Origin of the sequence: Pseudomonas sp. LS.1a (assembly GCF_022533585.1) — a bacterium.
Lineage (GTDB): Bacteria > Pseudomonadota > Gammaproteobacteria > Pseudomonadales > Pseudomonadaceae > Aquipseudomonas.
In genome coordinates this window covers 1,056,853-1,507,923 of sequence record NZ_CP092827.1, presented here as the reverse complement: position 1 = coordinate 1,507,923, position 451,071 = coordinate 1,056,853, and the positions used below count along the sequence as shown (strand labels likewise).

416 protein-coding genes, 5 tRNA genes, 4 pseudogenes and 1 riboswitch (2 of these 426 cut by a window edge) are annotated in these 451,071 nt (G+C 63.2%); of the genes and pseudogenes, 170 read left to right on the top strand and 255 right to left on the bottom strand.

The features are described 5' to 3' along the window. On the bottom strand, window positions 1-356 hold the beginning of the coding sequence (locus MKK04_RS06990; protein WP_241106394.1) for a LysR family transcriptional regulator. 583 nt of this gene lie to the left of the window's left edge; 356 of the gene's 939 nt are visible here — the first part of the coding sequence; it begins with the start codon at window positions 354-356; its stop codon lies off the left edge, out of view. A 118-nt stretch (window positions 357-474) separates the two neighbouring features. On the opposite strand from MKK04_RS06990, the gene MKK04_RS06985 reads away from it, so the two are divergent. From MKK04_RS06985 to MKK04_RS06970, 4 genes are all read left to right on the top strand, one after another. Further along, entirely contained in the window at window positions 475-1,224 is a 750-nt protein-coding gene (locus tag MKK04_RS06985) for a 3-oxoacyl-ACP reductase family protein (RefSeq protein ID WP_063911683.1), read from the top strand. Window positions 1,225-1,407: 183 nt separating this feature from the next. Next, window positions 1,408-2,595, top strand: coding sequence for an MFS transporter (locus tag MKK04_RS06980; protein ID WP_241106393.1), 1,188 nt, complete (start codon window positions 1,408-1,410; stop codon window positions 2,593-2,595). A 158-nt stretch (window positions 2,596-2,753) separates the two neighbouring features. Next, on the top strand, window positions 2,754-3,134 hold the full coding sequence (locus MKK04_RS06975; RefSeq protein WP_207832289.1) for a hypothetical protein: 381 nt from the start codon (window positions 2,754-2,756) through the stop codon (window positions 3,132-3,134). Between the two features lie 197 nt (window positions 3,135-3,331). Continuing rightward, on the top strand, window positions 3,332-5,464 hold the full coding sequence (locus MKK04_RS06970; RefSeq protein ID WP_241106392.1) for a TonB-dependent siderophore receptor: 2,133 nt from the start codon (window positions 3,332-3,334) through the stop codon (window positions 5,462-5,464). Window positions 5,465-5,668: 204 nt separating this feature from the next. On the opposite strand, the gene MKK04_RS06965 is transcribed toward MKK04_RS06970, so the two are convergent. Then, window positions 5,669-5,758 (bottom strand) — tRNA-Ser (locus MKK04_RS06965). 198 nt (window positions 5,759-5,956) lie between these two features. Between MKK04_RS06965 and MKK04_RS06960 the strand changes: the two genes are divergently transcribed. The 3 genes from MKK04_RS06960 to MKK04_RS06950 all read left to right on the top strand — a co-directional run bounded on the left by MKK04_RS06960 (window position 5,957) and on the right by MKK04_RS06950 (window position 8,565). Continuing rightward, the gene (locus MKK04_RS06960) at window positions 5,957-6,646 is read left to right on the top strand and encodes a crotonase/enoyl-CoA hydratase family protein (RefSeq protein WP_241106391.1); all 690 of its coding nucleotides are present in this window, start codon (window positions 5,957-5,959) and stop codon (window positions 6,644-6,646) included. A gap of 163 nt (window positions 6,647-6,809) precedes the next feature. After that, window positions 6,810-7,529 carry a lysophospholipid acyltransferase family protein gene (locus tag MKK04_RS06955; protein WP_241106390.1) on the top strand — a complete coding sequence of 240 codons (720 nt, stop codon included), beginning with the start codon at window positions 6,810-6,812 and terminating at the stop codon, window positions 7,527-7,529. A 64-nt stretch (window positions 7,530-7,593) separates the two neighbouring features. After that, entirely contained in the window at window positions 7,594-8,565 is a 972-nt protein-coding gene (locus MKK04_RS06950) for a magnesium and cobalt transport protein CorA (RefSeq protein WP_207832295.1), read from the top strand. Window positions 8,566-8,597: 32 nt separating this feature from the next. Here the strand turns inward: MKK04_RS06950 and MKK04_RS06945 are convergent, their stop codons facing one another. Then, a complete protein-coding gene (locus MKK04_RS06945; protein WP_063911677.1) occupies window positions 8,598-9,329 on the bottom strand; it encodes an amidotransferase in 732 nt (243 codons plus the stop codon). Between the two features lie 219 nt (window positions 9,330-9,548). Here MKK04_RS06945 and MKK04_RS06940 point away from each other — a divergent pair, with 219 nt between their 5' ends. Next, entirely contained in the window at window positions 9,549-9,791 is a 243-nt protein-coding gene (locus MKK04_RS06940; RefSeq protein ID WP_128637193.1) for a hypothetical protein, read from the top strand. 66 nt (window positions 9,792-9,857) lie between these two features. Then, window positions 9,858-10,658, top strand: coding sequence for a c-type cytochrome (locus tag MKK04_RS06935; protein WP_241106389.1), 801 nt, complete (start codon window positions 9,858-9,860; stop codon window positions 10,656-10,658). A gap of 54 nt (window positions 10,659-10,712) precedes the next feature. Here the strand turns inward: MKK04_RS06935 and MKK04_RS06930 are convergent, their stop codons facing one another. The 4 genes from MKK04_RS06930 to MKK04_RS06915 form a co-directional block, all read right to left on the bottom strand. Beyond that, window positions 10,713-11,045, bottom strand: coding sequence for a ribonuclease E inhibitor RraB (locus tag MKK04_RS06930; RefSeq protein ID WP_063911675.1), 333 nt, complete (start codon window positions 11,043-11,045; stop codon window positions 10,713-10,715). A gap of 176 nt (window positions 11,046-11,221) precedes the next feature. Further along, window positions 11,222-11,458, bottom strand: coding sequence for a hypothetical protein (locus MKK04_RS06925; RefSeq protein WP_207832299.1), 237 nt, complete (start codon window positions 11,456-11,458; stop codon window positions 11,222-11,224). Between the two features lie 206 nt (window positions 11,459-11,664). Further along, window positions 11,665-13,740, bottom strand: coding sequence for an LTA synthase family protein (locus MKK04_RS06920; RefSeq protein WP_207832301.1), 2,076 nt, complete (start codon window positions 13,738-13,740; stop codon window positions 11,665-11,667). Between the two features lie 179 nt (window positions 13,741-13,919). Then, the gene (locus tag MKK04_RS06915) at window positions 13,920-14,111 is read right to left on the bottom strand and encodes a PLDc N-terminal domain-containing protein (protein ID WP_012271091.1); all 192 of its coding nucleotides are present in this window, start codon (window positions 14,109-14,111) and stop codon (window positions 13,920-13,922) included. 189 nt (window positions 14,112-14,300) lie between these two features. Between MKK04_RS06915 and MKK04_RS06910 the strand changes: the two genes are divergently transcribed. After that, window positions 14,301-15,173, top strand: coding sequence for a ZIP family metal transporter (locus MKK04_RS06910; RefSeq protein ID WP_156510850.1), 873 nt, complete (start codon window positions 14,301-14,303; stop codon window positions 15,171-15,173). 124 nt (window positions 15,174-15,297) lie between these two features. Here MKK04_RS06910 and MKK04_RS06905 read toward each other — a convergent pair whose 3' ends face one another. Together MKK04_RS06905 and MKK04_RS06900 are read right to left on the bottom strand one after the other, a co-directional pair. Continuing rightward, window positions 15,298-15,828: a hypothetical protein gene (locus MKK04_RS06905; RefSeq protein ID WP_207832303.1), complete on the bottom strand. Its 531-nt coding sequence runs from the start codon at window positions 15,826-15,828 to the stop codon at window positions 15,298-15,300. Between the two features lie 60 nt (window positions 15,829-15,888). Further along, window positions 15,889-16,413: an ankyrin repeat domain-containing protein gene (locus MKK04_RS06900; RefSeq protein WP_233694390.1), complete on the bottom strand. Its 525-nt coding sequence runs from the start codon at window positions 16,411-16,413 to the stop codon at window positions 15,889-15,891. Window positions 16,414-16,678: 265 nt separating this feature from the next. Between MKK04_RS06900 and MKK04_RS06895 the strand changes: the two genes are divergently transcribed. After that, on the top strand, window positions 16,679-16,951 hold the full coding sequence (locus MKK04_RS06895; RefSeq protein ID WP_013971511.1) for a DUF3509 domain-containing protein: 273 nt from the start codon (window positions 16,679-16,681) through the stop codon (window positions 16,949-16,951). Window positions 16,952-17,012: 61 nt separating this feature from the next. On the opposite strand, the gene MKK04_RS06890 is transcribed toward MKK04_RS06895, so the two are convergent. The 3 genes from MKK04_RS06890 to aroC all read right to left on the bottom strand — a co-directional run bounded on the left by MKK04_RS06890 (window position 17,013) and on the right by aroC (window position 19,927). Continuing rightward, window positions 17,013-17,549: an oxidase gene (locus MKK04_RS06890; protein ID WP_241106388.1), complete on the bottom strand. Its 537-nt coding sequence runs from the start codon at window positions 17,547-17,549 to the stop codon at window positions 17,013-17,015. Next, window positions 17,549-18,703: an MFS transporter gene (locus tag MKK04_RS06885; protein WP_063911668.1), complete on the bottom strand. Its 1,155-nt coding sequence runs from the start codon at window positions 18,701-18,703 to the stop codon at window positions 17,549-17,551. Before MKK04_RS06885 ends, MKK04_RS06890 begins: the two co-directional genes overlap by 1 nt. Window positions 18,704-18,835: 132 nt before the next feature. Then, the gene (gene aroC, locus MKK04_RS06880) at window positions 18,836-19,927 is read right to left on the bottom strand and encodes a chorismate synthase (protein ID WP_063911667.1); all 1,092 of its coding nucleotides are present in this window, start codon (window positions 19,925-19,927) and stop codon (window positions 18,836-18,838) included. Between the two features lie 130 nt (window positions 19,928-20,057). Between aroC and MKK04_RS06875 the strand changes: the two genes are divergently transcribed. Next, window positions 20,058-21,020 carry an alpha/beta hydrolase gene (locus tag MKK04_RS06875; RefSeq protein ID WP_207832311.1) on the top strand — a complete coding sequence of 321 codons (963 nt, stop codon included), beginning with the start codon at window positions 20,058-20,060 and terminating at the stop codon, window positions 21,018-21,020. A gap of 65 nt (window positions 21,021-21,085) precedes the next feature. Beyond that, window positions 21,086-21,868 (top strand): hypothetical protein, encoded by a 783-nt coding sequence (locus MKK04_RS06870; RefSeq protein ID WP_207832313.1) that lies wholly within the window; start codon window positions 21,086-21,088, stop codon window positions 21,866-21,868. Window positions 21,869-21,972: 104 nt separating this feature from the next. On the opposite strand, the gene prmB is transcribed toward MKK04_RS06870, so the two are convergent. Next, window positions 21,973-22,881 (bottom strand): 50S ribosomal protein L3 N(5)-glutamine methyltransferase, encoded by a 909-nt coding sequence (prmB, locus tag MKK04_RS06865; protein ID WP_015269350.1) that lies wholly within the window; start codon window positions 22,879-22,881, stop codon window positions 21,973-21,975. A gap of 180 nt (window positions 22,882-23,061) precedes the next feature. Between prmB and MKK04_RS06860 the strand changes: the two genes are divergently transcribed. The 5 genes from MKK04_RS06860 to MKK04_RS06840 all read left to right on the top strand — a co-directional run bounded on the left by MKK04_RS06860 (window position 23,062) and on the right by MKK04_RS06840 (window position 25,776). Then, complete coding sequence (locus MKK04_RS06860; RefSeq protein WP_063911663.1) at window positions 23,062-23,652, top strand: cysteine hydrolase family protein; 591 nt, start codon at window positions 23,062-23,064, stop codon at window positions 23,650-23,652. Between the two features lie 86 nt (window positions 23,653-23,738). Then, a complete protein-coding gene (locus MKK04_RS06855; RefSeq protein ID WP_207832317.1) occupies window positions 23,739-24,059 on the top strand; it encodes a hypothetical protein in 321 nt (106 codons plus the stop codon). A gap of 109 nt (window positions 24,060-24,168) precedes the next feature. Next, entirely contained in the window at window positions 24,169-24,729 is a 561-nt protein-coding gene (locus MKK04_RS06850; protein ID WP_063911661.1) for a Smr/MutS family protein, read from the top strand. Between the two features lie 70 nt (window positions 24,730-24,799). Further along, complete coding sequence (gene folE, locus MKK04_RS06845; protein ID WP_013971502.1) at window positions 24,800-25,345, top strand: GTP cyclohydrolase I FolE; 546 nt, start codon at window positions 24,800-24,802, stop codon at window positions 25,343-25,345. A 59-nt stretch (window positions 25,346-25,404) separates the two neighbouring features. Then, the gene (locus MKK04_RS06840; RefSeq protein ID WP_063911660.1) at window positions 25,405-25,776 is read left to right on the top strand and encodes a glutaredoxin family protein; all 372 of its coding nucleotides are present in this window, start codon (window positions 25,405-25,407) and stop codon (window positions 25,774-25,776) included. Between the two features lie 130 nt (window positions 25,777-25,906). On the opposite strand, the gene MKK04_RS06835 is transcribed toward MKK04_RS06840, so the two are convergent. Then, on the bottom strand, window positions 25,907-26,509 hold the full coding sequence (locus MKK04_RS06835; protein ID WP_207832319.1) for a glutathione S-transferase family protein: 603 nt from the start codon (window positions 26,507-26,509) through the stop codon (window positions 25,907-25,909). Between the two features lie 145 nt (window positions 26,510-26,654). On the opposite strand from MKK04_RS06835, the gene MKK04_RS06830 reads away from it, so the two are divergent. After that, window positions 26,655-27,845 (top strand): benzoate/H(+) symporter BenE family transporter, encoded by a 1,191-nt coding sequence (locus MKK04_RS06830; protein ID WP_207832321.1) that lies wholly within the window; start codon window positions 26,655-26,657, stop codon window positions 27,843-27,845. 143 nt (window positions 27,846-27,988) lie between these two features. Here the strand turns inward: MKK04_RS06830 and MKK04_RS26615 are convergent, their stop codons facing one another. The 3 genes and pseudogenes from MKK04_RS26615 to MKK04_RS06820 all read right to left on the bottom strand — a co-directional run bounded on the left by MKK04_RS26615 (window position 27,989) and on the right by MKK04_RS06820 (window position 31,443). Next, window positions 27,989-28,852: a methyl-accepting chemotaxis protein gene (locus MKK04_RS26615; protein ID WP_442964569.1), complete on the bottom strand. Its 864-nt coding sequence runs from the start codon at window positions 28,850-28,852 to the stop codon at window positions 27,989-27,991. After that, window positions 28,850-29,377 (bottom strand): annotated as a pseudogene (locus MKK04_RS26610) (HAMP domain-containing protein); the annotation flags it as partial. The pseudogene MKK04_RS26610 and the gene MKK04_RS26615, both read right to left, overlap by 3 nt. 668 nt (window positions 29,378-30,045) lie before the next feature. Next, a complete protein-coding gene (locus MKK04_RS06820; RefSeq protein WP_241106386.1) occupies window positions 30,046-31,443 on the bottom strand; it encodes an aminotransferase-like domain-containing protein in 1,398 nt (465 codons plus the stop codon). 208 nt (window positions 31,444-31,651) lie between these two features. Between MKK04_RS06820 and MKK04_RS06815 the strand changes: the two genes are divergently transcribed. Continuing rightward, window positions 31,652-32,827 carry an MFS transporter gene (locus MKK04_RS06815; RefSeq protein WP_241106385.1) on the top strand — a complete coding sequence of 392 codons (1,176 nt, stop codon included), beginning with the start codon at window positions 31,652-31,654 and terminating at the stop codon, window positions 32,825-32,827. 60 nt (window positions 32,828-32,887) lie between these two features. On the opposite strand, the gene MKK04_RS06810 is transcribed toward MKK04_RS06815, so the two are convergent. Then, window positions 32,888-33,649 carry an SDR family oxidoreductase gene (locus tag MKK04_RS06810; protein ID WP_207832329.1) on the bottom strand — a complete coding sequence of 254 codons (762 nt, stop codon included), beginning with the start codon at window positions 33,647-33,649 and terminating at the stop codon, window positions 32,888-32,890. A gap of 174 nt (window positions 33,650-33,823) precedes the next feature. Between MKK04_RS06810 and MKK04_RS06805 the strand changes: the two genes are divergently transcribed. Beyond that, window positions 33,824-34,825, top strand: coding sequence for an NADP-dependent oxidoreductase (locus MKK04_RS06805; RefSeq protein ID WP_207832331.1), 1,002 nt, complete (start codon window positions 33,824-33,826; stop codon window positions 34,823-34,825). A gap of 142 nt (window positions 34,826-34,967) precedes the next feature. Further along, a complete protein-coding gene (locus MKK04_RS06800; RefSeq protein WP_233687187.1) occupies window positions 34,968-35,993 on the top strand; it encodes an acyltransferase in 1,026 nt (341 codons plus the stop codon). Between the two features lie 312 nt (window positions 35,994-36,305). Here the strand turns inward: MKK04_RS06800 and pyrF are convergent, their stop codons facing one another. Continuing rightward, a complete protein-coding gene (gene pyrF, locus MKK04_RS06795) occupies window positions 36,306-37,007 on the bottom strand; it encodes an orotidine-5'-phosphate decarboxylase (RefSeq protein WP_063911652.1) in 702 nt (233 codons plus the stop codon). Between the two features lie 181 nt (window positions 37,008-37,188). Between pyrF and MKK04_RS06790 the strand changes: the two genes are divergently transcribed. Beyond that, the gene (locus MKK04_RS06790; protein ID WP_010952850.1) at window positions 37,189-37,356 is read left to right on the top strand and encodes a DUF2897 family protein; all 168 of its coding nucleotides are present in this window, start codon (window positions 37,189-37,191) and stop codon (window positions 37,354-37,356) included. 188 nt (window positions 37,357-37,544) lie between these two features. Here MKK04_RS06790 and MKK04_RS06785 read toward each other — a convergent pair whose 3' ends face one another. Beyond that, window positions 37,545-37,880: a ComEA family DNA-binding protein gene (locus tag MKK04_RS06785; RefSeq protein WP_085590160.1), complete on the bottom strand. Its 336-nt coding sequence runs from the start codon at window positions 37,878-37,880 to the stop codon at window positions 37,545-37,547. A 688-nt stretch (window positions 37,881-38,568) separates the two neighbouring features. On the opposite strand from MKK04_RS06785, the gene wecB (MKK04_RS06780) reads away from it, so the two are divergent. The 15 genes and pseudogenes from wecB (MKK04_RS06780) to MKK04_RS06715 all read left to right on the top strand — a co-directional run bounded on the left by wecB (MKK04_RS06780) (window position 38,569) and on the right by MKK04_RS06715 (window position 59,722). Next, the gene (gene wecB, locus MKK04_RS06780; RefSeq protein WP_272493181.1) at window positions 38,569-39,711 is read left to right on the top strand and encodes a non-hydrolyzing UDP-N-acetylglucosamine 2-epimerase; all 1,143 of its coding nucleotides are present in this window, start codon (window positions 38,569-38,571) and stop codon (window positions 39,709-39,711) included. Beyond that, window positions 39,708-40,970 carry a UDP-N-acetyl-D-mannosamine dehydrogenase gene (gene wecC, locus MKK04_RS06775; RefSeq protein WP_233687190.1) on the top strand — a complete coding sequence of 421 codons (1,263 nt, stop codon included), beginning with the start codon at window positions 39,708-39,710 and terminating at the stop codon, window positions 40,968-40,970. Before wecB (MKK04_RS06780) ends, wecC begins: the two co-directional genes overlap by 4 nt. Before the next feature lie 13 nt (window positions 40,971-40,983). Further along, on the top strand, window positions 40,984-46,908 hold the full coding sequence (locus MKK04_RS06770; protein WP_241106383.1) for a glycosyltransferase: 5,925 nt from the start codon (window positions 40,984-40,986) through the stop codon (window positions 46,906-46,908). Between the two features lie 4 nt (window positions 46,909-46,912). Continuing rightward, window positions 46,913-48,715, top strand: coding sequence for a DUF6270 domain-containing protein (locus MKK04_RS06765; protein ID WP_233687192.1), 1,803 nt, complete (start codon window positions 46,913-46,915; stop codon window positions 48,713-48,715). Between the two features lie 12 nt (window positions 48,716-48,727). Then, window positions 48,728-49,141, top strand: coding sequence for a hypothetical protein (locus MKK04_RS06760; RefSeq protein WP_233687193.1), 414 nt, complete (start codon window positions 48,728-48,730; stop codon window positions 49,139-49,141). A 42-nt stretch (window positions 49,142-49,183) separates the two neighbouring features. Then, window positions 49,184-50,923: a hypothetical protein gene (locus tag MKK04_RS06755; protein WP_233687194.1), complete on the top strand. Its 1,740-nt coding sequence runs from the start codon at window positions 49,184-49,186 to the stop codon at window positions 50,921-50,923. Next, complete coding sequence (locus MKK04_RS06750; RefSeq protein WP_233687195.1) at window positions 50,920-52,155, top strand: glycosyltransferase family 4 protein; 1,236 nt, start codon at window positions 50,920-50,922, stop codon at window positions 52,153-52,155. Before MKK04_RS06755 ends, MKK04_RS06750 begins: the two co-directional genes overlap by 4 nt. A 6-nt stretch (window positions 52,156-52,161) precedes the next feature. Then, a complete protein-coding gene (locus tag MKK04_RS06745) occupies window positions 52,162-53,379 on the top strand; it encodes a glycosyltransferase family 4 protein (RefSeq protein ID WP_241106382.1) in 1,218 nt (405 codons plus the stop codon). Between the two features lie 72 nt (window positions 53,380-53,451). Further along, on the top strand, window positions 53,452-53,835 hold the full coding sequence (locus tag MKK04_RS06740; RefSeq protein ID WP_144171677.1) for a hypothetical protein: 384 nt from the start codon (window positions 53,452-53,454) through the stop codon (window positions 53,833-53,835). Window positions 53,836-54,035: 200 nt separating this feature from the next. After that, window positions 54,036-55,013, top strand: coding sequence for a D-glucuronyl C5-epimerase family protein (locus tag MKK04_RS06735; protein ID WP_241106381.1), 978 nt, complete (start codon window positions 54,036-54,038; stop codon window positions 55,011-55,013). A gap of 476 nt (window positions 55,014-55,489) precedes the next feature. Next, the gene (locus tag MKK04_RS06730; protein WP_241106380.1) at window positions 55,490-56,575 is read left to right on the top strand and encodes a DUF6270 domain-containing protein; all 1,086 of its coding nucleotides are present in this window, start codon (window positions 55,490-55,492) and stop codon (window positions 56,573-56,575) included. Window positions 56,576-56,838: 263 nt separating this feature from the next. Further along, window positions 56,839-57,198, top strand: a complete 360-nt coding sequence (gene tnpB / locus MKK04_RS06725) for an IS66 family insertion sequence element accessory protein TnpB (protein WP_241106379.1) — start codon at window positions 56,839-56,841, stop codon at window positions 57,196-57,198. An 18-nt stretch (window positions 57,199-57,216) separates the two neighbouring features. Further along, window positions 57,217-58,749: pseudogene (tnpC, locus tag MKK04_RS06720) on the top strand (IS66 family transposase). A 170-nt stretch (window positions 58,750-58,919) separates the two neighbouring features. Beyond that, the gene (locus MKK04_RS26605; protein ID WP_442964568.1) at window positions 58,920-59,069 is read left to right on the top strand and encodes a DUF6429 family protein; all 150 of its coding nucleotides are present in this window, start codon (window positions 58,920-58,922) and stop codon (window positions 59,067-59,069) included. 92 nt (window positions 59,070-59,161) lie between these two features. Beyond that, on the top strand, window positions 59,162-59,722 hold the full coding sequence (locus MKK04_RS06715; RefSeq protein ID WP_241106378.1) for an acyltransferase family protein: 561 nt from the start codon (window positions 59,162-59,164) through the stop codon (window positions 59,720-59,722). A gap of 69 nt (window positions 59,723-59,791) precedes the next feature. On the opposite strand, the gene rfbA is transcribed toward MKK04_RS06715, so the two are convergent. From rfbA to MKK04_RS06680, 7 genes are all read right to left on the bottom strand, one after another. Beyond that, window positions 59,792-60,673 carry a glucose-1-phosphate thymidylyltransferase RfbA gene (gene rfbA / locus MKK04_RS06710; RefSeq protein ID WP_241106789.1) on the bottom strand — a complete coding sequence of 294 codons (882 nt, stop codon included), beginning with the start codon at window positions 60,671-60,673 and terminating at the stop codon, window positions 59,792-59,794. A 5-nt stretch (window positions 60,674-60,678) separates the two neighbouring features. Then, the gene (rfbD, locus tag MKK04_RS06705) at window positions 60,679-61,575 is read right to left on the bottom strand and encodes a dTDP-4-dehydrorhamnose reductase (RefSeq protein WP_241106377.1); all 897 of its coding nucleotides are present in this window, start codon (window positions 61,573-61,575) and stop codon (window positions 60,679-60,681) included. Further along, window positions 61,572-62,642 (bottom strand): dTDP-glucose 4,6-dehydratase, encoded by a 1,071-nt coding sequence (gene rfbB, locus MKK04_RS06700; protein WP_046615526.1) that lies wholly within the window; start codon window positions 62,640-62,642, stop codon window positions 61,572-61,574. The genes rfbD and rfbB overlap by 4 nt, the downstream gene beginning before the upstream one ends. A 126-nt stretch (window positions 62,643-62,768) precedes the next feature. Next, complete coding sequence (rfbC, locus tag MKK04_RS06695) at window positions 62,769-63,311, bottom strand: dTDP-4-dehydrorhamnose 3,5-epimerase (RefSeq protein WP_241106376.1); 543 nt, start codon at window positions 63,309-63,311, stop codon at window positions 62,769-62,771. A 199-nt stretch (window positions 63,312-63,510) separates the two neighbouring features. Then, complete coding sequence (locus tag MKK04_RS06690; protein ID WP_241106375.1) at window positions 63,511-65,514, bottom strand: polysaccharide biosynthesis protein; 2,004 nt, start codon at window positions 65,512-65,514, stop codon at window positions 63,511-63,513. A gap of 54 nt (window positions 65,515-65,568) precedes the next feature. Beyond that, window positions 65,569-66,588, bottom strand: a complete 1,020-nt coding sequence (locus MKK04_RS06685; RefSeq protein ID WP_241106374.1) for an MraY family glycosyltransferase — start codon at window positions 66,586-66,588, stop codon at window positions 65,569-65,571. Next, window positions 66,585-67,544: a UDP-glucose 4-epimerase family protein gene (locus MKK04_RS06680; protein WP_442964556.1), complete on the bottom strand. Its 960-nt coding sequence runs from the start codon at window positions 67,542-67,544 to the stop codon at window positions 66,585-66,587. The genes MKK04_RS06685 and MKK04_RS06680 overlap by 4 nt, the downstream gene beginning before the upstream one ends. A 325-nt stretch (window positions 67,545-67,869) precedes the next feature. On the opposite strand from MKK04_RS06680, the gene MKK04_RS06675 reads away from it, so the two are divergent. The 3 genes from MKK04_RS06675 to MKK04_RS06665 all read left to right on the top strand — a co-directional run bounded on the left by MKK04_RS06675 (window position 67,870) and on the right by MKK04_RS06665 (window position 71,934). Continuing rightward, window positions 67,870-69,243 carry a lipopolysaccharide biosynthesis protein gene (locus tag MKK04_RS06675; RefSeq protein ID WP_241106372.1) on the top strand — a complete coding sequence of 458 codons (1,374 nt, stop codon included), beginning with the start codon at window positions 67,870-67,872 and terminating at the stop codon, window positions 69,241-69,243. Continuing rightward, window positions 69,233-70,138, top strand: coding sequence for a glycosyltransferase (locus tag MKK04_RS06670; protein ID WP_241106371.1), 906 nt, complete (start codon window positions 69,233-69,235; stop codon window positions 70,136-70,138). Before MKK04_RS06675 ends, MKK04_RS06670 begins: the two co-directional genes overlap by 11 nt. Window positions 70,139-70,572: 434 nt before the next feature. Beyond that, window positions 70,573-71,934: a hypothetical protein gene (locus MKK04_RS06665; protein ID WP_241106370.1), complete on the top strand. Its 1,362-nt coding sequence runs from the start codon at window positions 70,573-70,575 to the stop codon at window positions 71,932-71,934. Window positions 71,935-71,971: 37 nt separating this feature from the next. Here the strand turns inward: MKK04_RS06665 and MKK04_RS06660 are convergent, their stop codons facing one another. From MKK04_RS06660 to mtnA, 17 genes are all read right to left on the bottom strand, one after another. Continuing rightward, window positions 71,972-73,102 (bottom strand): glycosyltransferase, encoded by a 1,131-nt coding sequence (locus MKK04_RS06660; RefSeq protein WP_241106369.1) that lies wholly within the window; start codon window positions 73,100-73,102, stop codon window positions 71,972-71,974. Continuing rightward, window positions 73,099-74,025, bottom strand: coding sequence for an NAD-dependent epimerase/dehydratase family protein (locus tag MKK04_RS06655; protein WP_241106368.1), 927 nt, complete (start codon window positions 74,023-74,025; stop codon window positions 73,099-73,101). Before MKK04_RS06655 ends, MKK04_RS06660 begins: the two co-directional genes overlap by 4 nt. 136 nt (window positions 74,026-74,161) lie before the next feature. Beyond that, a complete protein-coding gene (gene wecB, locus MKK04_RS06650; protein ID WP_241106367.1) occupies window positions 74,162-75,286 on the bottom strand; it encodes a non-hydrolyzing UDP-N-acetylglucosamine 2-epimerase in 1,125 nt (374 codons plus the stop codon). Continuing rightward, on the bottom strand, window positions 75,279-76,289 hold the full coding sequence (locus tag MKK04_RS06645) for a polysaccharide biosynthesis protein (protein WP_241106366.1): 1,011 nt from the start codon (window positions 76,287-76,289) through the stop codon (window positions 75,279-75,281). The genes wecB (MKK04_RS06650) and MKK04_RS06645 overlap by 8 nt, the downstream gene beginning before the upstream one ends. 21 nt (window positions 76,290-76,310) lie before the next feature. Continuing rightward, window positions 76,311-77,171 (bottom strand): dTDP-4-dehydrorhamnose reductase family protein, encoded by an 861-nt coding sequence (locus MKK04_RS06640; RefSeq protein ID WP_241106365.1) that lies wholly within the window; start codon window positions 77,169-77,171, stop codon window positions 76,311-76,313. Next, window positions 77,168-78,427, bottom strand: coding sequence for a glycosyltransferase family 4 protein (locus MKK04_RS06635; protein WP_241106364.1), 1,260 nt, complete (start codon window positions 78,425-78,427; stop codon window positions 77,168-77,170). Before MKK04_RS06635 ends, MKK04_RS06640 begins: the two co-directional genes overlap by 4 nt. Before the next feature lie 505 nt (window positions 78,428-78,932). After that, complete coding sequence (locus tag MKK04_RS06630) at window positions 78,933-80,345, bottom strand: MBL fold metallo-hydrolase (RefSeq protein ID WP_241106363.1); 1,413 nt, start codon at window positions 80,343-80,345, stop codon at window positions 78,933-78,935. Between the two features lie 102 nt (window positions 80,346-80,447). After that, window positions 80,448-80,711 (bottom strand): lipopolysaccharide assembly protein LapA domain-containing protein, encoded by a 264-nt coding sequence (locus tag MKK04_RS06625; RefSeq protein ID WP_207829056.1) that lies wholly within the window; start codon window positions 80,709-80,711, stop codon window positions 80,448-80,450. A gap of 19 nt (window positions 80,712-80,730) precedes the next feature. Continuing rightward, window positions 80,731-81,030, bottom strand: coding sequence for an integration host factor subunit beta (gene ihfB / locus MKK04_RS06620; protein WP_013971456.1), 300 nt, complete (start codon window positions 81,028-81,030; stop codon window positions 80,731-80,733). A gap of 874 nt (window positions 81,031-81,904) precedes the next feature. Further along, window positions 81,905-82,966, bottom strand: a complete 1,062-nt coding sequence (locus tag MKK04_RS06615) for an acyltransferase family protein (protein ID WP_241106362.1) — start codon at window positions 82,964-82,966, stop codon at window positions 81,905-81,907. Between the two features lie 82 nt (window positions 82,967-83,048). After that, the gene (gene rpsA / locus MKK04_RS06610; protein ID WP_003252673.1) at window positions 83,049-84,725 is read right to left on the bottom strand and encodes a 30S ribosomal protein S1; all 1,677 of its coding nucleotides are present in this window, start codon (window positions 84,723-84,725) and stop codon (window positions 83,049-83,051) included. Between the two features lie 124 nt (window positions 84,726-84,849). Then, window positions 84,850-85,536, bottom strand: coding sequence for a (d)CMP kinase (gene cmk, locus MKK04_RS06605; RefSeq protein ID WP_063911621.1), 687 nt, complete (start codon window positions 85,534-85,536; stop codon window positions 84,850-84,852). Continuing rightward, on the bottom strand, window positions 85,533-87,740 hold the full coding sequence (locus MKK04_RS06600) for a bifunctional prephenate dehydrogenase/3-phosphoshikimate 1-carboxyvinyltransferase (protein ID WP_233687214.1): 2,208 nt from the start codon (window positions 87,738-87,740) through the stop codon (window positions 85,533-85,535). Before MKK04_RS06600 ends, cmk begins: the two co-directional genes overlap by 4 nt. A 211-nt stretch (window positions 87,741-87,951) precedes the next feature. After that, window positions 87,952-89,046, bottom strand: a complete 1,095-nt coding sequence (gene pheA, locus MKK04_RS06595; protein ID WP_025338102.1) for a prephenate dehydratase — start codon at window positions 89,044-89,046, stop codon at window positions 87,952-87,954. Then, entirely contained in the window at window positions 89,046-90,131 is a 1,086-nt protein-coding gene (gene serC, locus MKK04_RS06590; RefSeq protein ID WP_233687210.1) for a 3-phosphoserine/phosphohydroxythreonine transaminase, read from the bottom strand. Before serC ends, pheA begins: the two co-directional genes overlap by 1 nt. Before the next feature lie 231 nt (window positions 90,132-90,362). Further along, window positions 90,363-93,128, bottom strand: coding sequence for a DNA gyrase subunit A (gene gyrA, locus MKK04_RS06585; RefSeq protein ID WP_207829065.1), 2,766 nt, complete (start codon window positions 93,126-93,128; stop codon window positions 90,363-90,365). Between the two features lie 366 nt (window positions 93,129-93,494). Beyond that, window positions 93,495-94,571: an S-methyl-5-thioribose-1-phosphate isomerase gene (gene mtnA, locus MKK04_RS06580; protein ID WP_241106361.1), complete on the bottom strand. Its 1,077-nt coding sequence runs from the start codon at window positions 94,569-94,571 to the stop codon at window positions 93,495-93,497. 110 nt (window positions 94,572-94,681) lie between these two features. Between mtnA and ubiG the strand changes: the two genes are divergently transcribed. From ubiG to MKK04_RS06565, 3 genes are all read left to right on the top strand, one after another. After that, complete coding sequence (ubiG, locus tag MKK04_RS06575; protein ID WP_025338098.1) at window positions 94,682-95,380, top strand: bifunctional 2-polyprenyl-6-hydroxyphenol methylase/3-demethylubiquinol 3-O-methyltransferase UbiG; 699 nt, start codon at window positions 94,682-94,684, stop codon at window positions 95,378-95,380. Window positions 95,381-95,382: 2 nt separating this feature from the next. Continuing rightward, window positions 95,383-96,054, top strand: a complete 672-nt coding sequence (gene mupP / locus MKK04_RS06570) for an N-acetylmuramic acid 6-phosphate phosphatase MupP (protein ID WP_207829082.1) — start codon at window positions 95,383-95,385, stop codon at window positions 96,052-96,054. A 152-nt stretch (window positions 96,055-96,206) separates the two neighbouring features. After that, entirely contained in the window at window positions 96,207-96,947 is a 741-nt protein-coding gene (locus tag MKK04_RS06565; protein WP_233687211.1) for a YciK family oxidoreductase, read from the top strand. 118 nt (window positions 96,948-97,065) lie between these two features. Here the strand turns inward: MKK04_RS06565 and MKK04_RS06560 are convergent, their stop codons facing one another. From MKK04_RS06560 to MKK04_RS06530, 7 genes are all read right to left on the bottom strand, one after another. Next, a complete protein-coding gene (locus MKK04_RS06560; RefSeq protein ID WP_207829086.1) occupies window positions 97,066-97,851 on the bottom strand; it encodes a TenA family transcriptional regulator in 786 nt (261 codons plus the stop codon). A gap of 30 nt (window positions 97,852-97,881) precedes the next feature. Continuing rightward, window positions 97,882-100,338, bottom strand: a complete 2,457-nt coding sequence (locus MKK04_RS06555) for an EAL domain-containing protein (protein WP_207829088.1) — start codon at window positions 100,336-100,338, stop codon at window positions 97,882-97,884. Between the two features lie 237 nt (window positions 100,339-100,575). Continuing rightward, window positions 100,576-102,408: an ABC transporter ATP-binding protein gene (locus MKK04_RS06550; protein WP_207829090.1), complete on the bottom strand. Its 1,833-nt coding sequence runs from the start codon at window positions 102,406-102,408 to the stop codon at window positions 100,576-100,578. Next, on the bottom strand, window positions 102,401-103,033 hold the full coding sequence (locus tag MKK04_RS06545) for a DsbA family protein (RefSeq protein ID WP_207829098.1): 633 nt from the start codon (window positions 103,031-103,033) through the stop codon (window positions 102,401-102,403). The genes MKK04_RS06550 and MKK04_RS06545 overlap by 8 nt, the downstream gene beginning before the upstream one ends. 3 nt (window positions 103,034-103,036) lie before the next feature. Next, entirely contained in the window at window positions 103,037-103,969 is a 933-nt protein-coding gene (gene trhO, locus MKK04_RS06540) for an oxygen-dependent tRNA uridine(34) hydroxylase TrhO (protein WP_025338092.1), read from the bottom strand. 220 nt (window positions 103,970-104,189) lie between these two features. Continuing rightward, complete coding sequence (locus MKK04_RS06535; RefSeq protein ID WP_003252644.1) at window positions 104,190-104,486, bottom strand: BolA family protein; 297 nt, start codon at window positions 104,484-104,486, stop codon at window positions 104,190-104,192. A gap of 10 nt (window positions 104,487-104,496) precedes the next feature. Then, complete coding sequence (locus MKK04_RS06530) at window positions 104,497-105,021, bottom strand: DUF2059 domain-containing protein (RefSeq protein WP_207829102.1); 525 nt, start codon at window positions 105,019-105,021, stop codon at window positions 104,497-104,499. A gap of 155 nt (window positions 105,022-105,176) precedes the next feature. Between MKK04_RS06530 and MKK04_RS06525 the strand changes: the two genes are divergently transcribed. Further along, window positions 105,177-106,571 (top strand): class II fumarate hydratase, encoded by a 1,395-nt coding sequence (locus tag MKK04_RS06525; RefSeq protein WP_207829105.1) that lies wholly within the window; start codon window positions 105,177-105,179, stop codon window positions 106,569-106,571. 123 nt (window positions 106,572-106,694) lie between these two features. Here the strand turns inward: MKK04_RS06525 and MKK04_RS06520 are convergent, their stop codons facing one another. Continuing rightward, window positions 106,695-107,657, bottom strand: coding sequence for a DMT family transporter (locus MKK04_RS06520; RefSeq protein ID WP_207829108.1), 963 nt, complete (start codon window positions 107,655-107,657; stop codon window positions 106,695-106,697). Between the two features lie 254 nt (window positions 107,658-107,911). Beyond that, the gene (pap, locus tag MKK04_RS06515) at window positions 107,912-109,405 is read right to left on the bottom strand and encodes a polyphosphate:AMP phosphotransferase (protein WP_207829110.1); all 1,494 of its coding nucleotides are present in this window, start codon (window positions 109,403-109,405) and stop codon (window positions 107,912-107,914) included. 153 nt (window positions 109,406-109,558) lie between these two features. On the opposite strand from pap, the gene mnmC reads away from it, so the two are divergent. The 5 genes from mnmC to MKK04_RS06490 all read left to right on the top strand — a co-directional run bounded on the left by mnmC (window position 109,559) and on the right by MKK04_RS06490 (window position 117,126). Further along, window positions 109,559-111,523: a bifunctional tRNA (5-methylaminomethyl-2-thiouridine)(34)-methyltransferase MnmD/FAD-dependent 5-carboxymethylaminomethyl-2-thiouridine(34) oxidoreductase MnmC gene (gene mnmC / locus MKK04_RS06510; RefSeq protein WP_241106360.1), complete on the top strand. Its 1,965-nt coding sequence runs from the start codon at window positions 109,559-109,561 to the stop codon at window positions 111,521-111,523. A 441-nt stretch (window positions 111,524-111,964) separates the two neighbouring features. Then, window positions 111,965-113,752 carry an N-acetylglutaminylglutamine amidotransferase gene (locus MKK04_RS06505; protein ID WP_241106359.1) on the top strand — a complete coding sequence of 596 codons (1,788 nt, stop codon included), beginning with the start codon at window positions 111,965-111,967 and terminating at the stop codon, window positions 113,750-113,752. Between the two features lie 3 nt (window positions 113,753-113,755). Next, on the top strand, window positions 113,756-115,501 hold the full coding sequence (gene ngg, locus MKK04_RS06500) for an N-acetylglutaminylglutamine synthetase (RefSeq protein WP_241106358.1): 1,746 nt from the start codon (window positions 113,756-113,758) through the stop codon (window positions 115,499-115,501). 128 nt (window positions 115,502-115,629) lie between these two features. Next, window positions 115,630-116,814 carry an osmoprotectant NAGGN system M42 family peptidase gene (locus MKK04_RS06495; protein ID WP_241106357.1) on the top strand — a complete coding sequence of 395 codons (1,185 nt, stop codon included), beginning with the start codon at window positions 115,630-115,632 and terminating at the stop codon, window positions 116,812-116,814. 84 nt (window positions 116,815-116,898) lie between these two features. After that, the gene (locus MKK04_RS06490) at window positions 116,899-117,126 is read left to right on the top strand and encodes a YheU family protein (RefSeq protein WP_051099660.1); all 228 of its coding nucleotides are present in this window, start codon (window positions 116,899-116,901) and stop codon (window positions 117,124-117,126) included. A gap of 32 nt (window positions 117,127-117,158) precedes the next feature. Here the strand turns inward: MKK04_RS06490 and csrA are convergent, their stop codons facing one another. Beyond that, window positions 117,159-117,347, bottom strand: a complete 189-nt coding sequence (csrA, locus tag MKK04_RS06485; protein ID WP_063911603.1) for a carbon storage regulator CsrA — start codon at window positions 117,345-117,347, stop codon at window positions 117,159-117,161. Window positions 117,348-117,468: 121 nt separating this feature from the next. Further along, entirely contained in the window at window positions 117,469-118,278 is an 810-nt protein-coding gene (locus MKK04_RS06480; RefSeq protein ID WP_207829152.1) for an SDR family oxidoreductase, read from the bottom strand. A 312-nt stretch (window positions 118,279-118,590) separates the two neighbouring features. Between MKK04_RS06480 and MKK04_RS06475 the strand changes: the two genes are divergently transcribed. Beyond that, window positions 118,591-118,743 carry a DUF3309 family protein gene (locus tag MKK04_RS06475; RefSeq protein ID WP_013971433.1) on the top strand — a complete coding sequence of 51 codons (153 nt, stop codon included), beginning with the start codon at window positions 118,591-118,593 and terminating at the stop codon, window positions 118,741-118,743. 53 nt (window positions 118,744-118,796) lie between these two features. Here the strand turns inward: MKK04_RS06475 and MKK04_RS06470 are convergent, their stop codons facing one another. The 3 genes from MKK04_RS06470 to MKK04_RS06460 all read right to left on the bottom strand — a co-directional run bounded on the left by MKK04_RS06470 (window position 118,797) and on the right by MKK04_RS06460 (window position 121,874). Continuing rightward, window positions 118,797-120,461 (bottom strand): cation acetate symporter, encoded by a 1,665-nt coding sequence (locus MKK04_RS06470; protein ID WP_063911601.1) that lies wholly within the window; start codon window positions 120,459-120,461, stop codon window positions 118,797-118,799. Further along, on the bottom strand, window positions 120,458-120,769 hold the full coding sequence (locus MKK04_RS06465; protein WP_003260090.1) for a DUF485 domain-containing protein: 312 nt from the start codon (window positions 120,767-120,769) through the stop codon (window positions 120,458-120,460). The genes MKK04_RS06470 and MKK04_RS06465 overlap by 4 nt, the downstream gene beginning before the upstream one ends. A gap of 244 nt (window positions 120,770-121,013) precedes the next feature. Then, entirely contained in the window at window positions 121,014-121,874 is an 861-nt protein-coding gene (locus tag MKK04_RS06460) for a glycine betaine ABC transporter substrate-binding protein (protein ID WP_233687907.1), read from the bottom strand. A 197-nt stretch (window positions 121,875-122,071) separates the two neighbouring features. Here MKK04_RS06460 and MKK04_RS06455 point away from each other — a divergent pair, with 197 nt between their 5' ends. Then, entirely contained in the window at window positions 122,072-123,637 is a 1,566-nt protein-coding gene (locus MKK04_RS06455; protein ID WP_241106356.1) for a glycoside hydrolase family 17 protein, read from the top strand. Between the two features lie 48 nt (window positions 123,638-123,685). On the opposite strand, the gene MKK04_RS06450 is transcribed toward MKK04_RS06455, so the two are convergent. Further along, window positions 123,686-124,054, bottom strand: a complete 369-nt coding sequence (locus tag MKK04_RS06450) for a hypothetical protein (RefSeq protein ID WP_207829156.1) — start codon at window positions 124,052-124,054, stop codon at window positions 123,686-123,688. Between the two features lie 190 nt (window positions 124,055-124,244). On the opposite strand from MKK04_RS06450, the gene MKK04_RS06445 reads away from it, so the two are divergent. After that, window positions 124,245-125,543 (top strand): serine/threonine protein kinase, encoded by a 1,299-nt coding sequence (locus MKK04_RS06445; protein WP_046616718.1) that lies wholly within the window; start codon window positions 124,245-124,247, stop codon window positions 125,541-125,543. Then, the gene (locus tag MKK04_RS06440) at window positions 125,536-126,360 is read left to right on the top strand and encodes an MlaA family lipoprotein (protein ID WP_207829158.1); all 825 of its coding nucleotides are present in this window, start codon (window positions 125,536-125,538) and stop codon (window positions 126,358-126,360) included. Before MKK04_RS06445 ends, MKK04_RS06440 begins: the two co-directional genes overlap by 8 nt. Before the next feature lie 53 nt (window positions 126,361-126,413). Here MKK04_RS06440 and MKK04_RS06435 read toward each other — a convergent pair whose 3' ends face one another. Together MKK04_RS06435 and MKK04_RS06430 are read right to left on the bottom strand one after the other, a co-directional pair. Beyond that, window positions 126,414-127,622, bottom strand: coding sequence for a patatin-like phospholipase family protein (locus MKK04_RS06435; protein WP_241106355.1), 1,209 nt, complete (start codon window positions 127,620-127,622; stop codon window positions 126,414-126,416). Between the two features lie 149 nt (window positions 127,623-127,771). Continuing rightward, entirely contained in the window at window positions 127,772-128,707 is a 936-nt protein-coding gene (locus tag MKK04_RS06430) for a lipid A biosynthesis lauroyl acyltransferase (protein WP_063911595.1), read from the bottom strand. 111 nt (window positions 128,708-128,818) lie between these two features. On the opposite strand from MKK04_RS06430, the gene minC reads away from it, so the two are divergent. The 7 genes from minC (at window position 128,819) to MKK04_RS06395 (ending at window position 135,525) form a co-directional block, all read left to right on the top strand. Beyond that, window positions 128,819-129,577 (top strand): septum site-determining protein MinC, encoded by a 759-nt coding sequence (gene minC / locus MKK04_RS06425; protein WP_063911594.1) that lies wholly within the window; start codon window positions 128,819-128,821, stop codon window positions 129,575-129,577. Window positions 129,578-129,678: 101 nt separating this feature from the next. Next, complete coding sequence (minD, locus tag MKK04_RS06420; protein WP_013971423.1) at window positions 129,679-130,491, top strand: septum site-determining protein MinD; 813 nt, start codon at window positions 129,679-129,681, stop codon at window positions 130,489-130,491. Between the two features lie 3 nt (window positions 130,492-130,494). After that, the gene (minE, locus tag MKK04_RS06415) at window positions 130,495-130,749 is read left to right on the top strand and encodes a cell division topological specificity factor MinE (protein ID WP_003252572.1); all 255 of its coding nucleotides are present in this window, start codon (window positions 130,495-130,497) and stop codon (window positions 130,747-130,749) included. Between the two features lie 156 nt (window positions 130,750-130,905). After that, window positions 130,906-131,541 carry an RluA family pseudouridine synthase gene (locus MKK04_RS06410; protein WP_011532730.1) on the top strand — a complete coding sequence of 212 codons (636 nt, stop codon included), beginning with the start codon at window positions 130,906-130,908 and terminating at the stop codon, window positions 131,539-131,541. Between the two features lie 165 nt (window positions 131,542-131,706). Beyond that, complete coding sequence (locus MKK04_RS06405; RefSeq protein WP_207829169.1) at window positions 131,707-132,996, top strand: M18 family aminopeptidase; 1,290 nt, start codon at window positions 131,707-131,709, stop codon at window positions 132,994-132,996. A gap of 187 nt (window positions 132,997-133,183) precedes the next feature. Beyond that, complete coding sequence (locus tag MKK04_RS06400) at window positions 133,184-133,351, top strand: hypothetical protein (protein ID WP_166674223.1); 168 nt, start codon at window positions 133,184-133,186, stop codon at window positions 133,349-133,351. A gap of 44 nt (window positions 133,352-133,395) precedes the next feature. Beyond that, window positions 133,396-135,525, top strand: a complete 2,130-nt coding sequence (locus MKK04_RS06395) for a mechanosensitive ion channel family protein (RefSeq protein ID WP_207829171.1) — start codon at window positions 133,396-133,398, stop codon at window positions 135,523-135,525. Window positions 135,526-135,625: 100 nt separating this feature from the next. On the opposite strand, the gene phnR is transcribed toward MKK04_RS06395, so the two are convergent. Continuing rightward, window positions 135,626-136,339 carry a phosphonate utilization transcriptional regulator PhnR gene (phnR, locus tag MKK04_RS06390; RefSeq protein ID WP_063911592.1) on the bottom strand — a complete coding sequence of 238 codons (714 nt, stop codon included), beginning with the start codon at window positions 136,337-136,339 and terminating at the stop codon, window positions 135,626-135,628. A 327-nt stretch (window positions 136,340-136,666) separates the two neighbouring features. Here phnR and MKK04_RS06385 point away from each other — a divergent pair, with 327 nt between their 5' ends. The 6 genes from MKK04_RS06385 (at window position 136,667) to MKK04_RS06360 (ending at window position 141,975) form a co-directional block, all read left to right on the top strand. Then, window positions 136,667-137,731 (top strand): ABC transporter substrate-binding protein, encoded by a 1,065-nt coding sequence (locus MKK04_RS06385; protein WP_233687911.1) that lies wholly within the window; start codon window positions 136,667-136,669, stop codon window positions 137,729-137,731. Window positions 137,732-137,878: 147 nt separating this feature from the next. Next, the gene (locus MKK04_RS06380; protein ID WP_063911590.1) at window positions 137,879-138,685 is read left to right on the top strand and encodes an alkaline phosphatase family protein; all 807 of its coding nucleotides are present in this window, start codon (window positions 137,879-137,881) and stop codon (window positions 138,683-138,685) included. Beyond that, window positions 138,682-139,533: an ABC transporter permease gene (locus MKK04_RS06375; protein WP_207829175.1), complete on the top strand. Its 852-nt coding sequence runs from the start codon at window positions 138,682-138,684 to the stop codon at window positions 139,531-139,533. Before MKK04_RS06380 ends, MKK04_RS06375 begins: the two co-directional genes overlap by 4 nt. Continuing rightward, on the top strand, window positions 139,523-140,317 hold the full coding sequence (locus MKK04_RS06370; RefSeq protein ID WP_063911588.1) for an ABC transporter permease: 795 nt from the start codon (window positions 139,523-139,525) through the stop codon (window positions 140,315-140,317). Before MKK04_RS06375 ends, MKK04_RS06370 begins: the two co-directional genes overlap by 11 nt. A 1-nt stretch (window position 140,318) precedes the next feature. Beyond that, a complete protein-coding gene (locus MKK04_RS06365) occupies window positions 140,319-141,308 on the top strand; it encodes an ABC transporter ATP-binding protein (RefSeq protein ID WP_241106354.1) in 990 nt (329 codons plus the stop codon). A 13-nt stretch (window positions 141,309-141,321) separates the two neighbouring features. Further along, window positions 141,322-141,975, top strand: a complete 654-nt coding sequence (locus MKK04_RS06360) for an HAD family hydrolase (RefSeq protein ID WP_233687912.1) — start codon at window positions 141,322-141,324, stop codon at window positions 141,973-141,975. A 123-nt stretch (window positions 141,976-142,098) separates the two neighbouring features. Here the strand turns inward: MKK04_RS06360 and MKK04_RS06355 are convergent, their stop codons facing one another. Continuing rightward, window positions 142,099-143,061 (bottom strand): NAD(P)H-quinone oxidoreductase, encoded by a 963-nt coding sequence (locus MKK04_RS06355; protein ID WP_241106353.1) that lies wholly within the window; start codon window positions 143,059-143,061, stop codon window positions 142,099-142,101. A gap of 144 nt (window positions 143,062-143,205) precedes the next feature. Between MKK04_RS06355 and MKK04_RS06350 the strand changes: the two genes are divergently transcribed. Then, window positions 143,206-145,287: a carboxy terminal-processing peptidase gene (locus MKK04_RS06350; protein WP_241106352.1), complete on the top strand. Its 2,082-nt coding sequence runs from the start codon at window positions 143,206-143,208 to the stop codon at window positions 145,285-145,287. Window positions 145,288-145,405: 118 nt separating this feature from the next. Next, complete coding sequence (locus MKK04_RS06345) at window positions 145,406-146,374, top strand: EAL domain-containing protein (protein WP_207829189.1); 969 nt, start codon at window positions 145,406-145,408, stop codon at window positions 146,372-146,374. Window positions 146,375-146,434: 60 nt separating this feature from the next. On the opposite strand, the gene MKK04_RS06340 is transcribed toward MKK04_RS06345, so the two are convergent. The 8 genes from MKK04_RS06340 to MKK04_RS06305 all read right to left on the bottom strand — a co-directional run bounded on the left by MKK04_RS06340 (window position 146,435) and on the right by MKK04_RS06305 (window position 157,074). Then, window positions 146,435-146,803 carry a hypothetical protein gene (locus tag MKK04_RS06340; RefSeq protein ID WP_063911582.1) on the bottom strand — a complete coding sequence of 123 codons (369 nt, stop codon included), beginning with the start codon at window positions 146,801-146,803 and terminating at the stop codon, window positions 146,435-146,437. Then, entirely contained in the window at window positions 146,800-147,138 is a 339-nt protein-coding gene (locus tag MKK04_RS06335; RefSeq protein WP_063911581.1) for a helix-turn-helix domain-containing protein, read from the bottom strand. Before MKK04_RS06335 ends, MKK04_RS06340 begins: the two co-directional genes overlap by 4 nt. Before the next feature lie 111 nt (window positions 147,139-147,249). Further along, complete coding sequence (locus MKK04_RS06330; protein ID WP_112249352.1) at window positions 147,250-147,690, bottom strand: YkvA family protein; 441 nt, start codon at window positions 147,688-147,690, stop codon at window positions 147,250-147,252. 293 nt (window positions 147,691-147,983) lie between these two features. Continuing rightward, window positions 147,984-148,748, bottom strand: a complete 765-nt coding sequence (locus MKK04_RS06325) for an FKBP-type peptidyl-prolyl cis-trans isomerase (protein ID WP_063911580.1) — start codon at window positions 148,746-148,748, stop codon at window positions 147,984-147,986. A gap of 235 nt (window positions 148,749-148,983) precedes the next feature. Then, window positions 148,984-149,916 carry a pca operon transcription factor PcaQ gene (pcaQ, locus tag MKK04_RS06320; protein WP_207829198.1) on the bottom strand — a complete coding sequence of 311 codons (933 nt, stop codon included), beginning with the start codon at window positions 149,914-149,916 and terminating at the stop codon, window positions 148,984-148,986. Window positions 149,917-150,004: 88 nt separating this feature from the next. After that, window positions 150,005-150,367, bottom strand: coding sequence for a nitrite reductase small subunit NirD (gene nirD / locus MKK04_RS06315; protein WP_207829200.1), 363 nt, complete (start codon window positions 150,365-150,367; stop codon window positions 150,005-150,007). Further along, window positions 150,367-152,919, bottom strand: a complete 2,553-nt coding sequence (gene nirB, locus MKK04_RS06310; RefSeq protein WP_241106351.1) for a nitrite reductase large subunit NirB — start codon at window positions 152,917-152,919, stop codon at window positions 150,367-150,369. Before nirB ends, nirD begins: the two co-directional genes overlap by 1 nt. 306 nt (window positions 152,920-153,225) lie before the next feature. Beyond that, complete coding sequence (locus MKK04_RS06305; protein WP_241106350.1) at window positions 153,226-157,074, bottom strand: bifunctional nitrate reductase/sulfite reductase flavoprotein subunit alpha; 3,849 nt, start codon at window positions 157,072-157,074, stop codon at window positions 153,226-153,228. 335 nt (window positions 157,075-157,409) lie between these two features. Between MKK04_RS06305 and map (MKK04_RS06300) the strand changes: the two genes are divergently transcribed. Further along, window positions 157,410-158,186 (top strand): type I methionyl aminopeptidase, encoded by a 777-nt coding sequence (map, locus tag MKK04_RS06300; protein WP_207829229.1) that lies wholly within the window; start codon window positions 157,410-157,412, stop codon window positions 158,184-158,186. A 157-nt stretch (window positions 158,187-158,343) separates the two neighbouring features. Here the strand turns inward: map (MKK04_RS06300) and MKK04_RS06295 are convergent. The 4 genes from MKK04_RS06295 to MKK04_RS06280 form a co-directional block, all read right to left on the bottom strand. Continuing rightward, window positions 158,344-158,420, bottom strand: a tRNA-Asp gene (locus tag MKK04_RS06295). Window positions 158,421-158,433: 13 nt separating this feature from the next. Then, window positions 158,434-158,509 (bottom strand) — tRNA-Val (locus MKK04_RS06290). Between the two features lie 170 nt (window positions 158,510-158,679). Next, window positions 158,680-158,756 (bottom strand) — tRNA-Asp (locus MKK04_RS06285). Window positions 158,757-158,769: 13 nt separating this feature from the next. Further along, window positions 158,770-158,845: transfer RNA gene (locus MKK04_RS06280), tRNA-Val, on the bottom strand. Between the two features lie 217 nt (window positions 158,846-159,062). Here MKK04_RS06280 and rdgC point away from each other — a divergent pair. The 3 genes from rdgC to sugE all read left to right on the top strand — a co-directional run bounded on the left by rdgC (window position 159,063) and on the right by sugE (window position 161,621). After that, entirely contained in the window at window positions 159,063-159,983 is a 921-nt protein-coding gene (rdgC, locus tag MKK04_RS06275; protein ID WP_207829237.1) for a recombination-associated protein RdgC, read from the top strand. Between the two features lie 124 nt (window positions 159,984-160,107). After that, on the top strand, window positions 160,108-161,073 hold the full coding sequence (locus tag MKK04_RS06270) for a bile acid:sodium symporter family protein (RefSeq protein WP_233687915.1): 966 nt from the start codon (window positions 160,108-160,110) through the stop codon (window positions 161,071-161,073). Between the two features lie 230 nt (window positions 161,074-161,303). Next, window positions 161,304-161,621 (top strand): quaternary ammonium compound efflux SMR transporter SugE, encoded by a 318-nt coding sequence (gene sugE / locus MKK04_RS06265; RefSeq protein WP_023379200.1) that lies wholly within the window; start codon window positions 161,304-161,306, stop codon window positions 161,619-161,621. Between the two features lie 6 nt (window positions 161,622-161,627). Here the strand turns inward: sugE and MKK04_RS06260 are convergent, their stop codons facing one another. Further along, a complete protein-coding gene (locus tag MKK04_RS06260; RefSeq protein WP_207829242.1) occupies window positions 161,628-163,505 on the bottom strand; it encodes a 1-acyl-sn-glycerol-3-phosphate acyltransferase in 1,878 nt (625 codons plus the stop codon). Window positions 163,506-163,777: 272 nt separating this feature from the next. On the opposite strand from MKK04_RS06260, the gene MKK04_RS06255 reads away from it, so the two are divergent. Both MKK04_RS06255 and MKK04_RS06250 read left to right on the top strand, forming a co-directional pair. Then, window positions 163,778-164,956, top strand: coding sequence for an MFS transporter (locus MKK04_RS06255; protein WP_241106349.1), 1,179 nt, complete (start codon window positions 163,778-163,780; stop codon window positions 164,954-164,956). A 231-nt stretch (window positions 164,957-165,187) separates the two neighbouring features. Next, window positions 165,188-168,664: a hybrid sensor histidine kinase/response regulator gene (locus MKK04_RS06250; RefSeq protein WP_241106348.1), complete on the top strand. Its 3,477-nt coding sequence runs from the start codon at window positions 165,188-165,190 to the stop codon at window positions 168,662-168,664. Here the strand turns inward: MKK04_RS06250 and rmuC are convergent. Both rmuC and MKK04_RS06240 read right to left on the bottom strand, forming a co-directional pair. After that, the gene (rmuC, locus tag MKK04_RS06245; RefSeq protein ID WP_207829543.1) at window positions 168,636-170,009 is read right to left on the bottom strand and encodes a DNA recombination protein RmuC; all 1,374 of its coding nucleotides are present in this window, start codon (window positions 170,007-170,009) and stop codon (window positions 168,636-168,638) included. The two genes, MKK04_RS06250 and rmuC, sit on opposite strands and share 29 nt — an antisense overlap. A 292-nt stretch (window positions 170,010-170,301) precedes the next feature. Then, window positions 170,302-170,721 carry a tetratricopeptide repeat protein gene (locus MKK04_RS06240; protein ID WP_241106347.1) on the bottom strand — a complete coding sequence of 140 codons (420 nt, stop codon included), beginning with the start codon at window positions 170,719-170,721 and terminating at the stop codon, window positions 170,302-170,304. A gap of 950 nt (window positions 170,722-171,671) precedes the next feature. Here MKK04_RS06240 and MKK04_RS06235 point away from each other — a divergent pair. The 3 genes from MKK04_RS06235 (at window position 171,672) to MKK04_RS06225 (ending at window position 174,060) form a co-directional block, all read left to right on the top strand. Further along, entirely contained in the window at window positions 171,672-171,896 is a 225-nt protein-coding gene (locus tag MKK04_RS06235; protein ID WP_003257337.1) for a hypothetical protein, read from the top strand. Window positions 171,897-172,145: 249 nt separating this feature from the next. Beyond that, a complete protein-coding gene (locus MKK04_RS06230) occupies window positions 172,146-172,628 on the top strand; it encodes a hypothetical protein (protein WP_025338041.1) in 483 nt (160 codons plus the stop codon). A gap of 145 nt (window positions 172,629-172,773) precedes the next feature. After that, the gene (locus MKK04_RS06225; RefSeq protein WP_241106346.1) at window positions 172,774-174,060 is read left to right on the top strand and encodes an OmpP1/FadL family transporter; all 1,287 of its coding nucleotides are present in this window, start codon (window positions 172,774-172,776) and stop codon (window positions 174,058-174,060) included. A 42-nt stretch (window positions 174,061-174,102) separates the two neighbouring features. Here MKK04_RS06225 and MKK04_RS06220 read toward each other — a convergent pair whose 3' ends face one another. Continuing rightward, window positions 174,103-175,032, bottom strand: coding sequence for a LysR family transcriptional regulator (locus MKK04_RS06220; protein ID WP_241106345.1), 930 nt, complete (start codon window positions 175,030-175,032; stop codon window positions 174,103-174,105). Between the two features lie 114 nt (window positions 175,033-175,146). Here MKK04_RS06220 and MKK04_RS06215 point away from each other — a divergent pair, with 114 nt between their 5' ends. Continuing rightward, window positions 175,147-175,407, top strand: a complete 261-nt coding sequence (locus tag MKK04_RS06215; RefSeq protein ID WP_207829272.1) for a DUF2798 domain-containing protein — start codon at window positions 175,147-175,149, stop codon at window positions 175,405-175,407. 22 nt (window positions 175,408-175,429) lie between these two features. Here the strand turns inward: MKK04_RS06215 and MKK04_RS26495 are convergent, their stop codons facing one another. The 16 genes from MKK04_RS26495 to cobO form a co-directional block, all read right to left on the bottom strand. Beyond that, window positions 175,430-175,558, bottom strand: coding sequence for a hypothetical protein (locus tag MKK04_RS26495; protein WP_272493179.1), 129 nt, complete (start codon window positions 175,556-175,558; stop codon window positions 175,430-175,432). A 649-nt stretch (window positions 175,559-176,207) separates the two neighbouring features. Then, complete coding sequence (locus MKK04_RS06210; protein WP_207829274.1) at window positions 176,208-176,759, bottom strand: glutathione peroxidase; 552 nt, start codon at window positions 176,757-176,759, stop codon at window positions 176,208-176,210. Window positions 176,760-176,805: 46 nt separating this feature from the next. Further along, window positions 176,806-176,928, bottom strand: a complete 123-nt coding sequence (locus MKK04_RS26490) for a hypothetical protein (protein WP_267933606.1) — start codon at window positions 176,926-176,928, stop codon at window positions 176,806-176,808. Next, window positions 176,925-178,127 carry an MFS transporter gene (locus MKK04_RS06205; RefSeq protein ID WP_243434036.1) on the bottom strand — a complete coding sequence of 401 codons (1,203 nt, stop codon included), beginning with the start codon at window positions 178,125-178,127 and terminating at the stop codon, window positions 176,925-176,927. Before MKK04_RS06205 ends, MKK04_RS26490 begins: the two co-directional genes overlap by 4 nt. 61 nt (window positions 178,128-178,188) lie before the next feature. After that, window positions 178,189-178,593, bottom strand: coding sequence for a MarR family winged helix-turn-helix transcriptional regulator (locus MKK04_RS06200; protein ID WP_207829276.1), 405 nt, complete (start codon window positions 178,591-178,593; stop codon window positions 178,189-178,191). 165 nt (window positions 178,594-178,758) lie between these two features. Continuing rightward, window positions 178,759-179,880: a glycoside hydrolase family 5 protein gene (locus MKK04_RS06195; RefSeq protein WP_442793807.1), complete on the bottom strand. Its 1,122-nt coding sequence runs from the start codon at window positions 179,878-179,880 to the stop codon at window positions 178,759-178,761. Between the two features lie 228 nt (window positions 179,881-180,108). After that, window positions 180,109-180,831: an adenosylcobinamide-GDP ribazoletransferase gene (locus MKK04_RS06190; RefSeq protein WP_241106344.1), complete on the bottom strand. Its 723-nt coding sequence runs from the start codon at window positions 180,829-180,831 to the stop codon at window positions 180,109-180,111. Window position 180,832: 1 nt separating this feature from the next. Beyond that, entirely contained in the window at window positions 180,833-181,399 is a 567-nt protein-coding gene (locus tag MKK04_RS06185; RefSeq protein WP_207829281.1) for a histidine phosphatase family protein, read from the bottom strand. Then, window positions 181,396-182,451: a nicotinate-nucleotide--dimethylbenzimidazole phosphoribosyltransferase gene (gene cobT, locus MKK04_RS06180; protein ID WP_241106343.1), complete on the bottom strand. Its 1,056-nt coding sequence runs from the start codon at window positions 182,449-182,451 to the stop codon at window positions 181,396-181,398. The genes MKK04_RS06185 and cobT overlap by 4 nt, the downstream gene beginning before the upstream one ends. After that, window positions 182,448-182,969 carry a bifunctional adenosylcobinamide kinase/adenosylcobinamide-phosphate guanylyltransferase gene (gene cobU / locus MKK04_RS06175; RefSeq protein WP_241106342.1) on the bottom strand — a complete coding sequence of 174 codons (522 nt, stop codon included), beginning with the start codon at window positions 182,967-182,969 and terminating at the stop codon, window positions 182,448-182,450. The genes cobT and cobU overlap by 4 nt, the downstream gene beginning before the upstream one ends. Before the next feature lies 1 nt (window position 182,970). Further along, a complete protein-coding gene (locus MKK04_RS06170) occupies window positions 182,971-184,425 on the bottom strand; it encodes a cobyric acid synthase (RefSeq protein WP_207829303.1) in 1,455 nt (484 codons plus the stop codon). Next, window positions 184,422-185,414, bottom strand: a complete 993-nt coding sequence (gene cobD / locus MKK04_RS06165; protein ID WP_241106341.1) for a threonine-phosphate decarboxylase CobD — start codon at window positions 185,412-185,414, stop codon at window positions 184,422-184,424. The genes MKK04_RS06170 and cobD overlap by 4 nt, the downstream gene beginning before the upstream one ends. Then, the gene (gene cbiB, locus MKK04_RS06160) at window positions 185,407-186,315 is read right to left on the bottom strand and encodes an adenosylcobinamide-phosphate synthase CbiB (RefSeq protein WP_241106340.1); all 909 of its coding nucleotides are present in this window, start codon (window positions 186,313-186,315) and stop codon (window positions 185,407-185,409) included. Before cbiB ends, cobD begins: the two co-directional genes overlap by 8 nt. Beyond that, window positions 186,312-186,962 carry a 5,6-dimethylbenzimidazole synthase gene (bluB, locus tag MKK04_RS06155; RefSeq protein WP_063911553.1) on the bottom strand — a complete coding sequence of 217 codons (651 nt, stop codon included), beginning with the start codon at window positions 186,960-186,962 and terminating at the stop codon, window positions 186,312-186,314. Before bluB ends, cbiB begins: the two co-directional genes overlap by 4 nt. After that, window positions 186,959-188,254 (bottom strand): cobyrinate a,c-diamide synthase, encoded by a 1,296-nt coding sequence (locus tag MKK04_RS06150; protein ID WP_063911552.1) that lies wholly within the window; start codon window positions 188,252-188,254, stop codon window positions 186,959-186,961. The genes bluB and MKK04_RS06150 overlap by 4 nt, the downstream gene beginning before the upstream one ends. Then, complete coding sequence (gene cobO, locus MKK04_RS06145; protein ID WP_013971375.1) at window positions 188,251-188,862, bottom strand: cob(I)yrinic acid a,c-diamide adenosyltransferase; 612 nt, start codon at window positions 188,860-188,862, stop codon at window positions 188,251-188,253. Before cobO ends, MKK04_RS06150 begins: the two co-directional genes overlap by 4 nt. Window positions 188,863-188,982: 120 nt before the next feature. Beyond that, window positions 188,983-189,202, bottom strand: a riboswitch (cobalamin riboswitch). 167 nt (window positions 189,203-189,369) lie between these two features. Between cobO and MKK04_RS06140 the strand changes: the two genes are divergently transcribed. Beyond that, window positions 189,370-189,948 carry a hypothetical protein gene (locus tag MKK04_RS06140; protein WP_063911550.1) on the top strand — a complete coding sequence of 193 codons (579 nt, stop codon included), beginning with the start codon at window positions 189,370-189,372 and terminating at the stop codon, window positions 189,946-189,948. Between the two features lie 999 nt (window positions 189,949-190,947). Continuing rightward, a complete protein-coding gene (locus tag MKK04_RS06135; RefSeq protein WP_241106339.1) occupies window positions 190,948-192,255 on the top strand; it encodes a PQQ-dependent sugar dehydrogenase in 1,308 nt (435 codons plus the stop codon). A 114-nt stretch (window positions 192,256-192,369) separates the two neighbouring features. On the opposite strand, the gene MKK04_RS06130 is transcribed toward MKK04_RS06135, so the two are convergent. The 5 genes from MKK04_RS06130 to MKK04_RS06110 form a co-directional block, all read right to left on the bottom strand. Continuing rightward, a complete protein-coding gene (locus tag MKK04_RS06130; protein ID WP_207829325.1) occupies window positions 192,370-192,903 on the bottom strand; it encodes a C40 family peptidase in 534 nt (177 codons plus the stop codon). 139 nt (window positions 192,904-193,042) lie between these two features. After that, on the bottom strand, window positions 193,043-193,696 hold the full coding sequence (locus tag MKK04_RS06125; RefSeq protein WP_063911548.1) for a C40 family peptidase: 654 nt from the start codon (window positions 193,694-193,696) through the stop codon (window positions 193,043-193,045). A 125-nt stretch (window positions 193,697-193,821) separates the two neighbouring features. After that, a complete protein-coding gene (gene hda / locus MKK04_RS06120) occupies window positions 193,822-194,529 on the bottom strand; it encodes a DnaA regulatory inactivator Hda (RefSeq protein WP_003252443.1) in 708 nt (235 codons plus the stop codon). 162 nt (window positions 194,530-194,691) lie between these two features. Beyond that, window positions 194,692-195,765, bottom strand: a complete 1,074-nt coding sequence (locus MKK04_RS06115) for an AI-2E family transporter (RefSeq protein ID WP_207829327.1) — start codon at window positions 195,763-195,765, stop codon at window positions 194,692-194,694. 12 nt (window positions 195,766-195,777) lie between these two features. Next, the gene (locus MKK04_RS06110; RefSeq protein ID WP_241106338.1) at window positions 195,778-196,845 is read right to left on the bottom strand and encodes a DUF2066 domain-containing protein; all 1,068 of its coding nucleotides are present in this window, start codon (window positions 196,843-196,845) and stop codon (window positions 195,778-195,780) included. A gap of 340 nt (window positions 196,846-197,185) precedes the next feature. On the opposite strand from MKK04_RS06110, the gene purM reads away from it, so the two are divergent. The 4 genes from purM to MKK04_RS06090 all read left to right on the top strand — a co-directional run bounded on the left by purM (window position 197,186) and on the right by MKK04_RS06090 (window position 200,003). After that, window positions 197,186-198,244, top strand: a complete 1,059-nt coding sequence (gene purM / locus MKK04_RS06105; protein ID WP_013971366.1) for a phosphoribosylformylglycinamidine cyclo-ligase — start codon at window positions 197,186-197,188, stop codon at window positions 198,242-198,244. Next, on the top strand, window positions 198,244-198,897 hold the full coding sequence (purN, locus tag MKK04_RS06100) for a phosphoribosylglycinamide formyltransferase (protein ID WP_063911546.1): 654 nt from the start codon (window positions 198,244-198,246) through the stop codon (window positions 198,895-198,897). Before purM ends, purN begins: the two co-directional genes overlap by 1 nt. 8 nt (window positions 198,898-198,905) lie before the next feature. After that, a complete protein-coding gene (locus MKK04_RS06095; protein ID WP_063911545.1) occupies window positions 198,906-199,616 on the top strand; it encodes a DUF3108 domain-containing protein in 711 nt (236 codons plus the stop codon). Between the two features lie 204 nt (window positions 199,617-199,820). Then, complete coding sequence (locus MKK04_RS06090; protein ID WP_063911544.1) at window positions 199,821-200,003, top strand: hypothetical protein; 183 nt, start codon at window positions 199,821-199,823, stop codon at window positions 200,001-200,003. Between the two features lie 46 nt (window positions 200,004-200,049). Here the strand turns inward: MKK04_RS06090 and MKK04_RS06085 are convergent, their stop codons facing one another. The 7 genes from MKK04_RS06085 to MKK04_RS06055 all read right to left on the bottom strand — a co-directional run bounded on the left by MKK04_RS06085 (window position 200,050) and on the right by MKK04_RS06055 (window position 208,443). Beyond that, window positions 200,050-200,589, bottom strand: coding sequence for a DUF2058 domain-containing protein (locus MKK04_RS06085; RefSeq protein ID WP_063911543.1), 540 nt, complete (start codon window positions 200,587-200,589; stop codon window positions 200,050-200,052). 26 nt (window positions 200,590-200,615) lie between these two features. Beyond that, on the bottom strand, window positions 200,616-201,449 hold the full coding sequence (gene mazG / locus MKK04_RS06080; protein ID WP_207829339.1) for a nucleoside triphosphate pyrophosphohydrolase: 834 nt from the start codon (window positions 201,447-201,449) through the stop codon (window positions 200,616-200,618). 124 nt (window positions 201,450-201,573) lie between these two features. Then, the gene (relA, locus tag MKK04_RS06075; protein WP_207829349.1) at window positions 201,574-203,814 is read right to left on the bottom strand and encodes a GTP diphosphokinase; all 2,241 of its coding nucleotides are present in this window, start codon (window positions 203,812-203,814) and stop codon (window positions 201,574-201,576) included. Between the two features lie 96 nt (window positions 203,815-203,910). Continuing rightward, window positions 203,911-205,269 (bottom strand): 23S rRNA (uracil(1939)-C(5))-methyltransferase RlmD, encoded by a 1,359-nt coding sequence (rlmD, locus tag MKK04_RS06070; protein ID WP_241106337.1) that lies wholly within the window; start codon window positions 205,267-205,269, stop codon window positions 203,911-203,913. Further along, window positions 205,270-206,169, bottom strand: a complete 900-nt coding sequence (cysM, locus tag MKK04_RS06065) for a cysteine synthase CysM (RefSeq protein WP_043936067.1) — start codon at window positions 206,167-206,169, stop codon at window positions 205,270-205,272. Between the two features lie 159 nt (window positions 206,170-206,328). Then, on the bottom strand, window positions 206,329-207,720 hold the full coding sequence (locus tag MKK04_RS06060; RefSeq protein WP_207829360.1) for a sensor histidine kinase: 1,392 nt from the start codon (window positions 207,718-207,720) through the stop codon (window positions 206,329-206,331). 3 nt (window positions 207,721-207,723) lie between these two features. Then, complete coding sequence (locus MKK04_RS06055; RefSeq protein ID WP_137163180.1) at window positions 207,724-208,443, bottom strand: response regulator transcription factor; 720 nt, start codon at window positions 208,441-208,443, stop codon at window positions 207,724-207,726. Window positions 208,444-208,636: 193 nt separating this feature from the next. Here MKK04_RS06055 and MKK04_RS06050 point away from each other — a divergent pair, with 193 nt between their 5' ends. The 4 genes from MKK04_RS06050 (at window position 208,637) to MKK04_RS06035 (ending at window position 213,407) form a co-directional block, all read left to right on the top strand. Then, the gene (locus MKK04_RS06050; RefSeq protein ID WP_207829362.1) at window positions 208,637-211,393 is read left to right on the top strand and encodes a response regulator; all 2,757 of its coding nucleotides are present in this window, start codon (window positions 208,637-208,639) and stop codon (window positions 211,391-211,393) included. 154 nt (window positions 211,394-211,547) lie between these two features. Continuing rightward, window positions 211,548-212,537: a 2-hydroxyacid dehydrogenase gene (locus tag MKK04_RS06045; protein ID WP_233693953.1), complete on the top strand. Its 990-nt coding sequence runs from the start codon at window positions 211,548-211,550 to the stop codon at window positions 212,535-212,537. A 31-nt stretch (window positions 212,538-212,568) separates the two neighbouring features. Next, complete coding sequence (locus tag MKK04_RS06040) at window positions 212,569-213,006, top strand: hypothetical protein (RefSeq protein ID WP_004375491.1); 438 nt, start codon at window positions 212,569-212,571, stop codon at window positions 213,004-213,006. Then, complete coding sequence (locus tag MKK04_RS06035; protein ID WP_233687927.1) at window positions 213,003-213,407, top strand: META domain-containing protein; 405 nt, start codon at window positions 213,003-213,005, stop codon at window positions 213,405-213,407. Before MKK04_RS06040 ends, MKK04_RS06035 begins: the two co-directional genes overlap by 4 nt. Window positions 213,408-213,442: 35 nt before the next feature. On the opposite strand, the gene MKK04_RS06030 is transcribed toward MKK04_RS06035, so the two are convergent. Continuing rightward, window positions 213,443-213,907, bottom strand: a complete 465-nt coding sequence (locus tag MKK04_RS06030; protein WP_063911535.1) for a TlpA disulfide reductase family protein — start codon at window positions 213,905-213,907, stop codon at window positions 213,443-213,445. An 85-nt stretch (window positions 213,908-213,992) separates the two neighbouring features. Between MKK04_RS06030 and arsC the strand changes: the two genes are divergently transcribed. From arsC to MKK04_RS06015, 3 genes are read left to right on the top strand one after another with little or no spacing between them, the layout of a single operon-like run. Continuing rightward, on the top strand, window positions 213,993-214,346 hold the full coding sequence (arsC, locus tag MKK04_RS06025; protein ID WP_061551299.1) for an arsenate reductase (glutaredoxin): 354 nt from the start codon (window positions 213,993-213,995) through the stop codon (window positions 214,344-214,346). Beyond that, window positions 214,343-214,948, top strand: a complete 606-nt coding sequence (wrbA, locus tag MKK04_RS06020; protein ID WP_063911533.1) for an NAD(P)H:quinone oxidoreductase — start codon at window positions 214,343-214,345, stop codon at window positions 214,946-214,948. The genes arsC and wrbA overlap by 4 nt, the downstream gene beginning before the upstream one ends. Further along, window positions 214,941-215,354 (top strand): DUF2069 domain-containing protein, encoded by a 414-nt coding sequence (locus MKK04_RS06015; RefSeq protein ID WP_207829369.1) that lies wholly within the window; start codon window positions 214,941-214,943, stop codon window positions 215,352-215,354. The genes wrbA and MKK04_RS06015 overlap by 8 nt, the downstream gene beginning before the upstream one ends. A 40-nt stretch (window positions 215,355-215,394) precedes the next feature. On the opposite strand, the gene MKK04_RS06010 is transcribed toward MKK04_RS06015, so the two are convergent. Both MKK04_RS06010 and ttcA read right to left on the bottom strand, forming a co-directional pair. Next, a complete protein-coding gene (locus MKK04_RS06010) occupies window positions 215,395-216,066 on the bottom strand; it encodes a DNA-3-methyladenine glycosylase I (protein WP_233693952.1) in 672 nt (223 codons plus the stop codon). A 4-nt stretch (window positions 216,067-216,070) separates the two neighbouring features. Continuing rightward, window positions 216,071-216,895 carry a tRNA 2-thiocytidine(32) synthetase TtcA gene (gene ttcA / locus MKK04_RS06005; RefSeq protein ID WP_012270926.1) on the bottom strand — a complete coding sequence of 275 codons (825 nt, stop codon included), beginning with the start codon at window positions 216,893-216,895 and terminating at the stop codon, window positions 216,071-216,073. 262 nt (window positions 216,896-217,157) lie between these two features. Here ttcA and MKK04_RS06000 point away from each other — a divergent pair, with 262 nt between their 5' ends. Then, entirely contained in the window at window positions 217,158-217,757 is a 600-nt protein-coding gene (locus tag MKK04_RS06000) for a Yip1 family protein (protein WP_087501431.1), read from the top strand. A gap of 128 nt (window positions 217,758-217,885) precedes the next feature. Then, a complete protein-coding gene (locus MKK04_RS05995) occupies window positions 217,886-218,380 on the top strand; it encodes a SprT family zinc-dependent metalloprotease (protein ID WP_085602071.1) in 495 nt (164 codons plus the stop codon). 187 nt (window positions 218,381-218,567) lie between these two features. Here the strand turns inward: MKK04_RS05995 and fpr are convergent, their stop codons facing one another. After that, entirely contained in the window at window positions 218,568-219,347 is a 780-nt protein-coding gene (gene fpr / locus MKK04_RS05990) for a ferredoxin-NADP reductase (RefSeq protein WP_003252381.1), read from the bottom strand. Window positions 219,348-219,468: 121 nt separating this feature from the next. On the opposite strand from fpr, the gene finR reads away from it, so the two are divergent. Next, entirely contained in the window at window positions 219,469-220,395 is a 927-nt protein-coding gene (finR, locus tag MKK04_RS05985; RefSeq protein WP_004375481.1) for a LysR family transcriptional regulator FinR, read from the top strand. On the opposite strand, the gene MKK04_RS05980 is transcribed toward finR, so the two are convergent. The 3 genes from MKK04_RS05980 to MKK04_RS05970 all read right to left on the bottom strand — a co-directional run bounded on the left by MKK04_RS05980 (window position 220,392) and on the right by MKK04_RS05970 (window position 222,270). Further along, entirely contained in the window at window positions 220,392-220,757 is a 366-nt protein-coding gene (locus MKK04_RS05980) for a diacylglycerol kinase (protein WP_015269218.1), read from the bottom strand. The genes finR and MKK04_RS05980 overlap by 4 nt on opposite strands. 73 nt (window positions 220,758-220,830) lie before the next feature. Next, window positions 220,831-221,481 carry a response regulator transcription factor ErdR gene (gene erdR, locus MKK04_RS05975; RefSeq protein WP_016715442.1) on the bottom strand — a complete coding sequence of 217 codons (651 nt, stop codon included), beginning with the start codon at window positions 221,479-221,481 and terminating at the stop codon, window positions 220,831-220,833. 78 nt (window positions 221,482-221,559) lie between these two features. Next, a complete protein-coding gene (locus tag MKK04_RS05970; RefSeq protein ID WP_013971344.1) occupies window positions 221,560-222,270 on the bottom strand; it encodes a tRNA-uridine aminocarboxypropyltransferase in 711 nt (236 codons plus the stop codon). A gap of 220 nt (window positions 222,271-222,490) precedes the next feature. Here MKK04_RS05970 and MKK04_RS05965 point away from each other — a divergent pair, with 220 nt between their 5' ends. Then, window positions 222,491-222,910 (top strand): quorum-sensing-regulated virulence factor family protein, encoded by a 420-nt coding sequence (locus tag MKK04_RS05965; RefSeq protein ID WP_207829374.1) that lies wholly within the window; start codon window positions 222,491-222,493, stop codon window positions 222,908-222,910. Window positions 222,911-222,915: 5 nt separating this feature from the next. Here the strand turns inward: MKK04_RS05965 and MKK04_RS05960 are convergent, their stop codons facing one another. Continuing rightward, on the bottom strand, window positions 222,916-223,125 hold the full coding sequence (locus tag MKK04_RS05960; protein WP_207829376.1) for a hypothetical protein: 210 nt from the start codon (window positions 223,123-223,125) through the stop codon (window positions 222,916-222,918). 162 nt (window positions 223,126-223,287) lie between these two features. On the opposite strand from MKK04_RS05960, the gene MKK04_RS05955 reads away from it, so the two are divergent. Further along, window positions 223,288-224,406, top strand: coding sequence for an LOG family protein (locus tag MKK04_RS05955; RefSeq protein WP_025337997.1), 1,119 nt, complete (start codon window positions 223,288-223,290; stop codon window positions 224,404-224,406). 162 nt (window positions 224,407-224,568) lie between these two features. Here MKK04_RS05955 and recX read toward each other — a convergent pair whose 3' ends face one another. The 22 genes and pseudogenes from recX to MKK04_RS05850 form a co-directional block, all read right to left on the bottom strand. Further along, window positions 224,569-225,039 carry a recombination regulator RecX gene (recX, locus tag MKK04_RS05950; RefSeq protein ID WP_046616639.1) on the bottom strand — a complete coding sequence of 157 codons (471 nt, stop codon included), beginning with the start codon at window positions 225,037-225,039 and terminating at the stop codon, window positions 224,569-224,571. A gap of 21 nt (window positions 225,040-225,060) precedes the next feature. Then, window positions 225,061-226,128, bottom strand: coding sequence for a recombinase RecA (gene recA, locus MKK04_RS05945; protein WP_085626456.1), 1,068 nt, complete (start codon window positions 226,126-226,128; stop codon window positions 225,061-225,063). Window positions 226,129-226,231: 103 nt separating this feature from the next. Next, window positions 226,232-226,714, bottom strand: a complete 483-nt coding sequence (locus MKK04_RS05940) for a CinA family protein (RefSeq protein ID WP_207829378.1) — start codon at window positions 226,712-226,714, stop codon at window positions 226,232-226,234. A gap of 91 nt (window positions 226,715-226,805) precedes the next feature. Beyond that, window positions 226,806-227,255, bottom strand: a complete 450-nt coding sequence (locus MKK04_RS05935) for a lysis system i-spanin subunit Rz (RefSeq protein WP_442964553.1) — start codon at window positions 227,253-227,255, stop codon at window positions 226,806-226,808. Between the two features lie 29 nt (window positions 227,256-227,284). Then, window positions 227,285-227,833, bottom strand: coding sequence for a glycoside hydrolase family 19 protein (locus MKK04_RS05930; RefSeq protein WP_207829389.1), 549 nt, complete (start codon window positions 227,831-227,833; stop codon window positions 227,285-227,287). 24 nt (window positions 227,834-227,857) lie between these two features. After that, window positions 227,858-228,892 carry a phage late control D family protein gene (locus tag MKK04_RS05925; RefSeq protein WP_207829392.1) on the bottom strand — a complete coding sequence of 345 codons (1,035 nt, stop codon included), beginning with the start codon at window positions 228,890-228,892 and terminating at the stop codon, window positions 227,858-227,860. A 4-nt stretch (window positions 228,893-228,896) separates the two neighbouring features. After that, the gene (locus MKK04_RS05920; RefSeq protein ID WP_233687932.1) at window positions 228,897-229,103 is read right to left on the bottom strand and encodes a tail protein X; all 207 of its coding nucleotides are present in this window, start codon (window positions 229,101-229,103) and stop codon (window positions 228,897-228,899) included. Continuing rightward, window positions 229,078-229,923, bottom strand: coding sequence for a phage tail protein (locus tag MKK04_RS05915; RefSeq protein WP_241106335.1), 846 nt, complete (start codon window positions 229,921-229,923; stop codon window positions 229,078-229,080). Before MKK04_RS05915 ends, MKK04_RS05920 begins: the two co-directional genes overlap by 26 nt. 9 nt (window positions 229,924-229,932) lie before the next feature. Beyond that, window positions 229,933-231,927: a hypothetical protein gene (locus MKK04_RS05910; protein ID WP_241106334.1), complete on the bottom strand. Its 1,995-nt coding sequence runs from the start codon at window positions 231,925-231,927 to the stop codon at window positions 229,933-229,935. A gap of 125 nt (window positions 231,928-232,052) precedes the next feature. Beyond that, entirely contained in the window at window positions 232,053-232,355 is a 303-nt protein-coding gene (locus tag MKK04_RS05905; RefSeq protein WP_207829405.1) for a phage tail assembly protein, read from the bottom strand. 10 nt (window positions 232,356-232,365) lie between these two features. Beyond that, window positions 232,366-232,875 carry a phage major tail tube protein gene (locus tag MKK04_RS05900; RefSeq protein WP_027920000.1) on the bottom strand — a complete coding sequence of 170 codons (510 nt, stop codon included), beginning with the start codon at window positions 232,873-232,875 and terminating at the stop codon, window positions 232,366-232,368. A 13-nt stretch (window positions 232,876-232,888) separates the two neighbouring features. Continuing rightward, window positions 232,889-234,055, bottom strand: coding sequence for a phage tail sheath subtilisin-like domain-containing protein (locus MKK04_RS05895; RefSeq protein ID WP_241106333.1), 1,167 nt, complete (start codon window positions 234,053-234,055; stop codon window positions 232,889-232,891). 88 nt (window positions 234,056-234,143) lie between these two features. Further along, window positions 234,144-234,584, bottom strand: a complete 441-nt coding sequence (locus MKK04_RS05890; protein ID WP_241106332.1) for a phage tail protein — start codon at window positions 234,582-234,584, stop codon at window positions 234,144-234,146. A gap of 8 nt (window positions 234,585-234,592) precedes the next feature. After that, a complete protein-coding gene (locus MKK04_RS26600; protein ID WP_442964567.1) occupies window positions 234,593-234,952 on the bottom strand; it encodes a gp53-like domain-containing protein in 360 nt (119 codons plus the stop codon). Window positions 234,953-235,939: 987 nt separating this feature from the next. Beyond that, a pseudogene (locus MKK04_RS26595) lies at window positions 235,940-237,010 on the bottom strand (phage tail protein); the annotation flags it as partial. Continuing rightward, window positions 237,003-237,611 (bottom strand): phage tail protein I, encoded by a 609-nt coding sequence (locus MKK04_RS05880; RefSeq protein WP_233687938.1) that lies wholly within the window; start codon window positions 237,609-237,611, stop codon window positions 237,003-237,005. The gene MKK04_RS05880 and the pseudogene MKK04_RS26595, both read right to left, overlap by 8 nt. Window position 237,612: 1 nt before the next feature. Next, window positions 237,613-238,494 carry a baseplate assembly protein gene (locus tag MKK04_RS05875; protein ID WP_207829414.1) on the bottom strand — a complete coding sequence of 294 codons (882 nt, stop codon included), beginning with the start codon at window positions 238,492-238,494 and terminating at the stop codon, window positions 237,613-237,615. Beyond that, on the bottom strand, window positions 238,491-238,817 hold the full coding sequence (locus tag MKK04_RS05870) for a GPW/gp25 family protein (RefSeq protein ID WP_207829416.1): 327 nt from the start codon (window positions 238,815-238,817) through the stop codon (window positions 238,491-238,493). Before MKK04_RS05870 ends, MKK04_RS05875 begins: the two co-directional genes overlap by 4 nt. 72 nt (window positions 238,818-238,889) lie before the next feature. Further along, window positions 238,890-239,450 (bottom strand): phage baseplate assembly protein V, encoded by a 561-nt coding sequence (locus MKK04_RS05865; protein WP_207829417.1) that lies wholly within the window; start codon window positions 239,448-239,450, stop codon window positions 238,890-238,892. Then, window positions 239,447-239,944 (bottom strand): hypothetical protein, encoded by a 498-nt coding sequence (locus MKK04_RS05860; protein ID WP_207829418.1) that lies wholly within the window; start codon window positions 239,942-239,944, stop codon window positions 239,447-239,449. Before MKK04_RS05860 ends, MKK04_RS05865 begins: the two co-directional genes overlap by 4 nt. Before the next feature lie 11 nt (window positions 239,945-239,955). After that, window positions 239,956-240,294, bottom strand: a complete 339-nt coding sequence (locus MKK04_RS05855; RefSeq protein ID WP_207829419.1) for a phage holin family protein — start codon at window positions 240,292-240,294, stop codon at window positions 239,956-239,958. A 475-nt stretch (window positions 240,295-240,769) separates the two neighbouring features. Continuing rightward, window positions 240,770-241,507, bottom strand: a complete 738-nt coding sequence (locus tag MKK04_RS05850) for a LexA family transcriptional regulator (RefSeq protein ID WP_207829422.1) — start codon at window positions 241,505-241,507, stop codon at window positions 240,770-240,772. Window positions 241,508-241,656: 149 nt separating this feature from the next. On the opposite strand from MKK04_RS05850, the gene mutS reads away from it, so the two are divergent. Further along, on the top strand, window positions 241,657-244,230 hold the full coding sequence (mutS, locus tag MKK04_RS05845; RefSeq protein ID WP_241106331.1) for a DNA mismatch repair protein MutS: 2,574 nt from the start codon (window positions 241,657-241,659) through the stop codon (window positions 244,228-244,230). Between the two features lie 140 nt (window positions 244,231-244,370). Further along, window positions 244,371-244,694: a ferredoxin FdxA gene (fdxA, locus tag MKK04_RS05840; protein ID WP_004375459.1), complete on the top strand. Its 324-nt coding sequence runs from the start codon at window positions 244,371-244,373 to the stop codon at window positions 244,692-244,694. A gap of 618 nt (window positions 244,695-245,312) precedes the next feature. Here fdxA and rpoS read toward each other — a convergent pair. From rpoS to MKK04_RS05800, 8 genes are all read right to left on the bottom strand, one after another. Then, the gene (rpoS, locus tag MKK04_RS05835; protein WP_063911526.1) at window positions 245,313-246,320 is read right to left on the bottom strand and encodes an RNA polymerase sigma factor RpoS; all 1,008 of its coding nucleotides are present in this window, start codon (window positions 246,318-246,320) and stop codon (window positions 245,313-245,315) included. A 108-nt stretch (window positions 246,321-246,428) separates the two neighbouring features. Continuing rightward, window positions 246,429-247,286, bottom strand: a complete 858-nt coding sequence (locus MKK04_RS05830; RefSeq protein ID WP_233693981.1) for a peptidoglycan DD-metalloendopeptidase family protein — start codon at window positions 247,284-247,286, stop codon at window positions 246,429-246,431. A 221-nt stretch (window positions 247,287-247,507) separates the two neighbouring features. Beyond that, window positions 247,508-248,146: a protein-L-isoaspartate(D-aspartate) O-methyltransferase gene (locus MKK04_RS05825; RefSeq protein WP_015269209.1), complete on the bottom strand. Its 639-nt coding sequence runs from the start codon at window positions 248,144-248,146 to the stop codon at window positions 247,508-247,510. 35 nt (window positions 248,147-248,181) lie between these two features. Beyond that, window positions 248,182-248,931 (bottom strand): 5'/3'-nucleotidase SurE, encoded by a 750-nt coding sequence (gene surE, locus MKK04_RS05820; RefSeq protein ID WP_025337991.1) that lies wholly within the window; start codon window positions 248,929-248,931, stop codon window positions 248,182-248,184. After that, on the bottom strand, window positions 248,919-249,977 hold the full coding sequence (gene truD, locus MKK04_RS05815) for a tRNA pseudouridine(13) synthase TruD (RefSeq protein WP_207829425.1): 1,059 nt from the start codon (window positions 249,975-249,977) through the stop codon (window positions 248,919-248,921). The genes surE and truD overlap by 13 nt, the downstream gene beginning before the upstream one ends. Beyond that, complete coding sequence (gene ispF / locus MKK04_RS05810; RefSeq protein WP_159265991.1) at window positions 249,974-250,447, bottom strand: 2-C-methyl-D-erythritol 2,4-cyclodiphosphate synthase; 474 nt, start codon at window positions 250,445-250,447, stop codon at window positions 249,974-249,976. The genes truD and ispF overlap by 4 nt, the downstream gene beginning before the upstream one ends. Window positions 250,448-250,595: 148 nt before the next feature. After that, a complete protein-coding gene (gene fghA / locus MKK04_RS05805) occupies window positions 250,596-251,450 on the bottom strand; it encodes an S-formylglutathione hydrolase (RefSeq protein WP_191471930.1) in 855 nt (284 codons plus the stop codon). Window positions 251,451-251,458: 8 nt separating this feature from the next. Then, window positions 251,459-252,571 (bottom strand): S-(hydroxymethyl)glutathione dehydrogenase/class III alcohol dehydrogenase, encoded by a 1,113-nt coding sequence (locus tag MKK04_RS05800; RefSeq protein WP_016712915.1) that lies wholly within the window; start codon window positions 252,569-252,571, stop codon window positions 251,459-251,461. A 107-nt stretch (window positions 252,572-252,678) separates the two neighbouring features. On the opposite strand from MKK04_RS05800, the gene MKK04_RS05795 reads away from it, so the two are divergent. Next, window positions 252,679-253,575 (top strand): LysR substrate-binding domain-containing protein, encoded by an 897-nt coding sequence (locus MKK04_RS05795; protein ID WP_063911522.1) that lies wholly within the window; start codon window positions 252,679-252,681, stop codon window positions 253,573-253,575. 132 nt (window positions 253,576-253,707) lie between these two features. Here the strand turns inward: MKK04_RS05795 and ispD are convergent, their stop codons facing one another. The 23 genes from ispD to rpsB all read right to left on the bottom strand — a co-directional run bounded on the left by ispD (window position 253,708) and on the right by rpsB (window position 279,822). Continuing rightward, window positions 253,708-254,415 (bottom strand): 2-C-methyl-D-erythritol 4-phosphate cytidylyltransferase, encoded by a 708-nt coding sequence (gene ispD / locus MKK04_RS05790; protein ID WP_241106330.1) that lies wholly within the window; start codon window positions 254,413-254,415, stop codon window positions 253,708-253,710. Continuing rightward, a complete protein-coding gene (gene ftsB / locus MKK04_RS05785; protein WP_004375443.1) occupies window positions 254,412-254,693 on the bottom strand; it encodes a cell division protein FtsB in 282 nt (93 codons plus the stop codon). The genes ispD and ftsB overlap by 4 nt, the downstream gene beginning before the upstream one ends. A gap of 168 nt (window positions 254,694-254,861) precedes the next feature. Next, complete coding sequence (eno, locus tag MKK04_RS05780; RefSeq protein WP_013971266.1) at window positions 254,862-256,151, bottom strand: phosphopyruvate hydratase; 1,290 nt, start codon at window positions 256,149-256,151, stop codon at window positions 254,862-254,864. A gap of 153 nt (window positions 256,152-256,304) precedes the next feature. Then, the gene (kdsA, locus tag MKK04_RS05775; RefSeq protein ID WP_025337985.1) at window positions 256,305-257,150 is read right to left on the bottom strand and encodes a 3-deoxy-8-phosphooctulonate synthase; all 846 of its coding nucleotides are present in this window, start codon (window positions 257,148-257,150) and stop codon (window positions 256,305-256,307) included. Window positions 257,151-257,153: 3 nt separating this feature from the next. Further along, window positions 257,154-258,782 carry a CTP synthase gene (locus tag MKK04_RS05770; protein WP_004375437.1) on the bottom strand — a complete coding sequence of 543 codons (1,629 nt, stop codon included), beginning with the start codon at window positions 258,780-258,782 and terminating at the stop codon, window positions 257,154-257,156. 269 nt (window positions 258,783-259,051) lie between these two features. Beyond that, window positions 259,052-260,335: a tRNA lysidine(34) synthetase TilS gene (tilS, locus tag MKK04_RS05765; RefSeq protein ID WP_233687941.1), complete on the bottom strand. Its 1,284-nt coding sequence runs from the start codon at window positions 260,333-260,335 to the stop codon at window positions 259,052-259,054. A gap of 148 nt (window positions 260,336-260,483) precedes the next feature. Further along, window positions 260,484-261,431: an acetyl-CoA carboxylase carboxyl transferase subunit alpha gene (accA, locus tag MKK04_RS05760; protein WP_087501407.1), complete on the bottom strand. Its 948-nt coding sequence runs from the start codon at window positions 261,429-261,431 to the stop codon at window positions 260,484-260,486. Between the two features lie 107 nt (window positions 261,432-261,538). Continuing rightward, window positions 261,539-265,063, bottom strand: a complete 3,525-nt coding sequence (dnaE, locus tag MKK04_RS05755) for a DNA polymerase III subunit alpha (protein WP_207829435.1) — start codon at window positions 265,061-265,063, stop codon at window positions 261,539-261,541. A 186-nt stretch (window positions 265,064-265,249) separates the two neighbouring features. After that, a complete protein-coding gene (rnhB, locus tag MKK04_RS05750) occupies window positions 265,250-265,873 on the bottom strand; it encodes a ribonuclease HII (RefSeq protein ID WP_207829437.1) in 624 nt (207 codons plus the stop codon). A 1-nt stretch (window position 265,874) separates the two neighbouring features. Further along, on the bottom strand, window positions 265,875-267,002 hold the full coding sequence (lpxB, locus tag MKK04_RS05745) for a lipid-A-disaccharide synthase (protein WP_207829439.1): 1,128 nt from the start codon (window positions 267,000-267,002) through the stop codon (window positions 265,875-265,877). A 1-nt stretch (window position 267,003) separates the two neighbouring features. Further along, window positions 267,004-267,780, bottom strand: coding sequence for an acyl-ACP--UDP-N-acetylglucosamine O-acyltransferase (gene lpxA, locus MKK04_RS05740; protein ID WP_207829441.1), 777 nt, complete (start codon window positions 267,778-267,780; stop codon window positions 267,004-267,006). After that, window positions 267,777-268,217: a 3-hydroxyacyl-ACP dehydratase FabZ gene (gene fabZ, locus MKK04_RS05735; protein WP_028634990.1), complete on the bottom strand. Its 441-nt coding sequence runs from the start codon at window positions 268,215-268,217 to the stop codon at window positions 267,777-267,779. The genes lpxA and fabZ overlap by 4 nt, the downstream gene beginning before the upstream one ends. A gap of 114 nt (window positions 268,218-268,331) precedes the next feature. Next, window positions 268,332-269,387, bottom strand: a complete 1,056-nt coding sequence (lpxD, locus tag MKK04_RS05730; RefSeq protein ID WP_207829443.1) for a UDP-3-O-(3-hydroxymyristoyl)glucosamine N-acyltransferase — start codon at window positions 269,385-269,387, stop codon at window positions 268,332-268,334. Window position 269,388: 1 nt separating this feature from the next. After that, window positions 269,389-269,892 (bottom strand): OmpH family outer membrane protein, encoded by a 504-nt coding sequence (locus tag MKK04_RS05725; protein ID WP_015269197.1) that lies wholly within the window; start codon window positions 269,890-269,892, stop codon window positions 269,389-269,391. 44 nt (window positions 269,893-269,936) lie between these two features. Then, window positions 269,937-272,285 (bottom strand): outer membrane protein assembly factor BamA, encoded by a 2,349-nt coding sequence (bamA, locus tag MKK04_RS05720; protein ID WP_233687944.1) that lies wholly within the window; start codon window positions 272,283-272,285, stop codon window positions 269,937-269,939. A 74-nt stretch (window positions 272,286-272,359) separates the two neighbouring features. Continuing rightward, on the bottom strand, window positions 272,360-273,712 hold the full coding sequence (gene rseP / locus MKK04_RS05715) for an RIP metalloprotease RseP (RefSeq protein WP_233693940.1): 1,353 nt from the start codon (window positions 273,710-273,712) through the stop codon (window positions 272,360-272,362). 71 nt (window positions 273,713-273,783) lie between these two features. Next, window positions 273,784-274,974 (bottom strand): 1-deoxy-D-xylulose-5-phosphate reductoisomerase, encoded by a 1,191-nt coding sequence (gene ispC / locus MKK04_RS05710; protein WP_233687946.1) that lies wholly within the window; start codon window positions 274,972-274,974, stop codon window positions 273,784-273,786. Beyond that, a complete protein-coding gene (locus MKK04_RS05705; protein WP_063911508.1) occupies window positions 274,971-275,786 on the bottom strand; it encodes a phosphatidate cytidylyltransferase in 816 nt (271 codons plus the stop codon). Before MKK04_RS05705 ends, ispC begins: the two co-directional genes overlap by 4 nt. Next, window positions 275,786-276,541, bottom strand: coding sequence for a polyprenyl diphosphate synthase (gene uppS / locus MKK04_RS05700; protein ID WP_207829454.1), 756 nt, complete (start codon window positions 276,539-276,541; stop codon window positions 275,786-275,788). Before uppS ends, MKK04_RS05705 begins: the two co-directional genes overlap by 1 nt. Window positions 276,542-276,556: 15 nt before the next feature. Next, window positions 276,557-277,114 (bottom strand): ribosome recycling factor, encoded by a 558-nt coding sequence (frr, locus tag MKK04_RS05695; RefSeq protein WP_025337974.1) that lies wholly within the window; start codon window positions 277,112-277,114, stop codon window positions 276,557-276,559. After that, a complete protein-coding gene (pyrH, locus tag MKK04_RS05690) occupies window positions 277,111-277,854 on the bottom strand; it encodes a UMP kinase (protein ID WP_003252294.1) in 744 nt (247 codons plus the stop codon). Before pyrH ends, frr begins: the two co-directional genes overlap by 4 nt. Window positions 277,855-278,034: 180 nt before the next feature. After that, window positions 278,035-278,898 carry a translation elongation factor Ts gene (gene tsf / locus MKK04_RS05685; protein WP_207829456.1) on the bottom strand — a complete coding sequence of 288 codons (864 nt, stop codon included), beginning with the start codon at window positions 278,896-278,898 and terminating at the stop codon, window positions 278,035-278,037. Window positions 278,899-279,084: 186 nt separating this feature from the next. Next, window positions 279,085-279,822 carry a 30S ribosomal protein S2 gene (gene rpsB, locus MKK04_RS05680; RefSeq protein WP_003252287.1) on the bottom strand — a complete coding sequence of 246 codons (738 nt, stop codon included), beginning with the start codon at window positions 279,820-279,822 and terminating at the stop codon, window positions 279,085-279,087. Window positions 279,823-280,235: 413 nt separating this feature from the next. On the opposite strand from rpsB, the gene map (MKK04_RS05675) reads away from it, so the two are divergent. From map (MKK04_RS05675) to dapC, 3 genes are read left to right on the top strand one after another with little or no spacing between them, the layout of a single operon-like run. Further along, window positions 280,236-281,018, top strand: coding sequence for a type I methionyl aminopeptidase (map, locus tag MKK04_RS05675; RefSeq protein WP_004375406.1), 783 nt, complete (start codon window positions 280,236-280,238; stop codon window positions 281,016-281,018). Between the two features lie 41 nt (window positions 281,019-281,059). Beyond that, window positions 281,060-283,762, top strand: a complete 2,703-nt coding sequence (locus tag MKK04_RS05670; RefSeq protein WP_207829457.1) for a [protein-PII] uridylyltransferase — start codon at window positions 281,060-281,062, stop codon at window positions 283,760-283,762. A gap of 30 nt (window positions 283,763-283,792) precedes the next feature. Continuing rightward, the gene (gene dapC, locus MKK04_RS05665; RefSeq protein WP_207829461.1) at window positions 283,793-284,989 is read left to right on the top strand and encodes a succinyldiaminopimelate transaminase; all 1,197 of its coding nucleotides are present in this window, start codon (window positions 283,793-283,795) and stop codon (window positions 284,987-284,989) included. A 151-nt stretch (window positions 284,990-285,140) separates the two neighbouring features. Here the strand turns inward: dapC and MKK04_RS05660 are convergent, their stop codons facing one another. Next, window positions 285,141-286,787 (bottom strand): Na+/H+ antiporter, encoded by a 1,647-nt coding sequence (locus tag MKK04_RS05660; protein WP_207829462.1) that lies wholly within the window; start codon window positions 286,785-286,787, stop codon window positions 285,141-285,143. A 246-nt stretch (window positions 286,788-287,033) separates the two neighbouring features. Between MKK04_RS05660 and MKK04_RS05655 the strand changes: the two genes are divergently transcribed. From MKK04_RS05655 to MKK04_RS05630, 6 genes are all read left to right on the top strand, one after another. Further along, window positions 287,034-287,312 carry a type II toxin-antitoxin system RelE/ParE family toxin gene (locus tag MKK04_RS05655; protein WP_082810539.1) on the top strand — a complete coding sequence of 93 codons (279 nt, stop codon included), beginning with the start codon at window positions 287,034-287,036 and terminating at the stop codon, window positions 287,310-287,312. An 8-nt stretch (window positions 287,313-287,320) separates the two neighbouring features. Next, a complete protein-coding gene (gene graA, locus MKK04_RS05650; RefSeq protein ID WP_207829464.1) occupies window positions 287,321-287,620 on the top strand; it encodes a type II toxin-antitoxin system antitoxin GraA in 300 nt (99 codons plus the stop codon). A gap of 126 nt (window positions 287,621-287,746) precedes the next feature. Beyond that, window positions 287,747-288,094 carry an ArsC family reductase gene (locus MKK04_RS05645; RefSeq protein WP_075043977.1) on the top strand — a complete coding sequence of 116 codons (348 nt, stop codon included), beginning with the start codon at window positions 287,747-287,749 and terminating at the stop codon, window positions 288,092-288,094. 31 nt (window positions 288,095-288,125) lie between these two features. Further along, window positions 288,126-289,160 (top strand): 2,3,4,5-tetrahydropyridine-2,6-dicarboxylate N-succinyltransferase, encoded by a 1,035-nt coding sequence (gene dapD / locus MKK04_RS05640; RefSeq protein ID WP_063911503.1) that lies wholly within the window; start codon window positions 288,126-288,128, stop codon window positions 289,158-289,160. Window positions 289,161-289,280: 120 nt separating this feature from the next. Next, window positions 289,281-290,486 (top strand): cysteine desulfurase, encoded by a 1,206-nt coding sequence (locus MKK04_RS05635; protein ID WP_207829465.1) that lies wholly within the window; start codon window positions 289,281-289,283, stop codon window positions 290,484-290,486. Continuing rightward, window positions 290,483-290,893, top strand: coding sequence for a SufE family protein (locus MKK04_RS05630; protein WP_233693937.1), 411 nt, complete (start codon window positions 290,483-290,485; stop codon window positions 290,891-290,893). Before MKK04_RS05635 ends, MKK04_RS05630 begins: the two co-directional genes overlap by 4 nt. A 111-nt stretch (window positions 290,894-291,004) precedes the next feature. Here the strand turns inward: MKK04_RS05630 and tcdA are convergent, their stop codons facing one another. Then, window positions 291,005-291,814: a tRNA cyclic N6-threonylcarbamoyladenosine(37) synthase TcdA gene (gene tcdA, locus MKK04_RS05625; RefSeq protein ID WP_207829470.1), complete on the bottom strand. Its 810-nt coding sequence runs from the start codon at window positions 291,812-291,814 to the stop codon at window positions 291,005-291,007. A 119-nt stretch (window positions 291,815-291,933) separates the two neighbouring features. Between tcdA and MKK04_RS05620 the strand changes: the two genes are divergently transcribed. The 4 genes from MKK04_RS05620 to MKK04_RS05605 all read left to right on the top strand — a co-directional run bounded on the left by MKK04_RS05620 (window position 291,934) and on the right by MKK04_RS05605 (window position 297,075). Further along, on the top strand, window positions 291,934-294,525 hold the full coding sequence (locus MKK04_RS05620; RefSeq protein ID WP_207829472.1) for a glycosyltransferase: 2,592 nt from the start codon (window positions 291,934-291,936) through the stop codon (window positions 294,523-294,525). A gap of 194 nt (window positions 294,526-294,719) precedes the next feature. Continuing rightward, a complete protein-coding gene (dapE, locus tag MKK04_RS05615) occupies window positions 294,720-295,871 on the top strand; it encodes a succinyl-diaminopimelate desuccinylase (protein ID WP_013971240.1) in 1,152 nt (383 codons plus the stop codon). Beyond that, window positions 295,871-296,683: a putative RNA methyltransferase gene (locus MKK04_RS05610; protein WP_182329135.1), complete on the top strand. Its 813-nt coding sequence runs from the start codon at window positions 295,871-295,873 to the stop codon at window positions 296,681-296,683. Before dapE ends, MKK04_RS05610 begins: the two co-directional genes overlap by 1 nt. A gap of 17 nt (window positions 296,684-296,700) precedes the next feature. Further along, a complete protein-coding gene (locus MKK04_RS05605) occupies window positions 296,701-297,075 on the top strand; it encodes a hypothetical protein (protein WP_063911497.1) in 375 nt (124 codons plus the stop codon). 122 nt (window positions 297,076-297,197) lie between these two features. Here MKK04_RS05605 and MKK04_RS05600 read toward each other — a convergent pair whose 3' ends face one another. Then, entirely contained in the window at window positions 297,198-297,407 is a 210-nt protein-coding gene (locus tag MKK04_RS05600) for a cold-shock protein (protein ID WP_003252255.1), read from the bottom strand. 233 nt (window positions 297,408-297,640) lie between these two features. Here MKK04_RS05600 and plsB point away from each other — a divergent pair, with 233 nt between their 5' ends. From plsB to MKK04_RS05585, 3 genes are all read left to right on the top strand, one after another. After that, window positions 297,641-300,127, top strand: coding sequence for a glycerol-3-phosphate 1-O-acyltransferase PlsB (plsB, locus tag MKK04_RS05595; RefSeq protein ID WP_207829474.1), 2,487 nt, complete (start codon window positions 297,641-297,643; stop codon window positions 300,125-300,127). A gap of 76 nt (window positions 300,128-300,203) precedes the next feature. Beyond that, complete coding sequence (locus MKK04_RS05590; protein WP_241106329.1) at window positions 300,204-300,602, top strand: YbaY family lipoprotein; 399 nt, start codon at window positions 300,204-300,206, stop codon at window positions 300,600-300,602. 33 nt (window positions 300,603-300,635) lie between these two features. Continuing rightward, window positions 300,636-301,325: a DUF4197 domain-containing protein gene (locus MKK04_RS05585; RefSeq protein ID WP_028699975.1), complete on the top strand. Its 690-nt coding sequence runs from the start codon at window positions 300,636-300,638 to the stop codon at window positions 301,323-301,325. A 109-nt stretch (window positions 301,326-301,434) separates the two neighbouring features. Here the strand turns inward: MKK04_RS05585 and MKK04_RS05580 are convergent, their stop codons facing one another. Together MKK04_RS05580 and MKK04_RS05575 are read right to left on the bottom strand one after the other, a co-directional pair. Next, entirely contained in the window at window positions 301,435-304,500 is a 3,066-nt protein-coding gene (locus MKK04_RS05580; RefSeq protein WP_207829475.1) for an efflux RND transporter permease subunit, read from the bottom strand. Window positions 304,501-304,506: 6 nt separating this feature from the next. Further along, on the bottom strand, window positions 304,507-305,607 hold the full coding sequence (locus MKK04_RS05575) for an efflux RND transporter periplasmic adaptor subunit (RefSeq protein WP_207829476.1): 1,101 nt from the start codon (window positions 305,605-305,607) through the stop codon (window positions 304,507-304,509). 169 nt (window positions 305,608-305,776) lie between these two features. Between MKK04_RS05575 and MKK04_RS05570 the strand changes: the two genes are divergently transcribed. After that, window positions 305,777-306,418 carry a TetR/AcrR family transcriptional regulator gene (locus tag MKK04_RS05570; protein WP_207829477.1) on the top strand — a complete coding sequence of 214 codons (642 nt, stop codon included), beginning with the start codon at window positions 305,777-305,779 and terminating at the stop codon, window positions 306,416-306,418. A 105-nt stretch (window positions 306,419-306,523) separates the two neighbouring features. Here MKK04_RS05570 and MKK04_RS05565 read toward each other — a convergent pair whose 3' ends face one another. Continuing rightward, complete coding sequence (locus MKK04_RS05565) at window positions 306,524-307,300, bottom strand: class I SAM-dependent methyltransferase (protein ID WP_233693932.1); 777 nt, start codon at window positions 307,298-307,300, stop codon at window positions 306,524-306,526. A 103-nt stretch (window positions 307,301-307,403) separates the two neighbouring features. Here MKK04_RS05565 and MKK04_RS05560 point away from each other — a divergent pair, with 103 nt between their 5' ends. Then, window positions 307,404-308,024 (top strand): hypothetical protein, encoded by a 621-nt coding sequence (locus MKK04_RS05560; protein WP_063911489.1) that lies wholly within the window; start codon window positions 307,404-307,406, stop codon window positions 308,022-308,024. Window positions 308,025-308,026: 2 nt separating this feature from the next. On the opposite strand, the gene MKK04_RS05555 is transcribed toward MKK04_RS05560, so the two are convergent. From MKK04_RS05555 to ppc, 7 genes are all read right to left on the bottom strand, one after another. Further along, window positions 308,027-308,857, bottom strand: coding sequence for an isocitrate lyase/PEP mutase family protein (locus MKK04_RS05555; RefSeq protein WP_233687216.1), 831 nt, complete (start codon window positions 308,855-308,857; stop codon window positions 308,027-308,029). 28 nt (window positions 308,858-308,885) lie between these two features. Continuing rightward, window positions 308,886-309,755, bottom strand: coding sequence for a DUF72 domain-containing protein (locus MKK04_RS05550; protein ID WP_241106328.1), 870 nt, complete (start codon window positions 309,753-309,755; stop codon window positions 308,886-308,888). A gap of 3 nt (window positions 309,756-309,758) precedes the next feature. Beyond that, on the bottom strand, window positions 309,759-310,049 hold the full coding sequence (locus MKK04_RS05545; RefSeq protein ID WP_207829480.1) for a hypothetical protein: 291 nt from the start codon (window positions 310,047-310,049) through the stop codon (window positions 309,759-309,761). 131 nt (window positions 310,050-310,180) lie between these two features. After that, window positions 310,181-310,855 (bottom strand): tRNA (adenosine(37)-N6)-threonylcarbamoyltransferase complex dimerization subunit type 1 TsaB, encoded by a 675-nt coding sequence (tsaB, locus tag MKK04_RS05540; protein ID WP_233693930.1) that lies wholly within the window; start codon window positions 310,853-310,855, stop codon window positions 310,181-310,183. A gap of 289 nt (window positions 310,856-311,144) precedes the next feature. Next, window positions 311,145-311,795: an adenylate kinase gene (adk, locus tag MKK04_RS05535; protein ID WP_003259830.1), complete on the bottom strand. Its 651-nt coding sequence runs from the start codon at window positions 311,793-311,795 to the stop codon at window positions 311,145-311,147. A gap of 10 nt (window positions 311,796-311,805) precedes the next feature. Further along, on the bottom strand, window positions 311,806-312,012 hold the full coding sequence (locus tag MKK04_RS05530) for a hypothetical protein (protein ID WP_233693929.1): 207 nt from the start codon (window positions 312,010-312,012) through the stop codon (window positions 311,806-311,808). Between the two features lie 40 nt (window positions 312,013-312,052). After that, complete coding sequence (gene ppc / locus MKK04_RS05525) at window positions 312,053-314,680, bottom strand: phosphoenolpyruvate carboxylase (RefSeq protein ID WP_207829490.1); 2,628 nt, start codon at window positions 314,678-314,680, stop codon at window positions 312,053-312,055. A gap of 281 nt (window positions 314,681-314,961) precedes the next feature. Here ppc and MKK04_RS05520 point away from each other — a divergent pair, with 281 nt between their 5' ends. The 3 genes from MKK04_RS05520 (at window position 314,962) to MKK04_RS05510 (ending at window position 316,839) form a co-directional block, all read left to right on the top strand. After that, window positions 314,962-315,306, top strand: coding sequence for a hypothetical protein (locus tag MKK04_RS05520; protein ID WP_063911483.1), 345 nt, complete (start codon window positions 314,962-314,964; stop codon window positions 315,304-315,306). Between the two features lie 277 nt (window positions 315,307-315,583). Next, entirely contained in the window at window positions 315,584-315,997 is a 414-nt protein-coding gene (locus tag MKK04_RS05515) for a DUF4398 domain-containing protein (RefSeq protein WP_241106327.1), read from the top strand. 50 nt (window positions 315,998-316,047) lie between these two features. Then, a complete protein-coding gene (locus MKK04_RS05510; RefSeq protein WP_207829492.1) occupies window positions 316,048-316,839 on the top strand; it encodes an OmpA family protein in 792 nt (263 codons plus the stop codon). 166 nt (window positions 316,840-317,005) lie between these two features. Here MKK04_RS05510 and MKK04_RS05505 read toward each other — a convergent pair whose 3' ends face one another. The 15 genes from MKK04_RS05505 to MKK04_RS05435 all read right to left on the bottom strand — a co-directional run bounded on the left by MKK04_RS05505 (window position 317,006) and on the right by MKK04_RS05435 (window position 333,249). Further along, window positions 317,006-317,332, bottom strand: coding sequence for a hypothetical protein (locus tag MKK04_RS05505; protein ID WP_133970509.1), 327 nt, complete (start codon window positions 317,330-317,332; stop codon window positions 317,006-317,008). Further along, the gene (locus MKK04_RS05500) at window positions 317,329-318,252 is read right to left on the bottom strand and encodes an alpha/beta hydrolase (protein ID WP_063911480.1); all 924 of its coding nucleotides are present in this window, start codon (window positions 318,250-318,252) and stop codon (window positions 317,329-317,331) included. The genes MKK04_RS05505 and MKK04_RS05500 overlap by 4 nt, the downstream gene beginning before the upstream one ends. Beyond that, window positions 318,224-319,501 (bottom strand): flavohemoglobin expression-modulating QEGLA motif protein, encoded by a 1,278-nt coding sequence (locus tag MKK04_RS05495; RefSeq protein WP_025337939.1) that lies wholly within the window; start codon window positions 319,499-319,501, stop codon window positions 318,224-318,226. Before MKK04_RS05495 ends, MKK04_RS05500 begins: the two co-directional genes overlap by 29 nt. Window positions 319,502-319,632: 131 nt before the next feature. Then, window positions 319,633-320,181, bottom strand: a complete 549-nt coding sequence (locus MKK04_RS05490; protein ID WP_063911479.1) for a hypothetical protein — start codon at window positions 320,179-320,181, stop codon at window positions 319,633-319,635. Between the two features lie 29 nt (window positions 320,182-320,210). Next, window positions 320,211-320,915: a TetR/AcrR family transcriptional regulator gene (locus tag MKK04_RS05485; RefSeq protein ID WP_063911478.1), complete on the bottom strand. Its 705-nt coding sequence runs from the start codon at window positions 320,913-320,915 to the stop codon at window positions 320,211-320,213. A gap of 205 nt (window positions 320,916-321,120) precedes the next feature. Continuing rightward, entirely contained in the window at window positions 321,121-322,623 is a 1,503-nt protein-coding gene (gene lysS / locus MKK04_RS05480; protein ID WP_207829496.1) for a lysine--tRNA ligase, read from the bottom strand. A gap of 93 nt (window positions 322,624-322,716) precedes the next feature. After that, window positions 322,717-323,812 (bottom strand): peptide chain release factor 2 gene (prfB, locus tag MKK04_RS05475; protein ID WP_096009945.1). Its coding sequence is split into 2 segments (ribosomal slippage): window positions 322,717-323,739 and window positions 323,741-323,812, totalling 1,095 coding nucleotides; the frame shifts between segments, so codons are not numbered across the junction. Between the two features lie 124 nt (window positions 323,813-323,936). Continuing rightward, a complete protein-coding gene (gene wspR / locus MKK04_RS05470) occupies window positions 323,937-324,941 on the bottom strand; it encodes a Wsp signal transduction system regulator diguanylate cyclase WspR (RefSeq protein WP_207829500.1) in 1,005 nt (334 codons plus the stop codon). Between the two features lie 51 nt (window positions 324,942-324,992). Beyond that, on the bottom strand, window positions 324,993-326,006 hold the full coding sequence (wspF, locus tag MKK04_RS05465) for a Wsp signal transduction system protein-glutamate methylesterase WspF (RefSeq protein WP_207829503.1): 1,014 nt from the start codon (window positions 326,004-326,006) through the stop codon (window positions 324,993-324,995). After that, window positions 326,003-328,300 (bottom strand): hybrid sensor histidine kinase/response regulator, encoded by a 2,298-nt coding sequence (locus MKK04_RS05460; protein WP_241106326.1) that lies wholly within the window; start codon window positions 328,298-328,300, stop codon window positions 326,003-326,005. Before MKK04_RS05460 ends, wspF begins: the two co-directional genes overlap by 4 nt. Next, entirely contained in the window at window positions 328,297-328,959 is a 663-nt protein-coding gene (locus tag MKK04_RS05455; RefSeq protein WP_207829506.1) for a chemotaxis protein CheW, read from the bottom strand. Before MKK04_RS05455 ends, MKK04_RS05460 begins: the two co-directional genes overlap by 4 nt. Continuing rightward, window positions 328,956-330,230, bottom strand: coding sequence for a CheR family methyltransferase (locus tag MKK04_RS05450; protein WP_207829508.1), 1,275 nt, complete (start codon window positions 330,228-330,230; stop codon window positions 328,956-328,958). Before MKK04_RS05450 ends, MKK04_RS05455 begins: the two co-directional genes overlap by 4 nt. Continuing rightward, on the bottom strand, window positions 330,227-330,733 hold the full coding sequence (locus MKK04_RS05445; protein ID WP_241106325.1) for a chemotaxis protein CheW: 507 nt from the start codon (window positions 330,731-330,733) through the stop codon (window positions 330,227-330,229). The genes MKK04_RS05450 and MKK04_RS05445 overlap by 4 nt, the downstream gene beginning before the upstream one ends. A gap of 5 nt (window positions 330,734-330,738) precedes the next feature. Next, entirely contained in the window at window positions 330,739-332,361 is a 1,623-nt protein-coding gene (locus tag MKK04_RS05440) for a methyl-accepting chemotaxis protein (protein WP_233693925.1), read from the bottom strand. Window positions 332,362-332,556: 195 nt separating this feature from the next. Then, window positions 332,557-333,249 (bottom strand): tellurite resistance TerB family protein, encoded by a 693-nt coding sequence (locus tag MKK04_RS05435; protein ID WP_207829513.1) that lies wholly within the window; start codon window positions 333,247-333,249, stop codon window positions 332,557-332,559. 216 nt (window positions 333,250-333,465) lie between these two features. Between MKK04_RS05435 and ydcS the strand changes: the two genes are divergently transcribed. The 5 genes from ydcS (at window position 333,466) to MKK04_RS05410 (ending at window position 338,950) form a co-directional block, all read left to right on the top strand. Continuing rightward, window positions 333,466-334,617, top strand: coding sequence for a putative ABC transporter substrate-binding protein YdcS (ydcS, locus tag MKK04_RS05430; RefSeq protein WP_233693924.1), 1,152 nt, complete (start codon window positions 333,466-333,468; stop codon window positions 334,615-334,617). 150 nt (window positions 334,618-334,767) lie between these two features. Continuing rightward, window positions 334,768-335,799 carry an ABC transporter ATP-binding protein gene (locus MKK04_RS05425; RefSeq protein WP_063911467.1) on the top strand — a complete coding sequence of 344 codons (1,032 nt, stop codon included), beginning with the start codon at window positions 334,768-334,770 and terminating at the stop codon, window positions 335,797-335,799. A gap of 1 nt (window position 335,800) precedes the next feature. After that, window positions 335,801-336,712, top strand: coding sequence for an ABC transporter permease (locus MKK04_RS05420; RefSeq protein ID WP_241106324.1), 912 nt, complete (start codon window positions 335,801-335,803; stop codon window positions 336,710-336,712). Then, the gene (locus MKK04_RS05415; protein ID WP_063911465.1) at window positions 336,702-337,508 is read left to right on the top strand and encodes an ABC transporter permease; all 807 of its coding nucleotides are present in this window, start codon (window positions 336,702-336,704) and stop codon (window positions 337,506-337,508) included. The genes MKK04_RS05420 and MKK04_RS05415 overlap by 11 nt, the downstream gene beginning before the upstream one ends. A gap of 17 nt (window positions 337,509-337,525) precedes the next feature. After that, window positions 337,526-338,950, top strand: a complete 1,425-nt coding sequence (locus tag MKK04_RS05410) for a gamma-aminobutyraldehyde dehydrogenase (RefSeq protein WP_241106323.1) — start codon at window positions 337,526-337,528, stop codon at window positions 338,948-338,950. 479 nt (window positions 338,951-339,429) lie between these two features. On the opposite strand, the gene MKK04_RS05405 is transcribed toward MKK04_RS05410, so the two are convergent. Further along, entirely contained in the window at window positions 339,430-340,536 is a 1,107-nt protein-coding gene (locus MKK04_RS05405; protein WP_207829520.1) for an NADH:flavin oxidoreductase/NADH oxidase, read from the bottom strand. A 558-nt stretch (window positions 340,537-341,094) separates the two neighbouring features. Here MKK04_RS05405 and MKK04_RS05400 point away from each other — a divergent pair. Next, window positions 341,095-341,358 (top strand): DUF3077 domain-containing protein, encoded by a 264-nt coding sequence (locus MKK04_RS05400; RefSeq protein WP_003258594.1) that lies wholly within the window; start codon window positions 341,095-341,097, stop codon window positions 341,356-341,358. A gap of 318 nt (window positions 341,359-341,676) precedes the next feature. Here MKK04_RS05400 and recJ read toward each other — a convergent pair whose 3' ends face one another. Both recJ and MKK04_RS05390 read right to left on the bottom strand, forming a co-directional pair. After that, a complete protein-coding gene (gene recJ / locus MKK04_RS05395; RefSeq protein ID WP_233693918.1) occupies window positions 341,677-343,386 on the bottom strand; it encodes a single-stranded-DNA-specific exonuclease RecJ in 1,710 nt (569 codons plus the stop codon). 8 nt (window positions 343,387-343,394) lie between these two features. Then, window positions 343,395-343,937, bottom strand: a complete 543-nt coding sequence (locus tag MKK04_RS05390; protein ID WP_013971198.1) for a YaeQ family protein — start codon at window positions 343,935-343,937, stop codon at window positions 343,395-343,397. 132 nt (window positions 343,938-344,069) lie between these two features. On the opposite strand from MKK04_RS05390, the gene MKK04_RS05385 reads away from it, so the two are divergent. Together MKK04_RS05385 and MKK04_RS05380 are read left to right on the top strand one after the other, a co-directional pair. Then, window positions 344,070-345,269, top strand: coding sequence for a CaiB/BaiF CoA transferase family protein (locus MKK04_RS05385; RefSeq protein ID WP_063911461.1), 1,200 nt, complete (start codon window positions 344,070-344,072; stop codon window positions 345,267-345,269). A 20-nt stretch (window positions 345,270-345,289) separates the two neighbouring features. Continuing rightward, entirely contained in the window at window positions 345,290-346,162 is an 873-nt protein-coding gene (locus MKK04_RS05380; RefSeq protein WP_241106322.1) for a TIGR02285 family protein, read from the top strand. A gap of 255 nt (window positions 346,163-346,417) precedes the next feature. Here the strand turns inward: MKK04_RS05380 and MKK04_RS05375 are convergent, their stop codons facing one another. The 12 genes from MKK04_RS05375 to ffh form a co-directional block, all read right to left on the bottom strand. After that, a complete protein-coding gene (locus MKK04_RS05375) occupies window positions 346,418-346,699 on the bottom strand; it encodes a DUF3509 domain-containing protein (RefSeq protein ID WP_063911459.1) in 282 nt (93 codons plus the stop codon). A gap of 79 nt (window positions 346,700-346,778) precedes the next feature. Continuing rightward, window positions 346,779-347,198, bottom strand: a complete 420-nt coding sequence (locus tag MKK04_RS05370; RefSeq protein WP_207829529.1) for a response regulator transcription factor — start codon at window positions 347,196-347,198, stop codon at window positions 346,779-346,781. Between the two features lie 219 nt (window positions 347,199-347,417). Then, window positions 347,418-348,827 carry a threonine synthase gene (thrC, locus tag MKK04_RS05365; RefSeq protein ID WP_063911457.1) on the bottom strand — a complete coding sequence of 470 codons (1,410 nt, stop codon included), beginning with the start codon at window positions 348,825-348,827 and terminating at the stop codon, window positions 347,418-347,420. Between the two features lie 58 nt (window positions 348,828-348,885). Further along, complete coding sequence (locus MKK04_RS05360) at window positions 348,886-350,190, bottom strand: homoserine dehydrogenase (RefSeq protein ID WP_063911456.1); 1,305 nt, start codon at window positions 350,188-350,190, stop codon at window positions 348,886-348,888. Between the two features lie 83 nt (window positions 350,191-350,273). Beyond that, entirely contained in the window at window positions 350,274-351,017 is a 744-nt protein-coding gene (locus tag MKK04_RS05355; RefSeq protein ID WP_085624191.1) for a thioredoxin fold domain-containing protein, read from the bottom strand. Window positions 351,018-351,170: 153 nt separating this feature from the next. After that, on the bottom strand, window positions 351,171-352,067 hold the full coding sequence (gene xerD, locus MKK04_RS05350) for a site-specific tyrosine recombinase XerD (protein ID WP_241106321.1): 897 nt from the start codon (window positions 352,065-352,067) through the stop codon (window positions 351,171-351,173). A 170-nt stretch (window positions 352,068-352,237) separates the two neighbouring features. Beyond that, a complete protein-coding gene (locus tag MKK04_RS05345; RefSeq protein ID WP_025337914.1) occupies window positions 352,238-352,645 on the bottom strand; it encodes an acyl-CoA thioesterase in 408 nt (135 codons plus the stop codon). A 93-nt stretch (window positions 352,646-352,738) separates the two neighbouring features. Continuing rightward, window positions 352,739-353,089, bottom strand: coding sequence for a 50S ribosomal protein L19 (gene rplS / locus MKK04_RS05340; protein WP_003252148.1), 351 nt, complete (start codon window positions 353,087-353,089; stop codon window positions 352,739-352,741). 42 nt (window positions 353,090-353,131) lie between these two features. Beyond that, on the bottom strand, window positions 353,132-353,884 hold the full coding sequence (gene trmD / locus MKK04_RS05335; protein ID WP_003252146.1) for a tRNA (guanosine(37)-N1)-methyltransferase TrmD: 753 nt from the start codon (window positions 353,882-353,884) through the stop codon (window positions 353,132-353,134). 3 nt (window positions 353,885-353,887) lie between these two features. Continuing rightward, a complete protein-coding gene (gene rimM, locus MKK04_RS05330; RefSeq protein ID WP_025337913.1) occupies window positions 353,888-354,424 on the bottom strand; it encodes a ribosome maturation factor RimM in 537 nt (178 codons plus the stop codon). 5 nt (window positions 354,425-354,429) lie between these two features. Continuing rightward, window positions 354,430-354,681 carry a 30S ribosomal protein S16 gene (rpsP, locus tag MKK04_RS05325; protein ID WP_003259424.1) on the bottom strand — a complete coding sequence of 84 codons (252 nt, stop codon included), beginning with the start codon at window positions 354,679-354,681 and terminating at the stop codon, window positions 354,430-354,432. A gap of 259 nt (window positions 354,682-354,940) precedes the next feature. Next, complete coding sequence (gene ffh / locus MKK04_RS05320; RefSeq protein WP_013971189.1) at window positions 354,941-356,317, bottom strand: signal recognition particle protein; 1,377 nt, start codon at window positions 356,315-356,317, stop codon at window positions 354,941-354,943. A 323-nt stretch (window positions 356,318-356,640) separates the two neighbouring features. Between ffh and MKK04_RS05315 the strand changes: the two genes are divergently transcribed. The 3 genes from MKK04_RS05315 (at window position 356,641) to MKK04_RS05305 (ending at window position 360,227) form a co-directional block, all read left to right on the top strand. Further along, window positions 356,641-357,450: a cytochrome C assembly family protein gene (locus tag MKK04_RS05315; RefSeq protein ID WP_233693915.1), complete on the top strand. Its 810-nt coding sequence runs from the start codon at window positions 356,641-356,643 to the stop codon at window positions 357,448-357,450. A gap of 9 nt (window positions 357,451-357,459) precedes the next feature. Beyond that, on the top strand, window positions 357,460-358,665 hold the full coding sequence (locus MKK04_RS05310; RefSeq protein ID WP_241106320.1) for a transporter associated domain-containing protein: 1,206 nt from the start codon (window positions 357,460-357,462) through the stop codon (window positions 358,663-358,665). A 260-nt stretch (window positions 358,666-358,925) separates the two neighbouring features. Beyond that, window positions 358,926-360,227 carry an MFS transporter gene (locus tag MKK04_RS05305; RefSeq protein ID WP_233687220.1) on the top strand — a complete coding sequence of 434 codons (1,302 nt, stop codon included), beginning with the start codon at window positions 358,926-358,928 and terminating at the stop codon, window positions 360,225-360,227. 114 nt (window positions 360,228-360,341) lie between these two features. Here the strand turns inward: MKK04_RS05305 and purT are convergent, their stop codons facing one another. The 5 genes from purT to MKK04_RS05280 all read right to left on the bottom strand — a co-directional run bounded on the left by purT (window position 360,342) and on the right by MKK04_RS05280 (window position 363,624). Continuing rightward, window positions 360,342-361,523, bottom strand: a complete 1,182-nt coding sequence (purT, locus tag MKK04_RS05300; RefSeq protein WP_063911450.1) for a formate-dependent phosphoribosylglycinamide formyltransferase — start codon at window positions 361,521-361,523, stop codon at window positions 360,342-360,344. A 76-nt stretch (window positions 361,524-361,599) separates the two neighbouring features. Further along, window positions 361,600-362,067, bottom strand: coding sequence for a VUT family protein (locus MKK04_RS05295; RefSeq protein WP_010952556.1), 468 nt, complete (start codon window positions 362,065-362,067; stop codon window positions 361,600-361,602). Between the two features lie 201 nt (window positions 362,068-362,268). Further along, window positions 362,269-362,463 carry a DUF1289 domain-containing protein gene (locus tag MKK04_RS05290; RefSeq protein WP_207835678.1) on the bottom strand — a complete coding sequence of 65 codons (195 nt, stop codon included), beginning with the start codon at window positions 362,461-362,463 and terminating at the stop codon, window positions 362,269-362,271. Beyond that, window positions 362,456-362,980 (bottom strand): gamma carbonic anhydrase family protein, encoded by a 525-nt coding sequence (locus MKK04_RS05285; protein WP_112250926.1) that lies wholly within the window; start codon window positions 362,978-362,980, stop codon window positions 362,456-362,458. The genes MKK04_RS05290 and MKK04_RS05285 overlap by 8 nt, the downstream gene beginning before the upstream one ends. A gap of 44 nt (window positions 362,981-363,024) precedes the next feature. Next, a complete protein-coding gene (locus MKK04_RS05280) occupies window positions 363,025-363,624 on the bottom strand; it encodes a CoA pyrophosphatase (RefSeq protein ID WP_020191180.1) in 600 nt (199 codons plus the stop codon). Window positions 363,625-363,748: 124 nt separating this feature from the next. Between MKK04_RS05280 and MKK04_RS05275 the strand changes: the two genes are divergently transcribed. Beyond that, window positions 363,749-364,300 carry an NUDIX hydrolase gene (locus tag MKK04_RS05275; protein ID WP_063911448.1) on the top strand — a complete coding sequence of 184 codons (552 nt, stop codon included), beginning with the start codon at window positions 363,749-363,751 and terminating at the stop codon, window positions 364,298-364,300. Window positions 364,301-364,322: 22 nt separating this feature from the next. After that, the gene (locus MKK04_RS05270; RefSeq protein WP_063911447.1) at window positions 364,323-364,877 is read left to right on the top strand and encodes a L,D-transpeptidase family protein; all 555 of its coding nucleotides are present in this window, start codon (window positions 364,323-364,325) and stop codon (window positions 364,875-364,877) included. A gap of 126 nt (window positions 364,878-365,003) precedes the next feature. Here the strand turns inward: MKK04_RS05270 and MKK04_RS05265 are convergent, their stop codons facing one another. From MKK04_RS05265 to MKK04_RS05210, 12 genes are all read right to left on the bottom strand, one after another. Further along, the gene (locus MKK04_RS05265; RefSeq protein WP_233687221.1) at window positions 365,004-365,663 is read right to left on the bottom strand and encodes a type II secretion system protein N; all 660 of its coding nucleotides are present in this window, start codon (window positions 365,661-365,663) and stop codon (window positions 365,004-365,006) included. After that, complete coding sequence (gspM, locus tag MKK04_RS05260; RefSeq protein ID WP_241106319.1) at window positions 365,660-366,046, bottom strand: type II secretion system protein GspM; 387 nt, start codon at window positions 366,044-366,046, stop codon at window positions 365,660-365,662. The genes MKK04_RS05265 and gspM overlap by 4 nt, the downstream gene beginning before the upstream one ends. After that, complete coding sequence (gene gspL / locus MKK04_RS05255; RefSeq protein WP_233693913.1) at window positions 366,043-367,119, bottom strand: type II secretion system protein GspL; 1,077 nt, start codon at window positions 367,117-367,119, stop codon at window positions 366,043-366,045. Before gspL ends, gspM begins: the two co-directional genes overlap by 4 nt. Then, window positions 367,116-367,712 carry a type II secretion system protein gene (locus MKK04_RS05250; RefSeq protein WP_267933469.1) on the bottom strand — a complete coding sequence of 199 codons (597 nt, stop codon included), beginning with the start codon at window positions 367,710-367,712 and terminating at the stop codon, window positions 367,116-367,118. Before MKK04_RS05250 ends, gspL begins: the two co-directional genes overlap by 4 nt. A 146-nt stretch (window positions 367,713-367,858) precedes the next feature. After that, entirely contained in the window at window positions 367,859-368,227 is a 369-nt protein-coding gene (locus MKK04_RS05245; RefSeq protein WP_207835703.1) for a type II secretion system protein GspI, read from the bottom strand. Next, a complete protein-coding gene (gene gspH / locus MKK04_RS05240; RefSeq protein WP_207835719.1) occupies window positions 368,224-368,661 on the bottom strand; it encodes a type II secretion system minor pseudopilin GspH in 438 nt (145 codons plus the stop codon). Before gspH ends, MKK04_RS05245 begins: the two co-directional genes overlap by 4 nt. Before the next feature lie 3 nt (window positions 368,662-368,664). After that, window positions 368,665-369,099: a type II secretion system major pseudopilin GspG gene (gene gspG, locus MKK04_RS05235; protein WP_063911442.1), complete on the bottom strand. Its 435-nt coding sequence runs from the start codon at window positions 369,097-369,099 to the stop codon at window positions 368,665-368,667. A 17-nt stretch (window positions 369,100-369,116) separates the two neighbouring features. Further along, a complete protein-coding gene (gene gspF / locus MKK04_RS05230; RefSeq protein ID WP_063911441.1) occupies window positions 369,117-370,319 on the bottom strand; it encodes a type II secretion system inner membrane protein GspF in 1,203 nt (400 codons plus the stop codon). A gap of 3 nt (window positions 370,320-370,322) precedes the next feature. After that, window positions 370,323-371,771 carry a GspE/PulE family protein gene (locus MKK04_RS05225; RefSeq protein WP_241106788.1) on the bottom strand — a complete coding sequence of 483 codons (1,449 nt, stop codon included), beginning with the start codon at window positions 371,769-371,771 and terminating at the stop codon, window positions 370,323-370,325. Next, on the bottom strand, window positions 371,771-373,534 hold the full coding sequence (gene gspD / locus MKK04_RS05220) for a type II secretion system secretin GspD (protein WP_241106318.1): 1,764 nt from the start codon (window positions 373,532-373,534) through the stop codon (window positions 371,771-371,773). The genes MKK04_RS05225 and gspD overlap by 1 nt, the downstream gene beginning before the upstream one ends. A gap of 3 nt (window positions 373,535-373,537) precedes the next feature. Beyond that, entirely contained in the window at window positions 373,538-373,963 is a 426-nt protein-coding gene (locus tag MKK04_RS05215) for a pilus assembly protein PilZ (protein WP_207835750.1), read from the bottom strand. Then, a complete protein-coding gene (locus MKK04_RS05210; RefSeq protein ID WP_207835753.1) occupies window positions 373,960-375,600 on the bottom strand; it encodes a lipoprotein UxpA in 1,641 nt (546 codons plus the stop codon). The genes MKK04_RS05215 and MKK04_RS05210 overlap by 4 nt, the downstream gene beginning before the upstream one ends. A gap of 224 nt (window positions 375,601-375,824) precedes the next feature. Here MKK04_RS05210 and MKK04_RS05205 point away from each other — a divergent pair, with 224 nt between their 5' ends. Then, entirely contained in the window at window positions 375,825-377,885 is a 2,061-nt protein-coding gene (locus MKK04_RS05205; protein WP_233693911.1) for a PhoX family protein, read from the top strand. A gap of 166 nt (window positions 377,886-378,051) precedes the next feature. Continuing rightward, entirely contained in the window at window positions 378,052-378,960 is a 909-nt protein-coding gene (locus MKK04_RS05200) for an RHS repeat-associated core domain-containing protein (protein ID WP_233687227.1), read from the top strand. A 141-nt stretch (window positions 378,961-379,101) separates the two neighbouring features. Here MKK04_RS05200 and gspK read toward each other — a convergent pair whose 3' ends face one another. Beyond that, window positions 379,102-380,067, bottom strand: a complete 966-nt coding sequence (gspK, locus tag MKK04_RS05195; protein WP_241106317.1) for a type II secretion system minor pseudopilin GspK — start codon at window positions 380,065-380,067, stop codon at window positions 379,102-379,104. 144 nt (window positions 380,068-380,211) lie between these two features. Between gspK and tatA the strand changes: the two genes are divergently transcribed. From tatA to tatC, 3 genes are read left to right on the top strand one after another with little or no spacing between them, the layout of a single operon-like run. Continuing rightward, the gene (tatA, locus tag MKK04_RS05190) at window positions 380,212-380,445 is read left to right on the top strand and encodes a twin-arginine translocase TatA/TatE family subunit (RefSeq protein ID WP_233693909.1); all 234 of its coding nucleotides are present in this window, start codon (window positions 380,212-380,214) and stop codon (window positions 380,443-380,445) included. Further along, entirely contained in the window at window positions 380,445-380,750 is a 306-nt protein-coding gene (gene tatB / locus MKK04_RS05185; protein ID WP_241106316.1) for a Sec-independent protein translocase protein TatB, read from the top strand. Before tatA ends, tatB begins: the two co-directional genes overlap by 1 nt. After that, a complete protein-coding gene (gene tatC, locus MKK04_RS05180) occupies window positions 380,747-381,508 on the top strand; it encodes a twin-arginine translocase subunit TatC (RefSeq protein WP_207835805.1) in 762 nt (253 codons plus the stop codon). Before tatB ends, tatC begins: the two co-directional genes overlap by 4 nt. A 103-nt stretch (window positions 381,509-381,611) precedes the next feature. On the opposite strand, the gene MKK04_RS05175 is transcribed toward tatC, so the two are convergent. Both MKK04_RS05175 and purL read right to left on the bottom strand, forming a co-directional pair. Beyond that, window positions 381,612-381,923 (bottom strand): NGG1p interacting factor NIF3, encoded by a 312-nt coding sequence (locus tag MKK04_RS05175; protein WP_241106315.1) that lies wholly within the window; start codon window positions 381,921-381,923, stop codon window positions 381,612-381,614. 3 nt (window positions 381,924-381,926) lie between these two features. Then, window positions 381,927-385,823, bottom strand: coding sequence for a phosphoribosylformylglycinamidine synthase (purL, locus tag MKK04_RS05170; protein ID WP_063911430.1), 3,897 nt, complete (start codon window positions 385,821-385,823; stop codon window positions 381,927-381,929). A 302-nt stretch (window positions 385,824-386,125) separates the two neighbouring features. On the opposite strand from purL, the gene mltF reads away from it, so the two are divergent. Then, window positions 386,126-387,583, top strand: a complete 1,458-nt coding sequence (gene mltF, locus MKK04_RS05165; protein ID WP_063911429.1) for a membrane-bound lytic murein transglycosylase MltF — start codon at window positions 386,126-386,128, stop codon at window positions 387,581-387,583. Between the two features lie 111 nt (window positions 387,584-387,694). Here mltF and tadA read toward each other — a convergent pair whose 3' ends face one another. The 6 genes from tadA to MKK04_RS05135 all read right to left on the bottom strand — a co-directional run bounded on the left by tadA (window position 387,695) and on the right by MKK04_RS05135 (window position 394,398). Then, window positions 387,695-388,174, bottom strand: a complete 480-nt coding sequence (tadA, locus tag MKK04_RS05160) for a tRNA adenosine(34) deaminase TadA (RefSeq protein ID WP_241106314.1) — start codon at window positions 388,172-388,174, stop codon at window positions 387,695-387,697. Beyond that, window positions 388,174-389,556, bottom strand: coding sequence for a multicopper oxidase family protein (locus tag MKK04_RS05155; protein WP_241106313.1), 1,383 nt, complete (start codon window positions 389,554-389,556; stop codon window positions 388,174-388,176). Before MKK04_RS05155 ends, tadA begins: the two co-directional genes overlap by 1 nt. A 265-nt stretch (window positions 389,557-389,821) precedes the next feature. After that, window positions 389,822-391,399: a glutamine-hydrolyzing GMP synthase gene (guaA, locus tag MKK04_RS05150; RefSeq protein ID WP_013971139.1), complete on the bottom strand. Its 1,578-nt coding sequence runs from the start codon at window positions 391,397-391,399 to the stop codon at window positions 389,822-389,824. 78 nt (window positions 391,400-391,477) lie between these two features. Continuing rightward, window positions 391,478-392,947 (bottom strand): IMP dehydrogenase, encoded by a 1,470-nt coding sequence (gene guaB, locus MKK04_RS05145; RefSeq protein ID WP_075043910.1) that lies wholly within the window; start codon window positions 392,945-392,947, stop codon window positions 391,478-391,480. Window positions 392,948-393,033: 86 nt separating this feature from the next. Continuing rightward, on the bottom strand, window positions 393,034-393,591 hold the full coding sequence (locus MKK04_RS05140; RefSeq protein ID WP_063911423.1) for a hypothetical protein: 558 nt from the start codon (window positions 393,589-393,591) through the stop codon (window positions 393,034-393,036). Between the two features lie 51 nt (window positions 393,592-393,642). After that, window positions 393,643-394,398: a sulfite exporter TauE/SafE family protein gene (locus MKK04_RS05135; RefSeq protein WP_241106312.1), complete on the bottom strand. Its 756-nt coding sequence runs from the start codon at window positions 394,396-394,398 to the stop codon at window positions 393,643-393,645. Between the two features lie 97 nt (window positions 394,399-394,495). On the opposite strand from MKK04_RS05135, the pseudogene MKK04_RS05130 reads away from it, so the two are divergent. The 4 genes and pseudogenes from MKK04_RS05130 to leuA form a co-directional block, all read left to right on the top strand. Further along, a pseudogene (locus tag MKK04_RS05130) lies at window positions 394,496-395,371 on the top strand (LysR family transcriptional regulator); the annotation flags it as partial. 139 nt (window positions 395,372-395,510) lie between these two features. After that, complete coding sequence (xseA, locus tag MKK04_RS05125; protein WP_207835833.1) at window positions 395,511-396,890, top strand: exodeoxyribonuclease VII large subunit; 1,380 nt, start codon at window positions 395,511-395,513, stop codon at window positions 396,888-396,890. 3 nt (window positions 396,891-396,893) lie between these two features. Next, entirely contained in the window at window positions 396,894-397,721 is an 828-nt protein-coding gene (locus tag MKK04_RS05120; protein ID WP_241106311.1) for a M23 family metallopeptidase, read from the top strand. Window positions 397,722-398,154: 433 nt separating this feature from the next. Further along, window positions 398,155-399,828, top strand: a complete 1,674-nt coding sequence (gene leuA, locus MKK04_RS05115) for a 2-isopropylmalate synthase (protein ID WP_207835846.1) — start codon at window positions 398,155-398,157, stop codon at window positions 399,826-399,828. A 239-nt stretch (window positions 399,829-400,067) separates the two neighbouring features. Here leuA and MKK04_RS05110 read toward each other — a convergent pair whose 3' ends face one another. Genes MKK04_RS05110 through zwf form a run of 3 tightly spaced genes read right to left on the bottom strand, consistent with a single transcriptional unit; the run spans window position 400,068 to window position 402,935 of the window. After that, window positions 400,068-400,748 carry a bifunctional 4-hydroxy-2-oxoglutarate aldolase/2-dehydro-3-deoxy-phosphogluconate aldolase gene (locus tag MKK04_RS05110; protein ID WP_207835848.1) on the bottom strand — a complete coding sequence of 227 codons (681 nt, stop codon included), beginning with the start codon at window positions 400,746-400,748 and terminating at the stop codon, window positions 400,068-400,070. Between the two features lie 17 nt (window positions 400,749-400,765). Beyond that, window positions 400,766-401,479, bottom strand: a complete 714-nt coding sequence (pgl, locus tag MKK04_RS05105) for a 6-phosphogluconolactonase (protein WP_241106310.1) — start codon at window positions 401,477-401,479, stop codon at window positions 400,766-400,768. Then, on the bottom strand, window positions 401,466-402,935 hold the full coding sequence (gene zwf, locus MKK04_RS05100) for a glucose-6-phosphate dehydrogenase (RefSeq protein ID WP_063911416.1): 1,470 nt from the start codon (window positions 402,933-402,935) through the stop codon (window positions 401,466-401,468). Before zwf ends, pgl begins: the two co-directional genes overlap by 14 nt. A 211-nt stretch (window positions 402,936-403,146) precedes the next feature. Here zwf and hexR point away from each other — a divergent pair, with 211 nt between their 5' ends. Then, entirely contained in the window at window positions 403,147-404,010 is an 864-nt protein-coding gene (gene hexR / locus MKK04_RS05095) for a DNA-binding transcriptional regulator HexR (RefSeq protein ID WP_169774905.1), read from the top strand. Here the strand turns inward: hexR and MKK04_RS05090 are convergent. The 11 genes from MKK04_RS05090 to edd form a co-directional block, all read right to left on the bottom strand. After that, entirely contained in the window at window positions 404,003-404,857 is an 855-nt protein-coding gene (locus MKK04_RS05090; RefSeq protein ID WP_207835860.1) for a D-hexose-6-phosphate mutarotase, read from the bottom strand. The two genes, hexR and MKK04_RS05090, sit on opposite strands and share 8 nt — an antisense overlap. A gap of 128 nt (window positions 404,858-404,985) precedes the next feature. Next, window positions 404,986-406,278, bottom strand: coding sequence for a carbohydrate porin (locus tag MKK04_RS05085; protein ID WP_241106787.1), 1,293 nt, complete (start codon window positions 406,276-406,278; stop codon window positions 404,986-404,988). 100 nt (window positions 406,279-406,378) lie between these two features. Beyond that, window positions 406,379-407,533, bottom strand: coding sequence for an ABC transporter ATP-binding protein (locus tag MKK04_RS05080; RefSeq protein ID WP_063911413.1), 1,155 nt, complete (start codon window positions 407,531-407,533; stop codon window positions 406,379-406,381). Window positions 407,534-407,536: 3 nt separating this feature from the next. Continuing rightward, a complete protein-coding gene (locus MKK04_RS05075; protein ID WP_233693903.1) occupies window positions 407,537-408,382 on the bottom strand; it encodes a carbohydrate ABC transporter permease in 846 nt (281 codons plus the stop codon). Beyond that, window positions 408,375-409,283 carry a carbohydrate ABC transporter permease gene (locus MKK04_RS05070; RefSeq protein WP_207835869.1) on the bottom strand — a complete coding sequence of 303 codons (909 nt, stop codon included), beginning with the start codon at window positions 409,281-409,283 and terminating at the stop codon, window positions 408,375-408,377. The genes MKK04_RS05075 and MKK04_RS05070 overlap by 8 nt, the downstream gene beginning before the upstream one ends. A 196-nt stretch (window positions 409,284-409,479) precedes the next feature. Next, on the bottom strand, window positions 409,480-410,766 hold the full coding sequence (locus MKK04_RS05065; protein WP_241106309.1) for an ABC transporter substrate-binding protein: 1,287 nt from the start codon (window positions 410,764-410,766) through the stop codon (window positions 409,480-409,482). 103 nt (window positions 410,767-410,869) lie between these two features. Next, the gene (locus MKK04_RS05060; RefSeq protein WP_241106308.1) at window positions 410,870-412,120 is read right to left on the bottom strand and encodes a D-mannose isomerase; all 1,251 of its coding nucleotides are present in this window, start codon (window positions 412,118-412,120) and stop codon (window positions 410,870-410,872) included. Window positions 412,121-412,360: 240 nt separating this feature from the next. After that, window positions 412,361-413,815, bottom strand: a complete 1,455-nt coding sequence (locus MKK04_RS05055) for an ATP-binding protein (protein ID WP_207835911.1) — start codon at window positions 413,813-413,815, stop codon at window positions 412,361-412,363. Further along, window positions 413,796-414,521 carry a two-component system response regulator GltR gene (gene gltR, locus MKK04_RS05050; protein ID WP_054573359.1) on the bottom strand — a complete coding sequence of 242 codons (726 nt, stop codon included), beginning with the start codon at window positions 414,519-414,521 and terminating at the stop codon, window positions 413,796-413,798. The genes MKK04_RS05055 and gltR overlap by 20 nt, the downstream gene beginning before the upstream one ends. A gap of 152 nt (window positions 414,522-414,673) precedes the next feature. Then, the gene (locus MKK04_RS05045; protein WP_207835913.1) at window positions 414,674-415,633 is read right to left on the bottom strand and encodes a glucokinase; all 960 of its coding nucleotides are present in this window, start codon (window positions 415,631-415,633) and stop codon (window positions 414,674-414,676) included. Further along, window positions 415,630-417,456 (bottom strand): phosphogluconate dehydratase, encoded by a 1,827-nt coding sequence (edd, locus tag MKK04_RS05040; RefSeq protein WP_087502589.1) that lies wholly within the window; start codon window positions 417,454-417,456, stop codon window positions 415,630-415,632. The genes MKK04_RS05045 and edd overlap by 4 nt, the downstream gene beginning before the upstream one ends. Window positions 417,457-417,721: 265 nt before the next feature. Here edd and gap point away from each other — a divergent pair, with 265 nt between their 5' ends. The 6 genes from gap to MKK04_RS05010 all read left to right on the top strand — a co-directional run bounded on the left by gap (window position 417,722) and on the right by MKK04_RS05010 (window position 424,656). Then, window positions 417,722-418,723 (top strand): type I glyceraldehyde-3-phosphate dehydrogenase, encoded by a 1,002-nt coding sequence (gene gap, locus MKK04_RS05035; protein ID WP_063911405.1) that lies wholly within the window; start codon window positions 417,722-417,724, stop codon window positions 418,721-418,723. A 269-nt stretch (window positions 418,724-418,992) separates the two neighbouring features. Continuing rightward, complete coding sequence (locus MKK04_RS05030) at window positions 418,993-419,505, top strand: RNA polymerase sigma factor (protein ID WP_207835917.1); 513 nt, start codon at window positions 418,993-418,995, stop codon at window positions 419,503-419,505. Between the two features lie 71 nt (window positions 419,506-419,576). After that, window positions 419,577-420,539, top strand: a complete 963-nt coding sequence (locus MKK04_RS05025) for a FecR family protein (RefSeq protein ID WP_241106307.1) — start codon at window positions 419,577-419,579, stop codon at window positions 420,537-420,539. A 226-nt stretch (window positions 420,540-420,765) separates the two neighbouring features. Then, a complete protein-coding gene (locus MKK04_RS05020) occupies window positions 420,766-423,369 on the top strand; it encodes a TonB-dependent receptor (protein WP_207835944.1) in 2,604 nt (867 codons plus the stop codon). Window positions 423,370-423,591: 222 nt separating this feature from the next. Next, a complete protein-coding gene (locus MKK04_RS05015) occupies window positions 423,592-424,185 on the top strand; it encodes a biliverdin-producing heme oxygenase (RefSeq protein WP_241106306.1) in 594 nt (197 codons plus the stop codon). A 54-nt stretch (window positions 424,186-424,239) separates the two neighbouring features. After that, a complete protein-coding gene (locus MKK04_RS05010) occupies window positions 424,240-424,656 on the top strand; it encodes a YbaN family protein (protein WP_241106305.1) in 417 nt (138 codons plus the stop codon). Here the strand turns inward: MKK04_RS05010 and arcD (MKK04_RS05005) are convergent. Further along, window positions 424,636-426,063: an arginine-ornithine antiporter gene (gene arcD / locus MKK04_RS05005; protein WP_241106304.1), complete on the bottom strand. Its 1,428-nt coding sequence runs from the start codon at window positions 426,061-426,063 to the stop codon at window positions 424,636-424,638. The genes MKK04_RS05010 and arcD (MKK04_RS05005) overlap by 21 nt on opposite strands. Before the next feature lie 436 nt (window positions 426,064-426,499). Here arcD (MKK04_RS05005) and arcD (MKK04_RS05000) point away from each other — a divergent pair, with 436 nt between their 5' ends. From arcD (MKK04_RS05000) to gltS, 7 genes are all read left to right on the top strand, one after another. After that, complete coding sequence (arcD, locus tag MKK04_RS05000; RefSeq protein ID WP_241106303.1) at window positions 426,500-427,927, top strand: arginine-ornithine antiporter; 1,428 nt, start codon at window positions 426,500-426,502, stop codon at window positions 427,925-427,927. A gap of 33 nt (window positions 427,928-427,960) precedes the next feature. Beyond that, window positions 427,961-429,214, top strand: a complete 1,254-nt coding sequence (arcA, locus tag MKK04_RS04995; RefSeq protein ID WP_063911397.1) for an arginine deiminase — start codon at window positions 427,961-427,963, stop codon at window positions 429,212-429,214. 69 nt (window positions 429,215-429,283) lie between these two features. Next, window positions 429,284-430,294, top strand: coding sequence for an ornithine carbamoyltransferase (locus tag MKK04_RS04990; protein ID WP_063911396.1), 1,011 nt, complete (start codon window positions 429,284-429,286; stop codon window positions 430,292-430,294). Window positions 430,295-430,474: 180 nt separating this feature from the next. Next, a complete protein-coding gene (arcC, locus tag MKK04_RS04985) occupies window positions 430,475-431,404 on the top strand; it encodes a carbamate kinase (RefSeq protein WP_063911395.1) in 930 nt (309 codons plus the stop codon). 56 nt (window positions 431,405-431,460) lie between these two features. Beyond that, a complete protein-coding gene (locus tag MKK04_RS04980) occupies window positions 431,461-431,829 on the top strand; it encodes a DUF5064 family protein (protein WP_063911394.1) in 369 nt (122 codons plus the stop codon). Window positions 431,830-431,910: 81 nt separating this feature from the next. Beyond that, a complete protein-coding gene (locus MKK04_RS04975) occupies window positions 431,911-433,419 on the top strand; it encodes a sigma-54-dependent transcriptional regulator (RefSeq protein WP_063911752.1) in 1,509 nt (502 codons plus the stop codon). Between the two features lie 258 nt (window positions 433,420-433,677). Then, window positions 433,678-434,874 (top strand): sodium/glutamate symporter, encoded by a 1,197-nt coding sequence (gene gltS / locus MKK04_RS04970; RefSeq protein ID WP_207835994.1) that lies wholly within the window; start codon window positions 433,678-433,680, stop codon window positions 434,872-434,874. Window positions 434,875-434,890: 16 nt separating this feature from the next. Here gltS and MKK04_RS04965 read toward each other — a convergent pair whose 3' ends face one another. Continuing rightward, window positions 434,891-435,793 carry a LysR family transcriptional regulator gene (locus tag MKK04_RS04965; protein ID WP_207835997.1) on the bottom strand — a complete coding sequence of 301 codons (903 nt, stop codon included), beginning with the start codon at window positions 435,791-435,793 and terminating at the stop codon, window positions 434,891-434,893. A gap of 118 nt (window positions 435,794-435,911) precedes the next feature. Between MKK04_RS04965 and MKK04_RS04960 the strand changes: the two genes are divergently transcribed. The 12 genes from MKK04_RS04960 (at window position 435,912) to MKK04_RS04910 (ending at window position 449,097) form a co-directional block, all read left to right on the top strand. Next, the gene (locus tag MKK04_RS04960) at window positions 435,912-436,334 is read left to right on the top strand and encodes an ester cyclase (protein WP_063911391.1); all 423 of its coding nucleotides are present in this window, start codon (window positions 435,912-435,914) and stop codon (window positions 436,332-436,334) included. Window positions 436,335-436,337: 3 nt separating this feature from the next. Then, window positions 436,338-437,381, top strand: coding sequence for an SDR family oxidoreductase (locus tag MKK04_RS04955; RefSeq protein ID WP_233693896.1), 1,044 nt, complete (start codon window positions 436,338-436,340; stop codon window positions 437,379-437,381). Between the two features lie 7 nt (window positions 437,382-437,388). Then, on the top strand, window positions 437,389-437,961 hold the full coding sequence (locus MKK04_RS04950) for a histidine phosphatase family protein (RefSeq protein ID WP_207836004.1): 573 nt from the start codon (window positions 437,389-437,391) through the stop codon (window positions 437,959-437,961). Between the two features lie 192 nt (window positions 437,962-438,153). Beyond that, complete coding sequence (locus MKK04_RS04945; RefSeq protein WP_207836008.1) at window positions 438,154-438,558, top strand: DUF2946 family protein; 405 nt, start codon at window positions 438,154-438,156, stop codon at window positions 438,556-438,558. Window positions 438,559-438,637: 79 nt separating this feature from the next. Continuing rightward, window positions 438,638-440,698 (top strand): TonB-dependent receptor, encoded by a 2,061-nt coding sequence (locus MKK04_RS04940; protein WP_241106302.1) that lies wholly within the window; start codon window positions 438,638-438,640, stop codon window positions 440,696-440,698. Between the two features lie 481 nt (window positions 440,699-441,179). After that, a complete protein-coding gene (locus MKK04_RS26590; RefSeq protein WP_082888236.1) occupies window positions 441,180-441,575 on the top strand; it encodes a GFA family protein in 396 nt (131 codons plus the stop codon). A 445-nt stretch (window positions 441,576-442,020) separates the two neighbouring features. Continuing rightward, the gene (gcvH, locus tag MKK04_RS04935) at window positions 442,021-442,404 is read left to right on the top strand and encodes a glycine cleavage system protein GcvH (RefSeq protein ID WP_241106301.1); all 384 of its coding nucleotides are present in this window, start codon (window positions 442,021-442,023) and stop codon (window positions 442,402-442,404) included. 11 nt (window positions 442,405-442,415) lie between these two features. Further along, the gene (gene gcvP / locus MKK04_RS04930; RefSeq protein ID WP_241106300.1) at window positions 442,416-445,271 is read left to right on the top strand and encodes an aminomethyl-transferring glycine dehydrogenase; all 2,856 of its coding nucleotides are present in this window, start codon (window positions 442,416-442,418) and stop codon (window positions 445,269-445,271) included. 153 nt (window positions 445,272-445,424) lie between these two features. Then, complete coding sequence (locus MKK04_RS04925; RefSeq protein ID WP_233693892.1) at window positions 445,425-446,801, top strand: L-serine ammonia-lyase; 1,377 nt, start codon at window positions 445,425-445,427, stop codon at window positions 446,799-446,801. A 27-nt stretch (window positions 446,802-446,828) separates the two neighbouring features. Next, entirely contained in the window at window positions 446,829-447,950 is a 1,122-nt protein-coding gene (gcvT, locus tag MKK04_RS04920) for a glycine cleavage system aminomethyltransferase GcvT (RefSeq protein ID WP_207836047.1), read from the top strand. Between the two features lie 355 nt (window positions 447,951-448,305). After that, the gene (locus MKK04_RS04915; RefSeq protein WP_075043881.1) at window positions 448,306-448,518 is read left to right on the top strand and encodes a cold-shock protein; all 213 of its coding nucleotides are present in this window, start codon (window positions 448,306-448,308) and stop codon (window positions 448,516-448,518) included. 90 nt (window positions 448,519-448,608) lie between these two features. Next, window positions 448,609-449,097, top strand: a complete 489-nt coding sequence (locus MKK04_RS04910) for an RDD family protein (protein ID WP_063911382.1) — start codon at window positions 448,609-448,611, stop codon at window positions 449,095-449,097. 101 nt (window positions 449,098-449,198) lie between these two features. Here MKK04_RS04910 and lptG read toward each other — a convergent pair whose 3' ends face one another. Continuing rightward, a complete protein-coding gene (gene lptG, locus MKK04_RS04905; RefSeq protein ID WP_207836051.1) occupies window positions 449,199-450,260 on the bottom strand; it encodes an LPS export ABC transporter permease LptG in 1,062 nt (353 codons plus the stop codon). After that, window positions 450,253-451,071, bottom strand: the 3' portion of a protein-coding gene (gene lptF / locus MKK04_RS04900) for an LPS export ABC transporter permease LptF (protein WP_063911380.1). It continues 297 nt past the right edge of the window; the window shows 819 of its 1,116 coding nt (coding positions 298-1,116); its start codon lies beyond the right edge, outside the window; it ends in the stop codon at window positions 450,253-450,255. The genes lptG and lptF overlap by 8 nt, the downstream gene beginning before the upstream one ends.

The window sequence follows — 451,071 nt, the reverse complement described above, 5'->3', positions numbered from 1 at the left end:
CGACGCAGGAACTCTCCCAGCAAGGGCAAAACATACAAGCGCCCGAATACCGTGCCCATGCTCACCCGCAACAACCCGGCCGGCTGGCCTTCGCTGCTGGCCAGGTTAGCCACGGCGTACTGGATGGTGCGGAAGCTGTCACTGACCTCCCCCAGAAATCGCTGCCCCGCTTCGGTCAGGGTCAGCTTGCGGGTACTACGCTGGAACAACCGCACCCCCAGGCGTGCTTCCAGCTGGGCAACATGCTTGCCCACGGCAGCCGGGGTAATGCTGAGGCGCCTGGCGGCCTCGGCAAAACTGCCGACCTCGGCACTGCGGATGAAGCATTCCAACGCATTGAACGATTCCATGGCCATGATTAGCAACCAAAGGTTTACTCTGCTAATAGTGATTGCCATCTTATCAGCAGGTAATCAAGCGCCGATACTGCGCCCATCCAAGGCATTCCGGCCTGGCTTCCAGCAGGAGATCAGCATGTCCAAACAACACACCCTCGAAGGCAAAGTCGCCCTGGTACAGGGCGGTTCCCGCGGCATCGGTGCAGCCATCGTGCGACGCCTGGCCCGCGAAGGCGCACAGGTGGCCTTCACCTATGTCAGCTCCGCCGGCCCGGCGCAGGCGCTGGTTCAGGAAATTACCGACAACGGCGGCAAAGCCCTGGCCCTGCGGGCCGACAGTGCCGACGCGGCAGCCGTGCAACTGGCTGTGGATGACACCGTGAAGGCCTTCGGCCGACTGGATATCCTGGTCAACAACGCCGGTGTACTGGCGGTAGCGCCGGTGACCGAATTCGACCTGGCCGACTTCGACCACATGCTGGCGGTGAACGTGCGCAGCGTATTCGTCGCCAGCCAGGCCGCGGCCCGCTACATGGGCCAAGGCGGGCGCATCATCAACATTGGCAGCACCAACGCAGAGCGCATGCCGTTTGCCGGTGGCGCCCCCTATGCCATGAGCAAGTCGGCGCTGGTCGGCCTGACCCGCGGCATGGCCCGTGACCTGGGGCCGAAGGGCATTACCGTGAACAACGTTCAGCCAGGGCCGGTGGACACCGACATGAACCCGGCCAGCGGCGAGTTCGCTGACAGCCTGATCCCGCTGATGGCGATCGGGCGGTATGGCGAGGCGGATGAGATTGCCAGCTTCGTGGCTTACCTGGCGGGGCCTGAGGCGGGGTATGTCACTGGGGCCAGCCTGACGGTCGATGGCGGGTTTGCTGCCTGATTGAAGGGTTCCGTGTTCCGGCCTCTTCGCGGGCGCGCCCGCTCCCACAGGTACTGCGCGATCGCTGTGGGAGCGGGCATGCCCGCGAATAGGCCGGCACAGGCTCTGCCACACAATGCATTGATGTAGTGCCCGACACTTTCCGATAATCCCCCCTTTACTCCTGCCCGCCACGAGAACTGCATGAACACCCCCACGCTCAGCCGTGCCCTGATCCTGCTGATGGCCACCGCCACCGGCCTGGCCGTAGCCAGTAACTATTACGCGCAACCGCTGCTGCACAGCATTGCCCAGCAGTTCGGCCTGAGCACCGCCAGTGCCGGCAGCATCGTCATTGCCGCGCAGCTCAGCTATGGCGCCGGCCTGTTGCTGCTGGCGCCGCTGGGCGACCTGTTCGAGCAGCGCCGGCTGATCACCGTAATGACCGCCATTTCCACCCTGGGCCTGGTCATCAGTGCCTGCGCACCGAGCCTGCCCTGGCTGATCCTTGGCACGGCGCTGACCGGGCTGTTCTCGGTATTGGCGCAAATCCTCGTGCCCATGGCCGCGAGCCTCAGCGAGCCACACCAGCGCGGGCGCGCGGTCGGCACGCTGATGAGCGGCCTGCTGCTGGGCATCCTGCTGGCGCGTACCGCCGCCGGCTTCATGGCCGAGCTCGGTGGCTGGCGCAGCATCTACGTGCTGGCCGCGGTGCTGATGGCCATCACCGCCGTGGCGCTGCACCGCAGCCTGCCGCAACACCACAGCCATGCCGGGCTGAAATACCCGGCGCTGATCGGCTCGGTGTTCCGCCTGTTCTTCGAAGAACCGGTGCTGCGCCTGCGCTCGCTACTCGGCCTGCTGGCGTTCAGCCTGTTCGCCCTGTTCTGGACGCCACTGGCGTTCCTGCTGGCGAAAGGCCCGTACCACTATTCGGACGCAGTGATAGGCCTGTTCGGCCTGGCCGGTGCAGCGGGTGCGCTGTCGGCCAACTGGGCCGGGCGCCTGGCCGACCGTGGCAAGGGCTCGCTGGGTACCACCGTGGGGCTGGTGGTGTTGCTGCTGTCATGGGTCCCGCTGGGCTATGCCGAGCAGTCCTTGCCGGCCTTGCTGCTGGGCGTGCTGATGCTCGACCTGGCGGTGCAGCTGGTGCACGTGAGCAACCAGAATGCAGTGATTGCCCTGCGGCCCGAGGCGCGCACGCGGCTGAATGCCGGGTATATCACCTGCTACTTCATTGGCGGGGCATTGGGGTCATTGCTGGGCACGCAGTTGTTCCAGCGCCAGAGCTGGATGGGAATTGTGGTGGCCGGGTTGGTGATTGGCGGGCTGGCGTTGCTGGCCTGGGGGTTGGCGGAGCGTAAGCGCAAGAACGCTTTGCAAGCGGCCTGAAATTTTTTATTGGATTCTTCGCGGGCGTGCCCGCGAAGAGGCCCTTAGCCATGGCGACAATGCACCGCACGACCCTCCGTCGCATGGCCGTTGACTTGCCCGCCTGGGCAGCGCTCAGTAGGCGCTGGTCAATGCCCTTTCCCTGACAGGACGACGTTATGACAAGACTCACGGTGCAATCCGGCGATTTCTTGCAAGGTGAAGGCGAGTATCGCAACGGATCGCTCACACTCAAGACCCCGCGCAGCCCCTCCCCGGGCGAGCGGATTTCTCTGGCACGCATCAGCGACCTCCGGCTGGCCAGCCTGGAATCCAGCCGTAGCCTGGGCAGTGCCCTGGGCTGGGGCATGGCCGGGGCCCTGGTAGCCGGGCCGGTGGGGTTGCTGGCCGGGCTGTGGCTGGGTGGCAAGGAAGAACAAGCTACCTTCCTGGCTACCTTCAAGGATGGGCGCAAGCTCATGGCCATTACCGATGGCAAGACCTGGTCGAAGATCGATGACAACTGGCGGCAGCACAAGCGGCCGGCCAACCAAGACTGAATATCACCGGGCCTGGATCGTTTTATGTTGAAGGCGGCTGTAAGATGCCGCCTTTTTCATGGCCTGTGCCGGCCTCTTCGCGGGTAAACCCGCTCCCACAGGAAAATCACTATCCTCAGGTGCAGTGATATCCCTGTGGGAGCGGGTTTACCCGCGAAGAGACCGGCACAGGTGTGCGCATCCAGGAGCCCCACCGCATGCCCCCGCGTCACCCTCGCCTGCCCCTGAGCCTGCTCAGCCTGGGCCTGGCCCTGCATTGCCCTCATGTGCTTGCCGAAGACAGCGTGTTACTGGCCCCGCTGCAGGTGTCCGACACCTACGCCAACGACGGCTACCAGGCACGCCAGGCAGCAGTAGGTGGCTTCCAGCCCGCGCCCCTGCTCGACACCCCTGCTTCGGTCAGCGTGTTCAGCCAGCAACTGCTGGAAGACCGCCAGGTGCGCAAGCTCAGCGAAGTGCTGCAAAGCGACGCCTCGGTGGGCGAAAGCTACGCCCCCATCGGTTACTACGAAAACTTCAACGTGCGCGGCTTCGAGCTGAATGCCGCCAGCAGCTACCGCATCAATGGCCAGACCATCGCCGGCGAGCAGAACGTAGCTCTGGAGAACAAGCAGCAGGTGGAGCTGCTCAAGGGCCTGTCCGGGCTGCAGAGCGGCGTGTCGGAGCCGGGCGGCTTGGTCAACTACGTGACCAAGCGCGCCGAAGACGTGCGCAGTATCACGGTTTCGACCAACGAACAGGGCGCACGCTACCTGGCCACCGACCTGGGCGGCTGGTTCGGCAGCGAGCGGCAGTTCGGCCTGCGCGCCAACCTGGCCCATGAAGACATCCGCTCCTATGTCGACCATGCCGATGGCAAGCGCGACTTCGCCTCGCTGGCCTTCGACTGGCAGATCAACCCGGATGCCACCCTGCAACTGGATGCCGAATACCAGCACCGCGAACAGCGCTCGGTACCCGGTTACCAGTTGCTCGGTGGCAGCGAAGTGCCCCACGGCATCGACCCGGACGACCGCCTGGCCTACCAGCACTGGGCCAAGCCGGTGCAGAACGATTCGCTGAACCTGGGCGGGCGCTTCGAGTACCGTTTCAACGAGGCCTGGACCGGGACCTTGAGTGCCTCGCGCAGCAAGGTGGTTATCGATGACTACAGCTCGTTTGCCTGGGGCTCGAGCGAAGGCGCGTTCTTCGGCAGCAATGGCGACTACGACATTTACGACTTCCGCAGCCCCGACGACACCCGCCGCACCGACGAGGCGCTGGCCATGCTCAATGGGCGTTTCGATGCGCTGGGGGTAGGGCATGAGCTGACCGTGGGCACCAGTGCACAGCGGCGCACGCTGGATCAGCGCCCCAGCTATATGGAATGGATAGGCACAGGCAACATCCACACCGGCGCGCCGGCCTTTGATCCATCCGACAAGCCCATCAGGTCTAGCGAACGTCGCCTGGACAGCCGCCAGTACGGCCTGTTCGTCAGCGACCGTATCAGCTTCAACGAGCAATGGCAGACCTTACTGGGCGCTCGTGAAGTGCGCCTGGATGAAAGCACCTGGGACGAAAACGGGGTGGCCGGCCGCCATACCCGGCAATACGAATTGCTGCCCAATGCCGCGCTCATCTACAAGCCGCAACCGGATACCACCTTGTACGTCAGCTACGCCAAAGGCCTTTCAGCCGGCGGCACGGCCCCCTGGTTTGCCAGCAACGCAGCCGAAATCCTCGCGCCGACGACCTCGCACCAGCTTGAACTGGGCCTCAAGCACGACTGGCAAGGGCTGAGCTTCAGCGCCGCACTGTTCCAGATCCGCCAGGCATACCAGTACGCCCGCCCGGACGGCGCCGACAAATTCACCTACGTGCAGCAAGGCCAGCAGAAGAACACCGGCCTGGAGCTGGGCGCCAGCGGCTGGGTAACCTCGAACCTGCGGGTGCAAGCCAGCGCTGCGGCGATTCGGGCGCGGGTGCAGAACAGCGGTACCGATGCCTATGAAGGCCACCAGGCGATCAACGTGCCCAGGTTCCGGGCGGCGCTGCAGGCGGAATACACCCTGCCGGTGCCGGGGTTGGCACTGCTGGGCGGGGCGCGCTACAGCGCCAGCAAGTATGCGAGCCAGGCGGGGAGCGTGGAGGTTGGCGGGTATACGGTGTTCGATGTGGGTAGCCGCTACCGCACGCGCATCGGGGGGTATGACACGGTGCTGCGGCTGACTGTGGATAACGTGTTCGACAAGCGTTACTGGCGCGATGTGGGGGATTACCTGGGGGATAACTACCTGTTCCAGGGAGCGCCGCGGACGGCTCGGCTGTCGGCTTCGGTCAGCTTCTAGATTTTTTGGGGCGCCTGTGGGAGCGGGCGCGTCGAGGCGTCGAACCGCCGCGAACACCGGCGCAGCCGGTGCCATACATCGCGTCGCTTTCTTCGCGGGCGTGCCCGCTCCCACAGGGATCGCGCCAGCTCAGAAAAATGAGACAAAAAGGCCCTGAAAACAAAAAGCCCCCGGCTTTTCAGCTCGGGGGCTCTTCGTAGAATGTGGCGGTGAAGAAGGGATTTGAACCCTTGATACGATTTCTCGTATACACACTTTCCAGGCGTGCTCCTTCGACCACTCGGACACTTCACCGTTTCTCTTCAAGCCTTGCAGCCTGTCGAGGTGCGCTAATTTAGTGAAAGACATTCCCTTTGGCAAGCATTTTTTTCAATTTTTTCATGCATTTGCATTTGAGCCCCGGCGTACGCTGACCGACCGGTCAGCCTTACTGCTTTACCTCGCCCCCAGCGCTGGGTAACGTCGTCGCCACGCCAACAAAAGGACTCTGCCATGAGCGAGCTGATTACCTACCACGCCGAAGACGGCATCGTTACCCTGACCCTGAACAACGGCAAGGTCAACGCCATCTCGCCAGACGTCATCGCTGCCTTCAACGCCGCGCTCGACCGCGCCACCGAAGAGCGCGCAGTGGTGATCATCACCGGGCAGCCAGGCATCTTGTCAGGCGGCTACGACCTCAAGGTGATGACCAGCGGCCCCAAGGAGGCGATCAGCCTGGTCACCGCCGGCTCCACCCTCGCCCGCCGCCTGCTGTCGCACCCGTTCCCGGTGGTGGTCGCCTGCCCGGGCAACGCCGTGGCCAAGGGTGCCTTCCTGCTGCTGTCTGGCGACTACCGCATTGGCGTCGAAGGGCCATACAAGGTGTGCCTGAACGAAGTGCAGATCGGCATGACCATGCACCATGCCGGCATCGAGCTGGCCCGCGACCGCCTGCGCCGCTCGGCCTTCCACCGCTCGATGATCAATGCCGAGGTGTTTGACCCGCAGGGTGCGGTGGATGCCGGCTTCCTCGACAAGGTGGTGCCGGCCGAGCAGTTGCAGGATGCGGCACTGGCGGCGGCGCGAGAGCTGAAGAAGCTGAACATGCTGGCGCACAAGAACACCAAGCTGAAGGTGCGCAAAGGGTTGCTGGAAGCGCTGGACAAGGCGATCGAGCTGGACCAGCAGCATATGGGCTAGCCGGACCGGCCTCTTCGCGGGTAAACCCGCTCCCACAGAAGTCTCGCTTCACCTGTGGGAGCGGGTTTACCCGCGCAGAGGCCGGAACAGGCTTACACCAGGGTTTGCCCCGACCAGTGCACATCCGTACACTGCCCGGCGACTGTCTGGTGTGAGTCGTACCATGCTTTATTCACTGCGCATGTTCCTGCTGGCGCTGCATTTCCTTGTGGTTGGTGCCCTGGGCCTGGTCATTGGCCTGTGCCGCCCCTTCAACCCCGACAACAGCCGCGTGTTCGCCCGCCTCTACAGCTTGCCGGCCACCTGGCTGATGCGAATCAGGGTCAAGGCCGAAGTCGGCCCGCTGTGGGACCAGCCGCCCGGCTGCGTGATCGTCGCCAACCACCAGTCCAACTTCGACCTGTTCGTGCTGGGCCAGGTGGTACCGCAACGCACCGTGGCCATCGGCAAGAAGAGCCTGGGCTGGATCCCGCTGTTCGGCCAGTTGTTCTGGCTGGGCGGCAATGTACTGGTCGACCGCAAGAACGCCTACCAGGCACGCAAGGCCATGCAGAAGACCACCCGGGTACTGCAGGACGACACCTCGATCTGGATTTTCCCCGAAGGCACACGCAATGCAGGCGAGCATCTGATGGCATTCAAGAAAGGCGCCTTTCACATGGCCATCGAGGCTGGCGTGCCAATCGTGCCGGTGTGCGTCAGCCGCTATGCAGGGCGCCTGAGCCTGAACAGCTGGCGCCAGCGCACGGTAATCGTGCGCTCGCTGCCACCGATCGCAACGGCGGGCATGACCCTGCAGGACCTGCCGGCGCTGATCGAACAGTGCCGGGGGCAGATGCAGCAATGCATCGACCGCATGGAAGGGGAACTGGCCAAGCACTAGGTTGCTCTTGAGCCCACTACGGCCCAAGCTGTAACCCGTGTCCAACCGGAATAAGCGAACAACCATGGGTCGAGTCGTGGCATCGGCGGTTTACAGCGCCGGCAGAAAGGTCACCAACATCAGCATCGATGAAGGCAGCGAATGGGCGCGCAAGCCGGGGCACTTCGTGTGGATCGGCCTGGAAGAGCCCAACGCCGAGGAACTGGCCAACCTGCAGTGCCAGTTCAACCTGCATGAACTGGCCATCGAAGATGCCCTGGAGAAGCACAGCCGGCCCAAGCTGGAAACCTTCGGCGACGCCCTGTTCATCGTCACCTACTCGCCGGTGCGCCACGAAGGCAAGCTGGAGTTCATCGAAACCCACATCTTCGCCGGCAACGGCTACATCATCACCTGCCGCAACGGCCACTCCAAGTCCTACGCCCTGGTGCGCCAGCGCTGCGAGGCGCGGCCGTTGCTGCTGGAGCACGGCGAAGACTTCGTGTTGTACGCCCTGCTCGACTTTGTCACCGAGAACTACCAGCCGGTCAGCGAGGCCATTCATGGCGAGATCGAAGAGCTGGAGCAAAGCGTGCTTGGCGGCTCGCTGCAGGAAGACGATATCCGCCGCCTGCACAGCTTGCGCCGCGACATCCTGCGCCTGCGGCGCTACGTGGCGCCGATGGTCGAGGTGAGCGAGGAACTGCAGCGCCTGAGCTTCCCGTTCATCGACAAGAACATGCGCCCGTACTTCCGTGATGTGCAGATCCACGTGACGCGGCAGATGGAAGACCTGGCCGGCATCCGTGACATCGCCAGCCAGACCATCGAGATCGGCATGCTGCTGGAGTCGTCACGGCAGAGCATCGTGCAGCGCAAGTTCGCGGCCTGGGCAGCGATCCTGGCGTTCCCCACGGCAATTGCCGGGATTTACGGGATGAACTTCCAGAACATGCCGGAGCTGGGGTGGCACTATGGGTATTTCGGGGTGCTGGGGTTGATTGCGATGGGGTGTTCGGGGTTGTATGCCAGCTTCAAGAAGTCTGGCTGGCTTTGAGATTGCCGGGGCCGCTCTGCGGCCCCGCGCTCTCACGCCGCGTCGTGCTTGCTCACCGGCTGCTGGATAAACCGCAACATCCACTCCCCCACCAGGTCGCCCTGGTGCTCGGTGGCCAGGCTGGCCACGGCCTTGTGGTACACCTCATCACCCAGATGCTCCTGGCGCGCATCGAGCAACGCGCGGGAGTAGTCATGCACGAACTCCGGGTGCCCCTGGAAGCACAGCACCTGGTCACGAATGTGGTACGCCGCGTTCGGGCAGAAATCGCTGGAGGCAATCACCGTGGCGCCTTCCGGCAGCTCGGTCACCTGGTCCTGGTGACTGATCAGCAAGGTCAGCTCCGAAACCTCCGGGTCCATCCACGGCGCATGGGCCGCCAGCGAATAGCGGTGGATACCCACGCCCCAACCCTGCTCGGCACGTTCGGCCTTGCCACCGAGGGTCAACGCCAGCAACTGATGACCGAAACATACCCCCAGCAGCTTCTCGCCACGCTCGTATAGCTTCAGCAGATAGGCCTTGAGGGTCTGGATCCATGGGTCGGTACCGAACGAATCGGCCTTGCTGCCCGTCACCAGGTAGGCATCGAACACTTCGTCGTCGGCGGGGTAATCGCCGTTCATCACGTTGTACACACGAAATTCGGCGGCGATCGGCTGACGCGAGAAGAGCTGCTCGAACATCCTGCCGTAGCCCTGGTACTGCGCCGTCAACTCCGGTCGCAGGACATCGGTTTCAAGGATGCAGATGCGTAACGACATAGGGATAGTCCTGAACGACATGGGTGGGAATCTGCTGTAGAGACTGACGCGAAAGGCACGTACAAGCAAGTAGGCCGCACTGACGAACGGTCACATTTCGTCGGTGCCCTGCTGGCACTTGCGCCACCGTCTAGCGAGAGCATGCCAGCCAGCTGGCACTTGGCCTCATAGCCAAACGAAATCAACGGACCACAGCATTAGAAGAAAGGGTTCTCAAACATGGATGACGCACACCCTACTGTTGGTTGTATATCCACTTTCAAGAGGCAAGCAGTTCAGGCGTCACGCAACGCCACTGCGATCGACCCGAAGCGCGACAGGGAAGCCAACGGGTATTCAGGAATAACAACAAGAAGGCGGTCCGCCATGTTCAGACAATCGAAAATTCGCCAAGCTGGGCTCATTCTCTTCGCCACGACTTTGCTGCTGATCCTGCCGAACCTGACACGTTTGTTCGGCTGACTGCCGCTGTGGCGCCAACAGGCAACGCACAGGTAACCTGCTGGCCTTGATGGTCGGAGATTACCCATGCGCCACTGCCTTGCACTGTTAGTGTTGCTCCTGAGCCTGCCGCTGTCGGCGGCGCAACTGCACCTTGAACTGGGCGCCACGACGCGCCAGTGGAGCAGTGCCGAACTGCTCGACCACCCGCAGGCCCGGGACATCAGCATCGACCAGGACGTTTCCTACAAGCGGCCCATGCACTATCGGGCGGTGCCGTTGGCCGTGCTGCTGGAAGGCGTGAGCGCCAGCGACCACCTGCAGGCGGTGGCGCTGGACGGTTTTGCCGCCGAAATGCCCGCCGCGCCACTGTTGCAGCACGGGCCGGCACAGGCCTGGCTGGCGGTGGAGGACCCGGGCAGACCATGGCCGGCACTGGGCCAGGGCAAACCGAGTGCAGGGCCGTTCTACCTGGTGTGGACTGCGCCGCAGGCCAGCGGCATCCGCCCGGAGCAGTGGCCGTTCCAGATTTCCACGATTCGCAAGCTGGCTTCAGTCGAAGCGCGTTTTCCGGCACTGCTACCCGACCCGAAACTGCCGGCCGACAGCGCGGTGCGCCGGGGTTTTGCCCTGTTCCAGCAGAACTGCCTGGCGTGCCACCGGTTGAACGGCGCGGGGGATGCGCAGGTGGGACCGGACTTGAATGTGCCGCATAACCCGACCGAGTACTTCCAGCCTGAATATCTACGCCAGCTGATTCGTGACCCGCAGAGCCTGCGGCAGTGGCCGCAGGCGAAGATGCCAGGGTTTGCAGAGAGTGTTTTGAGTGAACCGGAGCTGGATGAATTGCTGGCTTATCTGAGACATATGGCTGGGCGTAGGCCTTGAGGGCTGTGCTTGCTTCTTCGCGGGCTTGCCCGCGAAGAAGGCAACACAAGACTTTCAGGCTATGGGCCGCTCCTGCTTGACCCCCCACCCTTCCACCTCACCACCATAAGGTGTCACCAGCTGCTCGAAGGTCTCTTCGAAGTCACCAATCCCGCCATGGGTGGCATACATGACCTTGCTCAGCTCCAGATGCCAGGCACCGTCGCCCAGTTCCTTCACCTGGGCATTCAGCGATTCACCGCGAAACTGCCCGGCCGCGCGGCGGGCCCCTGCTTCGTCGGGGAATATGGCGTAGAACTCGATGGGGTGGATCTGGGTGAAGTCGAAACCGCCTGCTTTCATCTGGCGCAGGACGTTGCTGCTGATATCGTCGTTCTGGCTGCTCATGAAACGTCCTCCTGAATAATGCGATGGATAGACTTTCCGTGCACTACGCACCTGCCGGCAGCGGCCGGGCAGTTCGAGCTGATGCAAGACGCGAAGGGATGCAGTGCCAACCCGCAGAATAGGCTGGTACCTTCATGCAGCGTAGTGCCTGCCAGGGCGCCACGCAAACGTGTGGTTCAGGGTGTTTCGTGGATGCTGGTGATGGTCACGCCGCTCTGTTCCTTGAGCCAGCGAGCGGTGGGGGAAACGGCGCGGTCCTGAAAGTCGTTGAGGTCCAGCTCGTCCATCACCGGGAACAGGTGCGAACGGATGGCCCGCGCGGCATCCTCCTCGCTGGGGCACTGGTCGCCACGCAGCGTCAAGGTGGTGAGCACGCCTTTCTGGTCGGCAAAGATGACTTCCCACTCTTTCATTGAACGAACCCTCTCAGTCAACGAACACCGGGTGTGTGATGCCTGAAACAAGTGACCTTGGGGTAGGGAGAATGTTCAGTCTGGGGATTTGTGTCGGGCCCATTCGCGGGCACGCCCGCTCCCACAGGGTCACCACAAGGTTCGAAACCTGTGCTGTACCTGTGGGAGCGGGCGTGCCCGCGAATGGGCCGTGAAACGGCCCCGATTTACTTTGGAGTGCCGTGCACAACACCGGCCGTGTTATCCAGCAGGCTCTTGGTCGCCGTCTGGATATACGCTTCCAGCTTCTTCAGCATCTCCGGCTGGTCCGGGCTTTCGATCAGCTCGGCCTTGAACTCGCTGCCCAGCTGGTAGCGGTACATGCGCGGGGTCATGTCCTTGGACTCGATCAGGATGCGGTCGCCCTGTACCAGGCCAACGATCTGCTCGCTGCCCGATGGCTTGATCATGCCCACGCCCTGGTCTCCCTCAGGCAGGTTGAGCAGGTCGCGGCCCCAGCACTGGTGACGGGCCTGGCCACCCAGGCGGCCCATGATGGTCGGCACGATGTCGACCTGGGTACCCACGGTGTGGTTGACCGCACCGAACTTCTCCTGGATGCCAGGGCCAATCAGCAGCAGCGGCACGTTGAAGCGGCCCAGGTCCAGCTCGGTGACCTGCTGGTGGTTGCCAAAGCCATGGTCGCCAACGATGACGAACAGGGTTTCCTTGAAGTACGGCTCCTTGCGCGCCTTCTCGAAGAATTGCCCCAGCGCCCAGTCCGAGTAGCGCATGGCAGTCAGGTGCTCGTCCAGGCGGCCCTGGCCGGTTACCGGTTCTACCGGCAGGTCCTTGGGCAGCGCGTACGGGGTGTGGTTGGACAGGGTCTGCAGCAGCGCGTAGATCGGCTTCTTGCCGTCGTGCTTGGCCAGCTCTTCGGCGCCACGGTCGAACATGTCCTGGTCGGACACACCCCAGGTCGGGTCGGAGAACACCGGGTTGACGAAGTCGTTACGGCCAATGAAGGTGGTCATGCCCTGGTTGCCGAAGAACCCGGACTGGTTGTCCCAGGCAAAGTCGCCGTTATAGACGTACACGTCGTCGTAGTCGCGGGCGCTGAGCAAGGCCGGCAGGCCGGACAGCTTGTGGCCGCCTTCCGGGGTCTGCATCAGGTATTCGAAGCCTGGCAGGTTGGGGAAGCAGGCCATGGTGGCGAACATGCCCTGGTGGGTATGGGTGCCGTTGGAGAAGAAGCGGTCGAACAGCAGGCCCTCTTTGGCCAGCTTGTCGAAGTACGGGGTGATGTTGTTGGGGCTGCCCAGCGCGCCCACCGAGTGGCCGGCGAAGCTTTCCATCAGGATCACCACCACGTTCTTGATCGGCAGGGTGCGCTCGGCCGGCGGCACGAAGTCGCGGCGGATGGCAGCCTCGTCGGCATCGACCAGGGTGTCGTTGGCGGTCAGCAGCTGCTCGCGCACGCTCTGCGTCGCCACGTCCTGCTCCAGCACCGGCTTCCAGATGTTGGCGCGGTCCTCGCCGAAGCGGCTCTTGGCGGCATCGATCAGGGTCAGGGTGCCGTTCAGGCCCAGCTGGTTGACGAAGTTGGAATCGGTGGTGAAGGCATCACCCCAACGCATCGGCGGGCCCTGGCGCAGGGTGCCACGGGCGGCGACCACGGCCACCAGCAGGATCACCATGAACACCGCCAGGCGGTTGTACCACGGCGCCGCGCGGTGCTGCAGGGTGACCTCGCCGGGGCGATTGCCACGGGTCATGCGGTCGATGCCCTTGAACAGCAGGCTCAGCAGCCAGGTACCGAACAGCCAGGCCAGCAGGTAGCGCACCACCGGGAAGCCGTACCAGAGCATGCTCAGTACGGTTTTCGGGTCTTCCTTGATGTACTGGAACACCAGACCGTTGAGGCGCTGGTGGAACTCGCGATAGAAGTCCATTTCCATCAGGCCGAGGAACATCACCACGCTCGAGGTGATGGTCAGCCAGAAACGGAACAGGCCACGCCGGGCCATGGCCCAGGGACTGAGGATGGCCAGCAGCAGCGGAATACTGATGTACACCACCACTCGCAGGTCGAAGCGCAAGCCGTTGAGAAAGCCTTCGGCGACTGTCGCGCTGGGGGTATCGCCGACCATGTCGCTGTTGTAGACCAGCAGCGCCAGGCGCACGAGGCTGAGCATCAGCATGATCACCAGGCCGCTGAGCAGCGTGTAGGCCAGGTGGGATTTCAGGGTGGGCGAGAACGACGCTCGCGCGCCCCGTTGCTTCAAGGCGTCCGGGTTAGCCATGAATGGGAAGGTCCTAGGATTGCGGGTTTGCGGAGATGGCGCAGGTGTATACCAACGCAGCATTGTGCGGGTGCGGATTCTGTTTAAACCAATGTGAAAATTTTGTCACGGGGGTATTGCCGGTTTTGTCTGTTACGGCCTCTTCGCGGGCACGCCCGCGAAGAGGCCGTAACAGACATTCAGATCCGCACATTCCCCCGCGGCCCGGCAATCGCCCAGATCACCAGGCCCACCACCGGCAGCAAGGCGATCAGCAAGATCCACAACACCTTGATGCCCACTTCGCTGCCGCTCTTGATCACATTGAGGATGGCCCAGATATCCAGCGCCAGGATGATCAGCCCGACCAGGCTGTTGAACGTCGAACCCATGCCTAAACTCCTGTCCAGAGGCTTTGCCACAGCATAGCCAGCTATCAAGGCAATAGAAGGGAATCCTTGGCGATTGGCGCAGGTCCCTGAGTAGACTGCCGGTATCCACAGATTCGAGGTTCACATGCCCCCGCCCACACCCAAAGCGCCACCCCACCCTCGCTGCTGAACGCCTGGCGCCAACAGGCCATGAACACCCCCTGGCTCAGCGCCGGTCTGGGGTTGAGCCTGCTGGCGGTGGTGCTGCTGCTGGCCGCCAGCCTGTGGAACGCGGTGAACGGCGACCACGCCGACAACCTGCACCTGGCCATGCTGGGCGGGTTGTCCGGCTTTGGCGCCACGGCGCTGGGCGCGGTGCTGGCGGTGGTGCTGCGCGATGTGCGAGCGCGCACCCAGGACGTGATGCTGGGTTTTGCCGCCGGCATGATGCTGGCGGCCAGTTCGTTCTCGCTGATTCTGCCGGGCCTGGATGCCGCCCGCGAAATTACCGGCAACGGCCCGGCCGCGGCCTTTACCGTGGTGCTGGGCATGGGCCTGGGTGTGTTGCTGATGCTGGGCCTGGACCGCTTCACCCCGCATGAACACGAAAGCACCGGCCCGTGCGGCCCAGAGGCCGAGCGCATCAGCCGGGTGTGGTTGTTCGTGCTGGCGATTACCCTGCACAACCTGCCTGAGGGCATGGCCATTGGCGTGAGCTTTGCCAATGGCGACATGAACATCGGCCTGCCGCTGACCAGCGCCATCGCCATCCAGGACATCCCTGAGGGGCTGGCTGTGGCGCTGGCCTTGCGCGCAACCGGATTGTCGAGCCTGAAGGCCGCGCTGGTGGCGATCGGGTCGGGGCTGATGGAGCCGCTGGGCGCGGTGATCGGCCTGGGGATTTCGACCGGTTTTGCCTTGGCCTACCCGGTGAGCATGGGGCTGGCGGCGGGGGCGATGATCTTTGTGGTGAGCCACGAAGTGATTCCCGAAACCCACCGCAATGGCCACCAGACGGCCGCGACCCTGGGGTTGATGGGTGGGTTTGCGGTGATGATGTTCCTCGATACCGCGCTGGGCTGATGCTTGAAGCTGCCTGTGCAGGCCTCTTCGCGGGTAAACCCGCTCCCACAGGGATATCACTGGGCCTGAAGGGAGTGATATCCCTGTGGGAGCGGGTTTACCCGCGAAGAAGCAAACGCTGAAATCAGATGTGTACGGCGACCTTCAGGGCCTCCAGGGCCGGCTCGACCCTGATCCCCAACTCTGCCCCCAGCTCCAGCACACGCGCCAGGTCGTTCTGCCCCACCATCACCATCTGCAGCTCGTCATCCAGCAACTGGCTGAAGTTAAGCAGCACATAACCACCAGCCTCTTTGTTCAGTGCGCCCATCTGCACCTGGATGCGATTGAGCGCGGTCAGCGGCTCGGTGCGGGCAAGCTGCTTGGGCTTGAGGGTGAACGGCACACTCTGGTCGAACGAATCGCTGATCTGCTGGAACAGGTCCTGGTAGCTGTCGGCCTGGAATACCACGGTGTCCGGCAGGCTGCCCAGCACCACCCATTCGCCCAGCGGGATGGGGAAGCTGTCGTCGTAGTTGATGTCGGGGTTGGCAGCCAGGAAAGCGGCGGGGTCGGCGTAGGCCTGGGCGGCCTCGTCGGCGATGCGCTCGATGTCTTCCTCGCGCATGCAGCCGGCGCCAATGAGGCTGATGAATTCGAGCAACTGAGTTTTCATGAAAGGGGGCCTGCGACGGGTGAAAAGTCGCCAAGGATAGCCGCAAATGCCCCCTTGCGGTTAGCCGGCCAGCGCTTGCAGGCGTGCCGCGGTGTCCACGGCCCCCATGGTTTGCGCCGCCATCAGCGCGGTGGCACCGCGGGCATCCTGGCGAGCCGGGTCGGCGCCCTGAGCCAGCAGGTAGTCGAGGATTTCGCTACGGTTGAACATGGCCGCCAGCATCAGTGCGGTGCGGCCATCCTGCGCGGCGGCGTCCACTGGCACGCCGTGCTCCAGCAACAGGCGGATCATGGCCAGGTCCCCCTTGAACGCGGCACCGGCGATAGGCAACTGACCGTTGTCGTTGGCAATCAGCGGGTCGGCGCCGTGCGCCAGCAGCACGCGCACCGCGTCGTGGTGGCCGTGGTAGCTGGCCAGCATCAGCAGGGTGTCACCCTTGTGGTTGCGCAGGTTGGCCGCCAGGCCGCTGGCAAGCAGGCGCCCAAGCATCTGGGCATCGCCTTGGCGGGCACGTTCGAACACTTGCTCGGCGAAGGCAGCGGTTTCATCGTCGGTCATGGCGACGGGCGTGGGTTGGCTGGACATTTGGAACCTCCTGGCAGAAATCGTTGCCCAAGTCTTTGTCAGGCAAGGCTGCCGGGTCAAAGGTTCAGATTCTATCGGACCGATAGCTGGCCGCGGGTCATGCAATATGCACTGTGCAAAATGCACGACCGTGCAGGTTGCACGACAGCGTTCCGGGAAGATTGACGTAACCGACTGAATTTAAAGATTTTTTCCAGAAAAAACATACTGGCACGGTCACTGCAACCATCAACTCATGTCTGCCACGCAACAGCCAGGAGTTGATATGGACCTCATCCAGGAAAAGTTCGTTTCGGTATTTTCGGCCTACCAGGTAAATACCCAGGCCCGCCCCGACGGCGGTGTGCTACTGACCCTGCGCGCTGCTGATGGCAAGGTTACCCGCCGGGTGCTGACCTATGCGCAACTGCACAGTGCCGAGCAGCTGTCCTGGGCGATCAGTGCGATTCGCCGGGATTTGGCCGAGCAGGCCAGTGAATTGCCGGTGATCTCGATGCTGCAGAGCCAGCAGCGGTTTGCCTTGCCGACTTATCGCTGAGTTTTGTGTTGGCTGATCTGGCCTCTTCGCGGGCTTGCCCGCGAAGAGGCCGGTAAAGCCATTACAGTTCGTCGATGCCCTGGAACGCCCGCGCCGTCACATCCCCGGTAAAACGCGGTTGCATACCCTGCTCGCTGCCATACAGCCGCAACGCCAGGCAAAACGGCGCATCGCCCAGCTCAACCCAGCGCCGGGTCCCCGCCGGCACCACGAGCTGGTCACCCTTCTCGCACAGCACCGAATACACCCACTCCCCCACCCGCAGGCCAACCTGCGCCCGCCCGCTGACCACGGCAAACACCTCGTCGGCGTCATGCACGTGCTCATCGCGCACGTCCACCTGCGCCGGGGCCTCTCCGTCACGGTTGAGCAACACGAAAGCCTTGCTGCCATGCGCCGTCATCAACTGGTCCAGGTGCCCGCGGCAGGCCTCCAGCACCTCGTCCTGGGCTGTGCCCGGGCGCACCCGCAGGCCATGCTCGGCATGGGTAAAGTGCACGCCCTGCTCGGCCAGGGTGACGGCGATGTCGTCGTGATGGGTCAGCACCTTGTTCGGCAGTTCCGGGCTGGAGGGGTGGAAAACGCTGAGAATGCTCATCAGGGGCGGGTCCTGGTCGGTTGCGAACAAAGGGCAATGATAACGGCTGCAGCCAAGGCTGCGGCACTGGCCATACCAAAGGTGAAGGTGGGCCCCAGCAGTTTCCAGCTGTAGCCTGAATACAACGCCCCCAACGCACCGCCGGTGCCCGACAGCGCCGCATACAGCGCCTGGCCCTGGCCCTGCTGGCGGGCGCCGAAGCTGCCCTGGACAAAAGCGATGCTGGCGGCATGGAAGCAGCCGAAGGTGGCCGCGTGCAGCACCTGGGCGAACACCAGCACCGCCGGCTCGCCGGCCAGGTTACCCAGCAACAGCCAGCGCAGCGCCGCCAGCACGAAGCTGGCCAGCAGCACCCGCTGCACGGAAAAGCGCGCGAAGATGCGGCTCATGGCCATGAACACCAGTACTTCGGCCACCACCCCCAGTGCCCACAGCAAGCCGATGGCACCACGGGCATAGCCCAGGTGCTCCAGGTGCAGGGTGAGGAAGGTGTAGTACGGCCCGTGGCTGAGCTGCATCAGTGCCACGCAGGCGTAGAACGCGATCACCCCCGGCGCCCGCAGCTGCTGCAGGAAGCCGCCCGCGCCGCTGCGCTCGCCCTGCTCCACCGGCTGGGCATTGGGTACCCACAGGCTGGCGGCGACGATGCCGGCCATGATCGTGACCAGCGCCACCGGGTAGATATCCAGGCTCAGCCACTCGAACAGTCGGCCCAGGCCGACCACGGTGAGGATGAAACCGATCGAGCCCCACAGGCGCACCTGGCTGTAGCGCGCGGTTTGCCCGTGCAGGTGGGCCAGGGTGATGACCTCGAACTGCGGCAGCACCGCATGCCAGAAGAATGCATGCAGGGCCATGACCAGCGCCAGCCAGGCGTAGCTTTTGCCAAGGAAGATCAGGGCGAAAGTGGCCAGCGTCGACAACGCGCCCAGGCGCACGATCAGCAGGCGCTGGCCGGTGCGGTCACCCAGCCAGCCCCACAGGTTGGGGGCAATGCAACGCATGAGCATGGGGATGGCCACCAGCTCGCCGATGCGCGCCGGGGAGAAGCCCAGGTGGTCGAAGTACAGCGCCAGGAAGGGGGCGGTGGAACCAAGCAGGGCGAAGTAGAACAGGTAGAAGCTGGACAGGCGCCAGTAGGGGATTGGTTGCATGGGATGGCCTTGTGGGAACCTGTGGCGGCCTCTTCGCGGGTAAACCCGCTCCCACAGGTACCTCACTGCCCTCAGGCCCAGTGATATTCCTGTGGGAGCGGGTTTACCCGCGAAGAGGCCGCTACTGGCGAATCAGAGCTGGCCCAGCACCGGGGTATTCACTTTCACATCGGCATTCTGCGCACGATGGCGCAGCAGGTGGTCCATCAGCACGATGGCCATCATCGCCTCGGCGATCGGCGTGGCGCGGATGCCCACGCACGGGTCGTGGCGGCCTTTGGTGACGACGTCCACCGGGTTGCCGTCGATGTCGATGGAGCGGCCCGGGGTGGTGATGCTGGAGGTCGGCTTCAGCGCCAGGTGGGCAACGATCGGCTGGCCCGAAGAAATACCGCCGAGGATGCCGCCAGCGTTGTTGCTGAGGAAGCCTTCCGGGGTCAGCTCGTCACGGTGCTCGGTGCCGCGCTGGGCCACGCTGGCGAAGCCGGCGCCGATTTCCACGCCCTTGACCGCGTTGATGCTCATCAGCGCGTGGGCCAGTTCGGCGTCGAGGCGGTCGAAGATAGGCTCGCCCAGGCCCGGCATCACGCCTTCGGCGACCACGGTGATCTTGGCGCCCACCGAGTCCTGGTCACGGCGCAGCTGGTCCATGTAGGCCTCCAGCTCCGGCACCTTGCTCGGGTCAGGGCTGAAGAAAGCGTTCTGCTCCACCGACTCCCAGGTCTGGAACGGGATTTCGATCGGGCCCAGCTGGCTCATGTAGCCGCGCACGGTGATGCCCTGGGTGGCCAGGTACTTCTTGGCGATGGCACCGGCAGCTACGCGCATGGCGGTTTCGCGGGCCGAGCTACGGCCACCGCCGCGGTAGTCGCGGATGCCGTACTTGTGGTGGTAGGTGTAGTCGGCGTGGGCCGGGCGGAACAGGTCCTTGATCGCCGAGTAGTCCTTGGACTTCTGGTCGGTGTTGCGGATCAGCAGGCCGATCGAGCAGCCGGTGGTGCGGCCTTCGAACACACCGGAGAGGATTTCCACCTCATCGGCTTCCTGGCGCTGGGTGGTGTGACGGCTGGTGCCGGGCTTGCGCCGGTCGAGGTCGTGCTGCAGGTCGGCGAGGGAAATTTCCAGGCCTGGTGGGCATCCATCGACAATGGCGACCAACGCCGGGCCATGGCTCTCGCCAGCGGTGGTGACAGTGAACAGCTTGCCGTAGGTATTGCCGGACATGGACGCTCCGCGAGATCTGCCTGAAGTGAACGAAAGCGGCAGTATACAGATGGATTGATCGCCTGTGCTGGCCTCTTCGAACCTTCCCACGAACACTGGGTCAAACCGTTATCTCCCCATGTAGTACCGCATGATGTCGCGCCTCGTCGCCCTCTTCTTCCTGCTGTGCACCGGCCTGGCCCAGGCCGCCACCCCCACCGTGCTGCAACGCCCGATCGACCTCGACACCGGCCAGGGCGTGCTGCACGGCAGCCTGCTGCTGCCTGAACAGGCTACCCCGCCACCGGTGGTGCTGATCATCGCCGGCTCCGGCCCCACCGACCGTGACGGCAACAACCCGGCGTCAGGCCGGGTCGACAACCTCAAGCGCCTGGCCCTGCTGCTGGCCAACGAGCACATCGCCAGCGTGCGCTACGACAAGCGCGGGGTGGCCGCCAGCCAGCCGGCCACGCCCGACGAGCGTGACCTCAGCGTGGAGCGCTACGTGGCCGACGTGGTCGCCTGGAGCCACAAACTCAAGGCCGACCCGCGCTTTGGCCCACTGATCCTGATCGGCCACAGCGAGGGCGCGCTGATCGCCAGCCTGGCCGCCGAGCAGGCCGGCGCCAGCGCGGTGATCACCCTGGCCGGCAGCGGCCGGCCGCTGGCCGAAGTGCTGCGCGAACAACTGGCCCAACGCCTGCCACCGGCACAACTGGCCGGTGGCAGCGCCCTGCTCGACCGCCTGCAGGCCGGGCAGACCAGCCTGGAGGTGCCGGCGCCGCTGCGCCAGGTGTTCCGCCCCAGCGTGCAGCCCTACCTGATTTCGCTGTTCCAGCAGAACCCGGCGGCGGCCTTCGCCCGCCTGCCAATGCCCGCACTGATCGTGCAGGGGCGCAACGATGTGCAGGTGGGCGTGGTCGACGCCCAACGACTGAAAGCGGCCAAGCCGGATGCGCAGCTGGTGCTGATCGATGGCATGAACCACATGCTGCGCATCAGCCCCAAGGCGATGAGCCAGCAGCGCGACAGCTACCTCAACCCCGAACTGCCGCTGGCGCGGGAGCTGGGTGAACGGATTGTGACGTTCATCCAGCATTTGCCTTCAGCGTGAGGTAAACGGGCTCAGGTCTCGGACACGCCTGCCGATACAGCAGGCATTGCCGAGGACAAGCCCTGATGACAACCACCCCCGTCGCCGCAGAGCCGGCCGAAGAACCTCAGGAAAGCCCTGCCCTTCCCTGGGCCGAGCTGACCGCCGAACATTTCCAGTTGCTGCGCCTGGCCGCCCTGCCCACTGACCGCAGCACCGGCGCGCGGCCGCTGCGCTTTGTGCAGTTCGGCTATGCCGAGCGCCACGACAAGGCTCACAGCCTGCTGCGCATGGAAATCAAACTGCCGGGCCAGAAGGTACACAAGGAACAGAACCGCCTGGACATCCGCGTCGACCATGCCGAACGCCTGGTACGCATCGGCGGTGAACATGGCCTGCAACTGGAGCCGCCGAACCGTGGCATCGGCCGCTTCCTGCTGGCCCAGGCTGCGCAGTGGCTGCAGCGCAAGTGGTCGCACTACCGGGTCGAGGGCATGGCGCTGCCGAGCAAGGATGCGCTGAACGAAGACTCACGTCTGCGCCGTGACCACTGCCTGCGCGGGGTGGGTATCGAGGTGGAGTACGAGGACAGCCAGCACCTGAAAGGCCGTACCGTGGAAATGACGGTGGGCCAGCTCAAGGGCGCGTGGAACAGCGAGCGCTTGCAGCGAGTGGAGATACTGGATGCTGCCAGCCTGCTGCAGCAGGCCGACCAGCAGTTGCAGGAGAAGGAAGGGCAATTGCGTGAGCGCGATGAGCGGGTGGCCAAGTACCAGCGTGAAGACAGCGGATTGCGTTTTACCATTACCTGCCTGGTGGCGTTTGCAGTGTTCCAGGCGGGGTTGCTGATCTGGATTGCCACGCGCTGACACCGCGTTGCCTGCTTCGCGGGTAAACCCGCTCCCACAGGGACCGCGTCGCACCTGAGGGCAACGCCATACCTGTAGGGTTTACCCGCGAAGAGGCCCTGGAATCAGACGCGGGCCTTGAACAGTTCCTGATGCTGGCGGCACTGCTCGGCGGTCAGCATGAACACCCCGTGCCCGCCGCGCTCGAACTCCAGCCAGGCAAAGTCCACCTCGGGGTACAGCGCCTCGACATGCACCTGGCTGTTACCCACCTCGACAATCAGCAAGCCCTTGTCGGTCAGGTGGTCCGCCGCTTCGGCCAGCATGCGCCGCACCAGGTCCAGGCCATCGTTGCCGCAGGCCAGGCCCAACTCGGGCTCGTGGTGGTACTCGGCCGGCATGTCGTCGAAGTCCTCGGCATCGACATACGGCGGGTTGGACAGGATCAGGTCGAAACGCTGCCCCGGCAATCCGCCAAAACCATCGCCTTGCACGGTGTACACGCGCCCGTCCAGGCCGTGGCGTTCAATGTTCTGGTTGGCCACTTCGAGCGCCTCGAACGACAGGTCGGCCAGCACCACCTCGGCCTCGGGGAACACGTCGGCGGCAACGATGCCGATGCAGCCGGAACCGGTGCACAGGTCGAGAATGCGCGCCGGCTCGCTCGCCAGCCACGGTTCGAAGCGTTTCTCGATCAGTTCGCCAATCGGCGAACGTGGCACCAGCACGCGCTCGTCGACGATGAACGACATGCCGCAGAACCAGGCCTCGCCCAGCAGGTAGGCGGCCGGAACGCGCTCTTCGATACGGCGCTTGAGCAAGTGCTGCAGGCGTACCCGCTCGTCGTCCTCGAGCATGCAGTCCAGGTAGCTGTCGGCCACTTCCCACGGCAGGTGCACCGCACCCAGCACCAGCAGGCGGGCCTCGTCCCAGGCGTTGTCGGCACCGTGGCCGAAGAACAGGTCGTGCTCGTGGAAGCGGCTGACCGCCCAGCGGATGTAGTCGCGCAGCGTGCGCAGGCGGGATGTGATCACGGGGTACTCCTAATTCAGACCGGACAAAAGTCTAACAGTCCCACTCGCACATTTGTTCCTTTGCATTACCCAATGGCTAGCCACAAGCCAGTAACCATGCCGCTTACGTTGTCAACCATTCCCATTGGCGCCAAGGCAGGGGACAATAGGTATACAAAAGCCCTATCCAAGGAGCCCTTGATGTCCGTTCCAACCACGATGTTCCGCCTCACTGGCCGCGACTATCCGCCGGCCAAGCTGAGCCACGCCAGCCTGATCATCATCGATGCGCAAAAGGAGTACCTCAGCGGGCCCCTGGCGCTGTCGGGCATGGACGAGGCCGTGGCCAACATCGCCAGGTTGCTCGACGCCGCGCGCAAGAGCGGCCGTCCGATCATCCATGTTCGCCACCTGGGCACTGTCGGTGGCCGCTTCGACCCGCAAGGTCCGGCCGGCCAGTTCATTCCGGGGCTGGAGCCGCTGGAAGGCGAAATCGTCATCGAAAAACGCATGCCCAACGCATTCAAGAACACCAAGCTGCACGAGACCCTCCAGGAACTGGGCCACCTGGATCTGATCGTGTGCGGCTTCATGAGCCATTCCAGCGTCAGCACCACCGTGCGTCGTGCCAAGGACTATGGTTACCGCTGCACCCTGGTGGAAGACGCTTCGGCGACCCGCGACCTGGCATTCAAGGATGGGGTAATCCCGGCCGCGCAGATTCACCAGTGCGAAATGGCCGTGATGGCCGACAACTTCGCTTGCGTGGCCCCCACCGCCAGCCTGATCTGACCGGCTGGGTACAACCGCCCGGCAGCCGGGCGGAACCCGATGGGCGGCCCCAGGTCGAATTCCGGATATCCACAGAGGAGAGCGGAATGAAGCTCAAAGGCAGTTTCGACGCCAAGCGCCTTCGCCCGCGCGAACCGCGTAACTGGGGCGCCCGCCTGGCGGCCGGCCTGTCGGCCCTGCTGGCAACCCTGGGCGTGCTGCTGGCAATGGCCGGCGTCGCCGGCCTGCTGGGCAACTACCCTGCCCTGGCGGAACTCAATGCCAACAAACCGCTGGCCGGTATCCTCACCGGGGCCGGCTTGCTGCTGCTGTGGCTAGGCGTGCGCTTCTGGCGGCGCAGCCGCATTCGCCTGCGCCGTGGGCGCGAGCTGAACCTGTCGCCGCACCTGATGAAGAAACACGATTGAGGCGCTGCTTACGCGGTCATTGTGGGAGCGGGTTTACCCGCGAAAGGGCCCGTACAGGCTGCACACCGCCCCACAGTCGCGTAAACTACGCCGCCCACGTGGAGGCATCATGCAAGACGACGATTTTTCCCTGTTCAAGGCCGAAGTGCGCGGTGTCAAACCGATCAGGCACGACCGCGCCGAAGTCGGCAAGCCCAAGGCCGACCGCCAGCAGCTGGCCGGCCTGCGCCAGGCGGCGACCGTGCGCAGTGACAAGGCGCTGGTGATCGACGGCATGTCCGACCAGTTCGTCATCGACGTTGGCGCCGAAGACGAGCTGCTGTGGCGCCGCGATGGCGTGCAGGAAGGCCAGCTGCGCAAGCTGAAGCTGGGGCAGATCCCGTTCGAGGGCAGCCTCGACCTGCACGGCATGACCGTGGAAAAGGCCCGCGAAACCCTGTGGGACTTCATCGCCGAAGCCACCAGGCTGGAAGTGCGCTGCGTGCGGGTTACCCACGGCAAGGCCGCGCGCCTGGACGGCAAGCGTCCGATGATCAAGAGCCACGTCAACACCTGGCTGCGCCAGCACCCGCAGGTGCTCGGTTTTGCCTCGTGCAACGCCCGCCACGGCGGCACCGGCGCGGTCTATGTGATGCTCAAGCGAACCATGCTCGAAGGCCGCGACGAGTAACGCCGCGCTTGCAGCGCCGCCCTCACCGCCGTACCCTTCGTTTTTGCGATTTTTTCCCACAGGTAGATCCATGTCCCTGGAACAGAACTACACCGAGATCCTCAGCCAGATTGGCGAGGACGTCTCCCGTGAGGGCCTGCTCGACACGCCCAAGCGGGCTGCAAAGGCGATGAAGTACCTTTGCCGCGGTTATGAGCAAACACTGGAAGAAGTCACCAACAACGCGCTGTTCAGCTCTGACAACAGCGAAATGGTGCTGGTCCGGGACATCGAGCTGTATTCGATGTGCGAACACCACATGCTGCCGTTCATCGGCAAGGCGCACGTGGCCTACCTGCCCAAGGGCAAGGTACTGGGCCTGTCGAAGGTGGCGCGCATCGTCGACATGTACGCCCGCCGCCTGCAGATCCAGGAAAACCTCAGCCGCCAGGTTGCCGAGGCCGTGCAGCAGGTAACCGGTGCCGCCGGTGTGGCCGTGGTCATCGAAGCCAAGCACATGTGCATGATGATGCGCGGTGTCGAGAAGCAGAACTCGACCATGATCACCTCGGTGATGCTGGGTGAGTTCCGCGAAAACGCCGCCACCCGCAGCGAGTTCCTCAGCCTGATCAAGTGATTGGCTGCTGACCCCAAGCCGACCCTCCCGGGTCGGCTTTTTCATTTCAGGAGTTGCCCATGATCGTCAAAGCCCTGCGGGTTGGCCTCGGCCAGCTCATCGTGTTCGGCGACTGGATCAGCCGCCCGGCCAAGCGCAAGCGCGACGCCGCCGCCCAGGCCCGCGTCGAGCAAGCGGCCAAGGGCCTGGCGCTGTACCAGTTCCACGCCTGCCCGTTCTGCGTCAAGACACGCCGCACCCTGCACCGTTTGAACGTGCCGGTGGCGCTGCGCGATGCCAAGAACGACCCTGCGCACCGCCAGGCCCTGCAGGAAGGTGGCGGCCGGGTGAAAGTGCCGTGTCTGCGCATTGAAGAAGCGGGCAAGGTGACCTGGATGTATGAGTCCAAGGCCATCATTGCCTACCTGGATGAGCGGTTCGCTTCGGCCTGACGGTTTGCGGGCAGCCTGCTCTGGCCCTTTCGCGGGCACGCCCGCTCCCACAGGCTCACCACAGGGCTGAATATTGTGGAATACCTGTGGGAGCGGGCATGCCCGCGAAGAGGCCGGCAAAGGCTAGAAACTACCCCACCATCGGCACATGCCTCGGGTGGCTGCTGACCCGCTCCAGCCAGGCCCTCACTGCCGGGTAATCGGCCAGGTCGAACCCACCCTGGTGCGCCACGTGGGTATAGGCATACAACGCCACGTCGGCAATCGAGTACTGGTCACCTACCAGGTACGGCGTCATCTGCAGCTGCCGCTCCATCACCTTCAGCGCCTTGTACCCACCCTTGTGCAGCTTGCGATACTCGTCCAGGCGCTCGTCCGGCAACCCCAGGTAGAACTGGATGAAGCGCGCCACGGCAATGTATGGCTCATGGCTGTACTGCTCGAAGAACTGCCACTGCAACACCTGGGTACGCAGGCGCGGCTCGGTAGGCAGGAACTCGCTGCCATCGGCCAGGAAGTTGAGAATGGCATTGGACTCCCACAGGTAGCTGCCGTCCTCCAGCTCCAGCACCGGCACCTTGCCGTTGGGGTTCATCGCCAGGAACTCGGCTGTTTCGGTCTCGCCCTTGAGGATGTCCACCGGATGCCATTCATACGGCCGGTCCAGCAGGTTCAACATCAGCTTGACCTTGTAGCAGTTGCCCGACTGGTAGTCGCCATAGACCTTGTACATCGCCCTTCCACTCCCAAGCAGTTCTGCATTTTCGCCCAATAGTTGGCGACTGTACGGCTAAAAGCAATGGCCGCTGTATGGCAAGGATCAACCTTGCTCGCTGTAGTCTGAAAAAACTGCTTACACCTTTACAAGGATTTTGTTCATGACCAATGCCACTTCCATACGCCTGCGGCCCCTGGCAGACAGCTCCCCATCGGCGGTGGTCGCCGGCTTTATCGCCATGCTCACCGGCTATACCAGCTCGCTGGTGCTGATGTTCCAGGCCGGCCAGGCAGCCGGGCTGACCAGCGCGCAGATTTCGTCATGGATCTGGGCGTTGTCGATCGGCATGGCGGTATGCAGCATCGGTCTGTCGCTACGTTACCGCACGCCGATCACCGTAGCCTGGTCCACCCCCGGTGCCGCCTTGCTGATCACCAGCCTGGGCGGGGTCAGCTATGGCGAGGCGATCGGCGCCTACATTACCTGCGCCGTGCTGGTGCTGATCTGTGGCCTGACCGGCAGCTTCGAGCGCCTGGTCAAGCGCATCCCGGCCTCGCTGGCCTCGGCGCTGCTGGCGGGCATCCTGTTCAAGATCGGCAGTGAAATCTTCGTCGCCGCCCAGCACCGCACCTTGCTGGTACTGGGCATGTTCTTCAGCTACCTGCTGGTCAAGCGCCTGTCGCCGCGTTACTGCGTGCTGGCCGCGCTGCTGGTGGGCACGGCGCTGTCCGGTGCCTTGGGCCTGCTGGACTTCAGCAGCTTCCGCCTGGAAGTGGCCACGCCAGTGTGGACCACGCCAAGCTTCTCGCTGGCAGCGACCATCAGCATTGGCATTCCGCTGTTCGTGGTGGCGATGACCTCGCAGAACATGCCGGGTGTGGCCGTGCTGCGCGCGGACGGCTACCAGGTGCCGGCCTCACCACTGATCTCGGCCACCGGCTTTGCCTCGCTGCTGCTGGCACCGTTTGGCTCGCACGGGGTCAACCTGGCAGCGATCAGCGCGGCGATCTGCACCGGGCCGCATGCCCATGAAGACCCGGCCAAGCGTTATACCGCGGCAGTGTGGTGCGGGATTTTCTACGGCATTGCCGGGGTGTTCGGCGCGACCTTGGCGGCGCTGTTTGCGGCATTGCCGAAAGAGCTGGTGCTGTCGATTGCGGCGCTGGCGCTGTTCGGCTCGATCATGAACGGGCTGACCGTGGCCATGAGCGAAGCGCGTGAGCGGGAGGCGGCGTTGATCACCTTCATGGTCACGGCGTCGGGGCTGACCTTGTTCTCGATCGGCTCGGCGTTCTGGGGGATTGTGGCGGGGGTGTTGACCTTGATGATCCTAAATCCGCGCAGGGCCTGAAGGTATTTGTTGCCTGTACCGGCCTCTTCGCGGGTAAACCCGCTCCCACAGGGATCACACAATATTCAGCCTTGTGGTATTCCTGTGGGAGCGGGTTTACCCGCGAAGAGGCCGGTACAGGCAACACAACGCCCAGGCCCAGATCACAACCTGAAATGCCCCACCATCCCCTTCAGGTCAGTCCCCAACTGCGCCAACTCGATACTCGACCGGGCATTGTCCTGCATCGCCAACGCCGCCTGATCGGCACTGCCGCGGATGTGCGTCACGCTGCGGCTGATCTCTTCCGCCACCGAGCTCTGCTGCTCGGCCGCCGCGGCAATCTGCTGGTTCATCTGCTGGATCAATGACACCGCCGCCGCAATGCTGCCCAGCGCGCTTTCGGTCTGCAGCGCATCGGCTACCGCCAGGCGCACCAGCTCGGTACTGCCGCGAATCTGCGCCACCGACTGCTGGGCATTACCGCGCAGGCTGGCCACCAAGGTCTCGATCTGCTCGGTAGACTGCCGGGTACGCCGCGCCAACGCGCGCACCTCATCAGCTACCACTGCAAAGCCACGCCCTTGCTCACCGGCCCGGGCCGCTTCGATAGCGGCATTCAGCGCCAGCAGGTTGGTCTGTTCGGCCACACTCTTGATCACTTCCAGCACGTCGCCAATGGTGTGGATCTCGGCACTGAGGCTGTCGATACCGACGCTGGCCGTCTCCGCCGCAGCCGCCAGTTGCTCGATGCGCTGCATGCTCTGGCGCACCACCTGCTGCCCGGAATCCACCTTCTCATCCGCAGCCTGGGCCGCCAGCGCCGCCTCTTCGGCATTTCGCGCCACATCGTGCACGGTGGCGGTCATCTGTTGCATGGCAGTCGCCACCTGTTCGGTCTCTTCCTTCTGGCTGCCCACCTCGCGGTTGGTCTGCTCGGTCACCGCCGATAGCGCCTGTGCATTACCGGCCAGTTGCTCGATGCCCTGCTGCAAACCGCTGACAATGCCCGACAAGCCCGCCGCCATCTGCTGCATGGCCTGCATCAGCTGCCCTACTTCGTCACGGCGTGGCGCCTGGGCGTCAAAGCTCAGCTCGCCAGCGGCAATGCGCTGGGCGCGGGCAATCACATGCTTGAGCGGCCCGACCACGGCGCGGGTGATCAGCCAGGCGGCCAGCACGCCCACCAGCAGCGCCAATGTCGTGGCCAGGCCGATGGCCACGGCATTGCGTTTCAGTTCACCCTGCAGGGCCTGCTCCTGCCCCAGGTAAGCCTGGTCGACCCGCCCGGTGACTTGCTCGGCACTGGCCTGCAACTGCGCCTTCAGCCCCTGCTCGCGGGCCAGTTGGTCAGTGTATTCGTTAAGTTTTTCCGAGAAACTGCCAATGTGCCCCGCTACCTCGCCCAGCACACTCTGGTAGCCGGCATCGCTGACGGCGCCCTGCAACTGGCTGACCAGGCTGGCGGCCTCGATGGTCTGGGCAATGCGTTCCTGGCTGACGCCCTCTTCGCCCTTGCGGCTTTTTTCCAGGCGTACCCGCGCTTCATCCATGGCCTGCAACATCAGCCGCGACACCTGCGCCACCTGCGCGGCCTGCTCGAGAAACGCGCCGCCCTGCTGGCCCTGGGACTGCTTGAGGGTGTACACGCCATCATCGGCCAGGCCGGCCTGCAACACATCGAGGTTGTTGGCCACGCTGGACACCGACCAGCTGGCCATGTCCAGCGCCAGCTCCTTGGCCTGCACCGCCTCGACAAAGGCCTCGAACGCCTGGCCATAGGCTGCCAGGTCGGCTTCCGCTGCCGCCAGCGCCGGCAGACCACGGGCGCGCTCGGCCAGACCCTGCAGGCCGCTGCGCAAGGCCTCGGCCTGCTGCATGTCGGAGCGCAGGGCAAAGGCCTGCTCGTGCTGGCGCAAGCGCAGCAGGTCGGTATTGAACTGGGCCAGCTGGCGCAGGCTGTCGAAGCGCTGGCCAACGCTGTGCAGCGCAGCAATGCCAATGGCCGCCACCGCCAGGGTCAGCACCAGCACCAGGGCAAAGCCCAGGCCGAGTTTGCGGGCCATGCCCAGGTTGGCCAGCACACCGTGCTTGCTCGCGCCCATGCCGATTCCCCTTCTGCGTGCGAGGTTATCCCGAAGGCCAAGGGTGGCAACGTTGCCAGCCGATGAACAAGGGCCTGACGTCAGAATAGTGTCAAATAGCTATGAGCGTGTCGTTATCAGCTTGGCAGAGGTCGCCCTGCGTGCTGAAGGAAGGCCTGGGCGCGGGAGTCCTGCCCGTAGGCGACATTGATACGCAGCCAGGCACTGGCCGCGCCCTGGTAATCGAAGGCGCTGCCGGGGGTGAGCAGCACCTCGTGCTGCAGGGCCAAGCACTCCAGGCTGGCGAAATCCCGGCCCGGCACGCGGGCCCAGACGAACATGCCACCGTAAGGCTCGCAGAACACCTGCCAGCCCGCCTGTTCCAGCTGGCCGAGCAGCTTGGCCATATGCTGCCCCAGGCGCACGCGCAGACGCTGCACGCTCTTGCGGTAGCTGCCGTTGGCCAGCATCTGCCCCACCACCTGCTCGGCAAAGCGCGAGGTGCCAATGCCGCTGACCATCTTCAACTCGGCCAGGCGCGCCAGCAACGCCGGGTCGGCAACCAGGTAGCCGACCCGCAGCGAGCTGCTGAGGGTTTTCGAGAAGCTGCCCATGTAGATCACCCGCTGTTCACTGTCGAGAGTTGCCAGGCGGGTGGCCGGGCCCTCCTGGAAGTCGGCGTAGATATCGTCCTCGATGATGCGCAGGTCGTGCTCGCGGGCCAGCTCCAGCAGGCGGTAGGCCACCTTGGGCGTCAGGCTGGTGCCGGTGGGGTTGTGGTACATGCTGTTGATGAACAGGCAGCGCGGCCTGTGCGCCGCCAGCAGGGCTTCGAGGGTGGCCAGGTCCGGGCCTTCGGCGGTACGCGGCACCGGCAGCATGTGCACCTGGTGCTGGCGCAGCAGGTTGTACAGGTTGTAGTAGCCGGGGTTTTCCACCAGCACCGTGTCGCCCGGGCGCAGCAGGGTGCGCACCAGCAGGTCGAGGCCGTGGCTGGCGCCGTGGGTGGTGAGGATTCGTTCGGGGCCGGCGGCGATGCCCAGCTGCGCCAGGCGCTTGTGCAGCTGCTGGCGCAGGCTGGCCAGGCCCAGGGGTGGGCAATAGTCGAACAGGTCCTGCGGGTTGCCGCGACTGACCTGGCGCACTGCCTGGGCCAGTTCGGTGGCGGCGCGCCAACTGCTGGGCAACCAGCCGCAGCCCAGCTTGAGCAATTCGTCGTGGCCCTCGCGAAACTGCCGCCAGCTGCCGTCGCCGGCCTCGCCCCAGGGTTGGGCGTCTTCCACGGCCAGGCCGGGTTTGCGCTCGGCGACGAAAAAGCCGGTGCCGTGGCGGGCCTCCAGCCAGCCGCTGGCGACCAGGCGGTCGTAGGCTTCGATCACACATGACGCACTGACCGCCTGGCTGCGGGCCAAAGCCCGGATCGAGGGCAGGCGCGCGCCGGGGCGCAGGCGTTGCTGGTCGATCCAGGTTTGCAGGTGGTCGGTGAGTTGCTGCACCAGCGGGGTGGTGCTGGTGCGGTCGAGGGGCAAGTGCATGGGGTAAGTGTTTGCTTGTTTTGAGCGAACAGTTAAGCATAAAAGGGTTGGCGGTGTGTCTGGTGAGGGGAATGGGCTGACATCAGAGTTGGCAGGGCCGGCCTCTTCGCGGGCACGCCCGCTCCCACAGGTATTGCGCAATCCCTGTGGGAGCGGGCGTGCCCGCGAAGAGGCCGGAACAGCCACCAGTAAACCAGGATCCCTACCCATGCCCTCCGACCCGGCCCGCCTGGCCTTCGCCCTCTGCCTGATCACCCTGGCCGTCAACCTGCAGGCCCCGCTGTACATCACCTACGCCGACCTCTCCGGCCAGGGCGCCGCTGCCACCGCAGTGGCCTTCTCCGGCTACGTGCTCGGCGTACTACCCGTGCTGCTGGCTCTGGGCGGGCTGGCCGACCGGGTTGGGCGCCGGCCATTGGTGCTGGCCGCACTGGCCTTGTCGATGGTTGCCACCGTACTGATGCTGCTGGCCCCCAGCCTGCAAACCCTCGGCCTGGCGCGCCTGTTCCTCGGCCTGGCTACCGGCCTGGCCTCGGCCACAGCCACCGCCTACATGGGTGAACTGATGGGCGGCGCGGACAACACCCGCGCCGCCAACTGGGTTACCGCCAGTACCTCCCTGGGCTTTGGCCTGGGCGCGGCACTGACCAGCCTGTTCCTGCTGCGCGGCGCCAGCCTGACCCCAGGCAGCTTCCACCTGCAACTGCTGCTGGCAGCGCTGGCCATGCTGGTGGTATGGCGCCTGCCCGACCCACGCCCGGCACAACGCACCCCCATGCTGCGCCTGCCCTGCTACCCGCGTGGCAGTGTGGCTTATGGCATGGCCATTTTGCTGGCGTGGGCCTGCGTGGGGCTGGTGATCGCCCTGCTGCCCGGCATCCTGCGCCAGCATGGGCTTAGCACCTGGTCAGGGTTCTCGACCTTTTGCGTGATCAGCTGCGGCTTGTTGTTCCAGCCGATGGCGCGGCGCCTCAGCAGCCGTACGGCCACGCTGCTGGGGCTGGTAATACTGCCGTGCAGCTATGCCGTGCTGGCCTGGGGGGCGGACAGCGGCCAGCTGGGCGCGGTATTGCTGGGTGCCGTGGCGGCCAGCAGTGCGTGCTACGGGTTTATCTACCTGGGCGGGCTGGCGGCGGTGAGCCAGTTGGCTGGCAACGAGAAGACACGGGCCAGTGCCGGGTTCTTTTTGCTGGCGTACCTGGGGTTCAGCCTGCCGGTGATCTTTACCGGGTTGCTGAGTGACCGGCTGGGGTCGCGGTTGGCCTTGCTGGTGTTTGGTGGGGTGCTGGTGCTGGGGTGTGTGGTGGTTGGGCTGGCATTGTGGCGGTCTGCCAGGGCCCCTTCGCGGGTAGACCCGCTCCCACAGGGGTATCACCAGCCCTGAGGCCAGCGGGCTACCTGTGGGAGCGGGTTTACCCGCGAAGAAGGCCACACCGATATCGGCTCAGATCGCCGTAGCCCCACCATCCACCGTCAGGCAATGTCCGGTGGTAAACGCCGCACCGTCGCTGCACAGGTACAGCACGGCGCTGGCAATCTCCTCGACCTTGCCAATGCGCCCCACCGGGTGCATGGCGGCGGCAAACTCGGCCTTGCGCGGGTCAGCCTGGTAGGCGCGGCGGAACATGTCGGTGTCGATCACCGCCGGGCACACCGCATTCACACGAATGCCCTTCTTGGCGTACTCGATGGCCGCCGACTTGGTCAGGCCGATCACCGCGTGCTTGGAGGCGCTGTAGATGCTCATCTTCGGCGCCGCCCCCAAGCCCGCCACCGAAGCGGTATTGACGATGGCCCCTCCGCCCTGGGCCAGCAGCAACGGCAGCTGGTACTTCATGCACAGCCACACCCCCTTCACGTTAACGCCCATGATGGCATCGAACTCCGCCTCGCTACCCTCGGCCAGGCGGCCTTGCTCTATCTCGATACCCGCGTTGTTGTAGGCATAGTCCAACCGGCCATAGGCGGCAATCAGGCGCTCGTGCAGCTGGCGCACATCAGCGTCGCGGGTGACGTCACAGGCAATGAACAGCGCCTCGCCGCCCGCCGCATGGATCAAGGCCACAGTGGCCTCGCCACCGGTCGGGTCGAGGTCGGCCACCACCACCCTCAGGCCCTCCTGGGCGAAAGCCAGGGCGGTTGCCCGGCCGATGCCGGCGGCACCGCCGGTGACCAGGGCTACCTGGCCGGAAAAGGTCATGCTCATCGCGTGCTCCAAAGCGTGATTGGTGGGGTTCAGAGCATAGTCAGCCACCAAGCGGCCAGGCAGCATCATCACCCCACCGGTTGGGCTACCATGCTTGTCAGTGATGTTAAGGACCTGCCTACATCAACAGGGTAGATTTAACGCATCCCCCTCCACTGCCCACAAGGACCCGCCATGACCCACACCAACCGTCGCTTCCTGCTCGCCAAACGCCCGGTCGGCGCCGTACGCCGTGACGACTTCAGCTTCGAGACCGTGCCCGCCGAACAACCCGGCGAAGGCCAGGTGCTGGTGCGCAACCTGTACCTGTCGCTGGACCCGGCCATGCGCGGCTGGATGAACGAAGGCAAGTCCTACATCCCACCCGTGGCCCTGGGCCAGGTGATGCGCGCGCTGGGCGTCGGCGAAGTGATTGCCTCCAACCACCCCTCCTACAAGCCGGGCGACCATGTTAGCGGCGCCCTTGGCGTGCAGGACTACTTCACGGGCGAAGCCCAGGGCCTGCACAAGATCGACCCCAGCCTGGCGCCCCTGCCCCGCTACCTGTCGGCGCTGGGCATGACCGGCATGACCGCCTACTTCGCCCTGCTGGACGTCGGCCAGCCCAAGGCCGGTGATACCGTGGTCATTTCCGGCGCGGCCGGCGCGGTGGGCAGCATTGTCGGGCAAATTGCCAAGATCAAAGGCTGCCGCGTGGTCGGTATCGCCGGCGGTGCCGAGAAGTGCCAGTACCTGAAGGACGAACTGGGCTTTGACGGGGTGATCGACTACAAGGCCGAAGACGTGCTGGCCGGCCTGAAGCGCGAATGCCCCAAAGGCGTGGACGTGTACTTCGACAACGTCGGCGGCGACATCCTCGATGCCGTGCTGACCCGCATCAACTTCAAGGCACGCATCGTGATTTGCGGCGCAATCAGCCAGTACAACAACAAGGAAGCGGTGAAAGGCCCGGCCAACTACCTGTCGCTGCTGGTGAACCGTGCGCGCATGGAAGGCTTTGTGGTGATGGATTACGCCAAGGACTATGGCAAGGCCGCGCTGGAAATTGCCGGGTGGCTGGCCAGCGGGCAGGTGAAGAGCAAGGAGGATGTGGTGGAAGGGCTGGAGACCTTCCCTGAGTCCTTGCTGAAGCTGTTCAGGGGGGAGAATTTTGGCAAGTTGGTGTTGAAGGTCTAGAACGCAGCCCCTCTACAGGCCATGAAATCGCGTCGCAAACCCTTGTTGTGGCACTTTCGCCGCTTGCAGTTTTGCCCGCCGGACTTAAATTCAGGCATCCACAAGCACCCATTGCGCAAGGCAGCGAAAAGGTGGGCAACCGATGCAGCAACGTTTGAATGCCGGGCTGGACTTTTGCAGGATCGCCGCCTGCTTCATGGTGGTAGTTCTTCACATCGCGTCGGCAGGGGCGATACAACTGGATGACAACTGGATGTCGTCCAATATCTACAACTCGCTGGTCCGGTCTTGCGTGCCGCTATTCCTGATGTTGTCCGGCGCCCTGCTGTTGAATCGCTCGGAGGGTGCCATCAGGTTCTATCAGAAGCGATTCGTGCGCATACTGCCGCCGCTGCTGTTCTGGTCTGTGTTCTACGCGCTGTGGCGGGCCACAATGGGCGTCGGGCATGGCAGTGTGTGGCAAGCCGCACTGGCCATGCTCCAAGGCCCCGTCTACTACCACCTCTGGTACTTGTACGCGATCATCGGCGTCTACTTGATCATGCCGTTCATGGCCAAGGTCTACCAGCATTCCGGGCCACAGGAAAAGCGTGTTTTCCTGGGCATGTGGCTAGCAGTCAGTTGCCTGCTCCCCACCGTCGCGCAGTTCGCTCCAGCGTTGGCCAACCTGACCAATACCTATGAATTGTTTTCGTTCATGGGGTATGCGGGTTACGCATTTCTGGGGGCTTATGTATTCGAACACATTCGGCTGCATGGCCCTGGCAACGCCTGGGTAAACCTTGGCGGGTTCTTTATCAGCGGCGCCCTGACCGCCGCCGCCACCCACGCCATGTCGGTGCAGCAGGACGTGCCCAACCAGGTCTTCTATTCCTACGTGTCGCCGCTGGTGGTGCTGGCCGCCATCTGCGCGTTCCGCTTGCTGCTTGCGCTGGGCGGCCAGCTGGTACGGCACAGCAAGCTGCTAGCCGAGTTATCTGGCTGCACGCTGGGGCTGTACTGTTTGCACGTGTTCATCATGAACAGGGCCAGCATCGTCTATGGCCCGCTGATCGAAGGGCATTCACTGGCGTGGCTGATACCGCTGCTGGCGGTGGGGGTGTTCATGTTGACGCTGATACCGATTTACCTGATCAGGCTGATCAAGCCCGTGCGCGCCGTGATCTGACCAGCGAAGCCACGCTGTAGGTATTTTCCGAAGCTGAGCGATGGCTTCAGTTGCAGCTGAACACTTACAGGCCAACACAGTCCCTGTGGGAGCGGGCGTGCCCGCGAACACGGGCGAAGCCCGTGCCATCCACCGCAGCGTCTGCTTCGCGGGCGCGCCCGCTCCCACAGGTCCTGCGCTGGCCCATGAGGTTGGGCTCTTTTGTGGGAGCCGGCTTGCCGGCGATCACCGCCGAAGGCGGTGCCATTCGCGGAGCAGCCAAACAAAAAAGGCCAGCACTCTCATGCTGGCCTTTTCGATAACGCAGGCTACTTACCCACGAATTTCCGCCACCACCGCAGCCAGCGCCTGCGCCGGGTCGGCGGCCTGGCTGATCGGGCGGCCGATTACCAGGTAATCCGAACCCGCATCCAGTGCCTGGCGCGGGGTGAGGATACGGCGCTGGTCATCCTGCGCACTGCCCGCCGGGCGAATGCCCGGGGTCACCAGCTGCAGCGACGGGTGCGCCGCCTTCAGTGCCGGGGCCTCCAGCGCCGAGCACACCAAACCGTCCATGCCAGCCTTCTGAGCCAGCGCCGCCAGGCGCAACACCTGCTCTTGCGGGTCGACATCCAGGCCGATACCGGCCAGGTCTTCACGCTCCATGCTGGTCAGCACGGTCACACCAATCAGCAACGGCTGCGGGCCGCTGCGCTTGGCCAGCTCCTCGCGGCAAGCCGCCATCATGCGCAGGCCACCGGAGCAGTGCACGTTCACCATCCACACACCCATTTCGGCCGCAGCCCTCACCGCCATGGCAGTGGTGTTGGGGATGTCGTGGAACTTGAGGTCCAGGAACACTTCGAAGCCCTTGTCGCACAGGGTTTCGACAATGCCCGAAGCGCTGCTGGTGAACAGCTCCTTGCCAACCTTCACCCGGCACAGCGCAGGGTCAAGCTGGTCAGCCAGCTTCAGGGCGGCCTCACGGGTAGGGAAATCCAGGGCGACGATCAGGGGCGTCTGGCAGGCGGACATGGGCAGGGTCTCTTGGCAAGTCGAAAACGGCGCGCATTGTAAACGAAGTGGCGCAGGCTTTGGGGCCCGCGGGTCACGGAATTGGCCCAACAGTGGCTGGCTCCTATAATTGAACCTACGGAACGGGCAATTGCTCAACACTTGTACAAGCGCTGCCCATCACCAGCAAAGGAGAACGAAAATGCCCTGGTATGCCTGGCTGATACTCATCATAGCCCTCGGCTCAATCGTCGGCGGGCTGATGCTGCTGCGCGACACGGCCAAAAAACTGCCACTGACCGAAGAACAGCTGCGCAAGGTGCACGAACGCAATGCCGAGGCGGATGCCAAGGATGCGCAAGACCGCTAAAAGGTCAAAGTAAAGGGTTTAAGAGCCACCTTTTAAGGCAATATTTTGACGCACCGCAAAGTAAAAAATAACTTATTGTTTTATCAGGTATTTATTGGGGTGCTTTGCGCCCCTTGTCGAAGGGCTGCAAAGCAGCCCCAGGTTCCAGAAGGCAACCCCAAACCGACAGGCTCACCCTCCTCGCCCATTTACTCCACCATCACCTTGTCCCGGTTACGCTCCAGCAACGCATTGCCAATGCCCTTGATCTCCAGCAGTTCATCCACCGAAGCAAACGGCCCATTGGCCTCCCGGTAAGCCACGATGGCCTCGGCCTTGGCCTTCCCTATGCCGTTCAATTCCTTCTGCAACGTCAGCGCATCGGCGGTGTTCAGGTCCAGCCGCTGCGGCTGCTGGGCCTGCTGCTGGCTTACCACCGGCACCGGCTCGGGCACCGCCGTGGCGCTGGCCGGGGCGGCGCTGAGGGAAAAGGACAGGCTGGCGAACAGCGGCAGCAGCAGGTACGACAGAACGTTGTTACGCATGGTGAACACTCCTTGGGTTGGTCATTTTCCAGCAGCCGTTTTCCTTCGACTGCGCAATCAACCCTAGCGGTTCTGCCATTTTGTAAACAGGCACTTGGTCCAGTTAATCGTTACCGGATCCGACATTAAAAAAAGCAACTTCGCCCACCCAAAAATGATGGCTTTACGCCATATTCCAGGTTAACTTCATGAAACAAAGGAGATGGCAATTCGCCGCTAGGTAAATTCCCGTTTAATCTAGGTTTCATTCAGACCAATCGCAGTTGTTTTTCCTACAAGCCTTGCCGGACAAGGCTCCCACCCGTTCGTCGTATGCCTCAGTCGAATTGACTTTCTTGGCATGATGCCTGAATAACATCAAACAATCGTTTTTTTTGATGCAACTTTCGAAAATCGGATCCAATCAGCCGATAGATATAGCCAAATTCGCACAGCCAGGGAAAAAAACGTGCCAGACGGGATGTCATATTGATGACGAAGTGATAAATTTGCGGCCATTGGACAACCGCTATGCTTGAAGGATCCGAGCCAAAATGAATTTTTCTTCACCTCCCTCCGCCCCCCCGCTCGCTCTTGCGTGCGTAGCGCTACCCAGGCCAGCCCCCCGGCCGATCTGCGTAACCCTCCGCGCTCCGCACACGTAGCACCCGATCCAACCGCCTTCACTCACACACAGAAGACCGTCGCCGTGTCCCTCAAGACCCTCACTGTATTTGGCACCCGCCCAGAGGCCATCAAAATGGCCCCCCTGGCCCTCAACCTTGCCCAGGACGACCGTTTCGAGTCGCGCGTCTGCGTAACTGGCCAGCACCGCCAGATGCTCGACCAGGTACTGGAGCTGTTCGAGATCACGCCCGACTACGACTTGAACATCATGAAGCCCGGCCAGGACCTGACCGACGTGACCACTGCCATCCTGCAGGGTCTGAAGCCTGTGCTGGCCGAGTTCAAGCCCGACGTGGTGCTGGTGCACGGGGACACCGCGACAACCCTGGCTACCAGCCTGGCCGCCTACTACCAGCAGATTCCGATCGCCCACGTGGAAGCCGGCCTGCGCACTGGCAACCTTTATTCGCCATGGCCGGAAGAAGGCAACCGCCGCCTGACCGGCGCACTGGCCGCCCTGCACTTCGCGCCCACCTCCACTTCGCAGGACAACCTGCTGCGTGAAGGCATCGACGCCGCGACCATCCATACCACCGGCAACACCGTGATCGACGCGCTGCTGGAAGTGGTCCGCAAGCTGGAAAGCCCCGCGCTGAAGAGCCAGTTCGAAGAACAGTTCAGCTTCCTGAACCCGGAGCGCCGCATGGTGCTGGTCACCGGCCATCGCCGCGAAAACTTTGGTGGCGGCTTCGAACGCATCTGCCAGGCACTGGTACAAACCGCGCGCCAATTTCCTGACGTGGACATCGTGTACCCGGTACACCTCAACCCGAACGTGCGCGAACCGGTCAACCGCCTGCTGGCCGACGTCAACAACATTCACCTGATCGAGCCGCTGGACTACCTGCCGTTCGTCTACCTGATGACCCGTTCCTACCTGATCCTGACCGACTCCGGCGGCATCCAGGAAGAAGCACCTGCCCTGGGCAAACCGGTACTGGTCATGCGTGACACCACCGAGCGCCCGGAAGCCGTGGCCGCCGGCACCGTCAAACTGGTGGGTACCGATGTGGAATCGATCACCGAACACCTGGCGAAACTGCTCACCGACGATGCGACCTATCGCGAGATGAGCTTCGCCCACAACCCCTACGGCGATGGAAAAGCGTGCGCGCGAATCCTCGACGCACTTTCCGCCCTCTCTAACTCCAAGGACGCAGCATGAGCTTCAATAAAATTTCCGTCGTAGGCTTGGGCTATATCGGCCTGCCAACCGCCGCCGTTTTCGCCGCCCGCAAGAAGCATGTCATCGGCATCGACGTAAACAAGCATGCAGTCGACACCATCAACCGTGGTGAAATCCACATTGTCGAGCCTGAGCTGGACATGGTGGTACACGCTGCCGTAACCGAAGGTTTCCTGCGCGCTTCTACCGTTCCGGAAGCTGCCGATGCCTTCCTGATTGCCGTGCCGACCCCGTTCATGGATGACCACCAGCCGGACCTGAGCTACATCGAGTCCGCCAGCAAGGCCATCGCGCCCGTGCTGAAAAAGGGTGACCTGGTCATCCTGGAATCCACCTCCCCGGTCGGAGCTACCGAGCAGATGGCCTTCTGGCTGGCCCAGGCCCGCCCGGACCTGAGCTTCCCGCAAACCCACGGCGAAGACTCCGACATCCGCGTTGCCCACTGCCCTGAGCGTGTACTGCCAGGCCACGTGCTGCGCGAGCTGGTGGAAAACGACCGCATCATCGGCGGCATGACCAACAAGTGCTCCGAAGCAGCCGTACGCCTGTACCGCACCTTCGTTGAAGGCGAGTGCATCGTCACCAACGCCCGCACCGCAGAAATGTGCAAGCTGACCGAAAACAGCTTCCGTGACGTGAACATTGCCTTCGCCAACGAACTGTCGATCATCTGCGACAAGCTGGACATCGATGTGTGGGAGCTGATTCGCCTGGCCAACCACCACCCGCGCGTCAACATCCTGCAGCCAGGCCCAGGCGTCGGCGGCCACTGCATCGCCGTCGACCCATGGTTCATCGTCAGCCAGACCCCAGAGCAGGCGCGCCTGATCCGCACTGCCCGGGTGGTCAACGACAGCAAGCCCGAGTGGGTGATCGACAAGGTCAAGATGGCCCTGGCCAACTTCCTGATCAAGAACCCGGGCAAGTCGGCCCAGCAAGTGAAAATTGCCTGCTACGGCCTGGCCTTCAAGGCCGATATCGACGACCTGCGCGAAAGCCCGGCCCTGAGCATCGCCGAGCGCCTGGGCAATGAGCTGGAAGCCACCCTGCAACTGGTCGAACCGAACATCGAAACCTTGCCGCAGCGCTTGGCGCGCCACGAGCACGTGGACTTCGACTACGCGCAGGATAGCGCCGACATCCACGTACTGCTGGTGAAACACCGCGAATTCCGCGGTACCTTCAAGGTACGTGAAGCAGCATTCGTGATCGACGCCGCTGGCGTTACCCAGGCTTGATGAACCCAACCGCATGAACAACCCCACGCTTGAGAAACCTACCGTGAACACAGAGCAGCCCTCACCTTTGGCCGATATTCATGACCGCGTGATGGAAGCCTATTACGGCAAGCTGGGGGATCAGTTCATGCGGGAAACGCAGTCCCGCATCCACTGGATCTGCGCCCAGGTCAAAGGGCGCCGGATCCTGGATGTTGGCTGCTCGCAGGGCATCGTGCCCCTGCTGCTGGCACGTGAAGGCTGCCTGGTCACCGGCGTGGACACCAGCCCGCAAGCCATCGAAGAGGCCAAGGGCTACCTGTCTGCCGAACCGGTCCACATCCAGCAGAACGTCACGTATATCAATTCAGACTTCCTCGCGCTGGATACGCTCGAGGTCGAACCGGACACCGTTGTCATCAGCGAAGTGCTCGAGCACCTGGTACGCCCGGAGCTGTTCATCGAAAAGGCCCACGACCTGCTAAAGCGGGGTGGCCGACTGGTGATTACCGTACCGTTCGGGGTCAATGACTTCATTGACCACAAGCACACGTTCTACCTGATGGAACCGTTCCGGCTGCTGGCCGAGCACTTGCAGATCATCGACGTGAAGATGCTCGGCAAGTGGCTGGGCATCGTTGCAGTGAAGAGCGAAACGCACAAGCCGGGTGCTATCGACTCGCTGTCCATTGAACGGGTTCGCGAGCTGGAAAGGGCGTTCGAATCGGTCGAACGCAGCTTGCGTGAAAATATCGCTGCGATGAACAAGCGCCTGGAAGAGGCGAACAAGAAATACCGCACTGCTACTGAGCAAATCACGCTGCTCAGGCCAGAAGCGCAAAAAGTTGAAGCGCTTTCCAGGCAGTTGCAAACGCGCGAAGCGGATATCGCAACGCTGCAAAAAACCAACCGAGAAATCCTCGAGGCCAAGGCACAGCGTGTCCAGGAGATTGAGGAGACCACGCAGCGGCTGGTGGAAGCCAACAAAAAGTACCGTGTAGCGACTGAGCAGTATGGTCAACTGGAGCAGAAGTTAGCGGCGGTTGAAGAGGCTCGCGCAAAAGACCTGGTTGATGCGCAGCGGCAACTCGATGACCTGCAGAATCAGCACGCCAAAACGCAAAAGCAATTGACTGAGGCAATTGACGAAATACGTAGCTCGGCAGAAAAGCAACAGGTTCAGGATGAGCAGCTCAAGGCAGTTACCAAGCAACTGTCTCAGACACGGGAAACCAATGATGGCCATATCGCCACCATCACCGATCTGCGCGCCTATCAGGCAGCATTGACAGCCGAACACGAAAGCCAGCTGCAACAAACGGCCGACCTACTGCTCGATGCCCAACAGAACAACGCAGAGCATATCGACGCGATCACCGCGTTGCGAGCACAACAGGCTGCATTGCAAGCCGAACTGGCAAGCCAGGTGCAGGCAATGAGCGACTATCAAGCTCAGGCTCAACGCGCAGAGGCGGCCCATCTGCAGAACATCGCAGAGTTGCAGGCACAGAAAACGGCACTGGAATCCGACCTCGAACGCCACTTGCAGGCGACAAGCGAGCTTCAGGCCCAGGCTGACCAAGCCAACGCTGCCCACCTCGAAACCATCGCAGGATTGCACGAACAGTTGGCGACGATGGGTATCGAGTTGCAAGACCAGATTGAGGCAACGACCCGCCTGCAATCCCAAAGCAAGCAGGATATTGCTGAGAAAGACAACACGATTACCACGCTGCGCATGCGCCAAGCGGAACTGGAAGCCGAACTTGAAAGCGAGTTGGAGTATATGAACGAATTGCAGGCCCAAACCCAACGGGCCGACGCTGCTCAGGCAGAGACCATTGCCCTGTTGAAGGCACGTCAAGCTGAACTGGAGGCTGAGCTGACCAAGCAGCGGCAAGCCATGAACGAGCTGCAGCTTCAAAGCCAGCTGGCCAATGCAACTCAGGCTGACACGGTCGCACTGCTGCAAAGCCGGCAAGCTGAACTGGAAGTTCAGTTGCAGCTTATGAATGACGTTCAGGCACAAAGCCAGCGTGAGCATGCCGCCCAGGCAAACTCCATCAATGCCTTGGTTGAACAACGTACCCAGTTGGAAGACCAGCTGCAAAAGCTGACCTTTGCCAATACTGAAGCTGCAGAAGCGCGGGCGGCCCTTACAGAGACCATTGCGTCGCTCAACCAGGCCAAAGAGATGCTGGAAGAGCAATTGATGCTTGAAAGCGCCAGCCGTCAGGCAGCCGAAGCCAGCCTCGCTGCTACTAATCAAGAATGGCAAGGTTTACGCCAGCAACTTGAAACCGAGCTCAACTCGTCCAAGGCAGGGTTGGGTGCGGCAAACATGAAGTACCGCGCCCTGACCGGCGAACAAATCCCACAGCTAAAGGCCAGCCTCAATCAGTTGCTTGAACGCAGTGCCGCTCAGCAGCGCAAGATCGACGAGCTCAATGAAAACCTCGGGCGCGCCAATACACAGCGCCACCTGGCAGAGCAGCGCCTGGTCAAAACCCGTGCGAGCATGACCTATCAGCTTGGCTACCAGATCAAGAACAGCGCCACTTCGCTGGGCGGCCTGGTCAAGCTGCCAGTGCGCCTGCTGCGCCTGTACCGCAAAGCCAGCCAGCAACGCCAGCAAAACGAGCAGAAGCTGCTGGCCAACGAACCGCGCAAGGCGCTACTGCCGCCGGCACCGGTACAAGATGAAAACTACCTGAAGCTGCCGGCAGCCCTGCCGACCAGCGAGCAGAGCCGCACCACCCTGCTGCGTCAGGCGGACCAGCCTGTCAGCCGCCTGAAAGTGGCGTGCGTGATGGATGAGTTCACCTTCGGCTCCTATCGCTATGAATGTGACCTGATGCCGCTCACCCCAACCAACTGGAAAGCGGAAATCGAAGGCTTTGGCCCGGAATTGCTGTTCATCGAGTCCGCCTGGCGCGGCAAGGATGACCTATGGGGCAGCAAAGTCGGCCACAACGGCCAGGAGTTGCAGGACATTCTTGCCTGGTGCCGTCAGCACAAAGTTCCGACCGTATTCTGGAACAAGGAAGACCCGGTTCACTTCGAGACCTTCCTGACCACCGCCAAACAGTTCGACCACGTGTTCACCACCGATATCGACTGTATTCACCGCTATAAAGGAGCACTCGGTCACGACCGCGTCTACCTGCTGCCGTTCGCCTGCCAGCCTGCACTGCACAACCCGGTCGAGCTGTACGAACGCAAGGACGCCTTCTGCTTTGCCGGGGCCTACTACGTTCGTTACCCCGAGCGTACCCGCGACTTGGGCAACTTCGTCTGCGAGCTGCCGAAATTCCGCCCGCTGGAAATCTTCGACCGCAACTTCGGCAAGAACGATTCGAACTACCAGTTCCCAGAGGAATACCAGCCCTATATCGTCGGTACCCTGCCCTTCGAGAAGATTGACACGGCCTACAAGGGCTACCGCTATGCGATCAACCTGAACTCAATCAAGCAATCGCAATCGATGTTTGCCCGGCGCGTCTTCGAATTGCTCGGCTGCAACACCCTGACCGTGAGCAACTTCTCGCGCGGTGTACGCCTGCTGTTCGGCGACCTGGTCGTTACCACCGACAACGGCGAGGAAATGCTGCGCCGCCTGCAATTGTTGGCCGAAGACCCGCTGAACAGTGACAAGCTGCGGCTGGCAGCCCTGCGCAAAGTGATGCAGGAGCACACCTACACCCAGCGCCTGGAATATGTAATGAGCAAGGTCACCGGCACCCCGAGGGCCCAGCGCCTCCCGGAAATCGTAGTGATCGGTGAAGCCCAGGACCGCGAACAGTTCGACACGTTGCGCGCCCACCTGAACCGCCAGACCTATAGCCAGGTGCGTATGGTCATCATCAGCGATGCCTACCAGAGCAGTATCGTCAGCGATGATCCACGCATCTTGGTGCTCAAGCCAGCGCAGTTGAAAAAGACCTCGCTGGGCGAGCTGGTTGGCAATACACCATGGGTCGCGGCCTTTGTGCCTGGCGACTACTATGGCCCGAACTATCTGCTCGACCTGGCGCTGGCTACCCGCTACAGCCGCGCCCAGGTAGTCGGTAAAGCGGCCCACTTCACCTGCAAGGGCCACAATGCCGAACTGCAGTGGAACGAACAGGCCTATCGTCCGACCCAGACGCTGAGCGCCCGTCGTTCATTGGTTGCTACCGAAATCGTTTCCGGACAGCCGCTGCGCAATTGGCTTAAGAACCTGCCGTCGCTGCAGTACACCCATGCTCAAGGCCTGGCCATCGACCCGTTCAACTATTGCGAGAACGGCGCTGCACAGCATGAAAACATTAGCGCCAAGGTCGACGACCTCGAGCTGAACCTCGGCATGACCATCGACCAGTTGCAAGCACGCGCGGAGTCCATTGCCCCGCTGCAGATCAGCCACGACGCACCGGAGATCACCGGGCGCGGTTTGGCCGATATGTTTGGCGTCATCCGCAACAAGTTCGTTGACCTGGCCGTCGACGGCGATACCTGGCGCGTGCACTCAAAGCTCGCCGATGGCAAGCATGAATATATCTATGCCCAGCAGGAAGTCCGTGTGGATGAGTTGGGCTGCGAAGATGGCCGTCTTAAGCTGTTCGTTGACTGCACCCCTGGCCTGAACCTGCAGCTGGTCGTGCTGTTCCTGGATGCCGACAAGCAACGTATCAGTCATGTAATGCAGTATGCCAATCGCAACCAGACTGCCGACATTCCACCGGAGGCCGTCTACATTCGCTTCGGTCTGCGCGCCTATGCTGCCGGCAGCACAGAACTGAAGGCACTGGTCTTGGGGCACCGCAACCTGCAGCCATCTGAAATGATGGGCCGCGGCGAGCACTTGCTACTGACCAACCATTACCCGACCTACGCCGACCTGTACCGCAACAAGTTCGTGCACACTCGGGTCACGGCCTATCAGGAACGTGGGGTCAACGTAGACGTATTCCGGCTTCGACCGAACGAAACGGTCAGCTACCATGAGTTCCAGAACGTCGACGTGGTTACCGGCTGCACTTCGACCTTGACAAAGATGCTCGAGAAAAATCGCTACAAGTCGATCCTCGTGCACTTCCTTGATGAGCAGATGTGGAGCGCACTTCGTCCGTTCCTGAATAGCACGCGCATCACTGTCTGGGTACATGGTGCAGATATCCAGCCTTGGTGGCGTCGTGAGTTCAACTTCACCACCGAGGAGCAATTGCGCCTGGGCAAGCTCGCCAGCGAAAAACGCATGACGTTCTGGCGCGAACTGCTACAACCGATGCACTCGAACCTGAAACTGGTGTTCGTATCGCGCTACTTCGCGGAAGAAGTGATGGAAGACCTTGGATTCCGCCTACCGGAAGACCAGTTCGAGATCATTCATAACCCGATCAACACCGACTTGTTCGACCATCGCGAGAAGTCGGTCGAGCAACGCAAGAAAGTGCTGTCCATTCGTCCATATACCTCGAAGACCTATGCCAACGACCTGACCGTGAAAGCGATACAAAGCCTCGCGGGCAAATCCTGGTTCAACGACATGGAGTTCTGCCTGATCGGTGACGGCCCACTGTTTGAGGAAACCCTGGAACCGCTGCGCAAGTTCAGCAACGTCAAGATCCAGCAGGGCTTCCTCAACCACACGGAAATTGCCGATACGCACAAGGACTACGGCATCTTCCTTTGCCCGAGCCGCATGGACACCCAGGGGGTATCCCGCGACGAAGCCATGTCGTCAGGCCTGGTGCCGGTCACTACGGCTGTAGCCGCCGTTCCCGAGTTTGTCGACAACACCTCCGGCTACGTGGTCGAACCAGAAAACTACGAGCAACTGGCTCAAGCGATTGAGGAGATGTACCTCAATGGCAATACCTTCGTGGAAAAATCCAAGGCTGCGGCCAATCGAGTTCGCGGGCAAAGCGCCAGCTACAAGATGGCAGAGCGGGAAATCGCAGTGATTCAGAACCATTGAAGATATGTTGAAATCCGCTTTGAAGCACTTTGTTTTCACCAATTTTGGTATCGGCATCAAGGATGAACTGTGGCTGTCCTACAGGCTGGAGATCTTTGCCAACACCGTTCTCCCATCCTTGGCCAACCAAAGTAATCAAGGCTTCGAGTGGATCATCTTCATTGATGAAGCATTACCGGTCCTGCACCGCACGCGCCTTGAGCAGTTGCTGCGCGACACCGACCTGAATGCTCGCACGCTTCAGGTCAGCGACTACAGCATGGTCAGCCGCGAAGTCATGCTTCTGCTCAAGGGGGTCAATGCGGCGACACTGGTCACGTCACGCATTGACGACGATGACTGTATCCATGAAAGCGTCATCGACCTGATTCAGTCCGAGGCCACCTCCGAGCACAATATCTCGGAGGTGTTATTGATCTCGCTGAAGAATGGCCTGGAATTTCTGCCTTCGGACCAATGCTATCGCCCAGTGGATTACGACACGCTGGCTCTGGCGCTGACGATGGTCGACAAAACCAGTGGCCCCAAGACACATGCGATTACCCAGTATGCGCATCATCTTGTCGTCACCACCCTGGAGCAGCAGCAGATCCCTGCCGAGCACATTCACCTCAAACGTGAAGAGCCACTGTACCTCTATACCAAGCATCCACTTAGCGATTCCTATTTCTTTGGCGCTCGGGCGCGCATACTTGGCACCCCCGAAAGCGTCAAAGGTTTCGACCCAGCCCTGTTTGCACGGTTTGGCCTGCAACAACCACGGCTCGACTACCTGAGCCAACTACTCAGGCAATCGCCGCTGGGCATGCCTCACAAGTACCTAGAGAAACTCAACAACGTACGCCAACAACTCAAGGCTGAGCAGAAGAACATTGACGGCCCCGATACAGAGGTGGTGAACAGCCTCTTGTCACAGAAGGCCAGGCTTGAAATAAAGGCATCGCGGCCGAACCCCGTCAAAACGGGGTCAGGCAAGATACGCGTCGCAATTCTTGGCTCAAGCGCTTCCCATAATCTGTTCAAGTTCCAGAAAAAGACGCTGGAGCGCTTTGAGGTGTGTTTCTACATGTCTCAATCGTCGGTGATTTCCTACATGGCGCCGCCATGTCTCGATGCACGGTTCAGCGTTGAAACAGAAGGCGCAGAGGCCAAGCGCGTTAAGTGGGATGCTTCGAAAGAGCATTGGCAACAGCTCGAACTATCTCGCCCCGACATCGTCATTGTGGACTTCTTTGACGAGAGCATTGGCATTGCCACATTTGGGACCTCGATCGTGACGGCCAGCCCGATGATGCTCAAGACGTTGGCTAAATGCGGTATCGAATACACCGTGCAAGCCCCTTGGAGTGAACAGGCAAAGCAGCTGCGCGCCTGGGCCCTGCCCATGTTCCTGGATCGCGTGGCCAGCCTGTGCCCGAACATTTTTGTGCATCAGGCCAACTGGGCGAGCCAGTACAAGAGCAAAGAGGTCGTTGCCAGCTTCGCTGGCAGCACATTCCAGGGCCTGATCGATCTGAACAATGCAATCATCGACCCGATGCTGGACAGTCTGGAAGACTCGACAGTCCCGGTAGAGCGAATTGGTGGCAAGGATGCCGGGCTGATAGCCGGTGGCGCCCCGCGTTGGGCCTATTGCCCCTATCACTATGACAGTTCGTATTACAGAACCATTGCCAAACAAGCCTTAGCGAAGATGGTGCAATACGTCTCGAAAAACGAGCACAAGTGGGCATTCTGCCCCTATTACTACCATGGCACCTACTACAGCACCGTTGCCAGGCAGTTGCTGGCACGGATCATCAATTGAAGTGACCACACCATGAAGCCATACGTTTTCATTATCGCGCTGCTGGCAATGCTGACCGGTTGCGAACAGCCACCTGCAGCCGATGTAATTACAGATGTAAAGCCTGCCAATGCCCTGCATCTGAGTGACTCCACTTACGTGCTACTCAGAGGGACGCATCAGAAATCGCACAGGAAACCCAACAATGCGGGCTTCCTGAGCATGCATGAATTCGTTTACTCCGGTGTGGATAAAATAGCCGAAAATGACGTATACGCGGTACTGAAAGCCAATGGCTACACCCGCAAGATCATCGTCAATGACGCCAATCAGTTCAAGGTACAGTATTACAAAAAGTCTGTACCTCCGATTGGCGCAATTTTCACCACACAAAACAAGGATGACGGTTACGAAACTCTCGCCAGTATTTATTGGCAGGAAAAGTGATGGAAACAAGCACGAAATTTGCACATACGCTTGCGGTTTGATATGAAACTTCAACAGCAGATCAAAGCGACTACCGGTTGGTGCATTTCCCTGGGCGTAAAATTCGTCCGGGTTGTACCCATTATTACGCTTTTGGTCCAAATCAGCACTTTAGCGAGCCAGATATTTCTTCTCTTGGCGTTCTTCCTGCCACTCAAAGTCATCATTCTGCTGGGCTCGGAAAGAATACCTGCCTATTTCCCGTCCGTTTTGCATACGCTTGAAAAGGATCATCTGATCTATTCACTGACCGCAGCGGCAGCGCTTTGCTACATCGCCTACCTGTTATCAGAACTGGCCAGCGCGCTGCTTTGTCGCAACGGCACGCAAAAGCTTCTGGCACGCACGTCGAAGCTGAACCTGTTCGAGAATCAGGAAAAGATTGCCACCAATGCTTACTCGCGCTTCAATCGTGCCATGGCCGGCGCAGCTTTCTTCAGCCTGAGCGCGCTCGCATTATTGTATGTGTACCCAAGCTTGCTGCTCGCGATTCTTGTTTACCTGGTCATTGCCAGCAGCGTTAGCGTCCTGGCCTACAACCACATCAGAAGAGTCCGCGAAAGCTTTCATCATCATTACGGCCCGATTCTCAACGCCCTGGCCGCAACCGGCTTTCTCCTGAGCTTTTTCTTCCTAGTTACCGACTTCCTATATTACCAGCACAGCAAGATTTTCAATGCAGTGATTGCCGTGCTGATTATGCGCCAAGGGCTGCAGAGGCTGTCCAGCATGATCCTGGACGTGATCGGCCTGCGTATTCAGCATCGACAAGTCAACGCATTGTTCTATCAATCCCAGCCTCTTATCGAGCTTCGACCTCAGAGTAACGGCCTGGAATACATTCTGGATGCCGAGAACAGGGAAAAGTGGGTCAAGGCACTGCTTGATAAACTGGGCCTGGAAGCAGCCGACGGCTACAAGATGCATTGGCACCAGGTCGGCTTTGCCGATATTTACGCGTTCACCCTGCAACTGGAACAGCAGGACGACACCGGTACACTGCTGGTCAAAGTATTTGGCAGCAACATTTCGTCTTCCGCCTTGCAGGAGCGCACGCTGCTGACTACGCAACATGGCCTTCCAGACCTGCCATTCGTTGGTCACTATCGAGTGAACGACATTGACTGCCATGTCTACAAGTTTGACGGCGCTGAAAAGCTGATCGGCGGCCGGAAAATTGGCGAAGGCATTCTTGCGATCGCACGAAAACTGCTGCTGCTCGAGCCCTCTGCAGAGCTGATCACGCAGTTTACGCGTACACGCCTGTACCTTGAGCAGCGCCTGGATGAAACCACAATCAACGCGTTGCGCCTGGCCTGCATCAACGAGGAGGACACAAGTAATGTCGATAATATCATCGACAACTTGCCTGCCATCAACGGCTATCTCGCCACGCTTCCCCGCCAGATCGTACCGCTGGACATCACCAACAACACGCTTCTGGCTTCACCTGCTACCGGCTTTGTGCTCAGCCACTGGAGCAATTGGCGAATCGAAGCAATTGGCTGCAGCTGGCCTGTTGCCCAGAAGGATGCACTGTTTGAAACACTGCGCAGCGCAGATCAACGCCAGGCGCTGGCGTCGATCGACCCTCATAAAGTGTGGTTGGCCGCACTGATGTACATGCTGGAAAGACATATCGTGCGAAAAGACTATTCGGCGGCCCTTGCATTGACACCCGACATCGTTAATTGCATTGAAATTTTTGATACACCTGCAGCTGCAGAGGTGGCGACGCAATGACAAAAGTCTCAATGATCGTCTGGAATGAGTTCCTGAATGACGCGCGCGTAATGAAGGAAGCGCAAACGCTGCAACGTGCAGGCTACAAGGTGAGGGTGTTTGCGCTACATACGCCAGGCGTTACCCAGGAGCACACTGTACTGCAGGACGGCATTGAAGTTGTGCGCGTAGCCCGGTCCCCCCTGTGGAAACTGCGAAAGAAAAATATACCGGTTACCGCCAAGGCCACTGTCGAGGCAGCCAAACCTGCCTCGATCAAACCCAGCCTCAAGATGCTGGTATTCAGAGCCATCGCGCGCGGCTGGACCCACTTTGCCCTGCTACTCAAGATGCTTGAGTACCGTGCTCCGGTGGTTCATTCACATGATGTAAATACCCTGCCGACCGCCTGGCTGGCTGCAAAACTGTCGCGAGCCAAGCTGGTATATGACGCACATGAAATAAGTACCAGCCGCGAAGGTTACAAGAGCTTGAGAAAAGTGGTGGGGTTCGTCGAAAAATGGCTGATGCCGTCTGCCAATGGCACCATCACCACCACCGACGCACGCGCCAAATACTTCGCCAGAGCCTACGGCGTGGAGCGGCCACTGGTACTGCAAAACCGCCCAAGACTTGTCGAGAGCCCGCGCTCCAACAAGATCAGGGATGAACTGGGACTGCTTGAACCATGGCCGATCGTGGTGTACCAGGGTGGCTTGCAACAAGGGCGTGGTCTGGAAAAGCTGATCCGCTGCGCACAGCATGTGCCTGATTGCTTCTTCGTGTTGATAGGCGGTGGCAGGCTGGCTCAGCCGCTCATGGCATTGGCACATGAACTGAATATTCAACATAAAGTTCACTTCATACCGACAGTGGCATTGGCAGAATTGCCGGCCTATACAGCATCCGCCGACATTGGTGTACAGCCAATCGAGAACACCTGCCTAAATCATTACACGACGGATTCAAACAAGCTCTTCGAATATGTGATCGCCGGGTTGCCGGTGGTGGCCACTGACTTTCCAGAAATCCGTAAAATTGTCAGAGCCAATGAAATCGGTTTGCTGGTACCTGGGAATGACGAGCGGGCGTTAAGCGACACCCTAATCAAGTTGCTTGGCGATTGCGAGCTTCGTGAACGCTTTGCACACAATGCAAAAAATACCGCACGGAATTTGAATTGGGAAACACAGGAAAAGAGCCTAATCGATCTTTATGAACGGGTGTTGTTTGCCCCGATTCAAGCAAGGTAACCGGCCGTGAAAACTCGCATTCTCTTTTTAAGCTTTTACTATCCACCGGACTTGTCGGCAGGATCTTTCCGTGCGGAAGCTCTGGTAAACGCGCTTCTGGATAATGTTAGCGACCACGTGGAAATCGATGTCATCACCACTCAGCCCAATCGATATCACACCTTCAAGGCCACCGCACCCAGCTATGAACGGTTTTCCAATCTCACTGTTCAGCGTCTTGCAGTACCTTCACACAAAAGTGGTTTCGTTGACCAGGCTTTTTCTTTCGGCAGTTTTGCCATGCAAGTGTGCAAGGTAGCCAGAAACAAGCAATATGACTTGATCTTCGCCACCTCGTCACGTCTGATGACCGCTTCGCTAGGAGCCTATATCTCCAAAAGAACAGGGACCAAGCTATACCTGGACATCAGAGACATTTTTGTCGACACCTTGCAAGGGGTGCTGCCTCCGGCACTTGGAAGAATAGCGTCTGCAATCTTTTCATCGGTAGAAGCTACCACCATCCGGCAAGCCGCCAAAGTGAATCTTATTTCACCCGGATTCACACCCTATTTCAAAAAACGCTACCCGGAAAAAGCCTTCACCTTCTACACGAACGGAATCGATGAACTGTTCCTGACACCGCTCCCAGGGACATTTGCAACGCAAAGCCTTCCCGCAACACCACGCAAACTAAAAATTGTATATGCAGGGAACATAGGTGCAGGCCAAGGTTTACATCTGATCGTGCCGCAACTGGCCAAACGCCTGGAAAAGGAAGTGGATTTCCACATCATTGGATCTGGCGGTGCTGCTGAGCGGCTTAAAAAAGCGCTTGAAAACGAAAAGGTGAGCAATGTTTACCTGGCTCAGCCAATGAAGCGCGACGCCCTACTTAAACTCTATCGTGAAGCTGATGTTCTGTTTTTGCACCTGAATGACATGAAGGCGTTCCGTCGCGTGCTACCATCCAAACTGTTCGAGTACGCAGCGACTGAAAAACCAATATTGGCCGGTCTGTCGGGCTACCCAGGCCGCTTTGCCAGCACCCGAATTCAGAATGCAGCCGTTTTCAATCCATGCGATATCGAGGACGCAATAAGATCCTTCAGAAGCCTGGAGTTTCGCCAGACTACCCGAAATGAATTCATACAAAAGTATTCACGAAAAGCTATCAAAAGGAGGATGGCCTTCGACTTGCTCAAAACCTCACCCAAGCATGCGGAGTTCAAGCAAACGGAATAGCAACCCGCTGCCAAGCTTGGTAAAATCCGAAATTACGTCTCAACACTAACAACCCTAGGTTTATAGTTCAAAATGAAAAAAATCACCTGCGTTGCCGTTTTGTCCTGCCTGCTCGCTTTGGGCGGCTGCAATGAGGAAAAAGGCGTTGATATTCAACTCCCCTCGGGCGAGAAACTGACCCTTGAGGGCAGCATCACCAAGAACACCAGCAAACCTATTGAAAACGGTACATTCAAGAGCTATGAGGTTCAGTACACGCTCGCACAAGATGCTACAAAAGCAAAATTTGACGAGCACTTCCGCACCTTGGGTTATGCTGTTTCCGAACAGACAAACGTAGCGTCGACAACGCTGAAGGTTCATTACGTCAAGAAAAACTCGCCAACCATTGGCGTTCTGATTAATGACAAGAATCCAGCCGTAGTCAGCATTTACTGGCAAGAAAAACAGCAATAACCAGCATCCTCTGAGCGATTCTGGACCAGCTTGCAATCTTGATACTCCCACTACGAATAGTTTCGTTGTGGGGGTATATTTTTCCAGCCACCTGACGCTTCCACAGACCAGATAATACTACGACCCGAACCTACATCGCGGATATGTAAGAACACCAGAATTTCACTGGCCGTTAGACATTGGGCGCAGGATAGAGACCCATGAAGATTCATTACGAAGCATTGACAAACGACTGGTTCGACAGGGCGATGAGCACCGGCCCAAACAGAACCGACTGGCAGCCCAAGCATCATCTTGATCTATTCAGGTCATGGCCGGAAAAATACGTCACCGACTACCACCAGCCATTCAATCCATTCGCTTTCGCCATCAATGCATGCGCGCTAGATGCTTCATCCAGGAAACACGGCTTATCAAAAGCCATGCGCGATCAAATCGATTATCTTGATCTGGCGGCTAGCATCTATACCGAAACAATAGAGGATCACGCCTACATAAGAAATGATTTTGCATTCCCTATGTACTGGGCAACAATGCAGAAACCTTTCTATGGCGCCTTCATGAACGCCTATACAGCATATGGGTACATGCGACTTTACGAGACAACCAAAGATGAAAAGTACCTGAGCAAGGCCTTCAGACTAATCCGCACCATCACATCCAAAGACATAACAATTAAACTATCGGAAGAGGACTCGCAAGGCGATCTTTGGCTTTATGAATATGTTTTCACGCCTCAAAAAAACGAAATTGAGTACCTGAAAAAACTTGGCACCGAAATGCAGGAAAATGGAAACATGCGTTTTCGTGTCTACAATGGCCACATAGGCGCAATCATTACACTCATGAAATACCGTAAGCTTACAGGCCTGAGCTTTGTCGACAAAACCATCGAGCAATCTTTACTCACGATGTCGAAGAACTTGAGAAAGCAGATATTTGAGAATAAGTATTTCTCCTATTCCATTGAAGCCGTAGCACTTCCAGATTATGGCCAAACGAGAGCTGTGCACTTGGCAAAACAGATTGCCGAGGCGACCGACGACGAAGCACTGAAGGCAACCGCCAAAATTTTTGAGGAGTTCTATATAACATCCATCAAAGACTGCGAGGGGGATACCTACCTGACGGGAAGAAAGGCTGCCCTCGAATTCTATAGCCCGTTAAAGAAAGCCTAGCATTGGCTGTAGCACATTAGCGCCTGCCATGAGTCTCTCGATAGCTGCAATGCTGAAACTTCCGCTTAAGCCCTTTCATTCCGCCTAAGCAAGGTGTGCAGGCGCGGAGCTTGCCCAAGCTCCATTTATGTGACGAAGATCACAAAATTCCTCATTTTGAGCACACCCTGTCTTGCAATGGTCCTGCGCACATGATCGCTCAGCGACACCTTCAAGCCAAAAAAGTTCATATATCTAGCGATTCTTATTGGATCCATTTCGGCGCATATTCATGGTAATCCCTGAACGAAGGGGCCAAGAAATCCGCACGTTGCATTCCTGAATCCGTCTATGGATAATGATTCTTCAGTTACACCTAGCACCCAAGGCTTCCTTTGCAGCCGGGACGCTTGGTGACTGGATCCAAGGAGCGGCCTGGCGGAGCGGGATGCGTACCCACTTATATAAATCAAAAGTATAGAAGGCTGAAGTAAACTGTGCTCAAGAACTTAATGATTTACGGTAGCTGTGTATCTAGAGATATATTCAACCTAGAGGAAAACCGGAACTTTAAGTTAACGGCTTACTTCGCACGCTCCTCAATGGCCTCGCTGTGTAGCGGCCCTTACGAAAATGAAGAAGCGCTCAATCGCATACCTTCAGCGTTTCGGCGACGCATGGTTGCGTACGATTTTTCCAAGCAAATACTCACTGAGACGGAAATCCTAAGCAGTGCCGATGTGATATTGATAGATCTGATCGATGAAAGATTCGATTTGGTCGCCCTACCAACTGGGCATATTATCACTAACTCAAGCGAACTTGCTGAGAGTGGTTTGCTGGCGGACAGTTCCGTCAGTGGATACCGACTGATCAAGCACGCTTCGAAAGAGCGTCGTGAACTGTGGCTTCAAGGAATGCAAAAATTCCTGAACCTGTTGGAATCGCATGGCAAGCTAAACTCCGTAGTCATCAATAAAGTCTACTGGGCTAGCCAGTTTGAACACTCGAGTGATACAGAATTCCCGGTAACCCTTGCAGCCACCGAGAAAGCCAACCAAGAACTAGATTGGATGTACAATGAGCTCGAGAAAAAGCTCGGAAAAGACCAGTTCCTGCAGTTCTCACCCGATATTTTGACTGCGGACGAAACGCACCGCTGGGGTATATCCCCCTTCCATTATAGCGAGCGCTATTATAAAGAAGCTTTGGCTTTACTGAGCACAGAAACAGCCTCCGATAAGCACACAAAACCGATAAGCAAAGAATCATTGGCAAACGCTTCGCCACTCGTTTCCGACGGTGCCAAGGTCACTGTTGCCGCTTACAAAACCAAGAGCGATGTCTTCGCGCACTGCTCACTTGTTGTGGATGGAAAAATACACGAAAGTGGCAAATTTGCATTTTACCTACTCATTGACGGCAATCGTCATGCTGCACGCTGGTATGAAACCTCACAGTCCGCGCGCTTCCCGATCCCCGAGACTGCAGGGGAAATCACCGTTGTGGCTTTCTATCAAGACCCAAAAGAAGAAAAAGTCTCCGCTCAATGCATCGCAAAAGATCTAGAACGCTCTGAATAATAGCCAAGAGTCAGGCCGATCATATCACGGTATTTGGTCGGCTTAAGCCTTGACATAGGCTACCGCCCCCCGATCAATTCGCCAAGAATTCTGCCTAACAGGATTTTCAGGCGAGCAGCACCGCAACCGCGATCTCCCAAGGGACGCGGAGGCACAAGCCCCGGTATGGTGTTCAAAAGTAAGCGCTCCATGAACCCCACATTCAAAGCGCTTACCTGATCCCTGATGCTGTGCTCCCGATTTCTTTCTGGAGCTCGCCGACCATGCTGCGACCCAACGCCAAAGTCGAAAAAGTGTACCTCTACCCCAAGTCCGTCGACTTTCGAAAATCCATCGATGGCCTGGCCGCGCTGGTTGAACTCGATATCAAGGTGGCGGTGTTCGACCCGGTGCTTTTCGTCTTCCTCAACAAACCGCGCAACCGCGTGAAGATCCTGTATTGGGAGCGCAACGGCTTTTGCCTCTGGCTCAAGCGCTTGGAGTCCGAACATTTCAAAACCTCGCCGGATGTCACTGACGAAGTCATTGTCCTGACCGTCCAGGAACTGAACTGGCTACTCGATGGCTTCGACCTCTGGCGTAACCGTCCGCATCAGGTTTTGACGCCTCGATACGTCGCCTGATTCGGTATAATCCGCGGCATGATTTCCATGCCCGAAGACCTCCCTGACGATCCTGTTCTGCTCAAGCAACTGCTTGAGCAGATGATCAACGAGCGCGCGTCCGACAAGGGCAAGATCGTTCATCTCGAAGAGGAAGTTGCGCTGTTGCGCCAGCGCCTGTTCGAGCGCAAGACCGAGCAGACAGGCGATGCGGCGACGCCATAGTTGCCGCTCTTCGACGAAGCGGAAAGCCTGGCCGACCCCTTGGATGAGGCCGGCGACGAAGAAGTCGTTGCACCGACCAAGCGCCGTGGCAATCGCAAACCGCTGCCGGCCGATTTGCCGCGTATCGAAGTTGTCCACGAACTGCCCGAGCATGAACTGATTTGCGCTTGCGGCTGCCGCAAACATGCCATCGGTGAAGAAGTCAGAGAACAGCTTGAAATCGTCCCGATGCAGATTCGTGTCATCAAGCATGTTCGCAAGGTGTACGGTTGCCGCGATTGCGAATCAGCGCCCGTCACGGCGGACAAACCCGCCCAGGTGATCGAGAAAAGCATGGCCAGCCCGAGTGTGCTGGCCATGCTGCTGACCACCAAATACGTAGACGGCCTACCGCTTCATCGCTTTGAAAAAGTGCTGGGGCGCCACGGTATCGATATCTCGCGCCAAACGTTGGCACGCTGGGTGATTCAGTGCAGCGAACACTTTCAGCCGTTGCTGAATCTGATTCGCGAAAGCCTGTTGAGCAGTCGAATCATCCACTGTGATGAAACACGTGTACAGGTGTTGAAAGAGCCGGGTAGTGAGCCCAGCAACCAATCTTGGATGTGGGTACAAACCGGTGGCCCACCTGATCGGCCGGTGATCCTTTTCGACTACGCCACCAGCCGAGCGCAGGAGGTGCCGATGCGCCTGCTGGACGGCTATCGCGGCTATGTCATGACCGACGACCACGCCGGTTACAACACGCTGGCCGCACAGGACGGAGTGGAGCGATTGGGCTGCTGGGCGCACATGCGCCGCAAGTTCGTCGAGGCGCAGAAAGTGCAGCCCAAGGGTAAAACCGGGCGCTTAGATATCGCTCTGAATTTGATCAACAAGCTGTATGGCATCGAGCGCGACCTTAAGGGCAGCAGCGATGAAGATCGCAAGCTGGCCCGCCAAGCGCGAAGCCAACCGGTGCTGGCCCAGTTGAGAACCTGGACAGAGAAAACGCAGCCCCAGGTCACGAGCCAGAATGCATTGGGTAAAGCTATCGGCTATCTGGCCAGCAACTGGAGCAAGTTAGAGCGCTACGTCGAGCATGGTGAGTTGCCGATCGACAATAACGCCTCCGAGCGTGGGATCCGTCCGTTTGTCATTGGCAGAAAGAATTGGTTGTTCAGTGACACGCCCAAAGGCGCGACGGCCAGTGCGCAACTTTACAGCTTGGTTGAGACGGCCAAAGCCAACGGCAAAGAGCCTTATGCGTGGCTGCGCCACGCACTGGAACGCTTGCCGCTGGCGTCCTCAGTGGAAGACTATGAAGCGCTGCTGCCGTGGAATTGCACGCCTAAAATACATAGCTGAGTGCTCTGCCCATCGCAGGTCAGGTGGAGCCTTGAAGAACAAGAGCGGAGTAACGGCCATAGAATACGACGATAGGCTGATTGAAGACGCAGTGCTTGCCCTGTTGGCAGCCTAAAGCTCCGACAAAGGTAACGCGTGGAAAGGATTCGACTTCGAGATCATGATCTCGACTGCATGAACAGGGTTTCATCAGTGATCCTGTTAACAGAAACAAATCCATTTGGTTGACGGCGGAGGGACTGGAGCGAGGCCGTCAGCTAGCTGACCAGTTGTTCGGGTTAAGGACTCAAGCGGGGCAGGCGCCCGACTCGAACACCTGATTTCCCCGCCCCTCATGTAACAGGTGGGGTTTATGGATCGCTTACCTTTGTAATCTCTGGATTCTTGATTACATCGAACGTTTCAAAGGGACTTGAACGCGACAGCTTTTCCTTCAAGCTTCTATCTTCGGCGAGCACAGCGTTTGCTGCCCGCTTCTTTCGTAACAATATTTGCGACCATCATCGCCGCAGAATTCTTACTGCCACCCATGCAGATAGAATCTCTAAAACAGCAGATTATCGGCACACTCACCTTTTCCACTAACTTTGTACTGATGAGCCAAGCCGGCTACTTCGACCTTGAGTCGGCGACCAAACCATTACTGCATATGTGGTCGCTCGCGGTTGAACAGCAGTTCTACTTCTTCGTCCCTGCGCTCTTGGCCTTCACCCCAGCCAAGCACTGGCGCAAGCTTCTGATAGCGCTTGCCATTGTCAGCTTCGTTGGCTGCTTGTACCTGTCAGCGAGCAATCAGTCGGCTGCATTTTATCTTCTCCCCACCCGAGCCTGGGAACTTCTGATTGGTAGCATCGCATCGATGCTCGTGCACAGCACCGTCGTCAAGAGCGTCACATCAAAGCTGGCTATTCCTGCCTTCGCCGTACTGCTGGTTTCACCCTTCGTCAACTCTGGCCTGTCGCATCCATATTAAGCGTTCCATCAATCACTAACTTGCAGAGATTAACGGAGTGCTTCTCTACTCAAGGCGTCTGCATAAGACTCAATAAACCCTATCCTGCACCAACCGCTTCAAATACTGCCCATACCCATTCTTGGCCAACGGCTCAGCCAGCTTCAGCAACTGCTCCGCCCCAATCCACCCCTGCCTGTACGCCACCTCTTCCGGGCAAGCCACCTTCAACCCCTGACGGCGTTCAATGGTCGCAATATACCCGCTAGCCTCTAGCAACGAATCATGCGTCCCGGTATCCAGCCAGGCATATCCGCGCCCCATGATCTCCACCGACAACCGGTGCTGCTCCAAGTACGTACGGTTCACATCGGTAATCTCCAACTCGCCCCGCCCAGACGGCCGGATGCCCTTGGCAATCTCAATCACGTCGTTGTCGTAGAAGTACAACCCGGTCACGGCATAGTTGGACTTGGGTTTGGCCGGTTTCTCTTCCAGGCTGATCGCATTGCCCTGCCCGTCGAACTCGACCACGCCGTAACGCTCGGGGTCTTGCACGTGATAGGCGAACACGCTGGCGCTACCCTGGCGGTCCATAGCACTGCGCAGCAAGTACTGGAAGTCGTGGCCGTAATAGATGTTGTCACCCAGAACCAGCGCGGCGGGGTCGTTGCCGATGAAATCTTCGCCAATCAAAAAGGCCTGGGCCAGGCCATCAGGGGATGGCTGCACGGCGTAGGTGATATTGATGCCCCAGCGGTGGCCGTCGCCCAGCAGTTGCTCGAAGCGTGGGGTGTCCTGCGGGGTGGAGATGATCAGGATGTCCTGGATACCCGCCAGCATCAGGGTGGTCAGCGGGTAATAGATCATCGGTTTGTCGTACACCGGCAGCAGCTGCTTGGAAATTGCCAGAGTCGCCGGATGCAGACGGGTACCCGACCCGCCCGCCAGAATGATGCCTTTACGCTTCATAGTGGTCATTTCTCGTGTATTTCCGTAAGCATGCGAGCCACACCCAGGCGCCAGTCTGGCAGGGTCAGGGCAAAGGCTTTCTGCAGTTTATGGGTGTCCAGACGCGAATTGGCCGGCCGCTTGGCCGGGGTCGGGTAGGCATCGGAGGTCAACGGGTTGACCTTGTCGGCATGAGCTTTCAATGGCACACCCAGGGCCGCTGCCTGCTCCAGCACGTAGCGGGCGTAGCCGCACCAAGTGGTTTCACCGGCCGCCGCCAGGTGGTACAGCCCGGCCAGGGCCGGATCGCGGCGGGTGGCGGTGATGGCGTGGGCGGTGATGTCGGCGATCAGCTCGGCACCGGTCGGGGCGCCATGCTGGTCGTCGATAACGCCCAGGCTGTCGCGTTCCGCAGCCAGGCGCAGCATAGTCTTGGCGAAGTTGTTGCCGCGAGCGGCATACACCCAGCAAGTGCGGAAGATCAGGTGCTGGCAACCGGCAGCCTGGATGGCCTGTTCGCCGGCCAGCTTGCTTTCGCCATAGGCATTCAGTGGGCCGACGCTGTCGTCTTCGCGCCAGGCCTGGGTGCCCTGCCCCGGGAACACGTAATCGGTGGAATAATGCACCAGCAGTGCTCCGCAGTTGGCAGCGGCGCGGGCCAGCACGCCGACGGCTTCGGCGTTTACCTTCAAGGCTTGCTCGCGGTCGCTCTCCGCCTTGTCCACGGCGGTGTAGGCAGCGGCGTTGACGATTACATCGGGCGCGTAGGCGCGCACCGTTTCGGCCAGGCCCGGCAGGTTGGCCAGGTCGCCGCAGTGTGTCTTGCTGCGGGAATTGAGCGCCAGCACTTGGCCCAGCGGGGCCAGGCTGCGTTGCAGCTCCCAACCTACCTGGCCGTCCTTGCCCAGTAGCAGAATCTTCATGCCGAGCGCCCTGCGTAGTTTTTCTCGACCCAGTCACGGTAGCTGCCAGACTGTACGTTCTGCACCCACTCCTGATTGTCGAGGTACCAGGCCACGGTCTTGCGAATGCCAGTTTCGAAGGTTTCGGCAGGCTTCCAACCCAGTTCGCGCTCGAGCTTGCGGGCGTCGATGGCGTAGCGGCGGTCATGGCCGGGGCGGTCGGTCACGTAGGTGATCTGTTCGGCGTAGGGCTTGCCGTCGGCGCGGGGGCGCAGTTCGTCCAGCAGGGCACACACGCGGTTGACGATCTCCAGGTTGGGCTTTTCGTTCCAGCCGCCCACGTTGTACACCTCGCCGGTTTTACCGGCTTCCAGCACGCGGCGGATGGCGCTGCAGTGGTCCTTGACGTAGAGCCAGTCGCGAATCTGCTGGCCATCGCCGTAAACCGGCAGCGGCTTGCCGGCCAGGGCGTTGACGATCATCAGCGGGATGAGTTTTTCCGGGAAGTGGTACGGGCCGTAGTTGTTCGAGCAATTGGTGGTCAGCACCGGCAGGCCGTAGGTGTGGTGGTACGAGCGCACCAGGTGGTCGCTGGCGGCCTTGCTGGCCGAGTACGGGCTGTTGGGCTGGTACTGGTGGGTTTCGGTGAAGGCCGGTTCGTCGGCGGCCAGCGAACCGTACACTTCATCGGTGGACACATGCAGGAAACGGAACGCCTGGCGCGCCTGTTCATCCAGGCCGCCCCAGTAGGCACGTACGGCTTCCAGCAGGCGGAAGGTGCCGACGATGTTGGTTTCGATGAAGTCTTCGGGGCCGTGAATCGAGCGGTCGACGTGCGACTCGGCGGCAAAGTTGACAATGGCGCGTGGCTGGTGAGTTTTCAGCAGCTGCTCGACCAGCGCGGAATCACCAATGTCGCCATGCACGAAAATGTGCCGCGCGTCACCCTGCAGGCTGCTCAGGGTCTGCAGGTTGCCTGCGTAGGTGAGTTTGTCGAGGTTGACCACGGGCTCGTCATTGCCGGCCAGCCAGTCCAACACGAAGTTCGCGCCGATAAAGCCTGCACCACCGGTTACCAGAATGGTCATATTTGTCTGCTTCCGCTGTCATGTTCTGCTCTCCCACTTTCTGGATTCTAGCCTGTCGGCGATTGATCCGAGAGCGAGAGGCGACATCAATATGCCACCCGACCATGACCACGCGGGTTACTGCGTTCAATCGAAGCACTCCAACTCTTGCAGTGTTTTGCCAAATTGGTCCTTGCCTGATAGGAACGGCTGTTCTATAGGCCATTGAATGCCGACCGCTGGGTCATTCCAGGCTAGGCAGCGTTCGAATTGGGGGGCGTAGTGAGCCGTGGTCTTGTACAGGAATTCCGCATGGTCGGACAACACTACGAAGCCGTGCGCGAAGCCTTCCGGTACCCAGAGTTGGTGCTTGTTGTTTGCTGAAAGGTGGGCACCAACCCAACGACCGAAGGTACGCGATGAACGGCGCAGATCTACCGCGACATCGAATACTTCACCGACCACTACCCTTACCAGTTTCCCTTGGGGTTGGTGTACCTGATAGTGCAGGCCGCGCAGAACGTGCTGTCGCGAGCTGGAGTGGTTGTCCTGGACGAAGTTGACCGGGCGCTCTACAGCATGTTCAAAGGTCGTGTGGTTGAAGCTTTCGAAGAAGAATCCACGTTCGTCAGTGAATACGTTTGGCTCGAGCAGGAGTACTTCTGGTATTGCGAGAGGGGTTGCTTTCATTCACGGCCTGGAAAGGTAAAGCATGGGGGCAGGAGATTCTGGGGGTAGGCATTCACTATCCCTGCGGAAGCGAGTTTACCCGCGAACGGCGTAGCCGGTGCCAAATACGGGGTCGTATTATTCGCGGGCAAACCCGCCCCACGGGGAAAGTGCAAACTTTTGAGCCTTGAGCAAGACTAACCCGCGCACTGCAGCTGAATCAGGGTTCCAGCCGTCGCTGCTGGTAAATCCAGTCGACAATCTCGCCTTCTGGCGAATAGCCGCTCACAGTTTCGCGCAACAACTGCCGTACCCGCACAAAATCATCTTCAGCCACCGCCGCCAGCAATTGCCGCAACGCATCCTTGAGCATATCCCAGGCCAGGAAGTCTTCGTTGGCGCTCATGATCATCGGGTGGCGAGTGGCAATCACGTTATCGCCAATCAGCAGCTCCTCGTACAACTTCTCACCTGGCCGCAGCCCGGTGAACTGGATGGCGATGTCGCCCATTGGGTTGCGCTCGGAACGCACGCTGAAGCCTGACAGGTGAATCATCTTCTCGGCCAGCTCCACAATCTTCACCGGCTCGCCCATATCCAGCACGAACACATCACCACCCCTGCCCATCGAGCCGGCCTGAATCACCAGCTGTGCCGCTTCGGGGATGGTCATGAAGTAACGGGTGATCTTCGGGTGGGTGACGGTCAGTGGGCCACCGGCCTTTATCTGCTTGTGGAATAGCGGAATTACAGAGCCCGACGAACCCAGCACGTTGCCGAAACGCACCATGGTGAAGCGGGTCTTGTTCACCTGCGAGACATTGCTGCTATCGCCGAACAGCACAGGCGCCATTTCCCGGCTAAGGGCTTGCAGGGTCATTTCCGCCAAGCGTTTGGTGCTGCCCATCACGTTGGTAGGACGCACAGCTTTGTCGGTAGAAATCAGCACAAAGTTGGCAACGCCGGCCTGCAGCGCAGCCTGGGCGGTGTGCAGGGTGCCGATGACGTTGTTCATCAGGCCTTCGGCGATGTTGTGCTCCACCATCGGCACGTGCTTGTAGGCGGCGGCGTGATAGACGGTGTCGACTCGCCAGGTTTTCATTATATCGAACAGTTGCGGCTGGTTGCGGACCGAACCCAGGATTGGTACCAGGCACACCGACAGCGATTCGCGGGCTATGCGCTGCTCGAGCTCGGAGAGGATGCTGTACAGGTTGAACTCGCTGTGCTCGAACAGCAGCAAGGTTTTCGGCGCCTGGCCCAAAATCTGTCGGCACAGTTCCGAGCCGATCGAACCACCGGCACCGGTCACCATCACGGTCTGTTCGACAATGCAGCGCTCCAGCAGATCAGGCTGTGCAGGCACGGCATCACGGCCCAGCAAGTCAGCAATGTCCACTTCTTGGATGTCGTCCACCTTGACTTTGCCGCTGGCCAGGTCCATGAAGCTGGGGATACTGCGCACGTGCAGCGGGTAGCCTTCAAGGAAGTTAAGGATCTCGCGGCGGCGGGTGCGGGTGGAGGATGGTATGGCCAGCAGAATTTCCTGGGCGCCGGTAGCATCAATCATGTCTTGCAACTGGTCAGGGCGGTACACCTGCAGGCCGGCAATCACCCTGTCGGTGATGCTCGGGTCATCGTCGATAAACGCTACCGGGCGCAGCGCTCGGTCGGACCGCAAGGCTGCAACCAATTGGTTGCCGGCACCACCAGCGCCATATACGGCCACCCTTGGCAGGCCGTCGCCGCGACTGTTACCGGTAAAAGGTACGTGCTGCACTGCGGCGGTAAACCAGTCACCAAGAAAATACTGGCGCATGGCCAAGCGCAGCCCGCCGACCATGATAAGGCTCAGCCACCAGTAGTTGAAGGTGATGGAGCGTGGCACTACGTTCTGATGGTTGCTGGCCCAATAAATGATAAAACCGAGAATCAGCGCGGACAGGGTTACAGCCTTGGTGATGGCAATCAACGCGTCAGTGCCGAAGTAGCGCAGTACCGCGCGGTACAGACCAAAGCGGATGAACAGAGGGATGCCTACCATCGGCGCGACGAGGAAAAGCCAGCCGTGATCGAGGATGGGATTGGCCAACTCGTCGATGCCAAGGCGTACCACGAACGCCAGCCACAAGGCAGCCCAGATCAGGACTACATCGGTCAACACCTGCAGCAAGCGTTTGTATCTACGTGGTAGAGCAAGCAGTTTAGCGCGCACCTTGTCCATCGCTCCTCTGAAACGTTTCCAGAAATTCCCTGACATCGAGTCGCTCATATTACCTTAGTGTCTTTCTTCCATTTGGCCCGCGCGAAAGCGCACCGCCAGCAGTACCAATGGGATATACGCCAGCACCACGCCCACTGCGCCATCCAGGCCTAGCCGCGCAACGCAAAAGGCTATCGGCAGCAGCCAGCATAGGTTCAGCACGGCTACCGCCAGCGTGACCGGCAGGTGCCTGCCGAATTGCCGCGAGGCGAACTGATAGGCATGGCTGCGATGGGCCTCGTACACCTTGTCACCGCGCAGTAGGCGGCGCCCTAAGGTATAGGTTGCGTCGACGATGAACACCCCAAGGAGGATCAACCAGCACCAGAGGAGCTCCGGGGCCAACCAGGCCGCCTGCAGCGACAGGCCACCAAGAACGATGCCGAGGAAGCCGCTGCCAGCGTCACCCATGAAGATTTTTGCCGGCGGGAAGTTCCAGAACAAAAAACCGGCAACCGCAGCTGCCAGCAGCAATGGCAGCACGGCATGCCCCCCCAGGCCCGCCAATGAGTATAACGAAGCCGCCCCCAGGCACACAGTGATGGCTTCGATGCTGGCAATGCCGTCGATTCCGTCCATGAAGTTGTAAAGGTTCAGCAGCCACACCAGGTAAACGGCGGCCAGCACTCCCCCCAGCCAACCCAGATCCACTTGCCAGCCAAAAAGGGTGAGCGGTGGCAGCCCTCCCATCCAGGCCAACATCCAGGCAGCGGCTATGAAATGCCCCAGCAGCCGCCAGCGGGCCGGGATGTGGCCGTGGTCGTCCATGAAACCGATGATGGCAATCAACGCGCCGCCGCCGCCTAAGGCCGCCAGCGTGCGGCTGTCACCTGCGCCGCTGAGCACGACACCGACAATAGACAGCAGGAAAGTCACCACGATCGCGACACCGCCACCGCGTGGGGTCGGCACGGTGTGCGAACTGCGGGCGTTGGGCACATCGATGACACTGCGCGCGAGCGCGTAGCGACGCAGGCCCGCGGTCATCAGCAAGGACACCAGCAGTACGCCGGGTAAAGCCCAAAAGAGCATCATTTGTTGTTTTCCTGATAGTACCTGGCCGCTGCCAACAGGGCCGCATCCACCCGCACCGGGGGTTGCCAGCCGAGCAGCTTACGGGTTTTATCGATGTCCACCTGTAACGAGCCACACAGGCGCTGGGACAGCGCCCCCTTGCCCATGAGCTTGGCACCGCTGCTCAACAACCAGGCCGGCACCGGCAGCAGGTGCGCTGGCTTGCCCAAGGCTTTGGCCATGCGCGCCAGTAGTTCGGTGGTGGACAGGTCTTCGCCATCACTGACCAGAAAAACCTGATTGGCCGCTGCCGGGTGGTCGATGCAGGTCAGCACCAGGTCCACTAGGTTGTCCAATGCCACCAGGCTGCGGCGGTTGTGAATGGCGCCGAAGGGCAACGGCACGCCACGGTCCAGCCAACGCATCATGCTGAGGAAGTTGGCCTTAACCCCCGGGCCATACACCAGTACCGGACGGATGATGACGATTTCCATGCCGGTTTGCGCTCCCAACGCCACCAGACCCTGCTCCGCCTCATGCTTGGAAATACCATAGGGGTCGACCGGGTACGGCGTGTCGTCGGCACGGTAGGCCTGGCCAGGGCGGGTCTGCTCGCCATTGACCTTGATCGAACTTACAAATATGAAGCGACGGGCCCCGGCTGCGCTGGCGGCACGGGCGAAGGTCAGGGTGCCGTCGACGTTGATGCGGCGAAATTCCGCCAGCGGGTCGACAGCGGTGTCGGCCATGACATGCACGCGCGATGCGCAGTGCACCACCACCTCGGGCCGGTGGGCCAACAGCTGTGCACTCTGGTCATCGGTAAGGTCGCCAATGGGATAGCTGACAACCCCGGCCGGCAGCTGATGTAAAGGTAAACGCAAAGGGACGACCGTTTCGACGTTTGCGTTGCGACTGAGCGCTTTCAGTACTGCACTACCGACAAAGCCGGACGCGCCCGTCAAAATTACTTTCATTCTCACCTGATCGCTTTTTTTGGTTTCGTGGTTATTACTATCGGACAGAACGCGTGACAGCGAAAGGTACGCACGCAAGCTACGGAAATTTCTGACAAAAATTGGTCTGATGCGCCAATACAATAGCCTATCGTACGGCGCGCAACAGAATGAATTCACAAGACCCTAATGAATCCGGGGCAAAACTACAAATCGACGGTCAATAACCCTGCCCATATTCTTGACCGATATCAAAAATGCCTCCCAATCGGCGCCTGTCAGCCATGGACAGCCTATGCAAAACAAAACAGAATCCTCCCTCCCATCCAGGTACCTATAAGAGCTCATGTCCAAAGGGAAAGTCACCAACGCGCTATCTTCCCCCATAGCTGCAAGTGTTGCCGCCATATTTGGCCGCTTCCTGCTGTTGGGCACCGGCGCCCTGACAGGCATCATCATTCCCCTGACCATGTCGCAGACTTCGGTAGGACTGTTCTTCCTGGCTCAATCGCTCATAGCGGCACTTGCCACCCTGGGCCAGCTTGGACTGAGCATCACCGCACCAGCCCGCATTTCCACAGCGCAGGGGCATCGTGACGGTGGCCAGGTGAAGCAGGTATTGCGCCGGAGCCTGCTGCTGGCTGTGCTATCGACTGTTGCCCTGGCCATCGGGTTCAATATTTTCATGCAGGTTCTGTCACGCTACGAAGGCGACGACCTGCTGCGGCTGCTGCACGGCATTGCCCCGCTGGTGTCGCTGAGCATGATCCTGGCCGCATTCAGCACCATCCTGTCCGAACAGCACCGGGCCCTGGGTCACTTCGTGCAGGCCAGCTTCCTGACCACCGGGGCGAGCCTGGCCAGTGCGGCAACGGTAATCCTGGCATGGCGCGGCGAGTTGCACATTGAGCTGAGCACGCTGATTGTGGCTGGCGCGATAGGCGCCGGCTGCACCACCCTGCTGGGTGCCTGGAGCCTGCGCCGCTGGTACCGGGCGCAACATCAGGGCAAGCCAGCCACCAGCATCGGCTATGCCGCGCTGCTGCGAGAAACCCGCCCCAACCTCACCACCACCGTGGTGCTATTCGTAATGTCGCAGGCCGACTTGTGGATCATTGCCTGGTTCGGAGACGCCGCCGGGCTGGCCGTCTATGGCCTGGCTTCACGCCTGGCAGCCCTGGTACTGATACCGCTGGCGGTGATCAACACAGTGGTGGCACCCTCCATCGGGCGCATCTGGGTACGGGGCAAAAAGCGCTACCTGCAACGCGTGCTGGGGGTGGGCGCTGGCGCGGCGACACTGTTCGGCCTGGTGGGGTACCTGCTGTTCATTTTGTGTGGCCAATTCGTGCTGGCACACGTCTGGTCCAGCGAATACGGCAATGCGTACTATATTTTTGCCATCCTCGGAGTTTCACAACTGGCACAAACTTACGCCGGTACCGCCGGGTTTGTGCTGATGATGCTGCAGAAACAGCATGTGGCCATGCGTATTTCCGTGATCAGCGGACTCTGCATGATTGCCTCCGGACTAGTGGCCATGTGGACGCATGGAATCATCGGTTTGGCCGTGGTATACAGCCTCGGCGGGGTCTGCCAATCGCTGGCACAGATCTATTGCGTCAAACGAATTTTCAACCTCAGCACTACCGCCGATTACTCTTCATTGCGCAGGTTCGTGCGTCTCTATTACCGTCGAAAGGTATCTCATGGCCGCTAGCAGCATAATGCCCAAGGTTTCGATCGTCATCCCTACCTACAATACCGGGCGCTATGTTCTGGATGCGATCGACAGTGTGCTGCAGCAGACCTACCCGAACGTTGAGCTGATCGTCGTCGATGATGGCTCCACCGACGACACCCCGGCACTGCTGGAGCAACACCCGGGCAATTTCATTCGTTACCGTCAGGTCAACGCCGGGCAGAGCGCAGCGATGAACTTTGGCTGGCAGCAAAGCAGCGGCGAGCTGCTGGGTTACCTGAGTGCCGACGACCGCCTGCACCCACGCGCCGTAGAGGCCATTGTCGCTACCATGGCCAAGGAGCCCCAGGCCGTGCTGGCCTACCCGGACTTCTGCGTCATTGATGAAGACTCCAAGCACGTGCGCACGGTGCAGACGCCCGATTACGAAGAGCGCCTGCTGATCGCCAACTTCCAGTGCCTGCCGGGCCCCGGGGCGCTGTTCCGGCGTTCGGTGTGGGATAAGGTTGGTGGCTGGAATACCGGGCTGCGCAATATCCCGGACATGGACTTTTTCCTGCGCCTTTGCCAGTACGGGCCGTTTACCCGGGTGGCCGAGCCACTGGCTGACTTCCGCATCCACTCCGGCTCAACCACCTACAACCCATGTAACGCAGAGCGCTCAGATGAGCCATTGCGAGTCATCAACAGCCTTTATCAGACCAGCGGTCTGTCACCCTCCATCCTCGGCTGGAAGCGCAAGGCAGTTGCCAATGCCCATATGCTGTCCGGCTTCATGCATGGTTTTTCCGGGCGCTATGCGATGTTCGTGGTGCGCATGGGCAAGGCCGCCCTGCTCGATCCACCGTCCATCATTTCACGCAAGATGGTCAGTTACGTGCTGACCATTTTCAGGCCGAAGTCCAAGGCCTGAGTATTTGGGTCAACCACTGGCTTACATAAAGCTCAAAAGTTTGAGCAGCCGCTGTGGGATCGGGCTTGCCCACGAACACCGGCAAAGCCGGTGCCATTCTCCGCGCAGCCTTCTTAGCGGGAGAGCCCGCTCCGATAGGGTGCCGAAAACAACAAAAAGCAGTCAGTTCTGGCACTCTCAGAGTACGTTGATGGTTCAAATCGCTCAGGGCAATCGCTATGTGCACAACGACGTTGCTTCTGGTAGCCATAGCCCTACTCGGAGTACCGGCTCCGAGAGGAGGAAAATCCGACGAACGCACAGCAAATCATCGCACACCTGCCTTCGTTTCTTGTCACAGTCAGGTCAATTCTCCAACCCTTAAAGCCAAGTACATGCCATTTCTGTCCAGGCAATCGGCATGACTCAGGTGTGATCAGGCAGATCCCCTCACGATGACAGTCACTATCAGGACTTACAACGCTACCGCGCCTCTCGACGCTGCACTCGCGCCGCTGTTTGCGCTTTGTGCCTGGGTAACCTTGAACCCTTACTTTCTGTGGAACTCCCTGCGCCACATGGCTGTTGCCGGTATGCTCTCGGGCTGCTTGGCGATAGCTGCCCTCCTACTTGGTGACCGCCCGCGACGCCGAGAGGTGCCCGGGTTCATTCTCATATGTCTGTTCGTGCTCTACATCAGTATGCTACCCAAAGTCGACGGCAGCACCACGCGCTGGTACTTCGTGCTGCCCACCATTTTTGCCCTGGCGGTATTTTCCGACCATCGTCGCGGCAAGGTGCTGCAATGGTTCGGCTGGATCTTTGCGATCAGCCTGATCCCCGGCATCGTGGTGTCACTCGGGAAGATCACAGGCCTACCCGTGCAAATGGACCGTCTGCCCCTACTCAACCCGTCGATGGCTCAGGGTGGCGGTTTCTACATGCATGCCCCGGGCGCATTATTGTTGTCCGGCAACCATCTATCGCTACCCTGGGGCGGTGAACTCTACCGGCTATGCGCCATGTACGACGAGCCCGGCATGGTTGGAACCCTGTCGGCTTTCCTTCTGGCAGGCAACCGCTTCCGGCTCAAGCCGTTTCCGTTCCTGATCATCTTTGTCGGTGGTGTATTGTCGTTTTCCCTGGCCTTTATCGTCATGGCGTCTATTGGTTTCCTTTTCCGCTTGGTGCAGGCCCGTTCGCCGCTGACCCTGCTTCCGTTAGCCATTCTGGGTCTGTTCGGACTGCTGGTACTGGGCATTATCAAGCCGAGCGCCCCTGCTACCCAGCCACACGCGGCAGTTACAACCCAAGCGGAGCGGATGTCCCAGCAGGACAAACAAGCAACACAACCACTGGCCAGCCATGAAGAGCCCTTGCCTACCTCACCAGCTGTCACGCCGCCACAACCCGAACAGCACCTGCGCCAGACCGAGTACATCAATAACCGTTCGCTGCCGGAAATGGACAAGCTGTTCGCCCGTTACCTGGATGCCGATACCCGCACCCTGCTGTTCGGCCTGGGTGCCGACTCCAGCGTGGTCTATGGCGGGGTGTCACAGGTGGTCACGCGCATACTCACCGACTTCGGCCTGATCGGTGCCCTGCTGTTCGGGTTGGCCATGGTCGGTCTGACACTGGCCATCACCCACAATGCCAAGCGTCGGTTGTGGGTGCTGCTGTTCTTCGCCCTGTTTGCACTCAGCATCTACCAGCGACCGATCGTGTGGATGCCCTATGCGTTCACCATGTTCATCTGCAGTTCGACCCTGGCCGGACGCCGCAAATCCAATTCCCCAACGCAATCGGCAAGCTGAATTAAACCCCGTCGGCAGCCAACGCCGACGGGAAATACTATTCGGTCATCGAACCGGTGCGTAGCAACCGAGTGAAGTGCCGCAACATGACCTGGACAGTAGCTGACCATGTGTAATGTTCGAGAATAAACGCCTTTAGTCGCCCGCCCTTGGCCCTGAGTTCGGTTAAATCGGACAACATGTACTCCAGCCCCTGCGCGATGCCCGCAGCACTAGCCGGAACTATCAGGCCACCTCGCATCTGCTCGACCTGGTCGAAACCACAGGTGTCGGTCAGCAAAACCGGCACCCCGACTACCCCGGCTTCCAGGGCAACCAGTGACATCGCCTCTGAACGCGAAGGAATGACCAGCATCATCGCCTGACGATACACCTGAGTCCGCTGTGCCTCATCCAGAAAGCCAATGAAGTGAATGCGCCCGGCCAGCCCCGAGGCGTCCACCTGGGCCTGCAGCTCTTGCTGCATGCCAAAATCCGGCCCGGCCATCACCAGCGGGTAGCACTGCGCCGCCGGGGTATCGAGGTAGGCCTGGATCAAGAAGTCCGGGCCCTTGACCGGTGCCAACCGCCCCATGAAAAGGATGAAGGGCTCATCTGGCAGTTGCACGTTGCTTGCCTGTTGCGCCGGCCCGGGCTCGACCACGGCATTACCGATGACCGGGATCGAAGCGGCCGGCACGCCTGCCACCTGGGCGATCAGCCTTTGTTCCAGGTCGGTAATGGCGATAAAGCCCGAAGCCGCCTTGATCAGCCAGCGACCCAGCAGAAAGTGGAACACCTTCATGATCAGCCTCGGTGAATCCACCGAGGCAAACTCGCCCGCCGGGCACAGGACGTAGGGGCGCCGACCAATCAACGCCAGCAATCCCATGGCCACGCTCAACAGGTTCCAGTAGCCCATGATGTGCAACACATCGGTATTGCGCACCGCACGCCAGGCGCGCCAGGGGTTAAGCAATGGAATCGGGAAGCGATGGCCGATGCGGCCGGTGATATAGCTCTTTACCCCGAGTTCATCGAACTCCCGCTGCCACGAATTTCCGGTCATGGCCACGGCTTCGCAGGCACTGCCAGCCTTGGCCAGGTGCAGCGCGAGGTGGCGGGTGCGCTCTGCCGTGCCGCCGCCGAGTTTGGCATCCAGCGAGATATTGACCAGCAGTACTCTCATGCCGACGCCCTCAGCAGTGCAATGTAGCGCTGCAGTTGCTGCTTGAAGTCGGCCGTGGCTGGCTGTTGCCACTCGGTAAGCCGCTGTTCGCTGAAGCGGCGCATGGGGTTGGCATTGCTGATGCGGCGCAGACGCAACAGCAGGCCGAGCAGAGCCTGCGGCAGGTGCGGCAGGTAACTGATCGAGGGCCGGCCAAACGCCTGCATCAGGGCATCTTGCAGGTAGCCGAAGTTATTTTCCGGTGCGGCGTCATCGGTTACCAGCACCACCTCCCCTTGGCGAACCTCAGGCACACAAGCCACGAAAGCCAAGGTCTGCGCCACCTTTTCGACACTGACCAGATGCATCCGCCGCGGGCCGTACAGCACCCGCCGCAATGCCAGCTTCCAGGCCGGCGCGCCGGAAACTTCACGCACGAACGACACAATGTTCAGCCCGCCGTCGCCAAACACGGCGCCCAGGCGCAGCACCACTACTTCGAAGCTGGTCGCCGGCACCGCGCGCGCCAGTGCTTCGGCGCCAGCGTGTTCACACTCATAAGGCGTTCTGGGTTCAAGGCGCGTGCCGGCATCGACCACCGCGTCCGGTGCTGCGCCGAACACGTCGATGCTAGATACGTGCACATACCGCTTGATGCTTACTTGCTCGCAGGCCTTGAGCACGTTGACGATGGCCGGCTCGAACCAGCCGCTGCCATCGGGCCGCAATAGGTTGATCACCGTGCAACCTGGCACGAGGATAGCCGCAAGTGCCGCAGGGTCATCCACGTCAAAGCGCGCGACGCGCACTTTGGCACTGCTCAACCAATCGGGTTCGGTACGGTGGATGGCATAGATGACCTCGGTGTCACCCAGCTCGTCGCATACATCCAGGAAATGTCGGCCAACAAAGCCGCTTCCCCCAATCACCACCAGCGCGTTCATAGGCCGTTCGCTTCTCCATCAGCCAGAGCGGGGATCAATCATGGCCTAAAGCCTGTCAGTTGGCGCCAAGGGGCTGCCGCGATGAGCCGCAAGACAGCCCAAGTCGCGTGACTGGCGGCCATTAGCCTTGTGCTGGTTACTTGGACCAGACCGTGCGGTTGATGTAGTCGGTGTAGCTGTACACGATCCGCACCACCTGCTTGGAAACCGGCCCGCCCAGATAATCCTGCACCACCGGGATCACCCGCTGGTTACGGTCGTGCTGACTGATCACCACGCGCACGGCATCCAGCACGCGGTCCGGGGTGAGGCCGCACATGATCAGAGTGCCTTCATCCATGCCTTCCGGGCGCTCGTGGGCGTTGCGGATGGTAACCGCCGGCAGGTTCAGCAGCGAGGCCTCTTCAGTGATGGTACCGCTGTCCGAGAGCACACACAGCGCGCCCATCTGTAGACGGATGTAGTCCAGCAGGCCGTAGGGTTTGACGAAGCGGATCAGTGGGTGCTCCAAGCTTTCGCCCAGGTCCTCGAGACGCTTGCGGGTACGCGGGTGGGTGGAAACAATGATCGGATGGCCATAGGTGTCGGCCAGGGCGCGTAGAGATGCCAACAGATCGCGCAGGTTCTGCGGGGTGTCGACGTTTTCTTCGCGGTGGGTGCTGACGATGAAGTACTTGCCTTCCTCTAGCCCCTCGCGCTCCAGTACCGTGGAGGCGTCGATACGAGGTCGGTAGTAGTCCAGCACCTCCTGCATGTGCGAACCGGTCTTGATGATGGTTTCCGGGCGGATACCTTCATCCAGCAGGTAGCGCCGGGCATGCTCAGTCAACACCATATTGATGTCGCTGAGGTGGTCGAGCACCTTGCGGTTCAGCTCTTCCGGCACCCGCTGATCGAAACAGCGGTTACCCGCCTCCATGTGGAATACAGGGATCTTCCGACGCTTGGCAGCGATCACGGCCAGGCATGTGTTGGTGTCGCCATACAGCAGCAGGGCGTCGGGTTTTTCCAGCTCGAAGATTTCATCGGACTTGGCGATGACTTCGGCGATAGTACCGGCTGCCGTGGCACCCACTGCCCCCAGGAAATGATCCGGCTTGCGAATGCCCAGATCATCGAAGAATACCTGGTTGAGCTCGTAATCGTAGTTCTGACCGGAATGCACCAGTACATGGTTGGCCTGCTCGTCGAGTTCAGCGATGACGCGGCTCATCTTGATCAGTTCGGGCCGGGTGCCGACCAGGGTCATGACCTTAAGCATTGAGTTGTTCCTGGATATAGTCGAGTTTCAGCAGCAGGGCCTTGATGCCGTCAATGTCGAGCCGCTCGGTATTGTGGGAGGTGTAGTCATCCAGCTCGGAGATATGCTGCTCGCCTTCGACAAAGTACTTCTTGTAGTTAAGGTCGCGGTTGTCGGCCGGGATACGGTAGTAACGGCCCATGTCATCGGCCTTGGCCATTTCCTCGCGGGAAATCAGCGACTCGTAGAGTTTTTCGCCATGTCGAGTGCCAATCACCTTGATTGGGTTTTCCCGCTTGAACAGCTGGCGCAGCGCTTCTGCCAGCTCCTGCACGGTGGACGCCGGAGCCTTCTGTACGAAGATGTCACCCTGCTGAGCGTTTTCGAAGGCGTGCAGCACAAGGTCAACGGAGTCTTCCAGCGACATCAGGAAGCGGGTCATGTTCGGGTCAGTCACAGTCAGTTCATTGCCGGCCTTGAGCTGGTCGACGAACAACGGGATCACCGAACCCCGCGAGGCCATGACGTTGCCATAACGGGTGGCGCAGATCACTGGGCCCTGCTGCGGGATCATCCGCGACTTGGCCACCATCAGCTTTTCCGCCATGGCCTTGGAAATACCCATGGCGTTAATCGGGTACACAGCCTTGTCGGTGCTCAACACCACTACACGCTTGACCCCATTGGCGATGGCTGCATTCAGCACGTTCTCGGTACCGATGACGTTGGTCTTCACCGCTTCCATCGGGTAAAACTCGCAGGATGGTACCTGCTTCAACGCTGCAGCATGGAAGATGTAATCGACCCCTACCATCGCCTCTGCCACGCTCTGATAATCACGCACATCACCGATATAGAACTTCACCTTGTCGTTGGACATGGCGATACGCATGTCCTCCTGCTTTTTTTCGTCACGGCTGAAGACGCGGATTTCCTTGACGTTGGTATTGAGAAAACGCTTGAGCACCGTATTGCCGAAAGAACCGGTGCCGCCGGTAATCATGAGAATCTTGTTGTCGAACACGTGTGCGCTCCTTGTAATTCGTTATTGACGGTGTTCGTGCATGAACTTTATGAGCGCCGGCCAGGAAGGTGGCTGATAGCCCGCATCCGTGCGGAAGCGGGAAGAGTCCAGCGAACGATCGATAACCAGTTTGTCATCCGGCACGATCTGGATGTCCTTGCCATAAACCTTCGCTACCTGCTTGAGCAGTTCGTACTTGTCGATAGGCTCGGCAGACACATGGTAAAGCCCTTTCAGCGAAGGGTTGGGAATCACGTAGTCCAGCATCACACGGGCCAGCTCGGCTGTCGGCAGGCCGGAGAAGATCGCCTTGGTGAAGCCTTTCACACTGCCTTGCTGGGACAGGAACCAGTCGACCAGCGATGCATTGCTTTGCAATTCATGGCCGATGATTGATGTGCGCAGGGTTACAGCATCGTCCAGGTCGTGCAACTCGCCGATATACTTGGACTTGCCATACAGGTCGGTGCAATCTGACTCGTCCTGTTCCCGGTACATGCCCTTGGCACCTGAAAATACACAGTCGGTACTGACATGGATCAGGCGCGCACCAGACACGCGACACAGCGTGGCCAAGCGATGCGGCAGCATGGCGTTGATCGGCAGCGCGGTAAGCGGGTCCTTGGCATCGGCCAGTTGCTTGATAAGGCCCACGCAGTTGATCACCACATCCGGCCGGGCCTTGGCGAAGGCCGCCATCAGCGCGTCGGCATCGAGTACATCCACGCCGCACAGCAATCGCTCGGCCTGCTCAGGAGCAAAGAACCTGCGCCCGGACGACGAACGCAGCGTGCCCATGACACGGTGTTGCGAATTGGCCGAGAAATACCGGAAAACGGCGTTGCCCAGCATGCCCGAGACACCCAGTACCAATATGTTCATTGCGTCGCTTTGTCCTGTTCAATCCGTTGTTCGAACATGCGCACCAGTGTCTTGCACTGGGCCTTGAGTTCGAAGTGTTTCAAGAAGTAGGCCCTCGCCTGTGTGCCCATCTGTTCTCGCTGCGCCTGCGGCATGGCCAGCATAGACCTTATGCACGCCGCGAGTCTGGCCGAGTCTTCGGCAGGACAGGTAATACCGGCACCGGCATCGTTGATGACACGGGCACCTTCACCATCCAGGCTGCCTATTATCGGTCTGCCCGCTGCCAGGTAGGCTTGCACCTTGCTCGGAATGGTAAAACTGAAAATCTCGTCCCGCTTGAGTGTAACCAGCAATGCGCCACTGAGCTCGAACAGTTCGGCCATCGCCGTACGCGGATAGGCGCCGGCAATGATCAGGTTGTCCAGGCCCCATTTGCGTTTCTGTTCTGCCAGCCAGTCGGCCTTGCTGCCGGTGCCGACCATCACGATACGGGCCTGCAGATGCTCGGCCTGCAGCACCCGCGCAGCTTCGGCGATGGTGGCCAACCCTTGCGCGCTGCCTAGGTTGCCGGCGAACACTACGCAGAAGTGGCCGCGCAACAAGGTCGTCAATGACTCAGGCAACTTGCAGATTTCACCGGACTCATCCTGCTGCAGGTAAGAGTTGGGGTAGTAATTGATCTTGTCAGCCCGCGCGTAGCGCTTGACCGGGTCGATGAACGCTCGTGACTGCACCAGCAATACATCCACGGCCCAATAAAGGCCACGCACCAGCAAGCCGACAATCGATAATAAAAACTTGTTGCGAACGAAGCCGGTGGCCGCAAGGCTTTCCGGCCACAAGTCCTGTATCCACAGGAACACTGGCGCGCGGTGGGCGAGTTTCATGGCCAGTGCAGGAATTACAGAAGTGATGGGCGATGGCGCGAAGACGAAGTAGGCATCGAACTGGCCGCGCTTTGCATGGCGTGTGAAATACCTGACGCCGTTGGCCACGAATGAAAAATAATTGAGGATCAGATTTTTCGCCCCGCCTTTCTTGCGCGGCCGCAGCGGTGCCCGATGGACAGCAATCGTTTCAGCAAAGCGGTCTTCAACCGCATCATGGGCGGTATAACCTGGGAAAACCTCACCACTCGGATAGTTAGGCTTACCAGTAAAAACTTCAACATGCACGCCCAGCGCACTCAACTCCCGAACGATATCGTTGATGATGAAGTTTTCAGGGAAGAAATACTGGCTGACCACAGCAATTTTCAAAGGTGCTTGCGTCACACTGACTTATCCTTCTGCGCGTGGCGAAATCGATGCTGCATGAAATGCCCTGAACTCTCATGGAGGCATGCACGGTCGTTAACAAGTCGAAACGGTGACCCGCTGGATGCTGACTATGCGCCTTGGTAACTGACCTGCCGCCACTCCTGAAACCTCGGAATACCAGAAGACAAGCACCCACGACTATTGTCCACGTTACTTTCCGATGTTGGCGCATGTTATTGTAGTTATCCAGCCTTAGCCATCCTTTGGCCATCATTTAAAAATATGTAGCTTGCTATTGTTTGTCGCCTCCAATGCGAAGTCACGGCCATCAAGCTACTATCCTGCGCGGCCCGCTTCAACCCCTAGGCCGACATCCTGAATAAGTCAACCGTTTGCTTCGGTAAGTTCCTAAAAACGCTAAAAAAACTCTGCCATCCATCGGGTGGACCTACACAGCCTCAACAGTGCTGCGCTCGCAACAACGTGATTGGCCCCTTCCGAGGTTTAGCTGGCACACTCCTCATGGGATGGAGACTGTGACCGAACGCCCCTGCTGCCTGAATTTCGCCTCGATGGCCTTGCCCAGCGCCATCTTGGCATTGCTATCACCGTGCACCAGCACCACACGCCCGGATGGCCCCCGGCCTGGCGACGCAAAAGCCACGAGGCCCGTCTGATCCGCATGCCCAGAGTAACCCGGCAAGGTTACGACTTTTGCGCGTACCTCATACATCTGCCCATCCAGGTCGATCTGCACAAAGCCTTCCGCCCCTTCGCTAGCCTGTATCACCGCGCCCGGCGTGCCCTTGGCCTGGTAACCGACAAACATCACCTCGTGCCGTGGGTCCCCCAGCATGGCCTTGAGGTAATTGACAATACGCCCGCCCGAGCACATGCCATTGCCGGCAATGACGATCGCTGGCCGCCCGGTGCTCTTGAGATAATTGACCACTTGCTGGTGACGGGCATGGGTGTCCACGCTGATCAACTGACTGAAACCCAGCGGGTCGCGCCCTTCGGCAAAGCGTGCCCTGGCTTCGGCATTCCAGTAGTCGTGCAGCTCCCGGTACACACCGGTAATGCGCTGTGCCAGGGGGGAGTCAAGGATGATGGGCAGCTGCGACCAGTCGAGCGGGTCGCCATCGGGGGCCGGGCCGGCATTGTTCAGCAAGGCCTTGCGGTGAAGAATGCCTTCGAGCTCGTACAGCAGCTCCTGGGTCCGGCCGAGGCTGAAGGCCGGAATGAGGAGTGTCCCCTCATCGGCCAGGGCGCGGTCGATGGCCGCTTCCAGCCGTTGCTGACGGTCGCCTGCAGGCGGGTGCAGGCGGTCGCCGTAGGTGCTTTCCAACACGAGGACATCGGCCCGTTCCGGAGGCTGCACGGGGCGCAGCAAGGGGTTGCCACAAGCACCGAGGTCACCGGAGAACACGTAGCGGGTGTTGGCTTGTTCGTACTGCACGTCGCATTCGACATAGGCCGAACCCAGCAGATGGCCGGCGCGCTGCAGGCGAACGCGACAAGTGAGACCGGGGTGCTCGACCAGGGTGTGCCATTGCTCGAAAGGCAGGGGCACGATCAGGTCGCGGATGAATTCGAGGTACCTCGCCACATGGGCGGGCTGGCTACTGATGCTCAGCTTGTAAGCGTCTTCCAGCACCAGTGGCAGCAGCCGGGCAGACGGCTCGCTGCACAGGATGGGGCCACGATAGCCTGCCGCCAGCAGCGCCGGGATGCGACCAACGTGGTCGAGATGCACATGGGTGATGACCAGGGCCTGAATGCCCTGCACGTCGAAGCCCAGTGGCGCCGCCTCGGCGCCCTGCTCCAGGCCGCAGTCGATCAGCAGGCTGCTGGTCGGGCCGAGGTGCAGTTGATGGCAGGAGCCGGTAACGCCGCGGGTACCACCGTGATGGGAAAGGACGGGAAAATCCATGCTGCGCACACTCGCCTGGGCCGAAAATGAAGTGCGTTATTACTCCATGACAGCCGGCGCAGGCATAGGTGAGACTTTCCCAAATAGGTGTAGGAAATATCCTTAGTTACCGCTAAGAGCTGCCTGGCGGGCAGAAGCCCTGATCTTGCGCTTGCTGCGCAGTACGCCGTAGGCACCCAGCAGCGGCCCGACTGCCAGGCCAATGACCAGGGCGGCCAGCACCAGCACGGCGACCGGCATGGCCGGGGCTGCCCAACCGAACAGGACCAACGAGACGGTTTGCTGGTTCTCCAGCACGAAGAACAGCACCACAGCCGCCAACAGCAGCACGAACACCGCCGCCAGGGCGCGCTTGAGGTTACGCATCAGATTGCTCCTTGTGGAATCAGGTGTGGGCCTCATGCTCTTCTTCATTGACCCGGTCGCGCAACTCTTTGCCGGGTTTGAAGTGCGGCACGAACTTGCCTTCGAGGCTGACCGACTGGCCAGTCTTCGGGTTACGGCCTACGCGAGGGGCGCGATAGTGCAGCGAGAAGCTGCCAAAACCGCGGATTTCGATGCGATCACCAGTGGCAAGGCATTGTGACATCTGCTCAAGCATGGTCTTGATGGCCAACTCCACGTCCTTGGACGAGAGCAGCCCCTGATGGGTGACAATACGTTCGATCAGCTCCGACTTCGTCATATTTTTCCCTTCGTTATCAAGCAGCTAGATCATTGCTTAACCAGTTTGTAGCACGCTGGGAGGGATTTGAACAGGGCGGTTCTTGACTTAATAAAAAAATTCAAGATTGAAGTTTTACAGGAATGGTCTAGCTTGCGGCGCCTGGCAGGCCCGGCCTCTTCGCTGGCAAGCCAGCTCCCACAGGGATCGTGCAGGCTTTTGGGAAATCGGCCCTGGTTCGCTGCCCCTGCAAAGATGTTGCCTGCTTCGAAGCCAAGTACCGACCTGTTATCACCTGCCTTGAGGCCAGCGCAGCCCATGTGGGATCGACCCGCTCTTTGAACGGCAGATGACTCATTGCTGTAGTGGGGTTCTGTAGGAGCAGCCGGTGCTGACAAAGCCTTTCTATCGGTTGTACCGGCCTCTTCGCAGCACAAGGCTGCTCCTACAAGGAACGCGCCAGACGAGCGATATTTGTTCTCTGCGCGACAGCGCAGCCCGAAAGGGCTGGGCAATCTCCCTACAGAGATCGTGCAGGCCTTTGGAAATCGGCTTGGGTCGCTGGCCCGGCAGAGATGCTGCCTGCTTCGAAGTCAATTACCGACCGGTTGAGAGCAGACTTTTCGCGACACAGGGCCTCTTCACAAGGGGATCGTGCAAGTACTGGGAACATGGACAAGACCACTGCCCCCGCATGGACAGCCTGTGGGAGCAGGCGATGCGATGGATGGCACCGGCTAGGCCGGTGTTCGCGGGTGAACCCGCTCCCCACAGAGGGATCGCGCCGGTTTCCGGAGAATTGGCACAACGTTATCCCACTGAGGCAGCACATGTCTTGAACGCCACACCACCTTCTGGGTGAAAGTGGGCACGCCAGCTATTGGAGGCCAGACGCCTATGCCAATTGCTGCGAACCCGCTCGGGAAAAGCGTTTGCGCATCGCCAAGGCAGGCTTCTCTACCAGCCCCCACGACACATACCCCGCCAGCCAGGACGCCGGAACGGCAGCCAACATCAACCAGTAAGGCCCGACCCATGGCATCGCCCACGCCAACAATTGCTGGATCGGAAAAGCATACAGGTAGATGCCATACGAGTAATCCTCCACAAATGAGGGAAGCTTCAACTGCGGGCAATAAGCTACGTACAACGTGCCGTACATCGTCAGAACGGCAAATGCAAAAATCTCAAGGCGCCCACCCTTGGCCAAGATGAACAACGCAACGCAGACAAGCAACAGCCACCCGGTATAAGGGATCACCGCCCGGTACGAATAGAACACCGCCCCTGCCAGGAAGCACACCACCAGCTTGAACGGGTACTCCGCAAAGGCTGGATGCAGGGTATGCAACCCCAGTGCAATCACCAACGCGGCAAGCGTCAAACCTGTCATCGGCCACCGGCAAACCTTGGCCACGAGCACCAATAGCCACAGCACCACGTACATGCGCATTTCCAGTGGGATGGTCCACAGGCTGCCATTGACCGAAGCGCCATAGGGGCGCGGGGTAAAGCTCACCCCAGGCAAGAGGAACTGGGCATCCTTGAAAACCAGCAATGGGCTATAGACGTACCTGTAAACCTGGCGCTGGGAAAGATACTCACCAAGCGGCAGCGAGGTGATGACAGGCCCTAGCACAAAGGCCATGAGCAGCAGGCATACGAGCAAGCCAGGCAGGATCCGCAATGCGCGGGCCAGGTAGAAATCCCGGGCACTATTCTTTTCTCCACTGGCCGCGATCAGAAAACCGCTGACAATGAAAAATACTTCCACGCCCAGGCTATGAACGGGCACCGGCATGCCCAGCAGCAGGCCAGGGTCGGTGCAACTCAGGCACTCCAGATAGGAGAGCGCAAAGGAATGCCCCACCACTACGGCAGTTGCTGCCAGCAGCCTGATGATCAGGAAATTGTTATCGCGTCCGCGACCTTCCATGACGTCGCCAAAACTCAACATCGCACAATCCCCCGACATGGCCTTCTTTCAGCATAAAAAAAGGCGACCCGGAGGTCGCCTTTTTTTACCGATCAAACAGAACTCAGTTCTGCTTGGCCATTGCTTCGCGCAGCAGCGCAGCCATGGTGGTGTCGGCAGCCGCTTCCGGAGCGTTTTTCAGGCTCTGGATGGCTTCGCGCTCTTCAGCATCGTCCTTCGACTTGATGGACAGGCTGATAACGCGGGACTTGCGGTCAACGCTGATGATCTTGGCTTCGATCTCTTCGCCTTCCTTCAGGACGTTACGCGCGTCTTCAACGCGGTCACGGCTGATTTCGGAAGCTTTCAGAGTAGCTTCGATGTCGTCGGCCAGAGTGACGATGGCGCCTTTGGCGTCAACTTCTTTCACGATGCCCTTGACGATAGCGCCCTTGTCATTGACAGCAACGAAGTTGGAGAACGGATCGTCTTCCAGCTGCTTGATGCCCAGGGAGATGCGCTCGCGCTCTGGGTCGACCGACAGGATGACGGTTTCCAGCTCGTCGCCCTTCTTGAAACGACGTACGGCTTCTTCGCCGGTTTCGTTCCAGGAGATGTCGGACAGGTGAACCAGGCCGTCGATGCCGCCGTCCAGACCGATGAAGATACCGAAGTCGGTGATCGACTTGATGGTACCGGTGATCTTGTCACCCTTGTTGAACTGGCCGGAGAAGTCTTCCCATGGGTTGGACTTGCACTGCTTGATGCCCAGGGAGATACGACGACGCTCTTCGTCGATGTCCAGAACCATGACTTCCACTTCGTCGCCAACCTGAACGACTTTCGACGGGTGGATGTTCTTGTTGGTCCAGTCCATTTCGGAAACGTGTACCAGACCTTCAACGCCTTCTTCCAGCTCAGCGAAGCAGCCGTAGTCGGTCAGGTTGGTAACGCGAGCTTGTACGCGAGTACCTTCCGGGTAGCGGGCAGTGATAGCTACCCACGGATCTTCGCCCATCTGCTTCAGACCCAGCGAAACGCGGTTGCGCTCGCGGTCGAACTTCAGAACGCGTACGTCGACTTCGTCGCCAACGTTAACGATTTCCGATGGGTGCTTGATACGCTTCCAGGCCATGTCGGTGATGTGCAGCAGGCCGTCGATACCGCCCAGGTCCACGAAGGCGCCGTAGTCGGTGAGGTTCTTGACGATACCTTTGACTTGTTGGCCTTCCTGCAGGGTTTCCAGCAGGGCTTCGCGCTCGGCGCTGTTCTCGGCTTCCAGCACGCTGCGACGGGAAACGACAACGTTGTTGCGCTTCTGGTCCAGCTTGATGACCTTGAATTCCAGCTCTTTGCCTTCCAGGTGGGTGGTGTCGCGCACAGGGCGGACATCAACCAGGGAGCCCGGCAGGAACGCACGGATGCCGTTAACGTCGACAGTGAAGCCGCCCTTAACCTTACCGTTGATAACGCCCTTGACCACTTCTTCGGCGGCGAAAGCTGCTTCCAGAACAATCCAGCACTCGGCGCGCTTGGCTTTTTCACGGGACAGTTTGGTTTCGCCAAAGCCGTCTTCGACCGCGTCCAGCGCAACGTGAACTTCGTCACCGACCTTGATGGTCAGCTCGCCAGCTTCGTTGTAGAACTGCTCGAGCGGGATGACGCCCTCGGACTTCAGGCCAGCGTGTACGGTAACCCAGTCGCCGTCGATGTCGACAACGATACCGGTGATGATGGCACCCGGCTGAAGATTGAGGGTTTTCAGGCTTTCTTCAAAGAGTTCTGCAAAGCTTTCGCTCATTTTAATTCCTGTAGATTCGGGCGAAACAGACGCCCATCGCCACATTCCAGACAATGTGGGTTTGTTTTAAGTAAAGGAAAGCCGGCAGGACGTTGACTGGTGCCCCTGCCTGCTCTCCTGGCTATCAGAGAAGGTCGCGCAGCGCGATCTCGCTCCTGATACGTTGCAACACCTGCTCGATGGACAACTCGGTAGAGTCCAACTGAATGGCGTCAGCCGCTGGCTTCAGCGGGGCCACTGCACGTTGGGTGTCGCGCTCATCACGCGCACGAATCTCATCCAGCAGACTCGACAGACTAACATCTTCACCCTTGTCCTTCAACTGCAGGTAGCGGCGACGCGCGCGCTCCTCCGCGCTGGCGGTGAGGAAGACTTTCAACGGCGCGTCCGGGAACACCACGGTGCCCATGTCGCGGCCGTCGGCGATCAGGCCCGGAGCCTCGCGGAATTCGCGCTGACGCACCAGCAGTGCATCCCGCACGGCCGGCAGCGAGGCAACCATCGACGCACCGGCGCCGACGGTTTCGGTGCGGATGACGTTGCTGACGTCCTCACCCTCAAGGATGATTTGTTGCAGCTTACCGGGCTCGGCGGCGATGAACTGCACATCCAGATGGGCGGCAAGCTTGGTCAGCAACTCTTCGTTGGTCAGGTCGACACCGTGGTTGCTGGCGTTGAACGCCAGCAACCGGTACAGCGCGCCGGAGTCCAGCAGCTTCCAGCCCAGCTCGCGAGCCAGCAGCCCGGCGACCGTGCCCTTGCCCGAGCCGCTTGGCCCGTCGATGGTGATGACCGGCGCCAGGGCACTCACGACTTGCCCTCTTCCGCCACGCGGATGCCCACTTCGGCGCACAGTGCCAGGAAGTTGGGGAACGAGGTGGCGACGTTGGCGCAGTCATGGATGCGGATCGGCGCGCTGGCGCGCAGCGAGGCAACGCTGAAGGCCATGGCGATACGGTGGTCACCGTGGCCATGCACTTCGCCGCCGCCGAGCTGGCCGCCGTCGATGATGATGCCGTCCGGGGTCGGCTCGCACTTGATGCCCAGGGTGATCAGGCCGTCGGCCATGACCTGGATGCGGTCGGATTCCTTCACCCGCAGTTCTTCGGCACCACGCAGCACGGTACGCCCCTCGGCGCAGGCAGCGGCAACGAACAGCACCGGGAATTCGTCGATGGCCAGTGGCACCAGCTCTTCAGGGATATCGATACCTTTCAGCTTGGCACCGCGCACACGCAGGTCGGCCACTGGCTCGCCGCCGACTTCACGCTGGTTTTCCAGGGTGATGTCGCCGCCCATCAGGCGCAGGATGTCGATCACGCCGGTGCGGGTCGGGTTGATGCCAACGTGTTCCAGCACCAGCTCGGAGCCTTCGGCAATGGACGCTGCCACCAGGAAGAACGCTGCCGAGGAAATGTCGGCCGGCACTTCGATACGGGTGGCAGTGAGCTTGCCGCCGGACTGCAGCGAGGCTACCGGGCCGTTACTCTCGACGCTGTAGCCGAAGCCGCGCAGCATGCGCTCGGTGTGGTCACGGGTGGGTGCAGGCTCGGTGACGGTGGTTTTGCCTTCGGCGTACAGGCCGGCCAGCAGCAGGCAGGATTTGACCTGGGCACTGGCCATCGGCAGCGTGTAGGTCAGCGCCTTGAGCTTGTGGCCACCACGGATGGTCAGCGGCGGGCGGCCGTCCGGGCCGGTCTCGACCACGGCACCCATTTCGCGCAGCGGGTTGGCCACACGGTTCATCGGGCGCTTGGACAGCGAAGCGTCGCCGGTCATGGTCACGTCGAACGGCTGGCCGGCCAGCAGGCCCGACAGCAGACGCATCGAGGTACCCGAGTTGCCCACGTACAGCGGCCCGGGTGGCGGCTTGAGGCCGTGCAGGCCAACGCCGTGAATGGTCACGCGACCATGGTTGGGCCCTTCGATGACCACACCCATGTCACGGAATGCCTGCAGGGTCGCCAGCGCGTCCTCACCTTCGAGGAAGCCCTCGACCTCGGTGGTACCTTCGGCCAGCGAGCCGAGCATGATCGAGCGGTGGGAAATCGACTTGTCGCCCGGTACGCGGATTCGCCCGGACAGGCGGCCACCCGGTTGGGCCAGGAAAATCAGATCGTTGGCGTTCATAGCGTCCACATAGGCCCGTCGGGCCAGGATTTTACTGAAATGCTCGCGGGCAACGCGTGCGCGGGTGAATACACCCAGCAACTGGTGCCCGTCCCCTTCAGCGATCGCGTCGCGCAAAGCGTCGAGATCACTGCGATATGTATCAAGCGTGCGCAGGACAGCGTCGCGGTTGGCGAGGAAGATGTCGTGCCACATGGTCGGGTCGCTGCCGGCGATTCTCGTGAAATCGCGGAAGCCCCCCGCAGCGTACCGGAAGATCTCGAGGTTTTCATTGCGCTTGGCCAGTGAATCCACCAGGCCGAAGGCCAGCAGGTGCGGCAGGTGACTGGTGGCAGCCAGCACTTCGTCGTGGCGCTCGACCGACATGTGCTCCACATCGGCGTCCAGCGCGCGCCACAGGCGATCGACCAGGGCCAGGGCGGTCGGGTCGGTTTCGGCCAGCGGCGTGAGAATGACCTTGTGCCGGCGGAACAGGGCGGCATTGGAGGCCTCTACCCCGCTCTGCTCGGAGCCGGCGATGGGGTGGCCGGGGACGAAGCGCGGCAGGCGCTCTCCAAAGACGGCCCGCGCCTCACGCACGACGTTGCCCTTGGCGCTGCCGACGTCGGTGATGACGGCATCGCCAAGGTCGAGCGCGGCCAGGCGGGCCAGGACCTTCTCCATGGCCAGGATCGGCACGGCCAACTGGATGACATCGGCACCGACGCAGGCGGCGGCAAGGTCTTCTTCGCAGCGATCGACCACGCCCAAAGCCACGGCCTGCTTGCGCGAGGGGGCGTCCAGGTCGACACCGACCACTTCGCGGCACAGGCCGCTTTCACGCAGGCCCTTGGCGAACGAGCCACCGATCAGGCCGAGGCCGACCACGACCAGGCGGTTGATGATTGGCGCGGGTTTGGTTGTTACTGCTTTTACCACTGGTGCGAACCCTGTTCAGAAATCTAGACAGCCTGTGAGGGCCATTGGGGCCGTCTTGCAGCCCATCGCGACACAAGGCCGCTCCTACAGGGGCCAGTACAGTTTCGAGGTCTGCACAATACCTGTAGGAGCGGCCTTGTGTCGCGATGGGGCGCGAAGCGGCCCCAACCATCTCAAATCAAAGCACCGCCTTCGGATACGAACCCAGCACCTTCAGCGCCACAGCCTCCTGGCTGATCTGCTCGAGCACCGCCTTGATCAGCGGGTCGCGGTGGTGGCCGACGAAATCGATGAAGAACACGTAGGTCCACTTGCCGCTGCGCGACGGGCGGGTCTCGATGCGGGTCAGGTCGATGCCGTTCTGGTGGAACGGCACCAGCAGCTCGTGCAAGGCACCCGGCTTGTTGCTCATCGAAACGATGATCGAGGTTTTGTCGTCGCCGGTCGGCGGCACTTCCTGGCTGCCGATCATCAGGAAGCGCGTGGAGTTGTCCGGGCGGTCTTCGATCTTCTCGGCCAGGCGCGTCAAACCATACAGGTTGGCCGCCATATCGCCGGCGATCGCCGCCGAGTTCCACTCGCCCTTGACCCGCTTGGCTGCCTCGGCATTGCTCGACACAGCCACGCGTTCCACGTTCGGGTAGTGCGCATCCAGCCACTTGCGGCACTGGGCCAGCGACTGGGCATGGGAGTAGATGCGGGTGATGCTGTCGGTCTTGGTGTTCTCGCCCACCAGCAGGTGGTGGTGGATGCGCAGTTCGACCTCGCCGCAAATCACCATGTCGTGCTCGAGGAAGCTGTCCAGGGTGTGGCTGACCGCACCTTCGGTGGAGTTTTCCACCGGCACCACGCCGAAGTTGACGGCACCGGCCGCCACTTCGCGGAACACTTCGTCGATGGCCGCCATCGGCCGGCTGATTACCGCGTGGCCGAAGTGCTTCATGGCCGCAGCCTGGGTGAAGGTACCTTCAGGGCCGAGGTAGGCGATTTTCAGCGGCTCTTCCAGGGCCAGGCACGATGACATGATTTCGCGGAACAGCCGCGCCATCTCTTCGTTGTCCAACGGGCCCTTGTTGCGCTCCATAACGCGCTTGAGCACGGCAGCTTCACGCTCGGGGCGGTAGAACACCGGCTTTTCGCCCTCGGCCAGCGAGGCGGTCTTGACCTTGGCCACTTCCTGGGCGCAACGGGCGCGCTCGCTGATCAGCTCGAGGATCTTCTCGTCGAGGCTGTCGATGCGAACGCGCAGCGCCTTCAGTTCGTGCTCGGACATCAGCCGTGCTCCTTCTCGAATTCGGCCATGTAGGCCACCAGGGCTTCGACTGCGTCAAGGCCCAGGGCGTTGTAGATCGAGGCGCGCATGCCGCCTACCGAACGGTGGCCCTTGAGGTTGAGCAGGCCACGGGCATCGGCGCCGGCGAGGAAGGCCTTGTCCAGCCGCTCGTCAGCCAGGCGGAACGGCACGTTCATCCACGAACGGGCGTTGTGGCTGATCGGGTTAGTGTAGAACTCGCTGCTGTCGATGAAGCCGTACAGGCGGTCTTTCTTGGCGCGGTTGCGCTGCTCCATGGCATCGACGCCACCCTGCTCTTTCAGCCACTCGAACACCAGGCCCGAGAGGTACCAGGAGTAGGTGGCCGGGGTGTTGTACATCGAGCCGTTGTCGGCCGAGACCTTGTAGTCGAGCATGGTCGGGCAGCAGCTGCGGGCGTGGCCCAGCAGGTCTTCACGCACGATCACCACTACCAGGCCGCTCGGGCCGATGTTCTTCTGCGCGCCGGCGTAGATCAGGCCGTACTGCGATACGTCGATCGGGCGCGAGAGAATGTCGGAGGACATGTCGACCACCAGCGGCACGTCACCGGTTTCCGGCACCCAGTCGAACTGCAGGCCACCGATGGTCTCGTTGGACGCGTAATGCACGTAAGCGGCGTTCTTGGTCAGCTTCCACTCATTCTGGCCCGGGATGGCCAGGTAGTCGTAGGGCTTGGCGCTGGCGGCGACGTTGACGTTGCCAAAGCGGCGCGCTTCCTCGATGGCCTTTTTCGACCAGATGCCGGTCTCGATGTAGTCGGCGGTGCCGTTTTCCGGCAGCAGGTTCAGCGGGATTTCGGCGAACTGCTGGCTGGCGCCGCCCTGCAGGAACAGCACCTTGTAGTTGGAGGGGACGGAAAGCAGGTCACGCAGGTCCTGTTCGGCCTTTTCGGCGATGGCCACGTAATCGTCGCTGCGATGGCTCATTTCCATCACCGACAAGCCCTTGCCACGCCAATCCAGCATCTCGGCCTGGGCGCGCTGCAGAACAGCGTCAGGAAGCGCGGCAGGGCCCGCGCAGAAGTTAAAGGCTCGTTTGCTCACATCCACTCTCGCTCTGCCAAATAGAACAAATCGTCAATCTTCGATGCTGCCAGGAACCCTGTGGGAGCGGGTTTACCCGCGAACAAGGGCGAAGCCCTTGCCATGCACCGCGGTGTCTTCTTCGCGGGTAAACCCGCTCCCACAGGCTATTGCACCGCCCTTGAGGACGTTGCCAACTCTAATCAGTCAAACGGGGCGACCTTGGTCGCCCCGTTCGGGTTCTACGCTTGCTTACTCCTGCGGGGCCTCTTCGGCGCCAGCAGCTTCTTCGTTGTCTGGCGCTTCAGCCTCGACGCCCTCTTCGTCCGTCTCGATCACATCATCGAGCTCTTCCTCGGACGGCTCCTGGATACGCTCCAGGCCTACCAGTGTCTCGTCAGTGGCCAGCTTGATCAAGGTCACACCCTGGGTGTTACGCCCCAGGCTGGACACTTCGCCAACGCGGGTACGCACCAGCGTGCCCTGGTCGGAGATCAGCATGATCTCTTCGCCTTCCTGCACCTGGATGGCGCCGATCAGCAGGCCGTTGCGCCCCTTGGTGCCCATGGCGATCACGCCCTGGCCACCACGGCCGCGACGCGGGAACTTGGATAGCGGGGTGCGCTTGCCAAAGCCACGCTCGGAGGCGGTGAGGATCTGCGCGCCGGATTCCGGGATCAGCATGGAGATGATCTGCTGGCCCTTGCCCAGCTTCATGCCGCGCACGCCACGGGCGTTACGGCCCATCTCGCGCACCACGCTTTCAGCGAAGCGGATCACCTTGCCGGCGTCGGAGAACATCATGACTTCCTTGGCACCGTCGGTGATGGCCGCAGCGATCAGGGTGTCACCTTCCTTCAGCTTCAGGGCGATCAGGCCGTTGGAGCGCGGACGGGCGAACTGCACCAGCGGGGTCTTCTTCACGGTACCCGAAGCGGTGGCCATGAAGATGTAGGCGCCGGTCGGCTCGGCCACCCACTCAGGGGTGTCGCCGTCTTCCTCGTCCACTTCCTCGGCCTCGACCACTTCACCTTCGAGCACGGTGTCTTCCGCGTCCTCCAGCTCTTCATCGGCGCCAGCATTCTGCTGCAGGGCCTCGAGGTCGATCTGCAGCATGGCAGTGATGCGCTCACCTTCCTCCAGCGGCAACAGGTTGACCAGTGGGCGGCCGCGGGCGGCGCGGGACGCTTCAGGGATGTCGTAGGTCTTCAGCCAGTAAACCTTGCCCTTGCTGGAGAACAGCAGCAGGGTGGCGTGGCTGTTGGCAACCAGCAGGTGCTCGACGTAGTCCTCGTCCTTCACCCCGGTAGCCGACTTGCCTTTGCCGCCACGGCGCTGGGCCTGGTAGGCGGACAGCGGCTGGGTCTTGGCGTAGCCGCCGTGGGAAATGGTCACCACGCGCTCTTCTTCCGGGATCATGTCGCCGTAGTTGAGGTCGTGACGCGCATCGAGAATTTCGGTGCGGCGGGCATCGCCGTATTCGGCGCGGATGGCTTCCAGCTCTTCGCGGATCACTTCCATCAGGCGCTCGGCGCTACTGAGGATGCGGATCAGCTCACCGATCTGCTCGAGGATTTCCTGGTACTCGGCCAGCAGCTTCTCGTGCTCAAGACCGGTCAGGCGGTGCAGGCGCAGGTCGAGAATGGCTTGTGCCTGTTCCGGCGACAGGTAGTACTTGCCTTCACGCAGGCCGTACTGCTCCGGCAGGTCCTCAGGGCGGCAGGAATCGGCGCCGGCGCGCTCGACCATGACCTGCACGGCACTGGATTCCCAGGCGGTGGAGACCAGGGCCTCCTTGGCTTCGGACGGGGTCGGCGAGGCCTTGATCAGGGCGATGACCGGGTCGATGTTGGACAGTGCGACCGCCTGGCCTTCAAGGATGTGGCCGCGTTCGCGGGCCTTGCGCAGCTCGAACACGGTACGGCGGGTCACCACTTCACGGCGGTGACGGACGAACGCCTCGAGCAGGTCCTTGAGGTTGAGCAGGCGCGGACGACCGTCGACCAGGGCGACGACGTTGATGCCGAACACGCTCTGCAGCTGGGTCTGCGAATACAGGTTGTTGAGCACCACCTCCGGCACCTCGCCGCGACGCAGCTCGATGACGATGCGCATGCCGTCCTTGTCGGACTCGTCGCGCAGCTCGGTGATGCCTTCGATCTTCTTCTCTTTGACCAGCTCGGCGATCTTCTCGATCAGGCGTGCCTTGTTCAGCTGGTACGGCAGCTCGGTGACCACGATCTGCTGGCGGCCGCCGACCTTGTCGATGTCTTCGATTTCGGAGCGGGCGCGCATGTAGATGCGGCCGCGGCCTGTGCGATAGGCCTCGATGATGCCCTGGCGGCCGTTGATCAGGCCGGCAGTCGGGAAGTCCGGACCAGGGATGTGCTGCATCAGCTCATCGATGGTGACTTCGGGGTTGTCGATGAGTGCCAGGCAGCCATCGATGACCTCGCCGAGGTTGTGCGGCGGGATGTTGGTTGCCATGCCCACGGCGATACCGCTGGAACCGTTGACCAGCAGGTTGGGGATACGGGTCGGCATGACCGCCGGGATCTGCTCGGTGCCGTCGTAGTTGGGCACCCAGTCGACGGTCTCTTTGTGCAGGTCGGCCAGCAGCTCGTGGGCCAGCTTAGCCATGCGCACTTCGGTGTATCGCATGGCTGCGGCGTTGTCGCCGTCCACCGAACCGAAGTTGCCCTGGCCATCGACCAGCAGGTAGCGCAGCGAGAACGGCTGGGCCATACGCACGATGGTGTCGTAGACCGCGGTGTCGCCATGCGGGTGGTACTTACCGATCACGTCACCGACCACACGGGCGGATTTCTTGTACGGCTTGTTCCAGTCGTTGCCCAGTTCGCTCATCGCATAGAGAACGCGGCGATGCACGGGCTTCAAGCCGTCACGCGCATCGGGCAGCGCTCGCCCGACAATCACGCTCATCGCGTAGTCGAGGTAGGACTGTCTCAGTTCGTCTTCGATATTGACCGGGAGGATTTCTTTGGCCAGTTCGCCCATGAGAAGCCTGATTCCTTTTTCTGGTGAAACTTCGCAGCTCCATCAAGGGCCGAACGAAGCTCGCCGCCGCAGCGCATAAGGGTGCGACGACTTACGACAAATCAATGAGTTGTGCCATGGATCTGCGCAATGAAGGCCGCTGTGGTGGGCGGTCTTGGAAACTGCCGGATGTTATCACAAAGGCAGGGGCGGTGGGGAGATGTGGCAGGTGGCCTCAAGCGGCTTTGGATATTGATCTTCCATAACCTGTGCCGGCCTCTTCGCGGGTGAACCCGCTCCCACAGGGTTATCACAAGGCCTGAGGGAGACGGCACACCTGTGGGAGCGGGTTTACCCGCGAAGAGGCCGGCACAGGCACTACGAATATCAGTGCAACCGCTTGCGGCATATCAGTTGCGCCAGCTTGGCGGTATCCGGCCGCTCGACGATGCCGCGCTCGGTCACGATCACGTCGATCAGGTCGGCCGGGGTCACGTCGAATAACGGGTTGAATACCTCGACATCCGGCGCCACGCGGGTGCCGCCAATGTCTAGCAACTCGTCGGCAGCGCGCTCTTCCAGCGGGATGTCCTCACCCGTGGCCAGGTTCAGGTCGATGCTGGTGCTCGGCGCCACCACCATGAAACGCACGCCATGGTGCATGGCGCTGACTGCCAGCTGGTAGGTGCCGATCTTGCTGGCAACGTCGCCGTTGGCGGCAATGCAGTCCGCGCCTACCACCACCCAGGTGATGCCCTTGCTCTTCATCAGGTGGGCCAGCGCCGAGTCGGCGCACAGGGTCACCGGGATGCCTTCGTTGGCCAGTTCCCAGGCGGTCAGGCGCGAGCCATGCAGCCAGGGGCGTGTCTCGCCGGCATACACCCGCTCGACCATGCCCTCCAGGTAGCCGGCGCGGATCACCCCCAGCGCAGTGCCGAAACCACCACCGGCCAGGGCGCCGGCATTGCCGTAGGTGAGCAGGGTCTGGGCGTTGCCCTGGTGACGGCGAATCAGCTCGACACCCTGCTGGGCCATGGTCAGGTTGGCTTCGCGGTCGCTTTCATGAATGGCCACCGCTTCGGCCTCCAGCGCCGCCAGCACGCCCTCATCCGGACGCAGGCGCTGCAGGCGCTCGCGCATGCGGTTCAGCGCCCAGAACAGGTTGGCGGCGGTAGGGCGCGCTTCGGCCAGGGTGAGGAAGTCATCTTCCAGGTCCATTTCCCAATCACCCCCCTCGGCCAGCCGCTCTTCCAGGGCCAGCACCAGGCCATAGGCCGCGGCAATGCCGATGGCCGAGGCGCCGCGCACGACCATGTCGCGGATCGCCGCCGCCACCTGCGCGACATTGTCGCAGGCCAGCCAGCGTTCTTCTGACGGCAGCAGGCGCTGGTCGAGCAGATGCAAGACGCCGTCCTGCCAGCGGATCCCGGTCACCTTCTCCGCCGCCAAAAGTCGCTCGCGCATCGCCTCTCCCCGTCGTTCGGATATCAAAAGCCGGCGATTATAGCGACCCTCGGGGCCGAGCGCTCGGGTATACTCCGGCGCAATTTTGCGAAGTTTCAGAGGACTGTTCAATGAGCAACGTCGACCGCGCCGAAATCGCCAAGTTCGAAGCGCTGGCCCACCGCTGGTGGGACCGCGAAAGCGAGTTCAAGCCGCTGCACGAAATCAACCCGCTGCGCGTCAACTGGATCGACGAGCGCGCCAGCCTGGCCGGCAAGAAAGTGCTGGACGTGGGTTGCGGTGGCGGCATCCTCAGCGAGGCCATGGCCCTGCGCGGCGCCACGGTCACCGGCATCGACATGGGTGAGGCGCCGCTGGCCGTGGCCCAGCTGCACCAGCTGGAGTCGGGCGTGCAGGTGGAATACCGGCAGATCACCGCCGAAGCCCTGGCCGAGGAAATGCCCGAACAGTTCGACGTGGTCACCTGCCTGGAAATGCTCGAGCACGTGCCCGACCCGTCTTCGGTCATCCGCGCCTGCTACCGCATGGTCAAGCCTGGCGGCCAGGTGTTCTTCTCCACCATCAACCGCAACCCCAAGGCCTACCTGCTGGCCATTGTCGGCGCCGAATACATCCTGAAGATGCTGCCGCGCGGCACCCATGACTTCAAGAAGTTCATCCGCCCGTCCGAGCTGGGCGCCTGGAGCCGCGTTGCCGGCCTGCAGGTGAAGGACATCATCGGCCTGACCTACAACCCGCTGACCAAGCATTACAAGCTCAGCAGCGACGTTGACGTCAACTACATGATCCAGACCCTGCGCGAGGAATGAGCATGCGCTTGCAAGCAGTACTCTTCGACATGGACGGCACCTTGCTCGACACGGCGCCGGACTTCATCGCCATCTGCCAGGCCATGCTCGCCGAGCGCGGCCTGCCGGCCGTCGATGACAAGCTGATCCGCGACGTGATCTCCGGCGGTGCCCGGGCGATGGTCGCCGCCACCTTCGCCATGAGCCCGGAGGCCGAAGGCTTCGAGCCCCTGCGCCTGGAGTTCCTCGAACGTTACCAGCGCGACTGCGCGGTGCACAGCAAGCTGTTCGACGGCATGGCCGAGCTGCTGGCCGACATCGAGAAAGGCAACCTGCTGTGGGGCGTGGTCACCAACAAGCCGGTGCGCTTCGCCGAGCCGATCATGCAACAGCTGGGCCTGGCCGAGCGTTCGGCGCTATTGATCTGCCCGGACCACGTTAAGAACAGCAAACCCGACCCCGAGCCGCTGATCCTGGCCTGCAAGACCCTGGGCCTGGACCCCGCCAGCGTACTGTTCGTCGGCGACGACCTGCGCGACATCGAGTCTGGCCGCGACGCCGGCACCCGCACGGCGGCGGTGCGCTACGGCTATATTCATCCAGAGGACAACCCCAACAACTGGGGCGCCGACGTGGTGGTGGACCACCCGCTGGAGCTGCGCAAAGTGATCGACAGCGCGCTGTGCGGCTGCTGAACCCCGTCTAGACCGCAGCACAGCCCCTGTGGGAGCGGGTTTACCCGCGAATGCGTCAGCCCAGACGACAACGGCGCCTGATCGCACGCATTCGCGGGTAAACCCGCTCCCACAGGGGACGGTGCCGCGCCAACGAACTCGAAGGACCTACCATGTTCGACTACACCGCCCGCCCCGACCTGCTGCAAGGCCGGGTCATCCTGGTTACCGGTGCCGGCCGCGGCATCGGCGCCGCTGCCGCCAAGGCCTACGCTGCACTGGGCGCCACCGTGCTGCTGCTGGGCAAGACCGAGGCCAACCTCAACGAGGTCTACGACCAGATCGAAGCCGCGGGGCACCCGCAACCGGTGGTGATCCCGTTCAACCTGGAAACCGCCCTGCCCCACCAGTACGACGAACTGGCGGTGATGATCGAGGAGCAGTTCGGCCGCCTCGACGGCCTGCTGAACAATGCTTCGATCATCGGCCCGCGCACGCCGCTGGAGCAGCTGTCGGGCGACAACTTCATGCGCGTGATGCACATCAACGTCAATGCCACCTTCATGCTCACCAGCACCCTGCTACCGCTGCTGAAGCTGTCGGAAGATGCTTCGGTGGTATTCACCAGCAGCAGCGTCGGGCGCAAGGGCCGGGCCTACTGGGGCGCCTATGGCGTGTCCAAGTTCGCCACCGAGGGCCTGATGCAAACCCTGGCCGATGAACTGGACGGCGTGGCACCGGTGCGCTCCAACAGCATCAACCCGGGCGCCACGCGCACGGCGATGCGGGCACAGGCCTACCCCAGCGAAAACCCGCAGAACAACCCGCTGCCGGATGAGATCATGCCGGTGTACCTGTACCTGATGGGGCCGGACAGCAAAGGGGTGAATGGGCAGGCGTTCAACGCCCAGTAGGCCTGCACCGGCCTCTTCGCGGGCACGCCCGCTCCCACAGGGTTATTCACCGCCATGAGGGCAGCGCAGTACTTGTAGGAGCGGGTTTACCCGCGAAGAGGCCAGGACAGGAGAGCGATCAGCCCGCGGCCAGTGCCGGGCGCATGCGCCCCTGCTGGCGCCCTTCCAGCTGCATGCACCGCTCCAGGAACAGGTACATGCAGTCATAACTCTTGCAAATCGCCCTGCGCAGTTCGTTGCGCAGCCCCAGGGTCGGGTTCTCGCCGGCCAGGGTGCAGATGATCTCCAGCGCCTCCCACGGGTGCGCGTCGTCATACTGGGCATGCATCTTCAGCCACTTCATCGCCCGCTTGCGCTGATCCTCCGGAAAACCCAACGCATAGGTGTCGGTGGAGCACACCACCGCCGACCATTCGCCGGTCGCACCTTCGATGGCGTAGTTGGTCGCCGCCATGGAAATGGCCAGGTTCTCGGTAGCGCATACGCGCCAGCACCAGTCGTTCAGGCCGTTCAGCTCAGGCGGCACTTCCTGGGCCTGCAACTCGTGCAGGTGCACGCCATGCGCCTGGCACCAGTTCACCCAGTAGTCGGCGTGGTTGAGCTCGACACGGATGTTGCGCATCAGCCAGCGCCGCGCCATGTCTTCGCCCTGGTGCCGGCCATAGCGGGTCTTGGTCAGGTTGTGGGCCATGTACAGCGAGAATTGCTCCACCACCGGCCAGCCACCGATCAGATACTGGCGAATGGTCGATTGTTTCAACTGGCCATCGCGCAGGCGCGTGTAGAACTCATGCTCAACTACCCGGCGCTTGCTCTCGCGGCAGTCTTCAATCAGTTGCTGGGCCCATTGGGGATAGCTGGCGGGATCCATCAAAGGCCCGATACGAACGAATGCATCAATCACTTTCAGCTCCTTGATCCTTGTGATTTCTAGCTAACGAAACGTGCCAGGTGCCCGCTGCAACAGAGGCCGGGCGGCGATCCGTTGGCGCTGCAGACTGTCACAGGTGAACACCTGGGGGCGTTCGATGAGATAGCCCTGAGCGTAATCCACGCCAATTTCCTGCAAGGCCTGCTCGATCAAGGGTGTTTCGACGAATTCGGCAATGGTGCGCTTGCCCATTACGTGACCGATATGGTTGATGACCTCGACCATGGCCCGGTTGACCGGGTCGTCGAGCATGTCCTTGACGAAACTCCCGTCGATCTTCAGGTAATCCACCGGCAAATGCTTGAGATAGGCGAACGACGACATGCCGGCGCAGAAGTCATCGAGCGAGAAGCGACAACCCAGCCCCTTCAGCTCGTTGATGAAGCGAATGGCGCTGCCAAGGTTGGCTATGGCACTGGTTTCGGTGATTTCGAAACAGATCATCCGCGGCGGGATGGCGTATTCGACGAACAGGCGCTGCAGGTATTCGAGGAACTTGTCGTCGCCAATGCTCGAGCCCGACAGGTTGATCGCGCAGATCGACAGCGGCCCCTCGCGCCCTTCGTCCAGGCACTGGCGAATGACCTGGAACACATTGCGCACCACCCAGCGGTCCAGCGCGGTCATCAGGCCGTAGCGCTCGGCCGCCGGGATGAAACTGCTGGGCAGAATGGTACGGCCGCTTTCGTCGTGCAGACGCAGCAGAATCTCGATATGGCCGGGGCCTTCGAAGGTTTTCAGCGGGGCGATTTCCTGGGCGTACAGGCAGAAGCGGTTTTCCTCCAGGGCCACATGCAAGCGCTGGATCCAGGCCATTTCGCCAAAACGCATGGACAGCTCGCTGTCGTCGGCATGGTACACCTGCACGCGGTTGCGGCCCTTTTCCTTGGCCATGTAGCAGGCCATGTCGGCGGCGCGCAGCGAGCTTTCGAGGGTGCCGGGAGCCTGGGCCATGTGCACCAGGCCGACGCTGACGGTGGTGACGAACGGTCGCCCCTTCCACACGAAATGCAGGCTCTGCACCAGCTGGCGCAGTTGCTCGGCAATGCGCTCGGCCTGGTCGGGCGGGCAGTTTTCCAACAGCACACCAAATTCGTCACCCCCCAGCCGGGCCAGGGTGTCGCCTTCGCGCAGGCCGGATTGCAGCACGGCGCAGATGTGCCGCAGCAGTTCGTCGCCGGCGGCATGCCCGCAGGTGTCGTTGACCAGCTTGAACTGGTCAAGGTCGAGGAACATCAGCGAATGCCGCCCGGCCTGGCGCGCCAGGTCATTGAGCGCCTGCTCCAGGCGGTATTCGAACTCGCGGCGGTTGGCCAGGCCGGTCAGGGCGTCGTGGGTGGCCTGCCAGGACAGGTTGGCGATGTACTGGCGCTCCTGGGTCATGTCGTGCAGCACCAGCACGATACCGCTGACCTGGCCGTCACTGACGATCGGCGAACCGACCAGGTTGACCGACACAGTGCTACCGTCCAGGCGCTGGATCAGCCGGGCATGTTCAGCGCCGCCCTTGAGGCTGCCGCTGAGCACCTGCTCCACCAGGCTGCGGCCGTCTTCCTCGGCCTGCTCGTCCACCAGGCTGAACAGCGCCGACAGCGGCAGGCCCTGGGCCTGGCCGGCCTGCCAGTGGGTCAGTTGCTCGGCGGCCGGGTTCATGTAGCCGATACTGCCCTCCACATCAGCGGCAATCACCGCATCGCCGATGGCCTGCAGGGTGATCTGCGCCCGCTCCTTTTCTTCCTGCAGGGCGCTGGCAAAGGCCTGGCGCTGGGCCAGCAGCTTGCTGGAGCGACGCCAGGCAATGGCAATCAGGAACATCGCAGTCAGCAGGTTGGTGATCAGCAGTACCCGCAGCAGCATGCGCGAGCCTTCGCCCAGAGCATCGCTGAACGCCCTGGCGGCCGGGGTTACCCCTTCATTGATGGTGACGATGCGCGCCTTCCAGTCGCTGACCGTGCGGGCGTCGACCGGGCCAGCGGCGAAGCTGCTGCGCATTTCCACGGCCAGCATATCCAGCTTGCCCAGGTAGTCGTCGCCGATGTCCCAGTAGTCGATTGCCGTCTGCATGTAGCTGACGTTGCGAAAGTTGCGGTAGAACCAGATGATCCGCTCGACATCGTCAGGATGGTTGCCGCCTTGCAGCACGGCCTGGCGCGCGGCGTTCAGGTCGGGGCTGGGCTGGTCGAGCACCTCGCGCAGCTGGTAGTCGCCCTGGGGCACGGTGATAGCCTGGCGATAGCGCTGGTAGGTGCTGTCGTCGCGGGTTTCGGCGTACAGGTTGAGGTAGTAGATGGCGTCTTTCTGTGCCTTGGACCACAGGCTTTCGCCCGCGACATAGGCACGCACGGCCGAGAGCGTATAAAGGCTGAGGCTGCCCAAGGCGACCTGGAAGACCACCACGGCGATGAAGGGCCAGGTGATGCCGAGCAACTTTGGCGCTTCTAGAGTGCGATGTCCCTTCATGGAGTCCCTGTCACAGAGCAGATAAGGCGCAAATCAACCCAGACAAGCACAGCGTAGGCCATTTGCCATCCCCATGGCTGGGTTTTTTATGACAGGGAGCCTGGGGATTTTCACACGGACTTCCCGGCCCTGTCGCAGGCACGCCACCTCCCACAGGTACCCCACAATACTCAGGCCTGTGGTAATCCTGCGGGAGCTGGCTTGCCGACGACAGGGCCCGCACTGGCTGGCAAAAATTCAGCTCTGCTGCAGGTGCCCATACAACTTGGCATACAACCCACCCTCGGCAATCAGCTGCTGATGGTCGCCATCCTCGGCCACATGCCCGCCATCGAACACCAGCACCCGGTCGGCCTGTTTCACCGCCGACAGGCGGTGGGCGATGATCAGTGTGGTACGGCCGCTGAGGAAGCGCGCCAGGGCCTGGTGCAGGTTGTATTCGGTGGCGGCATCCAGGGCCGAGGTGGCTTCGTCGAGGATCACCACCTTGGGCTCGGCCAGCACCATGCGGGCAATGGCCAGGCGCTGGCGCTGGCCACCGGACAAGCGCACGCCGGAGCGCCCCACCACACTGTCCAGGCCCTGTGGCAAGGCGGCGATGGTGGCATCCAGCTGGGCGATGCGCAGTGCCTGCCAGCAGGCCTCGTCGCTGCTGTCACGGCCCATGGTCAGGTTGGCGCGCACGGTGTCGTTGAACAATGACGGGTGCTGCAACACCACCGCGACGTTCTCGCGCAGGGTTTCCAGGCCGATTTCCTGCAGGCTGGCACCGCCAAAGCGGATGGTGCCGGCCTGGGCGCTATAAAGGCCCAGCAACAGTTGCACCAGGGTGCTCTTGCCACCACCGCTGGCACCGACGATCGCTACCTTCTCGCCTGGGGCGATGGACAGGTCGAGGTGCTCGAGCACCGGCTCGTCGGCATAGGCAAAGCGCAGGTCGCGCACTTCGATGCCCACCGTCTCGCGGCCGGCGAACGGGTCACTGGCGGCCGGGTACTGCGGCTCGTCGGCACGCGCCAGCAGTTCGTTGAGGCGGCTCAACGCACCACCGGCGGCGTAGTAGGCATATTGCAGGTTGAGCAACTGCTCCACCGGGCCGATCATGAACCACAGGTAGCTGAACACCGCCAGCATCTGGCCGATCGACAGGTCGGAGAACAGCACGGTGAGCATGGCCGCGGCGCGGAAGATATCGATGCCGAACTGGAACAGCAGGCCACTGGCACGGCCGCTGGCATCGCTCTTCCATTGCGAGTCCACGGCGTAGTCACGCACTTCGCGGGCGCGCAGGCCAAGGCGACCGAGGAAGTAGCCCTGGCGGTTGCCAGCGCGGATTTCCTGGATGGCATCGAGGGTTTCCGCCAACGCCTGGGTAAACCGCGCGGTACTGTCGTTCTCGAGTTTTTTCAGGTGCTTGACGCGCTTGCCCAACTGCACGGTGAAGTAGATCACCAGCGGGTTGAACAGCAATATCAGCAAGGCCAGCTGCCAGTGCATCCAGATCAGGATGGCCGCCGTGCCGGTCAGGGTCAGCATGGCCACCAGGAAGCGGCTGAGGGTTTCGCCGACGAATTTGTCGAGGGTGTCCAGGTCGGTGACCAGGTGGGTGGTCACCGTCCCGCTGCCCAGGCTTTCGTATTCCTTCAGCGAGATGCGCTTGAGCCGCTCGATCAGGCGGATGCGCAGACGATAGACGATGTCCTTGGCCAGGCCGGCGAACAGCTTGGCCTGGATCACGTTGAACGCCAGGGCGGACAGGCGCAGGCACAGGGTCAGCAGCAACATCAGGCCGATGTAGCCGGCCGCCACCTGCCAGCTGGACGGCAGCAAGTGGTTCATCCACTTCAGCGCGGCGTCGCCATGGCCCAGCAGCACTTCGTCCACCAGCAGCGGCAGCAGCAGCGGGATGGGCACGCTGCAGCAAGCCGCCAATACGGCGATGAAGTTGGCGGACCAGAGGTTTTTCTTGTGGTGCAGGGCCAGGCGGCGGATTTCCGCCCAGCTAAGTCGATCGGCCACAGCGTGAGGCTTACCCGGCACCGGGTCGGGTGACCCAGGCACATCAAGCACAGGCGGCCTGCTGCAGCCAGCGGCCGAGCAAGGGTTGCAGGCGCTCCAGCGGCTGGTAGCCATTGGTCAGCAGGGCCAGTTGACCCTTGCGTTCGGCCAGCAGGGTCGGGAAACCGGCGATGCCCAAGTCATGGGCCCAGCTGAAATCGGCTGCGGTGGCGGCGCGGGTGTCGGCACGGGCAAAGGCCTCGGCGAACACGGCCCGGTCAAAGCCTGCCTGTTCGGCCAGTTCGACCAGATGCGGTGCAACGGTCACATCCACGCCCTGCTCGTAGAACGAACGCTGGATCAGCGCCAGCAGCAGCCAGACGCGCTCGGCGTCCAGCTCGCGGGCAGTGACCAGGGCACGGCAAGCCGGCTCGGTGTCGTAGACGAAGCCGTCGGGCATGGCCCCCTCGAAGCGGAACGGCTGGCCGGTGGCATCGGCCACTGCCTGCCAGTGTTCGAGGATGTACTTGCGGGTAGCGCTGTCCAGGGCACTGCCGCCGGTGCGCAGCCCGCCCGGCACCAGGCGGGTCGGCACGCCTGCCTCACGCGCCTGGGCGATCAGGGCCGCGGCCACTGGCGCAAAACCCCAGCACCAGGAGCACATCGGGTCCATCACATAGATCAGGCGTGCAGACATGCATCAAGCCTCGGCTTTGTAGTTGTAACCGATCGGGTGCGGCAGGTTGCGGGCCTTGGCCAGCTCGATCTGCTTCTGCCGGTCGATAGCGCTACGCCGGGTCTTCTCGCTCAGGGTGTCCCAGCAATGCGGGCAGCTGACCCCTGGCGAATAGTGCTCCGACGCGCGCTCCTCCGCATTGATCGGGTGGCGGCAGGCGTGGCACTGGTCGTACTCGCCCTCGCTCAGGTCATGGCGCACCGTGACGCGGTTGTCGAAGACGAAGCAGTCGCCGTCCCACAGGCTTTCTTCCTGAGGCACTTCCTCGAAGTATTTCAGGATGCCGCCCTTAAGATGATAGACCGCCTCGAAGCCTTCACCGAGCATGTAGCTGGAGGCTTTTTCGCAACGGATACCACCGGTGCAGAACATGGCAACCTTCTTGTGCTTGCTGGGGTCGAAGTTGGCCTTGATGTAGTCGGGGAACTCGCGGAATGTTTCGGTCTTCGGGTCGATGGCACCCTTGAAGGTGCCGATGGCCACTTCGTAGTCGTTGCGGGTGTCGATCAGCAGCACTTCCGGGTCGCTGATCAGCGCGTTCCAGTCCTTGGGCTCGACGTAGGTGCCGACCGCCTGGTTCGGGTCCACGCCCGGCACGCCGAGGGTGACGATCTCTTTCTTGAGCTTGACCTTGGTGCGGTAGAACGGCTGTTCGTCGCAGTACGATTCCTTGTGGTCGACATCGACCAGGCGCGGGTCGTTGCGCAGCCAGGCCAGCAGGCCGTCGATGCCTTCGCGGGTGGCAGACACGGTGCCGTTGATGCCCTCGTGGGCCAGCAGCAGGGTGCCTTTGACGTTGTTGTCGAGCATGGTCTTGAGCAGCGGCTCACGCAGCTCGACGTAGTCTTCCAGGGTGACGAACTTGTACAGCGCCGCGACGACGATGGGTTGGGACATGAAGCAGGTTCTCCAGGTGGTTGCCCTCGTAAGGGGCGGACCGGGTTACACAAGAAACAGGGGGCCGCTGCGCGCGCCATCGCCGGCAAGCCAGCTCCCACAGGTATTGCGCCACACTCAAGGAGGGCACTTTAACTGTGGGAGCCGGCTTGCCGGCGATGGGCTGCACAGCAGCCCCCTTTTGGGATGTTGCGGATTCTACCAGAACAACAGCAAGGTTTCAGTGCCCGCCGCCCGCACACACCGGCGAGGCCGGTGCAACGCCGACCTTGGCCCACTCTTCGGCGGTGTAGGTGTGGATGGCCAGAGCATGGATCTCGCCCATCAGCTCACCCATGGTGGCGTACACCTTCTGGTGGCGCTTGACGCTGTTCAACCCGGCAAACTGCTCGCTGACGATCACTGCCTTGTAGTGGGTCTCCTGACCACGACTGTGCATGTGGCTTTCGTTGAGCACTTGCAGGTGTTGCGGCGCCAGGGCGGCCAGTTGCTGTTCGATACGCTGTTGCATGGTCATCGCGGCGTACTCACTTCTTCGCCGGGGCGGCGGCCTTGCCAGCGTTCGGGTCCAGTTCCTTGGTCATGTCGTCCAGCAGCTTGTTCACCACCGGTACCGCTGGCTCCAGGCTCTGCTGGGTCAGCTGGGCCGACTGCTGGGTGACCTTGGGCATTTCGCGCAGCACTTTCTTGCCCAGCGGCGATTCGTAGAACTTGACCAGGTCCTTGAGCTCCTGCTCGGTGAAGGTCTGGGTGTACAGGTCGACCATCTTCGGCTTCAGCTTGTTCCAGCCGATGGCGTTGTCCAGCGCGGCGTTGGCCTTGGCCTGGTAGCTTTCCAGCACTGGCTGCTTGGTGGCCGGGGCCTTGGTCTGGGCGAAACGCTGGGCGAACATCTGCTGGACCTGCATGTATACCGGGGTACCCAGCTTGTCAGCGTTGGCCAGGGTCAGGAATTTCTCGGCAGCAGCATTGTGGCTGGCGGTGGCAGCGAATACCTGGCCGCTGGCGCAAGCCAGGGCAACGGCGGCACAAAGGACACGGAGACGGGTCATTGCATTTCCTTCACAAGAGAGGGAGGCGGGTACCTCAAAGTAGAGCATTCTGCGCCGTGGTGGCGATGTGCTCAAGTGGCACGACGAGCGACTGAACCGCTCGGTCGAATCAGGGCCTAAACTGCGATTTCGAACTACACAGGAGTGAGTACAGAATGAGCCGTATCGAGACAGACAGCCTGGGCCCGGTCGAAGTTCCTGAGGACGCCTACTGGGGTGCGCAGACCCAGCGTTCGCTGATCAACTTCGCCATTGGCAAGGAACGCATGCCCATCGCGGTGCTGCACGCCCTGGCGCTGATCAAGAAGGCCGCGGCACGCGTCAACGACCGTAATGGCGACTTGCCGGCCGACATCGCCCGGCTGATCGAGCAGGCCGCCGACGAAGTGCTGGACGGCCAGCATGACGACCAGTTCCCGCTGGTGGTCTGGCAGACCGGCAGCGGCACCCAGAGCAACATGAACGTCAACGAAGTGATCGCCGGGCGGGCCAACGAACTGGCCGGCAAGGGCCGTGGCGGCAAGGCACCCGTGCACCCCAACGACCACGTCAACCGCTCGCAGAGTTCCAACGACTGCTTCCCCACTGCCATGCACATTGCCGCGGCGCAGGCGGTGCACGACAAGCTGCTGCCGGCCATCGCCGAGCTGTCCTCGGGGCTGGCCGAGTTGTCGGCACGCCACCACAAGCTGGTGAAGACCGGCCGCACGCACATGATGGACGCCACGCCGATCACCTTCGGCCAGGAGGTGTCGGCCTTCGTCGCCCAGCTCGACTATGCCCAGCGCGCCATCCGCGCCACCCTGCCGGCGGTGTGCGAACTGGCCCAGGGCGGCACTGCCGTGGGCACCGGGCTCAATGCACCGCATGGTTTTGCCGAAGCCGTCGCCGCCGAGCTGGCAGCGCTGTCTGGCCTGCCATTCGTCACTGCGCCGAACAAGTTCGCCGCCCTCGCCGGCCACGAGCCGCTGACCAGCCTGGCTGGCGCCCTGAAGACCCTGGCCGTGGCCCTGATGAAAATCGCCAACGACCTGCGCCTGCTGGGTTCCGGCCCGCGCGCCGGGCTGGCCGAGGTACGCCTGCCGGCCAACGAGCCAGGCAGCTCGATCATGCCAGGCAAGGTCAACCCTACCCAGTGCGAAGCGCTGTCGATGCTGGCCTGCCAGGTGCTGGGCAACGATGCTGCAATCGGCTTTGCCGCCAGCCAGGGGCATTTGCAGCTGAACGTGTTCAAGCCGGTGATCATCCACAACCTGCTGCAGTCGATCGAATTGCTGGCTGACGGCTGCCGCAACTTCCAGCAGCACTGCGTGGCGGGCATCGAGCCGGATGCCGAGCAGATGGCGGCGCACCTGGAGCGGGGGCTGATGCTGGTAACGGCGCTGAACCCGCATATTGGCTATGACAAGGCGGCGGAAATTGCCAAGAAGGCCTATGGCGAAGGCAAGACCTTGCGCGAGGCGGCATTGGAGTTGAAGTACCTGACCAATGAGCAGTTCGACCAGTGGGTGAGGCCGGAGAACATGCTGGCCCCGGGGGGCAAGGGCTGAGTAGTGCACTGCCTTTACCGGCCCTTTCGCGGGTGAACCCGCTCCCACAGGATCACCACAAGGCTGAATATTGTGGGATCCCTGTGGGAGCGGGTTCACCCGCGAAGAGGCCGGCACAGGCGATCAATGAGCCTGGGCCAACCGCGCCCTGCGCGCCCGCCACCCGGCCACCAGCGACGGCCCCAGTGCCACCAGCGCCGAGCCCAGCACCACGGTCACCGCCCCCACATAACCCAAGGCATTGATGGCCTCGGCATGCACATACTCAGGCCACACCAACGCCGCCAGCGCCACCGCGACAAAGGTCACCAGCGGGGTCAACGCCAGCGTGGCACTCACCCGCGACGCCTCCCAGTGCGCCAGCGCCTCGGCAAACGCGCCATAGGCCACCAGGGTATTCAGGCAACAGGCCAGCAACAGCCAGCCTTGCACCGGGGTCAGCTGCAAGGCCTCCAACGGGTGGACCCAGGGCGTCAGCAGCGCGGCGCAGCCGAGGTAGATCACCATCATTACCTGCTGCGAATGCCACACAGTCAGCAGTTGCTTCTGGCTAAGCGCATAGAACACCCAGATGCTGGTGGCCAGCAGGATGGTCAGCACCCCGGTGGTATAGGCGCCGAGCGAGGTCAGCAGCTCTTCCAGGCGCTGGTTGAAAAACAGGCCAAACCCCGCCAGCAGGATCAGCAGGCCCACCCCCTGCCCCAGGCTGAAACGCTCGCGGAACACGAACACGCTGGCCACCAGCAACAGCACCGGGCCGATCTGCACGACCAGTTGCGCGGTGCCCGGGCTGAGCAGGTTGAGGCCGATCAGGTACAGCACGTAGTTGCCCATCAGGCCGAGCACGGCCACTAGCACCAGGCCTTTGCCCTTGGGCGTCAGTTTGCTGAGGGAAGGCAACCTGCGCTTGGCAGCCAGCCAGGCGAACAGCAGGCCGCCGGAGACCAGCAGGCGGTACCAGGTGACGGTGACCGGGTCGACCACTTGCAGCACCTGCTTGAGCTTGATCGGCAGGATGCCCCACAGCAGCGCAGTCAGAAGTGCCAGGAACAGGCCATAGCCCCAGCGGCCGGTAGTGGTATGCATAAAGTCCTCGTTCAAGCCCGTGGTGGGGGTGATTGAATTCTACGGGCTTGGAGGGCGGGGACGGTGGCGGGTGCCGGGAAAAGAATTCATCAGGTCATTCTTCTACGGCATGGCTTGGCAGGTGTGCTGCCTGTTCTGGCCTCTTCGCGGGTAAACCCGCTCCCACAGGAATATCACAGAGTCGAATTTTGTGTGATCCCTGTGGGAGCGGGTTCACCCGCGAAGAGGCCGGCACATGCAAACAGGAACTTCGATTATTTCTTGTCCCTGGCAAACGCCGCCTCAAGCGCCTGGTTGATGGTACGCAGTACCTTCACCCGCGCCCAGCGCTTGTCGTTGGCCTCCACCAGCGTCCACGGTGCGATCTCGGTGCTGGTGCGGTCGACCATGTCCCCCACCGCCTGGACATAGTCGTCCCACTTGTCGCGGTTGCGCCAGTCATCCTCGGTGATCTTGTAGCGCTTGAACGGGATCTGTTCGCGTTCTTCGAAGCGCTCCAGCTGGGTCTGCTGGTCGATCGCCAGCCAGAACTTGACCACCACCGTGCCGGCATTCACCAACTGTTCTTCGAAATCGTTGATCTCGCTGTAGGCGCGCATCCAGTCAGCCGGGCTGCAGAAGCCTTCCACCCGCTCCACCAGCACCCGGCCATACCAGGAGCGGTCGAAGATGGTGAACTTGCCGCGCGCCGGAATGTGCCGCCAGAACCGCCACAGGTATGGCTGCGCGCGCTCTTCTTCAGTGGGCGCGGCAATCGGCACGATGCGGTACTGGCGCGGGTCCAGCGCGGCGGCCACGCGGCGGATGGCACCGCCCTTGCCGGCAGCATCGTTGCCTTCGAACACCGCCACCAGGGCATGTCGGCGCATGTGCTTGTGGCGCAGCAGGCCAGCCAGGCGGGCCTGCTCGGTGACCAGTTGCTCCTGATAGTCGGCCTTGTCCAGGCGCAGGGTCATGTCCAGCGCACCGAGCAGGCTGCGCTGGTCGATACTGCGGCCCAGCGGGGCGACGTTGCCCTGATGCTTGCCTTTGGGGTTGTTGGCCAGTGCCGCCTGCAGGCTTTCCAGCAGGATGCGCCCTACCGCCAGGCTGCGGTAGTTCGGGTCGACGCCCTCGATGATATGCCAAGGCGCATAGTCGCGGCTGGTGCGGCGCAGCACGCGTTCACCAAAGCGCACGAAACGGTCGTAGGTTTCCGACTGCTGCCAGTCCAGCGGGCTGATCTTCCAGCTGTGCAGCGGGTCGTCCTTGAGCGACTTCAGCCTTGCCTTCATCTGCTTCTTGGACAGGTGGAACCAGAACTTGATGATCAGCGCACCTTCGTCGCACAGCATCTCCTCCAGCCGTTCGGCGCCGGTGATGGCCTGGTCGAGCACGGCATCCTTGAACACCCCGTGTACCCGCCCCTGCAGCATCTGGCTGTACCAGTTGCCGAAGAACACACCCATCCGCCCCTTTGGTGGCAGCGCCCGCCAGTAGCGCCAAGCCGGTGGGCGGGCCAGCTCTTCGTCGGTCTGCTGGTCGAAGGTGAGCACATCGATCATGCGCGGGTCCATCCACTCGTTGAGCAGCTTGACCGTCTCGCCCTTGCCGGCGCCTTCGATACCGTTGATCAGCACGATCACCGGGAAGCGCGCCTGCTGCTTGAGTTCGTACTGGGCTTCGAGCAGGGACTCGCGTAAAGCGGGTACCTCGGCGTCGTAAGCCTCCTTGTCGATGCTGTGGCCGATTTCAGCGGATTCGAACATGCACTGGCTCCTTCAATGGATAAGCAAGACTAGCGGATTTGAAGGCTTGTGCAGTACCTGTGGGAGCGGGCGTGCCCGCGAAGAGGCCGGCACAGCCTGCGCAAACGTCCCGGATGGCATAAAATCCGCCCATCCGCTGCAACCGAGCCAACCATGTCCACCCTCCTCCAGCACGCCCAGATCGACTGGGACGACCAGGGCCGCCCCCATTCGCGGCAATACGACGACGTCTATTTCGCGGTCAACGAAGGCATCGAAGAAACCAGGCACGTGTTTCTTGGGCAAACCCGCCTGGCCGAGCGCTTTGCCAACCTCGCCCCGCACACCTGCCTGGTGATCGGCGAAACCGGTTTCGGCACCGGCATGAACTTCTACTGTGCCTGGCAACTGTTCGAGCAACACGCCCACGCCGAGACCCGCCTGCATTTCGTCAGCGTCGAAAAGTACCCCCTCGGTCGCGACGACATGGCCCGCGCCATACGCCTGTGGCCGGAACTGGCGGCCTACAGCCAGCCCCTGCTGGAGCAGTACGTGGCAGTGCACCCGGGCTTCCAGCAGTTCACCTTCGACAACGGCCGGGTCACCCTCACCCTGCTGATCGGTGATGTGCTGGAACAGCTGCCGCAACTCGATGCGCAGATCGATGTGTGGTTCCTCGACGGCTTCGCCCCGGCCAAGAACCCCGACATGTGGACCCCGGAGCTGTTCGCGCAGCTGGCACGGCTGTCACACCCGGGCACGGTGCTAGGCACCTTCACCACTACCGGCTGGGTACGCCGCAGCCTGGTCGACGCCGGCTTCGCCATGAAGAAGGTGCCGGGCATCGGCAAGAAATGGGAAGTGATGAGCGGCGCCTACGTCGGCCCTGTGCCCAGCCCCGGCGCACCGTGGTACGCACGCCCGGCTGCCGCAGCAGGGCCCCGTGAAGCACTGGTCATAGGCGCCGGGCTCGCCGGCAGCACAACCGCCGCCAGCCTGGCCCGGCGTGGCTGGCAGGTTACCGTGCTGGAACGCCACGATACCCCGGCACAGGAAGCTTCGGGTAACCCGCAAGGGGTGCTGTACCTCAAGCTGTCCGCCCATGGCACGGCGCTGTCGCAGATGATCCTGGCCGGTTTCGGCTACACCCGGCGCCAGCTGCAGCGCCTGCAACGTGGCCGCGACTGGGATGCCTGTGGCGTGCTGCAACTGGCCTTCGACAGCAAGGAAGCCGAACGCCAGGGCAAACTGGCCGCAGCCTTCGAACATGACCTGCTGCAGCCACTGGAACGTGCAGAGGCTGAAGCCATCGCCGGGGTGGCCTTGCCGGCGGGTGGCCTGTTCTATCCCGAAGGTGGCTGGGTGCACCCGCCGGCGCTGTGCGAGCAGCAGTTGCAGCACCCGGGTATTCGCCTGCTGACGCACCAGGAGGTGCTCGACCTGCGCAAGGTCGACGGGCAGTGGCAAGCCTGGGCTGGCGAACGCCTGCTGGCCAGCGCGCCGGTGGTGGTCCTGGCCGGTGCCGCCGACGTACAGCGCTTCGAGCCGTGCGCGCAGTTGCCACTCAAGCGCATCCGCGGGCAGATCACCCGCCTGCCGGCAACCGCCGAAAGCCGCGCGCTGCGAACCGTGGTGTGCGCGGAAGGCTATGTGGCACCGCCGCGCGGGGATGAACATACCCTGGGCGCGAGCTTCGACTTCCACAGCACAGACCTGGCGCCGACGGCGGCCGAGCACCAGGGCAACCTGGCATTGCTGGACGAGATCTCTGTCGACCTGGCCCGGCGCCTGGGCACCACCGAACTGGACCCCGGGCAATTGCAGGGGCGTGCGGCGTTCCGTTGCACCAGCCCGGATTACCTGCCGATCGTCGGGCCGGTGGCGGATGCGCAGGCGTTCGCCGAGGCCTACGCAGTGCTGGGCCGGGATGCGCGCCAGGTGCCGGATGTGGCCTGCCCCTGGCTGGGCGGGTTGTATGTGAACAGTGGGCATGGGTCACGCGGGTTGATCACGGCGCCGTTGAGCGGCGAACTGGTGGCGGCGTGGGTGTGCGGGGAACCGCTGCCGTTGCCACGGGCGGTGGCGGAGGCGTGCCACCCCAACCGGTTTGGGTTGCGTAAATTGATCCGCGGGAATTGATTGCATCGGGTGCATGCCGTTGAATTTGTTGTGGCTTGGAGACCGAGCGCCGCCCGCGCGGCGCTTCGCGGGACAAGCCCGCTCCCACATTTGTTGCAACGTGCCGAACCTGTCAGGTCATGGTTGTCAGCCTTGTTGCCTTGACGCGATTTCCCGGCTGACGCTACCGCCGCCTCGCCAGTCTCAAACTCTCCACCAAAGCGGGCAACGCCTCTCCCACAGGCATGGCCACGTTGCAACAAATGTGGGAGCGGGCTTGTCCCGCGAAGCGCCGCGCGGGCGGCGCTCGGTCTCAAAGCCACAACAAATCCAACGCCATCCCCTTCACTCCAACCTCATATAACAGATCGATCTAAAACTCTCACAAACCACATGGGTCAGTTCCTTAAGGTGCCCTAATCCGGGGCACCCCCTCCCCAACGGAAAAACCGGTAAGGACCTATGTGCGGATTAGCAGGAGAGTTGCGTTTCACCCCCATCGATCAAGCCCCTCGCCCAGCCGACCTGGCTGCGGTAGAGCGCATCACCCACCACCTGGCGCCCCGCGGCCCGGATGCCTGGGGCTTCCATAGCCAAGGCCCGATCGCCCTCGGCCACCGGCGCCTGAAAATCATGGACCTGTCCGACGGCTCTGCCCAGCCGATGGTCGACAACACCCTGGGCCTTTCGCTGGCCTTCAACGGCGCCATCTACAACTTCCCCGAACTGCGCCAGGAGCTGCAGGCCCTGGGCTACAGCTTCTGGTCCGATGGCGACACCGAGGTGCTGCTCAAGGGCTACCACGCCTGGGGCGCGGCCTTGCTGCCCAAGCTCAATGGCATGTTCGCCCTGGCCATCTGGGAGCGCGACAACCAGCGCCTGTTCCTCGCCCGCGACCGCCTGGGCGTCAAACCCCTGTACCTGTCGCGCAACGGCGAGCGCCTGCGTTTCGCCTCGACCCTCCCAGCGCTGCTCAAGGGGGGTGACATCGACCCGATGCTCGACCCGGTGGCACTCAACCACTACCTGAATTTCCACGCCGTGGTGCCGGCGCCACGCACCCTGCTGGCCAACGTGCAAAAGCTGGAACCCGGCACCTGGATACGCATCGACCACCATGGCGAAGTGGAACGCCAGACCTGGTGGCAGCTGCACTACGGCGCCAACCCCGACGAACGTGAGCTGGACCTGGAAGGCTGGACCACCCGCGTACTCGACGCCACCCGCGACGCCGTGGCCATCCGCCAACGGGCAGCAGTGGATGTGGGTGTGCTGCTGTCTGGCGGGGTCGACTCCAGCCTGCTGGTCGGCCTGCTGCGCGAAGTGGGCGTGGACGACCTGTCGACCTTCTCCATCGGTTTCGAGGATGCCGGCGGCGAACGCGGCGACGAATTCCAGTATTCCGACCTGATTGCCAGGCACTACGGCACCCGTCACCATCAGCTGCGCATCGCCGAGCACGAGATCATCGAACAACTGCCCGCCGCCTTCCGCGCCATGAGCGAGCCGATGGTCAGCCATGACTGCATCGCCTTCTACCTGCTGTCGCGGGAAGTGGCCAGACACTGCAAGGGCGTGCAGAGCGGCCAGGGCGCCGACGAATTGTTCGCCGGCTACCACTGGTACCCGCAGGTGGACGGCGCCGCGGATGCCTTTGCCGCCTACCGCGAGGCCTTCTTCGATCGCAGCCACGCCGAGTACCGAGACACGGTGCAGGCACCCTGGCTGCTGGAAACCGACGCGGCCGGCGACTTCGTCCGTGAACACTTCGCCCGCCCTGGTGCCCCCGATGCGGTAGACAAGGCGCTGCGCCTGGACAGCACGGTGATGCTGGTCGACGACCCGGTCAAACGGGTCGACAACATGACCATGGCCTGGGGCCTGGAGGCGCGCACGCCATTCCTCGACTACCGCCTGGTGGAGCTTTCGGCGCGCATTCCGGCACGTTTCAAGCTGCCTGACGGTGGCAAGCAGGTGCTCAAGCAGGCGGCGCGGCGGGTGATCCCGCACGAGGTGATCGACCGCAAGAAGGGCTACTTCCCGGTGCCGGGCCTGAAGCACCTGGAAGGCGCTACCCTCGGCTGGGTGCGTGAGCTGCTGACCGACCCCAGCCAGGACCGCGGGCTGTTCAACCCGACCATGCTCGACCGCCTGCTGAGCAACCCACACGGCCAGTTGACGCCGCTGCGCGGCTCCAAGCTGTGGCAGCTGGCGGCGCTGAACCTGTGGCTGAGCGAACAAGGAATCTGACCGATGAAAGCTCACGAAACTGCTTACGGTCAGCGCCTGCTGCGCGGCCAGGCGCCGTCCTACGAGCGCTTGCAGGCGCGCCTGGCCGGCGATGGCAGCCAGCCCCACGACCAGCCGCGCGCCGTGCATTGCGGCTGGGGCCGGCTGCTGATCGGCCACACCTACCCCAACCCGGCCGACCTGGCCGCCGACCTGCTGGAAGAACGCCCCGGCGAGCGCGACATCGCCCTGTACGTGGCCGCGCCACAACAGCTGCTGGCCCAGGCCCCGCAGCAACTGTTCCTCGACCCCTCCGACACCCTGCGCCTGTGGTTCACCGACTACCGCCCGGCGCAGCGCGTGTTCCGCGGTTTCCGCGTGCGCCGGGCGCAGAACCCGGGCGACTGGCAGGCGATCAACACCCTGTACCAGGCGCGCAGCATGCTACCGGTCGACGCCGAGCTGCTCACTCCACTGCACCTGGGCGGCCCGGTGTACTGGCTGGCCGAGGACGAAGACAGCGGCGCAGTGATCGGCAGCGTCATGGGCCTGAACCACGCCAAGGCGTTCGACGACCCCGAGCACGGCAGCAGCCTGTGGTGCCTGGCAGTAGACCCGCACTGCACCCGCCCCGGCGTGGGTGAAGTGCTGGTGCGCCACCTGATCGAGCACTTCATGAGCCGCGGCCTGGCCTACCTGGACCTGTCGGTGCTGCACGACAACCGCCAGGCCAAGCGCCTGTACCAGAAGCTGGGTTTTCGCAACCTGCCGACCTTCGCGGTCAAGCGCAAGAACGGCATCAACGAGCAGCTGTTTCTGGGGCCTGGGCCACAAGCCGACCTCAACCCGTACGCACGCATCATCGTCGACGAAGCGCTGCGTCGAGGCATCGAGGTACAAGTGGACGATGCCGCCGGCGGGCTGTTCACCCTCAGCCTGGGCGGGCGCCGCATTCGCTGCCGTGAGTCGCTCAGCGACCTGACCAGCGCCGTGACCATGACCCTGTGCCAGGACAAGCGCCTGACCCGGCATGCCCTGCACAACGCCGGGTTGCAGGTGCCGGCGCAGCAAATGGCCGGCAATGCCGACGACAACCTGGCGTTTCTCGACGAGCACGGCGCAGTGGTGGTCAAGCCGGTCGATGGCGAGCAAGGCCAGGGGGTGGCGGTGAACCTGACCTGCATCGAAGACATCACCCACGCCGTGGCGCATGCCCGCCAGTTCGACAGCCGCGTGTTGCTGGAAAGCTTCCACGCCGGGCATGACCTGCGCATCGTGGTGATCGGCTATGAAGTGGTCGCTGCCGCCATCCGTCACCCGGCGCAGGTGCTGGGTGATGGCAAGCACAGCATCCGCCAGCTGATCGATGCCCAGAGCCGCCGACGCCAGGCGGCAACCGCTGGCGAAAGCCGCATTCCACTGGACGACGAAACCGAGCGCACCCTGCGCGCAGCGGGCTTTGGCTACGACGACGTGTTGCCCGCCAGCCAGCGCCTGGCCGTGCGGCGCACCGCCAACCTGCATACCGGCGGCACCCTGGAGGACGTGACCGAACGCCTGCACCCGGTGCTGGCCGACGCCGCCATACGCGCTGCGCGGGCGCTGGAGATTCCAGTGGTGGGGCTGGACCTCATGGTGCGTGATGCCGGGCAACCGGAGTACGTGATCATCGAGGCCAACGAGCGTGCCGGCTTGGCCAACCATGAACCGCAGCCTACCGCCGAGCGTTTTATCGACCTGCTGTTTCCGCATAGCCGGCCTCTGGCGTAACCGCTGCTGGCCTCTTCGCGGGTAAACCCGCTCCCACAGGTACGGCGCTGCGCTCAGGCCCTGTGGGGTCCCTGTGGGAGCGGGTTTACCCGCGAAGAGGCCGCCGCAGGATATAAGGAGCCCCAACCATGTCCGACCGCCATCCCGAACCCGATCTCGACTACCTCAAGCGCGTGCTGCTGGAGATGCTTGCCATCCCCAGCCCCACCGGTTTCACCGACACCATCGTGCGCTACGTGGCCGAACGCCTGGACGAGCTGGGCATCCCTTTCGAGCTGACCCGCCGTGGCACCATCCGCGCCACCCTCAAGGGCCGGCAGACCTCACCCGATCGCGCCGTATCCGCCCACCTGGACACCATCGGCGCCAGCGTGCGCCAGTTGCAGGACAATGGCCGCCTGGCCCTGGCACCGGTCGGTTGCTGGTCCAGCCGCTTTGCCGAAGGCAGCCGGGTCAGTGTGTTCACCGACACTGGCATATACCGTGGCAGCGTGCTGCCGCTGATGGCCAGCGGGCACGCCTTCAATACCGCCATCGACCAGATGCCGATCAGTTGGGAAAACGTGGAGGTACGCCTGGATGCCTACTGCGCCACCCGTGCCGACTGCGAGGCGCTAGGCGTGAGCATCGGTGATTTCGTTGCCTTCGACCCACTGCCCGAATTCACCGAAAGCGGCCACATCAGCGCCCGCCACCTGGACGACAAGGCCGGTGTTGCAGCGCTGCTGGCAGCGCTGAAAGCCGTCGTGGAAAGCGGCCGCCAACCGCTGATCGACTGCCACCCGCTATTCACCATCACCGAGGAGACCGGCTCTGGCGCGGCTGGCGCCCTGCCCTGGGATGTCAGCGAGTTCCTCGGCATTGACATTGCCCCGGTGGCGCCCGGGCAGGCCTCCAGCGAGCATGCGGTGAGCGTGGCCATGCAGGACTCGTCAGGGCCTTACGACTACCACCTGTCCCGCCACCTGCTGAAACTGGCCAACGACCACGACCTGCCGGTGCGGCGCGATGTGTTCCGTTACTACTTCAGCGATGCCCATTCTGCGGTGACGGCGGGGCACGATATACGTACCGCGCTGGTGGCATTTGGCTGCGATGCCACCCATGGGTATGAGCGAACCCATATCGACAGCCTGGCGGCGCTGAGCCGGTTGCTGTCAGCGTACCTGCTGAGCCCGCCGGTGTTTGCCAGTGATTCGCAACCGGCCAATGCATCGTTGGAACGTTTCAGCCATCAGCTGGAGCATGATGCGCAGATGGAGAGCGATACGCGGGTGCCGGCGGTGGATAGCCTGGTCGGGAACAAGCCTTGAGGGCCCAGGGGGCTGCTTTGCAGCCCCAAAATCCCGAATGTTTCGCGTAGCATGTCCCCACCAACACCCTAGGCAACGCCCACCATGCTGATCCCCTACGACCAACTGCAAGCCGAAACCCTGACCCGCCTGATCGAGGACTTCGTCACCCGCGACGGCACCGACAACGGCGACGACACCCCGCTGGAAACCCGTGTGCTGCGAGTGCGCCAGGCCTTGGCCAAGGGGCAGGCGTTCATCCTGTTCGACCCGGAGAGCCAGCAGTGCCAGTTGCTGGCCAGGCATGATGTGCCCCGCGAGCTGCTCGACTAGCAGGTACGGCCTCTTCGCGGGCACAGGCAACATCAAACCCTGCGGGCTTTACCCTGCTGCCCTTCCTTGATGCGCTTGTACACCTCGGCCCGATGCACCGGCACCTGGCGCGGGGCATCCACGCCAAAGCGCACCACCCCCTCCCGCGTCTCTACCACCATGATCCGAATGTCATCACCAATCACGATGACCTCCCCTACTTCGCGCCCTATTACCAGCATGCTCCGATCCTCCAGACGAAAGGGAAAACCGGAGCCTGCCTTGATGGCATTCGGCTACTCAATAGCTCTGCTGCGAATCAGAAGCACCCTACATCTTGAGGTAATTTTCCTTACAGACGTGTCATCGCGAATGAGCCTTGGCCCGCATTTTCACCGCCATTTCAGCCATCTCGTCATACAGCCGCTCGGGGGCCTGACGCTTCAGTTGCCAGGCCTGGCGCCCGGCCTCATGGGGCAGGATCAGGAACTCACCCGCGCCAACCTGCTGGTGGATGTAGTCGGCGATTTCCGCTGCATTGATCGGCGAGCCTTCCAGCAGCTTGCCAACCTGCGCTTTCATCGCCGGGTTCGGCCCGCGGAACGAGTCCAGCAGGTTGGTCTGGAAGAATGACGGGCACACCACGTGCACCGCCACCTCCAGCTGGCGCAGCTCCACCAGCAGGCTTTCCGACAGGGCCAGCACGCCGGCCTTGGCCACGTTGTAGTTGCTCATGCCCGGGCCCTGCATCAGCGCGGCCATCGAGGCGATATTGATGATCCGCCCCTTGCTGCGCTCCAGCAGCGGCAGGAAGGCTTTGCAGCCCTTGACCACGCCCATCAGGTTGACCGCGATCTGCCAGTCCCAGTCCTCCAGCGAAAGTTCGGCGAAGAACCCGCCCGAGGCGACGCCGGCATTGTTGACGATCACATCGATGCCGCCGAATTGCTCGGTGCAGGCCTGGGCCAGGGCAGTGAGCTGGCTGTAGTCGCGCACGTCACAGCGCTGGACGAAGCCCTCGCCGCCGGCCGCGCGGGCCAGCGCCAGGGTTTCGCGCAGGCCGGCTTCGTTGACATCGGCCAGCGCCAGGCGCCAGCCCTCACGCGCCCAGCGCAGGGCGATCTCGCGACCGAGGCCGGACCCGGCGCCGGTGATCATGATGCGGTTTTGCATGGTGGCTGGCCTTGTTCTGATGGGTTGAGCAACAAGTCTAATCAAGGCCTCGGGGGCAGGCAGGGTTCATCAGGGTAGTGAATGGAAGGGCATGATTGTGTGGTCAGTTCCGGCCTCTTCGCGGGTAAACCCGCTCCCACAGGGACAGCGCAACCCACAGGCCTGTGATGATCCTGTGGGAGCAGGTTTACTCGCGAAGAGGCCGGCCCAAGCAACCACTCAAATGGAATTTTTTACACCCCCCACTAGTCCCTACTTGCAAGAGGCCAGCAGTCCGAGGCCCTTGACCTTCAACCACGCAAGGACTCCGTCATGACCACGATCCTCATCATCATCCTGATCCTTCTGCTGATTGGTGGCTTACCGGTCTTCCCGCACTCGCGCAGCTGGGGCTACGGCCCGTCCGGCATCATCGGCGTGGTGCTGGTTGTCCTGTTGGTGTTGTTGCTGCTAGGCATGATCTAGCGGCGAAAACAAAAAAACCGCGCCGAAGCGCGGTTTTTTCATTGCCGGAAGGATCAGTGCGAAACAGCCCCCGAAGCCCCCAGGCCAGTCTGCGAACGCACGAACTGCGGGAAGAACAGCGCACGTTCGTCTTCAGCAGCCTTGGACTTGTCGGTGACCGAGAAGAACCAGATGCTGACGAAGGCAATAGCCATGGAGAACAGCGCCGGGTACTCGTACGGGTAGATCGGCTTCTCGTGTCCGAGGATCTGTACCCAGATGGTCGGGCCGAGGATCATCAGCGTCACCGCACTCACCAGGCCCAGCCAGCCGCCGATCATGGCGCCGCGGGTGGTCAGCTTCTTCCAGTACATCGAGAGCAGCAGTACCGGGAAGTTGCAGCTGGCCGCGATGGAGAACGCCAGGCCGACCATGAAGGCGATGTTCTGCTTCTCGAACAGGATGCCCAGGCCGATCGCCAGCACGCCCAGGGCAACGGTGGTGATCTTCGACACGCGGATCTCGTCCTTGTCGTTGGCCTTGCCCTTGCGCCATACACTGGCGTACAGGTCGTGGGACACCGCCGAGGCACCGGCCAGGGTCAGGCCGGCAACCACCGCCAGGATGGTGGCGAAGGCCACCGCCGAGATGAAGCCGAGGAACACGCTGCCACCCACGGCGTTGGCCAGGTGCACCGCGGCCATGTTGTTACCGCCCAGCAGAGCGCCAGCGGCGTCCTTGAAGTCCGGGTTGGTGCTGACCAGCAGGATGGCGCCAAAGCCGATGATGAAGGTGAGGATGTAGAAGTAGCCAATGAAGCCGGTGGCGTACAGCACGCTCTTGCGCGCTTCCTTGGCGTCACTGACGGTGAAGAAGCGCATCAGGATGTGCGGCAGGCCGGCAGTACCGAACATCAGTGCCAGGCCCAGCGAGAACGCCGAGATCGGGTCCTTGACCAGGCCGCCCGGGCTCATGATCGCCTCGCCCTTGGCGTGCACCTTGATCGCTTCGGAGAACAGGGTGTTGAAATCGAAGCCCACGTGCTTCATCACCATCAGCGCCATGAAGCTGGCACCGGACAGCAACAGCACGGCCTTGATGATCTGTACCCAGGTGGTGGCCAGCATGCCGCCGAACAGTACGTACAGGCACATCAGGATACCCACCAGGATCACCGCCACATGGTAGTCCAGGCCGAACAGCAGCTCGATCAGCTTGCCAGCACCGACCATCTGGGCGATCAGGTAGAAGGCCACTACCACCAGCGAGCCGGAGGCCGACAGGGTGCGGATTTCTTTCTGCCCGAGGCGGTACGAGGCCACGTCGGCGAAGGTGTACTTGCCCAGGTTGCGCAGGCGTTCGGCGATCAGGAAGAGAATGATCGGCCAGCCGACCAGGAAGCCGATCGAGTAGATCAGGCCGTCGTAGCCAGAGGTGAACACAAGTGCGGAAATACCCAGGAACGAGGCAGCCGACATGTAGTCACCGGCAATCGCCAGGCCGTTCTGGAAGCCGGTGATCTTGCCACCGGCGGCGTAGTAGTCCGACGCCGACTTGTTGCGCTTGGAGGCCCAGTAGGTAATGCCGAGGGTGAAGGCGACGAAAGCCACGAACATGGCGATCGCGGAAACGTTCAGCGGTTGCTTCTGCACCTCGCCGGTCAGGGCATCGGCGGCCCACACGGCGGGTGCGAAGGCTCCGCAGGCCAGTACGGCCAGGGCTTTGGCATGGCGAATCATTGTTGCGCCTCCTTCAGGATGGCCTTGTTCAGCTCATCGAATTCGCCGTTGGCACGGCGTACGTAGATGGCGGTCAGGACGAATGCCGAGACGATCAGGCCGACGCCCAGGGGAATACCCCAGGTAATCGATGACTCAGGGCTGAGCTTGGTGCCCAGGATCTGAGGACCGTAGGCGATCAGGAGGATGAAGGCGCAGTACAGGCCGAGCATGATCGCCGAGAGAATCCAGGCGAACCGTTCGCGTTTGGTGACCAGCTCCTTGAAGCGGGGGCTGTTTTGTATCGAGAGGTAAATGCTGTCGTTCATTGTTTTTGTCCTAGCAGCACAGATAGGGGTGGAACCCACGACCCTTACTTTATGCGGCTATCGGACGCCAACCAGACGACCTTAGTCTTAGATGCAACGGTGTTTTACCGGTTGCGTAACAAAGTGATGGCCTCTTCGCGGGTAAACCCGCTCCCACAAGGGATGTGCACAAGCCTGAAGACTGTGGATATCCCTGTGGGAGCGGGTTTACCCGCGAAGCAGCAAAACTGGTCCTGACAGGTTGTTACTTGCCAGTCCACTCCTTCACACGATCAGGGTGCTTGGCCACCCAGTCCTTGGCCGCCGCTTCAGGCTTGGCGCCTTCCTGGATCGCCAGCATCACTTCGCCAATCTCGTCCTTCGACTGCCAGTTGAACTTCTTCAGGAACTCCGCCACTTCCGGGGCCTTGGTCGCCAGTTCCTTGCTGCCGATGCTGTTCACGGTTTCCGCGGCGCCATACACGCCTTTCGGGTCTTCGAGGAACTTCAGCTTCCACTTGGCGAACATCCAGTGCGGTACCCAGCCAGTCACTGCAATGGACTGCTGCTTGGCATAGGCACGGCCCAGTTCCGCAGTCATCGCCGCGCCGGAGCTGGCCTGCAGCTTGTAACCGCTCAGGTCGTAGTCCTTGATGGCCTGGTCGGTCTTGAGCATTACGCCGGAGCCTGCGTCGATGCCGACGATCTTCTGCTTGAAGGTGTCGTCGGTCTTGAGGTCGGCGATGCTCACCGCCTTGACGTACTCGGGGACGATCAGGCCGATCTTGGCGTCCTTGAAGTTCGGGCCGTAGTCGACCACGTTGTCCTTGTTCTTGGCCCAGTACTCGCCATGGGTCACCGGCAACCAGGCCGACAACATGGCATCGAGCTTGCCGGTTGCCACGCCCTGCCACATGATCCCGGTGGCCACGGCCTGCAACTTCACGTCGTAACCGAGTTTCTGCTTGATCACTTCGGCGGCCACGTTGGTGGTCGCCACGCTGTCAGCCCAACCATCCACGTAACCAATGCTTACTTCTTTGGCCATTGCCTGTGCCGCGCTCATGGCCAGTACCATGGCGGTGCCCACACCCAGGAAACGTCGCATTCTTGTAATAGCAGCCATCAAAGCATCCCCTCGTCAGGTCTCGGAATTTGCATCATCGTCCTGCAACAATAGTCGACCTGCTCCAGCTACGACCTGTAGCCGCCCCATATGCGACAGCACTATGCCATTAGCGCCATCGGCCTACGCCAACCTGCGCGATCCTTGCATGCCAAAGGTTTGGCGCCGGGCTACTATCTACCCTTTTGCGCCTGACGATGGACCGCCCGATGCCCAGTTCTACCCGCCTGCTGCTGCCGTTGTACCTGCTTGCCTGCCTGCTCGCCCTGCTCGGGCTCGGAGGGCTCTGGTACGGGCTTGGCAAGTCGGTGCAACTGCCCGACGCGGCCAGCCCGACACACAAGCTGCAATGCGCCTCGTACACCCCGTTCGACAAGGACCAGTCGCCCTACGACCAGCCGTTGCGCCTGCGCCCGGCACGCATGGATGCCGACCTGGCGTTGCTGGCCGAGCGTTTTCAGTGCATCCGTACCTATTCCCAGACCGGTCTTGAGGCGATCCCGGCGCTGGCGCGCAAGCATGGCCTGAAAGTGATGCTGGGTGCCTGGGTCAACGCCCACCCGGCAGACACCGAGAAAGAAATCGACCTGCTGATCGCCGCCGCCAACGCCAACCCCGACGTGGTCAGCGCGGTGATCGTCGGCAACGAGACGCTGCTTCGCAAGGAAGTAACCGGCGCGCACCTGGCCACGCTGATCGCCCGGGTGAAAAGCCAGGTCAAGGTGCCGGTAACCTACGCCGATGTGTGGGAATTCTGGTTGCAGCACCCGCAGGTGGCACCTGCGGTGGACTTCCTGACTATCCACCTGCTGCCTTACTGGGAAGACGACCCGCGAGGCATCGACGAAGCCCTGGCCCACGTCGCCGATGTGCGCCGGGTGTTTGGCACGCGCTTCGCGCCCAAGGACATTCTGATCGGCGAAACCGGCTGGCCCAGCGAAGGCCGCCAGCGCGAGACCGCGGAGCCCGGCCGGGTCAACGAGGCGCGCTTCATTCGTGGGTTTGTGGCCATGGCCGAAAACAACGGCTGGCACTACAACCTGATCGAGGCGTTCGACCAGCCATGGAAGCGCGCCAATGAAGGGGCGGTCGGTGGTTACTGGGGGCTTTACGATGCCGACCGGCAGGACAAGGGCGTACTTGAAGGGCCGGTGAGCAACCTGCCTTACTGGCCGCAATGGTTGCTGGCCGGTGCCGTGCTGATGGTGCTGATGCTGATGCTTGCCGGGCGCCCTGCCACCCCGACAGCGGCCATATTGCTGCCGTTGCTGGCGGCGTTTGGTGCCGCTTGCCTGGGGCTTTGGGGCGAGCTGATGCGCACCCATGCGCGGTTTGCCGGGGAATGGCTGTGGGCGCTGCTGCTGGCGGGGCTGAACCTGTTGGTACTGGCCCATGCCGTGCTGGCCCTGGCGCGGCGCACGGGCTGGCGCGAGCGCCTGTACGCCTGGCTGCAGGCGCGGGCCGGCTGGTTGTTGCTGGCGGCAGGTTTTGCCGCAGCGGTGAGCATGCTGGCGATGGTGTTCGACCCACGCTATCGCAGCTTCCCCAGCGCAGCGCTGGCGCTGCCGGCGCTGGTGTTTGCACGGTGGCCGGTGCGGGCGCCGCGGGCGGAGGTGGCGTTGCTGGCGTTCATCGTCGGTGCCGGGGTGGCGCCACAGTTGTTTGTGGAAGGGCTGGAGAACCAGCAGGCCTGGGGGTGGGCCGGGGTGAGTGTGCTGATGACGGCTGCCTTGTGGCGGAGCTTGCGATTGCGACCGGTTTGAGCATTAGGGTGGGGTCGGCAGGGGCACAACAACCAAGGCATCTCCCTGTCAGCCACGCCGCGCTTGCCTGACCAACCGCAACCCCGCCAGCACCAGCGCGAACACGGCAATGCTGGCGGTATACAGCACCAGCGCCGGTACTGCGAACACCAACGCCACCACTGCCAGCCACCAGCCGCTACGGCCAGCAACGACCTGCGCCAGCAGCGCCAGCGCCAGCCCGCTCCAGGCCATCACCTGATGATGAATGCCCAACCCCAGCAACGACCGCACCTCACACTGCCAGTACGCCGCCGGCGCCGTGCACAGCCCAACCCATTGCCCGTCTTCCATCAGCCCGTAGCGCACGCCATAACTGGCAGCAAGCCACAGCCCCAGAAACAGCAAAAGCAGCGCAGCCGGCAGCGAACGAGACATCCAGTTCTCCAATAGCGGTAATCGAAAGCATCCATGATCGCTTATGCCCTGTTGTAAGGCAAAATCACATCTCTGCAGCTATGTTGCAGTTAACAAGCACACCAAAGACCACCGCACTTGGCAACTTTGCCCGGTCCGCTGTGGTCCTAGCCTGCACACTGCTCGACCTTGCGTTCTTCTGGGGGATTACATGCTTCGATCTTTGCGCCTCGCTGCCTTGCTCGGCGGCCTGCTCATGGCTGTGGCCGCTTCGGCGCGGGATATCGACGCCGCGAGCTATGGCTACCCCTTGACCAACCCGTTCGAGGCAACCATCGCCACCACGCCGCCAGACCAGCGCCCCACCCTGCCCGACGATGACGAAATCAGCCAGTCCGACTACAGCCTCAATCTGCGCCCGGACCGTGAGTTCACCCTGCCCGACAACTTCTGGGCAGTGAAAAAACTCAAGTACCGCCTGGCCCGCCAGGACCACGAGGCACCGCTGATCTTCATCATCGCCGGCACCGGTGCGCCCTACACCAGCAGCATCAACGAATACCTGAAAAAGCTGTTCTACCAGGCCGGCTTCCACGTGGTGCAGCTGTCGTCGCCCACCAGCTACGACTTCATGAGCGCCGCCTCGCGCTTCGCCACCCCCGGCGTCAGCCAGGAGGATGCCGAAGACATGTACCGGGTGATGCAGGCCGTGCGCGCCCAGCACCCGCGCCTGCCAATCAGCGAGTTCTACCTCACCGGCTACAGCCTGGGCGCACTCGACGCGGCCTTCGTCAGCCACCTGGACGAAACCCGCCGCAGCTTCAACTTCAAGCGCGTGCTGCTGCTGAACCCGCCGGTCAACCTGTACACCTCGATCAACAACCTCGACAAGCTGGTACAGACCCAGGTCAAGGGTATCGACCGCAGCACCACCTTCTACGAGCTGATGCTGGCCAAGCTGACCCGCTACTTCCAGGAAAAGGGCTACATCGACCTCAATGAAGCCCTGCTGTACGACTTCCAGCAGTCGCGCCAGCACCTGTCCAACGAGCAGATGGCCATGCTGATCGGCACCTCGTTCCGCTTCTCGGCGGCCGACATTGCCTTCACCTCCGACCTGATCAACCGCCGCGGCCTGATCATTCCGCCGAAGTTCCCGATCACCGAAGGCAGCAGCCTCACGCCGTTCTTCAAGCGTGCCCTGCAGTGCGACTTCGACTGCTACATGACCGAGCAGGTCATCCCCATGTGGCGCGCCCGCACCGATGGCAACAGCATCCTGCAACTGGTCAACCAGGTCAGCCTGTATGCGCTGGAGGACTACCTGAGCAGCAGCGACAAGATCGCCGTGATGCACAACGCCGACGACGTCATCCTCGGCCCCGGCGACATAGGCTTCCTGCGCAAGGTATTCGGTGAGCGCCTGACCCTTTACCCCCACGGCGGCCATTGCGGCAACCTCAATTACCGCGTCAACAGTGACGCCATGCTGGAGTTCTTCCGTGGTTAACAAACTCCTCTTCGCCACTGCCCTGTTCGCCACCGGCCATGCCCTGGCCGCCGAAACCGCCCCCCGGGCCAGCGTGGTCGAAGCCGACCCGCAAGTTACCGAAGCACCACTGGCGCCCGAGGCCGATGGTTTCCTCGACCCGCTGCGCGAGCTGAAATTCAACCCGGGGCTGGACCAGCGCGAGTTCGAGCGCTCTACCCTGCAGGCACTGAACGTGTACGACCCGCTGGAGTCGATCAACCGGCGCGTCTATCACTTCAACTACCGTCTGGACCAATGGGTGCTGCTGCCCATGGTAAGCGGCTACCAGTACGTCACGCCGCGCTTCGTGCGCACCGGGGTGACCAACTTCTTCAACAACCTGGGCGACGTGCCGAACCTGTTCAACAGCGTGTTGCAGTTGAAGGCCAAGCGCTCGGCGGAGATCACCGCACGGCTGATGTTCAACACCATCATCGGCGTGGGTGGGCTGTGGGACCCGGCTACCAGCATGGGCCTGCCGCGGCAAAGTGAAGACTTCGGCCAGACCTTGGGCTTCTACGGCGTACCGGACGGGCCGTACCTGATGCTGCCAGTGCTGGGGCCGTCGAACCTGCGCGATACCACCGGGCTGGTGGTGGATTATGCGGGCGAACAGGCGATCAACTACCTGAATGTGGCCGAAGCCAGCAGCGACCACCCGGAAATCTCCGTCCTGCGTGTGGTGGACAAGCGCTACAGCACCAAATTCCGCTATGGCCAGCTCAACTCGCCGTTCGAGTACGAGAAGGTGCGGTATGTGTATACCCAGGCGCGCAAGCTGCAGATAGCCGAGTAGGCAGGCCAGGCCTCTTCGCGGGTAAAACCGCTCCCACAGGGACTGCACCACCCTCAGGTATTGTGCGATCCCTGTGGGAGCGGGTTTACCCGCGAAGAGGCCGGCACTGGCAACATCAACCCCAGGAACTGGCAAAGCTCCCGCTTCTTGGCCAAGGCATCCTTTCGCCCCAGCTCTATCAGCTCGCTGCAGTAACTGGCCTCGAACAGCAAATAGCTCAACACCCCCGCCCCGCTGGTACGCGTCGCCCCCGGCCCGCGCAGGAACACGCGCAACGCCGCCGGCAACTCGCGCCGGTGCCGCGCGGCAATCTCGTCCAGCGGCTGACTGGGCGCCACCACCAGCACGTCGATTGGCGCCAGGCCCAGGCGCCGGGCATCCAGGTGCGCCGGCAACAGGTGGCTCAGGTGGTTCAGGCGCTGCAGCAGCTCGATATCATCTTCCAGGCTGTCAATGAACGTGCTGTTGAGCATGTGCCCGCCGATCTGCGCCAGGCTCGGCTGCTGCCCGCTGAACACGCGCTGGGTCGGCAACGGTGGCGCCGGCCGCTGCGGGTTGCCACTGACCCCGACGACCAGTACCCGGCTGGCGCCCAGGTGCAAGGCTGGGCTGATCGGCGCCGACTGGCGTACCGCACCATCACCGAAATATTCGTCGCCCAGCCGCACCGGGGCGAACAGCAGCGGGATGGCCGCACTGGCCAGCAGGTGGTCGATGGTCAACGGCGTGGGCATGCCGATGCGGCGGTGGCGCAACCAGGCTTCGATGGTGCCGCGGCCCTGGTAGAAAGTCACCGCCTGGCCGGATTCGTAGCCAAAGGCGGTCACTGCGACGGCGCGCAGTTGCTCGGCGGCCAGGGAGTGGGCGATGCCGTCCAGGTTCAGGTGCGCCTGCAGCAGGCCGCGCAATGGGCTGCTGTCCAGTAGCGCCACCGGCGCCGGGCCACCCAGGCCCAGCAGGTTGTGGCCGACGAAGCGGCTGGCCTGGCGGACCACGCCGGGCCAGTCGCTGCGGATCACCAGATGGCTGCGAAAGTTCTGCCAGAAGGCGGTGAGCCGTTGTACGGCTTCGCTGAAATGGGTGGCGCCGCTGGCCAGGGTGACGGCGTTGATGGCGCCGGCGGAGGTACCGACGATGACCGGGAACGGGTTGTGCGCGCCGGCGGGCAGCAACTCGGCAATGCCGGCCAGCACGCCGACCTGGTAGGCGGCGCGGGCGCCGCCGCCAGAAAGGATGAGACCGGTTACCGGGGGTGGCGCCATAGGAGTCCTTCCTGGGGTTGATGTGCTGTCAGTGCCGGCCCTTACGCGGGTAAACCCGCTCCCACAGGTATTACAAAGCCTTCAGGGCCTGTGGAGAACCTGTGGGAGCGGGTTCACCCGCGAATAGGCCGGCACAGGCAAAACAAGATTCAACGCTTCTTCTTGTCATACAGCCGCGGCGCCCCTTCGGGCCGCGACTTGAACCGGCGATGCGCCCACAGGTACTGCTCGGGGCATTCGCGCAACACGCTTTCGACCCACTGGTTGATGCGCAGGCAGTCCGCCTCTTCGCTCTCCCCGGGGAAGTCCGCCAACGGCGGGTGGATCACCAGACGATAGCCGCTGCCATCTTCCAGGCGCTTCTGGGTGAACGGAATCACCTGCGCCTTGCCCAACCGGGCAAACTTGGTGGTGGCCGTCACCGTCGCCGCCGGGATGCCGAACAGCGGCACGAACAGGCTCTGCTTGGCGCCGTAGTCCTGGTCCGGTGCGTACCAGATCGCCCGGCCCGAACGCAGCAGCTTGAGCATGCCGCGCACATCCTCGCGCTCCACCGCCAGCGAGTCGAGGTTATGCCGCTCGCGGCCGCTGCGCTGGATGAAGTCGAACAGCGGGTTGCCGTGCTCGCGGTACATGCCGTCGATGGTGTGCTGCTGGCCGAGCAGCGCGGCGCCGATTTCCAGGGTGGTGAAGTGCACCGCCATCAGAATGGCACCCTGCCCCGCCTGCTGGGCGGCCTGCAGGTGCTCCAGCCCCTCGACATGGGCAAGACGCGCCAGCCGGGCCTTGGGCCACCACCAGCTCATGGCCATTTCGAAGAAGGCGATACCGGTGGAGGCGAAGTTGGCCTTGAGCAGACGCTGCCGTTCGTCGACCGACAGCTCCGGGAAGCACAGTTCCAGGTTGCGCGCGGCAATGCGCCGCCGCTCACCGGCAAAGCGGTACATCACCGCACCCAGCGCGGCACCGACTTTCAACAGGACCCGGTACGGCAACTGGACCACCAGCCACAGCAGGCCCAGGCCCAACCACAGGCCCCAGAAACGTGGGTGAAGGAAATAGGGACGAAAACGCGGGCGTTCCATTGAAGCTTCCGGAAAGACAAAGGCCGCGCATTCTACAACGGATCAGCGCATGTTGCGGGCAACCGGTCTTATCGTTATAAGTCAGGGCACTTTTTTCGCAACAAGCCGTCTATGCAGACCATGAGCCCAAACCACACACCCGATACCGCCTCCGTGTTCCAGCTCAAGGGCAGCATGCTCGCCATTACAGTGCTGGAGCTGGCGCGCAATGACCTTGAGGCCCTCGACCGCCAACTGGCGGCCAAAGTCGCCCAGGCACCGAACTTCTTCAGCAACACGCCGCTGGTGCTGGCGCTGGACAAGCTGCCGGCCGGCGAAGGGGCAATCGACCTGCCCGGCTTGATGCGGATCTGCCGCCACCACGGCCTGCGCACCCTGGCCATCCGCGCCAGCCGTATCGAAGACATCGCCGCGGCCATCGCCATCGACCTGCCGGTGCTGCCACCATCCGGCGCCCGCGAACGGCCGCTGGAGCCCGAGCCCGAGGTGAAGAAGCCCGAGCCGGCCCCGGTCCCGCCGCCGATCCTTGAACCCGAGGTGCGCCCGACCCGCATCATCACTTCGCCAGTACGTGGCGGCCAGCAGATCTACGCCCAGGGCGGCGACCTGGTGGTGACCGGTTCGGTCAGCCCGGGGGCGGAACTTCTGGCCGATGGCAACATCCATGTGTACGGCGCCATGCGCGGCCGCGCCCTGGCCGGCATCAAAGGCAATACCAAGGCACGTATCTTCTGCCAGCAGATGACCGCCGAAATGGTCTCCATCGCCGGCCAGTACAAGGTCTGCGAAGACCTGCGCCGCGACCCGCTGTGGGGCACCGGCGTGCAAGTCAGCCTGTCTGGCGACGTGTTGAACATCACCCGTCTTTAACGGATACTTGCCAGCATTTTTAGTGCAACTTTTCTTACCGTTGCCATTTTTTTGTATTTTTGCAGGGACTTGTGTCCCGATTATTTTAGGGGTGAAACACCTTGGCCAAGATTATCGTGGTTACTTCCGGCAAGGGGGGGGTGGGCAAGACCACTACCAGCGCCGCCATTGGTACCGGCCTCGCACTGCGTGGCCACAAGACCGTCATCGTCGACTTCGACGTGGGCCTGCGTAACCTCGACCTGATCATGGGCTGCGAACGCCGCGTGGTGTATGACTTCGTCAACGTGGTCAACGGCGAAGCCAACCTGCAACAGGCCCTGATCAAGGACAAGCGCCTCGAGAACCTGTACGTGCTGGCCGCCAGCCAGACCCGTGACAAGGACGCGCTGACCCAGGAAGGCGTGGAAAAGGTCCTGATGGAGCTGAAGAAAGACTTCGACTTTGTCATCTGCGACTCGCCGGCCGGTATCGAGAAAGGCGCACACCTGGCCATGTACTTTGCCGACGAAGCCGTCGTGGTCACCAACCCCGAGGTGTCCTCGGTACGTGACTCCGACCGCATGCTGGGCATCCTGTCGAGCAAGTCGCGCCGCTCCGAGAATGGCGAAGAGCCGATCAAGGAACACCTGCTGATCACCCGCTACCACCCGGAGCGCGTGGAAAAGGGCGAAATGCTGAGCATCGCCGACGTCGAAGAAATCCTGGCGATCAAGCTCAAGGGTGTGATCCCCGAGAGCCAGGCCGTGCTCAAGGCTTCCAACCAGGGTATCCCGGTCATCCTCGACGACCAGAGCGATGCCGGCCAGGCCTATAGCGATACCGTCGACCGTCTGCTGGGCAAAGAAAAGCCCCTGCGGTTCATCGAAGTGCCGAAGCAAGGATTCTTCGCGCGCCTGTTTGGAGGCAAGTAAACCATGAACCTTTTTGACTTCTTTCGTGGCAGACAGAAACAGACCAGCGCGTCGGTAGCGAAAGAGCGTCTACAGATCATCGTGGCGCACGAGCGCGGCCAACGCAGCGAACCGGACTACCTGCCAGCGCTGCAGAAAGAACTGCTGGAAGTGATCCGCAAATATGTAAACATCGGCAACGATGATGTGCATATCGAGCTGGAAAACCAGGGTAGCTGCTCGATTCTGGAGCTGAACATCACCTTGCCGGATCGCTGATTTCGCGACCAGGCCTGGATCATTGGGGCTGCTTTGCAGCCCATCGCCGGCAAGCCAGCTCCCACAGGGTTCGCGCTGTACCTGTGGGAGCTGGCTTGCCGGCGATGGGCCGCAAAGCGGCCCCAGTGTTTTCCCCGATATAACCGAGACCAAGCAATGCCGCTGTCCAACATCCAGATCCTGCACGAAGACGCCGCCATCCTGGTGATCAACAAACCGACCCTGCTGCTGTCGGTACCCGGCCGCGCCGAGGACAACAAGGACTGCCTGATCACCCGCCTGCAGGAAAACGGCTACCCCGACGCGCTGATCGTGCACCGCCTGGACTGGGAAACCTCTGGCATCATCCTGCTGGCCCGGGATGCCGACAGCCACCGTGAGCTGTCGCGCCAGTTCCACGACCGCGAAACCGAAAAGGCCTACACCGCGCTGTGCTGGGGCCAACCGGCGCTGGACAGCGGCAGCATCGACCTGCCGCTGCGCTACGACCCGCCGACCAAGCCACGGCATGTGGTGGACCACGAACAGGGCAAGCACGCGCTGACCTTCTGGCGCATCGTCGAGCGCTGCGGTGATTACTGCCGGGTAGAACTGACACCGATTACCGGGCGCTCGCACCAGTTGCGCGTGCACATGCTGTCGATCGGGCACCCGCTGCTGGGCGACCGGCTGTATGCCAACCCCGAGGCACTGGCGGCCCATGAGCGGTTGTGCCTGCATGCCTCGATGCTGAGCTTTACCCACCCGGTGTCCGGGGAGCGGCTGAAGTTCGAGTGCCCTGCGCCCTTCTGAATGTGTACAGCCTGTACTGGCCTCTTCGCGGCTAAAGCCGCTCCCACAGGGACCGCACCGCTTTCGAGGGTTGTGCAGTACCTGTGGGGCTGCAGCCGCGAAGAGGCAGACACAATTTGTCGACTTAATACGCTAAACTCGCGCCACTGCTGTCTGGAGTGAGCTATGCGCGACGCACTGAATTCTGGCCTTATCGACTTCCTCAAGGCCTCCCCCACGCCCTTCCACGCCACCGCCAGCCTGGCCCAGCGCCTGGAAGCTGCCGGCTACCAGCGCCTGGACGAGCGCGACAGCTGGGCCACAGTGCCTGGCGGTCGCTACTACGTCACCCGTAACGACTCGTCGATCATCGCCATCAAGCTGGGCAAGCAAGCCCCACTGCTGAACGGTATCCGCATGGTCGGTGCCCACACCGACAGCCCGTGCCTGCGCGTCAAGCCGCAGCCTGAACTGCAGCGCCAGGGCTTCCTGCAGCTGGGTGTAGAAGTGTATGGCGGCGCCTTGCTGGCGCCATGGTTCGACCGCGACCTGTCGCTGGCCGGCCGGGTCACCTATCGCCGTGACGGCAAGGTCGAAAGCCAGCTGATCGACTTCAAGCTGCCGATCGCGATCATCCCCAACCTGGCCATCCATCTCAACCGCACCGCCAACGAAGGCTGGGCGATCAACCCGCAGAACGAGCTGCCGCCCATCCTGGCCCAGGTGGCGGGTGACGAGCGCATCGATTTCCGAGCCCTGCTCACCGAGCAACTGGCCCGCGAGCACGAGCTGATCGCCGACGTGGTGCTGGATTACGAGCTGAGCTTCTACGACACCCAGGACGCCGCCCTGGTCGGCCTGAACGGCGACTTCATCGCCGGTGCGCGCCTGGACAACCTGTTGTCGTGCTACGCCGGCCTGCAGGCCCTGCTGGCCGCCGACAGCGACGAAACCTGCGTACTGGTGTGCAACGACCATGAAGAAGTCGGCAGCTGCTCGGCCTGTGGTGCCGACGGCCCGATGCTGGAGCAGACCCTGCAGCGCCTGCTGCCGGATGGCGACGCCTACGTGCGCACCATCCAGCGCTCGCTGATGGTGTCGGCCGACAACGCCCACGGCGTGCACCCCAACTACGCCGACAAGCACGACGGCAACCACGGGCCCAAGCTCAACGCCGGGCCGGTAATCAAGGTGAACAACAACCAGCGCTACGCCACCAACAGCGAGACCGCCGGGTTCTTCCGCCATCTGTGCATGGCCGAGGAAGTGCCGGTGCAGAGCTTTGTGGTGCGCAGCGACATGGGCTGTGGCTCGACCATCGGTCCGATTGCGGCCAGCCACCTGGGCGTGCGTACGGTGGATATCGGCTTGCCAACCTTTGCCATGCATTCGATTCGCGAGCTGTGCGGTAGCCATGACCTGGCGCACCTGGTGAAAGTGCTGAGCGCCTTCTACCGTAGCCGCGAGCTGCCTTGATGTAGTCAGGCCCGGCCTCTTCGCGGGTAAACCCGCTCCCACACGGACCGCACAACCTTCAGGAGCTGTGCGGTACCTGTGGGAGCGGTTTACCCGCGAAGAGGCCAGGCCTGCTCAAGGTCAATCCCGCTTCGCCTGCCACCCGCTATGCTTGTTACATGGCCCCACTGCAAAAGGATTGCTGTCCATGTCCCCGTTCCTTTCCCTGTTCGTGCCGGTGTTCCTGTTCCTGATGCTGCTGACCATCGGTTTCAGCCTGCGCGAGCGCAACATCGGCGTACTGATGATGTGGGTCGGCACGCTGGGTATCTTCGGCCTCACCTGCTGGAAAATCCTGGAGCAACTGCCGTCGTGAACCTCTACACTCGGTCAATCGTTTGACCTGAGGTAGTTTTGCCAGTGCCTGCCCTTCTGCGTTGCCTTTTCCTGCTGCTGTTCCTGTTTGTCACCCCGGTACAGGCCGCTGGCCTGCCCGGCCTGCTTGGTGGCAGTGCGCCCGCACAGCCGGAAGCGACCGAACCGTTGGGCAAGTCGCTGGACGAGGTGATCAAGAACCTGGAAAACGACCAGCAGCGGGCCAAGCTGCTGGCCGACCTGAAAAAACTGCGCGACGCCACCAGGCAATCGCAACCCACCGTCGAACAGGGCGTGCTCGGCCTGATCGGCGGCGCCCTGAATGACTTCGAAAAACAGTTCAGCGGCGATGCCAGCCCGTTCCATCGCTGGGCCGCGGAGATCGAACAGGCCCAGGCCGAACTGACCGAGTTGATGGTGCCGGTACACCAGTGGCCGGCCATCCTGTTCGGCTTTGCCGCCGTCATCGCCGTCTGGAGCGTGCTGGCCTACGCCTTCAACTGGGTCGGCCACCGGGTACGCCTGCGCTTTGGCCTGAGCGAGGAGCTGCCGCAGCACCCGCGCACCTGGGACCTGGTGCGCTTTGCCCTGCGCAAGCTGGGCCCGTGGCTGGTGGCACTGGTGTTCACCGTGTACCTGAGCGTCGTGCTACCACCGTCACTGGGCAAATCGCTGGCCATGGTGCTGGCCTACGCGCTGGTGGTCGGCACCTGCTTCTCGGCCATCTGCGTGATCGCCTTCTCGCTGCTCGACGGCCCGCACCGCCACCGCGCCCTGCACATCCTGCGCCACCAGGCGTTCCGCCCGCTGTGGCTGATCGGCAGCTTCGCCGCGTTTGGCGAAGCGATGAGCGACCCGCGCCTGACGGTCGCCCTCGGCACCCACCTGGCCCACGCCCTGGCCACCCTGGCCAACGTGATTGCGGCGCTGTGCACCGGGCTGTTCATTCTGCGCTTCCGCCGCCCGATCGCCCACCTGATCCGCAACCAGCCGCTGTCACGGCGCCTGACCCGGCGCACCCTCAGCGACACCATCGAGATCCTCGGCAGCTTCTGGTTCGTGCCGGCATTGATCCTGGTGGCGATTTCGCTGTTCGCTACCTTCATCTCGGCCGGCGATACCAGCACCGCCCTGCGCCAGTCGCTGATGTGCACGGTGCTGGTGGTGGTGTGCATGGTGCTCAACGGCCTGGTGCGCCGCCACGCCGCCAACCCCAAGCGCGCCAGCAAGCGCCAGGCAGTGTACGCCGAACGCCTGCGCAACTTCGGCTACCTGCTGGTGCACCTGTTCATCTGGCTGGTGTTCATCGAGCTGGGCCTGCGCGTGTGGGGCCTGTCGATGATCGGCTTCGCCGAGGGCGACGGCCACGACATCAGCGTGCGCCTGCTGGGCCTGGCCGGCACGCTGATCGTCGCCTGGCTGGTGTGGATCCTGGCCGACACCGCCGTGCACCACGCCCTGGTGCGTTCGCGCCGGGGCCTGGCCAACGCCCGCGCGCAAACCATGATGCCGTTGATCCGCAACGTGATGTTCGTGGTCATTTTCATCATCGCGGTGATCGTCGCCCTGGCCAACATGGGCATGAACGTCACCCCGCTGCTGGCCGGTGCCGGTGTGATCGGCCTGGCCATCGGCTTTGGTGCGCAGTCGTTGGTGGCCGACCTGATCACCGGGTTGTTCATCATCATCGAGGACTCGCTGGCCATCGACGACTACGTGGATGTGGGCGGGCACCTGGGCACGGTGGAGGGACTGACCATCCGTACCGTGCGCCTGCGGGATATCGACGGCATCGTGCATACCATCCCGTTCAGCGAGATCAAGAGCATCAAGAACTACTCGCGCGAGTTCGGCTACGCGATCTTCCGCGTGGCGATCCCGCACAGCATGAACATCGACCAGGCGATCACGCTGATTCGCGAGGTGGGGCAGAAGCTGCGCAACGACCCGCTGATGCGCCGCAACATCTGGTCGCCGCTGGAGCTGCAGGGGGTGGAGAGCTTCGAGTCGGGTTCGGCGATCTTGCGGGCGCGGTTCAAGACCGCACCGATCAAGCAGTGGGAGGTTTCGCGGGCGTTCAACCTGGCGTTGAAGCGGCAGCTGGATGAGGCCGGGCTGGATTTGGCAACGCCAAGGTTGTCAGTGCAGGTAGTGACTGCCGGTTCCTCCAGTTAGGGCCTCTTCGCGGGTGAACCCGCTCCCACAAGTACTGCGCAAAGGCTGAAACCTGTGCGGTCCCTGTGGGAGCGGGTTTACCCGCGAAGAAGCCAACATTTCATCCAGCCTGAGCGCGAATGCGGATGGCATCATGCCGCCAATACTCCAGGTCACAGTCGATCAGGTGCCCATGCTGGTCACTGTTGACTCGGGTGATATGCAACCCCGGGCTTCCCGCCGATACTTTCAAGGCACTGGCCGCCTCCACCGGCAACGCCGTCGGCAAGATCTCGAAGCACACCTGCCCATACTGGATGCCATACACCCGCCCATAAATCTCGGTCAGCGACTGCGCCAGGTCCTGCTCGAGAATCTCCGGAAAGTACCGGGGATTGAGGTAGTGCTCGGCATACAGCACCGCCCGACCATCGATCCGCCGTAACCTGCAGATACGCACCACGCTGGACAACGCTGGCAGCTGCAAGCGCGCACAGATGGCCGCCGAGGCCGGCTGCAGCCGCGCCGACAACAGTTCGGTACTGGGCTCCCGCCCTTGGTCACGGACCATGGCATGGAAGTGGCTGCGCTCGATCAGGTCGTAGGTCAGCCGCTCGGGCGCGACGAACCAGCCACGACGCTCTTCGCGATAGATCAGCCCCTGGGCTTCCAGCTGCACCAGCGCCTCACGCAGGGTAATGCGCGTGGTATCGAACACCTCGCTGAGCCTGCGCTCGGCCGGCAGCTTGCCGCCCGGCGCCAGCAGGCCGTGCTCGATCTGCTCCTGCAAGGCATGGCAGATGGCTGTTACCGCACGCGGTGGCATCGACTGCATCGAAAGGTTACCTATCTGGACTAGTCCAGCCCCATCACAGGGCATGTGGAGAATAGTGCAAGCCTAGGCAGGGCTGATGAACATCCTGTGACAAAGGCTTTGGCCAGACACTACCAGAAACGCGCCAAGCCAGCAGAACCGGGTTGGTTGCGTGGTCTACGCTGTAGCTTCAGGGCCTTCACCGGCCCTTCCCTACATCAAACTGTCATGCAAGCGGCCTACCTTGGCTCAAGGTTTGCTGACCTAGACCAAAGGTGCCAGTCAACGGCTTGCAACGGTTTTACCCAGAACAACGATCGCAAAGGCACCCACCCAAAGGAGCTTCGGATGAAAAAGTTCTTCATGGCGTCACTGCTCGGTTCGGCCATCGCGTTGTGTACCACGGCCATGGCCGCCGGCACCGACCTCAAGGCCCTGGAAGACGCCGCCCGCAAGGAAGGCACTGTCAACAGCGTGGGCATGCCCGACGCCTGGGCCAACTGGAAAGGCACCTGGGAAGACCTGGCCAGCAAGTACGGCCTCAAGCACAGCGACACCGACATGAGCTCGGCCCAGGAAATCGCCAAGTTCGAAGCCGAGAAGGACAACGCCAGCGCCGACATCGGCGACGTGGGTGCCGCCTTCGGCCCGATCGCCGTGAGCAAGGGCGTGAGCCAGGCATACAAACCGAGCACCTGGGACCAGGTACCGACCTGGGCCAAGGACAAGGACGGCCATTGGGCGCTGGCCTATACCGGCACCATCGCCTTCATCATCAACAAGGACCTGGTCAAGGAAGGTGAGCGGCCAACCTCGTGGCATGACCTGGAAAAAGGCAAGTACAAGGTCGCCATCGGTGACGTCGGCACCGCTGCCCAGGCCGCCAACGGCGTGCTGGCTGCGGCGATCGCCTACAAGGGTGACGAAACCAACCTGGCACCGGGCCTGCAACTGTTCACCAAGCTGGCCCAGCAGAAGCGCCTGTCGCTGGCCAACCCGACCATCCAGACCCTGGAAAAGGGCGAGGTGGAAGTGGGCGTGGTGTGGGACTTCAACGGCCTGAGCTACCGTGAACAGATCGACCCCAAGCGTTTCGACGTACTGATCCCGTCGGATGGCTCGGTGATCTCCGGCTATACCACCATCATCAACAAGTACGCCAAGCACCCGAATGCGGCCAAGCTGGCCCGTGAATACATCTTCAGCGACGCCGGGCAGATCAACCTGGCCAAGGGGCATGCACGGCCGATCCGTGCCGAGCACCTGAAGCTGCCGGAAGACGTGCAGGCCAAGCTGCTGCCCAACGAACAGTACAAGGCCGCGCAGCCGATCAAGAATGCCGAGGCCTGGGAAGCGAGCTCGAAGAAACTGCCGCAGATGTGGCAGGAGCAGGTGATCATCGAGATGGAGTAAGGGGCTAGCTTCTCTAGCGCCTGGACGGGCCCTTTCGCGGGTAAACCCGCTCCCACAAGTAAAGCACGCGTCTCAAGGCTGGCGCATGACCCTGTGGGAGCGGGTTTACCCGCGAAGAAGCCAACGCGGTTTATGACTGGAGCCACCATGCAACACAACGTCATCCTGGTCCTGCTCGACGGCCTCAACTACCAGGTCGCCCACCACGCCATGGGCCACCTGCACGCCTACGTCGAGGCCGACCGTGCCGCGCTGTACCGCGTGGAATGCGAACTGCCGTCGCTGTCGCGGCCACTGTACGAGTGCATCCTCACCGGTGTACCACCAATCGACAGCGGCATCGTGCACAACAACGTCAACCGCTTGTCCAACCAGCGCAGCGTGTTCCATTACGCCCGCGAGGCCAACCTGGGCACTGCGGCGGCGGCCTATCACTGGATCAGCGAGCTGTACAACCGCTCGCCCTTCGACCCGCAGCGCGACCGCCATACCCACGCGCCGAAGCTGCCGATTCAGCACGGGCTGTTCTACTGGGACGACCGTTACCCCGATTCGCACCTGCTGGCCGATGGCGAATACCTGCGCCGCCGCCACGCCCCCAACTTCCTGCTGGTGCACCCGATGAGTATCGACGACATCGGCCACCGCCATGGTCTGGATAGCAGCCAGTACCGTAACGCCGCGCGCAGCGCCGACATCCTGCTGGCCGACTACCTGCCAGACTGGCTTGAGGAAGGCTACCAGGTACTGGTCACCGCCGACCACGGCATGAACAACGACCGCTCGCACAATGGCCTGCTGGCCGAGGAGCGCGAAGTGCCGCTGTTCGTCTTCGGCGATGCCTTCAGCCTGGACCCGGCAGCCAAACCGCTGCAGACCGAGCTGTGCGGGACCATCTGCGAGCTGCTCGGCGCGCCACATGACAAGAGCGTCTGCCGGGAGCTGCTGAAGTGACTACAGCCAAGAGCAGCAGCACCCGTGGCCGCTACCTGGCCTTGCTCTGCCTGCTACCGTTCGCCGTGTTCTTCGTCATCTTCCAGATCGCCCCGCTGGCCTGGGTGGCGATCAACAGCCTGCAATCGGAAGCGGGCTGGGGCGTGGACAACTTCAGCAAGGTGTTCGCCTCGAAGTTCTACCTGCAGGCCCTGCAACGCAGCCTGGAGATCAGCTTCTGGTCGAGCCTGTTCGGCATCGTCATCGCCACGGTCGGCGCCTACTCGCTGCGCCAGGTGGACTCGAAGCTGCGCGACTTCGTCAGCGCCTTCGCCAACATGACCAGCAACTTCGCCGGGGTGCCGCTGGCCTTCGCCTTCATCATCCTGCTCGGTTTCAACGGCGCACTGACCCTGCTGCTGAAGCAGGTCGGCCTGCTGGAAGACTTCAGCATTTATTCCAAGAGCGGGCTGATCCTGGTGTACACCTATTTCCAGATCCCGCTTGGCGTGTTGCTGCTGTACCCCGCGTTCGACGCCCTGCGTGAAGACTGGCGCGAGTCGGCCGCGCTGCTGGGTGCCAGCCACTGGCAGTTCTGGCGGCACATCGGCCTGCCGGTGCTGACCCCGGCACTACTGGGCACCTTCGTCATCCTGCTGGCCAACGCCCTCGGTGCCTACGCCACCGTGTACGCGCTGACCACCGGCAACTTCAACGTACTGCCGATCCGCATCGCCGGCCTGGTAGCCGGTGACATCAGCCTCGACCCCAACCTGGCCAGCGCCCTGGCGATGGTCCTGGTGGGGCTGATGACACTGGTCACGGTGGTGCATCAATGGCTGCTGAAAAGGAGCTACCATGCGCGCTGACGCCCGTTCCGGCGGCTGGTACCACCGCGTCGTGGTCTACCTGCTGTTCCTCATCCTGCTGCTGCCGCTGGCTGGCACCCTGCTCTACTCGCTGGCCACCAGCTGGTCGGCCAGCCTGCTGCCCAGCGGTCTGACCTTCAAGTGGTACATCGCGCTGTGGAGCGAGCCGCGCTTCCTGGCTGCCTTCGGCCAGTCGCTGCTGGTGTGCGTGGGCGCGCTGCTGCTGTCAGTGGTGCTGATCCTGCCGCTGCTGTTCGTGGTGCACTACCACTTCCCCAGGCTCGATGCACTGATGAACATCCTCATCCTGCTGCCGTTCGCGGTGCCGCCGGTGGTGTCGTCGGTGGGGCTGCTGCAGCTGTATGGCAGCGGCCCCATGGCCATGGTCGGTACACCGTGGATCCTGATCGGCTGCTACTTCACCATCGCCCTGCCATTCATGTACCGGGCCATCACCAACAACCTGCAGGCGATCAACCTGCGCGACCTGATGGACGCCGCCCAGCTGCTGGGCGCCAACACCTGGCAGGCGGCGCTGCTGGTGGTCCTGCCGAACCTGCGCAAGGGCCTGATGGTGGCATTGCTGCTGTCGTTCTCGTTCCTGTTCGGCGAGTTCGTGTTCGCCAACCTGCTGGTCGGTACCCGCTACGAGACCCTGCAGGTGTACCTGAACAACATGCGCAACAGCAGCGGCCACTTCAACAGCGCGCTGGTGATCTCGTACTTCGCCTTCGTGCTGGTACTGACCTGGGTCGCCAACCGCCTGAACAAGGACAAGACCTGACATGAGCTTCGTCAGCGTACAGAAACTGCAAAAAAGCTACGCCGGCAGCCCGGTGTTCGAGAACATCGACTGCCAAATCGAACGGGGCGAGTTCGTCACCCTGCTTGGCCCGTCCGGTTGCGGCAAGTCCACGCTGTTGCGCTGCATCGCCGGGCTGACCCCGGTGGACAGTGGGCAGATCCTCCTCGACGGCCATGACATCGTGCCGCTGAGCCCGCAAAAGCGCGGCATTGGCATGGTGTTCCAGAGCTACGCGCTGTTCCCCAACATGACCGTGGAGCAGAACGTCGCCTTCGGTCTGCGCATGCAGAAGGTCAAGGCCGATGAAAGCCAGGCCCGGGTGCGCGAGGCGCTGGAACTGGTGGAGCTGGGCAACTTCGCCGGGCGCTACCCGCACCAGTTGTCCGGCGGCCAGTGCCAGCGCGTGGCCCTGGCCCGCTCACTGGTCACCCGTCCGCGCCTGCTGCTGCTCGACGAGCCGCTGTCGGCACTGGATGCGCGCATCCGCAAGCACCTGCGCGAGCAGATCCGCGCCATCCAGCGTGAGCTGGGGCTGACCACCATCTTCGTCACCCACGACCAGGAAGAGGCGCTGACCCTGTCCGACCGCATCTTCCTGATGAACCAGGGGCGCATCGTCCAGAGCGGCGATGCCGAAACCCTCTACACCGCGCCGGTGGACCTGTTTGCCGCCGGCTTCATCGGCAACTACAACCTGCTCGACGCCGACAGCGCCAGCCGCCTGCTGCAACGCCCGGTGGCCAGCCGCCTGGCGATCCGCCCCGAGTCGATCACCCTGGGTATCAACGGCGAACTGGACGCCGAAGTGCGCAGCCACAGCCTGCTGGGCAACGTGATCCGCTACCGGGTGCAGGTGCGCGAGGTGGAACTGGTGGTCGACGTGCTCAACCGCTCACCGGCCGACCTGCATGCGGACGGGCAACGGGTAAGCTTGTCGATCGACCCCACGGCGCTACGGGAAGTGGCCTAAGGAGCATCAACACATGGCACTGGCAATTTTCGATCTGGACGAAACCCTGATCCACGGCGACTGCGCGTCGCTGTGGAGCGAGCAGATGGCCCGGCTGGGCTGGGTCGACGGCAAGGCGTTCCTGCGCCGCGACCATGAACTGATGGAAGCCTACGGCAGGGGCCACCTGCGCATGGAGGAGTACATGGCCTTCAGCCTGGAGCCGATTGCCGGGCGTACCCTGGAAGAGGTCGAGCACCTGGTGGAGCCATGGGTCGAAGAGGTGATCGAGCCGATCATCTACGGCGACGCCTGCCGCTGCATTGCCGAGCACCGCAAACGCGGGGATCGCATCCTGATCATTTCGGCTTCGGGTACGCACCTGGTCGGGCCGATTGCGGCGCGGCTGGGGGTGGACGAGTACCTGGCGATCGAGCTGGAGGCGGTGAACGGGGTGTATACCGGCAACACCCATGGGGTACTGACCTATCGCGAAGGGAAGATCACGCGGTTGCTGGAGTGGCTGGACCAGGAGCAGGAGAACCTGGAGGGGGCAAGTTTCTATTCCGATTCGCGGAATGATTTACCACTGTTGCTGAAGGTGGATCATCCGCATGTGGTGAACCCGGATGCGGTGTTGCGGGAGCATGCCGAGATCAACAAGTGGCCGATCCTGAGCTGGGCCTGAGGTAATCGCATCGCCTGCACCGGCCTCTTCGCGGGTAAACCCGCTCCCACAGGGACCGCACAGTTTTCAAGCCTGTGGTAATCCCTGTGGGAGCGGGTTTACCCGCGAAGAGGCCGGGCCTGCCTACGCCAGGCTAGGGTCTATCACCATCACCAGCTTGCCCGACACCTGGTTGGTCTCAAGCTCGGCATACGCCGCCTGGGCAAACTCCACCGGGTAGGTATCCACCAGTTGCGGCGACAGGCGCCCTTCGGCAAACAGCGGCCACACCTGCTGCTGCAACTCGCGCAGCAGCTCGGCCTTGAAGCCGTCATCGCGGTTGCGCAACGTGGAACCGGTAATCTCCAGACGCTTGCCCAGTACCTGTGCCAGGTCCAGCTCGAACTTGCGCCCGCCCATCAGGCCGATGATCACCCAGCGGCCGTCACGGGCCAGCAGCTTGAGGTTGAGCTCGCCGTAGCTGGCACCCACCGGGTCGAGAATCACATCGAACGGGCCGAAACCTTCCAGCGCCTTCAGGTTCTCGTTACGTACCACGCCACCGGCAGCGCCCAGCGCCTCGCAGTAGGCCAGGCGGTCCTGCGAACCGACACTGACCCACACCGGGCTGCCGAACGCCTTGCACAGCTGGATCGCGGCCGAGCCAACGCCGCTGGCGCCAGCGTGCACCAGCACCTTCTCGCCAGCTTTCACGCCACCCAGCTGGAAGATGTTCAGCCAGGCAGTGGCATACACTTCCGGCAACGCCGCCGCTTCATGCAGGCTCAGGCCCTCGGGTACCGGCAGCACGTGGCGGGCATCGACCACCACTTCCTCGGCCATGGCGCCGCTGGCCAGCAGCGCGCAAACACGGTCACCCACGCGCCAGTCGGCACCGGCGCCCACTTCTTCGATCACGCCGGAACACTCCAGGCCCATGTACGGGCTGGCGCCTGGCGGTGGTGGGTACAAACCTTTCATCTGCAGCAGATCGGCGCGGTTCAGCCCCGCAGCAGCCACGCGAATGCGCACTTGGCCCGCGTCGCAGGTCGGGCGTTCGGCCTCGACCCAGGCCACATGTCCGTCAACGCCTTGCAATGCCTTCACAGTGCCTCCATAGTTGAATCATATGACCGAGCCTGGGAACGCCAAGTCCCCAGGCTTTTTGCAGTATGCATCCGGTTTTTTGCAACCGGTGAACAGAAAAGACGGCCTACTATGCGTGATCAATTGTCTCCACGTCGAATCAGCATGAAGCATTTCCTCCCAAGCACCGCCCTGGCGCTGATGATCGGCCTGGGCAGCCTCACGCTCGGCGGCAATGCGGTGGCCGCCAACAAGTGGGACAGCCTGCAGCCGGACCGCGACGAGATCGTCGCCAGCCTCAACGTGGTGGAATTGCTCAAGCGCCACCACTACAGCAAGCCGCCGCTGGACGACGCCCGCTCGGTCATCATCTATGACAGCTACATCAAGCTGCTGGACCCGGCGCGCAGCTACTTCACCGCTGCCGACATTGCCGAATTCGACAAATGGAAAACGCAATTCGACGATTTCCTCAAGAGCGGTAACCTCGACCCGGGCTTCACCATCTACAAACGCTACCTGGACCGCGTCAAGCAACGCCTGGACTTCGCCCTGGCCGAGCTGAACAAAGGCGTGGACAAGATCGACTTCAACGCCAAGGAAACCTTGCTGATCGACCGCAAGGATGCCCCGTGGATGAAGGACCAGGCCGAGCTCGACGACTTGTGGCGCAAACGCGTCAAGGACGAAGTGCTGCGCCAGAAGATCGCCGGCAAGGAACCCAAGCAGATCCAGGAAACCCTGACCAAGCGCTACAAGAACCAGCTGGCGCGCCTGGACCAGACCCGTGCCGAAGATATCTTCCAGGCCTACATCAACACCTTCGCCCAGTCCTACGACCCGCACACCAACTACCTGTCGCCGGACAACGCCGAGAACTTCGACATCAACATGAGCCTGTCGCTCGAAGGCATTGGTGCGGTGCTGCAAAGCGACAACGACCAGGTCAAGATCGTGCGCCTGGTGCCGGCAGGCCCGGCGGCCAAGACCAAGCAGGTGGCCCCGGCCGACAAGATCATCGGTGTGGCCCAGGGCAACAAGGAAATGGTCGACGTGGTCGGCTGGCGCCTGGACGAAGTGGTCAAGCTGATCCGTGGCCCGAAAGGCTCGGTGGTGCGCCTGGAAATCATCCCGGCCAGCAACGCGCCTAGCGACCAGACCAGCAAGATCGTGGCGATCACCCGCGAGGCGGTTAAGCTTGAAGAGCAGGCGGCGAAGAAGTCGGTGCTCAAGCTCAAGCAGGACGGGCGTGACTACAAGCTGGGCATCATCGAGATCCCGGCCTTCTACCTGGACTTCAAGGCCTACCGCGCCGGTGATCCGGAGTACAAGAGCACCACGCGTGACGTGAAGAAACTGCTCACCGAACTGCAGAAAGAGAAAGTCGACGGCGTGGTCATCGACCTGCGTAACAACGGCGGCGGCTCGCTGCAGGAAGCCACCGAACTGACCAGCCTGTTCATCGAAAAAGGCCCGACCGTGCTGGTACGCAACAGCGACGGCCGCGTCGACGTGCTGGAAGACGAAAACCCAGGTGCCTTCTACAAGGGCCCGCTGGCGTTGCTGGTCAACCGCCTGTCGGCCTCGGCTTCGGAGATCTTCGCCGGTGCCATGCAGGACTACCACCGCGCGCTGATCATCGGCGGCCAGACCTTCGGCAAAGGCACCGTGCAGACCATCCAGCCACTCAACCATGGCGAGCTGAAGCTTACCCTGGCCAAGTTCTACCGGGTTTCCGGGCAGAGCACCCAGCACCAGGGCGTGCTGCCGGACATCGACTACCCATCGATCATCGACACCAAGGAAATCGGCGAGAGCGCCCTGCCCGAGGCCATGCCGTGGGACACCATCCGCCCGGTAGTCAAGCCGGCGGCCGATCCGTTCAAGCCGTTCCTGGCCCAGCTGAAAGCCCAGCATGAAGCCCGCAGCGACAAGGACGCGGAGTTCACCTACATCCGCGACCGCCTGGCCCTGACCCAGAAGCTGCTGAACGAGAAGACCGTCAGCCTCAACGAGCAGGACCGTCGCGCACGCCACGATGAGATCGAGGCCAAGCAGCTGGCGCTGGAAAACATCCGCCGCAAGGCCAAGGGTGAAGAGCCGCTGAAAGAGCTGAAGAAAGAGGACGAGGATGCGCTGCCGACCGAGGATGAGAACACCAAGCCGGAAGACGATGCCTACCTGTCGGAAACCGGTCGCATCCTGATCGACTACCTGAGTGCGAGCACCAAGGTGGCCAAGAAGTAAGGCGCAACGGCAATGATGGCAGAATAATGTGACCTGTCATCAAGCAGTCATCGCGCTCTCGTGAAATAGAGGGGCCGGGCGTGGAAACGCCCGGCCCTTTCATTTTCAGGAATACGTCATGACCGTTGCCGAGCAGCTCAGTGCCTTGAGTGCCATCCTGGCTCAACGCAGCATTCACAGTCTGTTCCAGCCGATCATGTGCCTGAGCGAACAACGGGTTTACGGCCATGAGGCGCTGAGCCGCGGGCCGTCCAACAGCCCACTGCACGCACCGCTGAACCTGTTTACCATCGCCCGCCAGGCCGGTCGCCTGACCGAGCTGGAGGCCGCCTGCCGGGAAAGCGCCTGCCGGCGTTTCAGCGAACAGCAGTTGCAGGGCAAGCTGTTTCTCAACGTCTCGCCGGAGACGCTGCTGGAGCCGCATTACCCATCCGGCCAGACCCTGAAACTGCTTGAGCAGGTCGGCCTGTCGCCCAGCCGGGTGGTGATCGAGCTGACCGAACATACCCCGACCGACGACTTCCAACTGCTATCCAATGCCCTGCACCACTACCGTGACATGGGCTTCTCGATTGCAATCGACGATCTGGGGGCGGGTTATTCGAGCCTGCGCCTGTGGTCGGAGCTGCGCCCCGAATATGTGAAGATCGACCGGCATTTCATCGACGGCATCCACCGCGACCCGCTCAAGCGTGAGTTCGTCGGGTCGATATTGCAGATCGCCCGGGCGTCGAAGGCGCAGGTGATTGCCGAAGGCATCGAGTTGGCGGAGGAGCTGGCGGTGCTGATGGAGATGGGCGTGGACCTGGTGCAGGGTTACCTGCTGGGGCGGCCGCAGGAGCTGGGGGTGCGCGAAAGCCTGCCACTACCGGCGCTGATGAAGCTGCCGTTGGCCGAACAGCCGACGGTGCGGCTCAATGCCACGATTGGGCAGTTGCTGGAGCTGTTTGGCCGGCATCAGCACCTGGAGGCATTGGAGGTGGTGGATGCCGATGGCCGGGCTTGTGGATTGATTCACAGGCATGCACTGCCTGTTATGGCCTCTTCGCGGGCACGCCCGCTCCCACAGGTTCATCACGGATCTTGAGCCTTGTGTTGTATCTGTGGGAGCGGGTTTACCGGCGAAGAGGCCGGAACAGGCAACGAGTCAGGCCGATTCGGGGTAGCTGTACTCGAACACCCTGACCACCTCGGAGGCATGCCATGAGGCCGCTTCCATGCCGTCGACCGGCCCGGAAAATCGGCCCAACCGTTCAACGCACTCGAAGAAGCCGGTACGCGGCAAACGGCTGGCACCCTGGCTGATCACCAGCGAGCTGCGCAATGGTTGCTCGGCGCGGGCGTCCAGCACCGCCAGGTACTCCAGCGCGGCGGTCAGCGTCTGCATGGCCGGGCTGGGTAATTGCAAGCGTTCGATCAACGCTCGGTATGTCAGCAAGTGACGTTGACGACGGGCCAGGTCAAGCTCGCCCAGCAGGTTATCCCAGTGCTGACGGCTGATCCTGACCTGGCTCATGATGGCTCGCTCCAGCCAGCCACCCCCAGATGCCAGGCCAGGGCGCGGCGGATGGCAGCATCAGGCTGGCGTTCGCCCGATTCGATCATGGCCAGGTAAGCCGGGCTCACGCCGACATTGCGCGCCAGTTGCTCAGGGGCGATGCCCTTGGCCTGGCGAATCTGTGCCACTTCGCTGAAGGCCGGCAATGGCGCACTGGCTGCATCGCCCTGCGCTTCAATGGCAACCACCTCGGCAGGCGCCTGCCCCGCAGCCTTGAGCAGTGCCTGGTACTGCTCCCAGGGAACGACGGCGTACTCGGGCTGACCGTCCCGGCTGATGACCTGAATACCCATTACAAACCCCTTTAAAAAGGATTACAGCATGTAATCCGTAGGCATAACCCTTATGCCAATTATATTACCAACTCCGGGGTCTGTGCAGTTGAGGAGTAGCTCGGGCCAGTTTCACTGCGTATTGCGCTCCAAACGCAGGGCTTCGGGAGTGGCCGGCAGGCGCTCGACCACACGCAGCCGCTCGGGCGCCTGGCTGTCGCGCCAGGCCTTGAAGCGCGCCAGTTCGTCGGCCACGGTCTTCAGTACCCAACCCAGCACCGCGATGTCGTCGAGGAAACCCACGCCCAGCAACCAGTCGGGGATGGCATCGATGGGGCTGACGAAATACAACAGGCCAGCGACGATGGTGACCAGGGCCCTGGGGCTGATGGCACGGTACTCGCCGCGCCACCAGGCCAGGCACAATGACTGCAGCAGCTTCACGTCTTCACGCAGCTGGCCGATGCGCGGGCCTTTGCGGGCGACTGCGAACAGCAAGGCCGGCAACCGGCCACGGCTGAGCAGCCGCTCGGCCAAGGGCAGGAAACGGGCGAAATTCCAGGGTGCGCTCATGGAGCCTCCAGGCGGAAAAGGTTATCCACATTTATTGTGGATAACCTTGTGAACAGGGCGACGTTTCTGACCCCGGGTGCCTGCCAGGCAAGGGCCCCGGTCAGATCGGGCGTTTTTTACACAGTCGTTTCACACCATGGGTGCCTACGTCGCAAACGATTTGCGTCAGAAGCATCTTGCTGCTTCACGCTGCATTTCCTCGGACAGTATCAGCAGTTGCAGGTTCGTCCAACCACCCTGCACAAACGAAAACGCCCCGTCAGGACGGGGCGTTTTGCGTGGGCCAGCCAGTGTTACTTGGCAGGCGCTTCGGCTGGAGCGTCAGCAGGGGCTTCAGCTTCCGGCTCGGCGCCTTGCAGCTGGGCCGGATCCTTGATGGCGATCAGTTCCAGGTCGAACACCAGTACCGAGTTGGCCGGGATCAGCGGGCTTGGGCTCTGCGCGCCGTAGGCCAGTTCAGCCGGGATGAACAGCTTGTACTTCTCGCCGACGTGCATCAGTTGCAGGCCTTCGACCCAACCCGGGATCACGCCGCTGACCGGCAGGTCGATCGGGCTGCCGCGCTCGACGGAGCTGTCGAACACCTTGCCATCGATCAGCTTGCCTTCGTAGTGGACAGTGACCACGTCGGTCGGCTTGGGCTGCGGGCCGTCGGCCTTCTTGACCACTTCGTACTGCAGGCCCGAGGCAGTGGTGACCACGCCTGGCTTCTTGGCGTTTTCCTCAAGGAATTTCTTGCCGGCGGAGGCGGCTTCTTCGCTGGCCTTGGCCAGGCGCTCTTCGGCACGCTTCTGCAGCGCGGTGAAGGCTTCTACCAGCTCTTCGTCCTTGATGCGCTGTTCTTTCTTGCCAACGGCGTCTTCGATGCCGAGGGCGACTGCTTTCGAATCAAGGTCTTCCATGCCTTCCTGAGCCAGGCTCTTGCCCATGTTCAGGCCGATACCGTAGGAGGCTTTCTGTGCCGGAGTCTTCAGCTCGGGGCTGCTGGTCTGTTGATCACAGCCAGCCAGTACCAGGCCTACCAGGGCAACCGCAGCCGCCAAACGATGCTGTTTCATGCTATTTCCTTGTTCATGCGCCATAAGGGCAATCAGGGTAAAGCCGCGAGCTTAGCAGGCGGCCATGACCAATGGCTACCGGCATAGGAGCGGGTTTTGGTAAGGAAGTTCAGTAGTTAAACGGTTATTCATCAAAGGATGTGCAGCCATTGGCCAGTATTGACCGGTTGTGCCGCCTTTGCCCGGTTTTGCGGGGGATTTATTTCGCGGAATGCCGAGAAGCCTGCATTGGCCCTCAGGGGTAATTGCCCTCACGGTACTGCCCCGCCACCTCGCGCAGCACTTCGCACACCCACTGCCCCGGCAGACTCTGCGGCAACGCAGCATTACGGCAGATGCCCACCGAGCCGCCCGGCTCGCGCACACCCAGGTCGAGCTCGACCAGCTCGCCCCGGCGCAGGTCGAGCAGCACCGCGTCGCGCGGCGCCACCCACACTGCATCGCTGCCCAGCAGGTAGCGCCGGCTCAGCGCCAGTGACAGGGTTTCCAGGCGCTGGGCCGGCATCTGGATGCCACATTGCACAAACAGGCTGTCGGCATGCTGGCGGATCGTGGTGCCTGCGGGCGGCAATACCAACGGGTAACGCCCCACCTGCGCCCGCTCCACCGGCGTGCCGGCCAGCAACGGGTGGCCAGGCCGCACCACCAGGCTCATCGACTCGCTGTACAGGTGCTCGAACGACAGGCCCTGGATCTGCGGGCTGTCGGTCATGCGCCCGACCACCAGCTCCAGTTCGCCCAGGCGCAACTGGCCGAGCAGTTGCGCGCTGACCCCGGTGACCACACTGATCACCAACGCGTCATGCCGCTGGTGCAGGCGGCACAGCACCTCGGGCATGAGCAGGCCTTCGACCGTGGACAGCACGCCAATACGCACCTGCGACGGCGCCCGCGCTTCACCACGCAGGCTGCTCACGCCATCGCGCAGGGCTTGCACGCTGGGTCCGGCGTAACGCATGAAACGCGTGCCGGCCGGGGTCAGCTCGACGCCCTGGCGGCTGCGCGCGAACAGGCGTGTTTCCAGCAGCTCTTCGAGTTCCTTCAGGGTCTTGGAGATGGCCGGCTGGCTGATTGCCAGGATGTCGGCAGCCCTGGCCAGGCTGCCCTGCCGGGCAATCTCCAGGAAGCACAGCAGGTGGCGGTACTTGATGCGGGTGTCGAGGTTCATGGGCTCAAGCTTACCGCATGCAGATAGCCTGTACCGGCCCTTTCGCGGGTAAACCCGCGAAGAGGCCAGTGCAGGCGGCAGATGAATATCAGGCCACAGCCAACTCCACCGTCTCACCACTCAAACGCACCGGCCACACCCGCAAACGCTGCCCGGAATCTTCCAGGCACTCCCCGCTCCGCAGGCTGAAGTGCTGCTTGTACAACGGCGCCGCCACCACCAGTTCGCCCTGCACACTGCCCACCAGCCCGCGGCCGATGATGTTGGCGCCGGAGCGCGGGTCACGGTTGTCCACCGCGTACAGCGGCTGCGCCTGCCCTGGCAGGTAGAACAGCGCCACCTGGGCACCGTCAAGCCACACCACCACCCCGGAATCCGCCACCAGGTCATCCGCCTGGCACACGGCCTGCCAGGTTTCTCGGGTTTTCACAGCAGCATTGGACAGGTTCATCAGACAGCCTCCTCGACAGTTGGGATCAGGTGCAGCGGCGCAGCAGGCCGGCGCTGTTCGCGTTCGCGCACGTAATGCACGTCCGGATCGGCACGGCGGTCGTTGACGAAGGTACGGAAGCGTTTGAGCTTCTCGGGGTCGTTGAGGGCGTTGGCCCACTCGCATTCGTACTGGTCCACCACATGCTGCATCTGCGCTTCCAGCTCGCTGGCCAGGCCCAGGCTGTCATCGATGACTACCTGTTTCAGGTAGTCCAGCCCGCCTTCCAGGTTCTCGCGCCACACCGAGGTGCGCTGCAGCTTGTCGGCGGTGCGGATGTAGAACATCAGCACGCGGTCGATCAGGCGTACCAGGGTCTCGTCATCAAGGTCGGTGGCGAACAGCTCGGCATGCCGCGGGCGCATGCCGCCGTTGCCACACACGTAAAGGTTCCAGCCCTTGTCGGTGGCGATCACGCCGATGTCCTTGCTCTGCGCCTCGGCACATTCACGGGTGCAGCCAGATACGGCGAACTTGAGCTTATGCGGGCTGCGCAGGCCTTTGTAGCGGTCTTCCAGGCGCAGGGCCATGCCAACACTGTCCTGCACGCCGTAACGGCACCAGGTGCTGCCGACGCACGATTTCACCGTGCGGGTCGACTTGCCATAGGCATGCCCGGTTTCAAAGCCGGCTTCGATCAGCTCGCCCCAGATCAGCGGCAGTTCGTGCAACTGGGCGCCGAACAGGTCGATGCGCTGGCCACCGGTGATCTTGGTGTACAGGTCGTACTTCTTGGCCACCTGGCCGATCACGATGAGCTTGTCGGGGGTGATTTCACCACCGGGGATACGCGGCACCACCGAGTAGGTACCGTTCTTCTGCATATTGGCCATGAAGGTGTCGTTGGTGTCCTGTAGCGGCACCAGCGCCGGGTCCATGATCGGCTGGTTCCAGCACGAGGCCAGGATGTTGCCCACCGCCGGCTTGCAGATATCGCACCCAACATGGCCTTTGCCGTGACGTTCGAGCAGCTCGCTGAAGGTGCGGATGCCCTCCACCCGTACCAGCCCGTACAGCTCCTGGCGGGTGTAGGCAAAGTGCTCGCACAGGCTCTTGTCCACCGCCACGCCACGGGCGGTCAGCTCGTGCTCGAATACCTGCTTGAGCAGGGCCGCGCATCCACCACAACCGGTGGCAGCTTTGGTGCAGCCCTTGACGGCGGCAAGGTCGCCGCAGCCGCTGTCGATGGCGGCGCAGACCGCGCCCTTGCTGACGTTGTGGCAGGAGCAGATGGTCGCGCTGTCGGGCAGCGCATCGGCGCCCAGCGCCGGTGCGCCGCCGCCTTGCGGCAGGATCAGTGCCGCCGGGTCGGCCGGCAGGGCAATGCCGTTCTGGGCGTACTGCAACAGGGTGTCGTAATAGCTGTTGTCGCCGACCAGCACCGCACCAAGTACGTGCTTGCCGCTGGCATCCACCACCAGCCGGCGGTAGGCGCTGTTGGCTTCGTCAATGAAGCGGTAGCTGCGTGCCCCCGGGGTGGCACCATGGGCATCGCCGATGGAGCCGACATCCACGCCCAGCAACTTGAGCTTGGTGGACATGTCGGCACCGGTGAATTCGCCAGCGGCTTCCCCCATCAGCAGCGCCGCCAGGTTGCGCGCCATGCTGTAGCCCGGGGCAACCAGGCCGAACACGCTGCCGTTCCACGAGGCGCACTCACCGATGGCGAAAATGCGTGGGTCGCTGCTGCGGCAGTGGTTGTCGATCACCACCCCGCCACGCGCGGCGATATCCAGGCCACAGGCACGGCCCAGGGCATCCTGCGGGCGGATACCCGCGGAGAACACGATCAGGTCGGTTTCCAGGTGCTCGCCGCCATCGAAGTTCATGCGGTAGCGGTAGTCTTCCCCCGCACTGATCGACTGGGTGGCACGCGACAGATGCACACCCACGCCCAGCGCTTCGATCTGTGCCTTGAGCGCGGCGCCGCCCTCGCCGTCCAGCTGCACCGGCATCAGCCGTGGGGCGAACTCCACCACATGGGCTTCCAGGCCCAGCGACTTGAGGGCGTTGGCCGCTTCCAGGCCAAGCAGGCCACCGCCCACTACCACGCCACGGCGGGCGCTGGCTGCGGCAGCGCGGATGGCGTCGAGGTCGTCGAGGGTGCGGTAGACCAGCCGAGCATTGCCGCTGGAGCCTTCGATCGGTGGCACGAAGGGATAGGAGCCTGTGGCCAGCACCAGGTGGTCGTAACCGTAGCGGCCCTCAGCAGTGACCACTTCGCCGCACTCACGGTCAATTTCCAGTACCGCTTCGCCGAGGTGCAGGTGCACACCGTTGGCGCCGTAGAAGTCCTGCCCGCACAGGGCCAGGGTTTCGGCACAGCTGCCGCCGAAGTACTCGGACAAGTGCACGCGGTCGTAGGCGCGTTGGCGCTCTTCGCCGAACACATGCACCTCGAAGCGCTGCAGGGCGCCGCGGCTGACCAGTTGTTCGACGCAATGGTGGCCGACCATGCCGTTGCCGACGATGACCAGTCGCTCTCGTTGCCCGCTGCTCGCTGTTGCCTTCATAAGCCGATCCTCGATCAAAAAAAAAGCGCCTGGAGCCGAAGCTCCAGGCGCCTTTGCCTGTATTCATCGCGGTAGTGGGCCCGGGTTGATCGCCGTTGATCAGTGGGCTTTGTTGTAACTGGGATAAAGCAGGGACTGTGCCAACCCTGTTTCCTGTACTGGCCTCTTCGCGGTGTACGACCGCTCCCACAGGGTCCTCCACGTTTTTTCAGACCTTTGCAGTACCTGTGGGAGCGGGCGTGCCCGCGAAGAGGCCAGCACAGCAAGTGCACATTCCAAGTGCATCACTCCCCATCTTGGCGCACATCAATACACATCCCGCCGATACCGCCTGGCCTTGCCCAGCGCTTCGACATAAGCCCCCGCCGCCGCCGCATCCATGCCGCCATGCTCGGCCACGATGGCCCGCAACGCCGCATCCACATCCCTGGCCATGCGCTGCGCATCGCCACACACAAAGAAGTACGCCCCCGCCTCCAGCCACCGCCACAACTGCGCGCCCTGTTCGAGCATGCGCTGCTGCACGTAGACCTTCTCGGCCTGGTCGCGTGAAAACGCCGTGTCCAGCCGCAAGTGCCCTGCAGCCTGCCAAGCTTGTAGCTGCTCCTGGTAATAGAAATCGGTGGCCGCGTACTGCTCGCCGAAGAACAGCCAGTTAGCCCCTTTCGCCCCGCGTGCCTCTCGTTCTTCGAGGAAAGCCCTGAACGGCGCAATACCAGTGCCGGGGCCGACCATGATCACCGGCACGCAGTCATCCTCGGGCAGGCGGAAGTGCTTCGACACCTGCGGGAAGATGGCCACCTTCAGCGCCTGTGCGCGGTCGGCAAGAAAGCTTGAACACACCCCTTTGCGCGCACCATAGCGCACCGTGGAAACGGTCAGGTGCACCTGCTCCGGGTGCGCCAGCAGGCTGGAGCTGATCGAATAGAGGCGCGGCTGCAACGGTTTGAGCAGGGCCAGCCAGCTGGCCAGCGGCAACTGCTGGGGGAAGGCGCGCAACACATCGACCAGTTGCCGGCCCCACAACCAGTCCTGCAGCTCGGCCTTGCACTCGGGCTGCAGCAGGCGCTGCAGGTCCGGGGCATTGCTGGCGAAGGCCTGCAACTGCTGCGCGGTGACCTTGGCAATCTCCAGGTGCGCTTGCAGGGCTTCAGTCAGCGGCATGGCGGGCTGGCCTTTGAGCTCGACCATGGTTTGGCCATCGAGCTGCATCAGCGCCAGCAGTTCGTCGACCAGCTGCGGGCAGTTGCGCGGCCACACGCCCAAGGCATCGCCCGCGGCATAGGTGAAGCCGCTGCCGCTCAGGTCGAATACCAGTTGACGGGTTTCCTTGCTGGCACCCGGGCCGTTGAGCAGGCGGTTTTCCAGCAAGGTGGCAGCCCAGGGTTGCTGCTTGCTGTAAGCCGCCACGGGCGCAGGCTCGGTGACCGGTTGCGGTGCGGCGGCACTGCCCAGCGTAGGCAACAGCGCATCGAGCCAGGCGGCGAAGGCGTCGTCGAAGTCCGGCTCGCAGTCCACCCGTTGCAGCAGGCGCCGCCCACCCAGTTCGGCCAGACGTTGGTCAAGCTTGCGGCCAAAGCCGCAGAACTGATCGTAACTGGAATCGCCCAGGGCCAGTACGGCATAGCGCAGTTCGGCGCAGTGGGCGCCCTGCTCCCCCTGCAAGGCGTGCCAGAACGCCGCCGCGCTGTCGGGCGCGTCGCCATCGCCAAAGGTGCTGGCGATCAGCACCACGCTGGCGGCGCCCTGCAACTGACGCGGGCTGACCGCGTCCATGCAACTGAGCTGCACATCGAGGCCGGCACCACGCAGGCGCTCGGCACAGCGTTCGGCCAGCAACTCACCGTTGCCGGTCTGCGAGGCCCACAACACCTGGTGCCGTGGCGCCGCCAGCGCAGCATCGGGCAGTACCGGGGCTGGCAGGGTGTCCAGGCCAAGCAGACGGGACAGGGCGGCGGTCGGCGGAATGGCAGTGTTCAGATCAAGGGCTTCGATCCGCTCGCCTGCAACCCGCTCCAGGGTCACGGCACAGTGCTTGAACGCCGGCTGCAGCGACAGCGGGTCGACCGCATCGCAGGTCACGGCGTTGATCGCCAGCTGCTCGCCGATCAGGTCGTTCCAGTGAAATGGGGCAAAGCAGTTGCCCGGCATGACCCGGTCGCTGATTCGCGCGGGCAGCACGGCCTGCCCACGGCGCGAGCGGATGGCCACCTGGTCCTTTTCGGCGATGCCCAGACGGGCGGCATCGTCGCGGTGGATCTCCATGAAGGGGCCAGGCTCCAGCTTGTTCAGCGCCGGCACCTTGCCGGTCTTGGTCAGGGTGTGCCACTGATGCTGTACGCGGCCGGTATTGAGCACCATGGGGTAATCGGCATCCGGCAGCTCCGCTGCCGGCAACCAGGGCCGGGCGAAGAAACGGGCCTTGCCGCTGGCGGTCGGGAAGGCCAACGCCGGGCATTCGCCCTGGGCGTCGTGCAACAGCGCCTGGCTGCTGCCGTCGTTGCGGTAGCGCAGCGGGCTGCGCGGGTTGTCGCGGCCCGGGGCGCAGGGCCACTGGCGCGGCTGCTCGCGCAGTTCGGCATAGCCGATACCACGCAGGTCGTAGCCGGAGGCCGGGTTATGGAAGCGGCGGATCTCCTCGTACACCGCTTCGGCATCGGGGTAGTCGAAGCCGTCGGCGTAGCCCATGGCGCAGGCGACCCGGGCGATGATCTGCCAGTCGGGCAGGCTCTGCCCGGGCGGCTCGACGGCGCGTGGCATCAGGGTGAGGTTGCGCTCGCTGTTGATCATCACGCCTTCCCCTTCAGCCCACAGTGCGGCCGGCAGGAGGATGTCGGCGTAACGGTTGGTTTCGGTGTCGAGGAAGGCATCCTGGGTAATCACCAATTCGGCCTGGCGCAGGCCGTCGATCACCTGCTGGCGGTTGGCGACGCTGGCCACCGGGTTGCTACAGATGACCCAGCAGGCTTTCACCGCGCCGCTTTTCATCTGTTCGAACAGCGCCACCGTGCCCTCGCCGCCCTCACTGCGCAGGCTGCCCGGTGCCAGTTGCCACTGCTGCTCGACGAAGGCGCGGTCTTGCGCTACCAGCGCCGAGCGCTGGCCTGGCAAGCCCGGGCCCATATAGCCCATCTCGCGGCCGCCCATGGCATTGGGCTGGCCGGTCAGCGAGAACGGCCCGCTGCCGGGGCGGCAGATGGCGCCCGTGGCCAGATGCAGGTTGCAGATCGCATTGGTGTGCCAGGTGCCATGGATGCTCTGGTTCAGGCCCATGGTCCAGCAGCTCATCCAGTTGCTGGCGCCGCCGATCCATTCGGCGGCCCTGATGATGTCGGCCTCGGCCAGCCCGGTGATGGCGGCCACGCGTTCAGGGGTGTAGTCGTCGAGGAAAGCCGGCAGTTCGTCCCAGCCTTCTGTGTGGCGGGCGATGAAGTCGGGGTTGGTGTGGCCGTTGCGCTGCAACAGATACAGCAGGCCATTGAGCAAGGCCATGTCGCTACCGGGACGCACTTGCAGGAACAGGTCGGCCTTATCGGCGGTGGCGCTGCGCCGCGGGTCGATGACGATAAGCTTGGCGCCCGCCCTCACCCGGTCGAGCAGGCGCAGGAACAGGATCGGGTGACAGTCGGCCATGTTGGCGCCGATCACCAGGAATACGTCGGCGTGCTCGAAGTCCTGGTAGCTGCCGGGCGGGCCATCGGCGCCAAGCGACAACTTGTAGCCGCTGCCAGCGCTGGCCATGCACAGGCGCGAGTTGGACTCGATGTGGCGAGTGCGGATAAAGCCCTTGGCCAGCTTGTTGGCCAGGTACTGGGCCTCCAGCGACATTTGCCCGGAAACGTACAGCGCCACGGCGTCCGGGCCGTGCTGGTCGATGATGCCGAGCAGGCGGCTAGCGGCAGCGGCGATGGCCTGGTCGATGCCGGTACGCGCTGGCTGCTGGCTGCGCTGCTGGCGCACATAGGCATCTTCCATACGGCCGGCAGCGGTCAGCGGCAGGTGTGCGGTGAGGCCTTTGGTGCACAGGCGGCCGAAGTTACTGGGGTGCAGCTTGTCGCCGCTGATCTTGCCGACCTTGCCATCGGCAACGCTCATGACGATGCCGCAACCGACGCCGCAGTAAGGGCAGACGCTGCGCACTTCGCTGTTGGCCATGGGCGGGCTCCTGTAGGAAACGCAAAAAGGCGCCGGCTGCCCCTGCTTGCTGGGCAAGCGGGGCAACACGGCGCCTTTGTCGTGAAGGTTTGTGGGCTGTCGACGTTGATAGCCCTGGGTAGCGGTAGATCAGCAATTAATGGGCCAGCTGTGCCTGCCCTTTCGCGGGTAAACCCGCTCCCACAGGATCACCACAGGTTTGCAGACTGTGCAGTCCCTGTGGGAGCGGGTTCACCCGCGAAGAGGCCGGCACAGGAGCGCACCATGCGGTGGCAACCCCGCACCCCGTGGCGCTATGCTGGGGCACATTCCAGCATGAGCCACTGCCCTCCCCCATGTCCCAGGTGATTCTCAAGACCCCCGCCCAACTCGACCTGATGCGCCGCGCCGGCCAGTTGCTGGCCCAGGTGTTCGCCGACCTCGACAGCTTCATCCGCCCCGGCGTGACCACGATGCAGATCAACGACCGTGCCGATGCGTTCATCGTCGGCACGCTCAAGGCCCGCCCGGCAAGCAAGGGCCAGTACGGTTTCCCCTACTCGCTCAACACCTCGGTGGACCATGTGGTGTGCCATGGCATGCCCAAGGTCGATGAAGTGCTGAAGGAAGGCTCGATCATCAACGTCGACATCACCCTGGAGCAAGGCGGCTATATCGCCGACTCGTCGAAGATGTACAGCATCGGGCCGATCAGCGATGAGGCGCAGCGCCTGGTCGACACCACCTATGACGCGCTATGGAAAGGCATCGAACAGGTACGCCCCGGGGCGACGCTGGGTGATATCGGCCATGCCATCCAGACCCATGCCGAAGCGGCGGGTTACAGCGTTGTACGTGAGTATTGCGGACATGGCATTGGCCAGCAGATGCATGAAGGGCCTGAGGTGCTGCACGTTGGCCAGCGCGGGATGGGCATGAAGTTGAAGCCGGGGATGGTGTTTACCATCGAACCGATGATCAACCAGGGTGGGCGCGGGACGCGCACGCTGAAGGATGGCTGGACGGTGATTACCCGTGACCACAGCCTGTCGGCGCAGTGGGAGCATACGGTGGCGGTGACCGAGGATGGGTTTGAAGTGCTGACGTTGCGAGAAGAAGAACGTCGTAGCTGAAATTGCTACAGATCCTCTGTGGGAGCGGGTAAACCCGCGCCCACAGGGGCCAGGCATCGCCTGTTGGTTTTTTGCTCAATGCAGAAACAAAAAAAGCGACCCCAAGGTCGCTTTCTTTGTTACTTCCGGGTGTTCAGTAGGCCCTGGAAGTGAAATATGGCGCAGCGGACGGGACTCGAACCCGCGACCCCCGGCGTGACAGGCCGGTATTCTAACCGACTGAACTACCGCTGCGCTAAACATCGAGTGGTGGGTGATGACGGGATCGAACCGCCGACCCTCTGCTTGTAAGGCAGATGCTCTCCCGGCTGAGCTAATCACCCATGTCTCTCGGTGTGGCGCGCATTCTACGGGCGACTTTACGCTCTGGCAAGCACTTATCGAACTTTTTGCAAATTTCGGCGAAACACCAAATCACAGGCACAAAAAAAGCGACCCTAAGGTCGCTTTCTCTGTTACTTCCGGGTGTTCAGTAGGCCCTGGAAGTGAAATATGGCGCAGCGGACGGGACTCGAACCCGCGACCCCCGGCGTGACAGGCCGGTATTCTAACCGACTGAACTACCGCTGCGCTAAACATCGAGTGGTGGGTGATGACGGGATCGAACCGCCGACCCTCTGCTTGTAAGGCAGATGCTCTCCCGGCTGAGCTAATCACCCTTCGTCTCGGTGTGGCGCGCATTCTACGGACGGCCCTGTACCCTGGCAAGCACTTTTTTAACTTTTTTCAAAAAAAACCTCAGGCCTTTCAAAGACCTAGCGTTGCTACGCGCATCTTTACCTCCAGCAACCGCTACTGGCACTCCGACAGGGTTGGCCTGAGAGCACCGCTCGGAGAATAATGCCCGCCTTATGCATTAAGGAGAGATTGCCCCTCATGTGGTTCAAGAACCTGCTGACCTACCGCCTGACCCAGGATGTCCCATTCGAGCCTGAAGCGCTGGAAGCGGCCCTGGCCAGCAAGCCAGCCCGCCCCTGCGCCAGCCAGGAGCTGACCACCTATGGTTTCGTCGCGCCGTTCGGCAAAGGCGAAGACGCTCCCCTGGTGCATGTCAGCGGCGAGTACCTGCTGATTGCCGCACGCAAGGAAGAGCGCATTCTGCCCAGCAGCGTGGTCAACGACGCGGTGAAGGAGAAGGTCGAAGAGATCGAGACCGAGCAGATGCGCAAGGTCTATAAAAAGGAACGCGACCAGATCAAGGACGAGATCATCCAGGCCTTCCTGCCGCGCGCGTTCATTCGCCGCTCGATGATCTTCGCCGCCATCGCCCCGCGCCTGGGCATGGTCCTGGTCAACTCGGCCAGCGCCAAGCGTGCCGAAGACCTGCTGTCGACCCTGCGTGAAGTGATGGGTTCGCTGCCGGTGCGCCCGGCCACCGTGAAAATCGCACCGGTTGCCACCATGACCGACTGGGTCAAGTCGCAGGAAGCTGCCGAAGGCTTCTATGTGCTGGACGAATGCGAACTGCGCGACACCGCCGAAGACGGCGGCATCGTGCGCTGCAAGCGCCAGGACCTGACCGGCGAGGAAATCCAGCTGCACCTGAGCACTGGCAAGGTGGTCACCCAGTTGGCCCTGGCCTGGCAGGACAAGCTGTCGTTCATCCTGGATGACAAGATGGTGATCAAGCGCCTGAAGTTCGAAGAGCTGCTGCAGGAACAGGCCGAGCAGGATGGTGGCGACGAAGCTGCCCAGCAGTTCGATGCCAGCTTCCAGTTGATGATGATGACCTTTGCCGAATTCCTGCCGGTGCTGTTCGAGGCGCTGGGTGGGGAAGAGATTCCGCAAGGGGTCTGATGTGTTTTGAAATGCCGGTGCTGGCCTGGGAGATATCCTCAGACAGTACTGGCCTCTTCGCGGGCTTGCCCGCGAAGAGGCCAGTGAAATTCTTGAAGCTGTAAAATGGAAAAGGACTTGCCCCATGCGTGCCCTCGCCGCCCTCAGCCGCTTCGTCGGCAACACCTTCGCCCTGTGGGTGCTGGTGTTCGCCGTGCTGGCCTTCCTGCAACCGCAATGGTTCATCGCCCTGAAGGTGGCCATCGTGCCGCTGCTGGGGCTGGTGATGTTCGGCATGGGCCTCACCCTCAAGCTCGATGACTTTGCCGCCCTCGCCCGCCAGCCCTGGCGGGTGATGCTGGGGGTGGTCGCGCACTTCGTGATCATGCCGGGCGTGGCCTGGCTGCTGTGCCAGCTATTCCACCTGCCGGCGGAAATCGCCGTAGGCGTGATTCTGGTCGGTTGCTGCCCGAGCGGCACGGCGTCGAACGTGATGGTCTGGCTGTCCAAGGGCGACCTGGCGCTGGCGGTGGCGATCGCTGCGGTGACCACCCTGCTCGCCCCGCTGTTGACCCCGGCACTGATCTGGTTCCTCGCCTCCGCCTGGCTGCCGGTGTCCTTCATGGACATGTTCTGGTCGATCCTGCAGTTGGTGATGCTGCCGATCGTGCTCGGCGTGCTGGCCCAACGGCTGCTTGGCGCCCGGGTGCAGGCGGCGGTGCAGGTGCTGCCGCTGGTGTCGGTGGTGAGTATCGTGATGATCGTGTGCGCGGTGGTGGCGGCCAGCCAGGCCAAGATCGCCGAGTCGGGGCTACTGATCATGGCGGTGGTGATATTGCACAACAGCTTCGGCTACTTGCTGGGGTACTTGACCGGCAGGCTGTGCAAGCTGCCACTGGCCCAGCGCAAGTCGCTGGCACTGGAGGTGGGCATGCAGAACTCCGGGCTGGGCGCAGCACTGGCGGCGGCGCATTTTTCGCCGCTGGCTGCGGTGCCGAGTGCGTTGTTCAGCGTTTGGCACAATATTTCCGGGGCGCTGCTGTCGACCTGGTTCCGGCGCATGGGGGAGCCTGTGGCCGAAGCTGAAGGTGGGGAGCCGGCCAGGCATTGATGTTGCCTGCACTGCCGCTTTCGCGGGCACGCCCGCTCCCACAGGTACTGCGCAGGTATGAAAATTGTGGAGAATCCTGTGGGAGCGGGTTTACCCGCGAAGAGGCCCGCACAGGCTTGCCCAGAGGGCTGCATATGTGCACCATGGAGCCCACTGCGAGGACGACCTCGCGACGCACCGCGTGACCATTCCGGGGACGGCCCCATCATTTACAACGATGGAGACGCTCCATGTCCTGGATCATCCTGTTCTTCGCCGGCCTGTTCGAGGTCGGCTGGGCCGTCGGCCTGAAATACACCGACGGCTTCAGCAAACCACTGCCCACCGTCCTCACCGTCGCCGCCATGGCCATCAGCCTGGGCCTGCTGGGCCTGGCCATGAAAGAGCTGCCGCTGGGCACCGCCTATGCCATCTGGACCGGCGTCGGCGCCGTTGGCACGGTGATCGCCGGCATCATCCTGTTCGGCGAGTCCATGGCCCTGGTACGCCTGGCCAGCGTGGCGCTGATCGTTACCGGCCTGGTCGGCCTGAAAGTCAGCGCCAGCTAACGCCCCCTAGCGGAGGTCGCCGCGCAGGCGGCTGACCTGCTCACGCAACGCTTCTGGCTGCGCCGCTTCCACCGGGATGGCGGCGCCTGCCACGATGGTCACCCGCGACCACAGGCGCTTGAAAAAACCTTTGGCCGGGTCCCGGCTGAAGAAGCTGCCCCACAGCCCCTGCAACGCCAACGGAATGACCGGCACCGGAGTTTCTTCGAGGATGCGGTTGACGCCGCCCTTGAACACATCGATTTCGCCGTCCCCGGTCAGCTTGCCCTCCGGGAAGATGCACACCAGCTCGCCATCGGCCAGATACTCGGCAATGCGCGCGAAAGCACGCTCGTAGATGGCCTGGTCTTCGTTGCGCCCGGCAATCGGGATGGCGCCTGCGGTGCGGAACACGAAGTTGAGCACTGGCAGGCTGTAGATCTTGTAATACATGACAAAGCGTATCGGGCGGCGGATCGCCCCGCCCAGCAGCAGTGCATCGACGAACGACACATGGTTGCACACCAGCAACGCCGCACCTTCGTCAGGGATGCGCTCAAGGTCGCGGTGCTGCACGCGGTACATCGAATGGCTGAGCAGCCAGATCAGGAAGCGCATGGTGAACTCGGGCACGATCCTGAAGATATAGGCGTTGACCGCGATGTTGAGCAGCGACACCACCAGGAACAGCTGCGGGATGGTCAACTCGGCCAGGCCCAGCAGGATGATGGTGAGTACTGCCGAGACCACCATGAACAGGGCATTGAGGATGTTGTTGGCTGCAATCACCCGAGCGCGCTGGTCTTCGGCGGTGCGGGCCTGGATCAGTGCATACAGCGGCACGATGTAGAAGCCGCCGAACACCCCGAGGCCAACGATCGACAGCAGGATCCACCAGGCCTGGCCCATGCCCAACAGCGTCAGCCAGTCGTGCGGTACTGCCGCAGCAGGTACATCGCCGGAGTGCCACCACCACAGCAGGCCAAACAGGCTCAGGCCGAACGAGCCGAACGGTACCAGGCCGATTTCCACCTTGCGCCCGCTCAGCCGCTCGCACAGCAGCGAACCCAGGGCGATCCCCACCGAGAACAAGGTCAGCACCAGGGTCACCACCGTGCCATCACCGTGCAGCCAGTCCTTGGCGTAGGCCGGGATCTGCGTGAGGTAAATGGCACCGACGAACCAGAACCACGAGTTGCCGACGATCGAACGCGACACCGCCGGCGGCTGCCCCAGGCCCATGCGCAGGATCGCCCACGACTGCTTGAAGATGTTCCAGTCCAGCGGCATTTGCGGTGAGGCGGCAGCGGCCCGCGGGATCCAGCGGCTGGCCAGGTAGCCGAGCACGGCGGTGCCGACCACGCCACCGGCCACCACGGTGGCATAGCTGTCGGCCGACATCATCACCCCGGCGCCGATGGTGCCGGCGAGGATGGCCAGGAAGGTACCGGTTTCGACCAGGCCGTTGCCGCCGACCAGTTCTTCCTCGCGCAGGGCCTGCGGCAAGATGGAGTACTTCACCGGCCCGAACAGTGCCGAGTGGGTCCCCATGCCGAACAATGCCACCAGCATCAGCCCCAGGTGATTGGTGATGAAACCGAGTGCGCCGACCGACATGATCGCGATCTCGGCCAGCTTGATCGCCCGGATCAGCGCGTCCTTGGCGAACTTCTCGCCAAACTGCCCGCCCAGCGCCGAAAACAGGAAGAACGGCAGGATGAACAGCAGGGCGCACAGGTTGACCCAGATCGAACGGTCACCGTCGCCCAGGCTGAGCTTGAACAGGATCGCCAGGATCAGCGACTGCTTGAACAGGTTGTCGTTGAAGGCACCCAGCGACTGAGTGATGAAAAACGGCAGGAAACGCCGCTTGCCGAGCAAGGTGAATTGCGAGGAGTGACTCATCGTCCTTGGTCCTGAGGGCTTTTCAATTGGAGGCGCGCCGGGCGCGACAAGCCACAAATCTGCATGGGAAATACGCTGGCTGGCAAGCGCTCGAGGATTTTGGAGGACTGTACCGGCCCTTTCGCGGGCACGCCCGCTCCCACAGGAATATCACATGCCTTGAGGGCAGCGCCGTACCTGTGGGAGCGGGCGTGCCCGCGAAAGGCCTGCGCAGCAGGCCTCTGTTGGCATATGCTGCCCCTCCGGCAAAACAGAACAACAAGGATGTGGTCATGCTCGCCGCCATAAAACGCTACCCGCACACCGTTCGCCTGCTGCTTACCACCACCTTCACCCTCACTGTCGCCCGCGCCCTTACCCTGCCCTACCTGGTGGTGTACCTGGCCGACAACTTCCAGCTGCCGATCAGCCAGATCGGCCTGCTGATCGGTGGCGCGCTGATCATCGCCTCGCTGCTGAGCCTGTATGGCGGTCACCTGGTGGATACCTTGCGCAACCACACACTGGTCAGCGCCAGCACCCTGCTGTTTGCCCTGGCCTTCGTCGGCGCGGTCGTCAGCAACTCGGCGCTGCTGTTCTTTCTCTGCCTGGTCCTGATCAACCTGGCCCTGGCAGTGGTCGACATCGCCGCCAAGGCGGGCTTCTGCGCGTTGCTGCCGGTGGAGGAACGGGCCGAAGTGTTCGCCATCAAGTACACCCTCAGCAACGTCGGCTACGCGGCCGGCCCGCTGCTGGGCGTGGCCATGCTGGAGTTGAACGACCATATGCCGTTCATCGCCTCTGCCCTGCTAGGCCTGAGTATGTGCCTGGCCTACTGGCGCCTGGGTGATCGCAGCCTGCAGGCCAGTGCGCCGGACAAGCCCGGGGTCGGCTTTGCCCAGGTGGCGCTGGGGCTGGCCCGTGACCGGCGGCTGGTATGCTTCACCCTGGGCGGGGTGCTTAGCGCAGTGGTGTTCGGCCAGTTCACCGCCTACCTGTCGCAGTACCTGGTGGTGACCAGCAGCCCGGCCGAAGCAGCGAGCCTGGTCGGTTACCTGGTGACCACCAACGCGGTGACGGTGATTGCCCTGCAGTACCTGATTGGCCGACGCATCAGCCGTCAGCGCCTGATGCCCTGGCTGCTGGCCGGCATGGGCCTGTTCATCGCCGGGCTGCTGGGCTTTGCCCTGGCCGGCTCGGCGCTGGCGTGGTGTCTGGCGATGCTGGTGTTCACCCTGGGCGAGATCATCGTGATCCCGGCCGAGTACATGTTCATCGACCTGATCGCGCCGGAGCACCTGCGTGGGGTGTATTACGGTGCGCAGAACCTGTCCAACCTCGGCGCGGCGCTGGGGCCGGTGATGGTGGGGTTTGCCCTGGTGCACCTGTGGCCGGGGGCGATCTTCTACCTGCTGGTGTTGTCGGTGATACTGGCAGGGGTGTTTTATTGGCTGGGTACCCGTAAAGGATGATGTTTGCTCTGCTGGCCTCTTCGCGGGTGAACCCGCTCCCACAGGGACTGCGCCGCTTTCGAAGCCTGTGCAGTACCTGTGGGAGCGGGTTCACCCGCGAAAGGGCCGGCACAGGTTAAAGAGAACCCTGCGACCACCTGCCACTGCGACCATCGTCTGCGCTGACGAAGCGGCACCTGCGTGCCAGACTGATTGATCGGGACCGCGTTATCTTTTTGCTTCGGAGTCTTCATGTCGTTGTCCAGCGGGCTGATCGCCGTGGTCGCCCTGGCCTATATGGCCATCATGTTCGCCATCGCCTTCTACGGCGACCGCCGCAGCACGCCGTTGCCGCCGAAGCTGCGTGCCTGGGTGTACAGCCTGTCGCTGGCCGTGTACTGCACCAGCTGGACCTTCTTCGGCGCGGTCGGCCAGGCCGCCGAACAGCTCTGGGCATTCCTGCCGATCTACCTGGGCCCGGTGCTGCTGCTGATCTTCGCGCCCTGGGTGCTGCAGAAGATGGTGCTGATCAGCAAGCAACAGAACATCACCTCGATCGCCGACTTCATCGCCGCGCGCTACGGCAAGTCGCAGTCCCTGGCGGTAGTCGTGGCGCTGATCTGCCTGGTCGGCGTGCTGCCGTACATCGCCTTGCAGCTCAAGGGCATCGTGCTCGGCGTCAACTTGCTGATCGGCGCCAATGCCGACGCCACAGGCACCCGCGTGCAGGACACCGCGCTGGTGGTATCGCTGGTACTGGCACTGTTCGCCATCGTCTTCGGTACCCGCAGCCTGGACGTGACCGAACACCACCGTGGCATGGTCCTGGCAATTGCCTTCGAATCGCTGATCAAGCTGCTGGCCTTCCTCGCCGTCGGCATCTTCGTCGTCTTCAACCTGTATGACGGCTTCGACGACCTGTTCAACCAGGCCCGCCAGTCGATCCACCTGCAGGACTATTGGCAGGAGACCATCAACTGGCCGTCGATGGTGGTGCAGACCGCCGTGGCGATGATGGCGATCATTTGCCTGCCACGGCAGTTCCACGTCACCGTGGTGGAAAACATCGAACCCCAGGACATGCGCCTGGCGCGCTGGGTGTTCCCGATGTACCTGGCGCTGGCCGCTTTGTTCGTGGTGCCTATCGCCCTGGCCGGGCAGATGTTGCTGCCGGGCACGGTGATCTCGGATTCGTTCGTCATCAGCCTGCCGCTGGCCGAAGCACACCCGAGCCTGGCCCTGCTGGCATTCATCGGTGGCGCCTCGGCGGCAACCGGCATGGTCATCGTCGAGGCCGTGGCGCTGTCGACCATGGTCTCCAACGACATGCTGCTGCCCTGGTTGCTGCGCCGTACCAACGCCGAGCGGCCATTCGAGGCGTTCCGCCACTGGATGCTCTCGGTTCGCCGGGTGACCATCGTGGTGATCCTGCTGCTGGCCTATGTCAGCTACCGCCTGCTGGGCTCCACCGCCAGCCTGGCGACTATCGGCCAGATCGCCTTTGCCGCCGTGACCCAGCTGACCCCGGCCATGCTCGGTGCGCTGTACTGGAAGCAGGCCAACCGCCGTGGCGTGTTCGCCGGCCTGGCCGCAGGTATTTTCCTGTGGTTCTACACCCTGGTGCTGCCAATTGCCGCGCACAGCGTGGGCTGGTCGCTGCAGCTGTTCCCAGGGTTGGCGTGGCTGCACGGCAACCCGCTGAATCTGCCGATCAGCCCGCTGACCCAGGGCGTGGTGCTGTCACTGGCGGGCAACTTCACCCTGTTCGCCTGGCTCTCGGTGCTGTCGCGCACACGGGTTTCCGAGCATTGGCAGGCCGGCCGCTTCATCGGCCAGCAGACCAGCGCCAGGCCCAGCAGCAAGCCGCTGCTGGCGGTGCAGATCGACGACCTGCTGACCCTGGCCTCACGCTTTGTCGGCGAGGAGCGCGCCCGGCAGAGCTTCATCCGCTTCGCCTACCGCCAGGGCAAGGGCTTCAACCCCAACCAGAACGCCGATGGCGACTGGATCGAACACACCGAACGCCTGCTGGCCGGTGTACTCGGCACCTCATCGACCCGCGCCGTGGTCAAGGCCGCCATCGAAGGCCGCGACATGCAGCTGGAAGACGTGGTGCGTATCGCCGACGAGGCCAGCGAGGTGCTGCAGTTCAACCGCGCCCTGCTGCAAGGCGCCATCGAAAACATCAACCAGGGTATCAGCGTGGTCGACCAGAACCTGCACCTGGTGGCCTGGAACCGCCGCTACCTGGAACTGTTCAACTATCCCGACGGGCTGATCAGCGTGGGCCGGCCGATTGCCGACATCATTCGCTACAACGCCGAGCGTGGCCTGTGCGGCCCCGGCGAGGCGCAGGTGCATGTGGCGCGGCGCCTGCACTGGATGCGCCAGGGCCGTGCGCACTCCTCCGAGCGCTTGTTCCCCAATGGCCGGGTGATCGAACTGATCGGCAACCCAATGCCGGGCGGTGGCTTCGTCATGAGCTTCACCGACATCACCCCGTTCCGCGAGGCCGAGCAGGCCCTGCGCGACGCCAACGAAGGCCTGGAGCAACGGGTGGCGGAGCGTACCCACGAGCTGTCGCAACTGAACCAGGCGTTGTCCGAAGCCAAGAGCCGTGCCGAAGCGGTGAGCCAGTCCAAGACCCGCTTCCTGGCCGCGGTCAGCCACGACCTGATGCAGCCGCTGAACGCTGCCCGGCTGTTCTCCGCCGCCTTGTCGCAGCAGGCCGAGGGCATGAATGAAGAAGCCCGGCAACTGGTACAGCACATGGACAGCTCGCTGCGCTCGGCCGAAGAGCTGATCAGCGACCTGCTGGACATCTCGCGCCTGGAAAACGGCAAGATCACCCCGGATGCCAAGCCCTTCGCCCTCAACGAACTGTTCGACACCCTGGGCGCCGAATTCAAGGTGCTGGCCGCCGAGAAGGGCCTGGAATTCCGCCTGCGCGGCAGCCGCCTGCGGGTGGACAGCGACATGAAGCTGCTGCGCCGGGTACTGCAGAACTTCCTGACCAACGCCCTGCGTTATGGCAAGAGCCCGATCCTGCTGGGCGCACGGCGCCAGGGTGAACAGTTGTGGCTTGAGGTGTGGGACCGCGGCCCGGGCATCGCCGACGACAAACTGCAGGTGATCTTCCAGGAGTTCAAGCGCCTGGACAGCCACCAGACCCGCGCCGAGAAGGGCCTGGGCCTGGGACTGGCGATCGCTGATGGCCTGTGCCGGGTACTTGGACACAAGCTGGAAGTGCGCTCGTGGCCGGGCAAGGGCACGGTGTTCCGCGTCAGCGTACCGATTGCCCGCCAGGCCGCGCCGGTGCCCAGCGCCCCAGTGGAACAGGGCGGCCAGCCGCTGGCCGGGCTGCAGGTACTGTGCGTGGACAACGAAGACAGCATCCTGATCGGCATGAACAGCCTGCTCAGCCGCTGGGGGTGCCAGGTGTGGACCGCGCGCAACCGCGCCGAATGCGAAGCCCTGCTGGCCAAGGGCATGCGCCCGCACCTGGCGCTGGTGGACTACCACCTGGACGACGGCGAGACCGGTACCGGGCTGATGGGCTGGCTACGCGCGCGCCTGGGTGAACCGGTGCCGGGCGTGGTGATCAGCGCCGACGGCAGCAAGGAAACCATCGCCATGGTGCATGCCTCGGGCCTGGACTACCTGGCCAAGCCGGTCAAGCCGGCGGCCCTGCGCGCCCTGCTCAATCGCCATCTGAGCCTGGTTCAGTAAGCGCTTCGTCCGGCAACGCCTCGTCGGACAGCGCCCGCTCCAGCAGGTCGGCCGGCAGGCTCTTGCTGGCACGGGCGCCCAGCAGCTTCAGCTGTTCGCTGCGGCTGACCAGGTTGCCGCGCCCTTCGCACAGCTTGTTGCGCGCGGCGGCATAGGCCTTGTCCACCTGCTGCAAGCGGTTGCCCAGTTCGTCCAGGTCCTGGATGAACAGTACGAACTTGTCGTACAGCCAGCCGGCACGCTCGGCGATCTCGCGGGCGTTCTGGCCCTGGCGTTCCTGCTTCCACAGGCTGTCGATCACCCGCAGGGTAGCGAGCAAGGTGGTCGGGCTGACGATCACGATCTGCCGGTCGAAGGCTTCCTGGAACAGGTTCGGCTCGGCTTGCAGGGCCGCCGAGAAAGCTGCCTCGATCGGCACGAACAGCAGCACGAAATCCAGGCTATGCAGGCCTTCGAGGCGATTGTAGTCCTTGCTCGACAGGCCTTTGACATGGCTGCGCAGCGACTGCACATGCTGCTTGAGCGCAGCCTCGTCGTTGCCGGCGACGAACTGCTGGTAGGCGGTGAGGCTGACCTTGGCATCCACCACCACCTGCTTGTCACCGGGCAGCATGATCAGCACATCGGGCTGGAAGCGCTCGCCGTCTGCGCTCTTCAGGCTGACCTGGGTCTGGTATTCGCGGCCCTTTTCCAGGCCGGCATGCTCCAACACCCGTTCGAGGATCAGTTCCCCCCAATTACCCTGGGTTTTCTGCCCTTTCAGGGCCTGGGTCAGGTTGGTGGCTTCATCGGACAGGCGCAGGTTGAGTTGCTGCAGACGCTCCAGCTCCTTGCCCAGCGAGAAGCGTTCGCGGGCTTCCTGCTGGTAGCTTTCCTCCACGCGTTTTTCGAAGGCCTGGATACGCTCCTTGAGCGGGTCGAGCAACTGGCCGAGATGCTGCTGGCTAGTCTGGGCAAAGCGCTGCTCGCGCTCGTCGAAGATTTTGGTGGCCATGTCGGCGAACTGGGCGCGCAGGGTATCGCGGGCTTCCTGCAGGTCCTCCAGACGCTGCTGGTGGCTTTCCTGCTGCTCGCGCAGTTCGGCGTCCAGGCGTGCAGTCTGGGCCTCCAGGCGGCGCAGTTCGGCTTCGCGGTTGGCGCGCTCGAGGTTCCAGGCGTGGGCGGCGTCCCGGGCGTTGTCGCGTTCGATCTGCAGCAGTTCCAGCTCACGGCCCTGGGCGGCCAGCTGGGTCTGCTTGACGGTGTTGGCTTCGCTGAGGTCGCTGACCTCGTCGCGGCAAGCGTCCAGTTGCGCCTGCAGGCCGGCCTGGGCCAGCTGGGCAGCATTGAGGCGCTCTTCGAGCAAGGCCTGCTCGCCTTGTCGCGCGCCCTGTCGGCGCTGCACCTGCATGACCCAACCCAGGCAGGGCAATGCACCTGCCACCAAGCCCAGCAGAATGCTGGCCAGATCCACTGTCATGCTTACCCCGAATGATCCTGGATGAATGCAGCGCAGCTTATCAGCCTGAGCGATGTGTTGCCTGTTCCGGCCTCTTCGCGGGTAAACCCGCTCCCACAGGGATTGCACAGTATCCGAGGTATAGCTATTCCGGTGGGAGCGGGTTTACTCGCGAAGAGGCCAGAACAGGCAACCCACCTCAGGCACGGAACCACTGCCTCAAAAGCCGCCGCGCTTCCTGCAACCCCTGCCCCGCCGCCAGCTCCAGCCAGTACCGCGCCTGCTCCGGCTCGCTGTGCTGGCAAAGCCGCGCATACTCCAGTTGCGCCCGCCGATCACCGGCGCGGGCGGCCTGACGCAGCAGTTCATGGCCAATACGCCGGTCACGGGCATTGCCGCAATCACGACACAACATCTGCCCCAGGCGGCTTTGCGCCACTACCACACCCTGGCGCGCCGGCTGCTTCAACAGGCGCCCGGCCAGGTGCTTGACCTGCGGCTTGTCACCCAGGCGCGGGTTGTCGAGCAGCCACAAGGCCACTTTGAGGGAGAAACGTTTGGGGGGAGGCGCAGGCGTCGATGCAGCGGGGCTGGCGAGGTGTTTACCGCGAAACTTCATGAGCAACAGGTTTGGCAACTCGAAAGGCGCGCCACTCTACCCTTTTTTCAGCGCCCTGGCCTTTCGATTTCCGGAGAATTGAAAAAATTTTCAACGATCTTTTCTTGACGTTTTCAAGTGGATGACCAACGGGTCTCTCCGAGCATGTCGATTGTCGGACAGTTCGCTGTATTGCTGGCACGCCCGTCCTAGAGCAAGCGCGTGGGACAATCCACAGTTCCTGTGGATAACTCGGTGGACAACCCCCTCCCATACCCCGCAAACCCCCGTAAATTGGGGCTTTCGGTCAAACTGACGATTTTTTCACCAGCTAAAAATAGTGTTTTTTTTCATTGACTTAACCGCCCAGTCAAGGCATTGGCGAGGCTGTCGCGGCGTGTTGCCGGGCAGTTACAAGCGCTGCCCGGAATGTGAACAAGTGCACCATAAACCTTCACTTGAGTGCACAAAATCGGTACATCAGGCCGGTTGCGGGCCTTTTACCCCCTCTTCCCAGCGGTGCAAATACACGCCATACTGCTCGGCTCACCCGAACAAACATGAAAGGCTTGCCAAGCGCCTGTATTTTCGGTAAGGTGCCGCTCGTTAGTACCAAGCTGAAAGTCAATTCTGGCCTCAAGTGTCCTTGCAGACCTGCTCCCCCCAAGAGTGGCGCTGCTGAAACCAGGACCGGCCTTTTCGATGATTCACTCGCCAGCCCTGCGCTGTTCAAGCACGAATCACGTGACAATTGATCAGGATCCCACACCGACGGCCTAGAACCTTGGCCCCGGCGTGCTGCCTGCCCTCTGAAGTACCTACCAGTCAGCCCATGCGCCCACTTTTGATTGCGCTCCCTCTGGCTGCCCTGTTCCAGTCAGGTTCGTTCGTCCCTTAATAAAGGCGTCACTGGAACGTTTCTATCATGCACGGATCATAACCCCGTGTTTAAAGCAGGAACCTCCAACAATATGCAAACTCATCATCAGATTCAGGCTGCCATTGGCACCCTCTCCCAGGCCTTCTCGCCGTTGAAGTGCCTTATCGTTGCCCCTCGCAAAGGCAGCTTCAGCTTCACCCTGGTAGACGAACACGGCGTCGCCTGCCACACCGAGCGCCTGTACCCCGAACAGTACAGCCGCAGTGAACCGCTGCAGGCGGTCATCGCCCGAACCCGCCAGTCGCTCACCGCGTGAGCGGCGAATACTGCGGTATTCAAGCGCTGAATCATTCCATCGCAAGCCTGCCTGAATGTTCCAGGCATAATTGCCTTAAGGCATATAGCCCGGTACGTCAGGCAGCAATTGATTTAAAAACAGCCCTTTACACCACGATTATCACACTAGACTTCAACTCGAGCGGTGCTTACCGCTTCCGGCGGGCCTGATCACTCACCAGCTGCCAAGCTCCAGCGCCCGTCCGGCCCTTACCTGCTCGAGGGCATCATGGGTATCGCGGCGAATGAATTGTGTCAGTATGTGATACGACCCACTCTGGTCTACCTGAACCGTCACTGCGCCAGCGCCGAAGCCTTGTTGCTGGGCATCGCCGCCAGCCAGTCGGCCCTGGGGTCGGCCTTGCACGACCGACGTGGGCATGGCCTGTACCGCATCGGCGAACACCGCCACCAGGCAATCTGGGACGACTACCTTGCCCGTGACCCCGACCTGGCCAGCCTGGTCCGCGGCCTGGCCAGCCAGCACGCCTTCCTCGGCGGCCCGCATCTGGAACTCACCGTCAACCTGCGCTATTCCACAGCCATTGCCTGGATGCTCGTCGAAGAGCAGGCCACGCCACTGCCTGCCGCCGACGACCTTCTCGCGCTGGCACGGATCTGGCGACAGATTTTCAACCCCCAAGGTCGCCTGCGCGACTTCACCCACGCCTGGCATACCTGCATAGACCAGAGATTGCCGCAGGCATCTTAAGACGTGTCCTACAAAGTACCCGGAAAAAAGGGAATTTTGGTCGGATTGTCCTACAAAACCGCTCTATCTCCTGCGATTGAGGCTATAGCGCGGCGCGTGAATTGTTGGTAGCTTTTCGCCCCGGAGATCCCAAGGAGTTCTAATAATGAAAAAAGTAATGCTCAAAGCCTCCCTCGGCGTTGCCGTTGCACTTGCTTCCAGCCAACTGCTCGCCGCAGGCTTCGCGCTGAACGAACAAAGCATCAGCGGCATGGGAACCGGTTTTGCGGGACGTTCGTCTTCTGCCGAAGATGCCAGTACGGTGTATGGCAACCCTGCAGGCATGTCGCGCCTGAAGCGCGAACAGGTCACCGTGGGTGGCGCAGCCGTCATTGCCAAGTCTGATATTTCGGGTCGTGGTAGCAATTTCGGGGGGGAAACCGATGGCGACATGGTCCCGGTCGTGGGCGTGCCCATGGGTTACTACGTCAAGCCGATCGATGATCATTGGAGCGTTGGTTTCGGTGTTTACGTGCCATACGGCCTGATCACCGACTACGGTAGCGATGACGCGGCCCGCTACTGGGGCAAGAAGAGCAAGGTCGAGGTTGTCACCTTCCAGCCAACCATCAGCTACGCCTTCAATGACAAGGTGTCGATCGGTTTTGGCCCGACCATCAACCGCATCAAGGGTGAGCTGGGCTCGAACCTGAGCAGCAAAGCCTTCCCTCCGGTCGTGGGCGGAGGCCCGGATGGAGAAATCAAGATCAAGGGCGACGACACCGCGATCGGTTACAACATCGGCGTTCTCGTACAAGCCACAGACCGCACCCGTCTGGGTCTGACCTATCACTCGATGGTCGACTACAAGCTTGAAGGTGATACCCGTGTTTCCTACCCGATTCCCCAGCTTGGTCTGAACGGCAAGTTCGACGCCAGCCTGAAAATCAAGACGCCGGAATCGGTGGACTTCTCGGTCACCCATGAACTGGATGACCACTGGACGCTCTATGCCGGTAGCACCTGGACACGCTGGAGCCGCCTGGAGAGCATCGTTGTCAAGAACGAAGCACCAGCGGGTTACCCACTGCAGACCATCACCGAAGAGCAGAACTGGCATGACACCTGGGCACACGCCATTGGTGCGGCCTACAAGGTGAACAAGGAATGGACCCTGCGTGCAGGCTTCTCCGTCGACCAATCGCCGACCAACAACCACGATCGTTCGCCGCGCATTCCTACCGGCGATCGTAAGGCAGTCAGCTTTGGTGCCGGTTGGAGCCCGAACGATGACATGACCATCGATGTTGCCTACTCGTACCTGTGGGAAGAGGATACCAAGGTCAACAATGTGTCCGGTTCGCCGACACAACAGGCGTTGAAAGGCACCTATCAGGCCAAGTATGAGAACAGTGCTCACGGTATCGGTGCATCCCTTACCTACCGCTTCTGATTCGTACGCGTTACATGAAAAACCGCCCTCGTGGCGGTTTTTTCATGCCTGCATCTGCCAGCTGTCGCCCAGGCATTCGCGCAGGTAGTCCATGAACACACGCACTTTAGTGGTCATGGCGAAGCGGTCGGCCAGGCACAGGTAGATATCCATCGGTTCGGTCTGGGCATAGGCCTGGCCGCTATCGCTGTATTCGAACAACGGTACCAGCGCCCCAGCGGCCAGATACGGCCGCACGATGAACTCGGCCAAGCGGGTGATGCCGCCATCGTGCAGTGCCATCTGGGTCAGGGCATCGATGTCGTCGCTGATCAGGACACTGCCGAACTCTGCCTCGAACCGCAGCCCGTCGCGCATGAACCCCCAACGCAGGAAGCGCCCATCCACCGGGTAGCGGAACACCAGGCAGCGGTGGTCACGCAAGGCCTCGGGCGTGGCCGGCACGCCGGCGTCTTGCAGGTAACCGGGCGAGGCACAGCAAATGAACGGGATACGGGCGATGTGCCGGGCCAGCAACTGTTCTTCCAGTTGTGGGGCAATGCGCAGGCTCACATCCACATCTTCCCGCGCATGGTTGACCCGGCGATCAGTCGTTACCAACTCTATCGAAAGCAGGGGGTAGCGGGCACTGAATGCGGGTATCAAGGGTGCCAGGACGTGGCGACCGAAGGCGGACGTCGAGGCAATGCACAGCCGCCCCTGGGGTTCGCTGTCGGGGGTGGTGACGGCCTGTTCGGCCAGGGCCAGGTCGCGCTCGATGTGCCTGACGCGTTGGTAGTACTGGGTACCGGCGGGCGTCAGCGCCATACTGCGTGTGGTGCGGCTGAGGAGGCGAACCTGCAAGTGGCCTTCCAGGCGTGCCAGGTTCTGGCTGACCGCGGCCGGGCTCAGGCCCAGGTTGCGGGCGCCGGCGGCGATACTGCCGGCTTCGACCACCTTGATGAAGCAGCGAATGGCATTGAGCAGGTCCATGCTGAGCCCCTGGATTCGTAAGAATCTCTTTATAAAGAACTCAATACGACTGGTCTACAGGTGCTGCCCGGTGCGTTGCTAACCTGCGCCTCTACTCATCTTTCAGGAGTTCGCATGAGCAACCTGCCCCAGGCACGCAGCCGACGCAAATTGCACCCGGGCGCCACGCCCTACGTTTTTGCCTTCTACATGTCGTCGATCATGGCACTGTTGATGTGTTTCGTGATCACTGCAGCGAATGCGGGGGTCAACCCCGAATACCTCGGCAACGTGCTGAAGGCGTACCAGTTGGCAATGCCTGTGGCGTTCGTTTGTGTGTTGATGGTCAGGCCGGTGGTGGTGCGGTTGGTGGCGATTACGGTGCATGCAAAGTGAAATAACCCGAAACCCGGCCACGTTACCTGCTTTTGACTTTGATCTTGATCTTGATCTTGATCTTGATCTTGATCTTGATCTTGATCTTGATCTTGATCTTCGCGACTTCAGGAGGCCGAACGCAGGCCTTGCGGAGGGAGGTGACGGGCATGGATGCCCGTCAAGCGCTGGGCCCCAGGATGGGGCCTGCAGCGCGGTCCTCCCGGGAGCAAGGCCGGAGTGAGGGAACCCCGGAGCGCAGCGCAGGGGCCGGATGATGGGAGCGCAGCGTTTTTTGGTTACTTTTTGTCGCGTTTGACAAAAAGTGACTCGCCGTAAGGGCGAAAAGGTGAATCCGCGTCGCCATCGTAAATGGACTATGCGCGAGATCAAAACCAGCACTTTTCCGCTCTTCGCTCTTCGCTCTTCGCTCTTCGCTTTCAAGCGTGGGCATCAACAATGGGGTCAACATTCATTTTCGAAGGTGGCGCTTATTCACCCTTCCGCCCTTACGGCGGGTCACTTTTTGTCAAACGCGACAAAAAGTAACCAAAAAACGCTGGCTCCTATCATCCGGCCCCTCCGCTGCGCTACGGGGTCCCCTCGCTACGGGCTTGCTCCCGGGAGTACGCGCTGCAGGCCCCATCCATGGGGCCCAGCGCTTGACGGGCATCCATGCCCGTCACCTCCCTCCGCAAGGCCTTCGCTCGGCCTCCTGAAGTCGCAATCGGCGGCGCCTGAACTATCGCGCGCTTAGAAGCAAGAGCAAGAGCAAGAGCAAGAGCAAGAGCAAGAGCAAGAGCAAGAGCAAGTGCAGCCAGTTATGGCTGCGAGGCAATAGCCTTTTCGATAGCAGCCCGGAACGCAGGATCATCCGGCTTGGTCAGGCTGGAGAAGTTGCCGATCACCTTGCCCTTGCGGTCCACCACGTACTTGTAGAAGTTCCACTTCGGTGCACTGCTCTGGCTGGCCAGTTCAGCGAACAGCGGTATCGCATCCGTGCCCCGCACCGGCTGCGTCTTGGTCATGGTGAACGTGACACCGTAGTTGGCATAGCAGACCTTGGCGGTCTTCTCGCTGTCCGCATCTTCCTGCTTGAAGTCGTTGGATGGCACGCCAAGCATTTCCAGGCCTTGTTGGTGATATTCCTTGTACGTCGCCTCCAACCCCTCGAACTGCGGCGCAAAACCGCAATAGCTGGCCGTGTTCACCACCACCAGCGGCTTGCCGGCAAAGCGCTCGCACAGGTCAACCTGCCCCTTGCCACGCAGCTCCGGCAGGCTGCCCTGCAACAACGCCGGGCAATCAGCAGCCCAGCTCGATGCGCTGGCAAGCAGGGCCAGCACCGGCACCGTCAACCAATGTGCACGCATGACTCGTTTCTCCCGCAAGACAATCCTCGAACTTGCAGGGTAGCGCCTAACAAACACTCATGCCCAGCTGCATCAACGCCATCCCGCCCTTGTGCCAGCCCCACCACACCAGCGCCAGCAGTAACAAGGCGGCGCCGGCCAGTAGCCCCCTAGCCAGGTAGCGGTTCATGCGGCCTGGGCCTGCAGGCGGGCGACCGGGCGTTCGCGCACGGGCCAGCTAAGGGCGGCGGCCAGCAGGCTGAGCAAGATGGAAATCTGCCAGACCAGGTCGTAGCTGCCGGTGCGGTCGTACACCACCCCACCCAACCAGCCACCCAGGAAGGCGCCCAGTTGGTGGAACAGGAAGACGATGCCGCCAAGCATGGACAGGTTGCGCACGCCGAACACCGTGGCCACGGTGCCGTTGGTCAGCGGCACCGTGGACAGCCACAGCAGGCCCATGGCAATGCCGAACAGGTAAGCACTGAATTCAGTCACCGGCGCCCAGAGGAACAGCACGATCACTACCGCACGCAGCAGGTACAGCCCGGTCAGCAGGCGCGGCTTGGACATGCGCCCACCCAGCCAGCCGGCGGTGAAAGTACCGACGATATTGAACAGGCCCACCAGCGCCAGCACCGTGGTACCGGTGGTCGCGGCCAGGTGCTGGTCGACCAGGTAGGCCGGCAGGTGCACGCCAATGAACACCACCTGGAAGCCACAAACGAAGAAGCCCAGCGCCAGCAACCAGAAGCCGGAGTGCGAGCACGCCTCGCGCAGGGCCTGGCCCAAGGTCTGTTCGGCGCCATGACTGGGCAACGGGCGATCGCGCAACAGGCCGACGAAAGGCACGATCAGCGCCACCAACAGGCCCAGCACCAGCAACGCAGCGGACCAGCCCAGCCACTGGATCAGGCCGAGGGTGCCCGGCAACATGGCGAACTGGCCGAAAGAACCGGCAGCGCTGGCAATGCCCATGGCCATGCTGCGCTTCTCCGCCGGTACGGCGCGCCCGACCACGCCAAGGATGACCGAGAACGAGGTACCGGACAGGCCGATGCCGATCAGCAAGCCGGCGCTCAGCGACAACGACCAGGCCGAGTCGGCCATGCCCATCAGCACCAACCCGGCCGCATAGAGAATACCCCCAATGATCACCACCCGCGCCGCGCCCAGGCGGTCGGCCAGGGCGCCAGCGAACGGTTGCGCCAGCCCCCAGATCAGGTTCTGCAAGGCAATGGCGAAGGCGAACACCTCACGCCCCCAGCCAAAATCGGCGCTCATTGGCGCCAGGAACAGGCCGAAGCCGTGCCGCACACCCAAGGATAGCGCCAGGATCAACGCTGCTCCCACCAATACCCACCCGCTGGTTCGCCACACCGAAGTCATTGTTATCTCCAGCACATCGCAAGGTTTTTACGGGTACATACCCGCTTATAGTCGTATCAATTCAAGCCAGTTGATCCAGCAAGCGCACCAGTTCATCCCGCTGCCCTGCCCCCAGCCGTTCCACCAGATCGGCCTGGGCCTGTTCCCAGGCCGGATGGGCAGCGCGCAGCAGTTGCGTACCGGCCTCGGTCAGCAGCACCACGCGGTTGCGCTGGTCGTCGCCATCGGCCAAGGCCACCAGCCCTTCAGCCTCCAGCACCCGCAGGTTGCGGCCCAGGGTACTGCGCTCCAGGCCCATGGCCTCTGCCAAGGTGGTGATACTGGGGCGGTCGAGCCGCTGCAGATGACGCAACAGGGAAAACTGGGCGACATTGACCCCAAAGCCGGCAAGGGCTTCGTCGTAATGCCGGCTCACCCCACGGGCGGCACGACGCAGATGGGTACAGATGCATTCACTGGTCAGCATGGATACGTGTATATACCCGCATCATGTGTGTTGCAAGAGATTTCATGATTACCGACGCCCCTCAGCCCTAAAGTCTGTCAGATTGCGTTGACGGGACCCTGTGGGAGCAACTGGCTTGCCGGCGATGTGCCGCAAAGCGGCCCCCAATGACTTAGCTGGCAGGCACTACCCTCTGCCTGGGTTCAAGCGCCTGAGAATCGGCTCGAACTCCACCGTAGCCTTGCGCGCCAGCGGGTCTGGAGCGCCCTGCTCGATGGCCTGCCAATAGCGCCACGGCACCTTGGCCGAGCCCAGCTCGTAGTCCATACCGTCCCAGTTATCTTCACGGAAGCTGTAAAAGGCCCAATGCAACCGGTGGCGATCCAGCACGCTGAGCACGTCTTCCAGGTATTGCCGGCAGCCCGGCAACCTGCGCATGCAACCGAACTCACCCACCACCAGCCGCGAGCGGGGCACCTTCATGGCCTCGGCCCAGTCCAGCGGTTGGTGCAGGTACTGCGCCACACGCTGGCCATCCCACTGCTGCGTTTGCCCCGCGAACGGTGCCGGGCCGGGATAGGCGATGGGTTGCTTGCGCGTCATGTTCGGTGCACTGGTCACCAGATAGGGCTCGTACATGTGCACGCTGTACAGCACCCGCTGGTCTTCCACAGGTGCCGGCCAGTAACCGAAGGCGTCGGCGGCGGCGAACCAGCCGGCATCGAGCATGACCGGCGTGTCCGCATCCTCCTCGCGAATGGCCACTATCAACTGCCGATACAGGGCGGGCAGGTCACGCGCAGTGCCCTGCTGCCGTGCATACCACTGCTGCATTTGCCCGGGGTCGGCATGCTCGGCCAGGCCACCTTGCTTCTCCGGCGCGGGCTCGTTGACCAGGTTGTAGGCGGCGATGGCCGGGTGACCTTTCAGCTCACGGGCCAGATCCCGCCAGAAGGCCGCAGCCTGCAACCAGTAGCGTTTGTCTTGCCAGAGGCGGTCGTCGAACTGGCCCTGGTTGTTTTGCGACCAGCGCATGCCGGGTAGCGAAAGCGGTGCTATGACCACCTTGAGGCCGGCCTGATGGGCACGGTCGAGAGTGGCTCGCAGCGTGGCCAGGTCGGCGGCAGGCAGGCCTTGGTAGGCATCGGCATCGCCGAGGAGGAAGTCGCGTTCTGCCGGCTGCCATTTGTCGTAGGACAGCCGCACCCAGGTCGCGCCATAGCCGCTCAGGGCGTCGAAATAGACTTGCTCGGGTGGCAGCCGGTTGAAGCTGTTGCCGCCGTGGCGTGGGGTGTTCCAGAAATCCATGAGATCGGCTGCCAGGGCTGCAGGCCCCATGGCCACCAACAACGCGGCGAGAATGACATGACGCATGGTGCGAACACTCCTCGACAGTTAGCGAAGGGGCAAGCATACGCCAGTGACAAAATGCCGGCTCTTGCTGAGTTTTTCAGGAATTTGCCAGCACGTTAGGCTCAGAACCCCCCTACAGCATCCTGCTTGCGTTCCTACAGGGCCAGCGTCCTGAGCAAGAGCTCAGAGGCCCAACGCCAACCCCAGCATCACGGTCAGTTCGAGCAACTCCAGCATTGCACCAGCGGTATCGCCGGTAGTCCCGCCCAGGCGCCGGCACATCAATTGTCGCAACCAGGCAAACACCGCCAATGCCAGCACCACGATCCATCCACCCAGGACCAGGCAGAAGAGCGCACAGCCCAGCAGCACCCACCCGGCCGCAGGCCGAGGCAGGTGCTCGGCCAGCGCCTGCCCCAAACCGCCCTGTCGCACATAAGGCGTGCTCAGGAACAGCCCGAGCATCGCCGCCCGCCCGATCAGCGGTGCAAGCAGCAACTGCATGCCAATGCCCTGCTCGACCAGCACCCACAAGGCGCAGAACTTCAGCAACAGCACCAGCACCAGGGTGACCACGGCAATCGGCCCGCTACGCGGGTCTTTCATGATCTGCAAAGTGCGTTCGCGGTCACCAAAACCGCCCAGCCAGGCGTCAGCACTGTCCGCCAGGCCATCCAGGTGCAAGGCGCCACTGAGCAACACCCACAACGTCAGCAGCAGGGCCGCGTGCAGCGGCGCCGGCGTGCCCTGCAGGAAATGGCTGGCCAGCCACAGCAGCAAGCCGAACAACAACCCGACCAACGGGTACCAGAGCAGCGAACGCCCCACCTCACGTGGCGCCGGCATGCCCGGCAGGCTCACCGGCAGGCTGCTGAGAAACTGCAAGGCAATCCACAACGGCAACATCTCAGCGCCCCTCCACCCACTGGCCGTCATCACCCGGCACCAGTCGCATCAGCGCAGCGTGGCCAACTTCGACCTGCAGCAACTGCGCCCTCGGCAGGCCACGAGCACGGGCCAGCAACAGCCGCATCACGCCGCCATGGGTGACCAGCAGCACACGCTTGCCAGCATGCTGACGGCTCAGGCGCTCGACAGCCGCCAGCACACGTTCGGCGAACGCCTCGACCGGCTCGCCATTGGGCGGCGTAAACGCATAAGGGTCCGCCCAGAAGCGCCCCAGCGCGTCCGCCTGGTCTTCCATGATCTGCGCCGCACTACGGCCCTCCCAGTCGCCAAAATGCAGCTCCTGCAACGCCGCTTCGCGCTGTACGGGCAGGTTAAGGCGCTCGCCCAGTTCCTCGGCAAAACGTGCACAGCGCTGCAACGGCGAACTGACCAGCACCTCCCACGGGCCGGCCTCGGCCACGGCGTCACGCATCTGCGCCCAGCCTTTGTCGGTCAGGGCATCATCAAGGCTGCCACGCAGGCCGCCCTGCTCCGTTTCACCATGGCGCAGCAGGTCGAGGATCATGCCGGGCGGTCCGCCACCGCCGCCTCGGCGAAGGTCGCCATCTGCCCGTGCAGCGCACAGGCCAGGCGCAACAGCGGCACGGCCAGGGCAGCCCCACTGCCCTCGCCCAGGCGCAGGCCCAGGGCCAGCAACGGCTCGGCCTGCAACGTGTCGAGCACGGCTTTGTGCCCAGGCTCTGCGCCTTGGTGGGCGAACAGCAGCCAGGCCCGGCACTGCGGGTTGAGGCGCACCGCCAGCAGCGCGGCGACGCTGCAGATGAAGCCGTCCACCAGCACTGCGATACCCGCCTGCGCGCAGCCCATGTAGGCACCGGCCAAGGCCGCGATCTCGAAACCACCGACACAGCCCAGCGCCTGCAAGGGATCGTTGGCGCTGAGGCCATGCAGGCTCAGCGCGCGCTCGATAACCTCGGCCTTGTGCCGCACCCCGGCGTTGTCCAGGCCGGTACCCGGGCCACTCGATTCAGCCGGCGGGCAGCCCAGCAGGACACTGGCCAGGGCGGCGGCTGCCGTGGTGTTGCCAATCCCCATCTCGCCACCGATGAACAGCTGCGCGCCCTGTTCGGCGGCGCGCAGGGCACTATCGCGACCGGCCTGCAGGGCGGCCTGCAGCTGGCCTTCGGTCATCGCTGGCTGGCGGGCAAAGTTGGCGGTACCGGCGCCCAGGCGCAGATGACGCACGCCAGGCAGCTCCAGGTGCGGGTCGATGGTGCCCAGGTCGACGACCTCCAGGCTGGCCTGCAGCTGGCGCGCCAGCACGCTGATCGCCGCGCCACCGCCGACGAAGTTGCGCAGCATCTGCCCGGTCACCGCTTGCGGGTAGGCCGAGATGCCTTCCTCGACCACACCGTGGTCACCGGCAAAAATGCTGATTGCAGCGTGATCCAGCGTTGGCCGCTCACGCCCCTGCAGGCCGGCCAGCTGAATGGCCAGGCCTTCCAGCTGGCCGAGCGAACCGGCAGGTTTGGTCAGCTGCTGCTGACGGGCGCGGGCCTGGTCCATGGCGGCGTTGTCGAGGGGTTGGCAGGCGTCACGCCACCAGGCTTGGGTCATAGTGCAGGTCCTTTGAGCATTAGGGGCAGGCCGGCCACGGTCAGCACCACACGCTGACAGCGCTCGGCCACGGCCTGGTGCAGCCAGCCGGCCAGGTCGACATAGCGTCGGGTCAGCTCGCCCATGGGCACGACGCCCAGGCCGGTTTCGTTACTGACCAGGATGACCGTGCCCGGCAACTGTTCCAGGCAGGCCAACAGCGCATCACGCTCCTCGGCCAGGCGCTGGTCGTCTTCGAGCATCAGCAGGTTGGTCAGCCACAGGGTCAGGCAATCCACCAGCAGGCAGCGCCCTTCGGCCGCTTCGGCGCGCAATACCGCGGCCAGTGCCAGGGGTTCTTCGATCAATCCCCAGTCATCGGGGCGACGCTGGCGGTGCAGCAGCACCCGTTCGTACATTTCACCATCCAGCGGCTGGCTGGTGGCGATGTAGGTCACCGGCAAGCCACTGGCGCTGGCCAACTGTTCGGCCAGCCGGCTCTTGCCCGAGCGGGCACCGCCGAGGATCAGGTTGCGCATGTCAGGCCACCCCACAGAGCTGGCGCAGGCGCGCGGTGTCCAGGTGCTTTTCCACCAGGTCGGCCAGGCGCTCGATGTCGCGTTCGCGCAGGGCCTCGTAATCAATGACCTGCACCTCCTCCAGGCCAGCCCAGCGCAGCAACGCCGCGCACGACTGGCTGCCTTCGAACAGGCCGTGCAGGTAGGTGGCAAGTATCTGGCCATCGGCACTGACAGCACCATCGCAACGGCCATCGGCAAGTTGCACGGCAGGCTGCTCCAGGGCTGGCCCCGTGGTGACGCCGGCATGAATTTCGTAACCGGCAATCGGTACTGCTTCGAGGTTCAGGGTGCCGGCAACGTTGCGCAGTTGCTTCTCGGCTTCGAGCACCGTGGCGTAATCGAACAGGCCAAGCCCCGGGCTGGAGCCTGCGGCCCCTTCAAGACCAAGCGGGTCATGCACTTCGCGGCCCAGCATCTGCAGGCCACCGCAGATGCCGATCAGCTTGCCGCCATAACGCAGGTGCCGGTCAATGGCCTGGTCCCAACCGCGCTCACGCAGTTGTGCCAGGTCGCCGCGCACACTCTTGGAGCCCGGCAGGATGATCAGGTCGGCAGCCGGAATCGCCTGGCCCGGGCCGATGAACTGCAGGTCCACCTGCGGGTGCAGGCGCAGTGGGTCGAAGTCGGTGTGGTTGCTGATGCGCGGCAGCACCGGGACGATCACCTTGAGCACGCGCTCGGCCTTTGCCCCTTGGCGCGCGTCAATGCCGTCTTCGGCTTCCAGATGCAGATCGGTGACATATGGCAGCACGCCCAGCACCGGCTTGCCGGTGCGCTGCTCCAGCCAGTCCAGCCCCGGCTGCAGCAAGGCGATGTCGCCGCGGAAGCGGTTGATGACAAAGCCCTTTACCCGCGCCTGCTCACTGGGTGACAGCAGCTCCAGCGTGCCCACGAGGTGGGCGAACACGCCACCGCGATTGATGTCGGCGACCAGAATCACCGGGCAGTCCACCGCTTCGGCAAAGCCCATGTTGGCGATGTCACCGGCACGCAGGTTGATCTCCGCCGGAGACCCCGCGCCTTCGACCATGACCACCGGCCAGGCAGCGCTCAGGCGCTGATGCGAAGCCAGCACCGCCTGCATGGCGATAGCCTTGTAGTCGTGGTAGGCCACTGCATTCATGCTGGTGACGGCACGGCCATGGATGATCACCTGGGCGCCGGTGTCGCTGTTGGGCTTGAGCAGCACCGGGTTCATGTCGGTGTGTGGCTCCAGCCGGCAGGCCTGGGCCTGCACCGCCTGGGCCCGGCCGATTTCACCGCCGTCAGCGGTCACCGCGCTGTTCAGCGCCATGTTCTGCGGCTTGAACGGGACCACGCCGACACCCTGGCGCAACAGCCAGCGGCACAGCGCGGTCACCAGTGTGCTCTTGCCTGCATCGGAGGTGGTGCCTTGCACCATGAGGGTGGTCATGCCGTTTCCTTTTGATAGGCCGCCAGAGCCTGGGCCAGGCGCTGTTCGTCCGCCGCACAGGCCGGCAGCCCAAGGCGTAGCGCCGGCGGCTGCTCGAACAGGCGCACCAGGATGCCGCGGCGAGCGAGAAAGTCATGCAGTTGCGCAGCATGCTCGCTGCGCACGTACTGGAACAGGTCGCAACCGCCGCTGGGCGCCAGGCCGGCGCCGCGCAACAGCATAGCCAGCCGCTGGCTGGCGGCAGCACAGCGTTCGACCTGCACACGCTGGGCGGCGTGGTCGGCCAGGCTGGCCTGGGCCAGCACCCGGGTCGGGCCATTGACGGTCCACGGGCCAAGCAACTCGGCCAGGCGCAGCAGCAGGCTGCGTTCGGCGGCAACGAACCCCAGACGCACGCCGGCCAGGCCGAAGAACTTGCCGAACGAGCGCAGCACGATCAGCCCCGGGCGCTCGGCACAATCAACCACGCCATCCGCCGGGGTGTTGTCCATGAACGCTTCGTCGACCAGCAGCCAGCCACCACGGGCGGCCAGGCGTGCGTGCCAATCCAGCAGGCGTTCTCGCGGCACCCGGCGGCCGGTGGGGTTGTTGGGGTTGACCAGCACCAGCACGTCGAGGCTGTCGAGCGTCGCCTCGACCTGCGCTTCGTCCAGCTCCAGCAACTGGTGCCCCGCCCGTTGCCAGGCGTATGGGTGCTCGGCATAGCACGGCGTCAGCACCCCAACCCGGCCGGCTGCGCGCAACAGCGGCAAAGCCTGGATCGCAGCCTGGGAACCGGCCACCGGCAGCAATTGGCGGGCGCCGTAATACGCGCGCGCGGCGTCCTCCAGGCCATCCTCCGTCTCCGGCAGGCGAGCCCAGGCCTCCATGGGAATCGGTGGGATCGGGAAAGGCCATGGCGCAATGCCGCTGGACAGATCGAGCCACTGCTCACGGGCGATGCCGTATTGCCGTACCGCCCGCAGCAGGCGGCCTCCGTGTTCAAGCATTGATATAGGCCCCCAGGCAGATCACCAGCAGCCACAGCCACACGCCGCGCTGCACCAGGCTCCAGCCACGCTCGATGGCGTCGGCGTCGGCCATGGGCCCGTCACCCAGGCGTGGCCGCTCATGCAGTTCGCCGTGGTACACCGCCGGGCCACCGAGCTCCACCCCCAACGCGCCAGCACCGGCGGCCATCACCGGCCCGGCATTGGGGCTGTCCCACAGTGGGCCCTGCTTGCGCCAGCAGGCCAGGGCCAGGCGGGTCTTGCCCAGCAGCGCGTAGGTCAATGCCACCAGCCTGGCGGGAATATAGTTGAGCACATCGTCGACGCGCGCCGCGCACCAGCCGAAGCGTTCGAAGCGTTCGTTGCGGTAGCCCCACATGGCATCCAGGGTATTGCTCAGGCGGTACAGCACCACGCCCGGCGCACCGGCCAGCACGAACCAGAACAGCGCGGCGAACACCGCGTCGCTGCCGTTCTCCAGCACCGATTCGGTGGCCGCCCGGGCCACGGCGGGCTCGTCCAGTTCGCGGGTTTCGCGGCTGACCAGGTAGCCCACACGGCGCCGCGCTTCCTGCAGGTCGCCCTGGCGCAAGGCACTGGCCACCGTTAACACGTGTTCGCCCAGGCTGCGCAGCCCGACGGCGCAGTACAGTGCCAGCACGTCGACCAGCCAGCCGATGTACGGCAGCCAGGACAGGATCAGCACCACCAAAGTAAGCGGCACCACGGCCAGGAACCACGCGCTCACCCCGTGGCTGCGCCAGCCGCGCCCACCGGCATTCAGGCGGCGCTCGAGGTTACTGGCCATGTTGCCGAAGGCCACCAGCGGGTGGCGCCGCTGCGGTTCGCCCAGCAAGGCATCCAGGGCCACGCCGGCCACGGTCAGCAAGGCCACGCTCATTGGCGTTCTCCCCATTGGTTCTCAAAGAGCATTTCACTCAAGGGCCGTTCCTCGGCCCAGTTTTCCAGCACCAGCATCGGTGCCGGGTAGAACTCGGTCACCGGCCCCAGGCACAGCACCGCGACGGGCTTGGCCCCGGCCGGCATGCCCAGCAGCGCTGCCAGCGCCTGCGGGTCGAACAGCGACACCCAGCCCATGCCAAGGCCTTCGCCACGGGCTGCCAGCCACAGGTTCTGGATGGCGCAGGCCAGCGAGGCCAGGTCCATTTCCGGCAGGGTGCGGCGGCCGAAGATATGCGGCTCGCGGTTGTCCATCAGGGCGGCCACCAGCAGTTCGGCGCAGTCGTTGATACCCTCCACCTTCAGTTTCATGAAGGCGTCGGAGCGCTCGCCCAAGGCTTCGGCGGTACGCACCCGTTCTGCTTCCACCAGGGCCTGGATACGGGCGCGCAGGTCGCGTTGGGTGATGCGGATGAAGCGCCAGGGCTGCATCAGCCCGACACTTGGCGCCTGGTGCGCGGCGGCCAGCAGGCGGCCCAGCACCTCCGGGGCCACCTCGCCACCGGCGAAATGGCGCATGTCACGGCGTTCGCCGATGGCCCGGTAGATCGCGGCGCGCTCGGCGTCGCTGTAGGCGTGTTCACTCATGGTCGCAACAGCGCCGCCGCCGCATCCGGGTTGGAGGGGAAGTAGAAGTGCACGTAGGAAGCCGTCAACCGTCCCAGGCGGTACACCGCTTCGTTGCCGCGACCACCGTTGGGGCTCAGGCCACGGGCGATCGGTTCCAGTGCGGTACTGGTCAGAGAATGGTGATAGGTGTGACCGCGCAGGATGCCTTCCGGCATTTCCACCGCCTGCAGCGCCAGGGCCGCCAGGCGCTTCTGCATGGTCGCTTCACCCGGCAGCAGGCCGAGCAGCTCGGCACGCTCGCCGGCTACGTCAGTCAGGGCGTCGAGCAGGTACAGCATGCCGCCGCATTCGGCCAGCAACGGTTTGCCTTGGGCGTGATGGGCGCGGATCGCTTCGCTCATCGGCGCGTTGGCGGCCAGGGCGTGGTGGTGCAGCTCGGGATAACCGCCCGGCAGGTACAGGCTGTCCACTGCCGGCAATTCGTGGTCATGCAGCGGCGAGAAGAACTCAAGCTGTGCGCCCAGGTTGCGCAGCAGGTCGAGGTTGGCGCCATAGGTGAAGGCAAACGCCTCGTCCCGCGCCACGCCGATGCGCACACCGGTCAACGACGCAGCACTGGCTTGCGGATCGGGTTCGGCAAAGGTCACTGGCGGCGGCAAGGCAGCATCGCAACTGGCACCCAGCGCCTCGGCAGCGGCGTCCAGACGGGCGTCCAGGTCGTTCAGCTCGCTGGCCTGGACCAGCCCCAGGTGGCGGCTGGGCAACTCGATACCGCGCTCACGGGACAAACCGCCATACCAGCGCAGGCCTTCGGTCAGGCTGCCTTCCAGCAGTTGTGCGTGGCGCAGGCTGCCTACCCGGTTGGCCAGCACACCGGCAAACGGCAGGTCCGCCTGGTAGCGTGCCAGGCCCAAGGCCAGGGCGCCGAAGGTCTGGGCCATGGCCGTGCCGTCGATTACCGCCAGCACCGGCACGCCGAAGTGACGCGCCAGGTCGGCGCTGGACGGCGTGCCGTCGAACAGCCCCATCACCCCTTCGATCAGGATCAGGTCGGCCTCACCGGCTGCTTCCCACAGCAGGCGGCGGCTTTCCTCGGCGCCGATCATCCACAGGTCGAGCTGGTACACCGGCGCGCCGCTGGCCCGCTCAAGAATCATCGGGTCGAGAAAGTCTGGCCCGCACTTGAACACTCGCACCTTGCGCCCGAGGTTGCGATGCAGCCGGGCCAGGGCGGCAGTGACGGTGGTCTTGCCCTGGCCAGAGGCCGGTGCCGCAATCAGCACGGCGGGGCAGTGGCGCGGCTGGCTCACAGTTCGACGCCCTTCTGTGCACGGATGCCGGCCTGGAAGGCGTGCTTGAGCATGCCCATCTCGGTCACGGTGTCGGCCAGTTCGATCATCTCGGGTTTCGCGGCACGGCCAGTGACGATCACATGCTGCATCGGTGGGCGGGCCTGGATGTCGGAGAGCACCTGGTCAAGGTCGAGGTAGCCATGCTTGAGGGCGATGTTCAGTTCGTCGAGCACCACGAACTGCACGCTCGGGTCTTGCAGCAACTGGCGCGACACAGCCCAGGCCGCTTCGGCGGCGGCGATGTCACGCTGGCGGTCCTGGGTTTCCCAGGTAAAGCCCTCGCCCATCACGTGGTAGCGCACCTGCTCGGGGAAGCGGCGGAAGAACAGCTCTTCGCCGGTGCTGTTGCGGCCTTTGATGAACTGCACCACACCGCACTGCATGCCATGGCCCAGGGCGCGCGCGAGCATACCGAAGGCCGAGCTGCTCTTGCCCTTGCCATTGCCGGTCAGCACCAGCAGCAGGCCGCACTCGTTGGGGGAATTGGCGATGCGTTCGTCGATGATCGCCTTCTTGCGCTGCATGCGCGCCAGGTGGCGTTCGTCGCGTTCGGTGGATTCGCTCATCAGGGTTCTCCGCTGGCTGGCGCCACGGCAACGCGAGGCGACAGGTAATAGGCGGGCAGACGGAGAACGCGCAGGGGCCGTGGCCGTAGGCCACGGTGCACCGCGCATCACCCTCCGTGATGCCGTTGGCAGTATCAGGCCGGTCTCCGGGCTTGTGAGCGGGCCTGGGCCCAGGCCTGCGCGCCTTCCCGGGTGCTGGCACCCAGTGGCCCTGCGCGGCCGCGACTCACCTACCGTTGCGGGGGCAGCGCCGGAATTGCGCCATGCTGGCACCCACCGGCTTCCCAGTTTCACCCTGCCCAGACGGGGCTGGCAGGGCACCTGAAACACGCGCGAAGGTTAGAGGGTTGCACCGGGAGCGTCAATCGAAGCGGGCCGCTTTGCAGCCGAACAGTCACCGCCCGGGTAATGGCCAATTCACCCGGTTGTGCCACACTGGATACAGTGATATCACATAGCCATCACTTTCAGCTGAACGCGATCACAACGACAACAGGAGAGCGCAGCATGCGAGGCCAGATCATCAACAACCCGCGCCTGGAGTTTCTTGCCCCGGTGCTGGAGCGCTGGGGCGACTGCATCGACCGCTTCAACCAGTTTGCCGGCGATGCCGAAGCACCGTACTGGCATGGGGCAGCCGCCAATACCGGGTTGCTTGCCGCGGCGGCCTGGCAGGCCGAGCTGGCGGCACTGCAGCAGTTTGCCGGCAAGAAGCAGCGCGATGAAGGTGAATACGAAGGGCGCTGCGACCTGTTGCTCAGCAGTGCCGGTGAAGCGCTATACCTCAGTGCCAGCCAGCGCTGGCCGAAAATCGCCCGGCTGGACATGGCCGACGCCCTGCAGCAGACCGCTGCCCTCGCCCGCCAGGTGGCCTACCCCAGCCAGTTGAAGGCCGGAGCGCTGTTCATCAGCCCGTGGAAGGCCGGCCAGCACGCCAGTCCCGAGGAACTGCAGGACCTGGTCGACGATCTGCAGAAACATACCGCCTGTGCCATCGCCTGGTACTTCCCGTATGCCTACCGCAAGTTGCACAACGAGCTGGGGCAGTATTTCCCGGGGGTGGCGTTGTTGCTCAAGCAGGCTTGAAGCAACTTCGGCTCGGGCCGGGGCCGGAACGCGTTAGCAAGGGCGACGTGGCCTCTGTGGGAGCGGGCATGCCCGCGAAGAATCCAACGCGGTGGCTGGCACCGCGTTGGATTCTTCGCGGCTAAAGCCGCTCCCACAGGGTACGCGGATTGCTTGCAATTTCAGTTATCTACGCAACAGCGCAGCCCCAAGGGTTGGGCCATCTCCCACAGAACGCCTGCTAAATCTTGCTCTTGATCTTGCTCTTGATCTTGATCTTGCTCTTGATCTTCGCGACTTCAGGAGGCCGAGCAGAGGTCTTGCGGAGGGAGGTGACGGGCATGGATGCCCGTCAAGCGCTGAGGCCCCATGGATGGGGCCTGCAGCGCGTACTCCCGGGAGCAAGACCGGCGCGAGGGAACCCCGGAGCGCAGCGCAGGGGCCGGATGATAGGAGCCAGCGTTTTTTGGTTACTTTTTGTCGCGTTTGACAAAAAGTGACCCGCCGTAAGGGCGGAAAGGTGAGTAAGCGTCGCCATCGTAAATGGACTATGCGCGAGATCAAAACCAGCACTTTTCCGCTCTTCGCTCTTCGCTTTCAAGCGTGGGCATCAACAACAGGGTCAACATTCATTTTCGAAGGTGGCGCTTATTCACCTTTCCGCCCTTACGGCGGGTCACTTTTTGTCAAACGCGACAAAAAGTAACCAAAAAACGCTGGCTCCTATCATCCGGCCCCTCCGCTGCGCTACGGGGTCCCCTCGCTACGGGCTTGCTCCCGGGAGTACGCGCCGCAGGCCCCATCCATGGGGCCTCAGCGCTTGACGGGCATCCATGCCCGTCACCTCCCTCCGCAAGCCCTTCGCTCGGCCTCCTGAAGTCGCAATCGGCGGCGCCTGAACTATCGCGCGCTTAGAAGCAAAAGCAAAAGCAAAAGCAACGACAGTTGGATGGCTGCCGGGAACCTGGCGAATATCGCCGACCTCTCAGTTCCATAGGCCCTGTTAGGAGGACACCGCCCATGAAACACCTGATGCCTTGGTTATTGGCCGCCAGCCTGACTGCCTGCGGCGAAACCGCGCGGCTGGATGTACTCGATGGCAGTGGCCCAACCCCCCAGTTGCCTGCTCCGGTCAAGACTACCCTCCCCACCGTGAATATCGCTCCAGCAGTGGGCTGGCCCAAGGACGTCAAGCCCGAAGCAGCACCAGGCACCCAGGTGAAAGCGTTCGCCAGCGGGCTCGACCACCCTCGCTGGCTATATCTGCTGCCCAACGGCGACGTGCTGGTAGCCGAAACCAATGCCCCGCCCAAGCCCGAAGATGGCAAGGGCCTGCGCGGTTGGGTGATGAAGAAGGTGATGAAGCGGGCAGGTGCAGGCGTGCCCAGCGCCAACCGGATCACCCTGCTGCGTGACGCCGACCACGACGGCGTGGCTGAAATCCGCACGTCCTTTATCGAAGAGCTCAACTCACCGTTCGGCATGGCCCTCGTCGGCAAGGACCTCTTTGTCGCCAACACAGACAGGCTGCTGCGCTTTCACTACGAGCCCGGAGCCTTGCAAATTCGCAATGAAGGCCAGCCGGTGGTCGAGTTGCCCGGCGGACCGCTCAACCACCACTGGACCAAGAACGTGATCGCCAGCCCCGATGGCAAGAAGCTTTTCGTGACGGTCGGCTCCAATAGCAACGTCGGCGAAAACGGCCTGGACAAGGAACAGGGGCGCGCCGCGATCTGGGAAGTGGACCCCACCAGCGGCCAGCACCGCCTGTTCGCCACAGGCCTGCGCAACCCTAACGGCCTGGCCTGGGAGCCAAACAGCGGTGCATTGTGGACCGCAGTCAACGAGCGTGACGAGATCGGCAGCGATCTGGTACCCGACTACATCACCTCCGTGAAGGACGGCGGTTTCTATGGCTGGCCCTACAGCTACTATGGCAGTCACGTGGATGAGCGCGTGCAACCACCAGCGCCTGAAAAAGTGGCCCAGGCGCTGGTGCCCGACTATGCCGTGGGCCCACACACGGCATCGCTGGGGTTGGCATTCGCCGAACCGAATGGACTACCAGCGCCCTTCGACCAAGGGGCATTCGTGGGCCAGCACGGGTCGTGGAACCGCAAGCCACACAGTGGCTACAAGGTTATTTTCGTGCCGTTCGACCCGTCAGGAAAACCCTCGGGCAAGCCTGTGGACCTGCTTACCGGGTTTCTGGATGAGCATGGCAAGGCCAAGGGTCGCCCGGTCGGCGTAATCAACGATGGGCGTGGTGGCGTGCTGGTGGCCGATGATGTCGGTAATGTGGTCTGGCGAGTGAGCAAGGCGCCATGAGCCCGGCCAGCGCGCACCCTGTGGGAGCGGCTTTAGCCGCGAAGAATCCAACGCGGTGCATGGCACCGGCTGCGCCGGTGTTCGCGGCTAAAGCCGCTCCCACAGGAATATCCGTCAGGGGTTCTGCGCCAGATGCCCTTGCGGAATCACGCGCTTGGCCTGCAGGTAAGCCTTGGCCCAGTAGCTGTTGGACAGGTAGTCCAGGCGCACCGTGCCACCGCTGGAAGGGGCATGCACGAAGCGCCCTTCCCCGACATAAATGCCGGCGTGGCTGACCTGCGAGCCGCCACTGGTGGCGAAGAACACCAGGTCACCGGACTGCAGCGACTTGGCATCCACGGTCGGCGCGCGCATGACGATCATCTCCCGCGTCGAACGCGGCAGGCTTATGCCGGCAGCATCACGGTAGACGTACTTGATCAGGCCACTGCAATCGAAACCGGAGTCCGGGGTGTTGCCGCCCCAGCGATAAGGCGTGCCCACCAGGCCGATGGCTCGCATCAACACGTCATCGGCAATCGGTGAAGGGCTAGGCTGGCTATAGGTAACCTGCGGCTGTACCACAGGGGCCGGCGCAGGAGCACGGCTGGAACAGGCAGCCAGCAAGGCTGCCAAGGAGATAAATGCGAAGCGCGCCATCTTTACCATGGCCAGAACATCCTGTCTGAGACCGCTGGGCCGCAGCCGAAAAGAGTTGAGAAATTAGATTAGCCGCTTTCTATAAATGCGCACGGCGGCGAGCTTTTTTCAAAGCATCGCCGCCGCGGCAGGATATATCATTTTGCTATCAGTTGCGCGCGATATTGGTGGTCGGCGCCATGGCCAAGGCGCGCTTGGCTTCGATGAAGGTCTTGCTCCAGTAACGGTCACCGAGGCTGTCGATGCGCACGCCACCGCTGCGGCGGCTGCTGGAGTGGATGAACTGGTTGTCACCCAGGTAGATGCCGGCATGGCTGACGCGGCCGCGGCCGTTGGTGCTGAAGAACAGCAGGTCACCTGGCTTGAGCTTGTTGCGGGCCACTTTCGGGGCATCGACGTTGATCATTTCACGCGTGGAGCGCGGCAGGGTCACACCCGCCTCTTCGCGGAACAGGTAGCCGATGAAGCCACTGCAGTCAAAGCCGGACTGCTCCGAGGTACCACCGAAGCGGTAGCGGGTGCCGATCAGCGACATGCCGCGCTCGAGAACGCTGTCAGCCAGAGCTGGCAGCTGGTAAGGCTTGCTGCTGGAGAAGGCCTCCAGGTCATCTTCGGTGGCCAGTTCTTCCGGCTCGCCGAATACCGACGAGGACGAGGCTTTGGCCTTGAACGCCGATTGTGCGGCGATGGGGTTGTGATCCTGAGGCTGCTGCTCTGAATGAGAAGCCGGGCCTTGGGCCGCGCAGCCAAAAAGCAGGGTCACGAGTGCGAGTGGCACGAGGGGTGCGAAGCGCTTCAGCATGGGCACGACCGTGTCTGTAATCCTTTAGAAGGGTGAAACTATGCCCTCTATCATGGCCATTTGCAAATTTTATCGAAAAAGATGTGACTTTTTTGTTTTGCCGCTCTGGCCCCGCGTTTTCGGGGTTACCAGCCCAGGGTTTCCTTGAGGAAAGGAATGGTGAGCTTGCGTTGTGCCTGCAGCGAGGCCTGGTCGAGGCGTTCGAGCAGGTCGAACAACGCACTCATGCTGCGTGCACCGCGGGTAAGAATGAAGTGGCCAACTTCGTCGGTGAGGTGCAGGCCACGACGCGAAGCACGCAGTTGCAAGGCACGCAGCTTGTCTTCGTCGGACAGGCCGCGCATCTGGAACACCAGGGCGAGGGTCAGCCGCGACTTCAGGTCCGGCAGCTTGATTGGCAGCTCGCGCGGCGATGCCGAGGCAGCCAGCAGCAGGCGCCGGCCGCTGTCACGCAGGCGGTTGAACAGGTGGAACATGGCCTCTTCCCAGTCCGCCTTGCCGGCGATCACATGCAGGTCGTCAATGCACACCAGTTCGTACTGGGCCAGGTAGTCGAGCAGCTCTACGCCACGATCGAGCAACTGCGCCAGTGGCAGGTAGACGGCTGGCTCGCCGCGTTGCTGGAAGCGGTGGGTGGCGGCCTGCAGCAGATGGCTACGGCCAACACCTTGCTTGCCCCACAGGTAGATAAGGCTCTCGGTCCAGCCGGCGTCGGCTTCGCATAGCCGCTCGACGTAGCCCAATGCCGCAGCATTGGCTCCCGGATAGTAGTTGATGAAGGTGGCGTCATCGCGCAGGCGCACACCCAGGGGCAACTGGATCGGTGGTTTCATGCTCGCGGGCGGTCGACAGGACCGCAGGGGGCCTTTGGTGAACAATCTGCAAAGTCTATACCCGCAACGCGGGGTGCACAATCACGGCAGCGGATAGCACAAGCAAAATCAACGAGTTGCGCTTTTTTTGCGCTGTTTTGGGGCTGCTTTGCAGCCCTTCCATCACAACTCCGGGTCGATATCCCCGGCATACATGTCCGATTCCTTGTACAGGTCATGCACATGCCGCAGCAGCACCATGATCACAGCCGCCACCGGCAGCGCCAGCAGCACCCCGGTAAAGCCGAACAGCTCACCGCCGGCCAGGATGGCGAAAATCACCGCCACCGGGTGCAGACCGATGCGGTCTCCCACCAGCAGAGGGGTCAGTACCATGCCCTCCAGTGCCTGCCCGACCATGAACACGGCGATGATGCCCAGCATCGGGTACAGGTCGCCGCCAAACTGGAACAGGCCCGCCACCAAGGCTGCGCCAATGCCGATGATGAAGCCCATGTACGGCACGATGGCAGCCAGCCCGGCGAGCATGCCGATCAGCAGCCCCAGCTCCAGCCCCACCAGCATAAGCCCGGCCGAATAGATGATGCCCAGGGCCACCATCACCATCAGTTGCCCGCGCACGAACGCCCCCAGCACTTCATGGCATTCGCCCGCCAGGCCCATCACCTGCGGCTCACGCTGGCGCGGCAGCAGGCCGCGCAGCTTGGCCATCATCAGGTCCCAGTCACGCAGCAGATAGAAACCCACCACCGGGATCAGCACCATGTTGGCCAGCCAGGCCATCAGCGCCAGGCCCGAAGCGGTGGCATGGGACAGCAGCACACCGACGATATCGGTGGTCTGCCCCATGTGCGTGCCGATGGCGGCCTTGATCTTGTCGAATTTCCAGAAGCCGTCAGCCAGGCCCAGGCGGCTCTGCACCCAGGGCAAAGCCACGTGTTCGAGCCAGTCGAGCATCTGCGGCGCCAGCTCGTACAGGCGCACCAGCTGCTTGGCCAGCAGCGGAACGAGCACCAGCAGCAAGGCCAGCAACAGCAAGGTGAACAGGCCGAACACCACCACCACGCCCCAGGTGCGCGAAAGCCCCAGGCGTTCCAGGCGATCCACCAGCGGGTCGGCCAGGTAGGCCAGCAGGATGCCGACCAGGAACGGGGTAAGAATGTTGTGCAGGCTATAAAGAAGCACAGCGACCAGCAGGGCAACACCCAGCCAGATCCAGCGACGTACGTCGGTCAAGGTGTGCTCCCCTTACCAGCGAAAACGCAAGCCGTCGAACGGCTTGGGTGCAGGCTGGGCCGGCACTGGTTGCCCGCCCCCGGCAGCGTCTGCCGGAGCTGGCGTGGCCGGCACCGCAGGCACCTGCTCTACCGGTACTTCCTGCAGCTTGGCCAGGCCGAGCTGGGCGCGCAGCTGATCGCGGTTGGCGGTGACACCGTAGGTCAGGGTGCCGCCTTCAGCCATTTGCAGACGCGGGCCAAAGGGTTCGAGCACGCGGGCAAGCTCGGCGTAGCGCTGCAGGTTCATCCCCTGCACTTGCACCTGCAACTGGCTGCTGGCACCCGGGCGGGTGACGTAGCGCGGCGCCAAGCGGCTGCTGAGCGCCAGCATCACGGCGTCAGCCAGCGCTGCCGGATCGGCGCCTTCGGCAGTGCCTTGCTCACGCTGGTCGCCCAGCCACAGCTGCCAATTGCCCTGCCACTTGCCATCGGCTTCCCGGGCATGCACCGCCAGCAAGGCATCGGCCCCGTAGCGTTCGGAGGCTTCCCGTAACGGGGCCGGGTCGCTGCCGTCGATGTGCTCGGCATTGGCCACCAGTTGCTCCTGCAGGTCGGCCAGCGGCAGGCGCAACGGCAGGCCACGGTGCTGGGCGGCACGGCGCAGGGGTTGGGCGCTGGCCTGGCCGTCACCGACAAGGTTACTGCCCTCGGCACTGTCGTTCAGCCACCAGCCGAGGATCGAGGGGCGGTTGCTGCCCCACAAGGCCAGGCCGGCCTTGCGCAAGGCCCGCTCGGTACTGCCAGGGTCGAACTCGACCAGCACCGACTCGGGTGGCCCGGCTTCGCTGCCAACCTGGTTGATGATTTGCTGCGGGTCCTTGCGCAACCCGGCCAATGCCGGGCTTTGCGCCGCCCTGGGGTCGCCGGTCAGGCGCGTTACCAGGGTATCGAGGGCCTTGGCGGTGGCCTCGGCACGGGCTTCGGCGCCCTGCCCGGTGACCGGCTCGCGCACCTGGTAAAGGCCGGAGACACTTTCAGCCTGGGCAGTGGCCGAGATCAGGGCCAGGCAACCGACCGCCAGAATATTGAAGAGACGCATGGAGGATTCCTGTCCACTTACCGCAATGCCTATACCTTATACACGGGGGCGCAAGGTAACCAGTCGCGAGGATGAAAGATTGGTTGCGGAGATTGCCGGGAAGTTGTGATGGATCTGGCAGGTGTCGCCTGCATGACGCAGCCCTTGTAGCGAGCACTCCCAACTTTTTACCCATTTTCATGCCCTGCCCGTCGGCCTGAGGATGGCCGCTGCCCGGCAACCCTGATAAAATCGCGCGCCTTCACAGACCACTGACGTTTCAGGCAGCCGCCGCTTACCAGCCGGCCTTGGCCGTCATGGTCGTTTTTTAAGAATCCCTCCCTCCTAAAGGCCTGGATCAATGAGCAAGCAACCCTCCCTGAGCTACAAGGACGCCGGTGTAGACATCGACGCCGGCGAAGCACTGGTCGAACGCATCAAGGGCGTGGCAAAACGCACCGCACGCCCTGAAGTCATGGGTGGCCTGGGCGGCTTCGGCGCCCTCTGCGAGATCCCGGCCGGCTACAAGCAGCCGGTGCTGGTCTCCGGCACCGACGGCGTCGGCACCAAGCTGCGCCTGGCACTGAACCTGAACAAGCACGACAGCATCGGCCAGGACCTGGTCGCCATGTGCGTCAACGACCTGGTCGTGTGCGGCGCCGAGCCGCTGTTCTTCCTCGACTACTATGCCACCGGCAAACTGAACGTCGACGTGGCCGCCACCGTGGTCACCGGCATCGGTGCCGGTTGCGAACTGGCCGGCTGCTCGCTGGTCGGTGGTGAAACCGCCGAAATGCCAGGCATGTACGAAGGCGAAGACTACGACCTGGCCGGCTTCTGCGTCGGCGTGGTGGAAAAGGCCGAGATCATCGATGGCTCCAAGGTTGCCACCGGTGACGCACTGATCGCCCTGCCGTCCTCGGGCCCGCACTCCAACGGCTACTCGCTGATCCGCAAGATCCTCGAAGTGTCCGCCACCGACATCGAGAACACCCAGCTGGACGGCAAGCCACTGACCGACCTGCTGATGGCGCCGACCCGCATCTACGTCAAGCCGCTGCTGCAGCTGATCAAGAACACCGGCGCGGTCAAGGCCATGGCCCACATCACCGGTGGCGGCCTGCTGGACAACATCCCGCGCGTACTGCCGGCCAACGCCCAGGCGGTCATCGACGTGGCCAGCTGGCAGCGCCCGGCGGTGTTCGACTTCCTGCAGGAAAAAGGCAACGTCGACGAGCATGAAATGCACCGCGTGCTGAACTGCGGCGTCGGCATGGTCATCTGCGTGGCCCAGGATCAGGTAGAAGCCGCCCTGAACGAACTGCGCGCCGCTGGCGAGCAGCCATGGGTGATCGGCCACATCGCCGAAGCCGCCGAGGGCGCTGCCCAGGTCGAGCTGCAGAACCTCAAGGCACACTGATGCCAAGCAAGACCTGCAATGTAGTGGTACTGCTGTCGGGCTCCGGCAGCAACCTGCAAGCGCTGATCGACAGCTGCCAAGGCCAGGACAGCCAGGTGCGCATCCGTGCGGTGGTTTCCAACCGTGCCGATGCCTACGGCCTGCAACGCGCCGCGGCGGCCGGCATCGACAGCGTCGTGCTCGAGCACACCCAGTTCGACGGCCGTGAAGCCTTCGATGCCGCGCTGATGGCGCGCATCGACGGTTTTGCCCCGGACCTGGTGGTGCTGGCCGGTTTCATGCGCATCCTCAGTGGCGACTTCGTGCGCCACTACCAGGGCCGCCTGCTCAACATCCACCCGTCGCTGCTGCCCAAATACAAGGGCCTGCATACCCACCGCCGGGCACTGGAGGCAGGCGACGCCGAGCATGGCTGCAGCGTACACTTCGTGACTGAGGAACTCGATGGCGGCCCACTGGTCGTACAGGCTGTGGTACCGGTGGCGTCTGACGACACCATCGAAAGCCTGGCACAGCGGGTACACCGCCAGGAGCACCTGATTTACCCGCTGGCGGTGCGCTGGTTCGCTGAAGGGCGCTTGCGTCTTGGCGAACAGGGTGCATTACTGGATGGCCAACCCCTGGCGGCCAGCGGTCACTTGATTCGATCCTAGGAGAATTTATGCGTCGCGCCCTGCTCTTGGCTCTCGCCGTGCTCGCCCTGCCCCTCCAGGCAGCTGATCTGAAGCCTTTCTCGGCCAGCTATACCGCCGACTGGAAGCAGCTGCCCATGAGCGGCACCGCCGAACGCAGCCTGGTCAAGAATGCCAACGGTACCTGGGACCTTAACTTCAAGGCCTCCATGATGATCGCCAGCCTGACCGAGCAAAGCTCCCTGCGCATGGACAACGACACCCTGCTGCCGCAGAAGTACCACTTCGAGCGTGGCGGCCTGGGCAAGGCCAAGAAGGTCGACCTGACCTTCGACTGGAACAGCAAGAAGGTCACCGGCAGCGACCGTGGCGACGCCGTCAGCCTGCCGCTGAACCGCGGCGTGCTGGACAAGTCGTCCTACCAGCTGGCCCTGCAGCATGACGTGGCCGCCGGCAAGAAGAGCATGACCTACCAGGTGGTCGACGGTGACGAGATCGACACCTACGACTTCCGCGTGCTGGGCACTGAGAAAGTCACCACCAAGACCGGCCAGGTCGATGCGGTGAAGGTCGAGCGCGTGCGCGACCCAAGCCAGAGCAAGCGCATTACCGAGCTGTGGTTCGCCAAGAACTGGGACTATCTGCTGGTGCAACTGCGCCAGGTCGAGACCGATGGCAAGGAATACGTGATCGTGCTGCAAGATGGCACGGTCGATGGCAAGCCGGTGAAGGGCAACTGAGCCAGCGCTGCCAGCAGTACCCGAAGCCCCGCCTGGTGCGGGGCTTTTTTCTGCACTGGAGAAGGCGCGCCCCCACATTTGACTGCGCTCCGGTTTCCATGAAACTTGTTTCATGCCCGTTTTATTTACTTAGCCTGCTAACAAACTCTATAAAGAGGTTGTGCGACACAGTGTCGCAGCCAACTGAAGCAGTGGAGTTTAGCGATGACAGTCCAAGTAACCGAACGCGACGAATCGAAAATGTCCCACGAAGGCCTGGCCGCTGGCGTGCGGATCTGGGATGTGCATCAACAAGGCCAGCTGGTAGGGATGTTCCACAACGAACACGAAGCGCACCAGTACCGTATAGAGCTGGAAAACCTGGAAAACCAGCGCGCCACGCAATGACTCGATCTTCAAATGAAAAACCCCGCCAAAGCGGGGTTTTTCGTGTTTACCACATCAGATCATCAGGGATCTTGTAGGCCGCGTACGGGTCGTCCTCGTCCGCTTCCTCGACATGGGTATTCAGCAGCAGGATACGGTTGGGGTCGCGCTCCTGGATCTTCAGCGCCGCCTCACGAGGGATCACCTCGTAGCCACCGGCAAACGACACCACGGCCAGCGCGCCATTGCTCAGCTTGGTGCGCATCAGGGCATTGACGGCAATGCGCTTGACCTTCTTGTCGTCGACGAAGTTGTAGTAGTCCTCGGTGCTCAGCTTCGGCAGGCGAGTCGCTTCGATCAGTTGCTTGATCTGCGCGGCCCGCGCCTTCTGTTCGGCTTTTTCCTGCTGTTGGCGGTTCAGTTCCTGGTCACGCTTGGCTTTCTCGGCCATGGCTTCCTTGGCCATGCGCTGCTGGCTGTCGTCCACCTCGACCTGGCCTTTGTGTTCCAGGCGTTTCTGTTTCTTCTCGGCCTTGTTGGCCTGGGAAACCTGTTTCTGGTTGACCAGACCGGCTTTGAGCAATTGGTCGCGAAGGGAAAGGCTCATGAATGTTCACTCACTTATGCAACAGCTCAGCCGCAGCTGGGCAGGTTCTTTTCCTGACGTTTGGCTTCCCCCCAAAGGGCATCCAGTTCGTCAAGGTTACAATCTTCGATGGGTCGGCCACTGTCGCGCAATGCCTGTTCGATGAAGCGGAAACGCCGCTCGAACTTGCGATTGGCACGGCGCAGGGCATGTTCCGGATCATGCTTGAGGTGGCGGGCCAGGTTGACGGTGGCGAACAACAGGTCGCCGATTTCATCCTCGAGCGCATCGGCATCGCCGTCGGCCATGGCCTGCAGCACTTCATCCAGCTCTTCGCGGACCTTGTCCAGCACCGGCAATGCCGCAGGCCAGTCGAAACCGACCGTGGCCGCGCGCTTTTGCAGTTTGGCTGCCCGCGACAACGCCGGCAATGCTGCCGGCACGTCGTCGAGCAGCGACAGCTGTTCGGGCTGGCTCTTTTCCGCGCGCTCTTCGGCCTTGATCTCTTCCCAGCGTGACTTGACCTGGGCCTCGCTCAGGCTGGGGGTGTCTACCGGCGCGTACAGCTCGCCGGTGGGGAACACGTGCGGGTGACGGCGAATGAGCTTGCGGGTGATGCTGTCGACCACGCCATCGAACTCGAAACGCCCCTCCTCGCGGGCCAGCTGGCTGTAGTAGACCACCTGGAACAGCAGGTCGCCCAGTTCACCTTGCAAGTGCTCGAAATCGCCGCGCTCGATGGTGTCGGCAACCTCGTAGGCCTCTTCGATGGTGTGCGGGACGATGCTCGCGTAGTTCTGCTTCAGGTCCCACGGGCATCCATACTGCGGGTCGCGCAGGCGGGCCATGAGGTGCAGCAGGTCTTCGAGGGTGTAGATCATGTAAGCAGGTCCTTCGGCGGTTGCTTCTTCGCGGGTGAACCCGCTCCCACAGATAAAGTGCACATCTGAAGATTTGCACCATCCCTGTGGGAGCGGGTTTACCCGCGAAGCAGGCACCGCGGTCTCAAGGGGTACGATTACGCCGCGTCTCGATGATGTTCGGCAACTGCGAGATCCGCCCCAGTAGGCGCCCCAGCGCGTCCAGGCCCGGAATCTCGATGGTCAGCGACATCAGCGCGGTGTTGTCTTCCTTGTTCGAGCGGGTGTTCACCGCCAGCACGTTGATCTTCTCGTTCAGCAATACCTGCGACACGTCGCGCAGCAGCCCCGGGCGGTCGTAGGCACGGATGACGATGTCGACCGGGTAGGTCTGCACCGGGATCGGCCCCCAGCTCACCTGGATCATGCGCTCCGGCTCCTTGCCCGCCAACTGCAGCACCGAGGCGCAGTCCTGGCGGTGGATGCTCACGCCGCGGCCCTGGGTGATGTAGCCGACGATGGCGTCGCCCGGCAGCGGCTGGCAGCAGCCGGCCATCTGCGTCAGCAGGTTACCGACCCCCTGGATCTGGATGTCACCACGCTTGCCGGTACGCGGCCCGGTAGGTTTGCGCGGTACCAGTTCGATCTGCTCGATGCGCTCGGGCTCCAGCAACTGCTGGGCGGCGTTGACCAGATGCGCCAGGCGCAGGTCGCCGGCACCGAGCGAGGCGAACATGTCCTCGGCGGTCTTGACGTTGGTCTTCTCGGCCAGGCGCTCGAAATCCACCTGCGGCAAGCCCAGGCGACTGAGCTCGCGTTCGAGCAAGGTCTTGCCGGCGGCGACGTTCTGGTCGCGTGCCTGCAGCTTGAACCAGTGCACGATCTTGGCCCGCGCCCGCGAGGTGGTGACGTAGCCCAGGTTGGAGTTCAACCAGTCACGGCTGGGGTTACCGTGCTTGCTGGTGATGATCTCGACCTGCTCGCCGGTCTGCAGGCTGTAGTTGAGCGGCACGATGCGCCCGTTGATCTTGGCGCCGCGGCAGTTGTGGCCGATTTCGGTATGCACGCGGTAGGCGAAGTCCAGCGGCGTGGCCCCCTTGGGCAAGTCGATGGCGTGGCCGTCCGGGGTGAATACGTAGACCCGGTCCGGCTCGATGTCGACCCGCAGCTGCTCGGCCAGGCCACCAATGTCGCCCAGCTCTTCGTGCCATTCCAGCACCTGGCGCAGCCAGGAGATCTTCTCTTCGTAATGGTTGGAGCTGGACTTGACGTCGGTGCCCTTGTAGCGCCAGTGGGCGCAAACCCCAAGCTCGGCTTCCTCGTGCATGCCGTGGGTACGGATCTGCACCTCCAGCACCTTGCCCTCGGGGCCGATCACTGCGGTGTGCAGCGAGCGATAGCCGTTCTCCTTGGGGTTGGCGATGTAGTCGTCGAACTCCTTGGGGATGTGCCGCCAAAGGGTGTGCACGATGCCCAGTGCGGTGTAGCAGTCGCGGATTTCCGGCACCAGCACGCGTACCGCACGCACGTCGTAGATCTGGCTGAATTCCAGGCCTTTGCGCTGCATCTTGCGCCAGATCGAATAGATGTGTTTCGCCCGGCCGCTGATGTCGGCCTTGACGCCAGTGGCCAGCAGCTCGTTCTGCAGCTGGTTCATCACCTCGCTGATGAAGCGCTCGCGGTCCAGCCGGCGCTCGTGCAGCAGCTTGGCGATCTGTTTGTACTGGTCAGGCTCCAGGTAGCGGAAGGACAGGTCCTCCAGCTCCCACTTGATGTGGCCGATACCCAGGCGGTGCGCCAGCGGCGCATAGATGTCGAACACCTCGCGCGCGACACGCAGGCGTTTTTCGTCGTCGGCGGCCTTGACCGCACGGATCGCACAGGTGCGTTCGGCCAGCTTGATCAGCGCCACGCGCACGTCGTCGACCATGGCCACGAGCATCTTGCGCAGGTTCTCGACCTGCGCCTGCGAGCCCAGCACCAGCGACTGCCGTGGGCTGAGGCTGGCACTGATGGCGGCCATGCGCAGCACGCCGTCGATCAGCTTGGACACCACCGGACCAAAGTGCTGGCTGACCTCGGCCAGGGTGACCTTGCCCTCGCGCACCGAGCGGTAGATGACCGCCGCCACCAGGGAGTCCTGGTCGAGCTTGAGGTCGGCGAGGATTTCGGCGATCTCCAGGCCCGCCTGGAAGCTGGACGTACCGTCCGCCCAGGAATGCTTGGCCGGGTTGCCCTTTTTCTCGACCTCATGGGCAAACTCGCAGGCCTCTTTCAGCGCTGCGCGATCCAGTGCCGAATCGACGCTTACCACATGGTCCAACCATGCTTCGAGATTGATACTGCCGTCGGTGTTGACCGGCTGGTGCACTCTCACCTGTACCATCTTTGTTTTACCTTTCCATACAGCACACCACGCGGGTGCGCTGGCAATCACCGTGCGGCCACCATTCCGTGCAAGCCGCACCAAGGGGCCAGTCAGCTAGCCCGCTTCGAATAACGCCATGGCCTCGACATGCGCCGTCTGAGGAAACATGTCGAGAATCCCGGCCCTTTTTAACCGGTACCCCTGGCCGACCAGCACTTGGGCGTCTCGCGCCAGCGTGGCCGGGTTGCACGATACATAGACCAGCCTTCTGGCCTTGAGGCGGGCGATGCCTTGCACCACCTCGAAAGCACCGTCGCGCGGTGGATCCAAGAGTACCGCAGAAAAGCCCTCGGCGGCCCATCCGGCGCCTGCCAAAGGCTGCGATAAATCGGCCTGAAAAAACCGTGCGTTATGCACATTGTTGTTCCGGGCATTGGCCGCGGCCCGATCGACCATGGCCTGCACACCTTCCACTGCTACCACTTCACGCGCCTGGCGAGCCAGTGGCAGGGCAAAGTTGCCCAGACCGCAGAACAGGTCCAGCACGCGCTCGTCGGCCTGCGGTGCGAGCCAGGCCAGGGCCTGCTCGATCATCGCCGTGTTGACCTGGGCATTCACCTGCACGAAATCACCTGGGCGCCAGGCCAGTTCCAGCTGCCACGGTGCCAGGGCAAAGCCCAGTTGCGCGGCCGGGTCCACTGGCGCCGGCTCACCTTCGCCCTGCAGCCACAACTGGGCATTGGCCTGCTCGCAGAACGCCTGCAGCCTGGCCAGGTCTTCGGCCGGCAGCGGTGCGACATGGCGCACTAACAGCGCCTCGGCGGTGCCGCTGAACAGTTCTACATGGCCCAGCGCCTGCGGCTTGCTCAGCGAGCGCAGCACAGTCGGCAGGTGGCGCAGAATCGACTGCAAGGGCTGTACCAGCACCGCGCAATCGTCGATGGCAATGATGTCCTGACTGGCTTCGGCGCGGAAGCCGACCTCCAGCTGGCGCGCCTTGACGTCCCAGCGCACGGCCACGCGGGCGCGGCGCCGGTAACCGAATTCCGGCCCGTTCAGCGGTGCAGCCCACTCGTCGGGCTGCACACCGGCCACCCGCTGCAGCTGTTCGGCCAGGGTGCGCTGCTTGAGCGCCAGCTGCGCCTGGTGCGGCAGGTGCTGCAGGTTGCAGCCACCGCAGCGCTCGTAATACCGGCACGGTGCCTGACGGCGCTCGGGGCTGGCCTGCAACAGGCGCTCCAGGCGGGCCTCGACCACTTTGCCACGGGCATTGAGCACCCGCGCCTCCACGGCCTCGCCGGCCAGGGCGCCACTGACGAACCAGGTGCGCCCCTCGTGGAAGGCTATACCCCGGCCATCACCGGCCAGGCGCTCGATTTCCAGGCGCTGCTTCTTGCCCACGGGGACCTGGGGGCTGCGGTTGCCGCCGGCCGGCTGAAAGCGCAGGCCGCTGTTGCTTTTCTTCTTGGACATTTAGCTCGGGTCGAACAGGCCGGTGGACAGGTAACGGTCGCCGCGGTCGCAGATGATCGCGACCATCGTGGCATTTTCCACCTCGCGAGACAGGCGCAGCATGGCCGCGACTGCACCACCGGAAGACACGCCGCAGAAAATGCCCTCTTCACGGGCAAGGCGGCGGGTGGTTTCCTCGGCTTCCTGCTGCGACATGTCGACCACGCGGTCGACGCGGCTGGCGTCGAAGATTTTCGGCAGGTATTCCTCGGGCCAGCGGCGGATGCCTGGAATGGCAGAACCTTCCATTGGTTGCAGGCCAATGATCTGCACCGCCGGGTTCTGTTCCTTGAGGTACTGCGAGCAGCCCATGATGGTACCGGTGGTACCCATGGAACTGATGAAATGGGTGATGGTGCCCTGGGTCTGCTGCCAGATCTCGGGGCCGGTGCTGTTGTAGTGGGCGATCGGATTATCGCCGTTGGCGAACTGGTCCAGTACCAGGCCACGGCCTTCGGCTTGCAGCTTCTCGGCCAGGTCACGGGCGCCTTCCATGCCCTCTTCCTTGGTCACCAGGATCAGCTCGGCGCCGTAGGCGGTCATGGCGGCCTTGCGCTCGGCGGTGGAGTTGTCGGGCATGATCAGGATCATCTTGTAGCCCTTGATCGCCGCCGCCATCGCCAGGGCGATGCCGGTGTTGCCGGAAGTGGCTTCGATCAAGGTGTCGCCGGGCTTGATCTGGCCGCGCAGTTCGGCGCGGGTGATCATCGACAATGCCGGGCGATCCTTCACCGAGCCGGCGGGATTGTTACCTTCGAGCTTGAGCAGAAGGGTGTTGCTGGTTTCGCCAGCGATACGCTGCAGGCGAACCAGGGGCGTATTGCCGACGCAATCGGCGATGGTTGGGTACTGCAAGGTCATGGCGTATTTCACAATCCGGACGGCAGGGGTGCCTATCATACCGGCAAACCCTTCGTCGCCATATCACGCAATCTGTGGTGGATATAGCTACAAGCTATATCGATAGCTTGTACCGGCCCTTTCGCGGGCGAACCCGCTCCCACAGGGACTCCACTGGCCTCAAGAGTAGTGATGAACCTGTGGGAGCGGGTTCACCCGCGAAGGGGCCGGCACATGTAATGGCAAGCGCATCCACAGTCGCAGCCCGCGCTTGCCATTCTGCGCCCACAAGGTGCCACCCTGGCGCTGGATGGCACTGCGGGCGATGCTCAGCCCCAGACCGAAACCGCCATCCCCTGGGCGCGAACCGTCCAGCCGCGAGAACGGTGCAAAAATCCGCTCCAGGTCTTCTTCGGCCACGCCTCCGCCCTCATCCTCCAGCCACAGCCACCAATAACTGCCCTCACGCTGCCCACCAAGGCGCACCACACCCTCGGCCGGCGAGTGACGAATGGCATTGCGCAACATGTTCTCCAGCGCCTGGGCCAGGTGGTTGAGGTTGCCCTGCACCCAGCAGTCGGCCGGCACTTCGCAGCGTAGCCGCGCCGGTGCCCAGCCGCTTTCGTAGCTGGCATTCTCGGCCAGCAGCTCCCACAGCGCCTGCACCTCGATCGGCTCCAGGTTCATCGGCGCACGTTCGGCATCCTGCCAGGCCAGTTGCAGGGTATCCTCGACCAGTTGCTGCATGCAGTCCACCTCCCGTGTCAGGCGTTCGCGCAGGCGCTGCAGGTCGGTTTCGCCATCGCAGGCCACCCGCAGCCGACTGAGTGGCGTCCGCATTTCGTGAGACAGGTCACGCAGCAACTGCTGCTGCATGGCTACCGTGCCCTGCAGCCGCTCGGCCATCTGGTCGAAGGCACGGGCCAGTTCGCCCAGCTCGTCATGCCGGGCGATGGTGCGTGGGTCGAGGCGAGCGGACAACTGGTCGGCGCGCCAGGCATTGGCCTGCTCGCGCAACTGGTTCAACGGCACGATCAGCATGCGGTACAGCCCCACGCACAACAGCAGGGTGAACAGACCGGGAATGATGCCGTTGGTGACGATACGCCACAGCACCCGGTACTGGCCGGGGTTGAAGCGCTGCGGCAGCTCGATCACCAGCATGCCCTGCTCCGGTGCCCCCGGGAACGGTATGCGCAGCCACGGCTGCTCGACGCTGCGCCGGCTCATCGGCCAGTCGACACCGCGCAGGCGGGTCAGCCGCTGCATGGTCTGTGGGCCGACGCTGGCGCTGTCGAGCGGCCGCAGGTTGAGGTCGAACACACCAATCCAGCCGCGTTCGCGCTGGTGCATCGCCGCCACCCAGCGGTCCAGCCCTGCCCGCCCACCACTGCGCCAGGCCTGCTCGGCCTCGGCGGCATAGCCACGCAAGGCCTGCCGCGCAGGCTCCGAGAGGAAGGCATTCTGGGTCTCCATGTGCCGGCCCCAGGTGTAACTGAGGCCGATCATCAGCAGGCAAAAGCCCACCAGCAGGATCGCCAGCTTCCAGAACAGCGAGTGGCGGTCGAGCATGGGTTACTCCGCCTCGCTGGCGCTGAGCACGTAACCCTTGCCCCACACGGTACGAATCTGCCGCTCGTGATAGCCGATACCCTTGAGCTTGCGGCGTATCTGGCTGACGTGCATGTCCAGGCTGCGGTCATGCCGCGAATAGCCTCGCTGCAGCACTTGCTGGTAAAGGAACGGCTTGCTCAGCACTTCGTCGAGGTTGCGGTTGAGGATATCGAGCAGGCGGTATTCGCTGGGGGTCAGGCCGGCCAGGCGGCCATCCAGGCGCACGTCGCACAGCGCCTCGTCATATTGCAACTCACCATTGGCGGCCTGCACCTGCGGGGCTTGATGGCGCCGCTCGAGGGCCACGCGGCGCAGGATAGCCTCGATGCGCACCTGCAGCTCGGCCATGCTGAACGGCTTGGGCAGGTAGTCGTCGGCACCGCGCTGGAAACCGCTGATGCGGTCGGCCTCGGCGCCCAGCGCCGACATCAGGATCACCGGCGTGGCGCTGCGCTTGCGCAACTGTGCCAAGGCATCCAGACCGTTGAGCCCGGGCAGCAGGATGTCCAGGAGCACTACATCGAAAGCCTGGCGCCCCGCCGTTTCCAGGCCCTCCAGGCCATTGCGGCACCAGGTCACCCGGAAACCGCCGCGCTGCAACTCTTCGTGCAGGTAGGCACCCAGGACCGGGTCATCCTCGATGGCAAGAATATTGGAGCTGTGAATAGATACAGGATTCATTGGCAACTGCCACACATTCTCAATTACGCAATTATTGAGCATGCAGCGCCTGCCAGGCAACCGCCCTGCGACCAATGCCCCTGCAAGGGCGCAAAACACGTACTTAAAAGGTGCAATAGCACGGCAGGCGGAGTAACTTCCCGGCTTGGCCGTCATCGCTTGACGGCGTCCAGGCACATGACAGGAGGCGAGTGTGCTCGATCGCTTGGGAATTCGCAGCCGGGTCCTGCTGCTGGCCCTGCTGCCGGCCGGCCTGATGGCCGTGGTGCTGGGTAGTTACTTCACCTGGCTGCAACAGAACGACCTGCGCACCCAGCTGCTACAACGCGGCAAGATGATCGCCGAGCAACTGGCGCCGCTGGCCGCGCCCGCCATGGCCAAACTGGCACCGGCGCAGCTGGAGCGCATTGCCGCGCAAACCCTGGAGCAGGCCGATGTGCGCGCCGTCGCCTTCCTGGGCCCGGACCGCACGCGCCTGGCCCACGCCGGCCCGAGCATGCTCAACGAGCCGCCCAGCGGCGGCACCGGCACCCAGCTGTTGCAACGCAGCGGCAATGACGCCACCCGCTACCTGATGCCGGTATTCGGCCACCACCGCGACCTGGCCACCGATGCCGTGCCGGCCGAAGCCGAACGCCTGCTGGGCTGGGTCGAGATCGAGCTGTCCCACGACGGCACACTGCTGCGCGGCTACCGCAACCTGTTCACCAGCCTGCTGCTGATCCTTGCCTGCCTGGTGCTCAGCGGCCTGCTGGCACTGCGCATGAGCCGCACCATCAACGACCCTATCAAGCGCATCAAGCACGCGGTCAACCAGCTGAAGGACGGCCACCTCGAAGAACGCTTACCGGCCATGGGCAGCCATGAGCTGGACGAACTGGCGCGCGGTATCAACCGCATGGCCGAAACCCTGCACAACGCCCACGAAGAGCTGCAGCACAGCATCGACCAGGCCACCGAGGATGTGCGCCAGAACCTGGAAACCATCGAGATCCAGAACATCGAGCTGGACATGGCGCGCAAGGAGGCCCTGGAGGCCAGCCGCATCAAGTCGGAATTCCTGGCCAACATGAGCCACGAAATCCGCACCCCGCTCAACGGCATCCTCGGTTTTACCCACCTGCTGCAGAAAAGCGAGCTGACCCCGCGCCAGCTGGACTACCTGAGCACCATCGAGAAGTCCGCCGACAACCTGCTGGGGATCATCAACGAGATCCTCGACTTCTCCAAGATCGAGGCCGGCAAGCTGGTGCTCGACAGCATCCCGTTCAACCTGCGCGACCTGATCCAGGACACCCTGACCATCCTCGCCCCGGCCGCCCACGCCAAGCAGCTGGAGCTGCTCAGCCTGATCTACCGCGATACCCCGTCGTCGCTGATCGGCGACCCGTTGCGGCTCAAGCAGATCCTTACCAACCTGGTCAGCAACGCCATCAAGTTCACCCGCGAAGGCACCATCGTCGTGCGCGCCATGCTCGACGACGAGCACGAAGACAGCGCGCAGCTGCGCATCAGCGTGCAGGACACCGGCATCGGCCTGTCGCCGCAAGATGTGCGTACGCTGTTCCAGGCCTTCAGCCAGGCCGACAACTCGCTGGCCCGCCAACCTGGCGGCACTGGCCTGGGGCTGGTGATTTCCAAGCGCCTGATCGAGCAGATGGGCGGCGAAATCGGCGTCGACAGCACCCCGGGCGAGGGTTCGCAGTTCTGGATCAGCCTCAACCTGCCCAAGGCCCACGACGGTGTCGAGGAGATGCCGCTGCAACCGCTGCTGGGCCGACGCGCGGCCATCGTCGATGGCCACGAACTGGCGCGCCAAGCACTGGAACACCAACTGGAAGACTGCGGCCTCAGCGTCAGCCTGTTCGCCTCCTACGACCAGTTGCTGCAGGGCGTGCAGGCCGCCAGCCAGGCCGGCCAGCCGTTCGAGTTCGCCGTGCTCGGGGCCAACCTGGGCAACCTGTCACCCGAGCAACTGGGCCATTACCACCAGCAGCTCGAACGCTACCATTGCCAGTGTGTGGTGCTGTGCCCGACCACCGAGCAGGCGCTGTACCACCCTTACCTGCCCAACGGCCATGGCCAATTGCTGTCCAAGCCGACCTGCACACGCAAACTGCGCCGCCTGTTGCTGGAACTGGTGCAACCGCGCCGCCCGCATGGCGAGGCGAACAGCGTCAACGGCCAGCGCCAGCCGAAAATCCTCTGCGTCGACGACAACGCCGCCAACCTGCTGCTGGTGCAGACCCTGCTCGAAGACCTGGGCGCCGAGGTGCTGGCGGTCGATAACGGCTATGCGGCGGTGCAGGCGGTGCAGAGCGAGCCGTTCGACCTGGTGCTGATGGATGTGCAGATGCCCGGCATGGACGGCCGCGCCTGCACCGAGCAGATCCGCCTGTGGGAAAACACCCAAAGCGGCAACCCGCTGCCGATCGTCGCCCTCACCGCCCACGCCATGGCCAACGAGAAACGCGCATTGCTGCACGGTGGCATGGACGACTACCTGACCAAGCCGATCAGCGAGCGGCAGTTGGCCCAGGTGGTGATGAAATGGACCGGCCTGAGCCTGGGAGCACCGCAGCAGGAGCGGCTGGGCGAACAACTGGCCAACGGCGAAGAACTGAAGGTGCTTGACCCCGAGGAAGGGCTGCGCCTGGCCGCTGGCAAGGCGGACCTGGCGGCCGACATGCTGAGCATGCTGCTGACCTCGCTGGAGGCCGACCGCCAAGCCATACGCGCCGCCCGCGAGGCTGACGACCGCAGCAGCCTGATCGAGCAGGTGCACCGCCTGAACGGCGCCTCGCGTTATTGCGGCGTACCGCAGTTGCGGGCCGCCTGCCAACGCAGCGAAACCTTGCTCAAGCAGGAGAACCCGCAGGCACAGCAGGCGCTGGATGAACTGGATGCGGCAATCAATCGCTTGGCGGCGCAGGCCAGATTGAGCGCCTGACACAGGTTCCTGTGGGAGCGGGCGTGCCCGCGAACACGGGCGAAGCCCGTGCCATCCACCGCGAAGTCTTCTTCGCGGGCACGCCCGCTCCCACAGTGGCCCGCGCCATATTCAAGGTATGCTGTACCTCCTGCAGTGGAAAAAGGAACCCACCATGCGCGCCCTGTTGTTCAGCAGCCAGCACTACGACCAGGAAAGCTTCACCCGAGCCGCCAGCGGCACCACCCTGGACCTGCACTTCCAGCCCGCCCGCCTGACCCTCGATACCGCTGCCCTGGCCGATGGCTACGAGGTGGTCTGCGCCTTCATCAATGACGAACTCGACGCCCAGGTGCTGCAACGCCTGGCCGCAGGCGGTACGCGCCTGGTCGCCCTGCGCTCGGCAGGCTACAACCATGTCGACCTGGCCGCCGCCCGGCGCCTGGGCCTGACCGTAGTGCGGGTGCCGGCCTACTCGCCACACGCCGTGGCCGAGCACGCCGTGGCGCTGATCCTGGCCCTCAACCGGCGCCTGCACCGGGCCTACAACCGCACCCGCGAGGGTGACTTCACCCTGCACGGGCTGACCGGCTTTGACCTGCACGGCAAGACCGTCGGCGTGGTCGGTACCGGCCAGATCGGCACCGCCTTCGCCCGCATCATGGCCGGTTTCGGCTGCCAGTTGCTGGCCTATGACCCCTACCCCAACCCCGAGCTGCTGGCCCTGGGCGCGCGCTACCTGCCATTGCCCGAGTTGCTGCGCGAAGCCCGCGTCATCAGCCTGCACTGCCCGCTGACCGAGCACACCCGGCACCTGATCAATGCGCAAAGCCTGGCCCAGCTGCAGCCCGGCGCCATGCTGATCAACACTGGCCGCGGCGCGCTGGTCGACACCCCGGCGCTGATCGACGCGCTGAAGAGCGGCCAGCTCGGCTACCTGGGCCTGGACGTCTACGAAGAAGAAGCCCAGCTGTTCTTCGAGGACCGCTCCGACCTGCCGCTGCAGGACGACGTACTGGCCCGCCTGCTGACCTTCCCCAACGTGATCATCACCGCCCACCAGGCTTTCCTTACCCGCGAGGCACTGGATGCCATCGCCGCGACCACGCTGGACAACATCAACTGCTGGGCGGCAGGCAATCCACAGAATCTGGTGACGGGTTAGTGCTAGGATACGCGGCATTTCTGGAGGACCCATGGTCGAGCACGATTTCCGCTACACCCTTTTCAACCCGCAACACACCCTGATCGAGTGCCGTGCACTGGTGCCGGGCCGTTACCAGGTCACCGGCAATGGCGGTTCGATGCACAAAGGCGACACCCTGCTGGTCACCCTCAAGGGCAGCAAGGACTTGTCCATGCGCCTGACGGTGGAGAGCGTGCGTCACCTGATCAACCCGCGCGGCCAGTGGGTTGCCGTGGCCAGCGGCCCGGTGTTCAACGAACTGGAAATCCTCACCTGGCAGGTCGCCTGCGACAGCTGCGACGCCGTGCTGGACTTCGAGTTCGCGGTAGACGCCAAGCTGGGCAAGAAAGCCCGCCAGCCGGCCGCTAGCGCGCGCGTTGCCGAGCTGGGCTGGGCCAGCCGTGGCGAGAAGCACCTGTGCCCGCGTTGCCAGGAGAGCGCCGAGTGAAGAATCTGCTGACCGGCGTGCTGATTGCCACCGGCCTGCTCGGCTGCGCCGCGGAACCTCCCAAACTGCAGCAGGAGCGCAGCTACGTGCTGGAGTGGATCGGCGAACGGCCGCTGATCGACTACAGCCACCTGACCCTTACCCTTGCCAGCGATGGCCGTGCCTATGGCAATGGCGGCTGCAACCACTGGTTTGCGCCGTACACACTGGACGGCGAGCACCTGAGCTTCGGCAAGGTCGGCAAGACCCGCAAGCTGTGCGCACCGGCGTTGATGGAGCAGGAGAAGCGCTTCCTGCAGGCGCTGGAAACGGTACAGCGCTGGGATGTGTCGCCTATCGAGCAGATGCGTTTCTGGCCGGCCGAAGGCAAGCCGCTGCGCTTCTGGCCTGAGGAAGGCTGAATATTGCCGGGGCCGCTTTGCGGCCCCAAAATGCATCAGGCGCCCTTCAGGGCCTTGATCCTCGCCTGCAGCCCTTCCCGGGTCTGCTCGCCCATCAGCTGTTCCCGCACCTTGCCCTTGTCATCGATGATGTAGGTCACCGGTAGCGCCTCGCTGCGCGGCAGGTCATAGCGCTCGGCCGGGTCCTGCGCCAATACGGTGAAAGCGATACCCAGGGTTTCGGCAGCCTGTTTCAGCTCCTGCCCCTGCAAGCCATCGAAGTTCACCCCCACCACCTTGATACCGTCGGCCGCCCACTGCTTGGCTGCCGCGTTCAGTTCAGGGATTTCGGTACGGCACGGCCCGCACCATTCGGCCCAGTAGTTAAGCACCAGCCAGTGCCCGTCGATCTGCTCGGCCTTAACCGTATTACCGTGTTGGTCCACGCCATAATCGGCACCGCAACCACCGAGCAACAAGCTCGCGGTGATGGCCAGTACTGCTGCCAGACGCCTTGCCATGGGTCAATCCTTCTCGAGTTTTAAAGCAAATTGGTCAGTCGCTGCGGTTAGAATAGCCGCCACACCCTGCTGGATGCGACCCGACATGACCGACCTCACGCTCTATCATAACCCGCGCTGCTCGAAATCCCGCGGCGCCCTGGAACTGCTCGAGGCTCGCGGCCTGGCGCCGACCATCGTGCGTTACCTGGAAACCCCGCCCGACGCCGCCACCCTCAAGGCCCTGCTCGGCAAGCTGGGCATCGCGCCGCGCCAGCTGCTGCGTACCGGCGAGGACGAGTACAAGGAACTGAACCTGGCCGACCCGGCGCTGACCGACGCACAACTGATCGAGGCCATGGCCCGGCACCCCAAGCTGATCGAACGGCCGATCCTGGTCGCCGGTGACAAGGCCGTGGTCGGCCGCCCGCCCGAGAAAGTCCTGGAGATCCTGCCGTGAACCAGCCCTACATCCTGGTGCTGTACTACAGCCGCCATGGTTCGACCAGCGAGATGGCCCGGCACATCGCCCGCGGCATCGAGCTGGCCGGCATGGAGGCCCGCCTGCGCACCGTGCCGGCGATTTCCACCGAGTGCGAAGCGGTAGCCCCGGACATCCCGGCCAGTGGCGCGCTGTACGCCACCCTGGACGACCTGCGCCACTGCGCCGGCCTGGTACTGGGCAGCCCGACCCGCTTCGGCAACATGGCGGCGCCGCTCAAGTACTTCCTGGATGGCACCAGCAGCCTGTGGCTGGGCGGTGAGCTGGTCGGCAAGCCGGCGGGCGTATTCACCTCCACCGCCAGCCTGCACGGCGGCCAGGAAACCACCCTGTTGTCGATGATGCTGCCGCTGATGCACCACGGCATGCTGGTGATGGGCCTGCCGTACAGCGAATCGGCATTGCTCGAGACCCGTGGCGGCGGCACACCGTATGGCGCCAGCCATCATGCTGGCGCCGATGGCAAGCGCGAGCTCGACCAGCACGAGATAGCCCTGTGCCGCGCCCTTGGCCAACGCCTGGCGACCACCGCCAAGGCCCTGGAGGCAGCACGTGGCTAAGAAGCCCAAGGTATTGCCGGCGCTGGAGTGGCTGGCACCGCGCCTGCGCCTGACGCGGGCGTTGAGCCTGGCGTTCTTCTTCGGCCTGATCGCCCTGCTGGTGGTGAACAACCTGTGGTTCGCCAACCTGCACGGGGCACGGGTCGAGGTGATCCTGGCGATCGAACTGGTACCCTTGCTGCTGTTGCTGCCGGGCATGCTGACGGGCAGCGCCCGGGCTCATGCCTGGACCTGCTTCGTGGTGAATATCTATTTCATCAAAGGCGTGCTGGCGGCGTTCGACCCGGCGCGGGCACTGTTTGGCTGGGTTGAAGTGCTGGTAAGCCTGGGGCTGTTCATTGCCGGGCTGCTGTATGTACGCTGGAAGTTCCAGCATGAGCGGCGCATGGCGGGCGAAGGCAGTTAGATTCTTCGCGGGCTTGCCCGCGAAGAGGTCGACACAAATCTCAATGGTTGACGGTATGCGCCAGCATCACCGACAACTGGCACAGCGGTCGCCCACTTTCTGCATGCCACTGGTTGAACGCCTGCTGCACCAAGGCCAGATCCCGCTGGCTGGTCGGCGGCTTGTCGATCACCTTCTGCGCAATCAACGCCGCCGCCATGTCATCGGTAGGGATGAACGTATCCTTGCCGACCATGCGCAAGAAGCGCGGTGCAGACAAGCCGCCCAGCTGGTTGCCGTGCCTGGCCAGGTACTTCCACAAACCGACGATATCGGTCACCGGCCAGTCGGCGATGAAGGCACCAAAACTGCCCTTCTCCTTCGCCACGTCAAGGACCATCTGTGCATTGCGCGGCACGCTCTTGAGCTTGCCCAGGTGGCGGATGATGCGCTCGTCGTGCATCAGCCGCTCGAGGTGCTCGGCGCCCATCAGCACCACCTTCTGCGGGTCGAAGCCGAAGAACACCTGCTCGAACGCCGGCCACTTGGCATCCACCAGGCTGTGCTTGAGCCCGGCGCGGAACACCCGCAGGGCCAGGGTCGACAGGTAGCGGTCGTCGCTGATATCGCGCAGTTGCGCCGGCGTGCGCGGCTGCGGCAGGAAGGCCTCCAGGGCCTGGGCCGAGCCGAAGCGGTTCAGGCAGTACTCATGCAGCCACTGGTAATCGCGCATGGGCTCAGATGTTCAGCACGTCAAGGAAACGCGGGGTGGCGTTTTCGTCGATCTTCAGGCTGGTGAAGTCGAACAGGTTGCGGTCGGCCAGCTGCGACGGTGCCACGTTCTGCAAGGCGCGGAAGATGCTCTCGGTACGGCCCGGGTGCTTGCGCTCCCACTCCACCAGCATGTCCTTGACCACCTGGCGCTGCAGGTTTTCCTGCGAACCGCACAGGTTGCACGGGATGATCGGGAATTCCTTCATGTCCGAGTAGGCCTGGATATCCTTCTCGCTGCAGTAGGCCAGCGGGCGGATCACCACGTTGCGGCCATCGTCGGCGCGCAGCTTCGGCGGCATGCCCTTGAGCGCGCCATTGAAGAACATGTTGAGGAAGAAGGTTTCGACGATATCGTCGCGGTGATGGCCAAGCGCCATCTTGGTCGCACCGATTTCGTCGGCGAAGGTGTAAAGGGTGCCACGGCGCAGGCGCGAACACAGCGAGCAGGTGGTCTTGCCCTCAGGGACCAGTTCCTTGACCACCGAGTAGGTGTCCTTCTCGACGATGTGGTACTCGACGCCCAGTTCCTTCAGGTAGGCCGGCAGCACATGCTCGGGGAACCCCGGCTGCTTCTGGTCCATGTTCACCGCGACGATCTCGAACTTGATCGGTGCCACCTTCTGCAGGTGCAACAGAACGTCGAGCATGGTGTAGCTGTCCTTGCCGCCGGACAGGCAGACCATGACCTTGTCGCCATCCTCGATCATGTTGTAGTCGGTGATGGCTTCGCCGGCGAGACGACGCAGGCGTTTTTGCAGTTTGTTCTGGTTGACCGAGAGGGTGCCCATAGCGCTTGGATCCGCGAGGTGTGACAAAAGCCGGCTATTTTACGCACAAACGCGGCGCCGCTGTAGGCATTCCGATAAAGACTTCAATGTAATCAGAAGCTCGCCTTACAGCGCAATTTGCTCTAAAAAGCGTGGTTTATGCGGGTAACGGCTTCCTATACTGCGACATAAGGCCACATTACCGCTTGCATCGGTGTTCGGGCCTCGGGCCGCTTGCGCTCCATCTGGGGGGCGTTTGGCAACATTGAGAGGAGTGACCGGCATGATTCATCACGTTGTGGGGCTGTTTACCCATCCCGACCAGGAATGGCGGGAAATTCGTGGCGAAGAAGAAACCATCAGCCACATGTACCTGACGCACACCCTGATCCTGGCTGCGATCCCCGCCGTTTCGGCGTTCATCGGTACCACCCAGGTCGGCTGGGTGATCGGCGACCGGCCAGCGGTGATGCTGACCATGGAAAGCGCCATCTGGATGAGCATCATGTCGTACCTGGCGATGCTTGCCGGGGTGGCGGTAATGGGGGCGTTCATCCACTGGATGGCCCGCACCTACGATGCCAACCCATCCATGGCACAGTGCATCGCCTTTGCCACCTACACCGCCACCCCGTTGTTCATCGGCGGCCTGGCGGCGCTGTACCCACACCTGTGGCTGGGCATGCTGGTTGGCACCGCCGCCATCTGCTACACGGTGTACCTGCTGTACGTCGGTTTGCCGACGTTCATGAACATACCGTCCGACGAAGGCTTCCTGTTCTCCAGCTCGGTGCTGGCGGTGGGCCTTGTGGTACTGGTGGCGATCATGGCCGCCACAGTGATCATCTGGGGACTGGGCGTGGGGCCCGTCTACACCAACTAGAACAGACTCGACCAACACTGGGGCATCAACCTGAGGCCGCCGCAAGGCGGCCTCTGGCTGTGCTGACCAGTGGCTCGCAGGCTGCCCGGGGTTGCGGCATAATGCCCGGTCAGGAGAACCACCCCGCCATGCCCGAGCTGCTCAGACAACGCGTCGAAACCTGTTACCAGCAAGCCGAAACCTTCTTCAAACGCCCCTTCCCGCGCCCGGAAGTCAGCTTCAAGCTGCGCGGGCAAAAAGCCGGTGTCGCCCACCTGCACGAGAACCTGCTGCGCTTCAACCTGCAGCTTTACCGCGAAAACCAGGAAGACTTCCTGCGCCAGACCGTGGCCCATGAAGTGGCGCATCTGGTGGCCCACCAGCTGTTCGGCGACCGTATCCAGGCCCATGGCGAGGAGTGGCAGCTGATCATGCGCGGGGTGTATGAACTGCCGCCCAACCGTTGCCACAACTACGAAGTGCAACGGCGCGTGGCCACTCGCTACATCTACCGTTGCCCGTGCCCGCAGAGCGACTTCCCGTTTACCGCCCAGCGGCACAAGCTGGTGCGCCAGGGGCGGCGCTACCTGTGCAAGCGGTGTCGGGAAATATTGGTGTATAGCGGCGAGACGCGCGTCGAGTAGATTGTGCCTTGCCTGTTCCGGCCTCTTCGCGGGTAAACCCGCTCCCACAGGGGTACCACTGACCTCAGGGCTTGAGATATCCCTGTGGGAGCGGGTTTACCCGCGAAGAGGCCGGTGCTGGCGATACATGACTCACAGGCACAAGAAAGGCGACCCAAGGGTCGCCTTCTTTGCCTCAGCCTGCGCCTTACTTCTCGACGAATGCACGCTCGATCAGGTAATCACCCGGCTCGCGCATACGCGGGGAGATCTTCAGGCCGAAGCTGTCCAGCACTTCGCTGGTCTCGTCGAGCATGCTCGGGCTGCCGCAGATCATCGCGCGGTCGTCCTGCGGGTTGATCGGTGGCAGGCCGATGTCGCTGAACAGCTTGCCGCTGCGCATCAGGTCGGTCAGGCGGCCCTGGTTCTCGAACGGTTCGCGGGTTACGGTCGGGTAGTAGATCAGCTTGTCGCGAACCGACTCACCGAAGAATTCGTTCTGCGGCAGGTGCTCGGTGATGAACTCGCGGTAGGCCACTTCGTTCACGTAGCGCACACCGTGCACCAGGATCACTTTCTCGAAGCGCTCGTAGGTTTCCGGGTCCTGGATGACACTCATGAACGGCGCCAGGCCAGTACCGGTGCTCAGCAGGTACAGGTGCTTGCCCGGGTTCAGGTCGTCGAGCACCAGGGTACCGGTAGGCTTCTTGCTGATGATGATCTCGTCGCCTTCCTTCAGGTGCTGCAGCTGCGAGGTCAGCGGGCCGTCCGGCACCTTGATGCTGAAGAACTCCAGATGCTCTTCCCAGTTTGGCGACGCGATGGAATAGGCGCGCATGAGCGGACGGCCGTTGTCCTGTTGCAGGCCGATCATCACGAACTGACCGTTCTCGAAGCGCAGGCCCGGGTCACGGGTGCACTTGAAGCTGAACAGGGTGTCGTTCCAGTGGTGAACACTGAGGACACGTTCGTGGTTCATGTTGCTCATCTAATGGGGCTCCTGAAGAAAGACGCGGCGCGCGCAAGACGCGCAGTTGCGCGATAGTTTAGGGGCAGCGACAATATCTGTTAACTGGATTATCAAGATATGTGTTATCGGTTATATCGATATGCGATTTACACTTCGTCAGCTGCAAGTCTTCGTTGCCGTGGCCCAGCACCAGAGCGTTTCCCGCGCCGCCAGTGTGCTGGCCTTGTCGCAGTCGGCCGCCAGCACCTCGATCACCGAGCTTGAGCGCCAGTCCAGCTGCCAGCTGTTCGACCGCGCCGGCAAGCGCCTGAGCCTCAATGCCCTGGGCCAGCAACTGCTGCCCCAAGCCGTGGCCCTGCTCGACCAGGCCAAGGAAATCGAAGACCTGCTCAACGGCAAGTCCGGTTTCGGCTCGCTGGCAGTCGGTGCCACGCTGACCATCGGCAACTACCTGGCCACCCTGCTTATCGGCAGTTTCATGCAGGTGCACCCGGAAAGCCAGGTGAAGCTACATGTGCAGAACACTGCGCACATCGTGCAACAGGTCGCGCACTACGAAATTGATCTGGGTCTGATCGAAGGCGATTGCAACCACCCGGACCTGGAAGTGCAGCCCTGGGTCGAGGACGAACTGGTGGTGTTCTGCGCGCCGCAGCACCCGCTGGCCAAGCTGGGCCGCGCCGATGTACAGACCTTGTCCCAGGAAGCATGGATCCTGCGCGAACAAGGCTCAGGCACGCGCCTGACCTTCGACCAGGCCATGCGCCACCACCGCACCAACCTCAACATCCGCCTGGAGCTGGAACACACCGAAGCAATCAAGCGCGCGGTGGAGTCGGGCCTGGGCATCGGCTGCATCTCGCGCCTGGCCCTGCGCGACGCCTTCCGCCGCGGCAGCCTGGTAGCAGTGGAAACCCCGGAGCTGGACCTGATGCGCCAGTTCTACTTCATCTGGCACAAACAGAAGTACCAGACCTCGGCCATGCGCGAATTTCTCGAACTGTGCCGCAACTTCACTGCGGGCTTCACCCGCAGTGACGAGATCGTGTTGCCACCAATCGCTTAAAGCAGGATCACACCCCACACCAGCGCCACCATGGTCAGTGCCACCAGTTGCGCGGCGCTGCCCATGTCCTTGGCGTTTTTCGACAGAGGGTGGCGCTCCAGCGAAATGCGGTCGATGGCTGCCTCCACCGCCGAGTTGAACAGCTCGACGATCAAGCCCAACAGGCATACGGCGATCATGATCGCCCGCTCCGCACGGCTGACCGGCAGCCAGAAGGCGATCGGCACCAGCAGCACGTTGAGCAGCACCAGCTGGCGGAACGCGGCCTCGCCCTTGAAGGCGGCGCGCAGGCCGTCCAGCGAATAGCCGGCGGCGTTGAGAATACGTTTGAGACCGGTCTGGCCCTTGAATGGCGATGTCATGTGAGTCACTTCACAACAGAAAGGCCAGCAGACTAGACCGGCACGGGTCAAAAAAGCGTGAAGCCACGCGCATTCAGTTACTGGCAACCGATTCAAGTTGTTGCAGCAGCAACGCGGCCTGGGTGCGGGTACGTACACCCAGCTTGCGGAAGATCGCGGTCACATGGGCCTTGATGGTCGCTTCCGACACGTTCAGCTCATAGGCGATCTGCTTGTTCAGCAAGCCTTCGCAGACCATGGTCAGCACGCGGAACTGCTGCGGCGTGAGGCTGGCCAGGCCTTCGCTGGCGGCCTTGGCCTCGGCCGAGACATCGACCTTTTCGAACGCCTGCGGCGGCCACCAGACCTCGCCGTCGAGCACCTTGCGCACCGCATCCTGGATCACTTCCAGGGTGCTGGACTTGGGAATGAAGCCACTGGCGCCGAACTCGCGGGACTTGACCACTACTGCCGCCTCTTCCTGCGCCGATACCATCACCACGGGGATCTGCGGGTATTGCCCGCGCAGCAGCACCAGCCCGGAAAAACCGTAGGCACCCGGCATGTTCAAGTCCAGCAACACCAGGTCCCAGTCGGCTTTTTCGCTCAGGCGGGTTTCCAGTTCGGCAATGCTGGCGACTTCAACCAGGCGTACATCCGGGCCCAGGCCGAGGGTAACGGCCTGGCGCAAGGCGCCACGGAACAGCGGGTGGTCATCGGCAATCAGGATTTCGTAAGTGGCCATCGATCTGGGGATCCTGTTCTGTGTCGGGCACTCGGGTAAGGGTCATTATGAACCAAAGCAGGGGTTGTGCCCCTTGGACTATAGGAAGGTATGCAAACGCTGGTGGGTGTCGTCCTGCTCGTCCAGCGGCAGACGCCGCTTGCCGCTCAGGTAATGCAGGCTGAACACATCCAGGTAGGCGTCCAGCGCCTGCGAGGCCTGGGTATCACCGGCCAGGTCCAGGCACATGGCCGCAACTTCCGCGGTGCAGAAGTGATCATCGCGCTTGGAGCGGCGCAGGCGATAGCGGGACATCTGCTCGGCCTGCAGGCTCAACACCGGGAAGCGGTCGAGGTACGGGCTTTTGCGGAACATCTTGCGCGCTTCGGTCCAGGTGGCATCCAGCAGGATGAACAGCGGGCGCTTGCCCGGTTCACGCACCACCTCGCTGACCACCCGCTCCTGGGCGACGAATTCGCCGGGGAAGACGATGTAGGGCTGCCAACGTGGGTCGTCCAGCAAGGCCAGCAAGCGTTCGTCGACCGACGTGCGCAGCCAGCCGAAGGCCGAGGTGTCCTCGATCAGGTCAGCGATCAACCAGCCGGTATTGGTAGGCTTCAGCGGCTCGGTGTCATGCATCAGCAGGCACACACCGGACTCGGCCTGCACCCGGGGCTTCCAGGCGCACAGGCAATGCGTGGCGATGACCCGGCAATCGGGGCAGCGTTCGGCACGCGAACCACGGGCGATGAAGGGCTTGTTGCTGCGGGCCAGGCGTTCGGCGCGCAGGCGCGCTACCGCATGGCTCATGCCGGCAGGCCTCTGGAAAGGTTGGGAATGGACACAAGGATGACTCAGAGAAAACAAGGTTGCCAGTCTACCAGAACGGGGGACAATTGCTGTGCAGGTGGCGGCGCGGACCCTATAATCGCTGTTTTTACCGTACCCCAGCCTCGCGCCTGCGCGATTTTCAGGGAACGCCGTCGACCGGCGCATGTCAAAGCGCCAGTCATCGAACCAGGAGAGATTCATGCTGCGCCGTATCGTCCCCGCCCTGAGCCTGTTGCTTGCCCTTCCCTTGGCAGCCCAGGCGGCTTCCAAGCAGGAATACGACCTGAACAACATGCTGCAGAAGGTTGCCAAAGAGAGCAGCGTCGGCACCCCGCGAGCCATCAACGAGGATATCCTCGACCAGGGTTATACGGTGGAAGGCAAGGCACTGGTCAACCATCTCAGCGTGCGCCAGGACCATGCCGCGCGCATGCAGGCCAACCCCGAACAGGTACGCAGCCAGCTGGGTGACAGCGTCTGCCGCAACAGCGGGTTCCGCAACCTGATGTCCAAAGGCGCGGTCATGGTCTACCGCTTCACGGTCTACAAGACCAACCAGCCGATCATGGACCAGGCGTTCGACAATGCCAGCTGCCTGGCCGGCAACAAGAAGAAGTAACCAAGCTACACCTTCTCGTCTTCACGGGCGCGCCAGCGCCCTTCAGCGGCGTCGGCGCGGATCTCTGCCAGCAGCGCCTGCAAGTAGCGCGACTGGCATTCATGCCCAGACAGCCTGCGCCGGCACTCGGCCTCCAGGCTCAGGTGATGCACCTGCGCCGCATTCTCCAGCTGCTGGTAAAGCTGCCGGTCCACTTCGATGATCAAGCGATGCATACCGCCACCTCCTGCATCGACACGTTTCGCTTTACCCAGTTAACCAAACCCGCATCACCCGTGGTTGCATGCCGACGGGCGGCTGTGCCGAACACCCCCGGCACGATTGGGCCCAAGGGTCTAGATTGAGGTCAGAGGTATTGGTGCAGAAGGAGACGTTGCATGCCTTACCAATCGAGTGAACTGCTGTTCAGCCACTTCCGCGACAACAACATCGACCTGAGCAACATCGACGCACAACTGCAACTGGTAGCACCGAACAGCCCCAACCTGCCGCTGTACCGCGACATGATGCTGACCATCCTGCGCATGGCCCATGACGACACCGACCGCTGGAGCGCCAAGATCACCCTGCAGGCCCTGCGCGAACTGGACCATTCGTTCCGCACCCTGGAACGCTACAAGGGCCGGCGCAAGGTGACCGTGTTCGGCTCGGCGCGCACCCCGCTGGAACACCCGATGTACGCCCTGGCCCGCGAACTGGGCGCAACCCTGGCGCGCTCCGACCTGATGGTCATCACCGGTGCCGGCGGTGGTATCATGGCTGCAGCCCATGAAGGCGCTGGCAGCGACCACAGCCTGGGTTTCAACATCACCCTGCCCTTCGAACAACACGCCAACCCCACGGTGGACGGCACCGACAAGCTGCTGCCGTTCCACTTCTTCTTCATCCGCAAGCTGTTCTTCGTCAAGGAAGCCGATGCCCTGGTACTGTGCCCAGGCGGTTTCGGCACCCTGGATGAAGCGCTGGAGGTGCTGACCCTGATCCAGACCGGCAAGAGCCCGCTGGTGCCGGTGGTGCTGCTGGATTCGCCGGGCGGCAGCTTCTGGCGCGACTGCCTGGACTTCATCAGCCGCCAGCTGGAGGAAAACCGCTACATCCTGCCCAGCGACCTGAAATTGCTGCGCCTGGTGCACAGCGCTGACGAGGCAGTGGAGGAAATCAACCAGTTCTACAGCAACTACCACTCCAGCCGCTGGCTGAAGAGCCAGTTCGTGATCCGCATGCACCACCCGCTCAGCGAGGCGGCGCTGTATGACATCCAGGAAGGCTTTGCCGACTTGCGCCTGAGTGGCAAATATCACCAGCAACCTGATAGCAGTGCCGAGCACGAAGTGGGCAATTTCAGTCACCTGACCCGTTTGTCATTTGCCTTCAATGGCCGGGATCAGGGCAGGCTGCGCGAGCTGGTGGATTTCATCAACCTGCCAGAGAACTGGGCCAAGCCGCAGCCCATGCATACCACGCAGCGGGCCAGGGAGGCGTTGAAGGTCAGTTGATTCCGTGCCCAACGTCAGGGGCGCAATTCACCCTGTGGGAGCGGGTTCATCGAGGCGTCGAACCGCCGCGAAGAATCCAACGCGGTGCATGGCACCGGCTACGCCGGTGTTCGCGGGTAAACCCGCTCCCACAGGGTCCGTGCCAGACCGCAGCCTCAGCCTTCAGTAATCGTCAAGATCACGCCCACTGAGCAGGCGGCCGATCATGTCCATGGGGAAACCCCGGTAAGCCAGAAACCGGGTCTGCTGGGCACGGCTGCGCGGATCTTGCGGGCGCTGCCCGGCAAACTTGCGCTGCCATACGTCACGCATGCGCTCGCCCCAGTCCACCTCGCTCTCGCGTAGCGCCTGCTCGATATCAGCACGCGCCAAACCGCGCTGGCCTAGCTCTTCGCGAATACGCGCAGGGCCGTAACCGGAGCTGGAACGGTACCGGATGAAACTTTCCAGGTAGCGGGCTTCGCTAAGCAGCCCTTCTTCGGCGAGCCGGTCGAGTTCAGGCTCGATCAGCTCGTCCGAAGCGCCGCGCTGACGCAACTTGCGCGTCAGCTCGACGCGACCGTGCTCACGTCGCGCGAGCAGGTCCATGGCTGTCCGACGGATGGCGACGGGGGTGTCGAGTACGGCGGACATGTTCGGCTATCTACCGAGCAATCAATAGCCGGCGTCAGCGTCGGCCATGTCGTCGGCATCAGCTTCGACAGCAGCAGCCTTACCAGCAGCCGCAACAGCACCAGCAGTCAGCAGCTTCTCGCGAATCTGCTTCTCGATCTCGGCACCAATAGCCGGGTTCTCAGCCAGGTACTTGGCAGCGTTTGCTTTGCCTTGACCGATCTTGTTGCCCTGGTAGGCGTACCAGGCACCGGACTTCTCGACCAGGCCCTGGGAAACACCCAGGTCAATGATCTCGCCGTTACGGTAGATGCCCTTGCCATAGAGGATCTGGAACTCGGCCTGACGGAACGGCGGCGAGACCTTGTTCTTGACGATCTTGACGCGGGTTTCGCTACCGACCACCTCGTCGCCTTCCTTGACCGCGCCGGTACGGCGGATATCCAGACGCACCGAGGCGTAGAACTTCAGGGCGTTACCGCCGGTGGTGGTTTCCGGGCTGCCGAACATCACGCCGATCTTCATACGGATCTGGTTGATGAAGATGACCAGGCAGTTGGCGTTCTTGATGTTACCGGTGATCTTGCGCAGCGCCTGGGACATCAGGCGCGCCTGCAGGCCCACGTGCATGTCACCCATCTCGCCTTCGATCTCGGCCTTGGGTACCAGGGCAGCCACGGAGTCGACGATGATCACGTCAACAGCGTTGGAACGCACCAGCATGTCGGTGATTTCCAGGGCCTGTTCGCCGGTGTCCGGCTGCGAAACCAGCAGGTCGTCGACGTTGACGCCCAGCTTGCCGGCGTATTCAGGGTCGAGGGCGTGTTCGGCGTCGACGAAGGCGCAGGTGGCGCCGTTTTTCTGGGCTTCGGCGATGACCGACAGGGTCAGCGTGGTCTTACCCGACGATTCCGGACCGTAGATCTCGACGATACGGCCTTTTGGCAGGCCGCCGATGCCCAGGGCAATGTCCAGGCCCAGCGAGCCGGTGGAGATGGCAGGGATAGCCTGGCGCTCGTGGTCGCCCATGCGCATGACCGCGCCCTTGCCGAATTGGCGTTCGATCTGACCCAGGGCCGCAGCCAAGGCGCGCTTCTTGTTGTCGTCCATTGAAATCCTCACGTGTTCGACTTGGCCCTGACGGCCGGAATACCTGTATAAGTAGCCAGTATTATTCCACAGGCAAGCGCCCGCGCAAACCCCTGTCTTCGATTTACTCGGCACCAAGCTGTAACAAGCCGTCTAACGCGGCGATCACCGTCTGTCGGCGTACCGCTTCGCGGTCGCCATCGAACTGGCGCCGCTCGCTGAACACGCGGCTACCGTCACCCCAGGCCAGCCACACGGTACCCACCGGTTTGGCCGGCGAACCACCGTCCGGCCCGGCAACCCCGCTCACCGCCACCGCAAAGCGCGCGCCGCTGGCTGCCTGGGCACCACGGACCATGGCCTCGACCACTTCCTGGCTGACTGCGCCAACCTCGGCGAACAGCGCCGCAGGCACGTTCAACTGGCGAGTTTTCTGGGCATTGGAATAGGTCACATAGCCAGCCTCGAACCAGGCAGAGCTACCGGGCACGCGGGTGATGGCTTCGGCTATGCCTCCGCCGGTGCAGGACTCAGCAGTGGTGACCTGCGCGTTGAAGCGGCGCAAATGTTCGCCGAGGCGGGTGGCGAGGACGGTGATCGGGTCCATGTCGGGGTTCCTTGACGGGAGTGGGACACCGTAGCATTTTTGCGGCTTTCGAGTGCAAGCCTTACAGGCGCCAGACGCGTCGAGACAGGCACTAAAGCTCACCACGCACCTCCCGCACATAAGCCTGGCAGGCCCGTAACGCAATCAATCCCCGGTCCCCCTCATCGGTGATGGCGATAATTCGTCGAGCATGCGTCGGCTCAAGTCCGGCACGTACGGTTGCATGATCCACGCCGCCGGCGCTGGCGGCGGCAGACACTGTGTCGAGGAGGGTGTCGCGTTCGACCAGGACCGACAGGCGCAGATCGGCAGTAGCAAGGCGATCACGCAGGCGAGCCTGAGACTGCTGAACATCGGCAAGTTCCTTGAAATGACGGGTTTCACTTTCTTCCAGGCGTCGTTCGAGCATCTGACGCCGCTCACGTTCGGCGAGCAGCCGGGAAGCCTCGGCGTCCGCCTGGGCTTGCGCCTGTTGCGCCAGCTGCTGGCCATAGCGCCAACCCTGAATCTGCCAGGCCAGCGCTGCGGACAGCAGAAGCAAGCCCCCGCCCAGCCCCAGTTGCCACCGGCTCAACACAACACCTCGCGGGCCCGCGCCCAAAGCTTGAGGCGATCATCCAGCCCATTGAGCCCACCATTGATATGGCGCGTGATGCGATTGAACTCGCCCCGGTCAGCCAGGGCATTGAGCCCACGCGAATGCCAGAACCATGCCGCTGATTCACAGGCCCAGCGTGGTTGTTCGAGCAGTTGCGGTTGCGCCAGCAAGCGCTGATCGCCAAACAACGCGCGGCTGCAGGCCAGGTAATTGTTGCGCCCGGTAACCTGGATCAGACCGCGCCCGCAATACAGCTGGCCATCGCCATCAGCCTGGGGTGTATTACCCAGGCGCAGGGCCAGGCTGCCGGTGTCATAGCGGGCCAGGTAGCGGTCATTGCCCAGCTCCTTCACATGACGGAACTGGCCTGACTCATGGCCGACCTGGGCGATGAACGCCGCCACGCGCTTGGGGTTGTCAATTTCCCAACGTGGCAGGCTTAGGTTCAGTGCAGAAAGAAAAACGCCCGCTACAGGGCGGGCGTTCGGCAAAATGTGTAGCAATTGCGCTTCAGTGAGCATGTCTGACACTCCTTTGCATCACCCTCAAGCCTTGATGGCGGCCTGGCGGTGGGGCGCTGCGCCCTTGGTCTTTACCTTGCCTGACTTGCCGCCATTGCCTTGCACGGTGGTGCGCCAGCCCGAGCTGGTGAACACGTGCTCCACCGAGTCGATCTGGTACTGCCCGTCGAGGCCATCGACAAAACCTTGCAAGTCGATGCTGCGCTCGGCGAACAGGTCGGTGCGCCCAGGCAAGTCCAGGCGCACATGGGCGGTATCGCGGTTGAAGCTGGCCAAGCGAGCCCTGGCTGCCTGCTCGGCGGCAGCACGGTTGGGGTAAAGGTGACGGTCGGTATGCACCGGCCGTTGCCCCTCAGCGGCCTCATCGTTGACCAGCTCGATGGTCCGCACCTCGCCACTGGCTACGTCAAGATGACGGGTGCGCACAGCCTTGCGCGCAGCCTTGTCATCGAGGCGGAAGTACCATTGGCTGACCTCGCCACGGGCAATGCCGACCACGCCCAGGGATTTGCCACTGGCGCTCTGCCCGCTCTGGCGCGGCAGCACCAGCAATTGGCCATTTGCCACCTTGGCGGTGCTGTCGAATTGGCGCGCCAGGCGGGTGATGAAATTGAAGTCCGATTCGTTGACCTGATCCACCCGCGGCACCAGCGTGGGCACCGGGCAGATTGCCTGCCAGCCATTGCGTGCACCGATTTCGGCGACGATGCGCTGCAAGGGTACGGCCTCCCAGCTCCCGTTGCGGATGGTCCGGCCACTGCCGCGCAGATCGCTGGCCTTGCCACGGATCACCAGGGTGTCGGGTGGGCCGAGCAACTCGACTTCATCGACGGTGTAACGCCCCAGCCGGGTCAACGGCTGGCCGGCGTAACCCAGATGCACCTCGATCAGGGCGCCGCGAGCCGGCACGGCCACAGTGCCGTCTCGTGCATCGATGCGCAGCTCGAAGTCATCCGATTCCATGCCCGGCCTGTCAGTGGAACGCAGCAGCAACAGGCGATCGTTGATCAGCGCAGTGATGTCCTTGCCGTCGGCGTGGATGCGAAATTGTGGCTGCATGGCATCAGCCCCACAGGTGTATGGCGTTGGCCGGTGACAGCGCCAGCGCCGGCAAGCGGAGCGTCACGCCGCTGCGAAATGGCTGAGACTCATCGGCCAACCCCTGGTTGGCTTGCAACACCGCTTCGACGCTGCCATCGAGATGCCCGTAATAATGGTGACAGAGGGTGTCGAGCAGGTCGCCCTCAGACGTTTTGCAAGTCTTGTCCATAACTGACGAACTCCAGTGAGAAACCTTGTTTGCGCGCAATGCCGCCAGCCAGCAAGGCGCCCTGCTCTTCCTCGATGCGGGTCAGGCACCAGGTGCCAAGCACTTCGCCATAGCCGGTGGTCAATGACAGGGGCAGCAGTTGGCGGCCGATGCCACGCAGGGCCTGCAACTGGCCCAGTCCGCCCTTGAAGCCCGGGAAGATCGCGCCACGGATATTGATGGTCTCTTCCCCCAGACCCACCGCCTGCTGGGCATTCTCGCGGCTCAAACGTTCTTGCCCAGCCCAGCGAAAGCGCGTTTGCCGGCGCAGTTGATCGAAGGCTGCGGTGTCGAGGTTGAAGTAATACGGCGCTGTGTTGGCCTTCAGCGGCTGCAGTACCAGCAGGTGCGGGAACGGCGTGATCGCTTGCGCCGCAGGTGTGGCTTCAGGCGCGAGGCCAAAGGTCGACAGTACACCGCTGGCGACCGAACGCACATCACCAATCACCCGCCGCACAGCCGCTCCGGCCTTGCCCAGCTGTTCGGTGAAGGCCCCAACGCGATCGCGCACCTTGCGCACCACATCGAGGGTCTGGTCGTACTTGGCGATCACCTTGTCGACGCGCTGCCTGGCCGAGTCCATGGCGCGCAGGGTGCGTTGCAGGCGCTTGCCGATCACCGGGCCGATCCATGGCAGGGCTTCGAGCTCAGCGGCCGCCTCCCTGGTGTGGCCGACCGCCTGGTTCATCGGCTCGAGCATGGCGTCGGCACGCCGACGCCCCGCCTCGCCCGCCTTGACCAGTGCATACAGGCCACCTTGCAGCTGTTCCAGGTAGGTCATGGGTTCTCCTCATGGCTGTGGTTGATCGACCATCTGCACCGCGCGCGCCTGACGCATCAAGTCGTCGAGCACGCGCCGGGCGATGGCTTCCAGTTGTTGCAGGGTGGTCGGGTCATCGAAACTGTTGTTGAAGGTCACCGGCATGTTGGCGGTGAAGGTGAATTGCTGGTTGATGGAGGGCGTAGCCACAGCCGGTGATGGCGGTGTCGAAATAGCTGGCGGTGCAGGCGTGACGCTTTTCTGCAATCGGCTTGCCTGGTCGGGGAAACCGGCAACGTCCTGGCTCGCCCCAGTCGCATCGAAGCCGGAGACGAATGCCAGGGACTTGCCTGACGCGCCCCCAATCACTGTTCCCATACCCGGTATCACCGAACCGATCATGGCGCCCGCTGCCGCACCACCGAGCCCACCGACCGATGAACCGGCCAAGCTGCCGACCCGTTGCGCGCTCGAAGTCGCAGTCAACGCTGCCGGAGTGCTGACATTTTTCTGCAATCGGGCTGTCTGGTCAGGGGAGCCGGTAACGCCCTTGCTCATCCCTGGCGCATCGGAGCCGGCCACGGATGCCACAGCCTTGCCTAACGCGCCGCCGACGAATTCACCGCCCATGCCGCCCAGATAACCACCACCCAGGCTCCCCAGCAGGCCGCCGATGGCGCCGCCGATCACTGTTCCTAAACCGGGCACCACCGAACCGATCATGGCACCGGCTGCCGCGCCACCGAGCCATCCGGCCGAAGAGCCGGCCAAGCTGCCACCCAGCCCGCCTAAAGCCTCGCCATAGCCTTCCAGCTTCTCTTCGGGCGTGGCGTCGCCCTGGTAGATATCGGCCACCTGCAGCGAGGTATCCAGCACTGCCGTCAGTGGCGCGCGCTTGAACAGCGTTCCTGCCAATGGCAGCTGCCTGCCTGTGGCGATCAAAGGTAGCGAAGCCCCCCTCTCGGAAGCAGCTTGCGCCTCGGCCGCCAAAGGCGTTCCTTTGCTGTGTGGCGTGGGCTCATCCTCCTGCGCAAACCAGTTGAACAGCGCACCGCCGACCTGATCACCCGCAGCCTCGCCCACCTGGCCGCCAAACCTGGCCCACTGCTCTTGCGCGGTCTCTTCCTCCTTCTGCTCTGCCGCCTGTTGAGCATTCTGCTTCCGTGCAGCTTCTTTTTGCGCCTTGATTTGAGCCTTGCGCCGGCTTTCACGTCTGCTCTGACGTTTCCCTCTGCTTGTACCTGTGCTCGAGGTTCTGCCTATCGCTTTACCTTTGCCTTTGAACAGCAGAGGTGCCATCGCGCCCAGCACGCGACCGCCGATTTCGCCGACTGCAGCGCCGACGCCGCGTGCCCTTTCTTCGCCGTCCTCAGCGCTGATTAGCACCTTGGCCAGCTTGCCGAAGGTTTCGACACGGTTGTCCCGCCACTCCTTCGAAACACGCTCGCGTATCGCACGCTGTCGTTCCGGCGGCAGCTTGCGCATGACGCCAGCGATAGCAACCCCACCACCCCCGGCGGCCATCGCGAGGGCCTTGCCGAGGTTGCCCGAGTCGTCACCTGCATCCGTGCCGGGTGCCTGCCCGGGAGCCTGCGCGAGGGCCTGCGCAGGCGCTTGCAGCTTGCCGGGTCCCACTGGCCCCTGCACGACCGAGTGCCACTGCTGAAAGACATTGACCGTCATCTGGCCCTGCAGCGGCTTGAGCTGCGCCAGCCCGGCAATCACCTGGTCCAGCATCAGGTAATGCTGGCGTAAACGCTCAACGGCATCGGCCTCATCGCCCAACCCGGCGATGGGCCCTTCCTCTTGCTGTTCCTGGTCCAGCGCCAGCTGGCGTTCGACCTGACGTACTTTGCCGAGCTCCAACCCCAGCCGGATCACTTCGCCGATGAGCCGGCCAAGCCGGGTGCCGTCAGCCTGCCGGCGCAGGCGTTCGACGTCCCGGCGCAGCAGTTCGATGGCCTGGCCCACAGGGTTCATGACGGTGACGCCGAGCCCGAGCGAGAACACCTCTGTGTTCGCCATAGGTTCCTCCTTGTCACGGGGCGAGCCACCAGACCATGTCGCTGTACGACATGGTCATGATCTCGCTCGCAGAAAAATTCAGCTCCTTGGCCAGCCGCCGAGCGGCGGCCTTTTGCCGGCCCGGGTCAAAGTTCGTCGTCCTGCACCAGGCGAAAATAACCGCTTTGCAGACGGCTATAGTCCTTCAGGGCCAGGCCTTCGAGGTCCTTGATGCCAACCTCGGCCAGCGACGCGAACAGGTTCAGTTCGCGCTGCTCGTCATCATCCACACCCCCGGCATGGGCGTTGCGGATGTCCCGCACGGTCGGTGCCCGCAGCGACAGGCTGTCGACCTGAACACCATTTGCTTCGCTGGGGCGCGACAGGCGCACGGTGACGCGATCGGCGCTCAGGGTCAGCCATTGAGGCTGCTTCTTCACTTGAGCCATGGTCATCTCCTTACAAGCCGAGCGCGGCACGCTGGGCAGCCAACTGGTCGACGCCATCGATCACGCGCTTCATGCCCAGCGCGTCGATTTCATAGATCAGGCGGCCATCGACTTCGAGCTTGTAGTAGGTCAGGCCGACGCTGTGCTTGATCTCGGCCTTGTCACCGGACTTCCAGTCACCCATGTCGATTTCCTTGAGCGTGCCACGCAGGGTCACCACTACCGGGTTGATCTTGCCCTTGAGGCCCTTGAAGGCGCCGCGGAACGTACCGTTGAAGCCACTGCCGTCGGCCAGGCCGAAGAACTTCAGCGCTTCGCGGCGCACACCGGTGGTGGTGAAGGCCGCTTCCTGCTTTTCCATGCCCAGGTCCATTTCGACCGGCATGTCCATGCCGCCGGGGCGGTGTTCCTCCATCTTCAGGGTGAGTTTGGGCAGGGTCAGGCTAGGTACATCACCCTGGAAGCTGACGCCATCGACGAACAGGTTCAGGTTGGCCAGGGTTTCGGGAATCATTGCCATGTAAATGCGCTCCTTAAGCGGCGGAATCGAGGACTTCGGTCAGCCACTGGTTGGTGACTTCGACACGGAAATTGGGGTTTTCGGCAGGCGGCACGTCGGTGAAACGAATGTTCCAGTACACCTTGCCCTGCTCGAGCTGGCTGGCGGTGTTCAGCTCCGGGTCGGCGAAGACCTCGAAATTGATGATCGCGCCCTGGTTCTTCAGGTCACGCATGAAGGCCTGCAGGCCCTCGGTGACGTCCTTGACGTAGGTGGCGGTGATGGCGCGGTCGACGGCCCACTTGTGGCCGTAGAGGATCGCGTCCATGACGATGTCCATGGTCCGTACGCGGGTGACGAACGCCCATTTCGGGTCGCTCGACAGGGTGCGGTTGCCCCACAGGCGGAAGCCGTCATCGCGGATGATGGTGGCGATGTTGGCGTTGTTCAGCAGGTTGGCGCGGCAGCTGTCATCGCCATCGAGAAACTCCACCGGGCGAGTGGTGCCGGTGATGCCGACGAATTCCTTGTTCGAGGGCGAGGCCCAGAAACCGTATTCGCGATCGGTCCAGGCGAACAGGCCGGCGACCCAGGCCGAACCGGGTGCATCGACGGTGGCTTCCTCGCCGTTGTCCCAGTACTGCACGCCCGGGTCGACCAGGAAGGCGCGTTTGGCGCCGAAGTTCTTCGCGTAGTCGATAGCCGCCTGGTCGGTGGTGTTGGGGCCGTCGATGATGGCGATGCCGCGCAGCTTGTCGGCCAGGGCCACCAGTGCCGTGCCCACCGCCTGGGTAGCGCTGTGCCGCGGGGCAGCCAGCAGGCGTGGCTGGGCGTTGAAACGGCTCTTGCCGTCGAGCAGCGCCTGCAGGCCGGTGCGTTTGCCGTCGGCCTGCACCGTGCCGATGATCGCGGCGGTCTGCTCCGCTGCATCGTCCAGCTTGGCCACGCCGCAGGCGACGATGACCGCCTTGGCGCGGGTGTAGATGGCGCGGCAGGCCTTGGTGATGGCCGCGTTTTCGCCGAAGGCGGCGACCGCTTCACGCTCGCTGGTGATCAGCACCAGGTCGTTGGCCTTGGCCGTGGCGTCGGCGCCCTCGGTGAAGGTGTCGACCAGACCGATGATCGAAGAGGAAGGCAGCACGATGCTGCGAGCGCCGGTGTCGACGTTTGTTACGGTGACGCCGTGGAAGAATCCACTCATGTAGGTTTACTCCGGGTTCAGGTATGAAAAGGCCCTGCGGGTGCAGGGCCTGGAGGGTGTGGCAAAAAAAGCCCCAAGGTGTAGGGCATTACTTGGTGAGTGAAGAGATCCAAAGCGGTTCTGCTGGACGATACCTGCTATCCGGAAACAGATCCGATTGCGGCCAGTCACGTAGCGCTTTTCGATAATTCATCAGCATCATGAATTCGGAACTGGTCAGGGTCGTTAATCCCCCCATTTCGCGTTCGTCTCGATGCCGCGTGACAAGATCGTCAGTGTGACGTAACCGACTGTCTCGCCATCCCTCTTCTAACGAGGCCAGCCTTTCCTGCGTGGGCTCTGGAAGATCTATCAGTACAGGTGGACTTAAAGTAAAATCAATCATTCGGGCTTGACCGCTGACGCCATCCAATAATGACCGATGAAGGTCCCTGCTTATTTCTGTCGCATCTGCGGGCAACTGATCTTCCGTATGAACTGCACTATCGTAGAAAGCCTTATTGGCTGCGCTTACATAAATTTTATTCATGGCTACTCCTAGAAACCTTCTGCGTACCACAGGCACGCTGCATTGACCGGAGCATTCAAGACCGGAGGTGAGCCGGCGGTAATCGAGCATAAATTAAGGGCTTCAAAGCTGCTGTTACCCTGATTCCTGAACTGCCAGAACGAGCGGGTTACCCCCGCTATGCCGGCAGCATCGTGCTCATTCAAGTGCGTACACCGATTGGGGAAGGTAATGGGAAATGTCACTGTCACTACAGGTGACGCAGGGGTAGCGATGGCGGAGCTGCCCCACTGGATAATCAAGCCGCTGGGGAATTTATGGTACCCGTTGGTACTGCCTGAATTAAAAAGCCAAGGGAGCCTGCTACCTTCGACCCCCGTTCCGTCCATAATCCAGGTTTCTTCCCCGTAATACCTTGCATCTACAAATGTATCAGGTGGAATGGCAATGATTTTTACCTGACCGACATTGAGCCCCGTTTGAATTTTATCAGTACCTTGAACACCAATCGAAAGGCTATAGGGACTCCAGTTCTGAACACGTACAACAGCACCAACCGGGATATTCAAGGCTGCACTATTAGGCAGTGTATACCCCATAGAATAGGCACCCCAGAAATGGACTATTCCGCCCACATGTGTCACCACCCCGGCTAGCGTACCTGCCCCCGTTCGGGTCGTGATACTGGAATATTGCACCCCACGCCCCTGTACCCAATCAGTAGTTGCCAACTGCTTCGTGCTGGTAAAGTTGGCCGCAGTCGGCGCGGTTGGAGTTCCTGTAAGTGCAGGGCTAGACAAAGGTGCTCTGAGGGTGAGCGCGCTATCTACTTGAACCTTGGTATAGCCATCGACAATCCCATAACCAGCTAACGTTGTCGACTTTGCAGCTTTCGTCGCCAGTGTATTGGTCATGGTCGTGGCAAAATTCGGATCATTACCCAGCGCTGCCGCGAGTTCGTTCAGTGTATCAAGCGCCGCAGGCGCCGAATCCACCAGACCGGCAACCGCTTCTTGAACGAATTCAGTAGTCGCAAGCTGCCTGGTACTGTTTCCCTTCACAGCCGTTGGCGCGGTGGGTACGCCACGCAGTGCCGGAGAGTCGGTAACGCAAAGTTCCGACCACTTGGACCAAGTATTAGCATAACATGAACGACTGAACACCTGCCCCGTATTATAAATACAATAAACCTGAGTTATGATCGACGTGTTTGCAGCTTGCACCAACAGTGTTCCAGCCAACGGTGCCGGATAATTCAATGCAAGCGTTGCGTTGACATTTGCTGTCTGGCCGTAGGAGCCAGGTGTGACCATGCTGTTAAGGTCAGTGCCTGCTGGCATATTGCTCGTCGATACACCATAACTCCCCCAGCCCAGCGAACCGACCACCCGCTGGACAAAGTTTGTGGTGGCAACAGTCGTATCGTCACTGGTTAACGCAGGCGTCGGCGCTTTCGCGGCCCCGGTAAAGGTCGGGTTTGCCAACGGAGCCTTCAACGTCAAAGCTGCATCTACTTGGGCCTTGGTGTACACATCGGTCAAGCCATAGCCGGCAACAGTGCTGGGATTACTAGCAGCAGTTACCCTTCCATATTTGTCCACAGTCACGCTGCGATAAATGCCCGCCGCCACACCAGTGCGACCAAAAGCCATTTCATAAACTTGTGCAGTGACGCCCAGCGAAAGCGAATCATCAGCGATCAATTGCCAGGCACTATCGCCGTTGACCGAGCCCTTTTCCACCAACACCAGCAACCCTGGTGTTACCTTGGCATCAGTATCAGCATCGCTACTGCGACTCCAGGCCCCGGCAGCAACCTTGTAGATCCCATTATCCTTGGCTGCGGTCTGGTTCTTCACCAACACCCGCGCCCCGGTAGTCAGCGCCACGCCATCAACCGTTTGCAACCCGGTCAGGGCAATGTTCGCCGTAGTCGCCGCCACCACCGAATGCTTGAAATCCTGCCTGACCAGTTCCTCGGTAACCCACTCCCGGGTCGCCAGCACCACTGCCGGATCGATCTTCAACTGCACATTGCTGGCGCTGCTGACCACCAGGTTCATCCGCACCACCTGGGTACGTCCCGACCCCTGGCTCAGCAACGGCTTGTAGGTCGGCGCGCAGTTGGCCACGGCAACCATGTCGCCATCGGCATCGTAAAGCGCAATTTCGCGAATCCACTTGCCGCCAACGTCGGCCGGGATGACCTGCTCGGCAATGATGATCGCGCTGTTCTTGTCATCCACCTTCAGCTGGTTCAACGGCGCGCGGCGCCATTCGTTGATCAGGCTGGTCTGGGTGGCATTGGGGGTAGGATCGGTGCCTTTGGCATCGCCGACACCCATCTGGGTGATTTTCCAGGCAATGCCCAAGGCATCGGCATTGGCCTGTTTCGCCGCGCCCACGTTGGTGAGGATGGCGTAGAACTGAGAAGTCTGGTCAACCATGTGCAATGTCCAAGGTATCGATTGTGTGTTCACGGCCGCCACGCCCCACCATGCCGATGACCTCGATGTCACGGGGCGCCAGTGGGTAGATGTCCAGTTCGTCGCCGTCCTGGATCGCGCAGCCGAAATGAAGGGCGCCACGGCTTTCGAGGCTGATCACCAGGCCGGTCAGGTGGCGGCTGACCGGCCGGGCGTCGTCGATCAGGGCAGACAGTTCCTGATAGGTGCTTTCACTGATGCCCGTATCGGAAACGCCGATCTTCAGGGCGAACGTGCCCGCCTGAGCAGGCGGCGTGGTCTGCCACCACTCCTGCACCTCGATCAGGTAGCCGAAGGGCTCCACCACCCGCCGGAGCGCACCCAGGGTGCCTTTGTGGGCATGGACGAAGAACGCCGAGCGGATCACCGAGCGTTTGATCTCATCGCTCCAGCTGTCCTCCCAACGGTCCACCGACCAGGCCCAGGCCAGCTGATAAAGAAGATGCGCCGGGCAGGTATCCGGGTTGTAGAGTTGGCGCAGGCTGACCTTGAGGTCCTCGTCCGCAGCCACTTCGATGGCCCGCTCCAGCGCGGTGCGGTTGAGCGGCAACAGGCTCTGCATATCAGCTACCCCGCTTCAAGGTGAAGCCGCTGCACCAGGCCGCCTGCGCCTTGCTCGGGCGAATGTCGGCCCAGCCATTCAACTCGACCCGGCTGACTCCATCGATGTGCAGTTGCGCATCGATGCCAGAGCGCGCCACTTCCACGCCCAGACGCCTGCGCGGGTTGATCCAGGCCTGCAGGCGGCGCTGGCATTCGGCGAGAATCGCTTCGTACTCCGGGCCGTTGTCGGCCAGATACAGCACGGCATCGATGCGGTAGGGCAACACCTCGGCGCTGCGTACGGTGACCCGGTCGGCAACGGGGCGGATATCATCGTCATCCAAGTAGGTCGCCACCTGCGCCAGCAGTTCGGTACTGGCCTCGCCGTTGCCTTGCAGGCTCAGCACGGTGACATCCACCACGGCCGGCGACGGACTTTCGGCGGTGGCGTCAGCCACCTGTCCCGAAGCGTTGCGGGCATGCAGGATGTAACTGTTGCGCGGGCCGGCCGTGGTCAGGCCTTCATAAACCAGTTGCACCCGCTCGCGCAGGGCATCGTCCGATTCCAGCAACGCCTCGACTGGCGGGACGCTGGCTAGGTCTTCGGCCTCGATCACCAGGCGCTGCAGGCCGACATTGGCCGCCAGCTGGTCAAGGTCATTGCCCTGGGCGTAAGCCAGCAGCAGCGCCTTGGCGGCATCGTTGATGCGTGCCCGGTTGAGCAGTTTGCGGTAGGCGCCGACCTCGAGCAGCTTGGTCACCGGGTCGCTTTCCAGATTGGCGGTCCAGCCGTCGCCGAGGTAGCTGCGGAAAGTGTCCAGATCGGCCTGGTAGAGCGCTTCGTAGTCAAGGTCCTCCAATAGCTGTGGTGCTGGCAGTTTCGACAGGTCGACCTGGCTCATACGCTCACCTCCACCAGCGCGTCGTCGCCCAGGTAGCGGCCGATGAGCGCCAGGCTGACCTGGCCACCGATCACCGCGACTACCTTGACCCGCTGCAGCTGCAGGCGCGGCTCCCAGCGGCCCAGTGCGCGGGCCACCTCGGCCTGCACGGCGCTTTTCCAGCCCTCGTTGACCGGCAAATCGACGAAACGCCGCAGCTGGCTGCCGTACTCCGGTCGCATGCGCCGGCTGCCCAGCGGTGTAGTGAGGATGTCTTCGATGGACTGGCGCAGGTGATCGATGCCGGCCAAGGGCTGACCGGTGCGGCGGTCCATGCCGATCATGGTAAGCCTCCCTGTTCATGGGTATGCATGGCATTCTCCTGATATGAAAAAGCCCGCATGGGCGGGCTCGATTCAGTGTTTGTGGTTGGCCGTGTTGCCGGCGGTATCGATGATCCGCCCACCGCCGTTGATATCACCGCTGACCTGCAGCGGGCCATCGATCGTGACATTGCCGGAGAGGTTGATGGTTGCGGCCTGCAGGCTGATCGCACCGTCGCTGACCTGCACCGTGCCGGCGCCAACCTTGATGGTCGCGCTGCCAGCCGGCAGCTGGATGTCATAGTGGCTGGCCTGCCAGTCGTAGCTGATTGAACCGCCATCGGCGAAGCGCCACACTTCGGTATGCCCACGGTTGTCCGCTGCGCCACCGGCATTGCCATACAGGCCAGGCAGGAAGGTGCCCTGGGCCGGCTCGCCGCTGGGGCTGAGCAACACACCCTGCTCACCCAGACTGGGCGCCCGCCAGTGCCTGGCCTGGCCGGCCGCCTGGGCGTGCCAGCGCAACCAGGCGCTGGTCCAGCCGCTACCGTCGGACACCCGGACCCTGGCCGCGGCAAGGTCCAGCGCAACCACCCGGCAGGGGATGACCATGCACGCCAGCATGCGGTCATGCATTGCTGTGACGTAGCTCATGCCAGGTCCTCCGGCGCAACATAGTGTGCTTCGTTACCCTGCCCGGTATCGGGTGCAAAACCCAGTACCAGGCTACCGGGCGGCTGATCCGGCCAGTTCCAGCGCGGCTCGCCAAGCAGCACCGGCTGGTCCCAGCGCACAGTCCAGGCGTTACCCTGGAACTGCGCCTGCAGGTTGCGGCTGGCTTCGACGAATTCCAGCGCCCAATGCTGCTGGCGTAGCAGGTCCATCAGTTGCGCGGCCAGCAGGCTGCCCTGGAGCCGCGCCTCTGGATTGGCACTGTCGGCGGTGATATCCGCCTCGAAGGTGGCAATCAACACCGAGCGGCCATCCCGCGGTGCCGCATCGGCCGTCATGCGGACGATGCCGTGGCGCAGCGAGGGCCGCTCTGGAACATTTCCTACGGCGGTATAGGTATCTACCGATGCCAGCTCCGGCATTGCCTCACGAATGGTTGCCGTCACTGCGCCATGCAAAATGGCCAGTTCGCTCATGCATATTCTCCTTATCGCTCGTCGGGCTGTGTGCTGTCGCGCAAGCCCAGGCGCCGGATCGCCCAGCGTTCATACAAGCGCATGGCAACATCGGCGCCGCCGACCGCCGTCAGGCAGCCGAAGGCACTGGCCGCCCAGATCGACAGGCCGCCGGCATACAGCAGCATCACTGTCGATACCCCGCAGACCATGCAGGCCCCGGAGCGCAGCGCCAGCCGTCGCAGCAGCGACCAACCGGTGGCACCGGCCTTGTCGGCCCGCCACATTTCGCCGCTCAAACCGCCCAGCAATGCCAGGACGATTACCAGCCAGAGCGGCATCTCGAGTAACGCCTGTTGCTCGTTCGTCACTGTCCTGTCTCCTGTGTAATGCCTGTTGGCAAGCGCCAACAGATCGGTGGTGGGTATGCTGTGTTGCAAAAGATCGGCATTCCAAAAAGCCCGGCTCGCCAGGCTCTTTAGTAATGCGTTGACGAACCGCCGGCCACGCCTGGTGACGCCGTGCGGTTCCGCTACAAATTGGTGACTCCGACCGCGGCTGCCTGCCCGCCGGATAACTGATCGTGGTGCTTTACGCTGCACACCCGGGCCAGTTGCCAACCCTCTGGACAGTTGAGGCCTGTCCATCGCTGCCTGTGTAACAACCGGTTTCCGTCCGGCTTGAGACACAGGCTATGCATTAATGCATATGCAGTCAATGCATTTCTTCAAATTTCTATGCGTTATTTTTTGCTGTTATGCATGTAGGCCATGCACGGCCTGCCTTGTAGGGATTTTCTGCAGGCGAAAAAAAACCCGCCGTAGCGGGTTTCTTGGGTCGGGGGCATCAGCGCGCGTACATGCCCCACCAGAACACATGCCCGAGCAGGCTGATCTGCTCATCCTGCATCTGCTGGAAACTGTAGTCCTCGTCGGGATGCTCGTCGCGGTTGAAGCTGCGCAGGCGAATGCCGGTAGGCAGCCGATAGACCTGCTTCACGCGCAGCTGACCATTATGGTTGATGGCGTAGAGGTCGCCATCGATGATGTCGCCGATCGCACACTTGCCGGTGTTCACCCCCACCGTCGCGCCATCCCGCAGCACTGGCAGCATGCTGTTGCCACGCACGGTCACGCACTTGGCCTGGTCGAACTGCACGCCGTTGTGGCGCAGGCTGCGCTTGCCGAAGCGCAGGCGCGCACGCTCGCTCTCTTCGATGACGAATCTTCCTGATCCCGCTGCCAATTCAACCTCGCGAAGGAAAGGTACCGACACCTCGTCATCCTCGACGGGGGTTTCATCGTCCCACAGGCTTATGTCGCTGAGGTCGGCATGACCATGGGCCGGCAGCGCGGCTTCGCGAGACTCGCCAAGCTCGGCGCGGCCACGCAATTGTTCGGTGCTCACGCCGAAGTACTCGGCGATCTTCGACACGTGCTTGTCGGACGGGTCGACGATCTTGCCGCCGAGAATCCGCGACAAGGTGGATTGAGGAACACCCGTGCGTCGATACAGCTCCGTCGGGGACAGGCCGTGGCGATCGAGCAGTGCTCTGAGGACAGTGGCTACGTTGCGTTTTTGCATAGCATGCATAATGCAGGCACAAGGCATGAAATGCAATGCACACCGCACCGTGATGATGCATGCAGCGCCGCGCCTGCATCAGCTCGAAAAAGCCTGTACCATTGCCGGTTTCACAAACGCCAACCAGATCACCCGCTGTAAGGCCCTGAATGTCTGATCTTTCCGCACACACCCCGATGATGCAGCAGTACTGGAAGCTGAAAAGCCAGCACCCGGACCAGCTGATGTTCTACCGCATGGGCGACTTCTACGAAATCTTCTACGAAGATGCGAAAAAAGCCGCAAAACTGCTGGACATCACCCTGACCGCGCGCGGCCAGTCGGCCGGCCAGTCCATCCCCATGTGCGGGATTCCGTTCCATTCGCTGGAAGGCTACCTGGCCAAGCTGGTCAAGCTCGGCGAATCGGTGGTGATCTGCGAGCAGATCGGCGACCCCGCCACCAGCAAGGGCCCGGTGGAGCGCCAGGTGGTGCGCATCATCACCCCCGGCACGGTCAGCGACGAGGCCCTGCTCGACGAGCGTCGCGACAACCTGATTGCCGCGCTGCTCGGTGACGAGCGCCTGTTCGGCCTGGCCGTGCTGGACATCACCAGCGGCAACTTCAGCGTGCAGGAGATCAAGGGCTGGGAAAACCTGCTGGCCGAGCTCGAGCGCCTGAACCCGGTCGAGCTGCTGATCCCCGACGACTGGCCGCGCGACCTGCCTGCCGAGAAACGTCCCGGGGCCCGTCGCCGTGCGCCATGGGACTTCGACCGCGACTCGGCGCGCAAGGCCCTGTGCCAACAGTTCGCGACCAAGGACCTCAAAGGCTTTGGCTGCGACAAGCTGACCCTGGCCATCGGTGCAGCCGGCTGCCTGCTGATCTACGCCAAGGAAACCCAGCGCACTGCCCTGCCGCACCTGCGCAGCCTGCGCCACGAACGCCTGGACGACACGGTCATCCTCGACGGCGCCAGCCGCCGCAACCTGGAGCTGGACATCAACCTGGCCGGCGGCCGTGACAACACCCTGCAGTCGGTGATCGACCGCTGCCAGACCGCCATGGCCAGCCGTTTGCTGAGCCGTTGGCTGAACCGCCCGTTGCGCGACCTCAAGGTGCTGCAGGCACGTCAGGACTCGATCCGCTGCCTGCTCGACGGCTACCGCTTCGAGAAGCTGCAGCCGCAGCTCAAGGAAATTGGCGATATCGAGCGGATTCTCGCCCGAATCGGCCTGCGCAACGCCCGCCCACGCGACCTGGCACGCCTGCGCGATGCCCTGGGCGCGCTGCCCGAGCTGCAGAACGCCATGGCCGAGCTGGAGGCGCCGCACCTGGCGCGCCTGGCTGCCATTACCGGCACCTACCCCGAACTGGCCAGCCTGCTGGAGCGGGCGATCATCGACAACCCGCCGGCGGTGATCCGCGATGGCGGCGTGCTCAAGGCCGGCTATGACAACGAACTGGACGAGTTGCTGGCGATCAGCGAGAACGCCGGCCAGTTCCTGATCGACCTGGAAGCCCGGGAAAAGGCCCGCACCGGCCTGGCCAACCTCAAGGTCGGCTACAACCGCGTGCATGGCTACTTCATCGAGCTGCCGACCAAGCAGGCCGAGCAGGCCCCGGGCGACTACATCCGCCGCCAGACCCTCAAGGGCGCCGAACGTTTCATCACCCCGGAGCTGAAGGCGTTCGAGGACAAGGCGCTGTCGGCCAAGAGCCGCGCCCTGGCCCGCGAGAAGATGCTCTACGACGCCCTGCTGGAAACCCTGATCAGTCACCTGGCACCGCTGCAGGACAGCGCCGCCGCCCTGGCCGAACTGGACGTGCTCAGCAACCTGGCCGAACGTGCGCTGAACCTCGACCTGAACTGCCCGCGCTTCGTCGACGAGCCATGCCTGCGCATCGAGCAGGGCCGCCACCCGGTGGTGGAACAGGTACTGACCACGCCATTCGTGGCCAACGACCTGAACCTGGACAACAGCACGCGCATGCTGATCATCACCGGCCCGAACATGGGCGGTAAGTCCACCTACATGCGCCAGACCGCCCTGATCGTGCTGCTGGCGCACATCGGCAGCTTCGTGCCGGCAGCCAGCTGCGAGCTGTCACTGGTCGACCGCATCTTCACCCGCATCGGCTCCAGCGACGACCTGGCCGGCGGCCGCTCGACCTTCATGGTCGAGATGAGCGAAACCGCCAACATCCTGCACAACGCCACCGACCGCAGCCTGGTACTGATGGACGAAGTGGGCCGCGGCACCAGCACCTTCGACGGCCTGTCGCTGGCCTGGGCCGCCGCCGAGCGCCTGGCCCAACTGCGTGCCTACACGCTGTTCGCCACGCACTACTTCGAGCTCACCGTGCTGCCGGAAAGCGAGCCACTGGTGGCCAATGTGCACCTGAACGCCACCGAGCACAACGAACGCATCGTGTTCCTGCACCACGTGCTGCCTGGCCCTGCCAGCCAGAGCTACGGCCTGGCCGTGGCACAGCTGGCCGGCGTGCCAACGGCCGTCATCCAGCGTGCCCGCGAACACCTGGGGCGGCTGGAAACCACCAGCCTGCCGCATGAACAACCCCCGGCCCAAAAGGCCAAGGACGTGCCACAGGTCCCGCACCAGAGCGACCTGTTCGCCAGCCTGCCACACCCGGCCATCGAGAAGCTGGGCAAGCTGCAGCTGGACGACATGACCCCGCGTCAAGCTATCGAAATGCTATATCAACTAAAGAACCTGTTATAACGGCGCCCACTACAAGCTGGTAGAATCCGCCGCGGTTTGCTGGTGCTGCAGGCTATTAGCCTGGCCTGCAGCCACATACCCGTAAACCGCGCGGCCCTGAGAGGAAGGGCCGCCGCCGTCGCCTGAGGAGAGAATTAGAAATGACCTTCGTCGTCACCGACAACTGCATCAAATGCAAATACACCGACTGCGTGGAAGTCTGTCCGGTGGACTGCTTCTACGAAGGCCCGAACTTCCTGGTCATCCACCCGGACGAGTGCATCGACTGCGCCCTGTGCGAGCCGGAGTGCCCAGCGCAAGCCATCTTCTCGGAAGACGAAGTGCCTGCGGGCATGGAGAACTTCATCGAGCTGAACGCCGAACTGGCGGAAATCTGGCCGAACATCACCGAGCGTAAGGACGCCCTGCCGGACGCTGAAGAGTGGGATGGCAAGACTGGCAAGATTGCAGACCTGGAGCGCTGATAGCGTCCGGACACGAAAAAGGCCCCTCGGGGCCTTTTTTGTTTTTCTGCGGACAAAAAAAGGGGCGGTTTGACCCGCCCACATTTTTTCCGTAGTCCCTGCTTGTCCCAAACATCATCCTGATGAAATCGCCTCTTGCGATGTCCTTGGCCTTCCTCCTGAAAGCCTGTGCATGTCCCTGTGCACAGTTCGAATACTAGCGACTTGAGCAGGGCCGGCAACCGCGAAACCTCACAGGGTGTTGCAGGTGACACATTTCCTCACAGCTGAATAAGCCAGGTTTTTCAATGTGTTGGGAAAACGCAGGCTCTGGATACGACAATGATTTACTGAAGCGTACATAGAAGGCTTACAAAACAAGTAAGCAAAGGCTTACACGCGATGTTACTGGGGTAGCGCAGTACATAATGTCTTGGGGCTGCTTTGCAGCCCTTTCGCGACACAAGGCCGCACCCACAGGATAGTGGTGCATTCAAAGGCGATGAAGTACCTGTGGGAGCGGCCTTGTGTCGCGAAAGGGGCGCAAAGCGCCCCCGGCAATTTTGAATGGGGCACCTCTGATCGCCACATACAAAAACGCCCCGAAATCATCGGGGCGCTTTGTGTTGCAGGCTTGCGCTACTGGAACAACGACTCACTGGAAAGGCCGTTCTTTTCGAGGATCTCGCGCAAACGCTTGAGCCCCTCGACCTGGATCTGCCGCACCCGCTCACGGGTCAGGCCGATCTCCAGGCCAACATCTTCCAGGGTGCTGCTTTCATGCCCGCGCAGGCCAAAGCGACGCACCACCACTTCACGCTGCTTGTCGGTCAACTCTCCCAGCCACTGGTCGATGCTCTGCGACAGGTCGTCATCCTGCAGCAGTTCGCACGGGTCGCTCGGACGGTCGTCGGTCAAGGTATCGAGCAGGGTCTTGTCCGAGTCCGGGCCGAGCGATACATCCACCGAAGACACCCGCTCGTTCAGGCCCAGCATGCGCTTGACCTCGGCGACCGGCTTTTCCAGCAGGGTGGCGATTTCTTCTGGCGAGGGTTCGTGGTCCAGCTTCTGGGTCAGCTCGCGCGCCGCACGCAAGTAGACGTTCAGTTCCTTGACCACGTGGATCGGCAGGCGGATGGTGCGGGTCTGGTTCATGATCGCCCGCTCAATGGTCTGGCGAATCCACCAGGTCGCATAGGTCGAGAAACGGAAACCACGCTCCGGGTCGAACTTCTCGACCGCACGGATCAGCCCCAGGTTACCCTCCTCGATCAGGTCGAGCAGCGACAGGCCGCGATTCACGTAACGACGGGCAATTTTTACAACCAGGCGCAGGTTGCTTTCGATCATGCGCTTGCGGCCGGCAGGGTCGCCCTTTTGCGACAAGCGCGCAAAGTGCACTTCCTCTTCCGGCGAAAGCAGAGGCGAGAATCCGATCTCGTTGAGATACAGCTGGGTGGCATCGAGCGCCCGGCTGTAATCGATGTACTTGTGTTGCTTGAGCGAAGAGCCCGACTTGGCCCTCGTCCGAACCGAAGATACAGCAGGTTCGTCTGACACCACATCCGTTTCCAAAACGATGCCCGTCTCCATCAGGAGGACGTCATCGTCGATGTCAAACTCCGGCACTTCTTTACTGAGAGCCATTGTTATAGTCCTTTGCTGAGTTCGAACTCAGACTCGAGCGGCACCTATCTCCTTGGCAGCGCTGGAGCCTGTCCCCTCTACATCACAGGAACAGGCCGGGCACAACGGTCAACGACGTGGCAGGAACTGGAGCGGATCGACGGGTTTACCCTGGCGGCGAATCTCGAAATGCAGCTTCACCCGATCAGTGCCCGTGGACCCCATTTCAGCAATCGACTGCCCTGCCTTGACCTGCTGCCCCTCCCGAACCAACAGCCTGCGGTTATGGCCGTAGGCACTGACGTAGGTATCGCTGTGCTTGATGATGATCAGTTCGCCGTAGCCCCTCAAGCCACTCCCGGCGTAAACCACTGCACCATCAGACGCAGCAAAAACAGGCTGTCCCAAATCACCGGCGATATCAATGCCTTTATTCAAACTACCGTTTGAAGCGAATTTTCCAATCAGCACGCCGTTGGCAGGCCAGGTCCAGCCGCCTACCGCGCGCTCCGCAGCAGGCACGGTAGCGACCACCGGGGCGCTGCTGGAGGCTACCGGCGTGGCCGGTTTGCTGGTGTTGGCAGGGGCTGTGGCGGTGCTTCCCACAGGCCGCCGGATGACCGTGGTCTTGCTCGACGACGACGGGCTGGACACCACCGTGGTGCTGCCGGTAGAGCCGCTGCTGAAACGAATCGCTTGCCCCGGGCGAATGGTGTAAGGCGCCGCGATGCCGTTGCGCGCGGCCAGCTCCTTGTAGTCCCAACCATAACGGAAGGCGATGGAGAACAGCGTATCGCCAGGTTTGACGATGTACTGCCCGGTGGTTACCGCCGGGCGCTTGGGCACGGTGTTACTGCGGTCGACCACCCGCGCGCTGTTGCTGCTGGTGCTCGAGCAACCTACCAGTAGCGTGCCCATGGCCAGTGCAATCACCAGAAGCGTGAAACCCGACCCGTCCTTGCGCTGCCGAATGACTGTGTGACCCACCCGCGCTCCCCTCATGGTGCCGAAAAACGATATGAAGACAAGAAATGCAATATTGTTGCAATTATAACCAAGCCCGCCCGCATTGGCAGGGTTGGTGAAGGACTGCTGCAAAGCCTTGGTGCAAGCTGTGCGCTAGCGCTTCACCCCGCCAGATAGACAGGGCGCTGCTGCAAGAATTCGGTGCTGGCGCAAAAATATCGCGTAGCTCGAACCCGCAGTGTTCAGGCCAGCGGACCGTTGAGCAGCGGTACGAAGCGCACGGCCCCCAGCACGCGACGGGAGAATCCATGCTCCTCGCGCACGATCAGCATCAGTTGCTGGGTTTCGCCGGCTGGCCCCACCGGGATCACCATACGGCCACCGGGTGCCAGCTGGTCGAGCAGTGCCTGCGGCACTTCCGGCGCCACGGCGGTGACGATGATGCCGTTGTACGGCGCCAGCGCCGGCCAGCCCTCGCAACCGTCGCCCCAGCGGAACACCACGTTGCGCAGGTTCAGCTCCACCAGGCGCTCCTTGGCCCGGTCCTGCAGCACCTTGATGCGCTCCACCGAGAATACCCGCTCGACCAGCTGGGCCAGGATCGCCGTCTGGTAGCCCGAGCCGGTGCCGATCTCCAGCACCTTGTCCAGCGGCCCGGCCTCGAGCAGCAGCTCGCTCATGTGGGCAACCATGAACGGTTGCGAGATGGTCTGGTTGTGGCCGATCGGCAGCGCAGTGTCTTCGTAGGCGCGATGCGCCAGTGCCTCGTCGACGAACAGGTGGCGCGGGGTACGACGGATCACGTCGAGCACCTTGGTGTTCGAAACGCCCTCTTCGCACAAACGCTGGATCAGCCTCTCCCGGGTACGCTGGGAGGTCATGCCGATGCCACGCCGCAGCATATCGTCCTCGCGCATCAGAGCAGGCCCTCCAGCCAACCGTCGAGCTGCTCGAAGGCATCACTGAAGGTGCGGTCGAGCTGCAGCGGAGTAATCGATACGTAGCCTTGCATCACCGCGTGGAAGTCGGTGCCCGGGCCGCCGTCCTCGGCATCCCCGGCCACGGCGATCCAGTAGCCTTCCTTGCCGCGCGGGTTGACCACCTTGGTCGGCGCCGCCGCCCGCGCCCGGTGACCGAGGCGGGTGAGCTGGATGCCACGAATGTGCTCCAGCGGCAGGTTGGGGATGTTGACGTTGAGTACGGTGCGTGGTGGCAAGGCCAGGCGCGACTGCGCCTCGACCAGGCGGCGAGCGATATGGGCCGCAGTCGGCAGGTTGTCCGGCTGGCGCGACAACAGCGAAAACGCCAGTGAGGTACCGCCGAGGAAACGGCCTTCCAACGCGGCCGCGACCGTACCCGAATAGAGCACGTCGTCGCCCAGGTTGGCACCGAGGTTGATCCCCGACACGACCATGTCCGGCGCCTGCGGCAACAGCCCGTTGAGCCCCAGGTGCACGCAGTCGGTCGGCGTGCCGTTGAGGCTGATGAAGCCGTTGGCCAAGGTCTGCGGGTGCAGTGGCCGGTCCAGCGTCAGCGAACTGCTGGCGCCGCTCTTGTCTTGATCCGGGGCAATCACCACGCACTCGGCGTAATCCGCCAGTGCAGCGTGCAGCGCGGCGATGCCGGGTGCGGTAACACCGTCGTCGTTCGAAATCAGAATACGCATGAGCTGTCCGTCTGCCCTGCCGACACCAGATCCACGACTTCGCGCACCACCACGGTGGCGAAGCATCCGGCCGGAAGGACGAATTCCAGTTGCAGGATATCAGGCTCGGGATAATGCCACGTAAGGCCGCCAATAGGGAGCCGCAGAATGCGTCGTTCGTGATCCATGCCCGCCTGGGTCAACCACTGGCAAAGTGCCGGCTGACGCGCGCCGACGGCGTTTTCCAACTGTGCAGTGACACCAGCGGCCGGCGAATCGCCCGCGCCCCACATCGGGCCGGTCGGGTGCAGGTCGAGAATCGCCAGGCGCGGGTCGGCACATTCCGCCTCACCCGCCGGGAAGAAGCTGCGGCTGTCGGTGAACGCCAGCAGGTCGCCCACCTGGGCCCGCGCCCAGCTGCCATCGGCGACACGGGCCGCCAACAGCTGGTTGAACAGGTAGCTGCGCCCGGCCGACAGCAGCCGCGAGCGCACGTTGCGCTGCTCGGGCAGGGCCTTGCGTGCGGCCCAGTCGAGGGCGTCGTGAACGTTGCCACCACCGTGGCCGAAGCGCTGGGTGCCGAAATAGTTGGGCACGCCGTGCTGTTTGAGCTGTTCCAGGCGCGCATCCACCGCCTGGTGATCGGCAGCCAGGGCAGTCAGGCGCAGCGTGAAGCCGTTGGCCGAATGCGCGCCGCGCTGCAGCTTGCGCTGGTGGCGCACCTGCTTGAGCACGCGCAGGCTGGCATCCTCGGCACGCGACAGGTCCGGGTCGGCCTTGCCCGGCAGGTGCAGGCTGAACCACTGGCGGGTCAGGGCCTGGCGGTCCTTGAGGCCGGCGTAGCTGATCGTGCGCACCGGCACGCCAGCGGCACGGGCCAGGCGGCGGGCGGCCTCCTCGGTGTTCAGGTCTCGCTTTTCGACCCACAGCCACAGGTGCTCGCCCTGGCCCGACAGCGGGATGTCCAGCACTTCGTCGACCTGGAAATCTTCAGCCACCGCCTTGAGGACGGCGGTACCCAGTGGTTCGCCCGATGCGCGCGGGCCCAGCAGTTCCAGTTCGGTCATGCGGGTAGCAGCAGGGCTACCGAATGCACGGCGATGCCCTCCTCGCGGCCGGTGAAGCCCAGCTTCTCGGTGGTGGTAGCCTTGACGTTGACCTGGTCGAGTTCGACCTGCAGGTCTTCGGCGATCAGCTGGCGCATGGTTTCGATGTGCGGGGCCATCTTCGGCGCCTGGGCGACGATGGTGGCGTCGACGTTGCCGACCTTCCAGCCCTTGGCCTGGACGATGCCGACCACATGGCGCAGCAGCACGCGGCTGTCGGCACCTTTGAACTGCGGGTCGGTGTCGGGGAAGTGCTTGCCGATATCGCCCAGCGCTGCCGCGCCAAGCAAGGCATCGCTCAGGGCGTGCAGCAGTACGTCGCCGTCGGAGTGGGCCAGGAGGCCGTATTTGTGGGGGATACGCACCCCGCCCAGGGTAATGAAATCACCGTCGCAGAAACGGTGCACATCGTAGCCGTGGCCAATACGCATAGAAAAACGCCCTGAATGAGTCAGGGCGTGATTCTACCTGCTTTTGAGGCATTGGGGCTGGGGTGATTGGCACCGCATTGTCTGCGCCTGTGGGATCGAGCGCCGCGCGGGCGGCGCTCGATCTTGCAGGCATCCAAGATGCTACGCCTTACACCCGCCCCAAAGCCACCGCATGATGACGCAGATGCTCCTCGATGAAGCTGGCAATGAAGTAGTAGCTGTGGTCATAGCCAGGCTGCAGGCGCAAGATCAGTTCATGCCCCCCTTTGCGTGCCGCCTGCTCCAGGGCTTCAGGCTTGAGTTGCTTCTCGAGGAAGTCGTCGCGGTCGCCCTGGTCCACCAGCAATGGCGGGCACTCGCCGGCCGGAGTTTCGGCCAGCAGCACGCTGGCATCCCACTCGCGCCAGCGCGCACGGTCTTCACCCAGGTAGCGGCTGAAGGCTTTCTCGCCCCACGGGCAATCCATGGGGTTGCTGATCGGCGAGAACGCCGACACCGAGCGGTAGCGCCCCGGGTTGCGCAAGGCGCACACCAGCGCGCCATGCCCACCCATGGAGTGGCCACTGATGCTGCGCTCGCCCGAGGCGGGGAAGTGTGCCTCGATCAACGCAGGCAACTCCTCCACCACATAGTCGTGCATGCGGTAGTGCTGGGCCCAGGGCTGCTGAGTGGCATTCAGGTAGAAGCCGGCACCCAGGCCGAAGTCCCAGGCGCCGTCCGGGTCGCCCGGCACCTGCTCGCCACGCGGGCTGGTGTCGGGGGCGACGATGATCAGCCCAAGCTCAGCGGCCAGGCGCTGGGCGCCGGCCTTCTGCATGAAGTTCTCGTCGGTACAGGTGAGGCCGCTGAGCCAGTACAGCACTGGCAGCTTCTCGCCCTGTTCGGCCTGCGGCGGCAGGTAGACGGCGAACACCATGTCGCAGCCCAGCACCTTGGAGTGATGCCGGTAACGCTTGTGCCAGCCGCCGAAGCTCTTCTGGCAGGAGATGTTATCCAGGCTCATGGCAAACCTCAGAAGTGGATCACGCTGCGGATGCTCTTGCCTTCATGCATCAGGTCGAAGGCCTTGTTGATGTCTTCCAGGCCCATGGTGTGGGTGATGAAGGTATCCAGCGGGATCTCGCCCTTCTCGGACATTTCCACGTAGCTTGGCAGCTCGCTGCGGCCACGCACGCCGCCGAACGCAGAACCACGCCATACACGGCCGGTGACCAGCTGGAACGGACGGGTGGCGATTTCCTGACCGGCACCCGCCACACCGATGATCACCGACTCGCCCCAGCCCTTGTGGCAGCATTCCAGCGCAGCACGCATCAGCTGCACGTTGCCGATGCACTCGAAGGAGAAGTCCACGCCGCCGTCGGTGAGGTCGACGATCACTTCCTGGATCGGGCGGTCGTAGTCTTTCGGGTTGATGCAGTCGGTGGCACCCAGCTGGCGGGCGATTTCGAACTTGGCCGGGTTGATGTCGATGGCGATGATGCGCGAGGCCTTGGCCTTGACCGCACCGATCACCGCCGACAGGCCGATGCCGCCCAGGCCGAAGATGGCCACGGTGTCACCCGGCTTGACCTTGGCGGTGTTGAGCACCGCGCCGATACCGGTGGTGACGCCACAGCCCAGCAGGCAGACCTTTTCCAGTGGCGCTTCTTTCTGGATCTTGGCCACGGAGATTTCCGGCAGCACGGTGTACTCGGAGAAGGTCGAGGTACCCATGTAGTGGAACAGCTGCTGGCCCTTGTAGGAGAAGCGCGTGGTGCCGTCCGGCATCAGGCCCTTGCCCTGGGTGGCGCGGATGGCCTGGCACAGGTTGGTCTTGCCCGAGAGGCAGAACTTGCACTTGCCGCATTCCGGGGTGTACAGCGGGATGACGTGGTCACCGACGGCGACCGAGGTGACGCCCTCGCCTACTGCCTCGACGATCGCACCACCTTCGTGGCCGAGGATCGACGGGAAGATACCCTCCGGGTCGGCGCCGGACAGGGTGTAGGCGTCGGTATGGCAGACACCGCTGGCGACCACGCGCAGCAGCACTTCACCGGCCTTGGGCATGGCCACGTCGACTTCGACGATTTCCAGGGGTTTCTTGGCCTCGAAGGCTACGGCAGCACGGGACTTGATCATCAAAGGTCTCCAGACAGAGGGTCGATTCAGTCTGGCAGTGTAATTCACCGCCATTTGATGAATAATCCGGGCAAAGACAAAACATTATTGCCATGCAGGGATAATCAATGAGCAGCCGCTGGGAAGGCATCGACGAATTCGTCGCCGTGGCCGAGTCGGGCCAGTTCACCGCGGCCGCCGAGCGCCTGGGGGTTTCCTCGTCGCACATCAGCCGGCAGATCGCCCGGCTGGAAGAACGGCTGCAGACGCGCCTGCTGTACCGCAGTACTCGGCGGGTGACCCTGAGCGAGGCCGGGCAGACATTCCTGCAACACTGCCAGCGTCTGCAGGATGGCCGCGAGGAAGCCCTGCGCGCCATGGGCGACCTGGCCAGCGAACCCAAGGGGTTGCTGCGCATGACCTGCGCGGTGGCCTATGGCGAGCGCTTCATCGTGCCGCTGGTGACGCGGTTCATGGCGCTGTACCCGCAGTTGCGGGTGGATGTGGAACTGAGCAACCACACCCTCGACCTGGTGCATGAAGGCATGGACCTGGCCATCCGCCTGGGCCGGCTGGCCGACTCGCGACTGGTAGCAACCCGCCTGGCGCCTCGGCGCATGTACCTGTGCGCCTCACCGGCCTACCTGGAACGATATGGTCGGCCACACAGCCTGTCGGAACTGGCGCGGCACAATTGCCTGGTGGGCAGTTCGGACTTGTGGGCACTACTGCAGGACGGCCGTGAGATCAGCCAGCGCGTGCAGGGCAACTGGCGCTGCAACAGCGGGCAGGCGGTGCTGGATGCGGCGCTGCAGGGGATGGGGCTGTGCCAGTTGCCGGATTATTACGTGCTGGAGCACCTGAACAGTGGCGCGCTGGTGTCGTTGCTGGAGGCGCACCAACCGCCGAACACGGCGGTGTGGGCGCTGTATCCGCAGCAGCGGCACCTGTCGCCGAAGGTGCGGCGGTTGGTGGATTACCTGAAGGAAGGATTGGCGGGGTTGCCGGAGTATCGGCAAGGCTGAAGCGGCGTGTTGGCTGGACCGGCCTCTTCGCGGGTAAACCCGCTCCCACAGGTATCGCACATCCCTTCAGGTTTGCGCTGTACCTGTGGGAGCGGGTTTACCCGCGAAGAGGCCGGCACAGGAGCAAGAAATTCAGCGGCGCCCTGCCCAACGCTGGCGCAACCACTCCAGGTCTTCCGGCCGGGTCACCTTGATGTTGTCGCTGCGCCCTTCGACCAGCCGCGGCGCCTGGCCGGACCACTCGATGGCAGAGGACTCGTCGGTCACCGGCACATCCGACACCAGGCATTCGGCCAGCGCCCGATGCAAAGCCCCCAGGCGGAACATCTGCGGCGTATAGGCCTGCCAGATGGTGCTGCGGTCTACGGTAGCGCCCACCCGGCCATCGGCATTGGCCCGCTTGAGGGTATCGCGCGCCGGCACCGCCAGCAGGCCACCCACCGGGTCGTCCGCCAGCGCCGACAACAGCTTGTCCAGATCACTGCGCGCCAGGTTCGGTCGCGCGGCGTCGTGCACCAGCACCCAGTCGCTGTCCGCTGCCCCTTGGGCATGCAGCATCAGCAAGGCATTGAGCACCGAATCGGCACGCTCGCGGCCACCCGCTGCGCGCTGGATGCGCGGGTCGCTGGCGCAGCGCAGGCCAGGCCAGTACGGGTCGTCTTCGGCAATACTGACCACCACGCCCTTGAGCATCGGGTGGCCAAGAAAACAGTCGAGGCTGTGCTCGAGAATAGTCTGCCCGGCCAGCTCCAGGTACTGCTTGGGGCGGTCGGCAGCCATGCGGGCACCTACGCCCGCAGCAGGAATCACGGCCCAGAAGGCCGGTAACGTTTCGATCATTTTTGTGGCAACTGGAAGAGGGTTTCGCCCTCTTTGACCATTCCCAATTCGTGGCGAGCCCGTTCTTCAACGGTCTCCATGCCTTTTTTCAGCTCCAGCACTTCGGCATCGAGCACGCGGTTGCGCTCGAGCAAGCGCTCGTTTTCGGCATGCTGCTCGGCAATCTGCTGCTTCAGCTCGGTCACTTGCGCCAGGCTGCCGTTACCCACCCACAGGCGGTATTGCAGGCCACCCAGCAGCAGGAGCAGGACGAGGAACAACCAATAGGGACTGCGCATCACGTTATCCAGGTTAAAAAGGCTGCCGGGTACTTTTTACTTCGGGGCCTTGAATAGCACGAAGCCTGGCCGAGGCCAGGCTTCGTCGACAGAAACCCGTTGGAATGTAGGAAAGATCAGTACGAACGTTCCTACAACTCCGGCTGCTGTCTTTTTACCATCTCTTGCTTAGCCGCGAAACTCGGCACGACCGCGGTAAACCGCTTTGGCACCCAGTTGCTCTTCGATGCGCAGCAGCTGGTTGTACTTGGAAACGCGGTCGGAACGGCACAGCGAGCCAGTCTTGATCTGGCCAGCAGCGGTACCCACGGCCAGGTCGGCAATGGTCGAGTCTTCGGTTTCACCGGAACGGTGCGAGATCACCGCGGTGTAGCCTGCAGCCTTGGCCATCTGGATGGCTTCCAGGGTTTCGGTCAGCGAGCCGATCTGGTTGAACTTGATCAGGATCGAGTTACCGATGCCCTTCTCGATGCCTTCCTTGAGGATCTTGGTGTTGGTCACGAACAGGTCGTCGCCAACCAGCTGCACCTTGGCGCCGATCTTGTCGGTGAGGATCTTCCAGCCAGCCCAGTCGGACTCGTCCAGGCCGTCTTCGATCGAGATGATCGGGAAGCGCTCGGTCAGGCCTTTCAGGTACTCGGCGAAACCTTCTGCGTCGAACGACTTGCCTTCGCCGGACAGGTTGTACTTGCCGTCTTCGTAGAACTCGGAAGCCGCGCAGTCCAGGGCCAGGGTCACGTCGGTGCCCAGCTTGTAGCCGGCTTTTTCAACGGCTTCGGCGATGGCACCCAGGGCGTCTTCGTTGGAAGCCAGGTTAGGGGCGAAACCACCCTCGTCACCCACGGCGGTGTTCAGGCCACGGGCCTTCAGCACGGCTTTGAGGTGGTGGAAGATTTCGGTACCCATGCGCAGGCCGTCGGAGAAGGTCTTGGCGCCAACCGGCTGAACCATGAACTCCTGGATGTCGACGTTGTTGTCGGCGTGCTCGCCACCGTTGATGATGTTCATCATCGGTACCGGCATCGAGTACTGGCCCGGGGTGCCGTTCAGGTTGGCGATGTGCGCGTACAGCGGCAGGTCCTGGTCCTGGGCAGCGGCCTTGGCGGCAGCCAGGGAAACGGCCAGGATGGCGTTGGCGCCCAGCTTGGCCTTGTTCTCGGTACCGTCCAGCTCGATCATGGCGCGGTCCAGGGCCTTCTGGTCGGCAGGGTCCTTGCCCAGCAGCAGGTCACGGATCGGGCCGTTGATGTTGGCGACGGCCTTCAGCACGCCCTTGCCCAGGTAACGGCTCTTGTCGCCATCACGCAGCTCCAGCGCTTCGCGCGAGCCAGTGGAAGCACCGGACGGCGCGCAAGCGCTGCCGATGATGCCGTTGTCGAGCAGTACATCGGCTTCCACGGTGGGGTTGCCACGCGAATCGAGAACTTCACGACCTTTGATGTCGACGATTTTTGCCATTGTTGTAAGCACTCCAGAATTGACGAAAACAACTTAGCTTAGGAAATTCTTGCCGTTCACCGGGCGGACTTGCAGTGGGCAGGCCGGGTGAAGGGAACCCCTGACCGACTGGTCAGGGGTGGATCGGACGGTACTTTACCCGAGAATCGAGCTTTACGCGGTTTCTACCGTCGGAAAACTTTTCACCAGGTCGTCCAGTTGCTTGAGCTGGGCCAGGAACGGCTCCAGTTTGTCCAGGCGCAGGGCGCATGGGCCATCGCACTTGGCGTTGTCCGGATCGGGGTGGGCTTCGAGGAACAGCCCGGCCAGGCCCTGGCTCATGCCGGCCTTGGCCAGGTCGGTGACCTGGGCGCGGCGCCCCCCGGCGGAATCGGCGCGACCACCCGGCATCTGCAGGGCATGGGTCACGTCGAAGAACACCGGGTACTCGAACTGCTTCATGATGCCGAAGCCGAGCATGTCCACCACCAGGTTGTTGTAGCCGAAGCTAGAACCACGCTCGCAGAGGATCAACTGGTCATTACCGGCCTCTTCGCACTTGGTCAGGATGTGTTTCATTTCCTGGGGCGCGAGGAACTGGGCCTTCTTGATGTTGATCACCGCGCCGGTCTTGGCCATGGCCACTACCAGGTCGGTCTGCCGCGACAGGAAGGCCGGCAGCTGGATGATGTCGCACACCTTGGCTACCGGCTCGGCCTGGTAAGGCTCGTGCACGTCGGTGATGACCGGCACATTGAAGGTGCGCTTGATCTCTTCGAAGATCTTCAGCCCTTCTTCCATGCCCGGGCCCCGGTAGGACGTCACCGACGAACGGTTGGCCTTGTCGAAGCTGGCCTTGAACACGTACGGGATACCGAGTTTCTCGGTCACCCGCACGTACTCTTCGCAGACCTTCATTGCCAGGTCACGGGACTCCAGGACGTTCATGCCGCCGAACAGGACGAACGGCTTGTCGTTGGCGATCTCGATGTTACCGACGCGAATGATCTTCTGGGTCATTGATCAGGCCTTGTTCTTCTGAGCCAGGGCTGCCTTGACGAAACCGCTGAACAGCGGGTGGCCGTCACGCGGGGTCGAGGTGAATTCCGGGTGGAACTGGCAAGCGACGAACCATGGGTGGTCCTTGGACTCGACCACTTCCACCAGCGCGCCGTCTTCGGAACGGCCGGAAACCACCAGGCCGGCATCGATCAGTTGCGGCAGCAGGTTGTTGTTCACTTCGTAGCGGTGACGGTGACGCTCGGTGATCACGTCCTTGCCGTAGCAATCGTGCACCTTGGAACCGGCGGCCAGCTGGCAGTCCTGTGCGCCCAGGCGCATGGTGCCACCCAGGTCGGAGGCTTCGCTGCGGGTCTCGACGGCACCGGTGGCATCGGCCCACTCGGTGATCAGGCCGACTACCGGGTGGCCGCTGTTGCGGTCGAACTCGGTGGAGTTGGCGTCTTTCCAGCCCATCACGTTACGGGCGAATTCGATCACGGCCACCTGCATGCCCAGGCAGATACCCAGGTACGGCACCTTGTTCTCACGGGCGTATTGCACCGCGGTGATCTTGCCTTCCACACCGCGCAGGCCGAAACCGCCCGGCACCAGGATGGCATCGGCGCCTTCGAGCAGGCTGGTGCCCTGGTTCTCGATGTCTTCCGAGTCGATGTAGCGCAGGTTGACCTTGGTGCGGTTGGTGATGCCGGCGTGGCTCATCGCTTCGATCAGCGACTTGTACGCATCCAGCAGCTCCATGTACTTGCCGACCATGGCGATGGTCACTTCGTGCTCAGGGTTGAGCTTGGCATCGACCACCTTGTCCCACTCGGACAGATCGGCGCCGTTGCACTGCAGGCCGAAGCGCTCGACGACGAAGTCGTCCAGGCCCTGTGCGTGCAGCACGCCCGGGATCTTGTAGATGGTGTCGACGTCTTCCAGCGAAATCACCGCACGCTCTTCAACGTTGGTGAACAGCGCGATCTTGCGACGCGACGAGGCATCGACCGGGTGGTCGGAGCGGCAGATCAGCACGTCAGGCTGCAGGCCGATGGAGCGCAGCTCCTTGACCGAGTGCTGGGTCGGCTTGGTCTTGGTCTCGCCAGCGGTGGCGATGTAAGGGACCAGCGTCAGGTGCATCAGCATGGCGCGCTTGGAGCCCACTTCGACGCGCAGCTGGCGGATGGCCTCGAGGAACGGCTGCGACTCGATGTCACCCACGGTACCGCCGATTTCCACCAGGGCCACGTCGGCATCGCCGGCGCCCTTGATGATGCGACGCTTGATTTCGTCGGTGATGTGCGGGATGACCTGGATGGTCGCGCCCAGATAGTCACCACGACGCTCCTTGCGCAGTACGTGCTCGTAGATGCGGCCGGTGGTGAAGTTGTTGTTCTGGGTCATGGTGGTGCGGATGAACCGCTCGTAGTGGCCCAGGTCGAGGTCGGTCTCGGCGCCATCGTGGGTGACGAACACTTCACCGTGCTGGAACGGGCTCATGGTGCCCGGATCGACGTTGATGTACGGATCCAGCTTGAGCATGGTGACCTTCAGGCCCCGCGCTTCCAGGATGGCCGCCAGGGAAGCCGAGGCAATGCCTTTCCCCAATGAAGAAACAACACCGCCCGTGACGAATATGTAGCGCGTCATGAAAAACCCTAGAAGTCTGCGTTAAGGCGGCCAGCGCCGCCGGAGAAAGCGAAGGAAGGCCGAAGCCCCCGATCACCTGCGTCAATCACAGTGCATCTCGAAAAACTGCCGCGTCTGTACAGACCAGGGGTATCCCCGGCATGGAGCTCGCTCGTCATTTTAAGAATCAGCCCAGCAAAAAACTGCTTGGTAATCGGCAACTCCTGTGTTTTCGCGGAACCCACAGAAGCTGTATCAAGAAGGGAGGGTAGTCTACCCGAATGTACCCTTCAGCTCAAACCTTGCGCGTTCGTCGGCAACTGCCAATACAGCTGGCAATCCGCCTGCACCCGCCCGGGCAGGTTGGCCACCGCCAGCAGGCGCTCGCCCTGGTACAGCAATGGCAGGCGCGGACGCAGGAAGAACGGCACCTGCAGCTCGTTGAGCAGGCGCTTGAGGTCGCGCCGGCCGCGGCCGGGGAGGTCCAGCACTTCACCGCCCTGGCGGTAGGCAATGCGCAGGCCGTCCAGCGGCACTGCGCCAGCAAGACGCACGCTGCCGTTGCCCGGTAACAGCAAAGGCTCGGCGGGATTGGCCCAGGCCAGTTCGCCGGCGGGCAACTGCAGCCAGTCGCCGCTCAACCACCAGATGCGCCCATGGCTGCGTAGCAGTTGCCCATCGGCAAGCTGCCAGACGGGCCGGGCATCGGCGGCGGCATCGCGCAGGTCCGCCCAGCCTGCCCAGTGCCGGGTGTCGGGCAGGCGGGTGCGCCGGCTCAGCCAGTGTTGCAGGGCATTGCGCTGACGGGCCGGCGACAGCGCCACCAGGGTAGCCAGGTCGAGGGAATCCAGCTCCGACCAGGCCACCGGTGCGCCCTCCCCGGCAAGCGCCAGATCGTCCTGGGCCAGTTCGTCCAGCAGGCCCAGGGCTTCGCCCAGGTGCTCGGCGGCGCGGGCGAAATTCTGGCTGGCTTGCGGCCAACGCTGCTGAAGTAGCGGAAACACTTCGCCACGCAGGTAGTTGCGGGCAAATTGTGTGTCGGCGTTTGACGGATCTTCAATCCAGGCCAGCCCATTAGCCTGGGCGTAGTCCTGCAGTTGCTGGCGGGAGCAGCCCAGCAATGGCCTGACCAGGCTGCCCTGCCCTAGCACCCGCTGCCCCGGCATTGCTGCCAGGCCACGCAGGCCGGCGCCGCGCAGCAGGCGGAACAGCAGGGTTTCGGCCTGGTCGTCGCGGTGCTGGCCGGTGAACAGGATATCGCCTGGACCGAGGGCTTGTTTGAAAGCGGCATAGCGGGCGTCGCGGGCGGCCTGTTCGAGGCTGGCGCCGGGAGTGACCTGGACGTGGACGACCTGGAGTTCGATGCCGAGCTTGTCGCAGACGGTCTGGCAGTGGGCGGGCCAGGCGTCGGCGGCGCTTTGCAGGCCGTGGTGGACGTGGATGGCGCGCAGTGGAGGCGATGCGTGACTGCGGGCGTAATCGGCCAGCAGGTGCAGGAGGACGGTGGAGTCGAGGCCGCCGGAGAAGGCGATGTACCAGGTCGGGGCGTTGAGCCAGGGGGTGAGGTTGATCATTAGGGCCTCACATGGCTTGAGAAAACCGAGAACCCTGTGGGAGCGGGTTTACCCGCGAACACCGGCGCAGCCGGTGCCATGCACCGCGTCGCCTTCTTCGCGGGTGAACCCGCTCCCACAAGGGCCGCAGAGCGGCCCCAGGGATCTATCAGATACCGTAGCTCATCAGGCGATCGTAACGACGGGCCAGCAGCGCGTCGTGGTCGAGCTTGCCGAGCATGTCCAGCTGCTGTACCAGGTCGGCACGAATGCTTTCCGACATCTTCGCCGGGTCACGGTGGGCGCCGCCCAGCGGCTCCTGGATGACCTTGTCGACGATGTTCAGGCTCTTCAGGCGCTCGGCAGTGATGCCCATGGCCTCGGCCGCGTCAGCGGCCTTGTCGGCGGTCTTCCACAGGATCGAGGCGCAGCCTTCCGGCGAGATCACCGAGTAGGTGGAGTACTGCAGCATGTTCAACTGGTCGCACACACCGATGGCCAGCGCACCGCCGGAACCACCCTCACCGATCACGGTGGCGATGATCGGGGTTTTCAGACGTGCCATCACGCGCAGGTTCCAGGCGATGGCCTCGCTCTGGTTGCGCTCTTCGGCGTCGATGCCCGGGTAGGCGCCCGGGGTGTCGATGAAGGTCAGGATCGGCATCTTGAATCGCTCGGCCATTTCCATCAGGCGGCAGGCCTTGCGGTAGCCTTCAGGGCGCGGCATGCCGAAGTTGCGGCGTACCTTCTCGCGCACTTCGCGGCCCTTCTGGTGGCCGATGACCATGACCGGCTTGCCATCCAGGCGCGCGGTACCACCAACGATGGCGGCATCGTCGGCGAAGTGGCGGTCACCATGCAGTTCTTCGAACTCGGTGAAGATGTGCTCCAGGTAGTCCAGGGTGTAAGGACGACGCGGATGACGGGCCAGGCGGGCGATCTGCCAGCTGGTCAGGTTGCCGAAGATGCTTTCGGTCAGGGTGTTGCTCTTGTCTTGCAGACGGGCAATTTCATCGCTGATGTTCAGCGAGTTGTCGTTGCCTACCAGGCGCAGGCCTTCGATCTTGGCTTGCAGGTCGGCAATCGGCTGTTCGAAATCGAGAAAATTCGGGTTCATAGTCATCCGTCTTGGGTCTACGGCCAGGCGGCCGGCCGGTTGATCCGTTTGGCGCCATACCTTAAGGGATCAGGCGCATTCAGGTCGAGATTAAATTTTTTGTCGGTTCAACGATATTGCAGGAAGACGTTCTCACGCCCGAACTGGTCACGCAGCGCCTGAATCAGCCCATCGGCCGGGTCGATGGCCCACTGCTCACCGAACTGCAGCATGGCCTTGGCGTCGCTGCCGGTGTACTCGAGGGTGATCGGGCAAGCGCCGCGATGGCGGGTAATCAGCTCGCCCAGCCACTTCAGCCGGTCGCCCTTGAGCGCTTCGTGCGCCACCTTCAGGCGCAGGCTCTCGGCCAGCTTGGTGCGCGCGTCTTCCATGGTCATCACCTGCTTCACCCGCAGGCGCAGGCCACCGGAGAAGTCGTCGTTGCTGACCTCGCCTTCTACCACCACCATGGCATCGGTCTGCAGCAAGGACTGTGCCGCCATGAAGGCATCGGCAAACAGCGACGCCTCAATGCGCCCGGAGCGGTCATCGAGGGTGACGAAGCCCATCTTGTCGCCCTTCTTGTTCTTCATCACCCGCAGGGCAATGATCATGCCGGCGATGGTCTGGGTATCGCGTGACGGCTTGAGGTCGATAATGCGCTGGCGGGCGAAGCGGCGGATCTCGGTCTCGTACTCGTCGATCGGGTGGCCGGTGAGGTACAGGCCAAGGGTGTCCTTCTCGCCCTTCAGGCGTTCCTTGAGGGTCAGCTCGCGCACCTTGCGGTGGTTGGCGTAAACGTCGGCATCCACCTCGTCGAACATGCCGCCGAACAGGTCGACGTGGCCACTGTCAGCGGTATGCGCCGCCTGCTCGGCGGCCTTGATGGCCTCGCCCAGCGCCGACAGCAAGGTGGCACGGTTGAGGTCGATGTTGGCATGGTAGGCCTTGATCTCGTCATGGAAGTGCGGGCCCAGGCGGTCAAGCGCACCACTGCGGATCAGCGCGTCGAGGGTACGCTTGTTGACCCGTTTCAGGTCGATGCGTTCGCAGAAATCGAACAGGTCCTTGAACGGGCCGCCCTGGGCGCGAGCCTCGACGATCGCTTCCACCGGGCCCTCACCGACACCCTTGATCGCCCCCAGGCCATAGACGATGCGGCCGTCGTTGTTGACGGTGAACTTGAAGTCGGAGAAGTTCACGTCCGGCGCATCGAGGCGCAGCTTCATGCTGCGCACTTCCTCGACCAGCACCACCACCTTGTCGGTGTTGTGCATGTCCGCCGAGAGTACGGCGGCCATGAACGCCGCCGGGTGGTGGGTCTTCAGCCAGGCCGTCTGGTAAGACACCAGGCCATAGGCGGCGGAGTGGGATTTGTTGAAGCCGTAGCCGGCGAACTTTTCCACCAGGTCGAAGATGTTACCGGCCAGGTCCGCATCGATATTGTTGTTGGCACAACCTTCGATGAAACCACCACGTTGCTTGGCCATCTCCTCGGGCTTTTTCTTACCCATCGCACGGCGCAGCATGTCGGCGCCGCCGAGGGTGTAACCAGCCATCACCTGGGCAATCTGCATCACCTGTTCCTGGTACAGGATGATGCCGTAGGTGGGCGCCAGTACCGGCTTCAGGCCTTCGTACTGGTAGTCCGGGTGCGGGTACGCCAGCTCGGCGCGGCCGTGCTTGCGGTTGATGAAGTCGTCCACCATGCCCGACTGCAGCGGGCCCGGGCGGAACAGAGCCACCAGTGCGATCAGGTCTTCCAGGCAGTCGGGCTTGAGCTTCTTGATCAGCTCCTTCATGCCGCGCGATTCAAGCTGGAACACCGCCGTGGTTTCAGCCTTCTGCAACAACTCGTAGGTCTTGCGATCGTCCAGCGGGATGAAGTCGATGTTGACGTCGGGCAGGTTCTTCTTGGCCTGCTCGCGGTTGATGATCTCCATCGCCCACTTGATGATGGTCAGGGTCCGCAGGCCGAGGAAGTCGAACTTCACCAGGCCGGCGGCCTCGACGTCATCCTTGTCGAACTGGGTTACCAGGCCGCCACCCTCTTCGTCACAGGCGATCGGCGAGAAGTCGGTGAGCTTGGTCGGGGCGATCACCACACCACCGGCGTGCTTGCCGGTACCGCGCGTCACGCCCTCGAGCTTCAGGGCCATGTCCCAGATTTCGCGGGCGTCTTCGTCGCCCTTGAGGAAGTCACGCAGGATTTCTTCCTGCTCGTAGGCCTTCTCCAGGGTCATGCCCACTTCGAACGGGATCATCTTCGACAGGCGGTCGGCCAGGCCGTAGGACTTGCCCTGCACCCGCGCCACGTCACGCACCACCGCCTTCGCCGCCATGGTACCGAAGGTGATGATCTGGCTGACCGCGTTACGGCCATAGGCTTCGGCCACGTAATCGATCACCCGGTCACGGCCATCCATGCAGAAGTCGACGTCGAAGTCGGGCATGGAAATACGTTCAGGGTTGAGGAAGCGCTCGAACAGCAGGTCGTAGGCCAGCGGGTCGAGGTCGGTGATCTTCAGCACGTAGGCCACCAGCGAGCCGGCACCCGACCCCCGGCCCGGGCCGACTGGCACGCCGTTATTCTTGGCCCACTTGATGAAGTCCATAACGATCAGGAAGTAACCGGGGAAGCCCATCTGGATGATGATGTCCAGCTCGAACTTCAGGCGGTCCAGGTAGACCTGGCGCTTCTCTTCGTAATTGGGCGTGGTCTCTTTCGGCCACAGCACCGCCAGGCGCTCTTCCAGGCCTTCGTGGGACACATGCCGCAGGTAGTCATCGATGCCCATGCCGTTGGGCGTGGGGAAGTCGGGCAGGAAGTACTTGCCCAGCTGCACCTGGATGTTGCAGCGCTTGGCGATCTCGACGGTGTTGGCGATGGCGTCGGGCAGGTCACTGAACAGCTCGGTCATTTCCTCGGCTGACTTCAGGTACTGCTGGTCACTGTACATCCTTGGCCGACGCGGGTCGTCGAGGGTCCAGCCCTCGCCGATGCACACGCGGGTTTCGTGGGCGTCGAAGTCCGACTGCTTGATGAAACGCACGTCGTTGGTCGCAACCAGCGGGGCGCCGAGCTTGTCCGCCAGGGCCACGGCAGCGTGCACATATTCCTCGTCGCGGGCGCGGTTGGTGCGCTGCACTTCGACATAGAAGCGCTCGGGGAACATTGCCATCCAGTCCTGCAGCAGGGCCTCGGCTTCATCGTCCTTGCCGGCCAGCAGGGCCATGCCGATGTCACCTTCCTTGCCTGCGGACAGGGCGATCAGGCCCTCGCTGGCAGGGGCAATCCATTCACGCTGGAGGATGACCAGGCCGTTGCGCTGGCCGTCGGTCCAACCGCGCGAGATCAGCTCGGTGAGGTTGCGGTAGCCCTTGGGGTTCATGGCCAGGAAGCAGATACGCGACAGCGGTGCTTCCGGATCGGCACCAGCCAGCCACAGGTCGGCGCCGCAGATCGGCTTGATGCCCGCGCCCATGGCGGTCTTGTAGAACTTTACCAGCGAGCACATGTTGCTCTGGTCGGTGATCGCCACCGCCGGCATGTTCATCCCGGCCAGCGCCTTGGCCAGCGGCTTGATCCGCACCAGGCCGTCGACCAGCGAGAATTCGGAGTGGACGCGCAGGTGAACGAAGGGAACCGACATGGAAGATCCTGTAGCAGTGCTGAACGACAAGGGCGGGATTGTAGCTTAAATGGGGATGTTTTTTGGGCTGCTTCGCAGCCCTTCGCGGGCACGCCCGCTCCCACAGGGATATCATCGCCCTCAGGAACGGCGCTATACCTGTGGGAGCGGGCGTGCCCGCGAAGGGCCGCAAGGCGGCCCCATAGGTCAGATCAGGGAGTCGGTGACACCTTCACGCGCATCCCACGCTGCCCGCACCGGGGCAAAGGAACGCCGATGAATGGGCGTTGGCCCCAATCGCGCCAGCGCCTCAAGGTGCACCGGGGTCGGGTAGCCCTTGTGCCCACCAATGCCATACCCCGGGTAGATCAGCTCGAATGCGCTCATCTCCCGGTCACGGGTCACCTTGGCCAGGATCGACGCCGCCGCGATGGCCGGCACCTGGCTATCGCCCTTGACCACCGGCGACGCCGGTACGGCCAGCTTCGGGCAGCGGTTACCGTCGATCAGGGCCAGCTTCGGTGTAATGTGCAGGCCTTCCACGGCGCGCTGCATGGCCAGCATGGTGGCTTGCAGGATGTTCAGGCGGTCTATTTCCTCGACCTCGGCGCGGGCGATGCAGAAACTCAGGGCCTTTTCGCAGATCTCGTCGAACAGCGCCTCGCGCTTGGCTTCGGTGAGTTTCTTCGAATCGTTCAGGCCAAGGATCGGCCGTGCCGGGTCGAGGATCACCGCCGCGGTCACCACCGCGCCGCACAGCGGGCCACGGCCCACTTCGTCGACGCCGGCGACCAGGTCTTCGACCAGGTTGAAGTCCAGTCCAATTTGCATGTCAGCGGTCCTTGAGCAAGGCCAGTACCGCCTCGGCCGCCTGGTTGGAGGCGTCACGGCGCAGGGTGCGGTGAATTTCGTCGAAGCGTTCGGTCTGCTGGCTGCCATCGGCGACCAGCGGCGCCAGGGTGTTGGCCAGGGCTTCACTGGTGGCGTCGTCCTGCAGCAGCTCGGGTACCAGCACGCGCTGGGCCAGCAGGTTCGGCAACGACACGTAGGGGCTCTTTACCAGGCGTTTGAGGATCCAGTACGTCAGCGGTGCCAGGCGATAGGCCACCACCATCGGCCGCTTGTACAGCAGCGCTTCGAGGGTGGCGGTACCCGAGGCGATCAGCACCGCGTCACAGGCCGCGAGGGCCTGGTGCGACTGGCCATCGAGCAGGGTCAGCGGCAGCTCGCGCCCTGCGAGCATCTGCTCGACCTGGGCACGCCGCGCGGCATTGGCGCAGGGCAGCACGAAACGCACGCCCGGCACCTGCTGGCGCAACCGTTCGGCGGCATCCAGGAACAGCGCCCCCAGGCGCCCAACTTCGCCGCCCCGGCTACCCGGCATCAACGCGACTACCGGCCCTTCGCCCAGGCCCAGTGCGGCACGCGCCGCCGGGCGGTCGGCTTCGAGCGGAATGGTATCGGCCAATGGGTGGCCGACGAAGCGCACCGGCACGCCCTGCTCTTCATAGAACCGCGCCTCGAATGGCAACAAAGTCAGCATCAGGTCGCAGCCTTCGCGGATCTTCAGCACACGCTTCTGCCGCCAGGCCCAGACCGACGGGCTGACGTAGTGCACGGTCTTGATCCCGGCCTGGCGCAGTTTCAGTTCGATGTTGAGGGTGAAGTCGGGGGCATCGATGCCGATGAACACATCGGGCTTTTCGCCGATCAGGGTCTCGATCAGCAGCTTGCGGCGCTTGAGCAACTCACGCAGACGCCCCAGCACTTCGACCAGGCCCATGACGGCGAGGCGTTCCATGGGGAAGTAGGATTGCATGCCCTCGGCTTCCATCAAGGGACCGCCAACGCCGATAAACCGTACGTCGGGGTGGCGTGCCTTGAGGGCACGCATCAAACCTGAACCGAGAATGTCGCCGCTGGCCTCACCTGCGACCAAGGCTACGCAAAGCTGCGCCATGTCAGCGGGTGATACCGCGGGCGGAGTTCACGATCGACTGACGGAACAGCTCGACCTCTGGGTGCTTCGCAGCCAGTTCCTCCAGCTCCTTGAGCGCGTCCTCGACGGTCAGGCCCTGGCGATAGACGATCTTGTAGCAACGGCGCAGTACGTGGATCACCTCGTCGCTGAACCCCCGGCGACGCATGCCTTCGAAGTTCATGCTGCGGGCTTCGGCCGGGCTGCCGAACACGGTGACGAAGGCCGGGACATCCTTGCCGATCGCCGTGCCCATGCCCGAAAACGCGTGGGCACCGATATGGCAGTACTGGTGCACCAGGGTGTAGCCGGACAGGATCGCCCAGTCGCCCACATGCACATGGCCGGCCAGGGCCGTGTTGTTGACCAGGATGCAGTGGTTGCCGATGACGCTGTCGTGGCCAATGTGGGCATAGGCCATGATCAGGTTGTGGTCGCCCACGGTGGTTTCCGAGCGGTCCTGGACGGTGCCACGGTGAATGGTCACCCCTTCGCGGATCACATTGTGGTCACCGATCACCAGGCGCGTCGGCTCACCCTTGTACTTGAGGTCCGGGGTGTCTTCGCCGATCGAGGAAAACTGAAAGATACGGTTGTGCCTGCCGATGCGGGTCGGCCCTTTGAGCACAACATGCGGGCCGATAACGGTGCCCTCCCCGATTTCCACATCGGGGCCAACGATCGACCAGGGGCCGACCTCGACACCGTCGGCCAGCTTGGCCGAGGGGTCGATAATGGCCCGAGGATCAATCGAATTCATAGGGAGCGTTCCGCACAGGTGATTTCCGCCGAGCAAACCGGCTTGCCGTCGACCAGGGCGCGGCACTCGAATTTCCAGATCATGCTCTTGCGGCTGAGGAACTTGGCTTCCAGCACCAACTGGTCACCCGGCAGTACCGGCTGACGGAAACGCAGCTTGTCGGAGCCGACGAAGTAGTACAGGGTGCCATCGGCCGGCTTGGCGTCAAGCATCTTGAAACCGAGGATACCGGCGGCCTGGGCCATGGCTTCGATGATCAGAACGCCCGGCATGATCGGGTGCGCCGGGAAATGGCCGTTGAAGAACGGCTCGTTGATGCTGACATTCTTGTAGGCACGAATGCTCTGGGCCTCGTAGTCCAGATCCGTCACGCGGTCCACCAGCAGGAACGGGTAACGGTGAGGCAGGTATTCGCGAATCTCGTTGATGTCCATCATTTCGGGGGGGAAGCCTGTAATAAGAATAGGGAGCGCAGGTGCTGACCACACGCTCCTTTTGCAGTCCAAAGAGGAGCCAGCTAGCGACTGTTCACTCTTGCTCAGGGAATGGTATCAGCCTTCTGATGCCGGCTGGCCACCTGAGGTCACGGTATCGACGCGTTTTTCCAGCTGCTGGAGACGCTTGGCCATGTCGTCCAGGTGGCGGATACGCGCGGCGCTCTTGCGCCACTCAGCCAGTGGCTGCATGGCAGTGCCGGAAGAATAGGCACCCGGTTCGGTGATCGAACGGGTCACCATGGTCATCCCGGACACGAAAACGTTATCACAGACATCGATATGACCCACCATGCCGACACCGCCGGCAATGGTGCAATGCTTGCCGATGCGCGTGCTGCCGGAAATCCCGACGCAGGCAGCCATGGCCGTGTGCTCGCCGATCTGCACGTTGTGGGCGATCTGGATCTGGTTGTCGAGCTTGACCCCGTCAGCGATCCGCGTGTCCGACAGCGCACCACGATCGACCGCGGTGTTGACGCCGATTTCGACGTCATCGCCGATGGTCACGCCACCGATCTGGGCAATCTTGCGCCATACGCCCTTCTCGTTGGCGAAGCCGAAGCCTTCACCGCCAATCACCGCACCCGACTGGATGACCACACGCTTGCCGATGGTCACATCATGGTACAGGGTGACCCGCGGAGCCAGCCAGCCGCCCTCACCTATCACGCAACGAGCACCGACCACGCAGTGCGCACCCACGCTGACATTGGCCCCGATGCGCGCACCGCTTTCGATGACCGCGAACGGCCCGATGCTGGCACTGGCATCCACCTGCGCGTCCTCGGCAACCACGGCGCTGGGATGAATACCCGCCACAGCCTTGGGTTTGGGGTCGAACAGGTGGGAAATACGTGCGTAGGCCAGATAAGGATCAGCGACGATCAGCGCATTGCCGGCAAAGCCTTCGGCATCCGCCGCCTTCAGCAGCACCGCGGCCGCCTGGCTGTTATCCAGGAATTTGCGGTACTGCGGGTTGGCGAGGAAGCTCAACTGACCGGGGCCAGCCTCCTGCAAGGTGGCCAGCCCGGTAATCTGCAGCGCCTCGGGCCCCTTGAGGGTGGCGCCGAGGGCCTCGGCCAACTGGCCTAGCGTCATGGTCACGGTCATATCAACGGGCTTGGTTCATGCGCTCGATGACTTGGCGGGTGATGTCGTACTGAGGCTTGACATCGATAACCGCGCCACGCTCGAGGACCAGGTCGTAACCGCCTTTCTTGATCACTTCCTCGACAGCGCCATCCAGCTTCGGCTTCAACTGCTTGAGCATGTCGCGGTCGGCAACGGCCTTGGCTTCGTTCAGCTCCTTGGACTGGAACTGGAAGTCACGGGCCTTCTGCTTGAACTCGAGCTCCAGGCGCTCACGCTCCTGTTGCTGCATCTTGTCGCCGCCCTTGATCAGACGGTCCTGAATGCCTTTGGCGCTGCTTTCCAGGCTTTTCAGCTTGGTCAGTTGCGGGCCGAACTTCTTCTCGGCATCTACCGCGTATTTCTTGGCGGCATCCGATTCCAGCAGGGCCATCTGATAGTTCAGGACGGCAACCTTCATTTCGGCGAAAGCCGGGGTGGCGACCAGCGCCGCGGCCACTACGGCCAGTTGAGTCAACTTACGCACGATGCACTCCTGGATAAACCGTTGTCATTAAGCGAGGGCCGACCTCAGAAGGTCTGGCCCAGAGAGAATTGGAACACCTGGGTGTCGGCATCGTCCGGCTTCTTGACCGGCATCGCCAGGCTGAAGCTCAGCGGGCCCAGTGCAGTAATCCAGGTCACGCCCAGGCCGACCGAACTGGCCATGCCCGAGAAACCGACCTTCTCGCAATCAGGCTGGTTGCCGCAATTGGTGTCGAACACATTACCCACATCCCAGAACACGGAGGTGCGCAACGAACGCTGGTCCTTGACGAACGGCAGCGGGAACAGCAACTCGACACCACCCTGCACCAGCACGTTGCCACCGAACGGCAACGGATCCTGATCCGGGTCGCGAAGAGTGCCCGGTCGAGTACCGTCGCTCGGGGTACTGCGTGGGCCCAGGCTGCTGTCCTTGAAGCCACGGACCGAGTTGAAGCCACCCGCGAAGTAGTTCTCGTAGAACGGCAGGCCCGAGGTGCTGCCATAGCCATCACCATAGCCCAGCTCGGTGTGCAGACGCAGGGTGTAGTCATTGGTGATCGGCTTGAACAGCTGGCCGCGGTAGTCGAGCTTGTAGAACGACAGGTCGCTGCCCGGAATGGTCGATTCCAGGGTCAGACTTTGCGAGTGGCCACGGGTGGCCAGCACGCCTTTGTTCAGGGTCGATTCGGACCAGCCGATCGAGGCCTTGAAGTTCAGGAAGTTATCGCCTTCCTGCTCCAGGAAGTCGAAGATCTCGTCGACGGTGTACTTGCCGGTCTTGATCTTGTCCTGCTGTACGCTCAGGCCATAGGTCAGGCGCGAGGTCTCGCTGATCGGGTAGCCCAGGCTGACGCCGGCACCGTAGCTGTCCACCGCGTAGCTGGCCACGTCGACGTCAAGGTCGTCGTAGTCGGTGCTGCGATAGAAGGCGTTGTAGCCCAGGCTCACGCCATCGGCAGTGAAGTAGGGGTCAACGAAGCCGAAGTTGTAGCGGGTCTGGTATTCCGAACGGGTCAGGCCGATGGACACCTTGTTACCGGTACCGAGGAAGTTGCTCTGGCTGATCGAACCACCGAGGATCAGGCCGGCACTCTGGGCGAAACCGACGCTGGCGGTGATCGAGCCGGAGGCCTGCTCTTCGACGCTGTAGTTGACGTCGACCTGGTCGTCGGTGCCCGGCACCGGCGGGGTCTCGACGTTGACTTCCTTGAAGAAGCCCAGGCGCTCCAGACGAGTCTTGGACTGGTCGATCAGGTAGGTCGAAGCCCAGCCGCCTTCCATCTGGCGCATTTCGCGACGCAGCACTTCGTCTTCGGTCTTGGTGTTGCCGCGATAGTTGATGCGGTTGACGTAGGCACGCTTGCCCGGGTCGACCACGAACATGATGTCGACGGTGTGGTCTTCATCGTTCGGCTGCGGCACGCCGTTGACGTTGGCGAAGGTGTAGCCTTCGTTACCCAGGCGACGGGTGATCAGTTCGGAAGTGCTGGTCATCACCTTGCGCGAGAACACCTGGCCAGGCTGCACCAGCAGCAGCGACTTGACCTGGTCTTCCGGCACTTTCAAATCACCGGACAGCTTCACGTCGCGAACGGTGTACTTCTCGCCTTCGTTGATGTTGACGGTGATGTAGACGTGTTTCTTGTCTGGCGTGATGGACACCTGGGTGGAAGCGATGTCCATGTTGATGTAGCCACGGTCCAGGTAGTAGGAACGCAGACGTTCCAGGTCACCGGAGAGCTTTTCGCGGGCGTACTTGTCGTCGTTCTTGAAGAACGACAGCCAGTTGGTGGTCTTCAGCTCGAACAGCTGCGCCAGGGTCTCGTCGTCGAACACGTTGTTGCCAACGATGTTGATATGCTGGATGGCGGCGACGGTACCTTCATTGATCTTGATCTTCAGCGCCACGCGGTTGCGTGGCTGCGGCACCACTTCGGCGTCGACCTCGGCCGAGTAGCGGCCCTGGGCCACGTACTGGCGCTGCAGCTCGTTACGCACACCTTCGAGGGTGGCACGCTGGAAGATCTCGCCTTCGGCCAGGCCAGATTGCTTCAGGCCCTTCATCAGGTCTTCGGTGCTGATCGCCTTGTTGCCTTCGATCTCGATGCTCGACACCGACGGGCGCTCGACCACGTTGATGATCAGCACATTGCCATCGCGGTTCAGCTGGATGTCCTGGAAGAAGCCAGTCTTGAACAGGGAACGGGTCGACTCCACCAGGCGGCGGTCATCGGCCTGGTCGCCGACGTTCAGCGGCAAGGCACCGAAGACGCTGCCGGCGGAAACCCGCTGCAGGCCGTTGACGCGGATATCGGAGATGGTGAAGGACTCGGCGTGAACTTCAGCGATCATCAGTGCGGACATGACCGCAGTTAGCAGCAGACGTTTCATGAAGTCCTTTTATTCCAACTGGCAATAAACAGCCCGCCGCGACAAGACGGCAGGTTTCGCAATTGAGCGAAGCTTTATAGTCGACCCAGATCGTTGATCAGGGCGAGCAACATCACCCCTATGACCAAACTGATACCGATCTGGACCCCCCAACCTTGCACCCGATCCGACAGCGGACGACCGCGCGCCCACTCGACCAGGTAAAACAGCAAATGCCCCCCATCCAGAACCGGGATGGGCAGCAGGTTAAGAACCCCCAGGCTTATGCTCAGGTAGGCCAGGAAATTCAGGAAATCCCCCACGCCGGACTGGGCTGAAGCGCCCGCCACTTTAGCAATGGTTATCGGTCCACTCAAGTTTTTTACCGAGAGCTCCCCGAACAGCATTTTCTTCAGCGATTCAAGGGTCAGGACGCTCATGTTCCAGGTACGTGACAGCCCCTCACCCACCGCATCCAGCGGGCCGTAGCTGACTTCGCGGAGCATGTTGGCAGGCCATTCGCCACCTTTTACCCCGGCACCCAGATAGCCGCCGGCAGCCTTGCCCTCGCCCTTGCGCGCCAGGGTGACCGGTACCTCCAGCGCAGCACCATCGCGCTCGACACGCACCACCACCTTGGCTTGCGGGCGGGCCCGCACGGCATCGACCACCTGCTGCCATTCGTTCACGGCCACGCCATCGAGGGCCAGCAGCCTGTCACCGGTTTTCAGGCCTGCAGCGGCAGCCGGGCCCTTCGGATCGATCTCGGCCAACACCGGCACGATCGCCGGGCGCCAAGGCTGCAGCCCAAGCGACTGGATCGGGTCCGGTTCGTCGGCACCCTTGAGCCAGTTATCCAGCTTCACCTGCAGTTGGCGCTCGGCACTGGCACCTTCTTCACGCACGCCAACCTGCAAGGTGCCGCTCTCGCCCAGACGGCGGACCAGCTGCAGATTGACCGCGGACCAACCATTGGTCGGCTTGCCGTCGATGGAGACGATTTCCTGACCTGCGGTCAGGCCTGCAGATGCTGCCAGGCTGCCAGCCTCGACTGCACCGATCACCGGGCGGACCTGCTGGGTACCCAGCATCGCCAGCACCCAGAAGAACAGGATGGCCAGCAGGAAGTTGGCAACCGGGCCCGCCGCGACGATCGCGATACGCTGGCGCACGGACTTGCGGTTGAACGACTGGCCGACCAGCGCCGACGGCACGTCGCCCTCGCGCTCGTCGAGCATCTTGACGTAACCACCCAGCGGGATCGCCGCGATCACGAATTCGGTGCCATGGCGGTCATGCCAGCGCAGCAGCGGCGTACCGAAGCCCACCGAGAAGCGCAGCACCTTGACACCGCAGCGGCGCGCCACCCAGAAGTGGCCGAACTCATGGAAAGTGACCAGCACACCCAGGGCTACGAGGGTGCCGATAATCATGTAGAGCGCTGTCATATCCATCTCCGAATGATGTTCAGCGGGCTGGCATCATGCCCAGCCCCCTCGTGAACCGTGGCGGGCCTGCATCAGCGACCGTGACGCCTCAGCCACTCACGGGAAAGCTCCCGGGCACGCTGGTCGGCGGCGAACACCGCGTCCAGCGACGGCAGCGGTACGACGGGCTCCTGATCGAGCACCTGTTCGATCATACCCGCGATCTCCGGGAAGCGGATACGCCGCTGGAGAAATGCCTCGACCGCAACCTCGTTGGCCGCATTGAGCACGGCTGGTGCGCTGTTGCCGGCTTCGGCAGCCTGCCGCGCCAGGCGCAGGCAAGGGAAGCGCTGTTCGTCGGGCGCCTGGAAATCCAGACGGGCGATGGCGAACAGGTCCAGCGGGGCCACCCCGGAGTCGATCCGCTCGGGCCAGGCCAGGGCGTTGGCGATGGGCGTGCGCATGTCCGGGTTACCCAGCTGCGCCAGCACCGAACCGTCCACGTAGTCCACCAGGGAGTGGATCACGCTTTGCGGGTGCACCACCACCTCGACCCTGGCCGGTGCGGCATCGAACAGCCAGCAAGCCTCGATCAGCTCCAGGCCCTTGTTCATCATGCTGGCCGAATCCACGGAAATCTTGCGCCCCATGGACCAGTTGGGGTGCGCGCAGGCTTGTTCCGGGGTGACGTCCAGCAGCGCCTCGACGGGAGTCTCGCGGAACGGGCCGCCGGAGGCGGTGAGCAGGATCCGGCGCACGCCGACGGCACTCAGACCGCGCGCGTAGTCGCCGGGCATGCACTGGAAGATCGCGTTGTGCTCGCTGTCGATCGGCAGCAGCACGGCACCACTGCGCCGCACCGCCTCCATGAACAGCGCGCCGGACATCACCAGCGCTTCCTTGTTGGCCAGCAACACCTTCTTGCCTGCCTCGACCGCCGCCAGGGTGGGACGCAGGCCGGCGGCGCCGACAATGGCCGCCATCACCGCATCCACTTCCGACGCAGAAGCCACCTGGCACAGCCCGGCCTCGCCTTCCAGTACCTCGGTGGCGCAGCCCGCCGCAGCCAGGCTTTCGCGCAGTCGCGCGGCCGCCTCGGCGCTCGGCACCACGGCGAACACCGGGCGATGGCGAACGCACAGGGCCAGCAATTCGTCGATACGCGAATAGCCACTCAGGGCGAACACCTGGTAGCGGTCGGGGTGGCGTGCGATGACGTCCAGCGTGCTCAGGCCGATGGAGCCGGTGGCCCCCAGCACGGTAATACGCTGCGGACGACTCACATCACACCCCATTCGGCAGCCCACAGCAGCACGGCGAAAATCGGGATCGCCGCGGTCAGGCTGTCGATGCGGTCAAGCACCCCACCGTGCCCGGGCAACAGGTTGCTGCTGTCCTTGATGCCGGAACGGCGCTTGAACATGCTTTCGGTCAGGTCACCGACCACCGAAGACATGACCACCAGCGCGGCACCCAGCAGGCCCAGCAGGATCTGGCCGAAGCCCCAGTCGCGGCTGATGCCGACCACCAAGGTAATCGCCAGGCTGACCACCAGGCCGCCATACACGCCCTCCCAGCTCTTGCCCGGGCTGACCTGTGGCGCCAGCTTGCGCTTGCCGAAGGCACGGCCAGAGAAGTAAGCGCCAATATCGGCAGCCCACACCAGCACCATGACCGACAGGATCAGCCAGTTACCCAACGGCCAGTGCTTGAGCAGCACCAGCCCCTGCCAGGCCGGCAGCAATACCAGCAGGCCGATCAGCAAGCGGCAGGCAGCACTGGCCCACAGCTCACTGCTGCGCGGGTAGGTAAGCACCAGCCAGGTGGCCAACCCCCACCAGATCACTGCGGCACCCAGCACCCAGGGTGCCAGCTCCGGAAGGATGTACAGCAGCATCAGCGCTCCGGCGACGACCACGGCATAGGCGATGCGCAGCGGCTGGGCCATCAGCCCGGCCAGGCGCGCCCACTCCCAGGCGCCGAGGGTCACCACGAAGCCGATGAACAGGGCGAAATCCCCACCATTGAGCAGGAAGAAGCCACCCAGCGCGACCGGCAGCAGGATCAGCGCGGTAATGATGCGTTGTTTAAGCATTAAGCACGAGCTCCAGCCTCGACCTGCTCGCTGGTCTTACCGAAGCGGCGCTGGCGCGAAGCGAAATCGGCCAGGGCGTTGCGCATGGCCTCGTGTTTGAAGTCCGGCCAGTACAGGTCGGAGAAGTACAACTCGGCGTAGGCCAGCTGCCACAGCAGGAAGTTGCTGATGCGGTGCTCGCCGCCAGTGCGGATGCACAGGTCCGGCAGCGGCAGTTCGCCGGTTGCCAGGCAGGTCTGCAGCAGGCCCGGGGTGATGTCTTCCGGGCGCAGGTGCCCGGCTTGCACTTCCCGCGCCAGCCGCTGGGCGGCCTGGGCGATGTCCCACTGGCCACCGTAGTTGGCCGCGATCTGCAGGATGAAGCGGTTGTTGCCGGCGGTCAGCGCCTCGGCCTCGCGCATGGCGGCCTGCAGCTCGGGATGGAAACGCGAACGGTCACCAATGATTCGCAGGCTGATGTTGTTCTCGTTGAGGCGCTTGGCCTCGCGGCGCAGGGCCGAAAAGAACAACTCCATCAGCGCACCCACCTCTTCGGCGGGGCGCTGCCAGTTCTCGCTGGAGAAGGCGAACAGGGTCAGCACCTCGACCCCGGACTCGGCACAGACTTCGATGACCGCGCGAACGGCGTCGACACCCGCCTTGTGCCCGGCGACGCCGGGCAGCAGGCGCTTTTTCGCCCAGCGGTTGTTGCCATCCATGATGATCGCGACATGACGCGGCACCGAGGACGGCACCGCTGGCTTGGTCTTTTCCATTAAAAAACCCCGGCCTTAGACGGCCATCAGGTCCTTTTCCTTGGCTTTGAAGGCAGCATCGACCTCGGCAACGTACTTGTCGGTCAGTTTCTGGATCTCGTCAGCGGCACGACGCTCTTCGTCTTCGCTGATTTCCTTGTCCTTGGTCAGCTTCTTCAGGTCGGCCAGGGCGTCACGGCGCACGTTGCGCACGGCCACCTTGGCATCCTCGGCAACGCCACTGGCCTGCTTGGTGTAGCCCTTGCGGGTTTCCTCGGTCAGGGCCGGCATCGGCACACGGATGGTGGTACCGGCGCTGGACGGGTTCAGGCCCAGGTCGGAGGTGAGGATGGCCTTCTCGATGGCGGCGCTGAGGTTCTTGTCGTGGGCGACGATCTTCAGGGTACGGGCATCTTCGACGGTGATCGCGGCCACCTGGTTCAGCGGCATCTCGCTACCCCAGGCCGGGACCTTGACGCTGTCCAGGATGCTTGGGTGGGCGCGACCGGTGCGGATTGCCGCCAGGTTGCGAGCCAGGGCCTCGAGGGACTTGGTCATGCGCTCCTGCGCGTCTTTCTTGATGTCGTTGATCATGCTTGGCCTTCCTCGATCAGAGTACCTTCAGCGCCACCCACCACGATGTTCAGCAGGGCGCCAGGCTTGTTCATGTTGAATACCCGCAATGGCATCTTGTGGTCACGGCACAGGCAGATTGCGGTCAGGTCCATCACACCCAGCTTGCGATCCAGGACCTCGTCGTAGGTCAGGTGATCGAACTTCTCGGCATGCGGGTCCTTGAATGGATCGGCAGTGTACACACCATCGACCTTGGTCGCCTTCAGCACCACGTCGGCATCGATTTCGATGGCGCGCAGGCAGGCCGCGGAGTCGGTGGTGAAGAACGGGTTGCCGGTACCGGCGGAGAAAATTACCACATCCCCGGAGTTGAGGTGGCGAATAGCTTTGCGACGATCGTAATGATCGGTGACACCGACCATGGAAATGGCCGACATGACCAGGGCCGGGATGTTCGAGCGCTCCAGCGCATCGCGCATGGCCAGGCCGTTCATCACGGTGGCCAGCATACCCATGTGGTCACCGGTGACGCGGTCCATGCCGGCTGCACTGAGCGCGGCGCCGCGGAACAGGTTGCCACCACCGATCACCAGGCCGACCTGGACTCCGATCCCTACCAGCTGGCCAACTTCGAGGGCCATGCGATCCAGCACTTTCGGGTCGATCCCGAAGTCTTCCGAGCCCATCAGGGCCTCGCCGCTAAGTTTGAGCAAAATGCGTTTATAGCGAGGTTGGCGACCACTCACCTGCTGAGCCATTGCGAGTCTCTCCTGCGGCGTACTTTTAGAAAATTCGTGCGGGCTGTTTGCAGCCTGCTAACTGTAGCGTGGCACCGCTTCGGTGCCAGCGACGACGGGCCTTATAAACCCTTCGCCGTTTTGACAAAGAGGCTGCGCGCGTGAGCGGGCAGCCTCTTTGGGGCGACAGACGGGGCTGTCTTACTGCTTGGCAGCAGCGACCTGAGCGGCAACTTCTTCAGCGAAGTTGTCGACTGGCTTCTCGATGCCTTCGCCGACCTTGAAGTAGGTGAAGGAAACGATTTCAGCGCCGGCTTTCTTGGCCAGCTCGCCAACCTTGACTTCCGGGTTCATGACGAAGGCTTGCTCGACCAGCGAGGCTTCGGCCAGGAACTTCGAGATACGACCTTTGATCATGTTCTCGACGATGTTTTCCGGCTTGCCGGCGATCTTGTCAGCGTTCAGCTGCAGGAAGACGCCCTTCTCACGCTCGATCGCTTCGGCCGAAACTTCCGACGGCAGCAGGAACTCAGGGTTCGAAGCTGCAACGTGCATGGCGATGTTCTTGGCCAGGTCGACGTCGCCGCCTTTCAGGACAACGGCAGCGCCGATCTTGTTGCCGTGCAGGTAGGCACCGACAACGTCACCTTCAACGCGCACCAGGCGACGGATGTTGACGTTCTCGCCGCACTTGGCAACCAGGGCTTCACGAGCAGCTTCACGCGAGGCGATCAGCGGAGCGGCATCGGTCAGCTTCTGGGCGAAGGCTTCTTCGATGCTGTCGGCAACGAAGTTCTTGAAGTCGTCTTGCAGGGCCAGGAAGTCGGTCTGCGAGTTCACTTCCAGCAGGACGGCGGATTTACCGTCGGTCTTGACGGCGATAGCGCCTTCAGCAGCGACGTTGCCAGCCTTTTTGGCGGCCTTGATGGCGCCCGAGGCACGCATGTCGTCAATGGCTTTTTCGATGTCGCCGCCGGCCTTTTCCAGGGCCTTCTTGCAATCCATCATGCCTTCGCCGGTACGCTCGCGCAGTTCTTTTACCAGCGCTGCAGTAATTGCTGCCATTTCAAAATCCTCTTGGAAAGTTTTTCAACCATTCCACCCGTTCGTCACGGGCGTTCAATTCTGCAAATCCGCTGTGTTTGTCTCAGCGAGCCCATGATGCGGGGCCGATGCTGACAGCAGGATTTCAAGGTGGCAAAAAGGGGGCAGAGCCCCCTTTTTGCGTGCCAAGTCGACGCTAGCGTCTAATTACTCGGCAGCAGGTGCAGCCGCTTCTTCAGCGTAAACTTCGGTGCCGCCGGCAACGTTGTTGCGGCCGCGGATGACAGCGTCAGCCATCGAAGTCATGTACAGCTCGATAGCGCGGATGGCGTCATCGTTACCTGGGATGATGTAGTCAACACCTTCCGGGCTGCTGTTGGTATCGACAACGCCGATAACCGGGATGCCCAGCTTGTTGGCTTCGGTGATCGCGATGCGCTCGTGATCAACGTCGATCACGAACAGAGCGTCTGGCAGACCGCCCATGTCCTTGATACCGCCCAGGCTGCGATCCAGTTTTTCCAGATCGCGGGAGCGCATCAGGGCTTCTTTCTTGGTCAGCTTGGCGAAAGTGCCGTCTTCGGCCTGGGTTTCCAGGTCGCGCAGACGCTTGATCGAAGCGCGGATGGTCTTGTAGTTGGTCAGCATGCCGCCCAACCAACGGTGGTCAACGTACGGCGAACCGCAACGAGCAGCTTGCTCGGCGACGATCTTGCCGGCGGAACGCTTGGTGCCGACGAACAGGATCTTGTTCTTGCCCTGGGCCAGGCGCTCTACGAACGACAGAGCGTCGTTGAACATCGGCAGGGTTTTTTCCAGGTTGACGATGTGGATCTTGTTACGCGCGCCGAAAATGTACTTGCCCATTTTCGGGTTCCAGTAACGGGTCTGGTGGCCGAAGTGCACACCGGCCTTCAGCATATCGCGCATGTTGACTTGGGACATGATAGTTCCTTGATAAGTCGGGTTGGGCCTCCACGTATCCCAATGACCAACCCGCGAATTCTGCAACTCGGGGCACCCAGGTCATCGTGTCGACACGTGTGTGGGTTAAGTGCTGACGGGGTCGTCCCCGAAAGCGGCGCATTTTATACCACAGACCGCGGCCGAACGGAACCCGGATACTGTTGCGTCCGTCAGCGGCTTTTGCAGCACCCCGCCAAACAGGCCAGAATGCTCCCTATGGATGACAGCTTCCTCAAGGGTAACGCGATTCCTGTGGGAGCTGGTTTGCCGGCGATGGGCTGCGCAGCAGCCCCAATTCTCTACCTGGATCCCGACCGATCGGTGCCCTGCTCTGCTAGAATCCGGCCTTTCCCGTTTGTTCGCGCCGTTCACGGCGCCGTAGAGAGCCTGTAATGACCGTCACCATCAAGACCGCAGAAGACATCGAGAAGATGCGCATCGCTGGCCGCCTGGCCGCCGAAGTGCTGGAAATGATCGAAGAACACGTCAAGCCCGGTGTCACCACCGAAGAGCTGGACCGCCTGTGCCACGACTACATCGTCAATGTCCAGCAGGCCATCCCGGCACCGCTCAACTACAAGGGCTACCCGAAGTCGATCTGCACCTCGATCAACCATGTGGTCTGCCACGGCATCCCCAACGACAAGCCACTCAAGGACGGTGACACGCTGAACATCGACGTCACCGTGATCAAGGACGGCTACCACGGCGACACCAGCCGCATGTTCCACGTCGGCACCGTGCCGGTATGGGCCGAGCGCCTGTCCAAGGTCACCCAGGAATGCATGTACAAGGCCATCGAACTGGTCAAGCCGGGCTGCCGCCTGGGCGACATCGGCGAAGTGATCCAGAAGCACGCTGAGAAGAACGGCTTCTCGGTGGTGCGCGAGTTCTGCGGCCACGGCATCGGCAAGGTATTCCACGAAGAGCCGCAGATCCTGCACTACGGCCGCGCCGGCACCGGCATGGAGCTCAAGGAAGGCATGACCTTCACCATCGAGCCGATGATCAACCAGGGCAAGGCCGACACCAAGGTGCTGGGCGACGGCTGGACCGCCATCACCAAGGACCGCAAGCTCTCGGCCCAGTGGGAACACACCCTGGTGGTGACCGCGACAGGTTATGAGATCTTCACCCTGCGCAAGGACGACACCATCCCGCGCACCTCGGCCTGAGCGCACTCCCACAGGCCAACCCACGACAGGAACGTGACGCGATGCCCCAGGTGGACCCCGAGCTGTTCGACCGCGGCCAGTTCCAGGCGGAACTGGCCCTCAAGGCGAGCCCCATCGCCGCCTTCAAGAAAGCCATCCGCCAGGCCGGCGAGGTGCTCGACAAACGTTTCCGTAGTGGCAGCGAAATCCGCCCGCTGATCGAAGCCCGCGCCTGGCTCGTCGACAATATCCTGCAACAGGCCTGGAACCAGTTCGACTGGGGCGACCACAGCGGCATCGCCCTGGTCGCGGTGGGTGGCTACGGGCGTGGTGAACTGCACCCGCATTCGGACATCGACCTGCTGATTTTGCTGGGCGCTGCCGAGCATGAGCAGTACCGCGACGCCATCGAGCGGTTTCTCACCCTGCTGTGGGACATCGGCCTGGAAGTGGGCCAGAGCGTGCGCACCGTCGACGAGTGCGCCGAACAGGCCCGCGCTGACCTGACGGTCATCACCAACCTGATGGAAAGCCGCACCATTGCCGGCCCCGAGACCCTGCGCCAGCACATGCTGGAGGTGACCAGCACTGCGCAGATGTGGCCGAGCAAGGACTTCTTCCTGGCCAAGCGAGCCGAACTCAAGGCCCGCCACCACAAGTACAACGACACCGAGTACAACCTCGAACCCAATGTGAAAGGTTCGCCCGGTGGCCTGCGCGACATCCAGACAGTGCTGTGGGTGGCCCGCCGCCAGTACGGCACCCTCAACCTGCATGCGCTGGCCGGCGAAGGTTTCCTGCTGGAAAGCGAGAACGAGCTGCTGGCCTCGTCCCAGGACTTCCTGTGGAAGGTGCGCTACGCCTTGCACATGCTTGCAGGGCGCGCCGAGGACCGTCTGCTGTTCGACCACCAGCGCAGCATCGCCGCACTGCTGGGCTACAGCGACGACAACCCCAAGCGGGCGATCGAGCAGTTCATGCAGCAGTACTACCGGGTGGTGATGAGCATCAGTCAGCTGTGCGACCTGATCATCCAGCACTTCGAGGAGGTCATCCTCGCCGATGACGACAGCGGCACCACCCAGCCGCTGAATGCGCGCTTCCGCCTGCATGACGGATATATAGAAGCGACCAGGCCGAACGTGTTCAAGCGCACGCCGTTCGCCATGCTGGAAATCTTCGTGCTGATGGCCCAGCACCCCGAGATCAAGGGTGTACGTGCCGATACCGTGCGGCTGCTGCGCGAGCACCGCCACCTGATCGACGACACCTTCCGCACCGATATCCGCAACACCAGCCTGTTCATCGAGCTGTTCAAGTGCGAAATCGGCATTCACCGCAACCTGCGGCGGATGAACCGCTACGGCATCCTTGGCCGCTACCTGCCGGAGTTCGGCCTGATCGTCGGGCAGATGCAGCACGACCTGTTCCACATCTATACGGTCGATGCACACACCCTCAACCTCATCAAGCACCTGCGCAAGCTGCAATACACGCCGGTGTCCGAGAAATTCCCGCTGGCCAGCAAGCTCATGGGCCGCCTGCCCAAGCCCGAGCTGATCTACCTGGCCGGCCTGTATCACGACATCGGCAAGGGCCGCCAGGGCGACCATTCCGAGCTGGGTGCGGTGGATGCGAAGAAGTTCTGCGAACGCCACCAGTTGCCCGCCTGGGACAGCCGGCTGATCGTCTGGCTGGTGCAGAACCACCTGGTGATGTCGACCACCGCCCAGCGCAAGGACCTGTCCGACCCGCAGGTGATCAACGACTTTGCCCTGCACGTGGGTGACGAGACGCGCCTGGACTACCTGTACGTGCTGACCGTGGCCGATATCAACGCCACCAACCCCAGCCTGTGGAACTCGTGGCGGGCCAGCCTGCTGCGCCAGCTGTACACCGAGACCAAGCGCGCCCTGCGCCGTGGCCTGGAAAACCCGCTGGACCGCGAAGAACAGATTCGCCAGACCCAATCGGCGGCGCTGGACATCCTGGTGCGCGAAGGCACCGACCCGGACGACGTCGAGCAGCTGTGGTCACAGCTGGGCGATGACTACTTCCTCAAGCACACCGCTGCCGACGTGGCCTGGCACAGTGACGCGATACTCCAGCAGCCGGCCGATGGCGGGCCGCTGGTGCTGATCAAGGAAACCACTCAGCGCGAGTTCGAGGGCGGCACGCAGATCTTCATCTACGCCCCCGACCAGCACGACTTCTTCGCCGTGACGGTGGCGGCCATGTCGCAGCTGAACCTGAACATTCATGACGCGCGGATCATCACCTCGAGCAGCCAGTTCACCCTCGACACCTACATCGTGCTGGACAACGACGGCGGCTCGATCGGCGACAACCCGCAGCGGGTCAAGCAGATTCGCGACGGCCTGACCGAAGCGCTGCGCAACCCCGAGGACTACCCGACCATCATCCAGCGTCGGGTGCCGCGCCAGCTCAAGCACTTCGACTTCCCGCCGCAGGTGACCATCCTCAACGATGCCCAGCGACCGGTGACCATCCTCGAAATCACCGCACCCGACCGCCCAGGCCTGCTGGCCCGGCTGGGGCGGATCTTCCTGGAGTTCGACCTGTCGCTGCAGAACGCCAAGATCGCCACCCTCGGCGAGCGGGTGGAAGACGTGTTCTTCATCACCGATGCCGACAACCAGCCGCTGTCCGACCCACAGCTGTGCAGCCGCCTGCAGGAGGCCATCGTCCAGCAGCTGCAGGCCGGCCAGGCCAGCGATGCCAGCCCTACCCGCGTGACCTTTTAACGACTAGACGATTGACGAGACCTTGCGCCGATGAACCATGCCTTGACCCAGCTTCAGCCCTATCCGTTCGAGAAGCTTCGCGCCCTGCTGGGCAGCGTGAAGCCTGCGGCGGACAAACGCGCCATCGCCCTGTCGATCGGTGAGCCGAAGCACGAATCGCCGGCGTTCGTCGCCCAGGCCATGGCCGACAACCTCGACAAGCTGGCGGTGTACCCAAGCACCATCGGCCTGCCGGCCCTGCGCCAGGCCATTGGCCAGTGGTGCGAGCGGCGCTTTGGCGTACCGGCCGGCTGGCTGGACGCCGACCGCCACATCCTGCCGGTCAACGGCACCCGTGAAGCGCTGTTCGCCTTCACCCAGGCCGTGGTCAACCGCGCCGATGACGGCCTGGTGGTCAGCCCCAATCCGTTCTACCAGATCTACGAAGGCGCAGCCCTGCTGGCCGGTGCCACCCCGCACTACCTGCCGTGCCTGGAAAGCAACGGTTTCAACCCCGACTTCGACGCCGTGCCGGCTGAAGTGTGGAAGCGCTGCCAGATCCTGTTCCTGTGCTCGCCGGGCAACCCCACCGGCGCACTGGTGCCGATGGCCACCCTGAAGAAGCTGATCGCCCTGGCCGACGAGCACGACTTCGTGATTGCCGCCGACGAGTGCTACAGCGAGCTGTACTTCGACGAGGACGCCCCGCCACCGGGCCTGCTGACGGCCTGTGCGGAACTGGGCCGCAGCGACTTCAAGCGCTGCGTGGTTTTCCATAGCCTGTCCAAGCGCTCCAACCTGCCGGGCCTGCGCTCGGGCTTCGTCGCCGGTGATGCCGAGATCATCAAGCCGTTCCTGCTGTACCGTACCTACCACGGCTGCGCCATGCCGGTACAAACCCAGCTGGCCAGCATCGCCGCCTGGCAGGACGAGGCGCATGTACGCGAGAACCGCGACCAGTACCGCGCCAAGTACGATGCCGTGCTGGATATCCTGCAGCCGGTGCTGGACGTGCAGCGTCCGGATGGCAGCTTCTACCTGTGGGCCAAGGTACCCGGCGGCGATGCCGAGTTTACCCGCGACCTGTTCGAGGCCCAGCATGTGACGGTGGTGCCGGGGTCGTACCTGTCGCGTGAAGTGGATGGCGTGAACCCGGGCGCCGGCCGCGTGCGCATGGCGCTGGTTGCACCGTTGGCCGAGTGCATCGAGGCGGCGGAGCGGATTCGCGCATTCCTGCAGAACCGCTGATTCGACAGGGGCCGTACAATTCTTGAGTGTTGTGCAGTGCCAGTGGGAGCGGGTTTACCCGCGAACACCGGCACTGCCGGTGCCATGCACCGCGTCGCCTGATTCGCGGGTAAACCCGCTCCCACAGGGCCGCGAAGCGGCCCCCTGCGGTCTACCTGACCGACCCTAGGTTTGCCTCACTCATATCCAGCTCCCCCAGCACCTGCCGCACCACTTCATCCCCCACCAGATGCTTGCGGTGCAGCTCATACAGCTCCAGCCGCTGAGCCCGTAGCGCACGCAGGCGCAAACGCCGCTCCAGCAAATCCATCTGTTCAGCCAGGGCCTTGGCCTCGGCGCTGTCATTGTAGCTGTCCAGCTCATCCCGGTACTCAGCCATCAAGCGCGCCTTCAACTCGGTTGCCAAGGTCGCCTGCGCGGCATCCTGTGGCGCATTGCTGTCGATCACTTCCTCTGCCTCCAGCGCATGGATTGCCGCCTCGGCCGTGCGCCGCCAGGCCTCCTGCACTTCCTGGTGCAAACGCTCGTCCGGGCTCTTGGTCACCCCGCGCAGCAGCAGCGGCAGCGCGATACAGGCACTGATCAACGACAGCAGGATCACCCCGGCCGCAATGAAGATCAGCAGGTCACGCTCCGGGAAGGCCTTGCCTGCTCCCATCAGCAACGGGATCGACATCACGCCGGCCAGGGTGACCGCACCACGCACACCGCCCAGGGTCAGCAACCAGCAGGAACGCGCCGTGGGCATCAGCACCAGCGCCGGCTTGCCGCGCCAGCGGCGTACCACACCGATCGAGCGCCAGATGCTCTGCACCCAGATGAACCGCAGCAAGATCAGCGCCACAAAGATCGCCACCACGTCCAGGCAGCGCCAGGCCAGGGTCGGCCAGACGGTGGGTTCATGGCTGACCACGGCCTTGATGATGTCCGGCAGTTGCAGGCCCAGCAGCAGGAAGATCAGACCGTTGAAAGCGAACTCCAGCAGCGACCACACGCTGCGGTTGAGCAGGCGCGTACTGGTCTGCCGTGGCAGCAGGTCGAGCCAGCTCTGCATCATGCCGGCCGCCACCGCCGAAAGAATGCCCGACACACCCAGGCGCTCGGCCAGTACGTAGGCAGCGAACGGCAGCAGTAACATGAACACCACGTGGGTGGCCGGGTCGTCCCAGCCGCGGGCGATCATCCACGCGCGCAAGCGGCCGATCAACCAGCTCAGGGCCACACCCACCGCCAGGCCGCCCAGGGCGACCAGAACGAAGCTGAAGCTGGCGTCGGTCAGCGAGAATACCCCGGTGATCGCCGCTGCCAGGGCGAACTTGAAGGTCACCAGGCCCGAGGCATCGTTCATCAGGGCCTCGCCCTGGAGCATGTGCATCAGCGGGGTGGGCAGGCGGTCCTGGGTAATGGCCGAAACCGCCACGGCGTCGGTCGGCGACAACACGGCAGCCAGGGCGAAGGCCACTGGCAGCGGGATGCTCGGCAGCAGCCAGTGAATGAAGTAACCGGCTCCGACCACGGTAAACAGCACCAGGCCCACGGCCAGCGCTACCACCGGCCCGCGAATGCGCCACAACTCGCGCTTGGGAATGCGCCAGCCGTCGGCGAACAGCAACGGCGGCAGGAACAGGAACAGGAACAACTCGGGGTCCAGGGCCACATGCAGGCCCAGCGTCGGCCACGCCAGCAAGGCGCCGGCGGCGATCTGTACCAGTGGCAAGGGCAGCGGAATCATGCGGCCGACCAGCTTCGACACGCTGACCAGCGTCAGCAGGATGAGGACGGTGTAGGCGGACTGCATCCGGGAAAGCTTCCTTTGTGAACCAGAAACGACAACAAGGCGAAACATCGCCATTGAAACAATATGTTAGCGGCGATGGGCGATTCGGGGCCGCTGCACGATAGTCGCAGGTGGCGGATGAATATGTAACATGATGATACCCAGCACGTGACTGACGTTGGCGAGCATCTTGCGCTAGTCAGGCTTGAACTGCTGGGATCCCGTCGTATAATCAACCTTAACGAATAACGTTAAGCATTCAGCCTCATGATTCGAAGCTTTAGCTGTGCCGACACGGAAGCACTTTTTACTCATGGAAAGACACGGCGTTGGTCAGATATCAAGTCAGTTGCGGAACGCAAACTGGCCATGCTCGATGCCGCAACAGAGCTGCGAGACCTTCGGTCGCCACCTGGCAACCGTCTCGAGGCATTGAGCGGCAACCGAGCAGGCCAGCACAGTATCCGTGTCAATGACCAATGGCGCCTGTGCTTTATCTGGACCGACAACGGGCCGATTAACGTTGAAATTGTCGATTACCACTGAGGTGCATCATGCTCAAGAACGGTATGCGTCCGATTCATCCCGGAGAAGTCCTGCGTGAGGACTTCCAGAAAGAGATGGGTTTCAGCGCCGCGGCACTGGCCCGGGCGCTAGGGGTTGCCACACCAACCGTCAACAACATCCTGCGTGAACGGGGCGGTGTTTCCGCCGACATGGCGCTGCGCCTGTCCATCTGCCTGGACACCACCCCCGAGTTCTGGCTCAACCTGCAGACCGCCTTCGATCTGCGCACCGCTGAACAGCAACACGGTGACAAGATCATCGGTTCGGTACAGCGCCTGGTCGCTTGAGACATACCTTGATCAGTAAACATGGGCACCACGGGCGTGGCGCCGCGAGGATCGTTCCCGCATAATCCCGCGACTGAAATCGGAAAACGGAGAGGTTGGGGCCGCCTGTGATCCCCAATGCACACAATGACCTACACGCTCTACGGCATCAAAGCCTGTGACACCATGAAGAAGGCACGTACCTGGCTCGAAGACCAGGCCATTGCCTACGAATTCCACGACTACAAGACCCAAGGCATCGACCGTGACAGCCTGAACCGCTGGTGCGACGAACACGGCTGGGAAGTCATCCTCAACCGTGCCGGCACCACCTTCCGCAAGCTGGACGACGCCAGCAAGGCCGACCTCGACCAGGCCAAGGCCGTCGAGCTGATGCTGGCCCAGCCGTCGATGATCAAGCGCCCGGTGCTCGACCTTGGCGCGCGTACCCTGGTCGGCTTCAAGCCTGACCTGTACGCCGCTGCCCTGGCCTGAGCCCCTACCCTATTTCGCACGAGGTAATCACATGTCCAATACCCTGTTCAGCCTGGCCTTCGGTGTCGGCTCCCAGAACCGCCAGGGCGCCTGGCTGGAAGTGTTCTACGCACAACCGCTGCTCAACCCGAGCGCCGAACTGGTCGCCGCGGTAGCCCCTGTTCTCGGTTACCAAGGTGGCAACCAGGCCATCGCCTTCAGCAACGCCCAGGCCGCGCAACTGGCCGAAGCCGTGAAGGGTGTGGATGCCGCCCAGGCCGCCCTGCTGACCCGCCTGGCTGAAAGCCACAAGCCGCTGGTCGCCACCCTGCTGGCCGAAGACGCCGCACTGACCTCGACCCCAGAGGCCTACCTCAAGCTGCACCTGCTGTCGCACCGCCTGGTCAAGCCGCACGGCCTGAGCCTGGCCGGCATCTTCCCGCTGCTGCCGAACGTGGCCTGGACCAACCAGGGCGCGGTCGACCTGGCCGAACTGGCCGAACTGCAACTGGAAGCGCGTCTGAAGGGCGAGCTGCTGGAAGTGTTCTCGGTGGACAAGTTCCCGAAAATGACCGACTACGTGGTCCCGGCCGGCGTGCGTATCGCCGACACCGCCCGTGTGCGCCTGGGCGCCTACATCGGCGAAGGCACCACCATCATGCACGAAGGCTTCGTCAACTTTAACGCTGGCACCGAAGGCCCGGGCATGATCGAAGGCCGCGTTTCCGCTGGCGTGTTCGTCGGCAAGGGCTCGGACCTGGGCGGCGGCTGCTCGACCATGGGCACCCTGTCCGGCGGCGGCAACATCGTCATCAAGGTTGGCGAAGGCTGCCTGATCGGCGCCAACGCCGGTATCGGCATTCCGCTGGGTGACCGCAACACCGTCGAAGCCGGCCTGTACATCACCGCCGGTACCAAGGTGAACCTGCTGGACGAGAACAACCAGCTGGTCAAAGTGGTCAAGGCCCGTGACCTGGCCGGCCAGACCGACCTGCTGTTCCGCCGCAACTCGCTGAACGGCGCGGTGGAGTGCAAGACCCACAAGTCGGCCATCGAGCTGAACGAGGCGCTGCACGCGCACAACTGAGAATCCTTCAGCCCCTGTAAGCGCGAGCTTGCTCGCCAACAGCGGATTCTCAGCGTTTGAAATGTTAAGATCGGGTCTGGCACCACGCCAGACCCGATTTTCATTCCAGGCCCCGTGACCATGTTCCAGCCCTCCCCCTGGCGTGCCGATTTTCCCGCCATCGCCGCCCTGCAACGGCAACACCAGACCTACCTGGACAGCGCCGCCACCACCCAGAAGCCGCAAGCCCTGCTCGATGCCCTGAGCCATTACTATGGCCATGGCGCAGCCAACGTGCACCGAGCCCAGCACTTGCCCGGCGCACTGGCAACCCAGGCCTTCGAAACCAGCCGCGACAAGGTTGCCGCCTGGCTGAATGCGGCAGACTCGCGGCAGATCATCTTCACCCACGGCGCCACTTCGGCGCTGAACCTGCTGGCCTATGGCCTAGAACACCGCTTCGAGGCCGGTGACGAAATTGCCGTCAGTGCCCTGGAACACCATGCCAACCTGCTGCCCTGGCAACAGCTGGCGCGCCGGCGCAACCTGCGCCTGGTGGTGCTACCGCTGGATGCCCATGGCCGCATCGACCTGGACCAGGCGCTGCAACTGATCGGCCCACGCACCCGGGTGCTGGCGGTGAGCCAGCTGTCCAACGTGCTGGGCACCTGGCAGCCGCTGCCGGCGCTGCTGGCCCATGCCCGCGCCCAAGGCGCGCTGAGCGTGGTCGACGGTGCCCAGGGCGTGGTGCACGGCCGCCACGATGTGCAGCAGCTTGGCTGCGACTTCTATGTGTTCTCCAGCCACAAGCTGTACGGCCCGGAAGGTGTTGGCGTGCTTTACGGCCGTAGCCAGGCACTGGAACTGCTGCAGCACTGGCAGTTCGGCGGCGAGATGGTGCAACTGGCCGAGTACCACAGCGCCAGCTTCCGCCCGGCGCCGCTGGGGTTCGAAGCAGGCACGCCGCCGATCGCCGGGGTGATCGGCCTGGGGGCAACCCTGGACTACCTGGCCAGCCTCGATGCTCAGGCGCTCGAAACCCATGAAGCCAGCCTGCACCAGCACCTGCTGCGTGGCCTGACAGACCGCGATGGTGTACGCATCCTCGGCACGCCACAGGCGGCCCTTGCCAGTTTCGTCATCGAAGGCGTGCACAACGCCGACATCGCCCACCTGCTGACCGAGCAAGGCATTGCCGTGCGTGCCGGGCACCACTGTGCCATGCCGCTGCTGAAGGGCCTGGGCCTGGAGGGCGCGATCCGCGTGTCCTTGGGGCTGTATAACGACAGCGATGACTTGCAGCGTTTCTTCGAGGCACTGGACCAGGGCCTGGAGCTGTTGCGATGACCCTGCCGGATCAGGCGCGCCAGGCGCTGGAAGCTTTCGAGCAGGGCAAGGGCTGGGAACAGCGTGCGCGGCTGCTGATGCAGTGGGGCGACCGGCTGGAACCGCTGGCTGACACTGAAAAGACCGATGCCAACCGGGTGCATGGCTGCGAAAGCCTGGTATGGCTGGTGGCCGAGCAGGTTGAAGGGGTATGGCGCTTCAAGGCCAGTAGCGATGCGCGCTTGTTGCGCGGGCTGTTGGCGTTGTTGCTGGTGCGGGTGCAAGGGTTGGCCAATGAGGAACTGGCCGGGCTCGATCTGCGGGAGTGGTTCACTCAGCTGGGGCTGGAGCGCCAACTGTCGCCTTCGCGCAGCAATGGGCTGCATGCGGTGTTGCAGCGGATGGCGGAGCTGGCGTCTCCCCGCTAAATCGGTGCTGGCTTCTTCGCGGGTGAACCCGCTCCTACAGGATCCTCACCTTTCCTGAGAGAGATGTAGTACCTGTGGGAGCGGGTTTACCCGCGAAGAAGCCCACGCAGTCTATTCAGGCTTGACCCGCTCCGAAGGCCGCCGCGACCCCGCCACCAGTTTTTCCACCGCCTTGCTCGCCGCCACCATGCCAAAGGTCGCGGTCACCATCATCACCGCGCCAAAGCCACCCGAGCAGTCCAGCCGCACGCCTTCGCCCACGAAGCTTTTCTGCAGGCAAACGCTGCCATCGCCCTTGGGGTAGCGCAGCTGTTCGCTGGAGAACACGCAGGGCACGCCATAGTTGCGGCTGACATTGCGCGAGAAGTTGTAGTCGCGGCGCAGGGTGGAACGCACCCGCGAGGCCAGCGGGTCGTTGAAGGTCTTGTTCAGGTCGGCGATCTGGATCTGTGTCGGGTCGATCTGCCCGCCGGCGCCACCCGTGGTGACGATGGCAATCTTGCGCCGCCGGCACCAGGCGATCAGTGCCGCCTTGGCCATGACGCTGTCGATGCAGTCGATCACACAATCGAGGTTCTCGGTGATGTACTCGACCATGGTGTCGCGGGTAACGAAGTCGGCCACAGCATGCACCGTGCACGCCGGGTTGATCGCCCGCAGGCGCTCGGCCATGACCTCGACCTTGGGCCGCCCCACCTGCCCTTCCAGGGCATGGGCCTGGCGGTTGGTGTTGCTGACGCACACGTCGTCGAGGTCGAACAGGGTGATCTCGCCCACGCCACTGCGGGCCAGCGCTTCCGCCGCCCACGAGCCTACCCCGCCAATACCGACCACGGCCACGTGGGCCTGGCCCAGACGGTGCAACCCCTGGTCGCCATACAGCCGGGCAACGCCGGCGAAGCGTGGATCTTCTGTGCTCATGCTCATACCCCAAAAAACCGGCGCGCATTATATGCCAGCGGGCCCATGGCCTGCATCGTTAGGAAAGACACTACCAACCCTGCTTTAATGTCCTATCACTTCGACACAAATGGACGACAATGTCTTCACGTAAATTCGGCCTGAACCTGGTTGTGGTCCTGGCCATCGCCGCGTTGTTCACCGGGTTCTGGGCGCTGATCAACCGCCCGGTTTCCGCCCCCGCCTGGCCAGAACAGATCTCTGGCTTCTCCTATTCACCGTTCCGCCTTGGCGAAAGCCCGCAGAAGGGCCAGTACCCCAGTGACGACGAGATGCGCCAGGACCTGGAGCAGTTGAGCAAACTGACCGACAGCATCCGTATCTACACCGTGGAGGGCACACAGGCGGATATCCCGCGCCTGGCCGAGGAATTCGGCCTGCGGGTAACGCTGGGCATCTGGATCAGCCCGGACCTGGAGCGCAACGAGCGCGAAATCGCCACGGCCATCCAGCTGGCCAACACGTCGCGCAGCGTGGTGCGGGTGGTGGTCGGCAACGAGGCGCTGTTCCGTGAAGAAGTCACTCCGGAAAACCTGATCAAATACCTGGACCGGGTACGCGCAGCCGTCAAGGTGCCAGTGACCACCAGCGAGCAATGGCACATCTGGAAGGAAAACCCGCAGCTGGCCAAGCACGTCGACCTGATAGCCGCGCACATCCTGCCGTACTGGGAGTTCGTGCCGATGAAGGATTCGGTCGAGTTCGTACTCGACCGCGCCCGCGAGCTGAAACACCAGTTCCCGCGCAAACCCCTGCTGCTCTCGGAAGTTGGCTGGCCGAGCAACGGCCGCATGCGCGGCGGTGCCGATGCCACCCAGGCCGACCAGGCCATCTACCTGCGCACCTTGGTCAACACCCTCAATCGCCGTGGTTACAACTATTTCGTCATCGAAGCCTACGACCAGCCGTGGAAGGCCAGCGACGAAGGCTCGGTGGGCGCCTACTGGGGCGTGTACAACGCCGAACGCCAGCAGAAATTCAACTTCGACGGCCCGGTAGTGGCCATCCCGCAGTGGCGTGCCCTGGCGGTGGCCTCGGTGGTGCTGGCGATGATTGCCCTGATGGTGTTGTTCATCGACGGTTCGGCCCTGCGCCAGCGCGGCCGCACCTTCCTGACCTTCATCACCTTCCTGTGCGGGTCGGTGCTGGTTTGGATCGCCTACGACTACAGCCAGCAATACAGCACCTGGTTCAGCCTGACCGTGGGCGTGCTGCTGGCCCTCGGCGCGCTGGGCGTGTTCATCGTGCTGCTGACCGAGGCCCACGAACTGGCCGAGGCGGTATGGATACACAAGCGCCGGCGCGAGTTCCTGCCGGTGCAGGCCGACAGCGCCTACCGGCCCAAGGTATCGGTGCATGTGCCGTGCTACAACGAACCGCCCGAGATGGTGAAACAGACCCTCGATGCCCTGGCTGCGCTGGACTACCCCGACTACGAAGTGCTGGTGATCGACAACAACACCAAGGACCCGGCCGTGTGGGAGCCCCTCAAGGCCCATTGCGAGAAGCTCGGCGAGCGCTTCAGGTTCTTCCACGTCGCGCCCCTGGCCGGCTTCAAGGGCGGCGCGCTGAACTACCTGATCCCGCATACCGCCAAGGACGCCGAAGTGATCGCGGTGATCGACTCGGACTACTGCGTCGATCGCAACTGGCTCAAGCACATGGTGCCGCACTTCGCTGACCCGAAAATTGCCGTGGTGCAGTCGCCGCAGGACTACCGCGACCAGCACGAAAGCGCCTTCAAGAAGCTGTGCTACAGCGAGTACAAGGGCTTCTTCCACATCGGCATGGTCACCCGCAACGACCGTGACGCGATCATCCAGCACGGCACCATGACCATGACCCGGCGCAGCGTGCTGGAAGAGCTGGGCTGGGCCGAGTGGTGCATCTGCGAGGACGCCGAACTGGGCTTGCGGGTGTTCGAGAAAGGCCTGTCGGCCGCCTACGCCCACAACAGCTACGGCAAGGGCCTGATGCCCGATACCTTCATCGACTTCAAGAAGCAACGTTTCCGCTGGGCCTACGGCGCCATCCAGATCATCAAGCACCACGCCAGCGCCCTGCTGCGCGGCAAGGGCAGCGAGCTGACCCGCGGCCAGCGCTACCACTTCCTGGCCGGCTGGCTGCCGTGGATCGCCGATGGCATGAACATCTTCTTCACCATCGGCGCGCTGCTGTGGTCGGCGGCGATGATCATCGTGCCGCACCGGGTCGACCCGCCGTTGATGATCTTTGCCATTCCACCGCTGGCGCTGTTCTTCTTCAAGGTCGGCAAGATCGTCTTCCTCTACCGCCGCGCGGTGGGGGTGAACCTGAAGGATGCCTTTGCTGCGGCGCTGGCGGGGCTGGCGCTGTCGCATACCATCGCCAAGGCGGTGCTGTACGGGTTCTTCACCAGCAGCATGCCGTTCTTCCGCACACCGAAGAACGCCGACAGCCACGGGCTGCTGGTGGCGATTTCCGAAGCGCGGGAAGAGCTGTTCATCATGTTGCTGCTGTGGGGCGCGGCGCTGGGCATCTACCTGGTACAGGGGCTGCCGAGTTCGGACATGCGCTTCTGGGTGGCGATGTTGCTGGTGCAGTCGTTGCCTTATGTGGCGGCGCTGGTGATGGCCTTCCTGTCGTCGCTGCCCAAGCCCGTAGAAAAGGCTGCCGAACCGCAACAGGCTTGAGATCCTGGGGGGCGCTTTGCGCCCCTTTCGCGACACAAGGCCGCTCCTACAGATATTGCACACGCCTGATGGGCTGTGGTGATCCTGTAGGAGCGGCCTTGTGTCGCGACAGGGCCGCAAAGCGGCCCCAATGGCCCATCGGTTTGATATAAGATAACGCCCCTCAGATTTCCCGCCTTGCCCCGGAGTCCCCCATGACGGCCCCAGCCGAGCTCTCGCCTACCCTTCAACTGGCCTGCGACCTGATCCGTCGCCCCTCGGTCACCCCCGTCGACGCCGACTGCCAGGCGCAGATGATGAACCGCCTGGGCGCCGTGGGCTTCCAGCTCGAACCGATGCGCATCGAGGACGTCGACAACTTCTGGGCCACCCACGGCAGCCAGGACGGCCCGGTGCTGTGCTTCGCCGGCCACACCGACGTGGTCCCCACCGGCCCGGTGCAGCAATGGCAGCATGAGCCGTTCGAAGCGCTGATCGACGCCGACGGCATGCTCTGCGGCCGTGGCGCCGCCGACATGAAAGGCAGCCTGGCCTCCATGGTGATTGCCAGCGAGCGCTTCGTGCAGGACTACCCGGACCACCGCGGCAAGGTCGCGTTCCTGATCACCAGCGACGAGGAAGGCCCGGCCCACCATGGCACCAAGGCCGTGGTCGAGCGCCTGAAAGCACGCAACGAGCGCCTGGACTGGTGCATCGTCGGCGAACCCTCCAGCACCACCCTGCTGGGTGACGTGGTCAAGAACGGCCGCCGTGGCTCGCTGGGCGCCAAGCTGACCGTGCGCGGCAAGCAGGGCCATGTGGCCTACCCGCACCTGGCGCGCAACCCGATCCACCTGGCCGCGCCGGCCCTGGCGGAACTGGCGGCCGAGCACTGGGACGAAGGCAATGCGTTCTTCCCGCCGACCAGCTTCCAGATCTCCAACCTCAATTCCGGCACCGGCGCCACCAATGTGGTCCCGGGCGAGCTGACCGCACTGTTCAACTTCCGTTTCTCCACCGAGTCGACCGTCGAAGGCCTGCAGGCGCGGGTGTCGGCGATCCTCGACAAGCACGAACTGGACTGGTCGATCGACTGGGCGCTGTCGGGCCTGCCGTTTCTCACCGAACCGGGCGAATTGCTGGACGCCGTCTCGGCCAGCATCAAGGGTGTCACCGGCCGCGACACCCAGCCGTCCACCAGCGGCGGTACCTCCGATGGCCGTTTCATCGCCACCATGGGTACCCAGGTGGTCGAACTCGGCCCGGTCAACGCCACCATCCACCAGGTGGATGAGCGGATCCTGGCCAGCGACCTCGACCTGCTGACCGAAATCTACTACCAGACCCTGGTCCGGTTGCTCGCCTGATGCTCACCTGCCCTCTTTGCCAGGCGCCGCTGAGCCGGCTCGACAACGGGGTGGTGTGCCCGGCCGGCCACCGCTTCGACCGCGCCCGCCAGGGTTACCTGAACCTGCTGCCGGTGCAGCACAAGAACAGCCGCGACCCGGGTGACAACCAGGCCATGGTCGAAGCCCGCCGCGACTTCCTCGACGCCGGCCACTACGCGCCGGTGGCGCGCCGCCTGGCCGAGCTGGCCGCCGAGCGCCAGCCCGGTGCCTGGCTGGACATCGGCTGTGGCGAGGGTTACTACACCGCGCAGATCGCCCAGGCCCTGCCGGCCGCCGACGGTTACGCCCTGGACATCTCCCGCGAGGCGGTCAAGCGTGCCTGCCGCCGCGCGCCCGAGGTCACCTGGATGGTCGCCAGCATGGCCCGCGTGCCGCTTGCCGACGCCAGCTGCCAGTTCATCGCCAGCGTGTTCAGCCCGCTGGACTGGGCCGAGGCCAAGCGCCTGCTCAGTCCCGGCGGCGGCCTGATGCGGGTCGGCCCCACCAGCGGCCACCTGATGGAATTGCGCGAAGTGCTCTACGATGAAGTACGCCCTTACGCCGACGACAAACACCTGGCCCTGGTCCCCGAAGGCATGGCCCATGCCCACAGCGAAACCCTGGAGTTCCGCCTGAGCCTGGCCGCGCCCAAGGCCCGCGCCGACCTGCTGGCCATGACCCCGCACGGCTGGCGTGCCAGTGCCGAAAAGCGTGCCCGGGTGATCGACCAGCCCGAGCCGTTCGAGGTCACGGTTTCCATGCGTTATGACTATTTCGTGCGCCAAGACTGAGCACACCCGGAGCCCTTATGCGCCAACCTGATATCGAGATCTACCTGAAGGACACCGACGTCGACCACAAGCAGATTGCCGAGTGGCTCGCCCAGGCGATCGGCCCGTGCAGCGAATGGAAGCAGAAAGGCCATACCTTCAAATGCCAGGCCGGTAACATTCCGGTCACCTGGCTACCCAAGGCTGTAGGGAAATGGAACAGCCTGTACCTGGAAAGCGACCAGACGCCGTGGGCCGATGACGTCGCCTGCGCCCGCGCCGCATTTGCCGCACTGGGCGTGGAAGTGCGCTGCGCGCCGGGTGGCTGGGTGGAAGAAGATGGAGAAGAAGATGCCGACCGCTGGGTCCGCATCAGCGCCGACGGTGAAGAGGAAATCACCTGGCGCACCTGAATGCACTGCATTCTTTGTGGGAGCCCGGCTTGCCGCCGATGCAGGCAACACGGTGCCTGGCACCGGCTTCGCCGGTGATCGCCGGCAAGCCAGCTCCCACAACGAGCCTTACAGCATGAGGCTCAGAGCCCCACTACGTCCTCGGCTTGCAGGCCTTTCTGGCCCTGCACGCAGGCGTATTCCACCCGCTGTCCTTCGACCAGGGTACGATGCCCCTCACCGCGGATCGCCCGATAGTGGACGAACACATCCGCACCACCTTCGCGCTGAATGAAGCCGTAACCCTTGGCATCGTTGAACCACTTTACATTCCCAGTCTCACGAGACGACATCTGAACTACTCCGGATTTTTATTGTGAAGATCGCCTTGTAGACACAGGGGTCTGTTCCCTGTGTCGACGCCGCTTGCGTAAATATCTTGCAAGTGGCAGGCCGAGTATATGACACAGAACAAAAAAATTTGATGACTGTCGCGCCGTTCGGCGATTTTTGCTGAACTTGCGCGGATACGGCAGACTAATTGGCTGAATACCCACCTGAACATCACTCCCAGGGCACACACCCCATGACCCGTTCCCCCCTGCGCCGCCTGATCTTCGGCGCCCTGCGTCGCCTGTTGTACCTGTGGGTGCGCTCCGAGACCATCAACCAGTCCTCCCTGACCCTCAAGCTCGACCGCAGCCGCCCGGTGTTCTATGCCCTGCCCACGCCCGCGCTCACCGACCTGGCCGTGCTCGACCATGAATGCACCAAGGCGGGCCTGCCGCGCCCGGTGCTGCCGGTGGCGGTTGGCCCGCTGCAGGAACCGGCTGCCTTCTTTTACCTGACCCCGGACCCGGACTGGCTCGGCCGCCACGACAAGCGCGGCGCCCCGCCCACCCTGGAGCGTCTGGTCGCCGCCGTCAGCCAGCATGCCGAAGAGGATGCGCAGATCATTCCGGTCAGTGTGTTCTGGGGCCAGACCCCGGCCAGTGAATCCAGCCCGTGGAAGCTGCTGTTCGCCGACAGCTGGGCGGTTACCGGGCGCCTGCGCCGGCTGCTGACCGTGCTGATCCTCGGGCGCAAGACCCGGGTGCAGTTCTCCGCCCCCATCCACCTGCGCGAACTGGTGCAGCACAACAAGGGCCACGAGCGCACCGTGCGCATGGCCCAGCGCCTGATGCGCGTGCATTTTCGCAACCTCAAGACCGCTGTCATCGGCCCGGACATCTCGCACCGGCGCAACCTGGTCAAGGGCCTGATCCACGCGCCCCAGGTGCGACAGGCCATCGTCGATGAGGCGCAGCGCGAAAACCTGCCGCTGGCCAAGGCCGAAGCCCAGGCTCTGCGCTATGGCAACGAGATCGCCTCGGACTACACCTACACCGCCATTCGCTTCCTCGAAGTGGTGCTGAGCTGGTTCTGGAACAAGATCTACGACGGCATCAAGGTCAACCACATCGAGCAGGTGCAGGGCATCGCACCCGGCCACGAAGTGATCTACGTACCGTGCCACCGCAGTCACATCGACTACCTGCTGCTTTCGTACCTGCTGTTCCGCAACGGCCTGACCCCGCCGCACGTGGCCGCGGGCATCAACCTCAACATGCCGTTGGTGGGTAACCTGCTGCGCCGTGGCGGCGCCTTCTTCATGCGCCGCACGTTCAAGGGCAACCCGTTGTACACCGCGGTGTTCAACGAGTACCTGCACACCCTGTACACCAAGGGCTTTCCGGTCGAGTACTTCGTCGAAGGCGGTCGCTCGCGCACCGGGCGCATGCTGCAGCCACGCACCGGGATGCTGGCCATTACCCTGCGCAGCTTCCTGCGCTCGTCGCGCACGCCGATCGTGTTCGTGCCGGTGTACATCGGCTACGAGCGCGTGCTCGAAGGCCGCACCTACCTGGGCGAGCTGCGCGGTGCCAGCAAGAAGAAGGAGTCGATCTTCGACATCTTCAAGGTGTTCGGGGCGCTCAAGCAGCGCTTTGGCCAGGTATACGTGAACTTCGGCGAACCGATCCGCCTGGCCGGCTTCCTCGACCAGCAACAGCCCGGCTGGCGTGAACAGGACCACGGCCCGCAATACCGCCCGGCCTGGCTCAACGCCACCACCACCCGCCTGGGCGAAACCGTGGCCCGCCATCTCAACGAGGCGGCCGCGATCAACCCGGTCAACCTGGTGGCCCTGGCGCTGCTGTCCACCAGCCGCCTGGCCCTGGACGAACGCGCCCTGACCCGCGTACTCGACCTGTACCTGGCCTTGCTGCGCCAGGTGCCCTACTCGCCGCACACCACCCTGCCCGACGGCGACGGCCAGGCGCTGATCGAACACGTGCGCAGCATGAACCTGGTGGCCGAGCAGAAGGACGCCCTGGGCCGCATCCTGTACCTGGATGAAGGCAATGCGGTACTGATGACCTATTACCGCAACAACGTGCTGCACATCTTCGCCCTGCCAGCGCTGCTGGCCAGCTTCTTCCTCAGCAGCTCGCGCATGAGCCGCGAACTGCTGGGGCAGTATGTGCACGCGCTGTACCCCTACCTGCAGGCCGAACTGTTCCTGCGCTGGGCGCCGGAGCAACTGGACGCGGTGATTGACCAATGGCTGGCAGCGCTGGTCGAGCAAGGGCTGCTGCGCCAGGACGACGACACTTACATTCGCCCGGCGCCCAGCTCGCGGCAGTTCGTGTTGCTGACCCTGCTCGCCCGCACCATCACCCAGACCCTGCAGCGCTTCTACATGGCCACCTCACTGCTGCTGAACAGTGGGCAGAACAGCCTCAGCGCCGAAGAACTGGAAGACCTGTGCGTGATGATGGCCCAGCGTCTGTCGATCCTGCACGGCCTGAACGCCCCGGAGTTCTTCGACAAGACCCTGTTCCGCCACTTCATCCAGACCCTGGTCGAGCAAGGCGTGCTGCATGCAGATGCCCAGGGCAAGCTGGGTTATCACGACAAGCTGGGCGAGCTGGCTGAAGGCGTGGCCAAGCGCGTGCTGTCGGCCGAACTACGCCTGTCGATCCGCCAGGTGGCATTGCACCGTGAAGACGGCCTGGAAACTTCCACCATCTGAGGCTTTATCAGCCGGGAAAATCCGCTAAAGTCCCTGGGGTTGGCCACAAGCCAGCTCCAAGGACACCGGAGACCCCATGAAAAAGCTCTTTATGCTGTGTTGCGCATCCTTGCTCGCAGCCTGCTCCAGCCAAACCCCATACACCCAGGCCAGCCTGGACGGTGAAGTCTTCTACCTGCAGCGTATTGCCCTGCCGCCTGCCGCTACCTTGAGCGTGGAACTGCAGGATGTTTCGCTGATGGATGCCCCTGCCGTGACCCTGGCCCGCCAGGCCGGCCCGGTCAAAGGCAACGTACCGCTGCCATTCCACCTCACCTACGACCCGGCCCAGGTCAAGCCCGGCCACCGCTATGCGGTAAGCGCGCGCATCGAGCTGGACGGCAAGCTGCTGTTCATCAACACCGAACACCACGGCGTCATGCTCGACGGCAGTGACCCACAGCCTGTGCGGATCAAGGTCGATCCGGTCCGCTGATATCCGTATCCATCTGTTTACAAGGAAAGCTTCATGATCCGCACCTCCCTGCGCTTCACCACTCTGTGCGCCGGCCTGCTGCTGTCGGCCAGCGCCCTGGCCCTGTCGCTGGGCGACCTGACCCAGAAAGACGCCACCGGCGGCCTGAAAGATGCCCTGACCCAGGGCGCACAACTGGCCGTCAAGCAACTGAGCACCCCGGGCGGCTTCAGCAACAACCCGGACGTGCGCATCGAACTGCCTGGCAACCTGGGCAAGGCCGCCAAGGCGATGAAGATGTTCGGCAAAGGTGAACAGGTCGAAGCCCTGGAAACCAGCATGAACAAGGCCGCCGAGGCTGCCGTGCCGCAGGCCCAGGCGATTCTCGTGGATGCCGTGAAGAACATGAGCGTGACCGATGCCAAGGGCATTCTCAGCGGCGGTGACGACTCGGCCACCCAGTACCTGAACAAGAGCAGCCGCGAGCAGATCCGCGCCAAGTTCCTGCCGATCGTCAAGCAGGCTACCGACAAGGTTGGCCTGGCTCAGCAGTACAACAACTTTGCCGGGCAGGCCGTGGCGTTGGGTGTGGTCGATGCCAAGAGCGCCAGCATCGAGAACTACGTGACTGAAAAGGCACTGGATGGCCTGTTCGAGATGATCGGCAAGCAGGAGCAGAGCATTCGCCAGAACCCGGCTGAAGCGGCCACCAGCCTGGCCAAGAAGGTTTTCGGCGCCCTCTGAGGGCCCTGGGGGCTGCTTTGCAGCCCATCGCGACACAAGGCCGCTCCTACACCCTTTGTGGGAGTGGCCTTGTGTCGCGACAGGAGGGCAAAGCCCTCCCCTGCGGTCTTCAGCCCTTCTTCACCCTGAACCACGCCGCATACAACGCCGGCAGGAACAGCAGGGTCAGCACCGTGGCCACGATCAAACCACCCATGATCGCCACCGCCATCGGCCCGTAGAACACGCTACGCGACAACGGAATCATCGCCAGCACCGCCGCCAGCGCGGTCAGCACGATCGGACGGAAGCGCCGCACCGTGGCTTCGATGATCGCCTGCCAGCGCTCCATCCCCGCCGCAATGTCCTGCTCGATCTGGTCCACCAGGATCACCGAGTTGCGCATGATCATCCCTGCCAGGGCAATGGTGCCGAGCATGGCAACAAAGCCGAACGGCTGGCGGAACACCAGCAGGAACAGGGTCACGCCAATCAACCCCAGCGGCGCGGTGAGGAACACCATCACCGTACGCGAGAAGCTGCGCAACTGGATCATCAGCAAGCTCAGCACCACCACCACGAACAGCGGCATGCCGGCATTCACCGACTTCTGCCCGCGCTGGGAATCCTCCACCGTGCCGCCCACTTCCAACAGGTAGCCATCCGGCAGCTTGGCGCGAATCTCCCGCAGGGTCGGCTCGATCTGTTTCACCAGCGTGGCCGGCTGCTCCTTGTCGTAGATATCGGCGCGCACGGTCACCGTCGGCAAGCGGTTGCGATGCCAGATAATACCTTCCTCGAAGCCATACTCCAGGGTCGCCACCTGCGACAGCGCCACGCTCTGGCCGTTGTCGGTCGGCAGTGCCAGGCTGCCGAGGTTACTCAGCTCGCTGCGTTCCTGCCGGGTGCCGCGCAGCAGGATCTCGATCAGTTCGTTGTCCTCACGGTACTGGCTGACCGTGGTGCCGGTCAGCGAGCTTTGCAGGAAGCTCGACAGGTGCGCGGTGCTCACGCCCAAGGCGCGGGCACGGTCCTGGTCGATCTCGAGGAACACCGCCTTGCTCGGCTCCTCCCAGTCCAGATGCACGTTCACCACATGCGGGTTCTGGCGCACCTTGTCGGCCACTTCGCGGGCCAGTGCACGGGCCTTCTCGATGTGCTCGCCAGTTACCCGGAACTGCACCGGGTAACCCACGGGTGGGCCGTTTTCCAGGCGGGTGACCCGCGCGCGCAGGTCGGGGAACTGCTGGTCCACGATACTGATCAGCCAGCTGCGCAGGCGCTCGCGGTCCTCCATCGACTTGGCCAGTACCACGAACTGGGCGAAGCTGGCCGCCGGCAGTTGCTGGTCCAGCGGCAGGTAGAAACGCGGCGAACCGGTGCCCACGTAGGCCACGTAGTTGTCGATGCCGTCCTGCTGCTTGAGCAGCGCCTCCAGTTGCTTGACCCGCTCGGCGGTGTTGGCCAGCGAGGCACCTTCGGCCAGCTTCAGGTCGACCATCAGCTCCGGGCGCCCGGAGGCCGGGAAAAACTGCTGGGGCACGAAACGGAACAGCAGGATACTGCCGACAAAGGCGGCAATGGTCAGCAGGATCACCGTCTTGCGCCGCCGCACGCACCACTCCACCACACGTCGCACACGCTGGTAGAAGGGTGTGGCGTATGGGTCTGGCGCGTGGCCGTCCTTGCCATGGCGCGCGGCATGCAGCTTGGCCAGGTCTGGCAGCAGGCGCTCGCCCAGGTAAGGCACGAATACCACGGCGGCCACCCAGGAGGTCAGCAAGGCGATGGTCACCACCTGGAAGATCGAACGGGTGTACTCGCCCGTACTGGAGGCTGCCGTGGCAATAGGCAGGAAGCCCGCCGCCGTGATCAGGGTGCCGGTGAGCATCGGGAAGGCGGTGCTGCTCCAGGCGTAGCTGGCCGCCTTGAGGCGGTCATAGCCCTGCTCCATCTTGATCGCCATCATCTCCACGGCAATGATCGCATCATCCACCAACAAGCCCAGGGCCAGCACCAGTGCGCCAAGGGAGATCTTGTGCAGGCCGATGCCGAAGTAGTGCATGGCGGCAAAGGTCATGGCCAGCACCAGCGGAATGGCCAGCGCCACCACCAGCCCCGTGCGCAGGCCCAGGGAGAAGAAGCTCACCAGCAGCACGATGACCAGCGCCTCGACCAGCACCTGGACGAACTCGCCCACGCCAGCCTTGACCGCCGCTGGCTGGTCCGAGACCTTGCGCAGCTCCATGCCCGCCGGCAGGCTGCGAGCCAGGCGCTCGAACTCGCTTTCCAGGGCCTTGCCCAGCACCAGGATGTCGCCGCCGTCCTTCATCGACACCGCCAGGCCAATGGCATCCTCGCCCATGAAGCGCATGCGCGGTGCGGGCGGGTCGTTGAAGCCGCGGTGCACCTCGGCCACATCGCCGATACGGAAGGTGCGGTCACCGACGCGAATGGGGAACTGGCGAATCTGCTCGACGCTGTCGAAGCGCCCGCTCACCCGCAACTGCAGGCGTTCGCTGGGCGTTTCGAAGAAGCCGGCGGTGCTGACCGCATTCTGCTCCTGCAGGGCTTGCTGCACGGCCTCAAGCGGCACGCCGAGAGTGGCCAGCTTGAGGTTGGACAGCTCGATCCAGATTTTCTCGTCCTGCAGGCCGATCAGCTCGACCTTGCCCACGTCCTTGACCCGCTGCAGCTGGATCTGGATACGGTCGGCATAGTCCTTGAGCACCGCGTAGTCGAAGCCCTCACCGGTCAGCGCATAGATATTGCCGAAGGTGGTGCCGAACTCGTCATTGAAGAACGGGCCCTGGATTTCCGGCGGCAAGGTATGACGGATGTCGGCGACCTTCTTGCGGATCTGGTACCACAGCTCGGGGATGTCCTTGGAATGCAGCGAGTCGCGGGCCATGAAGGTGACCTGCGATTCGCCCGGTCGGGAGAACGAGACGATCCGCTCGTATTCGCCGGTTTCCATCAGCTTCTTCTCGATGCGCTCGGTAACCTGGCGCGAGACTTCCTCGGCAGTGGCACCCGGCCACAGGGTACGGATGACCATGGCCTTGAAGGTGAATGGTGGGTCCTCGCTCTGGCCAAGCTTGGTGTAGGACATGGCGCCAATGGCCGCCAGCAGGATCATCAGGAACAGGACGATCTGGCGGTTGCGCAGCGCCCAGGCAGAAAGGTTGAAACCCATCGGGACTTACTCCTTGGCCGTCAGGTTCACTACGCGGTTGGTGCGGTCCACGGGGCGTACCTCCTGGCCCTCGCGCAGTACATGGCCGCCAGCGGCGACCACCCAGTCGCCCGGGGCAAGGCCTTCGAGCACCGGTACGCTGTCGGCGCCATAGGCCCCCAGGCGTACCACTGCCCGCTCCAGACGGCTGTCCTTGTTGACCCGCCAGACGTAGGCCTGGCCGTTTTCCGCAGTGACTGCCGACAGGGGCACCGCCAGCGGGATCAGCCCTTCATGGGCGATGAACACCCGGGCGCTCTGGCCCAGCTCCGCCGGCGCGGCGGCCGAGGTAAAGGCGATACGCGCAGCGAAGGTGCGCGAACGCGGATCGGCGGCCGGTGACAGCTCGCGGATACGCCCCTGGAAGCGCTCTTGCGGGTGCGACCACAGCTCCACGCTCACCGGCTGGCCCACGGCGAAGCGGGCGAACTGCTGCTCCGGCAAACCGATGACCACTTCCCGCTCGCCATCGGCGGCCAGGGTGAACACGGTCTGCCCGGCTGCGACCACCTGGCCCACTTCGACCTGGCGCTTGGCGATCACCCCGGCCTGCGGTGCGCGCAGCACAGCGTATTCGGCCTGGTTGCCAGCCACGTCGAACTCGGCCTTGGCCTGTTTCAGCCGGGCCAGGCCGGCGCGGTAGAGGTTTTCGGCATTGTCGTACTGGGAATGGCTGACCATCTGCCGTTCCAGCAGCTTCTGGTAGCGATCGCGCTCGGCGCGCACCAGCGACAGGTTGGCCTCGGCGGCCGCCAGCTGGGCACGGTTGGCTTCCAGCTGCAGGCGCACGTCCTGCGGGTCCAGCTCGGCCAGCGGCTGGTCGGCCTTGACCCGCTGCCCTTCCTCGACCAGCCGCTTGCTGACCTTGCCGCCTATGCGGAAGGCCAGTTCCGGCTCGAAGCGCGCACGCACTTCGCCGGGGTAACTGTCGGCAGCGGCTTCAGCCGGCTGCGGCTGCACCACCAACGCCGGGCGCGGCGCAGCAGGTGGGGCGGCTTCCTGGCCGCACGCCGCCAGGAACAGCACGGCAGCAGCGGACAGAGCGATGGACAAGGCATGGCGCAACATGATGAATCCTTTCGCGGAGGGCGCATTGAATATTTATACTGGTAAGTATATTAAATCAGGCAATCGGTGCCGGAAAGGGGGCATGCCGGTTTTTGCAGGGCAGGGTTTGAGCCTTGCAGGTTCACCCGAATGGCGCCTGACCCGTTAAGATGGGCGATTCTTCAACCAGATGCAGACCACAATGTCCAACGACGCACCCATCGGCCCGGGCCGGCCCAAGGACCTGGCCAAACGAGAGGCGATTCTCGAAGCAGCCAAGGCCCTGTTCCTCAGTCTTGGCTACGCCAACACCAGCATGGATGCGGTCGCTGCGGCGGCAGGTGTTTCAAAGCTCACCGTCTACAGCCACTTCACCGACAAGCAGACACTGTTCGGCTCAGCGGTCATGGCAACCTGCCAGATCCAGTTGCCCGACCTGCTTTTCGAGTACCCCGATGGGGTGCCAGTGGAAGAGGTGCTGCTGACCATTGCCCGTGGCTTCCAGGCGCTGATCAGCAGCGATGAAGCGGTCAAGCTCAGCCGCCTGATCATGGCCCAGGGCAGCCTCGACCCGAGTTTTGGCGAGTACTTCTACGAAGCCGGGCCCAAGCGAGTGCTGGCGGGGATGGAAGCATTGCTGCGCGGGGCGCATGAGCGCGGGCTGCTGCGCATCGACAACCCGCTGCGTGCGGCGGAACACTTCTTCTGCCTGGTCAAGGGCGCACCGGATTACCGGTTGCTGCTGGGGTGCGCGGGGCCGCTGGAGGGGGATGAGGCCGAGGCGCATGTGCGCGAGGTGGTCGGGGTATTCATGCGGGCATTCCAGCCCTGATATCTGGATGCCTGTGCGGGCCTCTTCGCGGGTAAACCCGCTCCCACAGGCACTGCACGAGCCTCAAGACCACATCGCGAAGAGGCCCGCACAGGCATAGCCAAATCAGGCCTTCAGCGCCTTCTTCGGGTAAATGTCATACCGGCTCGACTTGCCCTCCAGGCTATGGCTCGGCTTCGGCCCGTCGATGATCGGGGCCTTGCGCGGCCGCTTCACCACCACTCGGTGGGTCGCCAGCGCCAGGGCAGCTTCGAGCAAGGCCGGGGCATCCAGGTCGTCGCCCACCAAAGGCCGGAACACACGCATTTCTTTCTTCACCAGCGCACTCTTGTCCCGATGCGGGAACATCGGATCGAGGTAGATCACCTGGGGTGCCTCGCCTTCCCAGGCTCGCATGCGCTCGATGGCGTTGCCGGTCAGCAGGCGCATGCGCCCCACGATCGGCCCCACCTCTTCATCCGCACGGGCCCGCGCCAGGCCATCCTCCAGCAGCGCGGCAATCAACGGCTGGCGCTCGATCAGGGTCATATGGCAGCCCAGGCTGGCCAGTACGAACGCATCCTTGCCCAGCCCGGCAGTGGCATCCAGCACCTGCGGCCGTACACCTTGGGAAATACCCACGGCCTTGGCGATCATCTGCCCGTTGCCACCGCCAAACTGGCGCCGGTGCGCGGCCTGGCCTTCGACGAAGTCCACCCGCACCGGCCCCGGGGCCTGCGGGCCCAACTGCTGGATCTGCAAGCCATCGACGCCCACCTGCACGGCAAACCCGGCGGCATCGTCCCGCAGCGGCAGCTCAAGACGCTCGGCCCACGCAGCGGCTTGCGCCTCGAATTCAGCCGACAGCGCCTCGACCCGGATACCTGTGCCCTGCTCTTCCATCATTCACACCTAGAAATTGAACCCAGCCCTTAATGTATCGGCCACCTCGGCCGATACAGGCAATATCCCGCTATTCTGCCAGAGCACAACGCGCGCGACTGCCATGTCAGATACTCTTCCCATCGGCTTGACCTACCTGTCGCCTGTCGGCAACTACAGTCAGCACAACACCCAGGCACTCGGGGGCGTCAGCCACCTGTGGCAGGATTTCTTTGCCCGGGCCATGGCCGAGCAGCAGGAAGAGCCCGCAGACAGCGTCAGCCAGTCGTTCGTGCAGTACGACGAGGCCAGCGGCGAGCCGATCGGCGGCGCCCGCGCGCTGGCCCTGATCGACGCCCAGCGTGCCTGCCCGGTACACGACACCGAGGTGGCACCGCCAGAGCCACTGTTCCTGCCCAAGGCAGAACTCGAAGCCAACCTGCTGCCGCCCGCTCCCGAGCCGTTCAGCGCAGTCGAGCTGATCGAACAGCAGCGCCAGCTTGATATCAGCAACAGCTGGCTGCGCCCTGTGGTGATGAGCCAAGGTCACCCCATTGCCGAGCCCGGCCCCGGCCCTACCCCGCGCTCGCTGTTCCTGCCGATCGCCGAGTTCGAGACCAACCTGCTGGACCCGGCCCCCGAGCCGTTCGACGACGCCACCCTGGCCAAACAGCAGAACGACCTGGAGTTCGACATCCACTGGGCCCGCCCGGTGGTGCTGAACAACGTGCGCGCCCACGCCTGAGGTCAGCGGCGGAACAGCTCGTTGAGCTGGGCGAACGGTAGTGCCTGTTCCCCGTAGCCGAACGTGCCCTCATCACGAATTTCCAGCGCGGCCCGGTGGAAGGCCCCCAACGCGGCACGGGCCAGCGATGAGCCGACGCTGATACGGCGTACACCCAGGTCCTGCAACTGGTTGACGCTCAGTGGCACGCCCGCCATGCCCATCAGCACATTCACCGGCCGTGGCGCGACGGCCTGCACTACCGCGCGGATTTCCTCGACAGTACGCAGCCCGGGCGCGTAGAGCACGTCGGCACCGGCCTCGGCATAGGCCTGCAAACGCAAGATCGTGTCGTCCAGATCCATGCGCCCGTGCAGCAGGTTTTCTGCCCGGGCGCACAGGGTGAACGGGAACGGCAGGCTGCGCGCCGCCTGCACGGCTGCGCGCACACGCTCTACTGCCAGCTCGAAGTCATGGATCGGTGCATCGCTGCGGCCACTGGCATCCTCGATAGAGCCACCCACCAAGCCGACTTCTGCTGCCCGCAGAATGGTCTGGGCGCAATCTTCGGGCTGGTCGCCAAAGCCGTTCTCCAGGTCAGCAGCCACCGGCAAGGGGGTGGCATCGACAATCTCACCGGCGTTGTCCAAGGTATCGTCCAGGCTCAAGGCCCCTTCGGCGTCCGGCCGACCCAGGCTGAAAGCCAGGCCTGCACTGGTAGTGGCCAGCGCCTCGAAGCCCAGGCTGGCCAGTAGCTTGGCCGAACCGGCATCCCATGGGTTGGGGATGACGAAGGCGCTGTCGCGCTCGTGCAGGGCCTTGAAGGCTTCGGCTCGCAGGGTTTGCACATCCATGGTTCAACCTCCGGCAGTCAGGGAATGGTCAGAGTAGCCCTAGTTGTTCGACCTCGGGGGTGCGCGGCAATTCCGGCAGCGCGGCAAGGCCCGGCAGGCGCTGCATCAGGCGTTGGTGAAAGCGCTGGGCCAGCGCCGCGGCCAGGCGGTTGTCCGAGGTGTGCAGGAATATGTAGGGGCGGCGGCCTTCCTCGATCCAGGTGGCAACCTTGTCTACCCAGGGGGTAAGGAAGGCCTCGTTGGCCTCCAGCTGCGGATGGCCGATGAAGCGTACCTGCGGCTGCTGGCTGAAGGCTGCCGGGCGTGGCGGTACCTTGGGCTTCTTCGCCTGCGCATGCAGCACGGCGGGGTCACGAGAGGTGCAGCTGAACAAGGCGCGCGGGTCGAGGCAGATACGCTCCACACCGCGCTCATGCAGCAGGCGGTTGAGCAAGCGCTCTTCTTCACCCTTGGCGAAGAAGGCCTGGTTGCGCACCTCCACAGCCACCGGCACTCCGATCTCGTCAAGGAAGTGGCAAAGCTCGCCCAGCCGTGCGGGGCCGAACTGGGCCGACAACTGCAGCCAGTAAGGTGCTACACGCTGGCCCAGCGGGGCCATCAGGCGGGTGAAGTCAAAGGCCGGTTCGAGCTGATCGCGCAGGTCGCCTTCATGGCTGATGTCCCTGGGGAACTTGGCAGTGAAGCGGAAGTGTTCGGGCATGATCTGCGCCCAGCGCGCAATGGTGCCGGGTGCGGGACGGGCGTAGAAGGTGGTATTGCCCTCGACGGCGTTGAATACCTGGCTGTAGTAGCCAAGCATCTCACTGCTGTTGGCGTCGGCGGGATACAGGTAGTCGCGCCAGGCGTTTTCGCTCCAGGACGGGCAACCGAGAAAATAAGGCAGTGGCGATGAACTCATCCACTAAATGTACAGGTCGAGTCCCATTACTTCCATGTCCCAGTCGGTAAAACCGGCGGTGCTCAGGTAGCTGGCCAATGCGGTAGCAGTGCGGCGGTCACGGGCGCGGGGGAAGATCATGTCCTGCTGGCGGGCTGGCAGGCCGCCACTGCGACGGCGGCCGGTGGCTTCCTGAGGGGCTGGTTCGGCCTGCTCGATCACCTCGGCATCTTCGATGGCCTCGTCACGCACCGCCGCCTTGCGCGGCGAGCGCTTGATCGGGTAGGACTGCGGTGAGAAACCGTCGATACGCATGGCATGAGCACTCAGGACCGATGATGGCAATTTAGCAGCATCAGGGTTCCATCGCTAATGCTCGAGTGATAACTGGACCACAGATCACGCAAAAGGTTTTAGTGTCATCGGTGATAACCGACAAACAACACTCAACGCTTCTTGGGTGTCGCTACATTATCGCGCAGGTAGACCGGTTGCGCCTGCTCGGCAACGATCGCCTCGCCACGTGCCCAGGCAAACCTGGCCAGGCTGAGGATGTCCAGGGCATTGGGCAAGGCGCTGGCATTGCTGGCCGCCACCTGCACCGCCAGGCGCTCGGCATAGCCCCAACCGGTACCCGCACCGAACCACTCGCCACTGCTGCCCGCCGGCAGCGCCACCTGCTCGGGCGGCAGCACCGCCTCTTGGCCGACCAGGCGCATTTCGCCTTCGGCGGCCTGGTAGCAGCCCCAATACACTTCATCCATGCGCGCATCAATAGCGGCCGCCACCTGCTGCACGCCGTCCTCGCGCAGGGCGCCCTGGGCCAGTGCGGCCAGGTTGGACACCGGCAACACCGGGCGCTCCAGGGCAAAGGCCAGGCCCTGGACCACGCCGATAGCAATGCGCACGCCAGTGAACGCGCCCGGGCCACGGCCAAAGGCGATGGCATCCAGCGCGTTCAGCGCTACGCCGGAGTCGGCCAGCAACTGCTTGATCATCGGCAGCAGCTTCTGGGCATGCATGCGCGGGATCACCTCGTAATGGCTGGTTACCTTGCCGTCATGCAGCAGTGCGACGGAACAGGCTTCGGTAGCGGTATCCAGGGCCAGCAGGGTGGTCATCGAACGGGTATCCAGGTGCGAATGAAAAAGAGCGGCAGTATAGAACAGCGGCGGCGTTGTGTCCCCAAGGGGCAGCTGTACGGCCATCAGGCGCTACATGATGAACTGGCGCGGTCTCTGTGGGAGCGGGCGTGCCCGCGAACACCGGCGCAGCCGGTGCCAGCCACCGCGTTGAATTCTTCGCGGGCACGCCCGCTCCCACAGAGGCCGCATCAGGGCCGCAATGCCGAGTCCCACAAACGACAACGGCCCGCAAGCGGGCCGTTGTCGAGGTGCGTCAGGCGCTGGATCAGCTCAGGGCTGCCAGGACCTTGGCGGTGATGGCTTCGACCGAACCGACGCCTTCGATGTGGCTGTACTTCGGCTTGCCGGCATTGGCGGCCGACAGCTTCTGGTAGAAGTCCACCAGCGGCTTGGTCTGGCTGTGGTAGACCGACAGGCGATGGCGAACGGTTTCTTCCTTGTCGTCATCGCGCTGGATCAGGTCTTCACCCGTCTCGTCGTCCTTGCCTTCCACTTTCGGCGGGTTGTACTGAATGTGGTAGGTGCGGCCCGAGGCCAGGTGCACGCGGCGACCAGCCATGCGCCCGACGATTTCCTCGTCGTCCACGGCAATTTCGACCACGGCGTCGATGTCGACACCGGCAGCGACCATGGCTTCGGCTTGCGGGATGGTGCGTGGGAAGCCGTCGAACAGGCAGCCCTTGGCGCAATCAGGCTGGGCGATGCGCTCCTTGACCAGGCTGATGATCAACTCGTCGGAGACCAGCTGGCCGGCATCCATGACTTTCTTCAGTTCCAGGCCCAGCGGGGTGCCGGCCTTGACGGCGGCACGCAGCATGTCACCGGTGGAAATCTGGGGGATACCGAACTTTTCGGTGATGAACTTTGCCTGAGTACCTTTACCGGCCCCGGGAGCTCCCAGCAGAATTACGCGCATCTTGTGCTCCTCAAATTTTTTTATGAAATTCAATGGATTCGGCGACCAGGGCCAAGTCCGGAAAATCGGGTATGACCACAAATCGGTCAGAAGGCTGCTCAAGATACACAGCGCCCGGCAGCCAGACAAGCGTCCCAAAGTTGCAGGAATGCGCCACCTGCGGCCGACCTGGCAGGTGGTTGCGCCCGGCGCAACCACCCTCTTCGTTCACTGGCATGCCCAGCACAGCACCCGCCCGGGACGCCTCGGGCCTACCCTCAGCCGGTGTTGCGCAGGCCGGCTGCAATACCCGCTACAGTGACCAGCAAGGCCTGCTCCAACGGGCTGTCCAGAGCGGCTTCGCGGCTGCGCGAGCGGGCCAGCAGCTCGGCCTGCAGACGGTGCAACGGGTCCAGGTAGGTGTTGCGCAGGCTGATGAATTCCAGTGTCTCGGGGCTGTGCGCCAGTAGCACCGGCTGCCCGGTAAGGCCCAGTACCACCTGGCACGACTGCGACAATAGGTCGCGCAGGTGCGCCCCCAAAGGCAACAAATGCGGTTGCACTAGACGTTCGTCGTAGGCCTCGGCGATCTGCGCATCGGCCTTGGCCAGCACCATCTCCAGCATGTCGATGCGGGTGCGGAAGAACGGCCATTGCTCGCGCATCTGCGCCAGCAGTTCACCCTGGCCACGGGCCAGGGCATTGTTCAATGCCGTTTCCCAGCCAAGCCAGGCTGGCAGCATCAGCCGGGTCTGGGTCCAGCCGAAGATCCACGGAATGGCCCGCAGGCTTTCGATGCCACCGGCGCGGCGCTTGGCCGGGCGGCTGCCCAGCGGCAGGCGCCCCAGTTCCTGCTCCGGGGTCGACTGGCGGAAGTACTCGACAAAATCGGGGTTCTCCCGCACCACACCGCGATAGGCCTTGACGCCATCGGCGGCCAGTTGGTCCATCAACTCGCGCCAGGCCGGCTGCGGTGGTGGCGGTGGCAACAAGGTGGCTTCGAGCACGGCGGCCAGGTACAGGTTGAGGTTCTGCTCGGCGATGCCCGGCAAGCCGAACTTGAAGCGGATCATTTCGCCCTGCTCGGTGGTACGGAAGCGCCCTGCCACCGAACCTGGTGGCTGCGACAGGATCGCGGCATGGGCCGGGCCTCCACCGCGGCCTACCGTGCCGCCACGGCCGTGGAACAGCAACAGCTCGACCTGGTGCTCGGCGCAGATGCGCACCAGGTTTTCCTGGGCCCGGTACTGCGCCCAGGCCGCTGCCGTGGTACCGGCATCCTTGGCCGAGTCGGAGTAGCCGATCATCACTTCCTGCGGGCCACGCAGGTTGGCGCGGTAGCCTGGCAGGCCGAGCAGGCGCTGCATCACCGGGCCGGCGTTGTCGAGGTCGGCCAGGGTCTCGAATAGTGGCACCACGCGCATGGGCCGCGTCAGGCCAGCCTCCTTGAGCAGCAACTGCACCGCCAGCACATCCGAGGCAGCACCGGCCATGGAGATGACGTAAGAGCCCAGCGAGGCAGCCGGCGCGGCGGCAATTTCCCGGCAGGTGGCCAGCACCTCGGCGGTATCGGCCTGCGGCCTGAAGTGCGCGGGCAGCAGTGGCCGGCGGTTTTTCAGCTCGGCCTGGAGGAACTCGATGCGCTGCTCTTCATCCCAGTCGGCATAGCGCCCCAGGCCCAGGTAGTCGGTAATCTCGCTCAGCGCATCACGGTGGCGGGCGGCGTCCTGGCGCACGTCCAGGCGCCCCAGGAACAGGCCGAAGGTCACCGCGCGGCGCAGGCAGTCCAGCAACGGGCCTTCGGCGATCACACCCATGCCGCAGGCGTGCAGGGACTGGTAGCACAGCTCCAGCGGCGCGATCAGGTCACGGTTGTCCACCAGCACCTCGGCGCTGGCCGGCTGGTTGCTGGTCAACGCCGAATGCGCCCAGGCGCGCGTCGCCCGCAGGCGGTCACGCAGTTGCTTGAGCACGGCGCGGTAGGGTTCGGCGCTGTCGCCGACACGCTCGCGCAGGGCGTCGTTGGCCTGCTGCATGGACAACTCGGAAGCCAGTGCATCGATGTCGCGCAGGAACAGGTCGGCGGCCATCCAGCGCGCCAGCAGCAGGACTTCGCGGGTGACCGCAGCGGTCACGTTGGGGTTGCCATCACGGTCACCGCCCATCCACGAGGCGAAGCGGATCGGCGCCGCTTCCAGCGGCAGGCGCAGGCCGGTAGCCTCCAGCAGGGCCTTGTCGACCTTGCGCAAGTGGCTGGGAATGGCATGCCACAGCGAATGCTCGATCACCGCGAAGCCCCACTTGGCTTCATCCACCGGCGTAGGCCGGGTGCGGCGGATTTCCTCGGTGTGCCAGGCCTCGGCGATCAGCCGGCGCAGGCGCTCGCGCACCTGCTGGCGTTCGCCCGGGGTCAGGTCGCGGTGGTCCTGGGCAGCCAGCTGGCCGGCGATGGCGTCGTACTTCTGGATCAGGGTACGGCGGGCCACCTCGGTGGGGTGCGCGGTGAGCACCAGCTGGATGTCGAGCTTGGCCAGCTGCCGGGCCAGGGCATCATTGCCGTGCCCGGCCTGCTTCAGGCGCGCCAGCAGTTCGGGCAACACCCGGGCCTCGAACGGCTCGGGCTGGTCGGCGTCGCGGCGGCGGATCAACTGGTACTGCTCGGCCATGTTGGCCAGGTTGAGGAACTGGTTGAAGGCCCTGGCCACAGGTAGCAAGTCTTCTTCGGCCAGGTCCGCCAGGGTCGAGCTCAGTTGCTCGCCGGCGCCGCGACGGTCAGCCTTGGCACTGTGGCGGATGTCTTCGATCTTCTGCAGGAACGCCTCGCCATGCTGCTGGCGAATAGTTTCGCCGAGCAACTCACCCAACACATGGACATCTTCACGCAAACGCACATCGATATCGGTCATTGGCCCTCTCTCCGGCGCGGCTCTGGCGCATTGCATTCCTTTAAGCCTTTACGCGATCCCCTGTGGGAGCGGGTTAACCCGCGAAGAATCCAGCGCGGTGCCTGGCACCGGCTGCGCCGGTGTTCGCGGGTGAACCCGCTCCCACAGGGGTGCGCGGTATTCGCCCCAAGAGTGCCCACAGCCGGGCGGCGATGGCAAGCCGTGATCGGCCAAAGCAAACTAAAGTGAAAGCACGAGACTCCCATGCAATGCAGCCTTGTCAGGCGTCAACAGAGGTCATCATGAAAATTCGTGAACTCGCCCGGCATTGGGAACAGAATGCCGCCGGTACCCTTAGCCCCACGGGCCATGTCCTGCACCTGGACCTGGAGTCAGAGGCGCGCCTGGCCGCGCTGATCGACATGTACCCCAAGCGCACCGCCGAAGAACTGCTCGGTGAACTGGTCGCAGCCGCTCTTGAGGAACTGGAAGCCAGCTTCCCCTATGTGCAGGGCCGCCAGGTCATCGCCACCGACGAAGAAGGCGACCCGCTGTACGAGGACATCGGCCCTACTCCGCGCTTTCTTTCACTGTCGCGGCAGCATCTGCACGCCCTGAGCAACCCCGCAGCCGACAGCGAGAAGTAACCCGCCGCCCCATTCTTCCGGGCCTGGTAGGGGCCCGGAATACCGCTATACACCGCAAAAGTTCCGGACGAATCACACTGACCGATTAGTCAGAAATAGTTGTCCGTTAAGGGTGATTTTTTCTGAACTATCCGGAAAAAGCCTCAGTCACAGCCAATAGCCATCACGCTAAAACCCTGCACACCTGCCGTTGTGCACCGTTGAGCTGAAGCGCGCGGACGTGTCAGGGAATGAGCGATGGACTGCTACGGACATCGTCGTGAACAGGAGTGATCCAATGGAACTGACCACCAAGAAGACCCTCACTTTCAAACCCTCATCCACTCATGTGCGCGGGTTCAAGCTGGCAGCACTGGCCTTGGGCAGTAGCCTGGCCCTGGCCGGCTGCGCGGGCAACCCGCCCACCGAGCAATATGCCGTCACCCAGTCCGCCGTGAACTCCGCCGTCAGCGCTGGCGGCACCGAATTCGCCGCCGTGGAAATGAAAGCGGCCCAGGACAAGTTCAAGCAGGCCGAGATCGCCATGCATGACAAGAAATACGACGACGCCAGGCGCCTGGCCGAACAGGCCGAATGGGACGCCCGCCTCGCCGAACGCAAGGCCCAGGCGGCCAAGGCCCAGAAGGCCGTGCAGGATGCCCGCGAGGGCGTTCAGGACGTACGTGAGGAAGGCCTGCGCAGCGCTCAATGAGCCCTGCCCTGCCAACCTCGGCCTTCGCAAACGATCAAAGGATGAACACTATGCGCAACTACGTCATGATTCCCGCCCTGCTGGCCCTGAGTGTCGGCCTTGCCGCCTGCTCGCACGACCCAAACGCCAACCTCGAATCGGCCCGCACCAACTTCTCCTCGCTGCAGAGTGACCCGCAATCGAGCAAGGTTGCGGCGCTGGAGACCAAGGATGCCCAGGACTGGCTGAACAAAGCCGACAAGGCCTACATGGACGGCGAAGACGAGAAGAAGGTCGACCAGTTGGCCTACCTGACCAACCAGCGTGTCGAGGTGGCCAAGCAGACCATCGCCCTGCGCACCGCCGAAGGCGAACTGAAGAACGCCTCGGCCCAGCGTGCCCAGGCCAAGCTGGACGCCCGCGACGCGCAGATCGCCAAGCTGCAGGACAGCCTCAACGCCAAGCAGACCGACCGCGGCACGCTGGTCACCTTCGGTGACGTGCTGTTCGACTTCAACAAGGCCGAACTCAAGAGCAACGCCTACCCGAACATCACCAAGCTGGCGCAGTTCCTCCAGGAAAACCCGGAACGCAAGGTGATTGTCGAGGGTTACACCGACAGCGTCGGCTCGGCCAACTATAACCAGGGCCTGTCGGAGCGCCGCGCCAACAGTGTGCGCATGGCACTGGTACGTGCCGGCGTCGACCCCGCGCGCATCGTCGCCCAGGGCTATGGCAAGGAGTACCCGGTAGCGGACAACTCGAGCAATTCGGGGCGGGCGCAGAACCGTCGGGTGGAGGTGACCATCTCCAACGACAACCAGCCGGTGGCGCCGCGCTCGGTGAGCCAGGTACAGCAGTGAGGCTGGCTAGCTGAACTGACAAGCCCCGCGATCGAAGCGGGGCTTTCTTTTGCCTGTTCCGGCCCTTTCGCGGCTAAAGCCGCTCCCACAGGGATCGCGTACAGCCCGATCCTGTGGGAGCGGCTTTAGCCGCGAAAGGGCCAGCACAAGCAGTAGAGACAATGGCTCACTGCACCTGCTGCGGCGTTTCCTCGCCCATGCAGCGCACCGCGCGCTTGCGGTTGTCCACCAGCACGCCGGTCAGGCCTTTTTGCTGGGTGTCGAACAGCACCAGCACGCCATCGACGCACTGGGCCACCTGTGGCGCCGGGTCCAGCGAGACCTTGTAGTCCTCGCCAGGGAGGGTCTTGAGCATGGTGAAGTCCTGCAGCAACAGGGCATCCTCGGGCTTGGCGAAATGCAGGTAACCGTAGTACCACAAGGCCCCCACCGTCACGATGATGCTGCCGACACCGGTCAGGATCAGCGGGATGGCGTTGCGTTCTTCACTCATTGCTTGTTCTTCTCGTCAGGGTAATCGGGCACTTCGGCCAGCCGCCGCAGGCCGTTGAAATGGCTGGGGTCGTCGAGGAAACGCAGCATCACCTGACGCCAGGTCGGGTCGGCGAAGGTCTGTACGTGGCCACCACGGGTCAGTTGCAGTACCCGCGGCGCTGGCGCGTGCTGGTACAGGCGGATGCCGTTGTCCATCGGCACCAGGGTGTCGTCGATGCTGTGGAAGAACAGCTTGGGCGGGCTGCTCAGCTGCTCGATCGAGCGGATCGCGCTGTCGCCGTCCGGCACCAGCCACGACAACGGCACCTGCAGCGGCCAGGTCATCCACGAGGTGCTGAGGGCAAAGCGCCCGACCGCACGGTAGCTGGCCGGCACGCCGTCGAACACCAGGGCGCTGAAACGCTGGCGCTGCTCGGGGTGGGCCGCCAGGTAGTGAATGGCCATGGCGCCGCCCAGGCTCTGCCCCAGCAGCACCAGCGGCTTGCCTTTGACCTCGGGCGCCTGGTCCAGCCACGCCATCGCCGCGGCGATATCCTCATACACCTCGGGCAGGCTCGGCTCACCCTGGGACAGGCCATAGCCGCGGTAATCGATCATCAGCACCTGGTAGCCCTGTTCCGGCAGCCAGTAGCTGCCGCCCAGGTGCCCAGGCAGGTTGCCGCCATTGCCGTGCAGGTGCAGCACCGTACCCTTGACCTCGACCCCGGCCTTGGCAGGCAACCACCAGCCATGCAGGCGGATGCCATCAGCCGTGGTCAGGGTGACATCGCGGTATTCGAGCCTGGCTCGCTCGGGCGTGAACGGCTGGCCACGCTCGGGGTAGAACAGCAGGCTGCTGCAACCACCCAGGCCCAGCAGGATCAAGCCCAGGGTCAGCAGGCGGCAGCACTCAGAGAATGTTCGCGTAGTCGGCTTCAATGCGGTCCAGGCTCAGATGGTTGAGGAAGTTGGAGAAGCACATCCAGGCCGACAGCGCGTTGAGGTCGCGGAACTGCTCGGGCAGGTACTTGGGCGGCTCGACCAGACCTTCCTCGACCAGCTGACGCAGGGTGCGCATGTCTTCCAGAGTGGTCTTGCCACAGAACAGCAACGGGATCTGTTCGAGCTTGCCCTTCTTCACGGCCAACTGAATGTAGTTGTAAACCATGATGAAGCCTTTGAGGTAGGACAAGTCCTTGGTAAATGGCAGGCCATTGGGCACCGACCCACGGAACACCCTGCTGGCGTTGCTGTAGCTCTGCGCCATCTCGAAGCCCTGCTCGCGGAAGAAGTTGTAGATCTGCATGAAATCGGCACCCTCCTCGACCATGTGGATGGCGCGGGTGCGGTTGGTGAGCTTGCGCAGGCGGCTGGGGTAGGAGGCGAAGGCGATCACCTCCATGAGGATGGCCAGGCCTTCCTGGGTCACCGTCGACGAGGGCGGGCCCTTGGCCAGGAAGGTACAGATCGGCTGGTTCAGGCCGTTGAGCGTGGTGCCAACATGCACCAGCCCTTCATGCACCTCCAGGGCGCGCACGTCACGGGCGTTGAACATGGCGTCGGCACGCACCTTGATGTAGTCGGCCCCGGCCGCGGCATCGGCGACGATACCGTCGGACTCGAACACTCGGATGGTCTCCTCGGCCTCGCCGAACACCTTGTTCAGCCGGTGCTGGAGGATTTCCACGGCCTCCTTGGCGGTGAGGTTCTTCGGTTCGTCCTTGAGGTCGCCACGGCCATCGATGTTGTTCAGGTAGTCCGACAGCATCAGACCGAGGTCGGCCAAGGTCGGGTCACCGGCGTGGAAGGCATCCGAGGCAGCGCCGTACAGCTCCTGGGAAATCAGGCCGAAATCCTCGGTGCCGCGCGCTTCGAGCATGCGCACGACCATGCGGTATTCGCGGCACATGCGCTTCATGATCTGCCCGACCGGGTTGAACTGGCCGAGCTGGCGAATGATGTCGCGCTCGATGCCCTGGAACTCGGCCTTGACCGCGCTGGAATCGAACGCCAGCGGGCGCGACTGGTAGTAGGCACGGTCGACGGCCGGCGGCTCCTTGCCCTTGGCCTTGAGGAAGCCCTGGCGGATGTTGTCGTCCCACTTCACCGCGTCCAGCACCCGGATCGGGGTCTGGGCCGCGACGATGCGGTCGGACAGGGCACGGATGGTTTGCTGGTATTCGTCCACCGGGGGACTCCTTATTGGAACAAAGTGCCAAGCCTTGCATTGCCTGAACCGCCCTCTTCGCGGCTAAAGCCGCTCCTACAGGTACAGCAATCCCTGTGGAAGCGGCTTCAGCCGCGAAGAAGCCAGCGCGGTCATTTGCCGGAACGCTGGAACCGCGCCACTTCAACGAACAGGTCGGAGTTGGCCGGGTCGTCCAGGTAAGCCAGCACCCGCGCCGACGGGCTGTCGATCAGCACGCCGTCGCCGTTGTCTTCAGGCACCTCGGTGCTGCGCCCGGTCAGCTCCTTCTTGTCCACCGCCTGCTGCACCTGCTCGACATCCAGGTTGTAGACCACCAGTTCCTTGCCATCGACGATATCGAAACCGCCGATCAGGAAGTTGCCACCCAGGCGCTTGGGCACGCCGGCCGACAGGTACCAGCGGTTGCCGTGGCGCGACACGGTGAACACGTATTCCTCAGGGGCCTTGCCCTTGGCCGTGGCCACCGCCTTGTAGGCATCGGCGCCGCTACGGCTGATCACCAGCTTCAGCGGCTCGCCCCAGGCGTCCTTGCTGCTCCACTTGCCGAGCAAGGCCTTGGGCGCTGCCTGGTTGCTCGGCAAGGGCTCGTGGAAGGTCACCAGACAACCGCCCAGCAGCAGGAATGACAGAGTCAACAACACCACACGCCAGGCTTTCATCAGGTTCTCCTTGAAAAATCGGTCTCGGCTCAGGCCGACGCCAGCACCAGCTGCAGGTATCGGCTAAGCATAGCGAGCATCTGCCCATCGGCTTGCGCGTTGGCATCCTTGAGCAGGCCCTGATATTCCATCTGCTCGATAATCGCCGTCAACATCTGGGCGTCCTGCTCCGGTTGCCGCGAGCCCACCACCTGCAGCAATTGCCGGGTGCCATGCAGCAGGATCTGCTCGTGGGCGCACACCAGTTCGGCCAGGCGCGGGCACAGCAGCGCCTCCTGGCGGAAGGCCTGCTCGGCCATCAGGAAGTCACGGCGGGTCAGCAGTTGCCGCTGTACGTAGTCGGCAGTCATGCGCGCTACCTCATCAGCCAGGCGTGCCCGCGCCTGCGGGCTGCCGTCGCCCTGGGCCAGCAACTGACGCAACACCACCTCGGTATTGGCCCACAGCTTGGCCATGTAGGCGGCGCTGCGCTCGACATACTGGGCGAAGGTATCGGTGAGCAGGTCCTCGATGTCCTTGAAGTAGTAGGTGGTGGCCGACAGTGGCACACCGGCCTCGGCGGCGACGGCGCGATGGCGTACGCCGCGTACGCCATCGCGCACGACAATGCGCATGGCGGCGTCGAGGATCAGCTGGCGACGCTGCTCGCTGCCTTGGCGGGCAGTCTTGCGGCCTTGGTATTGCACGCTTTCGGCGACGGCGGTGGCGATGCCGGCGGCGCCCTGGTGAGGCATTGCGGGTGTCACGGGGGGTACCTCATGGACAGTGTTTCGTCAGTGCCGGCCTCTTCGCGGCTAAAGCCGCTCCCACAGGGACTGCACCAGCCTGAGGGCAGTGGGATCCCTGTGGGAGCGGCTTTAGCCGCGAAAGGGCCGGCACAGGCAATTCAAGTGTACAGGCAAGAAAAAGCCGCCTCGAAAGGCGGCTCGTTCAATTCACTCAGGCCTGCGGACGCATGTGCGGGAACAGGATCACGTCGCGGATCGACGGCGAGTTGGTCAGCAGCATCACCAGGCGGTCGATGCCGATGCCTTCACCTGCAGTCGGCGGCATGCCGTATTCCAGGGCGCGAACGAAGTCGGCGTCGTAGTGCATGGCTTCGTCGTCACCGGCGTCCTTCTCGGCCACCTGGGCCAGGAAGCGCTCGGCCTGGTCTTCGGCATCGTTGAGCTCGGAATAGGCGTTGGCGATCTCGCGGCCACCGATGAACAGCTCGAAACGGTCGGTAACAGCCGGGTTGTCATCGTTGCGACGGGCCAGCGGCGACACTTCGAACGGGTACTCGGTGATGAAGTGCGGCTGCTCCAGCTTGTGCTCGACCAGCTCTTCGAAAATCATCACCTGCAGCTTGCCCAGGCCTTCGTGGCCCAGCACCTTGGCGCCGGCCTTTTTGGCGATGTCGCGGGCGCGGTCGACGTCCTGCAGGTCGGCAGCGGTCAGCTCCGGGTTGTACTTGAGGATCGAGTCGAATACCGACAGGCGGGCGAACGGCTCACCGAAGTGGAATACCTTGTCGCCGTACGGCACGTCGGTAGTGCCCAGTACCAGCTGCGCCAGCTCGCGGAACAGTTCCTCGGTGAGGTCCATGTTGTCGCGGTAGTCGGCGTAGGCCTGGTAGAACTCGAGCATGGTGAATTCAGGGTTGTGACGAGTCGAAACGCCTTCGTTACGGAAGTTGCGGTTGATCTCGAACACCTTCTCGAAGCCACCCACCACCAGGCGCTTGAGGTACAGCTCCGGCGCAATACGCAGGAACATGGCCATGTCCAGGGCGTTGTGGTGGGTTTCGAACGGCTTGGCCGCAGCACCGCCCGGGATGGTCTGCAGCATCGGTGTCTCGACTTCGAGGAAGTCGCGCTCGATGAGGAACTTGCGGATGTGCGAGATCACCTGCGAACGTACACGGAAGGTGTGGCGGGTTTCTTCATTGACCATCAGGTCGACGTAACGCTGGCGGTAGCGCTGCTCGGTGTCGGTCAGGCCGTGGTGCTTGTCGGGCAGCGGGCGCAGCGACTTGGTCAGCAGGCGCACGTGGGTCATTTCGACGTACAGGTCGCCCTTGCCGGAACGGGCCAGGGTGCCTTCGGCGCTGATGATGTCGCCCAAGTCCCAGGTCTTGACCGCGGCCAGGGTTTCTTCCGACAAGGTCTTGCGGTTGACGTAGACCTGAATGCGGCCGGTCATGTCCTGAATGACCATGAACGAGCCACGGTTGAGCATGATGCGACCGGCAACCTTGACCGGAATCGCTGCAGCTTCCAGTTCTTCCTTGGTCTTGTCCGCGTACTGTTTCTGCAGGTCGTTGCAGTAGCTGTCGCGACGGAAGTCATTGGGGAAGGCATTGCCCTTGGCGCGCTCGGCGGCAAGCTTTTCCTTGCGCAGGGCGATCAGGGCGTTTTCTTCCTGTTGCAGGTCTTGCACTTCGGTCTTGAGGTCGCTCATTTCGTCATTCTTTCCATCAGGTGTGCGGTGCCCCTTTCGGGCAGGGCACGCGATACCGGCCCCAGGCCAGGTACCGCGGCAGTTGTGTACGGTTTACAGCCCCTGCTTGAGGCTCGCTTCCAGGTACTGGTCGAGGTCACCGTCCAGGACCTTCTGGCAGTCGCTGCGCTCGACACCGGTACGCAGGTCCTTGATACGCGAGTCATCCAGCACGTAGGAGCGGATCTGGTGGCCCCAGCCGATGTCCGACTTGCTGTCTTCCAGCGCCTGCGAGGCGGCGTTGCGTTTCTGCATTTCCAGCTCGTACAACTTGGCCCGCAGCATTTTCATGGCGGTGTCCTTGTTGGCGTGCTGGGAGCGTTCGTTCTGGCAGGCCACCACGGTGTTGGTCGGCACGTGGGTGATACGCACCGCCGAGTCGGTGGTGTTCACGTGCTGACCACCAGCACCGGAGGAACGGTAGGTGTCGATACGCAGGTCGGCCGGGTTGATCTCGATCTCGACCTTGTCGTCGATCTCGGGCGATACGAACACCGCGGAGAACGAGGTGTGGCGACGGGCACCGGAGTCGAACGGGCTCTTGCGCACCAGGCGGTGCACGCCGATCTCGGTGCGCAGCCAGCCGAAGGCGTACTCGCCCTTGATATGCACGGTGGCGCCCTTGATACCGGCGACTTCACCTTCGGAAAGCTCGATGATGGTAGCGTCGAAACCACGCTTGTCGGCCCAGCGCAGGTACATGCGCAGCAGGATGTTGGCCCAGTCCTGCGCCTCGGTACCGCCGGAGCCGGCCTGGATGTCCAGGTAGGCGTTGTTCATGTCCATCTCGCCGCTGAACATGCGACGGAACTCAAGCAGGGCCAGGGACTCTTCCAGGGCTTGCAGCTCGGTCTCGACGTCGCTTACGGCGCCTTCATCCTCTTCCTCGACGGCCATGTCGAGCAGGTCCTTGCAGTCGGACAGGCCGTTGGACAGTTTGTCCAGGGTCTCGACGACCTGCGCCAGCATGGCACGCTCGCGGCCCAGGGCCTGGGCGTACTCGGGCTTGTTCCAGACGTTGGGGTCTTCCAGCTCGCGGTTGACTTCGATCAGGCGGTCATGCTTGTGATCGTAGTCAAAGATACCCCCGAATGGACTGGGAACGCTCGGTAAGGTCCTTGATGGTGTTCAGGATCGGTTGGATTTCCATGGGCTGGCTACTCGCACGAATTCGGTGAAAAGCCTGCGAGTATAACCGAGTCCGCCGCAGGGCGGCAGACCCGCCGGGCGCCCGAATGGCCGCAATTACCCGTGTAGGAGCGGTGCAGGCCCTGTCAGGCGATGCCAACCTGGTTGCGCCCGCCATTCTTGGCCTGGTACAGGCCTTTGTCCGCAGCCGAGATCAGCTGCCGGCTATGGCTACCGATAGACGGAGTCTGGGTGGCCAGGCCGATGCTCACGGTCAGGTACGAGTTGGTCACCGGGGCGGTGTGCGGGATGCCCAGGCCGAGTACGGTCTGACGCAGCTTCTCGGCCACCAGGCGTGCCCCACCCGGCGAGGTGTTGGGCAACACCAGGACGAACTCCTCGCCGCCATAGCGCGCCGGCAGGTCGGTCGGCCGCGAGCACGAGCCGCGTATCGCCTCGGCCACCTGGCGCAGGGCCTCGTCACCGGCCAGGTGGCCGAAGCTGTCGTTGTAGGCCTTGAAGAAGTCCACGTCGATCATCAGCAGCGACAATTGCTGCTGTTCACGCATGGCCCGGCGCCACTCCAGCTCAAGGTACTCGTCGAAGTGGCGGCGGTTGGACAACCCGGTCAGGCCGTCGGAGTTCATCAGCCGCTGCAGCATCAGGTTGGTATCGAGCAGTTGCTGCTGGCTGACGCGCAGGGCGCGGTAGGCCTCGTCGCGCTGCAGCAAGGTCAGGTAGGAACGCGAGTGGTAGCGAATGCGCGCCACCAGCTCGATGGTGTCCGGCAGCTTGACCAGGTAATCGTTCGCCCCGGCAGCAAAGGCTGCACTCTTGACCAACGGGTCTTCCTTGGTCGACAGGACGATGATCGGTATGTCCTGGGTTGCCGGGTTGTTGCGGTATTCACGCACCAGGGTCAACCCGTCCAGGCCAGGCATGATCAGGTCCTGGAGGATCACCGTGGGCTTGATGCGCACTGCCTGGGCCACCGCCTGGTGCGGGTCGGCGCAGAAGTGGAAGTCGATGTTCTCTTCATTGGCCAGGCCACGCCGCACCGCCTCGCCGATCATGGCCTGGTCATCGACCAGCAGCACCATCGCCGAGTTCTCGTTGGGGGTCGTGAAACCTTCGATCGGTAAATCATTCATACCTGTTCACCCGATCACTACCGGCCTGGCGGCGTGATTCAATACACTTCGTCATTTTGCGAAAAATTCCATCAAGCGCCCGGCTATGCGTTCCAGCGGGCGGATTTCCACTGCAGCATCGATGGCCGCAGCAGCTTTGGGCATTCCGTATACCGCGCTGCTGGCCTGGTCCTGGGCGATGGTCAGGAAACCCTGCTGGCGCATCAGCTTCAGCCCCTGGGCACCATCGCGGCCCATGCCGGTAAGCAATACGCCCACCGCATCGCCGGTCCAATAGCGCGCCACACTTTCGAAGAACACATCGATCGAGGGCCGGTAGATTTCATTGACTGGTTCGGCAGTGTAGGCCAGCTGGCCGTTCTGTAGCAGGCGGATGTGGTGATTGGTGCCGGCCAGCAACACCTGCCCCGGCTGCGGTGGCTCGCCTTCACGGGCCAGGCGCACCGGCAGGCCGGCAGCGCTGCTGAGCCATTCGGCCATACCCGCGGCAAACACCTGGTCCACATGCTGGACCAGCACGATGGCCGCCGGAAACGCCGCCGGCAGGCATTTGAGCAGCACTTCAAGGGCCGCCGGGCCGCCAGCAGACGAGCCGATCGCCACCAAGCCACGGTGCTGGGACGCTGCCCGCACAGGCGCGGCGACCGGGCGGGTAGCCGGTGCGCGCTGCTGGCCAATCAGCCAGCTTATGTTGAGGATCTTGCGCAGCAGAGGCGCTGCCGCTTCGCGCGGATCACCCGCCCCCAGCGCCGGCGTGTCGACCACATCAAGGGCGCCGTGGCCCATGGCCTCGAACACCCGGTGCATGTTCTGCTTGCGGTCGACCGTGACGATGACGATGGCGCACGGGGTCTCGGCCATGATCCGCCGGGTGGCCTCGACACCGTCCATCACCGGCATGATCAGGTCCATGAGAATCAGGTCTGGCTGCTGCTCGGTGCAGCGCTGCACCGCCTCGGCGCCATTGCCGGCCACCCATATGACCTGGTGCGCGGGCTCGAAAGCGACTACCCGGCGCAGCGCCTCGACGGCCATGGGCATGTCGTTGACGATGGCGATCTTCATCCCTGAGCACCTCCGATCAGCTCAACCACAGCATCCAGCAATGCATCGTCGTGGAAACTGGCCTTTGCCAAATAGTAGTCGGCGCCGGCATCCAGGCCACGCCGTCGATCTTCCTCACGGTCCTTGTAGGACACCACCATCACCGGCAGCGATTGCAGGCGCTGGTCGCGGCGCACCAGGGTGACCAGCTCGATGCCGTCCATGCGTGGCATGTCGATGTCGGTGATCAGCAGGTCGAAGTCCTCGCCACGCAGGGCGTTCCAGCCGTCCATGCCATCCACTGCCACCGCTACGTCGTAGCCACGGTTGCCGAGCAGCTTGCGCTGCAGTTCACGCACGGTCAGCGAGTCGTCAACCACCAGGATGCGCTGGCGCGCCACGCCACGGGCACCGCTGCCGCCGCGTTCGATGCGCTCCAGGCTGCCGGTGCTGAGCAGTTTTTCCACCGAGCGCAGCAGGTCCTCGACATCGACGATCAGCACCACCGAGCCATCGTCGAGCAAGGCGCCGGAGGAAATGTCCTTCACCTTGCCCAGCCGTGGGTCGAGCGGCATCACCACCAGCACCCGCTCGCCTACCAACCGCTCCACGGCCACGCCATACAGTTGCTCGCGCTCGCGGATCACCACCACCCGCAAGCTGCTCTCCTGCGTTTGCCCTGCCGGGCGGTTGAGCAGCTGGCTGGCCGCGACCAGGCCGATGTGCCGGCCTTCATGCCAGAAATGCTGGCGCCCTTCGATCTGCACGATCTCTTCGGCGCTCACGTTCAGCGTGCGCTCGATATGGGCGAGCGGGAAGGCATAGGCCTCGCCCCCCACCTCGACCACCAGGCTGCGCACCACCGACAGAGTCAGCGGCACCTGCAGGTGGAAACGGCAGCCCTGCCCGGCCAGCTGGGTCAGCTCGATCGAACCGCGCAGCTCACGGATCATGTGCTGCACCGCATCCAGGCCCACGCCGCGGCCGGACACCTCGGTGACCTTGTCGCGCAGGCTGAAACCGGGCAGGAACAGGAACGTCAGTAACTCTGCCTCGCTCATCCGCGCCACCGTGTCGGCGGGCGACAGGGCACGCTCGACGATGCTGCTGCGCAGGCGCTCGAGGTCGATGCCGGCACCGTCGTCGATCAGTTCCAGGCTGAGCATACCGGCCTGGTGCGAGGCCCGCAGACGAATCACGCCCTCCTCCGCCTTGCCCGCCAGCAGACGACGCTCGGGCAGTTCGATGCCGTGGTCGACCGCGTTGCGCAACAGGTGGGTCAGCGGCGCTTCGAGCTTTTCCAGCACATCGCGGTCGACCTGGGTCTTCTCCCCTTCCACCAGCAGCCGCACCGGCTTGCCCAGCGAGCGGCCAAGGTCCCGCACCATGCGGCTCTGGCCGGTCAACACATCGGCAAACGGCCGCATCCGGCAGGCCAGTGCGGTGTCGTAAAGCAGTTGCGCGCGCTGGCTGGCCTGCCAGCCGAACTCGTCCAGGTCGCTAGCCTGCTGCTGCAGGATCTGCTGGGTTTCCGCCAGCAGGCGCTGGGTCTGTGCCAGGGCTTCGAGCACCTCGCTGCTCTGGCCACTGTCCTCCAGCTGCATGCGCAGGCCGTCGAGCGCCTGCATGCCCTGGCCGTGCATGCGCTTGAGGCGCTGCAGCGTGGCCAGGTAAGGCTTGAGCCGCTGGGTTTCCACCAACGACTTGCTGGACAGGTCGAGCAGGCTGTTGAGGCGGTCGGCGGTTACCCGCAATACCCGTTCCGTACCTTCGCCCGCGCGCTTGCCGGCCTTGCGATGCAGGGCCGGATCAGGTTCGGGCTCCAAGGGCTCGACAGGCAACGGAAAAGCTTCGGCTTGCACTGCTTGCACCGGCGTTTCCGACACTGCTGGCAAGGCTGGTGGCATGGGGGGCATGACTGCCGCTCCCGGGTCGAGCAGGTTGGCCATTTGCGCGAGGAACACCGGCAGGGTCGCCTGCGCCCCGGTGTCGCCAGGCGTAGCGATGCGCATCAGCAGGTCAGTGCCCTGCAACAGGGCATCGATGTGCTCGGCGCTAAGACGCAGGCGGCCCTCCTGCGCAGCTACCAGGCAGTCTTCCATGACGTGGGCGACGCTGACACCCTCGTCCACCCCGACGATCCGCGCCGCCCCCTTCAGCGAGTGGGCGGCACGCATGCAAGCCTCGAGCTGGTCGGCCTGCGTAGGGTTACGTTCCAGCGCCATCAGGCCGACGCTGAGCACCTGGGTCTGCGCCTCGGCCTCCAGGCTGAACAGTTCGAGCAACGATGCGTCGCGCATTTGCTCTGGGGTCATGACAGGCTCCGCTGCACGGCAGACAGTAAGTGTTGATCGTCCAGCACTCGCACGCTACGGCCGCGCCATTGCAGGACCGCAGCGGTGAAGTGGGTGGCGTCCTGGCCACTGCCCAGCAGCAGCGGGTCGAGCCGGTGAATGCCGTCGATCTCCTCGACCGCCATCACTACCGGCCCACCCTTGGCGGCCAGGATCAGCATGCGCGGCATCGATCGGCCGCTGCGTGGTTCGCCAGCGCTGGCCTGCACACCCAGCAGGTCGGCCAGTGACAGGCATGGCACCAGCGCACCGCGCACGTTGGCCACCCCAAGCAACACCCGCGAGCGCTGGTGCGGCAGCGAATGCACCGCTTGCAACGGGGCAATTTCGGCCAGGCAGGCAGTGGCCAGCGCCAGCCACTCTTCACCCAGTCGGAACAGCAGCATGGAGCGGCCGCTGCTTTCCTCGACCGGCGGCGCCACGGCAGCCTGGTGGTCCTGCATCAACGCATAGCGGTCGAGCAGGCGAGTGGCAGCAGCGGCATAGACCTCGCAGTTGCGGCAGTGAACGTGGCGCTCCAGCAGCGGGCACTGTTTGTCGCCGTGCACGCCTATGCGGTTCCAGCAGTCGTCGATGTGCGCGTCATCCTCGGCGAGCAACTGCATCGCGGCTTCTTTCATCGTTCAGACTCCCGGCCAACCCTCGCGGCGCGCTCCTGCAGGCGCCGGGCACCGGCCAGGTCGCCCTGGGCCGCCAGCAAGGCCGCCAGATGCACCAGCGCCTCGGGGTGCTGTGGTTCCAGGTACAGGGCTTTGCGATAGTGGGTCAATGCCTGCTGTGCATCGCCCTCGGTATCGCTGAGCAGCCCAAGCCAGTAGTACACCTGCGCCGAAGGCGCGAACTGGTCCAGGTAGCGCTGACATTCGGCACGGGCCGGTTCGCTGGCGCCGGCATTGGCAAGCCGGGCAATGCTGGCCAGCAACTCGCTTGCCTCCTCACGCCTGTGCTCGCGGGCCGGCGCTGGCTTGGCGGCCACGGGCAGCACGCGCAGTGGGCGCGGCAACGCTGCGCTCGGTTGTAAAGAGCCCGGCTTGGCCAGTGTTGGCACTGCGCCCCGCGAGGGCTGCACCGGTGGCGTAACCAGCGCAGCGCCACCGCCTTCCTCGCGCACGTAGGCGAACGACTGGGCAATCCCCAGCGGGCGCATACCCAACCGCGCCAACAAGCTACCTTCGGCCGGGCCGATGAACAGCACGCCCTGTGGATGCAACAGACGCTTGAGCACCTCGAATACCCGTTGCTGGGTCGGCACGTCGAAATAGATCAGCAGGTTACGGCAGAACACGAAGTCGTACAGGCCATCGCGGCTGGCCAGCGCCGGGTCGAGCACGTTACCTACTTGCAGGCTGACTTGCTCGCGCACCCGCTCATGCAGTTGGTGACCTTCGTCAAGGGCATGGAAGTAACGCGCACGAAAGCCCAGGTCGCTGCCACGGAAGGCATTGCGCCCGTATACGGCCTGCCCGGCCTTGGCCACGGAACTGGGGCTGATGTCCATGCCGTCGATCATGAACGCCCCCGGCGCGATACCGGCGTCGAGCAAGGCCATCGCCAGCGAATAGGGCTCCTCGCCGGTCGAGCAAGGCAAACTGAGCAAGCGCAGCGGGCGCGCCCCGGCCAGCTCGGCCAGGCGTTTGTGCGCCAGGCGGGCCAGGGCGGTGAAGGATTCGGGGTAACGGAAAAACCAGGTTTCCGGGACGATGACGGCTTCGATCAGCGCCTGTTGCTCATCCATCGACTGCTGCAGGTGCAGCCAGTAATCATCCAGGTCCGCGGCGTTCACGGCTACGCAACGCTGGCGCAGCGCACGCTCGACCATGGGCGCGCCCACCGACTCCACGTCCAGGCCGATGCGTTCGCGCAAGAAACGGAAAAAACGCTGTTCGATCATGTCGGCATCCCTGTCGGATCATTCACGTACAGCAACTCGTGCACGGCATCTGGCAACAGTTCGTTGACTTCGATGCGCTGCAACAAGCCCTGCTCATCCTGACGCACCGGGCCAAGGTACGGGGCTTCGCCGCTGTCCATGCCATACGGCTGAAACTCGTCGGGGTGGCAACGCAGGGTTTCGGTGGCCTGCTCCAGGATCAGGCCAAGCTGCAAGCCGCCTCGGTAGTGCACCAGCACCAGGCGGGTACTGGTGCGCTGCGCTGCCGGCTGGCCGAAGCTCAATGCCGCCAGGTCGACCACCGGCACCAGCAGGCCTCGGTGTGCAAGGATGCCTGCGACCCAGGCAGGCGCCTTGGCGATCGGCTTGAGTGGCTGCTGTGGCAGCACCTCGATCACCTCGTACACGCTCAGGGCAAAGCGTTGCTCGCGGATGCGAAACTGTAGATACAACGCCCCCTTCGCGTTGCCCGCCCGCGCGGCGCGCGTTTGCAAGTCGTTCATCGCAGTCAGACTTTGAAGCGCGACACGCCGCCACGCAGGCCCGCGGCCACCTGGCTCAGCTCATCGATGGCGAAACTGGCCTGGCGCAGCGACTCGACGGTCTGGGTGCTGGCATCGCTGAGCTGGGCCAGCGCCTGGTTGATCTGCTCGGCACCCGTGGCCTGGGCCTGCATGCCCTCGTTGACCATCAGCACGCGCGGCGCCAGGGCCTGCACCTGGTGGATGATCTGGCTGAGCTGCTCGCCCACCTGCTGCACCTCGAACATGCCGCGGCGTACTTCTTCGGAAAACTTGTCCATGCCCATGACCCCGGCCGACACCGCCGACTGGATCTCGCGCACCATCTGCTCGATGTCGTAGGTGGCCACGGCAGTCTGGTCGGCCAGGCGGCGCACTTCAGTGGCCACCACGGCAAAGCCGCGGCCGTACTCGCCGGCCTTTTCCGCTTCGATGGCAGCGTTGAGCGACAGCAGGTTGGTCTGGTCGGCGACCTTGACGATGGTCACCACCATCTGGGTGATGTTGCTGGCCTTTTCGTTGAGGATGCCCAGTTTGGCATTGACCAGGTCGGCGGCGCCCATCACCTGGTGCATGGTTTCTTCCATGCGCGCCAGCCCCTGCTGGCCGGAGCCAGCCAGGCTGGAGGCCTGATCGGCGGCCGAGGTGACTTCGCTCATGGTGCGCACCAGGTCACGCGAGGTAGCGGCAATCTCACGCGAGGTGGCACCGATTTCGGTGGTGGTGGCGGCGGTTTCGGTGGCAGTGGCCTGCTGTTGCTTGGAGGTGGCGGCGATTTCGGTCACCGAGGTGGTCACCTGCACCGACGAACGCTGGGCCTGGGACACCAGGTTGGCCAAGGCCTCGGCCATTTCGTTGAAGCCGCTTTCGATGGCGCCGAACTCGTCCTTGCGGTCCAGGCTCAGACGCATGCTCAGGTCACCCGAGCGCAGTTTGTCCAGGGCATGGACAATGCGCTGCACGGGTGCAGTGATGGCGCGCAGCAGCAGCAGGCCGCAAATGCCCGCGGCGATGATCGCCAGCAACAGCGAAACCACCATGCTGCCCTTGGCCGTGTTCACGGCGCTGACAATTTCGTTGGTGGCGGTTTCAGCAGAGGTCCGATTGTCTTCGATAACCTGGTTCAGATGCTTGCGCCCATTGACCCAGGCCGGGGTGAGCACCTCGTTGATCAACCGCTGGGCTTCGTCATAGTCGTGCTGACGGTAGGCTTCCAGTACCTGGCCGACGATCTTCATGTAGTTTTCTTCGAGTTTCACGAAGGTGTTGAAGTGGCTCTGGTCGGCTTGACTCAGGATCGTAGCCTGGTAACTCGCCATGTACTGCTTCAGGCGGTCCTCGAAACCTTTGAACAGCTCCATGTCGGCCGAGGTGATTTCACGACGGTTGGACAGGCCCACCAGTTGCTGGCTGGTGACATAGCTGTCGACCCAGGCGCTACGGATCATCGAGCTGTAGTACACCCCGGGAATGCTGTCGCTGCCCACTGCCTGCTCGGCGGATGCGATGGTCGCCAACCGCGAGTAGGCGGCCACGATCATCAGCAGCATGATGGCGATGATCACGGCGAAACTTGCCAGGATCCGTTGGCGCAAGGTCCAGTTCTTCACATTCAGCCCTCAGGAATTCACAACGAGCGGGAAAATCGCCGAAGTATAGCCCAGGCGCCCAGCGGTCATGCGGCTGAAATGTGGGGTGACTAGGTAACCTGCCTGATGGACAGGTCATTTGCTCTCCCTGGAAAGGCGCATTTCTTGTGGGAGCGGCCCATTCGCGGCACAAGGCCGCTCCCACAAAGGCCGCGCCTATTGGCCGGCGGCAAGCCTTGCCTGGCTTTCCAGTTCCTGGCGCAGGGCAGGGTCCAGGCGCAGCTGGCGGGCCAGTTCGTCCAGGTAGGCGCGCTCCATGAAGTTTTCCTGGTCGACCATCATCACGCTGGCCAGGTACATCTCGGCGGCCATCTCCGGCGTTTGCGCGGCACGGGCCACTTCGGCCGGGTCCAGTGGTTTGTTCAGCTCGGCATGCAGCCAGTGCTGCAATTCGCGGTCAGTGTCCAGGCGGGTGAATTCGCCCTCGATCAACGCTCGCTCGCGTTCGTCGATGTGGCCATCGGACTTGGCCGCCGCCACCAGCGCCCGCAGCACCGCCTGGCTGTGCTGTTCGGCCTGGGCCGGCGGCAAGCGGTCGACGGTCTGTGGCTCGGCGGCGGCTACCTGCTGGCGCGCCTGCCAGTTGCCGTAGGCCTTGTAGGCCAGCACACCGAGTGCCGCCAGGCCACCATAGGTGAGGGCCTTGCCGCCATATTTGCGGGCTTTCCTGCTGCCCAGCAGCAAGCCCATGGCGCCCGCCGCCAAGGCACCACCACCGGCACCGGAAAGCAGGCTGCCAAGGCCGCCGGCACTGGTACCAGGCTTGCCAGAGCTGCCCTTGCCGGCCTGGCTGGCGAGCAAGTCCTGGCCGGACTTGAGCAACTGGTCGAGCAATCCCCGGGTATTCATCAAACGGTCTCCACGTTGGCCAAGGGAGCCGTCAGGTTAAGCCCTGCCTGCCCGATCGCCATGGGGGGATTTGCTTCCGGATGTTGCATTGGCTGGCAAAAAGCCAACTAGACTCGATATCGCCAACACCGCACGCAATCGCACTACGCTTACAACGATCGCTTCAGGCTTGCTTGATGACTGCCCCGACCAAAATCTCCAAGAAGAGGGAACACCATGTCAGTGCACAAGACCGCATTGCTCGGCCTCACCGCCTGCGCCGTGCTGGCCAGCGCCAGCCTGCAGGCTGGCGAACCGCCCAAGGCCCTGGGGCCCGGCGAGGGCCGCCTGGACATCGTCGCCTGGCCCGGCTACATCGAGCGCGGTGAAAGCGACAAGGCCTACGACTGGGTGAGCGGCTTCGAGAAGGAAACCGGCTGCAAGGTCAGCGTCAAGACCGCTGCCACCTCGGACGAGATGGTCAGCCTGATGACCAAGGGCGGCTATGACCTGGTCACCGCCTCGGGCGATGCCTCGCTGCGGCTGATCGCGGGCAAGCGGGTACAGCCGATCAACACCGCCTTGATCCCCAACTGGAAGAACATCGACCCACGGTTGCAGAACGGTAGCTGGTACGTAGTCGACAAGCAGGTCTACGGTACCCCGTACCAGTGGGGGCCGAACGTGCTGCTGTACAACACCGACGTGTTCAAGCAGGCGCCCACCAGCTGGGGTGTGCTGTTCGAGCCGCAGAACCTGCCCGATGGCAAGCCGAACAAAGGCCGCGTGCAGGCCTACGATGGGCCGATCTACATCGCCGACGCGGCGTTGTACCTGAAGACGGCCAAGCCGGAGCTGGGCATCCAGGACCCGTACGAGCTGAGCGAAGCGCAGTACAAGGCCGTGCTGGAACTGCTGCGCCAGCAGCAACCGCTGATCCATCGCTACTGGCATGACGCCACGGTGCAGATGAGCGACGTGAAGAACGAAGGCGTGGTCGCCTCCAGCTCCTGGGGTTACATGGTCAATGGCCTGAAGGCCGAGAAACAGCCCGTGGCCTCGACCATTCCCAAGGAAGGCGCGACCGGCTGGGCCGACACCACCATGCTGCACAGCGAGGCCAAGCACCCCAACTGTGCCTACAAGTGGATGGACTGGTCGCTGCAGCCGAAGGTACAGGGTGATGTGGCGGCCTGGTTCGGTTCGTTGCCGGCGGTACCGGCGGCCTGCACCGGCAGCGAGCTGCTGGGGGCCGAAGGTTGCAAGACCAATGGCTTCGACAACTTCGACAAGATCGCCTTCTGGAAAACCCCGCAGGCCCAGGGGGGCAAGTTCGTGCCGTATAGCCGCTGGACCCAGGATTACATTGCGATCATGGGTGGGCGCTGAGGTTGCCTGAATGCCTGTGCCGGCCTCTTCGCGGGTGAACCCGCTCCCACAGGTAAAGCACCACCCTTACAGGCGGTGAGCAACTTGTGGGAGCGGGCAAGCCCGCGAAGAGGCCGACACAGGAGTAAGCCAGTTGTCCGGAGCCCATGCATGCCCCTAGCCGTCCAGTTCACCCAGGTTTCCCGCACTTTCGGCGAGGTCAAGGCCGTCGACCAGGTCAGCATCGACATCATCGATGGCGAATTCTTCTCCATGCTCGGCCCCTCTGGCTCGGGCAAGACCACCTGCCTGCGCCTGATCGCCGGCTTCGAGCAACCCACCAGCGGTTCGATCCGCATCCACGGCGTCGAAGCCGCCGGCGTGCCGCCCTACCAGCGCGACGTCAACACCGTATTCCAGGACTATGCACTGTTCCCGCACATGAACGTACTGGACAACATCGCCTACGGCCTGAAGGTAAAAGGCGTGGCCAAGGCCGAACGCCACAGCCGCGCCGAAGAAGCCCTGGCCATGGTGGCCCTGGCCGGCTACGGCGCGCGCAAGCCGGCGCAGCTGTCCGGCGGCCAACGCCAACGCGTGGCCCTGGCCCGCGCACTGGTCAACCGGCCACGGGTCCTGCTGCTGGACGAGCCGCTGGGCGCGCTGGACCTGAAGCTGCGCGAACAGATGCAGGGCGAGCTGAAAAAGCTGCAGCGCCAGCTGGGTATCACCTTCATTTTCGTCACCCATGACCAGACGGAGGCGCTGTCGATGTCCGACCGGGTGGCGGTGTTCAACCGTGGCCGCATCGAGCAGGTCGACACCCCGCGCAATCTGTACATGCAACCGGCCACCCCCTTCGTTGCCGAATTCGTCGGCACCTCCAACGTTGTGCGCGGCGAACTGGCCACGCTGCTCAATGGCAGCCCGGCGCCCTTCTCCATCCGCCCCGAACACATCCGTCTCGGCGACCCGGCCACAGCCGGTCAGCATGTCCAGGTCAGCGGCCTGCTGCACGATATCCAGTACCAGGGCAGTGCCACTCGCTACGAGCTGCAACTGGACAGCGGCCAGCTACTGGCGGTGAGCCAGGCCAACGACCGCTGGCAGGCGCAGGCACAGGCCTGGCAACCCGGGCAACGGGTACAGGCACACTGGCCCCGTGAAGCCATGACGGTGCTGCGGGAAACCGAGGGCCGCTGACATGAGCACACTGCGCGGCCTGTCCAACCTGCTGTACCGGCGCCCCAACCTGTACCTGGCCCTGCTGCTGATACCGCCGCTGACCTGGTTCGGCGCGATCTACCTGGGCTCGCTGCTGAACCTGCTGTGGCAGGGTTTCTATACCTTCGACGACTTCACCATGGCGGTAACCCCGGACCTGACCCTGGGCAATTTCGCCGCGCTGTTCAACCCGTCGAACTTCGACATCATCCTGCGCACCCTGGGCATGGCACTGGCGGTGTCGCTGGCCAGTGCGGTACTGGCCTTCCCCATCGCCTACTACATGGCGCGCTACACCAGCGGCAAGACCAAGGCGTTTTTCTACATCGCGGTGATGATGCCGATGTGGGCCAGCTACATCGTCAAGACCTACGCCTGGACCCTGCTGCTGGCCAAGGGCGGCGTGGCCCAGTGGTTCGTCCAGCAGCTGCACCTGGATGCCCTGCTGCAAACGGTGCTGGCGCTGCCGGGCGTTGGCGGCAGCACGCTGTCGACTTCACACCTGGGGCGCTTCATGGTGTTCGTGTACATCTGGCTGCCGTTCATGATCCTGCCGATCCAGGCCTCGCTGGAGCGCTTGCCGCCGTCGCTGTTGCAGGCCTCGGCAGACCTCGGCGCGCGGCCCAGGCAAACCTTCGTGCAAGTGATCCTGCCGCTGTCGATCCCGGGCATTGCCGCCGGCTCGATCTTTACCTTCTCGCTGACCCTGGGCGACTTCATCGTGCCGCAGCTGGTCGGCCCGCCCGGTTACTTCATCGGGAGCATGGTCTATGCCCAGCAAGGGGCGATCGGCAACATGCCGATGGCCGCCGCGTTCACCCTGGTGCCGATCGTGCTGATCGCGGCGTACCTTTCCATCGTCAAGCGCCTGGGGGCCTTCGATGCACTCTGAAAAAGCCTCGACCGGGCTGCGCCTGGCGGCCTGGGGCGGGTTGCTGTTCCTGCACTTCCCGATCCTGATCATCTTCCTGTATGCCTTCAACACCGAAGACGCAGCGTTCAGCTTCCCGCCCAAGGGCTTTACCCTGAAGTGGTTCGCCGTGGCCTTCGCCCGGCCCGATGTGCTGGAGGCGATCAAGCTGTCGCTGCAGGTGGCCTGCCTGGCCACGCTGATCGCCCTGGTGCTCGGCACGCTGGCCTCGGCGGCGCTGTACCGGCGCAGCTTTTTCGGCAAGGAGAGCATTTCGCTGATGCTGATCCTGCCCATCGCCCTGCCCGGTATCATCACCGGCATCGCCCTGCTCTCGGCGTTCAAGACCTTAGGGATAGAGCCCGGCCTGTTCACCATCGTGGTCGGCCACGCCACGTTCTGCGTGGTGATCGTCTACAACAACGTGATCGCCCGCCTGCGGCGTACTTCGCAGAGCCTGATCGAAGCCTCGATGGACCTGGGCGCCGACGGCTGGCAGACCTTCCGCTACATCATCCTGCCCAACCTCGGCTCGGCGCTGCTGGCCGGCGGCATGCTGGCCTTTGCCCTGTCGTTCGACGAAATCATCGTCACCACCTTCACCGCCGGCCACGAACGCACCCTGCCGATCTGGCTGCTCAACCAGCTCAGCCGCCCGCGCGACGTGCCGGTGACCAACGTGGTCGCCATGCTGGTGATGCTGGTGACCATGCTGCCAATCCTTGGCGCCTATTACCTGACCCGTGGCGGCGAAAGCGTCGCGGGCAGTGGCAAATGACCCTGGAGGAGTCCCCGATGCAAACGCAGATGCTGATCAATGGCCAGCTGGTCGCTGGCCAAGGCCCGGCCTGGACCGTGCTCAACCCGGCGCTGGGCACTGCCCTGGCGCAAATCAACGAAGCCAGCGAAGCCCAGGTGGACAGCGCCGTGAGCGCTGCCGACCAGGCCTTCGACAGCTGGTCGCAAACCAGCCCCAAGGACCGCTCGCAAGCCTTGCTGGCGCTAGCCGACACAATCGAAGCCCATGGCGATGAACTGGCCCGGCTGGAATCGCAGAACTGCGGCAAGCCGCTGAGCGCCGCGCTGAATGACGAGATCCCGGCAATTGCCGACGTGTTCCGCTACTTTGCCGGTGCAGCACGCTGCCTGGGCGGCTCGGCAGCCGGCGAGTACCTGCCGGGCCACACATCGATGATCCGCCGTGACCCGCTGGGCGTGGTGGCCTCGATCGCGCCGTGGAACTACCCGTTGATGATGCTGGCGTGGAAGATCGCCCCGGCCCTGGCTGCCGGCAACACGGTGGTGATCAAGCCCTCCGAGTTGACCCCGCTGACCGCCCTGCGCCTTGGCGAACTGGCCCAGGACCTGCTGCCACCGGGGGTGCTGAACATCCTCTTCGGCCGTGGCCAGACGGTCGGCAACCCGCTGGTAAACCACCCCAAGGTGCGCATGGTGTCGCTGACCGGCTCGATCCCCACCGGCGCGCACATCATCAGCGCCACCGCCGACAGCGTAAAACGCATGCACATGGAACTGGGCGGCAAGGCCCCGGTGCTGGTGTTCGACGATGCCGACATCGACGCGGCCATCGACGGCATCCGTACCTTCGGCTTTTACAACGCCGGCCAGGACTGCACCGCGGCCTGTCGGCTGTATGTGCAGGATGGCATCTACGAGCGTTTCGTCGAACGCCTGGGGGCCGCAGTGGCCAGCCTCAAGCCGGGCCTGCAGGAAGCCGAGGACACCGAACTGGGGCCACTGATCAGCGCCCAGCACCGCGACAAGGTCGCGGGCCTTGTGCAACGCGCGGTTACCCAGCCGCACATTCGCCTGGTGACGGGTGGCAAGGCGATTGATGGCGACGGTTTCTTCTTCGAGCCGACGGTGCTGGCCGATGCGCTGCAGGATGACGAAATCGTGCGCAATGAAGTGTTCGGCCCGGTGGTGTCGGTGACCCGCTTCAGCGACGAAGCGCAGGCGCTGGAATGGGCCAACGACTCCAACTACGGCCTGGCCTCATCGGTCTGGACCCGCGACACCGGCCGCGCCCACCGCCTGGCGGCGCGCCTGCAGTATGGCTGCACATGGGTGAACACCCACTTCATGCTGGTCAGCGAAATGCCCCATGGCGGGCAGAAGCATTCGGGGTATGGCAAGGACATGTCGATGTATGGGCTGGAGGACTACACCTGTGTGCGGCATGTGATGATCAAGCATTAAGGGTAAAGCCTGGGTTGAGACCGGCACCTCAGCCCAGGAGCTTTCCTGCAATCGGTTCGGCCCATTCCTAATGCCACATCCTTTAGCTTGTAGTCATCGAAACTGGATTATCACGAGGCTGGATGACATGGAATATCGAGGGCAACGAGCAAAGGTGAAATACAGCAAGGAAGACCATTCATGGGTCGGGCACCTTTGCACAACTTGCGATATCGTCGGGTTTCACGCTCGGTCGCGCAGGCTATTGCCTGCCGCGTTCAAAGAGGCAGTGGACGACTATTTGGAAGTAAATAGAAAAGGAGTAAGTATCAACGCCTGACTTTGCGCGACCTCTGTGGGAGCGGGTTTACCCGCGAACACCGGCGAAGCCGGTGCCATACACCGAGTCGCCTTCTTCGCGGGCATGCCCGCTCCCACAGATACCGCACCGCATTCAAAGGCGGTGCAATACCGTGTAGGAGCGTAATGCTTGGGTCAGGTCAATCCCGCAAGTCCGACTCGTGAATCGGGTTGGCCCGGCTGGTGGCGCGCTGGTATTGCGCAGGCCAAGTAGCTTTGTTGCCGCCCAGGTCGTCGTCAGCATGCAGCGGCCAGTACGGGTCGCGCAGCAGTTCGCGGGCGAGGAAGATGATGTCGGCCTGGCCGGTGCGCAGGATGTGCTCGGCCTGGGCCGGTTCGGTGATCATGCCCACGGTGCCGGTGGCAATTTCCGATTCCTTGCGCACACGCTCGGCGAAGCGGGTCTGGTAGCCGGGCCCTGTGGGGATTTCGGCATTGACCGAGGTGCCGCCGGAGGACACGTCGATCAGGTCGACGCCCAAGCCACGCAGGCGGCGGGCCAGTTCGACGGTTTCATCCGGGTTCCAGCCGTCCTCGACCCAGTCGGTCGCCGATACCCGCACGAACAGCGGTAACTCGGCAGGCCAGACCTTGCGCACAGCCTCGACCACCTGCAGGGTCAGGCGGATACGGTTTTCGAAACTGCTGCCGTACTCGTCGCGACGCTGGTTGCTCAACGGTGACAGGAACTGGTGCAACAGGTAGCCATGGGCGGCGTGGATCTCGACCACCTTGAAACCGGCCTTCAGGGCACGCTCGGTCGAAGCGACGAAGGCGGCGATCACATCCTGGATTTCGTCATGGGTCAGCTCGCGTGGCGGTGTGTGTTGCGGATCGAAGGCGATCTTCGACGGCCCTACCGGCTGCCAGCCGCCCTCCTCGAGCTTGACGCTGCCTTGCTTGCCCAGCCACGGGCGATAGGTGCTGGCCTTGCGCCCGGCGTGAGCCAGCTGGATACCGGGCACGCCCCCCTGGGCGGTGATGAAACGGGTGATGCGTTGCAGCGGGGCGATCTGAGCGTCATTCCACAGGCCGAGGTCTTCGGCGGTAATGCGACCATCGGCAGTCACCGCCACGGCTTCAGTGATTACCAGGCCCGCGCCACCCACGGCGCGGCTGCCCAGATGAACAAGGTGCCAGTCGTTGGCCAGGCCATCGACGGCGGAATACTGGCACATCGGCGAAACGGCGATACGGTTGGGCAGGGTCAGCTGACGCAGGGTGTAAGGCTCGAGCAGCAGGCTCATGAGGGCACCTCCCAAGGACTCCAATGGTGATCCGGCCCGGACACTCAATTGCACGTCCCTGGCCTAGGTCCGGTCATAACTTCAGACTAGACCAGAATGGTTGGGGGGGAGGTTCAATGGGATTTGATAGAGGTTGAGCGGCTCTGCGTTACCTGCTCAATGTCTGATCAGAGTTTCAGATATTCCTTACGGCCCAGATCTGGTGAAGCCTAGGCTGAGGAAATACCCTACAAGTCCTGTCGACTCGCGTCTGATTGTGACTGGAATCCTGACTCTCTAGCCTTTGCTGGTCGCTGGTACTCAGCGGCCGGGGGTGGAATCCCGATCAATTACCGAGTAGCTGTCGTCATGGCAGTTGTGCGCGGAAGGCCGCAAAGCCTACCGGGTTTACTCGTAGCCTGGATTCCACACCGCGTACAACTGCCACCCTTCGTGTGGAATCGGAGAGGCGGTCAATCAGCAACCATACGAGTGATTGATATGAAAAAGACAGTCCCTGATCCACCCCTCATTTCTTCTCCTCCGACAAAACGCTCAGAAAGATCAGGAGAGGGATCAATGAACACAGACGACACCCAATTCACCGTCGGCAAGACCACTTTCTTTCAAGGTGAAAACCAGACCCACCCATTATTTCGCATCGAAGCGGGCATTCCGTGCCGAGACGCCCGTGATCAGGCTTCGGAACTGATGGGCTATGTACGGGAGTTGACCATCGTCGGGCTGATGGATGAGAAACCCATGATGATCTGGGCTGCGCACTATCTCAGTGCGATGGCCAAGGCGCTGATGGATGATGCCGAGTTAGGTATGGCGCGCTGAGTTTGCTGTGCTCATCGATCGCACATGGGGCACATTGGCCAGCTCGCCGCAGAGCCTTGTGGGAGCGGGTTTACCCGCGAAGAATGCGACTTGGTGCATGGCACCGGCTTCGCCGGTGTTCGCGGGTAAACCCGCTCCCACAGGTACAGTGCAAGCCTTGAGACCGCCGCAGGCCCTGTGGGAGCGGGCATGCCCGCGAAGCAGGCGACGCGGTGCATGGCACCGGCTGCGCCGGTGTTCGCGGGTAAACCCGCTCCCACAGGGATATCACAAGGCCTGAAGGCAATGAGGTACCTGTGGGAGCTACGGTACTTGCAGTCAGCGCGGCTCCATGTGGGCAATCATCAGCTGCACACTTTCATTACCACGAAACTCGTTCACATCCAGCTTGTACGCCAACTCGACCCAACGCACCGTAGGATTCGGCCACACTTCGCGGTCGACGCCGAAAGCGATGCCATCCAGCCGCACCGAACCGCACTCGCTCTTGAGCACCACCTTCAGGTGCCGCTCGCCCACCACACGCTGCTCCACCAGCTGGAACACGCCATGAAACAGCGGCTCGGGAAAGTGCTGCCCCCAGGGCCCGGCATGGCGCAGGGCCTTGGCCAGGTCGAGGTGGAACTCCTCCACCGCCAGGCTGCCATCGGACAACAGGCGCCCAGTCAGGTCCTCTTCACGCAGCTGGCGTCGCACTTCTTCGTCGAACGCCTCGGCAAATGCCGGGAAATTGGCTTCAGGCAACGACAAGCCCGCCGCCATGGCGTGGCCGCCGAACTTGCTGATCAGTTGCGGATGACGCGCCGCCACGGCGTCCAGGGCATCACGAATGTGAAACCCCGGCACCGAGCGCGCCGACCCTTTGAGCATCCCCTCGCCAGCGTCGGCGAAAGCGATGGTCGGCCGGTGGTAACGCTCCTTCAGGCGCGACGCCAGAATACCGATCACCCCCTGGTGCCAGTCGGCATCGAACAGGCACAGGCCATATGGCATCGACTCGACCGGCAGGTCCTTGAGCTGCGCCAGGGCCTCGCGCTGCATGCCCTGTTCGATGGACTTGCGGTCCTGGTTCAGGTCGTCCAGTTGCCGGGCCATGTCCTGGGCCAGGGCCGCGTCTTCACACAGCAGGCATTCGATGCCCAGGCTCATGTCGTCCAGGCGTCCGGCAGCGTTCAGCCGTGGGCCGAGGATGAAACCGAGGTCGGTCGAGGTGATGCGCCGGTGATCGCGACGGGCCACTTCCAGAATGGCCTTGAGCCCCGGCCGGGCGCGGCCGGCGCGAATGCGTTCGAGGCCCTGGTGCACCAGGATGCGGTTGTTGGCGTCCAATGGCACCACGTCCGCGACGCTGCCCAGGGCTACCAGGTCGAGCAATTCGCCGATGTTCGGCTGCGGCTGCGTTTCGTAGCGCCCCAGGCCGCGCAGGCGCGCACGCAGGGCCATCAGCACATAGAAGATCACCCCTACCCCGGCCAGCGCCTTGCTCGGGAAACTGCAGCCCGGCTGGTTGGGGTTGATGATGGCGTCGGCGTCGGGCAACTCCGCGCCCGGCAGGTGGTGGTCGGTGACCAGCACCTTGAGCCCGGCGGCCTTGGCGGCTGCCACACCGTCGACGCTGGAAATGCCGTTGTCCACGGTGATCAGCAGCTGCGGCTGGCGTTGCAGCGCCACCTCGACGATTTCCGGGGTCAGGCCGTAACCGTATTCGAAGCGGTTGGGCACAAGGTAGTCGACGTGGGTCGCGCCCAGCAGGCGCAGGCCCAGCACGCCGACAGTACTGGCAGTGGCGCCGTCGGCATCGAAGTCGCCGACGATGAGGATGCGCTGGCGCTGGTCGATAGCCTCGACCAGCAGATCCACGCCGGCCTCGATGCCCTTGAGCTGCTGGTACGGCAGCAGGCGCGCGAGGCTTTTGTCCAGCTCGGCCTCGCTTTGCACGCCGCGCGCGGCGTACAGGCGGGTCAGCAAGGGTGGCAGGTTACCCAGGAATGGCAGGGTCGGCGGCAGCGGGCGAGGTTCGATACGCATGGGGGGCTTCAGCCACGCTCACCCAGCAGCCACTCCAGCTGCACTTCGTGCTGGCCACGGTCGTCGGTGACGAACAAGGTGCCTTCGCTGATCATCACGTCCCACTTGATGGTACGGGGCATGTCGGTGGCGAGGGTTTCCAGCACCTCCTGCGGCACGGCAGCGATGCTCAGGTTCTTCAGGCCCTTGACCGCATCTACCACCTTGTTCTGCCATACACGCAGGCTGCCGTAGGCCAGCAGGCTGGTGCGCTCGGTGCGGCGCGAGCACCAGGTCAGCCGGTCGGCGTCCGGCTGGCCCACTTCAATCCAGTGCAGGATGCGATCGTCCAGGCTTTTTTCCCAGAGCGCCGCTTCGTCCACATCGGACAGGCCACGGCCGAACGACAGGTTTTCGTTGTACCACAGGGCGTAGGCCAGCAGGCGCACAGCCATGCGTTCTTCGGTTTCCGAAGGGTGGCGGGCGATAGTCTGACGGACGTTTTCGTACACGCCGCGGTCGAGGTCGGTCAGGTTCAGTTCGAATTTATAGGTGGTGGACGGCTGGGCCATGGTCGACGGGCTTCTTGCGCAAAGAAAAGTGGCACAGTCTAACCGATACTGCCCTTCGTTGCCCCGCAGCAGTATCTGCCGCTTCGGACCTATGATAAAACCACGCATCTGCCCAGCTGCCACGGATGCCCCATGACTACGCCCAGCAAACCCCTCGCCGGCCTCAAAGTTGTCGAACTCGGCACCCTCATCGCTGGCCCGTTCGCCTCGCGCATCTGTGCCGAATTCGGCGCCGAGGTGGTCAAGGTCGAATCGCCCGATGGCGGCGACCCGTTGCGCAAATGGCGCAAGCTGTATGAGGGCACCTCGCTGTGGTGGTTCGTGCAGGCCCGCAACAAGCAGTCACTTACCCTCAACCTCAAGCACCCCGAGGGTCGCGAGATTCTCAAGCGCCTGCTGGCCGAGGCCGACATCCTGATCGAGAACTTCCGCCCGGGCGTGCTGGAAAAGCTCGGCCTGGGCTGGGATGTGCTGCACGCGCTCAACCCGCGCCTGGTTATGGTGCGCCTGTCAGGCTTCGGCCAGACCGGGCCGATGAAGGACCAGCCGGGCTTCGGCGCCGTGGGTGAGTCGATGGGCGGCCTGCGCTACATCACCGGTTTCGACGACCGCCCACCGGTGCGCACGGGCATTTCCATCGGTGACTCGATTGCTGCCCTGTGGGGGGTGATCGGCGCACTGATGGCGCTGCGGCACCGGGAAGTCAACGGCGGCCAGGGCCAGGTGGTGGACGTGGCCCTGTACGAAGCGATCTTCGCCATGATGGAAAGCATGGTCCCGGAGTTCGATGTGTTCGGCTTTATCCGCGAACGCACCGGCAACATCATGCCGGGCATCACGCCCTCCTCCATCCACACCAGCGCCGACGGCAAGCATGTGCAGATCGGCGCCAACGGCGATGCGATCTTCAAGCGCTTCATGCAGGCCATTGGCCGCACCGACCTGGCCGACGACCCGACCCTGGCCACCAACGATGGCCGCGACCTGCGCCGTGACGAGCTGTACGGGGTCATCGACCGCTGGGCCAACAGCCTGCCGCTGGAGCAACTGATGCAGGTGCTGAATACCGCCGAAGTGCCGGCCAGCCGCATCTATTCGGCCGAGGACATGTTCAACGACCCGCAGTACCTGGCACGCGAAATGTTCCTGCAGGCCAAACTGCCGGACGGCAAGCCGTTCCGCATGCCAGGCATCGTGCCCAAGCTGTCGGACACCCCCGGCTCCACCGAGTGGGTCGGCCCGGCGCTGGGCGAACACACCGAGGCGCTGCTCGGCAGCCTGGGCTACGACGCGGCGGCCATCGCCAGCCTGCGCGCAGCAGGCACGGTCTGAACCTGGCACTGCCCTGGTCCATGCGCGCTGCCCGTTGCCTACGTCACCTGATCCTGCTGTGCGGGCTGCTGCCCGCATTGCTGCAGCCTGCAAGCGCCAAGGAGCGCATCTTCTGGCTGGTGCGTGACCTGCCGCCGTTCACCATTTTCGAAGGGCCGGGAAAAGGCCAAGGGGTGATCGACCAGCTGTTGCCCCTGCTGATCGGGCAGATGCCCGAGTACGACCACAGCATCGTGCGGATCAACCGCGCCCGCGGTATCCAGATGCTGCAGGACCCGAAGAGCTTCACCTGCGACCCGACCCTGCTGTGGACACCGGAGCGCGCCGAGTATGTGCGGTTTTCCATGCCCTCCCTGGGCGTGCTCAGTGGCGGCCTGGTGCTGCGCAAGGACAGCGAGACGCTGGTGGCTCCTTACCTCGACGGCCAGGAGGTAGACCTGCATGGCCTGCTGAGCAAGACCCCGCTGAAGCTGGGGGTTGTCGCCGAGCGCAGCTACGGCACGCAGATCGACGCCATCCTGCGCCAGTTACCCGACACCGCGCTCAGTCGCCACTACGGCAACGACGCCACCGCCAACCTGCTGCAGATGCAACAGCTGGGGCGCCTGCGCATGGTGCTCGGCTACTGGCCTGAAGTGCGCTACCTGGTCGAGCAGCAAGGCGGAACACTGGCCGACTACCGGTTTCATCCTGTACAGGGAGTGAACCACTACCAGTTTCTGCATGTAGGCTGTTCGAACAGTGAGCTGGGGCGTGAGGCGATTGCGCACATCGACCAGCTGCTGCCTGCCCTGCGCCGGGATGTGTTGCCGGGGCTGTATGCACGCTGGCTGGACCCGGCGCTGCAGGAAGACTACCTGGAAGAGAGCAAGCGCTTCTTCGAAGGCCATTGATCCCCTCTGTTCCGGCCCTATCGCCAGCAAGCCAGCTCCTGCCTCGACCGCACCAACCTCAAGCCATGTGCAGTACCTGTGGAGCTGGCTTGCCGGCGATAGTACCGGTGTAGGCAACACAAAAAAAAATAAACCCCGGGCGCTGGGGAAACACGCCCGGGGCCAAGCGAAAGCCCTTGGGGGCTTCCCGTGACAGCCCTGCCAGCGCCGGAGCAAAGCACTGGCTGACTGCCCTTGCTACTTCTGAAAAGCCACTCAGGCAAAGGTTCCATGGGGTTGCTGGCGTTGCTGCAGCGCCGCGATCACGCAGGGTTGCAAACGCCCTTCGGCGATCTGCAGGTCACGGTGCAGGCCATCCACCAGATCGATCAACAGGCGTTGCTCCTGCAACTGGCGCTCGCTGACCGTGCGCCGCAAGGTGATACCGGTGAGGCGGTCGTGAACGGTCAATTGGCGATTACCCTGGGCATCGGCGACGCCGAAGTGGGTCTGATAGGGGGTCAGGGCTTCGTTGAGCAGTCTGCAGATTCTTTCCATCCGGATCACTCGCTGCGTGGTGGGATATAGAGGAACTGACCAACAGACGCAGCGGAAAGTTCGTTACACCGCGGCTGCTTCAGTGAGCATGCTGGGCGGACGTGACAGTTTGAATACGCCGCCAGGTGCTTACCTGCACTGCTTGCAGGGCACGCTGCAGGCGTGGCATCGACAGCGGCCAGGGCAGCTCGGCGAGCACCCACAGCCCGCGGCTTCTGGCCTCTTGGGCAAGGTTGCGGCGCCTGGGAGCAGCCTGGCCGACAAACAGCAAAGCGCGTGTTCGGTGCTGCTGTTCGAGCACGGCAAGCCCGGCCCGGGTTGGCATGGCGTGGTCAAGGATCAGCAGGTCGGGGCGGCGATCCGCGCTCAGGCAGGCGTCGAGGTCTGCGCTGGTTTCGCTGATGCGCACATGGAACATGCCCTGGGCGTTGAGGGCCTGGTGCAGGAGGATCTGGTGGGATGGGCGAGCCTGGTGGATCAACACGTAGGGCTGGTGCATGAGCCGCTCCTGATGGGAGGACCGGCTAATTTAGACTTTGCCCTGGGCGGCCTGAATAGGATGTTTCTGATGGAGCAGTGGGAAGATTCAGAGAATTAGGGCTGCTCCGCAGCCCATCGCCGGCAAGCCAGCTCCTACCCCGACCGCATAGTCCCAGGGTAAGGGCAATCCCTGTGGGAGCTGGCTTGCCGGCGATGGGCCGCAGAGCGGCCCCAATGTTTACAGCGGTTTGCCGCGGTTACCATGCTGGCTGACAAAGCCCTGCACAGCCTTCAGGTCATTGGCCAGCACCGTGCAACGCTCTTCACGGCTGAACAGGTCGCTGAGGTGCGCCGGCAGCTCCAGTGCCTTGCCCACACCGGCCTTCTCCACCGCTTCCGGGAACTTGACCGGGTGCGCGGTACCCAGCACCACCATCGGCGTGTCCAGGCTGCGGCGGCACTCGCGGGCGGCCTTGACGCCGATCGCGGTGTGCGGGTCGAGGACTTCACCGGTGGCTGCGAACACTTCGGCAATGGTTTCGCAGGTCTGCTCGTCGTTCACTGCCAGCGAGTCGAACAGCTTGCGCGCTTCGGTCCAGCGGTCTTGCTCGACGCTGAAACCGCCACCTTGCTTGAAGTTGGCCATCAGCTCGGCAATGGCGCCACCGTTGCGGCCGTGCAGGTCGAACAGCAGGCGCTCGAAGTTGGACGAGACCATGATGTCCATCGACGGCGACAGGGTCGCGTGCAGGGTTTCCTTGACGTACTGGTTGCCGCTCATGAAGCGGTGCAGGATGTCGTTGCGGTTGGTGGCGACGATCAGCTGGCTGACCGGCAGGCCCATGTTACGTGCCAGGTAGCCGGCAAAGATGTCGCCGAAGTTGCCGGTCGGTACCGAGAACGCCACGGAACGCGCTGGGCCACCCAGCTGCAGGGCAGCGTGGAAGTAGTAGACGATCTGGGCCATGATCCGCGCCCAGTTGATCGAGTTGACCGCAACCAGGCGGGTGCCCTTGAGGAACGACTGGTCGGCGAAGCTGGCCTTGACCATTTCCTGGCAGTCGTCGAAGTTGCCTTCGATGGCGATGTTGTGGATGTTGTCACCGAAGATGGTGGTCATCTGCCGGCGCTGCACTTCCGACACGCGCTGGTGCGGGTGCAGGATGAAGATGTCGACGTTGTCGCAACGGCGGCAGCCTTCGATGGCGGCGGAACCGGTGTCACCGCTGGTGGCACCGATGATCACCACGCGCTCGTTGCGCTTGGCCAGCACGTGGTCGAGCAGGCGGCCGAGCAGTTGCAGGGCGAAGTCCTTGAACGCCAGGGTCGGGCCGTGGAACAGCTCCAGCACCCACTCGTTGCTGTTCAGCTGACGCAGCGGGGCAACGGCGGCGTGAGCGAACTCGCCGTAGGTTTCTTCGAGGATCTTCTTGAAGTCGGCGTCGGCGATGCTGCCTTCGACGAACGGGCGCATCACCCGGAAAGCCAGTTCGTGGTACGGCAGGCCGGCCCACGAGGCGATTTCTTCCTGGGTGAAACGTGGCAGGTTTTCCGGGACGTACAGGCCGCCGTCACTGGCCAGGCCAGCCAGCAGGACGTCTTCGAAATTCAGGGCCGGTGCCTGGCCGCGGGTACTGATATAGCGCATGGGTGCAAACCTTCGATGCTGGGGCCGGGGCCGCGCTGGCGGCCCGCCGGCACTATTGTTAGTTGAGCTGCTCGACGCGAATGCGCACGACCTTGCCGACCACGTCCTGCAGGGCTTCCAGGGCGACGATGGCATCGTTGATGCGCTGCTCGACCACGCGATGGGTCAGCAGGATCATCGGCACCAGGCCGTCCTGTTCCTCGGCTTCCTTCTGCATGATCGACTCGATGTTGATGCCACGCTCCGAGAGGATGCTGGCCACCTGGGCCAGTACCCCCGGGTGATCCTTGGCCTGGATGCGCAGGTAGTAGGCGCTTTCGCAGGCTTCGATCGGCAGGATAGGGTGGGCCGACAGCGAATCCGGCTGGAAGGCCAGGTGCGGTACGCGGTTTTCCGGGTCGGAGGTCATGGCGCGGACCACATCGACCACATCGCCGACCACCGACGAAGCGGTAGGCTCCATGCCGGCACCAGCGCCGTAGTACAGGGTGGAACCGGCAGCATCGCCGTTGACCATGACAGCGTTCATCACGCCATTGACATTGGCGATCAGGCGATCGGCCGGGATCAGCGTCGGGTGTACGCGCAGTTCAATGCCTTCGGCAGTGCGGCGGGCCACGCCCAGGTGCTTGATGCGGTAGCCCAGGGCCTCGGCGTAGTTCACGTCAGCAGTGGTCAGCTGGGTGATGCCTTCGGTGTAGGCCTTGTCGAATTGCAGCGGGATGCCGAAAGCGATCGAGGCGAGAATGGTCAGCTTGTGCGCGGCATCGATGCCTTCGACGTCGAAGGTCGGGTCGGCTTCGGCGTAACCCAGCGCCTGGGCTTCGGCCAGCACATCCGGGAAGGCACGGCCCTTCTCACGCATTTCGGTGAGGATGAAGTTGCCGGTGCCGTTGATGATGCCGGCCAGCCAGTTGATGTGGTTGGCCGACAGGCCTTCGCGGATGGCCTTGATCACCGGGATGCCACCGGCCACGGCCGCTTCGAAGGCGACGATCACACCCTTCTCGCGGGCCTTGGCGAAAATTTCGTTGCCGTGCACGGCAATCAGCGCCTTGTTGGCGGTGACCACGTGCTTGCCGTTCTCGATGGCCTTGAGCACCAGTTCGCGAGCCACGGTGTAGCCACCGATCAGCTCGATGACAATGTCGATCTCCGGGTTGCTCGCAACTTCGAACACGTCAGCGGTAATGGGGGTACCGGTAATCTGGCAGTTCGGGTTCTGCGAGCGCATGGCGATCTGTGCCACTTCAATACCGCGCCCGGCACGGCGGGCAATCTCCTCGGCGTTGCGCTGAAGTACATTGAAGGTTCCGCCACCGACGGTCCCCAACCCACAGATGCCTACTTTGACCGGTTTCACTGTGAACTCCCCATTGAACGGCCGACACCTATGCCGACCGTGAAACATGCCGTCACCCCATGACGACGGCGTACTGAATTGGATTACTTGGCCAGCGCCAGCTTGGCGACCTGCGGTGCCGGCTGGTAGCCCGGAATGACCTGGCCGCTTTCAAGGACGATCGCCGGCGTGCCGTTGACGCCGATCGACTGGCCCAGCTGGAACTGCTTGCTGACCGGGTTGGCGCACTTGGCGGCCTTGATTTCCTCACCCTCGACCATCTTGTCCATCGCCGCACGGCGGTCACTGGAACACCAGACGGCCTGCAACTGCTGGTCACCCGGCGAGCCGAGACCCTGGCGCGGGAAGGCGACATAGCGCACTTCGATACCGCGGCGGTTGAGTTCGGGCACCTCGGCGTGCAGCTTGTGGCAGTACGGGCAGGTGGTGTCGGTGAACACGGTGATGTGCGACTTGGTCTCGCCCTTGGCAGGATAAACCACCATCTCGGCGGCTGGAATGCCGTTGATGAGCTTGGCAATACCCAGGCGCTCGGTCTTTTCGGTGAGGTTGACCGGCTTGCCGTCCTGGATCTGGAACAGGTAGCCCTGCATCACGAACTGGCCGTCGCCGCTGGCATAGAGCACGCGGCCACCCTGCAGCTTGACTTCATACAGGCCGCTGACCGGGCTGCTGGCCACGCTTTCGACGGGCACTTCCAGCTCGAGGTTCTGCAACGACTTACGGATGGCCTGCTCGGCAGCGGTATTGCTGTCGGTTGCCGCAGCAACGGCAAAGGTACTGGCCAGCGCCAACGCGGCGGCGGCGAAAAACTGGGTCACGCGCATGGGAACTCCTGAAGGCGGACAGGGGCCGGAGGGCGCCACCTGCGGAAAATACGCGGTGACCGTGCGGCCCTTGGTGCAAACCGCTCAAGCCTACCACATCACACCGCCGGTGAAGGGCCTTGCAAGGACCGGTCGGCGGAACATGAAAAACATTCATCCACGCGGGTGGTGCCGGGCGTGCAGTTGCTGCAGGCGGGCCTTGGCGACATGGGTGTAGATCTGCGTGGTCGACAGGTCACTGTGGCCCAGCAGCATCTGTACCACGCGCAGGTCGGCACCGTGGTTGAGCAGATGGGTGGCGAAGGCGTGGCGCAGGGTGTGTGGCGACAGCGGTTTGTCGATGCCGGCGACCCGGGTATGGTGCTTGATGCGATGCCAGAAGGTCTGGCGGGTCATCTGCTCGCCACGCAGGCTGGGGAACAGGACGTCGCTGGGGCGGCCATTGAGCAGTTCGGCGCGGCCATCGCGCAGGTAGCGCTGCAGCCACAGCACCGCCTCTTCGCCCATGGGCACCAGGCGCTCCTTGCTGCCCTTGCCCATCACCCGCAGCACGCCCTGGCGCAGGTTGACCTGGTCGAGAGCCAGGCTGACCAGTTCGGTAACCCGCAGACCGCAGGCGTAGAGCACTTCGAGCATGGCGCGGTCACGTTGGCCGATGGCTTCGCCCAGGTCCGGAGCCTGCAGCAAGGCTTCGACGTCGGCTTCGGACAGCGACTTGGGCAGTGGCTTGCCCAGTTGCGGCATGTCGACTTGCAAGGTCGGGTCGATGGCCACCAGCTTTTCCCGCAGCAGGTAGCGGAAGAAGCCACGCAGGCCGGACAGGAAGCGTGCCGTGGAGCGCGGTTTGTAGCCTTGGTCGAGGCGCCAGGCCAGGTGGTCGAGAATCAGGTCGCGGCCAGCGTCGGGCAAGCTGACGCCGTGTTCCTGCAGCCAGCCGTTGAACAGGGCCAGGTCGCTGCGGTAGGACACGCGAGTGTTGTCGGACAGACCCTTTTCAAGCCACAGGGCGTCGAGGAACTGGTCGATCAGGGGGTGGTCTAGGACGGGCATGCGGGGCTGCTGGGTGTTGAAGGTGGCTTAGTGTTTCACAGCAGCATAATTGTTGTCTGTACTGGCCTCTTCGCGGCTAAAGCCGCTCCCACAGGGATATCACCGCCCTCGAGGTATGTGCGATCCCTGTGGGAGCGGCTTTAGCCGCGAAAGGGCCAGTGCAGGAGAACTCAGGCCTGGGGCAGAACCGGCACCGGGCGCTTGTCCTCGTCGATGGCGACGAAGCTGAACACGCCATGGATCGCTCGCTCGCGCCCATCCAGGTACATATTCTCGACAAATACATCCACTTGCACCTGCAAGCTGGTATTGCCCACCTTGATCACCGACCCCACCAGCTCCACGATCGAGCCCGCCGGAATCGGGTGCTTGAAGTCGATGCGGTCGGTGGACACGGTCACCAGCGGCAGGCGGCAGAAGCGCGTGGCGGCGATGAACGACACTTCGTCCATCCAGGCCAGGGCGGTGCCGCCGAACAGGGTGTTGTGGTGGTTGGTGGTGTTGGGAAATACCGCCTTGGTCACGCGGGTCACCGACAGCTCGGTGCGGCGCAGGATTTCCTGGTCTCGGGTAGTCATGGCAATCACATCTTCGGGGGGCAAAAAGCAAAAAAGCAGCCCGAAGGCTGCTTTTTTCTCGCTAGGCGGCCTTGGCCACCGGGCAAACTGTACTCAGGACAGTTTTTCCTTGATGCGAGCGGCTTTGCCGGACAGGTCGCGCAGGTAGTACAGCTTGGCTTTACGCACGTCACCACGACGTTTCACGGCCAGGCTGTCGATTTGCGGGCTGTAGGTCTGGAAGGTACGCTCTACGCCAACGCCGCTGGAGATCTTGCGCACGGTGAAGGCGCTGTTCAGACCGCGGTTACGCTTGGCGATAACGACGCCTTCGAACGCCTGCAGACGGGAACGCTCACCTTCCTTCACTTTAACCTGAACGACAACGGTGTCGCCTGGTGCGAAGGTCGGGATTTCCTTGCTCATCTGCTCGGCTTCGAGCTGCTGGATGATCTTGTTGGTCATGCTGTGCTCCTAAGATGGATACGTGATCCACCATCGATACGTTTAACTATCGTCCCGCTCGCGGAGATATTCCTCGAGCAGCTTCTTCTCTTCTCCAGAAAGCGAGCGACTTTCCAGAAGATCGGCGCGTCGTTCGAAGGTCCTACCAAGGGACTGCTTCATTCTCCAACGCCGGATGTGTGCATGGTTGCCACTTAGCAACACGTCGGGAACACGCTGATCCGCATACACCTCAGGTCGGGTGTAGTGCGGGCAATCGAGCAGACCGTCGGTGAAAGAATCTTCTTCCGCCGAGTCCACATGCCCTAAAGCTCCGGGCAGCAGCCGTGTAACCGCATCGATCAGTACCATGGCCGGCAGCTCGCCACCGGAAAGCACATAGTCGCCAATCGACCACTCCTCATCGACATGAGCCTCGATAAAGCGCTCGTCGATGCCTTCATAACGACCGGCGATCAGGATCAACGATTCCTGTTCGGCCAGGCCTTTGACCGCCTGCTGAGTCAGCTTGCGGCCTTGTGGCGAAAGGTAGATCACCTTCGCCGCTGCTCCGGTCGCTTGCCTGGCGCTAACCAGGGCGTCTTCCAGAGGCTTGATTTTCATCACCATGCCCGGACCACCGCCAAACGGCCGATCATCCACCGTGTGGTGACGATCTGTGGTGTAGTCCCGCGGGTTCCAGCAAGTCACCTGAAGCAACCCCTGTTTCACCGCGCGGCTGGTAATGCCGTACTCCGTGATGGCCGAGAACATCTCGGGGAACAACGTGATGACGTCTACGCGAAGGTTACCCATCGTTTAGAAGTCCGCGTCCCATTCAACCCGCATCACGCCAGCTTCCAGGTCGATGTCGAGCACGCATTGCGCCGTATAGGGCAACAGACGCTCGCGATCATCCAGGCTGCCTGCGCAGGGCTTGACCACCATTACATCGTTCGCACCGGTCTCCAACAGGTGATCGACCTTGCCGAACAGTTGTTCGTCCTGGTTGATGACCTTCAGGCCCACCAACTGGTACCAGTAGTACTCGTCAGCAGCCAGGTTGGGCAAAAGGCTCCGCGGTATGCAGATTTCGTAACCGCTCAGAAGACGGGCTTCATCGCGATCATCGAGGCCTTTCAGCTTCACGACCAGGCCCTTCTGGGAGCCACGACCGTTGACCAGCTCGACCTGCTTTACCTTGCCTTCGTGCCGAAGCGTCCAGCGCGGATAATCCAACAGGTTTTCAATCGGATCGGTAAAGGAATACACCTTCACCTCGCCGCGAACGCCGTGAACCGAAAAAATCTTGCCAACGACGATGAGGTCGTCAGCCTTTTCTGGCGTCGCGTTCATACTGCTCAGGCAGCAGCCTTGGCAGCGTCCTTCAGCAGCTGAGCAACGCGCTCAGACGGCTGTGCACCCTGGCTCAGCCAGTAGTTGACGCGCTCTTGGTTGACCGACAGCTTGACTTCGGCGCCAGCAGCGATCGGGTTGAAGAAACCTACGCGCTCAACGAAACGGCCGTCACGGGCGTTACGCGAGTTGGTCACGGTCAGGTGGTAGAATGGGCGCTTTTTCGAGCCGCCACGGGCCAGACGAATGGTTACCATGTGAACATCGTTCCTATAGTCGGTGCTGCAGTTGATACAGCAGCTGGTACTGCAAATCTGAATGCCAAATAGGCACACGGGTGCCCAAAAGGCCGCATATTCTCGGGGAATACACGGACATTTGCAAATGACTTTTTCGGCAAGGCCCTGCCCTGCCGTCCAGATCTGCCGGTTGAGCCGCGAAATCCGCGGCCATTGCCCCGCCACAGCGGGGGTTCTGGGCGCCTGCCGGACGAACGGCAGGCACCCGGAATAGGGGTTACAGCTTCGGCATGCCGCCGCCCGGCAGCATCCCGCCCAGGCCGCGCATCATCTTGGCCATGCCGCCCTTGGCGGAGAATTTCTTCATCATCTTCTGCATTTGCTTGTGCTGCTTGATCAGGCGGCCGACGTCCTGCACCTGGGTGCCGGAACCGATGGCGATACGGCGCTTGCGCGAGCCGCTGATCAACTCTGGATCACGGCGCTCGGCCGGGGTCATGGAGTTGATGATCGCTTCCATCTGCTTGAACTGCTTCTCGGCCGCGCCCTGGGCGTTGCCCATCTGCGACAGGTTGACCCCGCCGATGCTCGGCAGCTTGTCCATCAGGCCGCCGAGGCCGCCCATGTTCTTCATCTGCTGCAGCTGATCGCGGAAGTCTTCGAGGTCGAAGCCCTTGCCCTTCTTCAGCTTCTTGGCCAGCTTGTCGGCCTTGGCCTTGTCGATGTTCTGCTCGGCCTGCTCGATCAGGCTGAGCACGTCACCCATGCCGAGGATGCGCGAGGCGACACGGTCGGGGTGGAATGGTTCGAGGGCTTCGGTCTTCTCGCCCATACCGATGAACTTGATCGGCTTGCCGGTGATGGCACGCACCGACAGCGCGGCACCGCCACGGGCGTCACCGTCGACCTTGGTCAGCACCACGCCGGTCAGCGGCAGCGCCTCGCCAAACGCCTTGGCGGTGTTGGCGGCGTCCTGGCCGGTCATGGCGTCGACCACGAACAGGGTCTCGATCGGCTTGACCGCGGCGTGCAGCGCCTTGATCTCGTCCATCATGTCGGCGTCGATGTGCAGACGGCCGGCGGTGTCGACGATGACCACATCGATGAACTTCAGCTTGGCTTCGCGGATGGCCGCTTCAGCGATGGCCACCGGCTTCTGGCTGATGTCGGACGGGAAGAAGGTGACACCGATGTCGTTGGCCAGGGTTTCCAGCTGCTTGATCGCCGCCGGGCGGTAGACGTCGGCGGACACTACCATCACGCTCTTTTTCTTGCGCTCCTTGAGGAAGCGCGCCAGCTTGCCGGCGGTGGTGGTCTTACCGGCGCCCTGCAGGCCGGCCATCAGCACCACGGCGGGCGGGGCGGCGTTCAGCGCGAGGTCTTCATTGGCCGCGCCCATAAGGCTTTCCAGCTCGGCCTGGACGATCTTCACGAACGCCTGGCCAGGGGTCAGGCTGCGCGACACTTCGGTGCCGACTGCACGGTCCTTGACGCTGTTGACGAAATCCTTGACCACCGGCAGGGCAACGTCGGCCTCGAGCAGGGCCATGCGCACTTCGCGCAGCGTGTCCTTGATGTTGTCTTCGGTCAGCTTGGCCTTGCCGGTGACATGGCGCAGCGTCTGTGACAGGCGGTCGGTCAGGTTTTCGAACATGGTGATCCTTTCAGGCCCAGTAAAAGCCGAGGTTTGTCAGGCGCCCAGGGGGAATGCATACCCGCCGGGCACAGCAAGGCGGCGATTATAGCGAAGTGCGACGGCGGCGCACACCTTGGCGGCGGTATGGTAGATAATCGGTGGCTGTGCCGGCCTCTTCGCGGGTGAACCCGCTCCCACAGGGTCCCCACCCCATTCGAAACCGGCGCCATACCTGTGGGAGCGGGTTCACCCGCGAATACCGCACCGCAGCCTGCCAGTCTTCCTAGACCAGCGCGATCTATGCCAAACTCCGTCTCTTTAAGGCTCGCCAACCAGGACTTATGTTCTCCTCACCCAGCCTCCTCCCCAACCTGATCGCCGCCGGCCTATATATAGCCGCGGCCATCTACCAGGGTTCCTACCTTGCCCGTAACCGCAAGGCCGACAAGCGCCTGCTTGCCCTGCTGGGTGCCTTCGCGGTGCTCGCCCAGGCCGGTGCGCTGTTCTTCCAGCTGATCACCCCGCTGGGCCTGAGCCTGGACTTCTTCAGTGCCGCCAGCCTGATCGCCGTGGCGGTCATCGCCCTGACCCTGCTGGCCTGCTTGCGCATACCCGTGGAGAACCTGCTGGTGCTGCTGTTCCCGCTGGGTGCGGTGACTGCGCTGCTGGCCCAGTTCGCGCCCCCTGGCACGGTACCGCTGGTAAACGAAGAGCCGGGCATCCTCGCGCATATCCTGCTGTCGATCCTGGCCTACGGGCTGTTCACCATCGCGGTGTTCCAGGCGCTGTTGTTGCTGCTGCAGGACCGCCAGTTGAAGAACAAGCACCCGTCCGGGCTGATCCGCAACTTCCCGCCGCTGCAAACCATGGAAAGCCTGCTGTTCGGCTTCCTCTGGGCCGGCTGGTGCCTGCTGTCGCTGTCGCTGATCTCCGGCTGGCTGTTCCTCGACAACCTGTTCGCCCAGCACCTGGCACACAAGACCCTGCTGGCCTGTGTCGCCTGGGTAGTGTTCAGCGTACTGTTGTGGGGCCGCACCCGCCTGGGCTGGCGTGGCCACAAGGCCATCCGCTGGACGCTGGCCGGTTTCTGCCTGCTGATGCTGGCCTATTTCGGCAGCAAGCTGGTTCGCGAATTCATCCTGCATATCTGACGGCCGCCCATGGATACCCTGCCGTACGCACCGCTATTCGGCACCCTGGCACTGGCGCTGTTGTGGTCGTCGCTATTCACTGCGGTGGATGCCGCCCGCCTGCAACTCAATGGCGCGCTGCGCGCCGGCGAGGACGGCCAGCCCGTGCTGCCGGCCCAGGCCCTGGTGCTGTGCGCCAGCCTGGGCAAGCTGCTGGTGCTGGGCCTGGCCTGCCTGGTCGGCCAGCGCCATAGCGGCGAACACGGCTTCTGGCTGGCCGGGCTGGCCGCCACCCTCACCTTGCTGGTGTTCGCCGAATACCTGCCGCGGCGCCTGGCCCGGCGCAACCCGCAGGCGTTCGTCAGCCTCGGCGCCAGCCTGCTGAAAGTGCCCCTCACCCTGCTGCAACCACTGGCCTGCCTGCTGGATGGCGTTGCCAAGCTGATCCTGCGTCCGTTCCGCGTGCAACCCACGGCCGTGGCCCTGCACCCGCAGGAAGCCGACGAGTTCGACGAGGACGAGGAACACGAAGCGCCGCGCCACGGCCTGCTCGACGGCCTGCAGTCACTGGACAAGATGACCGTCAACGACATCCTGGTACCGCGCAACGAAGTGGACGGCATCAGCCTCGACGAGCCGATCGAGCGCATCATCGAGCAACTGATCGTCAGCCGCCACACCCGCCTGCCGGTGTACCACAGCGACATCAACCAGGTTGAAGCGATCCTCAACACCAAGCTGATCAGCCACCTGCTGCCCAAGGCCGAGCTGACCCTGGAGACGCTGCTCGGCGCCTGCTACGAGCCCTATTTCGTGCCGGAGAGCACGCCCCTGCAAATGCAGCTGCTGAACTTCCACAAGCAGCAGCGCCGCCTGGGCGTGGTGGTGGACGAGTACGGCGAAGTGCTGGGCATCGTCACCCTGGAAGACATCCTCGAAGAGATCGTTGGCGAGTTCGAGGATGAACACAGTTTGGTCAACCCCCATGTGCACCCGCAGCCCGATGGCACCTTCGTCATCGACGGCACCGCTTCGCTACGCGAAATCAACCGCAGCCTGGGCTGGCACCTGCCCTGCGACGGCGGGCCGAAAACCCTCAACGGGCTGGTCACCGAGGCGCTGGAAAGCATCCCGGAAAGCGCCGTTTGCCTGAAGATCGGCCGCTATCGCCTGGAAATCCTCGAAACAGAGGACAATTGTGCCAGCAAGGTACTGGTGTGGACCGTGACCCGATAGCTATACTCGGGTCACGCTTACCCAGCCCCGCCGTCCCGCCTGCTACCCGCACCCGGCGCCCCACGGCCAGTCCGCTCCACTGACACGCCCTGCGGTCCTGCTTCAACACCCCGAACAGTGCCCGCCCCCGCCCCTATCCCCCTTGGGCTATCGTCAGTCGGGCGCACACAACAACAAAACGCTCCCGCGTCCACGCAGCGGTGCTTGCCTTTTGCCTCGCACGCCCATGGAGCTGGACCAGACTGTTAGGGACCTACTTAATGACAATCAGCAGCACCTATGCCGAAGCGCCTGCCGCGCCGGTCAACTCGCCCGCGCGGGTAGCCACCGCCAGCTTCATCGGCACCGCCATCGAGTTCTACGATTTCTACGTCTACGCCACCGCCGCTGCACTGGTGATCGGCCCGGTGTTCTTCCCGTCCGGGTCGGGCACTGCGCAGATGCTGGCGGCCTTTCTTACCTTCGGCATCGCCTTCCTCGCCCGCCCGCTGGGCTCGGCACTGTTCGGCCACTTTGGCGACCGTATCGGCCGCAAGTCGACCCTGGTCGCCTCACTGCTGCTGATGGGCGTATCCACGACGGCCATCGGCGTGCTGCCGGGCTACGACAGCATTGGTGTATGGGCGCCGATCATCCTCTGCCTGCTGCGTTTTGGCCAAGGCCTGGGCCTGGGCGGCGAATGGGGTGGTGCGGCCTTGCTGGCCACCGAGAACGCGCCGGAAGGCAAGCGAGCCTGGTTCGGCATGTTCCCGCAGTTGGGCCCGTCGATCGGCTTTTTGGCCGCCAACGGCCTGTTCCTGACCCTGGCCCTGGTGCTCAGCGACGAGCAGTTCCGCGAGTGGGGCTGGCGCATTCCGTTCCTGCTCAGCGCCGCGCTGGTACTGGTGGGCCTGTATGTGCGCCTGAAGCTTGAAGAAAGCCCGGTGTTCGCCAAGGCCGTGGCCCGCCACGAGCGGGTGAAAATGCCGGTGGTCGACCTGTTTTCCAGATACTGGCTGCAGACCCTGCTGGGCGCAGCGGCGATGGTGGTGTGCTACGCGCTGTTCTACATCTCCACGGTATTCTCGCTGAGCTATGGCGTGACCACGCTGGGCTACAGCCGCGAGACGTTCCTTGGCCTGCTGTGCTTCGCGGTGGTGTTCATGGCCCTGGCCACACCACTGTCGGCCTGGCTCAGCGACCGCTACGGGCGCAAACCGGTGCTGATCGTCGGCGGCCTGCTGGCGGTAGCCTCGGGCTTTGCCATGGAACCGCTGCTGACTTCGGGGTCGACCGCAGGCGTGGCGCTGTTTCTGGCCATCGAGCTGTTCCTGATGGGCGTGACCTTTGCGCCGATGGGGGCACTGCTGCCTGAACTGTTCCCGACTCACGTGCGTTATACCGGCGCTTCGGCGGCGTATAACCTGGGCGGCATCGTCGGGGCCTCGGCGGCACCGTTCTTTGCCCAGAAGCTGGTGAGCATGGGTGGGTTAAGTTGGGTGGGGGGATATGTATCGGCGGCGGCGGTGATCAGCTTGATTGCCGTACTGTGCCTGAAAGAGACCCGCAATACGCAGCTGTAAGTAATTGGGGCCGCGTTGCGGCCCTTCGCGGGCACGCCCGCTCCCACAGGGGTAGCGCCGAAACCTGTGGGAGCGGGCGTGCCCGCGAAGGGCTGCAACGCAGCCCCGATCGGATCAGAACTCGACCTTGACCGCCTGCGCAGCACGGGTCGCCTTGGCCCGCGCCAATTCGACCGACTCGTCACGCGCCAGGCACACGCCCATGCGGCGGGTACCGTTGATTTCCGGCTTGCCGAACAGGCGAATGGCGGTATCCGGCTCGCTCAAGGCAGCGCCCAGGTTGGCAAAGCTGGTCTGCTGCGACTGCCCCTCAGGCAAGATCACCGCCGACGCCGACGGGCCGAACTGGCGCACGGCCGGAATCGGCAGGCCAAGAATGGCACGGGCATGCAGGGCAAACTGCGACAGGTCCTGGGAAATCAGGGTCACCAGGCCGGTGTCATGCGGGCGTGGCGAGACTTCGCTGAACCACACCTGGTCGCCCTTCACGAACAGTTCCACGCCAAACAGGCCACGACCGCCCAGGGCATCGGTGACCGCCTTGGCCACCCGCTGCGACTCGGCCAGTGCCTTCGGGCTCATGGCCTGCGGCTGCCACGACTCCTGGTAGTCACCCTTCTCCTGGCGGTGGCCGACTGGCTCGAGGAAGGTGGTACCGCCGACGTGGCGCACGGTCAGCAGGGTGATTTCGTATTCGAAATCGATGAAGCCCTCGACGATGACCCGGCCCTTGCCGGCGCGGCCGCCTTCCTGGGCGTAGTCCCACGACTTCTGCAGGTCGGCATCGCTGCGCAGCAGGCTCTGGCCCTTGCCCGACGAGCTCATCACCGGTTTGACCACGCACGGGTAGCCGACATCGGCCACGGCCTTGGCGTAGTCTTCGTAGGTGTCGGCGAAGTGGTATGGCGAGGTTGGCAGGTCAAGCTCTTCGGCGGCCAGGCGGCGGATGCCTTCGCGGTTCATGGTCAGCTGGGTGGCGCGGGCGGTCGGCACCACGTTGAAACCTTCGTTTTCCAGCTCGACCAGGGTGGCGGTGGCGATGGCTTCGATTTCAGGGACGATGTAGTGCGGTTTTTCGGCCTCGATCACGGCGCGCAGGGCCACGCCATCGAGCATGTTGACCACGTGGCTGCGGTGCGCCACCTGCATTGCCGGGGCATTGGCGTAGCGGTCGACGGCGATCACTTCGACGCCCAGGCGCTGCAGCTCGATCACCACTTCCTTGCCCAGCTCGCCACAGCCGCAGAGCAGTACACGGGTCGCGGTGGGCGACAAGGGGGTTCCGATACGGGTCATTTCAGGTCCTCGAAGGCGTCCGGGGCCGCACCAGGCTTGGCGCCGCCCGCTGAAAAAGGACCGCTATTCTACACCATCAACCCGCCACGGCGGCCCGCCGGGCGCGAAATGCCATGGCCAGCCACACGGCGGTGACACCGGCGAATTTCGAGGCCATGGCGGTGCCGATCACGGCTGGGGTCAGGGCACCGATCATGCCGAAGAAGATGAAGGTGTCGACCGGGATGCTCAGTGCCGAGCTCAGCCACAGGCGGTCGCGCAGCGGTCGGCGGGTAATGCTGAACACCAGCCAGTCGATCAGTTCGGAAATGAAGAACGCGGTGGCACTGGCCAGGGCGATGGCCGGTTCCGAGGTGACATAGGACAGCACCAGCGCCACCAGCATGGCGACCAGTGCACCATGGCCGAAACGGGTCTGCACCATGTCGCGCAGGATGAACACCAGGCCGCCCCAGGCGGACCAGATGATGTCCAGGTGCGGCGCGCTGGAGAAGGCGTAGTTGATCAGCACTACGCTGCTGATGTAGGCAATCAGATAGAACATGGCGGGTAGTCTGTGGGCAAGCCGCACAGATTACCGCTGGCTTGTTCGTGGGTAAACCCGCCCCATCGGTACAACATCAGCTTTGAAGGCTGCGCAATGCCTGTGGGAGCGGGTTCACCCGCGAAGAATCCAACACGGTGGATGGCACCGGCTGCGCCGGTGTTCGCGGGTGAACCCGCTCCCACAGGGGGGCGCGTCAGCCTACAGGATGAGGCCGGCCTCCACTGCCCTTTCATGGCAACGCCTGAGCACCGCGCGGCGCTCGTCGTTGTCCATCCGCCCCCAGCGGCTGATTTCCGCCACGCTACGCTGGCAACCGGTGCAGATATCCTGCTCGTCCAGTGCACAGATGCTCACGCACGGCGAGGCCACCGGCCGCTCTACGACATCACTCATCGTCAACCACCAACTCCCGTGCATAACGCTGGGCATTGTGCACGTAATGCGCAGCACTGGCTTCGAGCATGCGCTTTTGCTGTTCGGTCAGCTCACGCACCACCTTGCCCGGCGAGCCCATCACCAGTGAACCGTCGGGAATCTCCTTGCCTTCTGCAATCAACGCATTGGCGCCGATGATGCAGTGCTTGCCGATACGCGCGCCATTGAGGATCACCGCGTTGATACCGACCAGGCTGTAGTCGCCCACCGTGCAGCCATGCAGCATGGCGTTGTGGCCAACGGTCACGCCCTTGCCCAAGGTCAGCGGCGACCCCATGTCGGTGTGCATCACCGTGCCATCCTGCACGTTGCTGCCCTCGCCAATGTCGATCAGCTCGTTGTCCCCGCGCAGCACCGCGCCAAACCACACGCTGGCATTGGCCTGCAGGCGCACCTTGCCGATCAGCGTGGCGTTGGGTGCGGCCCAACTGGTGGGGTGGCTCTCGACCCGCAGGTCGCCCAGGCGGTATTTCATGCTTGCTCCTCAGGCTGCAACGCAGACGACGGGGTTGGCCCCGCTCAGTTTTCGATGTGACGCTCAGGGGGCTGGTGCAGGCTGATGCCGGCATCGAACAGCAGGTTGACCAGTTCGACGATCATGATCGCCGACAACCCCCAGATCTTGTATTCACCATAGCGATAGCTGGGCACATACCAACTGCGCCCCTGGTAATCGATACGGTGGGTATGGTCGCGCGGGTCCTGGCGGAAGAACTCCAGCGGCACGGTGAATACTGCCGCGATCTCGGCATCATTGGCGCGGTATTCGACAAAATCGGGGATAAGCCCGACGAATGGCGTCACTTTCAGGCCATGCAGCGAAATCAGCGGGCTGAGCGGGCCGATCACTTCCACCAGGCCGGGCGGCAAGCCGATTTCCTCTTCAGCTTCACGTAGCGCGGTGAACACCAGGTCGGGGTCTTCCGGGTCGCGGCGACCGCCGGGAAAGGCCACTTCGCCGCCATGGGTGGACAGGCCTTTGGCGCGCAGGGTCAGGACCAGTTCGGGCGCTTCGCTGCGGGTAATGGGCAAAAGAACCGCCGCTTCGGGGAACCGTCGGTCGGTTTCCAGTGATGCGGGTTGGTGGTTGCTCATTCGGCGAAGTAGCTCGTCCAGCATTGCGCACGCTCGTATCCAAGGCCTGTCTTGCATGATGCACCAAAGGCGCGAAGCACCCAAGCCCTGTGCGCTTGCGGCGGCCCGGCCGGCGCGCCAAGATAGCCCAGAGCAAAAGGAACGACACATGAAATTCTGCAGCGCGTGCGGCCAGCCGGTCACTCAGCGGATCCCCGAGGGCGACAGCCGCCTGCGGTATGTCTGCGAGTCTTGCCAGACCATCCACTACCAGAACCCCAACATCGTCGCCGGCGTGTTGCCGACCTGGCGCAGCCAGGTGCTGCTGTGCCGGCGCGCCATCGAGCCACGCCGCGGCTTCTGGACCCTGCCTGCCGGTTTCATGGAAAACGGCGAAACCCTCGACCAGGCCGCCCGTCGCGAAACCGTCGAGGAAGCCTGCGCCCGGGTCGGCAGCATGAGCCTGTACCAGCTGTTCGACCTGCCACACATCAACCAGGTGCACGTGTTCTTCCGCGCCGAGCTGGCAGACCTTGATTTCGCGGTCGGTGTCGAAAGCCTGGAAGTGCGGCTGTTCGAAGAACATGAGATTCCGTGGGGCGAGCTGGCTTTCCGCACCGTCACTCGCACACTAGAATGCTACTATCGCGACCGCATCGGGCAGCATTACCCCATAGGCCATGAATACCTGCCGCCGATGAACGTCTCGACCACTACCTAGAAGCCTTCAGGGATACCGTTACATGCGCTGGTTGTTTGCCCTTTTCTGCCTTTGCGTTACCTCGGTGTCCCAGGCGGCCTTCACCGAGACCATCCTCCGCAAGCCCCAGCCGGCAGTGCAAACACCCTCGCCTTCGCAGCAGGCCATGCAGCCGCTGATCGACAAGGTGCTGGTGATCAAGTCCGAACGCCGCCTGCAGTTGATCAGCCGTGGCGAGCCGCTGAAAACCTACCGCATCTCCCTGGGCAAGCAGCCCAAGGGCGCCAAGGAACGCGAGGGCGACAAGAAAACCCCCGAGGGCCTGTACTGGCTGGACTGGCGCAAGCAGAGCGACCGCTTCAACCTGGCCATACACATCAATTACCCGAACATCACCGATGCCGCCCGTGCCACCCGAGAAGGGGTGAGTGCCGGCAGCATGATCATGATTCATGGCACACCGATCAACGACGAGTACCCGGAGTGGTACTTCCATACCCTGGACTGGACCGATGGCTGCATTGCCATGCGTAACCGCGACATGCAGGAAGTGTGGGACCTGGTGCGGGATGGGACGTTGATCGAGATTCGGCCTTGAGGTTTGTCGGAGCATTTCCGGCGCCTGCACGATCGAGCGCCGCCCGCGCGGCGCTCGATTTGCGCCCCCACTCAAGACTCAAGCCAATCACCTCCCAGCCTTCATGCAATCTCCACGCATTTCCCCTTACCAGCGCAAGTCTCGCTGCCCTGCCAATGCCTGTGGCCCAATCCACTGCCCCCCACGTAGCAAGGGTGTCAGCGCCGCCTCCGGCTGCAACTCGAACACTACCTGCGCCCGGCGCCCTGGCAGGTCGGCATCCACAGCCAGTTGATGCTGCCCCTGCTGCACCAACTGCCCGCGCAGGCGCCAGCCGCGCTGGCAGTCCATCTCCAGCCAGCCCTGCCCCAGGCCGAGCGACCAGGGCTCGCTCAGGGCAAGGTCGGTTACCGTTATGCGGCCTTCACTGGTAAGACATTGGCGCCCTGCCCCCTGAATTCGCAATGCCCCCTGCCACTGACCCGCCAGGCGATAATCCGTCGGAACGGTCGCCTGGGCGCCCACCGCAGAGGCGTCGAGCCGCCAGCGCCAAGGCCAGCCTTCGGCACGCAACTGCCAGGCCTGGCCCTGAAAGCCCAACTGCGCATTCGCCTGCAAGCGCCAAGGCTGCACCGTCCAGTGCAAAGGCCCGACCGGGCCCAACTGTCGGGCCTGGCCTTGCCACAGGCTGCCACTGGCGTCACGCATTGGCAGGCCGAACGCACGCACCACCCAATTGGCCGGAAGCTCAACCACTACCGACAGCACGAATACCAGCACAACCCACGCCATGCCCTTGCGGCTCATGGCTGCACCACCAGGTTGAAGCGCAGGCCCTTGGCATCCTGCTCCAGCCCCCATTGCAGTAGCTGGGCACCTTCTGCACGCAGGCTTTGCAACCAGCCTTGCAGCACGCGCTCGTCGGCCACCTGCCCATGCAGTTGCCAGGTTTTGTCGTGCGCATCGACCTCGGCCAGTTCGATCTGCCGCGCCTGAGCCGACTGGCGTAGCCGCTCCAGGTTCAACCCCGGGCCGCGCTGCAGGCTGGCGGCCTGTTCGGCCAGCCCGCGCCACTGGCTGAGCTCGCGCCATTGCGCAAGGCCTGCGCGCAGGGCAAGGAAGGCCAGCAACAAAGCAATCAGTGCCCAGGCGAACTTCAGACGATGACGCTTTAGCCAGTCCCGGTTCATGAGGCCGCTCCCAGGTCGAACACCACTTGGCCATCTTGCACCTGGACGGAGGCCCCGGCAGCTGTAGCCATGTCGCTCCATGGCGGCGCACTGCCCTCGCCCTCCAGCCGCAGGTGCCAGCGCTGGCCATCGAAGCGCACCGCTTGCAGGCGCCAGCCGGGGTGCTCACGCAACCAGGCCTGCAACGTCGCCTGCAGGTCGTCGAGCTGGCGCGTGCGCAGTTGCTGCTGCAGTTCGGTTTCGCGCAGGCGCTTGAGGGCCTGCGCGGCGTGCCGCGGGCTGGCCTGCTCACCGGTCACGGCGATGACCTGGCTGCGCCAGCGTTGCGCCTGGCCCCACTGCGTGCTCAACCACAGCCCGCCCCAGATGGCAGCCAGTACCAGGCAGGCAGCGAGCAGCCGTTGCTGCGGCCGGGAAACCGCCGGCAGCGGGCGCACCTTGCGGGTACGCTCGAACAGGCCGGGCAATGTATCGAGCGGTACCAACGTACTTGGCCAGTCGCCGCTCAGCGAGACCTTTTGCAGCGCCGCCCACGGTTGCCGTGGCACCTCGCCCAGTCCCTCCGGCCAAGCCAGCCAGTGCTCCTGCCCGTCTTCGGCCAGCCCTATGTACAAGGACATGCCGGGTGTGCGCTGCCATTGCCAGGCATAGCCCGCCTCAGGGGGCGGCAGCAGCTGCAGCTCCGCCCAGCAACGCGCCACCTGCAAGCCCCATTCGGCACACTGCCCGCGCCAGTCGTCCAGTTGCTGACGGGCCACCACCAGTAACCGCAGATGGCCAGGCTCGCGAGCCAGGCAGGCGCATGTCACCTCATCGATGGCCTGCAGCAGGCGGTCTTCGAGCAACAGCGGCCATTCTTCACGCTTGAGGCCGGGCGGTGCCGGCACGCGGAAATGGCTGCAGGCCTGGGCAGGCAGGACCAACGCCACACGGGCCAGCAGGTTCGCCGGGGGCTCGCCCTGGCCTTGGCGTTGCACAAGGTCACCCTCGACCAGCGCCCAGTGCCAGACAATGCCCGGTCGCAGCAACAGCCATGTCTGGGCCGGGCTGCGCCGCCGCCATTCAAACTTCATGAGCGCCCCCACGGGAGGGCGAAGGTGCAGACATAGGGTGCTCCGTCACGCTGCAGCTCCAGACGCACGCCACGGCCGGGGTGCGCAGGTTGGTCGGAAGGCCAGGCCAGCCAGCGGCCGCCCTGGTAATAAAGAACATTCATGGCACTGACCCGATCGAGCCGTTCGCGCTGGACCCAACCTGGGGCGGCGGCGGCGTAAAGGTCGGCCGAACTTTCCAGCAGCAGGCGCTGCTCGCGTGCCTCGAAGCGCAGGCGCTGGCGTTGCAGGCGCGAGCCGCCTTCGGCTTCCGGCAGGCCGGTGGTGGCGACCCAGAGCAACTGGTTGCTTGCCGGTTGCCAGTCCAGCCAGCGGCTGGCCAGGGGCAGGCGCTGGTCGTAGACACGGCGCATCACCGGGCTGTCGAAGCGACGCTCCAGGGCCAGGCAGAAGTCCAGCACCGAGGTTTCCCGGGTGGTGACCTGCAGGCGTTCGCGGACCTTGAGCCAGCCGTTGACCAGGGCGGCGAGCATGATGCCGAGCACGGCGGTAAGGGCCAGGGCAACCATCAGCTCGATCAGGGTCAGGCCGGCCTGGCGGCGCTTCGTGGGCAGGATACCGGGCTGACGGGTATACGCCTTCCCTGTGGGAGCGGGTTCACCCGCGAACACCGGCGAAGCCGGTGCCACACACCGCGGTGCCTGCTTCGCGGGTAAACCCGCCCCCACAGGGACCGCACAAGCTTCAGGATTTCTGTAACTCATGGCCGCTCCAGGAATACGGTGTACTGGCCCAGCGGCAGGCGCTGGTCGCGGTCGGCGAACAGCAGCAGTTCGCCACGGCGCAGGTCGCGTACGCCGGTGCGGCGCAGTTGCAGTTGCCAGTGGCAGCGCTGGCCACCCTGGCTCAGTTCACCGCCAACCTGGTTTGCAGCTGGCCAGTACTGCTCGACGGCAAAGCGGGTTTGCAGTTCGCGCGCACACAGCAGGCCAAGGCGGTGCTGTTGCAGGTTGTCCTGCACCGCCAGGCGCTGGCGCAGAACCTGGCTGGTGATCACCGCCAGCACTGCGGCGATCGCCAGGGCCACGGTCACTTCCAGCAGGGTGAAGCCACGCTGATGCTGCTTCATGGGGCAACCACCACCTGCAAGCGGCCAGCGCGGCTCCAGGCCCATTGCTGGCTGCCATCGGCCCAGCGCCAGCGCACATTGCCCGGTTGCGCCCAGCCATGCGGGGTGAACAGCAGGCGCGGCTGCGGGCTGGCCGGCCAGTCCGGGTGCAGGCCCTTGGGCCAGTCGCCGAGGGCGACGGCTTCGACCACCCAGCCATTGCCCTCGCGCCGGACGAACTCCGGGCGCTGGCCATTCCAGCGCAGCCCGCGCAGTTGCCCGGCATGCCGGGCCAGCGCGGCCTGTGCCCGGGTCTCGGTCGCCAGCCGTTGCAGGGCCTGATCGACACTGGCCTGGCTGTTGCCGAACCCAGCCACCGCCAGCCCGGTCATCAGCCCGGCGATGGCCAGCACCACCAGCAACTCGATCAGGCTGAAGCCCCGCTGACAACGCACCCGTTACAGCTCCCAGTTACCCAGGTCGGCATCCTGGCCTTCGCCGCCCGGCTGGCCATCGGCGCCCAGCGAGTACACGTCGACCCGGCCATGTTCGCCGGGCATGCGGTACTGGTATGGGGTGCCCCACGGGTCTTCCGGCAGGCGGCGCACGTAGCCGTCACTGCGCCAGGCCCGTGGCAGCGGTTCCTGGGCCGGCTTTTTCACCAGCGCGGCCAGGCCCTGTTCGCTGCTGGGGAAACGCAGGTTGTCCAGGCGATACATGTCCAGCGCCTGCTCTAGGGTGGCCAGGTCGGCCATCACCTTCTGCTTCATGGCCTTGTCCTGGTTGCCCAGCACGCTGGGCGCAACCACGGCGATCAGCAAGCCGATGATGAAGATCACCACCATGATTTCCATGAGGGTGAAACCGCGCTGGCGGTTACGTCGATGCTGCATGGCAGTACTCCTTGTCGTCACAGTTGCAGGCCCTGGTTGAGTTGCATGATCGGCAGCAGCACCGCCAGCACGATGAACAGCACCACGGCGCCCATCACCAGGATCATCAGGGGTTCGAACAGCGCCATGGCGGTATCGACCTGGCGGGCAAAGCCGCGCTCCTGGTCGTCGGCCACGCGCTCGAGCATGTCGGCCAGGGTGCCGCTGGCCTCACCGCTGCCGACCATGTTCACCAGCAGCGGCGGGAATTGCTGGCTGGCATCCAGCGCGCGGTGCAGGCTGGTGCCGCCCTGCACCTGCTGGCGCACCTGCTCCATGGCCAGACGGATACGCCGGTTGCCGACAGTTTCAGTGGCCACTTGCAGGGCTTCGAGCAGGGCCACACCGCTGCCGCTGAGAATCGCCAGGCTGCGTGCCAGGCGCGCGCTTTCCAGCACCTGCAGCAGGCTGCCAATGTGTGGCAGACGTAGCAGCAACTGGTCGCGGCGCAGGCACCAGTACGGCTTGCGCAACAACCAGCCGCCGAGCACGCCGAGCAGCAGGGCCAGCGCCAACAGCCAGGGCCCGGCCTGCACCAGCCCTTGGCTCAGACCGATCAGCAGCGATGTAATGAGCGGCAGGCTCTGCCCGGCGTGGGCGAACTGTTCGGTGAGCTTGGGCACGACGAAGGTCATCAGGCCTACTACCACGGCGAGTGATACCCCCATCAAAACGGTGGGGTAGATCAGCGCGGTACGTGCCTTGTGCTGTTGTCGTTGTACCTGCTCCAGGTGGTCGGCGAGGCGGGTCAGCACCTGGGCCAGGCGCCCGGAGCGCTCGCCGGCCTCGACCAGCGCGCAATACAGGCCGGTGAACGGTGCCCCCTGACGGGCCAGGCTGCGGGCCAGGCCCAGGCCTTCGGCCAACGAGCCGCGCAAGGCCACCAGCACACTGTGCAGGGCGGGCTGGCGCAGTTGCCGTTCCAGGGTAGCCAGGGCGTCGACCAGAGGGATGCCGGCACCGGTCAGGGTGGCCAGCTGACGAGTCAGTTCGCACAGCTGGGCGCGGCTCAGGCGCTGGCGCCGGGGTTGCCGGGTGCCGGCTTCGTGACGCTGCAACCGGCGAGCGAACAGGCCCTGCTCGCGCAACAACTGACGGGCATGACGTTCGCTGTCGGCCTGCAAGCTGGCCTTGTGGGGCTTGCCGGCGAGATCGACGGCCTGGTAGCGATAGGTCGGCATGGCTCAGCCCTGCACCACACGCAGTACTTCGGCAAAACTGGTCTCGCCACGGGCCAGGCAGCCGCTGGCCATCGCCACCAGGCTCTGCCGGCGTTCGGCCAGGTAGTCCTGCATGGCCAGTTCACTGGCGCCGTCGTACAGCAGGCCGATCAGCCCGGCGTCCAGTTCGATGAATTCATACAGGCCCAGGCGCCCGACATAACCGCTGCCCTGGCACTGCTCGCAGCCCACTGCGTGGTAGCTGCTGCCCAGTGCCGCCAGCTCGGGCCACAGGTCACGTTCCGCCGGTTGCAGTGGGTGCGCCACGGCGCAACTGCACAAGCGCCGCACCAGGCGCTGGGCCAGTACGCCGCGCAGGCACGAGGCGATCAGGAACGGCTCGACGCCCATGTCACGCAGGCGGGTCACCGCGCCCACCGCACTGTTGGTGTGCAGTGTGGATAACACCAGGTGGCCGGTGAGGCTGGCCTGCACGGCGATCTGCGCGGTCTCCTGGTCGCGGATTTCGCCGAGCATGATCACGTCCGGGTCCTGGCGCAGGATGGCGCGCAGGCCACTGGCGAAGGTCAGCCCGGCACGCGGGTTGATGGCGGTCTGGCCGATGCCGGCGATGGCGTATTCCACCGGGTCCTCGACGGTGAGGATATTGCGGCTGCCGTCGTTGAGGCTGTTGAGGCTGGCGTACAAGGTAGTGGTCTTGCCCGAACCGGTCGGCCCCGTGGATAGCACGATGCCGTTGGGCCGCGCCAGGCAGCTGCGCAGGCCCTGCAACACCGCTGCCGGCATGCCCAGGTTGCCTAGCGCCAAAAGGCTGGCCTGCTTGTCGAGCACACGCATCACCACCCGCTCGCCATGGATGCCGGGCAGGGTCGAAACGCGCACATCCACTTCACGCCCCGCCGCACGCAGGGTGATACGGCCATCCTGGGGCTGGCGCTTTTCGGCGATGTCCAGGCGCGCCATGACCTTGATCCGCGACACCAGCATGGCCGACAGTGCACGCGGTGGGCGCAACACTTCGCGCAGGTGACCATCGACCCGCAGGCGCACCACCAGGCTCTGCTCGAAGGTTTCTATATGAATGTCCGAGGCGCGCAGGCGCAGGGCCTGGCCGAACAGGCCGTTGATCAGGCGGATTACCGGAGCTTCGTCGTCGCTTTCCAGCAGGTCCTCGATGCGCGGCATTTCGCTCATCAGGCTGTCCAGGTCGACCTGGTCACCGATGCCTTCGATCAGCGCCTCGGTGGCGGCATCACCAGCCTGGTACAGCTGGCCAAGGCGTTCGTCGAACAGCGCAGGCTCCAGGTATTCGAGCAGGCTGGGCTGGCCGTGCACGCGCAACAGCTCCTGCAACTGGGCACTGTCGGCGTCGCGCCGCAGCCACAGCTGCCAGCCCTGCTCCGCCGGGGCCATGGCCACCCCGCTCTGCCGTGCCTGGCGATAAGGCAGCATCACCAGGTACCGCCTTCCAGCCGTGCGCGGCTGGAGGGAAACACTTGCAGCAGCGGCGTAGCACCTTGTGCATCAGCCAGGTCAGGCAATTGCAGCGGCGTGGTCTGCTGCAAGGTGCGGTACTTGGCTTCGCTGAGCCCGGCCAGGCTCGGCCCGTCACGCAGGATGCGCGGGCGAATGAACACCATCAGGTTCTGCTTGGTGTTCTTGGTGGCGTCGGAGCGGAACAGCCGGCCCAGGTAAGGGATATCGCCTAGCAGCGGCACGCGCTGGTCGCTGGTGCTCAGTTCGTCGCTGATCAGGCCGCCGAGGATCACCAGGCCGTTGTCCTCGACCATGACCTTGGTCTTGATCTCGCGCTTGTTGGTGATCACGTCGCTGGCAGCGGTTGACTCGGCAATCGATGACACCTCCTGGACAATATCCAGGCGCACGCTGTTGTCGATGTTGATCTGCGGCTTGATGCGCAGCTTCACCCCGACCTCCTTGCGCTCGATGGTCTGGTACGGGTTGGCGTTGCTCTGCGTCACCGAACCGGTGACGAAGGGCACCTCCTGGCCAACCAGGATCGACGCCTCGGCGTTGTCCAGGGTCAGCAGGGTGGGCGTGGACAGCAGGTTGAAGCCGCTCTTGCCCTTCAGCGCATTGACCAGCATGGCGAAGTTGAAACCGCCACCGAAATGGCCGATACCCGCCATGGCGCCGGTGGTGCTGGACAACAGGTCGCTCAGGGCCTCGTTGTCGCCACTGGCGGCGGCCCCGGCGATGTTGGCGATGTTCACCCCGTTGCTGCCGAAATTGACAATGCCGGCACCGAACTTCTCGTCGGCGAACAGCCACTGCACACCCAGTTCCTGGGCGCTGCTGTCGGACACCTCGGCGATGATCGCTTCCACCACGACCTGGGCACGGCGAATGTCCAGCTGCTCGACGATGGCGCGGTAGGCGGCCAGCTCGCTGTCGGGGCCGACCATGACCACGGCGTTGGTGCCTTCTTCGTATTCCAGGCGGATGCCCGAGCCGCCGGCAGCAGCCACCACGAGCCGGTCCTTGCCCTCGCCTTCGCCCGCACCTTCAGCGGGCGCCATGCCTTCCTGGCTGAGCCCGCGCAACACCTTGACCACTTCGCCAGCATTGGCATGCCGCAGGTAGATGACCTGAGTACTGCCGTTGCCGGGTGTCTCCTGGGGGCGGTCGAGCTGGCGCAGCAAGCTGGCGATACGTTCCAGGTTGCTGCGCCAGTCGGTAACGACCAACTGGTGCGCCGCCGGGTAAGGTGTGATCACACCGACCCGAGGGTCGATCAGAGGCTTGAGAATGCCCAGCACCTGCTCGCTGGCGGCGTTGCGCACATTGAATACCCGAGTAGCCACGCTGTCGCTGCCTTCCCCCTGCTGCCCTCCGGCCTCCACCGGCACGGGTTCCAGGCGAGCGGCCTGGTCGGGAACGATCTTCACGCTGCCGTTGGGCAGGTCGACAGTGGCGTAGCCCTGGGCGCGCAACTGGGCCAGGAAGATGTCGTAGATGGCATCGGCGTCGTGCAGGTCGACGGTGCGCACGGTGACCTTGCCCTTGACTCGGGGGTCGACAATGAAGGTGGTCCCGGTGATGCGCGACACGCTATCGATGAACTCGCCCAGTTCGGTGTCGACGAAGTTGACCTCGTACAGGGGCGTGCCGTTGTCATCGAACACCGGCTCTTCGGCACAGGCCATGGACAGGGTCAGGCTCAGCACGGTCGCCACGCAATATCTAACAAGCATCGTTCATCCTTGCCGCTTGAAGCCGGTCACGGCGGGGCGTGGCGGCCAGGGCAGGCGCTCACGCCGCCCCTGGTTGTTGAAAATCAGGCCATCGCTGTCGATGTCCTGCAGCACGATCCCTGGCGCCAGGCGCTGGCCGCGGGCCAAAGTGCGCACCTGCTCGCCATAGCGCAGCACTACCACGCTGGAAGCCAGCGGCTGGGCCTTGAGGCCGCCGAGGTATTGCAGCGGCAAGTGGGTGATGGCGATGGCACCGTCGTCGACGGGTACCTGCCAATGGCCGACCATCAAGCCAGGCAGCGGCTTGTTGGCCGCTGCGGGCGCAGTGGCCGGTTGCGGCTGGCGGCCCAGTTGCAGCACGCACTGGGCGGCCAGCCAGCCGGCCAGGGTCAGGCCGGCGCCAGTCAGCAGGCGCGAGGCGAGCATCACGAGGCCAGCTGCCTTGGGTGCCAGCCCGGGTGCCCCTGTACGTAGCGCACTTCGGGCAGTTGCAGCGGCACCAGTTGCCAGTCGGCCGGCTGCCGGGCGAGCCAGGCTTCGACCCGTTGCCACAGCGGCTCGCCAGCCTGGGTTTCGAATTGCAGGCCAAAGGTGCGGCACAGGCCCTGCACCGGCTCCAGGCCACTGATGCGCTTGCCTTGCGGGCTGTAGCTGACACGCCAGGCCTGGCCCTGCCAGCGCGGCAGGTCCTGGCTGTTGTCCAGCAGCAGCGGGTCGCCGAACAGTTGCTCCGCGGCGTTTTCCAGCACTTGCTCGACCTGCCGGGCCGGCGCTTCGACCACCGGTGCCGGGTAGCCACCGGTGAGACTGATCAGGTGTTCACGGGTGATGGCCGCCCCGGCGGGCAGCGGGTAGTCATAACGCAGGCCCGGCAGCAGCACTGGCATGCTGCTGTCGTCGGCCAGGGCCTGATGCAGCAGGCGGTCCCAACTGCCGCCGCGGGTGTCGCGGCGCCACAGCGCCTGGGGCGCGCGGGCCAGCGGTTGGTCGAGCCAGGCCGCATGGCCGGCGCGCTGCTGGCGCAGTTCTGCCTGCAATGCCCCGACACGCTGCTGTGCGGCGGGTGCCAGCTGTTGTTCAAAGGCCGGGAAGAAACGCCCGTCGAACTGCCACAGCCCGGCCACGCGCTGGCAGCGCAGGCGAAAGGCGCCGCTGCCCCGGCACCCGGCGAACAGCACCGGCACGCGGCGGCCGCTGGCCTGGCTCACCTCGACCGGCGCCGGCCACAGGTCCTGGCCACGAGCGCACAGCAGCACGTCGATCTGCGGCACCCGCTCGGCCAGCCACAGGCCCGGCCCGGTACCGACATCGGCCATGGCCACCACCAGGTCGGCCTCGCGCCGGGCCTGTTCGAACACTGGCTGCAATGACTGGTACCACTGTTTAAGAGAGGCTTTCTGGTCCTGGGCGTAGGGGTCGGTCACGCCGACCACGGCAATACGTGCGCCGCCGCGTTCGAAGATGTGCAAGGCTTCCAGGCCCAACGCCTGACGTTGCGTGTCCGCCAGCCCGGCGCCCAGGGTAACGGCGGTAGCCTGGCGATACAGCGCCGGGCTGCGCTGTGGCCACAGCACGCGCTCGTCGCTGCTGACCCGTGCTTCGATGCCCAGCAGCTGGCTGCCCTGCAGGCCGCTTTCGCCCTGGGTCAGGTAAGCCAGGCCACTGCCATTCCAGCCTTGGCCGTTTTCCAGGGTCAGGCTGTTGCCCGCCCCAGCCTCGCCGCGCAATTGCTCCAGCAACGCCGCCAGCACCGCGTAGCCGCCCAGTTGGGCAGATGCAGCCTGGCTGGCATCGAGCAGTGGCGCCAGTCGCGGGTAGGCGATACTGGCGCTGCTGCCAGTCATCCATGGGGCGCGGCCCAGGTGGCTGACCGGCCCCAGGCGGGTGGCCGGCACCACGGCCTGGCCAGGCTGGCGGGCATCGAGGGTATCGGCCACGTACAGCAGGTCGAGGCGGGCGTTGCCGCCCTGCTGGCCAGGGAAGGCGGAGCAGGCGCCGAGCAACGGTGCCAAGGCACCGACACCCATCCAGCCAATCACTTCGCGCCTGTGCACACTGCTTGCCATCGAACCTGCCATCCTTATCCATGTTCATTCAGGGACCCGGATGTTGCGGCGTTGGCATTACAGTTTGATGGCAGAAATCCGACAGTCATTCCAAATGGATCTGTAGGCCATGCTTCTAAGAGCGAGTTGTTTTAAAACCCCCTTAACATTTCTGCCAATGAATCATCATATTTGCGCACTAAAGTCGCGGTTTCCTCTAACTCAGCCAACATAAGGACACCCTGATGAGTCGAGATACCGGCGACAACCTGGACCGGAACCAAAGCGGCAACCTGCCGATGGCCAACGTCATGGATGCTTACCTGAGCCGCCGCAGTGTGATGCGCGGCAGCCTGGGCGCCGCCATCGCCATGATTGCCGGTACCGGCCTGACAGGCTGCTTCGACGGTGGTGGCTCCGATCACGATGATCCGGTCACCGAGCCACCCGTGACTGAGCCGGAAGTGCCGAAACTGGCACTGGGCTTCCAGTCCATCCCGGGCTCGCGCACCGACGCCTGCGTGGTTGCCGCCGGCTACAGCGCCTACGTGCTGGCGCCCTGGGGCACGCCGATCAACAGCAACGGCAACCCGTGGAAGCCCGACGGCAGCAACACCTCGACCGACCAGGCCAACGCCATGGGCATGCACCATGACGGCATGCACTTCTTCCCCATCAACGGCAGCTCCGAAGACGGCCTGCTGGCGATCAACTTCGAGTACATCGACACCGCCGCCCTGCACCCTGCCGGCCCGACCACCGATGTCAACGGCAAGCGCCCGGCCGAGGAGGTGCGCAAGGAAATCAACGCCCACGGCGCCGGCGTGGTGCGCCTGCAGAAAATCGGTGGCCGCTGGCAGGTGGTCGACAACGACCCGCTCAACCGCCGCTTCACTACCGCTTCGCGCATGGAAATCACCGGCCCGCTGCGGGGTACCGACCATGTCAAGACCAAGTATTCCACCGCCGGTACCCACTGCCGCGGCACCAACAACAACTGCGGCAACGGCTACACCCCGTGGGGCACCTACCTGACCTGTGAAGAGAACTGGCCAGGCATCTTCGTCAACAAGGGCACCCGCCCCGAAGACCAGCGCCGCATTGGCGTGGGCACTTCCAGCGGCCAGTACAAGTGGGAAACCGCAGCCGGTGACAGCAGCGAGGTGGCCGACGAGTTCGCCCGTTTCGATGTCACCGTCAAAGGCGCCAGCGCCACCGACGACTACCGCAACGAAGCCAGCACCTACGGCTACATCGTTGAAATCGACCCGTACAACAGCAGCACCCTGGCCACCAAGCGCACCGCGCTGGGCCGCTTCCGCCACGAAGGCTGCGCCCCAGGCCTGCCCGTCGCCGGCAAGCCGCTGGTGTGGTACATGGGTGACGACTCGAACAACGAGTACCTGTACAAGTGGGTGTCCACCGCCGTGTGGGACGCCGCCGACGCCAACCCGGCCGACCGCCTGGCCACCGGCGCCAAGTACCTCGACCAGGGCAAGCTGTACGTGGCCCGCTTCAATGCCGACGGCACGGGTGTATGGCTGTTGCTGGACGTGGCCACCGCCACCACTGGCGGTAGCACCCTGGGCGCGCTGTTTGGCGACCTGCCGGGCATCATCCTCAACACCCGTGGTGCCGCCGATGCCGTGGGCGCAACGCCGATGGACCGCCCGGAGTGGACCACGGTCAACCCGCTCAACGGCGACGTGTACCTGACCCTGACCAACAACAGCGCGCGCACGCCAGAAAAGGCCGATGCAGCCAACCCGCGCGGCCCGAACCGTCACGGCCACATCATCCGCTGGCACGACAGCGACGACCACCTGAGCTTCACCTGGGACATCTTCGTGTTCGGCGCCAACGCTGCCGGCACCGCCGACATCAACCGCTCCGGCCTGACCGAACTGAACCAGTTCGCCAGCCCGGACGGCATGAGCTTCGATAGCCGTGGCGTGCTGTGGTTCGAGACCGACAACGGCGAGAGCACCGTGACCGACTACACCAACGACCAATTGCTGGCGGTGATCCCTACCCAGCTGGTGGATGCCAGCGGCAAGCAGGTGCCGGTGAACGCGCAGAACCAGGTGGACCTGCGCCGCTTCTTCGTCGGGCCGAACGAGTGCGAAGTGACCGGGATTACCTTTACCCCGGACAACAAGACACTGTTCGTCAACATCCAGCACCCGGGTAACTGGCCGTATACCGACAAGGCCACCGATGCCACCCCGGCAGGCACCACGGTAAGGCCGCGGGCTGCGACGGTGGTGATTCAGCGTATCGATGGTGGGGAGATCGGGACTGTCTGACCGATCTTCCCACAAGAGTCGCTTTGCGGCCCTATCGCGACATAAGGCTGTTCCTATAGAGGTTATGCAATCCTTTGTAGGAACGGCCACCTGATAATTCTGCCAGTAGACAGCCGCCAGTCTGTAGAAAATCATTCCACCACCTACGACTCCGCGGCCCAAGCATATGCAACTAACAACGCTCCAGCCAAAAAGGAAAAACTTTTTCTTTCAAGGCGACCAATTGGTTTGCCAAGCAAGTGACAGCACACGTCACCTGCTCTGGGCCAATGGTATTGCATTAGCAGAACTGGATACAAAAAGAACAACCAGTCAAATCTTGCAGTCTGACAATGCAAACACCGCATTGCGCGGTATTCCTGGCAGCACGCAGCAGAACTATTCACCCTATGGTTTCCTGCACACAGCTCCATCAGCACATCTTGTTGCCTTCAGCGGGCAGCGGCTTGATAGAATGCTGGACTGTTATGCACTCGGCAATGGACACCGATTCTACAGCCCCAGATCAGGGCGATTTCTCCAACCTGATACTCAGTCTCCATTTCGCAAGGGCGGGCCTAACGGCTACTGCTATTGCCAGAACGATCCCATCAACCGGAATGACCCAAGTGGACAATGGTGGGAATGGCTGAAGCGGGGAGTAAATTGGCTGACCGGTCAGCTTCCAACTCTTTCTGTAGATAGACCACAGCTACGTATCGGAGGCAGCAACTGGCAAAGCTCAAGTTTACGAATAAACTTACATAGAACCGGACAAACACCAGCACCGGACTCACCTCATATTTCTCTACACATTGATGACCTCGAGTTTGCTGCAACGATAGGAAACAATATCATTAATAGCCCCGAAGTGCTGGAACCCTTATCCACCACAGTGGTTAACCGCGTCGAAAATTTTGCCGCCGGCGTTACAGCTGCTTATGTAACACACCATGCGACAAATAGCATCGGCCTCGCTTTGGCCGCCCAAATCTCAACCCAGCTTTATCTCGAAAGAGGAGCCTTCGAAGCATCTATATCGACCATTCGAGGCAGACCGCCTGAAGATCTCTTTCATATGATTAACCGTAATTAGACTTGTTTTTACAGTCCAGAGGGGCTGTCGCGCCCCCTTGGTATACCGGTGGCAAGCAGATGCCGGTAAACGCAAGACCAGATAGCGGGGAGATTAGATCGGCGTACAGGGGCCGCTTTGCGGCCCCGGCTATTTAAAGCTTTACCAGGCCATCGGCTCGCGGCTGCGCACCCGCACCTGCTGCGCCGGCACCCGGGCATGCCATTGCACCACCCCCAGCGCCTCCACCTGGAACTCGCTGCGTATCACCCGCCCTTCCTCCGCGAACGACAGCTGCAACAGGAAATACCCACTGTTCAACAGCAGCCCTTCGCTCAACCGTTCGAAGGTTTCGTCATCCACTGCCCCCAGCGCCTGGCGTAACGCAGCTGCATCCACATACCCCGACGCCGGCCGGCCGCCGATAATGCGGCTGAGCAACGAGCGCGGATAACGCCCTTCATACAGCGCCTCCAGCAACGGCAGATGCTCCAGCCCCAGGGCATTGGCATTCAGCCGCCAACCAGTGGTCTGCGGCAAGGCACACAGCATCGGGTAACGGCTCTGGCGGCTGGCGTCCGGCTCGAGTAACAGGTTCAGCTCGCTGGTATCGAGCATCGGCTGGTTGGCCGCCAGGCGCGGTGGTTGCTGGCGCAAATACTGGGCGCTTTCGGCGCCCTGCAGGCGGGCATCGCTGTCGGCATCGAGCCAGTCAGCCAAGGCATCGACCAGGCGCTCGGCAGCCATGTCGTCACCCAGCAGATAACGCAACTGGCGCGCGGCACGCTCGCCATCAGCGCCGAGCAGCGCATTGACGTTGAAGCAGGTGTGCTGGTCGCGCACCAGCAACTGCGCCTGGCCAGCGCCAAAATCATAGTTCAGCGGCTGCCCGCGCAAGGCCTGCCAGAACAGCGGGCTAAGCCGCCAACTGGGGTCACGCAGGGCCTGCCCGGCATAGGCCAGGCCGGCCTGTTCCATCGCCCGCGCTTGCACCCGCTGGTGCAACAGGCGCACGTCTTCGACCTGGCGCCGGCCATCTTCCACCAGCCAGGCCATGCCCGCCGCCAGCATCGCCAGCACCACCATCACCATCAGCAGGGCCACGCCCCGCTGTTGCCTGCCACCCATCCTGCCTGCCTCTGTCGCCGAATAAAGACGCCAGTCAACACGCCAGGTGTTGCAGGTAGATGGCAGTGACCGTTCGTCATGTGCACGTCATCTACGCGAGGCAGGATTGCCCTTCCTTTTCATGACCTTACAGGAGTGGTCGCAATGGGTGGCATTGGAATCTGGCAACTGGTGATCGTACTGCTGATCGTATTCCTGCTGTTTGGTACCAGGCGCCTCAAGGGCCTGGGTAGCGATGTGGGCGAGGCGATCCAGGGCTTTCGCAAGTCCATGGGCGGCGACAATGACGCCAACGCCCCTGGCCAGGCGCACGTACAGCAGCAGGCCCCGCTGGCTGGCCAGGCCACGCAACAGCCTCAAGCGGATCGTCAGGCCTGATGTTCGAGGTAGGCTTCAGCGAGTTGCTGCTGGTCGGCATCGTCGCGCTACTGGTGCTGGGCCCGGAACGTCTGCCGGTGGCGGCGCGCACGCTTGGCCGTGGCCTGGGCCAGGCGCGCCGGGCCATGCACGCCTTGCGCACGCAGGTGGAGCGGGAGATCGACCTGCGCGCTGTCGAGCTACCCAATCTCGACAGTGCGCCTTTGCAGCGCCTGGAACAGGAGATCCGCCAGGGCATCACCCTGAACGCGGAGCCGGCCAATGATGCGGCTACGGTTACTTCCCCCAAGGAAAACGCTTCATGAGTATTGCCATGGACCCGGCGGCGAGCATGCCGCTGACCGAACACCTGCGCGACCTGCGCAAACGACTGGTGCGTTGCCTGGCACTGGTGGCGCTGGTGTTCGCCGGGCTGTTCCCCTTCGCCCAGACGTTGTACACGCTGATTTCCGAACCGCTGCGGCGCTTCTTGCCGGAAGGCGCGAGCATGATCGCCACCAGCGTCACTTCGCCGTTCCTGACGCCGTTCAAGCTGACCGCGATGTGCGCACTGTTCGTGGCCATGCCGCTGCTGCTGCACCAGGCCTGGGGCTTTCTGGCGCCGGGGCTGTACCGCCGCGAACGGCGCATTGCCCTTCCGCTACTGGTGTCGAGCATCGTGCTGTTCTATGCCGGCATGGCCTTCGCGTTCTTCCTGGTGTTCCCGATGATGTTCGGCTTCTTCGCCAGCGTGACGCCGGAGGGCGTGGCGATGATGACCGATATCAGCCAGTACCTGGACTTTATCCTGGCGCTGTTCCTGGCGTTCGGGCTGGCGTTCGAGATCCCGGTGGCGACGTTTATCGTGGTCTGGGTGGGGTTGGCCGATGTGGCCACGTTGCGGCGCAGCAGGCCCTACGTGATCGTCGGCTGCTTTGTGGTGGGGATGATCCTGACGCCGCCGGATGTGTTTTCGCAGACGATGCTGGCGGTGCCGATGTGGGTGCTGTTCGAGGTGGGGTTGCTGGCTTGTGGGTGGCTGAAGCGGCCCGGGCAGGGCAAGGAGATTGTGCCTGGATTGTAAGGCCTCTTCGCGGGTAAACCCGCTCCCACAGGGATCGCACAATATTCGAGGGTTGTGCGATCCCTGTGGGAGCGGGTTTACCCGCGAATTGCCTTGATGCGGTCTAGAACTCGGCGAGCCGCCAGACTTCGTAGGCTGGCGTCTCGTACGGGTGGCTCTGCTTGAGCGCAGCGACGACCTGGACAATCAGCTCGTCAGCCACCACCAGCTCCACCTTCCACTCCTCCACCACCTCGACCTGACCGGCCTGCCCGAGGAACGGCTGGCTGCCGTCCAACGGGCGAAACTGGCCCTGGCCCAGGGTTTGCCAGGCGCAGTGGTCATAGTCGCCGATGCGCCCGCCACCAGCGGCGAACACAGCGGCCTTGACCACTTCGACGTGGCTGGCGGGGACGAAGAAGGCGAGCTTGTACACGCCTTAGTTCACCCACACCCGTGCGTTGCGGAACATACGCATCAGCGCGGCATCTTCCTGCCACTCATCCGGGCGCCAGGAGTTCTGCACGGCACGGAACATACGCTCCGGGTGCGGCATCATGATGGTCACGCGGCCGTCGCGGCTGGTGAGGCCGGTGATACCACGCGGCGAGCCGTTCGGGTTGGCCGGGTAGGCTTCGGTGACCTTGCCGTGGTTGTCGACGTAGCGCAGGGCCACGCAACCGGACAGGTCGGCTGCCAGCAGTGCTTCTTCGCTGGCGAACTCGGCATGGCCTTCACCGTGGGCGATGGCGATCGGCATGCGCGAACCGGCCATGCCCTGCAGGAAGATCGAGTTGGACTTCTGCACTTCGACCATGGCCACGCGCGCCTCGAACTGCTCCGAGCGGTTGCGCACGAAGTGCGGCCAGTGCTCGGTGCCCGGGATCAGCTCGTGCAGGTTGGACATCATCTGGCAACCGTTGCACACGCCCAGGGCGAAGCTGTCGGTACGCTCGAAGAAGGCCTGGAAGGCATCACGGGCGCGGCTGTTGAACAGGGCCGACTTGGCCCAGCCTTCACCGGCACCCAGCACGTCACCGTAGGAGAAGCCACCGCAGGCGACCAGGCCCTTGAAGGCTTCGAAGTCGACACGGCCGGCGAGGATATCGCTCATGTGCACGTCGATGGCAGCGAAGCCGGCGCGGTCGAAGGCGGCAGCCATCTCGACCTGGCCGTTGACGCCCTGCTCGCGCAGGATGGCCACTTGCGGGCGCACACCCTTCTTGATGTACGGCGCGGCGATGTCGTCGTTGACGTCGAAGCCCAGCTTGACCGACAGGCCCGGGTTGTCCTCTTCGAGCAGCAGGTCGAATTCCTGGTCGGCGCAGTCGGCGTTGTCACGCAGGCGCTGGATCTGGTAGCTGGTCTCGGCCCACTGGCGCTGCAGCATGCGGCGGTCGTCGTCGAACAGCACTTCGCCGTTCAGGCTGATGGACACTTCACCGTTGTTGATCGGCTTGCCGATCACCGCGACGCACTCACCCAGGCCAGCGGCGCTGAACTGTGCCAGCACGTCCGGAGTGGCATCCTGGCGAACCTGGATGACCGCGCCCAGCTCTTCGTTGAAGAGGATGGCCGGTACGTCGCCACGGCTGTCGGTCAGCGGGTCGAGGTGCAGGTCGAGGCCGCAGTGACCGGCGAAGGCCATTTCCAGCACGGTGGTAACCAGGCCGCCGTCGGAACGGTCGTGGTAGGCCAGCAGGTGACCGTCGGCGTTCAGGCCCTGGATCACGGCGAAGAAGGCCTTGAGGTCTTCGGCATCGTCGACGTCCGGTGCCTGGGCAGCGATCTTGCCGTAGGTCTGGGCCAGGATCGAGGCGCCCATGCGGTTCTTGCCACGGCCCAGGTCGATCAGGATCAGGTCGGTTTCACCCTTGTCCATGCGCAGTTGCGGGGTCAGGGTCTTGCGGATGTCGGTGACCGGAGCGAAGCCGGTGATGATCAGCGACATTGGCGAGGTGACGCTCTTCTCGACGCCCTCGTCGCTCCACTTGGTCTTCATCGACATCGAGTCTTTGCCGACCGGAATGGTGATGCCCAGCTCCGGGCACAGCTCCATGCCGACAGCCTTGACGGTGTCGTACAGGCGGGCGTCTTCACCTGGGTGGCCGGCAGCGGACATCCAGTTGGCCGACAGTTTGATGTCGGACAGCTTCTCGATGCGTGCAGCGGCCAGGTTGGTCAGTGTCTCGCCAATGGCCATGCGGCCGGACGCCGGGGCATCCAGCAGCGCCAGCGGGGTACGCTCGCCCATGGCCATGGCTTCACCGGTGTAGACGTCGAAGCTGGTGGCGGTGACGGCGCAGTCGGCCACCGGTACCTGCCACGGGCCGACCATCTGGTCACGAGCGACCAGGCCGGTGATGGTGCGGTCGCCGATGGTGATCAGGAAGCTCTTGCTGGCCACGGCCGGGTGGCTGAGGACGCGCTGAACGGCGTTGTCCAGGTCCAGCTTGCTCGGGTCGAAGTCATCGCCCAGCTCGGCTTCGCGGGTAACCGAACGGTGCATGCGTGGTGGCTTGCCCAGCAGCACATCGAGCGGCATGTCTACCGGCGTGTTGCCGAAGTGGCTGTCGCTTACGGTCAGGTGTTGCTCTTCAGTCGCTTCACCCACTACGGCAAACGGGCAACGCTCACGTTCGCAGATGGCCTTGAAGCGCTCGAAGTCGACGGCGCTGACGGCCAGCACGTAACGTTCTTGCGATTCGTTGCTCCAGATTTCGTGCGGGGCCATGCCCGGCTCGTCGTTGGGCACGTTGCGCAGCTCGAAGCGGCCACCACGGCCACCGTCGTTGACCAGCTCAGGGAAGGCGTTGGAGATACCGCCGGCGCCGACGTCGTGGATGAAGGCGATCGGGTTCTTGTCGCCCAGCTGCCAGCAGCGGTCGATGACCTCCTGGCAACGGCGCTCCATTTCCGGGTTTTCGCGCTGTACCGAAGCAAAGTCCAGGTCAGCCGAGCTGGCACCGGTCGCCACCGACGAAGCGGCGCCGCCGCCCAGGCCGATCAGCATGGCCGGGCCACCGAGCACGATCAGCTTGGCGCCGACAGTGATCTCACCCTTCTGCACGTGGTCTTCACGGATGTTGCCCATGCCACCGGCCAGCATGATCGGCTTGTGGTAGCCGCGCACTTCTTCACCGTGCGGGGTGTTGATGGCCTGCTCGAAGGTACGGAAGTAACCGGTCAGGGCCGGGCGACCGAATTCGTTGTTGAACGCAGCGCCACCCAGCGGGCCTTCGATCATGATGTCGAGGGCGTCGACGATGCGCTCAGGCTTGCCGTAGGCCTGCTCCCACGGCTGTTCGAAGCCCGGGATACGCAGGTTGGACACGGTGAAGCCGGTCAGGCCGGCCTTGGGCTTGGCACCACGGCCGGTCGCGCCTTCGTCGCGGATTTCGCCGCCGGAGCCGGTGGAGGCGCCGGAGAACGGGGCAATGGCGGTCGGGTGGTTGTGGGTTTCCACCTTCATCAGGATGTGCACCGGCTCCTGTACCGCACCGTACTGGCGGGTTTCAGGGTTCGGGAAGAAACGGCCGGCAACGTTGCCGACGATCACCGAGGCGTTGTCCTTGTACGCAGACAGCACACCTTCGTTGTGCATCTGGTAGGTGTTCTTGATCATGCCGAACAGGCTCTTTTCCTGAGCCTGGCCGTCGATGTCCCAACTGGCGTTGAAGATCTTGTGGCGGCAGTGCTCGGAGTTGGCCTGGGCGAACATCATCAGTTCGATGTCGTTCGGGTTGCGCTTGAGACCCTGGAAGGCGTTGACCAGGTAGTCGATCTCGTCTTCGGCCAGGGCCAGGCCCAGGTCGATGTTGGCCTTGGCCAGGGCGTCACGGCCACCGGCGAGGATGTCCACCGAGGTCATCGGCTTTGGCTGGGCATGGCTGAACAGGTCAGCGGCCTGCTCCAGCTGGCCGAGCACGCGCTGGGTCATGCGGTCGTGCAGCTCGGCGGCGATCAGTTCGGCGTCGGCTTCGCTCAGGCTGCCGGCAACGTAGTAGGCGATACCGCGCTCCAGGCGCTGGATCGACTGCAGGCCGCAGTTGTGGGCAATGTCGCTGGCCTTGCTGGCCCAGGGCGAAATGGTGCCCAGGCGCGGCACGACCAGGAACAGGCGGCCGCTCGGCTCCTGTACCGGCACGCTCGGGCCGTACTTGAGCAGACGGCCCAGCACCTGCTGCTGGTCGGCGGTCAGCTCGCCGTCGACATCGGCGAAGTGGGCGAATTCGGCATACAAACCAGTAACAGCGGGAACTTTCTGGCTCAGTTGCTCGAGTAATTTACCGTGGCGAAAGGCAGAAAGGGCAGGAGCGCCGCGCAGGATCAACATCGTCGGGACAGCCTCAGGAAGGGGTGTGCTTAGAGGCCGTGCATTCTAGCCTAATTCAAAGGGTTTCGGCACCCGCTCTAAGCCACGGCTGCCGGGCGGCGGAACCGGACTTTCGGGTCAGAAATTCAGGTGTTCGTCGTTGCCGGTCCGGCGCCTGTGAGATCGAGCGCCGCGCGGGCGGCGCTCGATCTCACAGGCGCCAAACCTCCATAGGCAGGCACCCACACCACAGAACCCGCTACCAGACAAGCTAACAGTTGTCGAGATATGGTTGGGCCAGTCCTTTGCGTATACTGCAACCTATGTTCGCCCACACTGCTTTGCGCCAGCGTTGCGCCAGATGGCTTTTCGCAACCGGACTCTTTCTGTTGCTCGGTGCCTGCGTTGAAAAACCCAGCACTCTCGAGCGCGTGAAGGAGGATGGCGTGCTGCGCGTGATCACCCGCAACAGCCCGGCCACCTATTTCCAGGACCGCAACGGCGAAACCGGCTTCGAGTACGAGCTGGTCCAGCATTTCGCCGAGGATCTCGGCGTGAAGCTGCAGATCGAGACCGCCGATAACCTCGACGAGTTGTACGATAGCCTCGGCAAACCCTCCGGCCCGGTGCTGGCGGCGGCCGGCCTGGTCACCAGCGAACGGCGCAAGGCCCAGGTGAAGTACTCCCACCCTTACCTGGAAGTGACCCCACAGGTCATCTACCGCAACGGCCGCACGCGGCCCACCGATGCCAAGGGCCTGGTCGGCAAGAAGATCATGGTGCTCAAGGGCAGCAGCCACGCCGACCAGCTGGCCGAGCTGAAAAAGCAGTACCCGGGCCTGGAATACGAAGAATCCGACGCCGTCGAGGTGGTCGACCTGCTGCGCATGGTCGACGAAGGGCAGATCGACCTGACCCTGGTCGACTCCAACGAGCTGGCGATGAACCAGGTGTACTTCCCCAACGTGCGGGTTGCCTTCGACCTGGGCGACACCCGCGACCAACGCTGGGCGGTGGCGGCCGGTGATGACAACAGCCTGCTCAACGAGGTCAACGAGTTCCTCGACAAGGCGCAGAAGAACGGCACCCTGCAACGCCTGAAGGACCGCTACTACGGCCATGTCGACGTACTGGGCTATGTGGGTGCCTATACCTTTGCCCAGCACCTGCAGCAGCGCCTGCCCAAGTACGAGAAGCACTTCAAGAGCTACGCCAAGGTCGAGCAGGTGGACTGGCGCCTGCTGGCCGCCATCGGCTACCAGGAATCGATGTGGCAGCCCGAGGTCACCTCCAAGACCGGTGTGCGCGGCCTGATGATGCTGACCCAGCGCACCGCCCAGGCCATGGGCGTGTCCAACCGCCTGGACCCGAAGCAGAGCATCCAGGGCGGCGCCAAATACTTCATGAAGATCAAGGAAGAGCTCGACGACAGCATCCAGGAACCGGACCGCACCTGGTTCGCCCTGGCCGCCTACAACGTCGGCACCGGCCACCTGGAAGACGCCCGCACCCTGGCCAGGCGCGAGAAGCTCAACCCGAACAAGTGGCTGGACGTGAAGAAGATGCTGCCGCGGCTATCGCAGAAGCAGTGGTATCGGCAGACCAAGTATGGGTATGCCCGGGGCGGCGAACCGGTGCATTTCGTGGCCAACATCCGCCGCTACTACGACATCCTCACCTGGGTGACCCAACCGCAGCTCGAAGGCCAGGTGGCCGAGGGCAGCCTGCATGTGCCCGGGGTGAACAAGGACAAGCCGGCGGAGCAGTCGCCGCCGATGTAGGCCTGTACCGGCCTCTTCGCGGGTAAACCCGCTCCCACAGGTACATCACTGGTTTTGAAGATAGTGGTATTCCTGTAGGAGCGGGTTTACCCGCGAAGGGGCCGGTACAGGTCAAGACTTGGCCCGGCGAGCCTTGAAGAAGTCACTGAGGATCTGCCCGCACTCCTCCGCCAGTACCCCGCCCTCCACCATCACCCGGTGGTTGAGGAAGCCCTGCCCGAAGAACTTCCCCTGACTCTGCACGATCCCCGCCTTGGGCTCCAGCGCGCCGTACACCACCCGCATCACCCGCGAATGCACGATCAACCCCGCACACATGCTGCACGGCTCCAGGGTCACGTACAGGGTGCTGCCGGGCAGCCGGTAGTTACTGGCGGATTTCGCTGCCGCGCGAATGGCCACCATCTCGGCATGCGCACTGGGGTCACTGTCGATGATCGGCCGGTTGAAGCCCTGCCCGATCACCTGCCCATGCTGCACCAGCACCGCGCCCACTGGCACCTCCCCCATTGCCGCGCCTTCGGCGGCCAGGGTCAGGGCCAGGCGCATGAATTCCTGATCACGGCTGCGATCGATGATCTGCGGGCGCATCAGACCACCGCGATCGCGGCCATCAGGCCGGTTTCCATGTGGTCGATGACGTGGCAGTGGAACATCCAGGTGCCCGGGTTATCCGCCACCAGCGCCACCTGGGCGCGCTCGTTCTTGCCCAGCAGGTAGGTGTCGGTGAACCACGGTTCCTTGATGTCATGGCGGTTGGAGCCGATCACCTTGAAGCTCATGCCGTGCAGGTGGATCGGGTGCTGGTACTGGGTCATGTTCTTCAGCTCGAAGATGTAGCTCTTGCCCTGCTTCAGCGTGGCGATCGGCCGCTCGGCGCAGGTCTTGTCGGTGATATCCCAGGCCTGGCCGTTGATCTGCCACATGCTCGACGGCCTGTCCTGGTCCGAAGTGACCGAGACTTTCGCCGCCCACTCGAAATTGAAGTTCAGCTTCTCGGCATTCTCCAGGTCCGGCTCGGCGATCGGGTTGGGCGGCAGCGCCGGTGGCCAGTCGCTCGGCGCGTCGTTGCTGGCCACCGAACGCAAGGTGCCCAGGCGCACGAAGCCGTCGCGCAGGGAGATTTCCTCGCCCGCCTCGGGAATACGGATAGCCAGGCAGATACGCATGCCTGGGCCGAGCCAGTAGTCATCGTCCAATGGGCGCGGGGTTACCGGGTTGCCGTCCAGGGCATAGATTCTTGCCTCGCAGTTGCCCTTGAGGTTGATGCGGTAGGTCCAGGTGTTATCGAGGTTCAGCAGACGCACCCGCACCACCTGGCCGGCTGGCAGTTCGGTGACCGAATCGGCCTGGCCATTGATGGTGATCAGGCGCCCGGCGGTGCCGTTGCGCGCGGCCTCACGCGGAATGCTGAAAGGCAACCAGGCGCCCTGCTCGTCCACGTGCCAGTTCTTCAGGCTGAGCGTGCGCTCATGCTGAAAGCCGGTCGGCTCGCGCTCCTCGACAATCAGCGGGCCGACCAGGCCCCGCCCCAGTTCCTCGGAGCTGCTGACGTGCGGGTGGTACCAGTAGCTGCCGGCGTCCGGCACGCGGAACTTGTAGTCGAAGTACTCGCCCGGCTTGACCGGCAGCTGCGACACATAAGGCACGCCGTCCATTTCCAGCGGCAGGCGGATGCCGTGCCAGTGGATGGTGGTTTCGACCGGCAGGTGGTTGATGAAGCGCACCCGCAGCCAGGTGCCCTGGCGTACGCGCAGTTCGGTACCCGGTGCCGACGGGCCGAAGGCCCAGGCCTCGGTCTTGTGCCCAGGCACCAACTCGACGTCCAGAGGGGCGGCGATGAGCTCGTAGTCGTGGCCGGCGTTGTCGTCTTCGACCTTGCCCAGCCAGTAACGCGCTGCGCCACCGGCGCCCAGGCCAACCACAACCAGGCCGGTCAGGCCCTTGAGCATTTGTCGACGGGTGAAGGACATCGGTGCGGGTACCTCGTGTTCTGCGCAATCAAGCTGCCAGCATGGCTGGCGATGAAGGGCGAATACGATACACCTGCAAATGGGAAAGATTAAGTGAAGTCTCGTTTTTGCCTGCGCTGGCCTCTTCGCGGGCAAGCCCGCTCCCACAAGGACACCACAGCATTTGAAAGCTGCGCTTTACCTGTGGGAGCGGGCGCGCCCGCGAACAGGCCGATACAGAGGGCAGATACAACAAGGGCGCCTTGCGGCGCCCTTGTGGCTCAACTTATTCCCACTCGATAGTGGCCGGCGGCTTGCTCGAAACGTCGTAGGTCACGCGCGAGATACCGTCGATTTCGTTGATGATACGGCCGCTGACGGTTTCCAGCAGCTCGTACGGCAGGTGCGCCCAGCGCGCGGTCATGAAGTCCACGGTCTCGACGGCACGCAGGGCCACGACCCAGGCGTAGCGACGGCCGTCGCCAACGACACCCACCGACTTGACCGGCTGGAACACCACGAATGCCTGGCTGGTCTTGTGGTACCAGTCGGCCTTGCGCAGCTCTTCGATGAAGATGTGGTCGGCGCGACGCAGGATGTCGGCGTATTCCTTCTTCACTTCACCGAGGATGCGCACGCCCAGGCCCGGGCCTGGGAACGGGTGGCGGTAGACCATGTCGTACGGCAGGCCCAGCTCCAGGCCGATCTTGCGCACTTCGTCCTTGAACAGTTCACGCAGCGGCTCGACCAGCTTGAGGTTCATTTCCTCCGGCAGGCCACCAACGTTGTGGTGCGACTTGATCACGTGGGCCTTGCCGCTCTTGGCGCCAGCCGACTCGATCACGTCCGGGTAGATGGTGCCCTGGGCGAGGAACTGGATGTTTTCCAGTTTGCTGGCTTCGGCATCGAACACGTCGATGAAGGTGCGGCCGATGATCTTGCGCTTCTTCTCCGGGTCGGCTTCGCCGGCCAGGTTGTCGAGGAACTGCTTTTCAGCGTCGGCACGGATGACCTTGACGCCCATGTTCTCCTTGAACATGGCCATCACCTGGTCGCCTTCGTGCAGGCGCAGCAGGCCGTTGTCGACGAATACGCAGGTCAGCTGGTCGCCGATGGCGCGGTGCAGCAGCGCAGCAACCACCGAGCTGTCGACGCCGCCGGACAGGCCCAGCAGGACGTTGGCCGAACCGACCTGCTCACGCACCTGGGCAATGGCGTCTTCGACGATGTTGGACGGGGTCCACAGGGCTTCACAGCCGCAGATGTCCTGCACGAAGCGGGACAGGATGCGACCGCCCTGCTTGGTGTGGGTCACTTCCGGGTGGAACTGCACGCCGTAGTAGCCGCGCGCGTCGTCGAACATGCCGGCGATCGGGCAGCTCGGGGTGCTGGCCAGCACGTGGAAGTTGCCCGGCATCTGGGTGACCTTGTCGCCGTGGCTCATCCACACGTCCAGGCCCAGCACGCCGTCGGCGTCGATGTGGTCTTCGATGCCATCGAGCAGGCGGCTCTTGCCGACCACGTCAACGCGGGCATAACCGAACTCACGCAGGTCGGAACCTTCGACCTTGCCGCCCATCTGTTCGGCCATGGTCTGCATGCCGTAGCAGATGCCCAGTACCGGTACGTTCAGGTCGAACACCGCCTGCGGGGCGCGTGGGCTGTTGGCTTCGTGGACCGACTCGGGGCCGCCGGCGAGGATGATGCCACGCGGGTTGAATTCGCGGATCGCTTCATCGTCCATGTCGAACGGATGCAGCTCGCAGTACACGCCGATTTCGCGCACGCGGCGGGCGATCAGCTGGGTGTACTGGGAACCGAAATCGAGGATCAGGATGCGGTGAGCGTGAATGTCGAGGGCCATGACTCAATCTCGTCAGTGGAAATCGGAAACGACGCGGGGCTGTCGTGACAGCCCCGCTTTCTGTTGTAGCTGGAAGCCTCAGCCTACGCGGTAGTTAGGGGCTTCTTTGGTGATCTGCACGTCATGCACGTGGGACTCGGCCATGCCGGCACCGGTGATGCGTACGAACTCCGGCTTGGTGCGCATCTCTTCGATGGTTGCGCTGCCGGTATAGCCCATGGACGAACGCAGGCCGCCCATCAGCTGGTGGATGATCGCGGCCAGGGCGCCCTTGTAGGGAACACGGCCTTCGATGCCTTCCGGTACCAGCTTCTCGGCGCCGGCCGAGGAGTCCTGGAAGTAGCGGTCGGACGAGCCTTGCGCCTGTGCCATGGCACCCAGCGAGCCCATGCCGCGGTAAGCCTTGTAGGAACGGCCCTGGAACAGTTCGACTTCACCCGGAGCCTCTTCGGTACCGGCGAACATCGAACCCATCATCACGCAGGAAGCACCGGCAACGATGGCCTTGGACAGGTCACCCGAGAAGCGGATGCCGCCGTCGGCGATCAGCGGCACGCCAGTGCCTTCCAGTGCAGCGGCAACGTTGGCGATGGCGCTGATTTGCGGCACGCCGACACCGGCAACGATACGGGTGGTGCAGATCGAGCCTGGGCCGATACCGACCTTGACCGCGTCGGCGCCAGCTTCGGCCAGAGCCTTGGCGGCAGCGCCGGTGGCGATGTTGCCGCCGATTACCTGTACTTGCGGGTAGGTTTCCTTGACCCAGCGAACGCGGTCGATCACGCCTTTGGAGTGACCGTGAGCGGTGTCGACCACCACGACGTCAACGCCAGCAGCCACCAGGGCGGCAACGCGCTCGCCGGTGTCCTTGCCGGTGCCGACTGCGGCGCCGACGCGCAGGCGACCCTGGTCGTCCTTGCTGGCCAGCGGGTAGGCCTTGGCCTTTTCGATGTCCTTGACGGTCATCATGCCCTTGAGGTTGAACTTGTCGTCAACGATCAGGACTTTTTCCAGGCGGTGCTTGTGCAGCAGCTCGCGGACTTCGTTCTTGTTGGCGCCTTCGCGGACGGTGACCAGACGCTCTTTGGGGGTCATCACGTCGCGGACCTTGGCGTCCAGGCGGCTCTCGAAGCGCACGTCACGGGAAGTGACGATGCCGACCAGGTCGCCGTTCGCCAGCACCGGAACGCCGGAGATGTTGTTCAGGCGGGTCAGGTCGAACAGGTCGCGCACGGTGGCGTCGGCGTCGATGGTGATCGGGTCCTTGACCACGCCAGCCTCGAACTTCTTGACCTTGCGGACTTCGCTGGCCTGCTGCTCGATGGTCATGTTCTTGTGGATGATGCCGATGCCGCCTTCCTGGGCCATGGCAATGGCCAGGCGCGCTTCGGTCACGGTATCCATGGCGGCGGAAACCAGCGGAATGTTCAGCTCGATGCCACGGGTCAAACGGGTCTTGAGACTGACTTCATTAGGCAGTACCTCGGAATAGCCAGGTACAAGGAGGATATCGTCGAAGGTCAGGGCTTCTTGGCTGATACGCAGCATCGCGGGGGCTCCCGGGCGGGAAAAATGGAAGCGCGCCATTATACTCATGCACGGCGCGCCGCTCAATGCAAAAAAAGGGCCTTCGGTCAGCCTTGTGGCAGTTTTACCTGTACCACGGCCACCGGCTGGTCGAGCCAGTCGGCGAAGCTGTCGAGAAAGGCCTGGGTGAACCCGGCCTCGCCCCAGTTGTTGAAGATGAACCCCAGGTTGGAAAAGGCACATGGCTGCAGGTAAATGAAGCCATTGATGTCATCTTCGAAGCCGCACAGCGGGCAGGTAAAGTTGTCGCTCACCGCCGGCATCCATTCTTCGAGGCTTTCGAACAGCGGCTCGCCCACCTCACGCCGGCACTCGGGGCAACCGGCCTCTTCGAGGAAACCTTCGGTAGGGGTATAGATGCAGCGCTTGAGCATCACCTCCAGGCCGTTGACCTGCTCGCCGAAGGGCAGTTTCTCCGGGTGCAGGGCCACTTTGCGGGCACCTTCGGCCAAGGCATGGGCCATGCGGTTGCCGGTGCGGCCACAGGTGGTCAGCTGTTCCTCGACGACTTTCTCGCGCACCAGCCAGCGCAGGATGGCGCGGGCACGGGCTTCATGCACCGGGACGGTAGACAGCTTGGGAACGATGATGCTCTGGGTGTTCATGAACGGGGCAAGCCTGAAAAACTGCGGTAATGACGCAATTCTACCGCCTGCTCAGGCGCTCAGATAGCGACCGATCAGCGCCAGCCCGCTGGCCAGCACCAGCCAGGTGACCAGGCGCACGAACGCTTCGCGGGACAGCCGGTGGGTCAGCCTGCGCCCTGTCCAGAGACCAGCAAGCATGACCGGCAACAGGCAGGCGGCGAGCAGCAGCAGGCTTTGATCGGCATAGACGCCAGCGGTCAGGAACAGCATCAGGCGCACCACTGTACTGCAACTGATCAGTGCGCTCTGGGTAGCGCGCACCTGTTCCTTTACCTCCAGCCGCGCACTCAGGTACAGGGCATATAGAAAGCCACCGCTGCCGAACAAGGCACCGAACAGCCCGCCTGCCGTGCCCATCGGCACCGCCCAGAAACCGGACAGACTGACCGGCCGCACCTTCACCGCCAGCCCGTACACGGCATATGCCGTGACGAACAAGCCCATCAGCAGCAGCAACAGGTCGGACTTCAGCTGTAGCAGGAATACCACGCCCAGCGTGCAGCCTACGGCCATGAACGGCAACAGCCGCAGCAGCTCGCCCCGCACGACATCGCGGCGCGATGGCAGCAGGTTGCCGAAGGCGGCGACGAAGTCCAGCAGTACCAGCAGCGGTATGATCCGCGACAGCGGCATGAAGTGGATCAGCACTGGGCCGGCCACCAGCGCAGTGCCGAAACCGGCGATACCGAAGACGATGTAGGCAACGCCAACACCCAGCAGGATGGGCAGCCAGTCGAGGCCGGAAAACGACAGTTGAGCGAGCATGGCAGCAGTTCCTGGGAAGACAGGCAAAGGTTAGCCAGCCATGAGCCATGCCGACTAATATGCATTTTTCGCCACAACCATCTCGAAAAGGCATGACATGACGTCGATCCGCCAGTTGCGTTACTTCGTGGAAATCGCCGAATGCGGCAGCTTCAGCGGTGCCGCCGAGCGACTGTACATTGCCCAGTCGGCGCTGAGCCGGCAGATCAAGGAGCTGGAACAGCAACTGGGCACGCCGCTGTTCGAACGCACCGCGCGCCTGCCGCGCCTGACACTGGCTGGCCAGGCCTTTCTGGAGCGGGCGCGGCGCTTGCTGGCCGACCTGGCGCAGGCCGAGCGAGTGACCCGCGACATTGGTGAAGGGCTGCAGGGCAGCCTGCGCCTGAACCACTCCAGTACAGTGCCGCTGACCGGCCCATTGCTGGCTCGCCTGGGCGGTTACTTGCGCGACAACCCGGGGGTTTCGCTGGAAATTGCCCAGCAGTCGTCGGAGGCGCAGCTGGAGGATATTGCTAATGGACGCCTGGATATCGGCCTGCTGCGTTTGCCTGTGTTGCGCCAGCATGAAGGCGTGGTGCTGCATGCGCTGTTCAGTGAGCCATTGCTGCTGGCGGTTGCCGCTGGGCATCCGCTGGCTGACGCACCACAAGTGAAGCTTGAACAGTTGCGCGAGGAGCGCTTCATTTCCATTCCGCATCGGGACCGTGGCGGGCTGAGCTACCTGTCGGCCTCGTTGTGCATGGAGGCAGGCTTTTTCCCGCGCGCGGCGCAGGTGCTGTCGCGCAAGACCACCCAGTTGCAGCTGATTCAGGCGGGGTTTGGGGTGGCGTTGCTGCCGGCGTGCATGCGCGAGATTGCGCCAGCCTCAGTCAGCTTCGTGGCGCTGGAGGGAGGGTGTGAGAGTACTGTGGCGATGGCTTGCAGGCGGGATGCGGGGCAGATGGTCAGGCAATTCGTGGCTGCGATGCAGGGTGGATGGCACCGGCTGCGCCGGTGTTCGCGGGTGAACCCGCTCCCACAGGTACAGCGTCAACTCGAAGCCAGCGCTCCCACTGAGATCGCGACAGGGCCGGGACAGACAACCGGGGCCGATGTCCTTTATGATGCCCGCCATGATCAGAGACCCTTTCGAACGACTCGGCCTGGACCGCGAGGTCCTTACCGTCAGCCAACTCAACGGTCGCGCCCGCGTGCTGCTGGAGGACGTGTTCCGCAGCGTGTGGGTGGAAGGCGAGATTTCCAACCTCGCCCGCCCAGCCTCCGGCCACATGTACTTCACCCTCAAGGACAGCGGCGCGCAGGTGCGCTGCGCGCTGTTCCGGCAGAACGCCACGCGGGTGCGCCAGGCCTTGCGCGACGGCCTGGCGGTGCGGGTGCGCGGTAAGGTTTCGCTGTTCGAGGGGCGTGGCGACTACCAGCTGATTATCGACACCGTCGAGCCGGCCGGCGACGGCGCCTTGCGCCTGGCCTTCGAGGCCCTGAAGGAAAAGCTCGGCGCCGAGGGGCTGTTCAGCGCCGAACGCAAGCAGCCGCTGCCGGCCCACCCGCAGCGCATCGGCATCATCACCTCGCCCACCGGCGCGGTGATCCGCGACATCATCAGCGTGTTCGGCCGCCGCGCCCCGCAGGTGGAACTGAACCTCATCCCCACCGCAGTACAGGGCCGCGAAGCCGTTGCACAGATCGTGCGCGCCATCCGCCTGGCCGACAGCCTCGGTTTCGATGCGCTGATCCTGGCCCGGGGCGGCGGCTCGCTGGAGGACCTGTGGTGCTTCAACGAAGAAGCCGTGGCACGGGCCGTGGCCGCCTGTGTAACACCGATTGTCAGCGCCGTGGGCCATGAGACCGATGTCTCGATCAGCGACTTCGTCGCCGACGTGCGCGCACCCACACCGTCTGCCGCCGCCGAGCTGCTGGCACCCGACAACAGCGGCCTGCAGCAACGCCTGGACGGCCTGCAACGGCGCCTGCTGCTGCGCATGCAAAACCGCCTGACCCACGACCGCCTGCGCCTGGAGTCGCTGACCCGGCGCCTGCGCCACCCGGGCGAGCGCTTGCGCCAGCAGGCCCAGCGCCTGGACGACCTGGACATGCGCCTGCGCCGTGCATTCATGCTCAACCTCAACCAGCGCCGCGAACGCCTGGCACGCCTGGATACCCGCCTCGCCGCGCAGCACCCTGGGCGTACCCTGAAACTGCTGGGCCAACGCCTGGACAGCCTCGCCGAACGCCTGCCGCGGGCGATGCGCGAAGTGCTCAAGGACCGCCGCCAGCGCTTCCAGGCCCAGTTGCAGACGCTGCAGGTGGTCAGCCCGCTGGCCACCCTCGCCCGCGGCTACAGCATCCTGCTGGACGAACAGGGCCAGGCCATCCGCAGCGCCGAACAGACCCGCAATGGCCAACGCCTGACCGCCCGCCTGAACGAAGGCGAGCTGTTGGTGCGGGTCGAAGACAACCACCTGACCCCGGTCACCCTCTCACTTCTGGACTGACACATGCCTCGCCTGCTCGCGCCCCTGCTTGCCCTTTCCCTCCTGCTGCTGGCCGGCGGCGCCCAGGCCAGCTACATCACCCGCACGCTGAACAAGCCGGTACCCGGCGGCGTGGCGGTGGTCGACCTCGGCCCCGCCGCCAGTGCACCCACCGCCAGCTTCGACGGCAAACCGGTGCTGGTGGTGAGGGAACAGGACAACTGGCTGGCCATCGTCGGCATCCCGCTCACCCAGAAGCCCGGCACCGCTGTGCTGAACCAAGGCGGCCGTACCCTGCCCTTCACGGTCGGCAGCAAGAAGTACCCCGAGCAGCGCATCACCCTGAAGAACACCCGCCAGGTCAACCCGAACCCGGCCGACCTCAAGCGCATCGACCGCGAACTGGCCGAGCAGATCAAGGCTTACCGCAGCTTCAGCCCGACCCTGCCGAGCAACCTGATCCTCGACAAGCCGGTCAGTGGCCCGCTGTCGAGCAAGTTCGGCGTGCGCCGCTTCTTCAATGGTGAAGAACGCAACCCACACGCCGGGCTGGACTTCGCGGTACCGGCCGGCACGCCGATCAAGACCCCGGCCAATGGCAAGGTGATCCTGGTGGGGGATTACTTCTTCAATGGCCGCACGGTGTTCGTCGACCACGGGCAGGGCTTTATCAGCATGTTCTGCCATATGTCGAAGATCGATGTGCAGGTGGGGCAGCAGCTGCGCCGGGGCGAGGTGGTCGGGCGCGTGGGCTCGACCGGGCGGGCTACCGGGCCGCACATGCACTGGAACGTCAGCCTGAATGATGCGCGGGTGGATCCGGCGATTTTCATTGGCGCGTTCCAGCCCTGAGACCGGGGCGCCTGCTTCGCGGGCATGCCCGCTCCCACAGGTAATGCGCCGATCCTGAAGGCTGTGCTTTACCTGTGGGAGCGGGCGCGCCCGCGAAGAGGCCAGCACATGAGACATCATGTTCAACCGCGTTGCGCCATCGAAAAAGACTGCGCAAAAATTGAGAAGCACTCAGAAAAATATAGCGATAAAATCTCGCCTATCAGCTTTTTTTAAGCATTCCTCTCAATTTTTGCTGAACGCTTGCCATCCCCCACCCCACTGTTTAAGTTTGAAGGCATGAAAACCTTCAGCACCCTCATCCTGCTCCGACAACATCGCAGCCTCTGCCTGGTTAGCGCCCGACTACCAGGCTGAATCGCGTCGCCTCGCCTTTTCATCTCGTTATCGCTCGGCAGGCCCGATTTCGGCCGCACACAAAAGGATTGCTTCCATGACCATGCTCAAAGACCCTTCGAAGAAATACCGCGCTTTCCCGACCATCGACCTGCCTGACCGTACCTGGCCGTCGAAGACCATCACCGCCGCGCCGATCTGGTGCAGCTCCGACCTGCGTGATGGCAACCAGTCGCTGATCGAGCCGATGGATTCGGAGAAGAAGCTGCGCTTCTGGAAGACCTTGGTGCAGGTTGGCGTGAAGGAAATCGAAGCCTCGTTCCCGTCCGCATCGCAGACCGATTTCGACTTCGTGCGCATGCTGATCGAAGAAGGCCACATCCCGGACGACACCACCATCCAGGTGCTCACCCAGGCCCGTGAAGACCTCATCGCCCGCACCTTCGAATCGCTGCGCGGGGCGAAGAAGGCCATCGTCCACCTGTACAACGCCACCAGCCCGTCGTTCCGCCGCATTGTCTTCAACCAGGACAAGCAAGGCGTGAAGGACATCGCGGTGAACGCGGCCAAGCTGTTCGTCAAGTACGCCGCCCAGCAGCCGGAAACCCAGTGGACCTTCCAGTACTCGCCGGAAACCTTCAGCGCCACCGAGATGGAGTTCGCCAAGGAAGTCTGCGACGCGGTGATCGAGGTGTGGAACCCGACCCCCGAGCACAAGATCATCCTCAACCTGCCGGCCACCGTGGAAGTGTCCACGCCGAACATCTACGCCGACCAGATCGAGTGGTTCTGCCGCAACGTCAGCCGTCGCGACAGCGTCATCATCAGCCTGCACTGCCACAACGACCGCGGCACCGGCATCGCCGCCACCGAACTGGGCCTGATGGCCGGTGCCGACCGCGCCGAAGGCTGCCTGTTCGGCAACGGCGAGCGTACCGGTAACGTCGACCTGGTGACCCTGGCGTTGAACCTCTACACCCAGGGCATCGACCCGCTGCTGGACTTCTCCGACATCGACGGCGTGCGCAAGGTGGTCGAAGAGTGCAACCAGCTGCCGGTGCACCCGCGTCACCCGTACGTGGGCGACCTGGTCCACACCGCGTTCTCCGGCTCGCACCAGGACGCCATCCGCAAGGGCTTCGCCAAGCAGCAGGAAGGCGAGCTGTGGGAAGTGCCTTACCTGCCGATCGACCCGGCCGACATCGGCCGCAGCTACGAGGCGGTGATCCGCGTCAACAGCCAGTCGGGCAAAGGCGGCATCACCTACCTGCTCGAGCAGGAATACGGCATCAGCCTGCCGCGCCGCATGCAGATCGAGTTCAGCCAGGTAGTACAGAGTGAAACCGACCGTCTGGGCCTGGAAATGACTGCCCAGCAGATCTACAGCCTGCTGCACAAGGAATACCTCCAGGCCAACACCCCGTACGCGCTGGTCAGTCACCGCCTGCAGGAAGAGAACGGCCACAGCGCCGTGGAAGTGGAAGTCGCCAGTGAAGGCGAAACCACCCTGCACTGGCGCGGCAAGGGCAACGGCGCGCTGGAAGCGCTGGTGGCCGGCCTGCCGATTGCCGTGGAGATCATGGACTACAACGAGCATGCCATTGGCGCCGGTACCAATGCCAAGGCTGCGGCCTATATCGAACTGCGCGTGGCCGGTGGCCGCCCGGTGCATGGTGTGGGTATCGATGAAAACTTCACCACGGCCAGCTTCAAGGCACTGTTCAGCGCGCTGAACCGCTCGCTGAGCCAGCAGGAAGCCAAGGCGGCCTGAACTGTCGCGTGATGAATGCAAAAGCCCGCATCGTTTGATGCGGGCTTTTTTGTCTGCCTGTGCCGGCCTCTTCGCGGGTGAACCCGCTCCCACAGGGATCGCGCTGCACTCAGCAACTGTACAGTACCTGTGGGAGCGGGTTCACCCGCGAAAGGGCCGGTACAGGCACTGCAAGATCTCCAGGCAAAAAAAAGGGGCGCCGACCAAGCGCCCCATAAGCCGTAAAGCACACAACAAATTCAGTTGGCGTCCAGCAGCGCCATTGCCTCCGCACTGCACGCTTCGATCCGCGCCCAGTCGCCGTTCTTGATCCAGCCACTGTCGAGCATCCAGGTGCCACCCACGCACATCACATTGGGCAACGCCATATAGTTGCGCACGTTGGCCGGGTTCACCCCGCCGGTCGGGCAGAAGCGAATATCGCCGAACGGGCCACCAAAGGCCTTGATCGCCGCGACACCGCCGCTGATTTCCGCCGGGAACAGCTTGAAGCGGCGGTAGCCCAGGGCATAGCCCATCATGATTTCGGACGGCGTGCTGATGCCTGGCAGCAGCGGGATCTCACTGTCCACACCGGCTTCGAGAATGTCCTGGGTAATGCCCGGGGTAACGACGAATTGCGCCCCCGCAGCTTCAACGGCCGCGAACATGCCGCGATCGAGCACGGTGCCGGCACCGACACAAAGTTCCGGGCGCTGCTCGCGCAGCACCTGGATGGCCTTCAGGCCATACTGTGAGCGCAAGGTCACTTCCAGGGTACGGATACCGCCGGCCGCCAGGGCATCAGCCAGCGGCAGGATGTCTTCCTCACGGGCGATGGTGATCACCGGCAGGATGCGCGCCTTTTTGCAAATGGCGTCGATCCGTGCGGCTTTGTCGGCCATCGAGAGCTTGGGCTGTGGGCGTTCGAGGGTGGTCATGACTGTGGATCCTTGGCTCATGGGCACCAGTAGATGTCCAGGGGGGCGTGAAGAAAAGCGCGAATCGGCATTTCGGTAAGGTCGTTGCCAGCCAGCGCGGCGCGCAGGGTAGCGAGTTTGCCCTGCCCTTGTACGGACAGCGCGGTAAAGGCGGCACTGGCCAGCAGCGAGCGGGTCATCGACAGGCGCTGGTGCGGCACGCTCGGTGCCAGCAAGGGCAGGCAGCGGCGTGGGTTGGCCAGGTCGAGGCCTGCTTCCAGGTTGGGGCTGGCGGGGAACAGCGAGGCGGTATGGCCATCATCACCCATGCCCAGCACCAGCACGTCGATTGGCGGCAGCTCGGCCAGGGCCTGATCGGCCTTGCCCGCAGCGACATCGAGGTTCTCCGCCTGCTGGTACAGGCCAACGAAGCGGGCCTTGGCCGCCGCGCCCTTGAACAGGTGGCGGACCAGCAGGCCGGCGTTGCTGTCGGCGTGCTCCACCGGCACCCAGCGCTCATCGGCCAGGCTGACGGTAACCTTGGCCCAGTCGAGGTTTTCGCTGGCCAGCTTTTCGAGGAACGGCACCGGGCTGCGGCCACCGGACAGCACCAGGCAGGCCTGGCCCTTGGCGGCAATGGCCGCGCGCAGGCGCTCGGCCACGTCATGGGCCTGGGTTGCGGCCAGCGCCTTGGCATCCGCCAGCTCATGCACCGTCACAACCGCTGGCAGTTTCAGTTCAGATATCCCCATACCACGCCCTCCCATCGCGCGTGATCAGTGCAATCGAGCTCATCGGCCCCCAGGAGCCTGCCGCGTATGGCTTGGGTGCATCACCCGCGTTACGCCAGCCGGCGATCAGCTGGTCGCACCACTTCCAGGCATATTCGATTTCGTCCTTGCGCACGAACAGGTTCTGGTTGCCGCGCATCACTTCGAGCAACAGCCGCTCGTAGGCATCCGGAATCCGTGCACTGCGCCAGGTGTCGGAAAAATTCAGCTGCAACGGGCCGCTGCGCAGTTGCATGCCTTTGTCCAGGCCCTGCTCCTTGGTCATCACCCGCAAAGAAATGCCTTCGTCCGGTTGCAGGCGGATGATCAGCTTGTTACCGATCTGCAAACGCTGTTCCGGGGCGAAGATGTAGTGCGGCGTTTCCTTGAAGTGGATGACGATCTGCGACAGCTTCTGCGGCATGCGCTTGCCGGTACGCAGGTAGAACGGCACGCCCGACCAGCGCCAGTTGCGGATGTCGGCACGCAGGGCGACGAAGGTTTCGGTGTCACTCTGGGCGTTGGCGTTGTCTTCTTCCAGGTAACCGGGCACCGGCTTGCCTTCGCTGTAGCCGGCGATGTACTGGCCGCGCACCACACGGGTGCTCAGCCCTTCGCCGGTGATCGGTGCCAGGGCCTTGAGTACCTTGACCTTTTCGTCACGGATGGCATCGGCGGACAGTTCGCTGGGCGGGTCCATGGCGATCAGGCACAGCAGCTGCAGCAGGTGGTTCTGGATCATGTCGCGCAGCTGGCCGGCCTTGTCGAAGTAGCCCCAGCGGCCTTCGATGCCGACCTTCTCGGCGACGGTGATCTCCACATGGGAGATGGAATTCTGGTTCCACTGGGTTTCGAACAGGCTGTTGGCGAAGCGCAGGGCGATCAGGTTCTGCACCGTTTCCTTGCCCAGGTAGTGGTCGATACGGTAGACCCGGCTCTCGGGGAAGAACCGCGCCACGGCATCGTTGACCCGGCGCGACGACTCCAGGTCGTGGCCAATGGGCTTCTCCAGCACCACCCGGGTGCGCGCGGCCAGCCCGGCCTTGTCGAGGTTTTCGCAGATGGCCCCGTACACCGCCGCTGCGGTGGCGAAGTAGGCGATCAGCGGCAGCTCGCCCGGCAACTGCTCGGCCAGGGCCTGGTAGCCCTCGGGCTGGAGGAAGTCCAGGTGCTGGTAGCTCAGCCGGGCGAGGAAGCGGCCCAGCGCAGCGGGCTCGATATCGGCCTCGGGCACATGCCGGCGCAGGTGCGCTTCGATGCTGTCCAGGTGGTCCTGCGCGCTACCGGCCTCGCGGGCCAGCGCCAGCAGGCGGGTATCCGGGTGCAACAGGTTGGCCCGGTCGAGCTGGTAAAGCGCAGGAAACAGCTTGCGCAATGCCAGGTCGCCGAGGGCGCCAAACAGGGCAAAGGTGCAAGGTTCGACACTGATCGCAGCCATGATGTTGGTTCTTTCCTAAAGTTGGTCTAGGAATACCGCTTTCACATACGGTTTTCAAGGGATAATGTAGTAAAAACCACAACATTACACACAAGTGTTACAGACAAGTGGTACGTCAACCGCGCCGACAGTACGATAGACGACCGTGCAAAAAGCCTGCTGCTCCCACAGCCGGCTGTCTTCCCGACCCAAGGACACACCCATGGACCGCGTGCGAAACCTCCTGGAACAGATCCAGGGCCGCCTCGACGAGCTGAACAAGGCCGAACGCAAAGTCGCCGAAGTCATCCTGCTCAACCCGCAACAAGCCACCCGTTTCAGCATCGCTGCGCTGGCCCAGGCGGCCAAGGTCAGCGAACCGACCGTCAACCGCTTCTGCCGCTCGTTCGGCGTCAGCGGCTACCCCGAGCTCAAGCTGCAGCTGGCGCAGAGCCTGGCCAGCGGCGCCGCCTACGTCAGCCGCGCGGTAGAGGCTGACGATGACCCGGCAGCCTACACCCAGAAGATCTTCGCCAGCGCCATCGCCTCGCTCGACAGCGCCTGCCAGCAGCTCGACCCGCAGCAGGTCAGCCGTGCCGTGGACATGATGATCCAGGCCCGGCAGATCCACTTCTTCGGCCTGGGCGCCTCGGCCCCGGTGGCGCTGGACGCCCAGCACAAGTTCTTCCGCTTCAACCTCGCAGTATCGGCCCACGCCGACGTGCTGATGCAGCGCATGCTGGCCTCGGTGGCGCACACTGGCGACCTGTTCGTGATCATTTCCTACACCGGGCGCACCCGCGAACTGGTCGAAGTGGCCCGCCTGGCCCGCGAGAACGGCGCCTCGGTGCTGGGCCTGACCGCCGCCGGTTCGCCGCTGGCCAATGCCTGCAGCCTGAGCCTGCACATTCCGCTGCCGGAAGACACCGACATCTACATGCCAATGACCTCGCGGATCATCCAGCTGACCGTGCTCGATGTACTGGCCACCGGCATGACCCTGCGCCGTGGCGTGGACTTCCAGCCGCACCTGCGCAAGATCAAGGAAAGCCTCAACGCCAGCCGCTACCCGATCGAGGACGACGAGCTCAACTGAGCCGGTGCGCCTGCAGGCGCAGGTGGGCACGCTGCCCCGGCGCCAGGCTCAGGCCCTCACCACTGCCGCTGGCGGCCTCGACACAGACGAAGTGCTGGCATTCACGCCCGGTCACGCCCATCAGCGGGCGGTTGCCCGGGTGCCAGACCACCGTGTCGTCGCTGTCACCGGTATCGATGCACAGCTCGCGCTGCCAGGCCGGGTCCTGCAGTTGCACCCGCGGCGTGCCGGGGTAGACCTTCTGGCAGCCGCCCTTGAGCTTCAGCGCGCCATCCTCACGGCAGACCTGGCGGTTGAGGCGGTCGTAGCCTTCGATATCCTCGAGCCCGGACAGCGCTATCTCAGCCACGTCACTGATACGCCAGTAGGCCAGCAGGGCATGGCTCAATTGGCAGGGTTCGCTGTCCTGGTGCTCGGTGCTCAGGCTCAGCTCCATGCGGCTGCCCAACCGGGCATGCAGGTCGACCTGCCAGTCGCACAGGTCCAGCCGCCACTTCAGGGTTACGCCCTCCTCGTCCTCGCGGCTGTCCACCAGCTTCCAGTCCAGCAAGCGCGCCCAGCCATGGGCCGGCCACAAGTCCTCGCTGGGGTGGCGGCCATACCACGGCCAGCACACCGGTACGCCACCGCGTATCGCTCCCACCTGCGGCCACTGCTCGGCGCACCACAACCAGGGCCGTTCACCCGCCGGTTGAAAATGCAGCAGTTGCGCACCCTGGCGGCTGAACACCGCCTGGCAACGGGGGTGATCGATGATCAGCACATCGCGCTGCTGGTAACGCTCCCACTCGAATGTCGGCCGGGGCCGCTGCGAGGCAAAGAAGCGATGGAGCGGATGTTCGGGCATGGTTCAGAGCTCTTGTTGTTTGAGATAGCGCTGTCTCGGCCTATCCCCGGCACCCACTGCAGGGCAGTGGGTGCCGACTATCGAAATAGTACCGAAAATGGATTGGCGTAAATTTACAACAATCGCCCTCAGAATGACGACTGAATCTTCAACCCTGCGACCAGCGCGTTGTCCACCTCATCCACGCCGCCGGGGCTCTTGATGTACTGCAGGTTGGGCCGCACGGTCAGCCAGTTGGTCACATGGAAGCCGTAGTAGAGCTCGGCGTTGTACTCGGTACGCTGCAGCGGCACGAAGCCTGGGTTGTCGTAATCGTTGATGCCGCTCTGGGCGTTGAGCAGTTCGGCGCGTTTCTTCACGTCGTCATTCACATGAATGCGCGCCACGCCGAAGCCGATGTCATCCTTGGGCCGGGCATCGAAGGCGCCTTTGTAGACCAGTCCTACCTGCTGGTAGTTGTCGACGACGTTGGTGGCCTGGTCGTGCACGGTGAAGTTGGCGAACAGGCTAAGGCCCCGGTTGACGTCGCCGCCATGGGCAGTGACCTGCTGCTGTGCCACTACCCACCAGCCATGCTTGCTGGAGTGCGACTTGAAGGCTTCGCCCGTCAGCGCCTGCGGGTTACCGTTGACGTCATCGAACACATCATCGGCCTTGGCCGTGCTGTAGTAGTAACCCAGGCGGTACTCGCCCGGCAGGCCGTTGACCTTGGGTGACCACACCGCTTCCACCGGCAGGATCGCGCCCTTGGTGCCGCTGCCACTGAGCTTGAAGCCGTTGCCGGTTTCCAGGTTGGAAGGGTTCTGCTCGAAGGCACCGACCTGGACGAAGAATTCCGGGGTGATGTTGTATTTCACCCGCAGCGCCCACTGGCTGACCGGCCAGTTGTACCAGATGCCGCCAACCCAGTTGCCGACCTGCGAGCCGCAGAAGGCCAGGTTCTGGAAGTCGCAGGGGAAGCTGTTGAAGTCCTCGCCCTCGCCGAAGCGGCCGAATTTCACGTCCAGCGCACCGTCGAAGTACTTCTGCTTGACCCACATCTGGGTCAGGCGCCAGGTCTGGCCACGGCCCCACACTTCCTGCACCGAGCTGAACTGCCCGGCGCGCGGATCGCTGATACGGTCGTTGGACAGGTTGCGGCCGCTACGCTCGGTGATCGCCAGCTTGAACTCGGCATCGTGCCAGCCGAAGATTTTCTGCAGATCCAGATGCGCGCCAAGGGCGAACTGGTCGCTATAGCGCGCGGTCTTGTCGTCGTTGTAGCCGCCGTGCAGGTTGCCAGCGATCTCACCGACATAATCGAGGGTGAAGTCGTAGCCCTTTTCCAATAGTTCGGTACGGGTGCCACCCCAGTCGCCGGTCATCCACTTCGATTCGCTGGAAAAGGCCTCGGCAGCCTGCGCGCCGCTGCTACCGGCCATTGCCAGTGGTGCGAGCAAGGCCAGCGAGCCCAATGTCCTGATGCATTTGCGCTGTTCCATCCCTTTGCGTCCTCTTTTTCTTATTGATGGTGTAGACGAGTTATCGGCCTTTGAAGTGCGCCACGTTGTCCTTCATGGCTGCGGCAGTGGTGGCCAGGTGCAAGCGCTCGCCGCTGGCGGCGTCGAACAGCAGCACCCGGGCCGGGTCGAATTGCAGGTTCAGGCTGTCGCCGACCCGGCACGCCACATCTGGCGCCAGGCGGCAGCAGACCTTGGTCTGGTTGAGGGTGACGAACACCAGCAGGTCTGGCCCGGTGGGCTCGGTCACCTGCACCTCGGCGCGAATGCCGGGCAGACCATTGCCCTCCGCGGCCCCAAGGGCAATCTGCTCGGGGCGGATGCCAAGGATGATCTCGCGGCCATCCAGTTCGTCAGCGGCCACCCCCAAGGGCAGCTCGCAACGCGCCTGACCGCTGTCGAGCACGGCCAGCAGGCGCCCGTCCTGTTGCGTGAGGCGCACCGGGATGAAGTTCATCGGCGGCGAGCCGATGAAGCTGGCGACGAACTGGTTGGCCGGATCGTTGTAGATCTGCTGCGGGGTGCCGAACTGCTGGATGATGCCGTCCTTCATCACCGCCACCTTGTCGCCCAGGGTCATGGCCTCGATCTGGTCATGGGTGACGTACACGGTGGTGGTCTTCAGGCGCTGGTGCATCAGTTTCATTTCGGTACGCATCTCGACGCGCAGCTTGGCATCGAGGTTGGACAGCGGTTCATCGAACAGGTAGATCTTCGGCCGCCGCGCCAGCGCCCGGCCCATGGCCACGCGCTGCTGCTGGCCACCGGACAGCTGCGCCGGCTTGCGCGCCAGCAGGTGCTCGATCTGCAACAGCTTGGCCACCCGCGCCACCTCCTCGTCGATGGCGGCCTGGGGCAGCTTGCGGATCTTCAGGCCGAACTCGATGTTCTCGCGCACGCTCATGGTCGGGTACAGCGCGTAGGACTGGAACACCATGGCGATATCGCGGTCCTTGGGGCTCATGCCGCTGACGTCCTGCTGGTCGATGAGAATCGCGCCGCCGCTGATCTGCTCCAGCCCGGCGATGCAGTTCATCAAGGTCGACTTGCCGCAGCCCGACGGGCCGACCAGGATCAGGAACTCGCCATCCCTGATCGACAACTGGATGTCCTTGAGGGTGTCCGGCAAGCCGCTGCCGTAGGTCTTGTTCACGTTGCGAAGTTCGAGCGTTGCCATGACTTACCCCTTTACCGCGCCAGCAGTCAGCCCGCGGACGAAATATTTGCCTGCCACCACGTAGACCAGCAGGGTTGGCAGGCCAGCGATCATCGCCGCCGCCATGTCGACGTTGTATTCCTTGGCCCCGGTGCTGGTGTTGACCAGGTTGTTCAGGGCCACGGTAATCGGTTGCGAATCGCCGCTGGAGAACACCACGCCGAACAGGAAGTCGTTCCAGATCTGGGTGAACTGCCAGATCAGGCAGACCATGATGATCGGCGTGGACATCGGCAGGATGATGCGGCGGAAGATGGTGAAGAACCCGGCACCGTCCAGGCGCGCAGCCTTGACCAGGGCATCGGGGATGCTCACGTAGAAGTTGCGGAAGAACAGCGTGGTGAAGGCCAGGCCGTAGACCACGTGCACCAGCACCAGGCCGGTCGTGGTGCTGGCCAGGCCGAGCTTGCCGAGGGTGAACGAGGCCGGCAGCAGCACGGTCTGGAACGGCAGGAAGCAGCCGAATAGCAGCAGGCCGAAGAACAGCTGCGAGCCACGGAAGCGCCACATCGACAGCACATAGCCGTTCAGCGCGCCGATGGCGGTGGAGATCAGCACCGCTGGCACGGTGATCATGATCGAGTTCCAGAAGTAACCGCTGACCGTGCCCCAGGCCTTGACCCAGCCGATACCGGTAATTACCACCGGCCAGCTCAGCAGGTTGCCGGTGCTGATATCGTCCGGGGTCTTGAAGCTGGTCAGCAGCATTACCACCAGCGGCACCAGGTACAGCAGCACTGCCAGCAACAGCACCGCGTGGATGGCGATGCGGCTCGGGCTCAGCGCTGGCTTGTCGAGAGGGCTATGCATGGCGTTTGCTCCGCAGCTCCGAGTACAGGTAAGGCACGAGGATCGCCAGGATCGCCCCGAGCATGAGGATGGCGCTGGCCGAGCCCATGCCCATCTGGCCGCGGCTGAAGGTGAACGAATACATGAACATCGCCGGCAGGTCGGACGAGTAGCCCGGGCCGCCGGCAGTCATCGCCGCCACCAGGTCGAAGCTCTTGATGGCAATGTGCGCGAGGATCATCAGCGAGCTGAAGAACACCGGGCGCAGGCTGGGCAGTACCACGCGCCAGTAGATGCGCGGCAGGCTGGCGCCGTCGATCTGCGCGGCGCGGATGATCGACGGGTCGACACCACGCAGGCCGGCGAGGAACATCGCCATGATGAAGCCCGAGGCTTGCCACACGGCGGCAATCACCAGGCAGTACACCACCCGGTCGGGATCGATCAGCCAGTCCAGGCGAAAGCCCTCCCAGCCCCAGTCGCGCAGCAGCTTGTCCAGGCCCATGCCGGGGTTGAGCAGCCACTTCCAGGCGGTGCCGGTGACGATCATCGACAGCGCCATGGGGTACAGGTAGATGGTGCGGATGAAACCTTCGCGCCGGATGCGTTGGTCCAGCAAGACCGCCAGCACTACGCCGATGGCCAGGCTGATGGCGATGAACAGGCCGCCGAACAGCAGCAGGTTCTTGCTTGCCACCCACCAGCGGTCGTTGTCGAACAGCCGGGCGTACTGCGCCAGGCCGGCCCACTTGTAGGTGGGCAGGAAGGTCGAGGTGGTGAAGGACAGGACAAAGGTCCAGAGGATGTAGCCGTAGAAACCCACCAGGACGATGAACATGCTCGGCGCCAGCACCAGCTTGGGCAGCCAGCGCTGTAGCGCGTCCAGGGGTGAGGCCCGCAGTTGGGCGGTTGCTGTGGTCATGGTTCACCTCAAAGGCACAACGGCCCGCTTTTGTGGGAGCGGCCTTGTGTCGCGAAAGGGCTGCGAAGCAGCCCCGGGGGCCTGATGAAGGAAGCTGTTCTGGAAGGACTGCGCTGCCTGGTTCTGGAACCGCTTTGCGGTCCTTTCGCGACGCAAGGCCGCTCCCACAGTCAGGCTGCGTTGGCCTCCGAGCCGCTTATTGGGCAGCCTTGATCGCCGCCGCCAGCTTCTTCGCCGCATCGGCCGGGTCGGCCTTGGGGTCGTTGATGTAGTTGGTCACCACATCGAAGAATGCGCCCTGCACGGCCAGCGTGGTGGCCATGTTGTGCGCCATGCTCGGCTGCAGGCCGCCGGTCTTGGCATCGGCGAGGAAGTCCTTGGCGGAGGTTTGCGCACAGGCATCGAAGCCATGCTTGCCCATGTCGGCGAGCATGTCGTTACGCACCGGGATCGACCCTTTGTTGCTGCTGAAGACCTTCTGGAAGTCCTCGCCCAGCACCTTGCGCGCAATGTCCTGCTGGCCGGCGGACGTGCCAGCGTCGTTCTGCTTGAACACCACCAGCGAGTCGATGTTGTACAGGAACGCCTTGTCGGTGCCGGGGAACGGCACGCACTGGTAATCCTTGCCGGCGGTTTTCTTCGCCAGGGTCCATTCGCTCTTGGCCCAGTCGCCCATGATCTGCATGCCGGCCTTGCCGTTGATCACCTTGGCCGCTTCCAGGTTCCAGTCCTGGCCCTTGCCGTCCGGGTCCATGTAGGTGGCGACCTTTTTCAGCTCGGTCAGCGCCTTGACCATCTGCGGGCCGGTCAAGGCCGTGTTGTCGAGATCGACCAGGGCCTTCTTGTAGCCATCGGCCCCCATCACCGCCAGCACCACGTTTTCGAACACGGTGCTGTCCTGCCACGGTTGGCCACCATGGGCGAGCGGGATGAAGCCGGCGGCCTTGAGCTTGTCGGCGGTGGCGTAGAATTCGTCGAGGGTGGCGGGTGCCTTGTCGATGCCGGCCTTCTTGAAGACGTCGGGGTTGATCCATAGCCAGTTGATGCGGTGGATGTTCACCGGGACGGCGACATAGTCACCGTCGTACTTGACGGTATCGGCGACTTTCTTGTCGAGCAGTGAGTCCCACTTCTCTTCCTTGACCACACCCTTGAGCACATCGGCGTCGAGCAGCCCGGTGGCCGCCCAGTCCTGGATGTCCGGGCCCTTGATCTGCGCGACACCCGGTGGGTTGCCGGCCACGGCGCGGCTCTTGAGCACGGTCATGGCCGTGGCACCACCACCACCGGCGACGGCGCCGTCCTTCCAGGTGAAGCCATCGTTTTCGACCTGGGTCTTGAGTACATCAACCGCCGCTTTTTCACCCCCGGAAGTCCACCAGTGCACCACCTCGACACTGCCTTTGGAGTCGGCAGCCAGAGCACTGAACGGAAGTAAGGAAGCCAGGGAGATGGCGGCAGCGAGACGGAGCGTGGGATTCATTGGGGCACCTTTCTTGTTGTTATGCCGGGCAAGTCTTCGCTTGCATTGCATGAAGTCTAAACAGCGTGTCCGCCTCGCCAGGTAACGAAGCGACGCGCGAATGTCATCGTTTGGTTACATTACCGGCCAGGCCGCTGGCCAGGCTGGGTGCCAGTGGCAAGCCCGGCAGCAGCAGCGCCTGGTAGGCGTGGTAGAGGTCGGGCTTGCCTGGCCAGATGGTCGCGGCCGGGTGGTTGTGCGCATCGAGTTCGTGGTGCCAGCTGCCAGCGCCGTGGTCGATGAAATGGTTGGCGATGAAGTCCCAGCAACGACGGTACCACTGCTCGTAGTGCGCCTCGCCCGTGCGCTGCAACAGGGCTGCGGCGGCGGCGCAGGCTTCGGCATGCACCCAGTGCAGGCGTGCGCGCACCACCGGGCGATCGGCCCAGTCCAGGGTGTAGACGAAACCTGGCGCGCCATCGACGTTCCAGGCCAGCTGGCAGGCAGCGTCGAACAACGCGCGGGCACTACCTAGCAGCCAGCCGGGTGCGTGCAGCCCGGCCCGCTCCAGGCTGGCCTCCAGGTGCAGCAGCAACCGCGCCCACTCCAGGGCATGCCCGGGCGTGGTGCCATAAGGCCGGAAGTGGTCGGCCGGGTGCGCCTGGTTGTAGTGCGGCAGTGGCTGCCAGAGGGCGTCGAAATGCTCGATGACCCGGTAGCCGTTGGCGGCGGCATGGGTGTGGATGATGCGTTCGGCGATACGCAAGCCGCGTTGCAGCCACAGGCTGTCGCCAGTGACATCCGCCAGGGCCAGGAAAGCCTCGACCGCATGCATGTTGCTGTTGGCGCCACGGTACGGCTCGGGCAACTGCCAGGTGCGGGAGAAGGCTTCCCGCAGGGCACCCTCCTCTTCACTCCAGAAATGCGCTTCAAGTACCTGCACCGCGTCTGCCAGCAGGGCTGTTGCATCCCCAGCACCGGCCATTACCGCCGAACTGGCAGCCAGGGCGACGAAGGCGTGCAGGTAAGCCGCCTTGCCACTGTCGTCATGGCCACCGGGGTGAGCGAACCAGCCGCCGTAGGTGGCATCCTGCAGCGCGCCGCGCAAGGCGACCACACCGTGTTCGGCATAGGCCAGGTAACCGGGCACGCCCTGCAGGTGAGCCAGGGCGAAGCAGTGGGTCATGCGGGCGGTGTTCAGGGTTTCGGCGCGGGCACCAGGGGCAACCTGCCCCTTGGCATCCAGGTTGCCAAAACCGTCGGGCAGTTTCGCGGCCTTGGCGAAGGTCAGCAGGCGCTGCCCTTCGGCCATGCGCCAGGCGGTGTGGGCCGGGGCGTCGAACCAGCGGGTGGAAGGCAGGTTGGAGGTGTTCATGGGCCAGCTTGATCCTTGCCAGTCGTGTGCGAATTCTAGTGAGCGGGCCTGGATGGGAATGTCACCAAGGAAGGTGGATTTGTCACCAGCAAGTGACATTTGCGTTGCCTGTGCCGGCCTCTTCGCGGGTAAACACGCTCCCACAAGTTTTTGCATTAGCCTCAGAGTCTGTATGGACCTGTGAGGCCTCTGTGGGAGCGGGTTTACCCGCGAAGAGGCCGGCACAGGCAACACAACCCTTCAGTCCATGCTCCGCGGCAGATACAAGGTCACCCGCAACCCGCCCTCACGCAGGTTCAGCAAGCTCACCTCTCCCCCATGACTATGGGCTATGTTGCGCGCGATCCCCAATCCCAGCCCGTACCCCTGCTGCTGCCCGGCCAGACGGAAGTGCGGCTCGAACACCTGCTCCATTTGCTGCTGCGGCACCCCCGGCCCCTGGTCATCCACCTGCAGCACGAACCCCTCGGCAGTGTCGATGATGCGCAGCCGCGCCCGCTCGCCGTACTTGATGGCGTTGTCGATCAGGTTGCCGATGCAGCGCCGCAACGCCAGCGGCTTGCCCGGGTACGGCGCCAGCGCCCGGCCTTCGAGCGTGATGCGGCCATCGCCCAGGTAAGGCTCGGCCAGGATTTCCAGCACCTGGTTGAGGTCGACCGGCTCGATGTTCTCGTGGATGTCGGTGTCCTTCACGCACTGCAACGCACCTTTGACCAGCAGCTCCAACTCGTCCAGGTCCTGGCTGAACTTGGCCTGCAGGCGCTCGTCCTCCAACAGCTCGACGCGCAGGCGCAAGCGGGTGATCGGTGTGCGCAGGTCGTGGGAGATGGCACTGAACAGCTGGCTGCGCTCGGTCAGGTAGCGGCTGATGCGCTCGCGCATGCTGTTGAACGCGCGCCCCACCTCGACCACTTCACTGCCACCGCCTTCGGCCACTGGCGCCACATCAGCGCCCAGCGACATCTCCCGCGCAGCCCGCGCCAGGCGCTTGAGCGGCCAGCTCTGCCAGTGCACCAGCAAGCCGATGAACAACAGCAGCAACGCCGTGGTCAGCACGATGAAGCCTATCTGCTGGCGCGGCAGGCGCTCGGCTTCCAGGCTGGTGTAGGGCTCGGGCAGCAGCGAGGCGATGTACAGCCACTCGCCCTCGCCCAGGCGGATCTGCGTGACCAGCACCGGCGGGTTGAGCGGCTCCAGGGTCAGCGAGTAATGGGCCCAGGAACGTGGCAGCTCGTCGAGCTTGAGGCCACTGTTGAAGATGCGCAGGTCGTCTGGCGCGACGAACGCCACGGAAATTTCCATCTGCGAACCCAGGCGCTCATGCAGCACTTGCCGGAACACATCGATTACCGCCTGCTTGCGCGGGGTAACGGGCAATACCGGCATGTCCAGCGGCTTGGCATTGAGCGACACGAAGAAGCGCGTGCCGCCCATGCTGCGCAGCTGGTCGAGGACCATCGGCCGGTAGGCCACCGGCAGCGAGCGGAAGTAACTGACGCTGGCGCTCATCGAATGGGCCAGGCTGCTGGCGCTGGCACGCAGGCCCTGCAACTGGCTGGCGCGTAACTGGGCAACCCAGATGATGCTCGACAAACCCTGGGCCAGCAGCACTACCAGCAGGGTCAGCAGCAGCATGCGCCCCAGTAGCGAACGCGGCAGCAGGCGCCAGCGCCGTTCAGGGCGCACTGCAGACATGGGCAGCCAACAGGTAGCCGCTGCCGCGTACGGTGCGGATCAGCCGGGGTGGTTTGTCAGTATCGCGCAGACGCTGGCGCAGGCGGCTGACCGCCATGTCGACGATGCGGTCCAGCGGCATCGGCTCGCGGCCACGGGTGGCGTTGCCGATGGTGTCTCGGTCGAGGATCTGCTGTGGGTGGTCAAGGAACAGCTTGAGCAGGGCGAAGTCGGCGCCGGAGAGAATCACCTCCTCACCGTCGCGATGGAACAGGCGGTGGCTGACCGTGTCCAGGCGCCAGTCGTCGAAGGCCAGCACCGCACTGCCCGGCGCCGCCTGGCCGAACTCGGCGCGGCGCAGCAGGGCCTTGATCCGCGCTTGCAGTTCGCGGGGGCTGAACGGCTTGCCCAGGTAGTCGTCGGCGCCCAGTTCCAGGCCAATGACCCGGTCGGTTTCGTCGGAGCTGGCGGTGAGCATGATGATCGGTACCCGTGCCTGGCGCGGGTGCTGGCGTACCCAGCGGCACAGGCTGAAACCGTCTTCGTCGGGCAGCATGACATCGAGGATGACCAGGTCGCAGGGGGTGGTTTCCAGGGCGCGGCGAAAGCCCTTGCCGTCGGCTTCGGCATGTACCTGGAAGCCGGAGCGGCTCAGGTAGGTTTGCAGCAGTTCGCGGATTTCCTGGTCGTCGTCGACCATCAGGATCGATTTTCCGGCAGTGCTCAAGGTGGTCCGTCCTCTTGTTAGTTACAGGTCTTTGTTGCCTGTTTTTTGGGGGCTGCCTTGCAGCCCTTCGCGGGCACGCCCGCTCCCACAGGGTACGGCCGCACCACCTGTGGGAGCGGGCGTGCCCGCGAAGGGCCGCAAAGCGGCCCCAGTCAGTGATCCAGCGCCTGCTGCAAGGCCACCCCGGCCCCCAGCAACCCGGAAAACTCCGCCGTCACCAGCCAAACGGGCACGCCAGCGAAATAGCCGCTCATGCAACCCTTGTCGGAAAAACTGGCGGCAAACCCGCTGCGCACGAACAGTTCGGCAAAGCGCGGGATCACGCCGCCGACAATATAGACCCCACCCCGTGCGCCCAGCGTCAGAACATTGTTACCCGCGACTCGGCCGAGGAACCGGCAGAACTGCTCGATCACCGCCAACGCCCTTGGCTCGCCGCCCAGCGCGGCATCGGTGATCTGCGCCGGGGTCTTGTGTCGGGGTGTGTCGCCGTCCAGCGCACAGATTGCCTGGTACAGACGCAGCAGGCCACCGCCACTGAGCACGGTCTCGGCGCTGACATGGCCGATCTGGTCATGAATCTGTTGGTGGATCGCAGCCTCGCGGGCATTGCCCACCGGCAGGTCGACGTGCCCGCCCTCCCCCGGCAGTGCCTGCCAGTGCTGTTCGCCCAGGCGCAGCAGCGCGCCCACGCCCAGCCCGGTGCCCGGGCCGATGACCAGGGCCGGCCGCGACAGGTCCGCCTGGCCCGGGCACACTTCGCGGAATTCGCCGGGGCGCAAGCGGGTCATGCCCAGCGCCATGGCGGTAAAATCGTTGATCAGCAGCAGCCGCTCGACCTGCAATGTCTGGCAGAAGGCCACGCGGCTCAGGCGCCAGTGGTTGTTGGTGAAGCGGAACTCATCGCCATCGACCGGCCCGGCCACCGCCAGGCACACCGCCGCCAGGCCGCCGCGGGCGATACCCTGGCCTTCCAGGTAGGCCTCGATGGCCTGTTCCGGGCAGGTGTAGTCAGCGGTGGCGAAGACCTTCACTTCATGCAGCTGGTTGTCACGCCACAACGCAAAACGGGCATTGGTGCCGCCGATGTCGCCAACCAGCAGGTCCTTCATTTAAGGTTCTCCAGGGCCGAGGTGAACGCACTGGCGCCCTGCTCTGCCGGGCTGAACGCCATGCGCATGAAGCCGAACAGCTCGCGCCCGCAACCCAGGTCGTTGCCCTGGGGCGCTGGCGGCAGGTCGCGGCTGGCCAGTTCTTCGGCCGACACCATCACCCGCAGCGTGCCTTCGACACCATCGACCCGCACCATATCACCGTCACGCACCCGCGCCAGCGGCCCCCCGTCATAAGCCTCGGGGCAAACGTGAATGGCCGCCGGGATCTTGCCCGAAGCACCGGACATGCGCCCGTCGGTGACCAGCGCTACCTTGTAGCCACGATCCTGCAACACGCCGAGGAACGGCGTGAGCTTGTGCAGTTCCGGCATGCCGTTGCAGCGCGGGCCCTGGAAGCGCACCACGGCGACGAAATCACGCTCCAGCTCGCCGGCCTTGAATGCATCGGCCAGCGACTGCTGGTCGTGGAACACCCGCGCCGGGGCCTCGACCACCTGGTGCTCGGGGGCGACAGCGGACACCTTCATCACCCCTCGGCCAAGGTTGCCCTCCATCACCCGCAGGCCGCCTTCGGCCGAGAATGGCCGCGCCACCGGGCGCAGGATGCTTTCGTCCAGGCTGTGCTGCGGCCCTTCGCGCCACACCAGCTTGCCGTTATCGAGGAATGGCTCCTGGGTGTAGCGGCGCAGGCCATGGCCGGCCACGGTGTTGACGTCTTCGTGCAGCAGCCCGGCATCGAGCAGCTCGCGGATCAGGAAGGCCATGCCGCCCGCGGCCTGGAAGTGGTTGATGTCAGCCTTGCCGTTGGGGTAGACGTGGGACAGGGTCGGCACCACCTCGGACAGGTCAGCCATGTCCTGCCAGGTCAACTGGATACCCGCAGCCTGGGCAATCGCCGGGATGTGCAGGGTGTGGTTGGTCGAGCCGCCGGTGGCGTGCAGGGCAACGATGGAGTTGACCAGCGCCTTTTCGTCGACGATTTCACCCAGCGGCATGAAGCTGCCGCTGGCCTTGGTCATGCGCGTGACCTGCTGCGCAGCCTCGGCGGTGAGTGCGTCGCGCAGCGGTGTGTACGGGTTGACGAACGAGGCGCCCGGCAGGTGCAGGCCCATCACTTCCATCACCAGCTGGTTGGTGTTGGCAGTGCCGTAGAAAGTGCAGGTGCCCGGGCTGTGGTAGGACTTCATCTCCGACTCCAGCAGCTCTTCGCGGCTGGCCTTGCCCTCGGCGTAGCGTTGGCGCACATCGGCCTTCTGCTTGTTGGAAATGCCGGAGACCATCGGCCCGCCCGGGACGAAAATGGTCGGCAGGTGACCAAAGCGCAGTGCACCCATCATCAAACCAGGGACGATCTTGTCGCAGATGCCCAGCATCAGCGCGGCGTCGAACATGTTGTGCGACAGGGCCACGGCGGTAGACATGGCGATCACTTCGCGGCTGGCGATGGCCAGCTCCATGCCCGGCTCACCCTGAGTCACGCCGTCGCACATGGCCGGCACGCCACCGGCGAACTGGCCGACCGAGCCGACCTCGCGCAGGGCCTGCTTGATCTGCTCGGGGAAGTGCTGGTACGGCTGGTGCGCCGAAAGCATGTCGTTGTAGGCCGAGACGATGGCCACGTTGGCCGCGTTCATCAGGCGCAGGGTCTGCTTGTCGTCGCTGCCGCAACCGGCCACGCCGTGGGCGAAGTTGGCGCACTGCAGGCTGGCACGCATGGGGCCATCACTGGCCGCGCCGCGAATCAGCTGCAGGTAGCGTTCGCGGGTGGCACGGCTACGTTCGACCAGCCGCTGGGTGACCTCAAGGATGCGCGGATGCATGTACTGGACTCCAGGCTAATTGTAAGGGCGGTTTGCCGGGCATTTCCCCTCCAAACGATTGCGGCCTAGGCTCAAGGTAAAGGAGCCTGCTGCATCACTGGAGGAACGTCGCCCAACCACTCGTTGTATGTTTAAACAAAATACTGCCACTAAAAAGGCTTGTTTTCTATCGTCGAGTGAATAATCTTGTAATTCCAACAACAAAACCGTTTCAGTGAAGCTCCTTTTTGCCACAGGTTTCACTCGGACTGCCAGAGGTACTGCCATGACCCTACGCATCGCCATCAATGGATTCGGCCGCATCGGGCGCAACGTCCTGCGCGCACTGTATACCCAAGGCTACCGCCAGGACCTGCAGGTCGTCGCCATCAACGACCTGGGCGACAGCGCCATGAATGCCCACCTGCTCAAGTACGACAGCGTGCACGGCACCTTCGATGCCAGCGTCGAGGCCGACCACGAGAGCCTGACGGTCAATGGTGACCGTATCGCGGTCAGCGCCATCCGCAACCCGGCCGAACTGCCCTGGAAGGCCGAAGCGATCGACGTGGTGTTCGAATGCACCGGGCTGTTCACCGAGCGCGCCAAGGCCGCCGCACACCTGGCCGCGGGGGCTGGCAAGGTAATTGTCTCGGCACCGGCCAAAGGCGCCGATGCCACCGTGGTGTACGGGGTCAACCACGACATCCTGCGGGCCTCGCACCAGATCATTTCCAACGCCTCCTGCACCACCAACTGCCTGGCGCCGATTGCCCAGGTGCTGCACCGCGAGTTCGGCATCGAGCAAGGCCTGATGACCACCATCCACGCCTACACCAACGACCAGGTGCTGACCGATGTGTACCACAGCGACCCCTACCGTGCGCGCTCCGCGACCCAGTCGATGATCCCGAGCAAGACCGGCGCCGCCGAGGCCGTGGGCCTGGTGCTGCCGGAGCTGGCCGGCAAACTGACCGGCATGGCGGTACGGGTGCCGGTGATCAACGTGTCGTTGGTGGACCTCACCGTCAACCTCAAGCGCGAGGCCACGGCCGAGCAGGTCAACCAGCTGTTCCTCGAGGCCAGCAAGCATTCCAGGGTATTGGGCTACAACGCCTTGCCGCTGGTTTCCTGCGATTTCAACCACAACCCGCTGTCGTCGATCTTCGATGCCAACCATACCCGGGCCAACGGGCGCATGCTCAAGGTGCTGGCCTGGTATGACAACGAGTGGGGGTTCTCCAACCGCATGCTGGATAACTGCCTGGCGTTGTGCCGCGCCCGCTGAGCTTCTCAGCCTGGCGGCCAATGTGGGTGTGCCCCTTGTGGGAGCGGCCTTGCGTCGCGAAAGGGCTGCAAAGCAGCCCTCGCACCTCAGCGGTGGTGCTGAGACCTCCGGGGCCGCTTTGCGGCCCTTTCGCGACGCAAGGCCGCTCCCACAAAAAGCATGCCGGCGCCTGCCACTCACAATCTTTACCTTTTCCTAACATTTCCAGGCTTGACCTTCGAGGCGGATGATAAGCATTATCATTAACCTTTCGTCGGCCAGGTCCCCCCGTGAGTCAGTCCCGGTTCAACTCTGTCTTCCTCGTCCAGCGCCTTACCCTGCTGCGCACTTTGCAGCGCATGGTGGGCAACCCCACCACGGCCGAGGACCTGCTGCAGGAAACCTACCTGCGGGTGTCCCGCGCCCTCGGTGAGCGGCCCATCGAACACATCGAACCGTTCGTGTTCCAGACCGCGCGCAACCTGGCCCTCGACCACCTGCGCGCGCGCCGGGTGCAATCGCGCATGCTGGTCGACGACGTGCCCGATGAGGTCCTGCACAGCGTGGCCGCGCCGGCCACCAGCAGCGAGGATGCCGCCCATGCCGAACGGTTGCTCAAGCAACTGAGCGTCAGCCTCAACCAGCTCAGCGAACGCCAGCAGCGCATCTTCATCCTCAGCCGCCTGCATGGCGCCACCTACCTGGAAATCGCCGAACAACTGAATGTTTCGCCCAGCACGGTACAGAAGGAACTGAAACTGATCATGGCGATCTGCATGGGTGTCGCCGACCGCCTCAAGTGAGGCTACGCAAAGCCCTTGCCACACCCCGCCTCAGCCTTGATCATTCGCAAAAAACCATTCAAGGACTCACCGTGACCGACAGCCCTGCCCCTCGCCCGTCACCCGCCGGGCCCAGCGCCCGTGCTCGTGCCATGGACGAGGCGCTGGACTGGCTGGTGCGCCTGCAATGCGCCCACGCCGAGGACACCCAGGCCTTCGAAGCCTGGCTAAGCGCTGCACCGGAAAATGCCGAGGCCTATGTCGAGGCAGAAGCCCTGTGGAACGGTGCGCCGCTGCACCAGGTGGCCGTGCAGATGCACCAGCAACAGCGCCGCTCGTGGCGCGGGCGCCTGCGCAGCCACTGGAAACCCCTGGCCACGGCGGCGCTGCTGCTGGTCGGGCTGTTCACCCTCGGCAACCTGCCCATGCGCCTGCAGGCTGACCACCTGACGGTGGTGGGCGAGCGCCAGCGCCTGCAGCTGGAAGACGGGGCGCAAGTGCTGCTCAACACCAATTCGGCGTTTGCCAGCGACCACCGTGACGGTCGCCAGATCGCCCGCCTGCTGCAGGGCGAGGCTTATTTCCAGGTCCCCGAGGGTGCGCTGCTGCCACTGGAAGTGCAGGCCGGGCCGCTGCGCGCGCAGGTGCGCGACACCGATTTTGCCGTGCGCTACCTCGACGGCGAGGCACAGGTGCGGGTACAGCGCGGCGATGTCGACCTGCAGGGCAGCCGCGACCAGCGCATTCGCCTGAGTGCCGGCGACAGCATCAGTGTTGGCCCACAGGGCTTTGGCCAGCGCCAGCGCCCCGACATGCACAAGGACCTGGCCTGGGTAGACGGCCGCCTGGTGTTCGAGAATTGCCCGTTGAGCCAGGTGCTGGCCGAGGTGCAGCGCTACTACCCGGGCTGGATCATCAACCGCAACGCACAGCTGGAAGACGTGGCGGTCACCGGCAACTACCGCCTCGACCAGCCACTGGAAACCCTGCGCGCGCTGGCCCACATCACCTCGGCACGGCTGCACGAGTACCCGGCGCTGGTCATCCTGAACTGATCCGCCAATCGATCTTCAGCAAAATCTGAAACCCGACACGGTCCCTGTGGGAGCGGGCGTGCCCGCTTCCACGGAAATCGCGATACAGATTGCCAGACCGCAATCCAACTTTTTTTACGCAGTCACGCTACCCCGCCCGTCTCGTTATAGCCAATGCAACTGATTCTCGTTTGAAAACGAGGACAGCCATCACCTATAACAGTCCGCGCGTCAGGGAGCGCTTCCGATGTCCACAGGTCCTACCCGCCCCTCCACCCTTCCCAGCCGTAGAGGGCAACCGTCCCTCCTGAGCCTTTCCCTACTGAACCTGGCCCTGCTCGCCAGCGGCGCCTGCAGCCTGCCGGCGCTGGCCGCCGAGCCGGCCCAGGCCAGCAGCCCGCGCATGGGCGACTACCGCTTCAGCATCGGCCAGCAGCCACTGGTTTCGGCCATCAATGCCTTCAGCCAGGTCACTGGCTGGCAAGTCGGTTTCAGCGCCGAGCTGGCCGACGGCGTGGCCTCACCAGGCGTGCAGGGCTCGCTACCGCCGGAAGCCGCGCTCAAGCGCCTGCTGCACGGTACCGGCCTGGGCTTTCGCAAGATCAGCAACGGCAATGTAGTGCTCGAACGCCAGGCCAGCGCCAATGTGGTCGCCCTGCAACAGGTCACGGTCAGCGCCACGCGCAGTGCCCAGGACGTCAGCCAGGTGCCGAGCACCGTCAGCGTGCAGACCCGCGAGGAACTGGACCGGCAGAACGTCAACAACATCCAGGACCTGGTGCGCTACGAGCCGGGTGTATCGGTGGCCGGCACCGGCCAGCGCAGCGGCCTGAACGGCTACAACATCCGGGGCATCGACGGCGAGCGCATTCTCACCCAGGTCGATGGCGTGTCGATCCCCGACAGCTTCTTCTTCGGCCCCTACGCCCAGACCCAGCGCAACTACGTGGACCCGGAGATCGTCAAGCGGGTGGAAATCCTCCGCGGCCCGGCCTCGGTGCTGTATGGCAGCAACGCCATCGGCGGGGCGGTGAGCTACTTCACCCTCGACCCGGATGACATCATCAAGCCCGGCAAGGATGCAGGTGCCCGCCTGAAGACCGGCTACAGCTCGGCCGACGAAAGCTGGCTGACCTCCGCCACCGTCGCCGGTCGCCAGGGCGACTTCGACGGCCTGTTGCACCTGAGCCAGCGCAACGGCCACGAAACCGAGACCCACGGCGGCCACAGCGGTGACGGGCTGTCCCGTACCGAAGCCAACCCGATGGACGTGCGTACTACAAACGTGCTGGCCAAGCTGGGCTGGAACTACGCCGACGACGCGCGCCTGGGCTTCACCTACGAACGCTACAAGGATGATCGCGACCAGAACATCCTCAGTGCGGTGGGCGGGCCGTTCATTCCCGGCCTTGGTGCCTCGGGTTACTACAAGGCGCGTAATGGCAACGACACCATCACCCGCGAACGCTTTGGCATCAACCATGAGTTCGGCCTGGATTCGCTGGTCGCCGACCATGTGAAGTGGAGCCTGAACTACCAGATCGCCAAGACCGACCAGCACACAGAGGAAGTCTACGCACCGCCCGGCCGTCAGGTGCTGCGTACCCGCGACACCACCTACAAGGACCGCCAGTGGGTATTCGACGCCCAGCTGGACAAGGCCTTCAGCCTCGGCGCCACCGACCACCTGCTGACCTACGGCACCACCTTCAAGCACGAAAAGGTCACCGGTTCGCGCAGCGGCACCGGCACCTGCCTGGCCGTTGGCTCAGGTTGCTCCGCCGCTGGCGCCGAGCGCCCGGCAGATGGCCAGGCCCTGGTCAGCGACTTCCCGGACCCGACCGTGAATACCTACAGCCTGTTCGTGCAGGATGAAATCCGCTGGAACAACTGGACCTTCATGCCTGGCGCTCGTTACGACTACACGCGCATGGAGCCCAGGTTCACCAAGGAATTCCTGCGAGGCCTGGAGTCCTCCGGCACCGCGCCCACCTCCCAGGACGACTCGGACAAGAAGTGGCACCGTATCTCGCCCAAGTTCGGCCTGACCTATGCCTTCAACGACAACTACACCTGGTATGGCCAGTACGCCGAAGGTTTCCGCACCCCGAGCGCCAAAGCCATGTACGGGAAGTTCGAGAACATCGAGCAAGGCTACCGCGTAGAAGGCAACCCGGGCCTCGAGCCCGAAAAGAGCAAAAGCTATGAAACCGGCCTGCGTGGCAACTTCGACGCCGGCAACTTCGACGTGGCGGTGTTCTACAACAAGTACCGCGACTTCATCGACGAGGACGCCGTAAAAAGCGCCAACCTGGAGCAAACCTTCAAGGCCAACAACATCAAGCACGCCACCATCAAGGGTGCCGAGGTCAAGGGCCGCCTGAACCTCGACCACTTTGGTGCGCCGCAGGGCCTGTATACCCAGGGCTCGATCGCCTACACCCATGGCCGCAACGATGACACCGGCGAGCCACTGAACAGCGTCAACCCGTTGAAGGGCGTGTTCGGCCTGGGTTACGAGCAACAGCACTACGGCGGCCTGCTGAGCTGGACACTGGTCAAGCGCAAGACCCGCGTCGACGACAGCACCTTCTACTCGCCCGACGGCTCGAGTTCCAAGTTCCGCACCCCGGGCTACGGGGTGCTGGACCTGACGGGTTACTACAAGGTCACCGACGACGTGACCATCAACGCCGGCTTGTACAACCTCACCGACAAGAAGTACTGGCAGTGGGATTCGGTACGCAGCTACGACGGCCAGGGTGAAGCGGCTGTGACCCAGCCCGCCAACATCGACCGCCTGACCATGCCGGGGCGCAACTTCGGCATCAATGTGGTTTGGGATATCTGACCTGGATTATCGCTGACAGGTTTGTTTCGTCAGTGCCGGCCTCCTCGCGGGTAAACCCGCTCCCACAGGGACATCACAGGCCCGAGGTCTGCGCAATACCTGTGGGAGCGGGTTCACCCGCGAAGAGGCCGTCACTACCAGCACAAATACCGGCTTTTTTTACTGTCCCGCCCCCGCTGTTTCGTCTTGTTTCCAGACGCCCCTTTTTTCAAGGACTGCCCCATGACCGACCGCCCAGCCCTGCGCTCTCAGCGCCTGAACCAGATCACCCACGCCCCGCACGCCGAACTGGATGCCCTGGTCAAATCCCACGCGCCCTTCGACAGCCGTGAAAGCTTCGCCCGCTTCGTGGTTGCCCAGTACCTGTTCCAGGCCGAGTTGCAGGCCCTGTACAACGACCCGCAACTGATCGCCATCATCCCCGACCTGGCCGAGCGCTGCCGCGCCGAACAGGCACGCCTGGACCTCGCCGACCTCGACACCGAAGTACCGCCAGCCGTGCCGGGTGCCCTGCGCAACCCGAGCCTGGGCGAGGCAATGGGCTGGATCTTCGTCTCCGAAGGCTCCAAACTGGGCGCTGCGTTTCTGATCAAGCGTGCCGTGGCCCTGGAACTGTCCGACAGCTTCGGTGCCCGCCACCTGGGCGAACCGGCCGGTGGCCGTGCCGAAGGCTGGAAGCAGTTCACCCGCATTCTTGATGAATTGGCGCTGTCGGCCGAAGAGGAAGCCGCTGCCGAACGCGGCGCAGTCGCTGCCTTCGAGCGCTTCACCGAGCTGCTCAAGCACGCCTATGCTGCAGATGCCGCGCTGGTTTGACACACCGTACCCGGCCACCCTACCGGTGGCCGAACCGCTTTATGCAGTGAGACCATGACCCGACCCGCCCGCTCGAAACTCGCCCGCCTGCTGTATGCGATCCTGGCTTACGTGAGCCTGGGCGTGGGCCTGGTCGCGATCGTCATTCCCGGCCTGCCGACCACCGAATTCATCCTGCTGGCCGCCTGGGCGGCCACGCGCAGTTCGCCACGCCTGTCTGCCTGGCTGGAGAACCATCGGCTGTTCGGGCCGATCCTGCACAACTGGCGCAATGGCAAGGTGATCCAGCGCCGGGCCAAGGTCAGCGCAACCTTCAGCATGCTGCTGTGCGCAGGCCTGATGCTGACGTTCCTGGAACACCGCTGGCCGGTGTTCCTGGCCATCGCCGGCATGACCCTGGGCAACCTGTGGATCTGGTCACGCCCGGAACACGCCCCCTGCCCTGCCCCGTCACAAGCTCAGCAGCCCTGAATACAGGGCATAGGCCGCCAGCGCGGCGCCTGCCAGCACGGCGGCGAAAATCAGCTTTTCCCAGGTGGTGAACAAGGTTTTTCCCTGCTCATGCTTGGCCCTGGCGAACAGGATCACGCCCGGCGCGTACAGCAGCGCCGACAGCAGCAGGTACTTGAGCCCGCCGGCGTACAACAGCCACACGGCATACGCCAGGGCAACCAGCGCCACCAGCAGGTCCTTGCGGCGCAGGGCCGGCTGCCCGGTGTAGGTTTCTGCACGTAACGCCAACAGCACGGCATAGGCCGCCGACCACAGGTAGGGCACCAGGATCATCGACGAGGCCAGGTAGATCAGGCTGGTATAGGTACCGGCGGAAAACAGCGTGATCAGCAGGAAACCCTGGATCATGCAGTTGGTCAGCCACAGGGCGTTGGCCGGCACATGGTTGGCGTTTTCCTTGGCCAGGAAGCGCGGCATGGTCTTGTCCCGCGCCGTGGCGAAGAGGATCTCGGCGCACAGCAGCGCCCACGACAGCAGCGCGCCGAGCAGCGAAACCGCCAGGCCGATACTGATCAGCAAGGCACCCCAGGGCCCGACGATATGCTCCAGCACCGAGGCCAGCGACGGGTTCTGCAGCCCGGCCAGCTCCGGCTGGGTCATCACTCCCAGCGACAGCACGTTGACCAGAACCAGCAGCGCCAACACCCCCAGGAAACCGATCACTGTGGCCTTGCCCACATCCGAACGGCGCTGGGCGCGCCCGGAATACACGCTGGCGCCCTCGATGCCGATGAACACGAACACGGTCACCAGCATCATGTTGCGCACCTGGTTCATCACGCTGCCGAACTGCGGGTTGCTCAGGCCCCAGATGTCACGGGTGAAGATATCGGCGCGGAAGGCGAATGCCGCTATCACCACGAAAATCAGTAACGGCACCACCTTGGCCACGGTGGTCACCTGGTTGATGAATGCCGCTTCCTTGATGCCGCGCAGCACCAGGAAATGCACCGCCCACAACAACAGCGAGGCGCAGCCGATGGCGATTGGCGTGTTGCCTTCGCCGAACACCGGGAAGTAGAAGCCCAAGGTACTGAACAACAGCACGAAGTAGCCGACGTTGCCCAGCCAGGCACTGATCCAGTAGCCCCAGGCCGAAGAAAACCCCATGTACTCGCCAAAGCCGGCCTTGGCGTAGGCATACACCCCCGAATCCAGCTCCGGCTTGCGGTTGGCCAGGGTCTGGAACACGAAGGCCAGGGCCAGCATGCCGACCGCGGTGATACTCCAGCCGATCAGCACCGCCCCCACATCGGCACGCGCCGCCATGTTCTGCGGCAGCGAGAAGATCCCGCCACCAATCATCGAGCCGACCACCAACGCGATCAGCGCCCCCAGGCGCAGCTTCTGTCCCGGTTCGCTCATGAGCCTTCCTTTTTTTTGCGCGCTGTCATGGGTTTGAAACAGCCATGCGGGCCATATACACGATGTTACTTATAAGGATCCTGATCGATGAAGCTATAGCACTAATAACTGCTTTGTCTATGCCACCCTTTGACAAAAAACTAGCAGCTCCCGAGCAACTAGAAAAGAACCTGATAAAACTCGAAATTCTTGTGAAAAATTTGCGAAAGCGGCAAAAGCGGCTAGCTTCAAGCATCGCAGGCTGAACAGAGCGTTTGCTCTAGAAGGACATGGAGGTGCCAGCGTGCAAGGCCTGCAGCAGAAGTTGTCGGCACTCTCCAGGAGCTTCGTGAAGGAATTTTCCTACTTCACGTCGCCATGAACTGACCCAAGTCAGCGAATGGCCGCGGCGTCGGATTTACTCTGTCGTCAACTTTCTCCTGGCAGGAGTTGTTAAATGTCTGATTCATCCGGAAAACTAAAACTCGGCGCGCTAGTTGCACTTGTCGTCGGCTCGATGATTGGTGGCGGGATCTTCTCGCTGCCGCAAAACATGGCTGCCAGCGCTGGGGTTGGCGCTGTACTGATCGGCTGGGCCATCACCGCGGTCGGCATGCTGACCCTGGCGTTCGTGTTCCAGACCCTGGCCAACCGCAAGCCTGACCTGGATGGCGGGGTGTATGCCTACGCCAAGGCCGGTTTCGGCGACTACATGGGCTTCTCCTCGGCCTGGGGCTACTGGATCAGTGCCTGGCTGGGCAACGTCGGCTACTTCGTGCTGCTCTTCAGCACCCTGGGCTACTTCTTCCCGATCTTCGGCGAAGGCAACACCCCGGCCGCCATCATTGGCGCGTCGGTGCTGCTGTGGGCCGTGCACTTCCTGGTGCTGCGCGGCATCAAGGAAGCGGCATTCATCAACCTGGTCACCACCGTGGCCAAAGTGGTGCCGCTGCTGCTGTTCGCCCTGATCTGCCTGTTCGCCTTCAAGCTCGACATCTTCACCGCCGACATCTGGGGGGTTGGCACGCCAGAGCTTGGCAGCGTGATGAACCAGGTGCGCAACATGATGCTGGTCACCGTGTGGGTGTTCATCGGCATCGAGGGTGCGAGCATCTTCTCGTCGCGGGCGGAAAAACGCTCTGACGTGGGCAAGGCCACGGTCATCGGCTTCGTCACCGTGCTGCTGTTCCTGGTGCTGGTCAACGTGCTGTCGCTGGGGATCATGACCCAACCGGAACTGGCCAAGCTGCAGAACCCGTCGATGGCAGCCGTGCTGGAGCATGTGGTCGGCCACTGGGGCGCGGTGCTGATCAGCGTCGGCCTGATCATCTCGCTGCTCGGGGCACTGCTGTCGTGGGTGCTGCTGTGCGCCGAGATCATGTTCGCCGCCGCCAAGGACCACACCATGCCGGAGTTCCTGCGCCGCGAGAACGCCAACCAGGTACCGGCCAACGCCCTGTGGCTGACCAACGCCATGGTGCAGATCTTCCTGGTGATCACGCTGTTTTCCGCCGGTACCTATACCAGCCTGATCTACCTGGCCTCGTCGATGATCCTGGTGCCCTACCTGTGGTCGGCAGCCTATGCCGTGCTGCTGGCAGTGCGTAGCGAAACCTACGAACAGGCCCTGGCCGAACGCCAGAAGGACCTGGTGATCGGTGGCATCGCCCTGTTGTACGCCATCTGGCTGCTGTACGCCGGCGGCGTGAAATACCTGCTGCTCTCGGCCCTGCTCTACGCACCTGGCGCGATCCTGTTCGCCAAGGCCAAGCGTGAGGTTGGCCAACCTGTCTTCACCAACGTGGAAAAACTGATCTTCGCAGCCGTGGTCATCGGCGCCCTGGTGGCAGCCTTTGGCCTGTACGACGGCTTCCTGACCCTTTGACCCACGTCTTCGTTCAACTGGAGGAATGAAACCATGTCCGCTGAAAAACAGAAGTACGGTGTCCACTCCGAAGCCGGCAAACTGCGCAAAGTGATGGTTTGCTCGCCGGGCCTGGCGCACAAGCGCCTGACGCCAAGCAACTGTGACGAGCTGCTGTTCGACGATGTGATCTGGGTCGACCAGGCCAAGCGTGACCATTTCGACTTTGTCACCAAGATGCGCGAGCGCGGCGTGGATGTGCTGGAGATGCACAACCTGCTGACCGACATCGTCCAGCAACCCGAGGCACTGAAGTGGATCCTCGATCGCAAGATCACCTCCGACACCGTCGGTGTCGGCCTGACCAACGAAGTACGCAGCTGGCTCGAAGGCCTTGAGCCGCGCCACCTGGCCGAGTTCCTGATCGGCGGCGTCGCCGGGCAGGACCTGCCACAGAGCGAAGGCGCCGAGGTGGTCAAGATGTACAACGACTACCTGGGCCACTCCAGCTTCATCCTGCCACCGCTGCCCAACACCCAGTTCACCCGCGACACCACCTGCTGGATCTACGGCGGCGTCACGCTCAACCCGATGTACTGGCCGGCGCGACGCCAGGAAACCCTGCTGACCACCGCCATCTACAAGTTCCACCCACAGTTCACCAACGCCGACTTCCAGGTGTGGTATGGCGACCCGGACAAGGAACATGGCCAGTCCACCCTCGAGGGCGGCGATGTCATGCCGATCGGCAAGGGCATCGTGCTGATCGGCATGGGCGAACGCACCTCGCGTCAGGCTATCGGCCAACTTGCGCAGAACCTGTTCGCCAAGGGCGCCGTCAAGGAAGTGATCGTCGCCGGCCTGCCGAAATCGCGCGCCGCCATGCATCTGGATACCGTGTTCAGCTTCTGCGACCGCGACCTGGTCACGGTCTTCCCGGAAGTGGTCAAAGAGATCGTGCCGTTCATCATCCGTCCGGACGAAAGCAAGCCTTACGGCATGGACGTGCGCCGCATCAACAAGTCGTTCATCGAAGTGGTAGGCGAGCAGCTGGGGGTCAAGCTGCGCGTGGTCGAGACCGGTGGCAACAGCTTCGCCGCCGAGCGCGAACAGTGGGATGACGGCAACAACGTGGTGGCCATCGAGCCGGGCGTGGTCATTGGCTACGACCGCAACACCTACACCAACACCCTGCTGCGCAAGGCCGGTATCGAGGTCATCACCATCAGCGCCGGCGAACTGGGCCGGGGCCGGGGCGGCGGCCACTGCATGACCTGCCCGATCGTGCGCGACCCGATCGACTACTAACGCCCATTACCCCCGGCCGCCCTCACAAAGCGGCGGCCGGTGTGTTCACCAAACTCAAGGAGAAAAGTCATGGCGTTCAATATTCACAACCGCAACCTGCTCAGCCTGGAACACCACAGCACCCGCGAGCTGCGCTACCTGCTGGACCTGTCCCGCGACCTCAAGCGCGCCAAGTACACCGGTACCGAGCAGCAGCACCTGAAGGGCAACAACATCGCGCTGATCTTCGAAAAAACCTCTACCCGTACCCGCTGCGCCTTCGAAGTGGCCGCCTATGACCAGGGCGCCAATGTCACCTACATCGACCCGACCTCCTCGCAGATCGGCCACAAGGAAAGCATGAAGGACACCGCCCGCGTGCTCGGGCGCATGTACGACGCCATCGAGTACCGTGGCTTCAAGCAGGAAATCGTCGAAGAGCTGGCCAAGTTCGCCGGCGTACCGGTGTTCAACGGCCTGACCGACGAATACCACCCCACCCAGATGATCGCCGACGTGCTGACCATGCGTGAACACAGCGACAAGCCGCTGCACGACATCAGCTACGCCTACCTGGGCGACGCCCGCAACAACATGGGCAACTCGCTGCTGCTGATCGGCGCCAAGCTCGGCATGGATGTGCGCATCGCCGCGCCCAAGGCGCTGTGGCCGCATGACGACCTGGTCGAACGCTGCAAGAAATACGCGGAAGAAAGCGGCGCGCGCATCACCCTCACCGAAGACCCGCTTGCCGCGGTCAAGGGCGTGGACTTCGTGCACACCGACGTGTGGGTATCGATGGGTGAGCCGATCGAAGCCTGGGGTGAGCGCATCAAGCTGCTCAAGCCGTATCAGGTGAATGCGCAGCTGATGAAGTCCACCGGTAACCCACGGACCAAGTTCATGCACTGCCTGCCGGCGTTCCACAACTCCGAAACCAAGGTAGGCAAGCAGATCGCCGAACAGTACCCGGACCTGGCCAACGGTATCGAAGTGACCGACGACGTGTTCGAGTCGCCGGCCTGCATCGCCTTCGAGCAGGCGGAAAACCGCATGCACACGATCAAGGCGATCCTGGTGTCGACCCTGGCTGACCTGTAAAGGCTGACTCGGCAAGCCGGGCAACCCGGATCCCTGTGGGAGCGGGTTTACCCGCGAATGCGTCAGTAGCACCAGCCGCGTTGCATGGGCTGACGCATTCGCGGGTAAACCCGCTCCCACAAGGGGCGGCGATACCGGTCGAGCGCAGCGCTCCCTTCTTTTCGTTAAAGGACATTCCCCATGCGTATCGTTGTTGCATTGGGCGGCAACGCCCTGCTGCGTCGCGGCGAGCCCATGACCGCTGACAACCAGCGCGCCAATATCCGCACCGCCACCGAACAGATCGCCAAGATCCACCCAGGCAACGAGCTGGTCATCGCCCACGGCAACGGCCCGCAGGTTGGCCTGCTATCGCTGCAGGGCCTGTCCTACAAGCCCGACGAGGCCTACCCGCTGGACGTGCTGGGTGCCGAGACCGAGGGCATGATCGGCTACATGATCGAACAGGAACTGGGCAACCTGCTGGCCTTTGAAGTGCCGTTCGCCACCCTGCTGACCCAGGTCGAAGTGGACGCCAACGACCCTGCCTTCAAGGACCCGACCAAGTTCATCGGCCCGGTCTACGGCAAGGAAGAAGCCGAGCGCCTGGCCAAGGAAAAGGGTTGGGTGGTCAAGCCCGACGGCGACAAGTACCGCCGCGTGGTGGCCAGCCCGAAACCCAAGCGCATCTTCGAGATCCGCCCGATCAAGTGGCTGCTGGAAAAGAGCAGCATCGTGATCTGCGCCGGCGGCGGCGGTATCCCCACCATGTATGATGAGAACCGCAAGCTCAAGGGCATCGAGGCGGTGATCGACAAGGACCTGTGCTCGGCCCTGCTGGCGGAGCAACTGGACGCCGACCTTCTGATAATCGCCACCGACGTCGATGCGGCCTACATTGACTGGGGCAAACCCACGCAGAAAGCCATCGCCCAGGCACACCCCGACGAACTCGAACGCCTCGGCTTCGCCGCCGGCTCCATGGGGCCGAAGGTGCAGGCCGCCTGCGACTTTGCCCGCAACACCGGCAAAGTGGCTGTCATCAGTTCGCTGGAGAACATCGAAGACATCGTCAAAGGCACCGCCGGCACACGCGTTTCCACCGCGAAGCCGGGGATCAGCTACCGTTGAATGCAGTGGGCGGGCGCCAGGCGCCCGCCATTTTCGACCTTCCAAAGGAGCTTGCCATGGCCCAGTACCAGCCCGGTCATGTACACATCGAGCGCACCGCGCTGAACAAGAACGACCACAGCTATGACCTGAACATCGAATACGAAGCCGCGTCGGATCCCAAGGAAGGCAGAGGTATCCAGTTCAAGATGCATGGCAGCATCGAAGGCAAGCCAGTCGAAGAAAAGTTCTTCCTGGCCAAGGATCAGGTGTTGCCCAGCTTCCTCATGCTGCTGACCCGCAAGGCGCAGTCGTACCTGACGCCACCGAAGAAATTCGAGAACCTGAGTTCGCCGCACAAGCTTTATGACCATATGTTCGCGGACATTCGCGAAAAGCTGGATGTGAAGTCGGGCGACCCGATCAAGCCTGAGCATCTGGAGTAATTCAGGAACCGGGGCCGCAAAGCGGCCCCGACAATGTTGAGGCATACTACCGCCTTCCCCGGCAACCACTTCACCCTCCCCATGCGCATCCACGTCAGCTTCATCGACCGCGTCGGCATCACCCAGGAAGTCCTCGCCCTGCTCGGTGCCCGCAACCTCAACCTGGACGCCGTGGAGATGGTCCCGCCGAACGTCTACATCGACGCCCCTACCCTCAGCCCCGCCGTGCTCGAAGAACTGCACGATGCGCTGTTCGAGGTGCATGGCGTGCAATCGGTGGACGTGGTCGACATCCTCCCTGGCCAACGCCGGCACCTGCAGCTCGATGCCCTGCTGGCGGCAATGACCGACCCGGTGCTGGCCGTGGACAGTGCCGGCAAGGTGTTGCTGGCCAACCCCGCGCTGATCGAGTTGTGCGGCCGCGAATCGGCCGGGCGCTCGGTGGGTGAACTGTTCGGCGACCCGGCACTGCTGCAGGCCCTGCTGGACAACAACTTCCACCTGCCCATGCGCGAGATGCAGCTCAACGGCCAGAGCCTGCTGCTGGACGCCATGCCGATCACCAACGCCGGTGGCCTGCTGACGCTGTACCCACCCACGCGCATGGGCGAGCGCCTGTCGGCCATGCACCACGACCATGCCGAAGGCTTGGATGCCTTGCTCGGCGAGTCACCGGCCATCCGCACCCTCAAGGCCCGCGCCTTGCGCGTGGCGGCGCTCGATGCGCCGCTGCTGGTGCATGGCGAAACCGGCACCGGCAAAGAACTGGTAGCCCGCGCCTGCCACGCCATCAGCAGCCGCCACGCGGCGCCATTTCTGGCCCTGAACTGCGCCGCGCTGCCCGAAAGCCTGGCCGAGAGCGAACTGTTCGGCTACGCCCCCGGCGCCTTCACCGGCGCGCAACGGGGCGGCAAACCCGGGCTGATGGAGCTGGCCAACCAGGGCACGGTATTCCTCGATGAAATCGGCGAAATGTCGCCGTACCTGCAGGCCAAGCTGCTGCGCTTTCTCAGCGATGGCAGCTTCCGCCGGGTGGGTGGCGACCGCGAAGTGAAGGTGGATGTACGCATCATCAGCGCCACCCACCGCGACCTGGAGCGCATGGTCGCCGAAGGCAGCTTCCGCGAAGACCTGTTCTACCGCCTGAACGTGCTCAACCTGCAGGTGCCGCCGCTGCGTGACCGTGGCCAGGACATCCTGATGCTGGCGCATTTCTTCATGCAGCAGGCCTGTACGCAGATCCAGCGCCCCGCCTGCCGGCTGACCCCGGCCACCCATTCGGCACTGCTGGCCAACCCTTGGCCGGGCAATGTGCGCCAGCTGCAAAACGTGATATTCCGCGCCGCAGCCATCTGCGAAAGCAACCTGGTGGATATCGGTGACCTGGACATCGCCGGCACCTCGGTGGCCCGTGGCCAGGACGGCGAAGTGGCCAGCCTGGAACAGGCCGTGGGCGATTTCGAGCGCGAGCTGTTACAACGCCTGTATGCCAGTTACCCCTCAACCCGGCAACTGGCCGGACGCTTGCAGACCTCGCATACCGCCATTGCCCAGCGCCTGCGCAAATATGGAATACCGGGCAAAGCCTAGTGCCTGTCAGATAGCGCTAACGGGGCTGCCGACGATGGGTGCAAAGCGGCCCCAAATTAAGTAACTGACAGGTCGTAGGTTAAAGCCTGATAGTTTGTTGGAATAATCCAGTTGGTTGTTCAGGCTTTTCCTACGCCGATGAAAGATACTCTCCCACGCATGCCTCGTAGAATGGTGACAGTGTAATCCTACCTGTCACCCCGCTTATCCGCCCCAGAGCGGGAAGTGGTTCGCTACTGGATATAACGAGAGCACCTGATGTTTGAACTCGATTTTTACGGGACGCTTGTAGCCGCCTCTTTAGTACTGTTATTAGGGCGCGGCCTTGTCGCACGCATTGGCTTCTTGCGCACTTACAACATACCGGAACCTGTCGCAGGCGGCCTGTTAGTGGCCTTGGCACTCTTGGCCTTGCGCAGTTTCGATGTCCACGTGCAATTCGATACCTCACTGCAAGCCCCCCTGATGCTGGCATTTTTCGCCACCATCGGTTTGAGTGCAGACTTCGCCAGCCTGAAAAAAGGTGGTCGCGTGGTTACCGTGTTCCTGTTGGTGGTAACCGGCTTGCTGCTGGTTCAGAACGCCATGGGCATCGGCCTGGCAACGGCACTGGGGCTCGACCCGCTGATGGGCCTGCTGGCCGGCTCTATCACCTTGTCGGGTGGCCACGGCACAGGCGCTGCGTGGGGGGCGACTTTCTCCGAGAAGTTTGGCCTGGCCTCGGCCGCCGAACTGGCAATGGCATCCGCTACTTTCGGCCTTGTGCTGGGCGGCCTGATTGGCGGCCCGGTCGCCCGGCTACTGATCAAACGGGTAAGAACACCGGGCATCGAAGAAACTGCACCGCAACTGCCCAAGGGTTTCGAACAACCGGACAGAGAGCGCCTGATTACATCGTTTTCATTTATCGAAACACTGGCGCTGATCGCTGTCAGTTTGCTCGCGGGCTCGTTACTTGACGGTTTGTTGAAAGGCACTGCGTTTGAACTGCCAACATTCGTTTGCGTGCTGTTCGTGGGTGTGGTGTTGCGAAACGGCCTTTCGGCATTCGGCGTTTATCATGTCTTCGAGCGGGAGGTCTCGGTATTGGGCAATGTGAGTTTGTCGTTATTCCTGGCCATTGCCTTGATGTCGCTCAAGTTGTGGGACCTGGCGGCGTTGGCATTACCGTTCTTTGTATTGCTCGCCGCACAGACACTGGTCATGGCACTGTTTGCGATCTTTGTCACGTTCCGGGTCATGGGCCGCAACTATGATGCAGCAGTACTGGCCGCCGGGCACTGTGGTTTCGGCCTGGGCGCAACGCCGACGGCAATTGCCAACATGCAAGCGGTGACCCAGCGCTACGGAGCCTCGCACATCGCCTTCCTGGTGGTGCCGATGGTGGGGGCGTTCTTCATCGACATCATCAATGTCATCGTCATCAAGCTGTATCTGGCCTTGCCGTTCTTTTGAGCCAGACGCTGAACACTCAGCCGGTATGTTGCTCCGCCAGGTGCTGCCCAGGATCCGTAGACAGGGCCTGGTGCAGCATTTTCTCCAGAATCGAGAAAAAGCACTTTATGTGAGGCTGCTTCAACGCCTGTGGCCGGGTCACCATGTAGACGTCCATATCTGGAAGGGGAAGGTCGACGAACAACTCGATCAAATCCTTGGCCAGAATCCGGGGAAGTACCGCCACCCCCATGCCTCGTCTCACCGATTCGAACTGTGCGCTGAACGAGTTCACGCGGATAGGCGCACGTTCCAGCCCCCCCGCCTTTGCCGCACGGACTTGCGGCAACACATCCAGCGGCGGAAGCAGGCCGATATTGGCCGCCGTCGCAGGGGTAACCCCCGGAAACCGCTGCAAGTAACCAGCAGCGGCGAACACACCATAGCCAAGCCGGCCTATCGGCCGATAAATCAATGAGGGTTCCCCCAGGTGGGCCGTGCGCACGGCAATGTCCGCCACCCCCCGGACGATCTTGTGGAAGTCGGCGGTCACGGTCAGCTCCACCGAGCAACCCGGGTGTAGGCCGGTGAAGCGATCGGCTGCCTCCAGTACGCAAGTCGAGAAGCCTTCCCCTGCGCTCACCTGAACAGTGCCCGAGAGCTCGCAAGGCAGCTCGGCATCGCCTGCACGCGTCTGGCGCCGCAGGCCAGCTTCTGCGGCCAGGGCCACTTCGACCAGCGATTGGCCGCGCGAAGTCAGCCTGCATCCCTCTACGCCTCGCTCGACCAGTGGCTCACCCAACGCGGCCTCAAGCTGGGTCAGGCGACGCGAAACGGTCGAGGGTGCAATACCCAGCAACTCGCCAGCGCGAAGAAAGCTGCCCCGTCGCCATACGGCCAATAGCAGCCGAAGATCATCCCAGTTTTCCTGCAATGCCATATGTGCTGGCTTCTCCCTGGTTTGCAAATACGCAAAGCCATTATGCGGTAGGCGCTGTTTTTCGACAGCAACCGCCGGCGTATACCTTGGGCCCCTCTGAACGAATGGAATGGATTGCATGATGACTAGCCCCAAGGATTATGCCCAGCGAGCCGCCAACGCCTTTAACCAGCGTGATGTGCAAGGGCTGCTGGCATTGGTCGACGAAGACTTCGTGTACCTGGATGGCATGACGACCCAAACCGGGCGCGAAGCCATGCGCGCACGCGAGATGGCGCTGTTCAGCGCATTCCCTGATGCCCTGGTGACCATGACCCCATTCATGGTCTCGGACGATCGGCTGGCAATGACCGCCATCCTGACCGGCACCTTCGCTGCCCCGCTGCTGCTGCCAGCAGGCGTGATCGTTCCGGCCCATGGGCGTCGGGTGTGCGTGCACTATGCGGCCCACTTCACCTTCAGGAACGGCCTGGCCATTCGCGAAGCGGTATTTTTCGACAGCGCCATGTTGCGGCCATCTGCCGAACAGCACGAGGGTTGAGCCATGCGCAATGTATTCGTCACCGGAGCAACCGGCTTGCTGGGCAACAACCTGGTCCGCGAACTGGTCGCTCGTGGCTACAAGGTCAAAGGGCTGGTGCGGTCAAGAGCAAAGGGGGAACAGCAGTTCGGTGATATGCCCGAAGTGGAGCTGGTCGAAGGCGACATGGCCGATGTCGACGCCTTCGCGGCATCGCTGCGCGGCTGCGACACGGTGTTCCATACTGCGGCGTTCTTTCGTGACAACTACAAAGGCGGCAGCCATTGGCAAGCACTCGAGCAGATCAATGTGACTGGTACCCGCCGCCTGTTGGAACAGGCCTACCAGGCCGACATCCGGCGGTTCATCCACACCTCGTCCATTGCAGTGCTCGACGGGGCACCCGGCACATCCATCGATGAGACATGCCTGCGGGCCGAAGCAGATGCAGATGACTACTACCGCAGCAAGATCCTCGCCGACCGCGTCGTGGCTACGTTTCTCGAAGCCCACTCCGACATGCACGCCTGCATGGTGCTCCCAGGCTGGATGTGGGGCCCTGGCGACATCGGCCCTACGTCGTCCGGGCAACTGGTCAACGATGTCGTGCACGGCAAACTGCCTGGCTTGATCCCGGGCAGTTTCTCGGTGGTCGATGCCCGCGATGTGGCTTTGGCGCACATTGCAGCAGCCACACAAGGACGAAGTGGCGAACGCTACCTGGCCGCCGGGCGGCATATGACCATGGCTGAACTGGTACCAATAGTGGGCCGTCTGGCAGGCGTACGAACGCCAGCACGGCATTTACCGCTGCCGTTGTTGTTCTGCCTGGCCGCAGTGCAGGAAATGTATGCGCGGCTCACCGGCAAGCCCATCCTGCTAAGCCTGGCAACACTGCGCCTGCTGGTACGGGAAAAGGATCGTACGCGTTTCAACCACAGCAAAAGCGAACACGCGCTTGGCCTGAGCTTTCGGGCGCTGGAGCTGACAATCGCCGATACCGTGGCGTGGTATCGTGATCACGGCTGGTTTGAACAACAGGGCGCGCCCATCAGGACAAGGAAGTAGTTACACCATGACCGCGGAAATAATCTTGATGCGCCACGGCCAGCCAGCACTGGTTACAAGCAACAAAGTGTCAGCGCTGGATATGAAGGACTGGATCGAAGGCTACAACCGCGCCGAAATTACCGACCAGCCCGTCCCGGCCGCCAGCCTGCAGCTCGCCACAACGGCGAGGGTGATTGTCTCGAGCACAGCGCCACGTGCATTGAGCTCGCTGCAGGCGCTCGGTCTTGAGCCCAGCCACGTCGATGCGCTTTTTTGTGAAGCGCACCTGCCGTATGGCCAATGGAAGTTGCCTCGACTTTCACCGTTTACCTGGGCATTCATCCTTCGCCTCCTGTGGTTGTGTGGTTACTCGCGCAATGTCGAAACAGTCAGCGGTGCCAGGCTTCGCGCCAGCATGGCAGCACAACGGCTGTTATCACTTGCCAGCGAGGGGCCGGTACTGCTGCTGGGTCACGGGTTCATGAACCGGATGATTGCCAAGGAACTGATGGCAAAGGGCTGGACTCGCCAACACCAAAACGGCAGCCGCTATTGGAGCGCGGCTGTTTTTGCGAAGGGTAATGAGGGCCAGGACTAAGCGGCCGTTATAGCTACAAGTTCCAGGTACGATCCATGACCGGCGACTCTAGCATCCTCCCTGGTTGAAGCACTGCGAGCGGCCAGCAAGCTGAACTGCCCGGCCCCGTCTGCGACAAAAGGGCGCTGCCTGGAACTTTTACAGAGCGCCACCGATGCGGCTTAATGCGCAACTTACTCCATGGGGCGGTCCATGCTGCCAGACCTTCGCACTCACCTCTGGCTGCTCGCCTGTTTCGCAGTGGTGTTCAACCTGCTGGCGATGCCGCTCGACCGTTCCTTGCGCGCCCCGGCTGTAGACCAGTCGCTGATTCTCGGCAGCTTCTGCAGCCTGCATGGCACGCAGAACCTGCCAAAATCACTACTGGCTCAACTCAAACTCAATCAGCCCGAACTGGCTGAGCATGCCGATAGCAAGCTGCAAGCCGGTGATTGCTGCTGTGGTCACGCCGGTCAGGCACTGCTAGCCGGTGACTATTTCAAGCATCTGTTCCCGCGTTTCTGGCCCGCTGAGCTGCTGCTCGGCCATGCCCCTACCTTGCGGCTACCTCGTGAGCAGTGGCCCAAACTGAGTCCACGCGCCTCTCCCTTGGCCTGATCTGTCGACTACTCCTCGGTCCCACGCACGATGCGCGTGATGACCGTGCCCGACTTTTTCTTGCCAGGAAGCTCTGTCCATGCCTGCGTTCCGTAGCACCGCACGCACTGTATTACCCGTTTTTGCCATCACCTGCGTTTCCACCCTGAACCCTCTGTCCCAGGCGGTAGCCGAGACGCTGCCTAGCGAAAACTCCACCTTGACCCTCGGCGCCGTCACCGTCAGCGGTACCAGCACCGGTCCACTGACCACCAGTACCGTCCTCAGCTCGGTGGACATTCTCGGTGGCGATATCCTTGAGAAAATGCCAGTCACCTACAGCTGGGAACTGTTCAACCGCGCGCCCGGTGTAATGCTTACAGAGTTCAACCAGGGCACCACCTCTGGCAAGTTGTCGTTCCGCGGCTTCAACGGCGAAGGTGAAGTCAATGCAGTGAAGCTGTTGATCGACGGCATTCCCAGCAACAGCAACGACGGCAACATGCCCTTCATCGACTCGGTGTTCCCGATGGACATCGACAGCATCGAGGTGGCGCGCGGCACCAGCGACCCGCGCTACGGCCTGAACAACATCGCCGGTAACGTCAACATCAATACCCGCACCGGCGGCAACTACAACAAGGCACGCGTGCGTTACGGCAGCTTCAACACCCTTGAGGTGCAACTGGCCAAGGGCATCGAGACCAGCAACTGGACGCAGAACTATTTCTTCGGCCGCCAGCAGCTCGACGGCTATCGCGACCATGCCGATACCGAACGCTACAGCTTCGGCGGCAAGTGGTTCTACACCCCCGACGATGGCAGCTACCGCCTCGGCCTGATTGCCCGCCACTATGAGTCCGAAGCCCAGGAAGCCGGCTACCTGACCGAAGACGATGCCCGCCATCACCCACGCATGAGCAACGCCTACAACGCCACGGACAAAGGCACACGGCGAATGAACCAGGTCAGCGTGCACTTCGACACCGAACTGGCCGACACCTTGTCCTGGTCAGCCAAGATCTACGTCAACACCTTCGACGACCTCCGCTGGACCCAGTACTGGCACACCAGCTCACAGCAGGAGCGCGATAGCTACGAGGACCAGTACGGCGCCATCACCTCCCTGACCTGGCGGCCTCAGATCGACTGGCTGCACACTTTCGCCCTGGAAAGCGGCAGCGACGTGCAGAAGCAGCAGAACCGTAGCCAGCGCTACCGCACGGTAGAACGTGTGCGCCAGGTGCAGACTCGCGATCAGGACTTCGACCTCAACACCGTCGGTGCCTATGTCCTGGCTGAAATCGAACCGGTCGAAACGCTGAAGATTGTCCCTGCGTATCGCATCGACAAGATCAGTGGTGATTTCACCAACAAGATGACCGGGCAGGACTACGACATAAACGACTATGGGTTGATCAAGCAGCCCAAACTCAGCATTGTCTACTCACCGTGGCAGTTCGCCAGTATCTATGCGAACTGGGGCCGCACCTTCCAGGTCGGTACCGGCGCTGCAGCCTACAAGGTGCCGCCGCGCAACGAAGACCTCGACCCTTCGATCAACGAAGGCTGGGAAACCGGTGTGAAATTTACCCATGCCAGTTGGATCGATGGCCGCGTGGCCTACTGGCGCCAGGACGCCACCGGCGAGGTCAGCCGTCGCCTGAACGACCCGAGCGGCGAATCCGATAACGTCGGTGAGACACGCCGCTGGGGCTACGACCTGCAGGTCAACCTGCACCCTGACGAACGCACCGAGGTCTGGATGTCCTACTCCTGGCAGTACTCGAAAATTCTTGAACCCAGCAGCGCGCTCCCGGACAGCAAAGGCAAGGAAATCGACCACGTGCCGCACCACCTGTGGAACACCGGTATCAGCTACCAGGCCACCCCGGCACTGCAACTTACAGCCTGGGCTAACGGGCAGACCAACTACTACCTTGAGCGGGAGAACACTCAGGGAACTTATGGCGGCTACGTATTGATGAACCTAGGCGCGACCTACAAGCTCAGCGACTTGATGAGCGTGGACCTGCAACTGAAGAACCTCACCAATCGCTACTATGAGTATGTCTGGTACGACCCGGATGGAGCGGACGCGTCCCTGCATTCGCCTGGTGATGGTCGCGCAATTTATGCCGGTATGACGCTCGATTTTTAAAGGGTGCCTGCTCTCGGGTTTAGCGAAAACACGCTGTGGCTGGATCGGTCGGGGGCACCATTCGAAATGCTTTATCGCTCCCCTGCCGATTTATGCAACGGCGTGAAGTGAGTTGATGAATCCGCATCGCTTACCTCTGTGCCCCCCTGTAACTGGGTCGCCGAGCCTTGTCGCACCCAGGGGAAATTGGCGAGATTCCGGGTGCACAGCGGAACAAGCTGATTGATTGTGCTGCCGGCAAGATTTTCAGCGCTCGATATGAAGCGCTGGATCAAGCAGTCCGACCTTTCCGAAATGAAAAACCTGCCCGCACCGAAGGATAGCGTCGTCAAGCAGCGCGCGCCTCGCACACCGACTTCCATTGAAGCGCTAGGCTTGCCGCCCACTCGAGTGGGAGTGGCGTCACCGCGCGCTTGATGGTAAGGTTCGCTCAGAATACTGTAATTTTGTACAGTGTACATTTATCCAGAGAACGGAATATATGCTTAAAGGTAGTTGCTGCTGTGGAGCGGTAAAGTTCATGGTATCCAGCCCGCCGACAATGATGGGTACATGCCACTGCTCCCGCTGCAGAAAAGCAGGAGCCAGTACATTTGTTTTTGTTCAGCGCTCATCGTTCGAAATGCTGTCCGGCCTGGATTCGATAACTACTTACAAGCCCGAAGCACCTTACAAGTACAACCGATGCTTTTGCTCGATATGCGGAACTGCATTAGGTGAAGTGACAGCAACCGCCGATTCCTTTCCAGTGGCTGCTAACTGTTTTGACGACGCATTGCACCTTTCAAACCTGTTCCACGAATTTGTCAAGGAAAAACCGAATTGGTACGAAATTTGCGATAACGCCAAACAATTCGCTGCACACCCTTACAATTAAATCGACCACGTCGAACTACAACTCTGACAGAGCACAAGACGAAGCTGACCGCGATAGAGAATAGCCACTTCATGATCTGACGCGCAGGCAGACACAACTGCCCAAGTCGGTCCTTGCCCGCCAACCGATGCGCGACAGATTTTATTGCTGCCCCACCTTCACATCAGTCAGGCCTCACCACCTGTACTGATTTCAGTACATCGTATCGAATTCACTACAACCTTGCCTGGATACGGCTCGCCAAGGTTTTGAACCCCAAACCCTTTTCCTCCGTCCACTGTGTGTAGCGTTTTCATTCCAAAGAAAATGAGAAAACGTCACGAGAACTTTGTAAATCATTGATTTAAATGATTTTTTATACATTGGCCGCATTTTTGCTAAGGGAATCCCAACCCCAAGAGCGCGGAGCCACCGCGCCTAACGCCCTGCTTCCCGAGGATTCCCCATGAGCGAGTTGCGTTTCACTGAAGATCACGAATGGCTGCGCGTCGAAGCCGATGGCAGCGTTACCGTGGGCATCACCGCCTACGCCCAGAACGCCCTTGGCGATGTGGTTTTCGTGCAACTGCCAGAGTTGCAGCAGTATGAGAAAGGCAGCGAAGCCTCCACCGTCGAGTCGGTCAAGGCCGCCAGCGGTGTGTACATGCCCCTGACCGGCGAAGTGGTGCAGATCAACGAGCAGCTCGAAGACAGCCCGGAACTGGTCAACGAAGACCCGATGGGCGAAGGCTGGTTCTTCCGCTTCATCCCCGCCGATGCCAGCGCCGTGGCCACCCTGCTCGACCAGGACGCCTACGACCGCCTGATCAAAGCCAACGACGACGCCTGAGGAACTCCGCCATGACCATCAACCTCGGCACCGCCAACGAATTCATCGCCCGTCACATCGGCCCGCGCGCCGCCGACGAGCAGGCCATGCTGGCCGCCCTCGGCTTCGACTCGCTGGAAGCCATGACCGCCGCGGTCATCCCCGACAGCATCAAGGGCACCAGCGTGCTCGGTTCGCACGACGGCCAGAGCGAAGCCGACGCGCTCGCCGCGCTCAAGGTCATCGCCGGCAAGAACCAGCTGTTCAAGAGCTACATCGGCCAGGGCTACTACAACACCCACACCCCGGCGCCGATCCTGCGCAACCTGCTGGAAAACCCGGCCTGGTACACCGCCTATACCCCATACCAGCCAGAAATTTCCCAGGGTCGCCTGGAAGCGCTGCTGAACTTCCAGACCCTGATCAGCGACCTGACCGGCCTGCCGATCGCCAACGCCTCGCTGCTCGACGAAGCCACCGCTGCGGCCGAGGCCATGACCTTCTGCAAGCGCCTGTCGAAGAACAAGGCCAGCCACGCGTTCTTCGCCTCCGTGCACTGCCACCCGCAAACCCTCGACGTGCTGCGCACCCGTGCCGAGCCGCTGGGCATCGAGATCGTGGTCGGCGACGAGCGCGAACTGGGCGATGTCAGCGCCTTCTTCGGCGCCCTGCTGCAGTACCCGGCCAGCAACGGTGAAGTGTTCGACTACCGCGAAGTAATCGAGCGCTTCCACGCTGCCAACGCCCTGGTCGCCGTAGCCGCCGACCTGCTGGCCCTGACCCTGCTGACCCCGCCGGGCGAGTTCGGCGCCGACGTGGCCATCGGCAGCGCCCAGCGCTTCGGCGTACCACTGGGCTTCGGTGGCCCGCACGCCGCCTACTTCGCCACCCGTGACGCGTTCAAGCGCGACATGCCGGGCCGCCTGGTCGGCGTGTCGATCGACCGCTTCGGCAAGACCGCCCTGCGCCTGGCCATGCAGACCCGCGAGCAGCACATCCGCCGCGAAAAGGCCACCAGCAACATCTGCACCGCCCAGGTGCTGCTGGCCAACATCGCCAGCATGTTCGCCGTGTACCACGGCCCGGCCGGCCTCAAGCGCATCGCCGAACGTACCCATGCCCTGACCTCAATCCTGGCCGCCGGCCTGAAGACACTGGGCGTGCAGGTAGTGGGCGCCAGCGCCTTCGACACCCTGACCCTGGCCACCGGCAGTGCCACTGCCAGCCTGCATGACAAGGCGCGTGCCCAGGGCATCAACCTGCGCCAGATCGATGCCGCCCACGTGGGGCTGTCGCTGGACGAAACCAGTAGCCAGGCCGATGTCGAGGCCCTGTGGCAACTGATCGGTGGCGACCAGGCCCAGCCGGACTTCAACGCCCTGGCCGCCAGCACCGGCTCGCTGCTGCCTGCTGCCCTGCTGCGCCAGTCGGCCATCCTCGCGCACCCGGTGTTCAACCGCTACCACAGCGAAACCGAGCTGATGCGCTACCTGCGCCGCCTGGCCGACAAGGACCTGGCGCTGGACCGCAGCATGATCCCGCTGGGCTCGTGCACCATGAAGCTGAACGCCGCCAGTGAAATGATCCCGGTCACCTGGGCCGAGTTCGGCAACCTGCACCCGTTCGCCCCGGCCGAGCAGAGCCAGGGCTACCTGCAGATGACCACCGAACTGGAAGCCATGCTCTGCGCCGCCACCGGCTACGACGCCGTGTCGCTGCAGCCCAACGCCGGTTCCCAGGGCGAGTACGCAGGCCTGCTGGCCATCCGCGCCTACCACCGCAGCCGTGGCGAAGGCCACCGCGACATCTGCCTGATCCCGTCGTCGGCCCACGGTACCAACCCGGCGACCGCGCACATGGCCGGCATGCGCGTGGTGGTCACCGCCTGTGACGCCCGCGGCAACGTCGATGTCGAGGACCTGCGCGCCAAGGCCATCGAGCACCGCGAGCGCCTGGCCGCGATCATGATCACCTACCCGTCGACCCACGGCGTGTTCGAGGAAGCGATCGGCGAAATCTGCGCGATCATCCACGACAACGGTGGCCAGGTGTACATCGATGGCGCCAACATGAACGCCATGGTCGGCCTGTGCGCCCCGGGCAAGTTCGGCGGCGACGTTTCCCACCTGAACCTGCACAAGACCTTCTGCATCCCGCACGGCGGTGGCGGCCCGGGCGTCGGCCCGATCGGCGTCAAGTCGCACCTGGCGCCGTTCCTGCCCGGTCACGCGCAGCTGGAAAACACCGAGGGCGCGGTTTGCGCCGCGCCGTTCGGCAGCGCCAGCATCCTGCCGATCACCTGGATGTACATCCGCATGATGGGCGGTGCCGGCCTCAAGCGTGCCTCGCAGATGGCGATCCTCAACGCCAACTACATCGCCCGTCGCCTGGAAGAGCACTATCCTGTTCTGTATACCGGCGGCAATGGCCTGGTGGCCCACGAGTGCATCCTCGACCTGCGCCCGCTGAAAGACACCAGCGGCATCAGCGTCGACGACGTGGCCAAGCGCCTGATCGACTTCGGCTTCCACGCCCCGACCATGTCCTTCCCGGTGGCAGGCACGCTGATGATCGAACCGACCGAAAGCGAGTCCAAGGAAGAACTGGACCGCTTCTGCGACGCGATGATCCAGATCCGCGAAGAAATTCGCGCGGTCGAAAACGGTAGCCTGGACAAGGACGACAACCCGCTGAAGAACGCCCCGCATACAGCGGCAGAGCTGGTTGGCGAATGGGCCCATGGCTACAGCCGCGAGCAGGCGGTGTACCCGCTGCCAAGCCTGGTGGAAGGCAAGTACTGGCCGCCGGTCGGCCGGGTCGACAACGTGTTCGGCGACCGCAACCTGGTGTGCGCCTGCCCGTCGATCGAGAGCTATCAGGACGCCTGATAGCCCTCAGGCCCGCTACCTTGCTTGAGGTGTGGACCTCTGTGGGAGCGGGCGTGCCCGCGAATGCGATGTCGGCCTCACCGACGCATTCGCGGGCACGCCCGCTCCCACAGGGTTCACCGTCCGCCCAATATTCCTGGCTGGAGGTCACCCATGTCCCTGAGCGTCTTCGACCTGTTCAAGATCGGCATCGGCCCCTCCAGCTCCCACACGGTCGGCCCGATGCGCGCCGCCGCGCGTTTCGCCGAAGGGCTGCGCCGTGATGACCTGCTTACCCGCACCGTCAGCGTCAAGGCCGAGCTGTATGGCTCGCTCGGCGCCACCGGCAAGGGCCACGGCAGCGACAAAGCCGTGCTGCTGGGCCTTGAGGGCGAGCACCCCGATGTCATCGACACCGACACCATCCCTGCCCGCCTGCAGGCCATCCGCGACAGCGGTCGGCTGAACCTGCTCGGCGAGCACAGCATCGCGTTCATCGAAAAGCAGCACCTGGCGATGATCCGCAAGCCGCTGGACTACCACCCCAACGGCATGATCTTCCGCGCCTTCGACGAGGCCGGCCTGCAAATCCGCAGCCGCGAGTACTACTCGGTGGGCGGCGGTTTCGTGGTCGACCAGGACGCCGCCGGCCACGACCGCATCGTCGAGGACAGTACACCACTGACCTACCCGTTCAAGACCGCCAAGGAACTGCTCGGCCATTGCACAGGGCAAAACCTGTCGGTCAGCCAGGTCATGCTGGCCAACGAGGCGGCCTGGCGCCCCGAGGCGGAAACCCGTGCCGGGCTGCTGCGTATCTGGCAGGTGATGCAGGATTGCGTCGAAGCCGGCTGCCAGCATGAAGGCATCCTGCCGGGCGGGCTCAAGGTCAAGCGCCGGGCGCCGGCGTTGTACCGCCAACTGAGCCGCCACCCGGAGGCCAGCCTGCGCGATGCCCTGTCGGTGCTCGACTGGGTCAACCTCTACGCCTTGGCGGTGAATGAGGAAAACGCCAATGGCGGGCGTGTGGTCACTGCGCCGACCAACGGCGCGGCGGGCATCGTCCCGGCAGTGCTGCACTACTACATGCGCTTCGTACCGGGAGCCAGCGAGGACGGGGTGGTGCGGTTTCTGCTCACCGCCGCGGCCATCGGCATCCTGTACAAGGAAAACGCCTCCATCTCCGGCGCCGAAGTGGGCTGCCAGGGCGAGGTCGGTGTGGCCTGCTCGATGGCCGCCGGGGCGCTGTGCGAAGTGATGGGCGGCAGCGTGCAACAGGTGGAAAACGCTGCCGAAATCGGTATGGAACACAACCTGGGCCTGACCTGCGACCCGATCGGCGGGCTGGTCCAGGTGCCTTGCATCGAGCGCAACGCCATGGGCTCGGTAAAGGCGATCAACGCGGTGCGCATGGCCTTGCGCGGCGACGGGCAGCACTACGTGTCGCTCGACAAGGTCATCCGCACCATGCGCCAGACCGGCGCCGACATGAAAAGCAAATACAAAGAGACCGCCCGTGGCGGCCTGGCCGTCAACATCATCGAATGTTGACCCGACAACAACAGCAAGGAGTCACCGATGTCCGAAACACTGCTCAAGACCCCGCTGCACGCCCTGCACCTGGAACTGGGTGCGCGCATGGTGCCGTTCGCCGGCTATGACATGCCAGTGCAGTACCCGCTGGGCGTGCTCAAGGAACACCTGCACACCCGCGAGCAGGCCGGCCTGTTCGATGTCTCGCACATGGGCCAGATCACCCTGCGCGGCAGCGACGCCGCCAAGGCCCTGGAAAGCCTGGTGCCGGTGGATATCATCGACCTGCCGGTGGGCATGCAGCGCTACGCCATGTTCACCAATGAGCAAGGCGGCATCCTCGACGACCTGATGGTCGCCAACCTGGGCGACGACACCCTGTTCCTGGTGGTCAACGCCGCCTGCAAGGACCAGGACCTGGCCCACCTGCAAGCGCACATCGGCAGCCGTTGCGAGGTGCAGCCGCTGTTCGAGCAACGCGCCCTGCTGGCCCTGCAAGGCCCGGCGGCGGTCAAGGTGCTGGAGCGCCTGGCCCCGGAAGTGGCCGGCATGACCTTCATGCAGTTCCGCCCGGTGAAACTGCTGGGCGAAGACTGCTTCGTCAGCCGTTCGGGCTATACCGGCGAAGACGGCTATGAAATTTCGGTACCGGCACAGGCCGCCGAAGCCCTGGCCCGCCGCCTGCTGGCCGAGCCCGAAGTACAGCCGATCGGCCTGGGTGCGCGAGACTCGCTGCGCCTGGAAGCCGGCCTGTGCCTGTATGGCCACGACATGAACACCGAGACCAGCCCGGTCGAAGCCAGCCTGCTGTGGGCCATTTCCAAGGTTCGCCGTGCCGACGGCGCGCGTGCCGCCGGCTTCCCGGGTGCCGAGGCCATCTTCGCCCACCAGCGCGATGGCGTTGCGCGCAAACGGGTGGGTCTGTTGCCGCAGGAGCGTACGCCAGTACGTGAAGGCGCGGATATTGTCGATGCAAACGATAAACCTGTAGGCAAAGTGTGCAGCGGCGGCTTTGGCCCGACACTCGGTGCACCTGTAGCAATGGGTTATATCGATAGTGAACATGCCGCACTCGACACCCCACTGTTTGCCATGGTGCGTGGCAAGAAGGTTGCCTTGAAAGTCAGCAAAATGCCTTTCGTGGCACAACGTTACTACCGGGGCTGAAGCCGCTTTGTGAAGGTTGCGGGCAGGCTCGAGATATTCGATTTCGAACCTGTCCAATAACTTTTGAACATGGCGCCAGGCCAGGCGCCATGCCGTTTCCGACAAACCGGTCGGTTATCGGCAAACGGCTGATTTTCCATACGACCAAGGGCTTGTTTTTCGCTCGGGAGTTGGCGTAGAGTCACTGCACTGTGTTTGCATGGGTCGCAACAGTTCGTGACCTGGGCCAGTAGCCGCAATCTGCTACAACCCGTTTGACGTCTCTTACTTTCCTGCAACCCAGCCCAGTAATCTTTTGCTTGTTTATTGCAAAAGAAACTGTCATCAAAATTCAAGCTTCATAGGAAATAAGACAATGGCTGAGCGTCAGAACGGTACCGTCAAGTGGTTCAATGACGAAAAAGGTTACGGCTTCATCACCCCAGAAAGCGGTGCTGATCTGTTCGTGCACTTCCGCGCTATCGAAGGCAACGGCTTCAAGAGCCTGAAAGAAGGCCAGAAAGTCTCCTTCGAAGCCGTGCAGGGCCAGAAAGGCCTGCAGGCTGACAAAGTTCAGGTGATCGGCTAAGCTGAACCCGACTTCGAAAAAGCCCCTGCCAAGTGCAGGGGCTTTTTTTTGCCCGTAGAATAGCGGCTTCGTCTTCTGGAGCCGTTTTGCATGTCCAAGCCTCTGCTCACACCCCAGGGTGATTTTCCGCCGGTCGGCCTGGGCCGGCGCCTGGCGGCGATGTTCTACGACTTCCTGCTGTGCACGGCGCTGCTGATCGTGACCGCCGGTGCCTACAAGATGATCCAGATGGCGATCATCGGCGAAGCCCGCATGCGTGAGCTGACCGAGGCTGGCGCACTGGACGGCGACCCGCTGCTGTCGACGGTGCTGCTGTTTGCCTTGTTCGGTTTCTTTGCCAAGTTCTGGACCCATGGCGGGCAGACCCTGGGCATGCAAGTGTGGGGCGTGCGGGTGCAGAACGCCGATGGCACGGCTATCAGCCTGTGGCAGGCGCTGTTGCGCTTTGTGGTGTCGATTGCTTCGTGGCTGTGCCTGGGGCTGGGGTTTTTCTGGGTGTTGATCGACAAGCGCAAGCGGGGCTGGCATGACATCTATTCGGAAAGCCAGCTGGTGCGGGTGCCGAAGCAGAAGAAATGAGCCGGGTATTTGTGTTGCCTGTTCGAGCCCGCGAAGAAGGCAACACAAATGCCAGCAAAAAGCCGACCCTGAGGTCGGCTTTTTTTGTGCAGCTCAGGCCATCAACCCGCCCGGCGCAACAACCACACACCCGCCAAGGCACAGATGCCTGCCGGGATCACCACCGCCAGCAGCGGCGGGAAGCCGAACACCTGGCTCGAAGGCCCCAGCAGGTCCTGGGCGATGCGGAACACGAAGCCCACCAGCACACCGGTGAACACGCGCTGGCCAAGGGTCACCGAACGCAGCGGGCCGAAGATGAAGGAAATCGCCATCAGCACCAGCGCCGCAGTCACCATCGGCTGCAACACCTTGGTCCAGAACGCCAGCCAGTAACGTGCATTGTTCAGACCCTGGTCGGACAGGTAGTGGATGTAGTCCCACAGCCCGGTGATGGACAGCGACTCCGGCGCCAGGATCACGGTATTGAGCAGTTGCGGCGTGAGCGAAACGTCCCAGCGCTCCTGCGGCGTGTTCACCACTTCGGTGTGGTCGCCACGGAAGTAGGTGGTGCGCACATCGGCGAGCAGCCAGTGATCATCCTGGTACTGCGCCCGGCGTGCAAAGCTCGAGGTGATGATCTTGCGCTCGTTGTCGAAGCGGTAGCGGGTCACCCCCAGCAGCAGGCCGTTGGGCTGCACGGCGTTGATGTGCACGAACTCCTCGCCCTGGCGGTGCCACATGCCGCGCTTGGAGCTTTGCGCATCGCCACCACCCTGGGCCAGGGAACGGTCGGCCTGGGCCTTGTTCTCGGTCACCGGCGCCACGTACTCGCCGATCAGCAGGCCGACCAGCATCAGCACCAGCATCGGCTTCATCACCGCCCAGACGATACGGCCGATGGAAACCCCGGCAGCGCGCATGATGGTCAGTTCGCTGCTGCTGGCCAGGCTGCCCAGGCCGATCAGGCAGCCGATCAAGGCGGCCATCGGCAGCATTTCGTACAAGCGCCGTGGTGCGGTCAGCAGAACGAAGTTGCCCGCCTCCATCACCGTGTAGGTGTCACTCAGGTCGCTCATCTCGTCGATGAAGGCAAACAGCGAAGCCAGGCCAAGGATGATCCCCAGCACGGCGAGGATGGCCAGCAGCACACTCTGGCCGATGTAGCGGTCGAGCTTACCCATGGGCCACCTCCGCACGACGGGCGGCGCGCTTGAGGCGCAGCGGCTCCCAGTACATCAGGCCCAGGCCGATCAGCAGGAACAGGCCGTGGACCCACCACATGCCCAGGGCGATCGGCAGTTTGCCCTTCTCGAGGGCGCCGCGTACGGAAATCAGCATTGTCAGGTAGGCCATGTACAGAAGAATTGCCGGCAGCAGCTTGAGGAAGCGGCCCTGGCGCGGGTTGACCCGGGACAGCGGCACCGCCAGCAAGGTGACGACGAACACCAGGATCGGCAGCGACAGCCGCCATTGCAGCTCGGCGCGCTCACGCAGGCCCTTCTTGCCGATCAGCTCGGAGGTGGGGACGGCCTCGCGCTCGGTCACTTCCTCGCTGACCTCCGGTTTGGGCAGCAGCACGCCGTAGGTATCGTACTTGATGGCACGGTAGTCGGCCTGGCCCGGGTTGCCGTCATAACGGTAGCCGTTTTCCAGCACCAGGTAGCGGTTGCCGTCGGCCTGTATTTCCTGGTGGCCTTTTTCGGCAACCAGCACCGACGGGGCGCGGTCCTTGGTCTTGTCCTGGTTGAAGCGCTTCTCGGAGATGAACACGCCGGCCAGGTTGATGCGATCGTCCGAAAGCTCTTCGGTGTAAGTCACTCGCGAACCGTCGCGCAGGGTCTGAAAGCGGCCCGGCACCAGGGTGTCGAACTCGGTCAGGGCATCCTGCTGGCTGATGATCTGCTGCACCTGGGCAACGCCCAGCGGCGCCAGGCTCAGGCTCAGCCAGGCCACCAGCAGGGCGACCAGGGCGGCCGGCACCATGGTCAGGCC

What these genes read in the sequence shown, in the direction of transcription:
- MKK04_RS06985 (WP_063911683.1), top strand. Translation starts at nt 475, where the DNA reads ATGTCCAAACAACACACCCTCGAAGGCAAAGTCGCCCTGGTACAGGGC.
- MKK04_RS06980 (WP_241106393.1), top strand. Translation starts at nt 1,408, where the DNA reads ATGAACACCCCCACGCTCAGCCGTGCCCTGATCCTGCTGATGGCCACC.
- MKK04_RS06975 (WP_207832289.1), top strand. Translation starts at nt 2,754, where the DNA reads ATGACAAGACTCACGGTGCAATCCGGCGATTTCTTGCAAGGTGAAGGC.
- MKK04_RS06970 (WP_241106392.1), top strand. Translation starts at nt 3,332, where the DNA reads ATGCCCCCGCGTCACCCTCGCCTGCCCCTGAGCCTGCTCAGCCTGGGC.
- MKK04_RS06960 (WP_241106391.1), top strand. Translation starts at nt 5,957, where the DNA reads ATGAGCGAGCTGATTACCTACCACGCCGAAGACGGCATCGTTACCCTG.
- MKK04_RS06955 (WP_241106390.1), top strand. Translation starts at nt 6,810, where the DNA reads ATGCTTTATTCACTGCGCATGTTCCTGCTGGCGCTGCATTTCCTTGTG.
- MKK04_RS06950 (WP_207832295.1), top strand. Translation starts at nt 7,594, where the DNA reads ATGGGTCGAGTCGTGGCATCGGCGGTTTACAGCGCCGGCAGAAAGGTC.
- MKK04_RS06945 (WP_063911677.1), bottom strand. Translation starts at nt 9,329, where the DNA reads ATGTCGTTACGCATCTGCATCCTTGAAACCGATGTCCTGCGACCGGAG.
- MKK04_RS06940 (WP_128637193.1), top strand. Translation starts at nt 9,549, where the DNA reads ATGGATGACGCACACCCTACTGTTGGTTGTATATCCACTTTCAAGAGG.
- MKK04_RS06935 (WP_241106389.1), top strand. Translation starts at nt 9,858, where the DNA reads ATGCGCCACTGCCTTGCACTGTTAGTGTTGCTCCTGAGCCTGCCGCTG.
- MKK04_RS06930 (WP_063911675.1), bottom strand. Translation starts at nt 11,045, where the DNA reads ATGAGCAGCCAGAACGACGATATCAGCAGCAACGTCCTGCGCCAGATG.
- MKK04_RS06925 (WP_207832299.1), bottom strand. Translation starts at nt 11,458, where the DNA reads ATGAAAGAGTGGGAAGTCATCTTTGCCGACCAGAAAGGCGTGCTCACC.
- MKK04_RS06920 (WP_207832301.1), bottom strand. Translation starts at nt 13,740, where the DNA reads ATGGCTAACCCGGACGCCTTGAAGCAACGGGGCGCGCGAGCGTCGTTC.
- MKK04_RS06915 (WP_012271091.1), bottom strand. Translation starts at nt 14,111, where the DNA reads ATGGGTTCGACGTTCAACAGCCTGGTCGGGCTGATCATCCTGGCGCTG.
- MKK04_RS06910 (WP_156510850.1), top strand. Translation starts at nt 14,301, where the DNA reads ATGAACACCCCCTGGCTCAGCGCCGGTCTGGGGTTGAGCCTGCTGGCG.
- MKK04_RS06905 (WP_207832303.1), bottom strand. Translation starts at nt 15,828, where the DNA reads ATGAAAACTCAGTTGCTCGAATTCATCAGCCTCATTGGCGCCGGCTGC.
- MKK04_RS06900 (WP_233694390.1), bottom strand. Translation starts at nt 16,413, where the DNA reads ATGTCCAGCCAACCCACGCCCGTCGCCATGACCGACGATGAAACCGCT.
- MKK04_RS06895 (WP_013971511.1), top strand. Translation starts at nt 16,679, where the DNA reads ATGGACCTCATCCAGGAAAAGTTCGTTTCGGTATTTTCGGCCTACCAG.
- MKK04_RS06890 (WP_241106388.1), bottom strand. Translation starts at nt 17,549, where the DNA reads ATGAGCATTCTCAGCGTTTTCCACCCCTCCAGCCCGGAACTGCCGAAC.
- MKK04_RS06885 (WP_063911668.1), bottom strand. Translation starts at nt 18,703, where the DNA reads ATGCAACCAATCCCCTACTGGCGCCTGTCCAGCTTCTACCTGTTCTAC.
- aroC (WP_063911667.1), bottom strand. Translation starts at nt 19,927, where the DNA reads ATGTCCGGCAATACCTACGGCAAGCTGTTCACTGTCACCACCGCTGGC.
- MKK04_RS06875 (WP_207832311.1), top strand. Translation starts at nt 20,058, where the DNA reads ATGATGTCGCGCCTCGTCGCCCTCTTCTTCCTGCTGTGCACCGGCCTG.
- MKK04_RS06870 (WP_207832313.1), top strand. Translation starts at nt 21,086, where the DNA reads ATGACAACCACCCCCGTCGCCGCAGAGCCGGCCGAAGAACCTCAGGAA.
- MKK04_RS06860 (WP_063911663.1), top strand. Translation starts at nt 23,062, where the DNA reads ATGTCCGTTCCAACCACGATGTTCCGCCTCACTGGCCGCGACTATCCG.
- MKK04_RS06855 (WP_207832317.1), top strand. Translation starts at nt 23,739, where the DNA reads ATGAAGCTCAAAGGCAGTTTCGACGCCAAGCGCCTTCGCCCGCGCGAA.
- MKK04_RS06850 (WP_063911661.1), top strand. Translation starts at nt 24,169, where the DNA reads ATGCAAGACGACGATTTTTCCCTGTTCAAGGCCGAAGTGCGCGGTGTC.
- folE (WP_013971502.1), top strand. Translation starts at nt 24,800, where the DNA reads ATGTCCCTGGAACAGAACTACACCGAGATCCTCAGCCAGATTGGCGAG.
- MKK04_RS06840 (WP_063911660.1), top strand. Translation starts at nt 25,405, where the DNA reads ATGATCGTCAAAGCCCTGCGGGTTGGCCTCGGCCAGCTCATCGTGTTC.
- MKK04_RS06835 (WP_207832319.1), bottom strand. Translation starts at nt 26,509, where the DNA reads ATGTACAAGGTCTATGGCGACTACCAGTCGGGCAACTGCTACAAGGTC.
- MKK04_RS06830 (WP_207832321.1), top strand. Translation starts at nt 26,655, where the DNA reads ATGACCAATGCCACTTCCATACGCCTGCGGCCCCTGGCAGACAGCTCC.
- MKK04_RS26615 (WP_442964569.1), bottom strand. Translation starts at nt 28,852, where the DNA reads ATGGCGGCGGGCTTGTCGGGCATTGTCAGCGGTTTGCAGCAGGGCATC.
- MKK04_RS06820 (WP_241106386.1), bottom strand. Translation starts at nt 31,443, where the DNA reads ATGCACTTGCCCCTCGACCGCACCAGCACCACCCCGCTGGTGCAGCAA.
- MKK04_RS06815 (WP_241106385.1), top strand. Translation starts at nt 31,652, where the DNA reads ATGCCCTCCGACCCGGCCCGCCTGGCCTTCGCCCTCTGCCTGATCACC.
- MKK04_RS06810 (WP_207832329.1), bottom strand. Translation starts at nt 33,649, where the DNA reads ATGAGCATGACCTTTTCCGGCCAGGTAGCCCTGGTCACCGGCGGTGCC.
- MKK04_RS06805 (WP_207832331.1), top strand. Translation starts at nt 33,824, where the DNA reads ATGACCCACACCAACCGTCGCTTCCTGCTCGCCAAACGCCCGGTCGGC.
- MKK04_RS06800 (WP_233687187.1), top strand. Translation starts at nt 34,968, where the DNA reads ATGCAGCAACGTTTGAATGCCGGGCTGGACTTTTGCAGGATCGCCGCC.
- pyrF (WP_063911652.1), bottom strand. Translation starts at nt 37,007, where the DNA reads ATGTCCGCCTGCCAGACGCCCCTGATCGTCGCCCTGGATTTCCCTACC.
- MKK04_RS06790 (WP_010952850.1), top strand. Translation starts at nt 37,189, where the DNA reads ATGCCCTGGTATGCCTGGCTGATACTCATCATAGCCCTCGGCTCAATC.
- MKK04_RS06785 (WP_085590160.1), bottom strand. Translation starts at nt 37,880, where the DNA reads ATGCGTAACAACGTTCTGTCGTACCTGCTGCTGCCGCTGTTCGCCAGC.
- wecC (WP_233687190.1), top strand. Translation starts at nt 39,708, where the DNA reads ATGAGCTTCAATAAAATTTCCGTCGTAGGCTTGGGCTATATCGGCCTG.
- MKK04_RS06770 (WP_241106383.1), top strand. Translation starts at nt 40,984, where the DNA reads ATGAACAACCCCACGCTTGAGAAACCTACCGTGAACACAGAGCAGCCC.
- MKK04_RS06765 (WP_233687192.1), top strand. Translation starts at nt 46,913, where the DNA reads ATGTTGAAATCCGCTTTGAAGCACTTTGTTTTCACCAATTTTGGTATC.
- MKK04_RS06760 (WP_233687193.1), top strand. Translation starts at nt 48,728, where the DNA reads ATGAAGCCATACGTTTTCATTATCGCGCTGCTGGCAATGCTGACCGGT.
- MKK04_RS06755 (WP_233687194.1), top strand. Translation starts at nt 49,184, where the DNA reads ATGAAACTTCAACAGCAGATCAAAGCGACTACCGGTTGGTGCATTTCC.
- MKK04_RS06750 (WP_233687195.1), top strand. Translation starts at nt 50,920, where the DNA reads ATGACAAAAGTCTCAATGATCGTCTGGAATGAGTTCCTGAATGACGCG.
- MKK04_RS06740 (WP_144171677.1), top strand. Translation starts at nt 53,452, where the DNA reads ATGAAAAAAATCACCTGCGTTGCCGTTTTGTCCTGCCTGCTCGCTTTG.
- MKK04_RS06735 (WP_241106381.1), top strand. Translation starts at nt 54,036, where the DNA reads ATGAAGATTCATTACGAAGCATTGACAAACGACTGGTTCGACAGGGCG.
- tnpB (WP_241106379.1), top strand. Translation starts at nt 56,839, where the DNA reads ATGCTGCGACCCAACGCCAAAGTCGAAAAAGTGTACCTCTACCCCAAG.
- rfbA (WP_241106789.1), bottom strand. Translation starts at nt 60,673, where the DNA reads ATGAAGCGTAAAGGCATCATTCTGGCGGGCGGGTCGGGTACCCGTCTG.
- rfbD (WP_241106377.1), bottom strand. Translation starts at nt 61,575, where the DNA reads ATGAAGATTCTGCTACTGGGCAAGGACGGCCAGGTAGGTTGGGAGCTG.
- rfbB (WP_046615526.1), bottom strand. Translation starts at nt 62,642, where the DNA reads ATGACCATTCTGGTAACCGGTGGTGCAGGCTTTATCGGCGCGAACTTC.
- rfbC (WP_241106376.1), bottom strand. Translation starts at nt 63,311, where the DNA reads ATGAAAGCAACCCCTCTCGCAATACCAGAAGTACTCCTGCTCGAGCCA.
- MKK04_RS06690 (WP_241106375.1), bottom strand. Translation starts at nt 65,514, where the DNA reads ATGGACAAGGTGCGCGCTAAACTGCTTGCTCTACCACGTAGATACAAA.
- MKK04_RS06685 (WP_241106374.1), bottom strand. Translation starts at nt 66,588, where the DNA reads ATGATGCTCTTTTGGGCTTTACCCGGCGTACTGCTGGTGTCCTTGCTG.
- MKK04_RS06680 (WP_442964556.1), bottom strand. Translation starts at nt 67,544, where the DNA reads ATGAAAGTAATTTTGACGGGCGCGTCCGGCTTTGTCGGTAGTGCAGTA.
- MKK04_RS06675 (WP_241106372.1), top strand. Translation starts at nt 67,870, where the DNA reads ATGTCCAAAGGGAAAGTCACCAACGCGCTATCTTCCCCCATAGCTGCA.
- MKK04_RS06670 (WP_241106371.1), top strand. Translation starts at nt 69,233, where the DNA reads ATGGCCGCTAGCAGCATAATGCCCAAGGTTTCGATCGTCATCCCTACC.
- MKK04_RS06665 (WP_241106370.1), top strand. Translation starts at nt 70,573, where the DNA reads ATGACAGTCACTATCAGGACTTACAACGCTACCGCGCCTCTCGACGCT.
- MKK04_RS06660 (WP_241106369.1), bottom strand. Translation starts at nt 73,102, where the DNA reads ATGAGAGTACTGCTGGTCAATATCTCGCTGGATGCCAAACTCGGCGGC.
- MKK04_RS06655 (WP_241106368.1), bottom strand. Translation starts at nt 74,025, where the DNA reads ATGAACGCGCTGGTGGTGATTGGGGGAAGCGGCTTTGTTGGCCGACAT.
- wecB (WP_241106367.1), bottom strand. Translation starts at nt 75,286, where the DNA reads ATGCTTAAGGTCATGACCCTGGTCGGCACCCGGCCCGAACTGATCAAG.
- MKK04_RS06640 (WP_241106365.1), bottom strand. Translation starts at nt 77,171, where the DNA reads ATGAACATATTGGTACTGGGTGTCTCGGGCATGCTGGGCAACGCCGTT.
- MKK04_RS06630 (WP_241106363.1), bottom strand. Translation starts at nt 80,345, where the DNA reads ATGGATTTTCCCGTCCTTTCCCATCACGGTGGTACCCGCGGCGTTACC.
- MKK04_RS06625 (WP_207829056.1), bottom strand. Translation starts at nt 80,711, where the DNA reads ATGCGTAACCTCAAGCGCGCCCTGGCGGCGGTGTTCGTGCTGCTGTTG.
- ihfB (WP_013971456.1), bottom strand. Translation starts at nt 81,030, where the DNA reads ATGACGAAGTCGGAGCTGATCGAACGTATTGTCACCCATCAGGGGCTG.
- MKK04_RS06615 (WP_241106362.1), bottom strand. Translation starts at nt 82,966, where the DNA reads ATGTTGAGTTTTGGCGACGTCATGGAAGGTCGCGGACGCGATAACAAT.
- rpsA (WP_003252673.1), bottom strand. Translation starts at nt 84,725, where the DNA reads ATGAGCGAAAGCTTTGCAGAACTCTTTGAAGAAAGCCTGAAAACCCTC.
- pheA (WP_025338102.1), bottom strand. Translation starts at nt 89,046, where the DNA reads ATGTCCGAGCACGAACTGAAGGCGCTGCGCGTTCGCATCGACAGCCTC.
- gyrA (WP_207829065.1), bottom strand. Translation starts at nt 93,128, where the DNA reads ATGGGCGAACTGGCCAAAGAAATCCTCCCGGTCAATATCGAAGACGAA.
- mtnA (WP_241106361.1), bottom strand. Translation starts at nt 94,571, where the DNA reads ATGCGCGAGCGACTTTTGGCGGCGGAGAAGGTGACCGGGATCCGCTGG.
- ubiG (WP_025338098.1), top strand. Translation starts at nt 94,682, where the DNA reads ATGAGCAACGTCGACCGCGCCGAAATCGCCAAGTTCGAAGCGCTGGCC.
- mupP (WP_207829082.1), top strand. Translation starts at nt 95,383, where the DNA reads ATGCGCTTGCAAGCAGTACTCTTCGACATGGACGGCACCTTGCTCGAC.
- MKK04_RS06565 (WP_233687211.1), top strand. Translation starts at nt 96,207, where the DNA reads ATGTTCGACTACACCGCCCGCCCCGACCTGCTGCAAGGCCGGGTCATC.
- MKK04_RS06555 (WP_207829088.1), bottom strand. Translation starts at nt 100,338, where the DNA reads ATGAAGGGACATCGCACTCTAGAAGCGCCAAAGTTGCTCGGCATCACC.
- MKK04_RS06545 (WP_207829098.1), bottom strand. Translation starts at nt 103,033, where the DNA reads ATGTCTGCACGCCTGATCTATGTGATGGACCCGATGTGCTCCTGGTGC.
- trhO (WP_025338092.1), bottom strand. Translation starts at nt 103,969, where the DNA reads ATGTCCCAACCCATCGTCGTCGCGGCGCTGTACAAGTTCGTCACCCTG.
- MKK04_RS06535 (WP_003252644.1), bottom strand. Translation starts at nt 104,486, where the DNA reads ATGACCATGCAACAGCGTATCGAACAGCAACTGGCCGCCCTGGCGCCG.
- MKK04_RS06530 (WP_207829102.1), bottom strand. Translation starts at nt 105,021, where the DNA reads ATGACCCGTCTCCGTGTCCTTTGTGCCGCCGTTGCCCTGGCTTGCGCC.
- MKK04_RS06525 (WP_207829105.1), top strand. Translation starts at nt 105,177, where the DNA reads ATGAGCCGTATCGAGACAGACAGCCTGGGCCCGGTCGAAGTTCCTGAG.
- MKK04_RS06520 (WP_207829108.1), bottom strand. Translation starts at nt 107,657, where the DNA reads ATGCATACCACTACCGGCCGCTGGGGCTATGGCCTGTTCCTGGCACTT.
- pap (WP_207829110.1), bottom strand. Translation starts at nt 109,405, where the DNA reads ATGTTCGAATCCGCTGAAATCGGCCACAGCATCGACAAGGAGGCTTAC.
- mnmC (WP_241106360.1), top strand. Translation starts at nt 109,559, where the DNA reads ATGTCCACCCTCCTCCAGCACGCCCAGATCGACTGGGACGACCAGGGC.
- MKK04_RS06505 (WP_241106359.1), top strand. Translation starts at nt 111,965, where the DNA reads ATGTGCGGATTAGCAGGAGAGTTGCGTTTCACCCCCATCGATCAAGCC.
- ngg (WP_241106358.1), top strand. Translation starts at nt 113,756, where the DNA reads ATGAAAGCTCACGAAACTGCTTACGGTCAGCGCCTGCTGCGCGGCCAG.
- MKK04_RS06495 (WP_241106357.1), top strand. Translation starts at nt 115,630, where the DNA reads ATGTCCGACCGCCATCCCGAACCCGATCTCGACTACCTCAAGCGCGTG.
- MKK04_RS06490 (WP_051099660.1), top strand. Translation starts at nt 116,899, where the DNA reads ATGCTGATCCCCTACGACCAACTGCAAGCCGAAACCCTGACCCGCCTG.
- csrA (WP_063911603.1), bottom strand. Translation starts at nt 117,347, where the DNA reads ATGCTGGTAATAGGGCGCGAAGTAGGGGAGGTCATCGTGATTGGTGAT.
- MKK04_RS06480 (WP_207829152.1), bottom strand. Translation starts at nt 118,278, where the DNA reads ATGCAAAACCGCATCATGATCACCGGCGCCGGGTCCGGCCTCGGTCGC.
- MKK04_RS06475 (WP_013971433.1), top strand. Translation starts at nt 118,591, where the DNA reads ATGACCACGATCCTCATCATCATCCTGATCCTTCTGCTGATTGGTGGC.
- MKK04_RS06470 (WP_063911601.1), bottom strand. Translation starts at nt 120,461, where the DNA reads ATGATTCGCCATGCCAAAGCCCTGGCCGTACTGGCCTGCGGAGCCTTC.
- MKK04_RS06465 (WP_003260090.1), bottom strand. Translation starts at nt 120,769, where the DNA reads ATGAACGACAGCATTTACCTCTCGATACAAAACAGCCCCCGCTTCAAG.
- MKK04_RS06460 (WP_233687907.1), bottom strand. Translation starts at nt 121,874, where the DNA reads ATGGCTGCTATTACAAGAATGCGACGTTTCCTGGGTGTGGGCACCGCC.
- MKK04_RS06455 (WP_241106356.1), top strand. Translation starts at nt 122,072, where the DNA reads ATGGACCGCCCGATGCCCAGTTCTACCCGCCTGCTGCTGCCGTTGTAC.
- MKK04_RS06450 (WP_207829156.1), bottom strand. Translation starts at nt 124,054, where the DNA reads ATGTCTCGTTCGCTGCCGGCTGCGCTGCTTTTGCTGTTTCTGGGGCTG.
- MKK04_RS06445 (WP_046616718.1), top strand. Translation starts at nt 124,245, where the DNA reads ATGCTTCGATCTTTGCGCCTCGCTGCCTTGCTCGGCGGCCTGCTCATG.
- MKK04_RS06435 (WP_241106355.1), bottom strand. Translation starts at nt 127,622, where the DNA reads ATGGCGCCACCCCCGGTAACCGGTCTCATCCTTTCTGGCGGCGGCGCC.
- MKK04_RS06430 (WP_063911595.1), bottom strand. Translation starts at nt 128,707, where the DNA reads ATGGAACGCCCGCGTTTTCGTCCCTATTTCCTTCACCCACGTTTCTGG.
- minC (WP_063911594.1), top strand. Translation starts at nt 128,819, where the DNA reads ATGCAGACCATGAGCCCAAACCACACACCCGATACCGCCTCCGTGTTC.
- minE (WP_003252572.1), top strand. Translation starts at nt 130,495, where the DNA reads ATGAACCTTTTTGACTTCTTTCGTGGCAGACAGAAACAGACCAGCGCG.
- MKK04_RS06410 (WP_011532730.1), top strand. Translation starts at nt 130,906, where the DNA reads ATGCCGCTGTCCAACATCCAGATCCTGCACGAAGACGCCGCCATCCTG.
- MKK04_RS06405 (WP_207829169.1), top strand. Translation starts at nt 131,707, where the DNA reads ATGCGCGACGCACTGAATTCTGGCCTTATCGACTTCCTCAAGGCCTCC.
- MKK04_RS06400 (WP_166674223.1), top strand. Translation starts at nt 133,184, where the DNA reads ATGTCCCCGTTCCTTTCCCTGTTCGTGCCGGTGTTCCTGTTCCTGATG.
- phnR (WP_063911592.1), bottom strand. Translation starts at nt 136,339, where the DNA reads ATGCAGTCGATGCCACCGCGTGCGGTAACAGCCATCTGCCATGCCTTG.
- MKK04_RS06385 (WP_233687911.1), top strand. Translation starts at nt 136,667, where the DNA reads ATGAAAAAGTTCTTCATGGCGTCACTGCTCGGTTCGGCCATCGCGTTG.
- MKK04_RS06380 (WP_063911590.1), top strand. Translation starts at nt 137,879, where the DNA reads ATGCAACACAACGTCATCCTGGTCCTGCTCGACGGCCTCAACTACCAG.
- MKK04_RS06370 (WP_063911588.1), top strand. Translation starts at nt 139,523, where the DNA reads ATGCGCGCTGACGCCCGTTCCGGCGGCTGGTACCACCGCGTCGTGGTC.
- MKK04_RS06365 (WP_241106354.1), top strand. Translation starts at nt 140,319, where the DNA reads ATGAGCTTCGTCAGCGTACAGAAACTGCAAAAAAGCTACGCCGGCAGC.
- MKK04_RS06360 (WP_233687912.1), top strand. Translation starts at nt 141,322, where the DNA reads ATGGCACTGGCAATTTTCGATCTGGACGAAACCCTGATCCACGGCGAC.
- MKK04_RS06350 (WP_241106352.1), top strand. Translation starts at nt 143,206, where the DNA reads ATGAAGCATTTCCTCCCAAGCACCGCCCTGGCGCTGATGATCGGCCTG.
- MKK04_RS06345 (WP_207829189.1), top strand. Translation starts at nt 145,406, where the DNA reads ATGACCGTTGCCGAGCAGCTCAGTGCCTTGAGTGCCATCCTGGCTCAA.
- MKK04_RS06340 (WP_063911582.1), bottom strand. Translation starts at nt 146,803, where the DNA reads ATGAGCCAGGTCAGGATCAGCCGTCAGCACTGGGATAACCTGCTGGGC.
- MKK04_RS06335 (WP_063911581.1), bottom strand. Translation starts at nt 147,138, where the DNA reads ATGGGTATTCAGGTCATCAGCCGGGACGGTCAGCCCGAGTACGCCGTC.
- MKK04_RS06330 (WP_112249352.1), bottom strand. Translation starts at nt 147,690, where the DNA reads ATGAGCGCACCCTGGAATTTCGCCCGTTTCCTGCCCTTGGCCGAGCGG.
- MKK04_RS06325 (WP_063911580.1), bottom strand. Translation starts at nt 148,748, where the DNA reads ATGAAACAGCATCGTTTGGCGGCTGCGGTTGCCCTGGTAGGCCTGGTA.
- pcaQ (WP_207829198.1), bottom strand. Translation starts at nt 149,916, where the DNA reads ATGAACCTCGACACCCGCATCAAGTACCGCCACCTGCTGTGCTTCCTG.
- nirD (WP_207829200.1), bottom strand. Translation starts at nt 150,367, where the DNA reads ATGAACCTGTCCAATGCTGCTGTGAAAACCCGAGAAACCTGGCAGGCC.
- nirB (WP_241106351.1), bottom strand. Translation starts at nt 152,919, where the DNA reads ATGAAGGCAACAGCGAGCAGCGGGCAACGAGAGCGACTGGTCATCGTC.
- MKK04_RS06305 (WP_241106350.1), bottom strand. Translation starts at nt 157,074, where the DNA reads ATGGCCAACAGCGAAGTGCGCAGCGTCTGCCCTTACTGCGGCGTCGGT.
- map (WP_207829229.1), top strand. Translation starts at nt 157,410, where the DNA reads ATGTCCCAGGTGATTCTCAAGACCCCCGCCCAACTCGACCTGATGCGC.
- rdgC (WP_207829237.1), top strand. Translation starts at nt 159,063, where the DNA reads ATGTGGTTCAAGAACCTGCTGACCTACCGCCTGACCCAGGATGTCCCA.
- MKK04_RS06270 (WP_233687915.1), top strand. Translation starts at nt 160,108, where the DNA reads ATGCGTGCCCTCGCCGCCCTCAGCCGCTTCGTCGGCAACACCTTCGCC.
- sugE (WP_023379200.1), top strand. Translation starts at nt 161,304, where the DNA reads ATGTCCTGGATCATCCTGTTCTTCGCCGGCCTGTTCGAGGTCGGCTGG.
- MKK04_RS06260 (WP_207829242.1), bottom strand. Translation starts at nt 163,505, where the DNA reads ATGAGTCACTCCTCGCAATTCACCTTGCTCGGCAAGCGGCGTTTCCTG.
- MKK04_RS06255 (WP_241106349.1), top strand. Translation starts at nt 163,778, where the DNA reads ATGCTCGCCGCCATAAAACGCTACCCGCACACCGTTCGCCTGCTGCTT.
- MKK04_RS06250 (WP_241106348.1), top strand. Translation starts at nt 165,188, where the DNA reads ATGTCGTTGTCCAGCGGGCTGATCGCCGTGGTCGCCCTGGCCTATATG.
- MKK04_RS06240 (WP_241106347.1), bottom strand. Translation starts at nt 170,721, where the DNA reads ATGAAGTTTCGCGGTAAACACCTCGCCAGCCCCGCTGCATCGACGCCT.
- MKK04_RS06235 (WP_003257337.1), top strand. Translation starts at nt 171,672, where the DNA reads ATGCAAACTCATCATCAGATTCAGGCTGCCATTGGCACCCTCTCCCAG.
- MKK04_RS06230 (WP_025338041.1), top strand. Translation starts at nt 172,146, where the DNA reads ATGGGTATCGCGGCGAATGAATTGTGTCAGTATGTGATACGACCCACT.
- MKK04_RS06225 (WP_241106346.1), top strand. Translation starts at nt 172,774, where the DNA reads ATGAAAAAAGTAATGCTCAAAGCCTCCCTCGGCGTTGCCGTTGCACTT.
- MKK04_RS06220 (WP_241106345.1), bottom strand. Translation starts at nt 175,032, where the DNA reads ATGGACCTGCTCAATGCCATTCGCTGCTTCATCAAGGTGGTCGAAGCC.
- MKK04_RS06215 (WP_207829272.1), top strand. Translation starts at nt 175,147, where the DNA reads ATGAGCAACCTGCCCCAGGCACGCAGCCGACGCAAATTGCACCCGGGC.
- MKK04_RS26495 (WP_272493179.1), bottom strand. Translation starts at nt 175,558, where the DNA reads ATGCCCGTCACCTCCCTCCGCAAGGCCTGCGTTCGGCCTCCTGAAGTC.
- MKK04_RS06210 (WP_207829274.1), bottom strand. Translation starts at nt 176,759, where the DNA reads ATGCGTGCACATTGGTTGACGGTGCCGGTGCTGGCCCTGCTTGCCAGC.
- MKK04_RS26490 (WP_267933606.1), bottom strand. Translation starts at nt 176,928, where the DNA reads ATGAACCGCTACCTGGCTAGGGGGCTACTGGCCGGCGCCGCCTTGTTA.
- MKK04_RS06205 (WP_243434036.1), bottom strand. Translation starts at nt 178,127, where the DNA reads ATGACTTCGGTGTGGCGAACCAGCGGGTGGGTATTGGTGGGAGCAGCG.
- MKK04_RS06200 (WP_207829276.1), bottom strand. Translation starts at nt 178,593, where the DNA reads ATGCTGACCAGTGAATGCATCTGTACCCATCTGCGTCGTGCCGCCCGT.
- MKK04_RS06195 (WP_442793807.1), bottom strand. Translation starts at nt 179,880, where the DNA reads ATGGATTTCTGGAACACCCCACGCCACGGCGGCAACAGCTTCAACCGG.
- MKK04_RS06190 (WP_241106344.1), bottom strand. Translation starts at nt 180,831, where the DNA reads ATGTTGCCGTTGTGGATTGCCTTGCAGTTTCTCAGCAGCCTGCCGGTG.
- MKK04_RS06185 (WP_207829281.1), bottom strand. Translation starts at nt 181,399, where the DNA reads ATGATCCTCGACCTGCTGCGCCATGGTGAAACGGAGCAGGGCGGCCTG.
- cobT (WP_241106343.1), bottom strand. Translation starts at nt 182,451, where the DNA reads ATGACCCAAGCCTGGTGGCGTGACGCCTGCCAACCCCTCGACAACGCC.
- cobU (WP_241106342.1), bottom strand. Translation starts at nt 182,969, where the DNA reads ATGCGCAACCTGATCCTCGGCGGTGCCCGCTCGGGCAAGAGCCGGCTG.
- MKK04_RS06170 (WP_207829303.1), bottom strand. Translation starts at nt 184,425, where the DNA reads ATGACCACCCTCATGGTGCAAGGCACCACCTCCGATGCAGGCAAGAGC.
- cobD (WP_241106341.1), bottom strand. Translation starts at nt 185,414, where the DNA reads ATGCTTGAACACGGAGGCCGCCTGCTGCGGGCGGTACGGCAATACGGC.
- cbiB (WP_241106340.1), bottom strand. Translation starts at nt 186,315, where the DNA reads ATGAGCGTGGCCTTGCTGACCGTGGCCGGCGTGGCCCTGGATGCCTTG.
- bluB (WP_063911553.1), bottom strand. Translation starts at nt 186,962, where the DNA reads ATGAGTGAACACGCCTACAGCGACGCCGAGCGCGCCGCGATCTACCGG.
- cobO (WP_013971375.1), bottom strand. Translation starts at nt 188,862, where the DNA reads ATGAGCGAATCCACCGAACGCGACGAACGCCACCTGGCGCGCATGCAG.
- MKK04_RS06140 (WP_063911550.1), top strand. Translation starts at nt 189,370, where the DNA reads ATGCGAGGCCAGATCATCAACAACCCGCGCCTGGAGTTTCTTGCCCCG.
- MKK04_RS06135 (WP_241106339.1), top strand. Translation starts at nt 190,948, where the DNA reads ATGAAACACCTGATGCCTTGGTTATTGGCCGCCAGCCTGACTGCCTGC.
- MKK04_RS06130 (WP_207829325.1), bottom strand. Translation starts at nt 192,903, where the DNA reads ATGGTAAAGATGGCGCGCTTCGCATTTATCTCCTTGGCAGCCTTGCTG.
- MKK04_RS06125 (WP_063911548.1), bottom strand. Translation starts at nt 193,696, where the DNA reads ATGCTGAAGCGCTTCGCACCCCTCGTGCCACTCGCACTCGTGACCCTG.
- hda (WP_003252443.1), bottom strand. Translation starts at nt 194,529, where the DNA reads ATGAAACCACCGATCCAGTTGCCCCTGGGTGTGCGCCTGCGCGATGAC.
- MKK04_RS06110 (WP_241106338.1), bottom strand. Translation starts at nt 196,845, where the DNA reads ATGCGTCTCTTCAATATTCTGGCGGTCGGTTGCCTGGCCCTGATCTCG.
- purM (WP_013971366.1), top strand. Translation starts at nt 197,186, where the DNA reads ATGAGCAAGCAACCCTCCCTGAGCTACAAGGACGCCGGTGTAGACATC.
- purN (WP_063911546.1), top strand. Translation starts at nt 198,244, where the DNA reads ATGCCAAGCAAGACCTGCAATGTAGTGGTACTGCTGTCGGGCTCCGGC.
- MKK04_RS06095 (WP_063911545.1), top strand. Translation starts at nt 198,906, where the DNA reads ATGCGTCGCGCCCTGCTCTTGGCTCTCGCCGTGCTCGCCCTGCCCCTC.
- MKK04_RS06090 (WP_063911544.1), top strand. Translation starts at nt 199,821, where the DNA reads ATGACAGTCCAAGTAACCGAACGCGACGAATCGAAAATGTCCCACGAA.
- MKK04_RS06085 (WP_063911543.1), bottom strand. Translation starts at nt 200,589, where the DNA reads ATGAGCCTTTCCCTTCGCGACCAATTGCTCAAAGCCGGTCTGGTCAAC.
- mazG (WP_207829339.1), bottom strand. Translation starts at nt 201,449, where the DNA reads ATGATCTACACCCTCGAAGACCTGCTGCACCTCATGGCCCGCCTGCGC.
- relA (WP_207829349.1), bottom strand. Translation starts at nt 203,814, where the DNA reads ATGGTACAGGTGAGAGTGCACCAGCCGGTCAACACCGACGGCAGTATC.
- rlmD (WP_241106337.1), bottom strand. Translation starts at nt 205,269, where the DNA reads ATGTCCAAGAAGAAAAGCAACAGCGGCCTGCGCTTTCAGCCGGCCGGC.
- cysM (WP_043936067.1), bottom strand. Translation starts at nt 206,169, where the DNA reads ATGACCTTGCAGTACCCAACCATCGCCGATTGCGTCGGCAATACGCCC.
- MKK04_RS06060 (WP_207829360.1), bottom strand. Translation starts at nt 207,720, where the DNA reads ATGCTCGACCGCCACTCGCTGTTCTGGAAGCTGGCGATCCTGCTGGTG.
- MKK04_RS06055 (WP_137163180.1), bottom strand. Translation starts at nt 208,443, where the DNA reads ATGAATCCTGTATCTATTCACAGCTCCAATATTCTTGCCATCGAGGAT.
- MKK04_RS06045 (WP_233693953.1), top strand. Translation starts at nt 211,548, where the DNA reads ATGCGCGCCCTGTTGTTCAGCAGCCAGCACTACGACCAGGAAAGCTTC.
- MKK04_RS06040 (WP_004375491.1), top strand. Translation starts at nt 212,569, where the DNA reads ATGGTCGAGCACGATTTCCGCTACACCCTTTTCAACCCGCAACACACC.
- MKK04_RS06030 (WP_063911535.1), bottom strand. Translation starts at nt 213,907, where the DNA reads ATGGCAAGGCGTCTGGCAGCAGTACTGGCCATCACCGCGAGCTTGTTG.
- arsC (WP_061551299.1), top strand. Translation starts at nt 213,993, where the DNA reads ATGACCGACCTCACGCTCTATCATAACCCGCGCTGCTCGAAATCCCGC.
- MKK04_RS06010 (WP_233693952.1), bottom strand. Translation starts at nt 216,066, where the DNA reads ATGCGCGATTACCAGTGGCTGCATGAGTACTGCCTGAACCGCTTCGGC.
- ttcA (WP_012270926.1), bottom strand. Translation starts at nt 216,895, where the DNA reads ATGGGCACCCTCTCGGTCAACCAGAACAAACTGCAAAAACGCCTGCGT.
- MKK04_RS06000 (WP_087501431.1), top strand. Translation starts at nt 217,158, where the DNA reads ATGATTCATCACGTTGTGGGGCTGTTTACCCATCCCGACCAGGAATGG.
- MKK04_RS05995 (WP_085602071.1), top strand. Translation starts at nt 217,886, where the DNA reads ATGCCCGAGCTGCTCAGACAACGCGTCGAAACCTGTTACCAGCAAGCC.
- fpr (WP_003252381.1), bottom strand. Translation starts at nt 219,347, where the DNA reads ATGAGCAACATGAACCACGAACGTGTCCTCAGTGTTCACCACTGGAAC.
- finR (WP_004375481.1), top strand. Translation starts at nt 219,469, where the DNA reads ATGCGATTTACACTTCGTCAGCTGCAAGTCTTCGTTGCCGTGGCCCAG.
- MKK04_RS05980 (WP_015269218.1), bottom strand. Translation starts at nt 220,757, where the DNA reads ATGACATCGCCATTCAAGGGCCAGACCGGTCTCAAACGTATTCTCAAC.
- erdR (WP_016715442.1), bottom strand. Translation starts at nt 221,481, where the DNA reads ATGGCCACTTACGAAATCCTGATTGCCGATGACCACCCGCTGTTCCGT.
- MKK04_RS05970 (WP_013971344.1), bottom strand. Translation starts at nt 222,270, where the DNA reads ATGAGCCATGCGGTAGCGCGCCTGCGCGCCGAACGCCTGGCCCGCAGC.
- MKK04_RS05965 (WP_207829374.1), top strand. Translation starts at nt 222,491, where the DNA reads ATGCTGCGCCGTATCGTCCCCGCCCTGAGCCTGTTGCTTGCCCTTCCC.
- MKK04_RS05960 (WP_207829376.1), bottom strand. Translation starts at nt 223,125, where the DNA reads ATGCATCGCTTGATCATCGAAGTGGACCGGCAGCTTTACCAGCAGCTG.
- MKK04_RS05955 (WP_025337997.1), top strand. Translation starts at nt 223,288, where the DNA reads ATGCCTTACCAATCGAGTGAACTGCTGTTCAGCCACTTCCGCGACAAC.
- recX (WP_046616639.1), bottom strand. Translation starts at nt 225,039, where the DNA reads ATGTCCGCCGTACTCGACACCCCCGTCGCCATCCGTCGGACAGCCATG.
- recA (WP_085626456.1), bottom strand. Translation starts at nt 226,128, where the DNA reads ATGGACGACAACAAGAAGCGCGCCTTGGCTGCGGCCCTGGGTCAGATC.
- MKK04_RS05940 (WP_207829378.1), bottom strand. Translation starts at nt 226,714, where the DNA reads ATGGACCCGATCACCGTCCTCGCCACCCGCCTCGGCGAACATTTGCGC.
- MKK04_RS05930 (WP_207829389.1), bottom strand. Translation starts at nt 227,833, where the DNA reads ATGCTCACTGAAGCGCAATTGCTACACATTTTGCCGAACGCCCGCCCT.
- MKK04_RS05925 (WP_207829392.1), bottom strand. Translation starts at nt 228,892, where the DNA reads ATGCAGCCACAATTTCGCATCCACGCCGACGGCAAGGACATCACTGCG.
- MKK04_RS05920 (WP_233687932.1), bottom strand. Translation starts at nt 229,103, where the DNA reads ATGGACAAGACTTGCAAAACGTCTGAGGGCGACCTGCTCGACACCCTC.
- MKK04_RS05915 (WP_241106335.1), bottom strand. Translation starts at nt 229,923, where the DNA reads ATGACCTACCTGGAACAGCTGCAAGGTGGCCTGTATGCACTGGTCAAG.
- MKK04_RS05910 (WP_241106334.1), bottom strand. Translation starts at nt 231,927, where the DNA reads ATGGCGAACACAGAGGTGTTCTCGCTCGGGCTCGGCGTCACCGTCATG.
- MKK04_RS05905 (WP_207829405.1), bottom strand. Translation starts at nt 232,355, where the DNA reads ATGGCTCAAGTGAAGAAGCAGCCTCAATGGCTGACCCTGAGCGCCGAT.
- MKK04_RS05900 (WP_027920000.1), bottom strand. Translation starts at nt 232,875, where the DNA reads ATGGCAATGATTCCCGAAACCCTGGCCAACCTGAACCTGTTCGTCGAT.
- MKK04_RS05895 (WP_241106333.1), bottom strand. Translation starts at nt 234,055, where the DNA reads ATGAGTGGATTCTTCCACGGCGTCACCGTAACAAACGTCGACACCGGC.
- MKK04_RS05890 (WP_241106332.1), bottom strand. Translation starts at nt 234,584, where the DNA reads ATGAATAAAATTTATGTAAGCGCAGCCAATAAGGCTTTCTACGATAGT.
- MKK04_RS26600 (WP_442964567.1), bottom strand. Translation starts at nt 234,952, where the DNA reads ATGGACGGAACGGGGGTCGAAGGTAGCAGGCTCCCTTGGCTTTTTAAT.
- MKK04_RS05880 (WP_233687938.1), bottom strand. Translation starts at nt 237,611, where the DNA reads ATGCAGAGCCTGTTGCCGCTCAACCGCACCGCGCTGGAGCGGGCCATC.
- MKK04_RS05875 (WP_207829414.1), bottom strand. Translation starts at nt 238,494, where the DNA reads ATGAGCCAGGTCGACCTGTCGAAACTGCCAGCACCACAGCTATTGGAG.
- MKK04_RS05870 (WP_207829416.1), bottom strand. Translation starts at nt 238,817, where the DNA reads ATGATCGGCATGGACCGCCGCACCGGTCAGCCCTTGGCCGGCATCGAT.
- MKK04_RS05865 (WP_207829417.1), bottom strand. Translation starts at nt 239,450, where the DNA reads ATGAGCTACGTCACAGCAATGCATGACCGCATGCTGGCGTGCATGGTC.
- MKK04_RS05860 (WP_207829418.1), bottom strand. Translation starts at nt 239,944, where the DNA reads ATGAGCGAACTGGCCATTTTGCATGGCGCAGTGACGGCAACCATTCGT.
- MKK04_RS05850 (WP_207829422.1), bottom strand. Translation starts at nt 241,507, where the DNA reads ATGCAAAAACGCAACGTAGCCACTGTCCTCAGAGCACTGCTCGATCGC.
- mutS (WP_241106331.1), top strand. Translation starts at nt 241,657, where the DNA reads ATGTCTGATCTTTCCGCACACACCCCGATGATGCAGCAGTACTGGAAG.
- fdxA (WP_004375459.1), top strand. Translation starts at nt 244,371, where the DNA reads ATGACCTTCGTCGTCACCGACAACTGCATCAAATGCAAATACACCGAC.
- rpoS (WP_063911526.1), bottom strand. Translation starts at nt 246,320, where the DNA reads ATGGCTCTCAGTAAAGAAGTGCCGGAGTTTGACATCGACGATGACGTC.
- MKK04_RS05825 (WP_015269209.1), bottom strand. Translation starts at nt 248,146, where the DNA reads ATGACCTCCCAGCGTACCCGGGAGAGGCTGATCCAGCGTTTGTGCGAA.
- surE (WP_025337991.1), bottom strand. Translation starts at nt 248,931, where the DNA reads ATGCGTATTCTGATTTCGAACGACGACGGTGTTACCGCACCCGGCATC.
- truD (WP_207829425.1), bottom strand. Translation starts at nt 249,977, where the DNA reads ATGACCGAACTGGAACTGCTGGGCCCGCGCGCATCGGGCGAACCACTG.
- ispF (WP_159265991.1), bottom strand. Translation starts at nt 250,447, where the DNA reads ATGCGTATTGGCCACGGCTACGATGTGCACCGTTTCTGCGACGGTGAT.
- fghA (WP_191471930.1), bottom strand. Translation starts at nt 251,450, where the DNA reads ATGAGCCTGGATAACATCTCCTGCCAGAAGAGCTTCGGCGGCTGGCAC.
- MKK04_RS05800 (WP_016712915.1), bottom strand. Translation starts at nt 252,571, where the DNA reads ATGATCAAGTCCCGTGCTGCCGTAGCCTTCGAGGCCAAGAAACCCCTG.
- MKK04_RS05795 (WP_063911522.1), top strand. Translation starts at nt 252,679, where the DNA reads ATGAGCAGCCGCTGGGAAGGCATCGACGAATTCGTCGCCGTGGCCGAG.
- ispD (WP_241106330.1), bottom strand. Translation starts at nt 254,415, where the DNA reads ATGATCGAAACGTTACCGGCCTTCTGGGCCGTGATTCCTGCTGCGGGC.
- ftsB (WP_004375443.1), bottom strand. Translation starts at nt 254,693, where the DNA reads ATGCGCAGTCCCTATTGGTTGTTCCTCGTCCTGCTCCTGCTGCTGGGT.
- eno (WP_013971266.1), bottom strand. Translation starts at nt 256,151, where the DNA reads ATGGCAAAAATCGTCGACATCAAAGGTCGTGAAGTTCTCGATTCGCGT.
- kdsA (WP_025337985.1), bottom strand. Translation starts at nt 257,150, where the DNA reads ATGACCCAGAAGATCATTCGCGTCGGTAACATCGAGATCGCCAACGAC.
- MKK04_RS05770 (WP_004375437.1), bottom strand. Translation starts at nt 258,782, where the DNA reads ATGACGCGCTACATATTCGTCACGGGCGGTGTTGTTTCTTCATTGGGG.
- tilS (WP_233687941.1), bottom strand. Translation starts at nt 260,335, where the DNA reads ATGATCAACCTCACCCCCTGGCTCAACGCCCCGACCTGGTACATCGCC.
- accA (WP_087501407.1), bottom strand. Translation starts at nt 261,431, where the DNA reads ATGAACCCGAATTTTCTCGATTTCGAACAGCCGATTGCCGACCTGCAA.
- dnaE (WP_207829435.1), bottom strand. Translation starts at nt 265,063, where the DNA reads ATGTCGGTTCCCTTCGTTCACCTGCGCGTCCACTCCGAATTCTCGCTG.
- rnhB (WP_207829437.1), bottom strand. Translation starts at nt 265,873, where the DNA reads ATGCAAATTGGACTGGACTTCAACCTGGTCGAAGACCTGGTCGCCGGC.
- lpxB (WP_207829439.1), bottom strand. Translation starts at nt 267,002, where the DNA reads ATGGCGCAGCTTTGCGTAGCCTTGGTCGCAGGTGAGGCCAGCGGCGAC.
- lpxA (WP_207829441.1), bottom strand. Translation starts at nt 267,780, where the DNA reads ATGAATTCGATTGATCCTCGGGCCATTATCGACCCCTCGGCCAAGCTG.
- fabZ (WP_028634990.1), bottom strand. Translation starts at nt 268,217, where the DNA reads ATGATGGACATCAACGAGATTCGCGAATACCTGCCTCACCGTTACCCG.
- lpxD (WP_207829443.1), bottom strand. Translation starts at nt 269,387, where the DNA reads ATGACCGTGACCATGACGCTAGGCCAGTTGGCCGAGGCCCTCGGCGCC.
- bamA (WP_233687944.1), bottom strand. Translation starts at nt 272,285, where the DNA reads ATGAAACGTCTGCTGCTAACTGCGGTCATGTCCGCACTGATGATCGCT.
- rseP (WP_233693940.1), bottom strand. Translation starts at nt 273,712, where the DNA reads ATGACAGCGCTCTACATGATTATCGGCACCCTCGTAGCCCTGGGTGTG.
- MKK04_RS05705 (WP_063911508.1), bottom strand. Translation starts at nt 275,786, where the DNA reads ATGCTTAAACAACGCATCATTACCGCGCTGATCCTGCTGCCGGTCGCG.
- uppS (WP_207829454.1), bottom strand. Translation starts at nt 276,541, where the DNA reads ATGGAAAAGACCAAGCCAGCGGTGCCGTCCTCGGTGCCGCGTCATGTC.
- frr (WP_025337974.1), bottom strand. Translation starts at nt 277,114, where the DNA reads ATGATCAACGACATCAAGAAAGACGCGCAGGAGCGCATGACCAAGTCC.
- pyrH (WP_003252294.1), bottom strand. Translation starts at nt 277,854, where the DNA reads ATGGCTCAGCAGGTGAGTGGTCGCCAACCTCGCTATAAACGCATTTTG.
- tsf (WP_207829456.1), bottom strand. Translation starts at nt 278,898, where the DNA reads ATGGCAGCAATTACTGCAGCGCTGGTAAAAGAACTGCGCGAGCGTACC.
- rpsB (WP_003252287.1), bottom strand. Translation starts at nt 279,822, where the DNA reads ATGTCCCAAGTCAACATGCGCGATATGCTGAAGGCCGGTGTGCACTTC.
- map (WP_004375406.1), top strand. Translation starts at nt 280,236, where the DNA reads ATGACCGTCACCATCAAGACCGCAGAAGACATCGAGAAGATGCGCATC.
- MKK04_RS05670 (WP_207829457.1), top strand. Translation starts at nt 281,060, where the DNA reads ATGCCCCAGGTGGACCCCGAGCTGTTCGACCGCGGCCAGTTCCAGGCG.
- dapC (WP_207829461.1), top strand. Translation starts at nt 283,793, where the DNA reads ATGAACCATGCCTTGACCCAGCTTCAGCCCTATCCGTTCGAGAAGCTT.
- MKK04_RS05660 (WP_207829462.1), bottom strand. Translation starts at nt 286,787, where the DNA reads ATGCAGTCCGCCTACACCGTCCTCATCCTGCTGACGCTGGTCAGCGTG.
- MKK04_RS05655 (WP_082810539.1), top strand. Translation starts at nt 287,034, where the DNA reads ATGATTCGAAGCTTTAGCTGTGCCGACACGGAAGCACTTTTTACTCAT.
- graA (WP_207829464.1), top strand. Translation starts at nt 287,321, where the DNA reads ATGCTCAAGAACGGTATGCGTCCGATTCATCCCGGAGAAGTCCTGCGT.
- MKK04_RS05645 (WP_075043977.1), top strand. Translation starts at nt 287,747, where the DNA reads ATGACCTACACGCTCTACGGCATCAAAGCCTGTGACACCATGAAGAAG.
- dapD (WP_063911503.1), top strand. Translation starts at nt 288,126, where the DNA reads ATGTCCAATACCCTGTTCAGCCTGGCCTTCGGTGTCGGCTCCCAGAAC.
- MKK04_RS05635 (WP_207829465.1), top strand. Translation starts at nt 289,281, where the DNA reads ATGTTCCAGCCCTCCCCCTGGCGTGCCGATTTTCCCGCCATCGCCGCC.
- MKK04_RS05630 (WP_233693937.1), top strand. Translation starts at nt 290,483, where the DNA reads ATGACCCTGCCGGATCAGGCGCGCCAGGCGCTGGAAGCTTTCGAGCAG.
- tcdA (WP_207829470.1), bottom strand. Translation starts at nt 291,814, where the DNA reads ATGAGCACAGAAGATCCACGCTTCGCCGGCGTTGCCCGGCTGTATGGC.
- MKK04_RS05620 (WP_207829472.1), top strand. Translation starts at nt 291,934, where the DNA reads ATGTCTTCACGTAAATTCGGCCTGAACCTGGTTGTGGTCCTGGCCATC.
- dapE (WP_013971240.1), top strand. Translation starts at nt 294,720, where the DNA reads ATGACGGCCCCAGCCGAGCTCTCGCCTACCCTTCAACTGGCCTGCGAC.
- MKK04_RS05610 (WP_182329135.1), top strand. Translation starts at nt 295,871, where the DNA reads ATGCTCACCTGCCCTCTTTGCCAGGCGCCGCTGAGCCGGCTCGACAAC.
- MKK04_RS05605 (WP_063911497.1), top strand. Translation starts at nt 296,701, where the DNA reads ATGCGCCAACCTGATATCGAGATCTACCTGAAGGACACCGACGTCGAC.
- MKK04_RS05600 (WP_003252255.1), bottom strand. Translation starts at nt 297,407, where the DNA reads ATGTCGTCTCGTGAGACTGGGAATGTAAAGTGGTTCAACGATGCCAAG.
- plsB (WP_207829474.1), top strand. Translation starts at nt 297,641, where the DNA reads ATGACCCGTTCCCCCCTGCGCCGCCTGATCTTCGGCGCCCTGCGTCGC.
- MKK04_RS05590 (WP_241106329.1), top strand. Translation starts at nt 300,204, where the DNA reads ATGAAAAAGCTCTTTATGCTGTGTTGCGCATCCTTGCTCGCAGCCTGC.
- MKK04_RS05585 (WP_028699975.1), top strand. Translation starts at nt 300,636, where the DNA reads ATGATCCGCACCTCCCTGCGCTTCACCACTCTGTGCGCCGGCCTGCTG.
- MKK04_RS05580 (WP_207829475.1), bottom strand. Translation starts at nt 304,500, where the DNA reads ATGGGTTTCAACCTTTCTGCCTGGGCGCTGCGCAACCGCCAGATCGTC.
- MKK04_RS05575 (WP_207829476.1), bottom strand. Translation starts at nt 305,607, where the DNA reads ATGTTGCGCCATGCCTTGTCCATCGCTCTGTCCGCTGCTGCCGTGCTG.
- MKK04_RS05570 (WP_207829477.1), top strand. Translation starts at nt 305,777, where the DNA reads ATGCAGACCACAATGTCCAACGACGCACCCATCGGCCCGGGCCGGCCC.
- MKK04_RS05565 (WP_233693932.1), bottom strand. Translation starts at nt 307,300, where the DNA reads ATGGAAGAGCAGGGCACAGGTATCCGGGTCGAGGCGCTGTCGGCTGAA.
- MKK04_RS05560 (WP_063911489.1), top strand. Translation starts at nt 307,404, where the DNA reads ATGTCAGATACTCTTCCCATCGGCTTGACCTACCTGTCGCCTGTCGGC.
- MKK04_RS05555 (WP_233687216.1), bottom strand. Translation starts at nt 308,857, where the DNA reads ATGGATGTGCAAACCCTGCGAGCCGAAGCCTTCAAGGCCCTGCACGAG.
- MKK04_RS05550 (WP_241106328.1), bottom strand. Translation starts at nt 309,755, where the DNA reads ATGAGTTCATCGCCACTGCCTTATTTTCTCGGTTGCCCGTCCTGGAGC.
- MKK04_RS05545 (WP_207829480.1), bottom strand. Translation starts at nt 310,049, where the DNA reads ATGCGTATCGACGGTTTCTCACCGCAGTCCTACCCGATCAAGCGCTCG.
- tsaB (WP_233693930.1), bottom strand. Translation starts at nt 310,855, where the DNA reads ATGACCACCCTGCTGGCCCTGGATACCGCTACCGAAGCCTGTTCCGTC.
- adk (WP_003259830.1), bottom strand. Translation starts at nt 311,795, where the DNA reads ATGCGCGTAATTCTGCTGGGAGCTCCCGGGGCCGGTAAAGGTACTCAG.
- MKK04_RS05530 (WP_233693929.1), bottom strand. Translation starts at nt 312,012, where the DNA reads ATGCCAGTGAACGAAGAGGGTGGTTGCGCCGGGCGCAACCACCTGCCA.
- ppc (WP_207829490.1), bottom strand. Translation starts at nt 314,680, where the DNA reads ATGACCGATATCGATGTGCGTTTGCGTGAAGATGTCCATGTGTTGGGT.
- MKK04_RS05520 (WP_063911483.1), top strand. Translation starts at nt 314,962, where the DNA reads ATGAAAATTCGTGAACTCGCCCGGCATTGGGAACAGAATGCCGCCGGT.
- MKK04_RS05515 (WP_241106327.1), top strand. Translation starts at nt 315,584, where the DNA reads ATGGAACTGACCACCAAGAAGACCCTCACTTTCAAACCCTCATCCACT.
- MKK04_RS05510 (WP_207829492.1), top strand. Translation starts at nt 316,048, where the DNA reads ATGCGCAACTACGTCATGATTCCCGCCCTGCTGGCCCTGAGTGTCGGC.
- MKK04_RS05505 (WP_133970509.1), bottom strand. Translation starts at nt 317,332, where the DNA reads ATGAGTGAAGAACGCAACGCCATCCCGCTGATCCTGACCGGTGTCGGC.
- MKK04_RS05490 (WP_063911479.1), bottom strand. Translation starts at nt 320,181, where the DNA reads ATGAAAGCCTGGCGTGTGGTGTTGTTGACTCTGTCATTCCTGCTGCTG.
- MKK04_RS05485 (WP_063911478.1), bottom strand. Translation starts at nt 320,915, where the DNA reads ATGCCTCACCAGGGCGCCGCCGGCATCGCCACCGCCGTCGCCGAAAGC.
- lysS (WP_207829496.1), bottom strand. Translation starts at nt 322,623, where the DNA reads ATGAGCGACCTCAAGACCGAAGTGCAAGACCTGCAACAGGAAGAAAAC.
- wspR (WP_207829500.1), bottom strand. Translation starts at nt 324,941, where the DNA reads ATGAATGATTTACCGATCGAAGGTTTCACGACCCCCAACGAGAACTCG.
- wspF (WP_207829503.1), bottom strand. Translation starts at nt 326,006, where the DNA reads ATGAAGATCGCCATCGTCAACGACATGCCCATGGCCGTCGAGGCGCTG.
- MKK04_RS05460 (WP_241106326.1), bottom strand. Translation starts at nt 328,300, where the DNA reads ATGACCCCAGAGCAAATGCGCGACGCATCGTTGCTCGAACTGTTCAGC.
- MKK04_RS05455 (WP_207829506.1), bottom strand. Translation starts at nt 328,959, where the DNA reads ATGAAAGAAGCCGCGATGCAGTTGCTCGCCGAGGATGACGCGCACATC.
- MKK04_RS05450 (WP_207829508.1), bottom strand. Translation starts at nt 330,230, where the DNA reads ATGATCGAACAGCGTTTTTTCCGTTTCTTGCGCGAACGCATCGGCCTG.
- MKK04_RS05445 (WP_241106325.1), bottom strand. Translation starts at nt 330,733, where the DNA reads ATGAACGACTTGCAAACGCGCGCCGCGCGGGCGGGCAACGCGAAGGGG.
- MKK04_RS05435 (WP_207829513.1), bottom strand. Translation starts at nt 333,249, where the DNA reads ATGAATACCCGGGGATTGCTCGACCAGTTGCTCAAGTCCGGCCAGGAC.
- ydcS (WP_233693924.1), top strand. Translation starts at nt 333,466, where the DNA reads ATGTCAGTGCACAAGACCGCATTGCTCGGCCTCACCGCCTGCGCCGTG.
- MKK04_RS05425 (WP_063911467.1), top strand. Translation starts at nt 334,768, where the DNA reads ATGCCCCTAGCCGTCCAGTTCACCCAGGTTTCCCGCACTTTCGGCGAG.
- MKK04_RS05420 (WP_241106324.1), top strand. Translation starts at nt 335,801, where the DNA reads ATGAGCACACTGCGCGGCCTGTCCAACCTGCTGTACCGGCGCCCCAAC.
- MKK04_RS05415 (WP_063911465.1), top strand. Translation starts at nt 336,702, where the DNA reads ATGCACTCTGAAAAAGCCTCGACCGGGCTGCGCCTGGCGGCCTGGGGC.
- MKK04_RS05410 (WP_241106323.1), top strand. Translation starts at nt 337,526, where the DNA reads ATGCAAACGCAGATGCTGATCAATGGCCAGCTGGTCGCTGGCCAAGGC.
- MKK04_RS05405 (WP_207829520.1), bottom strand. Translation starts at nt 340,536, where the DNA reads ATGAGCCTGCTGCTCGAGCCTTACACCCTGCGTCAGCTGACCCTGCCC.
- MKK04_RS05400 (WP_003258594.1), top strand. Translation starts at nt 341,095, where the DNA reads ATGAACACAGACGACACCCAATTCACCGTCGGCAAGACCACTTTCTTT.
- recJ (WP_233693918.1), bottom strand. Translation starts at nt 343,386, where the DNA reads ATGCGTATCGAACCTCGCCCGCTGCCGCCGACCCTGCCATTCCTGGGT.
- MKK04_RS05390 (WP_013971198.1), bottom strand. Translation starts at nt 343,937, where the DNA reads ATGGCCCAGCCGTCCACCACCTATAAATTCGAACTGAACCTGACCGAC.
- MKK04_RS05385 (WP_063911461.1), top strand. Translation starts at nt 344,070, where the DNA reads ATGACTACGCCCAGCAAACCCCTCGCCGGCCTCAAAGTTGTCGAACTC.
- MKK04_RS05380 (WP_241106322.1), top strand. Translation starts at nt 345,290, where the DNA reads ATGCGCGCTGCCCGTTGCCTACGTCACCTGATCCTGCTGTGCGGGCTG.
- MKK04_RS05375 (WP_063911459.1), bottom strand. Translation starts at nt 346,699, where the DNA reads ATGGAAAGAATCTGCAGACTGCTCAACGAAGCCCTGACCCCCTATCAG.
- MKK04_RS05370 (WP_207829529.1), bottom strand. Translation starts at nt 347,198, where the DNA reads ATGCACCAGCCCTACGTGTTGATCCACCAGGCTCGCCCATCCCACCAG.
- thrC (WP_063911457.1), bottom strand. Translation starts at nt 348,827, where the DNA reads ATGCGCTATATCAGTACCCGCGGCCAGGCACCGGCCCTGAATTTCGAA.
- MKK04_RS05355 (WP_085624191.1), bottom strand. Translation starts at nt 351,017, where the DNA reads ATGCGCGTGACCCAGTTTTTCGCCGCCGCCGCGTTGGCGCTGGCCAGT.
- xerD (WP_241106321.1), bottom strand. Translation starts at nt 352,067, where the DNA reads ATGCCCGTCCTAGACCACCCCCTGATCGACCAGTTCCTCGACGCCCTG.
- MKK04_RS05345 (WP_025337914.1), bottom strand. Translation starts at nt 352,645, where the DNA reads ATGACTACCCGAGACCAGGAAATCCTGCGCCGCACCGAGCTGTCGGTG.
- rplS (WP_003252148.1), bottom strand. Translation starts at nt 353,089, where the DNA reads ATGACCAACAAGATCATCCAGCAGCTCGAAGCCGAGCAGATGAGCAAG.
- trmD (WP_003252146.1), bottom strand. Translation starts at nt 353,884, where the DNA reads ATGGGTAACCTTCGCGTAGACGTCATCACGTTGTTCCCCGAGATGTTC.
- rimM (WP_025337913.1), bottom strand. Translation starts at nt 354,424, where the DNA reads ATGAACGCGACGCCAGAAAAGGCTGACGACCTCATCGTCGTTGGCAAG.
- rpsP (WP_003259424.1), bottom strand. Translation starts at nt 354,681, where the DNA reads ATGGTAACCATTCGTCTGGCCCGTGGCGGCTCGAAAAAGCGCCCATTC.
- ffh (WP_013971189.1), bottom strand. Translation starts at nt 356,317, where the DNA reads ATGTTCGAAAACCTGACCGACCGCCTGTCACAGACGCTGCGCCATGTC.
- MKK04_RS05315 (WP_233693915.1), top strand. Translation starts at nt 356,641, where the DNA reads ATGTTCTCCTCACCCAGCCTCCTCCCCAACCTGATCGCCGCCGGCCTA.
- MKK04_RS05310 (WP_241106320.1), top strand. Translation starts at nt 357,460, where the DNA reads ATGGATACCCTGCCGTACGCACCGCTATTCGGCACCCTGGCACTGGCG.
- MKK04_RS05305 (WP_233687220.1), top strand. Translation starts at nt 358,926, where the DNA reads ATGACAATCAGCAGCACCTATGCCGAAGCGCCTGCCGCGCCGGTCAAC.
- purT (WP_063911450.1), bottom strand. Translation starts at nt 361,523, where the DNA reads ATGACCCGTATCGGAACCCCCTTGTCGCCCACCGCGACCCGTGTACTG.
- MKK04_RS05295 (WP_010952556.1), bottom strand. Translation starts at nt 362,067, where the DNA reads ATGTTCTATCTGATTGCCTACATCAGCAGCGTAGTGCTGATCAACTAC.
- MKK04_RS05290 (WP_207835678.1), bottom strand. Translation starts at nt 362,463, where the DNA reads ATGAGTGATGTCGTAGAGCGGCCGGTGGCCTCGCCGTGCGTGAGCATC.
- MKK04_RS05285 (WP_112250926.1), bottom strand. Translation starts at nt 362,980, where the DNA reads ATGAAATACCGCCTGGGCGACCTGCGGGTCGAGAGCCACCCCACCAGT.
- MKK04_RS05280 (WP_020191180.1), bottom strand. Translation starts at nt 363,624, where the DNA reads ATGCTGGACGAGCTACTTCGCCGAATGAGCAACCACCAACCCGCATCA.
- MKK04_RS05275 (WP_063911448.1), top strand. Translation starts at nt 363,749, where the DNA reads ATGAAATTCTGCAGCGCGTGCGGCCAGCCGGTCACTCAGCGGATCCCC.
- MKK04_RS05270 (WP_063911447.1), top strand. Translation starts at nt 364,323, where the DNA reads ATGCGCTGGTTGTTTGCCCTTTTCTGCCTTTGCGTTACCTCGGTGTCC.
- MKK04_RS05265 (WP_233687221.1), bottom strand. Translation starts at nt 365,663, where the DNA reads ATGAGCCGCAAGGGCATGGCGTGGGTTGTGCTGGTATTCGTGCTGTCG.
- gspM (WP_241106319.1), bottom strand. Translation starts at nt 366,046, where the DNA reads ATGAACCGGGACTGGCTAAAGCGTCATCGTCTGAAGTTCGCCTGGGCA.
- gspL (WP_233693913.1), bottom strand. Translation starts at nt 367,119, where the DNA reads ATGAAGTTTGAATGGCGGCGGCGCAGCCCGGCCCAGACATGGCTGTTG.
- MKK04_RS05245 (WP_207835703.1), bottom strand. Translation starts at nt 368,227, where the DNA reads ATGAAGCAGCATCAGCGTGGCTTCACCCTGCTGGAAGTGACCGTGGCC.
- gspG (WP_063911442.1), bottom strand. Translation starts at nt 369,099, where the DNA reads ATGCAGCATCGACGTAACCGCCAGCGCGGTTTCACCCTCATGGAAATC.
- gspF (WP_063911441.1), bottom strand. Translation starts at nt 370,319, where the DNA reads ATGCCGACCTATCGCTACCAGGCCGTCGATCTCGCCGGCAAGCCCCAC.
- MKK04_RS05225 (WP_241106788.1), bottom strand. Translation starts at nt 371,771, where the DNA reads ATGCTGCCTTATCGCCAGGCACGGCAGAGCGGGGTGGCCATGGCCCCG.
- gspD (WP_241106318.1), bottom strand. Translation starts at nt 373,534, where the DNA reads ATGCTTGTTAGATATTGCGTGGCGACCGTGCTGAGCCTGACCCTGTCC.
- MKK04_RS05210 (WP_207835753.1), bottom strand. Translation starts at nt 375,600, where the DNA reads ATGGCAAGCAGTGTGCACAGGCGCGAAGTGATTGGCTGGATGGGTGTC.
- MKK04_RS05205 (WP_233693911.1), top strand. Translation starts at nt 375,825, where the DNA reads ATGAGTCGAGATACCGGCGACAACCTGGACCGGAACCAAAGCGGCAAC.
- MKK04_RS05200 (WP_233687227.1), top strand. Translation starts at nt 378,052, where the DNA reads ATGCAACTAACAACGCTCCAGCCAAAAAGGAAAAACTTTTTCTTTCAA.
- gspK (WP_241106317.1), bottom strand. Translation starts at nt 380,067, where the DNA reads ATGGGTGGCAGGCAACAGCGGGGCGTGGCCCTGCTGATGGTGATGGTG.
- tatA (WP_233693909.1), top strand. Translation starts at nt 380,212, where the DNA reads ATGGGTGGCATTGGAATCTGGCAACTGGTGATCGTACTGCTGATCGTA.
- tatB (WP_241106316.1), top strand. Translation starts at nt 380,445, where the DNA reads ATGTTCGAGGTAGGCTTCAGCGAGTTGCTGCTGGTCGGCATCGTCGCG.
- tatC (WP_207835805.1), top strand. Translation starts at nt 380,747, where the DNA reads ATGAGTATTGCCATGGACCCGGCGGCGAGCATGCCGCTGACCGAACAC.
- purL (WP_063911430.1), bottom strand. Translation starts at nt 385,823, where the DNA reads ATGTTGATCCTGCGCGGCGCTCCTGCCCTTTCTGCCTTTCGCCACGGT.
- mltF (WP_063911429.1), top strand. Translation starts at nt 386,126, where the DNA reads ATGTTCGCCCACACTGCTTTGCGCCAGCGTTGCGCCAGATGGCTTTTC.
- tadA (WP_241106314.1), bottom strand. Translation starts at nt 388,174, where the DNA reads ATGCGCCCGCAGATCATCGATCGCAGCCGTGATCAGGAATTCATGCGC.
- MKK04_RS05155 (WP_241106313.1), bottom strand. Translation starts at nt 389,556, where the DNA reads ATGTCCTTCACCCGTCGACAAATGCTCAAGGGCCTGACCGGCCTGGTT.
- guaA (WP_013971139.1), bottom strand. Translation starts at nt 391,399, where the DNA reads ATGGCCCTCGACATTCACGCTCACCGCATCCTGATCCTCGATTTCGGT.
- guaB (WP_075043910.1), bottom strand. Translation starts at nt 392,947, where the DNA reads ATGCTGCGTATCAGCCAAGAAGCCCTGACCTTCGACGATATCCTCCTT.
- MKK04_RS05140 (WP_063911423.1), bottom strand. Translation starts at nt 393,591, where the DNA reads ATGAACACCCAGAGCATCATCGTTCCCAAGCTGTCTACCGTCCCGGTG.
- MKK04_RS05135 (WP_241106312.1), bottom strand. Translation starts at nt 394,398, where the DNA reads ATGCTCGCTCAACTGTCGTTTTCCGGCCTCGACTGGCTGCCCATCCTG.
- xseA (WP_207835833.1), top strand. Translation starts at nt 395,511, where the DNA reads ATGATCAGAGACCCTTTCGAACGACTCGGCCTGGACCGCGAGGTCCTT.
- MKK04_RS05120 (WP_241106311.1), top strand. Translation starts at nt 396,894, where the DNA reads ATGCCTCGCCTGCTCGCGCCCCTGCTTGCCCTTTCCCTCCTGCTGCTG.
- leuA (WP_207835846.1), top strand. Translation starts at nt 398,155, where the DNA reads ATGACCATGCTCAAAGACCCTTCGAAGAAATACCGCGCTTTCCCGACC.
- MKK04_RS05110 (WP_207835848.1), bottom strand. Translation starts at nt 400,748, where the DNA reads ATGACCACCCTCGAACGCCCACAGCCCAAGCTCTCGATGGCCGACAAA.
- pgl (WP_241106310.1), bottom strand. Translation starts at nt 401,479, where the DNA reads ATGGGGATATCTGAACTGAAACTGCCAGCGGTTGTGACGGTGCATGAG.
- zwf (WP_063911416.1), bottom strand. Translation starts at nt 402,935, where the DNA reads ATGGCTGCGATCAGTGTCGAACCTTGCACCTTTGCCCTGTTTGGCGCC.
- MKK04_RS05090 (WP_207835860.1), bottom strand. Translation starts at nt 404,857, where the DNA reads ATGCCCGAACATCCGCTCCATCGCTTCTTTGCCTCGCAGCGGCCCCGG.
- MKK04_RS05085 (WP_241106787.1), bottom strand. Translation starts at nt 406,278, where the DNA reads ATGGCCGGTAGCAGCGGCGCGCAGGCTGCCGAGGCCTTTTCCAGCGAA.
- MKK04_RS05080 (WP_063911413.1), bottom strand. Translation starts at nt 407,533, where the DNA reads ATGGCAACGCTCGAACTTCGCAACGTGAACAAGACCTACGGCAGCGGC.
- MKK04_RS05075 (WP_233693903.1), bottom strand. Translation starts at nt 408,382, where the DNA reads ATGCATAGCCCTCTCGACAAGCCAGCGCTGAGCCCGAGCCGCATCGCC.
- MKK04_RS05070 (WP_207835869.1), bottom strand. Translation starts at nt 409,283, where the DNA reads ATGACCACAGCAACCGCCCAACTGCGGGCCTCACCCCTGGACGCGCTA.
- MKK04_RS05065 (WP_241106309.1), bottom strand. Translation starts at nt 410,766, where the DNA reads ATGAATCCCACGCTCCGTCTCGCTGCCGCCATCTCCCTGGCTTCCTTA.
- MKK04_RS05060 (WP_241106308.1), bottom strand. Translation starts at nt 412,120, where the DNA reads ATGAACACCTCCAACCTGCCTTCCACCCGCTGGTTCGACGCCCCGGCC.
- MKK04_RS05055 (WP_207835911.1), bottom strand. Translation starts at nt 413,815, where the DNA reads ATGTCTGCAGTGCGCCCTGAACGGCGCTGGCGCCTGCTGCCGCGTTCG.
- MKK04_RS05045 (WP_207835913.1), bottom strand. Translation starts at nt 415,633, where the DNA reads ATGAAGGACCTGCTGGTTGGCGACATCGGCGGCACCAATGCCCGTTTT.
- edd (WP_087502589.1), bottom strand. Translation starts at nt 417,456, where the DNA reads ATGCATCCGCGCATCCTTGAGGTCACCCAGCGGCTGGTCGAACGTAGC.
- gap (WP_063911405.1), top strand. Translation starts at nt 417,722, where the DNA reads ATGACCCTACGCATCGCCATCAATGGATTCGGCCGCATCGGGCGCAAC.
- MKK04_RS05020 (WP_207835944.1), top strand. Translation starts at nt 420,766, where the DNA reads ATGTCCACAGGTCCTACCCGCCCCTCCACCCTTCCCAGCCGTAGAGGG.
- MKK04_RS05015 (WP_241106306.1), top strand. Translation starts at nt 423,592, where the DNA reads ATGACCGACCGCCCAGCCCTGCGCTCTCAGCGCCTGAACCAGATCACC.
- MKK04_RS05010 (WP_241106305.1), top strand. Translation starts at nt 424,240, where the DNA reads ATGACCCGACCCGCCCGCTCGAAACTCGCCCGCCTGCTGTATGCGATC.
- arcD (WP_241106304.1), bottom strand. Translation starts at nt 426,063, where the DNA reads ATGAGCGAACCGGGACAGAAGCTGCGCCTGGGGGCGCTGATCGCGTTG.
- arcD (WP_241106303.1), top strand. Translation starts at nt 426,500, where the DNA reads ATGTCTGATTCATCCGGAAAACTAAAACTCGGCGCGCTAGTTGCACTT.
- arcA (WP_063911397.1), top strand. Translation starts at nt 427,961, where the DNA reads ATGTCCGCTGAAAAACAGAAGTACGGTGTCCACTCCGAAGCCGGCAAA.
- MKK04_RS04990 (WP_063911396.1), top strand. Translation starts at nt 429,284, where the DNA reads ATGGCGTTCAATATTCACAACCGCAACCTGCTCAGCCTGGAACACCAC.
- arcC (WP_063911395.1), top strand. Translation starts at nt 430,475, where the DNA reads ATGCGTATCGTTGTTGCATTGGGCGGCAACGCCCTGCTGCGTCGCGGC.
- MKK04_RS04980 (WP_063911394.1), top strand. Translation starts at nt 431,461, where the DNA reads ATGGCCCAGTACCAGCCCGGTCATGTACACATCGAGCGCACCGCGCTG.
- MKK04_RS04975 (WP_063911752.1), top strand. Translation starts at nt 431,911, where the DNA reads ATGCGCATCCACGTCAGCTTCATCGACCGCGTCGGCATCACCCAGGAA.
- gltS (WP_207835994.1), top strand. Translation starts at nt 433,678, where the DNA reads ATGTTTGAACTCGATTTTTACGGGACGCTTGTAGCCGCCTCTTTAGTA.
- MKK04_RS04965 (WP_207835997.1), bottom strand. Translation starts at nt 435,793, where the DNA reads ATGGCATTGCAGGAAAACTGGGATGATCTTCGGCTGCTATTGGCCGTA.
- MKK04_RS04960 (WP_063911391.1), top strand. Translation starts at nt 435,912, where the DNA reads ATGATGACTAGCCCCAAGGATTATGCCCAGCGAGCCGCCAACGCCTTT.
- MKK04_RS04955 (WP_233693896.1), top strand. Translation starts at nt 436,338, where the DNA reads ATGCGCAATGTATTCGTCACCGGAGCAACCGGCTTGCTGGGCAACAAC.
- MKK04_RS04950 (WP_207836004.1), top strand. Translation starts at nt 437,389, where the DNA reads ATGACCGCGGAAATAATCTTGATGCGCCACGGCCAGCCAGCACTGGTT.
- MKK04_RS04945 (WP_207836008.1), top strand. Translation starts at nt 438,154, where the DNA reads ATGCTGCCAGACCTTCGCACTCACCTCTGGCTGCTCGCCTGTTTCGCA.
- MKK04_RS04940 (WP_241106302.1), top strand. Translation starts at nt 438,638, where the DNA reads ATGCCTGCGTTCCGTAGCACCGCACGCACTGTATTACCCGTTTTTGCC.
- MKK04_RS26590 (WP_082888236.1), top strand. Translation starts at nt 441,180, where the DNA reads ATGCTTAAAGGTAGTTGCTGCTGTGGAGCGGTAAAGTTCATGGTATCC.
- gcvH (WP_241106301.1), top strand. Translation starts at nt 442,021, where the DNA reads ATGAGCGAGTTGCGTTTCACTGAAGATCACGAATGGCTGCGCGTCGAA.
- gcvP (WP_241106300.1), top strand. Translation starts at nt 442,416, where the DNA reads ATGACCATCAACCTCGGCACCGCCAACGAATTCATCGCCCGTCACATC.
- MKK04_RS04925 (WP_233693892.1), top strand. Translation starts at nt 445,425, where the DNA reads ATGTCCCTGAGCGTCTTCGACCTGTTCAAGATCGGCATCGGCCCCTCC.
- gcvT (WP_207836047.1), top strand. Translation starts at nt 446,829, where the DNA reads ATGTCCGAAACACTGCTCAAGACCCCGCTGCACGCCCTGCACCTGGAA.
- MKK04_RS04915 (WP_075043881.1), top strand. Translation starts at nt 448,306, where the DNA reads ATGGCTGAGCGTCAGAACGGTACCGTCAAGTGGTTCAATGACGAAAAA.
- MKK04_RS04910 (WP_063911382.1), top strand. Translation starts at nt 448,609, where the DNA reads ATGTCCAAGCCTCTGCTCACACCCCAGGGTGATTTTCCGCCGGTCGGC.
- lptG (WP_207836051.1), bottom strand. Translation starts at nt 450,260, where the DNA reads ATGGGTAAGCTCGACCGCTACATCGGCCAGAGTGTGCTGCTGGCCATC.